The 335,436-nt window shown below is 67.5% G+C and carries 341 protein-coding genes and 7 tRNA genes; 150 read left to right on the top strand and 198 right to left on the bottom strand.

Annotated elements, in window-relative coordinates; all coding sequences use genetic code 11:
- The 4 genes from ACSFA2_RS01740 to ACSFA2_RS01725 all read left to right on the top strand — a co-directional run.
- Positions 1-1,899: Calx-beta domain-containing protein (locus ACSFA2_RS01740; protein WP_435453582.1), on the top strand; the 1,899-nt coding region annotated here is incomplete at its 5' end.
- Between the two features lie 62 nt (positions 1,900-1,961).
- Positions 1,962-3,737, top strand: a complete 1,776-nt coding sequence (locus ACSFA2_RS01735; RefSeq protein ID WP_435453581.1) for a type I secretion system permease/ATPase — start codon at positions 1,962-1,964, stop codon at positions 3,735-3,737.
- The gene (locus ACSFA2_RS01730) at positions 3,730-5,061 is read left to right on the top strand and encodes an HlyD family type I secretion periplasmic adaptor subunit (RefSeq protein WP_435453580.1); all 1,332 of its coding nucleotides are present in this window, start codon (positions 3,730-3,732) and stop codon (positions 5,059-5,061) included. Before ACSFA2_RS01735 ends, ACSFA2_RS01730 begins: the two co-directional genes overlap by 8 nt.
- Before the next feature lie 16 nt (positions 5,062-5,077).
- Positions 5,078-6,409 (top strand): TolC family outer membrane protein, encoded by a 1,332-nt coding sequence (locus ACSFA2_RS01725; protein WP_435454159.1) that lies wholly within the window; start codon positions 5,078-5,080, stop codon positions 6,407-6,409.
- A 92-nt stretch (positions 6,410-6,501) separates the two neighbouring features.
- Here ACSFA2_RS01725 and ACSFA2_RS01720 read toward each other — a convergent pair whose 3' ends face one another.
- Complete coding sequence (locus tag ACSFA2_RS01720; RefSeq protein WP_435453579.1) at positions 6,502-7,464, bottom strand: LysR substrate-binding domain-containing protein; 963 nt, start codon at positions 7,462-7,464, stop codon at positions 6,502-6,504.
- 19 nt (positions 7,465-7,483) lie between these two features.
- Entirely contained in the window at positions 7,484-8,575 is a 1,092-nt protein-coding gene (gene apbC / locus ACSFA2_RS01715; RefSeq protein ID WP_435453578.1) for an iron-sulfur cluster carrier protein ApbC, read from the bottom strand.
- Positions 8,576-8,637: 62 nt separating this feature from the next.
- On the opposite strand from apbC, the gene ACSFA2_RS01710 reads away from it, so the two are divergent.
- A complete protein-coding gene (locus ACSFA2_RS01710) occupies positions 8,638-9,837 on the top strand; it encodes a patatin-like phospholipase family protein (RefSeq protein ID WP_435453577.1) in 1,200 nt (399 codons plus the stop codon).
- Positions 9,838-9,841: 4 nt separating this feature from the next.
- Here ACSFA2_RS01710 and ACSFA2_RS01705 read toward each other — a convergent pair whose 3' ends face one another.
- From ACSFA2_RS01705 to ACSFA2_RS01695, 3 genes are read right to left on the bottom strand one after another with little or no spacing between them, the layout of a single operon-like run.
- Positions 9,842-10,528, bottom strand: a complete 687-nt coding sequence (locus ACSFA2_RS01705) for a YceH family protein (protein ID WP_435453576.1) — start codon at positions 10,526-10,528, stop codon at positions 9,842-9,844.
- Entirely contained in the window at positions 10,529-11,569 is a 1,041-nt protein-coding gene (locus ACSFA2_RS01700; RefSeq protein WP_435453575.1) for an isocitrate/isopropylmalate dehydrogenase family protein, read from the bottom strand.
- Between the two features lie 37 nt (positions 11,570-11,606).
- Positions 11,607-11,879 (bottom strand): DUF2798 domain-containing protein, encoded by a 273-nt coding sequence (locus ACSFA2_RS01695; protein ID WP_435453574.1) that lies wholly within the window; start codon positions 11,877-11,879, stop codon positions 11,607-11,609.
- Positions 11,880-12,148: 269 nt separating this feature from the next.
- Between ACSFA2_RS01695 and metG the strand changes: the two genes are divergently transcribed.
- Positions 12,149-14,242, top strand: a complete 2,094-nt coding sequence (gene metG, locus ACSFA2_RS01690) for a methionine--tRNA ligase (RefSeq protein ID WP_435453573.1) — start codon at positions 12,149-12,151, stop codon at positions 14,240-14,242.
- 22 nt (positions 14,243-14,264) lie between these two features.
- Here metG and ACSFA2_RS01685 read toward each other — a convergent pair whose 3' ends face one another.
- Positions 14,265-14,774: an outer membrane protein assembly factor BamE gene (locus tag ACSFA2_RS01685; RefSeq protein ID WP_435453572.1), complete on the bottom strand. Its 510-nt coding sequence runs from the start codon at positions 14,772-14,774 to the stop codon at positions 14,265-14,267.
- 38 nt (positions 14,775-14,812) lie between these two features.
- On the opposite strand from ACSFA2_RS01685, the gene ACSFA2_RS01680 reads away from it, so the two are divergent.
- Together ACSFA2_RS01680 and ACSFA2_RS01675 are read left to right on the top strand one after the other, a co-directional pair.
- Positions 14,813-15,019 carry a DUF3460 family protein gene (locus tag ACSFA2_RS01680; RefSeq protein WP_435453571.1) on the top strand — a complete coding sequence of 69 codons (207 nt, stop codon included), beginning with the start codon at positions 14,813-14,815 and terminating at the stop codon, positions 15,017-15,019.
- A gap of 48 nt (positions 15,020-15,067) precedes the next feature.
- On the top strand, positions 15,068-15,865 hold the full coding sequence (locus ACSFA2_RS01675) for a segregation and condensation protein A (protein ID WP_435454158.1): 798 nt from the start codon (positions 15,068-15,070) through the stop codon (positions 15,863-15,865).
- Positions 15,866-15,893: 28 nt separating this feature from the next.
- On the opposite strand, the gene ACSFA2_RS01670 is transcribed toward ACSFA2_RS01675, so the two are convergent.
- From ACSFA2_RS01670 to ACSFA2_RS01655, 4 genes are all read right to left on the bottom strand, one after another.
- On the bottom strand, positions 15,894-16,892 hold the full coding sequence (locus tag ACSFA2_RS01670) for an NAD(P)H-dependent glycerol-3-phosphate dehydrogenase (RefSeq protein ID WP_435453570.1): 999 nt from the start codon (positions 16,890-16,892) through the stop codon (positions 15,894-15,896).
- Between the two features lie 33 nt (positions 16,893-16,925).
- Positions 16,926-17,384 carry a protein-export chaperone SecB gene (secB, locus tag ACSFA2_RS01665; protein WP_286644511.1) on the bottom strand — a complete coding sequence of 153 codons (459 nt, stop codon included), beginning with the start codon at positions 17,382-17,384 and terminating at the stop codon, positions 16,926-16,928.
- A gap of 101 nt (positions 17,385-17,485) precedes the next feature.
- Positions 17,486-17,746 (bottom strand): glutaredoxin 3, encoded by a 261-nt coding sequence (grxC, locus tag ACSFA2_RS01660; protein WP_435453569.1) that lies wholly within the window; start codon positions 17,744-17,746, stop codon positions 17,486-17,488.
- A 33-nt stretch (positions 17,747-17,779) separates the two neighbouring features.
- A complete protein-coding gene (locus ACSFA2_RS01655) occupies positions 17,780-18,187 on the bottom strand; it encodes a rhodanese-like domain-containing protein (protein ID WP_435453568.1) in 408 nt (135 codons plus the stop codon).
- A 94-nt stretch (positions 18,188-18,281) separates the two neighbouring features.
- Here ACSFA2_RS01655 and gpmA point away from each other — a divergent pair, with 94 nt between their 5' ends.
- The 3 genes from gpmA to ACSFA2_RS01640 all read left to right on the top strand — a co-directional run bounded on the left by gpmA (position 18,282) and on the right by ACSFA2_RS01640 (position 21,319).
- The gene (gene gpmA / locus ACSFA2_RS01650; RefSeq protein WP_435453567.1) at positions 18,282-19,025 is read left to right on the top strand and encodes a 2,3-diphosphoglycerate-dependent phosphoglycerate mutase; all 744 of its coding nucleotides are present in this window, start codon (positions 18,282-18,284) and stop codon (positions 19,023-19,025) included.
- A gap of 76 nt (positions 19,026-19,101) precedes the next feature.
- Positions 19,102-20,544, top strand: a complete 1,443-nt coding sequence (locus ACSFA2_RS01645; protein ID WP_435453566.1) for a S41 family peptidase — start codon at positions 19,102-19,104, stop codon at positions 20,542-20,544.
- Positions 20,545-20,557: 13 nt separating this feature from the next.
- Positions 20,558-21,319 (top strand): HesA/MoeB/ThiF family protein, encoded by a 762-nt coding sequence (locus tag ACSFA2_RS01640; protein WP_435453565.1) that lies wholly within the window; start codon positions 20,558-20,560, stop codon positions 21,317-21,319.
- 30 nt (positions 21,320-21,349) lie between these two features.
- Here ACSFA2_RS01640 and ACSFA2_RS01635 read toward each other — a convergent pair whose 3' ends face one another.
- The gene (locus ACSFA2_RS01635; RefSeq protein WP_435453564.1) at positions 21,350-23,365 is read right to left on the bottom strand and encodes an AsmA family protein; all 2,016 of its coding nucleotides are present in this window, start codon (positions 23,363-23,365) and stop codon (positions 21,350-21,352) included.
- A 324-nt stretch (positions 23,366-23,689) separates the two neighbouring features.
- Here ACSFA2_RS01635 and ACSFA2_RS01630 point away from each other — a divergent pair, with 324 nt between their 5' ends.
- Positions 23,690-24,088, top strand: a complete 399-nt coding sequence (locus ACSFA2_RS01630) for a response regulator (RefSeq protein ID WP_435454157.1) — start codon at positions 23,690-23,692, stop codon at positions 24,086-24,088.
- A 29-nt stretch (positions 24,089-24,117) separates the two neighbouring features.
- On the opposite strand, the gene ACSFA2_RS01625 is transcribed toward ACSFA2_RS01630, so the two are convergent.
- Positions 24,118-24,750 (bottom strand): response regulator, encoded by a 633-nt coding sequence (locus ACSFA2_RS01625; RefSeq protein WP_262075092.1) that lies wholly within the window; start codon positions 24,748-24,750, stop codon positions 24,118-24,120.
- Between the two features lie 131 nt (positions 24,751-24,881).
- Here ACSFA2_RS01625 and ACSFA2_RS01620 point away from each other — a divergent pair, with 131 nt between their 5' ends.
- The 4 genes from ACSFA2_RS01620 (at position 24,882) to ACSFA2_RS01605 (ending at position 27,722) form a co-directional block, all read left to right on the top strand.
- A complete protein-coding gene (locus tag ACSFA2_RS01620) occupies positions 24,882-26,225 on the top strand; it encodes a CHASE3 domain-containing protein (RefSeq protein WP_435454156.1) in 1,344 nt (447 codons plus the stop codon).
- Positions 26,226-26,383: 158 nt separating this feature from the next.
- Entirely contained in the window at positions 26,384-26,758 is a 375-nt protein-coding gene (locus ACSFA2_RS01615) for a hypothetical protein (RefSeq protein ID WP_435453563.1), read from the top strand.
- A gap of 38 nt (positions 26,759-26,796) precedes the next feature.
- Positions 26,797-27,171, top strand: a complete 375-nt coding sequence (locus ACSFA2_RS01610) for a hypothetical protein (RefSeq protein ID WP_435453562.1) — start codon at positions 26,797-26,799, stop codon at positions 27,169-27,171.
- The gene (locus ACSFA2_RS01605; protein ID WP_435453561.1) at positions 27,168-27,722 is read left to right on the top strand and encodes a ferritin-like domain-containing protein; all 555 of its coding nucleotides are present in this window, start codon (positions 27,168-27,170) and stop codon (positions 27,720-27,722) included. Before ACSFA2_RS01610 ends, ACSFA2_RS01605 begins: the two co-directional genes overlap by 4 nt.
- A 66-nt stretch (positions 27,723-27,788) precedes the next feature.
- Here ACSFA2_RS01605 and ACSFA2_RS01600 read toward each other — a convergent pair whose 3' ends face one another.
- The 19 genes from ACSFA2_RS01600 to serA all read right to left on the bottom strand — a co-directional run bounded on the left by ACSFA2_RS01600 (position 27,789) and on the right by serA (position 46,505).
- Positions 27,789-28,283, bottom strand: coding sequence for a BON domain-containing protein (locus tag ACSFA2_RS01600; RefSeq protein ID WP_435453560.1), 495 nt, complete (start codon positions 28,281-28,283; stop codon positions 27,789-27,791).
- Positions 28,284-28,303: 20 nt separating this feature from the next.
- Positions 28,304-28,501: a CsbD family protein gene (locus ACSFA2_RS01595; protein ID WP_435453559.1), complete on the bottom strand. Its 198-nt coding sequence runs from the start codon at positions 28,499-28,501 to the stop codon at positions 28,304-28,306.
- 133 nt (positions 28,502-28,634) lie between these two features.
- Positions 28,635-29,465: a DUF429 domain-containing protein gene (locus ACSFA2_RS01590; RefSeq protein ID WP_435453558.1), complete on the bottom strand. Its 831-nt coding sequence runs from the start codon at positions 29,463-29,465 to the stop codon at positions 28,635-28,637.
- A gap of 55 nt (positions 29,466-29,520) precedes the next feature.
- On the bottom strand, positions 29,521-29,943 hold the full coding sequence (locus ACSFA2_RS01585; protein WP_435453557.1) for a BLUF domain-containing protein: 423 nt from the start codon (positions 29,941-29,943) through the stop codon (positions 29,521-29,523).
- A gap of 5 nt (positions 29,944-29,948) precedes the next feature.
- A complete protein-coding gene (folE, locus tag ACSFA2_RS01580; protein ID WP_435453556.1) occupies positions 29,949-30,680 on the bottom strand; it encodes a GTP cyclohydrolase I in 732 nt (243 codons plus the stop codon).
- Positions 30,681-30,735: 55 nt separating this feature from the next.
- On the bottom strand, positions 30,736-31,494 hold the full coding sequence (locus tag ACSFA2_RS01575) for an endonuclease/exonuclease/phosphatase family protein (RefSeq protein ID WP_435453555.1): 759 nt from the start codon (positions 31,492-31,494) through the stop codon (positions 30,736-30,738).
- A complete protein-coding gene (nudB, locus tag ACSFA2_RS01570) occupies positions 31,491-31,952 on the bottom strand; it encodes a dihydroneopterin triphosphate diphosphatase (RefSeq protein ID WP_435453554.1) in 462 nt (153 codons plus the stop codon). The genes ACSFA2_RS01575 and nudB overlap by 4 nt, the downstream gene beginning before the upstream one ends.
- An 87-nt stretch (positions 31,953-32,039) precedes the next feature.
- Entirely contained in the window at positions 32,040-33,845 is a 1,806-nt protein-coding gene (gene aspS, locus ACSFA2_RS01565; protein ID WP_435453553.1) for an aspartate--tRNA ligase, read from the bottom strand.
- Positions 33,846-33,874: 29 nt separating this feature from the next.
- On the bottom strand, positions 33,875-34,498 hold the full coding sequence (locus ACSFA2_RS01560; protein ID WP_435453552.1) for a DUF502 domain-containing protein: 624 nt from the start codon (positions 34,496-34,498) through the stop codon (positions 33,875-33,877).
- Between the two features lie 9 nt (positions 34,499-34,507).
- The gene (locus ACSFA2_RS01555; RefSeq protein WP_435453551.1) at positions 34,508-34,846 is read right to left on the bottom strand and encodes an FmdB family zinc ribbon protein; all 339 of its coding nucleotides are present in this window, start codon (positions 34,844-34,846) and stop codon (positions 34,508-34,510) included.
- Positions 34,847-34,931: 85 nt separating this feature from the next.
- A complete protein-coding gene (locus ACSFA2_RS01550) occupies positions 34,932-36,380 on the bottom strand; it encodes a high affinity choline transporter 1 (protein WP_435453550.1) in 1,449 nt (482 codons plus the stop codon).
- Between the two features lie 22 nt (positions 36,381-36,402).
- On the bottom strand, positions 36,403-37,968 hold the full coding sequence (ubiB, locus tag ACSFA2_RS01545; protein WP_435453549.1) for a ubiquinone biosynthesis regulatory protein kinase UbiB: 1,566 nt from the start codon (positions 37,966-37,968) through the stop codon (positions 36,403-36,405).
- Positions 37,965-38,522 carry a hypothetical protein gene (locus ACSFA2_RS01540; protein WP_435453548.1) on the bottom strand — a complete coding sequence of 186 codons (558 nt, stop codon included), beginning with the start codon at positions 38,520-38,522 and terminating at the stop codon, positions 37,965-37,967. Before ACSFA2_RS01540 ends, ubiB begins: the two co-directional genes overlap by 4 nt.
- 51 nt (positions 38,523-38,573) lie before the next feature.
- The gene (locus tag ACSFA2_RS01535) at positions 38,574-39,602 is read right to left on the bottom strand and encodes a Tim44 domain-containing protein (RefSeq protein ID WP_435453547.1); all 1,029 of its coding nucleotides are present in this window, start codon (positions 39,600-39,602) and stop codon (positions 38,574-38,576) included.
- Positions 39,603-39,639: 37 nt separating this feature from the next.
- The gene (ubiE, locus tag ACSFA2_RS01530; RefSeq protein WP_435453546.1) at positions 39,640-40,371 is read right to left on the bottom strand and encodes a bifunctional demethylmenaquinone methyltransferase/2-methoxy-6-polyprenyl-1,4-benzoquinol methylase UbiE; all 732 of its coding nucleotides are present in this window, start codon (positions 40,369-40,371) and stop codon (positions 39,640-39,642) included.
- A gap of 83 nt (positions 40,372-40,454) precedes the next feature.
- Positions 40,455-40,877 carry a gamma-butyrobetaine hydroxylase family protein gene (locus ACSFA2_RS01525; RefSeq protein WP_435453545.1) on the bottom strand — a complete coding sequence of 141 codons (423 nt, stop codon included), beginning with the start codon at positions 40,875-40,877 and terminating at the stop codon, positions 40,455-40,457.
- Positions 40,877-41,305 (bottom strand): HIT family protein, encoded by a 429-nt coding sequence (locus ACSFA2_RS01520; protein WP_435453544.1) that lies wholly within the window; start codon positions 41,303-41,305, stop codon positions 40,877-40,879. The genes ACSFA2_RS01525 and ACSFA2_RS01520 overlap by 1 nt, the downstream gene beginning before the upstream one ends.
- A gap of 8 nt (positions 41,306-41,313) precedes the next feature.
- The gene (locus ACSFA2_RS01515; RefSeq protein ID WP_435453543.1) at positions 41,314-45,192 is read right to left on the bottom strand and encodes a DUF3683 domain-containing protein; all 3,879 of its coding nucleotides are present in this window, start codon (positions 45,190-45,192) and stop codon (positions 41,314-41,316) included.
- Positions 45,193-45,275: 83 nt separating this feature from the next.
- The gene (gene serA, locus ACSFA2_RS01510; RefSeq protein ID WP_435453542.1) at positions 45,276-46,505 is read right to left on the bottom strand and encodes a phosphoglycerate dehydrogenase; all 1,230 of its coding nucleotides are present in this window, start codon (positions 46,503-46,505) and stop codon (positions 45,276-45,278) included.
- 234 nt (positions 46,506-46,739) lie between these two features.
- On the opposite strand from serA, the gene ugpB reads away from it, so the two are divergent.
- The 6 genes from ugpB to ACSFA2_RS01480 all read left to right on the top strand — a co-directional run bounded on the left by ugpB (position 46,740) and on the right by ACSFA2_RS01480 (position 54,177).
- A complete protein-coding gene (gene ugpB / locus ACSFA2_RS01505; protein WP_435453541.1) occupies positions 46,740-48,050 on the top strand; it encodes a sn-glycerol-3-phosphate ABC transporter substrate-binding protein UgpB in 1,311 nt (436 codons plus the stop codon).
- A gap of 80 nt (positions 48,051-48,130) precedes the next feature.
- On the top strand, positions 48,131-49,012 hold the full coding sequence (gene ugpA, locus ACSFA2_RS01500) for a sn-glycerol-3-phosphate ABC transporter permease UgpA (RefSeq protein WP_435453540.1): 882 nt from the start codon (positions 48,131-48,133) through the stop codon (positions 49,010-49,012).
- A 1-nt stretch (position 49,013) separates the two neighbouring features.
- Positions 49,014-49,865, top strand: coding sequence for a sn-glycerol-3-phosphate ABC transporter permease UgpE (gene ugpE / locus ACSFA2_RS01495; RefSeq protein WP_435453539.1), 852 nt, complete (start codon positions 49,014-49,016; stop codon positions 49,863-49,865).
- 12 nt (positions 49,866-49,877) lie between these two features.
- Complete coding sequence (ugpC, locus tag ACSFA2_RS01490) at positions 49,878-50,885, top strand: sn-glycerol-3-phosphate ABC transporter ATP-binding protein UgpC (RefSeq protein ID WP_435453538.1); 1,008 nt, start codon at positions 49,878-49,880, stop codon at positions 50,883-50,885.
- A 2-nt stretch (positions 50,886-50,887) separates the two neighbouring features.
- The gene (gene ugpQ / locus ACSFA2_RS01485) at positions 50,888-51,628 is read left to right on the top strand and encodes a glycerophosphodiester phosphodiesterase (protein WP_435453537.1); all 741 of its coding nucleotides are present in this window, start codon (positions 50,888-50,890) and stop codon (positions 51,626-51,628) included.
- 62 nt (positions 51,629-51,690) lie between these two features.
- The gene (locus tag ACSFA2_RS01480; RefSeq protein ID WP_435453536.1) at positions 51,691-54,177 is read left to right on the top strand and encodes a DUF3772 domain-containing protein; all 2,487 of its coding nucleotides are present in this window, start codon (positions 51,691-51,693) and stop codon (positions 54,175-54,177) included.
- Here the strand turns inward: ACSFA2_RS01480 and ACSFA2_RS01475 are convergent.
- Positions 54,174-54,452: a hypothetical protein gene (locus tag ACSFA2_RS01475; protein ID WP_435453535.1), complete on the bottom strand. Its 279-nt coding sequence runs from the start codon at positions 54,450-54,452 to the stop codon at positions 54,174-54,176. The genes ACSFA2_RS01480 and ACSFA2_RS01475 overlap by 4 nt on opposite strands.
- 94 nt (positions 54,453-54,546) lie before the next feature.
- Between ACSFA2_RS01475 and hemA the strand changes: the two genes are divergently transcribed.
- From hemA to paeA, 6 genes are all read left to right on the top strand, one after another.
- On the top strand, positions 54,547-55,833 hold the full coding sequence (hemA, locus tag ACSFA2_RS01470; RefSeq protein ID WP_435453534.1) for a glutamyl-tRNA reductase: 1,287 nt from the start codon (positions 54,547-54,549) through the stop codon (positions 55,831-55,833).
- A gap of 97 nt (positions 55,834-55,930) precedes the next feature.
- On the top strand, positions 55,931-57,019 hold the full coding sequence (gene prfA / locus ACSFA2_RS01465; protein ID WP_435453533.1) for a peptide chain release factor 1: 1,089 nt from the start codon (positions 55,931-55,933) through the stop codon (positions 57,017-57,019).
- Positions 57,016-57,855, top strand: coding sequence for a peptide chain release factor N(5)-glutamine methyltransferase (gene prmC, locus ACSFA2_RS01460; protein ID WP_435453532.1), 840 nt, complete (start codon positions 57,016-57,018; stop codon positions 57,853-57,855). Before prfA ends, prmC begins: the two co-directional genes overlap by 4 nt.
- Before the next feature lie 68 nt (positions 57,856-57,923).
- Positions 57,924-58,247: a Grx4 family monothiol glutaredoxin gene (gene grxD / locus ACSFA2_RS01455; protein ID WP_435453531.1), complete on the top strand. Its 324-nt coding sequence runs from the start codon at positions 57,924-57,926 to the stop codon at positions 58,245-58,247.
- A gap of 106 nt (positions 58,248-58,353) precedes the next feature.
- The gene (locus ACSFA2_RS01450) at positions 58,354-59,364 is read left to right on the top strand and encodes an AAA family ATPase (protein ID WP_435453530.1); all 1,011 of its coding nucleotides are present in this window, start codon (positions 58,354-58,356) and stop codon (positions 59,362-59,364) included.
- Between the two features lie 59 nt (positions 59,365-59,423).
- Complete coding sequence (gene paeA / locus ACSFA2_RS01445; RefSeq protein WP_435453529.1) at positions 59,424-60,752, top strand: polyamine export protein PaeA; 1,329 nt, start codon at positions 59,424-59,426, stop codon at positions 60,750-60,752.
- On the opposite strand, the gene ACSFA2_RS01440 is transcribed toward paeA, so the two are convergent.
- Both ACSFA2_RS01440 and ACSFA2_RS01435 read right to left on the bottom strand, forming a co-directional pair.
- Entirely contained in the window at positions 60,722-61,378 is a 657-nt protein-coding gene (locus ACSFA2_RS01440; RefSeq protein WP_435454155.1) for a lytic transglycosylase domain-containing protein, read from the bottom strand. The two genes, paeA and ACSFA2_RS01440, sit on opposite strands and share 31 nt — an antisense overlap.
- Before the next feature lie 2 nt (positions 61,379-61,380).
- Positions 61,381-63,126: a proline--tRNA ligase gene (locus ACSFA2_RS01435; protein WP_435453528.1), complete on the bottom strand. Its 1,746-nt coding sequence runs from the start codon at positions 63,124-63,126 to the stop codon at positions 61,381-61,383.
- Positions 63,127-63,248: 122 nt separating this feature from the next.
- Here ACSFA2_RS01435 and ACSFA2_RS01430 point away from each other — a divergent pair, with 122 nt between their 5' ends.
- Complete coding sequence (locus ACSFA2_RS01430; protein WP_435454154.1) at positions 63,249-63,905, top strand: RNA pyrophosphohydrolase; 657 nt, start codon at positions 63,249-63,251, stop codon at positions 63,903-63,905.
- Positions 63,892-64,389, top strand: coding sequence for a CNP1-like family protein (locus tag ACSFA2_RS01425; RefSeq protein WP_435453527.1), 498 nt, complete (start codon positions 63,892-63,894; stop codon positions 64,387-64,389). Before ACSFA2_RS01430 ends, ACSFA2_RS01425 begins: the two co-directional genes overlap by 14 nt.
- Before the next feature lie 7 nt (positions 64,390-64,396).
- On the opposite strand, the gene proB is transcribed toward ACSFA2_RS01425, so the two are convergent.
- From proB to rplU, 4 genes are all read right to left on the bottom strand, one after another.
- Positions 64,397-65,542: a glutamate 5-kinase gene (gene proB, locus ACSFA2_RS01420; protein ID WP_435453526.1), complete on the bottom strand. Its 1,146-nt coding sequence runs from the start codon at positions 65,540-65,542 to the stop codon at positions 64,397-64,399.
- A gap of 58 nt (positions 65,543-65,600) precedes the next feature.
- The gene (cgtA, locus tag ACSFA2_RS01415) at positions 65,601-66,656 is read right to left on the bottom strand and encodes an Obg family GTPase CgtA (protein WP_435453525.1); all 1,056 of its coding nucleotides are present in this window, start codon (positions 66,654-66,656) and stop codon (positions 65,601-65,603) included.
- A 101-nt stretch (positions 66,657-66,757) separates the two neighbouring features.
- Positions 66,758-67,015 (bottom strand): 50S ribosomal protein L27, encoded by a 258-nt coding sequence (rpmA, locus tag ACSFA2_RS01410; RefSeq protein ID WP_435453524.1) that lies wholly within the window; start codon positions 67,013-67,015, stop codon positions 66,758-66,760.
- A gap of 12 nt (positions 67,016-67,027) precedes the next feature.
- Positions 67,028-67,339 carry a 50S ribosomal protein L21 gene (gene rplU / locus ACSFA2_RS01405; RefSeq protein ID WP_262075052.1) on the bottom strand — a complete coding sequence of 104 codons (312 nt, stop codon included), beginning with the start codon at positions 67,337-67,339 and terminating at the stop codon, positions 67,028-67,030.
- Positions 67,340-67,527: 188 nt separating this feature from the next.
- Between rplU and ACSFA2_RS01400 the strand changes: the two genes are divergently transcribed.
- The 8 genes from ACSFA2_RS01400 (at position 67,528) to ACSFA2_RS01365 (ending at position 74,340) form a co-directional block, all read left to right on the top strand.
- Positions 67,528-68,520 (top strand): polyprenyl synthetase family protein, encoded by a 993-nt coding sequence (locus tag ACSFA2_RS01400; protein WP_435453523.1) that lies wholly within the window; start codon positions 67,528-67,530, stop codon positions 68,518-68,520.
- Between the two features lie 51 nt (positions 68,521-68,571).
- A tRNA-Pro gene (locus ACSFA2_RS01395) sits at positions 68,572-68,648 on the top strand.
- Between the two features lie 115 nt (positions 68,649-68,763).
- Positions 68,764-70,491 carry a type IV-A pilus assembly ATPase PilB gene (pilB, locus tag ACSFA2_RS01390; protein ID WP_435453522.1) on the top strand — a complete coding sequence of 576 codons (1,728 nt, stop codon included), beginning with the start codon at positions 68,764-68,766 and terminating at the stop codon, positions 70,489-70,491.
- A gap of 22 nt (positions 70,492-70,513) precedes the next feature.
- A complete protein-coding gene (locus ACSFA2_RS01385) occupies positions 70,514-71,737 on the top strand; it encodes a type II secretion system F family protein (RefSeq protein ID WP_435453521.1) in 1,224 nt (407 codons plus the stop codon).
- Positions 71,737-72,591, top strand: coding sequence for a prepilin peptidase (locus ACSFA2_RS01380; RefSeq protein ID WP_435453520.1), 855 nt, complete (start codon positions 71,737-71,739; stop codon positions 72,589-72,591). The genes ACSFA2_RS01385 and ACSFA2_RS01380 overlap by 1 nt, the downstream gene beginning before the upstream one ends.
- A 20-nt stretch (positions 72,592-72,611) precedes the next feature.
- On the top strand, positions 72,612-73,211 hold the full coding sequence (coaE, locus tag ACSFA2_RS01375; RefSeq protein WP_435453519.1) for a dephospho-CoA kinase: 600 nt from the start codon (positions 72,612-72,614) through the stop codon (positions 73,209-73,211).
- A 101-nt stretch (positions 73,212-73,312) separates the two neighbouring features.
- Positions 73,313-74,068, top strand: a complete 756-nt coding sequence (zapD, locus tag ACSFA2_RS01370) for a cell division protein ZapD (RefSeq protein ID WP_435453518.1) — start codon at positions 73,313-73,315, stop codon at positions 74,066-74,068.
- A 59-nt stretch (positions 74,069-74,127) separates the two neighbouring features.
- Positions 74,128-74,340, top strand: a complete 213-nt coding sequence (locus ACSFA2_RS01365; protein WP_286644454.1) for a DNA gyrase inhibitor YacG — start codon at positions 74,128-74,130, stop codon at positions 74,338-74,340.
- A 7-nt stretch (positions 74,341-74,347) separates the two neighbouring features.
- On the opposite strand, the gene mutT is transcribed toward ACSFA2_RS01365, so the two are convergent.
- The 4 genes from mutT to secA all read right to left on the bottom strand — a co-directional run bounded on the left by mutT (position 74,348) and on the right by secA (position 79,801).
- Positions 74,348-74,797: an 8-oxo-dGTP diphosphatase MutT gene (gene mutT / locus ACSFA2_RS01360; RefSeq protein WP_435453517.1), complete on the bottom strand. Its 450-nt coding sequence runs from the start codon at positions 74,795-74,797 to the stop codon at positions 74,348-74,350.
- Positions 74,794-75,663, bottom strand: coding sequence for an ATP-binding protein (locus ACSFA2_RS01355; RefSeq protein WP_435454153.1), 870 nt, complete (start codon positions 75,661-75,663; stop codon positions 74,794-74,796). Before ACSFA2_RS01355 ends, mutT begins: the two co-directional genes overlap by 4 nt.
- 85 nt (positions 75,664-75,748) lie before the next feature.
- On the bottom strand, positions 75,749-76,978 hold the full coding sequence (argJ, locus tag ACSFA2_RS01350) for a bifunctional glutamate N-acetyltransferase/amino-acid acetyltransferase ArgJ (RefSeq protein WP_435453516.1): 1,230 nt from the start codon (positions 76,976-76,978) through the stop codon (positions 75,749-75,751).
- A gap of 33 nt (positions 76,979-77,011) precedes the next feature.
- On the bottom strand, positions 77,012-79,801 hold the full coding sequence (secA, locus tag ACSFA2_RS01345; protein ID WP_435453515.1) for a preprotein translocase subunit SecA: 2,790 nt from the start codon (positions 79,799-79,801) through the stop codon (positions 77,012-77,014).
- Positions 79,802-79,961: 160 nt separating this feature from the next.
- Between secA and ACSFA2_RS01340 the strand changes: the two genes are divergently transcribed.
- Positions 79,962-80,273 (top strand): hypothetical protein, encoded by a 312-nt coding sequence (locus ACSFA2_RS01340; protein ID WP_435453514.1) that lies wholly within the window; start codon positions 79,962-79,964, stop codon positions 80,271-80,273.
- A 44-nt stretch (positions 80,274-80,317) separates the two neighbouring features.
- Here the strand turns inward: ACSFA2_RS01340 and ACSFA2_RS01335 are convergent.
- From ACSFA2_RS01335 to petA, 6 genes are all read right to left on the bottom strand, one after another.
- A tRNA-Thr gene (locus tag ACSFA2_RS01335) sits at positions 80,318-80,393 on the bottom strand.
- A gap of 49 nt (positions 80,394-80,442) precedes the next feature.
- Complete coding sequence (locus ACSFA2_RS01330; protein ID WP_435453513.1) at positions 80,443-81,012, bottom strand: ClpXP protease specificity-enhancing factor; 570 nt, start codon at positions 81,010-81,012, stop codon at positions 80,443-80,445.
- A gap of 29 nt (positions 81,013-81,041) precedes the next feature.
- Positions 81,042-81,653 carry a glutathione S-transferase N-terminal domain-containing protein gene (locus ACSFA2_RS01325; protein ID WP_286541916.1) on the bottom strand — a complete coding sequence of 204 codons (612 nt, stop codon included), beginning with the start codon at positions 81,651-81,653 and terminating at the stop codon, positions 81,042-81,044.
- Between the two features lie 103 nt (positions 81,654-81,756).
- The gene (locus ACSFA2_RS01320; protein WP_435453512.1) at positions 81,757-82,512 is read right to left on the bottom strand and encodes a cytochrome c1; all 756 of its coding nucleotides are present in this window, start codon (positions 82,510-82,512) and stop codon (positions 81,757-81,759) included.
- Positions 82,513-82,528: 16 nt separating this feature from the next.
- Positions 82,529-83,929 (bottom strand): cytochrome b, encoded by a 1,401-nt coding sequence (locus ACSFA2_RS01315; RefSeq protein WP_435453511.1) that lies wholly within the window; start codon positions 83,927-83,929, stop codon positions 82,529-82,531.
- 13 nt (positions 83,930-83,942) lie between these two features.
- Positions 83,943-84,557 (bottom strand): ubiquinol-cytochrome c reductase iron-sulfur subunit, encoded by a 615-nt coding sequence (gene petA / locus ACSFA2_RS01310; RefSeq protein WP_435453510.1) that lies wholly within the window; start codon positions 84,555-84,557, stop codon positions 83,943-83,945.
- Positions 84,558-84,714: 157 nt separating this feature from the next.
- Between petA and mscL the strand changes: the two genes are divergently transcribed.
- Positions 84,715-85,143: a large conductance mechanosensitive channel protein MscL gene (mscL, locus tag ACSFA2_RS01305; RefSeq protein ID WP_435453509.1), complete on the top strand. Its 429-nt coding sequence runs from the start codon at positions 84,715-84,717 to the stop codon at positions 85,141-85,143.
- On the opposite strand, the gene pdxA is transcribed toward mscL, so the two are convergent.
- From pdxA to ACSFA2_RS01290, 3 genes are read right to left on the bottom strand one after another with little or no spacing between them, the layout of a single operon-like run.
- Complete coding sequence (pdxA, locus tag ACSFA2_RS01300; RefSeq protein ID WP_435453508.1) at positions 85,130-86,200, bottom strand: 4-hydroxythreonine-4-phosphate dehydrogenase PdxA; 1,071 nt, start codon at positions 86,198-86,200, stop codon at positions 85,130-85,132. The two genes, mscL and pdxA, sit on opposite strands and share 14 nt — an antisense overlap.
- Positions 86,197-86,970, bottom strand: coding sequence for a Nif3-like dinuclear metal center hexameric protein (locus ACSFA2_RS01295; protein ID WP_435453507.1), 774 nt, complete (start codon positions 86,968-86,970; stop codon positions 86,197-86,199). Before ACSFA2_RS01295 ends, pdxA begins: the two co-directional genes overlap by 4 nt.
- A 10-nt stretch (positions 86,971-86,980) precedes the next feature.
- Complete coding sequence (locus tag ACSFA2_RS01290; RefSeq protein ID WP_435453506.1) at positions 86,981-88,312, bottom strand: MFS transporter; 1,332 nt, start codon at positions 88,310-88,312, stop codon at positions 86,981-86,983.
- Between the two features lie 316 nt (positions 88,313-88,628).
- Between ACSFA2_RS01290 and ACSFA2_RS01285 the strand changes: the two genes are divergently transcribed.
- A complete protein-coding gene (locus tag ACSFA2_RS01285; RefSeq protein ID WP_435453505.1) occupies positions 88,629-89,792 on the top strand; it encodes a S1C family serine protease in 1,164 nt (387 codons plus the stop codon).
- 49 nt (positions 89,793-89,841) lie between these two features.
- Here ACSFA2_RS01285 and tatC read toward each other — a convergent pair whose 3' ends face one another.
- The 9 genes from tatC to ACSFA2_RS01240 form a co-directional block, all read right to left on the bottom strand.
- Positions 89,842-90,642 (bottom strand): twin-arginine translocase subunit TatC, encoded by an 801-nt coding sequence (gene tatC, locus ACSFA2_RS01280; protein WP_435453504.1) that lies wholly within the window; start codon positions 90,640-90,642, stop codon positions 89,842-89,844.
- 61 nt (positions 90,643-90,703) lie between these two features.
- The gene (gene tatB / locus ACSFA2_RS01275; RefSeq protein WP_286644438.1) at positions 90,704-91,165 is read right to left on the bottom strand and encodes a Sec-independent protein translocase protein TatB; all 462 of its coding nucleotides are present in this window, start codon (positions 91,163-91,165) and stop codon (positions 90,704-90,706) included.
- A gap of 10 nt (positions 91,166-91,175) precedes the next feature.
- Positions 91,176-91,412, bottom strand: coding sequence for a Sec-independent protein translocase subunit TatA (gene tatA, locus ACSFA2_RS01270; protein WP_435453503.1), 237 nt, complete (start codon positions 91,410-91,412; stop codon positions 91,176-91,178).
- A gap of 45 nt (positions 91,413-91,457) precedes the next feature.
- Complete coding sequence (locus tag ACSFA2_RS01265) at positions 91,458-91,817, bottom strand: histidine triad nucleotide-binding protein (RefSeq protein WP_435453502.1); 360 nt, start codon at positions 91,815-91,817, stop codon at positions 91,458-91,460.
- Positions 91,807-92,196, bottom strand: a complete 390-nt coding sequence (locus ACSFA2_RS01260; protein ID WP_435453501.1) for a DUF4870 family protein — start codon at positions 92,194-92,196, stop codon at positions 91,807-91,809. Before ACSFA2_RS01260 ends, ACSFA2_RS01265 begins: the two co-directional genes overlap by 11 nt.
- 9 nt (positions 92,197-92,205) lie before the next feature.
- Positions 92,206-92,580: a phosphoribosyl-ATP diphosphatase gene (locus ACSFA2_RS01255; RefSeq protein ID WP_435453500.1), complete on the bottom strand. Its 375-nt coding sequence runs from the start codon at positions 92,578-92,580 to the stop codon at positions 92,206-92,208.
- Positions 92,580-92,969 (bottom strand): phosphoribosyl-AMP cyclohydrolase, encoded by a 390-nt coding sequence (hisI, locus tag ACSFA2_RS01250; protein WP_435453499.1) that lies wholly within the window; start codon positions 92,967-92,969, stop codon positions 92,580-92,582. Before hisI ends, ACSFA2_RS01255 begins: the two co-directional genes overlap by 1 nt.
- A 44-nt stretch (positions 92,970-93,013) precedes the next feature.
- Positions 93,014-93,793: an imidazole glycerol phosphate synthase subunit HisF gene (gene hisF / locus ACSFA2_RS01245; RefSeq protein ID WP_435453498.1), complete on the bottom strand. Its 780-nt coding sequence runs from the start codon at positions 93,791-93,793 to the stop codon at positions 93,014-93,016.
- 27 nt (positions 93,794-93,820) lie between these two features.
- Positions 93,821-94,660, bottom strand: coding sequence for a D-hexose-6-phosphate mutarotase (locus ACSFA2_RS01240; RefSeq protein ID WP_435453497.1), 840 nt, complete (start codon positions 94,658-94,660; stop codon positions 93,821-93,823).
- Between the two features lie 92 nt (positions 94,661-94,752).
- On the opposite strand from ACSFA2_RS01240, the gene ACSFA2_RS01235 reads away from it, so the two are divergent.
- Entirely contained in the window at positions 94,753-95,754 is a 1,002-nt protein-coding gene (locus ACSFA2_RS01235; RefSeq protein WP_435453496.1) for a TRAP transporter substrate-binding protein, read from the top strand.
- 17 nt (positions 95,755-95,771) lie between these two features.
- On the opposite strand, the gene hisA is transcribed toward ACSFA2_RS01235, so the two are convergent.
- From hisA to ACSFA2_RS01080, 31 genes are all read right to left on the bottom strand, one after another.
- Complete coding sequence (gene hisA, locus ACSFA2_RS01230; protein ID WP_435453495.1) at positions 95,772-96,515, bottom strand: 1-(5-phosphoribosyl)-5-[(5-phosphoribosylamino)methylideneamino]imidazole-4-carboxamide isomerase; 744 nt, start codon at positions 96,513-96,515, stop codon at positions 95,772-95,774.
- 20 nt (positions 96,516-96,535) lie between these two features.
- The gene (hisH, locus tag ACSFA2_RS01225) at positions 96,536-97,183 is read right to left on the bottom strand and encodes an imidazole glycerol phosphate synthase subunit HisH (RefSeq protein ID WP_435453494.1); all 648 of its coding nucleotides are present in this window, start codon (positions 97,181-97,183) and stop codon (positions 96,536-96,538) included.
- Positions 97,184-97,307: 124 nt separating this feature from the next.
- Positions 97,308-97,937, bottom strand: a complete 630-nt coding sequence (hisB, locus tag ACSFA2_RS01220) for an imidazoleglycerol-phosphate dehydratase HisB (protein WP_435453493.1) — start codon at positions 97,935-97,937, stop codon at positions 97,308-97,310.
- On the bottom strand, positions 97,934-99,022 hold the full coding sequence (gene hisC, locus ACSFA2_RS01215; RefSeq protein WP_435453492.1) for a histidinol-phosphate transaminase: 1,089 nt from the start codon (positions 99,020-99,022) through the stop codon (positions 97,934-97,936). Before hisC ends, hisB begins: the two co-directional genes overlap by 4 nt.
- 6 nt (positions 99,023-99,028) lie before the next feature.
- Entirely contained in the window at positions 99,029-99,382 is a 354-nt protein-coding gene (locus tag ACSFA2_RS01210) for a hypothetical protein (RefSeq protein ID WP_435453491.1), read from the bottom strand.
- Positions 99,383-99,393: 11 nt separating this feature from the next.
- Positions 99,394-100,725 carry a histidinol dehydrogenase gene (gene hisD / locus ACSFA2_RS01205; protein WP_435453490.1) on the bottom strand — a complete coding sequence of 444 codons (1,332 nt, stop codon included), beginning with the start codon at positions 100,723-100,725 and terminating at the stop codon, positions 99,394-99,396.
- 5 nt (positions 100,726-100,730) lie between these two features.
- The gene (gene hisG / locus ACSFA2_RS01200; protein ID WP_435451137.1) at positions 100,731-101,372 is read right to left on the bottom strand and encodes an ATP phosphoribosyltransferase; all 642 of its coding nucleotides are present in this window, start codon (positions 101,370-101,372) and stop codon (positions 100,731-100,733) included.
- On the bottom strand, positions 101,369-102,652 hold the full coding sequence (gene murA, locus ACSFA2_RS01195; RefSeq protein ID WP_435453489.1) for a UDP-N-acetylglucosamine 1-carboxyvinyltransferase: 1,284 nt from the start codon (positions 102,650-102,652) through the stop codon (positions 101,369-101,371). Before murA ends, hisG begins: the two co-directional genes overlap by 4 nt.
- Positions 102,653-102,683: 31 nt before the next feature.
- The gene (locus tag ACSFA2_RS01190) at positions 102,684-102,926 is read right to left on the bottom strand and encodes a BolA family protein (protein ID WP_262074980.1); all 243 of its coding nucleotides are present in this window, start codon (positions 102,924-102,926) and stop codon (positions 102,684-102,686) included.
- Between the two features lie 4 nt (positions 102,927-102,930).
- Complete coding sequence (locus ACSFA2_RS01185; RefSeq protein WP_435453488.1) at positions 102,931-103,695, bottom strand: ABC transporter permease; 765 nt, start codon at positions 103,693-103,695, stop codon at positions 102,931-102,933.
- Complete coding sequence (locus ACSFA2_RS01180) at positions 103,692-104,639, bottom strand: ABC transporter ATP-binding protein (protein ID WP_435453487.1); 948 nt, start codon at positions 104,637-104,639, stop codon at positions 103,692-103,694. The genes ACSFA2_RS01185 and ACSFA2_RS01180 overlap by 4 nt, the downstream gene beginning before the upstream one ends.
- 33 nt (positions 104,640-104,672) lie before the next feature.
- Positions 104,673-104,945: an STAS domain-containing protein gene (locus ACSFA2_RS01175; RefSeq protein WP_286644421.1), complete on the bottom strand. Its 273-nt coding sequence runs from the start codon at positions 104,943-104,945 to the stop codon at positions 104,673-104,675.
- A 5-nt stretch (positions 104,946-104,950) separates the two neighbouring features.
- A complete protein-coding gene (locus ACSFA2_RS01170) occupies positions 104,951-105,610 on the bottom strand; it encodes an MlaC/ttg2D family ABC transporter substrate-binding protein (protein ID WP_435453486.1) in 660 nt (219 codons plus the stop codon).
- Positions 105,611-105,740: 130 nt separating this feature from the next.
- Positions 105,741-106,493 carry an MlaA family lipoprotein gene (locus tag ACSFA2_RS01165; protein ID WP_435453485.1) on the bottom strand — a complete coding sequence of 251 codons (753 nt, stop codon included), beginning with the start codon at positions 106,491-106,493 and terminating at the stop codon, positions 105,741-105,743.
- A complete protein-coding gene (gene mlaD, locus ACSFA2_RS01160) occupies positions 106,493-106,981 on the bottom strand; it encodes an outer membrane lipid asymmetry maintenance protein MlaD (protein WP_435453484.1) in 489 nt (162 codons plus the stop codon). The genes ACSFA2_RS01165 and mlaD overlap by 1 nt, the downstream gene beginning before the upstream one ends.
- Positions 106,982-107,005: 24 nt before the next feature.
- Positions 107,006-107,788, bottom strand: a complete 783-nt coding sequence (mlaE, locus tag ACSFA2_RS01155) for a lipid asymmetry maintenance ABC transporter permease subunit MlaE (protein ID WP_435453483.1) — start codon at positions 107,786-107,788, stop codon at positions 107,006-107,008.
- On the bottom strand, positions 107,785-108,642 hold the full coding sequence (locus tag ACSFA2_RS01150) for an ABC transporter ATP-binding protein (protein WP_435453482.1): 858 nt from the start codon (positions 108,640-108,642) through the stop codon (positions 107,785-107,787). The genes mlaE and ACSFA2_RS01150 overlap by 4 nt, the downstream gene beginning before the upstream one ends.
- A gap of 59 nt (positions 108,643-108,701) precedes the next feature.
- Positions 108,702-110,180 carry a glutamate synthase subunit beta gene (locus tag ACSFA2_RS01145; protein ID WP_435453481.1) on the bottom strand — a complete coding sequence of 493 codons (1,479 nt, stop codon included), beginning with the start codon at positions 110,178-110,180 and terminating at the stop codon, positions 108,702-108,704.
- Positions 110,181-110,218: 38 nt separating this feature from the next.
- Positions 110,219-114,958: a glutamate synthase-related protein gene (locus tag ACSFA2_RS01140; protein WP_435453480.1), complete on the bottom strand. Its 4,740-nt coding sequence runs from the start codon at positions 114,956-114,958 to the stop codon at positions 110,219-110,221.
- Positions 114,959-115,138: 180 nt separating this feature from the next.
- Complete coding sequence (locus ACSFA2_RS01135) at positions 115,139-115,831, bottom strand: transposase (protein ID WP_435453479.1); 693 nt, start codon at positions 115,829-115,831, stop codon at positions 115,139-115,141.
- Between the two features lie 13 nt (positions 115,832-115,844).
- Positions 115,845-116,705 carry a class I SAM-dependent methyltransferase gene (locus tag ACSFA2_RS01130; RefSeq protein ID WP_435453478.1) on the bottom strand — a complete coding sequence of 287 codons (861 nt, stop codon included), beginning with the start codon at positions 116,703-116,705 and terminating at the stop codon, positions 115,845-115,847.
- Positions 116,702-117,319, bottom strand: coding sequence for a DUF1415 domain-containing protein (locus ACSFA2_RS01125; protein WP_435453477.1), 618 nt, complete (start codon positions 117,317-117,319; stop codon positions 116,702-116,704). Before ACSFA2_RS01125 ends, ACSFA2_RS01130 begins: the two co-directional genes overlap by 4 nt.
- The gene (locus ACSFA2_RS01120) at positions 117,316-118,575 is read right to left on the bottom strand and encodes an MFS transporter (protein ID WP_435453476.1); all 1,260 of its coding nucleotides are present in this window, start codon (positions 118,573-118,575) and stop codon (positions 117,316-117,318) included. The genes ACSFA2_RS01125 and ACSFA2_RS01120 overlap by 4 nt, the downstream gene beginning before the upstream one ends.
- On the bottom strand, positions 118,572-119,705 hold the full coding sequence (locus tag ACSFA2_RS01115; protein ID WP_435453475.1) for a deoxyguanosinetriphosphate triphosphohydrolase: 1,134 nt from the start codon (positions 119,703-119,705) through the stop codon (positions 118,572-118,574). The genes ACSFA2_RS01120 and ACSFA2_RS01115 overlap by 4 nt, the downstream gene beginning before the upstream one ends.
- A gap of 25 nt (positions 119,706-119,730) precedes the next feature.
- Positions 119,731-120,840: a 3-dehydroquinate synthase gene (aroB, locus tag ACSFA2_RS01110; RefSeq protein ID WP_435453474.1), complete on the bottom strand. Its 1,110-nt coding sequence runs from the start codon at positions 120,838-120,840 to the stop codon at positions 119,731-119,733.
- A 33-nt stretch (positions 120,841-120,873) separates the two neighbouring features.
- Positions 120,874-121,455: a shikimate kinase gene (locus tag ACSFA2_RS01105; RefSeq protein WP_435453473.1), complete on the bottom strand. Its 582-nt coding sequence runs from the start codon at positions 121,453-121,455 to the stop codon at positions 120,874-120,876.
- Between the two features lie 6 nt (positions 121,456-121,461).
- Positions 121,462-123,624, bottom strand: coding sequence for a type IV pilus secretin PilQ (locus tag ACSFA2_RS01100; RefSeq protein WP_435453472.1), 2,163 nt, complete (start codon positions 123,622-123,624; stop codon positions 121,462-121,464).
- Complete coding sequence (locus tag ACSFA2_RS01095) at positions 123,621-124,160, bottom strand: pilus assembly protein PilP (RefSeq protein ID WP_435453471.1); 540 nt, start codon at positions 124,158-124,160, stop codon at positions 123,621-123,623. The genes ACSFA2_RS01100 and ACSFA2_RS01095 overlap by 4 nt, the downstream gene beginning before the upstream one ends.
- The gene (locus ACSFA2_RS01090; RefSeq protein ID WP_435453470.1) at positions 124,157-124,834 is read right to left on the bottom strand and encodes a type IV pilus inner membrane component PilO; all 678 of its coding nucleotides are present in this window, start codon (positions 124,832-124,834) and stop codon (positions 124,157-124,159) included. Before ACSFA2_RS01090 ends, ACSFA2_RS01095 begins: the two co-directional genes overlap by 4 nt.
- 11 nt (positions 124,835-124,845) lie before the next feature.
- Positions 124,846-125,481 carry a PilN domain-containing protein gene (locus tag ACSFA2_RS01085; RefSeq protein ID WP_435453469.1) on the bottom strand — a complete coding sequence of 212 codons (636 nt, stop codon included), beginning with the start codon at positions 125,479-125,481 and terminating at the stop codon, positions 124,846-124,848.
- On the bottom strand, positions 125,478-126,557 hold the full coding sequence (locus ACSFA2_RS01080) for a pilus assembly protein PilM (protein WP_435453468.1): 1,080 nt from the start codon (positions 126,555-126,557) through the stop codon (positions 125,478-125,480). Before ACSFA2_RS01080 ends, ACSFA2_RS01085 begins: the two co-directional genes overlap by 4 nt.
- 242 nt (positions 126,558-126,799) lie before the next feature.
- Here ACSFA2_RS01080 and ACSFA2_RS01075 point away from each other — a divergent pair, with 242 nt between their 5' ends.
- Positions 126,800-129,196, top strand: a complete 2,397-nt coding sequence (locus ACSFA2_RS01075; protein ID WP_435453467.1) for a penicillin-binding protein 1A — start codon at positions 126,800-126,802, stop codon at positions 129,194-129,196.
- Positions 129,197-129,214: 18 nt separating this feature from the next.
- Here ACSFA2_RS01075 and cyaY read toward each other — a convergent pair whose 3' ends face one another.
- Entirely contained in the window at positions 129,215-129,544 is a 330-nt protein-coding gene (gene cyaY / locus ACSFA2_RS01070) for an iron donor protein CyaY (RefSeq protein WP_435453466.1), read from the bottom strand.
- 36 nt (positions 129,545-129,580) lie between these two features.
- On the opposite strand from cyaY, the gene lptM reads away from it, so the two are divergent.
- Together lptM and lysA are read left to right on the top strand one after the other, a co-directional pair.
- The gene (gene lptM / locus ACSFA2_RS01065) at positions 129,581-129,808 is read left to right on the top strand and encodes an LPS translocon maturation chaperone LptM (RefSeq protein WP_435453465.1); all 228 of its coding nucleotides are present in this window, start codon (positions 129,581-129,583) and stop codon (positions 129,806-129,808) included.
- Positions 129,805-131,082, top strand: a complete 1,278-nt coding sequence (gene lysA, locus ACSFA2_RS01060; protein ID WP_435453464.1) for a diaminopimelate decarboxylase — start codon at positions 129,805-129,807, stop codon at positions 131,080-131,082. The genes lptM and lysA overlap by 4 nt, the downstream gene beginning before the upstream one ends.
- Before the next feature lie 24 nt (positions 131,083-131,106).
- On the opposite strand, the gene ACSFA2_RS01055 is transcribed toward lysA, so the two are convergent.
- The 5 genes from ACSFA2_RS01055 to ACSFA2_RS01035 form a co-directional block, all read right to left on the bottom strand.
- Positions 131,107-131,757 carry a protein-methionine-sulfoxide reductase heme-binding subunit MsrQ gene (locus ACSFA2_RS01055; protein WP_435454152.1) on the bottom strand — a complete coding sequence of 217 codons (651 nt, stop codon included), beginning with the start codon at positions 131,755-131,757 and terminating at the stop codon, positions 131,107-131,109.
- 28 nt (positions 131,758-131,785) lie between these two features.
- The gene (msrP, locus tag ACSFA2_RS01050) at positions 131,786-132,796 is read right to left on the bottom strand and encodes a protein-methionine-sulfoxide reductase catalytic subunit MsrP (protein WP_435453463.1); all 1,011 of its coding nucleotides are present in this window, start codon (positions 132,794-132,796) and stop codon (positions 131,786-131,788) included.
- Positions 132,797-132,879: 83 nt separating this feature from the next.
- Complete coding sequence (gene ccsB, locus ACSFA2_RS01045) at positions 132,880-134,196, bottom strand: c-type cytochrome biogenesis protein CcsB (RefSeq protein ID WP_435453462.1); 1,317 nt, start codon at positions 134,194-134,196, stop codon at positions 132,880-132,882.
- Positions 134,193-136,328, bottom strand: coding sequence for a cytochrome c biogenesis protein ResB (locus ACSFA2_RS01040; protein WP_435453461.1), 2,136 nt, complete (start codon positions 136,326-136,328; stop codon positions 134,193-134,195). Before ACSFA2_RS01040 ends, ccsB begins: the two co-directional genes overlap by 4 nt.
- 134 nt (positions 136,329-136,462) lie before the next feature.
- Positions 136,463-137,134, bottom strand: coding sequence for a c-type cytochrome (locus ACSFA2_RS01035; RefSeq protein WP_435453460.1), 672 nt, complete (start codon positions 137,132-137,134; stop codon positions 136,463-136,465).
- A gap of 70 nt (positions 137,135-137,204) precedes the next feature.
- On the opposite strand from ACSFA2_RS01035, the gene yihA reads away from it, so the two are divergent.
- Both yihA and ACSFA2_RS01025 read left to right on the top strand, forming a co-directional pair.
- Entirely contained in the window at positions 137,205-137,888 is a 684-nt protein-coding gene (yihA, locus tag ACSFA2_RS01030) for a ribosome biogenesis GTP-binding protein YihA/YsxC (RefSeq protein ID WP_435453459.1), read from the top strand.
- 52 nt (positions 137,889-137,940) lie between these two features.
- The gene (locus ACSFA2_RS01025) at positions 137,941-138,855 is read left to right on the top strand and encodes an alpha/beta fold hydrolase (RefSeq protein ID WP_435453458.1); all 915 of its coding nucleotides are present in this window, start codon (positions 137,941-137,943) and stop codon (positions 138,853-138,855) included.
- On the opposite strand, the gene ACSFA2_RS01020 is transcribed toward ACSFA2_RS01025, so the two are convergent.
- Positions 138,849-139,733: a lysophospholipid acyltransferase family protein gene (locus ACSFA2_RS01020; RefSeq protein WP_435453457.1), complete on the bottom strand. Its 885-nt coding sequence runs from the start codon at positions 139,731-139,733 to the stop codon at positions 138,849-138,851. The genes ACSFA2_RS01025 and ACSFA2_RS01020 overlap by 7 nt on opposite strands.
- Positions 139,730-140,605, bottom strand: a complete 876-nt coding sequence (locus ACSFA2_RS01015; protein WP_435453456.1) for a lysophospholipid acyltransferase family protein — start codon at positions 140,603-140,605, stop codon at positions 139,730-139,732. The genes ACSFA2_RS01020 and ACSFA2_RS01015 overlap by 4 nt, the downstream gene beginning before the upstream one ends.
- A 223-nt stretch (positions 140,606-140,828) precedes the next feature.
- On the opposite strand from ACSFA2_RS01015, the gene metK reads away from it, so the two are divergent.
- Complete coding sequence (metK, locus tag ACSFA2_RS01010) at positions 140,829-142,010, top strand: methionine adenosyltransferase (protein ID WP_435453455.1); 1,182 nt, start codon at positions 140,829-140,831, stop codon at positions 142,008-142,010.
- A 13-nt stretch (positions 142,011-142,023) separates the two neighbouring features.
- Here the strand turns inward: metK and ACSFA2_RS01005 are convergent, their stop codons facing one another.
- From ACSFA2_RS01005 to ACSFA2_RS00985, 5 genes are read right to left on the bottom strand one after another with little or no spacing between them, the layout of a single operon-like run.
- A complete protein-coding gene (locus tag ACSFA2_RS01005) occupies positions 142,024-142,410 on the bottom strand; it encodes a RidA family protein (RefSeq protein WP_435453454.1) in 387 nt (128 codons plus the stop codon).
- A 7-nt stretch (positions 142,411-142,417) separates the two neighbouring features.
- Complete coding sequence (locus ACSFA2_RS01000; protein ID WP_435453453.1) at positions 142,418-143,419, bottom strand: tripartite tricarboxylate transporter substrate binding protein; 1,002 nt, start codon at positions 143,417-143,419, stop codon at positions 142,418-142,420.
- A 4-nt stretch (positions 143,420-143,423) separates the two neighbouring features.
- Positions 143,424-145,040 carry a hydantoinase B/oxoprolinase family protein gene (locus tag ACSFA2_RS00995; RefSeq protein WP_435453452.1) on the bottom strand — a complete coding sequence of 539 codons (1,617 nt, stop codon included), beginning with the start codon at positions 145,038-145,040 and terminating at the stop codon, positions 143,424-143,426.
- Positions 145,037-146,995, bottom strand: a complete 1,959-nt coding sequence (locus tag ACSFA2_RS00990) for a hydantoinase/oxoprolinase family protein (protein ID WP_435453451.1) — start codon at positions 146,993-146,995, stop codon at positions 145,037-145,039. The genes ACSFA2_RS00995 and ACSFA2_RS00990 overlap by 4 nt, the downstream gene beginning before the upstream one ends.
- Complete coding sequence (locus ACSFA2_RS00985; RefSeq protein WP_435453450.1) at positions 146,995-148,230, bottom strand: NAD(P)/FAD-dependent oxidoreductase; 1,236 nt, start codon at positions 148,228-148,230, stop codon at positions 146,995-146,997. Before ACSFA2_RS00985 ends, ACSFA2_RS00990 begins: the two co-directional genes overlap by 1 nt.
- A gap of 119 nt (positions 148,231-148,349) precedes the next feature.
- Here ACSFA2_RS00985 and ACSFA2_RS00980 point away from each other — a divergent pair, with 119 nt between their 5' ends.
- Positions 148,350-149,252 carry a LysR family transcriptional regulator gene (locus tag ACSFA2_RS00980; protein ID WP_435453449.1) on the top strand — a complete coding sequence of 301 codons (903 nt, stop codon included), beginning with the start codon at positions 148,350-148,352 and terminating at the stop codon, positions 149,250-149,252.
- 525 nt (positions 149,253-149,777) lie between these two features.
- Here the strand turns inward: ACSFA2_RS00980 and ACSFA2_RS00975 are convergent.
- Positions 149,778-150,512, bottom strand: coding sequence for a GntR family transcriptional regulator (locus ACSFA2_RS00975; RefSeq protein WP_435453448.1), 735 nt, complete (start codon positions 150,510-150,512; stop codon positions 149,778-149,780).
- 285 nt (positions 150,513-150,797) lie between these two features.
- On the opposite strand from ACSFA2_RS00975, the gene ACSFA2_RS00970 reads away from it, so the two are divergent.
- The 15 genes from ACSFA2_RS00970 (at position 150,798) to ACSFA2_RS00900 (ending at position 165,782) form a co-directional block, all read left to right on the top strand.
- Positions 150,798-152,132, top strand: a complete 1,335-nt coding sequence (locus tag ACSFA2_RS00970; RefSeq protein WP_435453447.1) for an aromatic ring-hydroxylating dioxygenase subunit alpha — start codon at positions 150,798-150,800, stop codon at positions 152,130-152,132.
- A 13-nt stretch (positions 152,133-152,145) separates the two neighbouring features.
- A complete protein-coding gene (locus ACSFA2_RS00965; RefSeq protein ID WP_435453446.1) occupies positions 152,146-153,585 on the top strand; it encodes a glutamine synthetase family protein in 1,440 nt (479 codons plus the stop codon).
- A 10-nt stretch (positions 153,586-153,595) separates the two neighbouring features.
- Positions 153,596-153,919 carry a 2Fe-2S iron-sulfur cluster-binding protein gene (locus tag ACSFA2_RS00960; protein WP_435453445.1) on the top strand — a complete coding sequence of 108 codons (324 nt, stop codon included), beginning with the start codon at positions 153,596-153,598 and terminating at the stop codon, positions 153,917-153,919.
- Positions 153,919-155,163: an NAD(P)/FAD-dependent oxidoreductase gene (locus tag ACSFA2_RS00955; RefSeq protein WP_435453444.1), complete on the top strand. Its 1,245-nt coding sequence runs from the start codon at positions 153,919-153,921 to the stop codon at positions 155,161-155,163. Before ACSFA2_RS00960 ends, ACSFA2_RS00955 begins: the two co-directional genes overlap by 1 nt.
- A 25-nt stretch (positions 155,164-155,188) precedes the next feature.
- Positions 155,189-156,388: an ABC transporter substrate-binding protein gene (locus ACSFA2_RS00950; RefSeq protein ID WP_435453443.1), complete on the top strand. Its 1,200-nt coding sequence runs from the start codon at positions 155,189-155,191 to the stop codon at positions 156,386-156,388.
- A 12-nt stretch (positions 156,389-156,400) separates the two neighbouring features.
- Entirely contained in the window at positions 156,401-157,261 is an 861-nt protein-coding gene (locus tag ACSFA2_RS00945; protein WP_435453442.1) for a branched-chain amino acid ABC transporter permease, read from the top strand.
- Entirely contained in the window at positions 157,258-158,217 is a 960-nt protein-coding gene (locus ACSFA2_RS00940) for a branched-chain amino acid ABC transporter permease (protein ID WP_435453441.1), read from the top strand. The genes ACSFA2_RS00945 and ACSFA2_RS00940 overlap by 4 nt, the downstream gene beginning before the upstream one ends.
- Positions 158,214-158,978, top strand: coding sequence for an ABC transporter ATP-binding protein (locus ACSFA2_RS00935; RefSeq protein WP_435453440.1), 765 nt, complete (start codon positions 158,214-158,216; stop codon positions 158,976-158,978). The genes ACSFA2_RS00940 and ACSFA2_RS00935 overlap by 4 nt, the downstream gene beginning before the upstream one ends.
- Positions 158,971-159,681: an ABC transporter ATP-binding protein gene (locus tag ACSFA2_RS00930; RefSeq protein WP_435453439.1), complete on the top strand. Its 711-nt coding sequence runs from the start codon at positions 158,971-158,973 to the stop codon at positions 159,679-159,681. The genes ACSFA2_RS00935 and ACSFA2_RS00930 overlap by 8 nt, the downstream gene beginning before the upstream one ends.
- A gap of 4 nt (positions 159,682-159,685) precedes the next feature.
- Positions 159,686-160,405: a type 1 glutamine amidotransferase gene (locus ACSFA2_RS00925; RefSeq protein WP_435453438.1), complete on the top strand. Its 720-nt coding sequence runs from the start codon at positions 159,686-159,688 to the stop codon at positions 160,403-160,405.
- 194 nt (positions 160,406-160,599) lie between these two features.
- Positions 160,600-161,316: a DUF4198 domain-containing protein gene (locus tag ACSFA2_RS00920; RefSeq protein WP_435453437.1), complete on the top strand. Its 717-nt coding sequence runs from the start codon at positions 160,600-160,602 to the stop codon at positions 161,314-161,316.
- Positions 161,317-161,342: 26 nt separating this feature from the next.
- Positions 161,343-161,612, top strand: coding sequence for a DUF3649 domain-containing protein (locus ACSFA2_RS00915; RefSeq protein WP_435453436.1), 270 nt, complete (start codon positions 161,343-161,345; stop codon positions 161,610-161,612).
- A gap of 74 nt (positions 161,613-161,686) precedes the next feature.
- Positions 161,687-163,258 (top strand): PepSY-associated TM helix domain-containing protein, encoded by a 1,572-nt coding sequence (locus tag ACSFA2_RS00910; RefSeq protein ID WP_435454151.1) that lies wholly within the window; start codon positions 161,687-161,689, stop codon positions 163,256-163,258.
- Positions 163,255-163,551 carry a DUF3325 domain-containing protein gene (locus ACSFA2_RS00905; protein ID WP_435453435.1) on the top strand — a complete coding sequence of 99 codons (297 nt, stop codon included), beginning with the start codon at positions 163,255-163,257 and terminating at the stop codon, positions 163,549-163,551. The genes ACSFA2_RS00910 and ACSFA2_RS00905 overlap by 4 nt, the downstream gene beginning before the upstream one ends.
- 62 nt (positions 163,552-163,613) lie before the next feature.
- Positions 163,614-165,782, top strand: coding sequence for a TonB-dependent receptor (locus ACSFA2_RS00900; protein WP_435453434.1), 2,169 nt, complete (start codon positions 163,614-163,616; stop codon positions 165,780-165,782).
- A 16-nt stretch (positions 165,783-165,798) separates the two neighbouring features.
- On the opposite strand, the gene ACSFA2_RS00895 is transcribed toward ACSFA2_RS00900, so the two are convergent.
- Both ACSFA2_RS00895 and ACSFA2_RS00890 read right to left on the bottom strand, forming a co-directional pair.
- A complete protein-coding gene (locus ACSFA2_RS00895) occupies positions 165,799-167,934 on the bottom strand; it encodes a TonB-dependent receptor family protein (protein WP_435453433.1) in 2,136 nt (711 codons plus the stop codon).
- Positions 167,935-167,997: 63 nt separating this feature from the next.
- Positions 167,998-169,587, bottom strand: a complete 1,590-nt coding sequence (locus ACSFA2_RS00890; RefSeq protein WP_435453432.1) for an aldehyde dehydrogenase (NADP(+)) — start codon at positions 169,585-169,587, stop codon at positions 167,998-168,000.
- Between the two features lie 221 nt (positions 169,588-169,808).
- Here ACSFA2_RS00890 and ACSFA2_RS00885 point away from each other — a divergent pair, with 221 nt between their 5' ends.
- The gene (locus ACSFA2_RS00885) at positions 169,809-171,470 is read left to right on the top strand and encodes a thiamine pyrophosphate-binding protein (protein ID WP_435453431.1); all 1,662 of its coding nucleotides are present in this window, start codon (positions 169,809-169,811) and stop codon (positions 171,468-171,470) included.
- A 1-nt stretch (position 171,471) separates the two neighbouring features.
- Here the strand turns inward: ACSFA2_RS00885 and ACSFA2_RS00880 are convergent, their stop codons facing one another.
- The 5 genes from ACSFA2_RS00880 to ACSFA2_RS00860 form a co-directional block, all read right to left on the bottom strand.
- Entirely contained in the window at positions 171,472-172,431 is a 960-nt protein-coding gene (locus ACSFA2_RS00880) for a LysR family transcriptional regulator (protein WP_435453430.1), read from the bottom strand.
- A 78-nt stretch (positions 172,432-172,509) separates the two neighbouring features.
- On the bottom strand, positions 172,510-175,053 hold the full coding sequence (locus tag ACSFA2_RS00875; RefSeq protein WP_435453429.1) for a TonB-dependent siderophore receptor: 2,544 nt from the start codon (positions 175,051-175,053) through the stop codon (positions 172,510-172,512).
- 112 nt (positions 175,054-175,165) lie between these two features.
- Entirely contained in the window at positions 175,166-176,170 is a 1,005-nt protein-coding gene (locus ACSFA2_RS00870; RefSeq protein WP_435453428.1) for a FecR domain-containing protein, read from the bottom strand.
- Positions 176,167-176,670 (bottom strand): sigma-70 family RNA polymerase sigma factor, encoded by a 504-nt coding sequence (locus ACSFA2_RS00865; protein ID WP_435453427.1) that lies wholly within the window; start codon positions 176,668-176,670, stop codon positions 176,167-176,169. Before ACSFA2_RS00865 ends, ACSFA2_RS00870 begins: the two co-directional genes overlap by 4 nt.
- Before the next feature lie 133 nt (positions 176,671-176,803).
- Positions 176,804-177,805, bottom strand: coding sequence for a ferritin-like domain-containing protein (locus tag ACSFA2_RS00860; RefSeq protein WP_435453426.1), 1,002 nt, complete (start codon positions 177,803-177,805; stop codon positions 176,804-176,806).
- Positions 177,806-178,072: 267 nt separating this feature from the next.
- Here ACSFA2_RS00860 and ACSFA2_RS00855 point away from each other — a divergent pair, with 267 nt between their 5' ends.
- Positions 178,073-178,324: a hypothetical protein gene (locus tag ACSFA2_RS00855; protein ID WP_435453425.1), complete on the top strand. Its 252-nt coding sequence runs from the start codon at positions 178,073-178,075 to the stop codon at positions 178,322-178,324.
- A gap of 47 nt (positions 178,325-178,371) precedes the next feature.
- On the opposite strand, the gene ACSFA2_RS00850 is transcribed toward ACSFA2_RS00855, so the two are convergent.
- From ACSFA2_RS00850 to ACSFA2_RS00840, 3 genes are all read right to left on the bottom strand, one after another.
- Positions 178,372-179,196, bottom strand: coding sequence for a MetQ/NlpA family ABC transporter substrate-binding protein (locus ACSFA2_RS00850; protein WP_435453424.1), 825 nt, complete (start codon positions 179,194-179,196; stop codon positions 178,372-178,374).
- 142 nt (positions 179,197-179,338) lie between these two features.
- Positions 179,339-180,001 carry a methionine ABC transporter permease gene (locus ACSFA2_RS00845; RefSeq protein WP_435453423.1) on the bottom strand — a complete coding sequence of 221 codons (663 nt, stop codon included), beginning with the start codon at positions 179,999-180,001 and terminating at the stop codon, positions 179,339-179,341.
- Positions 179,994-180,869, bottom strand: coding sequence for a methionine ABC transporter ATP-binding protein (locus ACSFA2_RS00840; protein ID WP_435453422.1), 876 nt, complete (start codon positions 180,867-180,869; stop codon positions 179,994-179,996). Before ACSFA2_RS00840 ends, ACSFA2_RS00845 begins: the two co-directional genes overlap by 8 nt.
- A gap of 53 nt (positions 180,870-180,922) precedes the next feature.
- Between ACSFA2_RS00840 and ACSFA2_RS00835 the strand changes: the two genes are divergently transcribed.
- The 4 genes from ACSFA2_RS00835 (at position 180,923) to ACSFA2_RS00820 (ending at position 184,907) form a co-directional block, all read left to right on the top strand.
- On the top strand, positions 180,923-182,869 hold the full coding sequence (locus tag ACSFA2_RS00835; RefSeq protein WP_435453421.1) for a methyl-accepting chemotaxis protein: 1,947 nt from the start codon (positions 180,923-180,925) through the stop codon (positions 182,867-182,869).
- A 150-nt stretch (positions 182,870-183,019) separates the two neighbouring features.
- A complete protein-coding gene (locus ACSFA2_RS00830; protein ID WP_435453420.1) occupies positions 183,020-183,373 on the top strand; it encodes an HPF/RaiA family ribosome-associated protein in 354 nt (117 codons plus the stop codon).
- A gap of 176 nt (positions 183,374-183,549) precedes the next feature.
- On the top strand, positions 183,550-184,455 hold the full coding sequence (locus ACSFA2_RS00825) for a RibD family protein (RefSeq protein ID WP_435453419.1): 906 nt from the start codon (positions 183,550-183,552) through the stop codon (positions 184,453-184,455).
- 164 nt (positions 184,456-184,619) lie between these two features.
- Positions 184,620-184,907, top strand: coding sequence for a hypothetical protein (locus ACSFA2_RS00820; protein WP_435453418.1), 288 nt, complete (start codon positions 184,620-184,622; stop codon positions 184,905-184,907).
- A gap of 41 nt (positions 184,908-184,948) precedes the next feature.
- Here ACSFA2_RS00820 and paoC read toward each other — a convergent pair whose 3' ends face one another.
- From paoC to ACSFA2_RS00800, 4 genes are all read right to left on the bottom strand, one after another.
- Positions 184,949-187,144: an aldehyde oxidoreductase molybdenum-binding subunit PaoC gene (gene paoC, locus ACSFA2_RS00815; protein ID WP_435453417.1), complete on the bottom strand. Its 2,196-nt coding sequence runs from the start codon at positions 187,142-187,144 to the stop codon at positions 184,949-184,951.
- Positions 187,141-188,097, bottom strand: coding sequence for an FAD binding domain-containing protein (locus tag ACSFA2_RS00810; RefSeq protein ID WP_435453416.1), 957 nt, complete (start codon positions 188,095-188,097; stop codon positions 187,141-187,143). Before ACSFA2_RS00810 ends, paoC begins: the two co-directional genes overlap by 4 nt.
- Complete coding sequence (gene paoA / locus ACSFA2_RS00805; protein ID WP_435453415.1) at positions 188,094-188,744, bottom strand: aldehyde dehydrogenase iron-sulfur subunit PaoA; 651 nt, start codon at positions 188,742-188,744, stop codon at positions 188,094-188,096. The genes ACSFA2_RS00810 and paoA overlap by 4 nt, the downstream gene beginning before the upstream one ends.
- A 189-nt stretch (positions 188,745-188,933) precedes the next feature.
- Entirely contained in the window at positions 188,934-190,562 is a 1,629-nt protein-coding gene (locus tag ACSFA2_RS00800; RefSeq protein WP_435453414.1) for a hypothetical protein, read from the bottom strand.
- 314 nt (positions 190,563-190,876) lie between these two features.
- On the opposite strand from ACSFA2_RS00800, the gene ACSFA2_RS00795 reads away from it, so the two are divergent.
- Entirely contained in the window at positions 190,877-191,356 is a 480-nt protein-coding gene (locus tag ACSFA2_RS00795) for a hypothetical protein (protein ID WP_435453413.1), read from the top strand.
- 7 nt (positions 191,357-191,363) lie between these two features.
- Here the strand turns inward: ACSFA2_RS00795 and ACSFA2_RS00790 are convergent, their stop codons facing one another.
- The gene (locus ACSFA2_RS00790; protein WP_435453412.1) at positions 191,364-192,359 is read right to left on the bottom strand and encodes a Bug family tripartite tricarboxylate transporter substrate binding protein; all 996 of its coding nucleotides are present in this window, start codon (positions 192,357-192,359) and stop codon (positions 191,364-191,366) included.
- A gap of 184 nt (positions 192,360-192,543) precedes the next feature.
- Here ACSFA2_RS00790 and ACSFA2_RS00785 point away from each other — a divergent pair, with 184 nt between their 5' ends.
- Positions 192,544-193,068 (top strand): chemotaxis protein CheW, encoded by a 525-nt coding sequence (locus tag ACSFA2_RS00785; protein WP_435453411.1) that lies wholly within the window; start codon positions 192,544-192,546, stop codon positions 193,066-193,068.
- An 8-nt stretch (positions 193,069-193,076) separates the two neighbouring features.
- Here ACSFA2_RS00785 and ACSFA2_RS00780 read toward each other — a convergent pair whose 3' ends face one another.
- Both ACSFA2_RS00780 and ACSFA2_RS00775 read right to left on the bottom strand, forming a co-directional pair.
- Positions 193,077-193,325, bottom strand: a complete 249-nt coding sequence (locus ACSFA2_RS00780) for a hypothetical protein (RefSeq protein WP_262074904.1) — start codon at positions 193,323-193,325, stop codon at positions 193,077-193,079.
- A 425-nt stretch (positions 193,326-193,750) separates the two neighbouring features.
- On the bottom strand, positions 193,751-193,987 hold the full coding sequence (locus tag ACSFA2_RS00775; RefSeq protein ID WP_435453410.1) for a hypothetical protein: 237 nt from the start codon (positions 193,985-193,987) through the stop codon (positions 193,751-193,753).
- 271 nt (positions 193,988-194,258) lie between these two features.
- Between ACSFA2_RS00775 and ACSFA2_RS00770 the strand changes: the two genes are divergently transcribed.
- On the top strand, positions 194,259-195,980 hold the full coding sequence (locus ACSFA2_RS00770; RefSeq protein WP_435453409.1) for an EAL domain-containing protein: 1,722 nt from the start codon (positions 194,259-194,261) through the stop codon (positions 195,978-195,980).
- Between the two features lie 19 nt (positions 195,981-195,999).
- Here the strand turns inward: ACSFA2_RS00770 and ACSFA2_RS00765 are convergent, their stop codons facing one another.
- Positions 196,000-197,034 carry a LysR family transcriptional regulator gene (locus ACSFA2_RS00765; protein ID WP_435453408.1) on the bottom strand — a complete coding sequence of 345 codons (1,035 nt, stop codon included), beginning with the start codon at positions 197,032-197,034 and terminating at the stop codon, positions 196,000-196,002.
- Positions 197,035-197,187: 153 nt separating this feature from the next.
- On the opposite strand from ACSFA2_RS00765, the gene ACSFA2_RS00760 reads away from it, so the two are divergent.
- From ACSFA2_RS00760 to ACSFA2_RS00745, 4 genes are all read left to right on the top strand, one after another.
- On the top strand, positions 197,188-198,414 hold the full coding sequence (locus ACSFA2_RS00760; RefSeq protein WP_435453407.1) for a M20 aminoacylase family protein: 1,227 nt from the start codon (positions 197,188-197,190) through the stop codon (positions 198,412-198,414).
- A 42-nt stretch (positions 198,415-198,456) separates the two neighbouring features.
- On the top strand, positions 198,457-199,464 hold the full coding sequence (locus tag ACSFA2_RS00755; protein ID WP_435453406.1) for a Bug family tripartite tricarboxylate transporter substrate binding protein: 1,008 nt from the start codon (positions 198,457-198,459) through the stop codon (positions 199,462-199,464).
- Positions 199,465-199,673: 209 nt separating this feature from the next.
- Entirely contained in the window at positions 199,674-199,859 is a 186-nt protein-coding gene (locus ACSFA2_RS00750) for a DUF3606 domain-containing protein (protein WP_435453405.1), read from the top strand.
- Between the two features lie 2 nt (positions 199,860-199,861).
- A complete protein-coding gene (locus ACSFA2_RS00745) occupies positions 199,862-200,131 on the top strand; it encodes a hypothetical protein (RefSeq protein ID WP_435453404.1) in 270 nt (89 codons plus the stop codon).
- 325 nt (positions 200,132-200,456) lie between these two features.
- On the opposite strand, the gene ACSFA2_RS00740 is transcribed toward ACSFA2_RS00745, so the two are convergent.
- The 6 genes from ACSFA2_RS00740 to ACSFA2_RS00715 form a co-directional block, all read right to left on the bottom strand.
- A tRNA-Ser gene (locus ACSFA2_RS00740) sits at positions 200,457-200,541 on the bottom strand.
- A 77-nt stretch (positions 200,542-200,618) separates the two neighbouring features.
- Positions 200,619-201,794 carry a radical SAM family heme chaperone HemW gene (gene hemW, locus ACSFA2_RS00735; RefSeq protein ID WP_435454150.1) on the bottom strand — a complete coding sequence of 392 codons (1,176 nt, stop codon included), beginning with the start codon at positions 201,792-201,794 and terminating at the stop codon, positions 200,619-200,621.
- 68 nt (positions 201,795-201,862) lie between these two features.
- On the bottom strand, positions 201,863-202,462 hold the full coding sequence (rdgB, locus tag ACSFA2_RS00730; protein WP_435453403.1) for an RdgB/HAM1 family non-canonical purine NTP pyrophosphatase: 600 nt from the start codon (positions 202,460-202,462) through the stop codon (positions 201,863-201,865).
- Positions 202,463-202,488: 26 nt separating this feature from the next.
- The gene (rph, locus tag ACSFA2_RS00725; RefSeq protein ID WP_435453402.1) at positions 202,489-203,217 is read right to left on the bottom strand and encodes a ribonuclease PH; all 729 of its coding nucleotides are present in this window, start codon (positions 203,215-203,217) and stop codon (positions 202,489-202,491) included.
- Between the two features lie 25 nt (positions 203,218-203,242).
- Positions 203,243-204,148, bottom strand: coding sequence for a PP2C family protein-serine/threonine phosphatase (locus ACSFA2_RS00720; RefSeq protein WP_435453401.1), 906 nt, complete (start codon positions 204,146-204,148; stop codon positions 203,243-203,245).
- Positions 204,145-205,152, bottom strand: coding sequence for a serine/threonine protein kinase (locus tag ACSFA2_RS00715; RefSeq protein ID WP_435453400.1), 1,008 nt, complete (start codon positions 205,150-205,152; stop codon positions 204,145-204,147). Before ACSFA2_RS00715 ends, ACSFA2_RS00720 begins: the two co-directional genes overlap by 4 nt.
- Before the next feature lie 90 nt (positions 205,153-205,242).
- Between ACSFA2_RS00715 and ACSFA2_RS00710 the strand changes: the two genes are divergently transcribed.
- The 4 genes from ACSFA2_RS00710 to ACSFA2_RS00695 all read left to right on the top strand — a co-directional run bounded on the left by ACSFA2_RS00710 (position 205,243) and on the right by ACSFA2_RS00695 (position 209,367).
- Positions 205,243-206,157, top strand: coding sequence for a YicC/YloC family endoribonuclease (locus ACSFA2_RS00710; protein WP_435453399.1), 915 nt, complete (start codon positions 205,243-205,245; stop codon positions 206,155-206,157).
- Between the two features lie 7 nt (positions 206,158-206,164).
- A complete protein-coding gene (gene gmk / locus ACSFA2_RS00705) occupies positions 206,165-206,785 on the top strand; it encodes a guanylate kinase (protein ID WP_435453398.1) in 621 nt (206 codons plus the stop codon).
- Positions 206,786-206,815: 30 nt separating this feature from the next.
- A complete protein-coding gene (rpoZ, locus tag ACSFA2_RS00700; protein ID WP_021009011.1) occupies positions 206,816-207,019 on the top strand; it encodes a DNA-directed RNA polymerase subunit omega in 204 nt (67 codons plus the stop codon).
- A gap of 92 nt (positions 207,020-207,111) precedes the next feature.
- Positions 207,112-209,367, top strand: coding sequence for a RelA/SpoT family protein (locus ACSFA2_RS00695; protein WP_435453397.1), 2,256 nt, complete (start codon positions 207,112-207,114; stop codon positions 209,365-209,367).
- Here the strand turns inward: ACSFA2_RS00695 and greB are convergent, their stop codons facing one another.
- Together greB and ACSFA2_RS00685 are read right to left on the bottom strand one after the other, a co-directional pair.
- Positions 209,368-209,934: a transcription elongation factor GreB gene (gene greB / locus ACSFA2_RS00690; protein ID WP_435453396.1), complete on the bottom strand. Its 567-nt coding sequence runs from the start codon at positions 209,932-209,934 to the stop codon at positions 209,368-209,370.
- 69 nt (positions 209,935-210,003) lie between these two features.
- A tRNA-Arg gene (locus ACSFA2_RS00685) sits at positions 210,004-210,080 on the bottom strand.
- A 241-nt stretch (positions 210,081-210,321) separates the two neighbouring features.
- On the opposite strand from ACSFA2_RS00685, the gene ACSFA2_RS00680 reads away from it, so the two are divergent.
- Positions 210,322-211,818: a tyrosine-type recombinase/integrase gene (locus tag ACSFA2_RS00680; protein ID WP_435453395.1), complete on the top strand. Its 1,497-nt coding sequence runs from the start codon at positions 210,322-210,324 to the stop codon at positions 211,816-211,818.
- Between the two features lie 11 nt (positions 211,819-211,829).
- Here ACSFA2_RS00680 and ACSFA2_RS00675 read toward each other — a convergent pair whose 3' ends face one another.
- From ACSFA2_RS00675 to ACSFA2_RS00660, 4 genes are all read right to left on the bottom strand, one after another.
- A complete protein-coding gene (locus ACSFA2_RS00675) occupies positions 211,830-212,624 on the bottom strand; it encodes a hypothetical protein (RefSeq protein WP_435453394.1) in 795 nt (264 codons plus the stop codon).
- A gap of 128 nt (positions 212,625-212,752) precedes the next feature.
- Entirely contained in the window at positions 212,753-213,277 is a 525-nt protein-coding gene (locus ACSFA2_RS00670) for a DUF4411 family protein (protein WP_435453393.1), read from the bottom strand.
- An 11-nt stretch (positions 213,278-213,288) separates the two neighbouring features.
- Entirely contained in the window at positions 213,289-214,455 is a 1,167-nt protein-coding gene (locus ACSFA2_RS00665; protein ID WP_435453392.1) for an ImmA/IrrE family metallo-endopeptidase, read from the bottom strand.
- A 129-nt stretch (positions 214,456-214,584) separates the two neighbouring features.
- Entirely contained in the window at positions 214,585-215,136 is a 552-nt protein-coding gene (locus tag ACSFA2_RS00660) for a helix-hairpin-helix domain-containing protein (protein ID WP_435453391.1), read from the bottom strand.
- Between the two features lie 371 nt (positions 215,137-215,507).
- On the opposite strand from ACSFA2_RS00660, the gene ACSFA2_RS00655 reads away from it, so the two are divergent.
- A complete protein-coding gene (locus tag ACSFA2_RS00655; protein WP_435453390.1) occupies positions 215,508-215,984 on the top strand; it encodes a Panacea domain-containing protein in 477 nt (158 codons plus the stop codon).
- Positions 215,984-216,490 carry a hypothetical protein gene (locus ACSFA2_RS00650; protein WP_435453389.1) on the top strand — a complete coding sequence of 169 codons (507 nt, stop codon included), beginning with the start codon at positions 215,984-215,986 and terminating at the stop codon, positions 216,488-216,490. The genes ACSFA2_RS00655 and ACSFA2_RS00650 overlap by 1 nt, the downstream gene beginning before the upstream one ends.
- Before the next feature lie 120 nt (positions 216,491-216,610).
- Here the strand turns inward: ACSFA2_RS00650 and ACSFA2_RS00645 are convergent, their stop codons facing one another.
- Positions 216,611-216,868 carry a hypothetical protein gene (locus ACSFA2_RS00645; RefSeq protein WP_435453388.1) on the bottom strand — a complete coding sequence of 86 codons (258 nt, stop codon included), beginning with the start codon at positions 216,866-216,868 and terminating at the stop codon, positions 216,611-216,613.
- 217 nt (positions 216,869-217,085) lie between these two features.
- Between ACSFA2_RS00645 and ACSFA2_RS00640 the strand changes: the two genes are divergently transcribed.
- From ACSFA2_RS00640 to ACSFA2_RS00630, 3 genes are all read left to right on the top strand, one after another.
- Positions 217,086-217,301, top strand: a complete 216-nt coding sequence (locus ACSFA2_RS00640; protein WP_435453387.1) for a hypothetical protein — start codon at positions 217,086-217,088, stop codon at positions 217,299-217,301.
- Positions 217,298-218,152, top strand: coding sequence for a hypothetical protein (locus ACSFA2_RS00635; RefSeq protein ID WP_435453386.1), 855 nt, complete (start codon positions 217,298-217,300; stop codon positions 218,150-218,152). Before ACSFA2_RS00640 ends, ACSFA2_RS00635 begins: the two co-directional genes overlap by 4 nt.
- A 225-nt stretch (positions 218,153-218,377) precedes the next feature.
- On the top strand, positions 218,378-218,644 hold the full coding sequence (locus ACSFA2_RS00630; protein WP_435453385.1) for a hypothetical protein: 267 nt from the start codon (positions 218,378-218,380) through the stop codon (positions 218,642-218,644).
- A 25-nt stretch (positions 218,645-218,669) separates the two neighbouring features.
- Here ACSFA2_RS00630 and ACSFA2_RS00625 read toward each other — a convergent pair whose 3' ends face one another.
- From ACSFA2_RS00625 to ACSFA2_RS00610, 4 genes are read right to left on the bottom strand one after another with little or no spacing between them, the layout of a single operon-like run.
- The gene (locus ACSFA2_RS00625; RefSeq protein WP_435453384.1) at positions 218,670-218,966 is read right to left on the bottom strand and encodes a hypothetical protein; all 297 of its coding nucleotides are present in this window, start codon (positions 218,964-218,966) and stop codon (positions 218,670-218,672) included.
- A complete protein-coding gene (locus ACSFA2_RS00620) occupies positions 218,963-219,241 on the bottom strand; it encodes a hypothetical protein (protein ID WP_435453383.1) in 279 nt (92 codons plus the stop codon). Before ACSFA2_RS00620 ends, ACSFA2_RS00625 begins: the two co-directional genes overlap by 4 nt.
- On the bottom strand, positions 219,225-219,560 hold the full coding sequence (locus tag ACSFA2_RS00615) for a hypothetical protein (RefSeq protein ID WP_435453382.1): 336 nt from the start codon (positions 219,558-219,560) through the stop codon (positions 219,225-219,227). Before ACSFA2_RS00615 ends, ACSFA2_RS00620 begins: the two co-directional genes overlap by 17 nt.
- Complete coding sequence (locus tag ACSFA2_RS00610; RefSeq protein WP_435453381.1) at positions 219,560-220,357, bottom strand: hypothetical protein; 798 nt, start codon at positions 220,355-220,357, stop codon at positions 219,560-219,562. The genes ACSFA2_RS00615 and ACSFA2_RS00610 overlap by 1 nt, the downstream gene beginning before the upstream one ends.
- Before the next feature lie 385 nt (positions 220,358-220,742).
- Here ACSFA2_RS00610 and ACSFA2_RS00605 point away from each other — a divergent pair, with 385 nt between their 5' ends.
- Together ACSFA2_RS00605 and ACSFA2_RS00600 are read left to right on the top strand one after the other, a co-directional pair.
- Positions 220,743-221,882, top strand: a complete 1,140-nt coding sequence (locus ACSFA2_RS00605) for a DUF3800 domain-containing protein (protein ID WP_435453380.1) — start codon at positions 220,743-220,745, stop codon at positions 221,880-221,882.
- A 273-nt stretch (positions 221,883-222,155) separates the two neighbouring features.
- The gene (locus ACSFA2_RS00600) at positions 222,156-222,761 is read left to right on the top strand and encodes a recombinase family protein (RefSeq protein WP_435453379.1); all 606 of its coding nucleotides are present in this window, start codon (positions 222,156-222,158) and stop codon (positions 222,759-222,761) included.
- 605 nt (positions 222,762-223,366) lie between these two features.
- On the opposite strand, the gene ACSFA2_RS00595 is transcribed toward ACSFA2_RS00600, so the two are convergent.
- The 9 genes from ACSFA2_RS00595 to hrcA form a co-directional block, all read right to left on the bottom strand.
- Entirely contained in the window at positions 223,367-224,077 is a 711-nt protein-coding gene (locus ACSFA2_RS00595) for a GTPase domain-containing protein (RefSeq protein ID WP_435453378.1), read from the bottom strand.
- 213 nt (positions 224,078-224,290) lie between these two features.
- Positions 224,291-224,923, bottom strand: coding sequence for an NUDIX domain-containing protein (locus tag ACSFA2_RS00590; protein WP_435453377.1), 633 nt, complete (start codon positions 224,921-224,923; stop codon positions 224,291-224,293).
- Positions 224,920-225,258 carry a hypothetical protein gene (locus ACSFA2_RS00585; protein ID WP_435453376.1) on the bottom strand — a complete coding sequence of 113 codons (339 nt, stop codon included), beginning with the start codon at positions 225,256-225,258 and terminating at the stop codon, positions 224,920-224,922. Before ACSFA2_RS00585 ends, ACSFA2_RS00590 begins: the two co-directional genes overlap by 4 nt.
- Before the next feature lie 491 nt (positions 225,259-225,749).
- On the bottom strand, positions 225,750-228,497 hold the full coding sequence (locus ACSFA2_RS00580) for a PriCT-2 domain-containing protein (protein WP_435453375.1): 2,748 nt from the start codon (positions 228,495-228,497) through the stop codon (positions 225,750-225,752).
- A 127-nt stretch (positions 228,498-228,624) separates the two neighbouring features.
- On the bottom strand, positions 228,625-228,858 hold the full coding sequence (locus ACSFA2_RS00575) for a helix-turn-helix transcriptional regulator (protein WP_435453374.1): 234 nt from the start codon (positions 228,856-228,858) through the stop codon (positions 228,625-228,627).
- A 170-nt stretch (positions 228,859-229,028) separates the two neighbouring features.
- A complete protein-coding gene (locus tag ACSFA2_RS00570; RefSeq protein ID WP_435453373.1) occupies positions 229,029-229,283 on the bottom strand; it encodes a helix-turn-helix transcriptional regulator in 255 nt (84 codons plus the stop codon).
- A 345-nt stretch (positions 229,284-229,628) separates the two neighbouring features.
- Positions 229,629-230,603, bottom strand: a complete 975-nt coding sequence (locus ACSFA2_RS00565; protein ID WP_435453372.1) for a hypothetical protein — start codon at positions 230,601-230,603, stop codon at positions 229,629-229,631.
- Between the two features lie 174 nt (positions 230,604-230,777).
- Positions 230,778-230,854: transfer RNA gene (locus ACSFA2_RS00560), tRNA-Ile, on the bottom strand.
- 40 nt (positions 230,855-230,894) lie between these two features.
- Positions 230,895-231,902 carry a heat-inducible transcriptional repressor HrcA gene (hrcA, locus tag ACSFA2_RS00555; protein ID WP_435453371.1) on the bottom strand — a complete coding sequence of 336 codons (1,008 nt, stop codon included), beginning with the start codon at positions 231,900-231,902 and terminating at the stop codon, positions 230,895-230,897.
- Between the two features lie 28 nt (positions 231,903-231,930).
- Between hrcA and ACSFA2_RS00550 the strand changes: the two genes are divergently transcribed.
- The 3 genes from ACSFA2_RS00550 to rapZ are packed head-to-tail and all read left to right on the top strand — an operon-like array spanning position 231,931 to position 235,423.
- Entirely contained in the window at positions 231,931-232,830 is a 900-nt protein-coding gene (locus tag ACSFA2_RS00550; RefSeq protein WP_435453370.1) for an NAD kinase, read from the top strand.
- Complete coding sequence (recN, locus tag ACSFA2_RS00545) at positions 232,830-234,509, top strand: DNA repair protein RecN (protein ID WP_435453369.1); 1,680 nt, start codon at positions 232,830-232,832, stop codon at positions 234,507-234,509. The genes ACSFA2_RS00550 and recN overlap by 1 nt, the downstream gene beginning before the upstream one ends.
- Complete coding sequence (gene rapZ / locus ACSFA2_RS00540; RefSeq protein ID WP_435453368.1) at positions 234,506-235,423, top strand: RNase adapter RapZ; 918 nt, start codon at positions 234,506-234,508, stop codon at positions 235,421-235,423. The genes recN and rapZ overlap by 4 nt, the downstream gene beginning before the upstream one ends.
- Here rapZ and mutY read toward each other — a convergent pair.
- The 3 genes from mutY to mutM form a co-directional block, all read right to left on the bottom strand.
- Positions 235,420-236,505 (bottom strand): A/G-specific adenine glycosylase, encoded by a 1,086-nt coding sequence (mutY, locus tag ACSFA2_RS00535; RefSeq protein ID WP_435453367.1) that lies wholly within the window; start codon positions 236,503-236,505, stop codon positions 235,420-235,422. The genes rapZ and mutY overlap by 4 nt on opposite strands.
- Positions 236,495-238,447, bottom strand: a complete 1,953-nt coding sequence (locus tag ACSFA2_RS00530) for a dynamin family protein (protein WP_435453366.1) — start codon at positions 238,445-238,447, stop codon at positions 236,495-236,497. Before ACSFA2_RS00530 ends, mutY begins: the two co-directional genes overlap by 11 nt.
- A 78-nt stretch (positions 238,448-238,525) precedes the next feature.
- The gene (mutM, locus tag ACSFA2_RS00525) at positions 238,526-239,341 is read right to left on the bottom strand and encodes a bifunctional DNA-formamidopyrimidine glycosylase/DNA-(apurinic or apyrimidinic site) lyase (RefSeq protein ID WP_435453365.1); all 816 of its coding nucleotides are present in this window, start codon (positions 239,339-239,341) and stop codon (positions 238,526-238,528) included.
- A gap of 86 nt (positions 239,342-239,427) precedes the next feature.
- Between mutM and ACSFA2_RS00520 the strand changes: the two genes are divergently transcribed.
- The 8 genes from ACSFA2_RS00520 (at position 239,428) to ACSFA2_RS00485 (ending at position 245,965) form a co-directional block, all read left to right on the top strand.
- Positions 239,428-241,266: a tetratricopeptide repeat protein gene (locus tag ACSFA2_RS00520; protein WP_435453364.1), complete on the top strand. Its 1,839-nt coding sequence runs from the start codon at positions 239,428-239,430 to the stop codon at positions 241,264-241,266.
- Positions 241,263-241,790 (top strand): lipoprotein insertase outer membrane protein LolB, encoded by a 528-nt coding sequence (locus ACSFA2_RS00515; RefSeq protein ID WP_435453363.1) that lies wholly within the window; start codon positions 241,263-241,265, stop codon positions 241,788-241,790. The genes ACSFA2_RS00520 and ACSFA2_RS00515 overlap by 4 nt, the downstream gene beginning before the upstream one ends.
- Entirely contained in the window at positions 241,787-242,638 is an 852-nt protein-coding gene (ispE, locus tag ACSFA2_RS00510) for a 4-(cytidine 5'-diphospho)-2-C-methyl-D-erythritol kinase (RefSeq protein ID WP_435453362.1), read from the top strand. Before ACSFA2_RS00515 ends, ispE begins: the two co-directional genes overlap by 4 nt.
- A gap of 81 nt (positions 242,639-242,719) precedes the next feature.
- Positions 242,720-242,796: transfer RNA gene (locus ACSFA2_RS00505), tRNA-Gln, on the top strand.
- Positions 242,797-242,981: 185 nt separating this feature from the next.
- Positions 242,982-243,956, top strand: a complete 975-nt coding sequence (locus tag ACSFA2_RS00500) for a ribose-phosphate pyrophosphokinase (protein ID WP_435453361.1) — start codon at positions 242,982-242,984, stop codon at positions 243,954-243,956.
- 125 nt (positions 243,957-244,081) lie between these two features.
- Positions 244,082-244,774 carry a 50S ribosomal protein L25/general stress protein Ctc gene (locus ACSFA2_RS00495; RefSeq protein WP_435453360.1) on the top strand — a complete coding sequence of 231 codons (693 nt, stop codon included), beginning with the start codon at positions 244,082-244,084 and terminating at the stop codon, positions 244,772-244,774.
- A gap of 78 nt (positions 244,775-244,852) precedes the next feature.
- Positions 244,853-245,488 carry an aminoacyl-tRNA hydrolase gene (gene pth, locus ACSFA2_RS00490; protein WP_435453359.1) on the top strand — a complete coding sequence of 212 codons (636 nt, stop codon included), beginning with the start codon at positions 244,853-244,855 and terminating at the stop codon, positions 245,486-245,488.
- 42 nt (positions 245,489-245,530) lie between these two features.
- On the top strand, positions 245,531-245,965 hold the full coding sequence (locus ACSFA2_RS00485) for a hypothetical protein (RefSeq protein WP_435453358.1): 435 nt from the start codon (positions 245,531-245,533) through the stop codon (positions 245,963-245,965).
- Here ACSFA2_RS00485 and ACSFA2_RS00480 read toward each other — a convergent pair.
- Entirely contained in the window at positions 245,962-246,270 is a 309-nt protein-coding gene (locus tag ACSFA2_RS00480; protein ID WP_435453357.1) for a YfhL family 4Fe-4S dicluster ferredoxin, read from the bottom strand. The two genes, ACSFA2_RS00485 and ACSFA2_RS00480, sit on opposite strands and share 4 nt — an antisense overlap.
- A 62-nt stretch (positions 246,271-246,332) precedes the next feature.
- On the opposite strand from ACSFA2_RS00480, the gene ACSFA2_RS00475 reads away from it, so the two are divergent.
- The 5 genes from ACSFA2_RS00475 to ACSFA2_RS00455 are packed head-to-tail and all read left to right on the top strand — an operon-like array spanning position 246,333 to position 251,509.
- Positions 246,333-247,283 carry an ABC transporter permease gene (locus tag ACSFA2_RS00475; RefSeq protein ID WP_435453356.1) on the top strand — a complete coding sequence of 317 codons (951 nt, stop codon included), beginning with the start codon at positions 246,333-246,335 and terminating at the stop codon, positions 247,281-247,283.
- Entirely contained in the window at positions 247,280-248,161 is an 882-nt protein-coding gene (locus ACSFA2_RS00470; RefSeq protein WP_435453355.1) for an ABC transporter permease, read from the top strand. The genes ACSFA2_RS00475 and ACSFA2_RS00470 overlap by 4 nt, the downstream gene beginning before the upstream one ends.
- A gap of 1 nt (position 248,162) precedes the next feature.
- Entirely contained in the window at positions 248,163-249,155 is a 993-nt protein-coding gene (locus ACSFA2_RS00465; protein WP_435453354.1) for an ABC transporter ATP-binding protein, read from the top strand.
- The gene (locus ACSFA2_RS00460) at positions 249,152-249,973 is read left to right on the top strand and encodes an ATP-binding cassette domain-containing protein (RefSeq protein WP_435453353.1); all 822 of its coding nucleotides are present in this window, start codon (positions 249,152-249,154) and stop codon (positions 249,971-249,973) included. Before ACSFA2_RS00465 ends, ACSFA2_RS00460 begins: the two co-directional genes overlap by 4 nt.
- A gap of 45 nt (positions 249,974-250,018) precedes the next feature.
- On the top strand, positions 250,019-251,509 hold the full coding sequence (locus ACSFA2_RS00455) for an ABC transporter substrate-binding protein (RefSeq protein ID WP_435453352.1): 1,491 nt from the start codon (positions 250,019-250,021) through the stop codon (positions 251,507-251,509).
- A gap of 170 nt (positions 251,510-251,679) precedes the next feature.
- On the opposite strand, the gene ACSFA2_RS00450 is transcribed toward ACSFA2_RS00455, so the two are convergent.
- Positions 251,680-252,540, bottom strand: a complete 861-nt coding sequence (locus tag ACSFA2_RS00450) for a LysR family transcriptional regulator (protein ID WP_435453351.1) — start codon at positions 252,538-252,540, stop codon at positions 251,680-251,682.
- Between the two features lie 106 nt (positions 252,541-252,646).
- Between ACSFA2_RS00450 and ACSFA2_RS00445 the strand changes: the two genes are divergently transcribed.
- The 7 genes from ACSFA2_RS00445 to ACSFA2_RS00415 all read left to right on the top strand — a co-directional run bounded on the left by ACSFA2_RS00445 (position 252,647) and on the right by ACSFA2_RS00415 (position 258,806).
- Positions 252,647-253,045 carry a tautomerase family protein gene (locus ACSFA2_RS00445; protein ID WP_435453350.1) on the top strand — a complete coding sequence of 133 codons (399 nt, stop codon included), beginning with the start codon at positions 252,647-252,649 and terminating at the stop codon, positions 253,043-253,045.
- A 72-nt stretch (positions 253,046-253,117) separates the two neighbouring features.
- Positions 253,118-254,467, top strand: coding sequence for a tetratricopeptide repeat protein (locus tag ACSFA2_RS00440; protein WP_435453349.1), 1,350 nt, complete (start codon positions 253,118-253,120; stop codon positions 254,465-254,467).
- Positions 254,468-254,515: 48 nt separating this feature from the next.
- On the top strand, positions 254,516-255,211 hold the full coding sequence (locus ACSFA2_RS00435) for a phosphoribosyltransferase (RefSeq protein ID WP_435453348.1): 696 nt from the start codon (positions 254,516-254,518) through the stop codon (positions 255,209-255,211).
- A 144-nt stretch (positions 255,212-255,355) separates the two neighbouring features.
- On the top strand, positions 255,356-256,468 hold the full coding sequence (locus ACSFA2_RS00430; RefSeq protein WP_435453347.1) for an ABC transporter substrate-binding protein: 1,113 nt from the start codon (positions 255,356-255,358) through the stop codon (positions 256,466-256,468).
- Positions 256,469-256,490: 22 nt separating this feature from the next.
- Positions 256,491-257,246, top strand: a complete 756-nt coding sequence (locus ACSFA2_RS00425) for an ABC transporter permease (RefSeq protein WP_435453346.1) — start codon at positions 256,491-256,493, stop codon at positions 257,244-257,246.
- Positions 257,247-257,251: 5 nt separating this feature from the next.
- Complete coding sequence (locus ACSFA2_RS00420) at positions 257,252-258,091, top strand: ABC transporter ATP-binding protein (RefSeq protein ID WP_435453345.1); 840 nt, start codon at positions 257,252-257,254, stop codon at positions 258,089-258,091.
- Positions 258,054-258,806: a GntR family transcriptional regulator gene (locus ACSFA2_RS00415; protein WP_435453344.1), complete on the top strand. Its 753-nt coding sequence runs from the start codon at positions 258,054-258,056 to the stop codon at positions 258,804-258,806. The genes ACSFA2_RS00420 and ACSFA2_RS00415 overlap by 38 nt, the downstream gene beginning before the upstream one ends.
- 133 nt (positions 258,807-258,939) lie before the next feature.
- On the opposite strand, the gene ACSFA2_RS00410 is transcribed toward ACSFA2_RS00415, so the two are convergent.
- Positions 258,940-259,629 carry a histidine phosphatase family protein gene (locus ACSFA2_RS00410; protein ID WP_435453343.1) on the bottom strand — a complete coding sequence of 230 codons (690 nt, stop codon included), beginning with the start codon at positions 259,627-259,629 and terminating at the stop codon, positions 258,940-258,942.
- Positions 259,630-259,688: 59 nt separating this feature from the next.
- On the opposite strand from ACSFA2_RS00410, the gene ACSFA2_RS00405 reads away from it, so the two are divergent.
- Positions 259,689-260,396 carry an alpha/beta fold hydrolase gene (locus ACSFA2_RS00405; protein WP_435453342.1) on the top strand — a complete coding sequence of 236 codons (708 nt, stop codon included), beginning with the start codon at positions 259,689-259,691 and terminating at the stop codon, positions 260,394-260,396.
- Positions 260,397-260,398: 2 nt separating this feature from the next.
- Here the strand turns inward: ACSFA2_RS00405 and ACSFA2_RS00400 are convergent, their stop codons facing one another.
- The 8 genes from ACSFA2_RS00400 to ACSFA2_RS00365 all read right to left on the bottom strand — a co-directional run bounded on the left by ACSFA2_RS00400 (position 260,399) and on the right by ACSFA2_RS00365 (position 267,472).
- Complete coding sequence (locus tag ACSFA2_RS00400; protein ID WP_435453341.1) at positions 260,399-260,644, bottom strand: hypothetical protein; 246 nt, start codon at positions 260,642-260,644, stop codon at positions 260,399-260,401.
- Positions 260,645-260,806: 162 nt separating this feature from the next.
- A complete protein-coding gene (gene pxpA, locus ACSFA2_RS00395) occupies positions 260,807-261,547 on the bottom strand; it encodes a 5-oxoprolinase subunit PxpA (protein ID WP_435453340.1) in 741 nt (246 codons plus the stop codon).
- Between the two features lie 21 nt (positions 261,548-261,568).
- Complete coding sequence (locus tag ACSFA2_RS00390; protein ID WP_435453339.1) at positions 261,569-262,606, bottom strand: 5-oxoprolinase subunit C family protein; 1,038 nt, start codon at positions 262,604-262,606, stop codon at positions 261,569-261,571.
- 145 nt (positions 262,607-262,751) lie between these two features.
- A complete protein-coding gene (gene pxpB, locus ACSFA2_RS00385) occupies positions 262,752-263,405 on the bottom strand; it encodes a 5-oxoprolinase subunit PxpB (protein WP_435453338.1) in 654 nt (217 codons plus the stop codon).
- Positions 263,402-263,902, bottom strand: a complete 501-nt coding sequence (gene coaD, locus ACSFA2_RS00380) for a pantetheine-phosphate adenylyltransferase (RefSeq protein ID WP_286644296.1) — start codon at positions 263,900-263,902, stop codon at positions 263,402-263,404. The genes pxpB and coaD overlap by 4 nt, the downstream gene beginning before the upstream one ends.
- A gap of 39 nt (positions 263,903-263,941) precedes the next feature.
- Positions 263,942-264,616 carry an RsmD family RNA methyltransferase gene (locus tag ACSFA2_RS00375; protein ID WP_435453337.1) on the bottom strand — a complete coding sequence of 225 codons (675 nt, stop codon included), beginning with the start codon at positions 264,614-264,616 and terminating at the stop codon, positions 263,942-263,944.
- Positions 264,617-264,650: 34 nt separating this feature from the next.
- Positions 264,651-265,997 carry a M16 family metallopeptidase gene (locus ACSFA2_RS00370; RefSeq protein ID WP_435453336.1) on the bottom strand — a complete coding sequence of 449 codons (1,347 nt, stop codon included), beginning with the start codon at positions 265,995-265,997 and terminating at the stop codon, positions 264,651-264,653.
- A gap of 11 nt (positions 265,998-266,008) precedes the next feature.
- Positions 266,009-267,472 carry a M16 family metallopeptidase gene (locus ACSFA2_RS00365; RefSeq protein WP_435453335.1) on the bottom strand — a complete coding sequence of 488 codons (1,464 nt, stop codon included), beginning with the start codon at positions 267,470-267,472 and terminating at the stop codon, positions 266,009-266,011.
- 29 nt (positions 267,473-267,501) lie between these two features.
- On the opposite strand from ACSFA2_RS00365, the gene ftsY reads away from it, so the two are divergent.
- On the top strand, positions 267,502-268,764 hold the full coding sequence (ftsY, locus tag ACSFA2_RS00360; protein WP_435453334.1) for a signal recognition particle-docking protein FtsY: 1,263 nt from the start codon (positions 267,502-267,504) through the stop codon (positions 268,762-268,764).
- Here the strand turns inward: ftsY and ACSFA2_RS00355 are convergent, their stop codons facing one another.
- Complete coding sequence (locus ACSFA2_RS00355; RefSeq protein ID WP_435453333.1) at positions 268,765-269,154, bottom strand: FHA domain-containing protein; 390 nt, start codon at positions 269,152-269,154, stop codon at positions 268,765-268,767. It lies immediately after the preceding gene.
- 245 nt (positions 269,155-269,399) lie between these two features.
- Here ACSFA2_RS00355 and rpoH point away from each other — a divergent pair, with 245 nt between their 5' ends.
- Complete coding sequence (gene rpoH, locus ACSFA2_RS00350; RefSeq protein WP_435453332.1) at positions 269,400-270,344, top strand: RNA polymerase sigma factor RpoH; 945 nt, start codon at positions 269,400-269,402, stop codon at positions 270,342-270,344.
- A 68-nt stretch (positions 270,345-270,412) separates the two neighbouring features.
- Here the strand turns inward: rpoH and ACSFA2_RS00345 are convergent, their stop codons facing one another.
- Genes ACSFA2_RS00345 through ACSFA2_RS00325 form a run of 5 tightly spaced genes read right to left on the bottom strand, consistent with a single transcriptional unit; the run spans position 270,413 to position 274,652 of the window.
- Entirely contained in the window at positions 270,413-271,009 is a 597-nt protein-coding gene (locus ACSFA2_RS00345; protein WP_435453331.1) for an SCO family protein, read from the bottom strand.
- Between the two features lie 16 nt (positions 271,010-271,025).
- Positions 271,026-271,940: a heme o synthase gene (cyoE, locus tag ACSFA2_RS00340; protein WP_435453330.1), complete on the bottom strand. Its 915-nt coding sequence runs from the start codon at positions 271,938-271,940 to the stop codon at positions 271,026-271,028.
- The gene (locus tag ACSFA2_RS00335) at positions 271,937-273,139 is read right to left on the bottom strand and encodes a COX15/CtaA family protein (RefSeq protein ID WP_435453329.1); all 1,203 of its coding nucleotides are present in this window, start codon (positions 273,137-273,139) and stop codon (positions 271,937-271,939) included. The genes cyoE and ACSFA2_RS00335 overlap by 4 nt, the downstream gene beginning before the upstream one ends.
- A gap of 6 nt (positions 273,140-273,145) precedes the next feature.
- Complete coding sequence (locus tag ACSFA2_RS00330) at positions 273,146-273,826, bottom strand: SCO family protein (protein ID WP_435453328.1); 681 nt, start codon at positions 273,824-273,826, stop codon at positions 273,146-273,148.
- Entirely contained in the window at positions 273,813-274,652 is an 840-nt protein-coding gene (locus tag ACSFA2_RS00325; protein ID WP_435453327.1) for an SURF1 family protein, read from the bottom strand. Before ACSFA2_RS00325 ends, ACSFA2_RS00330 begins: the two co-directional genes overlap by 14 nt.
- Positions 274,653-274,688: 36 nt before the next feature.
- Here ACSFA2_RS00325 and ACSFA2_RS00320 point away from each other — a divergent pair, with 36 nt between their 5' ends.
- On the top strand, positions 274,689-274,910 hold the full coding sequence (locus ACSFA2_RS00320; protein WP_435453326.1) for a twin transmembrane helix small protein: 222 nt from the start codon (positions 274,689-274,691) through the stop codon (positions 274,908-274,910).
- 80 nt (positions 274,911-274,990) lie between these two features.
- On the opposite strand, the gene ACSFA2_RS00315 is transcribed toward ACSFA2_RS00320, so the two are convergent.
- The 8 genes from ACSFA2_RS00315 to ACSFA2_RS00280 form a co-directional block, all read right to left on the bottom strand.
- Positions 274,991-275,872 (bottom strand): cytochrome c oxidase subunit 3, encoded by an 882-nt coding sequence (locus ACSFA2_RS00315; RefSeq protein ID WP_435453325.1) that lies wholly within the window; start codon positions 275,870-275,872, stop codon positions 274,991-274,993.
- 57 nt (positions 275,873-275,929) lie between these two features.
- On the bottom strand, positions 275,930-276,142 hold the full coding sequence (locus ACSFA2_RS00310; RefSeq protein ID WP_435453324.1) for a DUF2970 domain-containing protein: 213 nt from the start codon (positions 276,140-276,142) through the stop codon (positions 275,930-275,932).
- 11 nt (positions 276,143-276,153) lie between these two features.
- Positions 276,154-276,777 carry a cytochrome c oxidase assembly protein gene (locus ACSFA2_RS00305; RefSeq protein ID WP_435453323.1) on the bottom strand — a complete coding sequence of 208 codons (624 nt, stop codon included), beginning with the start codon at positions 276,775-276,777 and terminating at the stop codon, positions 276,154-276,156.
- Between the two features lies 1 nt (position 276,778).
- Complete coding sequence (locus tag ACSFA2_RS00300) at positions 276,779-276,889, bottom strand: cytochrome oxidase small assembly protein (RefSeq protein WP_435453322.1); 111 nt, start codon at positions 276,887-276,889, stop codon at positions 276,779-276,781.
- Between the two features lie 10 nt (positions 276,890-276,899).
- On the bottom strand, positions 276,900-278,540 hold the full coding sequence (gene ctaD, locus ACSFA2_RS00295; RefSeq protein WP_435453321.1) for a cytochrome c oxidase subunit I: 1,641 nt from the start codon (positions 278,538-278,540) through the stop codon (positions 276,900-276,902).
- A gap of 46 nt (positions 278,541-278,586) precedes the next feature.
- Positions 278,587-279,768 (bottom strand): cytochrome c oxidase subunit II, encoded by a 1,182-nt coding sequence (coxB, locus tag ACSFA2_RS00290; RefSeq protein ID WP_435453320.1) that lies wholly within the window; start codon positions 279,766-279,768, stop codon positions 278,587-278,589.
- A gap of 61 nt (positions 279,769-279,829) precedes the next feature.
- Entirely contained in the window at positions 279,830-280,306 is a 477-nt protein-coding gene (locus ACSFA2_RS00285) for a DUF2244 domain-containing protein (RefSeq protein WP_435453319.1), read from the bottom strand.
- 139 nt (positions 280,307-280,445) lie between these two features.
- Positions 280,446-281,360, bottom strand: a complete 915-nt coding sequence (locus ACSFA2_RS00280) for a methyltransferase domain-containing protein (protein ID WP_435453318.1) — start codon at positions 281,358-281,360, stop codon at positions 280,446-280,448.
- Positions 281,361-281,383: 23 nt separating this feature from the next.
- On the opposite strand from ACSFA2_RS00280, the gene ACSFA2_RS00275 reads away from it, so the two are divergent.
- On the top strand, positions 281,384-282,139 hold the full coding sequence (locus tag ACSFA2_RS00275; protein ID WP_435453317.1) for a ComF family protein: 756 nt from the start codon (positions 281,384-281,386) through the stop codon (positions 282,137-282,139).
- Between the two features lie 13 nt (positions 282,140-282,152).
- Complete coding sequence (trmL, locus tag ACSFA2_RS00270; protein ID WP_435453316.1) at positions 282,153-282,620, top strand: tRNA (uridine(34)/cytosine(34)/5-carboxymethylaminomethyluridine(34)-2'-O)-methyltransferase TrmL; 468 nt, start codon at positions 282,153-282,155, stop codon at positions 282,618-282,620.
- Here the strand turns inward: trmL and ACSFA2_RS00265 are convergent.
- A complete protein-coding gene (locus ACSFA2_RS00265) occupies positions 282,611-283,069 on the bottom strand; it encodes a MaoC family dehydratase (protein WP_435453315.1) in 459 nt (152 codons plus the stop codon). The two genes, trmL and ACSFA2_RS00265, sit on opposite strands and share 10 nt — an antisense overlap.
- A gap of 61 nt (positions 283,070-283,130) precedes the next feature.
- A complete protein-coding gene (locus ACSFA2_RS00260) occupies positions 283,131-284,060 on the bottom strand; it encodes a LysR family transcriptional regulator (protein WP_435453314.1) in 930 nt (309 codons plus the stop codon).
- An 88-nt stretch (positions 284,061-284,148) separates the two neighbouring features.
- On the opposite strand from ACSFA2_RS00260, the gene ACSFA2_RS00255 reads away from it, so the two are divergent.
- The 4 genes from ACSFA2_RS00255 to kefC are packed head-to-tail and all read left to right on the top strand — an operon-like array spanning position 284,149 to position 287,925.
- Positions 284,149-284,529 (top strand): carboxymuconolactone decarboxylase family protein, encoded by a 381-nt coding sequence (locus ACSFA2_RS00255; RefSeq protein ID WP_435453313.1) that lies wholly within the window; start codon positions 284,149-284,151, stop codon positions 284,527-284,529.
- Positions 284,526-285,353, top strand: a complete 828-nt coding sequence (locus tag ACSFA2_RS00250; RefSeq protein ID WP_435453312.1) for an NHL repeat-containing protein — start codon at positions 284,526-284,528, stop codon at positions 285,351-285,353. The genes ACSFA2_RS00255 and ACSFA2_RS00250 overlap by 4 nt, the downstream gene beginning before the upstream one ends.
- A 57-nt stretch (positions 285,354-285,410) precedes the next feature.
- Positions 285,411-286,094 (top strand): glutathione-regulated potassium-efflux system oxidoreductase KefF, encoded by a 684-nt coding sequence (gene kefF, locus ACSFA2_RS00245; RefSeq protein ID WP_435453311.1) that lies wholly within the window; start codon positions 285,411-285,413, stop codon positions 286,092-286,094.
- A gap of 1 nt (position 286,095) precedes the next feature.
- Entirely contained in the window at positions 286,096-287,925 is a 1,830-nt protein-coding gene (kefC, locus tag ACSFA2_RS00240) for a glutathione-regulated potassium-efflux system protein KefC (RefSeq protein ID WP_435453310.1), read from the top strand.
- Positions 287,926-287,949: 24 nt separating this feature from the next.
- On the opposite strand, the gene ACSFA2_RS00235 is transcribed toward kefC, so the two are convergent.
- Positions 287,950-288,813 carry an amidohydrolase family protein gene (locus tag ACSFA2_RS00235; protein ID WP_435453309.1) on the bottom strand — a complete coding sequence of 288 codons (864 nt, stop codon included), beginning with the start codon at positions 288,811-288,813 and terminating at the stop codon, positions 287,950-287,952.
- Positions 288,814-288,914: 101 nt separating this feature from the next.
- Here ACSFA2_RS00235 and ACSFA2_RS00230 point away from each other — a divergent pair, with 101 nt between their 5' ends.
- From ACSFA2_RS00230 to ACSFA2_RS00200, 7 genes are read left to right on the top strand one after another with little or no spacing between them, the layout of a single operon-like run.
- Positions 288,915-289,688, top strand: a complete 774-nt coding sequence (locus tag ACSFA2_RS00230) for a crotonase/enoyl-CoA hydratase family protein (RefSeq protein WP_435453308.1) — start codon at positions 288,915-288,917, stop codon at positions 289,686-289,688.
- Between the two features lie 28 nt (positions 289,689-289,716).
- Positions 289,717-291,615 carry a feruloyl-CoA synthase gene (locus ACSFA2_RS00225; protein WP_435453307.1) on the top strand — a complete coding sequence of 633 codons (1,899 nt, stop codon included), beginning with the start codon at positions 289,717-289,719 and terminating at the stop codon, positions 291,613-291,615.
- A gap of 31 nt (positions 291,616-291,646) precedes the next feature.
- Positions 291,647-292,420, top strand: a complete 774-nt coding sequence (locus ACSFA2_RS00220; RefSeq protein WP_435453306.1) for an SDR family NAD(P)-dependent oxidoreductase — start codon at positions 291,647-291,649, stop codon at positions 292,418-292,420.
- 44 nt (positions 292,421-292,464) lie between these two features.
- Positions 292,465-294,189, top strand: coding sequence for a tannase/feruloyl esterase family alpha/beta hydrolase (locus ACSFA2_RS00215; RefSeq protein ID WP_435453305.1), 1,725 nt, complete (start codon positions 292,465-292,467; stop codon positions 294,187-294,189).
- Between the two features lie 26 nt (positions 294,190-294,215).
- Positions 294,216-295,205 (top strand): tripartite tricarboxylate transporter substrate-binding protein, encoded by a 990-nt coding sequence (locus tag ACSFA2_RS00210; protein ID WP_435453304.1) that lies wholly within the window; start codon positions 294,216-294,218, stop codon positions 295,203-295,205.
- A 19-nt stretch (positions 295,206-295,224) separates the two neighbouring features.
- Positions 295,225-296,943 (top strand): acyl-CoA dehydrogenase family protein, encoded by a 1,719-nt coding sequence (locus tag ACSFA2_RS00205; RefSeq protein ID WP_435453303.1) that lies wholly within the window; start codon positions 295,225-295,227, stop codon positions 296,941-296,943.
- An 11-nt stretch (positions 296,944-296,954) separates the two neighbouring features.
- Positions 296,955-297,479: a MarR family winged helix-turn-helix transcriptional regulator gene (locus tag ACSFA2_RS00200; RefSeq protein WP_435453302.1), complete on the top strand. Its 525-nt coding sequence runs from the start codon at positions 296,955-296,957 to the stop codon at positions 297,477-297,479.
- A 13-nt stretch (positions 297,480-297,492) separates the two neighbouring features.
- Here the strand turns inward: ACSFA2_RS00200 and ACSFA2_RS00195 are convergent, their stop codons facing one another.
- The 6 genes from ACSFA2_RS00195 to ACSFA2_RS00170 all read right to left on the bottom strand — a co-directional run bounded on the left by ACSFA2_RS00195 (position 297,493) and on the right by ACSFA2_RS00170 (position 302,905).
- Complete coding sequence (locus tag ACSFA2_RS00195) at positions 297,493-298,254, bottom strand: sulfite exporter TauE/SafE family protein (protein ID WP_435453301.1); 762 nt, start codon at positions 298,252-298,254, stop codon at positions 297,493-297,495.
- A gap of 65 nt (positions 298,255-298,319) precedes the next feature.
- On the bottom strand, positions 298,320-299,312 hold the full coding sequence (locus tag ACSFA2_RS00190; RefSeq protein WP_435453300.1) for a Bug family tripartite tricarboxylate transporter substrate binding protein: 993 nt from the start codon (positions 299,310-299,312) through the stop codon (positions 298,320-298,322).
- A gap of 159 nt (positions 299,313-299,471) precedes the next feature.
- Positions 299,472-300,200 carry an SDR family NAD(P)-dependent oxidoreductase gene (locus ACSFA2_RS00185; RefSeq protein WP_435453299.1) on the bottom strand — a complete coding sequence of 243 codons (729 nt, stop codon included), beginning with the start codon at positions 300,198-300,200 and terminating at the stop codon, positions 299,472-299,474.
- 52 nt (positions 300,201-300,252) lie between these two features.
- Positions 300,253-301,461: a 3-oxoadipyl-CoA thiolase gene (gene pcaF / locus ACSFA2_RS00180; protein WP_435453298.1), complete on the bottom strand. Its 1,209-nt coding sequence runs from the start codon at positions 301,459-301,461 to the stop codon at positions 300,253-300,255.
- A gap of 41 nt (positions 301,462-301,502) precedes the next feature.
- The gene (locus tag ACSFA2_RS00175; RefSeq protein WP_435453297.1) at positions 301,503-302,144 is read right to left on the bottom strand and encodes a 3-oxoacid CoA-transferase subunit B; all 642 of its coding nucleotides are present in this window, start codon (positions 302,142-302,144) and stop codon (positions 301,503-301,505) included.
- A gap of 59 nt (positions 302,145-302,203) precedes the next feature.
- The gene (locus ACSFA2_RS00170; protein ID WP_435453296.1) at positions 302,204-302,905 is read right to left on the bottom strand and encodes a 3-oxoacid CoA-transferase subunit A; all 702 of its coding nucleotides are present in this window, start codon (positions 302,903-302,905) and stop codon (positions 302,204-302,206) included.
- Positions 302,906-303,023: 118 nt separating this feature from the next.
- Between ACSFA2_RS00170 and ACSFA2_RS00165 the strand changes: the two genes are divergently transcribed.
- A complete protein-coding gene (locus tag ACSFA2_RS00165; RefSeq protein ID WP_435453295.1) occupies positions 303,024-303,812 on the top strand; it encodes an IclR family transcriptional regulator domain-containing protein in 789 nt (262 codons plus the stop codon).
- A gap of 14 nt (positions 303,813-303,826) precedes the next feature.
- Here the strand turns inward: ACSFA2_RS00165 and ACSFA2_RS00160 are convergent, their stop codons facing one another.
- Complete coding sequence (locus ACSFA2_RS00160; protein ID WP_435453294.1) at positions 303,827-304,714, bottom strand: LysR family transcriptional regulator; 888 nt, start codon at positions 304,712-304,714, stop codon at positions 303,827-303,829.
- A gap of 116 nt (positions 304,715-304,830) precedes the next feature.
- On the opposite strand from ACSFA2_RS00160, the gene ACSFA2_RS00155 reads away from it, so the two are divergent.
- From ACSFA2_RS00155 to ACSFA2_RS00135, 5 genes are read left to right on the top strand one after another with little or no spacing between them, the layout of a single operon-like run.
- Positions 304,831-305,997 carry a CaiB/BaiF CoA transferase family protein gene (locus ACSFA2_RS00155; RefSeq protein WP_435453293.1) on the top strand — a complete coding sequence of 389 codons (1,167 nt, stop codon included), beginning with the start codon at positions 304,831-304,833 and terminating at the stop codon, positions 305,995-305,997.
- A 15-nt stretch (positions 305,998-306,012) separates the two neighbouring features.
- Positions 306,013-306,495, top strand: coding sequence for a MaoC family dehydratase (locus ACSFA2_RS00150; protein WP_435453292.1), 483 nt, complete (start codon positions 306,013-306,015; stop codon positions 306,493-306,495).
- 16 nt (positions 306,496-306,511) lie between these two features.
- Positions 306,512-307,303, top strand: a complete 792-nt coding sequence (locus ACSFA2_RS00145; RefSeq protein ID WP_435453291.1) for a class II aldolase/adducin family protein — start codon at positions 306,512-306,514, stop codon at positions 307,301-307,303.
- Between the two features lie 53 nt (positions 307,304-307,356).
- Complete coding sequence (locus tag ACSFA2_RS00140) at positions 307,357-308,346, top strand: tripartite tricarboxylate transporter substrate binding protein (RefSeq protein WP_435453290.1); 990 nt, start codon at positions 307,357-307,359, stop codon at positions 308,344-308,346.
- 43 nt (positions 308,347-308,389) lie between these two features.
- A complete protein-coding gene (locus tag ACSFA2_RS00135) occupies positions 308,390-308,821 on the top strand; it encodes a DUF1841 family protein (protein WP_435453289.1) in 432 nt (143 codons plus the stop codon).
- Here the strand turns inward: ACSFA2_RS00135 and ACSFA2_RS00130 are convergent.
- A complete protein-coding gene (locus tag ACSFA2_RS00130) occupies positions 308,808-309,776 on the bottom strand; it encodes a LysR substrate-binding domain-containing protein (RefSeq protein ID WP_435453288.1) in 969 nt (322 codons plus the stop codon). The two genes, ACSFA2_RS00135 and ACSFA2_RS00130, sit on opposite strands and share 14 nt — an antisense overlap.
- Positions 309,777-309,872: 96 nt before the next feature.
- Between ACSFA2_RS00130 and pcaH the strand changes: the two genes are divergently transcribed.
- A complete protein-coding gene (pcaH, locus tag ACSFA2_RS00125; RefSeq protein ID WP_435453287.1) occupies positions 309,873-310,604 on the top strand; it encodes a protocatechuate 3,4-dioxygenase subunit beta in 732 nt (243 codons plus the stop codon).
- 16 nt (positions 310,605-310,620) lie between these two features.
- Positions 310,621-311,226 carry a protocatechuate 3,4-dioxygenase subunit alpha gene (gene pcaG / locus ACSFA2_RS00120; protein ID WP_435453286.1) on the top strand — a complete coding sequence of 202 codons (606 nt, stop codon included), beginning with the start codon at positions 310,621-310,623 and terminating at the stop codon, positions 311,224-311,226.
- A gap of 58 nt (positions 311,227-311,284) precedes the next feature.
- On the opposite strand, the gene ACSFA2_RS00115 is transcribed toward pcaG, so the two are convergent.
- The 5 genes from ACSFA2_RS00115 to ACSFA2_RS00095 form a co-directional block, all read right to left on the bottom strand.
- Positions 311,285-313,693 carry a TonB-dependent siderophore receptor gene (locus ACSFA2_RS00115; protein ID WP_435453285.1) on the bottom strand — a complete coding sequence of 803 codons (2,409 nt, stop codon included), beginning with the start codon at positions 313,691-313,693 and terminating at the stop codon, positions 311,285-311,287.
- A 94-nt stretch (positions 313,694-313,787) separates the two neighbouring features.
- Entirely contained in the window at positions 313,788-314,753 is a 966-nt protein-coding gene (locus ACSFA2_RS00110) for a FecR family protein (protein WP_435453284.1), read from the bottom strand.
- Between the two features lie 28 nt (positions 314,754-314,781).
- On the bottom strand, positions 314,782-315,285 hold the full coding sequence (locus ACSFA2_RS00105) for a sigma-70 family RNA polymerase sigma factor (protein ID WP_286649177.1): 504 nt from the start codon (positions 315,283-315,285) through the stop codon (positions 314,782-314,784).
- A gap of 170 nt (positions 315,286-315,455) precedes the next feature.
- A complete protein-coding gene (locus ACSFA2_RS00100; RefSeq protein ID WP_435453283.1) occupies positions 315,456-316,868 on the bottom strand; it encodes an MFS transporter in 1,413 nt (470 codons plus the stop codon).
- A gap of 29 nt (positions 316,869-316,897) precedes the next feature.
- The gene (locus ACSFA2_RS00095; protein WP_435453282.1) at positions 316,898-318,772 is read right to left on the bottom strand and encodes a bifunctional sugar phosphate isomerase/epimerase/4-hydroxyphenylpyruvate dioxygenase family protein; all 1,875 of its coding nucleotides are present in this window, start codon (positions 318,770-318,772) and stop codon (positions 316,898-316,900) included.
- A 139-nt stretch (positions 318,773-318,911) separates the two neighbouring features.
- Between ACSFA2_RS00095 and ACSFA2_RS00090 the strand changes: the two genes are divergently transcribed.
- Positions 318,912-319,691, top strand: coding sequence for an IclR family transcriptional regulator domain-containing protein (locus ACSFA2_RS00090; RefSeq protein ID WP_435453281.1), 780 nt, complete (start codon positions 318,912-318,914; stop codon positions 319,689-319,691).
- 19 nt (positions 319,692-319,710) lie between these two features.
- Here ACSFA2_RS00090 and ACSFA2_RS00085 read toward each other — a convergent pair whose 3' ends face one another.
- The 3 genes from ACSFA2_RS00085 to ACSFA2_RS00075 form a co-directional block, all read right to left on the bottom strand.
- Entirely contained in the window at positions 319,711-320,544 is an 834-nt protein-coding gene (locus tag ACSFA2_RS00085) for a shikimate dehydrogenase family protein (protein WP_435453280.1), read from the bottom strand.
- Between the two features lie 40 nt (positions 320,545-320,584).
- Positions 320,585-321,505 (bottom strand): shikimate dehydrogenase family protein, encoded by a 921-nt coding sequence (locus ACSFA2_RS00080; RefSeq protein ID WP_435453279.1) that lies wholly within the window; start codon positions 321,503-321,505, stop codon positions 320,585-320,587.
- 214 nt (positions 321,506-321,719) lie between these two features.
- The gene (locus ACSFA2_RS00075; RefSeq protein WP_435453278.1) at positions 321,720-322,406 is read right to left on the bottom strand and encodes a c-type cytochrome; all 687 of its coding nucleotides are present in this window, start codon (positions 322,404-322,406) and stop codon (positions 321,720-321,722) included.
- Positions 322,407-322,558: 152 nt separating this feature from the next.
- Here ACSFA2_RS00075 and ACSFA2_RS00070 point away from each other — a divergent pair, with 152 nt between their 5' ends.
- The 12 genes from ACSFA2_RS00070 (at position 322,559) to ACSFA2_RS00015 (ending at position 334,120) form a co-directional block, all read left to right on the top strand.
- A complete protein-coding gene (locus ACSFA2_RS00070; RefSeq protein WP_435454149.1) occupies positions 322,559-323,413 on the top strand; it encodes an AAA family ATPase in 855 nt (284 codons plus the stop codon).
- A 4-nt stretch (positions 323,414-323,417) separates the two neighbouring features.
- Positions 323,418-323,666, top strand: a complete 249-nt coding sequence (locus tag ACSFA2_RS00065) for a hypothetical protein (RefSeq protein WP_435453277.1) — start codon at positions 323,418-323,420, stop codon at positions 323,664-323,666.
- Positions 323,667-323,668: 2 nt separating this feature from the next.
- Positions 323,669-324,274 carry a GNAT family N-acetyltransferase gene (locus ACSFA2_RS00060; protein ID WP_435453276.1) on the top strand — a complete coding sequence of 202 codons (606 nt, stop codon included), beginning with the start codon at positions 323,669-323,671 and terminating at the stop codon, positions 324,272-324,274.
- An 18-nt stretch (positions 324,275-324,292) separates the two neighbouring features.
- Positions 324,293-325,480 (top strand): vWA domain-containing protein, encoded by a 1,188-nt coding sequence (locus tag ACSFA2_RS00055; RefSeq protein ID WP_435453275.1) that lies wholly within the window; start codon positions 324,293-324,295, stop codon positions 325,478-325,480.
- 120 nt (positions 325,481-325,600) lie between these two features.
- Positions 325,601-326,491: a 2OG-Fe(II) oxygenase gene (locus tag ACSFA2_RS00050; protein ID WP_435453274.1), complete on the top strand. Its 891-nt coding sequence runs from the start codon at positions 325,601-325,603 to the stop codon at positions 326,489-326,491.
- Positions 326,492-326,560: 69 nt separating this feature from the next.
- Positions 326,561-328,444: an autotransporter assembly complex protein TamA gene (locus ACSFA2_RS00045; RefSeq protein ID WP_435453273.1), complete on the top strand. Its 1,884-nt coding sequence runs from the start codon at positions 326,561-326,563 to the stop codon at positions 328,442-328,444.
- An 8-nt stretch (positions 328,445-328,452) separates the two neighbouring features.
- Entirely contained in the window at positions 328,453-332,529 is a 4,077-nt protein-coding gene (locus ACSFA2_RS00040; RefSeq protein WP_435453272.1) for a translocation/assembly module TamB domain-containing protein, read from the top strand.
- Positions 332,530-332,557: 28 nt separating this feature from the next.
- A tRNA-Arg gene (locus ACSFA2_RS00035) sits at positions 332,558-332,632 on the top strand.
- A gap of 73 nt (positions 332,633-332,705) precedes the next feature.
- The gene (locus ACSFA2_RS00030) at positions 332,706-332,981 is read left to right on the top strand and encodes a hypothetical protein (protein ID WP_435453271.1); all 276 of its coding nucleotides are present in this window, start codon (positions 332,706-332,708) and stop codon (positions 332,979-332,981) included.
- A complete protein-coding gene (locus ACSFA2_RS00025) occupies positions 332,978-333,286 on the top strand; it encodes a hypothetical protein (RefSeq protein WP_435453270.1) in 309 nt (102 codons plus the stop codon). Before ACSFA2_RS00030 ends, ACSFA2_RS00025 begins: the two co-directional genes overlap by 4 nt.
- A 68-nt stretch (positions 333,287-333,354) precedes the next feature.
- Positions 333,355-333,639 (top strand): hypothetical protein, encoded by a 285-nt coding sequence (locus ACSFA2_RS00020; RefSeq protein ID WP_435453269.1) that lies wholly within the window; start codon positions 333,355-333,357, stop codon positions 333,637-333,639.
- Between the two features lie 181 nt (positions 333,640-333,820).
- Positions 333,821-334,120: a hypothetical protein gene (locus ACSFA2_RS00015; RefSeq protein WP_435453268.1), complete on the top strand. Its 300-nt coding sequence runs from the start codon at positions 333,821-333,823 to the stop codon at positions 334,118-334,120.
- Positions 334,121-334,225: 105 nt separating this feature from the next.
- Here the strand turns inward: ACSFA2_RS00015 and ACSFA2_RS00010 are convergent, their stop codons facing one another.
- Both ACSFA2_RS00010 and ACSFA2_RS00005 read right to left on the bottom strand, forming a co-directional pair.
- Positions 334,226-334,729 (bottom strand): hypothetical protein, encoded by a 504-nt coding sequence (locus tag ACSFA2_RS00010; protein WP_435453267.1) that lies wholly within the window; start codon positions 334,727-334,729, stop codon positions 334,226-334,228.
- A 16-nt stretch (positions 334,730-334,745) separates the two neighbouring features.
- Positions 334,746-334,904: a hypothetical protein gene (locus ACSFA2_RS00005; RefSeq protein WP_435453266.1), complete on the bottom strand. Its 159-nt coding sequence runs from the start codon at positions 334,902-334,904 to the stop codon at positions 334,746-334,748.
- Between the last annotated feature and the right edge of the window lie 532 nt (positions 334,905-335,436).

The raw sequence follows: 335,436 nt of genomic DNA, 5'->3' as shown, positions 1-335,436 counted from the left end.
GCCGGCGCGTCAACGGCAAGCTATGGGGTGGCCGGCAGCGGCGCCAATCCGGCCACGGCGGCGGACTTCACGGGAGGGGCCTTCCCGACCGGGACGGTGAGCTTCGCGGCCGGCGAGACCACCAAGACGATCACGGTCAACGTCGCTGGCGACAGCACGGTCGAGCCCAGTGAGAACTTCACGGTCGCCTTGACCAACCCCAGCGCCGGCACCGCGATCGGCACCGCGGCGGCGACTGGCACGATCCTCAACGACGACACGGTGCCCGGACCGTCGCTGTCGATCGCCGCGGCCAACGCCAGCCTGAACGAGGGCAACAGCGGCAGCACCGCCTTCACCTTCACCGTGTCGCGCGCCGGCAGCACGACCGGCGCGTCGACGGCAAGCTATGCGGTGGCCGGCAGCGGCGCCAACCCGGCCACGGCGGCGGACTTCACTGGCGGGGCCTTCCCGACCGGGACGGTGAGCTTCGCGGCTGGAGAGACCACCAAGACCATCACGGTGAACGTGGCTGGCGACGGCACGGTCGAGCCCAGTGAGAACTTCACCGTCGCCCTGTCCAACCCCAGCGCCGGCACCGCGATCGGCACCGCGGCCGCTGCCGGCACGATCCTCAACGACGACAGCAGCGGCGGCGCGGCGTCCGCACGCCTGCTGATCACGCCGGGCACCGCGCTCAACGCCAGCACCTACGCCGAGCCGGCCTACGAGCTCACCAACACCGGCACAACCGCCATCAGGACGCTCACCATCGATCTGCACAACAGCTTGATCGCCGGCACGGTGTTCGATCCGCTCGGCACCTTCGGCGACACCACGGCGCTTGACTTCACGCCGTACGGCTCCGTGCCGGTGAGCGCGACCTGGGCGTACGGACCGAACCCGGTCACCGACGGCGGCTACAGGACGCTGGCCGTCACCTTCGGCGGCGCCGGCCTTGCCGCCGGGCAGACCTTCGCGTTCCGTCTCGATGCCGATCCCGCCAGCATCGAGGGGCCGGCGCCCGGCCCCAACGAGTCGGGCTCGATCTCGGGCTTCGAGCATATCGGCGCCTCGGTCACGGTCGGGACGGTCGATGGCGGCTCCATCGGCGGCGAGGTGTTCACCCAGGGCAGCGCCGGCGGCGGCATGGCCACGCTGAGCTCGAGTTTGCTGGCGGCGCCGGTGCTGTCGATGTCGACCGTCAGCGGCACGCCGCTGGTCACCGACGCGGTGGGCGGCATCCTCAAGGCCAACCTGCCCGGTCTCAATGCGGGCGCCGGCAGCCCCGGCAACGATGTCGTGGTCGAAATATCCGGCAGCGCCGGCCAGACCGTGCGCCTGGCCGTCTCCGAGATCGGCGGCGTCGGCATGGACATCCCGCTCGGCAGCCACGAAGGCAACACGGTCCTGCAGAATCCGAGCTTCGTCGACGTGACGCTGGGCGCGAGCGGCACGGCGAGCGTCGCGCTTGCCCTGCCGGCAGAAACGTCGACCAGTGGCCTGGCCAGCGGTTCGGTCTCGGGCCGCTTCGCCGTGACGGCAGCTGCCGTCGACCCGGCCACTGGCGCTGCAACCAGCCAGGTGTCCAGCACCTTGGTCGTGAAGGACGCGGCCACCAGCTTCACGTCCGAAGCGGCGAGCGACACCTTCATGTTCCGCCAGGGCTTTGCCACCACCGAAGTCTTCCAGTTCAGCGCTACAGGCGGCAGTCACGATTTCATCGGATTGGACCAGGACCTTTTCCCTGGCATGACCCTGCAGCAGGTTCTGAACAGCAACGCGTTGCAGCCGGGCGCCGGCGCGGGCGATGTCGACATCGTGCCGGCTGCAGGCGGCGAGATCCATCTGCACGACAGTTCCGGCCAGCTGACGGTCGATGTGCTGCGCGCCAATCCCCAGGACTTTTTCTTCTTCTGACGCCCCGCCGCGCATGGCGCGGTGTTGGAGCAATCCGTACGAGAGAAACGGAAAAAGGCGCGATGAACGCGAAAGAAAAGACGAGTGATGCAGGCAGCGGCACGGCCTTGAAAGCGGCCCTGGACGCCTGCCGTGCCTCATTCATGTCCGCTGCATTCTTCAGCCTGTTCATCAACCTGCTGATGCTGCTGCCTGCCATCTACATGCTGCAGGTCTACGACCGGGTGCTCACGAGCGGCAGCGAGTCGACGCTGCTCATGCTGACCTTGATCGTGGTGTTCCTGTTCATCGTGCTGGGTGGACTGGAGTGGCTGCGTGCACAGATCCTGATCGTTTCCAGCATGCGCCTGGACGCCCTGCTGGGCCCGAAGGTTCACGACGCGATCTTTACCCGCACGCTGACCAGCGGCGGGCGGCGGGCCGACGCCCAGCCGCTGACCGACCTGGACCGGCTACGTCAGTTTCTCACTGGCCAGGGCCTTTTCGCGATCCTCGACGCGCCGTGGCTGCCCATCTATGTCGCGGTGATGTTCATGGTCCACCCGTGGTTCGGTGTCGCGGCCATCCTCGCAGCGCTGGTGCTGATGGCGCTCGCGGTCTGGAATGAGGTCGCGACCCGCGATCTGCTGCAAGACGCCAGCAAGCACGAGACCCAGGCGAATCTGAAGACAGCGGCGCATCTGCGCAATATCGAGGTGATCGAGTCGATGGGCATGTTGTCGCGGCTGCGCGAGCGTTGGTCCCAAGCGCACGACGCTGCCCTGCGCTCCCACAACCAGGCCAGCCGTCGCGCCGGTCTCATCTCGGCACTGTCCAAGACCTTCCGCCTGACCGTCCAGACCTTGATCCTGGGTCTGGGAGCCTACCTGGCCCTGCGTCGTGACATCAGTGCAGGCGCGGTCATTGCCGGTTCGATCCTGTTGGGGCGTGCGCTGGCGCCGATCGACGCGCTGATCGGCAACTGGCGCGGGGTGGTCAGCGCACGCGCGGCCTATGGCCGCCTTTCGGTGCTTCTCGCGGCGACGCCCGATCGACCTGCGTCGATGCCACTGCCAGAGCCACGCGGCGAGTACCGGCTCGACAAGCTCGTCATCCAGCCGCCAGGCGCACGCGCGCCGTTGATCGACGGACTGAGCCTCGTGATCGAGGCTGGCAGCCAGGTGGGCGTCCTGGGCGCCAGCGGCGCAGGCAAGTCGACCCTGCTGCGCGCGCTGCTCGGGTTGCACAGACCGACGTCCGGTGAATTGCGGCTCGACGGCGCAGAGCTCGACCAATATGAGCGCGAGTCGATGGGACGCCATATCGGCTACCTGCCCCAGGACGTCGAGTTGCTCGATGGCACCGTGGCCGAGAACATCGCCCGTTTCGGCGACGTGGACCCGGAGGCAGTGGTGGCGGCTGCGGAGCTTGCAGGTGTGCACGCGATGATCCTGGGCTTCGCCGATGGCTACGAGACCCGCCTCGACACCGGCTTCGTACTGTCGGCCGGACAGCGCCAACGCGTGGCGCTGGCTCGCGCCGTGTACAAGGCGCCGAAGATCGTGATCCTGGACGAGCCCAATTCGAATCTCGACGAAGCGGGCCACACGGCGCTGCAACGCGCACTGCTGGAATTGCGTCGCAGGCAAAGCACGGTCGTGATCGTGACGCATCTGACCCAAGTGCTGAGCCAGGTCGACCGAATCCTCCTGCTGGTGGGCGGCAAGCTGGCGCTGTACGGCCCGCGGGATCAGGTCACGTCGAAACTCCAGCAGGCCGCAGCGCGGGTCGCGCGGCCGGCATCGGCCAACGGGGCCGCGGATGCGCATCTCAGCATTGCAGCCGCGGCCAATGACTAACGCCCGATCCCCGCCCGAATCTGCTGACGTCGCGGCCGAGCGGCGCCTGCGTCGCGTGGGCTTCGCCGTGGTCGCGGCCATCTTCGGGGGAATCGGTCTGTGGGCGGCATTCGCACCTTTGAGCAGCGCAGCCATCGGCACGGGCGTTGTCTCGGTCGAGATGTACCGTAAGACGGTGCAGCACCTCGAAGGCGGCATTGTTCGCGAGATCAAGGTGCGCGACGGCCAACTTGTCTCGGCCGGCGAGGTGCTGGTGGCGCTGGAAGACACACAGCCCAAGGCCGAGGTCGAGGGATTGCGTGGGCAGTTGTTCGCGCTGCTCGCGCGCGAGGCCCGGCTCGTGGCTCAAAGGGACAGCCAGTCCCAGGTGGTCTTTCCGAAGGATCTGGTCGAGGCGCGCAGCGACCCGCGCGCCGCCGACGCCATGCAGGTGCAGTTGCAGACGTTTCGGGTTCGCAAGCAATCACACGACGGTGAGGTCATGCTTTACCAACGACAGATCCAGCAACTGCGCGCCAAGGCCTCGGGGCTCGCGGCGCAAAAGAAAAGCCGCGACAGCCTGGTTGCTTCCTACGAGAGCGAACGGGTTGATTTCGAGGCGCTGCTCAAGCAGGGGTACGCCGAACGTCAGCGGGTGCGCGAGATGGAACGCAACGTTGCGCAAACTCAGGGAGAGCAGGGTTCGCTGGTGGCTGACCTGGCGGCCACCGAGTTCCAGGTGAGCGAGATGCAGGTGAAGATCCTCCAACTCGGCAAAGAGTTGCAGCGCGAGGTCGCGAAGGAGCTCGCCGAAGTGCAGAGCCAACTCTCGACCGTTCGGGAGAAGGTCCGCGCGCTCGACGACATGGTGACCCGAACCGTGGTACGCGCACCTGAAGCGGGCATGGTGCTCGGCATGACCGTCCATACGCTGGGCGCGGTGATCAAGCCCGGCGAGCGCATCCTGGACATCGTGCCGCAGAACGCAAAGCTGGTCGTCGAGGCACAACTCTCGCCCCAGGACATCGATCAGGTCCGGATCGATCAGCTGGCCGAGGTGCGTTTTCCCGCATTCAAGCAGCGCGATCTTCCCCGCATCGACGGGCGCCTGATCTCCGTGTCGGGCGACCGGCTGTTCGATGACAACGAGGGCCGCAAGGTCCCCTACTACCTCGCGCGCGTTGAAATCTCCGCCGAAAGCCTGCAGGCACTGGCGAGGTCCCGGTTCGAACTGGTGCCCGGCATGCCCGCCGAAGTCCTGATCTACACGGGGGAGCGTACTTTCCTGAACTACCTGATTGCACCGCTGACCGATACCGTGACCCGCTCGTTCAGACAAGATTGATCAAGGTACTGTCGTGATGCTCCTCGCCCGCTGCACATCCTCTCTGGTCCCTTTGCTCACGCTCTTCGTGCTGTCCGCCATGCCCGTGGCCTCGAGTGCACAGGGGCTTGCCGAGCTCTACCGCGCTGCGCTCAAGGGCAATCCCATGCTGAGGTTGCGCGAGTACGACGTGGATCGCGCCCGTGCCGAGTCGGACGGGGCGCGCAGCCGGATGTTGCCTCAGGTGCTGGCGACGGGTGCGCTGTCACGAAACCAATACAAGGATGCAACGACGATCGGCAACCAGTCCTATACCGGAAAGCGCCACAGCTTGACCGTGCGGCAGAGCCTCTACGACCAGGCCTCGCGAAGCCGATGGGAATCGACGCAGGCGACAGTTTTGCAGCGCGATCAAGAGCTGGCATTGACCCGCCTGGCCTTGTTTGACGAGGTGCTGGACCGCTATCTGGAAGCGCTGACGGCACAAGACGAACTTGAATGGCTGGCCGCAGAGTCGCAGGCGGCAACCCGCCAGGTCGATCGCCTGCGCGCGATGCGTGAAAGGCAGATGGCCAAGGTCACCGACCTGGCCGAGGCCGACGCCTACGCCCAGAGTCTTGTCACCCGCACGATCGACGCACGGAACAGCCAGGCCGTGGCCCTGGCGCGACTGACGGAACTGTGCGGCATTGCCGTGAGGCAGGTGCCTCCGCTGAGCCGGACCGGTTTTGATGCGGTGCCTGGAACGCAGCAGGCGTGGGTCGACGAGGCACTGCGCAGCTACCCGCGCCTGCTGGCCCTGACGGAAGCGGTGGAGGCGGCTCGACGTGCCTATGAATCCAGCCGCGCTGAACATCTGCCGCAACTGGCGGCGACGATGTCGTACACCCATTCCGATCAAGGCTATGACAACCGTCGCCAGCCGCCCTATGACGTGGCGACCGTTGGTATCGAATTGCGCGTGCCCCTCTACGAGGGTGGAAGAGTGGACGCCTTGACACGAGAAGCCGTCGCGCGCCAGGGGGCGGCCGAACAGGCGCTGGAGACGGCAAGGCGCGAGGTCGAGCGGGAGATCGTCACCCACTGGCTGAGTGCCCGAGCCAACCATGCTCGCATTGGCTCGACGACGGCCGAAGTTCGCGCGTTTGAACAGACGGTCAAAGCGCAGGAAGTCGGGCTGGACCTCGGGGTGAGCCGGATCACCGACCTGCTCGATGCGCGCCGCAGGCTCTTCAAGTCGCGCGCCGAAGGAGCGAAGGCACGTTACGACTACGTGCGCGACGTGGTGGCGCTGCGCATTCGCAGCGGCAATCTGACCGAAGACGATGTTGCCTTGTGGGACCGCTGGTTCGATTCCGGTGTTCGATGAATGGGCGAACCCCATTCCGCTCTTCTACAGTTGTTGCGCAAGCCGTTGATTTCGCACGCGCGGCCAGCGCAGGGCGAGCGCATTCCTATCGCTCAGGCGCGCTGCGAGCCCTTGCCGGCCGCATCGGGCTGCAAGGTTTCCAGCCACTCGGGACTGGCCGCCAAGTCGACCGCCGCCTGCAGCGCGCGCGTCATGCGGTCGCTGGCGTGCGTCATGAAGCCCAGGGGCGTCTCCAGCAGCGGCGCGACCAACGGCCGCGCCTCGTAGGGGCCATCGTCGCGTGACAGCAACTCCAGCGCGGCCTGCGGCAGCACCGACGCCAGCGCGCCGGCGCCGACGCTGCTGGCCAGCGTGTGGATCGAGTTGGTCTCCATGGCGGCGTCGACACGCAGGCCGACCGCCTTGAAGGCGCGGTCGACGATCGCCCGGTTGTGCATGTCGGGGGTGAGCAGGCACAGCGGAAGGGTGGCGGCCTCGGTCCAGCCGACCGGCTCGCCGATGCGCACCGCCCGGCCCGCACGCACCGGCCCCGGCTTGCGCTGCACCAGGTAGTAGGTCTCGACGCACTGCGGCCAGACCGCCAGGCTCACATGGCGCACGCGGGTGCGGTCGGTGTACCCGAGCGCGAGGTCGAGCGACATGCTGTCGAGCGCGGTCTCGATCTCGAGCGAACTCAGCGACACCACCGTGGGCGCCACGCCCGGGTGCCGCTTCTGCAGCGCGATGGCGAAGCGCGAGAGGATGGTCATGCCAGTCGGCACCGCCGCCAGCCGCAAGCGCCCTCGGGGCTGGCCGGCCTCGCTGCGCAGGCGCTCGCGCAGCAGTTCCTGCTCCTGCAGCATGCGCTGCGCGGTGGCAAGCACCGCTTCGCCCTCAACGGTGAAGCCTTCGAAGGCGCGGCCCCGCTTGACGATCAGCACGCCGAACTCGCCTTCGAGCGCACGCAGGGCGTTCGACAGCGCCGGCTGCGTGATGTGGCAGGCCTGCGCAGCGCGGCCGAAGTGGCGGTGCTCGTTGAGCGCCGCCAGGTAGCGCATGGACGCGAGGACGTTCACGGCGCCGCGCTCGTCGTGCTTAAGTGTCTTTGCTGACCGTGATGGTCGGGAACTTGGCCGAAAAGTCCTTCGCCTTCTCGGCGATGCCCACGGCGACGGTGCGCGCCACCGCCTTGTAGATGGCCGCGACCTCGCCGTCGGGGTCGGCCACCACGGTGGGCTTGCCGCTGTCGGCCTGCAGGCGGATGTTGATGTCCAGCGGCAACGCGCCGAGGTAGTCCATGCCGTACTGCGCCGCCATCTTCTTGCCGCCGTCGGCACCGAAGATGTGCTCGACGTGGCCGCAGTTGGAGCACACGTGCACCGCCATGTTCTCGACGATGCCCAGGATCGGCACGCCGACCTTCTCGAACATCTTGATGCCCTTCTTGGCGTCGAGCAGTGCGATGTCCTGCGGCGTGGTGACGATCACCGCGCCGGTCATCGGCACGCGCTGGCTCAGCGTGAGCTGGATGTCGCCGGTGCCGGGCGGCATGTCGATGATCAGGTAGTCGAGGTCTCTCCAGTTGGTCTGGCGCAGCAGCTGCTCCAGCGCCTGCGTGGCCATCGGCCCGCGCCAGATCATGGCCTCGTCCTGGTCGACCAGGAAGCCGATCGACATCACCTGCACGCCGTAGTTCTCCAGCGGCTCCATCGTCTTGCCGTCGTCGCTCTCGGGGCGACGGTCGATGCCCAGCATCATGGGCTGGCTCGGGCCGTAGATGTCGGCGTCGAGCAGCCCGACCGAGGCGCCTTCGGCCGCCAGTGCCAGCGCCAGGTTGGCGGCAGTGGTGCTCTTGCCGACGCCGCCCTTGCCCGAAGCCACGGCGACGATGTTCTTCACGTTGGGCAGCAACTGCACGCCGCGCTGCACCGCATGGCTCACCACCCGGGTCGTGATGTTGACCGACACGTTGTCGACGCCCGGCACGGTGCGCGCTGCAGCCACGAAGGCCTTGCGCAACGCCGCATGCTGGCTCTTGGCCGGGTAGCCGAGCTCGACGTCGAAGGACACGTCGCCTTCGCTGATCTGCAGGTTCTTCAGCGCCTTGGTGCTGACGAAATCCTTGCCGGTGTTGGGATCGAGAACCGCCTTGAGCGCGTCCTGAATCACCGCTTGCGTGACTGCCATTGACAACTCCTGAATCGGGGTAGTCTACGTGCCGATCCATGCCCCGCCCCGCCTCCACCCCAATGCCCTCACGGCCTGCCACAGCGCTGCTGCTCACCGGCGGGGGTGCCCGCGCCGCCTACCAGGTCGGCGTGCTCGAGGCGGTCGCCGAGCTGCGCCGTGGCGCCGGCCTGGCAACAGGGCATAACCCGTTCTCGATCATCACCGGCACGTCGGCCGGCGCCATCAACGCCGCCGCGCTGGCCTGCGGCGCCGACGATTTCGATGCCGCCGTGCAGCGCATGGCCGAGGTCTGGCGCGGCCTGCGCATCGAGCAGGTCTACCGCACCGACACCTTCGCGATGCTCGATGCGGCGGCGCGCTGGCGCCTGATCCTCGGCGTCGGCCAGCTGCTGGCGCGCTGGATGAAGCTCAAGCCGCGCTCGCTGCTCGACAACACGCCGCTGGCCGAGTTGCTGGCGCGCATGGTGCCCTTCGAGCGACTGCCCGGGCTGCTGGCCGACGGCCACCTCGACGCGCTGGCCGTGACCGCGTCGAGCTACAGCTCGGGCGAACACCTGACCTTCTTCGAAGCGCGCCAACCCATGGCGCCCTGGACGCGCTCGCAGCGCAAGGCCGTGGCCGACCGCATCACGCATGCGCACCTGCTGGCGTCGTCGGCGATCCCCTTCGTGTTCCCGGCCACGGCACTGCCGATGCAGGGGCACGTCGAATATTTCGGCGATGGCTCGATGCGCCAGACCGCGCCGACCGCCGCTGCCATCCACCTCGGTGCAGAGCGCATCCTGGCCGTCGGCGCCGGCCGCATGAACGAGCCCTTCGACGCCGACCGCCCCCAGACACTGAGCGGCGAGCCGACGCTGGCGCAGATCGCCGGCCATGCGATGTCGAGCATCTTTCTCGACGCGCTCGGGGTGGACGTGGAACGCGTGCGCCGCATCAACGACACGCTGGCGCTCATTCCGCCCGAGGCCCGCGCCGGCACGCACCTGCGGCCGATCGAGCTGCTGCTGATCGCGCCGTCGGAACGCATCGACACCATTGCCGCGCGCCATGCCGACGCGTTGCCCGGCGTGGTGCGGCGCCTGCTGGCCAGCGGCACCGGCCCGGGCGAAGGCAAGTCACCCGCGCGCAGCGCGGCGCTGGCGAGCTACCTGCTCTTCGAACCCGGTTTCACGCGCGAACTGATGGCCCTGGGCCGTGCCGACACGCTGGCGCAGCGCGATGCGGTGTGCCGCTTCTTCGGCTGGCGCGCGACTTAGCGGCCTAACTGCCGGTCGCCATGCCCAGGTCGGCGGCGATGCGGTTCACCAGCGCTTTCAGGTCGCCCAGTTCCGCTTCAAGACGCGCGACGTTCGCCTTGAGCGCCGCCATCTCGCCCAGCGACACATCGGCGCCGGACGCACCCGCGCTGGCCGGCATGTCTTCGATCACCGGCTCGCCGCTCAGCAGATGCGCCCAGCGGCTCTCTCGCGCGCCCGGCAGGCGCGGCAGCTTGACCACCAGCGCGCCGGCCGGGCGCTCGGCCAGCTCGTCGAGGAAACCCTCGACCGACGAGATGTCGGCGAAGTTGTGCATGCGCTCGGTGGCGATGCGCAGCTCGCCGGCGGTCTGCGGGCCGCGCAGCATCAGCACCGTGAGCAGGATGCTCGACTGCGACGGAATGCGCAGCACGCGGTCCATGTTGTGGGCATAGCGCAAGGCCCGGCCGCCGCTGCTCTCGTCGACCAGGTGGTAGCCCTTCAGGCTGTCGATGGCGGCCTGCGCCTGCGCGTCGCTCACCTCCAGCACCGGGTTGCGGCTCGTTTTCTGGTTGCAGCCGGACAGCACGGCGTTGAGCGTCAGCGGGTAGCTGTCGGGCACGGTGCGCTGCTTCTCGACCAGCACGCCGAGCACGCGGGTTTCCAGCAGCGAAAGGATCGGCAGCGGCCGCGCCGCGGACGCGTCCGACACTCAGTTCGCCCCGGCGATGCGGGCCACCAGCGCCTTGGTGAAGGCCGCCGTGTTGGCCGTGCCCCCCAGGTCGCCGGTGCGCACCTTGTCGATGTTGAGCGTCTCGTCGATCGCGCGGCGCAGGCGCGTCGCCTGGTCGACCAGCTTGCAGTGGTCGAGCATCAGCGCGCCGGCCAGCAGCAGCGCCGTCGGGTTGGCGATGCCCTTGCCGGCGATGTCGGGCGCCGAGCCGTGCACCGCTTCGAAGATGGCGGCGTCGGCGCCGATGTTCGCGCCCGGCGCCATGCCCAGACCGCCGACCAGGCCGGCCACCAGGTCGGACAGGATGTCGCCGAAGAGGTTGGTCGTGACCAGCATGTCGAACTGCCACGGGTTGAGCACCAGCTTCATCGCGCAGGCGTCGACGATCATGGTCTCGAGCTCGAACTTGCCCTTGTAGCGCGGCTCTTCGTACAGGCGCAGGCCGGTCTCCAGAAACAGGCCGGTTAGCACCTTCATGATGTTGGCCTTGTGCACCAGCGTGACCTTCTTGCGGCCGGTGGCGATGGCGGTGTCGAAGGCGTATTCGAGCAGGCGGTGGCAGCCCTGGCGGGTGTTGATGCCGGTGGCCATGCCCACGGCGTGCGGGTCGTCGTCGATGCGCACGTAGTGCTCGTGGCCGATGTAGAGGCCTTCGAGGTTCTCGCGCACCACCACCAGGTCGATCTTGTCGTAGCGGCCACCGGGGATGACGGTGAGCGCCGGGCGCAGGTTGGCGTACAGCTGGAACTCCTCGCGCAGCCGCACGTTGGACGAACGGTAGCCGCCGCCCGACGGCGTCTCGAGCGGGCCCTTGAGCGCGAGCCGCGTGCGGCGGATGCTGTCGAGCGTGGCGGCCGGCAGCGGGTCGCCGGCCTGTTGCACGCCGCCGAGACCGGCGACCTGGCGGTCCCATTCGAACGGGACCTTCAGCGCGTCAAAGGCGGCCAGCGTCGCGTCGACGATTTCGGGGCCGATGCCGTCGCCGGCGATCAGGGTGGCGGGAATGGAGAAAGTCGTCACGGGGTTCTCTTTCGGTGAAAGGGGGGTGAAGCGGAACTCAGCCCATGTCCACCAGCGCCGCAGTGGCCTTGCGGACCAGCGGCAGGACGAGCAGGAGCGTCGGGAAGGCAAAGACCCAGGACAGCGCCCAGGCGCTCATCCAGATGCCGGGCATATCAGGCACCGGGCCCACGCTGCGCAAGGTGCTGATCATCGACACCACGAAGGTCATGAGGATGGACAGAATCAGCGGCATGACCCAGCCGGCGGCGCGGGAAGGCAGCTTGCGGAGGCCGAAGAAGGTTTTGGAAGGACGGGAAGACGGGTTCATTGGAAGCTCCAGGAGCCGGACAAGCAAGGCGCCATCTTTCCAGCGCAGACGCGTCGAAAGACTGCAACCCGGACAGGCCGGCTGCGGTTGGCGCGTTGCTTGACGTGAACGCTTACGGCAATTCATGCGAGCGCTGAATTGCGTCGACATGTTAGCCGATCGCCCCTTCGCCATGCCGTCTCGAGCCGCCGCCTAAAATCCTTCCCCTGCCCACGCCCGCGTGCGCTGCTCGTCCCACGGCCTCCGATTCCTTCGCCAGAAAGCGCCCCATGTCCGCCCCGCGCAAGCTCTTCGTCACCACCGCCCTGCCCTACGCCAACGGCAAGTTCCACATCGGCCACATCATGGAATACATCCAGGCCGACATCTGGGTGCGGGCGCAGCGCATGCATGGCGCCGACGTGGCCTTCGTCTGCGCCGACGACGCGCACGGCGCGGCCATCACCATCGCGGCCGACAAGGCCGGCGTCACGCCGCAGGCCTTCGTCGCCGAGATCGCAGCCGGCCGCAAGCCCTACCTCGACGGCTTCCACATCGCCTTCGACAACTGGAGCTCGACCGATTCGCCGGAGAACCACGACCTGGCGCAGGCGATCTACCGCGACCTGCGCACCGCGGGATTGATCGAGACCCGCAGCGTCGAGCAGTTCTACGACCCCGAGAAGGGCATGTTCCTGGCCGACCGCTTCATCAAGGGCGAATGCCCGGTCTGCCATTCGAAGGACCAGTACGGCGACAACTGCGAGGTGTGCGGCGCCGTCTACGCGCCGACCGAGCTCATCAACCCGTACTCGGCGTTGACTGGCGCGAAGCCTGAGCTGCGCAGCTCCGACCATTTCTTCTTCAAGCTGTCGGACCCGCGCTGCGAGGCCTTCCTGAAGGAATGGACCGCCGCACCGGGCCACGTCCAGCCCGAGGTGCAGAACAAGATCCGCGAGTGGCTCTACAAGGACGACGAAGGCAAGGGCGGCCTGGGCGACTGGGACATCAGCCGCGACGCGCCCTACTTCGGCATCGAGATTCCGGATGCGCCAGGCAAGTACTTCTACGTGTGGCTCGACGCGCCCGTGGGCTACCTCGCGTCGCTCAAGAACCTGCTCGACAAGAGCTGCGTCGAAGCCGCGGGTGACGGCATCTCGTACACCGAGTACATGGCCGACCCCGAGCTGGAGCAGGTGCACTTCATCGGCAAGGACATCATCACCTTCCACACGCTGTTCTGGCCCGCGATGCTGCATTTCAGCGGCCGCAAGGCACCGAACGCGATCTACGTGCACGGCCACCTGACGGTCAGCGGCGAGAAGATGAGCAAGAGTCGCGGCACCGGTATCGACCCGCTCAAGTACCTGTCGATCGGCCTGAACCCCGAGCACCTGCGTTACTACCTCGCAGCCAAGCTGAGCGGCCGCAACGAGGACATCGATTTCAACCCGGAAGACTTCGTCGCCCGCGTGAACAGCGACCTGGTGGGCAAGTACATCAACATCGCCAGCCGTGCGGCGGGGTTCATCGGCAAGCGCTTTGGCGGCAAGCTCGGTGTGGTGTCGGACGACGGCGCCAAGCTGCTCGCCACGCTGCGCAGCGAAGCCGAAGCCCTGCGCGTGCTCTACGACGGCCGCGACACCGCCCGCGCGCTGCGCGACACCATGGCGCTGGCCGACCGCGTGAACGAGTACGTCGACGCCAACAAGCCCTGGGAACTGGCGAAGAAGGAAGGCATGGAAGCGCGCCTGCACGATGTGTGCACCGTGTGCATCGAGGCCTTCCGCCTGCTGACGCTGTACCTCAAGCCGGTGCTGCCGGCGCTGGCCGACAACGTCGAACGCTTCCTGGCCATCGAGCCGCTGGAATGGGCGCACGCCACCGTGGCCCTGCCGCCGGGCCATGCGATCGGCGAGTACAAGCACCTGATGCAACGGGTCGACCCGAAGGTGCTCGACACGCTGTTCGAGGTCCCGGCCGAAGTGGCCGCACCGGCTGCGGCCAGTACCGACGCGCTGCCGGGGGGCGAAGCCATCGCGCCGACCATCGGCATCGACGACTTCACCAAGATCGACCTGCGCATCGCGAAGATCGTGAACTGCGAACCGGTCGAGGGCTCGACCAAGCTCTTGCGCCTGACGCTCGACGTGGGCGAAGCAAAAACGCGCAATGTCTTCAGCGGCATCGCCTCGGCCTACCAGCCGGAGCAACTGGTCGGAAAGCTGACCGTGATGGTCGCCAACCTGGCGCCGCGCAAGATGAAGTTCGGCGTCAGCGAGGGCATGGTGCTGGCCGCCAGCCATGCCGACGAGAAGGCCGCGCCGGGCATCCACGTGCTGGAGCCGTGGCCGGGTGCGGTGCCGGGCATGCGCGTGCGCTGAGGCGCGGCGCCGGAACGCGTGTTCAGGGCCCCTCGGTGCTCCGGTCCGGCGACGAGCCGCTGCGCAGCACGCGCAAATCGTCGTTCAGCACGGCGGTGAACACCATCGGCGAATTCGGCGGCTGCACCCAGCGCCAGTCCCACTCGGTTTCGCGCTTGAGCGGGTACGGCGTGACCTTGGCGGGCTTGCCGAGCATCTTGCGGAGCTCTTCCATCGACATGCCGGGTCGCACCTTGGCGAAGTTCTCGGGGGTGAGCACCTGGCGCAGCGCGCGCATCTTGCCGTCCGGGCCGATGGTGATCATGTAGTTCTTCTGGCCCTGGGGCTGGCGGTTGTATTCGAAGACGCGGCCGTCCGGCCCATCGAGCGCCTGCCAAATGTTCTCCGGCTGGCCGAAGCGCGCAACCACGTCGGCTTCGGTGGAGACGCCCTCCTCCAGTTCCTTGATGGCCTGGTTGTCGCAGCCCGCCAAGGCCAGCAGTGCCGCCAGCATGCCCACGGTGATCGCCTTTCGCCAGTTTCCCTGTGTCATGTCCGTCCCCGGTAAAATCAGCCGCAAAGGTCCAGTCTATGTCCATCTTCAACCGCCCCCACTACACCTCCGAAGCCACCCAGTTCATCGATGAACTGAAGCAAAAGAAGCCTTCGCTCGAGGCGGAGCAGCGCGCCGGCCGCGCCCTGCTCTGGGACAAGGCGCTCGACCGCAGCCAGCTCGACGAATACGGCCAGGCCCGCGTGGCCCAGCAGCCGTACGTCTACCAGACCCAAGCCAAGTAAGTGCGGCCTGCTGCCACGCAGGACGAGGGCGCCCCGCCGATCGCCGCCATGCCCGAGGTCGTCGACCAGGTGGCGCTGGCCCGGCTCTACGGGGAGCCGCTGTTCGCGCTGCCCAACGACCTGTACATCCCGCCCGAGGCGCTGCAGGTCTTCCTCGAGGCCTTCGAAGGCCCGCTGGACCTGCTGCTGTACCTGATCCGCAAGCAGAACTTCAACATCCTCGACATCCCGATGGCCGGGCTGACGCGCCAGTACCTGACCTACGTCGACCAGGTGCGCCGGACCAATCTCGAACTGGCGGCCGAGTACCTGCTGATGGCCGCGATGCTGATCGAGATCAAGTCGCGCATGCTGCTGCCGCCCAAGAAGGTGGCCGAGGGCGAGGAAGCCGAAGACCCGCGCGCCGAACTGGTCCGCCGTCTGCTCGAGTACGAGCAAACCAAGCTGCAGGCCGCGTCGATCAACGCCATGCCGACCTACGGCCGCGACTTCTGGAAGGCGCAGGTTTACATCGAGCAGTCGCTCAAGCCGCGCTTCCCCGAGATGAACGTGGTCGACCTGCGCGACGCCTGGGCCGACATCTTGAAGCGCGCCAAGCTCGTGCAGCACCACAAGATTTCGCGCGAGGAACTCAGCGTGCGCGAACACATGAGCATCGTGCTGCGCCACCTGCAGGGGCGGCAGTTCGTGGAGTTCGAGAAGCTGTTCGACGTCAGCCGCGGCGTGCCGGTGCTGATCGTCACCTTCATCGCGCTGCTCGAGCTGGGCAAGGAAACGCTGGTCGAGATCACGCAGGCCGAGGCCTTCGCGCCGATCTACGTGCGGCTGGCCTACGCGCCGGTCTGAGCGGACAGCCCCGGTTCAGGTGTCGGGCTCAGGCGGCTTCGGGCGCCGGGTCACGGCCCATCAGCGCGGCGACGGCCTCGGACGGTTGCATGCGGCCGTCGAGCAAGGCGACCACGCCCTCGGCGATCGGCATTTCGACCCCCAGGTGGCGGGCGCGCTGCACCACGCTGCGGGCGCAATAGACGCCTTCGGCGACATGGCCGAGCGATTCGACCGCCTGCGCCAGCGTGCGGCCCTGCGCCAGCAGCAGCCCGACCTTTCGGTTGCGCGACAGGTCGCCGGTGGCGGTCAGCACCAGGTCGCCCAGGCCCGAGAGGCCCATGAAGGTCTCGGCACGCGCGCCCAGTGCGAGGCCGAAGCGGGTCATTTCGGTCAGGCCGCGCGTGATGAGCGCGGCGCGGGCGTTCAGGCCCAATGACAGGCCGTCGCACAGGCCGGTGGCGATGGCGAGTACGTTCTTGACCGCGCCGCCGACTTCGACGCCCACGATGTCGTCGTTGGCGTACACACGCAGGCTCGGGCCGTGGAAGGCGTCGACCAGCGCAGCCCGCACGTCGGCATGCGCGCTCGCAGCCACCAGCGCGGTGGGCTGCCGGTGCGCGACTTCCTGCGCGAAGCTGGGGCCGCTGAGCACCCCAGCACGCAAGGCGGGCGCGATCTGGGCCTGAATTTCGTGTGGCAGCAGCCCGAAGGCGCCGGCAGCGGTCGCCGTCTCGACGCCCTTGCAGAGCCAGGCGACCGGGACCTGGAGCCCCGCCAGCGCACCGAGCTGCTCGCGCAGGGCCGCCATCGGCGTGGCAACGATCACCAGGTCGGCATCACGCGCGGCGGCTTGCGCCGGGGCGCCGATCAGGCGAAGCGAAGCCGGCAGGGGCACCGTCGGCAGATAGCGGTTGTTCTGCCGGGTGCTGGCCATGGCGGCCAGTTGGGCGTCATCGCGCGCCCACAGCGTCACCGCATGTCGGTCGGCTGCGTTGACGGCGAGCGCGGTGCCCCAGGCACCGGCACCGAGCACGCAGATCCTCATCGAGCCTGCCTCATCGACGCTGCCCCGAAAGGCTTACTGCGTGGTGATGGGCGTAGGCTGTCCAGCGGCTGCGGCCTGCTGCTGCTCGAACATGGCCTGGAAGTTGATCTCGGCCAGGTGCACCGGCGGGAAGCCGCCGCGCTGGATCACGTCGGCCACGTTGCCGCGCAGGTAGGGGTAGACGATCTGCGGGCAGGCGATGCCGAGGATCGGGCCCATCTGATCTTCCGGCAGATTGCGGATCTCGAAGATGCCGGCCTGCTTGGCCTCGACCAGGAACACGGTGCGGTCCTGCACCTTGGTCTGCACGGTGGCCGACACGGTGACTTCGTAGATGCCGTCGGTCACGGGCTGGGCGTCGACGCCGAGCTGGATGTCGACGGTGGGCTGCTCCTGTTCCAGCAGGATGGCCGGCGAATTGGGCTGCTCGAGCGACAGGTCCTTCAGGTAGACGCGCTGAATCTGGAACACGGGATCTTGGGTGTCGGCCATGGCTGAACTTTCGGGTATCAAAACAACGCCCGCCCGGAAAGCGGTCCGAAGCGGGCTGAGAGGATGAACAGGCGATTATCGCCCCTGGAAATGACAGCCTTTCAGGCTGCCTGGAGCAGCGGGATCAGGCCGCCGCGGCCGTCCAGCGCAATCAGGTCGTCGCAGCCGCCGACGTGCGTGTCACCGATGAAAATCTGCGGCACCGTGCGGCGCTGGGTGGTTTCCATCATGACGGCGCGGGCCTGCGCGTCGATGTCGATGCGGATCTCCTCGATCTGATCGACACCCTTGCTCTTGAGAATCTGTTTCGCGCGAATGCAGTAGGGGCAGACGGCGGTCGTGTACATCTTGACGACTTGCATGGTCACTTCCAATCCGGTGGCCCGGCGGAATGCTCAGGCCTTTTCAATAGGCAGGTTAGCGTCTTTCCACGATTTCAGCCCGCCGCTCACGACTTGGGCCTGCTCGTAGCCGAGCTTTTTGGCCGTCGCCAGCGCACGTTGGGCACGGCCACCCGTGGCGCACATCAGCAGCACCGGCACCGACTTGTTCTTGACCGTGCCGGGCAGCTTCTGCTCGAGCTGGTCGAGCGGCACGTTGCGCGCGCCAGTGGCGTGGCCCTGGGCGTATTCCGCGGCGTCGCGCACATCGATCATCACGGCGCGTTCACGGTTGATCAACTGCACAGCGCCCTGCGCCGTGAGCGACCCGCCGCCGGTGCCGCGGATGAGCGGCCAGGCCAGCATGGCGCCCGAGCTGACCGCAATCAGGATCAGCATCCAGTTGTCGACAATGAATTTCACGGTATTCCTTGAATGGCAAACCGCGGATTTTAGAATGGCGTACCCGGCAGGTCCCTGCCCTCCGAATCCATCTCCCGCCCAAAGGCCTTTTCCCATGCACAAACTGGTACTGATCCGCCACGGCGAGTCGACCTGGAATCTCGAGAACCGCTTCACCGGCTGGACCGACGTCGACCTGACCGAGACCGGCGTGGAACAGGCCAAGCAGGCCGGCCGGCTGCTCAAGGCCGAGGGCTACGACTTCGATGTGGCCTACACCAGCGTGCTCAAGCGGGCCACCCGCACGCTGTGGCACACGCTCGACGAACTCGACCGCACCTGGCTGCCCGTGGTGCATTCGTGGCGCCTCAACGAGCGCCACTACGGCGGCCTGCAGGGCCTGAACAAGGCCGAGACCGCCAAGAAGTACGGCGACGAGCAGGTGCTGGTCTGGCGCCGCAGCTACGACACGCCGCCACCGCCGCTGGAGGCGAACGACCCGCGCAGCGAACGCAGCGACATCCGCTACACCAAGCTGTCGCCCGAGCAGATCCCGCTGACCGAGTGCCTGAAGGACACGGTGGCCCGCGTGCTGCCCTTCTGGAACGAATCGATGGCCCCGGCCATCCGCAGCGGCCGCCGCCTGGTGGTGGCGGCGCACGGCAATTCGATCCGCGCGCTGGTCAAGTACCTCGATGGCGTGTCCGACGGCGACATCGTCGGCCTGAACATCCCGAACGGCATTCCGCTGGTCTACGAGCTCGACGACGAGCTCAAGCCGCTGCGCCATTACTACCTCGGCGACGCCGCCGCAGCCGAGAAAGCCGCAGCCGCGGTGGCCTCGCAGGGAAAAGCTTGATCGCTTTCAAGGAACCCCGGCAAGCGAATTGCTTCAAAGCTAGCTATATTGCCTTGACACCCGACTAGGACACTCCATGGGCCAGAAACTCAAAATCACCGGCTGGGTTGCAGCCGGCGCCGTGGCCGGCGTGCTGACCACCGTTTCGCTGCAGACCGTCGCGCGCGGCTCCTTGGCCCCCCTGCCGCTGGAGGAATTGCAGCAGCTGGCCGCCGTCTTCGGCATGGTCAAGAGCGACTACGTCGAACCCGTCGACGAGAAAAAGCTCATTTCCGACGCCATTTCCGGCATGGTGGCCGGGCTCGACCCGCACTCGCAGTACTTCGACAAGAAGTCCTTCAAGGAATTCCGCGAAGGCACCACCGGCCGCTTCGTCGGCGTCGGCATCGAGATCTCGCAGGAAGACGGCCTGGTGAAGGTCGTCTCGCCGATCGAAGGCTCGCCAGCCTTCCGCGCCGGCCTCAAGCCCAACGACCTGATCACCAAGATCGACGACACCGCCGTGCGCGGCCTGTCGCTGAACGACGCGGTCAAGCGGATGCGCGGCGAGGTCAACACGAAGGTGCTGCTCACCATCTTCCGCAAGGACGAGAACCGCACCTTCCCGGTGACGATCAGCCGCGAGGAAATCCGCACGCAATCGGTGCGCGGCAAGGTGATGGAACCGGGCTACGGCTGGATCCGCCTGTCGCAGTTCCAGGAGCGCACGGTCGACGACTTCGTCAAGAAGGTCGAGGAGATCTACAAGCAGGAACCCAACCTCAAGGGCCTGGTGCTCGACCTGCGCAACGACCCGGGCGGCCTGCTCGACGCGGCCGTGGCCATCTCGTCGGCCTTCCTGCCCGAGAACGTGACGGTGGTCTCCACCGACGGCCAGCTGGCCGAGAGCAAGTCGGTCTACAAGGCGGCGCCGGAGTTCTACCAGCGCCGTGCCGGCAGCGACCCGCTGCGCGGCCTGCCGGCGGCGCTCAAGACGGTGCCGCTGGTCGTGCTGGTCAACGAAGGCTCGGCCTCGGCCAGCGAGATCGTGGCCGGCGCCCTGCAGGACCACAAGCGCGCCACCGTGATGGGCAGCCAGACCTTCGGCAAGGGCTCGGTGCAGACCGTGCGCCCGCTCGGCCCCGACACCGGCCTGAAGATCACGACCGCCCGCTACTACACGCCGAGCGGCGCATCGATCCAGGCCAAGGGCATCGTGCCCAATGTGCTGGTCGACGAAAGCGCCGAGGGCAGCCCCTTCGCCGCCCTGCGGATGCGCGAGGCCGACCTCGAGAAGCACCTGGCCAGCGGCCAGGGCCCCGAGACGAAGGACCCGGAACGCGAGAAGGCGCGCGACGAGGCCCGCAAGCGCCTCGAGGAAGAAGCCAAGAAGCCGCCCCAGGACCGCAAGGTGCCCGAATTCGGCACCGACAAGGACTTCCCGCTGGTGCAGGCGGTCAACCGCCTGAAGGGCGCACCGGTGCTGGTGAGCAAGACGCAGGTCATCGTCGAGAACAAGGACGAGAAGAAAGAGAACTGAGGAGCCGGGGCGCGTGGACGACGACGCACTGCTGCGCCACTCGCGCCATGTCCTGCTCGAGGAATACGGCATCGACGGCCAGGCGCGCGTCGATGCCGGCCACGCGCTCGTCATCGGCGCTGGCGGGCTGGGCTCGCCGGTCTGCCTCTACCTCGCGGCCGCCGGCGTCGGGCACATCACGCTGGTCGATGACGACCATGTCGACCTGACCAACCTCCAGCGCCAGATCGCGCACACCACCGCGCGCGTGGGCCAGGCCAAGGTGGCTTCCGCGGCCGAGGCCATGCACGCGATCAACCCGGACATCGTCATCGCCACGCACGCGCTGCGGGCCGATGACGCCATGCTCGCCACCCTGGTGGCCGCGGCCGACGTGGTGGTCGACTGCAGCGACAACTTCGCGACGCGTCACGCCGTCAACCGGGCCTGTGTGGCGCACGCCAGGCCGCTGGTGGCCGGTGCTGCCATCCGTTTCGACGGGCAGCTCAGCGTGTACGACACGCGCGATGACGCCTCGCCCTGCTATGCCTGCGTATTCCCTGCCGACGCCGACTTCGAGGAAACGCGCTGCGCCGTGCTGGGCGCCTTCGGCCCCGTCGTCGGGACCATCGGCACCCTGCAGGCGAGCGAAGCCCTGAAGCTGCTCGCGGGCATCTCGCCGTCGATGGCGGGCCGGCTCCTGATGTTCGACGGGCGCGCCACGCGCTTCGACAGCCTGCAGCTGGCACGCGATCCCGAATGCCCGGTGTGCGCAGCGCGCCGCGCAGGGCGTTAGTCGCAACCACCTGTCAGACGGAACGAACGCTCACTGCTTGGCGGCCTTGCCCTTGGCCGCACCGTCGGTGGCGGCCTTCGAGATCGGCTGGCGCGCCTGCTTCAGAACGTCCTGGCAATCGGCGTCCACACCCGGGCCGGTCTCGATCGTCGCCGCCAAAGCCAGCAGCGGGTTGATCGCTGCCAGGGCCAGTGCCGCGAGGCCTCGCGCGGCCAGCGGTGCCACCTTGACGCCGCCCGAGGGCGAGCCGAAGGTGCCGCCGATCACCAGCGGGGTGCGCAGCGAAAGGATGCTCATGTCTTTGGGCTCCTGACGCACCACGAAGTCGAGCGTCTCGTTCGCCAGATTGGCCTGTCCTTCGGCATGGAAGACCGTGTCGGCGGTGTCGAAGACCAGGCTGCGCCCGGCCATCACCCCCTTGTTCACGTCGAAGGCCACGGCAGCACAGCGCAAGGTCACGTTGTTGTCGCCGCCCAGCAGGAACTTCACGATCTCGGCGCCATCCAGGCCCATGAACTCCAGCAGCAGGTTGCTGAACTCGCCGCGACCGGTGATGGCACTCACGTCTCCCGAGGCCCCCCCCAGCCAGCTCGCCACGGAACTGCCGCGGCCCGACAGGTTGATGCGCCCGTCGAGCCGGCCGAAACTGGTGCGCAAGGTTTCGACCTTGGGGATCAGCCGGTTGAGCTGCATCCCCCGTATCTCGAGCGAGGCACGGATGTCCGCCGGCGACTGCGTCGCATCGATGCGGATCGCACCCACCAGCTTGCCGGAAGCCACCCCCAGGTCGAGCGGCTCGAGCGTCAGCACGCCGTCCTGCAGCTTGACGTGCACGCTGCCCTTGTCGAGCGGAATGTCGCGCACGTTGCGGATGCGATCGGCCGTGTAGCGGACGTCGGCATTCATCGCCCGCAGCCGCTCGAAGTCGAGCGTGGCGGTGGGCAGCACCTTGTCGCCTGCGCGTGAAGCACGCTTGACCTGATCGACCGAAGGCGGCGGCGTCACGCCTTCGACCGCCTTGGCGGATCGCTCCGTCGGCGGCAGGCCGATCAACGGCCCGAGGTCGTCCATGTCCATCACGGCCGAGCGCAGGCTGCCGCCCAGCCGTGGCGTCTTCTGGCCCTGGTCGAATTGCATATCCCCGCCGATATCCGACAGGCCCAGCTTGCCCTTCATGTCCTTGGCTTCCCATAGCGCAGCGCGCTTGTGCAAGCGGCCGCTCAGCGCATAGGGCGATGTTTCGGGCAGCGCGATGCCGAGCAGACGGTACAGATCACCCAGGCTCTGGCCGCGCACGTCGAAGGTCGCGTCGATGCCGTCCAGCCCGCTCAGCGTGGCCACGGTGCCCTTGGCCTTGAGCTTGGTCTGGCCCGCGGCCGCATCGATCTCCAGCGGAAACGGCGGTTGCCCCGCTTCGGTGAGCTGCAGCACGTTGCCCGTGCGCCCCTGCGCCGTCAGCGGTTGGCGCTGGTAGGTGCCCTTGATGCGGTAGCGCAGCGGCATCTCGCCGCGCGCACTGTCGAAGTCGACGTCTGCATGCAGGTCGACACCGAGGTGTGCCGCCAGGAAATCGATGGCGCCCCGATCCACCTGCACCAGCCCGATGGTGGGGACGGTGCCTTCGTCGGATGTGTCCTTGCCGAGCGCCCAGGTGCGCCGGCCGTCCTTCTCCATCTGGAGGCCAACCGTCGGCGACGCCAGCATGAGGCGCGGAATCACCACCTTCTGGCGCAGCAGCGGCCACAACCGCAGGTCGATCTCGGCACGCTCGGCCTTCACCAGATAAGGGTCGCGTGCCCAGGGCGGGTTGGCGAACTCGATGCCATCGAGCTTGACGGTGGCGCTGCGCCAGCCGAGATCGACGTCCAGGCGCCGGGTGATCTCGAACTTGCGCCCGGTCTTCTCACTCACGTAGCGGTTCACCGGCTCACGCAGCGTGTCCCAGGGAAAGAAGAGAACGACGAGCACCAGCAGAAGAACGAGCGTCAACAGGCTCGCGCCGACGATGAAGGCCCAGCGCGGTACACGGGAAGATTCGTTCTGCATGGGCTTGTCCCTTGTTGGATGGTGTTCTTCGCGACGCCGCCGATGGCGCGTCGCCACGGCACGGAAATAACCGGGCACGCGCGTCACCGAGAATCGCAAGCCTAGGCCGCGCCCGCAGGCGCACCGGTCGGTGTCGCCCGTCTGGAGGTGTGGGCGATTGCCTACGGCGGAGCGACTTGAAATGAGGTCAGAATCCACCTACAGGGCGAACCCCTAACGCCCGGCATGATCAACCACGCAGTCGCCAGAATCTCTCACGATGCCTTTCACTTGCACAGCAGACCATCCGGCGACACGCATGGGAGCCAGCTTTTCGGCAGGGGCATCCGCTTGAGAACCTACATCGTCGAAGACAACGCCACGATCCGAGAGAACCTGGTCGGCACGCTCGAGGAACTCACCCGCATCGAGACCATCGGGCATGCCGAGGCCGAGAGCGAAGCCCGCCAATGGCTGAGCGACCATCCCGACGACTGGGAACTGGCGATCGTTGACCTGTTTCTGAAACAAGGCAGCGGCCTCGGTGTGCTGCAGGCGTGCGCCACGCGTCAGCCGCATCAGAAGGTGGTGGTGCTGAGCAACTACGCGACGACGGAGATCCGCAAGCGCTGCGCCGAATTGGGCGTGGATGCGGTGTTCGACAAATCCAACGAGATCGACGCACTGATCGATTTCTGCGTTGCGCAGACCGCGGTGCGCCGACCGAAGAGCAGCGCCCGCTGAGCCTGGGGCTCAACAGGCCCGCTCAGCCATCAATCGATGAGCTTGTTCTTCAGCGCGTAGTACGTGAGGTCGCTGTTGGAGGAGAGGTTCATCTTCTCCATCAGGCGCGTGCGGTACGTGCTCACCGTCTTGACCGACAGCGACAGCGTCTTGGCGATGTCGCCGGCCGTCTCGCCCTTGGCGAGCTTCAGGAACACCTGGAACTCGCGCTCCGACAATTGCTCGTGCGGCGCCGCATCATCCTTGCGGTCGAGTTGGCGCGCCAGCAGTTCGGCGACCGCCGGCGTGATGTAGCGGCGACCCAGCGAGACGGTACGGATCGCGTTCACGATCTCGATCGGATCGCACTCCTTGTTCAGGTAGCCGCTCGCACCCTGACGGATCAGGTTCATCGCATAGTGCTCTTCCGGATAGCCGCTCAGGATGAGGATGCCTACATCCGGTGCCTTCGCGCGAATCATCGCGAGCGCGTCGATGCCGCTCTGGCCGGGCATCGACAGGTCCATCACCAACACATCGAGTTCGGTCGTGCGAACCAGTTCGATGGCTTCACGCCCCGTGCCGGCTTCACCGACCACCCGCAGGTCCACGTGCTCGGAGAAAAACTGGCGCAAGCCGGAGCGCACGATGGCGTGGTCATCCACAATTCCGATCTTGATCATCTGTTACCTTCTTTGTTTTCCTGCGCGTTCGATCGTCGCAATATGCTGACCCCTGAACGGCATCGATTATTCACGAATTTGACTGTCAGGCGTCTTGCGGAGACCTCATGCGCTGGTTAGCTTTTCCGAAGATGGCCTTGAGTCTCGCGCTGGCCACCCTGGCCGCGCTGATGCTCGTGGGCATCAACGAGGTGGGCTTTCGGCAGTCGCATCAGGCGCTGATCGAGGTCCGGGATGCACAAAGCGTCCGACAGACACTCAACGAACTTCTTTTGAACCTCGTCGATGCTGAAACGGGTCAGCGCGGCTATCTGTTGACCGGCGAAGCGCAGTATCGCGAACCTTACGATCAGGCGGTACGCAAGGTCGATGGCCAACTGAGCACCCTGCGCACCCTCTACGCCGCCCGGCCCGCCGAGAGCGCCCACCTGACGCAGTTGGCCACGCACGTCGGCCGCAAGATGGCCGAGATGGACATGAGCGTCCGCCTGCGAAAAGACGGCAAGGAAGAAGCCTGGAAATTCGTCATCACCACCGACGTGGGGCGCGAGGAAATGGTCGCGATCCGCGCGCAGGCCAGCGCCCTGGTCGACAGCAGCGACGCCGCGTTGCGCAGCGGGCAGGCGCAGATCGCCAAGTCGCTGCGCCTGGCCCGCGTCGGCATCGCATTGATCGCGGTCATCGCGCTGGTCGCCTTCTACCTCTACCTGCGGCAGACGCACGCCCTGCGCTCGATCGGCGAGCGCCAGCAGGAAGCGCTGCAACGCGAACGCAACGTGCTCGAGACCGAGGTACGGGAGCGGACCGCCAGCCTGGCCGAACTCGCGACCCACCTCCAGGAGGTGCGGGAAAACGAACGTGGCCACCTCGCACGGGAGTTGCACGATGAACTCGGCTCGTTGCTGACGGCCGCGAAGCTGGACGTGGCGCGCCTCAAGTCGCGGCTGACCGATGCGCCAGACGCCACGCAACGGTTGCAGCATCTGACCGAACTGCTCAACAGCGGCATCGCCCTGAAGCGCCGCATCATCGAAGACCTGCGACCCTCCTCGCTCTCCAACCTCGGGCTGGTGGCCTCGTTGGAGATCCTGGGCCGGGAATTCGCCGACCGCTCGGGCATGCAGGTCGAGTTGGCGCTCGAACCGGTGGTGCTCGACGAAGCGCGCCAGCTCACGGTCTACCGCATGGTGCAGGAGAGCCTCACGAACATCGGCAAGTACGCGGACGCGACCGAAGCGACGATCGTGATGAAGGACTACGGCACGCATGTCACCGTCGACGTGGTGGACGACGGCAAGGGCTTCGATCTGCAGCGCCTGCGGCCCGCAACCCACGGTCTGGCGGGCATGCGCCACCGCGTCGAGGCCGCCCAGGGCAAGCTGACGGTGAGTTCGTCGCCCGGCAAGGGCACGCGGGTGAGCATCATGCTGCCGGTCGGTGCGCAGCCGGCGGCAGGCCGCCGCGTCGCCGGCTGACGCTCCTCTCCTACGACGCCAGCCCGCGGCTGCTGACAGGGTCGCCAGGCCGCCGCGCTATCGTTGATTCAAGCCGTGATTTCCCCGCGCTGCGCGGGAGCGCAACGTCGTTAGGATGGACAGGCCCGCACATTCATCACCCTCAGAAAGGAACTTCCATGAACATCAAGACAGCATCGCAGCTCGCCGACGAAGCCAGCAAGACGGCCAACGACGCCATTGATTCGACCCGTGCCTATGCGCAGAATGCCGTGAACGCGGCGGGTGAGAAGGTGCGCGACCTGCGCCGTGAAGCCGAACCCACCGTCGAGCAGATCGCTGCACGCGTGCAGCAAGCGGTGCAACGCGGCCTCGACGCCGCGTCGACCACCAGTGCCCGTGCACAGCGCCGCCTCGAGCAGGCCGCGGACGTGACCGGCAAGTACATTGCCGATCAACCCATGCGCTCGGTGCTCATCGCCGCAGCTGCCGGTGCGGCCATCACCGCACTGATCGTCCTGGCCAGCCGCCGCAGCCCGCGCGACGACTACTGAGACTGCGTCTCTGGCTGCATCCATACAACGGTGCCGCCATGGACCGCCTTTCACGCCCTGAGCAAGCCTCGACACCTCGCGTTCGGCCTGCTCCTTTTCCATGGGAAGAGATTGCCGTCCACCTCGGACAGCGCTGGTGGCAGCGCCACCCTGCCAACGCCGCCGCCCAGCTGGCGCGGCCCGCGCTGGCCCGGTTGGCGGCAGCGCATCCCGCGACATTGATCGCGGGCGCGGCGTCTGTCGGTGCGCTCGCCATGCTCGCGCGCCCGTGGCGGTTCCTGTCCATCACGGCCGTGGCAGCGGCCCTGTTGAAATCTTCGGATGTGGCCGACTGGGTCACGCTGCTCGCCTCTTCCGACAACACCAACAAAAACAAGGACGAAATGTCCACCCCACGAAAGGATCGACGATGAATGCAACCTCATCTGCCCAGCCTGCACCGGGCGAACGACTCATCCTGGACGAAGGCGCGATCGACGCTGCGCGCAAGAGCCTGGACGACGGCGCGTTGACGCCCAGTTATGGCCCCTGGCGCGACGACATCGTGAAGCTGTTGAACGGCGCGCTGGCCACGGAACTGGTCTGCGTCCTGCGCTACAAGCGCCACTACTTCACCGCCAGCGGCGTGTCCTCGCCGGCCATTGCCGACGAGTTTCTGGTCCATGCGAACGAAGAGTCCGCCCATGCGGACCGTATTGCCGAACGCATCGTCCAGCTGGGCGGCGACCCGGACTTTTCGCCTGCCACGCTGCTGGAACGCAGCCACGCCGGTTACGACGAGTCGGATGACCTTCAGGCGATGGTGCGGGCGAATCTCGTGGCCGAGCGCATCGCTGTGGAAACCTACCGCCAGATGATCGTTCTGATCGGCGACAAGGACCCGACGACCCGTCGCATGCTCGAAGACATCTTGTCCGACGAGGAAGAGCACGCCGACGAACTCAAGGATTGGCTCGGCCATTGAGCCGCTTCAGGCACACAAGAAAAAACCCGGCAATGCCGGGTTTTTTCTTGTGTCGAGCACTGCCGATCACATGGCTCGTACATCCAGCTGGTTATCGACACTGGACACCCCTTTCACCGCCTTGGCGATGTCGCCAGCACGTGCCTTGGCGGCAGCGCTCGGCGCCGGGCCCTGCAGCTTGACAACGCCACGCTTGGTGTCGACGTCGATCCGCGTCGCACTCAGTTCCGGGTCCTTTGCCAGGCTGCTCGACACGCTGGCCGTGATGGCGACGTCTTCGACGGTACCGGCCACGGCTGTTCCCGTCTCACGCGCCGCTTCCTTCACGTTCGCCGCGCCTTCACGCATCGCCGGCTCCGACGCTACGACCTTGTCGCGTGCCTCGCCCACCAGCACCTCGGTCTTGTCCTTGGCGCGCTCCGCGGCTTGCTGGGTCTTGGCAATGGCGGCATCGACCTTCTGACCGGCGGTCTGACCGTCGCCCCGGTCGCTGCAACCGGCGGCGCCGAGGGCTAAGACCACCAGCGAGGCAGAGGTCCAGCGCAGGACAGGCTTACGCACGCCTGCACTGGTCGCCGTGGTCACAGCTTGTCAACGCCCGACTTCAGGGCGTCCTTGGTCTTTTCCTTGGCGTCGCCATAGGTGCTCTGCACCTTGCCGCCCGCCTTTTCCGCAGCGCCCTTGGCTTCGAGCGACTCGTTGCCGGTCACGCGGCCAGCCACTTCCTTGACCTTGCCCTTGGCCTGATCCACACGACCTTCGACTTGATCCTTGTTCATAGCGAACTCCTTTGCTTCGGTTGCAACGGCTCGACCGAACCGTCTGAAGCCAATCTAGGACCGCCCCCGCCAACCGCACGGGCGCAGGCGCCGCGTGGCGCTGTAGGACAGCGGCAGAGCCGGATGTCTCGAACTAGGCCGTGGCAATCCAGCCTTCGAGCGGATCGATATCGACCGGGAGGCCATAGCCAGGCCCTGCGCTGTCGCGACGCGCAAGGCTCCACGCCGCCTGCACCAGGCACAGCACCGCGTCGAGCGAATCGCCCCGGGCGTCCGCCAGCAATTGGTCACGCTGCGCGTGCGTGAGCGACAGGCGCAGCCCGAGCCGGGTCTGGCCGCGCTCGAGCGCCGACAGCAAATCGGCCCGCGCGACCCAGCGGGGCGTGTCCTGGCGCGCGCTCGCATCGCTCTTGTAGCTGCGTCGACCGATGAGCTCGCGCGCGAGCAGGCCCGGGTAGGCTTCGAGCGCGACCTTTGCTCCATCACTCGCGCCGACGTGCAGGCCGGGCACCGTGGCGCCGGCCGCCAGCAGGCGCGGCACGCCCGCATGCAGCATGAAGGCGACCGGGGGGTTCACCCACTTCATCGACGGGCTGGCGCCGGCCGGGCCGTCGGTGCGACGGTGGGCGAACTTCCCGCCGACCGGGCGCGCAGCGCAGAAAGCCGCAAAGACGGCGCGGATCTCGGCACGGCTCATCGCTGCGTAGTGCGCCATCAGTTCGGACCAGGTCGCCGGCCAGCCCAGTTGCATCACCAGCTCGCGCGACAGGCCGAAGGGCAGGTCGAAACCGCCGACCCAGGCCGGGGTGTCGTGCAACCACTGGCCCCAGGCGTCGAGGGTCGTGAAGGGCAGCAGTTGCGACAGCGTCACGCGGCCGCCGCGCTCGTGGCCGAGCGCCACGACGATGGGCTTGCGCGCTGTCGGTGCGCTGGAGAAATCACACCCCAGCAGAAGGGTCGTCATGCGGTCGGCCCGCCGGACGGGGCCATCGCGGCCCACGGCGGCACGGTACAGCGGTTCAGGTTCGCCCGACGATGGCCGCGGTGGCCATCAACTCCTCGAGGAGTGCGAGCGACACCTTGCCGGACACGGCATAGGGGTCGAGTTCCGGGCGTTCGGAATAGCGCAGCAGGATCGCGGCGTGGATCTTGGTGAGCTGCACCTGGCCCATGGTCCAGCCGCCGAAGCGGCGTTCGGCGATTTCTTCGTAGTGCAGCAGCACCACGTCCTTGTGGCGCACGTCCTTCTGGATGTGGCCATAGAGCTCGCTCACCGCGTTGCGTCCGCCCTCGATGGCCTGCAGGAAGATGCCCGCGCCGTAGCAGAGGATGCCCGTGATGCCGCAGGCCGTGTTGTGGGCCCGCGATTGCGCAAGGATCGCATCGATTGCCGGGCTGCTGGTGTCGACGGCGCGGCTGGCGTAGAGAAGGCGTACGAGCATGGCGTTCAGCGATTGCGCGGCAGGAGTGAAAGGAATTCGCGGCGGAGGTTCGGGTCCTTCAGGAAAACGCCGCGCATGACGGAATTGATCATCTTGCTCCCCGTTTCCTTCACGCCACGCCAGCTCATGCAGAAGTGCTCGGCTTCCATCACCAGGGCCAGGCCGTCGGGCTGGGTCTTTTCCTGGATCAGGTCGGCCAATTGCACCACCGCCTCTTCCTGGATCTGCGGGCGGCCCATGATCCATTCGGCGAGGCGGGCGTACTTCGACAGGCCGATCACGTTGGTGTGCTCGTTGGGCATCACGCCGATCCATAGCTTGCCGATGATCGGGCAGAAGTGGTGCGAACACGCGCTGCGAACGGTGATCGGCCCGACGATCATCAGCTCGTTCAGATGCTCCGCATTCGGGAATTCGGTCAGCGAGGGCGGCGGCACATAGCGGCCCCGGAACACCTCGTTGAGGTACATCTTCGCGACCCGGCGCGCGGTGTTGTCGGTGTTGTGGTCATGCTCGACGTCGATCACGAGGCTGTCGAGCACCCCCTTCATCTTGACCTCGACCTCGTCAAGCAGCGCCTCGAGCTCGCCCGGCTGGATGAACTCCGCGATGTTGTCGTTGGCATTGAAGCGCTTGCGCGCGGCCTGCACGCGCTCGCGGATCTTGACGGAGACGGGCGTGCCCTCATCGTCGGCCGGGGTGTCGGAGGTCTGGGGGGCGTCGATCTTCCTGAGCATGCGGGAATCGTACCAGCGAAGTCCCGGACCCATGCCGCGCAGGGGCGCCGCAGCACTATGAATGGGGGAGCACGAAATCCGTCAACAGCGGCAGGTGATCCGACATCCGCGCCCAGATCGGGCCGCGCGGCACGCTGCAGGCTGCCGGCGCGAATCGGCGCGCGTAGATGAAGTCGAGCTGCGTGACCGGCAGGCGCGACGGATAAGTGAGCGTGGGCGGACCACGCAGGTCGCTCGAGTCGCGCAGGCCCATCGCGTTCATCGCGTAACGCATGCGCGCGCCCCAGTCGTTGAAGTCACCGGCGACGATCAGCGCCTCTTCCGGCGGGATCTCGCGGTCGATGAAGTCCTTCAGCTGCGCGATCTGCCGCACGCGGCTCCCCTTGATCAGGCCCAGGTGCAGCACGATGGCATGCACCATCCGCCCGTCGACGTCGATCTGCACATGCAGCAGGCCGCGCTGCTCGAAGCGGTGGTCGGAGATGTCGCGATGGCTGGTGCGCACCACCGGCCAGCGCGTGAGCAGCGCGTTGCCGTGCTCCCCATGGCGGGTGATGGCGTTGGTCTCGTAGACGGCGGTGTAGCCCTCGGGCGCCAGGAAATCGGCCTGCGGCATGTCGGGCCACCGCGCGAAGCGCAAGGCGCCTTGCCGGTTCATCTTGCGCACTTCCTGTAGGCAGACGATGTCGGCATCGAGGCCCTCGATGGCATGCCCCAGGTTGTGGATTTCAAGCCGGCGGGCCGGCCCGATGCCCTGCACGCCCTTGTGGATGTTGTAGGTCGCCACCCGAAAGGTGTTCGCGGTCGCGTTCATCGGGCAAATTGTGGCAGCAGCAGGATGGCTTCGGCATTCGAAGGGGAAAAGCAGGCGTCTGCCGCATCGCGGTGGGGCAGCCACTGCCATGCCGTGTGCTCGCGCGGCGACAGCACCGGCACGATGCGGTCGGGCACGCACAGGCCGAAGAGATGCTCGGTGTTGCGCGTCACGCCGGGCGCATAGCGGGCACGCCAGCGCGGATAGATGTCGTAGACGTTCTGCAGCTGCCAGTCGCGCAACTGCGATGCCAGCGGGCTGCCGGGACCGCAGTCGATGCCCGTCTCCTCTGCCACCTCGCGCGCCGCGGTCAGCGCGAGCTGCTCGTCGGCCGTGTCTTTGCTGCCCGTCACCGATTGCCAGAAATCGTCGGCATCCGCGCGCCGGATCAGCAGCACGTCGAGTGCGGGCGTGTGGATCACCACCAGCACCGACTCGGGGATCTTGAAAGGCTGCATCGCGGGTCGGCCCTCAGAACAGCGGACGAAAAAAAGGGCACTGCGCGGTGCCCTCTTCTCTTGCAGTCATGGCCGCGCGCCAGCGTTTCAGGCGGCGGGCTGCACGTTGCGCAGCTTGATGTGCAGCTCGCGCAGCTGCTTTTCGTCGACCGGGCTCGGCGCCTGCGTGAGCAAGTCCTGCGCGCGCTGGGTCTTGGGGAAGGCGATCACGTCGCGGATCGACTCGGCGCCGGTCATGAGCATCACGAGACGGTCCAGGCCGATGGCGATGCCGCCGTGCGGCGGTGCGCCGTACTGCAGCGCGTCGAGCAGGAAGCCGAACTTCTGCTGCGCATCTTCGGCGCTGATCTTGAGCGCGCGGAACACCTTGCTCTGCACCTCTTCGCGGTGGATACGGACCGAGCCGCCACCCATCTCGATGCCGTTGAGCACCATGTCGTAGGCCTTGGCGATGCACTTCTCGGGCGCGGTATCCATCAGGTCTTCATGGCCGTCCTTCGGCGCAGTGAACGGGTGGTGCACGGCGCTCCAGCGCTGGCCTTCCTCGTCGAACTCGAACATCGGGAAATCGACCACCCACAGCGGTGCCCAGCGGTCGTCGAACAGGCCGGACTTCTTGCCGAAGGCGCTGTGGCCGATCTTCACGCGCAGCGCGCCGATGGCGTCGTTGACGACCTTTTCCTTGTCGGCGCCGAAGAACAGGATGTCGCCGTTGCGGGCACCTGTGCGGGCGATGATCTCGGCCAGCGTCGCGTCGTCGAGGTTCTTGACGATCGGGCTCTGCAGGCCGTCGCGACCGGCGGCCGCGTCGTTCACCTTGATGTAGGCCAGGCCCTTGGCACCGTAGATCTTCACGAACTCCTGGTAGGCGTCGATCTCGCCGCGCGACATGCCGCCCTCGGCACCGCCGCCCGGCACGCGCAACGCCACCACGCGGCCGTCCTTCATCGTCGCAGCGTTCGAGAACACCTTGAACTCGACGCGCTTCATCAGCTCGGTCAGTTCGGTGAATTCGAGCTTCACGCGCAGGTCGGGCTTGTCCGAGCCGTACTTGAACATCGCGTCGCCGTACGTCATGGTCGGGAACACCGGCAGGTCGATGCCCGCGGCATTGCGGAACATGGTGCGGACCATGCCTTCGAACATCTCGCGGATCTCTTCTTCCGCGAGGAAGGAGGTCTCGATGTCGATCTGCGTGAATTCGGGCTGGCGGTCGGCGCGAAGGTCTTCGTCGCGGAAGCACTTGACGATCTGGTAGTAGCGGTCGTAACCGGCCACCATCAGCAACTGCTTGAAGAGCTGGGGCGACTGCGGCAATGCGAAGAAGCTGCCGTCGTGCACCCGGCTGGGCACCAGGTAGTCGCGCGCGCCTTCGGGCGTGGACTTGCCGAGCATGGGCGTCTCGATGTCGATGAAGCCGTTGGCATCGAGGAACTTGCGCGTTTCCATCGTGACCTTGTAGCGCAGCATCATGTTGCGCTGCATCGCCGGGCGGCGCAGGTCGAGCACGCGGTGCGTAAGACGCGTCGTTTCCGACAGGTTGTCGTCGTCCAGCAGGAAGGGCGGCGTGACCGAGGGGTTGAGCACCTTCAGCTCGTGGCACAGCACTTCGATCTTGCCGCTCTTGAGGCTGTCGTTGGTGGTGCCTTCGGGACGCGCGCGCACCAGGCCCTTGATCTGCACGCAGAACTCGTTGCGCAGGTCCTCGGCGACGGCGAAGGTCGCGGCACGGTCGGGATCGCACACCACCTGCACGTAGCCTTCGCGGTCGCGCACGTCGATGAAGATCACGCCGCCGTGGTCGCGCCGGCGATTGACCCAGCCGCACAGGGAGACGGTTTCGCCCATCAGGGCTTCGGTCACGAGACCGCAATAGTGAGAACGCATGGCCATAGGTCGATTCCGGCGCCGAGAGGGGCGCGTTATTTGGGGGTTGCGAGGGTGGCCGGGCCGCCAGGAACGACCACGCCCATCGAGACGATGTACTTGAGCGCGTCGTCCACGCTCATCTTGAGTTCGATGCAGTCGCTGCGCTTGAGCATCACGAAGTAGCCGCCGGTGGGGTTCGGCGTGGTCGGCACGTAGACGCCGAGGAAGTCGCCGCCACCCAGGTGCTCGACCACGTCGGCGCCGGGCGTGCCGGTGACGAAGGCGATGGTCCAGACCCCTTCACGCGGCCACTGCACCAGCACCGCGGTGCGAAAGGCATTGCCGTTCTCGGAGAAGAGCGTGTCGGACACCTGCTTCACGCTCGAATAGATCGAGCGCACCACCGGAATGCGCCGCACCACCGCGTCGCCCCAGCCCAGCAGGCGCTTGCCGACGAAGTTGCTGGCGATCGCGCCGACCACCAGCAGGATCGCCAGGGTGAACAGCACGCCCAGGCCGCGCACCCGGTGCTCGGTCAGCCAGACCTGCCATTGCTCGGGCAGCAGCCACAGGGTCTGGTCGAGCGTGCCGATGATCCAGTTGAGCACGCCCAGCGTGATGACCAGCGGCACGATGACCAGCAAGCCCGACAGCAGCCATTTGCGCAGCGCGTGCATGGCGCGGCCTCAGTCGTTCTTGGCCGCCGGCGCGGGCGCGGGGGCCGGCGCGGGACTGGGGGCGGCTGCAGCCGGCGCGGAGGCCGGTGCCGGTGCCGCTGCACCGTCTGCCGGCTTGGCCGGGGTGGCTGCGTCCGATGCCGGGGCGGCGGCGGTCTTGCCGCCACCGTCGCGGAAGTCGGTCACGTACCAGCCCGAGCCCTTGAGCTGGAAGCCGGCCGCCGTGACCTGCTTTTCGAATGCGCTCGCACCGCATGCCGGGCACACCGTGAGGGGAGCGTCGGACATTTTCTGCAACGCGTCTTTGGCAAAGCCGCAGGCGCTGCACTTGTAGGCGTAGATGGGCATGGGATTTGGAGCGAAAAATAGGCGGCGCAGCGGCCGCTCGCAAAGCCCATGATTATAGGGTCGCGCCCTGGAAGCGCCCCGCGGTTCAGGCGGGGTCGACGGCCAGCGGCCGGTGCGGCGTGTGCGTATCGGCCACCCACTGCGGCGCCAGCGAACCGGCCACCATGCCCACGAAGGCAGCCAGCACGCCAGCCAGCTGGGCTGGAAATGCCTCGCCCCACGGCGTGGCCAGGAACAGCAGCCAGGTGCCGATGCCCAGCACCACCGCCGCCATCGCCCCCTGGGTGGTGGCGCGCTTCCAGTACAGGCCGCAGACCAGTGGCACGAAGGCGCCCACCAGCGGCACCTGGTAGGCGCCCGACACCAATTCGTAGATCGGCGTGCCCTGCATGCGAATCGCGTAGGCCAGCACCGCGGCGCTGAAGACCAGCACGGTGACGCGCATGGTCAGCAGGTTCTCGCGGTCGGTGCCGGCGGGCCGGAACTGGCGCCAGATGTTCTCGGTGAAGGTCACGCTGGGGGCCAGCAGCGTGGCCGAGGCGGTCGACTTGATGGCCGACAGCAGCGCGCCGAAGAACAGCACCTGCATCACGAAGGGCATCTTCTCGAGCACCAGCGTGGGGAGCACCTTCTGCGGGTCGTCCTTGAGCAGCGCGGCGGTCTGCTCCGGCATGATCAGCAGCGCGCTGGCGACCAGGAACATCGGCACGAAGGCGAACAGGATGTACGCGATGCCCCCAATCACCGGCCCACGCGTGGCGGCCTTGACACTGTTGGCGGACATGACGCGCTGGAACACGTCCTGCTGGGGAATCGAGCCCAGCATCATGGTGATGGCCGCGGCGAAGAAGAACACCATGTCCTTGTAGTTCGGCTCGGGCCAGAACTTGAAGAGGTCCTTGCTGACCGCGAAGGCCAGCACCTTGTCGGCGCCGCCGGCCATCTGCCCGGCGAAGACGGCGATCACCGTCAGCCCGACGACCAGGATGATCATCTGGATGAAGTCGGTCACGGCCACCGACCACATGCCGCCGAACAGCGTGTACGCCAGGATCGACACCACGCCGATCACCATGCCGACCGGGATGCTGATGGCACCGGCCGAGAGCACGTTGAACACCAGCCCCAACGCCGTGACCTGCGCCGACACCCAGCCCAGGTAGCTCAGCATGATGATGAGCGAACAGGCCACCTCCACCACGCGGCCGTAGCGCTCGCGGTAGTAGTCGCTGATGGTCAACAGCGTCATGCGGTAGAGCTTGCCCGCGAAAAACAGGCCGACCAGGACCAGGCAGGTGCCGGCGCCGAAGGGGTCTTCGATCACCCCATGCAGCCCGCCCTCGATGAATTTCGCCGGAATGCCCAGCACCGTTTCGGACCCGAACCAGGTGGCAAAGGTCGTCGTGACGATCATGAAGAGCGGCAGGTGCCGCCCGGCGATCGCGAAGTCGGTGGTGTTCTTGACCCGCTTGGCCGCATACAGGCCGATGGCGATCGTGAACAGCAGATAGACGATGACCAGGGTCAGCAGCACGACGAACTCTCCTCGTTGGGGCTCAGAACAGGCGGATGCGGACCACGGCCTGCATCACGATCAGACCCAATACAAAACCTATGCCAACCGCGATCACGATCTGCAGCAGGCGGTTGGTGCGCTTCTGCGCGGCCAGCAGTTCCAGCAGCTCGCGGCGGTGGTCGGCCGGCCGGTTCTCCAGGAATTCATGCAGCAGGCGCGGGAACTGGGGCAGCAGCTTGGCGTAGCGCGGCGCCTCGGCGCGCAGCTGCGCGAACAGCCGCTTCGGGCCGATCTGATCGATCATCCACTTCTCGAGGAACGGCTTGGCCGTGGCCCACAGGTCGAGTTCGGGGTCGAGCTGGCGCCCGAGCCCTTCGATGTTGAGCAGCGTCTTTTGCAGCAGCACCAGTTGCGGCTGGATCTCGACGTGGAAGCGGCGCGAGGTCTGGAACAGGCGCATCAGCACCATGCCCAGCGAAATCTCCTTGAGCGGCCGGTCGAAGTACGGCTCGCACACGGTGCGGATCGCCGCTTCGAGCTCGTCGATGCGCGTGCCTTCGGGCACCCAGCCGCTCTCGAGGTGCAGTTCGGCCACGCGCTTGTAGTCGCGCCGGAAGAAAGCGACGAAGTTCTGCGCCAGGTATTCCTTGTCGCTCTCGGTGAGCGTGCCCACGATGCCGAAGTCCAGCGAGATGTAGCGCCCGAAGGTCGCCGGCGCCAAGCTGACCTGGATGTTGCCCGGGTGCATGTCGGCATGGAAGAAGCCGTCGCGGAACACCTGGGTGAAGAAGATCGTGACGCCGTCGCGCGCCAGCTTCGGGATGTCGACGCCGGCGGCACGCAGCCGGTCGAGCTGGGCGATCGGCACGCCGTGCATGCGCTCCATCACCATCACCTCGGGGTGACAGAAGTCCCAGAACATCTCGGGGATCATCACCAGCTCGAGCTTCTCCATGTTGCGGCGCAGCTGCGCGGCGTTGGCGGCCTCGCGCACCAGGTCGAGCTCGTCGTGCAGGTACTTGTCGAACTCGGCCACCACCTCGCGCGGCTTCAGGCGCTTGCCGTCGGCCGAGAGGCTGTCGACCCAGCGCGCCATCATCGCCATCAGCGCCAGGTCCTTCTCCATGACCCCGCGCATGCCGGGACGCAGCACCTTGACGGCCACATCGCGCACGATGCCCTGGCGGTCGCGGATGGTCGCGAAGTGGACCTGCGCGATCGATGCGCTGGCCACCGGTGTTTCGTCGAACTGCAAGAAGATGTCGGCCAGCGGCCGGCGGAAGGCGCGCTCGATGGTCGCGATGGCGATGGCCGACGGGAACGGCGGCACGCGGTCCTGCAACCAGGCCAGTTCGTCGGCGATGTCGGGCGGCAGCAGGTCGCGCCGGGTGGACAGCACCTGGCCGAACTTCACGAAGATGGGGCCGAGCCGCTCCAGCGCCTCGCGCAGCCGCTGGCCGCGCGGCGCGTCGAGGTTGCGCCCGACCGAGACGATGCGCGCCACGATGCGAAGCCAGGGCTTCTGGAAGCTCGTGAGCACGAGCTCGTCCAGGCCGTAGCGCAGCGCGACCCAGACGATGAAGACGCCGCGGTACAGGCGACTCATTCGGCGCTCGCGCCGCCAGAGCCCGGTTGTCCCGCCTTGCCGGCCGCGAACTGGCGCACCGCGCCCGCCACCTTGCGCGCGACGCCGGCCACCGTGTGGGCCGGCACGTCGCCGATCAGGCGTGCCAGGTCGTCCTCGACGTCCCAGCGCACATGGTCGACCAGCCAGTTGACCTCGGCCGCCAGTTGCACGTCACCGACGATGCGCACCGTCGGCTTGTCGCCGCGCAGTGTGCTGCGCGCGATGTCCAGCGGTGACGCGTCGGCCACCATCAGCGTGAGTTCGGGAATGGCCCCCTCGGGCGCGAGGTCGAGCAGCCCGGCGGGCGTCGCGACGAGGCGCATCGTGACGAAGCGCCACTCGAACTGCACCACCCGCCCCTTCTGGCGCACCAGACGCTGCTGGGCTTCGGGCTCCTGCTGCAGCACGTGGTTCAGGAACAGGACTGCGCGATGCTGAATCTCGTGGACCGCCCAGGCGGGCGGCTGCAGGCGGCTGCCGATGCGCTCGAACAAGCCGTCGAGAAAAGAAAAAGGGGACGATGGTGTGGCCATGTCCCCATTATCGATGGCGCCAGCGGCCCAATGCCGCCGGACAGCGCCGCTTTACTGCAAGGCTTGCACGCCAGCGACCACCCAGCCGCCACGGCCGTCGACCGGCTTGGTCATGTTCCAGACCTCGCGGAACGGGCTCGGGCCGGCCGAGGCGTCTTCGCGGATCATGCCGGAGAACTCGACGCTGGCCATGTAGGCGTCGGGCATCTCTTCGATGCCGAGCAGCTGCGCGTCGAGCATCACGACCTCGGTCTTGTTGGGCTGACCGCCGGTGTGCGTCTCACGCTCGGCCAGCTGCGAGCGGATCTCGCCGACCATCGAATCGGTCATCATCGACCGCAACATGGTGATGTCGGAACGGTCCCAGGCATCCTGCAGGGTGACGAAGTTGCGCTTGGCCGCCGCCAGGAAACCATCGACGTCGAAGCCCGCCGGGATGCCCCAGGACTGCGCGCCGCTCAGCGCCGAGCCGATCATGCTGCCGCCTGCGGCACCCGCAGCGCCTGCCATGGAGGAACCGCTGCTGCGCTCGGGCGTCGCATCGAAGGCCGCCGCGTTGCTTTCCCAGGGGCGCGCCGAGGCGTCGTTGCCGACCTTGGCCGGGCTGTACTGCGCCGGCGTGGCGGCGTCCGAGGGCGAAGCGCCCGCACCCTGGAAGGCAAAGCCGCCCTGGTTGCTGCTGCGCGGCGCGTTGTTGCGGCGTGCCGCAAAGAGGCGCCAGGCGACCACGGCGGCCAGCACGAGCAACCCGATCAGCAGGATGTTGCCGAAGCCGGCGCCCAGTCCCAGCGAACTTGCGAGCCAGGCCAGGCCCAGGCCCGCGGCGAGGCCGCCGAGCATCGCGCCCCAGGGGCGCTTCGGTGCGGCGGCAGCGGCCGGCGTGCCGGGACGCGCGGCCGGGTTGGCGTTCTGCGCAGGCGTGGCCGGCGTGGCCTGGTTGGCCGGCGGCGTCGCCTGCCGCTGGGTCACGTTGCCCGACTGGCGACCGAAGGACTTGCCGCCGCCGATGCGGGCCGCGTCGGCCTGCACGCTCGCCAGGGCCAGCACGCAGACCAGGAAAAGGGATCCCAACTTTTTCATTTCATCTCCTCAGTCGCGAAGAAAACGCTTCGCCGATTCAGCACTTGATTCCAACATGCAGGGCGACCACGCCGCCCGTCATGTTGTGATAGTCCACATGACCGAAACCACCCTCTTTCATGAGGGTCTTGAGCGCTTCCTGCGGGGGGTGCATCCGGATGGATTCCGCGAGGTAGCGGTAGCTCGCGTCGTCGCCGGCCACCGCCTTGCCCAGGCGCGGCAGCACCTTGAAGGAATACCAGTCGTAGGCCTTCTGCAGCGGTTTCGCGACCTTCGAGAACTCCAGCACCAGCAGCTTGCCGTTGGGCTCGAGCACGCGGTTCATTTCCTTGAGCGCCGCATCCTTGTGCGTCATGTTGCGCAGGCCGAAGGCCACGGTGACGACGTCGAAGTGGTTGTCGGGGAACGGCAGTTTCTCGGCGTCGCAGACCATCGTCGGCAGCGACACGCCCGCGTCGAGCAGTCGGTCGCGGCCGGTGCGCAGCATGGCTTCGTTGATGTCGGTGTGCACGACCTGCCCGCTGGCACCCACCTTCTTCGCGAAGGCCAACGCCAGGTCGCCGGTGCCGCCGGCGATGTCGAGCACGCGCGAGCCTTCGCCCACGTTCGCGACCATCACGGTGTAGGCCTTCCAGGCGCGGTGCAAGCCCATGGACATGAGGTCGTTCATGAGGTCGTAGCGCGTCGCGACCGAGTCGAACACGCCGCGCACGCGCCGCGCCTTCTCGTTCTCGTCGACGTTCTCGAATCCGAAGTGGGTGGTGCTCATGGTTTTTCAGATGTTAGGTCGTTGGCGCCGGGATCGAGCGGACGACCCCGCTCGGACGCCGGGCTTTGGCGGGTGATGGCGGCTCAGTGGCTGCCGCAAGCATGGCCACCCGCAGCGGCTGTGGGCGCCATCGGGGCGTCGCGATCGGCGCCGGCGGCGCTCAGGCGGCGCTCGTACTCGGCCCAGAGCTCGTCCTGCTTCTGGCCGAGTTCGTAGAGCAGGTCCCACGAGAAGATGCCGCTCTCGTGGCCGTCGGTGAAGACCGGCTTCACCGCATAGTTGCCGACCGGTTCGAGCTCGAGCAGGCCGACGTTGCGCTTGCCGGTCTGCAGGATCTCCTGGCCCGGGCCGTGGCCCTGCACTTCGGCCGACGGGGAATAGATGCGCATCAGCTCGAAGGGGATGCGAAAGCTCGCTCCGTCGGAGAAGCCGACTTCCAGCACCTTCGAGGTGTTGTGCACGGTGATCGATTGCGGCGTCGGCGCGCCGGCTTGCAGACCTGCCATCAGGATGTCCTTTTGCTGAGTGCTGCGATCATCGCAGCCTCGGCCGCGGGCAGCTGCGCGCGCACGGCGGCCTCCCTGTCGGCGTCGCGGTCTCGCTGCGCGGCCGCCCAGACCGGCGCGGGGAAATGGGTGTCCCAGTCGTAGCGCGCAATCACGTGCCAATGCAGGTGCGGGACCATGTTGCCGAGCGCGGCCAGGTTGATCTTGGTGGGTGCCAGATGGTTGCGCAGGCTTTGCTCGACAGTGGCCACCGCCGCCATGCAAACGGCGCGATCGGCCGCCGACAGGTCGGAGAACTCCGCCGCATGGTCGCGCCAAATGACGCGGTAGAAGCCGGGAAAGCCCACCTCCTGCGCATGGATCACGCGGAACTCGGGCGCCTCGAACACCAGACGCCCGCCAGCGCCTTCGCACAGCACGCAGTCCAAAACGCGGGTCAAACCAGCACCCGCTCGATGCCGCCGCTATTGGCCGCGGCCACGTACTCGGGCAACCACTGCTCGCCCAGGATCTGGTTCGCCATCTCGACCACGATGTAGTCGGCTTCGAGCAGGCCGTTGTCCAGGTCGTTGCCGTACCGGGAGAGCCCCTGCAGGCAGCTCGGGCAGCTGGTGAGGATCTTCACGTTGCCCTTCGCCTCGACCTTGCCGCTGTCGCGCAACTGGGCTTCGCCCTTTTTCAGCTCCTCCTCCTTGCGGAAGCGGATCTGCGTGGAGATGTCGGGCCGCGTCACACCCAGCGTGCCGGATTCGCCGCAGCAGCGGTCGTTCTTCAGCACGTTGTCGCCGACCAGGGCCTTCACCGTCTTCATCGGGTCCTGCAGCTTCATCGGGCTGTGGCAGGGGTCGTGGTACAGGTAGCCACCGCCGCTCGCCGCGCCCAGCGTGATGCCCTTCTCGAGCAGGTACTCGTGGATGTCGATGATCCGGCAGCCCGGGAAGATCTTGTCGAACTGGTAGCCCTGCAACTGGTCGTAGCAGGTGCCGCAACTCACCACCACGGTCTTGATGTCGAGGTAGTTCAGCGTGTTCGCGACGCGGTGGAAGAGCACGCGGTTGTCCGTGATCATCTTCTCGGCCTTGTCGAACTGGCCGCTGCCGCGCTGCGGGTAGCCGCAGCACAGGTAGCCGGGCGGCAGCACCGTCTGCACGCCGGCGTGCCACAGCATCGCCTGCGTCGCCAGGCCGACCTGCGAGAACAGGCGCTCCGAACCGCAACCGGGGAAGTAGAAGACCGCCTCGGTCTCGGCCGTCGTCGCCTTCGGGTTGCGGATGATCGGCACGTAGTCGGCATCCTCGATGTCGAGCAGCGCACGCGCCGTCTTCTTCGGCAGCCCGCCGGGCATCTTCTTGTTGATGAAGTGGATGACCTGTTCCTTGATCGGCGCCGGGCCGAGCGTGGCCGGCGGCGCCGCGGTCTGCTTCTTGGCCGGCAGCCGGAAGAAATCGTTGGCCAGGCGCTGCGCCTTGAACCCGATGTCGACCATGCCGACCCGCATCGCCTTGATGGTCGACGGGTTGGTCGCGTTCAGGAAGAACATCGCTGCCGCGTTGCCGGGGCGGAAGCTCTTCTGCCCCATCTTGCGCAGCAGGTTGCGCATGTTCATCGACACGTCGCCGAAGTCGATCTTCACCGGGCAGGGGGAGAGGCACTTGTGGCAGACGGTGCAGTGGTCGGCCACATCCTCGAACTCTTCCCAGTGCTTGATGCTCACGCCGCGCCGCGTCTGCTCCTCGTACAGGAAGGCTTCGACCAGCAGCGAGGTCGCGAGGATCTTGTTGCGTGGGCTGTAGAGCAGGTTGGCGCGCGGCACATGGGTGGCGCAGACCGGCTTGCACTTGCCGCAGCGCAGGCAATCCTTGACCGAATCGGCGATGGCACCGATGTCGCTCTGCTGCATGATCAGCGACTCGTGGCCCATCAGGCCGAAGCTCGGCGTGTACGCATTGGTCAGGTCGGCGTGCAGACCGTGCGAGGCCGGCGTTTCGGCACGCAGCAGCTTGCCCTTGTTGAAGCGCCCTTCCGGGTCGACGCGCTGCTTGTAGTCGGTGAAGGGCTGCAGTTCGGCGTCCGTCAGGAATTCGAGCTTGGTGATGCCGATGCCGTGCTCGCCGGAGATCACGCCGTCGAGCGAGCGCGCCAGCGCCATGATGCGCACCACGGCGGCATGCGCGCTCTGCAGCATCTCGTAGTTGTCGCTGTTGACCGGGATGTTCGTGTGCACGTTGCCGTCGCCCGCATGCATATGCAGCGCGACCCACACGCGGCCCTTGAGCACGCGCTGGTGGATGGCGTTGCACTCGTCCAGGATCGGTGCGAACTCGGCGCCGGTGAAGATCTGCTGCAACGGCGTACGGATCTGCGTCTTCCAGCTGGCGCGCAGCGAATGGTCCTGCAGCTGCGGGAACAGCGCATCGACGTCTTGCAGCCAGCCGGCCCACAGCGCGCGCACGTCCTGCACCAGCGCAATGGCCTGCGCCACGCGGTCTTCCAGCAGCTCCGCCGACGGGATGTCGTTGGCGTCGTCGGTCTTGCCCAGCGGCAGGTTGCCGCGGGCGAAGAAGGCTTCCAGCGCATCGGCGAAGGCCAGCTTGTTCTGCAGCGACAGCTCGATGTTGATGCGCTCGATGCCGTCGGTGTACTCGGCCATCCGCGGCAGCGGGATCACCACGTCTTCGTTGATCTTGAAGGCGTTGGTGTGGCGGCTGATGGCGGCCGTGCGCTTGCGGTCGAGCCAGAACTTCTTGCGCGCCTCGGGGCTGATGGCGATGAAGCCTTCGCCGCTGCGCGAATTGGCGATGCGCACCACTTCCGACGTGACGCGGGCCACGGCGTCGGCGTCGTGGCCGGCGATGTCGCCGAACAGCACCATCTTGGGCAGCCCGCCGTGCTTCTTCGACTTGGTCGCGTAGCCGACCGCCTTCAGGTAGCGGTCGTCCAGGTGTTCCAGGCCGGCCAGCAGCACGCCCGAGCGCTTCTGCTCGGCGAACATGAAGTCCTTGATCTCGACGATGCTCGGCACCGCATCCTTCGCGTTGCCGAAGAACTCGAGGCACACGGTGCGCGTGTGCGCCGGCATCTTGTGGACCACCCAGCGGCAGCTGGTGATCAGGCCATCGCAGCCCTCCTTCTGGATGCCCGGCAGACCCGAGAGGAACTTGTCGGTCACATCCTTGCCGAGGCCCTCCTTGCGGAAGGTCTTGCCGGCGATCTCCAGGCGCTCGCTGCGCAGCTTGGTGCGGCCGTCGGCGGCGAAGTACTGCAGGTCGAACACGGCGCTGTCGACGTCGTGGATCTTGCCGAGGTTGTGGCCCACGCGCGTGACCTCGAGCCATTCGGCCTGCGGCGTCACCATGCGCCACGAGGCGAGGTTGTCGAGCGCGGTGCCCCACAGCACGGCCTTCTTGCCGCCGGCGTTCATCGCGACATTGCCGCCGACGCACGAGGCTTCGGCCGAGGTTGGGTCGACCGCGAACACATAGCCCGCGCGCTCGGCCGCATCGGCCACGCGCTGCGTGACCACGCCGGCCTCGGTCCAGATGGTCGGCACCGGGTCGTCGAGACCCGGCAACGCAATCAGCTCGACCTCGGTCATCGCCTCGAGCTTCTCGGTGTTGATGACCGCGCTGTTCCAGGTCAGAGGGATGGCACCGCCGGTGTAGCCGGTGCCGCCGCCCCGCGGGATGATCGTCAGGCCCAGCTCGATGCAGCCCTTGACCAGCCCCGCCATCTCGGCCTCGGTGTCGGGGCACAGCACGACGAACGGATATTCAACGCGCCAGTCGGTCGCGTCGGTCACGTGCGACACGCGCGAGAGGCCGTCGAATTTGATGTTGTCCTTGGCGGTCAGCCGGCGGAAGGCGCGGGTGGCCTTGCGGCGCAGCGCGGCCACGTCGCGGAACATGGCGTCGAAGGTGGTGATGGCCTGCGCGACCAGCGCGGTCAGTTCGCCGACCAGCAGGTCGCGCTGCGCATCCACGTCGGGGGTACGGCGCTTGCCGACCTCGGTCAGCCGGTGATTGAGCGCATCGACCAGTTGCCCACGCCGGCGCGGGTTGTCCAGCAGGTCGTCGACCAGGTAGGGGTTGCGCTGCACCACCCAGATATCGCCCAGCACCTCGTACAGCATGCGGGCCGATCGCCCGGTGCGGCGCTCGTCGCGCAGCGATTGCAGCAGCGTCCAGCCGCGTTCGCCGAGCAGGCGAATGACAATCTCGCGGTCGGAGAAGCTGGTGTAGTTGTACGGAATCTCGCGGAGTCGGGCGGGCTCTGCGGCCTGCGTCAACAACGCAGTCAGCGCGATCGGAGCGTTCATCGGGGAGCAGCCTCGGCAGGACGCTGCGCGCCCTTGAACCGGGCCGGCGATTTTAAGTCAGCACTGAGCGAAGCGCTCGCGGGTCAGAAAAGCACGCGGCTGCGGATCGTGCCCGGCACCTGGGCCAGCTTTTCCTGGGCCAGCTCCGACGACGCGGCGTCGATGTCGGTCACCACGTAGCCCACCTTCTCGTTCGTCTGCAGGTACTGCGACGCGATGTTGATGTGGTTGTCCGCGAACACCTGGTTGATGGCCGACAGCACCCCGGGCACGTTGTGGTGGATGTGCAGCAGGCGGTGCTTGCCCGGGTGGGCCGGCAGTGCCACCTCGGGGAAGTTCACCGAGGTGATGGAGGTGCCGTTGTCGCTGTACTTGACCAGCTTCTCGGCCACCTCGCCGCCGATGTTGGCCTGCGCCTCCATCGTCGAGCCGCCGATGTGTGGCGTCAGGATCACGTTGTCCAGGCCGCGCAGCGGCGACTGGAACTCCTCGTTGTTGCTGCCCGGCTCGACCGGGAACACGTCGATCGCGGCGCCCCAGAGCTTCTCGCTCTTGATGCCTTCGGCCAGCGCGTCGATGTCGACCACCGTGCCGCGTGCGGCATTGATCAGGATGCCGCCTTGCTTCATCGCGGCAATCTCGGCCGGGCCGATCATCCACTTCGTGGACGGCAGCTCGGGCACGTGCAGGCTCACGATGTCGCTCTGGGCGAGCAGGTCGTGCAGCTGCGGCACCTGGCGCGCATTGCCCAGCGGCAGCTTGCTCACCACGTCGTAGAAGGCGACGTGCATGCCCAGCCCTTCGGCCAGCACCGACAGCTGGGTGCCGATGGAGCCATAGCCCACGATGCCCAGCGTCTTGCCACGGATCTCGTGCGAATGGGCGGCCGACTTCATCCAGCCACCACGGTGCACCAGCGCGTTCTTGGCCGGGATGCCGCGCAGCAGCAGGATCGCCTCGGCCAGTACCAGCTCGGCCACCGACCGGGTGTTGGAGTACGGCGCATTGAAGACCGCGACGCCGCGTTCGCGCGCCGCGTTCAGGTCGACCTGGTTGGTGCCGATGCAGAAGCAGCCGACGGCCACCAGCTTGGGCGCGGCCGACAGCACGTCGGCCGTGAGCTTGCTCTGCGAGCGGATGCCCAGGAAATGCACGTCGGCCAGCTTGGCCTTCAGTTCCTCCCCCTGCAGCGCCTTCGGCAGCATCTCGATCTGGGTGTAGCCCGCGCCGCGGAGGACCTCCACCGCCGAGGCATGGATGCCCTCGAGCAGGAGGAACTTGATCTTGCTTTTGTCGAGGGAGGTCTTGCTCATGGCGGTCATGAAGGCCCCCGACAGGGCTCGGAGGCAGAGCCGAAAAACGAAGCGGAAATGCTAGCATGGTGCAGCGCAGCACGCTTAAGGGGCGCCGTCGGGCACAGGGCACCAAAAGGGTTTCCCCGCTTGGTCGCCCCCCCGCCCATGCGTCAAATGTGACGCGGCTGTGTCACACGCGGTCCCTAGCATTCGCGCTTTCCACGCTTCCCCTATTCCCCTTCAGGAGTCTTCATGCAATTGAAAACGCTCGCCTTGACCATGGCGCTCGCGACCACCCTCGCCACCGCGGCCCAGGCCCAGACCGAGATCCAGTGGTGGCACTCGATGACCGCCGTCAACGGCGAGTGGGTCAACGACCTGGCCAAGCAGTTCAATGAAAGCCAGAAGGACTACAAGATCGTGCCGACCTACAAGGGCACGTACGACGAATCGATGACCGCATCGATCGCCGCCTTCCGCGCCGGCAATGCACCGCACATCCTGCAGGTGTTCGAAGTGGGCACCGCCACGATGCAGGCCAGCAAGGGCGCGATCATCCCGGTCGGCCAGGTCATGAAGGACGCGGGCGAGAAGTTCGACCCGGCCGCCTACATCCCCGCCGTGGCCGGCTACTACACCGCGCCGAACGGCCAGATGTTGAGCTTCCCGTTCAACAGCTCGACGACGGTCTTCTACATCAACAAGGACGCCTTCAAGGCCGCCGGCATCGACACGACGAAGTTGCCGTCGACCTGGCCCGAAGTGGCCGCCGCCGCCGCCAAGCTCAAGGCCAGCGGCCACAAGTGCCCGTTCACCACGGCCTGGCAGGGCTGGACCCAGCTCGAGAGCTTCTCGGCCTGGCACAACGTCGAGTTCGCGACCAAGAGCAACGGTCTGGCCGGCCTCGACGCGCGCATGAAGATCAATTCGCCGCTGCACGTGCGCCACATCGAGAACCTGGCGAACATGTCCAAACAGGGCCTGTTCATCTACAAGGGCCGCGGCAACGTGCCCGAGGCCTCCTTCGTGTCGGGCGAGTGCGCCATGATCAACACGTCGTCCGGTTTCTACGGCAACGTCGCGAAGAACGCCAAGTTCGCCTATGCGGTCGCCCCGTTGCCCTACTACCCGGACGTTCCCGGCGCACCGCAGAACACCGTGATCGGCGGCGCCAGCCTGTGGGTCATGTCGGGCAAGAAGCCGGCCGAGTACAAGGGCGTGGCCAAGTTCTTCAGCTTCATCTCGCAGCCTGACGTGCAGTCCGCCAGCCACAAGCGCACCGGCTACCTGCCGGTGACGACGGCCTCGTACAAGCTCACCGAGGACTCGGGCTTCTACAAGCAGAACCCCGGCACCGACGTGGCCGTGACGCAGATGATCCGCAAGGTCACCGACAAGAGCCGTGGCATCCGCCTGGGCAACTACGTGCAGATCCGCGCCATCGAAGACGAAGAACTCGAACAGGTCTGGGGCGGCAAGAAGACCGCCAAGGAAGCGCTCGATGAGATCGTCAAGCGCGGCAACGAACAGCTCGAACGCTTCCAGAAGGCCAACAAGAGCTGAGCCATGAAGCGGCCTCGGCCGCAGTAGACTCGCCCCGCCGCGCTTTCGAGCCCGGCGGGTTTTCTTTATCCAGGGTTCCTATGGAAAAACGCGTCTTCTTCCGCTCCGGCTGGCTGCCGTGGCTTCTGCTGACACCACAGATGCTGGTCATCCTGGTGTTCTTCTTCTGGCCCGCAGCGCAGGCGCTGTTCCAGTCGCTGCAGCAGCAGGACCCCTTCGGCACCTCGGTCGAATTCGTCGGCCTGGACAACTTCCGGCAGCTGTTCGACGACCCGAGCTACGTCGAGTCGTTCAAGACGACTGCGCTGTTCTCGGTGCTGGTGGCCGGCATCGGCATCAGCCTGTCGCTGATGCTCGCCGTGTTTGCCGACCGCGTGACCCGTGGCGCGACCTTCTACAAGACCATGCTGATCCTGCCCTACGCGGTGGCACCGGCCGTCGCGGCCGTGCTGTGGGTCTTCATGTTCTCGCCGTCCCTGGGCGTGGTGGCCTATGCGCTGGGCAAGCTCGGCATCGACTGGAACCACCTGCTCAATTCCGGCCACGCCATGACGCTGATCGTGATGGCTTCGGTGTGGAAGCAGATCTCGTACAACTTCCTGTTCTTCCTGGCCGGGCTGCAGTCGATCCCCAAGTCGCTGATCGAGGCCGCCGCTATCGACGGCGCCCGCCCGTGGCGCCGCTTCTGGACGGTGCAGTTCCCCCTGCTCTCGCCCACCACCTTCTTCCTGCTGGTGATCAACGTCGTCTACGCCTTCTTCGACACCTTCGCGATCGTCGACGCGGCGACCCAGGGCGGCCCGGGCAAGGACACGGCGATCCTGGTCTACAAGGTTTATTACGACGGCTTCAAGGCCATGGACCTGGGCGGATCGGCCGCGCAGTCGGTCGTGCTGATGCTGATCGTCGTCGCACTGACCGTCGTCCAGTTCCGCTACGTCGAGAAGAAAGTGAACTACTGAGATGGTCGAAAAACGCGGAACCCATGGGATCCTGGCGCATGTGGTGATGGTGCTGGGCGTCCTCATCGTCGCCTTCCCCCTCTACCTGGCCTTCGTCGCCTCCACGCACACCGCGCAGGAGATCGTGCAGGCGCCGATGCCGCTGCTGCCCGGCAGCAACTTCATCGACAGCTACAAGGGCGCGCTGTTCGGCCGGGCGTCGGCGGCGGGCTCCAACGCGCCGGTGGCCCACATGATGTGGGTCAGCTTCGTGACCGCCATGGTCATCTCGATCGGCAAGATCACGATCTCGCTGCTGTCGGCCTTCGCCATCGTCTACTTCCGCTTCCCCTTCAAGAAGATCTGCTTCTGGGCGATCTTCGTGACGCTGATGCTGCCGGTGGAAGTGCGCATCCTGCCGACCTACCAGGTGCTGTCGGACCTGAACCTGCTGAACACCTACGCGGGCCTCACGGTACCGCTGATCGCGTCGGCCACGGCCACCTTCCTGTTCCGGCAGTTCTTCCTGACGGTGCCCGAGGAACTCACCGAGGCCTCGCGCATGGACGGCGCAAGCCCGATGCGCTTCTTCTTCGACGTGCTGCTGCCGCTGTCGAAGACCTCGATCGCGGCGCTGTTCGTGATCCAGTTCATCTACGGCTGGAACCAGTACCTCTGGCCGCTGCTGGCAACGACCGGCGAGGACATGTACCCGGTGGTCGTGGGCATCAAGCGGATGATCGCCGGCGGCGACGGTCAGAACGAATGGAACGTCGTGATGGCTACCGCCATCCTGGCGATGCTGCCGCCTGCGCTGGTCGTGGTGCTGATGCAAAAGTGGTTCGTCAAGGGCCTGGTTGATACAGAGAAATAAAACGAGATTCGCATGGCTGCTCTTTCCCTTCGCAACGTCATCAAGCGCTACGGCGTCGGCCCCAAGGCCAACCAGGTCATCCACGGCGTGAGCGCCGAGATCGCCGACCACGAGTTCATCGTCATCGTCGGGCCTTCGGGCTGCGGCAAGTCGACGCTGCTGCGCATGGTCGCCGGGCTGGAGGAAGTCTCCGCTGGCGAGATCCGCATCGGCGACCGCGTGGTCAACGACCTCGAGCCGTCGGAACGCGACATCGCCATGGTGTTCCAGAACTACGCGCTGTACCCGCACATGAGCGTGTTCGACAACATGGCCTACGGCCTGAAGATCGCCAAGGTGCCGGTGCCCGAGATCAAGACGCGGGTCGACAAGGCCGCGAAGATCCTCGAGCTCGGCCACCTGCTCGAGCGCAAGCCGCGCGAGCTGTCGGGCGGCCAGCGCCAGCGCGTGGCCATGGGCCGCGCGATCGTGCGCCAGCCGCAGGTCTTCCTGTTCGACGAGCCGCTGTCGAACCTCGACGCCAAGCTGCGCGCGCAGACCCGCATCGAGATCCAGAAGCTGCACCGCGAGCTGGGCATCACCTCGCTCTTCGTCACGCACGACCAGGTCGAGGCGATGACGCTGGCGCAGCGCATCATCGTGATGAACGGTGGCGTGATGGACCAGTTCGGCACGCCCGAAGAGGTCTACAACCGCCCGGCGACGACCTTCGTCGCCAGCTTCATCGGCTCGCCGCCGATGAATCTGCTCAAGCACGCACCGGGCGTGCGCCCCGGCCACATCCTCGGCGTGCGGCCCGAGCACCTCAAGCTCGACCAGACCGGCTGGACCGTGCAGGTCGAGCACGTCGAACTGCTGGGCGCCGAGCGCCTGGTGTACGGCCGCATCGGCGACGAGCAGATCATCATGCGCACCGACGCGGTCGACCACCCCCCGACGGCCGGCGACACGGTGCACATCTCGGCACCGCAAGACCGCCTGCACTGGTTCGACGCCGGATCTGGAAAACGTGCTGCCTGACGATGCGCGCTGACTGGCCCTACCCCCGCTGGGTCGCCCACCGCGGCGCCGGCAAGCTCGCGCCGGAGAACACGCTGGCGGCCTTTCGGCTGGGCGCACAGCACGGCTACCGCATGTTCGAGTGCGACGCCAAGCTGAGCGCCGACGACGTGCCCTTCCTGATGCACGACAGCACGCTGGAGCGCACGACCAGCGGCCACGGCGTCGGCGGCGACCAGCCCTGGCACGCGCTGTCGCAACTCGATGCCGGCAGCTGGCACTCGCGCGCCTACGCCGGCGAGCCGCTGGCCACGCTGGAGAACGCCGCGCGCTTCTGCCTGCACAGCGGCTTCCTGCTGAACATCGAGATCAAGCCGACGCCCGGCGCCGAGCGTCGTACCGGGGAAATCGTCGCGCGCGATGCGCAGCGGCTGTGGGCGGACCAGGCGATCCCGCCGCTGCTCACCTCCTTCAAGACCGACGCGCTGGCCGGCGCCCGCGACACGGCGCCGGGGTTGCCGCGCGGCCTGCTGCTCGACACCCTGTGGGACGGCTGGCTCGCTGCGGCACGCGACCTGGGCTGCGTGGCCATCGCCTGCAACCACGCGCTGTGGGACGTGCACACCGTCGCGCAGGCCCGCGACGCCGGGCTGCGCACGTTGAGCTACACGGTGAACGACGAATGGGCAGCCGAGCGGCTCATCGCCCTCGGCACCGACGGCATCATCACCGACCGGGTCGACCTGTTCAGCCCGACCCGCTGAGCGATCGGCCTCGCTGCCGCCGGTAGCGTTCTGTCACGGGCCGGGCTTCCATAATCGGCCCGATGACATTCTTTCCACGCTGGCTCGCGGCCTGGCTTCTGGCGGCGCTGCTCGCCACCGCTGGCGCCGCCTGGGCGCAATCGACGACGACGGCTGCCGCAGCACCGGCGGCAGACAGCAGCGCCCCGCTCGACCCCGAAGTGACCGTGCCCGCGCTGCGCGCGCGGCTCGACAAGATTCCCGAAACGGTCGAGCGCAACGAGGACATCACCGCCTTCGTCACCGAGACGCAGGACATCGTCACCCTCGCCCAGCGCTTCGTGGCCTCGCGCTCGGGGCCGCTGGCCGACCTCAACGCCCGCCTCGGCGAACTGGGCGCGGCACCGCCCAAGGGCACCGCGGAAGACCCCGACATCACCCGCCAGCGCGCCGCGCTGGAGAAGGAGCGCAACGCGCTCGATGCGGACATCCGCCTGGCGCGGCTGGTGTCGGTCGACGCCCAGCAGCGCGCCAGCGACCTGCGGTCGCAGCGCCGCGCCCTGTTCGAGGCACGGCTGCTCGAGCGCTCGCACTCGCCCCTGAGCGGCGCTTTCTGGCGCGGCATCGCCACCGCCTGGCCGACCGACAGCGACCGGCTGAAGTCGTTCGCCACGGAAGTGCGCACCGGCGCCTCGACCGCCTTGCGCGGCGAGCACGGCGGCACGGTCATCGCGGTCCTCGTCGGCGCGCTGCTGCTGGCCTTCGTCGGCACCTGGGCCACCGAGCACGCGCTGACGCAGCTGGCGTCGCGGGTCTTTCCGAAGGGCCGCCTGCGGCGCTCGTTGCTGGCGCTCAGCACGGTGGTGGCGACGGTGTTCATCGTCGGTCTGGCGGCGCAGTGGGCCTGGCAGTCGCTGCAGGACGCGGGCGATTGGGGCCCGATGGCGGAGCGCCTGGGCGAGGCGGTGGCCCGCTTCGCGCTCTTCGTGGGCTTCGTGATCGGCCTAGGACGGGCGCTGCTGGCACAGCGCCGCCCGTCCTGGCGGCTGCCGCCCATGGCCGACGGCATGGCCGCGCGCATGGCCTTCTTCCCGTGGCTGATCGCCGGCGTCAGCACATTGAGCTGGCTCACCACGCAGGTCATCACGATCATGGATGCCAGCCTCGCGGCCACCGTGGTCACGCATGCGGCGAGCGCGCTGACGCTGACCGCGCTCACGGCCATCATGGTGATGCGGCTGCGCCTGCCCGAGGCCGATCTCGGCACCGCCGACACCGGCAAGCCGGTCGACGCCAAGCGCACGGAATCGCCGGCCGATGCGGCCGAGCCGCTGCCGGAACGGCCGCTCTGGGTCGGCCTGCTGACCGGCGGCGTCGCGGCGGTGCTGATCGCGATCTGCGTGCTGGTGGCTGTCGGCTACGTGTCGCTGGCCAGCTTCATCGCCAGTCAGCTGGTCTGGACCGGCGTGGTGGCGGCGGCGGCCTACCTGCTGTTCAAGTTCTTCGACGACCTGGCGATGGCGCTGCTGTCCTCGCGCAGCAACGTGGGCCAGCGCCTGCAGAAAAGCCTGAACGCGGCGCCGACGACCCTCGACCAGGCGGCGGTGGTGCTGTCAGGCGTGCTCCGCGTCACGCTCTTCTTCTACCTGGTCATCGCGCTGCTGGCGCCGCTGGGCACCACGCCCGACGAGCTGTTCCAGCGCAGCGGGCAGGTCGGCGCCAGCCTCAAGGTCGGGCAGTTCGAGCTGGTGCCGGGTGCGCTGCTCGGCGCGCTCGGGGTGCTGGTCATCGGCTTCGTGGCGCTGCGGATCTTCAAGCGCTGGCTGGACAACAGCTACCTGCCGAGCACCACGCTCGAGCCGGGCATGCGCAGCTCGCTCACCACGCTGCTGGGCTACGTCGGCGGCATCCTGGTGATCGCCTCGGCGCTGTCGGCGCTGGGCATCGGCGTCGAGCGCATCGCGTGGGTGGCCAGTGCGCTGTCGGTGGGCATCGGCTTCGGCCTGCAAGCCATCGTGCAGAACTTCATCTCGGGCCTGATCCTGCTGGCGGAGCGGCCGGTGAAGGTGGGCGACTGGGTGGTGCTCGGCACCGCCGAGGGCGACGTGCGGCGCATCAACGTGCGCGCCACCGAGATCCAGCTGGGCGACCGCTCGACGCTGATCGTGCCCAACTCGGAATTCATCACGAAGACCGTGCGCAACATGACGCTGGCCAACGCCGAAGGCCGCGTGCTGATCCGCCTGCCGATGCCGCTGACCACCGACGCCAACCGGGCGCGCGAGGTGCTGCTGGCCGCCTGCAGTGCGCACGACGGCATCCTGCCGATGCCCGCGCCGTCGGTGATGCTCGACGGCATCGAGAACGGCTTCCTGATCTTCCAGGTGATCGCGTACGTGCAGAGCCCGCGGCTGGCCGGCGGCGTGCGCAGCGACCTGCTCTTCAGCATGCTCGACGGGCTGAAGCAGGCCGACCTGCCGCTGGTCGCCTACGCGGCACCGCCGCCGCCGCAGCCCACCGTGCCGGGCGAGCCGCCGCCGGTCACGGCCGCGCTGCCGCCCACGGCCTAGCGCCGGTAGCCACCCGCAACGAACCACTGGACGGTGCCGCACACCACCACCAGGGCGGCGTAGGTGGCCATCTTCCCGTCGCGGCCGAAGTACACGAGGCCAATGGCCAGCACGGCGACGCCCGCGATGAAGTTGATGGTCAGTTGCGTCCAGAAGCCGGGCGATCCGGCCTGCCGGCGCAGCAGCCATCGCGCGGCCAGCACCAGGGTCAGCGCCATGAAGAAGGCGGGCGCGACGAAGTTGAGCAGGTGGTCGATGAAGGCGAGGGGCGGCATCTGGGACAGTGAATCGGGACATGCCGCAGCGGCGGGGCGGGACTTGCGCGGCGTCAAACGGCGCGGCGCTCCACAAATTTTATAATCGCGGTCTATGTCAGTCTGGGCCCTCGGGTTGAACCACACGACCGCGCCGCTCGACCTGCGCGGTCGTTTCGCGTTCGCGCTCGACCAGATCGCCCCGACGCTGCAGAGCCTGCGCACCTCTTTCGCCTCCGGCCGGCACCCGGCCGTCGAGGCGGCGATCATCTCCACCTGCAACCGCACCGAGATCTACTGCGCCGCCGAGCATGCCGCCGCGCTGGACCACACGGTCGGCTGGCTGGCTGAAAGCGGCGGCGTCTCCCCGGCCCTGCTGCGCTCGCACGCCTACACCCTGCACGACGACGCCGTGGCGCGCCATGCCTTCCGGGTGGCCAGCGGGCTCGACTCCATGGTGCTGGGCGAGGCCCAGATCCTCGGTCAGATGAAAGACGCCGTGCGCGCCGCCGAAAGCGCCGGCGCGCTCGGCAGCACGCTCAACCAGCTGTTCCAGCGCTCCTTCGCGGTCGCCAAGGAAGTGCGCACCGCCACCGAGATCGGCGCGCATTCGATCAGCATGGCCGCCGCCGCGGTGCGCCTCGCGGGCCAATTGTTCGAGGACATCAAGGAAACGCGGGTGCTCTTCGTCGGCGCGGGCGAGATGATCGACCTGGCCGCCACGCACTTCGCCGCCAAGGAGCCGAAGTCCATCACCATCGCCAACCGCACGCTCGAGCGCGGCGAGAAGCTGGCCACGCGCTTCGGCGGCACCGCCATGCGGCTGGCCGACCTGCCCGCGCGGCTGGCCGAATTCGACATCGTGGTGAGCTGCACCGCCAGCACGCTGCCGCTGATCGGCCTGGGTGCGGTCGAGCGCGCGCTCAAGCAGCGCAAGCATCGCCCGATGTTCATGGTCGACCTGGCCGTGCCGCGCGACATCGAACCCGAGGTGAAGGCGCTGGAGGACGTGTACCTCTACACCGTCGACGACCTCGCCCAGGTGGTGCAACAGGGCCAGGCCAACCGCCAGGCCGCCGTGGCGCAGGCCGAGGTCATCATCGACGCCGGCGTGCAGAACTTCATGCACTGGCTGAGCCAGCGCGGCACCGTGCCGCTGATCCAGCAGCTCAATGCGCAGACCGACGAATGGCGCGCCGCCGAACTGGCCCGTGCGCGCAAGCTGCTGGCCAAGGGCGAATCGGTCGACGCGGTGCTCGAAGCCCTGTCGCGCGGCCTCACGCAGAAGATGCTGCACGGCGCGCTGGCAGAACTGCACGCCGGCGATGCCGCCGCGCGCGAGCAGACGGCGCAGACCATCTCGCGCCTGTTCCTGCGCAGCGAACCGCGCAAAGAGCGTTAGCGACGCCGGTTCGCTGGGTGGCCCGCAGCGGCCGCCGCTCCCCGCGCTCCCAGTTGCCCATGGCGACGCCCTTCTCTTTCTTCTGGCCGTTCTCTCCGTGAAACCCTTCCTGCGCCACCAACTCGAGCGCTATGCGCAACGCCTCGGCGAACTGGACTTCCTGCTCTCGCGCGAGGACATCATGTCCGACATGGCGCAATACCGCGTCATCTCGCGCGAGCATGCCGAGGTGACGCAGATCGCCGGGCGCTATGCGCGCTACCAGCAGCGCGAGGCCGACCTGGCCGGGGCGCGCGAGATGCTCGACGACCCCGACATGGCGGAGATGGCGCAGGAAGAAATCACCGGCGCCGAAGAGGAATTGCTGAAGCTGGAAGACGAGCTGCAACGCCTGCTGCTGCCCAAGGACCCGGACGACGCGCGCAACGCCTTCCTGGAAATCCGCGCCGGCACGGGGGGCGACGAATCCGCCCTGTTCGCGGGCGACCTGCTGCGCATGTACACGCGCTACTTCGAGCGCGCCGGCTGGCGCTGCGAGGTGGTGAGCGAGAGCGAGAGCGAACTGGGCGGCTACAAGGAAGTGGTGGTCCGCGTGGTGGGCGACGACGTGTTCGGCCAGCTGCGCTTCGAATCCGGCGGCCACCGCGTGCAGCGCGTGCCGGCCACCGAGACGCAGGGCCGCATCCATACCAGCGCCTGCACGGTGGCGGTGCTGGCCGAGCCCGACGAGACGGTGGCGGTGCAGATCAACCCGGCCGACCTGCGCATCGACACCTACCGGGCCAGCGGCGCCGGCGGCCAGCACATCAACAAGACCGACTCGGCGGTGCGCATCACGCACATCCCGACCGGCATCGTGGCCGAGTGCCAGGACGACCGCAGCCAGCACCGCAACAAGGCCAAGGCGCTGCAGGTGCTGTCGGCGCGCATCCAGGAGAAGGACCGCAGCGAGCGCGCCGCCAAGGATGCGGCGCTACGCAAGGGCCTGGTCGGCAGCGGCGACCGCAGCGACCGCATCCGCACCTACAACTTCCCGCAGGGCCGGCTCACCGACCACCGCATCAACCTCACGCTCTACAAGCTGCTGTCGATCATGGAAGGCGACCTGGGCGACGTGCTGGCCGCCCTGCAGGCCGCGCGCGAGGCCGAGCAGCTGGCCGAGCTGGAATCGAGCCTGCCGGCATGACTACGGCACCGGACACGGTCGCCCAAGCCTTGCGCGCAGTCGCCGCGCTTGGCCTCGACCGCCTCGACGCCCAATTGCTGCTGCTGCACACGCTCGGCCGGCCGGTGCACGATCGCGCCTGGCTGCTGGCCCATGACGGCGACGCGCTGCCGGCTGACGCCTGGCCGGCGCTGGCCGCCCTGTGCACGCGCCGCCGGGCGGGCGAGCCGGTGGCCTACCTGCTGGGCGAAAAGGAGTTCCACGGCCTGTCGTTGCAGGTCGACGCCCGCGTGCTGGTGCCGCGGCCGGATACCGAGACCCTGGTCGACTGGGCGCTTGAAGTCGTACAGGGATGCGTGCGCCCGAAGGTGCTCGACCTGGGCACCGGCAGCGGCGCGATCGCCTTGGCGCTGCAGCATGCGCGGCCCGATGCCCAAGTCGACGCGGTCGATGCCAGCGCCGACGCGCTGGCCGTGGCGCGTGCCAATGCGCGGCGGCTGGGCCTGGCGGTGCGCTTCGCCCAGGCCGACTGGCTGGCGGGCGCTGCGTCGGGCTACGACCTGATCGTCTCCAACCCGCCCTACATCGCCGCGGGCGACCCGCACCTGCCAGCATTGGCGCACGAGCCCGCAGCGGCGCTGGTGTCCGGCACCGACGGGCTCGACGACATCCGCCGCATCGTCGCCGACGTGCCGGCCCACCTCGCGCCCGGCGGCTGGCTGCTGCTGGAGCATGGCCACGACCAGGCCCCCGCGGTGCGCGCGCTGCTGACCGCGGCCGGCCTGGAGGCGGCGCAGTCGCGCCCCGACCTGGCCGGCATCGAACGCTGCTCCGGCGCACGGCGCGCCGGGGCTTGACCCCCACCGGCGGCGGAGAAACCGCTGCAGTGAAATAATCCCCTCAGCCCAATCCAGGAGTCCCCACCATGCCCGACGCTCAGCAACGCATTGACGACCTCGTCAAGACCAACGACATCGTGCTCTTCATGAAGGGCAACGCCAGCTTCCCCATGTGCGGCTTCTCCGGCCGTGCGATCCAGATCCTCAAGGCGGTCGGCGTCGACACCAAGGCGCTCAAGACCGTCAACGTGCTGGACGACCAGGAGATCCGCCAGGGCATCAAGGAATACAGCAACTGGCCGACCATCCCGCAGCTCTACGTCAAGGGCGAATTCGTCGGCGGCTCGGACATCATGATGGAGATGTACGAGTCCGGCGAACTGCAGCAGGTGATCAGCGCGCCCGCCTGACGCGCCGCACGGCTGTCGCGAACACGGGAAAGCGCGAAAACATCCACATCCGATCGTGTCCGGCACGCCTTATGCTGTGTTGGACTGTCCGCAATCGGAGGTGTTCATGGATTCCCGCTCGTCCCACGACCTGGTCCCTGCTTCGTCGTCATCATCGTTCCAGCTGCCTGTAGCGCAGCTGCGCAGCGTGTTCCAGCCGCACGACGTCGAACGCAAGCTCGCCAAGCTCCCCGATCGCGATCACGAGCACCTGCGCAGCACCTACGAACGCATGCTCGAACGCGGCCCCGACCGCTTCCAGGTCAAGCCCAGCGGCGTGCCGGACATGGCGTCGCTGTACGCCCAGCTCCCCAACTTCACCGATGTGCTCGACGACGTGCGCCGCCACGTCGCCCTGGCGCAGGACAGCCGCGACGGGCTGGAAGTGACCCCGATCCTGCTGCTCGGCCCGCCGGGCATCGGCAAGACCCATTTCGCCAAGAAGCTGGCCGACCTGCTGGGCACCGGCATGTCGCTGGTGCCGATGAGCTCGATGACGGCCGGCTGGCTGCTGTCGGGCGCGTCGTCGCAATGGAAGGGCTCCAAGCCGGGCAAGGTCTTCGAGGCGCTGGTCGACGGCCAGTACGCCAACCCGGTGATGGTGATCGACGAGATCGACAAGGCCGGCACCGACGCCCAGTACGACCCGCTCGGCGCGCTCTACAGCCTGCTGGAGCACGACACGGCGCATGCCTTCGTCGACGAGTTCGCCGAGGTGCCGATCGACGCCAGCCAGGTGATCTGGATCACCACCGCCAACGACGCGCGCGGCATTCCGGAGCCGATCCTCAACCGCATGAACGTGTTCGAGGTCGAGGCGCCGTCGCACGAGGCCGCCCGGCAGATCGCGCGGCAGCTCTACGCCGCAATCCGCGCCGACCACGACTGGGGCCGTCTCGTGTCGCCGGAGCCGAGCGACGACGTGCTCGATCACCTGGCGGCCGTGGCGCCGCGCGAGATGCGCCGCGCGCTGATGACCGGCTTCGGCAATGCGCGCCTGGCACACCGTGAAGACGTGCAGGTCGACGACCTGCCGCGCAGCGCCACGGGCCGCAGCCGCATCGGCTTCGTGCAGTAAGGCGAGCGTCACGGCGGCAGGCGCCCGCCGTGGCACCATTGGCGGTTCCCGCGACCGCCATGACCCTCACCCAAAGCCTGCTCCTCATCGTCGTGCTCATCGCCCTGAGCGCCTTCTTCTCGCTGGCCGAAATCACGCTGGCCGCCTCGCGGCGCCTGCGGCTGCGCCAGATGGCCGACGAGGGCGACGTGCGGGCCGAGCGCGTGCTGTGCGTGCAGGCACAGCCCGGCCACTACTTCACCGTGGTGCAGATCGGCCTGAACGCCGTCGCAATCCTCGGCGGCGTGGTCGGCGAAGGCTCGCTCAGCCCCTACTTCGCGCGGCTGTTCGACCTGTGGTTCAGCCCCGACACGGCGCAGGCCGCAGCCTTCGCGGCCTCCTTCGTCACCATCATCGCGGTCTTCCTGGTGTTCGCCGACCTGTTCCCCAAGCGGCTGGGCATGAACAACCCGGAGCAGCTCGCGGTGCGCATGGTCGGGCCGATGCAGGTGCTCATCACCACCTTCATGCCGCTGGTGTGGCTCTTCACCCGCAGCACCGACCTGCTCTTCAAGCTGCTGGGCATGCCGGCCCACCGCGACGAGCAGATCACCTCGGCCGACATCCTGGCCATGACGGAAGCAGGTGCCCGCGCCGGCGTGCTGGCGGTGCGCGAACAGCAGGTGATCGCCAACGTGTTCGAGCTCGACACCCGGCTGGTGAACAGCGTGATGACCTCGCGCGACCGCATCGCCTGGTTCCAGAAGGACGACCCCGAATCGGTGCTGCGCGCGCGCATCGTGGCCGAGCCCTTCTCGGCCTACCCGGTGTGCGACGGCGACATCGACCACGTGCTCGGCTACGTCGACGCCAAGGACATGTTCCAGCGCGTGCTGAGCGGCCAGCCGCTGGCGCTCGACCAGGGCGTGCCCCTGCACAAGGCGCTGGTGGTGCCCGACCGGCTGTCGCTCACCGAAGTGCTCGAGCAGTTCCGCCATGCGCACGAGGACTTCGCGATCATCGTCAACGAGTACAGCCTGGTGGTCGGCGTGATCACGCTGAACGACGTGATGAGCACGGTGATGGGCGACCTGGTCGGCCCGCAGGACGAGGAGCAGCAGATCGTGCGGCGCGACGAGAACTCCTGGCTGATCGACGGCGTGACGCCGATCCAGGACGTGCAGCGCGCGCTCGACCTCGACGCGCCCCTGCCCCATGCCGACGAGTACGAGACGCTGGCCGGCTTCCTGATGGTGATGCTGCGCCGCGTGCCCAAGCGCACGGACAGCGTGAGCTGGGGCGGCTACACCTTCGAGGTGATGGACGTGGACAGCTACCGCATCGACCAGGTCATGGTGACCGACGTCGAGGGTGCGGCTCAGGCGGTGGCGCGGTCGCTGAAGGCATAGATGCGCTGGTTGGCGAAGACGGCGTCGGGGTACGGCGCACGGCCCCGGCTGCCGTTGTAGCGGCCCAGCGTCATGAACAGGTCGCCGCGCTCGCGGTCGAGGTAGTGGCGCAGGATGACGCAGCCGAAACGCAGGTTGGTCTGCATGCGGAACAGCGTGGCCGGATCGCCGTCGCCGATCACGCGCGTCCAGAAGGGCATCACCTGCATGAGCCCGCGCGCGCCGGCGCTCGACACGGCGAACTTGCGGAAATTGCTCTCGACCTGAATCAAGCCCAGAACCAGGCTGACCTCGAGTCCCGAGCGCCTGCTTTCGTACCAGATGGTCTGCAGCAGCTCGATGCGCTCCTGCGCGCCCGGGATCTTCTTCTTGAGCCGCTCGCTCATCGCGCCCAGCCAGCGCAGGTAGGCCAGGCGGGCCTCGGTGTGGGCGAACTCCGGCACCGGCGGCGCCTTGTTGTGGATGGCCGAACTGAGCGCATTGCGCACCGAGTCGATCAGCGGCTCCTCGATCTGCGCACCGGCCAGGGCCCGGCGCGGCAAGGCCAGCGCCAAGGCGCCGGCCGTGGCGCCGCCGATCAGCAGCCGGCGGGACAAGGGCGAGCCTCGGTCCGCCGCCGGCTTCATCATCATGCAGCGAGCTTGGATTGCAGGAAGCTGAGCGCGGCGGCAGACGGCACCTTGGTCGCCGCGGTGTCGCGCCGGTGCTGGTACTCGAACTGGCCTTCCTTGAGGCCGCGGTCGGAGATCACCAGGCGGTGCGGCACGCCAATCAGTTCCCAGTCGGCGAACATCGCGCCGGGACGCTCGCCGCGGTCGTCGAGCAGCACATCGACGCCGGCGGCCAAGAGCTGCTCGTGGAGCGTTTCGGCGGCGAGCTTCACCTCGGCGCTGCGGTCCATGCCGATCGGGCACAGCACGACGGTGAACGGCGCCAGCGCGTCGGGCCAGATGATGCCGCGCTCATCGTGGTTCTGTTCGATGGCCGCGGCCGGCAGGCGCGTGATGCCGATGCCGTAGCAGCCCATCTCGAGGAACTGCGGCTTGCCGCCTTCGTCGAGGAAGGTGGCGTTCATGCTCTTGCTGTACTTGGTGCCGAGCACGAAGACGTGGCCGACCTCGATGCCGCGCTCGATGGCGAGCACGCCCTTGCCGTCGGGCGAGGCGTCGCCGGCCACCACGTTGCGGATATCGGCCACCAGCGTGGGCTCGGGCAGGTCGCGGCCCCAGTTCACGCCGGTCATGTGGAAGTCGACCTCGTTGGCGCCGGTGGTCCAGTCGGACATCGCGGCGACCTCGCGGTCGGCCACCAGCGTGACCGGCTGCTTCAGGTTCAGCGGGCCGAGGTAGCCGGGCTTGCAGCCGAAGTGGTCGTCGATCTCGGCCGTGGTGGCGAAGCGGAAGCCCTGGTCCAGGCCCGGCAGCTTGCCCACCTTGATCTCGTTCATGTCGTGGTCGCCGCGCAGCAGCAGCAGCCAGACCTTCGAGCCCGTGATGTTGCCGGCGTCGTCCAGCACATCGGTCGCCAGCACCAGCGACTTCACCGTGGTCGCGAGCGGCACGCCGAGCAGCTCCGCCACGTCGGCGCAGGTGCTCTTGCCCGGGGTCGGCGTCTTGGCAAGCGGCTTCGTGGCAGCGCCACGCGGGGCGGTCGGCGCCAGCGCCTCGGCCTTCTCCATGTTCGCGGCGTAGTCGCTGTCGGGGCAGTAGACGATGGCATCTTCGCCGGTGGCGGCGATCACCTGGAACTCCTCGCTCAGGTCGCCACCGATGGCGCCGCTGTCGGCCGCCACCGCGCGGTAGGTCAGGCCGAAGCGGTCGAAGATGCGGCGGTAGGCCTGCGCCATGGCCTGGTAGCTGAGCTTGGCCGCGTCGAGGTCGCGGTCGAAGCTGTAGGCGTCCTTCATGGTGAACTCGCGGCCACGCATCAGGCCGAAGCGCGGGCGGCGCTCGTCGCGGAACTTGGTCTGGATCTGATAGAAGTTGCGCGGCAGTTGCTTGTAGCTGCGGATCTCCTGGCGGGCGATGTCGGTCACGACCTCTTCGCTGGTCGGCTGCACCACGTAGTCGCGCTCGTGCCGGTCCTTGATGCGCAACAGCTCGGGGCCCATCTTCTCGAAGCGGCCGGTCTCCTGCCAAAACTCGCCCGGCTGCACCACGGGCATCGTCAGCTCGACAGCGCCCGCCCGGTTCATCTCTTCGCGCACGATGGCCTCGACCTTGCGGATCACGCGCAGGCCCATCGGCATGTAGGTGTAGATGCCCGCGCCGAGCTTCTTGATCATGCCGGCGCGCATCATCAGCCGGTGGCTCGCGACTTCGGCGTCGGCCGGCGCTTCCTTCAGGGTGGAGACAAAGAAACGGGAAGCTTTCATCGGTCGCGCTCGAAAGGGGTAACGGAAATGGGGGGTGTCGGCGGGCTGCCGCAGGAACCGCTCACTTGCCGAGTGTGACCCGGCAGGCATAATCGACGCAGTTCAAAAATTGGGGTTTGATTATGCTCGACCGGGACGGCTTCAGGCCCAACGTCGGCATCATCCTGCTCAACCAGAGAAACCAGGTTTTCTGGGGCAAACGCATACGCACCCACTCCTGGCAGTTTCCGCAAGGCGGCATTGATCGCGGCGAGAGTCCCGAGCAAGCCATGTTCCGGGAACTGCACGAAGAAGTGGGGCTCCATCCGGAGCATGTGCGGATCGTCGCCCGTACCCGTGACTGGTTGCGCTACGAGGTGCCGGATCGGTTCATCCGCCGAGACGCACGAGGCCACTACAAGGGCCAGAAGCAGATCTGGTACTTGCTCCAGCTGGTCGGTCACGACTGGGATCTCAACCTGCGTGCCACCGACCATCCGGAATTCGATGCCTGGCGATGGCACGACTACTGGGTACCACTCGATGTGGTGGTCGAGTTCAAGCGCGGCGTCTACGAGATGGCGCTGACCGAGCTCGCACGCTACCTGCCCCGGCAGGACTTCCGCAACCGCTTCCTGCGCAGCAATGTGCGTACGCGCGACTTCGACCATCAAACGCCCGACGCCGGACCGGCGCATCACTTCGACCTGCCGCCGGGCGCCAGCTTCGACCCGGATCCCAATGCCAACACCGCCACTGACCTCCCCCCGCCGCCCGATCCGTTTCATGCGCCGCGCTAGTCGCGCCTTCGCCCTGGCCTGCCTGCTCGGCGCCGCCGGCGGCGCGTCGGCCCAGCTGTTCGAGAACCCGGAGTGGAAGGAAAGCGCGGTGCCGCCGCCCCCGGCTTTCGACGAAAGCCGCCTGGTGCCGATCGAGATGCCCCGCTACATGACGCTGAAGTTCGGCGTCGACCCGGCCACCATCGCCATCACCGGTGACGGCGTGGTGCGCTACGTCGTGGTGGCGAACAACAAAGCCGGCGGTGCGACCAATGCCTTCTACGAAGGCGTGCGCTGCGCCACCGGCGAGATGAAGTCGTACGCGCGCTACGGCAGCAATGGGTGGGACGTGCTGCCCAACCCGGAGTGGAAGAAGATGTTCACGCTCAATTCGAGCTATACCCTGCTGCTGTCGCAGCAAGGCATCTGCCGCGGTGCGGCACCGCGCGGTTCGGTCAACGAAATGGTGCAGCGGCTGAAGAATCCGCTGCCGGAAGTGCAGTAACGACCGTTCAGCGCGTCACCGCCATCAGGACCATGTTGTCCCGATGGACCATCTCCGGCTCGGCCGCGTAGCCGAGCAGACGCTCGAATTCGCTGGACGGCTTGCGGCACAGCATGCGCGCCTCGGCACTCGAATAGTTGGCCAGGCCGCGCGCGAGCTCGACGCCGTTCGGGTCGCGCACGGCAATCACGTCGCCGCGAGAGAACTCGCCCTCGACGCCCGTCATGCCGATCGGCAGCAGGCTCTTGCCTTCGCTGCGCACCTTGCCGGCCGCGCCGGCGTCCACCGTGACCGAACCGCGAAGTTGCAGGTGGTCGGCCATCCAGCGCTTGCGCGCCTGGTGCTTGGCGGTCTGTGCGACCAGCAAGGTGCCGATCGGTTCGCCGCGCACCAGGCGCAGCAGCGCGTCGGGTTCGCGCCCCCAGGCGATCACCGTCGATGCACCCGACCCCGCGGCCCGCTTGGCGGCCAGGATCTTGGTGATCATGCCGCCGCTGCCGATGGCCGAACCCACGCCGCCGGCCATCGCCTCGAGTGCCAGGTCGCCGGCCAGCGCCTCGTGCACGAACTGCGCATCGGGGTGCTTGCGCGGGTCGGCCGTGTAGAGGCCCTTCTGGTCCGTCAGGATGACCAGCGCATCGGCCTCGACCAGATTGGCCACCAACGCGCCGAGCGTGTCGTTGTCGCCGAACTTGATCTCGTCGTTGACCACCGTGTCGTTCTCGTTGATGACCGGCACCACGCCGAGCCCGAGCAGCGTGAGCAGCGTGGAGCGCGCATTCAGGTAGCGCTCGCGGTCGGCCAGGTCGGCGTGCGTGAGCAGCACCTGCGCGCTGCCGACGCCGTTCTCGCGCAGCTTGGTCTCGTACATCTGCGCCAGGCCCATCTGGCCGACGGCGGCTGCGGCCTGGAGCTCGTTCACCTCGCGCGGCCGGGTGCGCCAGCCGAGGCGCTTCATGCCTTCGGCGATGGCGCCGCTGGAGACCATCACGACCTCGCGCCCGTCGCGCATCAGGGCGGCCAGCTGGCGGCACCATTCACCGATCGCCTGCTCGTCGAGCCCACGGCCCTCGTTGGTCACCAGGCTGGAGCCCACCTTGACGACGATCCGCCGCGCGTCGCGCAGTGCGTTGGAACCGGGACTGGAGCTCATGAGGGTCTGTCGATGGTCGGAGGTGAAGCGGTGGCGGTACCGCGCGAGACCGCCGTGTTCAGGCGAAGCGCGGATCGATGTCCGCCGGCGGCTGCTCGGCCACCTGCTGCGCCTTCACGTGCTGGTAGATCGCCTGCACGAGCGGCTCACAGCCTTCGCGCGTGAGTGCCGAGATCTCGAACACCGGGCCCTTGAAGCGCAGGCGCTTCACGAAGTCCTTGACGCGCGCGGCGCGCTCCTCGCCGGGCACCATGTCGAGCTTGTTCAGCACCAGCCAGCGCGGCTTCTCGTACAGCCCGGCGTCGTATTTCTTCAGCTCGCCGACGATCGCCTTCGCCTGCGCGACCGGGTCGACGTTGTCGTCGAACGGCGCCAGGTCGATCACGTGCAGCAACAGGCGCGTGCGCTGCAAATGCCGCAAAAACAGATGGCCCAGCCCGGCGCCTTCGGACGCACCCTCGATCAGGCCGGGCAGGTCGGCCACGACGAAGCTCTGCTCCGGCCCGACGCGCACCACACCCAGGTTCGGGTGCAGCGTGGTGAAGGGGTAGTCGGCGATGCGGGGACGGGCATTGGAGATGGCGCTGATCAGCGTCGACTTGCCGGCGTTGGGCATGCCCAGCAGACCGACGTCAGCCAGCACCTTCAGTTCGAGCTTGAGGCTCTTCTTATCGCCCGGCCAGCCCGGTGTTTTCTGGCGAGGGGCACGGTTGATGGCGCTCTTGAAGCGCATGTTGCCGAAGCCGCCGTCGCCGCCCTTGGCGATGGTGATCATCTCGCCCGGCACCAGCAGTTCGTACAGCACCTCGCCGGTTTCGGCGTCGGTGATGATGGTGCCGACCGGCATCTTCAGGACGATGTCGTCGCCGGCAGCGCCGAACATGTCGGAGCCCATGCCGTGCTGGCCGCGCTTGGCCTCGTGCCGGCGCGAGTAGCGAAAGTCGACCAGCGTGTTGAGGTTGACGTCGGCCACCGCGAAGACATGGCCGCCGCGTCCGCCGTCCCCGCCGTTGGGGCCACCGAATTCCTTGTATTTCTCATGACGGAACGACACGCAGCCGTTGCCGCCATCGCCGGCGGCGATGTCGATGAAGGCTTCGTCGACGAACTTCATGGGATGTCCAGTTTACAAACGGGAGGCCGGCTTGCGGCGGAGAGGTAGAAAACGAAGAAGCCCCGACAAGCGGGGCTTCGAGCAGATCGAAGTGACGAGGCTCAGGCCGGCGTCACATTGACCGTGTGCTTGTTCAGTGCACCCTTGATGCCGAACGACACATGGCCGTCGACCAGGGCGAACAGCGTGTGGTCCTTGCCCAGACCGACGTTGACGCCGGGGTGGAACTGGGTGCCGCGCTGACGCACGATGATCGAGCCTGCGCTGATCAGTTCGCCGCCGAACGCTTTCACGCCGAGCATCTTGGGCTTGGAATCGCGCCCGTTTCGCGTGGAGCCGCCGCCTTTTTTCTGTGCCATGGTGCCTACTCCTTAACCGGCGATCGCGCCGATTTGCAGTTCGGTGAACTGCTGGCGATGGCCTTGACGTTTCTGATAGTGCTTGCGACGGCGCATCTTGAAGATGTGCACCTTGTCGTGCAAGCCGTGCGAGAGCACGGTGACCGTGACGGATGCGCCGGACACCAGGGGCGTGCCGATCTTGATGTCCGAGCCGTTGCCGACTGCAAGAACCTGATCGATCACGATTTCCTGGCCTACGTCCGCAGCAATCTGTTCTACTTTAATTTTTTCGCCGGAAGCAACGCGATACTGCTTGCCGCCGGTTTTTATGACCGCGTACATGTAAACCTCTTAGAAATTGAGTCTCGGCGGCGAATTCCGCAGAGCCCAAGATTCTAGCATGCCCTGGCCGGCAGCCCAAACCATCGCGCTGCTCCGCCTGTCGCTTGCGCCGCGCTCCCTATAATTTGCGGCTTCCCGGCCCTTCGGCCGACGTTCTCCACTTCACGCAGCGCCCAGCCGCCCTCGCTTTGCCCCGTCCCGCCGCCGACTCCTCCCCGACCACCTCCGTCCTCGGCCTGATCGCCGCCGACATGGCAGAAGTCGATCGCGTGATCGCGCGGCGCCTCGACACTGGTGTGCCGCTGGTCAGCCACGTGTCGCAGTACATCATCTCGGCGGGCGGCAAGCGGCTGCGCCCGGCCTTGTTGCTGCTCATGGCCGGCGCGCTCGAGTACAAGGGCGAACAGCGCTTCAATTTGGCGGCCGTCGTGGAGTTCATCCACACCGCCACGCTGCTGCACGACGACGTGGTGGACGAATCGACGCTGCGGCGTGGGCGCGCCACCGCCAACGAATCGTTCGGCAATCCGGCGAGCGTGCTGGTGGGTGACTTCCTGTACTCGCGCGCCTTCCAGATGATGCTGGACGCGAACAACATGCGGGTCATGCAGATCCTCGCGGAGGCGACCAATGTGATCGCCGAAGGCGAGGTGCTGCAGCTCATGAACATGCACGACGCCTCGCTCGACGAGGCTGGCTACCTGCGCGTGATCCGCTCCAAGACGGCCAAGCTCTTCGAGGCCAGCACCCGCCTCGCCGCCGTCCTGGCAGGCTCGGATGCCGCGACCGAGGACGCATGCGCCTCCTATGGCCAAGCCATCGGCACCGCCTTCCAGGTGATTGACGACGTGCTCGACTACGAAGGCGATGCCAGTGAAACCGGGAAGAACGTCGGCGACGACCTGCGCGAAGGCAAAACGACGCTGCCGCTCATTTTGGCCATGCAGCGTGCCGCGCCCGCCCAGAGCGCCCTGGTGCGCAACGCGATAGAAACGGGCGATACCAGCCAGTTGGCCAACATCGTCGCCATCGTCCGCGAAACAGGCGCGCTCGCCGCCACACGCGCGGCGGCGGCGGCTGAAGCGCAACGCGCCATCGATGCATTGCGTGGTTTTTCTGCGAATTCGCACGCAGAGGGTTTGCTACAATTAGCGGCTCAGTTGCTTGAGCGACGCGCCTAGACGACCCACCCGTGGGAAACCAGACGACTCCTCTTTTCCTGCAACCACCATCGGGGTGTAGCTTAGCCTGGTAGAGCGCTACGTTCGGGACGTAGAGGCCGGAGGTTCGAATCCTCTCACCCCGACCAGCCTTTTGTGGCTGTAACGCCAAATGCTGCGCGGTCGTCACGGCGCGCCGGTTTACAGTCAAAGGGCGATCAGCGATGATCGTGAAGCACTTTTTCACGTTTTTTACATTCGCTGATGGCCGCTGCCGAACCTCCCGTCAAAGATAGCTCGACCGTCGCCCTCCCAGGCTTAGCCCGAGCGTTGATCTCTGCGGGCAAACTTCCAGCGAAAACGGCCGAGGAGATCTATCAGCGATCCCTCATTTCGCGCTCGAGCTTCATCGCGGAATTGACAGGCACCGGTGCGGTGTCGGCTGCCGACCTGGCCCATACGCTCTCCAGCGCCTTCGGCGCACCGCTGCTCGATCTGGACGCCATCGATCCGCAGCGCCTGCCCAAGGACCTGCTCGACCCCAAGCTGTGCCTGGCCTACCGCATCGTGGTGCTGAGCAAGCGCAACAACCGCCTCATCGTGGCGACGGCCGATCCGTCCGACCAGCAGGCGGTCGAAAAGATCAAGTTCGCCTCCCAGATGGGCGTGGACTGGGTCATCGCGGAATTCGACAAGCTGTCCCGGATGGTCGAGGCTGCCGCCGTCAGCGCGGCCGAGAGCATCGACACCATCGTCGGCGCGGAATTCGAGTTCGATGAAGCGGCGGTCGAAACCGCCAGCGATGCGGCCGAGCAGGCCGAGGTCGAGGATGCGCCGGTGGTGCGCTTCCTCCACAAGATGCTGCTCGACGCCTTCGGCATGCGGGCCTCGGACATCCATTTCGAGCCCTACGAGCACCAGTACCGCGTGCGCTTCCGCATCGACGGCGAACTGCGCGAGATCGCCAGCCCGCCGCCGGTCATCAAGGACAAGCTGGCCTCCCGCATCAAGGTGATTTCGCGGCTGGACATCTCCGAGAAGCGCATCCCGCAAGACGGCCGGATGAAGCTCAAGATCGGCCCCGACCGCGTGATCGACTTCCGGGTCAGCACGCTGCCCACGCTCTTCGGGGAGAAGATCGTGATCCGGATCCTGGACCCCAGCAGCGCCCGCCTGGGCATCGACGCGCTCGGCTACGACGCGGTCGAAAAGGAGCGCCTGCTGGCGGCGATCGGCCGGCCGTACGGCATGGTGCTGGTTACCGGGCCGACCGGCTCGGGCAAGACGGTGTCGCTCTACACCTGCCTGAACCTGCTGAACAAGCCCGGGGTCAACATCGCGACGGCGGAAGACCCGTCCGAAATCAACCTGCCGGGCGTGAACCAGGTCAACGTCAACGAGAAGGCCGGCCTGACCTTCGCCACGGCCCTGCGCGCCTTTCTGCGGCAGGATCCGGACATCATCATGGTCGGCGAAATCCGCGACCTCGAAACGGCCGACATCTCGATCAAGGCCGCACAGACCGGCCACCTGGTGCTGTCGACGCTGCACACCAACGACGCGCCGACCACGCTCACGCGCATGCGCAACATGGGCATCGCGCCCTTCAACATCGCGTCCAGCGTCATCCTCATCACCGCCCAGCGCTTGGCGCGGCGGCTATGCACCGTCTGCCGCACGCCGGCCGACGTGCCGCGCGAAGCGCTGCTCGATGCGGGCTTCAAGGAAGAAGACCTCGATGGTTCCTGGAAACCATACCGGCCAGTCGGCTGCTCGGCCTGCAACGGTGGCTACAAGGGACGCGTGGGCATCTACCAGGTGATGCCGGTGTCCGAGGAAATCCAGAAGATCATCCTGCGCGACGGCAGCGCATTGGACATCGCGAAGCAATCGGAAGCCGAGGGCGTGCGGTCCCTGCGCCAATCCGGCCTGAAGAAGGTCATGCAGGGACTGACATCGCTCGAGGAAGTGGTGGCGGTCACCAACGAATAGCACTCACAAGCGGAGATCTCCCATGGCAACGGCAACATCCACGCCCCGCGGACACAAGGAGTTTGTGTACGAATGGGAAGGCAAGGACCGCAACGGCAAGCAGGTCCGAGGCGAACTCCGCGCGGCCGGCACGAACCAGGTGCAGGCGGCGCTGCGGCGGCAAGGCGTGCTGCTCACCAAGGTCAAGAAGCGGCGCATGCGGGCCGGCAAGTCGATCAAGCCGAAGGACATCGCGATCTTCACCCGGCAACTCGCCACGATGATGAAGGCCGGCGTGCCGCTGCTGCAGGCCTTCGACATCGTGGGCCGCGGCAACGCCAACCCGAGCGTGGCCAAGCTGCTCAACGACGTCCGCAGCGACGTCGAGACCGGCACCTCGCTCTCCGCCGCCTTCCGCAAGTTCCCCAAGTACTTCGACAACCTCTACTGCAACCTGGTCGAGGCGGGTGAAGCGGCCGGTATTCTGGAAGAGTTGCTCGACCGCCTGGCCACCTACATGGAGAAGACCGAGGCGATCAAGTCGAAGATCAAGTCGGCCCTGATGTACCCGACGTCCGTGGTCGTGGTGGCCTTCATCGTGGTGGCGATCATCATGATCTTCGTGATCCCGGCCTTCAAGGAAGTGTTTTCCTCCTTCGGTGCCGACCTGCCGGCGCCCACGCTGATCGTGATGGCCATCAGCGAGTTCTTCGTCTCCTACTGGTGGCTGATCTTCGGTGTGCTCGGGGGCGGCATCTACTTCTTCCTGCAGGCCTGGAAGCGCAACGAGAAGGTGCAGCGCGTCATGGACCGGCTGCTGCTGCGCCTGCCGATCTTCGGCACGCTGATCGACAAGTCCTGCGTGGCACGCTGGACCCGCACGCTGTCGACGATGTTCGCTGCCGGCGTGCCGCTGGTGGAAGCACTCGACTCCGTCGGCGGTGCCTCGGGCAATTCGGTGTACGCCGACGCGACCGCCAGGATCCAGCAGGAAGTCTCCACCGGCACCAGCCTCACCTCGGCCATGACCAACGCCAACGTGTTCCCGTCGATGGTGCTGCAGATGGCGGCCATCGGCGAAGAATCCGGCTCGATCGACCACATGCTGGGCAAGGCGGCTGACTTCTACGAAGCCGAGGTCGACGACATGGTCGCCGGCCTGTCCAGCCTGATGGAGCCCATCATCATCGTCTTCCTGGGCGTGATCATCGGCGGCATCGTGGTGTCGATGTACCTGCCCATCTTCAAGCTCGGCCAGGTCGTCTGATGTGGGTGTCGCAGGGGGTGGACGCCGCGCTCGCGGGCGTCCTGGGCTTGCTGATCGGCAGCTTTCTCAACGTCGTCATCTACCGGCTGCCCAAGATGCTCGAGCGGCAATGGGCGGCCGACTGCGCCGCCATCGATGGCGCGGCACCTGAAGCGCCGGGTGCACATGCGGAAGCCTTCAACCTCATGGTGCCGCACTCGCGTTGCCAGCAGTGCGGCCATGCCATCCGCTGGTACGAAAACGTGCCGGTGCTGAGCTACCTCTTCCTGCGAGGACGCTGCGCGTCGTGCAAGACGACGATCAGTCCGCGCTACCCGATCGTCGAGCTGGTCACCGGGTTGCTGTTCGCCTGGTGCGTGTGGCGCATGCCGGGACAGTGGGCGGCGCTCGCGTGGTGCGGCTTTTCGGCCGCGCTGCTGACGCTGGCGCTGATCGACTGGGACACCACCCTGCTGCCGGACGACATCACCCTGCCCCTGCTGTGGGCCGGCCTGCTGGCCGCCATCCTCGGCTTCACCGGCGTGAGCCTGACGGCCGCGGTGCTGGGCGCCGTCGCGGGCTATCTGTCGCTGTGGGGCATCTATTGGCTCTTCAAGCTCACGACCGGCAAGGAAGGCATGGGCTATGGCGACTTCAAGCTCTTCGCGGCCTTCGGCGCCTGGTTCGGCTGGCAGGCGCTGGTGCCGATCATCCTGATGGCCTCGGTCATCGGCGTCATCGTAGGCCTGGCGCTCAAATTCAACAACGGCCTGCGCGAAGGCGGCTACGTGCCCTTCGGGCCCTTCCTGGCGGGTGCCGGCTTCACCGCCATGCTGTTCGGCGCCGACACGATCCTGCGCGTCGTCGGGCTCTGACCCTGGGGGAGACGCACACCATGCGCATCGGCCTGACCGGCGGCATCGGCAGCGGCAAGAGCACGGTCGCTGCGATGCTGAGCGATCTGGGCGCCACCCTGATCGACACCGATGCCATCTCGCGCGCCATCACCCTGCCGGGTGGCCCGGCCATCCCCGCGATCCAGGCGACGTTCGGGGCCGGCGTGCTCGATGCGGCCGGCGGACTGGATCGGGCACGCATGCGCGAGATCGTGTTCGCCGAGGCCGATGCCAAGCGACGGCTCGAAGCCATCCTGCACCCCCTCATCGGCATCGAAACCGAGCGGCAGGCCACGGCAGCCGCGGGCACGACCCTCGTCTTCGACGTCCCGTTGCTGGTGGAGTCGAAGCGCTGGCGGCGCGTCGTCGACCGCGTGCTGGTGGTCGACGCGAGTGAAGCCACGCAACGGACCCGCGTGGTGGCGCGCTCCGGGTGGGCGCCCGACGCCGTACGGGCCGTGATCGCCCAGCAGGCGCCGCGCCGCGAACGCCGCGCGGCCGCGGACGCCGTGGTCTTCAACGATGGTCTGAGCCTCGAGGCGCTGGCCGGCGAAGTGCGCAGCCTGTGGGCCCACTGGATCGGGCATCCTGCGGCCTGAGCCATGGGGCCCAGCCGCGGCGATCGGCCCACGAAGCAACACGACACACCACATCGTGCACCCTGGGGCTATGATCCCGCGACAGGAAATCGATACACCGCGTGATTCTTTACGAGTACCCCTTCAACGAGCGCATCCGGACTTACCTGCGGCTGGAGCACCTGTTCCGCCGTCTGGGTGAACTGGTCCCCGCCGAATCCGCCCTCTCGCACCACTACGCACTGGTCACGATCTTCGAGATCATGGACGTCGCCGCGCGCGCCGACCTCAAGTCCGACGTGCTGCGCGACCTCGACAAGCACAAGAACGTCTTCAACAGCTACCGCGGCAACCCCGCGATCTCCGAGGCTGTGCTCGACCAGGTGGTGGGCCAGCTCGAACGCAATTTCGCCACCCTCAACACCGTGCCCGGCAAGGCCGGACAGTCGTTGACGGAGAACGAGTGGCTCATGAGCATCCGCAGCCGGGCGGGCATTCCGGGCGGCACCTGCGAATTCGACCTGCCGGCCTACCACGCCTGGCAGCACCGGCCCGCCGCTGCGCGGCGCGTCGACCTGGAACGCTGGTCGTCGACGCTGGCGCCGCTGGCCGAATCGATCTATCTCCTGCTCAAGCTGCTGCGGGATGCCGACGTGCCCTACAAGGTGATGGCCGCTGGCGGCCAGTTCCAGCAGAACCTGCCGCAGGGCCGCAGCTTCCAGTTGCTGCGGCTGCGCATCGACCCCCGCCTCGGACTGATCCCGGAGATCAGCGGCAACCGGTTGATGGTGTCGGTGCGGATGATGCGGCATGCATCGGACGATCGCCTGCACGCGAGCCTCGAAGACACCCCCTTTGAACTGACCCTGTGCGCCTGACACGCGCCTGAACGAACCGGCGTCGCTGCCCGTGTCGGCACGGCGCGCAGAGAAAAGCCATGACCACCCGCACCACCCCGACCGGCGACCGCATCGTGCGTTGCCCCGCCTGTGGCCAGGACAGCATCTACGGCCCCGGCAATGCCTACCGCCCCTTCTGCAGCGCGCGCTGCAAGGGCGTGGACCTCGGCGCCTGGGCCAGCGAAGAATTCCGCATGCCGGCCGAGGCACCACCGGACGACGAGCCTTTCGGCGACCCGCGCCTGCAGTAACGCCTGCTCAGCCGGCGCTTGCGGCGCGTGATTCGCCTGAAGCGCGCTCTTCGGCCAGCCAGGCCAGCACCGGCAATGCGCCGGGCAGCACCGGCATCACGTCCAGCGGCAGTTGCTGCCAGCGCATCGCCTGGCCTTCGCGCATCTCGAAGTCACCGTCCCACGCGCGCACCTTGCACCAGTGCAGCCGCACCAGCGCATGCGGGTAGTCGTGCTCGGTGACCTTCCAGACATCGGCCCCTGCGATGGTGATGCCGAGCTCTTCCTGCAACTCGCGGCGCAGCGCCTGCTCCACGGTTTCGCCCGATTCGATCTTGCCGCCCGGGAACTCCCAGTAGCCGGCGTAGGGCTTGCCTTCGGGTCGGGTCGACAGCAGCAGTGCATCGTCCTCGTCACGGATCAGGATGCCTACCGCCACCTCGGTGTGCTTGCGCGTGTCGACCGCCGTGGTGCTCATGCACGCCCCACGTAGTCGCGCGCGAACTGGTAGGCCACACGCCCGCTGCGCGAACCGCGCTCGAGCGCCCAGACCAGCGCCTCGGCCCGCGCGGCTTCGATGGCCGCCGCGTCGACACCGAAGGACGACAACCACTGCGCCACGATCGCCAGGTACTCGGCCTGGCTGAAGGGGTAGAAGCTCACCCACAGGCCAAAGCGCTCCGACAGAGAGATCTTCTCTTCGATCACCTCGCCCGGATGCACCTCGCCATCGTCGGTGTGCGTGTAGCTGAGGTTGTCCTTCATGTACTCGGGCAGCAGGTGGCGCCGGTTGCTGGTTGCATAGATCAGCACATTGGGCGTCGACGCCGCCACCGAGCCATCGAGGATGGACTTGAGCGCCTTGTAGCCCGGCTCGCCCTCGTCGAAGCTCAGGTCGTCGCTGAAGACGATGAACTTCTCGGGGCGGTTCGCCACGACCTCGACGATGTCCGGCAGGTCGGTGAGTTCGGCCTTGTCGACCTCGATCAGGCGCAGGCCCTGCGGCGCATAGGCTTGCAGGCAGGCGCGGATGAGCGATGACTTGCCGGTGCCGCGTGCACCGGTCAGCAGCACGTTGTTGGCCGGCTTGCCCTCGACGAACTGGCGCGTGTTGCGCTCGATCTTCTCCTTCTGGACGTCGATCTCCTTGAGCGCATCGAGCGGCATCGGCGCCACATGGCGCACCGGCTCCAGCGTGCCGTGGCCCGAGCTGCGCCGGCGGTAGCGCCAGGCGATGGCGGCATCCCAGTCAGCGGGGGCCTGCAGCGGCTGCGGAAGGATCGACTCGATGCGGGCGACGAGCTGCTCGGCCCGCTCGATGAGGTTCTCGAACTTCTCGTTCATCGACGACGCCCGCCCGGCCGCCCGAAGGGCGTTGAGCGCCCCCTCGGGGGGCAGTGAATACACGCAGTGATGAACGTGGGGGCCATCAGGAACGGTAGTCGGCGTTGATCGACACGTAGTCGTGGCTCAGGTCACAGGTCCAGACCGTGTCGGTGGCGTCGCCGCGGCCCAGGCCGATGCGCACGGTGATTTCACTCTGCTTCATCACGCGCTGCCCGTCTTCCTCGCGGTACGACGGATTGCGCCCGCCCTTGACCGCGACGTGCACGTCGTCGAGGTACAGATCGATGCCGGTCTGGTCGAGGTCGTCGATGCCGGCATAGCCGACCGCGGCCAGGATGCGGCCGAGGTTCGGGTCGCTGGCGAAGAAGGCCGTCTTGACCAGCGGCGAATGCGCGACCGCGTAGGCGACCTGCCGGCACTCGGCGGCGTCGCGGCCTCCTTCTACGCGAATGGTGATGAACTTGGTGGCGCCCTCACCGTCGCGCACGATGGCCTGGGCCAGCAGGCGTGCGACGTTCTGCATCGCCGCGACCAGCACGCGGCCGTCGGCCGAGTCGAGCGAATCGATGCGCGCGTGCGCGGCCTTCTGCGTCGCGATGACGACGAAGGAATCGTTGGTCGAGGTGTCGCCGTCGATGGTCACGCGGTTGAACGACGCATCGGCCAGCGCCCTGGCCAGCGGCTGGATGAGCGCCGGATCGATCTGCGCGTCGGTGGCCATGAAGCCGAGCATGGTCGCCATGTTCGGGCGGATCATGCCGGCGCCCTTGCTGATGCCGGTGATGGTGACGGTCGCGCCACCGATCTGCACCTGCTGGCTGAAGGCCTTGGGCACGGTGTCGGTGGTCATGATGCCTTCGGCCGCACGCGCCCAATGATCGGCCGACGCATCGGCCAGCGCCGCCGGCAGCCCCGCCTCGATGCGGTCGACCGGCAACGGCTCCATGATCACGCCGGTCGAGAACGGCAGGATCTGTTCCGGCGCGATGTCGAGTTCGCGCGCCAGCGCCACGCAACTCTGGTGCGTGCGCGCCAGGCCGTCCTGGCCGGTGCCGGCATTGGCGTTGCCGGTGTTGATCAGCATGGCGCGGATGCCGTAGCCCTTGGCCAGATGCTCGCGGCACACCTGCACCGGCGCGGCGCAGAAGCGGTTCTGGGTGAACACGCCACCGACGGCGGCGCCTTCATCGATCAGCACGACCGTCAGGTCCTTGCGGTTGGCCTTGCGCACGCCGGCTTCCGCCACACCGATGCGCACGCCCGGCACCGCGTGCAGCATCGCCGGATTGGGAGGGGTCAGGTTCACTGGCATGGCGTGGTCTTCACAAAGAGGATCGATGGGGAATCAGGTCAGCTTGCCGTGGCACTGCTTGAACTTCTTGCCACTGCCGCAGGGGCACGGGTCGTTGCGGCCGACGCGCGCAAAGGCCGCTGCATCGGCGCCGAGCCCAAGACCAGCGGCGGCCGCGGCAGCGCGGCGGGTGCTTTCCTCGTCGACACGCACCTCGACCTCGCCCGTCTCGGTGGGCGCGGTGTAGGTGATGTTGGAGATGGCTTCAGCACGGCTTTCCATGTTTTCGGCCGCTTCCTCGAGCTGCTCGCCCGACTGCACGCGCACCGTCATGAGCTGGCGCGTGACCTCGTTCTTGACCGAGTCGAGCAGCTGCCCGAAGAGCTCGAAGGCTTCGCGCTTGTATTCCTGCTTGGGCTGCTTCTGCGCATAGCCGCGCAGGTGGATGCCCTGGCGCAGGTAGTCGAGCGACGCCAGGTGCTCGCGCCAGTGCGTGTCGATGCTCTGCAGCAGCACCATGCGCTCGAACTGCGTGAAATTCTCCTGGCCGACCTGGGCCACCTTGGCGTCGAACGCGGCGTGGGCGGCATGGACCACCTTCTCGACGACGTCGTCGTCGCTGATCGCGGTGGCGGCCTCGACCTCGCTCTTGAGCGGAAGGTCGAGCGCCCAGTCGTTCGCCAGCGTCTTCTCGAGGCCGGCGAGGTCCCACTGCTCTTCCACCGATTCCGCGGGCACGTACTGCCGTGCCAGTTCGCTGAAGCAGCCCTCGCGCAGACCCGCGATCTGCGCCGTCAGGTCGGACGCATCGAGAATGTCGTTACGCTGCTGGTAGATCACCTTGCGCTGGTCGTTCGAGACGTCGTCGTACTCGAGCAGCTGCTTGCGCACGTCGAAGTTGCGCGCCTCGACCTTGCGCTGCGCGCTCTCGATGCTGCGCGTGACGATGCCGGCTTCGATCGCCTCGCCGTCGGGCATCTTGAGCCGGTCCATGATGGCCTTGACCCGATCACCCGCGAAGATGCGCATCAGCGGGTCGTCCAGGCTCAGGTAGAAGCGCGACGAGCCCGGGTCGCCCTGCCGGCCGGAACGGCCGCGCAGCTGGTTGTCGATGCGGCGCGACTCGTGGCGCTCGGTGGCGATGATGCGCAGGCCGCCCAGGGCCTTGATGGCCTCGTGGTCTTTCGTCCATTCGGCGCGCACGCGGGCGATCTCGTCCGCCTTCGCTGCTTCGTCCATGCCCTCGTCGGCCTCGATGGCGGCGATCACCTTCTCGATGTTGCCGCCGAGCACGATGTCGGTGCCGCGACCGGCCATGTTGGTCGCGATGGTGATCATCTTCGCGCGGCCGGCCTGGGCCACGATGTCGGCTTCGCGCGCATGCTGCTTGGCGTTGAGCACCTGGTGCGGCAGACCGGCCTTGGTCAGCAGCGCATCGATGATTTCCGAGTTCTCGATCGACGAGGTGCCCACCAGGACGGGCTGGCCGCGCTCGTAGCATTCGCGAATGTCCTCGATCGCGGCTTCGTATTTCTCGCGCGTCGTCTTGTAGACGCGGTCGAGCTGGTCGTCGCGCCGGCTGATGCGGTTGGGCGGAATGATGACCGTCTCGAGCCCGTAGATCTCCTGGAACTCGTAGGCCTCGGTGTCGGCCGTGCCGGTCATGCCCGCCAGCTTGCCGTACAGCCGGAAGTAGTTCTGAAAGGTGATCGATGCCAGCGTCTGGTTCTCGGCCTGGATCTCCACGCCTTCCTTGGCTTCCACGGCCTGGTGCAGGCCGTCGCTCCAGCGGCGCCCGCTCATCAGACGCCCGGTGAACTCGTCGACGATCACCACCTCGCCCTGTTGCACCACGTAGTGCTGATCGCGGTGGTACAGGTGACGCGCGCGCAGGGCGGCGTTCAGGTGGTGCATCAGCGTGATGTTGGTCGGGTCGTACAGCGACGCGCCTTCGGGCAGCAGCTTGAATTCCGACAGCAGCTGCTCGGCCTTCTCGTGGCCGTCTTCGGTCAGGAACACCTGGTGCGTCTTCTCGTCGACGGTGAAGTCGCCGGGCTTGGTCACACCCTCGCCGGTGCGCGGGTCCTCTTCGCCCTCCTGCTTCACGAGCAGGGGCACGACCTTGTTGATCGCGAGGTACAGGTCGGTGTGGTCTTCGGCCTGGCCGCTGATGATCAGCGGCGTGCGCGCCTCGTCGATCAGGATCGAGTCCACCTCGTCGACGATCGCGTAGTTCAGCACGCGCTGCACCCGGTCGCGCGACTCGTAGACCATGTTGTCGCGCAGGTAGTCGAAGCCGTACTCGTTGTTCGTGCCGTACGTGATGTCCGAACCGTAGGCCGCCTGCTTCTCCTCGCGCGGCATGTTGGGCAGGTTGATGCCCACCGTGAGGCCGAGGAAGTTGTAGAGGCGCCCCATCCATTGCGCATCCCGATTGGCCAGGTAGTCGTTGACCGTGACCACGTGCACGCCCTTGCCGGCGAGCGCGTTCAGGTACACCGGCAGCGTGGCGGTCAGCGTCTTGCCTTCACCCGTGCGCATCTCGGAGATCTTGCCGTTGTGCAGCGCCATGCCGCCGAGCATCTGGACATCGAAGTGGCGCATCTTCATGACGCGCTTGGAGCCTTCGCGTACCGTGGCGAAGGCTTCAGGCAGCAGGTCGTCGAGCGACTCGCCCTTGGCGATGCGGTCCTTGAACTCCCCGGTCTTGGCGCGCAGCGCATCGTCGCTGAGTGTCTCGAACTGCGGCTCGAGGGCATTGATGCGTTCCACGGTCTTGCGGTACTGCTTGAGTAGCCGGTCGTTGCGACTGCCGAAGATTTGGGTCAGGAAGTTGGTGGCCATGTGTGAAGGATCGATCGAGCGCCCGAACGGATTCGGATGCCACGACGAAATCCCTAAGATAGGGTGAAAGCACATGGGCGCGCTTTTGCAAAAGCCAAGCGGCCCGTGCCGGCGCGAACGCCGGCAAACCGGGCATTTTAGCCACTGACCTCATCCCCTCATGTCATCGAATCGCCGATTCAATTCCTTCACGCTGCTGCAGGCCGCCGATGGATCACCCACCCTGGCGGGGTTGCTGGCGCGCGCGCAGGATGCCGCCGACAGGCTGAAGGCGATCGAGGGCCTGATTCCGGTCGATATGCGTCCGGCCATCAAACCGGGACCGGCCGAGGACGACGTGTGGTGCCTGATCGTGCAGGGCAGCGCCGCGGCAGCCAAGCTGCGCCAACTGGCGCCGACGCTGGTAGCGCGGCTGAACGCGAGGGGCTGGAAGGTGGCGAGCATCCGCATCAAGGTGCAGACGCGGCGCTGACTCTGCAGGCCGGGCGTCGAAGGACTCGATGCGAAAAAGGAAAATGGTGCCGCTTGTCGGAATCGAACTGACGACCTACCGCTTACAAGGCGGTTGCTCTACCAACTGAGCTAAAGCGGCGTGGGGCTGGATTCTATCCAAGGGTCACCGAGGCACGCCCCGGTGACGCTTACTTGATGCGCTTCAGAGAAGGCTTGGCACCGCCACCGGCGGGCGGGCGCGGCGGCTCGGTCCCGTCGACGCCGGTGTCGGACGCGTCGAGCGCGTCCGGCGCGCCTTCGGTCGTCACCAGATGAACGACCTTGCCGGCCTCGCCTTCACCGTCGCGAGAGGCCTCCCGCAGCGGCGTGCGCGCCGCAGCCACGGGGGTCGAGGCCGCGATCGGCGTCGGGAGACCACCGCCATCGGCTGCGGCGGCAGGCGCCGGGAAGGCCATGCCTTGACCGTTCTCGCGCGCGTAGATGGCGATCACCCGCCCGACCGGCACGACGATTTCACGTGCCGAACCCGCGAAGCGCGCCTTGAACTCGATGAACTCGTTGCCGAGTTTGAGCGAACTGGTGGCGTCGAAACTGACGTTCAGCACGATCTCGCCGTTCTTCACGTACTCGCGCGGCACCTGGACGCTGTCGTCGACCTGCACCGCCACGTAGGGGGTGAACCCATTGTCGGTGCACCATTCGTACATCGCCCGAATCAGATAAGGGCGGGTGGAGGACGATTCGAGGGCGTTGAGCATGAGGAACGGAAAAAAGCGTTGGACGACGCTTACTTGCGCATCACCTTCTCGGACGGCGTCAGCGCCTCGATGTAGGCCGGGCGCGAGAAGATGCGTTCGGCGTACTTCAGCAGCGGCGCCGCATTTTTACTGAGGTCGATGCCGTAGTAGTCCAGGCGCCAGAGCAACGGCGCGATGGCCACGTCGAGCATCGAGAAGTTGTCGCCCAGCATGTACTTGTTCTTGAGGAACACCGGCGCCAGTTGCGTCAAGCGGTCGCGGATGTGCGCACGCGCCTTCTCCAGTGCCTTCTCGTTGCCCTTGGCGGTACGGTTCTCCAGCGTGGACACATGCACGAAGAGTTCCTTCTCGAAGTTGAGCAGGAACAGGCGCACGCGGGCGCGGTCGACCGGGTCGCCGGGCATCAGTTGCGGATGCGGGAAGCGCTCGTCGATGTACTCGTTGATGATGTTCGACTCGTACAGGATCAGGTCGCGCTCGACCAGGATCGGCACCTGGCCGTACGGGTTCATCACGCTGATGTCTTCGGGCTTGTTGTACAGGTCGACGTCGCGGATCTCGAAGTCCATGCCCTTCTCGAACAGGACGAAGCGGCAGCGGTGGGAAAAGGGGCAGGTCGTACCTGAATACAGAACCATCATGGCGGGAGACTCCTAAAAATCAAAAAGAGTGGGTCGCGTTGGCAACCCACTCCGTGGGACCGGCTGGCCCCCCTGGGGCGCGCGCCGATCGGCATGTGCACGACTACTTGACGTCTTTCCAGTACGACGCGTTGAGTCGCCAGACGAAGACCAGCGCCATCAGCAGGAACAACAGCACCCAGACGCCCACGCGCACACGCGTGTTCTGCGCCGGCTCGGCCATCCACTGCAGGTAGTTGACCAGATCGCCGACGGCCTGGTCGTACTGCAGGGGCGTCATGGTACCGGGTCTGACCTGTTCCCAGCCCTTGAACACATCCACCTCGTGGCCGTGCTGCTCGACCTTGGTGTAGACCGGACGGCGGTCGCCCTGCAGTTCCCACAGCGCGTGTGGCATGCCGACGCTCGGGAAGGCAAGGTTGTTCCAGCCGGTCGCCTTGGTGTCGTCGCGGTAATAGGTGCGCAGGTAGGTGTAGAGGTAGTCGGCACCGGTGCCGCCGTGGCCGGCGCGCGAGCGCGCGACCAGCGTCAGGTCGGGCGGGTTCGCACCGAACCATTCCTTGGCCTGGCGCGGATCGATGTTCGCCTTCATCACGTCGCCGACCTTCTCGGTCGTGAACAGCAGGTTGTCCTTGATCTGCTGCTCGGAGATGCCGATGTCCTGCAGGCGGTTGAAGCGCATGAAGGCGGCCGAGTGGCAGCCCAGGCAGTAATTGACGAACAGTTTGGCGCCGTTTTGCAGCGAGGCCAGGTCGTTGGTGCGGTTGGGCGCCTTGTCCCAGGCGAGACCGCCTTCCGCGGCGTGGGCACCCGTGACGATGCCAAGGGCGGCGATCAGCGTGAGGATCAGTTTCTTCATTGTTCTTCTCTCCAGCTCAGTGCGCAGCGAAGGTCACGCGCTCGGGCACCGGCTTGAATTCGCCCAGACGGCTCCACCACGGCATCAGCAGGAAGAAACCAAAATAGAAAAGCGTTCCCACCTGCGAGACGCGTTCGCCGAGCGGCGACGGCGGCTGCACGCCCAGGTAGCCCAGGATCAGGAAGTTGATGACGAACACGCCGTAGAGGACCTTGTTCCAGGTCGGGCGATAGCGGATCGACTTCACCGGGCTGTGGTCCAGCCAGGGCAGGAAGAACAGGATGATCACGGCGCCGCCCATCACGACCACGCCCCAGAACTTGGCGTCGATCGACAGCATCAGCACGGCGACGACGACGGCGGCCACGACGATCGCGCCCTTGACCAAGGTTGCGACCCGCGCCTTCCACACGCCGAACACGGCGGCACCCACGACGCAGGCGATGAGCGCATACATCATCTCGCTGGTGATGGCGCGCAGCATCGAATAGAAGGGCGTGAAGTACCACACCGGGGCGATGTGGTTCGGCGTCTTGAGCGAATCGGCCGGGATGAAGTTGTTGTACTCGAGGAAGTAGCCGCCCATCTCCGGCGCGAAGAAGATGATCGCGGAGAAGATCGTCAGAAAGATCACGACGCCGAAGATGTCGTGCACCGAGTAGTACGGGTGCGAAGGAATGCCGTCGAGCGGATGGCCGTCCGCGCCGAGGTTGGCCTTGATCTCGATGCCGTCGGGGTTGTTCGAGCCGACTTCGTGCAGGGCGATCAGGTGGGCCACCACCAGACCGAGCAGCACCAGCGGCACGGCGATCACATGGAAGCTGAAGAAGCGGTTCAGCGTGGCGTCGCTCACCACGTAGTCGCCGCGAATCAGCAGTGCGAGGTCGGGACCGACGAAGGGAATCGCAGCGAACAGGTTCACGATCACCTGTGCGCCCCAGTAGCTCATCTGGCCCCAGGGCAGCAGGTAGCCCATGAAGGCCTCGGCCATCAGGCACAGGAAGATCGCGCAGCCGAAGATCCAGATCAGTTCACGCGGCTTCCGGTAGCTGCCGTAGATGAGGCCGCGGAACATGTGCAGATACACCACCACGAAGAACGCCGAGGCGCCCGTGGAGTGCATGTAGCGGATGAGCCAGCCCCAGGGCACGTCGCGCATGATGTATTCGACCGAGGCGAAGGCGAGGTTCGCGTCGGGCTTGTAATGCATCACCAGGAAGATGCCGGTCACGATCTGGATGACCAGCACCAGCATCGCGAGCGAGCCGAAGATGTACCACCAGTTGAAGTTCTTGGGCGCGTAGTACTTGCCCCACTGGTCGTTCCACAGCTTGGTCAGCGGGAAGCGGTTGTCGACCCAGTTGAGCGCTCGCTCGGCGGCCGGGGCGTTGGGGGAGATTTCCTTGAATTCAGCCATGTCGTCTCTTCCCTCAGGCCTTCTTGTCTTCGCCGATGAGCAGGCGGGTGTCCGACAGGTACATGTGCGGCGGCACCGGCAGGTTGTCCGGCGCGGGCTTGTTCTTGAAGACGCGGCCGGCCAGGTCGAAGGTCGAACCGTGGCACGGGCAGAGGAAGCCGCCTTCCCAGTTGTCGGGCAGCGAGGGCTGTGGCCCGGCCTGGAGCCTGTCGATCGGCGAGCAGCCCAGGTGCGTGCAGATGCCGACCACCACCAGGACTTCAGGCTTGATCGAGCGGCCTTCGTTGCGGGCGTACTCGGGGGTGAATTCGCTGGGGTTGCGCTCGGACTTCGGGTCGGCCAGCTGACTGTCGAGCTTGGGCAGTTCGGCAATCTGCTGCGGCGTGCGTTTGAGGATCCACACCGGCTTGCCGCGCCACTCGACCGTGATCTTTTCGCCGACCTGCATCGCGCCGATGTCGACCTCGACCGCTGCACCGGCGGCCTTGGCGCGCTCGGAAGGCTGGAACGTGCTGACGAACGGGATCGCCGTCGCCACACCACCCACCGCGCCGGCGCAGCTGGAGGCAATCAACCACGTCCGCTTGCTCTTGTCTATCCGGGGGGCGCCGACGGGGATGTCACTCATGGGGGTCCTCAATCTTGTCGCTGGGGTGGGATCAGCCGGCGATTGTAGCGGAGCGTCACAGGCGACCTCAACGCGCACGGCACCGCGTGGCACGGTGTGTGCGTGCCCTCGGATGCCTCCTATACTGGCCGGCCTTCACACCGGCGAGGAGCTTCCGATGAGCGTCATGAAAGAGTTCCGCGAGTTCGCGGTCAAGGGCAATGTGGTCGACCTGGCCGTCGGCGTGATCATCGGGGCGGCCTTCGGCAAGATCGTCGACTCGCTGGTCGCGGACATCATCATGCCCATCGTCGGCCTCGTGTTCGGCAAGCTCGACTTCTCCAATCTCTACGTCGTGCTGGGGACCGTTCCGGCCGGCGTGGCGAACAACCTGGCCGACCTGAAGAAGGCCGGCGTGGCTGTGCTGGCCTACGGCAACTTCATCACCATCGCGGTCAACTTCATCATCCTGGCCTTCATCATCTTCATGATGGTCAAGCAGGTGAACAAGCTGCGCAAAAAGGAAGAAGCCGCGCCCGCCGTGGCCGCACCGCCGGAAGACATCGCGCTGCTGCGCGAGATCCGCGACAGCCTCAAGCGCCCCTGAGTGCCGCCGGCGCGAGCGATCGCGCCATGCGGATCGCCTCGATCAGGCTCGATGCGTCGGCGCGTCCGGTGCCGGCGATGTCGAAGGCGGTGCCATGGTCCGGGCTGGTGCGCACCAGCGGCAGCCCGAGCGTGACGTTCACGCCCTTCTCCACACCCAGATACTTGACCGGGATCAAACCCTGGTCGTGGTACATCGCGATCACGACGTCGAATTCCCCCGGCTTCGCGGGTGTGGCGCGGGCCCGCATGAACACCGTGTCGGGCGCATAGGGACCGTGCGCGTCGATGCCCTCGGCCCGCGCGGCGGCGATCGCCGGCGCGATGATCTCGCGCTCTTCCGAGCCGAACAGCCCGCCCTCGCCCGCATGGGGGTTCAAGCCGGCCACGCCGATGCGCGGCGGGCGGCCCAACGCGGCACTCAGCGCGCGATGCGCGATGCGGATCGTCGCCAGCACGCCGTCGAAGTGCACCGCCTCGATCGCGTTGCGCAGCGACATGTGGATGCTGACGAGCACGGTGCGCATCTCGTCGTTGGCCAGCATCATCCGCACGGGCACTTCGGCCACCGGGCGGCGGAGGTGCGCCGCGGCCTCGGCCTGCAGCAGTTCCGTGTGACCGGGGTAGCTGAAACCTGCGGCGGCCAACGATTCCTTGTGCAGCGGCGCGGTGACGATCGCCGACACCTGCCCGGCGAGCGCCGCGCGGGCCGCCCACACCACGCAGTCGCCGGCCGCCTTGCCGGCCGCGGCACCGACCTGCCCCATCGCCACGCCCTGGGGCGGCGCGATGGCCTGGAGCACGGGCAGGCAGTTCGGGGGCAAGTGCGCCACCTCGTCGGGACGGTCGATCAACGCCAGCGGAATCGATACACCCGCCGGGTCACTCAGCAGCCGTTGCGCGGCGCGCAACGTGCCCACGTCGCCGACGACGAAGCAGCCACGGGTCAGCGCGGGCGAATCTCGGAAGGCCTTCACGACGATCTCCGGGCCGATGCCGGCCGGGTCGCCCATCGTGACCGCGATGGGCAAGCCGTATGTGTCTGGCGATGGGCTCATGCCGGGTTGTCGATGTCGATGAACTCGTGCTTCAGTCCGAGTTGCGCGGCGACATGCGCCGCCACCGCCGGCGCGCCGTAGCGCTCGGTGGCATGGTGGCCGCACGCGAGAAAGGCCACGCCCAGTTCGCGCGCGTAGTGCGCCTGCGGCTCAGACAGCTCGCCGGTGATGAAGGCGTCGGCGCCCGCCGCGATCGCGGCCTCGAAGTAGCCCTGGGCGCCGCCGGTGCACCACGCCACCGTCCGGATCGGTCGGCGTGCGCCCTCGACGAGCGTGACGTGGCGGCCGAGCACCCCTTGCACATGCGCGGCCAGCGCTGCCGCATCGGCGAACACGTCGCCATCGTCGCGGCCACCGATGAAGCCCAGGCTCTGCTCCCCGAAACGGCCCGCCGCGCCGGTGTTCGCGACCAGGCCGAGCTGCAGTCCGAGCTGCGCGTTGTTGCCGAGCTCCGGGTGCGCGTCGAGCGGCAGGTGGTAGGCAAAGAGGTTCACGTCGTCGCCCAGCAGCAGGCCCAGGCGCTGACGCATCCAGCCGGTGACCCGGCCGTCCTGGCCACGCCAGAACAGGCCGTGGTGGACGAAGATCGCATCGGCCTCCGCGTGGATCGCGGCCTCGATCAGAGCGCGGCTGGCGGTCACGCCCGAGACGATCTTGCGCACCGTGGTGCGGCCTTCGACCTGCAGCCCGTTCGGACCGTAGTCCTTGAAGCGCTCGGGCGCCAGCAGCAGGTCGAACGCGTGGAGAAGTTCGTGGCGGGTGGTCGTCATCCCGCCATTGTTACGCCTTCGGCGCCGCCCGCATCGGGTAACCGCGCGAAGCCATCGGCAGCAACGCCAGCACCAGGCCGAGCACCGCCAGCGCGGCCACGTAATGCGCAGGCGCCATCGGGTCCTTCTGCAGCCACAGGGTGAGGATGACCGGCGTCAGGCCGCCGAAGATCGCATACGACATGTTGTAGGCGAAGGACAGCCCTGAAAAGCGGACCGGTGCCGGGAACGCGCGCACGCTGGCGATCGGCACCGTGGCGATCGTGCCCACGAAGAAGCCGACCAGCCCGTAGTGCCACACCAGCGAGGCCGGGGTGCCGGGCAGGCTCGTGTAGAACAGGTACGAGGTGGCCAGCAGGCCGCCCCAGCCGATCAGCATCACGGCGCGGGTGCCGATGCGGTCTGTCGCCCAGCCGACCACGATGCAGCCGATCGTCAGCGTCAGGGTCGCCAGCGCATTGGCCTGCAGCGCGAGCGCGGCGGGCACGTGGTGCACCTTCTGCAGGTAGGTCGGCGTGTACAGCACCACCACCACGATGGCGGCCGACAGCACCCAGGTCAGCAGGCCGACGAAGACGATGGCGCCGCGGTGTTCGCGCAGGATGGTCTTGACCGGCAGTTCGCGCGCGACGCTGCGGCGGTCGGCCAGCTCCTGGAACACCGGCGTCTCGTGAAGAAAACGCCGCAGGTACACCGACACCAGGCCGAAGACACCGCCCAGGATGAACGGAATGCGCCAGGCGAAGTCGTGGACTTCGGCTGGTGCGTAGTGCGTGTTGATGGCCACGGCCACCAGCGAGCCCAGCAGGATGCCGCCGGTGATGCCCGCAGTGAGCGTGCCCACCGCGAAGCCGTAGCGCCGGGCCGGTACGTGCTCGGCCACGAAAACCCAGGCGCCGGGCATCTCGCCGCCGATGGCCGCCCCCTGCAGCACGCGCATGGCCAGCAGCAGCAGCGGCGCCGCCACGCCGATGCTGGCGTAGGTCGGCAGCAGGCCGATCACCAGCGTCGGCGCCGCCATCAGGAAGATCGACAGCGTGAACATGCGCTTGCGGCCGAGGATGTCGCCGAAATGCGCGATGACGATGCCCCCGAGTGGCCGCGCCAGGTAGCCCGCGGCGAAGATGCCGAAGGTCTGCAGCTGGCGCAGCCAGTCGGGCATGTCGACGGGGAAGAACAACGCGCCCAGCACGGTCGCGAAGAACACGTAGATGACGAAGTCGTAGAACTCGAGCGTGCCGCCGAGGGCGGAGAGGGAGAGCGTCTTGTAGTCGCGCGCATTCAGCGTGCGGCCGGGTGCATCCGCGGACGCGGCGTGTTCGGCAAGGGCAGGGGCAGTCATGGGCAGTCAGGAATGGAAGCGGGCGGCATGGCATCGCCGCGGCAATCCATGGAACGGAGGCCGCAGGCGGATCGGACGGTGGTGCGAAGCGGCCGCCGCCGCGGGTCGTGCGGGGCCGCGCCTGGAGCGCCCGGTAGGGCGTCTGGCTGCAAGGCGCACGATTTTAAGGGTTTTCCCTCAACCAGGCCGCCGCCAGCCCCGCACGGAGCCGGTCCCGGCGCCCGCTGACGGCGCCACGAAGTGCCTTTGAGGGACAATCGAGCGCCCTCGCCGCCACACCGCCGTGCGCGCACTTCCTCCTCTTTCCGATCGCTCCATGAAACGCACCTGGCTGCTGTTTGCCCAAGCCGTGACCGTCCTGCTGGCGGCCTACTTCGTCGTCGCCACGCTCAAACCCGAGTGGTTGAACCGCCGCACCTCGCTGGCCGGGGTCGTCCCGGTGATCGAAGCCCCGGGCAGCACCGCACCGGCATCGCCAGCGCCCGGCAGCCTCAGCAGCGCCGCCAAGAAGGCGGCACCGGCGGTCGTGAGCATCAACACCAGCAAGGCGGCGCAGCGCCATCCCCGCAGCAACGACCCGTGGTTCCGCTTCTTCTTCGGCGACCAGGGTGACAGCCAGCCGCAGGTCGGCCTGGGCAGCGGCGTGATCGTCAGCACCGAGGGCTACATCCTCACCAACAACCATGTGGTCGAGGGCGCCGACGAGATCGAGGTGACGCTCAACGACAGCCGGCATGCGCGCGGCAAGGTGATCGGCACCGACCCGGACACCGACCTCGCCGTGCTGAAGATCGAGCTCGACAAGCTGCCGGCCATCGTGCTGGGCAACTCCGATTCGCTGCAGGTCGGTGACCAGGTGCTCGCCATCGGCAACCCCTTCGGCGTCGGCCAGACGGTGACCAGCGGCATCGTCTCGGCGCTGGGCCGCAACCAGCTGGGCATCAACACCTTCGAGAACTTCATCCAGACCGATGCGGCCATCAACCCGGGCAACTCGGGCGGTGCGCTGGTCGACGTCAACGGCAACCTCGAGGGCATCAACACCGCGATCTATTCGCGCTCGGGCGGCAGCATGGGCATCGGCTTCGCGATTCCCGTCTCGATCGCCAAGCAGGTGCTGGGCGACATCGTGAAGGAAGGCAAGGTCACGCGCGGCTGGATCGGCGTCGAGCCGAACGACCTGTCGCCCGAACTGGCCGAAACCTTCGGCGTGAAAGCCAATGCGGGCGTCATCATCACCGGTGTGTTGCAGGCCGGCCCGGCGGCCAAGGCCGGCATCCGGCCGGGCGACGTGATCACCAGTGTCGACGACAAGAAGGTGGACAACGTGCAGGAACTGCTGACCGCCGTGGCCGGCCTGAAGCCGGGCAGCGAATCGCGCTTCGCGCTGCAGCGCGGCACCGACAAGATGGAACTGAACGTGGTCCCGGGACTGCGGCCCAAGACGCCCCTGCGCCGCAACCCGACCGACCCCGAGTGATGCGCGGCGGCACCGCCGCGTGCCGCTTTATCGCATCATCGAATGCGCATCAGGGCTGCGCGGAGTCGGCGCCCTCTTCCGCTGGCGCGGCGCTGTGCTTCACGAAGTAGCGCGCGGCGATGATCCCCACCTCGTAGAGCAGGCACATCGGAATGGCCAGCGCCAGTTGCGACACCACGTCGGGCGGCGTGAGCACGGCGGCCACCACGAAGGACAGCACGATGAAATAGCCGCGGAAGCTGCGCAGCTTCTCGACCGTGACCAGTTCGAAGCGGACCAGCAGCATCACGACGATCGGCACCTGGAAGGCGCAGCCGAAGGCGATGTAGAGCGACAGGATGGCTTCCACGTACGACGAAATGTCCGGTGTGGCGTTCACGCTCGGCGGCGTGAACTTCTGGATAAAGCCGAACATTTTGTCGAGCACGAAGAACTGCACGAAGGCGATGCCGGCGTAGGCCAGCAGGCTGCCGAACAGGATCAGCGGCAACGCGAACTTCTTTTCGTGGCTGTAGAGCCCCGGCGCCACGAACATCCAGATCTGGTACATGAGCCAGGGCAGCGCCAGCAGCACCGCCGTCATGCCCAGCACCTTCAGCGGCACGAAGAAGGGCGAGAACACCCCGACAGCGATGAGCTTGGCACCGTCGGGCATATGGGCACGAATCGGCATCGCGATCAGGTCGATCAGCCCGGCCGGGCCCGGCCAGAAGGCCAGCAGCGCGGCCGCCACGGCCAGCCCGTAGACGCAGTAGAGCAGGCGGTCGCGCAGCTCGATCAGGTGCGCGACGAAGGGCTGCTCGGTGCCGGCCAGTTCGTCTTCTTTGTTCTTGTCGGTGGAATCGGCCATGGGGGACGCTGCGGGCAGGAAATCGGAGGCGCACTGCGCGCGGCCGGGTTCGGCGTGGCGGCTAGTTGATCTTGTGGGGACGGAAGCGGGCGACACGCGCCGCGCCGGAAAGCGCCTTGGTACGCACGCCGTTGCGCGACTTGTACCACTGCGGCGTGGCGCCCTGCTTCAGGCGCCAGTTCTTGCGGGGGTGCTTGTACTCGGGGTACGACGGCGCATCGGGCTCGGCCAGGGCCGACAGCGTCTGGCCGCTCTCGGAGAACTGCTTCTCGAAGTCGCTGGCGCCCGTATGAATGCTCTGCTCGACATCGCGTGCGGCTTCCTGCACGGTGTCCTTCATCTTGCGCAGTTCGTCGAGGTCCATCGACCGGTTGACTTCGGCCTTCACGTCGTTGACGTAGCGCTGCGCCTTGCCCAGCAGCATGCCGACCGTGCGGGCGACGCGCGGCAGCTTCTCCGGGCCGATGACGATCAGCGCCACAGCGCCGATCATGGCGAGCTTCGAAATGCCGAGGTCGATCACGCGGGTCGGCTCAGGACTTCTGACGCGCTTCGACGTCGATGGTCGACTTGTCGGCGGCCGGTGTGCCGGTCACGTGTTGCGTGGGGGCGACCGGCGTGTCGGTGGTCGAGCCGTCCTTCATGCCGTCCTTGAAGCCCTTCACGGCGCCGCCCAGGTCGGAGCCCATGTTGCGCAGCTTCTTGGTGCCGAAGATCATGACCACGACGAGCAGCACGATCAGCCAGTGCCAGATAGAAAAAGAACCCATGGATGACTCCTGAAGAATGTGAAGAATTTTAGACCGGGCTGAATATCAGCCCTTGATCCAAGGGCGGGGGCCGCCCATGACGTGAACATGGAGATGGTGCACTTCCTGGCCGCCCTCGGCACCGGTGTTGACCACCACGCGGTAGCCGCCGTCCGGGTAGGGCCGGCAGCCGTTCTCAAGCGCGAGCTTCGGGGCCAGCGTCATGATCTTGCCCATCAGGCTGGCATCGTCGGGTGTCAACTGCGCCATCGAGGCGATGTGCCGCTTGGGCACCAGCATGAAATGGACCGGCGCCCAGGGCGCGATGTCGTGGAAACCGAAAACGTCCTCGTCCTCGTAGACCTTCTTCGACGGGATCTTCCCTTCGATGATCTTGCAGAAGATGCAATTCGGATCAGACGACATCGGCAGGCTCCATCGGACGGCTGGCGTTCATGCGCACCATGCCCTTGACGATGCGGTAGAGGAACCACAGCGAGATCAGGCCCCAGGCGATCCAGCCCGGCACCAGGAACAGCAGCCACAGCCACGAGGTCAGCACGTACAGGATGCCGGCCCACAGCACCGAACGGATGCGCCAGCTGAAGTGCGACTTCTGCCAGGTGCCGCGCGCGTCGTCGCGTTTGACCAGGTCGATCACCAGCGCGATCAGCAGCAGCACGACCGACGCCTGCGCGCCCGGCAGCACCGCGCCGACCGCGACGATCAGGTGCAGGATGTAGCTGACCCAGCCCCAGGTTCGGAGCGATTCGTCGGGTTCGGCGTTGACGATCTCATTGGCCATGGCGTTCTTTCAGTCGTTGGAGGCGTCGCGGGCCTGCGCCTTGCGCAAGGCTTTTTCTTCGATGCCGCTGGTGCCCGCGCGGCGCTCCAGTTCGTCGATGACCTCGCGCGGCGTGAGGCCGTAATGCGCGAGCGCCACCATGCTGTGGAACCACAGGTCGGCCACTTCGTTCACTATTTTCTGGCGGTCGCCGCCGTGGTCGGCGTCCTTGGCCGCCATCACGACCTCGGTCGCCTCCTCGCCGATCTTCTTCAGAAAGGCGTCGGGGCCCTTGTGCAGCAGGCGTGCGACATAGCTCTTCTCGGGGTCGCCGCCGCGCGCGGGCAGGCGGCTTTCGATCGTGGCAGCCAGGCGGGCGAGCGCGTCAGTGGTCATCGGTTCCATTATTTGTAGATCGTCTCCGGGTCTTTCAGGACCGGCTCGACCGCGGTCCATCGGCCATTCTCGTACCGGCTGAAGAAACAGCTGTGACGGCCGGTGTGGCAGGCGATGCCGGGCTCGTGGCCGAGCTGCGTCACCTTCAGCAGCACGACGTCGTTGTCGCAGTCCAGGCGGATTTCGTGCACCGTTTGCACGTGGCCGGATTCCTCGCCCTTGAACCACAGCTTGTTGCGCGAGCGGCTGAAGTACACGGCGCGGCCCAACTCGGCGGTCTTCGCCAGGGCCTCGCGGTTCATCCAGGCGAACATCAGCACGTCGTTGCTACCCTGCTCCTGCGCGATGACCGGCACCAGGCCGTTCGCATCCCATTTCACGTCGTTGAGCCAATCCATCGGCGGATTGTCGCAAACAGTCAGCACTGACACACTCAGCAGGCTCAAAGACGCACCGGAATACCGCGCGCCGCCATCTGCGCCTTCGCCTCGCCCACGGTGAACTCGCCGTAGTGAAAGATGCTGGCCGCCAGCACCGCGTCGGCCCCGCCGATCTGGATGCCGTCCGACAGGTGGTCGAGCGCGCCGACGCCGCCCGAGGCGATCACCGGCACACTGACCGCGTCGCTCACCGCGCGGGTCAGCGCCAGGTCGAAGCCGCTCTTGGTGCCGTCGCGGTCCATGCTGGTCAGCAGGATTTCCCCGGCGCCACGGCGCGCCATCTCGGCGGCCCACTGCACCGCGTCGAGCCCGGTGTTCTTGCGGCCGCCGTGGCTGTACACGTCCCAGCCCGGGCCGCGCGTGGCGGCGTCTTCAGGGGTGCGGCGCTTGGCGTCGATGGCGACCACGATGCACTGCGCGCCGTATTTCTGCGACGCGTCCTCGATCACCTGCGGATTGGCGATGGCCGCCGAATTGAAGCTGGTCTTGTCGGCGCCGGCATTGAGCAGTCGGCGCACGTCGTCGACCGTGCGCACGCCGCCGCCCACGGTCAGCGGGATGAAGACCTGCGAAGCCACCGCTTCGATGATCGGCAGGATCAGGTCGCGACCGTCGCTGGTGGCGGTGATGTCGAGAAAGGTCAGTTCGTCGGCGCCCTGCGCGTTGTAGCGCGCGGCGATCTCGACCGGGTCGCCCGCGTCGCGCAGTTCGACGAAGTTGACGCCCTTCACGACGCGGCCGCCGGTCACGTCGAGGCAGGGAATGATGCGTTTGGCGAGCATGGAATCGGTTTCTGAAGAAGAGAAGAATCAGCGCACGCTGAGTTGTTGCCAGCCCTGCCATGCGGCACCGGGCGGGAGCAGCACGGCGTCGTCGATGCGCGCCGCCTCGACGCACAGCATGTGGCGCCATCCGTCGTTCGGCAGGTCGGACAATTTGGCCGCGAGCACGGGGCCCGGGTTCCACACCACCGTCTCGGTGCAGCTCGCGCTCTGCGCGATCTCGACCGTGCCGCGGGGCTGGACGAGACGAAGCGGCGTCGCAGGCGCGGCATAGACGCTGTCGAACTCCTCGCCGAAACGCAGCGCCTCGGCGGTCTCGGCATGGCGCAGGTCGCGCACCGCATCCCAGCGGGCGGCACCCTGCAGGCCTTCCAGGCGCGTATCGGCGATCTCGTCGACACGCAGGTAGGTGTGCAGCGCCGCGGTGAAAGACCAGGGGGCGGCGCCGGTGTTCGCCACGTCGAGCGTGGTACGCAGGCCTTGCAACGTGAGAGCGACCGTCAAGGTGGCGCGAAAGCCGTGCGGCCAGAGCGCACGGGTCGCTTCGCTGTCTGTCAGCACCAGGCGCACGTCGCCCGGCGCGGCCGCGTCTTGCGGCTCGACCCGCCATGCCATGGTCCGCGCGAAGCCATGCTTGGCCAGCGGGCCGCGCTGATTGAACTGCGGCCAGCACACCGGCACGCCGCCACGGATGGCGGCCTGGCCGTCGAAGACCGCGTCCGGGCTGAGGTAGAGGCGCTCCACGCCGTCGGCCGTGGTCCAGCCAAGCACATGGGCACCGTGCAACGCGATGGTGCAGGTGCTGCCCTCGGGGAGGGTCAGGCGCACCGCGGGCTGGCCGCGGACGTCGAGGGTTTGCAAGGGCATGGCGCGATTCTAGATTTAGCCCGGTCATCGCACGGCCCGGTGCACCGGACGGTCTGCAACTTGCAAGGAGCTCGCACCACCAAGGAGCCACCATGTCGCGCCCGCCCGTTCTCCGCCTTTCCGGCCTGATCGCCCCCTTCTTCGCCCTCTTCGTCGCCACCACGGCCGCCGCCCAGCCGGCCACCACGCTGAAGATCGCGACTGAATACCCCGCCACGTCGATGCCGGGTCTCGGCGTGTCGACCTTCGCCGAGAAGGTCGCGCAGAAGACCGGCGGGCGCGTGGTCTTCGAACCCAGCTTCGATGCGTCGGCGGGCTTCAAGTCCGGCGACATGGTCGACGCCGTCCAGGCCCGGAAGATCGACGCGGCCGACGCGTTTGCCGGCGGCATCGCCAACCGCTACCCACTGTTCGCCGTATCGTCGCTCCCCTTCCTGGCCGACTCGCTGCCGCGGGCCGAGGCGCTGCTGAAGGCCGCGCGCCCGGCCTACGAGCGCTTCCTGCAGGCGCACGGCCAGAAGCTGCTCTACACGACGCCCTGGCCGGCGTCGGGCCTCTGGTCGAAGAAGCCCGTCGGCTCGCTCGATGCGCTGCGGGCGCTGCGCATCCGCACCTACGACGACATCTCGCAGTCGACGATGACGGCGGCCGGCGCGCAGGCCTTCAACATCTCGTTCGCCGATGCCATGCCGCGCATCGCGGCGGGCGATGTCGACGCCGTGCTGTCGTCCGGCGACGGCGGCGCCGGCCAAAAGCTCTGGCAGTACCTGCCGGCTTTCGCGGAAATCAACTACGCCATGCCGATCTCGATCGCGACGATCAATCTGGCCGCGTACCAGGGACTCGACGCTGCCGGAAAAATGGCCGTCGACCAGGCCGGCGCGGAGACAGAAGCGGCGCAGTGGCAACGCATCCGCAGCCGGCTCGACGAGAACTACAAGACCATGCGCAGCAACGGCGTCGCGATCGACACGCGGGTCGCGCCCGACGTGATGCGCGGGCTGAAGGCAGCGTCGGCCGGCGCGGTGACGCAGTGGCAGGCGAAAGTGGGCGCGGACGCCGACGAGATCCTGAAGCGGCTGGGCAGCGACTGAGGCGGCCCCTGCCGCGTTCAGCCAAGGGCGAGTTCGTCGGCGCGGGCCTGCGCCGCGGCGAAGTCGAGGTCGCCGGAGTAGATGGCGCGGCCGCAGATGACGCCTTCGACGCCTTCGGATTCGACCGCGCAGAGCTGGTCGATGTCGGCCATGTTCGACAGGCCGCCCGAGGCGATGACCGGAATGGTCAGCGCCTGCGCCAGCTTCACCGTGGCATCGATGTTGATGCCCGACAACATGCCGTCGCGGCCGATGTCGGTGTAGATGATCGACTCGACGCCGTAGTCCTCGAACTTCTTGCCGAGGTCGGCGACTTCGTGGCCGGTGAGCTTGCTCCAGCCATCGGTGGCGACCTTGCCGTCCTTGGCGTCGAGGCCCACGATGATGTGGCCGCCGAAGGCGACGCAGGCGTCCTTCAGGAAGCCGGGGTTCTTCACCGCGGCGGTGCCGATGATCACGTAGCGCAGGCCGTCGTCGATGTAGCGCTCGATGGTGTCGAGGTCGCGGATGCCCCCGCCCAGCTGCACCGGGATCTCGTCGCCCACCTCACGCAGGATCGCCTTGATCGCGGCGTGGTTCTGGGGCTTGCCGGCGAAGGCACCGTTCAGGTCGACCAGATGCAGCCGGCGTGCGCCCGCCTCGACCCACTTGCGCGCCATGGCGGCCGGGTCTTCGCTGAAGATGGTCGATTGGTCCATGTCGCCTTGTTTGAGGCGAACGCAGTGGCCGTCTTTGAGGTCAATGGCGGGAATCAGCAGCATGGCAGGGCGAGCCGGAAGGCTCAGGGGTTCCAGTGGAGGAAGTTGCGGTAGAGCTGCAGACCGTGGTCGGCGCTCTTTTCGGGGTGAAACTGGGTGGCGAAAATATTATCGCGCGCAATGGCGGCCGTGAACGGCGCGCCGTAGTCGGCTTCGCCGACACTGTGCTTCGGATCGACCGGCCGGGCGAAGAAACTGTGGACGAAATAGAAATACGCCTCGTCCGGCACGCCGGCCCACACCGGGTGCGGCTGCGCCTGGCGCACCTGGTTCCAGCCCATCTGTGGCACCTTGTAGCGGCTGCCGTCGGGCTGGGTACGGCCCGCCAGGTCGAACTTGATGACCGCACCGGGAATGAGGCCGAGGCCGTTCGTCGGCCCCTCTTCGCTGGTCGACAGCAGCATCTGCATGCCCACGCAGACGCCGAAGAGCGGCTTGCTGGCAGCCGCTTCGAGCACCGAGGCCTGCAAGCCGGAATCGCGCAACTCGCGCATGCAGTCGGGCATGGCGCCCTGCCCTGGCAGTACCACGCGGGTGGCCTTGCGCACCACCTCGGGGTCGGACGTGACGAAGACTTCCACGCCGACCTGGTCGGCGGCGTGCTGCACGGCCTGGGACACGGAGCGCAGGTTGCCCATGCCGTAGTCGACGACGGCGACGGTGTTCTTCATTTCAAATCTGCATCCGGCCATGAAGCCAGAGCCGCCTCCTCCAGGGACACCGCGGAACTGGCTTTGCCAGGCCGCTGGTGTCGCCCCCTCGAGGGGGAGGCGCCGAAGGCGCTTCGGGGGTGTTTCAAAGGGAGCCTTTGGTCGAAGGAATGACACCGGCCGAACGAGGGTCCAACTCCAGCGCGCCGCGCAGCGCACGCGCGAAGGCCTTGAACACCGTCTCGCACTGGTGATGCGCATTGACGCCCTTGAGGTTGTCGATGTGCAGCGTCACGCCGGCGTGGTTCACGAAGCCCTGGAAGAATTCGTAGGTCAGCTGGCTGTCGAAGCCGCCGATCATGCCGCTGGTGAAGGGCACGTGCATCACCAAGCCCGGGCGGCCGGAAAAGTCGATGACGACGCGGCTGAGCGCCTCGTCGAGCGGCACGTAGGCGTGGCCGTAGCGGCGGATGCCCTTCTTGTCGCCGACGGCCTTCGCGACCGCCTGGCCGAGCGTGATGCCCACGTCTTCCACCGTGTGGTGGCCGTCGATGTGCAGGTCGCCCTGGCAGTCGATGTCGAGGTCAATCAGCCCGTGGCGGGCGATCTGGTCGAGCATGTGGTCGAAGAAGCCGATGCCCGTCGACAGCTTCGCGCGGCCGGTGCCGTCGAGGTTCACCGACACGCTGATCTTCGTTTCGGCGGTGTTGCGCGTGACGGAGGCTGTGCGGTCGCCGGCTGCGACGACGGCCTCGGGTACCGTGGGGGTGTTCATAGGGAGGATTCGAGCGCCGCGAGCATCCGCGCGTTGTCGTCGGCGGTCCCGACGGTCAGGCGCAGGCAGTTCGCCAGCAAGGGGTGCATTTTAGAAACGTTCTTGACCAGAACCCCGCGTGCCTTCATGCCCTCGAAGGTTTTTGTCGCGTCGGGCACCCGGACCAGCACCATGTTGGCCTCGCTGGGCCATTGCTGCAGGCCCGGCAGCTTCGCCAGGCCCGCGACCAGGCGCGCGCGCTGCGCGCGCAGGTCGGCCGCCTGGGCGGCGAACACGTTGGCGTGCTCCAGGGCGAAGAGCGCGCACTCGCAGTTGAGCACACTGATGTTGTAGGGCGGGCGCACCTTGTCGATCTCGGCGATCAGCGCCTGCGGGCCCATCAGGTAACCCAGCCGCACGCCGGCCAGGCCGAACTTGCTCAGCGTGCGCATCAACAGCACATGGCCGTGGCGCGCCACGCGGTCGATGTAGCTGCGGGCGGCAAAGGGCTGGTAGGCCTCGTCGATGATCACCAGGCCGCCCTGGGCGCCCTGCGCTTCGACGATCCGCTCGATGGTCGCGTCGTCCCACAGGTTGGCCGTGGGATTGTTCGGGTACGCGAGGTAGACGATGGCCGGCTTCTCGGCCGTGATCGCCGCCAGCATGGCCGGGCCATCCAGTTCGAAATCGGCCGTGAGCGGCACGCCGACGAAGTTCACGCCCTGCAGCTGGGCGGTGATGGCGTACATCACGAAGCCCGGCACCGGCGCCACGATGGTCGCGCCCGGGAGGTCGCAGGCCACGGTGACCAGCGAGATCAGCTCGTCGGAGCCATTGCCGAGCATCAGCGAGAAACCGGCGGGCATCTGCGCGTAGTCGGCCAGCGCGCGCTTCAGATCGTCGCCGCGTGCGCCCGGGTAGCGGTTGAGCGCCAGCCCGCCCAGACGTACGCCTAACTCGGCCTGCAGTGCCGGCGGCAGGCCGTGCGGGTTCTCCATGGCGTCGAGCTTGAGGAGGCCGGTCGCGTCCTGCACCGCATAGGCGTGCATGGACTGGACGTCGGCGCGGATGCGCTGGAGGGCGGCAGGAGTGGTCGAAGCGGTCATGGGGTCTCAGTGGGTGCAGCGGTAGCTGCTGCGCAGCGCCGACGACAGCACGAGCTGCACCGGCATGTCGGCCTCGTAGCTGTCGGCGTTGCGCGAGAGTTCGGACTGGTAGAGCGATCGGGCCATCGCCGGCTCGATCTTGCGGCCTTCGATGCAGAAGGGCGGCTTCTGGCCGGCGCGCTGGGCGGCATCGCTCGCCTCGCGCAGGCCTTCCATCACGCCGACCAGGTAGTAGTTGGCGTAGAGCTTGCCGTCCTTCTCGTTGGCCTCGAGCGTGCGCAGCTCGCGAATGCTCATGGCGTGGGCGCTGGCGCCCAGGGCGAGAAAGGCCAGCAGGACGGTGCGTGCGAACACGGCCATCGCGCGGTGCCTCAGTCCGCCCGCTCGGCCTTCAGCCGCATCCGGGCGGCCTCGGCGTGCGCCGGCAGGCCCTCGCCTTCGGCCAGCGTGACCGCGATGCGGCCCAGCGTCTGTGCGCCCTGCTCGCTCACCTCGATCAGGCTCGATCGCTTCTGGAAGTCGTAGACGCCCAGCGGGCTCGAGAAGCGCGCGGTGCCACTGGTCGGCAGCACGTGGTTCGGGCCGGCGCAGTAGTCGCCCAGGCTTTCGCTCGTGTACGCACCGAGGAAGATCGCGCCGGCATGCTTGAGCAGCGGCTCCCAGCGGTGCGGATCGCGGCTGCTCACTTCGAGGTGCTCGGGCGCGATGCGGTTGCTGATGGCGCAGGCTTCTTCCATGTCGCGCGTGTGGATCAGCGCGCCGCGGCCGTTGAGCGAGGCCGCGATGATCTCGGCGCGCGGCATGGTCGGCAGCAGGCGATCGATCTCGGCCTGCACCCGGTCGATGTAGGCCGCGTCGGGGCACAGCAGGATGCTCTGCGCCAACTCGTCGTGCTCGGCCTGGCTGAACAGGTCCATCGCCACCCAGTCGGGCGGCGTGCTGCCGTCGGCCAGCACCAGGATCTCGCTCGGGCCGGCGATCATGTCGATGCCGACCGTGCCGAAGACGCGGCGCTTGGCAGCTGCCACGTAGGCGTTGCCGGGGCCGGTGATCTTGTCGACGGCTGGCACCGTCGCCGTGCCGTAGGCCAGCGCGGCCACGGCCTGCGCGCCGCCGATGGTGAAGGCGCGGCTGACGCCGGCGACGTGCGCGGCGGCCAGCACCAGCGGGTTCTTCTCGCCGCCCGGCGTGGGCACGACCATGATGATCTCGCCGACGCCGGCGACATGCGCGGGAATCGCGTTCATCAGCACGCTCGACGGGTAGGCCGCCTTGCCGCCCGGCACGTAGATGCCGACGCGGTCGAGCGGCGTGACTTTCTGGCCGAGCAGCGTGCCGTCTTCATCGCGGTACTGCCAGCTCTCGCCGCTCGCCTTCTTCTGGGCCTCGTGGTAGCTGCGCACGCGGCGCGCGGCGGCTTCGAGCGCCTCGCGCTGCACGGCGGGCAGCGACTCGAAGGCCGCGCGCAGCTCGTCGGCCGTGAGTTCCAGCGCGGTCATGTCGGCCACGTCGAGGCGGTCGAAGCGCTTGGTGTACTCGAGTACCGCCGCGTCGCCGCGCTGCTGCACGTCGGCCAGGATCTCCGCCACACGCTGCTCGATGGCCGCGTCCGCCTCCGCCGACCAATGCAGCCGCGTCTTGAACGCCGTTTCGAAATCGGCCGAGGCGGTGGACAGGCGAAGGGGGGCGGCGGACAGGGTCATGACTTTCAGTCTTGCGGAATGGCCGACGCGAAGGCGTCGAGGATGCGGCGGATCGGCGCCTGCTTGAGCTTGAGCGCGGCCTGATTGACCACCAGGCGGGCGCTGATGTCCATGATGCGTTCGACCTCGACCAGGTGGTTCGCACGCAGCGTGTTGCCGGTCGACACCAGGTCGACGATGGCGTCGGCCAGGCCCGTGAGCGGCGCGAGTTCCATGCTGCCGTAGAGCTTGATCAGGTCGACGTGCACGCCCTTGCTGGCGAAGAAGTCGCGCGCCAGGCCCACGTACTTGGTCGCCACGCGCAGGCGCGAGCCCTGCTTGACGGCCGAGGCGTAGTCGTAGTCGGCGCGCACCGCCACGCTCAGGCGGCAGGCGGCGATCTTCAGGTCGAGCGGCTGGTACAGGCCCTGGTTGCCGTGTTCGAGCAGCACGTCGAGCCCGGTCACACCAATGTCGGCGCCGCCGTACTGCACGTAGGTCGGCACGTCGGACGCACGCACCAGCACCACGCGCACGTCGGGCTGCGTGGTCGCGAGGATCAGCTTGCGCGATTTCTCCGGGTCTTCGGTGACCTCGATGCCGGCGGCGGCCAGCATCGGCAGGGTCTCGTCGAAGATGCGGCCCTTCGAGAGTGCGAGCGTGATCACGACGCGGCTCCCGTCACGCGTTCGATGTCGGCGCCCAGGCCGCGCAGCTTGGCTTCCATGCGGTCGTAGCCGCGGTCGAGGTGGTAGATGCGGTCGACCATCGTCTCGCCGTCGGCCACCAGGCCGGCGATCACCAGGCTGGCGGACGCGCGCAGGTCGGTCGCCATCACGGTCGCGCCCGACAGGGCGGTGCCGCCCTCCACCACCGCCACCTTGCCGTCGACGTGGATGGTCGCGCCGAGCCGCACCAGCTCGTTCACGTGCATGAAGCGGTTCTCGAAGATCGTCTCGGTCACCGCCGCCGTGCCCTGCGCCACGCAGTTGAGCGCCATGAACTGCGCCTGCATATCGGTTGGGAAGCCGGGGTACTCGGTGGTGCGAAAGGCCTGCGCCTTCAACGTGGCGCCGCCGGCGGAGGCGATGCGCACGCCGCCCTCGACCGGCTTCACGTCGCAACCGGCCTCGCGCAGCTTGTCGATCACGGCGTCGAGGTGGTCAGCACGTGCGTGGCGCAGGAAGACCTCGCCGCCGGCGGCGGCCACGGCGCACAGGAAGGTGCCGGCCTCGATGCGGTCGGCCACCACGGCGTGCTCGCAGCCGTGCAATTTCTCGACGCCCTGGATGCGGATGTGGCTGGTGCCATGGCCCGTGATCTTCGCGCCCATCTTGATGAGCATCTCGGCCAGGTCGACGATCTCGGGCTCCTGCGCGGCGTTCTCGAGCAGCGTCTCGCCCTCGGCCAGCGCGGCGGCCATCAGGAAGTTCTCGGTGCCGGTGACCGTCACCATGTCGGTCAGGATGCGCGCGCCCTGGAGCCGCGTGCGGCCGGCCGGCAGCCTGGCGAGCATGTAGCCGTGCTCGACCACGATCTCGGCGCCCATCGCCTGCAGCCCCTTGATGTGCTGGTCAACCGGGCGCGAACCGATCGCGCAGCCGCCCGGCAGCGACACCTTGGCATGGCCGAAGCGCGCCAGCAGCGGGCCGAGCGCGAGCACCGATGCGCGCATGGTCTTGACCAGCTCGTAGGGGGCCTCGGGGTTGTTGAGCGCACCCGCGTCGAGACGCACCGTGCCGTTGTCGTCGCGCTCGGCGCTCACGCCCATGTTGCGCACCAGCTTGAGCATGGTGGACACGTCCTGCAGGCGCGGCACGTTGTGCAGCGTCACCGGCTGGTCGGTCAGCAGCGCGGCGCAGAGCTCGGGCAGCGCGGCGTTCTTGGCGCCGGAAACGAGTACCTCGCCGCCGAGCGTGCGCCCGCCGCGAATGAGAAGTTTGTCCATGAGAAATCCAGCAGGAAGGTCTAGCGCGGGCTCAGCGCGGTGCCGAGGCCCATTCGGCGGGCGTGTACGTCTTCATCGACAGCGCATGCACCTCGTCGGTGTGCATTTTCGCACCGAGCGTCTTGTAGACCCGCTGGTGCCGCTGGATGGCGCGCAGGCCGTCGAATTCGGCCGAGACGATGGTGGCGTACCAATGGCGCCCATCGCCCTCGAGCGCGATGTGTTCGCAGGGCAGTCCGGCTTCGATGATGGCTTGGAGTTGGTCGGCGGTCATGGGGTCAGCCTCGGATCTTGTAACCGATGCGAAGCAGGTGCACGGCCACGGCGCTGACGACCAGCCAGGCTCCGCCCACGATGCCGAAGCTGAGCCAGGGCGAGGTGTCGCTGATGCCGAAGAAGCCGTAGCGGAAGCCGTCGATCATGTAGAAGAAGGGGTTCAGGTGGCTCACCGCCTGCCAGAACGGCGGCAGCGAGCCGATCGAATAGAACACGCCCGACAGGAAGGTCATGGGCATGATCAGGAAGTTCTGGAACATCGCCATCTGGTCGAACTTCTCGGCCCACAGGCCGGCGATCAGCCCCAGCGTGCCGAGCATCGCGGCGCCCAGAAAGGCGAACACCAGGATCCACAGCGGCGCGGCGAAGTCCGGCATCGCGAAGAAGATCGTCACCACGAACACGCCGAGGCCCACGGCCAGCCCGCGGATGATCGACGAGCCGACATAGGCCAGGAACCAGCCCCAGTGCGACAGCGGCGTGAGCAGCACGAAGACCAGGCTGCCCATGATCTTGCTCTGGATGATCGAGGACGAGCTGTTGGCGAAGGCGTTCTGCAGCACGCTCATCATCACCAGGCCGGGGATGAGGAAGGCGGTGTAGCCGACGGTGCCGTAGACCTTCACATGGTCTTCCAGCACGTGGCCGAAGACCATGAGGTACAGCACGGCGGTCAGGATCGGCGCGCCGACGGTCTGGAAGCCCACCTTCCAGAAGCGCAGCGTTTCCTTGTACAGCAGCGTGCGCCAGCCGGTGGTAGCGATCATCGCGCGACCTCCAGCGGCGTCTGCTCGCCCGCCATCAGGTCGATGAACACGTCTTCCAGGTCGGCCTTGCGCATCTCGACGTCTTCCACCGCCACGCCGGCTTGCCGCAGGGCACCGAGCAATTGCTCGACCTCGTGCGCGTTCTGCGCGGGCAGCTGCACGATGCGCCCGGTGATGCGCGCATGCTGCGCGATCGCCCACGGCAGGTCGGCATCGGTCTTGAAGCGCAGCACGTTGCTGGCCGCGGACTTCAACAATTCGCTGGTGCGGTCGAGCGCGATCACGCGGCCTTGCTTGAGCATCGCGATGCGGTTGCACAGGGCTTCCGCTTCCTCGAGGTAGTGGGTGGTCAGCAGCACGGTGCTGCCCTGCTTGTTGAGCTTGGCGACGAACTGCCACAGCGTCTGGCGCAGTTCGACGTCGACGCCGGCCGTGGGCTCGTCGAGCACGATCACCGGCGGCTTGTGCACCAGCGCCTGCGCCACCAGAACCCGGCGCTTCATGCCCCCCGACAGCTGCCGCAGGTTGGCGTTGGCCTTGTCGGTCAAGCCCAGGCTGTGCAGCAGTTCGTCGATCCAGGCGTCGTTCTTCTTGATGCCGAAGTAGCCGGACTGAATGCGCAGCGACTCGCGCACGTTGAAGAAGGGGTCGAACACCAGTTCCTGCGGCACGATGCCCAGGTGGCGCCGGGCCTCGGCGTAGTCGCGCTGCACATCGAAGCCGTGCACGCTGACGGTGCCCGAGGTCGGCCGGGACAGTCCGGCGAGCATGCTGATGAGCGTGGTCTTGCCCGCGCCGTTCGGCCCGAGCAGGCCGAAGAATTCGCCCTCTTCGATCTGGAAACTCACGTCATCGACGGCGCGCAGACCCGGCTTGCCGAGGGCGCGTTGTTGACGGGAGGCGGGATAGGTCTTGCAGACCGACTGGAAGGAGATCGCGGGCATGGGAGCCCGAGATTCTAGGCCGGCTGCACTTTTCTAGGGCGCGGCGGGCAAAAGGCCCGCGATACCGTAGAGCGAAGCCAGTTCGCGCAGACGCGGCGACAGGCCCTTGACCGCAAAGCTGCGGCCCAGCGCGCTCGCCTCGCGGCGGCATTCCAGCAGCACCGCCAGCGCCGAGGAATCGAAACGCTCGAGCGCGCTGGCATCGACCACGGCGCTGGAGCCTTCTTGGCCCGCCAAGCCCTGCTGCAGCATCCGCATGCAGGCGGGGGCTTCGTCGTGCGTCAACTTGGGCGGGAGGACCAGCATCGGACTCAGCTCTTGTTGTTGCTCTTGTTGCGCGCCGCCAAGGCCGAGATCAGCCCGTCGATGCCCTGGCTGTTGATCTGCTGCGCGAATTGCGTGCGGTAGGTGTCGACCAGCCACACGCCCAGCACATTGAGGTTGTAGACCTTCCAGCCACTGCCATCGCCCGGCGTCTTCTCGAGGCGGTAGTCGAGTTGCACCGGGTCGCCGCCACCGCGGATCTCGGTGCGCACGAGCACATCCTTGTCGTCCGGCGAACCACGGAACGGACGGACGCTGACGGTCTGATTGCTGACCTGGTCGAGCGCGCCGGCGTAGGTGCGCACCAGCAGGGTCTTGAACTCGTCCTGCAGCCGCTTCTGCTGTTCTGGCGTGGCCTGGCGCCAGGCCGGGCCGACGGCCGAAGCGGTCATGCGCTGGAAGTTGACGTTGGGCATGATCTTGCTGTCGACCAGGACCATGATCTTGTCGATGTCGCCGGCCTTGATCGACTTGTCAGCCTTGATCGTGTTCAGCACATCGCCGGAGATGCGCTGAACCAGGGCGTCGGGCGCCTCGTCGGCAGCCCGTGCGGGGGAAACGAAGAAGGCCGCCGCACTGAACAGCAGGGCGCTGGCGAGGGCCAGCCGGCCGATGTGGCGGCGTTGCACGGTAGCGGTGGAGTTCATGGTCAAAACAGTTTCCTCGGATCAGATCGAAAAGACGAAGCCTCGAAGCTCACGTCCGTTGGAAGGGCGAAGCGTGCCCGGGTTCCTGGCCCAGGGCGAGCGCTTGCAACCGGATGCAAGCACAACGCGCTCAGTCGGCACCGGCGCCGTCGTCCGGCGGGTTGCCGTCGTGCACTTCGCTGCGCCGGCGCTGGAGGTAGGCGTCCCGCGTGAAAGAGTATTTGTCGAGCGCCGCGTCGCCGATCAGCCGGCCGGCGCGCAGGTAGCTGGCGCGGGTGTCGACGATGCGCAGCACGTACATCGAATTGCGCACCGGGATGTCATGCACGTAGCCGACCAGATCGCCCTTCATATCGACCGGCAGGGCCGCCGTGTCGCGCAGCGTGGACGAGCCGAGGATCGGCAGCACCACATAGGGGCCGCTCGGCACGCCGTAGTAGCCCAGGGTCTGGCCGAAATCCTCGCTGTGGCGATCAATGCCCAGTTCGCTGGCGACATCGATCAGGCCGCCCAGCCCGAAGAAGGTGTTGACATTGAGCCGCATGAAGGTTTCAGCACTGCTCTGCGCCTTCAGCTGCAACACGCTGTTGGCGAAGTTCCAGACATCGCCCAGATTGGCGAAAAAATTGTTGACGCCGGTCCGCACCGGCGACGGCAGCACCTTCTCGTACGCTGTGGCCACGGGCACCAGCACCGTCCGATCGACCGCATCGTTGAAGCCGAAGACGCCTCGGTTCAGCGGCTCGAACGGGTCGGCTTTGTTCGGATACGGCCCGCTGGCGCAGCCCGCCAGCGCCACGAGCGTCAGCACAGCGGCGGCGCAGCGAAAGCGCCGCAGCGAGATCAGGGCCGATGCGGCCGGAGATGTGGAGGTGAGAGGCATCATTTCTTGGGGGCCGGCGCTGGCGGCGAACTGCCCTCGGCTGCCTTGCTGTACAGGAATTGGCTGATCAGATTTTCGAGAACGACGGCAGACTGCGTGGACGTGACCACGTCGCCCTGCTGAAGGTTCTTCTCCTCGGCGCCCGCCTCGATCCCGATGTACTGCTCGCCGAGCAAGCCACTGGTGAGAATCTTCAACGAACTGTCCTTGGGGAAACTGTAGCGATTTTGCAAAGACAGCGTCACGCTGGCCTGGAAATTCTTGTCGTCGAACGTGATCGAGTCGACACGACCGACCACCACGCCCGCGCTCTTGATCGCAGTCTGGGGCTTGAGGCCGCCGATGTTGTCGAAGCGCGCCGTGACCGTGTAAGACTTTTGGAAACTCAGGCTCAGCAGGTTGGCCGACTGAAGCGCCAGAAAGAGCAGCGCCGCCGCGCCGATCAGCACGAACAGGCCCACCCAGATGTCATTGTTGGAACGTTGCATGGTCGATCTCTTGGGGTGTTTCTACTAGATGCTGAACATCATCGCCGTCAGCAGGAAATCCAGGCCGAGCACGGCGAGCGATGCCACCACCACGGTTCGTGTGGTGGCGCGCGACACGCCCTCCGGCGTGGGCTGCGCCTCGAAGCCCTGCAGCAGCGCCACGAAGGTCACGGTGAAGCCGAAGACGATGCTCTTGACGACGCCGTTGCCGACATCCTTCCAGACGTCGACGCCGCCCTGCATCTGGCTCCAGAAGGAGCCCGGGTCGAGCCCCAGCATGAGCACGCCGACCACGTAGCCGCCCACGATGCCCACCGCGCTGAACACGGCCGCCAGCAAGGGCATGGTGATCACGCCGGCCCAGAAGCGCGGCGCCAGGATGCGCTGCACCGGGTCGACCGCCATCATCTCCATCGCGCTCAGCTGTTCGCCCGCCTTCATGAGCCCGATCTCGGCCGTGAGCGACGTGCCGGCGCGTCCCGCAAAGAGCAGCGCCGCCACCACCGGGCCGAGCTCCCGTACCAGGCTCAACGCCACCAGCAGGCCCAGCGCATCGGCTGAGCCGTAGCGCTGCAGCGTGTAGTAGCCCTGCAGGCCGAGAACGAAGCCGACGAAGAGCCCGGAGATCGCGATGATCGCCAGCGAGTAGTTGCCGAGGAAATGGATCTGGTCGCGCACCAGCGAGAAGCGGCCGAGGCTGCGGGCGCCAGGGCCCGCGAGACGAGCGAACAGCCGGGCACCTTGGCCCAGGTCGGCCAGCTTGCTGCGCACGGCGAAGCCGACGTCGGCCGGATTCCAGAAGCTCATCGATGCCCTCCCGGCGCGGGGCCGAAGTCGTCTTCGACAGTGGCTCCGGGGTAGTGGAAATGCACCGGCCCGTCGGGCAGCGCGTTGACGAACTGGTGGACCAGCGGGTCGACGCTCTCGCGCACCTCGTCGGGCCGCCCCTGCGCCGCGATGCGGCCGTTGGCCAGGATGATCACGTGGTCGGCGATGCGGAAAGTTTCTTCCAGGTCGTGCGACACGATGATGCTGGTGAGCCCGAGCGTGTCGTTCAACTGGCGGATCAGCCGGGCGGCCGTGCCCAGCGAGATCGGGTCGAGGCCGGCGAAGGGTTCGTCGTACATCACCAGGTCGGGGTCGAGCGCGATGGCGCGGGCCAGTGCCACGCGGCGCGCCATGCCACCGGAGACCTCGCTCGGCAGCAGGTCGCGCGCCCCACGCAGGCCCACCGCATCGAGCTTCATGAGCACGATGTCACGCACCAACGCGTCGGGCAATTGGGTGTGCTCGCGCAGCGGAAAGGCCACGTTGTCGAACACGCTCATGTCGGTGAACAGCGCACCGAACTGGAACAGCATGCCCATGCGGCGCCGGGCCGCATAGAGCGCAGGCGCCTTCATCTGGCCGACGTCGGCGCCGTCGAGCAGCACCTCGCCACGCTGCGCGCGCAACTGGCCACCGATCAGCCGCAGCACGGTGGTCTTGCCGCCGCCGGAGGCGCCCATCAGTGCCGTGACCTTGCCGCGCGGCACGGCCAGCGACACGCCGTCCAGGATCGCGCGCGCGCCGTACCCGAAGGTCACGTCACGGAATTCGATGAGCGAAGGAGGAAGGGTGTCCATATCCAAAAAGAAAAGCCGGGGCGCCCTTTCGGGCATCCCGGCTTGCGGTCGGCCCCCATGATAAGGGAGCGCGCGTGGTCGCGTTACGACAGGTATCAGCGCGGCAGGTCGCTGAACCCCATCAGGAACTCGTCGACCGAGCGCGCGGCCTGCCGGCCCTCTCGAATCGCCCACACCACCAGCGACTGGCCGCGGCGCATGTCGCCAGCGGCAAAGACCTTCGGAACGCTGGTGGCATAGCCGCCGATGAAGTCGACCGTGGCCTTGGCGTTGCCGCGCGCGTCCTTCTCCATGCCGAAGGCATCGAGCACGCTGGCGACCGGGCTGACGAAGCCCATGGCCAGCAGCACCAGGTCGGCCTTGAGGATCTGCTCGCTGCCGGCCACCTCGACCATCTTGCCGTCCTTCCACTCGACGCGGACGGTCTTCAGGCCGGTGAGCTTGCCCTTGTCGCCGATGAATTCCTTGGTCGAGATGGCGAATTCGCGCTCGCACCCCTCGTCGTGGCTGGAGCTGGTGCGCAGCTTGTACGGCCAGTACGGCCAGGTCATCGGGCGGTTCTCTTCTTCCGGTGGCTGCGGCATCAGCTCGAACTGCGTGACGCTGACGGCGCCGTGGCGGTTGCTCGTGCCCACGCAGTCGGAACCGGTGTCGCCGCCACCGATCACGATGACATGCTTGCCGTCGGCGCGCAGTTGGCTCTTGAGCTTGTCGCCTGCATTGATCTTGTTCTGCTGCGGCAGGAACTCCATCGCGAAATGGATGCCGTCGAGATCGCGGCCAGGCACCGGCAGGTCGCGCGACTGCTCGGCGCCGCCGGTCAGCAGCACCGCGTCGAACTCCTTGTCCAGCTGTTCGGGCGTGACGGTTTCCTTGGCCCAGTTCGTGACCTTGGAACCCTTGCCCAGCGTGTCCTTGGCAGCGCCGACGATCACGCCGGTGCGGAAGACGACCCCCTCGGCCTTCATCTGCTCGACGCGGCGGTCGATGTGCGTCTTCTCCATCTTGAAGTCGGGAATGCCGTAGCGCAGCAGGCCGCCCACGCGGTCGTTCTTCTCGAACAGCGTGACGTCGTGGCCGGCACGCGCCAGCTGCTGGGCCGCGGCCATGCCGGCCGGGCCGGCACCGACCACGGCGACCTTCTTGCCGGTCTTGTGCTTGGCGACACGCGGTTGGACCCAGCCTTCGTCCCAGGCGCGGTCGATGATCGCGTGCTCGATCGACTTGATGCCGACCGCGTCGTCATTCACGTTGAGCACGCAGGCCGCCTCGCACGGGGCGGGGCAGATGCGGCCGGTGAATTCCGGGAAGTTGTTGGTCGAGTCGAGCACCGCGAAGGCGTTCTGCCAGTCGTCGCGGTACACCAGGTCGTTGAAGTCCGGAATAATGTTGTTGACCGGGCAACCGCTGTTGCAGAAGGGCGTGCCGCAATCCATGCAGCGCGCGCCCTGGACCTTGGCCTGGTCCTTGTCGAGGCCGACGACGAATTCCTTGTAGTGCTTGAGGCGTTCCTCGACGGGCTTGTAGCCCTCTTCGAGACGCTCGTACTCCATGAAGCCGGTGATCTTTCCCATCGTGCTGTCCTGTTCCTTTTGTTCTTGGCGACTGCGTGTCAGACCGCGGCGGTCTTGCGCGTGACGTGCGGCTCGAGGCCGGCCTTGGCGTCGTTGCCGCTGGCGGCCACCAACGCCTTGCGGTCGTGGATTTCCGCGAGCGCGCGCTTGTACTCGTTCGGGAACACCTTCACGAACTTCGTGCGGCTCACGGTCCAGTTGTCCAGCAGTTCGCGCGCGCGCTTGCTGCCGGTCCAGCGGTGGTGGTCTTCCAGCAGCTTCTTGAGCTGCGCCTCGTCGGTCGTGCCGTTGTGCCAGATCGCGGGTTTGACGGTGGCGGTCTGCTCGGCCGTGGTCAGCACCTTCTCGAGCGACACCATCGACAGGTTGCAGCGCGAGGCGAACTGGCCGTCTTCGTCATACACGAAGGCCACGCCGCCGCTCATGCCGGCGGCGAAGTTGCGGCCGGTCTTGCCCAGCACCGCGACCGTGCCGCCGGTCATGTATTCGCAGCCGTGGTCGCCGGTCCCTTCGACGACCGCCGTCGCACCCGAGAGCCGCACCGCGAAACGCTCGCCGGCCACGCCGCAGAAATACGCCTCGCCGGTGGTGGCGCCGTACATCACGGTGTTGCCCACGATGGTGTTGCGCACCGCTTCGCCGCGGAAGTCCAGGCTCGGACGCACGACGATGCGGCCACCCGACAGGCCCTTGCCCGTGTAGTCGTTGGCATCACCGATCAGGTACAGCGTGATGCCGCGCGCCAGGAAGGCGCCGAACGATTGCCCGCCGGTGCCTTCGAGCTGGATGCGGATCGAATCGTCCGGCAGGCCTTCAGGGTGCACCCGCGTGAGCGCGCCCGACAGCTTGGCGCCGACGGTGCGGTTCACGTTGCGCGCGACCTCGATGAACTGCACCTTCTCGCCCTTGTCGATGGCCGCACGCGACTTCTCGATGAGCTTGGTGTCGAGGTTGTGTTCGAGGCCGTGGTCCTGGTTCTCTACGTGGAAGCGCGGCACATCGTCCGGCACGTTCGGCAATGCGAACAGGCGGCTGAAGTCGAGGCCGCTGGCCTTCCAATGGGCGATGCCCTTCTTCATGTCGAGCAGGTCGGCGCGGCCGATCATCTCGTTGAAGGTACGGATGCCCAGCTGCGCCATGATCTGACGCACTTCCTCGGCGATGAAGAAGAAGTAGTTGACGACATGCTCGGGCTTGCCGGAGAACTTCTTGCGCAGCACCGGGTCCTGCGTGGCCACGCCCACCGGGCAGGTGTTGAGGTGGCACTTGCGCATCATGATGCAGCCTTCGACGATCAACGGCGCGGTGGCAAAGCCGAATTCGTCGGCGCCCAGCAGCGCGCCGATCGCGACGTCGCGGCCGGTCTTCATCTGGCCGTCGGCCTGCACCCGCACGCGGCCGCGCAGGCGGTTGAGCACCAGCGTCTGCTGCGTCTCGGCCAGGCCGATTTCCCACGGGCCGCCGGCATGCTTGATCGACGACCAGGGCGAGGCGCCCGTGCCGCCGTCGTGACCCGCGATCACGATGTGGTCGCTCTTGCACTTGGTCACGCCCGCGGCCACCGTGCCCACACCCACTTCGCTCACCAGCTTCGTGCTGATGCTGGCATGCGGCGCGACGTTCTTCAGGTCGTGGATGAGCTGCGCCAGGTCTTCGATCGAGTAGATGTCGTGGTGCGGCGGCGGGCTGATGAGGCCCACGCCCGGCACCGAGTAGCGCTGCTTGCCGATGTACTCGGTCACCTTGCCGCCGGGCAGCTGGCCGCCTTCGCCGGGCTTGGCGCCCTGCGCCATCTTGATCTGGATCTGGTCGGCCGAGCTCAGGTACTCGGCCGTGACGCCGAAGCGGCCCGAGGCGACCTGCTTGATTTTCGAGCGCAGCGAGTCGCCGGGATTGAGCGACAGGTCGACCTCGACGTTCGCCTCGCCGATCACGCTCTTGAGCGTGTCGCCGAGCTTGATCGGGATGCCCTTGAGCTCGTTGCGGTAGCGCGCCGGGTCTTCCCCGCCCTCGCCCGTGTTGCTCTTGCCGCCGATGCGGTTCATCGCCACGGCCAGCGTGGCATGCGCCTCGGTCGAGATCGAGCCCAGCGACATCGCGCCGGTGGCGAAGCGCTTGACGATGTCGGCCGCCGACTCGACCTCTTCGACCGGAATCGCCTTCGACGGATCGATCTTGAACTCGAACAGGCCGCGCAGCGTCATGTGGCGGCGGCTCTGGTCGTTGATGATCTGGGCGTATTCCTTGTACGTGTTCCAGTTGTTGGCGCGCGTGCTGTGCTGCAGCTTGGCGATCGCGTCCGGGCTCCACATGTGCTCTTCGCCGCGGGTGCGCCAGGCGTATTCGCCGCCGGCGTCCAGCATGTTGGCGAGCACCGGGTCGTCGCCGAAGGCGGCGGCATGCATGCGCAGCGCTTCTTCCGCGATTTCGAAGACGCCGATGCCTTCGACGCGGCTGGCGGTGCCCGAGAAGTACTTGCCGATCGTGTCGTTGTTCAGGCCGATGGCCTCGAACAGCTGCGCGCCGCAGTAGCTCATGTACGTGCTCACGCCCATCTTGGACATGATCTTCGACAGGCCCTTGCCGATCGCCTTCACGTAGTTGTAGATCGCCTTGTCGGCCGACAGGTCGCCAGGCAGGTCCTTGTGGATCGCGGCCAGCGTTTCCATCGCAAGGTAGGGGTGCACGGCTTCGGCGCCGTAGCCGGCCAGCACGCCGAAGTGATGCACTTCGCGGGCGCTGCCGGTCTCGACCACCAGGCCAGCCGTGGTGCGCAGGCCCTCGCGCACCAGGTGCTGGTGGATCGCGCTCGACGCGAGCAACGCGGGGATCGCCACTTGCGTGGCGCTCACCGCACGGTCGCTCACGATCAGGATGTTGCTGCCGCCCTTGATCGCATCGACCGCCTCGGCACACAGCGACGCCAGCTTGGCCTCGACGCCCTCGCGGCCCCAGTCGGCCGGGTAGGTGATGTCGAGCGTGCTGGAGCGGAACTTGCCCTGCGTGTGCTGCTCGATGTTGCGCAGCTTCGCCATGTCGGCGAAATCGAGGATCGGCTGCGCCACCTCGAGCCGCATCGGCGGGTTGACCTGGTTGATGTCCAGCAGGTTCGGCTTTGGGCCGATGAAGCTGTTGAGCGACATCACGATCGCCTCGCGGATAGGGTCGATCGGCGGGTTCGTCACCTGGGCGAACATCTGCCGGAAGTAGTTGTAGAGCGTCTTGTTCTTGCTCGACAGCACGGCCAGCGGGCTGTCGTTGCCCATCGAGCCGATGCCCTCCTCACCGGCCTGGGCCATGGGCGACATCAGGAACTTGATGTCTTCCTGCGTGTAGCCGAAGGCCTGCTGGCGGTCGAGCAGCGACACCGCGCTTTCAGGAATGGTCGCGGCGGGCGCCTCGACACTGTCGAGCTTGATGCGCAGGTTCTCGATCCACTGCTTGTAGGGCTTGGTGTTGACGACGTAGGCCTTGAGTTCGTCGTCGTCGATCATGCGGCCCTGCTCGAGATCGATCAAGAACATCTTGCCGGGCTGCAGGCGCCACTTGCGGACGATCTTGTGCTCGGGCACCGGCAGCACGCCGGATTCGGACGCCATGATGACCAGGTCGTCGTCGGTCACGCAGTAGCGCGACGGTCGCAGGCCGTTGCGGTCGAGCGTGGCGCCAATCTGGCGGCCGTCGGTGAAGACGATCGAGGCCGGGCCGTCCCAAGGCTCCATCATGGCGGCGTGGTATTCATAGAACGCGCGGCGGCGCTCGTCCATGGTGTCGTGCTGCTCCCACGGCTCGGGGATCATCATCATCACGGCCTGGCTGATCGGGTAGCCGGCCATGGTCATGAGTTCGAGGCAGTTGTCGAAGGTGGCGGTGTCGGACTGGCCCGCGAAGCTGATCGGGTACAGCTTCTTCAGGTCGGCGGCGAGCACCGGCGACGACATCACGCCTTCGCGCGCCTTCATCCAGTTGTAGTTGCCGCGCACCGTGTTGATTTCGCCGTTGTGGGCGACATAGCGGTACGGGTGGGCCAGCGGCCACTTGGGGAAGGTGTTCGTCGAGAAGCGCTGGTGCACCAGGCCGATGGCCGACACGCAGCGTTCGTCGGACAGGTCGAGGTAGTACACGCCCACCTGGTCGGCCAGCAGCAGGCCCTTGTAGACCACCGTGCGGCTCGACATGCTCGGAACGTAGTATTCCTTGCTGTGCTTGAGCTCCAGGTTCTGGATGTTGGCGCTGGCGGTCTTGCGGATCACGTAGAGCTTGCGCTCCAGCGCGTCCTGCACGATGACGTCGTTGCCGCGGCCGATGAACACCTGGCGCAGGATCGGCTCGGTCTTCTTGACGGCCGGCGACATCGGCATGTCGCGGTTGACCGGCACGTCGCGCCAGCCCAGCAGCACCTGGCCTTCGGCCTTGATGGCGCGCTCCATCTCCTGCTCGCAGGCCATGCGCGACGCATGCTCCTTCGGCAGGAAGATCATGCCCACGCCGTACTCGCCGTACGGCGGGAGTTCGATGCCCTGCTTGCCCATCTCCTGGCGGTACAACGCGTCGGGGATCTGGATCAGGATACCGGCACCGTCGCCCATCAGCTTGTCAGCGCCCACTGCGCCGCGATGGTCGATGTTCTCGAGGATCTTCAAGGCCTGCGTCACGATGTCGTGCCGCTTCTCGCCCTTGATGTGCGCCACGAAGCCCAGGCCGCAAGCGTCGTGCTCGTTGCTGGATGAATACAGCCCGTGTTGTTCCAGGTGTTGGATTTCGGCTTCCGTCGTCATGGGACGCACTCCTTCATTTATCGCGGGAAATTTCGCAGGGGAACGGAGGATAGGGTGTTGCACAAACAATGCCAAGCACTTTAATTGGGGTCAGATACTTAATAAATTCCCATTATTTCGTTCGACTATTAATTGGGGACATATTAAAGACGCCTGTTTGAGCCGGGCGATCTCTCCCGCTCAAGCTTTTGTGAGGGGCCGCCGCCCGGCCCGGGCCTTGACCAGACGTCGACCGGTCGCCGCCTGCAATTGCGCCACGAAGCGCTCGTCGCCTGCCGCCCACCCTTGCAGGGCGGAGTCGGTCAGCACCTGCTGGTCGCGCGCGCCGACCCCACCGCGCACCAGGTCGACGTAAGCCGCCTCGCGCGCGAACGGCGTGTTGCCCAGCGCCCAGTAGAGCGGGTGCGGCGACAGGAACCGATCGTTCCGCAAACCTGCGTAGTGGTGATGGCTCGACCACGCGAAGTCGCGTGCCTCCGCCGCCAGGCCGGCACGCACCGGGTTGAGGTCCATGTAGACCATGCTCGGCAGCAGGTAGCGCTCGGCCTGAAGCACCGTGGCGCGGTAGCGCCCTTCCCACAACGTGCCGCTGCGCCCGTGACGGTCGTTGAAGGCGCGGACGTAGCTGCGCCCGACCGCCTGCATGAACTTCGGCAGGCCGTCCGCCGCCGCCGGCGTCGCCAGCAGATGGAAGTGGTTGTCCATCAGCACGTAGGCGTGCAGCGCCACGTCGAAGCGCGGCGCCTGCTCGGCCCAGAGCGCTAGCAGGCGCTCCCGGTCTGCGTTGTCGATGAAGATGGCCTGGCGGTTGTTGCCGCGCTGGATCACGTGGTGCGGCTGGCCGGGCAGCGTGAGTCGGGGCAGACGGGCCATGGCGACGCGAGGCTCAGGGCAGCCGGAAACGCGTGTCCAGCAGCGACGACAGGCCGAACTCCGCCAGCAGGCTGCGAAGCCGCTCGGCCGCGCTGGCTTTGGCGTGGCCGGTGCGCTTGGCGATGATGAGCTCGTTCTTCATGCTGTGCTCCCAGCCCACCAGCTCGGTCACCGTGACCTGGTAGCCCTGGGCCTCAAGGTACAGGCAACGCAGCACGTTGGTGAGCTGGCTGCCGATCTCGCGCGTGTGCAGCGGATGCCGCCACAGCTCGGCCAGCGGCGTGCGCGACAGGGCCAGCGCCTTGGTCTGGCGCAGGCAAGCGGCGATTTCGGCCTGGCAGCAGGGCACCAGCACCATGAACTTCGCCTGCTTCGCCAGGCCGAAGGCGATGGCGTCGTCGGTCGCGGTGTCGCAGGCATGCAGGGCGGTGACCACGTCGATCTGCGCCGGCAGCTCTCTGGCATGGGTCGATTCGGCCACCGTCAGGTTGAGGAAGGCCATGCGGTCGAAGCCCAGCCGCGTGGCCAGCGCGCGCGACTTCTCGATGAGCTCGGCGCGGGTCTCGATGCCGTAGACATGGCCGCCGCCGAGCGCCTTGAAGAACAGGTCGTAGATGATGAAGCCGAGGTACGACTTGCCGGCGCCATGGTCGGCCAGCGTGGCGCCGGCGCCCTCCCCCGGCAGCTCGCGCAGCAGCTTCTCGATGAACTGGAACAGGTGGTAGACCTGCTTGAGCTTGCGCCGCGAATCCTGGTTCAGCCGGCCTTCGCGCGTGAGGATGTGCAGCTCCTTCAGCAGCTCGACCGATTGGCCGGGGCGCAGTTCCTGCAGGACGTCGGCTTCGGCCTTGGCGGCCTTGTCGAGCTTGCTCATCGCGCGGCTCCGCCCGGGCCGACGTTCAGCGCGGCCCAGCCGTCGGCGCCCAGCGCCTCCAGCGTCTCGATGTTGCGCTCGAAGATCGCCTCGGCCTCCGGGAACGCCTCCACCGCACGGTCGATGCTCTCTTCGCGCAGCAGGTGCAGGGTCGGGTACGGCGCGCGGTTGGTGGCGTTGCCGATGTCGTCTGGCTCGGTGCCCGCGAACTGGAAGCGCGGATGAAAGCTCGCCAGCTGCAGCGCGCCCTCGAAACCGGCGCGCGCCAGCCGGCGCTCGGCGCGTGCGGTGAAATCGTTGAAGTCCAGAAAATCGGCCAAGGTGTTCGGAGCCATCAGGAGGGTGGTGTCGCGCTCGCTTGCGTCAAGGGCGGCCAGGGCGTTCGCCTCGGCCAGCAACCGGTCGAGCAGGCCAGCGTCGTCATCGGCTGGCAGATGCACCGCATAGTGGACCTGCCGCTTCACGTGCACCGCCTTGGCGAACGGACACAGGTTGAGGCCGATCACCGCCGCTTCGAGCCAGTGGCGCGTGTCGGCTTCGGCCTGCGCGTCGGTGATTGTCTCAGCCACGGCACGCGCCGGCTCGCCGACCTCGGAACGGGCCCTGTGCGTCATGCGGGCACTCCAGCCGATACACCACGCCGCGCGAGCCGCCCGGCCAGCAGGAGGCCGATCGACGCGCACGCCGCGGTGACCGCCCAGGTCCACTGCCAGCCACCGGCGCGATGGGCCAGCCAGGCGACCAGCGGCGGCGCGGCGAACTGCCCCAACGCCGACGCCTGCTGCATCAACCCCACCGTGGTCGCCACGGTCGACGCGCCGGGCGCCACGCGCACGGCGAGCACGAAGAGCGTGGCCGGCACCATGCCGCCGGCCAGGGAGAAGGCACAGATCGCCAGATAGCGCAGCAGCGGCGGCAGACCCACGGCATCGCCAGCGGCACCGACCTGGGCGAAGGCCACCACGGCGCCGATCGCCATCGATGCATAACCCCAGCGCAACAGGCGACCCGCTGGCACGCCCCGTTGCAGCCAACGCCCGGCCAGCACGTTGCCGCCGATGTTCATCGCCGCCGCCAGGGCCGTGAGCAGCGCGCTCCACTGTGCGGGAACGCCGGCACCGGCGTAGATCGCCGGCAGGAAGCCGATCACCGCGATCCACTGCGACGAATACACCGCGAAAGCGGCGGCCACGAGCCACGGCCCGGTCGAACGCAGTGTGCTGCGCGATCGCTCGGACCATGACGCGGCCTGGGCTGCAGTCGACGGCGACACACGCGCATCGTCGCGCGGTACCCAGAGCGCAACGCACAGCGCCGCGGCACCGGAGACGGCCGCGATCGCCCACCACCATGCCGGCCAACCGGCCCCGCCGATCAGAAACGGGCCGATGAGCAGCGCCGCGGCCACGCCGAGCGGCATGTAGGCGCCCCACCAACCCAGGGCCGACTTCTCGCGATCCGGCGGCGCGGTCGTGCGGATCAGCGCCGGGGCCGGCATCACGACCATCAGGAAACCCAGCCCTTCGAGCGTGCGCAGACCGAGCAGCGCCTGCACGGCATCGGCGGCAACCAGGCCCGCGACGCCGACCGCACCACCGAGCACGCTCGCGACGGTCAGCGTGACCAATCCGATCAGCATGCTGCGGCGCAGGCCGATCGCGTCGGCCGCCAGCCCCGCCAGCAGCCCGAGCGTCATGCCGGCCACCTGCACCAGCGCCAGCAGGAAGCCCGCCTCGACCAGGCCGATGCCCAGTGATGCCTGCAGCGCGTTCACCGCTGGCGGTAGCTTTCCAAGGTGCAGCGCGGCGCTCACGCCGGCGAACAGCACGGCCAGCGTCGCGGGCGGTAGCTTGGACGGCGCACGGCTCATGCGGCCCACGCGCGCCCGGTGAGGCGCTCGTGCTCGCGCATGGCGAAACGGTCGGTCATCCCCGCGATGTAGTCGGCCACGGCACGCGGGCCGTCGCCACGCACGGCGAAGGATTCGGGCATCTCCGAGGGCTTGTCGATGTACGCCGCGAACAGCTCCTCGACGACCGCGCTGGCCTGCACCGTGGTCTGCACCACCTGCGGATGGCGGTAGAGCCCGCGAAAGAGAAAGCGCTTGAGCGCCGCCGATTGCGTGCGCATCGCGTCGCCGAAGAGCACCAGTGGCCCGGCCTGGCGCGCCGCGTCGGCATCGGCTGGCGATGCCGCGGCAATGGCCGCGCGCGTCGCGTCGATCACGTCGTAGACCTGGGCGCTCAGCATGCGGCGGATGGTTTCGTACAGCACACGGCGGCCTCTCAGTGCTGGGTGCTCGGCCAGTGCCTCGCGGCGGTAGCGCTCGAAGAGCTCGACATCGGCCAGTTGCTCGATGCCGATCAACCCCGAACGCACGCCGTCGTCGATGTCGTGCGCGTTGTAGGCGATCTCGTCGGCCAGGTTGCACAGCTGGGCTTCGAGGCTGGGCTGCGTGCGGTCGAGGAAGCGGTGGGCGACGCCGTTCGGCTCGGCCGCCTCGATCTGCTCGGCGTTGGGGCGCGAGCAGTGTTTGAGGATGCCTTCGCGCGTCTCGAAGCTGAGGTTGAGGCCGTCGTACTGCGGGTAGCGGTGCTCGAGCGTGTCGACCACGCGCAGACTCTGCAGGTTGTGCTCGAAGCCGCCGTGTTCGCGCATGCATTCGTCGAGCGCGTCCTGGCCCGCGTGGCCGAAGGGCGTGTGCCCCAGGTCGTGCGCGAGGGCGATGGCCTCGACCAGGTCTTCGTTCAACCGCAGTGCCCGCGCGATGGAGCGCGCCAGTTGCGCGACCTCCAGCGAATGCGTGAGCCGAGTGCGGAACAGGTCGCCTTCGTGGTTCAGGAACACCTGCGTCTTGTAGACCAGCCGGCGAAAAGCGGTGGAGTGGACGATACGGTCGCGGTCGCGCTGGAAGTCGTCGCGCGTGGGTGCGGCCGGCTCCGGATGGCGGCGGCCGCGCGAGCGCGACGGGTGGCTGGCGAATGGCGCGAGTTCGGTCATGGCCGGTCGCCAGAAGCTGCCGCCTTCACGCCGCGCCGCATGCCGCCAGGACCTCGCGCACCATCGCGTCGGGCGCCGGGCGCATCACCGCGGAGCCGAGCTTGTCGATCACCACGAAGCGGATCTCGCCGCCTTCGGACTTCTTGTCGATACGCATCAGCTCGAGATAGCGCTCGGCGCCAAAGCGCGGCGCGACGATCGGCAGGCCGGCCTTCTCGATCAGGGTCGTCAACCGCTGCACGAAGGCGCTGTCGACGCCACCGAGCCGCTGCGACAGCTGGGCCGCCATCACCATGCCGCAACCGACGGCCTCGCCATGCAGCCACTCGCCGTAGCCGAGCGCCGATTCGATGGCATGGCCGAAGGTATGCCCGAAGTTCAGGATGGCGCGCAGCCCGTGCTCGCGCTCGTCCTGCCCCACCACCTCGGCCTTGATCTCGCAGCTGCGCCGCACGGCATGCGCCATCGCGGCGGGCTCCTGGGCGCGCAGCGCCGGAAGGTTCGCCTCGATCCAGTCGAAGAAGGCCATGTCGTAGATCGGCCCGTACTTGATGACTTCCGCCAGGCCTGCGCTGAGCTCGCGTGGCGGCAGTGTCGTCAGCGTCGCGAGGTCGCACAGCACCAGCTGCGGCTGGTAGAAGGCGCCGATCATGTTCTTGCCCAGCGGGTGGTTGATGGCGGTCTTGCCGCCCACCGACGAATCCACCTGCGCCAGCAGCGTGGTCGGCACCTGGACGAAGGGCACGCCGCGCATGTAGCTGGCGGCCGCGAATCCGGTCATGTCACCCACCACGCCGCCGCCCAGGGCAAACAGCACCGTCTTGCGGTCGCAGCCGTGGCCCAGCAAGGCGTCGAAGATCCGGTTGAGCGTGGTCCAGTCCTTGTACGCCTCACCGTCCGGCAGTTCGAGCACGCGGACGGCGGCAAATCGGCCGGTCAGTGCCCTCTGCAGCGCAGCCGTGTAGAGCGGTCCGACGGTGGTGTTGGTGACGATCAACGCGCTCGCCGCCTTCGGCACGGCCTCGAAGCTGGCGGGCTGGTCGAGCAGGCCGGCACCGATCAGTATCGGGTAGCTGCGCTCGCCGAGCGCGATGTCGACACGCTGAGGCGCCGTGGGAGAAACCGGTGTGAGCATGCCCCAAGTTTAGGCGTTGGGCGCAGCGCCGCTTCAGCCCGTCGGGCCCGCGCCCTGGTGGGGGGCCTGGCGAACCACGCCGGCCTCTTCGAGCTGCTGGACGATGGCACCCACCAGCATCGCGATCGACGGCCGGCCGGTGTCGACGGTGGTGTGCGCGATCTCTCGATAGAGCGGGTCGCGCACCGCGTGCAGGTCCTTCAACCGCTGGAGCGGATCCGCCACCTGCAGGAGGGGGCGCTTGGTATCGTGGCGCAACCGTCTGAGCAGCTCTTCCGGCGAGGAACGAAGGTAGACCACGTGGGTCCGCTCGCGCAGGTGCTGTCGATTCGACGCCCGCAGCACCGAACCGCCACCCGTCGCCATCACGCTCTGTCGCAGCGAGGACGTCAGATCGGTCAGCACCTGCTCTTCGACGTCGCGGAACGCGTCTTCGCCTTCACGCTCGAAGAACGCCCGGATCGTGCAACCGATGCGGTCTTCGATGCAGTGGTCGCTGTCGACGAAGCGCCACCCCAACTGCTGCCCGAGCCGCCGTCCAATGGCGGACTTTCCCGAGCCCGGCAATCCGACGAGAGCGATCGTCGGTTCTCCGACGACGCTAGCAATCTCCACGCTTCATCAACGTGCGGCGTTGCGGTCGGTGATCATCTTCGGCGTGATGAATACCAGCATTTCGGTCTTGTTGTAGGTGCGCTCGCGTGTCCGGAACAGGGCGCCCAGGTACGGCACTTCACCCAGCACCGGAATGCGCGATTCGTTGTTGCTCTCGGTCATTTCGAAGATACCACCGATGACCACCGTGCCGCCATTCTCCACCAGCACCTCGGTCTGCACGTGTTTCGTGTTGATCGCGAAACCGGCGGTGGTCGCCTGACCCACCGTGTCCTTGTTGACGTCCAGCGTCAGGATGATGTTGCCTTCCGGCGTGATCTGCGGCGTCACTTCCAGCTTGAGGTTGGCCTTGCGGAAAGCGATGGAGGTCGCGCCGCTGGAGGTCGCCACCTGGTAAGGCAGTTCGGTACCTTGTTCGATCAGTGCCTTGGTCTGGTCGGCCGTGACGACGCGCGGACTCGACACCACCTTGCCCTTGCCGTCTGCCTCCAGCGCCGAGATTTCCAGGTTGAGCATGCGCGACAGGCTGGAGTTGAACAGCGAGATCGCGAAGGTGCCGGCGTCGTTGCCGTTGCCGGCCACGCCGGTCGACGGCAGATTCACGAAATTGCTCTGGGTGAACTGCGGGAAGGCCACGGTGGGGCTGGTCGACGTGCTGGTGGCCACGCCGTTCGTCACCGTGGTGGTGGTGCCACCGCCGGTCACGTTGGGATAGGTACCGACCGCCGTGCGGCTGTTGATGGCGCCGCCACCGAGCCTGACGCCCAGCGACCGGCCGAAGGTGTCCGACGCCTCGACGATGCGCGCCTCGATCAGCACCTGACGCACAGGCACATCGAGTTTCTGGATCAGTTCGGCGACCTGCGCCAGGCGCGTGGGCACGTCGGACACGAAGAGTTGGTTGGTGCGCGACTCCGCGATCACGCTACCGCGCGGGCTCAGGATGCGAGACGCGTTGGAACCGCCACCGCCGCCGCCGCCCGCGCTGGCACCGGTGCCGGTCAGGCCCTGCGCGATCGTCAACGCCTTGGTGTAGTTGAGCTGGAACGACTGCGTGCGCAGGGGCTCGAGGGTTTCGATGGCCGCCTTGGCCTCGAACTCCATCTTTTCCTTGGCATTGATCTCGTCCTTCGGCGCAATCCACAACACGCTGCCGTTCTTGCGCATGCCCAGGTTTTTCGCCTGCATGATGATGTCCAGCGCCTGATCCCAAGGCACGTCCTTCAGGCGGAGCGTCAGAGCGCCCGTCACCGAATCGGACGTGACGATGTTGAAGTTCGTGAAGTCGGCGATGACCTGCAGCAGAGAGCGGATCTCGATGTTCTGGAAATTCAGAGACAGCTTTTCGCCGCTGTAGCCGACGCCCTGCGTCAGCTTGGTCGGGTCGACCTTGCGGGGACGCACTTCCACGACGAACTGGTTCTCGCTTTGGTAAGCGCTGTGCTCCCAGTCGCCCTTGGGCTCGATGGTCATGCGCACGCGGTCGCCGGACTGCTGCGCCGTGATCAGTTGCACCGGCGTTCCGAAATCGGCCACATCGAGGCGACGACGCAGCCCCTCGGGCAGCGTCGACTTGGTGAACTCGACGACCAGGTTCTTGCCTTGCTGCCGAATGTCGACGCCCACCTGGTTGTTGGCCAGGTCGACGATCACCCGGCCGGTGTTGTCGGCACCCAGGCGGAAATCGACATCGCGCAGCGGCAAGGTGTCGCGGTTGCGGTTCTCGGCGAAACTGGCAGACGCCGGGGCAGCCAGGGCGGCACCCGCCACGGGCTCGAGCGAGACCAGCAGCGAGCGGCCTTGGATCTCGGTCTTGTAGGCAGTGGCCTGCTTCAGGTTCAAGACCAGGCGCGTGCGCTCTCCGGCCTGGACCACGTTGATGGAACGCAGGTTGCCCTGGTTCACCTCGACGGCCGATCGCCCGATCGCGTTGCTGACACCCGGGAAATCCAGCGCGATCCGCGCCGGCGTCTGGATGGCAAAGCCGGCGGGCGCCGTGCTCAGCGGCTGCGTGAGGTCGATGCGCACGACCTCCGCGCCGGACTGCATCGAGGTGGTGACCGACTCGATCGCGTTCTGCGCCTGCGCCGCCGCCATGGCGGCGAACATTCCGAGCGTGAGGCCGGCACCGCGGAGCCACCGTACAACCATCGCTTTTTGTTGACTCATTTCGACCTCTCTTGCAATTCCAGCGTCGCCACGCGTTCGATCCATTCACCGGCGGCGTCCTGCACGATTTCACGCAAGCCGAGTTCGGTTTCGTTGATACGGGTGATACGCCCGTAATTCAATCCAAGGTAGTTGCCGACACGAACCTGGTAGAGCAGCTTGTCCACGCGCACCAAGGCGATCGGCTGGCCGTTGCGGCTCATGCTGCCGACCATCGCCATCGCGTCGAGCGGAAAGGACTCAAGGGCTTCCTTGCGCCGCGTCAGTTCCGGACCGATGAGGCCCGAGGTGGAGGGCTGGGCGGAGTCGCGGCGCAGCGCCTGCGTCAGCTTCTGGCTGTTGAACGGCTCGAACGCCGCGCCCTCGGTGTAAGCCTGCGGCGTGAATTTCTTGGGCTCCGTGAGGGGTGGAACCGTCGGCCGCACCTTGGTGCGCTCTTCGGCCATCCACTGCTGCAGGTCCTTCTGTTCAGCCCCCCAGCATCCGCTGAGGAGCATCACCACGGCGCAGAGTCCCAACGCTTTGGCGATATTCATTTCTTCTTCGCTCCGGATGCCGCTGCACGCCGCTGGGTGGCCTGCTCTTCGTCGTCGAGGTAGCGGTAGGTGCGCGCCGTCGCGTCCATGGTCAACGCACCATCCTTCTGCGGCGTGATCGACAGGTTGTTCAAGGTGACGATGCGCGACAGGTTGGCGACATCGGCCACGAAAGCACCCATGTCGTGGTACTTCCCGCTGACGCGGACCGCGATCGGCAATTCGGCGTAGTAATCGCGAACGGCCACCTGGCCCGGTCGGAACAGCTCGAACTGCAGGCTTCGGCCCAGGCCGGCCTGGTTGATGTCGGACAGCAATGCGTCCATTTCCGCCTTGCTGGGCAATTGCTTCTCGAGCAGCGTCACGTACTGCTGGGCCTGCTCGCGCTGCTTCTTCAGAAGGTCGAGGTTGGCGGCTTGCGCCACCTTCTTCTGGTAGTCGGCGCGAAGGGTCACTTCCTTGGCGCGCTCGACCTCCAGTTCGTCGTTGGAATTGGTCAGCCAGACGAACCACAGCGCGACCAGCACGAGGGCTGTGACGGCAACGGACAGGAGATAGCGCGGAACGGCCGGCCAGACCGACGGATCGTTCGGATTGAGCCCTTTGAACTGCTCGGAGAAGCGTCGCAGTGCGTCGCCAACGTCGACTTTAGGAGCGGATTTTCTGGTCGCCATGGACGGTCCCCTTAGCCTTTGGCGGGCGCTGCAGCAGCACCCTTGGCCGGCGCCGACGCCGCACCGGCAGCCGGCTTCTGAACATCGGTCGGGCGCTTCAGGCCGATGCGCATCGTGAAGTTCGCAACGCGTCGCTGGTCACGCGGGCTCAACGCGACAGTGCCCGCCGTGATCTCGACAAGTTCGGGCTTCACCAGCCACGGGCTGCTGTTGCCGAGGTTGCGCAGCAACTCGGAAACGCGCTCGTTCGACTGCGCCATGCCCTGCAATGTCACGGCCCGATCGTCCTGTTTCATGCTGGCCAGATAGACACCATCCGGCAGTTGCCGCACCAGTTCATTCAACAAGTGCACGGGCATGTTGCGATCGCCCTGCAGATCTTCGACGGCCTGCTGACGCGCCTTCAAGGCGGCGATCTCGGCCTGCAGCGTCGCGATTTCCTTGATCTCGGACTCGAGCTTCTTGATCTCGGTCTGCAGATAGTTGTTCTTCGCCTGCTGGCTGGAGATCTGCGCCTGAAACCAGACGTAACCGGCGCCGGCGATCAGACCACCGAGCAGCGCGGCGGCGCCCAGCGTGGCATAGAAGCTCTCGCGGCGACGCTTGCGCGCCGCCTCGCGGTGCGGCAGTAGGTTGATCAGGATCACTGCAGAAACCTCCGCATCGCCAGGCCGCACGACGTCAGATAAGAGGGCGCCTCACGCTTGACTTTCTTCTCGCGAATGCCAGCGCTGATCTCCATCCCCTCGAAAGGGTTCACGAGGGAGCAGGCGAAGGAAGTCTGACGCGTCACCGCACTGGTCAGCCCCGGAAGCGCCGCCGAGCCGCCCGCGAGCAACACGTAGTCCACGCGGTTGTGCGGCGTGCTGGTGAAGAAGAACTGCAAGGCGCGCGCGATTTCCTGGGCAATGCTGGCCACAAAGGGCTTGAGCACCCCAGCGTTGTAGTCGTCGGGCAGATCGCCGCTGCGCTTCTTGCCCTCGGCCTCTTCGACGGAGAACCCATACTGGCGGACGATGAGTTGCGTCAACTGGGCGCCGCCGAAGGCCTGGTCGCGGTCGTACAGCACTTCCTGATTGCGCAAGACCTGCATGCTGGTCGTGTAAGCGCCGACTTCGAAGAGCGCCACGACGGCGTCGCGCCCTTGGCCAGGAAGTTGCTCGATCAGCCTGGCCGTGGCAAGCCGCGATGCATAGGACTCCACATCCAGAATCATGGCCTTGAGGCCGGCTGCTTCGGCCAGGCCCTGGCGGTCCTGCACCTTTTCCTTGCGCGACGCGGCGATGAGCACTTCGACGTCGCCTGCGGAACCGGCGCTCTGGCCCATGACACAGAAGTCGAGGCTCACTTCGTCGAGCGAAAAGGGGATGTATTGGTTCGCCTCGGACTCGACCTGAAGCTCGAGTTCCTGCTCGCTCATGCCACCGGGAAGGATGATTTTCTTGGTGATGACCGCAGAAGGCGGCAGCGCGAGGGCCACGTTGCGGGTTTTCGTGCCGCTTTTGCGGACCACGCGGCGCACGGCCTCGGCCACTTCGTCGAACTTCTCGACGTTGCCGTCCGTGATCCAGCCGCGCTCGAGGGGCTCGATGGCGCAGCGCTCCAGCACCAGCTTTCCGCCGGCATCGCGGCCCAGTTCGACCAGCTTGACGCTGGACGAACTCACGTCCAGCCCGACCAATGGCGAGGGCTGACGACGAAACAACGATCCGAAAGCGGTCAAGGTCTATCCCATCCGTTTGTAACGATTGGAAAAATTTGCGTATGGTTGCATGCTAGCAGCAACATCGTGAGACCTCCAAGAATCCCGATCGGCCCCATCGCCGAGGCGTTGTCAAAAGTTCACGCAAACGTTCGCTTCTGCAACTTACGTGACGCGGCACCTATTTCGGCGCGTCTGCGCTCGGCGAGCCCCCACTTGCGAAGTCCGCGTTTTTATAATGCGCGGTGACTCAGCCCCCCTCCATGCCCGACTCCGCCCGCCCAGCGCGCCCGAAAAAGACCGCCCCGACACGCCCTCGCTGGCTGACCTGGTTGCTGCGACTGCTGGCCTGGGCGATCGGAATCGTCGCGGCTGGCGCCGTCGCGATCGTCTGCATCATCGCCGTTGCCTTGGCAGTGGCGTATCCCAACCTTCCCGACATCTCCGAACTGGCCGACTACCGGCCGAAGCTGCCCCTGCGGGTGTTTTCGTCCGAAGGCACGTTGATCGGTGAGTTCGGCGAAGAGCGCCGCAACCTCACGCCGATCTCCACCATCCCGAAGGTCATGAAGGACGCGGTCCTGGCCGCGGAAGACGCCCGCTTCTACGACCACGGCGGGGTCGACTACAAGGGCCTGGTCCGTGCGGGCCTGGCCAACATGAACCGCATCAAGAGCCAGGGCGCGTCCACCATCACCATGCAGGTGGCGCGCAATGTCTACTTGAGCTCCGAGAAGACGCTGACGCGCAAGATCTACGAGGTGCTCCTGACCTTCAAGCTGGAGCACCTGCTCAGCAAGGATCAGATCTTCGAGATCTATCTGAACCAGATCTACCTCGGCAACCGCGCCTACGGCTTCGCCGCCGCTTCGGAGGCTTACTTCGGCAAGCCACTGACAGAGATCACGATTGCCCAGGCCGCGATGCTGGCGGGCCTTCCGAAGGCACCCGGCGCCAACAATCCGGTCAGTAACCCCGCGCGCGCGCGGGGCCGCCAGTTGTATGTGATCGACCGCATGCGCGATGCCGGCTTCATCACCGCCGAGCAGGCGACCGACGCCAAGAAGGAAGAACTGCACCTGCGGGACGGCGCCGACCCCACGCGCCTGCACGCCGAGTACGTGGCGGAAACGGTTCGCCAACTGATGTACAGCCAGTACGGCGACAGCACCTACACGCGCGGGTTGAAGGTCTACACCTCGCTGGTCGCCGCCGACCAGGCCGCCGCGTACCGGGCGTTGCGCAAGGGGATCATGGATTACGAGCGTCGGCAGATCTACCGCGGCCCCGAGAAGTTCGTCGACCTGCCCGATGACCCGAAGGAATTGGACGAAGCGGTCGACGACGCCCTGGCCGAACACCCCGACAACGGGGACGTGATGTCCGCCGTGGTGCTGAAGGCGAACGCCAAGGAGATCACGGCCGTGCGCGCCAATGGCGACGTGCTGCAGATCACCGGCGACGGGCTCAAGCCGGCGCAGTCCGGGCTGTCGGACAAGGCACCGCCGAACATCAAGGTGCGCCGCGGCGCGGTGATCCGAGTCGCCCGCACGCCCAAGAACACCTTCGAGATCACCCAGCTCCCCGAGGTCGAGGGCGCATTCGTCGCGCTCGACCCGCGCGACGGCGCGGTCAAGGCCATGGTTGGCGGCTTCGACTTCAGCAAGAACAAGTTCAACCATGTGACGCAAGCCTGGCGCCAGCCAGGGTCGAGCTTCAAGCCCTTCATCTACTCCGCAGCACTCGAGAAGGGCTTTTCGCCCTCGACGGTGATCAACGACGGTCCCCTCTTCTTCGACGCCGGCACCACCGGCGGCCAGCCCTGGGAGCCCAAGAACTACGACGGGGGCTTCGAGGGCCCGATGTCGATGCGCCGGGCGCTGATGAAGTCCAAGAACATGGTGTCGATCCGGATCCTGCAGTCGATCGGCACGCGCTACGCGCAGGACTGGATCGGCAATTTCGGTTTCGAGAAGGAAAAGCACCCGGCCTACCTGCCCATGGCGCTGGGCGCCGGCTCGGTCACACCCATGCAGATGGCGACGGCCTATTCGGTGTTCGCCAACGGCGGCTACCGCGTGAGCCCCTACCTGATCACGCGCGTGACCGACCACAAGGACAAGGTCCTGGTCGAAACGCAACCCCCGTTGCTCAACGAGAGCATGCGTGCCATCCCGCAGCGCAACGCCTTCATCATGGACAGCCTCCTGCAATCGGTGGCGAGCGGCGGAACGGCCGCGAAGGCACAGGCCACGCTCAAGCGCCCCGACATCTACGGCAAGACCGGCACGACCAACGATTCGCTGGACGCCTGGTTCGCGGGCTTCCAGCCCACCATGACCGCCATCGCCTGGATCGGCTACGACACCCCGCGCAAGCTGGGCGACCGCGAAACCGGTGGCGGCCTGAGCCTGCCGATCTGGATCAGCTTCATGGAAACCGCCCTCAAGGGCGTGCCGGTGACCGAGCCCACCGCCCCGGCGGGCGTGGTCAACGTCGGCGGGGAGTTGTATTACGACGACTACGGACCGGGCCGAGGCGTGACCAGCCTGGGCATGGATTCCGCCGCCCCCACGGGCGAAGCCGCTACTGGTGCCCCCATCGGCGCCCCGCCGCCGCCCGAAGAACGCAACCGCATCCTCGACCTGTTCCGCAACTGAGCGGCTGAGCCCGGCCGCTCAGGCGGCGAATTCGAGCCGCAGCCCCGCCTGCAGCGAGGCCTCGCGCGACAGGTTCGAAAAGAACTCTTCGCCGGTCTTGGTGTCGACCCACGCCGCACCGTCGTGCCGGTAGTGGTAGCCGCCGGAGCGTGCCGCCAGCCAGATCTCCTGCAGCGGCTTCTGCAGGTTGACGATCAACTGGCTGCCGTTGGGGAAGCTCAAAGTGATCATCCCACCGACCCGCTGGTTGTCGATGTCGGCCTCCGTGGCGTCGTTGATGCGGTCGCAGGCGCGCTCGATGGCGGCCAGGGCGGCTTCCGCACGATCCATGTAGTCGGAGTCGGTCATTACAATTTCGCGATGTTGAACGTCCGTCAAATTCTAATGAGCGCCGCTGGCCTCTTCGCCATCGGGGTCGGCCTGGCCGGCTGCGGTCTCAAGGGCCCGCTGTACATGCCCACGGTGCCGGAGGCTGCCAACCGCGCCACGCTGCCGAGCCTGATCCTCCCGTCGACGCGCAGTGATGCAGCGACGGCCGCGCCGGCCGACGCCGCCGTGGCACCGCCCGCCGCGGCCAGCAGCGCGCCCGCGAGCACGGGGGTTGCGAAGTGACCGCCCCCCGCCTCCCCGGCCATCCGCATGTCGCGGTCCGCGACGGCACGCTCCAGGTGGAAGCGCTGTCGCTCGCCGCGCTCGCCCGCGAGCACGGCACGCCGCTGTTCGTCTACTCCAAGCAATGGATGCTCGATGCGCTGGCGGCCTACCGCCGTGGTTTCGAGGGTCGGGACGCACTGGTCTGCTATGCGATGAAGGCCAACTCCTCGCTCGGCGTGCTGCGCGTGTTCGCCGAAGCCGGCTGCGGCTTCGACATCGTCTCGGGCGGCGAGCTGGCCCGGGTGCTGGCAGCGGGTGCCGACCCGGCCAAGGTGATCTTCTCGGGCGTCGGCAAGACGCGCGACGAGATGCGCCAGGCGCTCGCCGCGGGCATTGCCTGCTTCAACGTGGAGAGCGAGGCCGAACTCGACGTGCTCAATGCGGTGGCGCTCGCGCAGAAGCAGCGGGCCCGCATCAGCATTCGCATCAACCCGAACGTCGATCCGAAGACGCATCCGTACATCTCGACCGGCCTCAAGGGCAACAAGTTCGGCGTGGCGCACGACCGCGCCCTGCATGTCTACCGCCACGCGGCCTCGCTGCCGGGCATCGAGGTGGTGGGCATCGACTGCCACATCGGCTCGCAGATCACCGAAGCCTCGCCCTATCTCGATGCACTGGAGCGCGTGCTCGACCTGGTCCAGACCATCGAGCAGGCCGGGATCCCGCTGCACCACCTCGACTTCGGCGGCGGCCTGGGCATCGACTACAACCACGACACCCCGCCGGCGGCCGACGTGCTGTGGAAGCAGCTGCTCGCGCGGCTCGACGCGCGCGGCTTCGGCGATCGCAAGCTGATCGTGGAGCCGGGCCGCTCGCTGGTCGGCAACGCCGGCGTCTGCGTGACCGAGGTGCTTTACACCAAGCCCGGCGAAGACAAGAACTTCTGCATCGTCGATGCGGCCATGAACGACCTGCCACGCCCTGCGATGTACCAGGCCTTCCACCAGATCGTGCCGCTGGCCGAGCGCACCGCCGGCACCGAGACGACCTACGACGTGGTCGGCCCGATCTGCGAGAGCGGTGACTGGATCGGTCGCGACCGGGCGTTGAACGTGGTCGACGGCGACCTGCTGGCCGTGCTCTCGGCCGGCGCCTATTGCATGTCGATGGCGAGCAACTACAACAGCCGCGGCCGGGCGGCCGAGGTGCTGGTGGCCGGCGACCGCGCCACGCTCATCCGCCGGCGCGAGAGCCTCGACGATCAGCTGCGCACCGAGCGCTTCGACTGACGACAGCCGCCGTCGCGCAGACCCTTATTTCGAGGGCTGCGCGCGCGACACGGTGACGGGGCGCGACGCCACGGCCTTCTTCTGGCGCACGAAGTGCCACACCCGCCAGGCCAGCAGCACGGCCACGATGCCGGCATAGACGAACACCTCGTTGAAGTTGTTCTTGCCCGCGCGCAGCCAGAAGAAATGCAGCAGGCCCAGCCCGGCGATCACATAGACCAGCTTGTGCAGCCGCTGCCAGCGCTTGGCGCCCAACGCCTTGATCGCGCGGTTGAACGAGGTGGCGGCCAGCGGCGTGAGCAGCACGAAGGCCGCGAAGCCGACCAGGATGAACGGCCGCTTGGCAATGTCCTTCGCGATCTCGGGCACGTCGAAGCCCATGTCGAACCAGCCGTAGCTCAGCAGGTGGATCACGACGTAGAAATACGCGAACAGCCCCAGCATGCGCCGGTAGCGCGCCAGCCCGTTGAGCTTGAACATCACACGCAGCGGCGTGACGGCCAGCACGATGCACAGGAAGCGCAAGGTCCAGTCGCCGGCCGAACGGATCAGGTATTCCGCCGGATTGGCGCCCAGCCCGTCGGTGAAGGCGCCGTAGACGAGCCATGCGAACGGCGCCAGGCACGCGAGGAAGACGAACGGCTTGGCGGCCGGGTGCAGCAGCAGCTTGTTCACGGTCGCGGCAATCGACACGGGCCCGCGCTCAATAGAACTTCTTCAGGTCCATGCCCGCATAGAGCTGCCCGACCTGCGCCTCGTAGCCATTGAAGAGCTGCGTCTTGGTGCGCTTGGCGAACAGGCCGCTGCCGTCGCCGATGCGACGCTCGGTCGCCTGGCTCCAGCGCGGGTGGTCGACGTTCGGGTTCACGTTGGAATAGAAGCCGTACTCGTTGGCCGCGGCCTTGTTCCACGCGGTGCCCGGCTCCTTCTCGACGAAGCGGATCTTCACGATCGACTTGGCGCTCTTGAAGCCGTACTTCCAGGGCACCACCAGGCGCACCGGCGCGCCGTTCTGGTTGGGCAGCACCTCGCCGTACATGCCGAAGGTCAGCAGCGTGAGCGGGTGCATCGCCTCGTCCATGCGCAGGCCTTCGGCGTAGGGCCAGTCGAGCACGCGCGAGCCGACGAAGGGCATGGTCTTCGGGTCGGCGAGGGTGACGAACTCGACGTACTTCGCGCTGCCCTGCGGTTCGACCTTCTTGATGAGTTCGGCCAGCGAATAGCCGACCCACGGGATCACCATCGACCAGCCTTCGACGCAGCGCAGGCGGTAGATGCGTTCTTCCTGCGCGCTCAGCTTCAAAAGGTCCTCGATGCCGTACTTGCCAGGCTTGTTCACCAGGCCCTCGACCTCGACGGTCCAGGGGCGCGTCTTCAGCGTGCCGGCGTTCTTCACCGGGTCGCCCTTGTCGGTGCCGAACTCGTAGAAATTGTTGTAGCTCGACGCGTCCTTGTAGTCGGTGAGCTTCTCCATCGTCTGCGCGCCGGGCACGTTGGACTTGGCGCCCTTCAGCGGTGCCAGCTTGCCGGGCGCCGTGGCCTGCGCCAGCGCATCGCGCGCAGCCCACGACGCCAGCGCGGCACCGGCCGCACCGCCGGCCAGGAGCTTGAGCATGTCGCGGCGCCCTTCGTAGGCCGCGCGGGGCGTGATGTCGCTGGAGGCCGCGTGGAGGAAACCGCGGTCGATGAGATCTTGACGGGAACGATGGGACATGACGCGCCTTTCAATGACGAGGGTGATTCACCCTGAATTCGTTGCGGAAGCCGATTTGGTTACGCAGCGCCGGCGCGTCTGGATCAAAGCGTGCCGTAGCTGTGCAAACCGCTCAGGAACATGTTCACGCCCAGGAAGGCGAAGGTCGTCACCGCCAGGCCACCCAGCGCCCACCAGGCCGCCACGGTGCCGCGCAGCCCCTTCACCAGGCGCATGTGCAGCCAGGCCGCGTAATTGAGCCAGACGATCAGGGCCCAGGTTTCCTTCGGGTCCCAGCTCCAGTAGCCACCCCAGGCATCCGCCGCCCACAGCGCGCCGAGCACCGTGGCGATGGTGAAGAAAGCGAAGCCGACGGTGATGGACTTGTACATGACGTCGTCCAGCACCTCGTTGGCCGGCAGGCGTGCCGCGATGCGCTTGCGCCCGAGCAGGATGCCCGCCGCGATCAGCGCCGAGATGCCCGCATAGACCACCCAGTAGCTGCCGCCCGCCTCCTGCACCCGCTGGCGGAAGGCCACCGGCACGAAGCACAGCGCCACGCCCAGCAGCCAGATCGGCGTGAGCTTGTACCAGCGCGTTTCCTGCGCCTGTTCCTTGATGAGGTAGGCGAAGGCCACCATGGCGGCCAGCGCGAAGGTGCCGTAGCCGATGAAGTTGGCCGGCACGTGCAGCTTCATCCACCAGCTCTGCAGGGCCGGCACCAGCGGCTGGATCTCGTGGGCCTCGCGCACCAGCGTGTACCAGAGCAGGAAGCCGACCGCCGCGCTCACCACCAGCATCACGAAGGCACCGATGGCGCGCGTGGCGTAGCGCTCTTCGAAGTACAGATAGAACGTGGCCGTCAGCCAGCAAAAGAGCACGAACACTTCGTACAGGTTGCTGACCGGGATATGACCGATGTCCGGGCCGAGCTGGTGGCTTTCGTACCAGCGAACCATGGTGCCGATCAGCGCCATCGTGACCGCCGCCCAGGCGAGGCGCGACCCGATGAGCTCCAGCGCATCGCCCTGCTTGCCGCCGAACAGGCCGAGCCAATAGAAGGCCGTGCTCATGAAGAACAGCACGCTCATCCAGAGGATGGCCGACTGGCTCGACAGAAAGTACTTGAGCCAGAACACCGTGTCGGCCCGCGCGAGGTCGCCCTGATACGACGTGATGGCCAGCACCGCCGCGGCGGCGACCACGACGGCCAGCACGCGCAGCGGCCGCCAGAACCAGCCGAGCCAGATCATCGCGGGCATGGTGCCCAGCAGGATCGCCTTCTCGTAGATGTCCATCGACGCGGCATAGCGCGAGAAGGCGAAGAGCCCCCCGGCCACGACCAGCGCGGCGAACACCCAGTCGAAGGCGTTGCGCCGCGTCAGCCAGCTGTCGTTGAGGGTCAGGGTGGTGGTCGTCATGGCGCCGGTTCCTTGTGGAGGTCGAGCAGCTTGTTCTTGAGATTGTCGAATTCGCGGTCGCTGTCCATCGTGCGACGGTTCACCGAGAAGGCCATCGTGGCGCCGCTGCCATCGGTGCCCTCGGGCACCAGCCAGATCCACAGCCTGCGTTCGCGCACGTACAGCATGGCAAAAATGCCGATGATCAGCAACAGGCATCCGAGGTAGACAACGCTCTTCCCAGGGGCGCGTGCCACCTGGAACACGCTGGCCTGCACCTGCTTGAAGTCGGTCATCATCATCGCGAAAGGCGCCGGGTAGAAATGCGCGTCGCTCATGGCCAGCACCGCCTGCGTGAGGAAGGCCTGCGACTTGTCGTCGCCCGGCAGCGCCGCCAGCCCGGCACGCTCGCGGCTCAGGTTGAGCACCTCGAACAGCACCTCGTTGAGGATGCGCACCAGCACCGCGCCGGCGCGGGCACGCTCGGCCTCGGGCACGTTCGATTCCATGAATTCAGCGATGGCCTGCCAGCCGCCCCGGCTGGTCGCATCGGCCTTGACGCGCTCGGTGCCGGCGAAGAGCGCCAGCGCGCGCGTGGTCGATGCGCGCAATTGCTCGGCCAGCTCAGGACGCTGCGGGTCGCTGGCGCGCGTGACGTAACGCTCGACCGCACGGGCGCGAAGCGCGTCATCCGCCAGCGCATCGCGCATGCGGGTGAAGCCGTCCATCGAACCGTTCTCGTCGGCCGGCACGCGCAGGTAGCGAAACGGGTCTTCGGGCCGCTCGCGCATCCCGAGCAGGAACACCGGCTGTCCGTCGCCGGCGTCGACCGGCACCATGTAGTTCTGGTACTCGCGGGCCTGGCCCGCCGCGTCGCGCAGCTTGTAGCCGATGCTCGGGCCGATGTTGCGCAGCACCTTCGGCTTGTTGGTCTTGTTGGCGGCACCCAGGCGGGACTCGAGGCTGTGCTGCAGGTCGACCTTGCGGACATCGGCGCCGCTGGTCATGGCGCCATTCGCCTCGTCGCTGAAGTTCTCGACGTTGATGACGCGCAGCGCGACGTATTCGAGCGTGAGCTTGTCGCTGCCGTTGGTGATGTCGGAGCTGCTCCCGATCGTGCCTTCGAGCTCGAAGGGCTTGGCGGCTGCGGCCATCGGCACCGCCTTGAGCTTCACGGTCGAGCCGCCGTCGTCGAAGCTCGACTGGTAGATCTCCACGCCCTTGTAGCTGGCGGGATGGTTGACCTCGATGCGCGCGGGCACCGCGGCGCCGGTCTCGCGGTCGTGCAGCACCACCTCGCTCGCGAAGAGCTTGGGCATGCCGGTCGAGTAGTAGTCGACGATGAACTTCTTCAGTTCGATGGCGAAGGGCAGCTCCTGCAGCAGCACGCCGTCGGACTGGTTCAGGATGGCCACGCTCGAGCGGCCGCCTTCGGGCACCAGGATGTTGCCGCGGAAGGTCGGGTTGGACGGCGACAGCCGGTGCTCGGCCGGCACGTCGGCGATCATGCCGCCGCCGGTGAACACGCTCTTGCCGTTGAACCAGGTCTGCGCGCGCACCACCAGGTCGCCGTCGAACAGGCCGCCGATGCAGATCAGCACGATGGCGCTGTGCGCGGCGATGTAGCCCAGCTTGTGCGCACCGCCGGCGCGCGCCGCGACCATCCAGCCGGCGCCCTCACGGTGCTGCAGCTTGACCTTCCAGCCGCCACCGGTCAGCAGTTGGCCGATGCGCTGCGCCGCCGCCTCGGGCACTTCGCCGAGCGTGGTCGCGGCGCGCTGGCCGAAGGCCTTGAGGCTCTGCGCGCGGATGTCTTCCTTGAAGGTCTTGAGGTCCTTCAGGATGTGGGGCGTGTTGCGCGCAATGCACAGCGACGTGCTGATCACCAGGAACAGCAGGATCAGCAGGAACCACCAGGCGCCGTAGATCGCATCGAGCCGTGCGGCACGGAACAGCGCCGCCCAGAAGGGTCCGAACTGGTTGATGTAGTTGCCGATCGGCTCGTGCTGCTTGAGCACCGTGCCGATGATCGAGGCGATACAGATGATCGTCAGCAGCGCAATGGCGAAGCGCATCGACGAGAACAGCTCCACCCCGGCACGAAGTGCCTGGGGGCCGCGGCGGACGCGGAGACCGTGGGTGGAGACTGACATGCGAGGTGCGGGGAAGGGAGGAGCAGGCGCTCTGGAAAGCAAAAAGGCGGGCCATCCGTCTGGATCGGCCCGCCCGGTTGGGTTGGTTTGTCGGCGCTTAGTTCACGCGAAGAACACCGCGAACGATGGGGCGATCAACGCAGGCCGGCGATGTAATCCGACACCGCCTTGATCTCGCGGTCGTTCAGCTTGGCGGCGACGCCGGTCATCTGGGGGCTGTTGGCGCGTACGCCGTCGCGAAAGGCCACGAGCTGGGCCGTGGTGTAGTCGGCATGCTGGCCACCCAGGCGCGGGTACTGCGCGGGCAGGCCGGCGCCGTTGGGGCTGTGGCAGCTGGCGCAGGCCGGGATGGTGCGGTCGGCGATGCCGCCGCGGTAGATCTTCTCGCCGAGCGAGACCAGGTCCTTCTCCTTGGCGAAGCCGGGCTTGACCGTCTTCGAGCCCACGAACCAGGCGACGTTGCGCATGTCCTCGTCCGACAGGGCCGAGGCATAGGGCTTCATGATGGCGCTCTTGCGCTTGCCGGACTTGAACTCCTGCAACTGCTTGAGGATGTACTCGGGGTGCTGCTGCGCCAGCTTCGGATTGGCCGCGATGGCCGAGTTGCCGTCGGCGTTGTGGCACGACGCACAGCTCTGGCTGTTGGCCGGGGTGGCGTTGAAGATCGCGTCGCCCTTGGCCGGATCGGGCTTGGCCGGCTTGGCTGCCGCTGCAGCCCCCGCGGCGGCGGGTTCCTGCGCGAAGGCACCGCCGACGGCGGCGCCCAAGATGATGGCTGCAAGCAGGTGAGAGGCAAACAACTTCATGTCGGGGGCTCGTTTTTGTGGCGCAAAACCCCGCGATTCTACAATGGTGCCCCGTACCGAAAGCCTCCTCATGACCTCCCCTGCGCCCTCACCGGCCACCGCAACGCCGCCGGTGGCGCCTGCACCCGACCGGATCCGCGCGGCCCTGGGCTGGCTGCACACCGCCCATTTCCTCACCAGCGCGCCCCAGCTGGAGCACCTGCCGGCCTTCGATCTGCCCGAGATCGCCTTCGTCGGCCGCTCCAACGCCGGCAAGTCGACCGCCATCAACACGCTCACGCAGCAGACCCGCCTGGCCTTCGCGTCCAAGACGCCCGGCCGCACCCAACACATCAACCTGTTCGGCGTCGGCAAGCAGAAGGTCGATGACGCCGTGCTGGCCGACCTGCCGGGCTACGGCTATGCCGCGGTGCCGCGCGAGGCCAAGCTGCGCTGGCAGCGTGTGATGGGCAACTACCTCATGACGCGTGAGAACCTGCGCGGCGTGGTGCTGATGTGCGACCCGCGCCATGGCATGACCGAGCTCGACGAGATCCTGCTCGAAGTCATTCGCCCGCGCGTCGAGGCCGGGCTGAAGTTCCTGGTGCTGCTGACCAAGTCCGACAAGCTGACCCGCGCCGAAGGCGCCAAGGCGCTGTCGATCGTGCGACTGCAGGCCGGCGGCGGCGAGGTCAAACTGTTCTCGGCGCTGAAGAAACAAGGCGTCGACGAGGCCGCCGAACTGCTGTGGCGCTGGGCCCATCCCGAGCCCTGACGCCGGCGGCACCGGTCGGCCGGCCCGTGCGCCCACGACCGGAGACCGCCGCATGATCGAAACCTTTCAGCGCACGCTGCCCAACGGCATCACGCTCAGCTGCCGCGCCAGCGGCACGCCCGGGCGCCCCCTGATGCTGTTGCTCCACGGCTTCCCCGAGGGCGCCTTCATCTGGGACGAACTCCTGGAACACTTCGCGCAGCCGGCACACGGCGGCTACCGCTGCATCGCGCCCAACCTGCGCGGCTTCGAAGAGTCCAGCGCACCGCCCGCCGTCGCGGACTACCGGCCCCACCTGCTGGTGCAGGACGTGCGCCAGCTCGCCGCCGCCGAAAGTGCCGACGGCAGCATCGACACCCTGGTCGCGCACGACTGGGGCGGCGCCTTCGGCTGGGGCTTCGCCAACGCCTTCCCCACACAACTGCGGCGTCTGGTCATCCTCAATTCGCCCCACCCCGGCACCTTCGCGCGCGAGCTGCGCGAGAACCCGGCGCAGCAGCAAGCCAGTGCCTACATGCACTTCCTGGCGCGCCCGGACGCACCCGCGTTGCTCGCCGAAGACGACTACCGCCGCCTGTGGCCCTTCTTCACGGCCATGGGTGCGGGCGCCGAGCGCTTCGGCTGGCTGACCGACACGGTCAAGGACCAGTACCGCGCGCTGTGGGATGCGGGGCTGCGCGGCGCCTGCAACCTCTACGCGGTGACGCCGCTGAAGCCGCCACTGGAGGGCCAGTCACCCGATGCGATCCCGCTGCTGCCGCGCGAGCGGCTCACCGTCGACGTGCCGACGCTGGTGCTGTGGGCACTGGACGACAGCGCCCTGCTGCCGGGGCTGCTCGACGGACTCGCCGACTACGTGCCCGCGCTCGAGGTGGTGAGGGTCCCCGGTGCGACACACTGGATCGTCCATGAGCAGCCGCAGCGGGTGATCGCCGAGATCGCCGCCTTCATCCGGCGCACTCAGTAGACGGGAGGCTCGCCCTCGGGGCGCGTCTTGAAGCGCCGGTGCACCCAGTAGTACTGCGAAGGCATCGCGTCGATATAGCCCTGCAGCCGCCGGTTCATCAGCGCCGTGTCCGCCACTGCGTCGTCGCTCGGGAAGTCCTGCCAGGCCGGCAGCACCTCGATGTCGTAACCCGTGGGCGTGAGGCGCGACACGATCGGCACCACCTTGGCCTTGCCCAGCCGAGCGAAACGCGAGAGCGACGGAATGGTCGAGGCCTGGACGCCGTAGAACGGCACGAAGACCGTCTGGTCGCGCCCGAAGTCCATGTCCGGCAGCAGGTACAGCAGCCCGCCCTTGCGCAGCCCGGCCACGATCGGCTTGATGCCCTCGGTCCGGTTGAGCGTGATCACGTTGCCGAAGCGCTTGCGGCCTTCGCGGATCCAGTCGTCGATCAGCGGATCGCGTTGCGTCGTGTAGATGGTGGTGGACGGCCGCGCCGTGTGCATGGTCAGCGCCGTGGCCGCTGCGTCGAGCCCGTAGAAGTGCGGTGCGAACAGGATCATCGGCGCGCTGCCGTGCGCCATCTCCTCGATCTCGGGCGCCGCCCCGACCACGCGCAGGCGTTGCCGCACCACCGATTCCGGCGCATGCCACAGCCAGCTGCGGTCGAGCCAGGACTGCGCGACGAAGACGAAGGTCTCGCGCGCGATGCCCCGCCGCTCGGCCGCCGACTTCTCCGGAAAGCACAGGGCGAGGTTGATGTCGACCACATGCCGGCGTGGCACGGCGACCGTATGCAGCAGCCGGCCCAGCACCACGCCGAACCCGCGCGACACCGGCAAGGGAACATGGGCCATCGCCCGCATGAAGACGATGCCCAGACGGCTTGCAAAGCTCATGCCGCCGCGCTTTCGGGCGCTTCGGCCTTGGGTTGCTTGAAGCGCGCGTAGTCCCAGACGTACTGCCCGGGCAGTTGCCGGATGAGTGCCTCGACACCGCGGTTGAGCGCCGTCGCCGCCTGTTCGGGCGTCGAGCCCGGGTCGCTCATCGCCGTGCCGTCGAAGGCTTCGAAACGGATCGCATAGCGCGCCCCGCGCAGACGCTCGCACACGCACAGGAACACATGCGCACCCGTCTGCTGCGCGAGGCGCTGCAGCAGGGTCATCGTGTAGGCCGGCCGGCCGAAGAAAGGTGCCCACACGCCCTGCCCGAGCGGTGGCACCTGATCGGGGAGCATGCCGGTGTAGCCGCCCGCGCGCAGCGATCGAATCAGGCCCCGAACGCCTGCCACGCTGGTCGGCAGCATCTGCAGGCCGGCGCGGTCGCGCGAGCCCTTGACCAGTTCGGCCATCCAGGCCTTGCGCGGCGGCCGGTACAAGGCGGTGAGCGGTCCGTAGGTGCGCTCGTAGCGCTCAGCGACGGCCTGGCCGCACAGTTCCCAGCAGCCCAGGTGCGGCGTGATGAAGATGACGCCCTTGCGTTCGTTCATCGCTGCCTCGAAATCCGCGGCACCCTCCCAGCGCACGATGCGCGGCAGGACACTCTCGCCGCGCGGGCGCGACCACAGCCAGGGCAATTCGGCCGCCATCGCACCGGCCGCACCGATGGCCGGCCGGTACTGCGCCGGCGTGAAGCCCGCGGCCTCGGCGTTGGTGCGAAAGCGGCGCCGGTAGTCGGGCGCCGTCCACCACACCAGCCACCCGAACGCCACGCCGAGCCGCTGCATCCAGGGCAGCGGTACGCGAGCGAGCAATCGGAAGAAAAGGATCATTCGGGAAACTGGGGGGCGGTGGCCTGCTTGATGCCCGAATGCAGGGGCGGCCGGGCTGGAATAGAATGAAATTGTCGCTGAGTTATGGAACTACTTGCAGGGCGACACGCACAAGCGCCGCGCGATTGTGCCTTGGCCGAAACGGCCCTCTGCTAAAGCGTTCGCCTGAGCTCCCCAAGGAATCGGCAACGCGCCTTTCAACCTGTTGGAGCATTCAAAGCACATGGCGAACGATTTCCTCTTCACTTCCGAATCCGTCTCCGAAGGCCACCCCGACAAGGTCGCCGACCAGATCTCCGACGCGATCCTCGATGCGATCTTCGAACAGGACCCGCGCAGCCGCGTGGCCGCCGAGACGCTGACCAACACCGGCCTGGTGGTGCTCGCCGGCGAGATCACCACCAACGCGCACGTCGACTACATCCAGGTTGCACGCGACACCATCAAGCGCATCGGCTACGACAACACCGAGTACGGCATCGACTACAAGGGTTGCGCCGTGATGGTCTGCTACGACAAGCAGTCCAACGACATCGCCCAGGGCGTCGACCACGCCTCGGACGACCACCTCAACATCGGCGCCGGCGACCAGGGCCTGATGTTCGGCTACGCCTGCGACGAGACGCCCGAGCTGATGCCCGCGCCCATCTATTACGCGCACCGCCTGGTCGAGCGCCAGGCGCAACTGCGCAAGGACGGCCGCCTGCCCTTCCTGCGCCCCGACGCCAAGAGCCAGGTCACGATGCGCTATGTCGACGGCAAGCCGCACAGCATCGACACCGTGGTGCTCTCCACGCAGCACCACCCGGACCAGAGCGAGACGGCCACCAAGATGAAGGCGTCGTTCAACGAAGCCATCATCGAGGAGATCATCAAGCCGGTGCTGCCCAAGGAATGGCTGCAAAACACGCGCTACCTGATCAACCCGACCGGCCGCTTCGTCATCGGTGGCCCGCAAGGCGACTGTGGCCTGACCGGCCGCAAGATCATCGTCGACACCTACGGCGGCGCCTGCCCGCACGGTGGTGGCGCGTTCTCGGGCAAGGACCCGTCGAAGGTCGACCGCTCGGCCGCCTACGCCGCGCGCTACGTGGCCAAGAACATCGTGGCCGCCGGCATCGCGCGCCAGTGCCAGATCCAGGTCGCCTATGCGATCGGCGTGGCCGAGCCGATGAACATCACGGTCTACACCGAAGGCACCGGCCTGATCCCCGACGAGAAGATCGCCGCGCTGGTGCGCGCGCATTTCGACCTGCGCCCCAAGGGCATCATCCAGATGCTCGACCTGCTGCGGCCGATCTACCAGAAGACCGCCGCCTACGGCCACTTTGGCCGCGAAGAGCCGGAGTTCACGTGGGAAGCGACGACCAAGGCGGCTGAGCTGCGGGCTGCCGCCGGGCTCTGACCCGTCCCGGGGTTCAACGGCGCACCGCAACCGCCTCGATCTCCACCAGCACCGGCGCGATCAACCCCGAAATCACGGTCGATCGCGCCGGTGCCGTCTCCGGCGCAAAGCGCTCGCCCCAGGCCGCATTGAAGGCCGGGTAGTCGGCACCGTCGACCAGCCACACCGTGGTCTTGACCACGTCGGCCAGCGTGCAGCCGGCACGCACGAGGATGGCTTCGATCATGTCGAGTGCCACATGCGTCTGGCCTGCAATGTCGGGCGCAGCGGGCTTCCCGTCGCGCATCGGCACCTGGCCTGAGACGAAGACCAGCGCGCCCTCGGCGACCACGGCCGGCGAGATCGGTTGCGTCTTCCCTGCACGGACCACCGGCGGCCCGATGTGCGTGATGCGTCCCATGCGCCGCTCAGTCCGGCTTGGCGCCGGACGCCTGGACGATCTTGGCCCACTTGTCGGCCTCGACCTTGACGAAGGCCTTGAACTCGGTGGCGCTGCTGCCGCCCAGCGTGAAGCCGCGCGAGCCGAAGTATTCCTGGATGTCGGCACTGGCCAGCGCCTTGTTCACTTCGCGGTTCAGTTGCTCGACGATCGCCGGCGGCGTGGCGGCCGGCGCGAACAGGCCCTGCCACGACAGCGCCTCGAAACCGGGGTAGCCGCTCTCGGCGATGGTCGGCACGGCGGGTAGCATCTTGTGACGCGTCTTCGAGGTCACGGCGATCGGCTGCAGCTTGCCGGCCTCCAGCTGCGGCCAGACCACGAGGAAGTCGCCGAACATCGTGTCGATCTGCCCGCCCATCAGGTCGCTCAGCGCACCGGCGCTGCCGCGGTACGGGATGTGCAGCATCGACACCTTGGCCGACAGCTTGAACATCTCGCCGGTGAGGTGCATCGAGGTGCCGTTGCCCGGCGAGCCGTAGCTGATCGAGCCCGGCTTGGCCTTGGCCGCGGCCGCCAGTTCCTGCACCGTCTTCGGCGCGAAGTTCGGGTTGCGCACCAGCACCAGGGGCGACGAGACCACGAGCGATACCGGTGCGAAGTCTTTCACCACGTCGTAAGGCAGCTTGGGGTACAGCGCGTTGGCGATGGCGTTGCTGCCGGTCACGCCCATGAGCAGCGTGTAGCCGTCGGGCGCCGACTTGGCGACGTAGTCGGCGCCCAGCGTGCCGCCGGCACCGGCGCGGTTGTCGACCACCACGGGCTGGCCCCACACGGCCGCCAGCTTTTCGCCGATGCGGCGCGCCAGCAGGTCGGTGCTGCCGCCCGGCGGGAAGGGCACGACGATGCGGATCGGCTTGGTCGGGAAGCTCTGCGCAGCGGCCATCGAGGGCAGCATCGCCGTGGCGGCCAGTGCCATGGCGCCGCCGAGTGCGAGGCGGCGACCGCGTTGGAGAAGGGGGGTGGATGTCATCAGTTCACTCCTGGGGGTTCGTTGCATGGGGGTCGTTCGCGGTGGCGGCGTCGATCGCGCCCCAGCCGCCACCGCCGGCCGTCTCGATCACGAGGCGGTCGCCGGCATGCCATTCGGTGCGGGCACGTGCGCTCAGCGTCTCCACGTCTCCGTTGGCGCGCTCGATGCGTGCGGCCGACGACGCGCCCGCGCCGCCGCCTTGCGCACCGCGCGCCTGCGACACGTGCCGCTCGCCGCGGTACGACAGCGACGCGCGACCTTCGAGCAGCCGGTACACACGGCGCACGCCGTCGCCGCCCGCATGCAGGCCCGCGCCGCCCGAGCCGTGGCGGATCGCATAGCACTCGACCTGCAGCGGCGCCTCGCTCTCGATCACCTCGACCGGCGTGTTGCGCGCGTTGCCGATGTCGGTCGACACGCCCGGCGTGCCGGCACCCTGTGCGCTCGCGCCGGCGCCGCTCGCGATGATTTCGGTGAGCACCCAGCGCCGGCCATCGGCGCGCGTGCCGCTCAGCGACATCACGGTGGCGACGCCCGCGTGCGGCGCCACCGACACGCCCACCGCTGCCTGCGACCAGGCGCCGAGCATCGCGTTGCAGGCCATCTTCACAGTCGCTGTACGCGCGTTCACTGCGGCAGGCAAGTCGGGGTTCAGCACGCTGCCGGGCGGCAGGTGCAACGTCAGCGGCGCGAGGCAGCCCGCGTTGTTCGGTGCGTCGGGCGCCAGCGTGCGCATGAAGAAGAGCGCCGCCGACAGCACGCTGCCGGGCGACGCATTGACTGGCCCGCGCACCTGGGGCGAACTGCCGGCGAAGTCGATGTCGATGGCGTCACCGGTCTTGCGGATGCGCACCGCGATGCGCACCGGGTCGTCGCTGACGCCGTCGCCATCGAGCTGGTCCTGCCAGGCCCAGTCGCCGTCCGGCGCGTCGCGCAGCGCGGCGCGGGTCATCTGCTCAGCCTGCGCGATGAGCGCGTCGCACACGGGCAGAAAGACATCGCCGGTGCGCTCGGCCAGCGCCGCGAGTTCGCGCGCGCCCAGGCTCACCGCCGACCACTGCGCCGCCAGGTCGCCGCGCAGGTTCACCGGCGTGCGGCTGTTGGCGTCGAGGATGGTCTGCACGCCGGCGTCGATGCCGTCGGCCGTGCGCCAACGCAGCGGCGGCAGGCGCAGGCCTTCCTGGTAGATCTCGGTGGCGTTGGGCGGGATGGAGCCCGGCGCCATGCCGCCCACGTCCTGGTGGTGCAGGCAGGTCGCGGCCACGGCGATGACGCTGTCGCCGAGCAGCACTGGCCGCACCACCACGAGGTCGGGCAAATGCGTGCCGCCGGACCATGGGTCGTTCATCAGGTAGCCCTCACCCTCGCGCATCGATGCAGCGGGAAAGCGCGCGAGCACGCCGCCGACCGCGGGGATCAGCGAGCCCAGCAGCAGCGGCAACGAGCGCGCCTGCGCCAGCAGCCGACCGTCGGGCAGGAACAGCGCCGCCGCGCAATCGCCGCCCTCACGGGCGATGGACGAGTAGGCGGCGCGCATCATGCCGGTCTGCATGCGGTCGACGGCGCCCTGCAGCGCGAGGCGCAGCGGCTCCATGCGGGCGGTGACGTTGGCATTGGTCATGCTGCCGCATCCGTGTTGCGTTCGAGCAGCAATGAGTCGTCGGGAAGGCGCTGCCAGCGCCAGCCTTCGGGCACCCAGACGGTGGTGAGCGCGGCGAAGAGCGAGGCCGGGCCGTTGCCCGAGGGCGGCAGGCCGACCCACGCACTCGCAGCGGCTTCCGATGGGGACACCGTGAAAGGCACCGGCTGCGGCAACGCCGCTTCAAACACCGTGCGCATCTGGCGCACCCGCAAGGCCTGCCGCGCCGGCACATTGCCGCGCAATTGCGCATGGCGCCGTTCGAAGCGTTCCGCGAGCGCATCGACCGTGTCGGCGTCGGGCGACCACGGCACGTCGATGGCGAACTCCTGGCCGGCGTGGCACAGCGCAAGGTGCCAGTGCGTGGCCGGGCCCTGCACGTCGGCCTGCGTGCGCAGGGCCTGCAACTGGTCGTCGTCCAACAGCACATCCATCGCCTGCTCCGCCGTCTGCGTCGGCACGGCGCACAGCATGCCGAGCGCGGCGATCACACCGGCCTGCGGCAGCACGCGCACCTGCGTCATGCCGGCCAGATCCGCGACTTCGGCGGCGTGCTGCGCGCCACCGCCACCGGCGGCCACGAGCAGGCTGTCGGCCGGATCGAGCCCGCGCTGGAAGCTGCGCATCTTCAGCGCCTCGGCCATCGCCGATGCGGCGGTGCGGACGGTGGCCTGGGCCGCGTCCTTGACATCGATGCCCAGCGGCGTGGCAACGTCACGCTGCAGCGCCGCCTCGGCGGCCGCGCGGTCGAGCGACACGCCACCCGCAAGCTGCGCCGGCAGCCGACCCAGCACACACAGCGCGTCGGTCAGCGTCGCGCGATCGCCGCCCAGGCCGTAGGCCGCGGGACCGGGCCACGCGCCCTGCGAGCGCGGCCCGAGCCGCAACGCACCGCCCGGCAGCGCACGCACCACGCTGCCGCCACCGACCGAGAGCGATTCGACATCCGCGCAGCGCAGTCGCAGGCTCAGTTCACCAACCTGCAGCGCGTCGCCGAAAGCCGGCCGTCCGTGCTCGACGATGCCGATGTCGGTGCTGGTGCCGCCGACGTCGATGGCCATCACCACGGCCGGCGCACCCGCGCGCCCACCCAGGCTCGCGGCCACGCCTTCCAGCGCGGCGCACGGCCCGGACATCGCCAGGCCGACCGGCCGCGCGGCCACGTCGCGCCAGGTGCCGGTGCCGCCTTCGGAGCGCATCAGGAAGGGTTCGGGCAGGCCACGCGTCGTGAGCGCGCTCGCCAGTTCGCGCAGGTAGTCGGCCACCATCGGCTTGGCGTAGGCGTCGAGCGCGGTGGTGAGAAAGCGTTCGAACTCGCGCGGCTTCGGATCAACCTCGCTCGACAGCGACACCATCAGATGCGGGAGCCGCGCGGCTAGCACATCGCGCAGTTGCTGTTCGTGCATCGGGTTGCGATGCGCGAAGAGCAGGCACACGGCCACGGCGCGCACGCCGGATTGCGAGATGGCGTCGGCGATGCGGTCGAAGCGGTCGAGCGCCAGCGGTGCCGTCTCGCGGCCCTGCGCGTCGATGCGCCCGCCGATCTCGAAACGCAGGTGCGCGGGAAACAGCCGCTCGTCCGGCGTCGGCCTGGCGATGACCGGCAGATAGAGTTCGCGGCGCTCCTGGCGCGCGAGCGCCAGCACGTCGCCCATGCCGGCGGTCGTCAGCACCGCGACGGGCGGGGCGTTCTGTTCGAGCAGCAGATTGGTGACCACGGTGGACCCGTGCACGATGCGGGCCACCTGCGGCGGCGCGATGCCGCTCTCGGCGCAGAGGCGGTTGATGGCGGCCAGCACGGGCTCGGCCAGTTTCCCCGCTTCGCGCGGATGCTTCAGGCTCACCAGCCGGCCGTCGTCGGCCACCGCGACGGCGTCGATGAAGGTGCCGCCCATGTCGACACCGATCGCCCAGCGTAAGGTGTCTGTCGCGGCCATCAGAAGCGGTCGGGCCGGAACGGCGTCAGGTCGACCTGCGGTGCGCGGCCCGCCACCAGGTGCGCGATCTCGCGGCCGGAGCTGGCGCCCATGCACATGCCCATGTGGCCATGGCCAAAGGCGAGCCAGGCGTTGTCGGCGCCGCGCGCGCGGCCGACCACCGGCAGGCTGTCGGGCATGCACGGTCGGTGGCCCATCCAGCGTGTGATCTCGGAGGTGTCGAGGTGCGGGAACAGATGGCGGCCTTGCTGCAGCAACGCGTCGGCGCGCTCGTAGTTCGGTGGTGCCTGCAGGCCGCCGAATTCCACCGTGCCGGCCAGGCGCAGGCCCATCGCCATCGGGTTGACCATCAGGTTGTGTTCGACGGCCATCACGGTGTGACGCAGGGCGAGGTTGGAACTGCGCACGGTGACGTGGTAGCCGCGCTGCGTCTCGAGCGGCACGCGCTCGCCCAGCGCCGCCGCCAGGGGCGCTGACCACGCGCCGGCCGCGACGACCACGCCGTCGACGGCCAGCGTCGCCCCCGAGTCGAGTTGCACGCCAGTTACCCGGCCGGCCTGGCGCTCGAAGCCCAGGGCACTGTGACCGTTGCGCCGCGCGCCGTCGGTGACGCAGCGCGCATGCAAGGCTTTCACGAGCGCGGACGGGTCCGCCGTCGAGCCATTGTCCGGCGCCAGCAGGCCGAAGCGGAAGCGGCCCTTCAGGTCGGGCTCCAGCGCCTCGAGCTCGTCGCGCTCGACGTCGACCAGCTTCACACCGAGCGAGCGGCGCAGGTTCATGCCCCACTGCCATTGCGCCGCTGCCTCGCGCGACGAGTAAACGTAGAGGCAGCCGCTGCGCCGCACCAGCGATTGCGCGTCGGCATGGGCCAACAGCGGGTCGTAGCAGTCGAAGATGGGTTCGAGCAGCGTGCGCAAGGCCGTGGCGATGCGCGTGACCTCCTCGCGGGTCGAGTGCCGCAGCATGCGCACCAGCCAGGGCAGCACGACCGGCGCATAGCGCCAGCGCACGGTGAGCGGTCCCAGCGGGTCGAGCAGCCAGCGCGGCACGCGCTTCCACATGCCGGGCATGCCGACCGGCAGGCAGGCACTGGGCGAGAGCGAACCCGCATTGCCGAACGAGCAGGCTTCGCCCGGTTCGAGGGGATCGATGAAGGTGACCTGGTGACCGTCGCGCTGCAGCCAGGCTGCGGTGCAGACGCCCACGATGCCGGTTCCGATGACGGCGATGTGCATGCGGCGCATTCTGTGAATCGGCGCCATCATCAAGCAAGCCAATTCTTTTGATGTGTGCATCAGACTTTCTGATAATCGAGCGCCATGCCCTTCCTCGACCGTCCCACCCTGGTGCGCCCATGAACATCAGCTTCCGCCAGATGCGCGCCTTTTCTGCCGTGGCGCGCGCCGGCAGCTTCACCGCGGCAGCCAAGCAGGTGAACCTCACGCAGTCGGCCGTCAGCATGCTGGTGCAGCAGTTGGAAGAAGCGCTGGGCGTCGTGCTGTTCGACCGCGGCGCTGCCGTCACCCTGACCGAAGCCGGCCAGCAATTGCTGCCCCTGGCCCGCCGCATCCTCGACGACGTGAACCAGGTGGTCGAGGGCGCGTCGGACCTGCGCTCGCTGCGCACCGGGCTGTTGCGCGTGGTCGCGCCGCAGATGCTGAGCTGCACCTGGATCTCCACGGTGCTGGGTGAGTTCGCGACGGCGCACCCCGACATCGGCCTGCGCGTGACCGACGCGACGACCGACGACGTGGTCGGCGTGGTGCGCCGCGGCGAGGCGGAACTCGGCGTCGGCCCCGAACGCACCGTGGGCGAAGACGTCACGCGCACCTTCCTGATGGACGTCCCGATCCGCATGGTATGCCCCGCCAAGCACCCGCTGGCCCAGCGTCGCGGCGTGTCGTGGGACGAACTGCGCGACGAGCGCTGGGTGATCTATTCGAGCGAGTTCAACCGACAGCTCGAACGCATCCTGCAGTCGCACGACGCCTCGCTGTCGATGCAGACGGCCGTCGAGGTGGGGTACCTGACGACCGCGCTTGCGATGGTCGGCGTGGGTTCCGGGTTGGCCGCGGTGCCCGACTACGCACGCATGTTCGCGGACAACTTCAAGGTGCGCTTCGTGCCACTGCGTGGGCCGGAGATTCGGCGGCAGTTCTATGTGTATCAGCGGCGGGGGATGGCGCTGTCACCAGCTGCGGAAGCGTTCGTGGCGATGATGCAGCGGCATGCGGGGCGGGGGGTTGGGAAGGCCTGAGGACAGCGGTTCGGGGGTTCGGGGGGGCGTCGGCTGGCGGTATGCCTTTGGGCGGCAGCCGTCTCCGGCCCTTCGGGCTTCGCTGCTGCTCCTCGCGTCAGGCGGGGTCCGCGCAAACTCGCTTCGCTCAGACACGCGCGGCCCTGATCCGCCTGCCCCTGCGGTGCTCGCCGGAGCCTCAACAGCCGCCCAAAGACATACCACCCACCGACGTGGACGCGATCGTTGTGCATCTCTTTCCGGCGAGCGCAATCGTCGCGCGCCCTAAAGCCCGGCAGGCGGTGCGGGCCGGGCGATCCCCTGTGCGCCGCCGAGGCGCGCAGTGCCATCGGCTGCGCGCGCAGCGCGCTTCAACATCTGACTCGTCGCAGCTGTCTGAGCGAAGGGAACGAAGTGAGCGCAGCGAGTTCTGCGACGCAGCCGATGGCGCGAGCACCGCAGGGAAGCCGCGAAGCGGCCGGCGCACCGGGGTCGTCCGGCCCGCACCGCCTGCCGGGCGCTCTCAACAAAAAAAACGAAGAAGAGTCACCCCCGCGCCTTCCCAGCGACCAGCTTCATCCCCGGCATCAGCTCCGCAGCCAACTCCGGCCGCTCCAACGCGTAATCGAGATTCATCCGCGCGATCTCCACATGCTCCTCACCCAGCGCCTGCGCGCGCGAGCCCTGCCCCCGCTCGATCGCCTGCACCAGCGCATGGTGCGTGCGATGCGCCTGCCGCATCCACTGCTGGCCCTCCTCCATCGACGACTGCATCGGCAACATCGCGCTCGGTGACGCGAAGGGCTGGCCGTCGAGCATGTCCATCACGCGGCGCAGCGCCGAGTTGCCGCAGCCGTCCATGATGAGTTTGTGGAAGCGGTCGTTCATCTCGACATAGGCCGCGTAGTCATCGAGCTCCATGGTCGGTTTGTTGACGGCCTTGTCGCCGGCGTCGAGGCACTCGTGCAGGTCGCGCATCAATTGGCGTGGCGCACCGTCTTCCGCCAGCAGGCGCGCGGCAAAGCCCTCGATCACGCCACGCACGCGGATCGCATCGGCGATCTCGCGCGACGTGAAGCGGCGCATCTGGTAGCCGCCCGAGGGCGACTGCTCGATCAGCCCTTCGTGCTCCAGGCTCGTGAGCGCGAGCCGAACGGGCGTGCGCGACGCACCGAGTTTTTCGGCCAGCGGGATCTCGGCGAGCCGCTCGCCGGGCAGGAATTCGCCCTTGAGGATCATGTCGCGCAGCTGGACCAGCACGCGGGATTGTTGGGAGTCCATGGGATTCGCAAGGCGCAGCAAAGGAGGCCCATTCTAGGAGAGACACCTCGCATGCACGCAAGAGACGGACATTGGTCCGGTTGTTGCATACATTGGCATCAACAACCCAAATCAGGACGTTGACGCACATCAAAGGTGCGCGAGAAACTCAGCATTAACCCCTGATTTCGGGTCAATAACCCACTGAATTTGTAGAAAGGCGTTGACCTTCGACAAAGACAGCTTCGACAATGTATGCAACTGCATGCAATGCATGTTCGTCAAACCCTCGATGGAGCTCCACGCATGATCAGCGCCGAACAGAACGACCTCATCACCCGGGTCGGCCCCGGAACGCCCGCCGGCCAGTTGCTGCGCCGCTACTGGCAGCCGGTGGCGATCTCGGACGAACTCGCCGGCCCGCGCCCGGTGAAGCCCGTGCAGCTGATGGGCCAGCACTTCGTCCTGTTCCGCGATGAGAACGGCCAGTTGGGCATGCTCGACCGCGACTGCCCGCACCGCGGTGCCGACCTGGCCTTTGGCCGGCTCGAAGGCGGCGGCCTGCGCTGCCCCTTCCACGGCTGGCTGTTCGACGCCAAGGGCAACTGCCTCGAAACCCCCGCCGAGCCGGTCGGCAGCAAGCTGTGCACGCGCATCAAGCAGGCGGCCTACCCGGTCGTCGAGAAGAGCGGGACCATCTTTGCCTACATCGGCGAAGGCGAGCCGCCGGCATTCCCCGAGTTCGACTGCTTCGTCGCCCCCGACTCGCACACCTTCGCCTTCAAGGGCCTGTTCGAGTGCAACTGGCTGCAGGCGCTCGAGGTGGGCATCGACCCGGCCCATGCGTCGTACCTGCACCGCTTCTTCGAGGACGAAGACACGTCGGAAAGCTACGGCAAGCAGTTCCGCGGCGCCTCGGCGGACTCCGACCTGCCCATCACCAAGGTGCTGCGCGAGTTCGATCTGCCCGAGATCAACGTCGACAGCACCGACTACGGCGTGCGCCTGACCACGCTGCGCAAGGTGTCGGACACCGACACGCATGTGCGCGTCACCAACGTCGTGTTCCCGCAGGCCTTCGTGATCCCGATGAGCACCGAGATGACCATCTCGCAATGGCATGTGCCGGTCGACGACACGCACTGCTACTGGTACGCCATCTTCACCAGCTTCACCGGCCCGGTCGACAAGCAGCAGATGCGCGACCAGCGCCTGGAACTGTACGAACTGCCGAACTACACCTCGCGCAAGAACAAGCGCAACGACTACGGCTACGACGTCAACGAACAGCTGACCAAGACCTACACCGGCATGGGCGAGGACATCAACGTGCACGACCAGTGGGCCGTCGAGTCGCAAGGCCCGATCCAAGACCGCACGCGCGAGCACCTGGGCACGACCGACAAGGGCATCATCGCCTTCCGCCGCATGCTGGTGAAGGCCATCGAAAGCACGCAGGCCGGCGAAGGCGCGCCGATGGTCATCGGCCAGGAACAGGCGAGCGCCATGTCGGGCCCGCCGTCGATCGACGGCGTGAACGAGAAGGCCGGCGAAGGCGTCGGCCCGCAAGCGTACTGGCAGCAGGCCGACCGCGAGCGCCGCCTCCAATCCACCTGGGCCGCCGCGCGGCTCGGCGCTTGAGGCACCGCACGCCATGAGCAATTTCGTGAATCGCTTCGGCCTCTGGTCCGACGACCAGGAGAAACAGGCGAAGGAACTGGCGCGTCGGCTCGACAGCGGCGAGGTCGACGTGGTGCGCTTCGCGTTCCCCGACCAGCACGGCATCCTGCGCGGCAAGACGCTGGTGGCCAGCGAGGCGCGCGACGCGCTGTGGGACGGCGTGAACCTCACGTCGACCCTGCTCGCCAAGGACACCTCGCACAAGACCGTGTTCCCGGTGTTCAGCGCCGGCGGCGGCTTCGCCATGGAGGGCTTCCAGGGCGGCGCCGACTTCACCGTGGTGGCCGACCCCGCCACCTTCAAGGTGCTGCCGTGGTCGCCGCGTACCGGCTGGGTGCTGTGCGACGCCTACATGGCCGATGGCAAGCCCTGCCCCTTCGCCACGCGGCAGATCTTGCAGCGCGCGGTCAAGCAGCTCGACGAACTCGGCCTGGACTTCATCGCCGGGCTCGAGGTCGAGTTCCATGTCTTCAAGCTCGACGACCCGCGCCTCGGTCTGGGCGACTCAGGGCAGCCGGGCGAGCCGCCGCGCGTGTCCCTGCTGTCGCACGGCCACCAGTACCTCACCGAGCTGCGCTACGACCGGCTCGACCCGGTGATGGAGCTGCTGCGTTCCAACCTGATCGGACTCGGCCTGCCGCTGCGCTCGCTGGAAATCGAATACGGCCCGAGCCAGTTCGAACTCACCTTCGGCCCCACCGCCGGCGTGCTGCCGGCCGACACCATGGTGCTGCTGCGCAGCGCCATCAAGCAGATCTGCCAGCGCGCGGGCTACCACGCGACCTTCATGTGCCGGCCGAAGATCCCGAACGTGATGTCCAGCGGCTGGCACCTGCACCAGTCGCTGCGGCGCAAGAGCGACGGCGTCAACGCCTTCATGCCCGAGGCCGAAGGCCAGGACCTGAGCACGCTCGGCCTGCACTACCTCGGCGGCCTGAAGGAGCACGCCTGCGGCGCCGCGGCGCTCGCGAGCCCGACCATCAACGGCTACCGCCGCTACCGCCCCTTCTCGCTGGCCCCCGACCGCGCCATCTGGGCGCGCGACAACCGCGGCGCGATGCTGCGCGTGCTCGGCGGCCCCGGCCAGAAGGCGACGCGCATCGAGAACCGCGTGGGCGAGCCGACGGCCAACCCGTACCTCTACCTCGCGTCGCAACTGTTCTCGGGTCTCGACGGCATCCGGAACCAGACCGACCCTGGCCCGTCGGCCGATGCACCGTACGAGACGCCAGCCCAGCAGCTGCCGCGCTCGCTCGGCGATGCGCTCGCCTGCCTGCGCGACGACGCCATGCTCAACGAACAGATGGGCAAGACCTTCGTCGACTACCTCTGCCACATCAAGGAAGCGGAGATCGCCCGCTTCAACCTCGACGTCAGCGAATGGGAACATCGCGAGTACTTCGACATGTTTTAAACAGACCACGATGCCCACGATCCACTACATCCTCAAAGACGGCAGCACCCGCAGCATCGACGCCAAGCCCGGCAGCAGCGTCATGGAGAACGCCGTGCGCAACAACGTGCGCGGCATCGACGCCGAATGCGGCGGCTCCTGCTCCTGCGCCACCTGCCACGTCTACGTCGACGACGCCTTCATCGCCCTGCTGCCGCCGGCCGACGACATGGAGAACGACCTGCTCGACGGCGTCGCTTCCGAACGCCAGCCGGGCAGCCGCCTAAGCTGCCAGATCACGATGACGGCCGCGCTCGACGGCATCACGGTACGCGTGCCGGAGACGCAGATCTGATGCCCGGCGCGAAGACCCTGGTGATCGTCGGCGCCTCGTACGCCGGCGTGCAGCTCGCGGCCACCGCGCGCGAGATCGGCTTCGAGGAGCCGATCACGATCCTCGGCGACGAACGCCACGCACCCTATCAGCGGCCGCCGCTGTCGAAGGGGCTGCTCACCGGCAAGACGACGCTTGACCAGCTGCAACTGCGCGGGCCCGATTTCTTCACGCAGAACCGCATCGACCTGCAACTCGGCCAGCGCGCCGCCGCGGTCGACGCCGGCGCGCGCACGGTCACGCTCGCCGATGGCCGCACGCTCGACTACGGCTGGCTCGCCCTGACGACCGGCGCACGTTGCCGGCCCTTCACGGTGCCGGGCGCCGAACTCGACGGCGTCGTCGAACTGCGCACGCTCGACGACGCCCTGCGCGTGGCCGACGCGGCCGAGCGCACGAAGCGCGCCTGCGTCATCGGCGGCGGCTTCATCGGCCTCGAAGTGGCATCGGCCTTGCGCACGCGCGGCGTCGAGGTCACGGTGGTCGAGGCCCAGCCGCACCTGCTGACGCGCAGCTTCCCGCCGATCATGTCGGCGTACGTCGAGAACGCCCACCGGCGCCGCGGCATCGAACTGCTGACGGGCCGCGGCGTGCGCGCCTTGCACGGCACGAATGGCCATGTCGACGCGGTCGAGCTGACGGACGGCCACCGCGTCGACTGCGACCTGGTGGTGCTCGGCGTCGGCGTGCTGCCCAACGTCGAGCTGGCGCAGGCCGCCAGCCTGGCCGTCGACAACGGCATCGTGGTCGATGCGTTCGGCCGCACCTCGGCACCGCGCGTGCTGTCGGCCGGCGACGTGGCCTCCATGGCGGTCGCGCCGGTGCCCGGCGGGCCGACGCGCGTGCGCCTCGAGTCGATCCAGGCGGCCAACGACGGCGCCCGTGCCGCCGCGTCGGTGGTGGTCGGGCGCGAGCAGCCCAACACCGCCGTGCCGTGGTTCTGGAGCGACCAGTTCGACCTCAAGTTCCAGATGGCCGGCCTGCCGGTGCACGGCGACGAGGTCGTGACCCGCGGCGACATCGCCAGCGACAAGTTCAGCCTGTTCTACCTGCGCGACGGCGTGCTGGTCGGGGCTCATTCGGTCAACAAGCCGGCCGAGCACATGCAGAGCCGCAAGCTGATTGCCGCGCGCGCGCAGCCCACCGCCGCGCAACTGGCCGATACCTCTTTCGACCTGAAGAGCGTGCCGACGGCCGCAACCTGATTCCTTCCACCCTCGGAGTTCCATGATGAAGATGACCAAGCGAAACACCCTCGCCACCCTCGCCCTCGCCGCGCTCACGGCCATGGGCGCTTTCGGCAGCGCGCACGCGGCCGACGAGCCGCTGCGCATCGGCATGATCGCCACCTATTCCGGCCCTTACGCCGACTACGGCCGGCAGTTCGATGCCGGCGTGGCGCTGTACCTGAAGGAACACGGCGGCAAGATCGCCGGCCGCACCGTCGAGATCATCAAGAAGGACACGGCCGGCCCGGCGCCCGACGCGGCCAAGCGCATCGCGCAGGAGCTGGTCGTGCGCGACAAGGTGAGCATCCTCACCGGCCTCGACTTCAGCCCCAACGCCTATGCGGTGGGCGCCATCGCCACGCAGGCGAAGATCCCGACGCTCGTGATGAACGCGGCGTCGTCGGCCATCACCACCAGCTCGCCCTACGTCGCGCGGCTGTCGTTCACGGTGCAGCAGGTGACCGACCCGATGGCCCGCTGGATGGCCAAGCAGGGCGTGAAGGAGGCCTACACCGTGGTGGCCGACTACGCCTCCGGCGTCGATGCCGAGACGGCCTTCAAGAAGGCCTTCACGGCCGAAGGCGGCAAGGTGGTCGGCGAAGTCCGCACACCCATGAACAACCCTGACTTCTCGGCCTACGTGCAGCGCATCAAGGACGCCAAGCCGCAAGCGGTGTTCTTCTTCTTTCCCTCGGGCGTGATGCCGCCGGCCTTCCTCAAGGTCTGGAAGGAACGCGGCATGGACGAAGCCGGCATCAAGCTCTTCGCGACCGGCGAAGCCACCGACGACAGCTACCTCGACGCCACCGGCGACGTGGCGCTGGGCCTGGTGACCAGCCACCACTACTCGTACGCGCATCCCTCGCCGAAGAACCAGAAGTTCGTGAAGGACTTCGTCGCGCAGTTCGGCACCTCGCTGCGCCCGAGCTACTTCGCCGTGACCGCCTACGACGCCATGGCCGCGATCGACCTCGCGCTCGCCAAGACCAAGGGCGACGTGTCGGGCGACAAGGTGATGGATGCACTCAAGGGCCTCGCCTTCGAGAGCCCGCGCGGCCCGATCGAGATCGACCCGGTCACGCGCGACATCGTGCAGACCGTCTACATCCGCAAGACCGAGAAGGTCGACGGCAAGCTGGTGAACGTCGAGTTCGACAAGTTCGACAAGGTCAAGGACCCGGCCAAGGACGCCGCGAAGTAACTGGGCTGTTCCATGGGCATTGTGATTTTCGACGGCGTGGCCTACGGCATGCTCCTCTTCCTCATCGCGGTGGGCCTGTCCATCACGATGGGCCTGATGAACTTCGTCAACCTCGCCCATGGCACCTTCGCGATGGTCGGCGGCTATGCCGCGAGCGTGCTGACGAGCCGCTACGGCGTGGGCTTCTTCCCGGCGCTGGCCGCGGCCTTCGTCGCCGCGGCGCTGATCGGCGCGGTGCTGGAGTTCCTGTTCTACCGGCGGCTCTACAAGGCGCACCCGCTTGACCAGGTGCTGCTGTCGATCGGCATCGTGTTCGTCTCGATCGCCGTCTTCACCTACTTCTTCGGCCCGACGATGCAGCCCTTCCAGCTGCCACCGCTGCTCGACGGGCGGGTGTCGCTCGGCGGGCTCGAGGTCGGCCGCTACCGGCTTTTCCTCATCCTCTGCGGCGTGCTGGTGCTGGCCGTGCTGCTGCTGGGCATCGGCAAGACGCGCTACGGCGCGATGGTGCGCGCAGCGGTCGACAACCAGCGCGTGGCCGCCGGCACCGGCATCCACGTGCAGCGCCTGTTCTTCCTGACCTTCTCGCTGGGCTGCGGCCTGGCGGGCCTGGGCGGTGCGCTGAGCCTGGGCATGCTCGGGCTGGAGCCCTCGTTCCCGCTCAAGTACCTGGTGTACTTCCTCATCGTGGTGTGCGTCGGCGGCGCCGGCACCATCACCGGCCCCTTCGTCGCGGCGCTGCTGGTCGGCATCGTCGACATGGCCGGCAAGTACTACTGGCCCGAAGCGGGCGCCTTCCTCATCTATGTCGTGATGATCGTCATGCTGCTGCTGCGGCCCAACGGCATCATCCCGAAGCGGGGCTTGGCATGAAACGCATCGCAATTTCTCCGCAGCGCCTGCGCTGGGTCGAGGTGGCCTTCTGGCTCGCGCTCGCGTCCTGCTTCTTTCTGCTGCCGGACAAGCTCACGCTGATGAGCCAGATCCTCATCTTCGGCCTGTTTGCGGTGTCGCTCGACATGGCGCTCGGCTACGCCGGCATCCTCACCGTCGGCCATGCGGCCTTCTTCGGTGCCGGCGCCTATGCGGCGGGCCTGCTCGCCAAGCACGGCTGGGGCGAGCCCTTCACGGGCCTGCTGGTGGCGCTGGTCGTCTGCGCCGCGCTCGGCTACCTGCTGAGCTACCTGGTGGTGCGCGGCGCCGACCTCACGCGGCTGATGATCACCATCGGCGTGTGCGTGCTGCTGGCCGAACTCGCCAACCGCCTGTCGGGCATCACCGGCGGCACCGACGGCCTGCAGGGCATGGTCATGTGGCCGGTGCTCGGGCTGTTCGACTTCGACCTCTACGGCAAGACCGCCTTCCTCTACGCCTTCGCCATGGTGTTGCTCGTGTTCCTCGGTGTGCGACTGATCCTGCGCTCGCCCTTCGGCCTGGCGCTGCGCGGCATCCACGACAGCCGCAAGCGCATGCTGGCGATCGGCTCGCCGGTCGAATCGCGCCTGCGCATGGCCTATGCGCTGTCGGCCGCGGTGGCCGGCGTGGCCGGCGCGCTGCTGGCGCAGACCACGCAGTTCGTCGGCATCGAATCGATCGGCTTCAACCGCTCGGCCGAGGTGCTGATCATCCTGGTGCTTGGCGGCACCGGCCGGCTCTACGGCGGGATGATCGGCGCGCTGGTCTACATGCTCGTGCACGACGCCTTCGCCGACCTCAACCCGGAGTACTGGATGTTCTGGCTCGGCATCTTCCTGATCGCGGCTGTCATGGTCGGGCGCGGCGGCATCATGGGCGCGCTGTCGCGCCTCGCGAAGCGGAGCGCGCCATGAAGCCGGCCCTGCAGACCCACGGCCTGGGCGTGCGCTTCGGCGCCTTCCAGGCGGTGAACGACGTGCACCTGTCGCTCGAGCCCGGCGCACGCCAGGCGCTGATCGGCCCCAACGGCGCCGGCAAGACCACGCTCATCAACCTGCTGACCGGCGTGATCAAGCCGACCGCCGGGCGCATCGAGATGGACGGCCAGGACATCACCGGCTTCGCCGCCGACCGCCGCGCGCGCATGGGCCTGGCGCGCACCTTCCAGATCAACACGCTGTTCCCCAGCCTCACGCCACTGCTGTCGGTGGTGCTCGCCATCAGCGAACGCGAGGGCCTGGGCGCGGTGTGGTGGCGGCCGCTCGTGCGGCACACGGCGCTGTTCGACGAAGCGCATGCGCTGCTCGGCCGCCTGAAGCTCGATGCGCTGGCCGACGTGCCGGTGGCCGAGCTGGCCTACGGCAAGCAGCGGCTGCTGGAGATCGCGCTCGCCATGGCGGCCCGGCCGCGCATCCTGCTGCTCGACGAACCCGCGGCCGGCGTGCCCGAGGACGAGAGCGGCGAACTCTTCGAAGCCATCGCCGAACTGCCGCAGGACATCAGCGTGCTGTTCATCGAACACGACATGAAACTCGTCTTCCGTTTTTCGCGCCGCATCTCGGTGCTGGTGGCCGGGCAGATCCTGACCGAGGGCACCCCGGCCGAGATCGGCACCGACCCGCGCGTGCGCGAGGTGTACCTGGGCCACGCCCATGCAGGAGTGGCCCATGGCTGAGCTGCTCGCCTTCGACGACGTCGTCGCCGGCTACGGCAACGCGGTGGTGCTGCACCGCCTGCGCTTCACGCTGGCCGAGGGCCAGAGCCTGGCCGTGCTCGGACGCAACGGCGTGGGCAAGACCACGCTGCTCGAGACGCTGATGGGCAACACCCGCGTCACGCAGGGGGTCATCCGCTGGTGCGGTGAAGACATCACGCGCTGGCCGGCGCACCGGCGCGTGCGCACCGGCCTGGGCTGGGTGCCGCAGGAGCGCGAGGTGTTTCCGTCGCTCACGGTCGAAGAGAACCTCACCGTGGTTGCCCGCCCCGGCCCGTGGGACCTGCAGCGCGTCTACGGCTTCTTCCCGCGGCTGCGCGAACGGCGCGGCAACTACGGCAATCAGCTGTCCGGCGGCGAGCAGCAGATGCTGGCCATCGGGCGTGCGCTCATGACCAACCCCAAGCTGCTGCTGCTCGACGAGCCGATGGAAGGCCTCGCGCCGATCATCGTGGAAGAGCTGGCCGCATCGATCCGCCGCCTGTGCGAAGGCGAAGGCCTGGCGTCGATCGTGGTCGAGCAGCACCCGGTGCTCGCGCTCGAGATGACGCACCAGGCCATCGTGCTCGAACGCGGCACCGTCGTGCATGCCGGCACCAGCACCGCGCTGGCGGCCGACGCGGCGCTGCTCGACGGGTTGCTGGGCGTCGGCATCGCCGCGTGACGGCGTGAAACCCATCGCCGTCTTCCAGCACACCGAGGTCGGCGCACCCGGCACGGTGGTGCCGATCCTGCAATCGCTCGGCCGCGAGGTGAAGGTGGTGCGCATCGTCGACGGCGAACCCGTGCCCGACGATGCGTCGGCGTTCGGCGGGCTGGTGTTCATGGGCGGCTACATGAGCGCGAACGACCCGCTGCCGTGGATCGCGCGGGAGCTCGCCCTCATCCGCGCCGCCGCCGCACAGGGCATTCCCGTCGCCGGCCACTGCCTCGGCAGCCAGCTGGTGGCGCGCGCCCTCGGCGGCAGCGTGCGCGCGCACATGCGCCCGGAAATCGGCTGGAACGACATCGTGGCCGACGACCACGCGCTGGCCCGCGACTGGTGGGGCGACACGGCCGGCCAGGCCCTCGAGACCTTCCAGTGGCACGGCGACACTTTCACGCCGCCGCCGGGCGCAGTGCGCATCGCCACCGGCGTGCACTGCGCGGCGCAGGCCTACGTGCTGGACGACCGTCATTTGCTGGTGCAGTCGCACCTGGAGATGACGCCGGCGCTGGTGGCGCTCTCGCTCGAGCGCAACGGTGCGCAGCTGCTGCGCCAGCACGCGGCGGGCAACCCGGCTGTCGCGTCGATGGACGAGACGCAACGCGACGTCACCGCGCGCACTGAGCGCATGACGGGCCACCTGCAGCGGCTCTACGCCCGCTGGTGCGCACGCGCCGCCTGACGAGGCGCTTTCAAGGCTCTCTCGACTGCGCAATGACCGGCTTGGCGCGCCGGACATTCTCAGACTGTGATTTTTTGTGGAATTAGAATGCGAACTGTTCGCATTCTTTTCTGTGGCTAGCGCTGAACGCCTCACCGGTGCATGGCGCACGCAGGCGCTGCCGGCGTTGACCGACCTCTGAACAACACACTCTTATGATGCACACACTCACCGCCGTCTTCGCCCTGCTGGGCTTCGCCACCGCCGCGCAAGCCCACCAGATCTGGCTCGAACAACCCGCCGGCCAGAGCGCCGTGATCCGCTTCGGTGAATTCGGTGACAACCTGCGCGAGGCATCGCCCGGCCTGCTGGACAAGTTCGTCAAGCCGACCGGCACGCTGGTGTCGGCCAAGGGCGAGAAGGTCGGCGACGCGACCAAGACCGGCGACGGCTTCACGCTGCCCTTCCAGGCCGGCCAGGGCGAGACCATCGTCGCCGAGGACGCCAGCTATCCGCTCTTTTCCATGAAGCAGGGCGAGAAGGAAGTGAAGAACTGGTACCGCCCGGGCGCGCGGCTGATCACCGGCTTCGCGGCGCAGGCGCCGAAGCTGGCCTTCGACATCGTGCCGACCGGCACGCCGGGTGAATTCAAGCTCTTCCTCAAGGGCCAGGCGCTGCCCAAGACCAAGGTCTCGCTGGTCACGCAGTCGGGCTGGGCCAAGGAAGGCCGCACCGACGCGCAAGGCGTGGTGAAGTTCGACATGCCTTGGCAAGGCATCTACGTGGCCGAAGCAAGCCATACCGACCGCACCCCCGGCGAACGCGGCGCCGACAAGTACGACGGCGTGAGCTACGTCACCACCCTCACCTACGTCAAGGCCGACGGCGTCGCCCCGATCCCCGCAGGACCGGTCGCCCCGCCCAACAAGTGATCGCCGTTCTCGACCGGGCCCGCCGCGTGGGCCCGCTCCTCTCGCGCATCGTCGCCGCCGTGTTCGGCGGCTATGGGCTGGCGGCGCTGGGCAGCGTCGCCGCGCTTGCGCTGCCGATGGACAAGACCCAGGCGGTCATCACAGGCGCGCTCGCGAGCTTCGCGATCTATGCCGGCGCGGTGGTCTGGGTCTTTGCGGTGCGCAGCGCGCGGCGCGCCTGGGCCGGGCTGCTGATCGCGGCCGTGCCATTGCTGCTCGCGGCCTGGTTTGTGTGGGCCGGAGGCGCCGCCGCGTGAGCGCCGACGACGACCTGCCTTCGACGGCGCGCGAGGCCCAGACCGAACCCAAGGCCCGGGGCATCCGCCAGACCATGTCCGACCTGCACATCTGGGCGGGGCTGCTGACGGGCTGGTTCCTCTACGCCATGTTCCTTACCGGCACGGTGAGCTACTTCAAGGACGAACTCTCGCAGTGGATGCGGCCCGAGCTGCAGCACCAGGCCGAGGTGCCCGACCCCGCCGGGGTGGCCCGGCGCATCGTCGACGAACTCCAGGCGACCGCGCCCGGCAGCACGCAATGGAGCGTCGGCGTGCCCGACGCCCGCAACAACGTCGCGAGTGCCTTCTGGCGCGTGCCCGGCGCCGAGGGCCGGCGTGCCTTCCAGAGCGCGACTTTCGACCCCGCCACCGGCCACAAGGTGGCCTCGCGCGAAACCTCGGGCGGCGACTTCTTCTACCGCTTCCACTTCCAGTTCCACTACATGCCGGTGCTGTGGGGCCGCTGGCTGGCCGGCTTCTGCGCGATGTTCATGCTGGTGGCCATCGTCAGCGGTGTCATCACGCACAAGAAGATCTTCGTCGACTTCTTCACCTTCCGATGGGGCAAGGGGCAGCGCGCGTGGCTCGACGCGCACAACGCACTGTCGGTGTTCGGCCTGCCCTTTCACGCCATGATCACGTACACGGGCCTGGTGACGCTCATGGCCCTGTACATGCCCTGGGGCGGCCAGACGGCCTTCAAGACGCCGGCCGAGCGGCAGCAGCTCACGGCCGAACTCAGCGCCTTCATCCAGCCGGGCAAGCCGAGCGGGAAGAAGGCAGCGCTGGCCCCGGTGGAAGACATGGTGCGGCAGGCCCAGGCACGCTGGGGCCACGACAACATCAACCGCGTGACGGTCACGAACGGCGGCGATGCCGCCGCACGCGTGAGCGTGTCGCGCGGCGAAGCCGGCCGCGCGTCGATGAGCCCGCAGTACATGCTCTTCGAGGGCAGCACCGGCCGGCTGCTGGAGACCAAGGACCACGTCGGCCCCGCAGCCGAAACGCGCGGCGTGATGTACGCGCTGCACCTGGGCCGCTTCGGCGACGGCGTGACGCGCTGGCTGTACTTCATCGTGAGCCTCGCGGGCACGGCGATGGTCGGCACCGGCCTCGTCCTATGGACCGTCAAGCGCCGGCAGAAGCTGCCCGACCCCGAGAAACCGTACCTCGGCTTTCGCGTGGTGGAGCGCCTGAACATCGCGGCCATCGCGGGCCTGTCGATCGCCATGGCCGCCATGCTCTGGGCCAACCGCCTGCTGCCGACCGACCTGCCCGAACGCGGCGCCTGGGAGATCCACGCCTTCTTCATCGTCTGGGGCGCGATGGCCGTGCATGCGGTGCTGCGCCCGGCGAAGAAGGCCTGGCTGGAACAACTGTGGCTCGCCACCGCAGCGCTCGCGCTGCTGCCGCTCGTCAACGTGTTCACGACCCAGCGCCCGCTGTGGCGCAGCCTGGCCGACGGCGACTGGGTCTTCGCCGGTGTCGATCTGATGCTGTGGGCCCTGGCCGCGCTGCACGCGCTGCTGGCGGTCCGCACGGCGCGGCACAGCGCCAAGGTGCGTCCCGCCCGCCGGGCCGCCCCGCTTCGCACCACACCGCCCTCGGTCGGAGAGCGCGCATGACGCATCTGACCGTCTTCCTGCTCAGCACGCTGGGCTTCGCGGCGCTCGCGCTCGCCATGGAACGCCATCAGGAAGACCTGTTCGGCCGCACGCTCGCGGTGACGGCGACCCGCTGGCTGCGCGTGGCCGGCTGGGCTGCACTGCTGCTGGCGCTCGTGGTCATCGTCAAGACCCAGGGCTGGGGCGTGGGGCTGGTGAGCTTCAGCGGCCACACCAGCCTGGGCGCCGGCCTCGTCTTCGGGGCGCTGGTCGCCATCGAGCGGACGCGATCCCGCCGGCCCGCCCGGCGCTGAGTTCTCCGCACTCTCCCGGCATCGCCGGTTTTTTCTCCGTCTTTTTTCTTTCGGCCCCACCCATGCATCCTTCGACCCACGCAGCCACCCGCTTCGCGCCCAAGCCGCTCGCACAACGCATGCGCCAATGCCTCGGCGCATCGCTCGCCCTGCTCGCGGCCGGCGCGACCGCGCAGACGACCACCGGCACCACCCTGCAGGAAGTCGTCGTGTCCGACCAGGCCGAAGCCATCGGCGGACTGCAGAAGACCTACTCGGGCGGCCAGTTCGCACGCGGCGGCAGCCTGGGCATCCTGGGCATCACCGACCTGATGAACGTGCCGTTCAGCACCACCAACTACACCTCGGAGCTGATCGACAACCAGCAGGCGCTGACGATCGCCGATGTGGTGATGAACGATGCCTCCGTTCGTACCCTCGCGGCGCGTGGCGGCTACGGCGACGATTTCCAGATTCGCGGCTTTTCCGTCTCGAACCGGGACGTCAGCATGAACGGCCTGGTCGGCCTGTCCCCCGCCACCCGCGTGCCGCTGGAGATGATCGAGCGCGTCGAGGTCCTCAAAGGTCCCGGCTCGTTCACCAATGGCGTGGGGTCTTCGGGCAGCATCGGCGGGAGCATCAACGTGGTGACCAAGCGTGCCGCCGATGTGCCGCTGACCCGCTTCACCACCACCTACATGGGCGACGCCCAGTTCGGCACGCACCTGGACGTGGGCCGCCGCTTCGGCGAGGACAACCAGTGGGGCGTGCGCGCCAATGGCGTGTGGCGCAATGGCGAAGGCAACGTCGACGGCGGCCGCCAGCGCCTGGGTCTGGGCTCGCTGGGCGTCGACTACGCCGGCAGCCGCCTGCGCTGGTCGCTGGATGCGCTTACCACCAGCGGCAAGACGACGGAATTCCGCCCGCAGATCGCCTTCCGCAGCGGCATCACCCAGGTGCCGGCGGTGCCGGACAACCGCTCGAGCTTCTATCCAGGCGCCGACATGACGGACAAGGCCAAGACCGTGATGTCGCGCCTCGAATACGACATCAACGACAACACCACGGTCTTTGGCGGCGTCGGCTACAGCGACGTGTCCACCGACCAGAACTTCCCAACGGCCGTCACGCGCCCCGTCGACCTGCGCCCCAACACGCTGGGCAACTTCTCGGTCAACAACGGCTACTACGACGAATACAACAAGACGACCTCTGCCGAGGTCGGCGTGCGCACGCGCTTCAAGACCGGCAGCATCGGCCACTCGCTGGTCTTTGCAGCGAACACCCTGTCTCGCGAGACCGGCTATTTCTACCAGCTGACCACGACGCCCGTCGCATCGAACCTCTACAACCCGTCGGCCCTGCCGGCGATCACCTTCGCGCGCGGCGAGCCCAGCAAAACGGCTGATCTGTCGCTGCACAGCATCGCCATCGCCGACACGATGTCGTTCTTCGGCGATCGCTTCCTGCTGACGCTGGGCCTGCGCGACCAGACCATCAACCAGAAGAGCGTCAACGGTTCCACCGCCTACGACGCCAGCGCCGTCACGCCGCTGGTCGGCCTGGTGTTCAAGCCTGTGCAGAACATCTCGGTGTATGGCAACTACACCGCCGGTCTGCAGCAAGGCGGCATCGCCGGACCGACGACCGCCAACCGCGGCGAGGTCTTCGCGCCGCAGAAGTCCAAGCAGTACGAAGTCGGCGTCAAGGCGGACTGGGGCACGCTGACCACCCAGGCGGCGCTCTACCAGATCACCCGGCCGAGTTCCACGACCGATCCGGTCACGCAGGTCTACAGCTTCGGCGGCGAGCAGCGCAACCGGGGCCTGGAGCTCACGATGTACGGGGAGATCCAGCGGGGCCTGCGCGCCATGGCCAGTGCATCGTTCAACGACGCAAAGCTCACCCGGACGCAGGGTGGCGTGAACCAGGGCAACGACGCCAATGGCGTGCCGGACCGTACCTTCAACGTCGGCCTGGACTGGGACATGCCCTGGGTGCCGGGCCTGAGCCTGAACGGCCGCGTGATCAACACGTCGTCGACCTACTACGACGCCGCCAACCTCCTGCGCATGCCGAGCTGGACGCGTGTCGACCTCGGTGCGCGCTACGTCACCCAGATCGCCGGCAAGCCGGTGGTGCTCCGCGCCAATCTGGAAAACGTCGCCGACAAGGCCTACTGGGTGACCAGCACGTACGTGACCGTGGGCGCGCCCCGCACGCTCATGCTGTCGGCCCAGATCGACTTCTGACCGCGCTGCGCCGCCCTCAGAAGACGTAGGTCACGCCTGCCCCCACCGTCCAGTTGCGGCCGGGGGCCGGCTCGAAGTAGCGGCCGTTGCTTTCGTTGACGATGACCGAGCCGACGGTGCGGCGGTCGAACAGGTTGTCGACGCGGGCGAAGGCGTTCCATTCCCAGCCGGCCCAGCGTTGCACGTAGCCGGCCTGCAGGGCCGCGACGACGTAGCCCGGCGCGCTGGCGGTGTTGGCGTCGTTCGCCTCGATGCGGCTGAGCGCGCGCAGCTCGGCGCCCGCGCGCCATCCCAGCGGCGGTGCGTAGCCGAAGGCCGCGAAGAAGGACTGCTTCGCGATGCCGGGGATGCGGTGGTCCGGCGCCACCGCATTGCCGCCCGCGCAGGGTGCCGGCGAGCAGAAGCCGTCGCGGTAGCGCGCGTCGAGCCAGGTGTAGGCCAGTTGCGTGCGCCAGTGGTTGCGCGTCTCGTGCAGCCAGGCCAGTTCGACGCCGTCGCGCTGCGTGCGGCCGGCATTCTGGAAGGTGGCGCGACCGCCGCTGTTGGTGGCGGTCACGATCTCGTCGTCGGTGCGCGTCTGGAACACCGCGGCGGTCAGCAGGCCGTCGGCCACGCGCGCCTTCGCGCCGATTTCCAGGCTGCGATTCACCGAGGGCTGCAGCGCGAAGTTGAGCCCGCCCACATTGCCCGGCCGGTACGACAGTTCGTTGAGCGTCGGCGTCTCGAAGCCACGACCGGTGCTCACGTACAGGTTGAGGTCGCGCGTGGCGGCGAAGCGCAGCGCGGCGGCCGGCAGCAGCTGGCGGTAGCGCGCATCGCCACTGTCGTCCCCATTGATGCCGCGCTGGTAGCGGTCGTCCGAGTCGAAGCGCACCGTGCTCTGGCGCAGGCCGGCCTCGAGCGACCAGCGCTCGGCGAAGTCCCAGCGCGTCTGCACATAGGGGTCGACATTGCCGACTTCGTTGCGCTCGTCGCGGCGCAGCGCGCCCTGCACACCGAGTCGCTGTGTCGAACCGGTGCCGACGAAGTTCTCGTAGCCCCGGCGCTGCTCGTGCAAGGTGTCGTAGGCCAGGCCGGTCGACAGTTCGAAGGGCCGGCCGGCCAGCGCGGTGCGCACCGTCCAGCGCGCGTCGAAGCCGGCGTAGCGGCGCTGCAGGTCGATCACGCCGCCGGCGCTCAGCGCACTGACCTGGGCCGAGGGCGGGATCGACTGGAACTGCGTGGTCCGACGGTCACCACCGTAGAGCATCAGCCGCAGGTCCTGATCGGCGTCGATACGGCGTTCGTACAGCAGGCCGACCTGCGTCTGGTCGACCGTCTTGCGCGTGTCGTACTGCGTGGCGAGCGGCGCGGCGCGCGGGTCGGCATCCAGCTGCGCCTGCGTGAGGCCCAGCGGGTCCTGCGCATCGATGCGCACGCTGTTGGCGATGAGGGTGAGCCGGCTGCCGTCGTCGAGCTGCACGCCGAGCTTGCCGTTGGCGATGTCGCGCGTGGCGGCGCTGTGGTCGCGGTAGCCGTCGGTGCGAAAGCGGCTCGCGCTCAGCACGTAGTCGATGCCACCGCTCGCACCCGAAGCCTTCGCGCCGAGGCGCGTGCTGCCGAAGCTGCCGCTCGCCACCGAGAAGCCGAGCCGCGGCGGTGCCTCGCCGTCTTCGGTGAAGACCTGGATCACGCCGCCCGACGAGTTGCCGTACAGCGCGGAGAAGGGGCCGCGCAGCACCTCGACGCGGTCGGCCGAGCCGAGGTCGATGTTGGTGCTCTGGCCCTGCCCGTCGGGCAGCGTGGCGGGAATGCCGTCGACGTACAGCCGCACGCCGCGCAGCCCGAAGGTCGACCGCGCGCCGAAGCCGCGGATGGAGATCTGCAGGTCCTGCGCGTAGTTCTGGCGGTTCTGCACCTGCAGGCCCGGCACGCCCCCCAGGCTTTCCGACAGGTTGACCTGTAGCTTGCCGTCGCGCAGCTGCGGGCGGTCGACCAGGTCGACCGAGCCCGGCAGGTCGAAGGGCACGGTGGCGCCGCGCGGCGTGGAGACGGTGACCGCACGCAGGCTGGGCGTGCCGTCGGCCGGCGGGTTCTCGATCGTGGGGGCAGCGTCCTGCGCATGCAGCGCAGCGGCGAACAAGGCCGTGGCAGCGGCGGCGGTCTTTTTCATGCGCCGATTCTGCAAGGCATCCATCGGCGCCCCTGTCAGGGACCGCCCCGTCGTCGCGATGGATCAGGCGGCCTTCAGTTCCCCGTCGACGACGCGCCACAGGCCCAGCGGATTGCTGTCCTGGAGCGCCTCGGGACGCAGCGCGTCGGGCAGATCCTGGTAGCACACCGGTCGCAGGAAGCGGTCGATGGCGCTCGCGCCCACCGAGGTGAACATCGAATTCGAGGTCGACGGGAACGGCCCGCCGTGGACCATCGCATGGCTCACTTCCACGCCGGTCGGGAAGCCGTTGGCGAGGATGCGGCCCGCCTTGCGCTCGAGCACCGGCAGCAGCCGTCGCGCATCGGCATGGTCGGGCGCATCGAGCTGCAGCGTGACCGTCAACTGGCCCTCGATGTGCTCGGCGACATGCAGCATTTCGTCGAAATCCTTCGCGCGGACGAGCACCGACGCCGGGCCGAAGATCTCGGCTTCCAGTTCCTTCGCAGCCAGCAGGCGCTGCGCGTCGACGGCATAGAGCGCCGGCTGGGCGGTGTTGGGCTTGTCGGGTGTCGCCAGGCCCTGCGCCACGCGCTCGACGCCTTCGACAGCCGCCGTCTTCGCCGCGCCCGCACAGTAGGCCGCATGGATGCCCGGCGTGAGCATGGTCTGCGCCGTCTTGGTGGCCAGCGCGGCACCGGCCGCCGCGACGAAGCGCGCAAGGTCCGGGCTGTCGATGGCGACGACCAGGCCGGGGTTGGTGCAGAACTGGCCGGCACCCATCGTCAGCGAATCGGCGAAGTCGCGCCCGATGGCCTCGGCGCGGTTCGCCAAAGCCGCCGGCAAGAGGAAGACCGGGTTGATGCTGCTCATCTCCGCATAGACCGGAATCGGCTGGGCGCGCGCATTGGCGATGCGCACCAGCGCCAGGCCGCCCTGGCGCGAGCCGGTGAAGCCGACGGCCTGGATGGCGGGGTGGCCCACCAGCGCTTCGCCGATCGTGTTGCCGCCGCCGATCAGCAGCGAGAACACACCCTCGGGCAGGCCTTGGTCCTGCACGGCTTTCTGAATCGCGCGGCCGACGAGCTCGGAGGTGCCCAGGTGCGCGTTGTGTGCCTTGACGATGACCGGTGCGCCGGCGGCCAGCGCCGAGGCGGTGTCGCCACCGGCCACGGAGAACGCCAGCGGGAAGTTGCTCGCGCCGAACACGGCCACGGGGCCGAGCGGGATCTTCGCCAGACGCAAGTCCGCGCGCGGCAACGGCTGGCGTGCGGGCTGGGCCGGGTCGATGGTGGCGTCGAGGAAGCGGCCGTCGCGCACGACCTTGGCGAACAGGCGCAGTTGGCCAACGGTGCGGCCGCGCTCGCCCTGCAGGCGCGCCACGGGCAGGCCCGACTCGGCCTGCGCGCGCTCGATGAGCGCGTCGCCGATCGCCACGATGTTGTCGGCGATGGCTTCGAGCAGCGCAGCGCGCCTCTCGAGCGGCAGAGCGCGGTAGGTGTCGAAAGCGTCCACAGCCAGAGCAGCGGCGCGGTCGACCTCGGCTTGCCCGCCGAACCCGAAGGACGGCTCGTCGATGTCCGAATGGGTGGCGGGGTTGAAGGCGCGCTGGCTGCCTTCGGTGCCGCGCACAGCGCTGGCGCCGATGAGCATGTCGCCGGTGAGTGTGGTCATGGGGTTCTCCTGTCGAAGGCGGGGTTGCGGTGTGCTGTCCGGATGAACTCGGCCGGCGGGTCGATGGGACCACGCGGCGCAGCACCCGAGTTTGCCCTTTCGGCAAATCAGCTGTGCATGGCACGCACATCGGAAAGCACCGCGCCACCGCAATACTGGCGCCCTTCATGTGCAGATCGACCGATGCACCCGTCCCCTCCACGCGTTCAAGCCTTCAAAAAATGACCGAGAAATCCCTGCGAAACGGCGGCCAGATCCTGGTGGAGGCGCTGCTGCGCAACGCCGTCGACACCGTGTATTGCGTCCCCGGCGAAAGCTACCTGCCGGTGCTCGATGCGCTGCAGGGCCGCACCGACATCCGCACCATCGTCACGCGGCACGAAGGCGCGGCCTCGAACATGGCCGACGCCCACGGCAAGCTTTCCGGCCGGCCGGGCATTGCCTTCGTCACGCGCGGCCCGGGGGCCACGCACGCGGCCAACGGCGTGCACACGGCCCGGCAGGACTCCACGCCGATGATCCTGTTCGTCGGCCAGGTGGCGACGAACACGATGGAGCGCGAAGGCTTCCAGGAGGTGGACTATCGGCGCGTCTTCGGCGGTCTTGCCAAGTGGGCGACCGAGATCGATTCGATCGAGCGCATCCCCGAAGTCGTCAGCCGTGCCTTCGCCTGCGCCATGTCCGGCCGCAAGGGGCCGGTGGTGGTCGCGCTGCCCGAGGACGTGCTGTTCGGCCTGGCCGATGTGGTCGATGCGCCGCCCGTGCGCGTCTCGGAAGCGGCGCCCGACGACGGCGCGCTGCCCGAACTCGCGCAGATGCTGCAGGCCGCGCGCCACCCGCTCGTGATCGTCGGCGGCACCGGCTGGACCGAGGCTGCGCAGGACGACCTCAAGACCTTCGTCACCCGCTTCAACCTGCCGGTGGCGGCCTCGTTCCGTCGCCAGGACGTGCTCGACAACCGCGATCCGCACTACGTCGGCCAGCTGGGTCTGGGCGTGTCGCCGGCGCTGAGCGAGGGACTGCGCCAGTCGGACCTGCTGATCGTCATCGGCAGCCGGCTGTCGGAAGTCAGCTCGGGCGGCTACGCGCTCATCGCCAGCCCGCGGCCGGTCCAGCGCCTGGTCCATGTGCACGCCGACCCGATGGAGCTGGGCCGCGTCTACCAGGCCGACCTGCCGATCAACGCCGCGGTGGCGCCGATGGCGCGGCGGCTGGCTGCGCTGGCCGCGCCCTCGGGTTGTGAATGGACCCGCTGGACCGAAGACGCCCGCGCCGCCTATGTTCGCCACAGCACGCCGGTGGGCCGCTCGGAAGGCCAGCAGGGCGTCGAGATGTCAGGCGTGGTGGCCCACCTCAACCAGGTGCTGCCCGACGACGCGATCATCACCAACGGCGCGGGCAACTACACCGTCTGGGTGCACCGCTTTTACAAGTACCGCACGCTCGGCACCGAACTGGCGCCCACCAACGGCGCCATGGGCTACGGCCTGCCCGCGGCGGTTGCAGCGAAGCTCGCGCATCCGGCGCGCACCGTGGTCTGCTTCGCGGGCGACGGCTGCTTCATGATGTACCCGCAAGAGCTGGCCACAGCCATGCAGTTCGGCGCGGCGGTGATCGTGCTGGTCGTCAACAACGGCATGCTCGGCACGATCCGCATGCATCAGGAACGCGAATACCCCGGCCGGGTGTCGGGCACGAACCTGCTGAACCCGGACTTCGTGGCTTTCGCACAGGCCTTCGGTGCGCATGCGGAACGCGTGGAAAACGATGCCGACTTCCCGGCTGCGTTCGAACGTGCACGCGCGTCGGGCAAGGCGGCCGTGATCGAGCTGTGCACCGATCCGCTGCAGATCGGCCCGCAGTCGCGCCTGGCGAAGCGCTGACTCAGGCCGGGGCCGACAGCGGCGGATGCGCGCGGGGTGCGACCCGCGCCCCGGGCCAGGTCTGCGCGTGCACCAGCTGGGTGGCCACCGCGCGGATCAGTTCGTTGAGCACCCACAGGTCGGCCGTGGCCGTGCGGGTCTTGCCGAGCACCAGCGCGATGCAGCGCTCGGCGTCCTCGCCCTCAAGCGGAAAGGCGCGCAACCGGCCGGCGGCGATCTCGGCTTCGGCCGCCGCCAGCGGGAGCACGGTGCAGCCGCACTTCTTCGCGACCAGGTCGAGGGTGATGGCGATGGAGCTGTCGCTCTCCAGCACGATCCGCGGCGTGAAACCACGCCGCGCCGCCATCGCCTGCACCAGCACCCGCAAGCCGTGGTGCGTGCTGGGCAGCACGAGGGGAATGTCGGCCAGCCCCTGCGTGCGCAGTTGCTCGGCCGTCACCTCGCTATCGGCCGGCGTGAGCAGACACAGCTGTTCGAACAGCAAGGGCTCGTAGGCCAGGCTGCCCGGGTAGGCCGGCTTGTAGAGGATGGCGATGTCGATGTCGCCTGCCTGCAGCTCGGCCAGGATCTGGCTCGCCAGGCCTTCGGTGAAATGGATCTGCGTGTCGGGGTAGCGCCCGCGGATGGCATGGAACAGCGCGCCGAACAGCACCTTGGCAATGGTCGGCTGGGCTGCGATGCGAACGCGCGCCGGACCTTGGCGGCTCAGGGTGCTCAGCGCCGCGCGCGCCGACGCGATCACCGCGCCGACCTGCCGTGCGTGGTCGATCAGCACCTCGCCCTGCGGCGTGAGCTTGACGCCGCGCCCGCTGCGACTGAACAGGCGCGCATTCAGCGATTGCTCCAGCTGCGTGATGCGCCGGCTGATGGTCGATGCGTCGCAGCCCGCCTTCATCGCGGCCGCGGAAATGCTGCCGGCGTCGGCAACGAGGGCGAAGAAGTCGAGGTCGTCGGAATTCATGAGAGGCGCGCGGCGGGCCCGGGGTTGCGGGCATCCTACAGCGCCGCTCCGGCCACGAGCGGCCCCGCCGCCCCGCGCTCAGAACTTGTAGTTCAACGTCAGCAGCGCGTTGCGCGGATCGCCGTACACGCCGGTGCCATAGGACCCCAGGCCCGGCATGTAGGTCTTGTCGAACACGTTGTTGATGTTCAGCGAGACGCTCAGGTGGCGGTCGAACTCGTAGCGCGCCATGAGGCCGACCAGTGCGTAGGCCGGCTGCGTGGCGCGCCACTGGTTGGCGTCGGAGGTCTGGTAGTAGGTTTCGCTCTGCCACGACAGCGAGCCACCGACCACCAGCTGGCGCCATGCGCCCGGCAGGCGGTAGCTGGTGTTGAGCTTGAACAGGTGCTTGGGCTGGTTGGTGTTGACCGCGCTCAGGATCACGTTCGGCTGTTGCGGCTTCTTCGACGTGCTGTAGGTGTAGCCCGCGGCCAGGTTCCACGACGGCGCGATCTGGCCGGCCACCTCGAGCTCCATGCCCTTGCTGGTGATGCCGTCGACCGCGGTGTAGATCTCGTCGCCGGTGACCGGGTTGACGCCGACGTACTGCGCCGAGTTGTCCTGCTTGATGTGGAACAGCGCCAGGCTGGCGTTGAGCCGCTTCTCGAGGAACTCGCCCTTCACGCCGACCTCGGAACTCTTGCCGGTGAGCGGTGCGATGGCCCGGTCGCTCGCGTCCTTGTAGTAGGTCTGCGGCTTGAAGATGTCGGTGTGGCTCGCATACACCGACCAGGTGCGGTCGATGTCGTAGACGACGCCGGCGTAGGGCACGACCTTGGCGTCGATGTCGAGCTCGTCGCTCAAGGTGGTCACGCCGGCCAGGCTGGTGCTCTCGTCGCGCAGGCCGTACCAGCTCGCGCGCGCGCCGAGGATGACCGACAGCGCGTCGGTGGGCCGCAGCCGCACCGCAGCCGACAGGCCCTTCTCGCGCGTGGTGATATCGCGGTCGCTGCGCTTGAGCGACGCGGGCTGCGCGATGTTGCCGTCCCACGCGAAGTAGTTGGGGATGGCCGTGTAGGTCGAGCTGTGCAGCTGCGCCTCCTGGTGCTGGCGCGAGTAGCCGGCGCCCAGCATCAGTTCGTGGGTGCGGCCACCGAGGGTGAACGGACCGGTCAGCGCGATGTTGAGCGCATCGGTCTTCGACTGGGTCGGCAGCGCGCCCGACAGCATGCGGATGCCGGTGCCCGTCGCGCGGTTCACGCTGCCGTTGTAGGCCGAGCCGTAGAACACGTCCTTCGACTGGTCGAGGTGGCTGGCCGCCACATCGAGCTTCCAGCCGCCGCCGAACTCGTGCTTGAGGCTGGCGAAGGTGTTGGTGCTGTCGTTGTTCCAGTACGACCAGCGTGCCGCGGGATTGAGCGAACGCCGGAAGTTCGTCCGCGTGCCGTCGCTGTAGAAGAGCGGGATGTGGCCGAAGGTGGCGCCGTCCGCGCGCGTCTCCATGTGGTCCACACCCACCGTCAGCAGCGTGCTCGGCGTGAGGTCGGCTTCGACGACGGCGTAGAGGTTGCGCGTGTCGCGGCTGTAGTCGTCGACGTAGGAGTTCGCGTTCTGCGCCGCGGCGACGATGCGCCCGCGCACGCTGCCGCTCGCGTTGAGCGGACCGGAGAAGTCGGCGGTGGTGCGCAGGCGGTCCCACGAGCCCGCGCCGAGCGACAGGTTGCCGGCGAACGCCGCCGTCGGCTTCTTGCGCACCAGGTTGATCGTGGCCGAGGGGTAGCCCGCGCCGGTCAGGAGGCCCGTGGCGCCCTTGACGAGCTCGACGCGGTCGTAGATCACGCTGTCGCCGATGGCAGCGGTGTACTGGTTCGAGCTGTCGAGCGTGCTGGGCACGCCGTCGAACTGCAGGTTCTCGATCGCGAAGCCGCGCGCGTAGAAGGTCGCGCGCTCGCTGTCGTTGCGCCCCACGGTCACGCCGGGTGTCTTCTCGAGGATCTCGGGCACGCTGACCAGTGCCTGGTCGTCCATCTGCTGGCGCGTGATGACGCTGACCGACTGGGGCGTCTCGCGCGGCGACATCGCGAAGCGGGTCGCCGTGCTGGTCGATCGCACGGTGTAGGCGCCGGTGCCTTCCGACGGGCCCTCGGCCGTGGCCGTGACCCGCACTTCGCCCAGGGTGTTGGCTGACACCGTCGACGACGACGTCGCGCCCGACGGCAGCGGCTGCAGCGCGTAGCCGCCACCCGCCGCACGCACCGCCCCCAGGCCGGTTCCTGCGAGGGCCTGCGACAGCGCATCCGCGACCGTGTGGGTACCGCGCACGCCGCGGCTGCTCACGCCGTCGGCCACGGTCGAGCCGAAGGTGATCAGCACGCCGGTCTCGCGGCCCAGGCGGTTGAGCACCCCTTCGAGCGGCCCGGCAGGGATGTCGAAGCTGCGGGCTTCCTGGCTGCGTGCCGCGGCCGGCTGCGCGAAGGCGCTGCTCGGCGCGACAGTGCCGACCACCAGCCACACAGCCACAGCCCCGAGGCAGGCATTGCGTGACGCTTGCGCCAGCGCATGCAGGCGCGGCTTGCCATCGGTTGGCGAGGCGATCGAATGCGGCGTTGAAATGGAGGCCGGCCGGCCGGTGTGCAGAAACATGGAATGCCTTCGACGATGGAGATTGCAGGAAGAAATCGGGCGCGGTGTGCGCGCCCTTCCCTTCCTTGACCGTCGAGCCCGCCGAATCAGCTCATTTATTTTTCTTGGACCTTCACACCCGACCGCGGCGCGGCCGCACGCGCACCCAGTACCGCGTGGTCGTGTGCACCTCGACCGGCAACGCCGAGGTCAACGCCGCCAGCACGCGGTCGGTGTCGGCCAGCGGGTAGGCGCCCGACACCTGGAGGCCGGCGATGGCCGGGTCGCAGCCCAGGCGCCCCGGCCGGTGGCGGCCGAGTTCGGCGAGGAAGTCGTCGAGCCGCATGTGCGAGGCCACCAGCATGCCGTCGGCCCAGGCGCTCGCATCGGGATCGAGCGTGCCCGGCGCCATCGCCTGGGTGCGGGTGAAGCGGCCCGACTCGCCCGCCTGCAGCATGCGCGCCTGCTGCGGCGCATCGCGCGGGCTCAGTTCGACAGCACCCTGCAGCACACCGACCTCGACCTGTGCCTCGTCGCGCTGGCGCACGCTGAAGCGCGTGCCGATCGCCCGCGCCGAACCTTCCTCGGTCTCGACCAGGAAGGGCCGGTGCAGCGCGTCGGGCGCGGTCTGCACCAGGATCTCGCCGCGCACCAGCTGGAGCACGCGGCGCTCGGTGTCGAAGCGCAGGTTGATCGCGCTGCCGCTGTTGAGCGTGACCCGCCCGCCGTCGGGCAGTGTCAACGGGATGCGTTCGCCGACGGCGGCCACATGGTCGGCCGTGAACGATCGCCACGGTGTCGTCTGGCGCGCGAGCATTGCGCTGCCGCCGCCCACCACCAGCACCGTCAGAAGCTGCACCGCGCGGCGCCGCCGCAGGGACTGCGGCGGCGCATGCAAGGCGGCACGGGCGAGCGGCGACGGGATCTCCGCGAGGCGGCCGCCAACGTCCTCGATGCGCTGCCATGCGGCTTGGTGCGCCGGGTCGGCAGCGCGCCAGCGCGCCCACTGCGCCTTCTGGGCCGCGCTGACGTCGTTCGATCGCAGTGCCACCCACCATTGAACGGCCTGGTGCGCGATGGCCGGCGCAACCTTGTCGGCGCCGCCCGAGACCTCCTCCATGCGGGGCGAAGGGGTCATTCCGGGAAGAAGCAACGCATCGCCGCCTTCGTGAGATGGCGCTTGACGGTCGATACGGAGATGCCCAGCTCCGCGGCGATCTCGCCCTGACCCAGCCCCTCGAGTTGCGCGAGGAGGAAGGCCTGCTTGGCGAGCACCGGCAAACCGTTCAGGCGTCGATCGATCTCGACCAGTGTCTCCAGCACCATGAGCCGTACTTCCGGCGGTGGTGCCACGGGCTCCGGCATCAGCGCCAGCGCGTCGAGGTAGGCCTGCTCGATGGCGCGTCGACGCACGTGGTTGATCAGCAGGTTGCGCGCGACCGTCGTCAGATAGGCGCGGGGCTCGGCGAGGCTGTCGATGCCGGGCGCTCGCAGCACCCGCAGGAAGGTGTCCTGGGCCAGGTCGGCCGCGTCGAAGGCGTTGCCCAGCTTCTTTCGCAGCCAGGCCTGGAGCCAGCCGTGGTGGTGGACGTAGAGCGCGCCGAGCTGTTCGTGCGGAGGGAAGTCGGCGCTGGCCATGGGTCGCTCGGGCGGTGAGGGTGCAAGGACGCCGGGTGCTGCGCCCATGAAAAAAGTCGCATTCTATCGAATGCGACTTATTCTCAATTGCGACAGCTGCCGGCGAAGGGTAACCTGCCCTCTCGCCCGGCGATCAGCTACGGGCGCGGGCCTGGTCGCGCAGCGCCTTGATCTGGTCGTGGTTGCGCTGCGCACCTTGCGCCTGACGCTCGATCACGGCACGCACGTCGGCCGGCAGCGTCTGCTTGAGCGCCTTGCGGTAGCGCGCCAGTCCGGCATCCTCGCCACGCTCGCATTCGTTGAGAATGGATTCCTCGCTGTTGGCGCCCACGGCGCCCTTCACGTGCACCCAGCCACGGTGCATCGCCCCGCTCGCGGTGCCGCCGTCGGCCGGCGTTCCGCCGTACTGCGTGACGAGTGGGGCGAGTTCGTTGGCCGCCATGCGGCAGCCCACCGCACGCTCCGAGAACACCTGCTTGAGGCTGGCGCTCTCCACCTCCTCCGCGCAGGTGCGGAAACCGTACTCCCCGTCGTGCGAGTTCTCGATCAGGTCGTTGAGCACGTCCACGACATCGTCGTGCGACATCGGCTCGCCGGTGGTGCGATCGGCGTCGAACACCGCCGTCTCGCGCGGCGCCATCACGGCCGCTTCGCCGAAGTAGGTGCGGTCCGCACGGTCCCAGGCGGCGCGGGACGCGTGGCGTGCCTGCGGCCAGTCGAGGGTGGAATTGCCGCGGCGCGTGGCCCATTCATCGGCCAAGCTAGGTTCGAGCGTGTCGAAGCTGTCGTCGCGCCCAGCGCGGCTGGACCAGCCCAGTTCATAGGCCGGCGCGTAGTCGTCGTAGCTGCGGCCTGTCTCGTAATAGCTCTCACGGTCGTAGCTCGAACGCCAGTACGCGTCCTCGGCCGTGGGGTTCACGCTTTCGGCAACCGCCTTGCCACCCAGGCCCCCTGCCAGGCCGCCGGCCACCAGGCCGACAACCGCGCCCACCGGTCCCGCCACGGCCCCGGCAGCAGCGCCCGCCACTGCGCCGCCCGCTGCCCCCACACCGGTACCGACGGGGTGTGCGCCCGGCGCGCCCGTGATGGGATCGCGGTTCATGTCGTGGGTCGTGAAGTCTGTTTCCTTGGCCATGTCGGCTCCTTGAGAAAAGGGTTGGAAATGCCGCCGCCGGAACGCATCGACTAACGCAATGGGTTTGACAGCAGCGTGTTGAAGACTTCATCCTGGACACGCGACGGCATCTCCGGGTCAGGATCGCCCGACGCCGCCTGTAGGGCATCGCCTGCGCGGTCTGCAGTGCGCAACGCCCTGCGAGGCCGGGCACGGCCTACACGCGCTGCGCGATGCCATGGCCTATCAACGGGGCTTCTTTCTCAATGCATCACTGCAAGGATCTGCATGAACTCGAACGACGCGACATCCTGGGTCAACCAAGCCCGCAAGGCCGACGACCAACGGCCCGACCTGCCGGGCGAGCACTGGGCGGTCATGGGTGCCGGCCTGCTGCTGCTGTTGGCCGCGGGCCGCAGCCGGTCGTTCCTGGGACGCACCCTGGCTGGCGCCGCGGGCAGTGCGTTGCTCGGCCGCGCGGCCAGCGGGCGTGGCGGGTTGCACCGCTTGGTGCGCGCCTTCACCGGCGCGCGGCGCTGAAGGGCGAGCCGAATCGCACTTCGGCCGATTCAGCAAAAGCAGTGGCTTTACTGCAGGAAGCTGGGCTTGGCGTAGCCCTGGAACTTGCTGTCCACCACGGCCTTGTATTCCTTCGAACGGTAGGCCTCGGCGATGTCCTTGGCCCAGGGCGTGTCCTTGTCGGCACGCTTCACAGCGACCACGTTCAGGTAGTGGTCGGCGGGCTTTTCGAGCACCACGGCTTCGGTCAGCTTCAGGCCCGACGAGATCGCGAAATTGCCGTTGATGATGGCGTACTCGGCGTCGCCTAGTGACCGCGGCAACTGCGCGGCTTCGAGCGGGATGAACTTCAGCTTGTGCGGGTTCTGGTCGACGTCCTTTTCCGACGCGCGAATGGCATCGACACCCGGCTTGATGGTGATCAGCTTGTTCTGCTCCAGCAGCACCAGCGCGCGCGCCAGGTTGCTCGGGTCGTTCGGCAGCGTGACGCGGTCGCCGTCCTTCACTTCGGCCAGGGTCTTGCGCTTGGTCGAGTACACGCCCAGCGGCGCGATCGGGCCCTGCACCAGTTCGACGAGGTCGAGCTTCTGGTCGGCGGCGAATTTCTTGAGGTACACGAGATGCTGGAAGAAGTTGGCGTCGAGCGAGCCCTGCGCCAACGCCAGGTTCGGCTGCACATAGTCGTTGAACTCGACCAGCTTCACGGTGTAGCCCTTCTTCTGCAGGATCGGCACGATGCCCAGCTTGAGCTGGTCGATGTTCGAGCCGGCCGTGCCGCCGATGACGAGGTTCTTCTTGTCCGCTTGCGCCTGGGCGTCGAGCGACAGGCCGCCGAGCGAAATCGCTGCGATCGAGAGGGCGAGGAAGGAGCGGCGGAGAGCAGAGGTTTTCATGACAGATGGCTTAGATGAAAAAAGAAGTCGGTGCGACTTGAGACCAGAGCACCCGCGGAACTGGCTTCGCCAGGCCGCTGGGTGCGCCCCCTTGAGGGGGAGGCGGCGACACGCAGTGCGCCGCTTCGAGGGTGGGTCTTCTCTAGCGCTTGTCGAGACGGCGCGCGAAAGTGTTGCCAACGAATTGAAGAATCTGCACGAGCACCACCAGCAGCACGACGGTGAAGACCATCACGTCGGTCTGGAAGCGGTAGTAGCCGTAGCGGATGGCCAGGTCCCCGATGCCGCCGCCGCCCACCACGCCGGCGATGGCCGAGTACGAGAGGAAGCTGACCGACAGCACCGTGAGCGCCAGCACCAGGCCGGAGCGGGCCTCGACGATGAGCACGCGCCAGACGATCTGCAGCTCCGACGCGCCCATGGCGTGGGCCGCTTCGATGACGCCGCGCGGCACCTCGCGCAGGCACTGATCGACCAGTCGCGCGAAGTACGGGATGGCCGCGACCGACAGCGGCACCGCCGCCGCCAGCGGCCCGATGGACGTGCCCGCGATGACGCGGGTGATGGGCACCAACGCCACCAGCAGGATGATGAAGGGGAAGGACCGCACGGTGTTGACGATCCAGTTCAGCACCAGGAAGGCCGGCTTGTTGTCCAACGACTGGCCCGGGCCGAGCAGGAACAGCAGCACGCCCAGCGGGCCACCGATGAGCACCGCGGCCGACAGGCCGATGCCCAGCATCAGGAAGGTCTGGCCGGCGGCGAGCCACAGCTCGGGCAGGATGGCGGCGATGTTCTCAGGCATGGGCGATTCCTCGCGATTCGGTGGTCGCCGCAAGGGCGGCAATCGGGGTGTTGGCGGCTTCGCGCGCATCGCGCTCGCGGCGGCGCACCAGGGCGTCGATCTCACGGCCCAGCGCCGTGATGCGCTCGGCCTGCGGCGCCTCGTCGACAGCGAACTGCTCGATGAGCTGGCCCTTCTCGAGGATGGCAACGCGGCGGCACAACACCTCGACCACCGACAGCTCGTGCGTGACGATCACGATGGTCACGCCGATCTTGGCGTTGATGTCGCGCAGCGTCTCAAGCAGCGAGCGCGTGGTCTCGCTGTCGAGCGCCGACGTGGGCTCGTCGCACAGCAGCACCTGCGGGCGCGGCGCCAGCGCACGGGCGATGGCCACGCGCTGTTTTTGTCCGCCCGAGAGTTGCGCGGGGTAGGTGTCGATCTTTTCCGAAAGGCCGACCAGCGCCAGGCACTCGCGGACCCGCGCGTCGATCTCGGCGCGCGAATGGCGGCCGTGGATCTTCAGCGGGAAGGCCACGTTGTCGAACACGCTGGCGTTCTGCAGCAGGTTGAACTGCTGGAAGATCATGCCGATGTTCTGCCGCGTGTCACGCAGTTCGCGGCGCGACAAGGTGGTGAGGTCGCGGCCACCGACGATCACGCGGCCGGCGTCGGGCCGCTCGAGCAGGTTGATGAGGCGCAGCAGCGTGGACTTGCCCGCGCCGCTCTTGCCGATCAGGCCGAAGATCTCGCCCTCGGGGATGTCGAGCGACAGCGCGCGCACGGCGTCGAAGACTTCGCCGCTGGGCAGTGCAAATGATTTCTGGACCGCTTCGAGGCGGATCACCGGCGGCCTGCGGGCCGCATCGGTTGGAGGAATGGAGGTCACGACGCAATCGCCGGGGCCTGGACGGCCCTCGGGCAGGAGAAAGGGACGCGAGTATGCGAGATGTTCACAGAGAAGCGAACGACCGATTCGCGATCTGCTTATTCCGTCAACGCATAAGCCGGCGCCCAAGAGCATCTCGCCGAGCGGTGCAAAGGATAAATCCTCCGCATGCGGCACAGGCCATTTTCACTCCAGCCCTTCATAAATTCAACCTTCTGTCGATAAGCAAAACTGACGGCCCGAAGAGGCCGTTGATTTCTATTGTCGAAACCCGGAGAAACACTTTGAACTGGTTCAACAGTCTGAAAGTCAGCACACGGCTGATCGGCGGCTTCGCCATCGTCGCAGCCATCGGCGGCGTCATCGGCACCCAAGGCATTCTTAAATCGGCCCAGATCAGCGCCATGGCGTCGCAGATGTTCGACCGCGAAACGGTCGGCCTGCGCAAGGCCGCCGAAGCCAACATGCACCTGCTGGCCGCGGGCCGCGCCATCCGGTCCGCGGTGATGGCGTCGAGCATCGAAGACCGTGACCGCCAGCTCGCCGAAATGCGCAAACGGATGGAAGGAATGAATCGAGAGCTGACGTCGGTCGGCGATCAATTCGTGACCGCAAGCGGCAAGGCGCTGCTGCAGGAAACGACCGCAGCCGCGCGTGCCTACGAGGCCGGCATCAACGAGGTTGTCGAGCTTCTGCGCAACGAGCCGCCGGGCGAAGCGCGCGCCTCCACGGCGAAACTCTTCGGCGACGTGCGCGCGGCCGCCGACAAGGCGGACGACCTTCTCACGGTGGTCGTCAACCGCAAGCAGGGCAATGCCGAATCCCTGGCGGCGGAGACCACCGCCATTGCCGACAGCATTCGCGTGCAGTTGATTTTCCTGACGCTGGGCGGTGTGCTCGTCGGTCTGGTCCTGGGCCTGCTGATCTCGCGCGGCCTCACGCGCCAGCTGGGCGGCGAGCCCGGCTATGCAGCGGACATTGCAGGCCGCATCGCGGCGGGCGATCTCACTGTCGACATCCAGACGCGGCCGAACGACCGCACCAGCCTTCTCCACGCGATGAAGTCGATGCGCGACAGCCTGTCGCGTGTCGTGACCGGCGTGCGCACCGGCACCGACAACATCGCCACGGCTTCGGGCCAGATCTCTGCCGGCAACCAGGACCTGTCGTCCCGCACCGAACAGCAGGCCAGCTCGCTGGAGGAAACCGCCGCCTCGATGGAGGAGCTGACTTCGACGGTCAAGCAGAACGCGGAGAACGCGCGCCAGGCCAACCAGTTGGCCCTGTCGGCTTCCGACGTGGCGGTCAAGGGCGGCGCGGTGGTGTCGCAGGTGGTCGGCACCATGGCGTCGATCGACCAATCGTCCAAGAAGATCGTCGACATCATCGGTGTCATCGACGGCATCGCCTTCCAGACCAACATCCTCGCCCTCAACGCCGCGGTGGAAGCCGCCCGGGCCGGCGAGCAGGGCCGCGGCTTCGCCGTGGTAGCGGCCGAGGTGCGCAACCTCGCGCAGCGCTCGGCGGCTGCGGCCAAAGAGATCAAGGGCTTGATCGACGACTCGGTGGGCAAGGTCGGCGCCGGGACGGCGCTGGTCGGCGAAGCGGGCCGCACCATGGAGGAGATCGTGGGCAGCGTGAAGCGCGTGACCGACATCATGGGCGAGATCACGGCGGCGAGCCAGGAACAGACCTCGGGCATCGAGCAGATCAACCAGGCCATCACGCAAATGGACCAGGTCACGCAGCAGAACGCGGCGCTGGTGGAAGAAGCGGCTGCGGCAGCCTCTTCCCTGCGCGAGCAGGCAGAACACCTGGTGGCCGAGGTGGCGGTGTTCAAGCTCGATGGTGGCGCCATGCCACTAAAGGCAAGAGCGTCTGCGACGCCCCGCGCCACATCCGTGACCGCGCCACGCGCATCGACACCCGTCGTGGCACGGCGCGCCACCGCACCGAAGCAACTCGCAACGTCGGAATCGGAGGCGTGGGCGGATTTCTGAAACGCGCCGCCTGCGCGCAAAAGCCTCCTTTGGCCTACGTCGTGCCATGGCTGACGTGGGCCATGCTTCGTCATCGCACTGCGCTGGGCAGCATGAATGCCCGCGTGGCCCGCTGCGACGACGCAGCCCTCATCCTGGAGACGCATCCGCATGGAAATCCACATCAACACCGGCAATGGCATGGACAACAAGACGACGCTCGAGACCTGGGCCGACGCCGAGATCCGCCGCACCCTGGGCCGCTTCTCGAACGACGTGCGCCGCATCGAGGTGCACCTGTCGGACGACAACAGCGGCAAGGGCGGTGCCGACGACAAGCGCTGCATGATCGAAGCGCACGTGATCGGCCATGCCGCCGTGGCCGTGACACACCAGGCCGCCAACATGGACGAAGCCTTCCGCGGCGCCGAGGCCAAGGCACGGCGCGCGCTGGACAGCGCCATCGGCAAGCTCAGCGACCGGCGCGACCACACGTCGATCCGCACGGAGCCCGAAATCCTCTGACCCAAAAAAGCGGCCCGCACGAAGCGGGCCGAAGGGATCTTGGTAAGGGATCCATGGAGAAACCACTTACTTCATCGGCGCCACCCGGGAAAAGTTGAGGATCCCGTTACAACTTTCATGGCTTGAAGGCGCCGGACGGATGCGCGAGGCGCCACGATGGCTCGACAGGAGGTCGTGTGAGCGCTGTTCCGCTGCCGTTGAATCTCATCCCCGCCGAGGGCGACGTCGCTACGCTGTGGCGGTGGTGCATCGACATCGCGCGCCGCCGTCGCCAGGGGCTGTGCCCGGTCGACGCCGACCTGCCGCTCTCGTGGTCGCCCACGCAGGGCTACGCGCTGCAGCACGGCTGGGACCCTGCGGCGCGCGCACTCTTCGCGCTGCTCAAGCCCTTGCTCGACCGCCACGGCGACCACGCGGACTGGACCATCGGCCAGCTGGGACAGAGCCTCGACGGCTGCATCGCCACTCACCTCGGCGACTCCTGCTTCGTCAACGGCCCCGAAGGGCTGGTGCACCTGCACCGGCTGCGCGCCCTGTGCGATGCGGTGATCGTCGGCGCCGGCACCGTGTGCCTGGACAACCCGCAACTCACCACCCGGCGGGTGCCTGGCGACAACCCGACCCGCGTGGTGCTCGACCCCTCGTTGCGCGTGCCGGCCGAGGCCCGCGTCTTCACCGACGGACAGGCCCCGACGCTGCTGGTGTGCGACGTGGCCCACCGTGCGCGCGCCGAAGGCCGGCTGGGGGCGCAGCGCGTCGTCGCCCTGCCTCGCCATGCGGCACTGGGCAACCGGCTGTCGCTGCCCGACGTGGTCGGCGCGTTGCGTGCGCGCGGCCTGCGCCTGCTCTTCGTCGAGGGCGGCGGCGTGACCGTCTCGCAGTTCGTGCAGCAGCACTGCCTCGATCGGCTGCATCTCATCGTGGCGCCGGTCGTCATCGGCGCCGGGCAGCCGGGGCTGCAGGTGCGACGCTCGGACGCCATGGGCGACGCGCTGCGTCCGCCGGCGCGAACTTTCGCCCTAGGCGGCGATGTGCTGTGGGATCTGGCGCTGGACACGCTGCGGCAGCCCGTGTCGGATTAACGACAGCCCACCCCACGCGTTCGAGACTTTCCGCACGAGCGCCCTCGCTTTGCAGCGATGCGCCCCCGCACCGATGGGCCTTTCGGCGACGCTCGGGTCTCACCACCAAGACACGATTCGCCACAAAGGAACGGTCCTCGAAACCCACTGAAAGATCCATCGCCATGAAGCCTCTCGCCCACCCGCAGCCCTTGACCCCTTCGCAGATCCGCCATGTCCTCGAGCTGCTCGACATGCGTCTGCTGGCCCCGCAGGAAACCGCCGCGACGTTCAACCGCCTGAGCCAGGCCGGAACGTTCTCGGAAGCGCAGCAGGAGGCGATCGAACTGCTGTTCGCGCTCGAAGAAGACGAGATCGGCGATGCCCTCATGGACTTCGCCGACGACGAAGCCCGCGACATCGTGCGCGACAGCGTCGCCCACGAAGCGCGGCTGAGCTTCGTCGGCGCCTGATCGTTTCGCAGTGCGCCGGGCGCCCAGCGGCGCCGCGGCGTTCAGGCCTCGCTCAGCGGCAGCTTGTCGATCAGCTTGTCCAACGTGATCGGGTAGTCGCGCACCCGCACTCCGGTCGCGTTGTAGATGGCGTTGGCCACCGCGGCGCCAACGCCGCAGATGCCCAGTTCGCCGACCCCCTTGGCCTTCATCGGTGACGAGATCGGATCGGTCTCGTCGAGGAACACCACCTCCTGGTGCGGGATGTCGGCATGCACCGGCACCTCGTAGCCCGCGAGGTCGTGGTTGACGAAAAAGCCCAGACGCTCGTCGACCGCCAGCTCTTCCATCAGCGCCGCACCCACCCCCATCGTCATGCCGCCGATCACCTGGCTGCGCGCGGTCTTGGGGTTGAGGATGCGGCCCGAGGCGCACACCGCCAGCATGCGGCGCACGCGCACCTCGGCCGTGAAGGCATGCACGGCCACTTCGACGAAGTGCGCACCAAAGGTCGACTGCTGGAACTTCTTGTCCAGGTCGCCGAACTCCAGCACGTCCTCGGCCACCAGTTCCTGCCCTGCAGCCGCCTCGGCCAGCACCATGCTTCGTCCGCCGCCAGCGATGCGGCCCTCGGCGAAGCTTGCCGTGGCGGCGTCGATGCCCGCACGCTGCGCGATCTGCTCGCGCAGCTTGACGCAGGCTGCGTACACGCCAGCGGTGGAGCAGTTGCCGCCCCACTGGCCGCCCGAGCCGGCCGATGCCGGGAAGCTCGAATCGCCCAGCTTCACGACGACCCGTTCCAGCGGCACGCCCATCATCTCGGCCGCCGTCTGCGCAATGATGGTGTAGCTGCCGGTGCCGATGTCCGTCATGTCGGTCTCGACGGTGACGATGCCCTGCGCATTCAGGCGAACCCGCGCCGCGGACTTCATCACCACGTTGTTGCGGAAGGCCGCGGCCACGCCGGTACCAATGAGCCATTGGCCCTCGCGCAGCTTGCCGGGTGTCGCGCTGCGACGGCCCCACCCGAAACGCTCCGCGCCGATGCGCATGCAGTCGATCAGGCGACGTCGCGAGAACTGGCGCTGGGTATCGGCCGGGTCGACCTGCGTGTCGTTGAGCACGCGGAACTCGACCGGGTCCATGCCCAGGCGCTCGGCCATCTCGTCCATGGCGATCTCCAGCGCCAGCAGGCCGGGTGCCTCGCCCGGCGCACGCATTGCATTGCCTTCGGGCAGATCGAGTGGGGTCAGCCGTGTGCCGGTCAGGCGGTGCGCGCCGGCATAGAGCAGGGTCGTCTGCTGCACCGCGTCTTCAGGCTCGCCGTCGGCCAGGTTGCCCGACCAGCTCTCGTGGCCGATGGCCGTGAGCTTGCCGTCCTTCGACGCGCCCAGGCGGATGCGCTGGATGGTCGCGGCCCGGTGCGTCGTGTTGTTGGCGATCAGCGGCCGCTGCAGCGCCACCTTGACCGGACGCTTCGCGATGCGCGCACCGACGGCCGCCAGCAGGATGTCGGCGCGCAGGAAGAGTTTGCCGCCGAAGCCGCCGCCGATGAAGGGCGAAATGATGCGCACGTTCGCCCGCGGGATATCGAGGGTCTTCGCGATGTCGGTGGCGGCCCAGTCGATCATCTGGTTCGATGTCCACACGGTCAGCTTGTCGCCGCGCCAGGCTGCGATCGATGCCTGCGGCTCCATCTGCGCATGCGACTGGTCGGGCGTCGTGTAGGTCGCGTCCAGCTGCACCTCGGCGCGGCCGAAGTTGGCGGCGAAGTCGCCCACAGCCTTGTCGCTGTTGGTTGTTTTCGCCTGCGTCTCGCGGGCGTGTGCCAGGTCGAAGCGGCCGTCGGCACGCGTGTACTCGACGCGGATCATCTGCGCCGCGGCGCGCGCCTGTTCGAAGCTGTCGGCCACCACGAGTGCGATCGCCTGGTGGTAGTGGTCGATGACCGGGCCGCCCAGCAGCTTGGCGACATTGCGCGATCCCTTGCCCAGCTTGCCGGCGTTCTCGGCCGTGACGATCGCGACCACGCCCGGCGCCGCCTTGGCGCGGGCCGTGTCCATCGAGGCGATGCGGCCCTTGGCGATGCCGGCGCCCACCACGTAGCCGTACGCCTGGTTGGCGACGACGTCATGCTGCTCGTAGGCATAGCGCGCCATGCCGGTGGTCTTGAGCCGGCCGTCGACACGGTCGACCGGCTGGCCGACCACCTTCAACTGGTCGATCGGGTTGGTGCCCGCGGGGGTATCGAATTTCATGCGCGACTCCTTGCCTGCGCCAGCACCGCCGCGAGCGTGCGCTCCACCAGCGGCAACTTGAAGGCGTTCTCTTTCGTGGGCCGTGCGTCGGCGAAAAGCGTGTCGGCCACGGCCTTGGCGCCGCGCGGCAGTTGCGCGTCCGCGGCGTCCATGCGCCAGGGCTTGGGCGCCACGCCGCCCACGGCGATGCGCCCGCTGCCGTTGCGCTGCACGATGGCCGCCACCGACACCAGCGCGAAGGCGTAGGACGCCCGGTCGCGCACCTTCTGGTAGATGTGCGTGCCGCCCACCGGGGCCGGCAGCGTGACCGCGATGATCAGCTCGCCGCGTGCCAGTTCAGTCTCGATGTGCGGCGTGGTGCCCGGCAGCCGGTGCAGGTCGGCGATCGGGATCACGCGGCGCGCCCCATCAGGGCGCATCGTCTCCACCGATGCATCGAGCGCCCGCATGCCCACGGCCATGTCGCTCGGGTGCGTGGCGATGCAGGCATCGCTCGTGCCCACCACCGCCAACTGCTTGCTGTAGCCGCCGATGGCCGCGCAACCGCTGCCGGGCTGGCGCTTGTTGCAGGCCTGGTTCGTGTCGTAGAAGTAGGGGCAGCGCGTGCGCTGCAGCAGGTTGCCTGCGGTCGACGCCTTGTTGCGCAGCTGGCCCGATGCGCCGGCCAGCAGCGCACGCGACAGCACACCGTAGTCGCGGCGCACACGGTCGTCGGCGGCCAGTTGCGTGTTGCTCACCAGGGCCCCGATGCGCAGCCCGCCGCTCTGCGTGGGCTCGATCGCCTTCAGGCCGAGGCCGTTGAGGTCGACCAGGTGCGTGGGCACCTCGATCTCCAGCTTCATCAGGTCCAGCAGGTTGGTGCCGCCGGCGATGAACTTCGCATTGGGCGTGCGCACCGCCTTCGCCAGTGCGTCCTCGGCCGACGCGGCGCGTTCATACGTGAAGGACCTCATGCGACCCCCTTGGCCACGTCGGTGACCGCATCGACGATGTTGCTGTAGGCCCCGCACCGGCAGATGTTGCCGCTCATGCGTTCGCGAAGTTCATCGGCCGAAAACATCGGCTTGGCCGTGAGGTCCGCGCTGACATGGCTGGGCACGCCCTGCTCGATCTCGCGCAGCACAGCCACTGCCGAGCAGATCTGGCCCGGTGTGCAGTAGCCGCACTGAAAACCGTCGTGCTTGACGAAGGCGGCCTGCATCGGGTGCAGCTTGTCGGGGGTGCCCAGGCCTTCGATCGTGGTGACAGTGCCGCCCTCGTGCATCACTGCGAGCGTGAGGCAGGAATTGATGCGCTGGCCGTCGACGATCACCGTGCACGCGCCGCACTGGCCGTGGTCACAGCCCTTCTTGGTGCCGGTGAGGTGCAGGTGTTCGCGCAGGGCGTCGAGCAGCGTGGTGCGCGTGTCGAGGTCCAGGCGCTGCGTCTTGCCGTTGACCTGCATCGTCACAGTCGACAGCACGGGGGTGCCCGCCGGCGCGGTGGGACGGGCCGGGGTCTGCGCCGTGGCGGGGTTGGCGACGATCGTGGCCGACGCCGAAGCGGCGCCTGCCGCAAGGAGCCCGCGCCGCGTGATCGGCAGTTTGCTCGAGATGTCCATGGTGGTGATCCTTCATCGTGGTCGCCGACGGAAGCGGCGTCGCCGTTCGAACGGCGTAGAAGGCCCACTCTAGAAGGCGTGCCGATGCACGCCACGTAGGAATTCGGTTGCTCCTGGCGCAAGCCGCGTGGCCGCTCACCCCGCGCATGACGCGGGAATGCAACGACGTGCAACGCCAGCGGCGCGCGCTCAGGGTGGCGTGATGTCGACGCGCCGCTGGAGCGCGGCCGGGTCGTCGGGCAGCACCGCCAGCGAACCGGCCGTGGCGAGCGCCTGATCACGGCGGCGCGCGTCCTCCGGGTCGCGCGACAACGCGGCCTGCTCGACCGTCCTCAGCAGCGCGCGCACGTCGGCGACACGCGTGACCTCGGACGGGAAGGTCGTGTCGGATTCCAGTTTGCCCATCAGGTAGCGCTGCACGCGCGTGGACTGGCGCGCCGACTGCTCGACCGACGCGCCGATGCGCACGCCGTCGCTGTACACGACATCGGTCGACACCTTGGCCTCGTCGTCGATCTCGATGTACTCATAGAACTGCGACTCCTTGGCCAGCGTGAGAAAGAGCGACAGCTCCGGCGACAGCGGCCGGTGGTAGCTGGCGCTCAGCTGCGCTTGCTGGTCTTGATGGATGCTGCGGTTGCGTGGATCGCGGCCCATCACGCTCGTGCTCTGGGAAACCTTGTACGAGAAGGTGTCGAGTTCTTCCGGCCGCATCGGGTTCGACGATTCGGAGGCCTGCACCATCGACGCGCTGAAGTCGGCCAGGCCGCTCAGCAGGCTGTGGTCGCCTGCATTCAGCGCGAGAACACCGGGTGCCGCCCGGCCCGCCACAGGGGCCGTCACGCCGTAGTCGCTGTTCATCTGCGTGAAGGCGTCCTTGAACATCGCCACGAGCGCGGTGTCGCCCCGGCCGCGGGACCCCGCGGCGTCGAACTGCTGCAGGGTGCGCGCCATGGCCTGGGCCTGCTGCGCAGCACTGCCGAGGATGGCCGGGTTCGAGAAATCGACGTCGACCTTCACCGTGCCGGACGGCCCAGTGGCGCTCACCGACCGCGACCGCGCGTCGGCATGGAACTCGACGGCTTGGATCGCGCCCTTGTCATCGCTCTTGACGCGCGCCTGGAAGTCGACCGACGACAGCACGGCCGTATCGAATGTCGCCAGTCCGCTCAGCGCCAAGCGCGGCGGCATTGCACTCAGCCCGTCGATGGCCTCCTGGAAGGCCCCCGAGAGCTGCACCAGCGCCTCGCGCTCGGCCTCGGTGAGCTCGGCGCCGGCGACCTTGACCTGCACGGCCAGGCCCTCGTCCTGGCTGCCCAGGCTCAGTTCGACCGTCGCGCCACTGGCGGTCCGGATCGACAGGGTGATCTGGTTGTCGGCGTCGGTATGAAGCTGCGACTGCATCGCCGTCTGCAGTGCCGAGATGCCCGCTCCCGGGTTGGCGACGGACGTGTTCTGCACCGTCGCCGACTGCGAGAAATCGACGGCCTCCGTGCCGAAGCGCTCCAGCATCGCGGCGCCCAGTCCGTAGAACCGGCTGCCGAGCGAGCGGTAGGCGACGTTGCTCGCCATGAGCGACGAGATCTCGTCGTCCGGCTGCTGTTCCCACACCGTGGCGAGGGCCGTTCGGCTGGGCATCGCATAGGTCTGCGCATCGACGGACCTGGCCGTCTGCCCGAGGGTCACGGAGACGGCGGCCGGTACGGCCGTTGCCTGCGAGGACACGCTGTCCGTGAAAGGCGCCGGGCTGGTCGCGCGCGATGAACCCATCGCTGCGGACACCACCGACGGGCTGACCGTGGTCAGGTTGAAGATCACTGCGAACTCCCATCGAAAGAAGGCACCCGATGACCGGGTCATCCTTGTTATCGGCAGCGGCGTGAAAAACTTGAGTGCGCCGCCAGGAGGCAGCCGTGGAAGCGATACGGGCATGCGAAGGCCGACCCCGCGTGCAGTCCGACGTGCACTGCACTGCACTGCACTGCACTGCACTGCATTGCATTGCATTGCATTGCATTGCATTGCATTGCATTGCAACTGAAACATGGCGCCTGCGAAATGACACGGGCCGGCAAAGGCCACCTCGCACCATCGGGGCTTCAACGCGTCAGCACCGCCGCCGAGGAGCCCTCATGCCAGCCATCCAGAATCCATCCGACAACCTTCCCTCGCTGCGCGGCACCGGCTTGGCCGCGTGGCCGTGCTCGATGGATGACGTCGCCGGCAGCGATGCGCATTTCATCGCACTGCTGAACGCCTACCGCGCGTCCGGCGGGCTTGCCGAGGGGTCGGAGATCGCGGCCCGGCAGCCGGTCACCGGGCTGTCCGCGCTCGCCCGCGCCATCGCGTCGCGCGCGGTCGTCAGCGTCGACTGGGCGGGGCAACGCTGGTTGCCGATTTTTCAGTTCGAGCCGGGCGATCTGGCCGTGCGCCCACTGGTGCGCGTGCTGATCGACGAGCTGTCGGACGTGCTCGACGACTGGGAGCTCGCGGACTGGTTCGTCGAACCCAATGCCTGGCTGCGCGGCGCACCCCCGCTGCAGCTCGTCGACACGGACTTCGCGCGTGTGCACGACACGGCGCGTGCGCTGCGCTTCGCCTGCGGCCACTGAGCGACCATCAGGCCTCGATCTTGATGCCGCGCATGAGGATCACCCCGCCCAGCAGCGAGGTGTCCTGCCGCATCCGGTGGCTGAGCGCCTTCGGCGTGCCCGGCTGCGCTTGCCAGCCCGCGGTGAGCAGCGCCTGCTGCACGTCGGGAAGGCGGGTCACTTCCGCCAGCGCCTCGTTCAGACGCGTCACGGCGGCCGGCGGCATGGCCGCAGGCGCGGCGATGGCGGTCCAGATCTCCAGATCGGCGCCTTGCACGTTGGCCTCCCGCAGGGTCGGCATGTCGCCGGACAACGGGCTGCGCTGCGGCGAGGTGACGCCGATGGCCTTGAGCTTGCCCGATTGAAGGTGCGGCTTGACCAGCGCCGGCGGCAGAAGCGCGAGTTGCACATCGCCCGCGAGCATCGCCGCGATGACCTGCGGGTTGCCGGTGAACGGCACGTGCGTCGCCAGAATGCCGCTGCGGCTCTTGACCAGTTCCATGCCGAGATGGCCGACGGTGCCGATGCCCGGCGTGCCGTACTTGCCCTGCGAACTCAGGTTGCGCGCCCACAAGAGCAGTTCGGTGGGCGTGACGCCCTGGGCCTTGCCGGTAACGGCCAGCACCAGCGGCGCGGTGCCAACCATGGCCACGGGCGCGAAGTCCTTCTCGGGATCGAAAGGGGTCTTGGGGTTGAGGAGCTTGGCGATCGTCAGATTGCCGTTGATCAGTGCGCCGATGGTGTGATCGTCCTGCGCCTTCGCGACCAGATCGGCCGCCAGGTTGCCGCTGTCGCCCGGCTTGTTCTCCACCAGCACCGGCTGGCCGAGCGACTTGGCCAGGGGCGCCGCGATGGCACGTGCCGCCAGGTCGGGTGACGCGCCGGCCGGGAAGCCGACGAGCAGCCGCACCGGCTTGACGGGCCAGGTGCTGGCGCTGCCCGAAGCGGTCGGCTTCTGCGCCCAGGCGGCCGGAGCGCAAAGGGTCAGGGCGAGAGATTCGAGGGCGCGGCGCTTGGTGATCATCGGATGGACAAGAAGATGGGTTACATGACGTTACGCATGGGCACGCCATCCCACAAGTCAACGAAATGTTTCATTCGATGAAATGCATGTTTCCTCAAGTTTTCCCGGGAGGAACCGATAAAGAAAAGGATGTGAGACGACGGCCGTCGCTCGCGCGCTGCCTGCCCCTGCCACCGGAGCCCCGATGAGAGAAGCCTTCACTGCCGCGCGATCGTTTCCCCCTGCGATGCGGGTGGCCTCGTTCCTGCCCTCGGAGTGTCTGGCGTTCCGACTGGCCGGCATGGCCTGCGGCATCGACATGCGGCAGGTGCAGGAGTTACGCGGGTATGGCGCGGTGGCCAGCCTGAGCCGACCGGCGGTGCAGCGGCAGCGTTGGCTCGAGTTGCGTGGGGCGATGGTTCCCCACCTGGATCTGCGCCGCGCCCTCGGGTTGCCCGCCGCCGACCTGGCGCATTCAGCCGTCGTGGTGGTGGCGGCCGTCGATGCACGGCTCGCGTGCTTCACCGCCGATGGGGTTCTGGGCGTGCGCCGCAGCGACATGACGCATGCCCCGCGGCGGGACGATGCTTACAGCCTGGAGATTCGAACGCAAGAAGGTGACGCGCTGCGACTGCTGGACCTCGACCGGATCCTGGAAGCCGAAGCGCTATGGGCCTGCCCGACACGACCGGATGACGACTGGGCGCCGACCTGTGCCGAAGCAGCCTGACGCGCGCCTCAGTGGCGAGCCACCGACAGCAAGCCGTCGATCGCCTGGACCACGCCGTGCTTCGAATCCTCGGTGGCCGCACCTTCGGCGAGCAGCGAACGAATCAGCGACAGCGTGTTGAGCAGTTCGGCTTCCATGTCCGTCAGCAAGGGAATCACGTCGTAGTTGGGGTACTTGCCCCGCGCGCCCATGGGGCGGCCCGGGCCGGACAGGTCGACGGAGTAACCGTCGCGGATGGCTTCCGATTGAGATTTCATGAGAGTGCCCCTACTGGAAGGTTGAATGGATACCGGGAAAAAGACGCAAAGTCGCCTGGATGCAAGGACTATGCTGTCACGGCCGCCGCGGCAGGCGCGTCAGCCACTTGCACCAGTTGCTTGAGGCGTTGCCCCATGCGCTCGATGCGCGCCTGGCGAGCCTCGACGTCGCCCGGCAGCGGAGCGTACCGAGCGGCCGGTAGGGCGTCGGGCGCCGAAACCGAAGCGAGGTCGCGCTCCGGCAGGGTGTCACGCAGGACCGCGAGCAGTCCCTTCGAAGTCCAGGAGGGGGGGCATGTAGGCGTCATGTAGTACATTGTGCCTACACTTTCTTGTGGTCACAAGATAGTCAACAGATTGTCGCCACATCTCTGGATGTTTGTCGGGAGTTTTTAACGAAAACCAAGGTACTACTTTGTAGCACCTCAGGCGTGGCTCCCCCGCTCTTCGCGCTGCAGGCCTTCCGCATAGGCCCGACGCAGCGCGTCATGCATCCGCTCCAGCAGGTGCAGATGCTCCACGTCCTCCGGCCGGGGCCCCGTGCCGCTGCCGCACATGCGGTCACCCAGCGATTCGATCAGGTCGGCCCGATGCGCCTCGAGCGTGGCGGTGCAACGCCCCAGCGCTTGGCGAAGATCTTCCAGTGTCGACATGGCGCTCATCGTGAGCGCCTCCCAGCAAGCGGCACCCACAGAGTGGCGCAAGAAAGCGCCGGGACACGCGAGGGGCGACGGTCGGGGAGGCAGCAGCAGGCATTCGGCATGCGAACACCCTATGGGAAATCATCACATTCAACAATCGGACAAGGTCCTGACGCTTCCGGGGGGTCGGCGTCACGCGTGAATCGTCGCAGGACAGGGGCACCCCGCGCTTCAGGATTGCGCAGCGCGTGCCGATAGCCAGGGACCGGCTCATGAAACCGGTGTATGCCCCATGCCCATCGAAACCCTGCCCGAACAGATCGACACGGATCCGCTCGCGCTCCGCTGCCGCCCCATCGTCGACCTGAACCGGGTCGTCGTCGTGGGCCACCATCTGCACCTACCGGGCCGATGGGGCACGCGGCTGCCCGCGGCGGCGAGCCGCGCGTCGGCTGGTGCAACGGGTTTCGATGTCGCGAGCAGCACCACCCTGCTGATCGTGGCGCCCGGCGCGGCGGCGCTGCACGAAGCGGCCGCATGCCCGACCGCACGCTGGACGCAGAAGCTGCTCACCGCGCTCGGCACGCCCCGGGCGCCGCTGATCATCGATGTGAGTGCCGTCGTCCACGCCTGCTCGGAGGCCGACCTGCGCGGCATCGTCACCGCCCTGCGCCGCCAGGGCTTGCGCTGGGCCATCGGCCAGCTGGGCGACGAATCCACCCACGTCCGGCTGTGGGCGGAGCTCGGCCCGGACTACCTGCTGATCGACAGCGCCCTCACCCGCGGCATCGCTCGTTCAATGCGGCGCCTCGAGGTCGCACGCGCGGTGGCGGCGCTCGGACGCGCCATGGGCAGCACGCTGATCGCCACCGGCGTGGCCGACCCCGATGACCTCGCCGCGCTGCGCGACATGGGCGTGTCGTATGCGCAAGGGCCATTGCTCGTGGGCGCGGCGACCGGCGACGCCCCCACGCCGGAGGTGGCCCCGGCCGTGCAGGACGCCCTGCACGGTCCGGCGCCCGATATCGATTCGCCGCCGGCGCAGGGATCGCTCAAGACCGTGCTGCGCAGCCTCCCCATGGTCGACGCGCCCACGGTGCCGTGGCACACGGTCAACGACGAGGTTTTCGCCCTGTTCGAATCGCGCATGGACCTTCAGGCGCTGCCGGTGGTGGAGGACGGGCGGCCGGTCGCACTGATCGGGCGCCTCGCCTTCATGAACGCCTACGCACGCCCACGCTTTCGCGAGACGTCGGGCCGCGCGTCGTGCCGCGCCCTGGCCAACCCGTCGCCGCACATCGTCGAACTCGACGCCGAGGTGCAGGAACTGGTGGCCGCACTGATGGCCTCGGACCAGCGCTACCTGACCGAAGGCTTCATCGTCACCGAGAACGGCCGCTACGTCGGGCTCGGCCGCGCCGACCAGTTGGTGCGTGCGGTCACCGAGCTGCGCGTGGAAGCCGCGCGCCACGCCAATCCGCTCACCTTTTTGCCCGGCAACATCCCGATCAGCATCCACATCGAGCAACTGCTGATCGACAACATCCCGTTCGTCGCCTGCTACGGCGATCTGAACAATTTCAAGGCCTTCAACGACCACTACGGCTACTGGCGCGGCGACGAGATGATCCGGCTGCTGGCCCGCATCGCGGTGCGCAACGCCGAACCGACGCGCGACTTCGTCGGCCACATCGGCGGCGACGACTTCCTGGTGCTCTTCCAGAGCGCCGACTGGAAGCAGCGCTGCCTGCGGATGATCGACCAGTTCGAAAGCGCAGCGATGCGCCTCTACGACGACAGCGAGCTCGAGGCCGGCGGCATCGAGGGCGAAGACCGGCACGGCGTGCTGCGCTTCTTCGGCTTTTCCACCCTGTCGGTCGGTGCGCTGCTGGTGGCGCCGGGCGACTTCGAGGATGCACAGGACGTGGCGAACGCCGCCGCCCTGGCCAAGCACGAGGCCAAGCTGGGCGCCACCGGGCTGACCATCCGCGAGGCGGGCGGGCCGGTCGTGTAAGAACGCAGGGGCGGCGTGGTCAGACGGATTGCGGGATTCGGTCCGACCGGCTCTCGAGGCCTGCCGTCGGCCACGGTTCACCATCGGCTGCTCGGGCCTCGCCCATCAACTCCACCGAATAAAAGACCCGCTTGAGCTCCGGGTCGTCGGAGGCAACGCAGGCACGGACCTCCTCCATGAACAGCGCGACGAAGCGTTGCGCCGCATGCGAGAGCGGCTCGTTGTTGCGGCGGACCACGCCGACCTCGTGCGTGTTGAAGCGCTCCCGCAGCGACAGCGCGACCATGCCTTCACGCATGCTGCTCGTTTCGACCAGCGGCCACGGGCAGAAGGTCAGCATGCCGGCCTGCCGCACCAGGGTGAGCATGAGCATGGCGGAGTGCGCGAGGTGGATGCGCTGGCTGGGCGCCGCCACGCCATGCTGGTCGAACAGGTTGTGCATGAACGAGGCCGCTTCGCCCGGCGTGAAGTTGAGCACCCAGTCATGGTCGGTCAGCTCGCCGATGGACCTCGCCGTGGCTGCCGGGTGACCCGTGCGCGCCACCACCGTCATCTCGTAGCTGAACAGCGGCTGGGCATGCAAGCCGTCCATCAGCGCATCGGAAGCGATCCGACCGATCATGAAGTCGAGCGTGCCCGCGCGCAGCCGCGGATACGCCAGTGCCGACAGTCCGTCGAACAGTTCCAGCTGCATGTGGGGGAGCTCGGCGCGAAAACGCGGCAGCACACGCGAGATGAGCGTCTGCGCCACCCACGGCGTGACACCCACCGACAGGCGCTGCGGCGAGGCACCGTCGCGATGCCGCGCCACGGCCTCCTCGGCCTGCCTGATCTGCGAGAGCGCGCGCTGGGCATGGTCCAGCAGCTCCTGCCCCGCAGCCGTGAGCAGCACACCGCTGCTGTGGCGCTGGAAGAGCTGGACCTGCGCATGGCCTTCGAGTTCGCGCAGCCCCTGTGTGACGGTCGCCTGCGTGAGGCACAGGGCGCGGGCGGCCGCGCGGATGCTGCCCTCGGTCGCGACGGCGACGAGATAGCGAAGTTGCTGGAGTTTCATGACCGGGATGCACGCGGAGGGATGAGGGGGGCCTGGCACTGCCGAAGGACAGGCGACACCCCAGGGTGAACGGTTTGACCTGTCTGCCTCGACGCAAAGAGCGTGCCTAGACTGGCTTGCGCCTCCGCAACCCACCGCCTCGCTGCCCACCCGATGACCGTCGCCGCCGAACTCGATCCCCCCGTCCGCCCCGCAGGCACCGTGCTGCCCGAAGTGAGCGCCATCGCCACCGACATGATCCAGCTGCGCCGCCACATCCACGCGCACCCGGAACTGGCCTTCGAGGAATTCGCGACCGGCGACCTGGTCGCCGAGCGGCTGTCGGACTGGGGCTACGAGGTGCACCGCGGCCTCGGCGGTACCGGCGTGGTCGGCACGCTGAAGCGGGGGAACAGCACCCGCCGCCTGGGCCTGCGTGCCGACATGGATGCGCTGCCCATCCACGAGACGACCCAACTGCCTTACGCCAGCCGCCATGCCGGCAAGATGCACGCGTGCGGCCATGACGGCCACACCGCCATCCTGCTCGCCGCGGCGCGCTGCATCGCGCAGGAACGCCATTTCGACGGCACGCTGAACCTGATCTTCCAGCCGGCCGAGGAAGGCCTGGGCGGTGGGCGCCGCATGGTGGAAGAAGGCCTGTTCGAGAAATTTCCCTGCGACGCCATCTTCGCGCTGCACAACATGCCGGGCTTCCCGGTCGGCAAGTTCGGCTTCAAGGCCGGGCCGTTCATGGCGTCGTCGGACACGGTGCTGGTCACCGTGTCCGGCCGCGGCGGCCACGGCTCTGCACCGCACCTGTCGGCCGACCCGGTGGTGGCGGCGGCGCACATCATCGTGGCGCTGCAGACCATCGTCTCGCGCAACGTCGACCCGCGCGACATGGCGGTGGTGTCGGTCGGCGCCATCCACGGCGGCGATGCGCCCAACGTGATTCCCGACGAGGTGAAGCTGCGCCTGACGGTGCGCGCCTACCGCCCCGAGACCCGCGCGCTGCTGCGCGAGCGCATCACGCAACTGGTGCAGTCGCAGGCCACCACGCTGGGCGTGACGGCCGAGGTCGACTATCACTGGCGCTACCCCGCACTGGTCAACGACGAGGCCAGCACGACCTTCGCCCGGCAGGTCGCGCTCGACTGGCTCGGTGAAGACGGCCTGCTGGGCGCGCTTGAGCCGCTCACCGGCAGCGAGGACTTCTCCTTCATGCTGCAGCACTGCCCCGGCAGCTACCTGATCGTGGGCAACGGCGAAGGCGAAGGCCACGGCACCGGCGGCTGCATGGTCCACAACCCGGGCTACGACTTCAACGACGCCATCCTGCCGACCGCCGCGAGCTACTGGGTGCAACTGGTGCGCCGCTTCCTTGCACCGGCCGCCTGAACCTCCTTGCCGCCTTTCCATCCTTTTCGATTGCCCGCCGCCATGAACACCCGCACCGCCCTCCCCGCGCATGCCCCGCGCCGCCGTCTGTTGTCCGCCATCACGCTCGCCGCGCCGCTCGCCCTGCTGTCGACCACCCCGGTATGGGCGCAGGGCTACCCCGCCAAGCCGATCAAGATGGTGGTGGGCTATGCGCCGGGCGGCTCGGTCGACATGGCCGCACGCATCGCGGCCGACGTGATCGCTGCGCAGATCGGCGCCACCGTGGTGGTCGACAACCAGTCCGGCGCCGCCGGCGCGGTGGCGGCGCAGCGCCTCGTGAGCAGCCCGGCCGACGGCTACACGCTGCTGACCGGCTCCAGCAACGAGATGGCCGCGACGGGCCAGGTCAACCCGGCGCAGAAGTACGACCCGCTCAAGGACATGACGCCCATCGGCCTGATCGCGACCGCGCCGGTGCTGCTGGTGGCGAGCCCGCGCACCAGCGTGAAGTCGCTCGCCGAGTTCATCGAGCTGACCCGGCGCAACCCCGGCAAGTTCAGCTACGGCAGCTCGGGCGTGGGTTCGACGCTGCACTTCGCGGGCGAGCTCATCAAGCAGCGCGCGGGCATCTTCATGACGCACATCCCGTACCGCAGCACCTCGTCGCTCACCACCGATTTGGTGGGCGGCACGCTGGACTTCGCGATGATCTCGCCGACCGCCGCCGTGCCCTTCATCCAGAGCGGGCGCATCGTGCCGCTGGGCGTCACCTCGGCCACGCGCATGGCCAGCCTGCCCCACGTGCCCGCGCTGGGCGAGAACCCGCAGCTCAAGGGTTACGAGCTCTCGGGCTGGTTCGCGCTCGCCGGCCCGGCCAACCTGCCACCCGAGGTGACGCAGCGCCTGCGCACCGCACTGGCCACGGGCCTGAAAGACCCGGCGATCCGCAAGCGCCTGGAATCCGGCGGCTCGGTGCCGGCCACCGGCAACGAGGACCTCGCGAAGATCATGCGCGACGATGTCGCCAAGTTCGCCGGCCTGGTGAAGTTCGCGAACATGAAAGACTGAGTCCCGTCTTTCGCGTCATGCTGCGGGCCGAACGGGTTGCCGAACTGCCGAACAGCGGCTGAACCTGGCCGATCTCAGCCCGAGGTCGTCCAGCGGAAGCCACGCGCCACCTGCGCCCGGCCTTCTCCGACGCGCCTTGCACTTCTGTTCTGGCGCACGCCGGCCCTGACTCGCTGCACAGTCCTCGATTTTTCAACTGGAGGTATCGCATGGCAGACGACAGAACCAAGCGCGGCCCGGCTGACTCGGCCCGAATCAACATCAACGAAGAGCACGAGCTTCGCGACTGGGCGAAGGCGCTCAACGTCCCCGAGGCGGAGCTGCGCGAGGCCGTTGCCAAAGTCGGCGTCATGGCGAAGGACGTGCGCGCCCATCTCGGCTTGCCGGAGGTCTAAGGGTGGCCGGTGCCCTGAGACACATCGCGCTGACCGTCGAGGAACCGGAGCCCGGCGATTTCGAATGGGTGCTGCTCGAGCAGGGCGCCCAGTGGGCGGCGTTGAAACGGGCCAAGCGGCCCGCCGCCACCTACGCGAAGGCGATGGCCGCAGGGCTGCGCGTCCTGCAGGAAATGATCGTCGACCTGGACGCGGGGCCGCGCGAGCAAGAGGCGCCGGCGCAGCAGGTCAAGCGCGCGCAGTTCGGGTTCGGGTTCGGCGGCCTGAAGTAGCGCAACCGTCTCTAGCGCAACACCCAGTAGCCCACGGCCGCCAGGAGCACCAGCAGCAAGACCATCCCGTTCCGCCGCCAGCCTCGAGCGACCTCCTCGCTCCTGCGAAGCCTTTCATCGTTCAAATGGTCGATCGTGTCCGGTGAACTTGCGTCGTTGAATCGGGTGTCATCCATGCTTTCCCTTGGCAAAAGCATCGGTCTACCTCGGCACCCAAGATGGCGCGGCTCACAATGGCGTGGATCGACGTAGGACTATGTACTTATGGACTGCGGCGGCAACCAGCGCCATCGACGTTCGGCCTCATCAGAGGATGCCGTTCCGGCGGAGAGTGTGAGATTCGAACTCACGGACGCTTTCACGTCGGCAGTTTTCAAGACTGCTGGTTTAAACCACTCACCCAACTCTCCAATGCTGCGCCGTTGCGACGCAGCGGCCGCGATTTTATGCGGGCATCTGGGCTCGGCTGGCGCGCCGAGCGAAGAATCTACGCATCCGGCAGAAAGAGCGTCTGCAGATCGCTCAGGAAATCCAGACCGCGCTCGGTCGGCCAGGCGTGCCACAGGTCGCGCTGCAGCAGGCCCTGCTTCTCGGCCGCTTCGAGTCCGCGCTGGATGGCGGTGATCGACAGGCCGGTGCGTTCGGTGAACTGCGCCAGCGTGAAACCTTCACGCAGGCGCAGCGCGTTGAGCATGAATTCGAAGGGCAGGTCGGCGATGGCGACTTCGTCGCTCTGCGAGACGGCCGCGCCGGCCAGTGCCTGGGCCATGTAGCGCTGTGGCTCACGATAGCGCACCTGCCGCACCAGCCGGTGCGCGAAGCTCAGCTTGCTGTGCGCGCCCGCGCCGATGCCGAGGTAGTCGCCGAACTGCCAGTAGTTGAGGTTGTGGGCGCAGCGGTGCCCCTCGCGCGCATAGGCAGAGACTTCGTAGCGCGTCATGCCCAGCGCCGCCGTCGCCTCGGTGATGCGGTCGAGCATGGCGTAGGCATCGTCGTCTTCGGGCACCACCGGCGGGAACTTGGCGAAGTACGTGTTGGGTTCGATCGTCAGGTGGTAGACCGACAGGTGCGGCGGCGCCAGCGCCAAGGCCTGCGCCAGGTCGGCCTCGAGCTGCGCCGGCGTCTGGCCGGGCAGCGCGTACATCAGGTCGAGGTTGAAGGTGTCGAAAGCGCTGGCCGCCTCTTCGACGGCCGCGATGGCCTGGGCACGGTCGTGCACGCGGCCGAGCGCCTGCAGGTGCGCGTCGTTGAAGCTCTGCACGCCGACCGACAGGCGCGTGACGCCCGCGCCGCGGTAGGCGCGGAAGCGGTCGCGCTCGAAGGTGCCGGGGTTGGCCTCGAGCGAGATCTCGCAGTCGGGCGCAAGCTTCAGGCGCGCACGCAGGTCGCCGATCAGGCGCTCGATGGCTTCGGGCGAGAACAGGCTGGGTGTGCCGCCACCGATGAAGATGGTGTGGACGGTGCGGCCCCAGATCAGCGGCAGCGCCGCATCGAGGTCGGCCACCAGGGCATCGAGGTAGCGCTGCTCGGGCAGTGCCTCGCCGCCTGCACGCCACTCGTGCGAGTTGAAGTCACAGTACGGACACTTGCGCAGGCACCAGGGCAGGTGCACGTAGAGCGACAGCGGCGGCAGCGCGGCCAGTTGCAGCGTGCCGGGGCGCATGAGATGCAGCACGTCGTTGGCGTGCAGCGCGCCGGGCTCGACGGCCGCGGCGATGGGCACCGACGCTTTCACATCCAGTGGGCGCGCATCAGCGCCAGCATGGCTCGCGCGGCCTGGCCGCGGTGGCTGTGCGAATTCTTCACGTCGGGCGGAAGCTGCGCGAAGGTCTGGCCCAGGCTAGGCAGGAACATCACGGGGTCGAAGCCGAAGCCGTTGTCGCCGATGGGTTCGCGGGTGATCTCGCCCGACGCGCGGCCGACGGCGATCAGCGGCTCGGGGTCGTCGGCGCTGCGCAGGGCCACGAGCGTGCTGACGAGCGCGGCGCGGCGGTCGGCGACGGTCGCCATCTGCTCGAGCAGCGCGCGCACGTTGTTGCCATCGCCCTTCGGGTAGCCGAACTGGGTGGCGTAGTAGGCGGTGTCGACGCCCGGCAGCCCGCCGAAGGCGTTGACGCACAAGCCCGCGTCGTCGGCGATGGCCGGCAGGCCGGTGGCCGCGGCCGCATGGCGCGCCTTCGCCAGGGCGTTCTCGACGAAGGTGCGGAACGGTTCTTCCGCCTCACCGACCCCGAGCTCAGACTGCCGCACCAGCTCGACGCCCAGCGGCGCGAACAGCTGCTGCAGCTCGGCCAGCTTGCCGGCGTTGTTCGATGCCAGAACGAGTCGCATGCGTCTGCCTTGCCCCCGTCCGGCCTTCAGGCGGCCAGCGCCTGCTGCTGCATCAGCACCAGTTCGCCGATGCCCTTCTCGGCCAGGCCGAGCAGCAGGTTCATTTCGTCGCGCGAGAAGGCCGCGCCCTCGGCCGTGCCCTGCACCTCGACGAAGTGGCCGGCGCCGGTCATCACGACGTTCATGTCGGTGTCGCAGGCCGAGTCCTCGATGTACTCGAGGTCGAGCAGCGGCGTGCCCTGCACGATACCCACCGAGATCGCCGCAACGTGGCCGCGGATGGGCGATGCCGTGATGGCACCACTCGCCAGCAGCTTGCCGACCGCATCCTGCGCCGCCACGAAGGCGCCCGTGATGGCCGCGGTGCGGGTGCCGCCGTCGGCCTGGAGCACGTCGCAGTCGAGGTGGATGGTGCGTTCGCCCAGGGCCTTCAGGTCGAACACGGCGCGCATGGAGCGGCCGATGAGGCGCTGGATTTCCTGCGTACGGCCGGTCTGTTTGCCCTTGGCCGCCTCGCGGCTGCTGCGGGTGTGCGTGGCGCGCGGCAGCATGCCGTATTCGGCCGTCACCCAGCCTTCGCCGCTGCCCTTCTTGTGCGGCGGCACCTTCTCTTCGACCGAGGCGGTGCACAGCACGCGGGTCTGGCCGAACTCGATGAGCACGGAGCCTTCGGCGTGGATGGTGAAGCCACGGGTGATGCGCACGGGGCGCAGCTGGTCGGCGGCGCGGGCGCCGCTGCGGATGAAATCGGTCATGGGCAAAAAGAAAAGAAGAAACGGATCAGGCCTTGCGCGCTGCGGAGCGGCGGATGGCCTCGTTGATTTCGGCGATGGAGCGCTCGATGGCGTCCTCGTCCAGGTCGTCGAGTTCGGTCTCCGACGGCATCCCGGCCTGGATGGTGGACGCGAACACGCCATCGCTGATGCTGTCGGTCGAGATGCCCCGCCCTGTGCCGGGGGCATCGGGGGTTTCCCATTCGAGCGCGATGAGCGTCACGTTGTCGCTGTGCGTACCGCCCTTGCGCAGTGCCATCTCGGCCAGGTCGGGCGCCGCATCGGACACTGGCTTGCCGGACGAGAGCGTGTGCACGATGAGCGCGTCGTCGAGCACGCCCCATACGCCGTCGGAGCACAGCATGATGCGATCGCCGCGCTGCAACTGCAGCGGCGCAGCGACATCGATCATCGGCGGCGTGGGTGAGCCCAGGCAGGTCAGCAGCAGGTTGCGGTTCACCGGCTCCGGCCCGCCGCCGGGGCGGGGGCGTTCGGCGTGGGAATGGTCACGCGTACGGGTCAGCAGCGCGCCGTCGCGCACCACGTACAGCCGCGAATCGCCGCAGTGCACCCAGTGCGCCGTCGTGCCCTGCAGCACGGCCGCGACCACCGTGGTGCGCGGCGTGTCGAGCATGGCCTTGGTGCCAGCGTAACGCATGATCTGCTGGTGCGCCGACATCACGGACGACGTGAGGAAGGCCTTCACGTCCTTCAGCACCGGGCGCGCTTCGCGCTGGTACAGGGCGGCGATGGTCTGCAACGCCATCTGCGCCGCCACCTCGCCTTCGGGGTGCCCGCCCATCCCGTCGGCCAGCACGAACAGGCCGGACTCGCGGGTGTAGCAGTAACCCATGCGGTCTTCATTCTTGAGACGACCGCCCTTGCGGCTGACCTGGAAAACGGAGAACTTCATGCCGGTCGGGTCGTGGGCGCCGCCGCCTTGGGCAGGCCCTTCTTGTCGAAGGAACGGATGTTGTCGATCGACAGGCGCACCTTTTCGCCGACCGTGAGCTTGGTGTAGCGGCGCTCGCCTTCGCGGCTGAGCTCCTTCTGTAGCGCGAACACCGACTGCGGCCGCGACAGCGGGTCGAGCGACATGCACCACTCGACCACCTCGATCATGTTGTCCGAGTAGATGCCGCGCAGGCGCGACAGCGACAGGCCCAGCCGGTCTTTCTCGATGCGCTGCGGCGCATCGTTGGGCGGGTAGCCCTGCATGCAGGCGTAGATGCAGGCGCCGATGGCGTAGATGTCGGTCCACGGGCCCATCGACGAGTCGCGGCGGTACATCTCGGGCGCCGCGAAGCCGGGGGTGTACATCGGGCGGATGAAGTTGCCTTCCTTCGACAGCACCTCGCGGGCCGCGCCGAAGTCGATCATCACGGCGCGGTCGTCGTCGGTCACGAAGATGTTGGCCGGCTTGATGTCCAGGTGCAGCATCTTGTGCTGGTGGACGATGCGCAGGCCGCGCAGGATCTCGTCGAACAGCGAGCGGATGGTCGATTCGCGGAAGACCTTCTGCTTCTTCAGGTCGCGCGCGGTGACGATGAAGTCCTGCAGGGTCGCGCCCTCCAGGTAGTTCATCACCATGTAGACGGTTTCGTTCTCGCGGAAGAAGTTGAGCACGCTGACCACCGACGCGTGCGAGATCTGGGCCAGCGAGCGCCCTTCCTCGAAGAAGCTCTTGAGCCCCAGCCGGTAGAGCGACAGCTTCTCGGGCGGCACCTGCGGCGCCAGTTCGCCGGTGCCACGCGTGGCCAGCGACGAGGGCAGGTATTCCTTGATCGCGACCTGCTGACCGCTGTGGTCAACCGCCAGGTACACCACGCCGAAACCACCCGCCGACAGACGGCGAATGACACGGTAGCCGCCGATGACGGTGTCCGGCAGCAGGGGCGAAGGTTTGACCTTTGACATAATCCGGGAGTTTCGCCCGAAGGCAAGGGGGCGGCAAGCGAACGCTGTGCCGTCGCCTCCGTGCGAGCCATATTTCCACAGTGAGGCGCAATGTCAGTTTACAGCATGACCGGCTATGCCAGCGGCCAGAACGGCCCTGCCGGAACCCCGCCAGAAACCGACCCGCGCCCTCTGGCGGCGGGCCGTCTGGGGGTCGAGATCCGCTCGGTCAACAGCCGATTCCTCGATCTGACTTTCAAGCTGCCGGAAGACCTTCGGCAATATGAGCCGGTGTTGCGCGAAATGCTCACCGGCCGGCTCAAGCGCGGCAAGGTCGAGCTGCGTGCCGCGGTCGAAAGCACCGCACAGGGCGGCGTCGCGGAGCCCTCCACCCGATTGCTGCAACGACTCAACGGCGTGCAGGACGGCATCCGCGCCTGGCTGCCGAGCGCGCGCGAACTGAGCGTTGCCGACGTGCTGCGCATCGCTGCCGGCGATTCGACCTCGGCGGGCGACTGGAGCAGCGTGTTGGCCGACGTGACGAAGAAGGCGCTCGACAGCCTGATCGAAGCCCGCGAACGCGAAGGCGCCCGCCTGGCCGCGATGCTGAAAGACCACCTCGGCCAGCTGCGCAAGCTCACCGCCCAGGCCGTGCCGCTGGTGCCGCAGCTGGTCGAGCAGCAGCGCACCCGCTTCCTCGAGCGCTGGCAGGACGCCATGGGCCTCACCGGCGGCACGCTGCCCGAAGCGGCGCAGGACCGTGCCCTGAACGAGGCGACCGCCTTCGCCATCCGGATCGACGTGGCCGAGGAGCTCACCCGCCTCGGCTCCCACCTCGACGAGATCGAGCGCCTGCTGAAGAAGGGCGGCGAGATCGGCAAGCGGCTCGACTTCCTGATCCAGGAACTGCACCGCGAAGCCAACACGCTGGGCTCCAAGTCGGCCGCCCTCGAGATGACGCGCATCGGCGTCGACATGAAGGTGCTGATCGAGCAGATGCGCGAGCAAGTCCAGAACATCGAATAGACCCACCATGGATTACCCCGGCAATCTCTTCGTCGTCGCCGCCCCCAGCGGCGCCGGCAAGTCGAGCCTCGTGAAGGCACTGATGGAACTCGATTCGGCCGTCCAGCCGTCGGTGTCCCACACCACGCGCCCGCCACGCGGGCAGGAAAAGCACGGCCGCGAGTACTTCTTCGCTTCGGCCAGCGAGTTCGACGCGATGGTGGAAAGCGACGCCTTCATCGAGTGGGCGCACGTGCACGGCCAGCGCTACGGCACGTCGAAAAAGGCGGTCGAGGACCGCATGGCGCAGGGCGTCGATGTCATCCTCGAGATCGACTTCCAGGGCGCCATCCAGATCCGCAAGACCTTCGCGAATGCGGTGCTGATCTTCATCCTGCCGCCCAGCTGGGAAGAGCTGCGCTCACGGCTCGAACGCCGCGGCGAAGACAGCGCCGAGGTCATCGAACTGCGCCTGCGCAATGCGGCGGACGAGATGGCGCGCTCCAGCGAATTCGACTTCGTTATAATCAACGAGTTATTTGAGCGTGCGCTTTTCGACCTGAAAGCCATCGTCCACGCCCAGCGGCTGCGGTATTCCGCCCAGCGCCGCGCCCGTGCCGACACCTTCGCCGCTCTGAATATCCCCTGATTCGCCCACCGTCCGCAACGAAAGATCCTCATGGCCCGCATCACCGTCGAAGACTGCCTGCTGCAGATCCCCAACCGTTTTCAGCTCGTGCTTGCCGCGACCTACCGTGCGCGCATGCTGAGCCAGGGCCATGCCCCGAAGATCGAGAGCAAGAACAAGCCGGCCGTGACCGCGCTGCGCGAGATCGCCGAAGGCAAGATCGGCATCGAGATGCTCAAGAAGGTCCCAGGCTGATTGACGTTGCACTGCAACAAAGAAGCACCGCCACGCGGTGCTTTTTTTATGCCTGAACGCGGCCGTGTGGACGCCGCGCTAAAGTGTCCCTCATGAGCGCGGTCGTCAAGTCCCAGTCCAATGCACCTCGAGGCATGCCCCGGCCGAGTCCGGCTGCCTTGAATGCGGCTGCGGCCAGCTTCGCTGCCCTCACCGCCCGGCTCGACTACCTGAGCGCCGAAGACACCGAGCTGGTCCGGCGCGCCTACCGCTTCGCCGACGAGGCGCACCTGGGCCAGCTGCGCAACAGCGGCGAGCCGTACATCACGCACCCGATCGCCGTCGCGGCCCAGTGCGCCGAGTGGAAGCTCGATGCGCAGGCGCTGATGGCCGCGCTGCTGCACGACGCGATCGAGGACTGCGGCGTCACCAAATCCGAGCTGATCGAACGTTTCGGTGCACCAGTCGCCGAACTGGTCGACGGGCTGACCAAGCTCGACAAGCTGCAGTTCAACACCCGCGAAGAGAACCAGGCCGAGTCCTTCCGCAAGATGCTGCTGGCCATGGCGCGCGACGTGCGGGTCATCCTCGTGAAGCTGGCCGACCGCACCCACAACATGCGCACGCTGGACGATGCGCCGCGCGAGAAGTGGGCGCGCATCGCAGGCGAGACGCTGGAGATTTACGCGCCCATCGCCTACCGGCTCGGGCTCAACCAGACCTACCGCGAATTGCAGGAGCTGTCGTTCCGGCATCTGCGGCCATGGCGCTATGCCATCCTCGCGAAGGCCGTGTCCAAGGCGCGCGGCCGACGCCGCGACCTGATCCAGAAAGTGCAGAAGGAGGTCGAGGCCGCCTTCGGCGAAGCCGGCATGACCGTGCGCATCGCTGGGCGCGAAAAGACGCTCTATTCCATCTACCGCAAGATGGACGAAAAGCGCCTGAGCTTCGCCCAGGTGACCGACATCTACGGCTTCCGGCTCATCGTGCCGAACGTGATCGCCTGCTACACGGGCCTGGGCATCCTGCACCAGATGTACAAGCCGCTGCCGGGCAAGTTCAAGGACCACATCGCGATCGCCAAGCTCAACGGCTACCAGTCGCTGCACACCACGCTGGTCGGCCCGGCCGGCGTGAATGTCGAGTTCCAGCTGCGGACCGAGGCCATGAATGTCGTCGCCGAGTCCGGGGTGGCCGCGCACTGGCTGTACAAGGCGTCCGACCCGAGCGTTGCCAACGGCGAGCGCCTGGGTGCCAAGTGGCTCCAGTCGCTGCTCGACATTCAGGACGAGACCCGCGATGCCGCCGAGTTCTGGGACCATGTGAAGGTGGACCTGTTCCCCGACGCGGTCTACGTCTTCACGCCCAAGAGCCAGATCATGGCGCTGCCGCGCGGGGCCACCGTGGTCGACTTCGCCTACGCCATCCACAGCAACATCGGCGACCACACCTCGGCCGCCCGCATCAACGGCGACCAGGTGCCGCTGCGCACCGAGCTCAAGAACGGCGACGTGGTGGAAGTCATCACCGCGCCGGTGTCCACGCCGAATCCGGCGTGGCTGGGCTTTGTGCGCACCGGCCGCGCGCGCTCCAAGATCCGCCACTACCTGAAGACGTTGGCGCACGTCGAATCCGAAGAGCTTGGCGAGAAGCTGCTGGCCCAGGCGCTGCGCGCCGAGGGCCTCGGCACGCTACCGGGCGACGACGCCGACCAGCAATCGATCTGGGAAAAACTGCTGCGCTTCACCGGCAACCGCACCCGGGGCGAACTCCTGACCGACATCGGCCTGGGCAAGCGCATCGCCAGCATCGTGGCCAAGCGGCTGATGGCGCTGCTGGCCGAGCGTGGCGAGAAACCCGATGCACTGATGCTCAGCCGCGAACGGTTCACCGCGCACGAGAGCGTGTCGCAGGGCGCCGTCACGCTCGACGGCAGCGAGAACTCCTCGGTGCGCTTTGCGTTGTGCTGCCGACCCATTCCGGGCGATCCGATCGTCGGCTATCTCGGCCATGGCGAAGGGCTGGTCGTCCACACCGAGGCCTGCGGTGTCGGCCAGCGGCTGCACTACAAGGACAGCGAGCGCTTCTTCGCGGTCGAGTGGGCCGACGAACCGATGCGCACCTTCGAAACGGGGGTCGTCGTCACGGTTCGCAACGACAAGGGCGTGCTGGCCAAGGTCGCTTCGACGCTGGCCGACGCCGAAGCCGACATCACCCACGTCGAGATGACCGAAGAGACACCGCAGGATTCGACCGACCTGCGTTTCGTGATCGCCGTGCGCGACCGCGCGCACCTGGATGCGGTGCTGCGCGCCGTCAATCGGAGCCCCTCGGTGCTGTCCGCCACGCGGACCGTGCCTGTGGCCTGATCAGGCTGAGGTGGGTGCCGGGTACGCGACCGAGAGGATCTCCAGTTCCTGCAGACCGCCAGGAGTGGAGAGCTTCACCAAGTCGCCCTCGCGTGCCTTGAGCAGCGCGCGCGCGATGGGCGAAATCCAGCTCACCTGCCCCTTGGCGCTCTCGGCTTCGTCAATGCCCAGGATCGTCACGGCGCGCTCGTTGCCAGCCGCATCGGCATAGCGCACGGTCGCTCCGAAGAAAATCTGGTCGCGCCCATGGTGCACCGACGGGTCGGTGACCTCGGCCACTTCGAGGCGCTTGGTGAGGAAGCGGATGCGCCGATCGATCTCACGCAGCCGTTTCTTGCCGTAGAGGTAGTCGCCATTCTCGGAACGGTCGCCGTTCTTCGCGGCCCAGTGCACCGCCTCGACGACCTTGGGTCGCTCGACGTCCATCAATGCGAGCAACTCGTCGCGCAGACGCGCGTAGCCGCCCGGCGTCATGTAGTTCTTGGTGCCCGATGGCAGCGGCGGCGCAGCGCCCTCGGCTGCGTCGTCATCGTCGGCATCGGTTTCTTTGGTGAAAGCCTTGCTCATGCCTGATTGTCGATGCTGCGGGCAAAAGAAAAGGGTCAGCTCGTTTTCACGAGCTGACCCTTCAGAGAGTGGTGCGGCTGGCAGGAATTGAACCCACGACCCCTTGGTTCGTAGCCAAGTACTCTATCCAACTGAGCTACAGCCGCACAGCTTGCGATTATAGCATGCGTTTTCGACCTGTCCCGAATGCATCGCAAATTTCGCGTGGTAGGCCGTGATGGGCTTGAACCATCGACCAACGGATTATGAGGCAGTTTTAGGCCTGTTCACCGGTGCTCACGGCGGTGCACATGCATTGAAATTGTTGAGGCATATCAACGACTTAGCCGTTTTTCGTGTTTAGCGGTGTGCAAGAATGTTCACCGAAATTGAAGTCTTGATCGCCACATGGATCGCTACACGATGAGCCTCGAACCCACCGAAAAGAAAGCCGCAGTCCACCGCACCGCGCCGGCAGCCCTGACCACCGCAGCGATCAAAGGCCTGAAGCCGGGAACGATGCGCGCCGACGGGTCCGTCCGGCCCGGCTACGGATCCTTGAAGGCGCGCCGCCGCCAGACGCCAAGCGGCAGAGGGGTGACGGAGTTTTTGTTCGTGTACCAGCACGCCGGCAAGAAGCGGACGCAGACGCTGGGCCGTTTCAATGCGACCGAGGCCGAGGGCCTGCTCACATTGAGCCAGGCCCGCGTGGAGGCGGCGCGACTGCAGGCCCTCATCAGGGACGGTGAAGATCCCTTGGCCGAGCGCGAGATTGACCGTCAGCAGGCGAAGATGCTGCAGGCCGCCATGATCGTCCAGGTGCGCCAGGCCGAGACGAGCACGCTGAGCGCGCTTTGCGACAACTATGTCGACCACCTGCGAGAAACGGGGAAAGAAGGCAGTGCGTACGACGTTGGCAACCTGTTCGCGAACCATGTAAAGAAGGCCTTCCCCGACTTGGCCACCCTCCCCGCCTCGGCGATCACGCCGCACCACGTGGCGCACATCCTCTCCCGGCTCGTCGGCCCCAACGTCAAGGACAAGGACAGGAACGCGAAGTGCGGGGCCGATGGGGAGAAGCTCAAGAAAGGACGTACCGCCCTCAAGCTGCGCAGCTACCTTTCGACGGCGTTTCGGCATGAACTCGGCAAGGCCTTGGAGCCAACCGCAGCCACCGGCGCGCCTGGGTTCAACCTGACGATGAATCCGGTGGCATCCGTACCCTCCACGACGATGGCGCGCCACTACAACGTGGCGAGCACTCGAAAACTCTCGCAGAAGGAGTTGCGCGCATATCTTGCCCACGTCAGCGCACTGCCTTTTGCGCTCACCAGGATAGCCCTGATGCTGCAGATTGCGAGCGGCGGGCAGCGGATCCAGCAGTTGCTGCGCATCGCTCACCAGAGCATGCACGAGGGCGAGACGCTCACATTGCACGATCCAAAGGGACGTCGGGCCAAAGCGCGTGCGCACGTGCTGCCGATCGTCCCTGAAATAAAGGCGCTGCTCGATGAACTTGCAGCGATCAATCCCGAGGGCAAACTGTTCGCGAGCCGCGACGCAGTTCTTCGACCCGAAACGCTTTCGAGCGCCGTGAAGGCGATCAGCGATCTGATGGTTGCAAACGGTGAGTCCTCGCAGCCGTTCCGCGGCGGTGACATCAGGCGCACCGTCGAAACGATGATGGCCGGGGCGCCCCTGAACATCTCGAAGGATGTGCGCGCGCAGTTGCTGAGTCATGGTCTGAGCGGTATCCAGGACAAACACTACGACGTAGGCGAGCACTTGGAAGCGAAGAAGAAGGCGCTCCGGAGGTGGAACGACTTCGTCGGCAGACTTCGCGCTGGCAGCAGCGGGATGACGACAGGGAACGTGCACCAACTGCCGGTTGCGATCGCGGCGTAGCGCCCGAAGGCCTACTTCGACACAGCAGGCGGGGCAAACTGTCGCAGCGGCTCCGAGGTAGCCGGCGGTGCACTTGTAGCAGGCGTCGGCGCGACCCAGGTGATGCGCATCAGTGACCAAGTGATGATGCCAACCGCGACCAGACCGAAAAGCATCTGAGCGACCGCTGACCAGACCAGCGTGGCAGCCATGCGAGCCATCGACTTACTGAACGGCGCGAACCCATGCTCGAGCAGCTGGTCGTACTTCGAACGAAGGAAGCGCTTCATCGGCCATGGATAGGCTTCCACAAGCCCATCCATCAGCTGCCTGAGTTCTTCTTCATTGACGTTCTCCAACTTCAACTCACGCCCTACTTTGCCCCCTGCGACGCCTGCCTGAAGCAACGTGGAGAAGATCTGTTGCACCGCGTGGGCGACAGCAGTCAGGAAAAACAGGAGCACAACGGCGTGCACCGCCCGGGCGCCAAGCAGTCCCGCCGCCTTGTCATAGTTCGAGATGATCAGCGCCACGACAGCGGCGAACCCGGTCAGCAGCCAAGCTGCTGGCTTTTCCCATTTTTCCGCGATCGTGCCGACGACGCCGATGATCATCTGATGCGTCGCGACAGGGATGTTTGGCCTTGGCTCCGCATGTTCCTGGGACGCCGGCTGCTGTGGCGAGAGTACGAACGCACGGGCTTTGTAGTTGAACAGGAACACTCCTGGTCGATACGGCGGCGCAAGATCGAAGCGCGGCGACGACCGCACGCCGCCGGTCTTGGACGCATTGGCGGCGCCTTGCGCCTGATCGAGCGGTGTGGGCATGCGCGGCATTGTGCGCGAGGCCGGCATCGGTCGCGATCACGGGCCGATGCCTTCGGACCGTGCCTCCTAGCGGAAGTCCCGGATCAACACTGCAGGCCCTGCCCGCTTGCAGGTGCGGCACGTGGCCGTCACTTCCCGAGTTTTTGCTTCCACTGAGTGCTGAAGCCGAGTGCGCGATTGAACTCGAACGGGTTGCACCAACCCTGCCCCAGCGAGTTGCAGACGTCGGGGATCTTTCGGTTGTGCCGCTGCTTTTTCGGAGCCGAGGTTTCGACCGTCACGACGCATCTTTGATCCTTGCTGGACAACGCATAGGCGATCAGGAACGGATCACGGCCGATCTGCTCAACCTCATCGTCCGTAAGGTCCGCCGCATAGCCGCTTGCGGTGACCATCTGCACAAGCGCCGGGTCCACCACGTCACTCAAGAGCAGCGCCTTCTTGTTGACGTCCTCCTGCAGCCATGCGAAGAGCAAATCCTTGTCGGCATCAGCAGGGCCGTCCTTGACCTCTTCGAAGATTTCGAACGGCATCTTCACGCGGCCTTGTTCGCCCTGATACGCGAGCCATTCCCAGTACTCTGGCACGCTGTCGACTGCGTAGTACGAATTGTGGGCTGTGATCAGCACGTTCGCATCAAGCAGGTAGAGCATCGAGTAACCGATCAGGCAGCAGCCAGCAATGGGTAGACGCTACGGGGCCTGACCCCTAGCACCTTGGCGGCCTTGACCGGTGACAGCGTTCCCGCATCCATGGCGTGGTGCGCGAAATTGAGCATTGCGGAGCCCAGGCGGTGACGCCGCACGACGTAATAGCTTGGGCCGCTGCTCTTCTTCATCTTGGCGATCTCCTTCTCGCGACGCTTTTCAGCGATCCAGCGCGAGTGAATTTCACCCGACAGTGCCTTCCAGTCGTCAAGCGACAAGCGCCCAGCCTTGCACAGGCTGTATGCGACCATCTGTCGACTCACACGCCAGCGATCGGCATGCTGCGAAATGGCTGCGATCTGCGCATTCACGTCGAGGCCGGCAAGATTGACCGCGTCCAGATCTGCGCGCGGCAGCAGGAACTCGCCGGCCACGTCATTGCAGAACTTCTCGATCTTCATCTCAGGCACGCCGCCGCCGCTAACGCCCGTGGTACCGAGGAATAGGTGCGCAAGTTCGTGCAGCAGCGTGAAGGACCATGCCGCCTTGGCGTCTCCGTCGTTGATGACGACGAAGGGAGCGAGGGGGTCGGCTATGGCGAAGCCACGGAACGCCCCGACGGGGATGGTCGAATGATGACTTCCAAGGTTGCCGACGAGCAGAACGAACACCCCGGCCCGCTCCGCCTTATCGCGCAGCAAGTTGAACGCGCTGTCGGCATCTTTCTGCGCCCGGTACTCTGTGCGGGTGACGCCAAGCAGTTTCTCGATTCCCGCCCGAAGGGTCGGCACACCGGCCTCCATCTTTGCCGAGCCGATGAAGTCCAGCGGACGCGCGTCCTCATCATCTTCCAAGACTGCGCGCACGAGGCTCTGCCGCGCGCGGAGGTCGCGCACGAGCGCATCTACGTCGGCCTCGGCCTCAACGCTTCGTTCTGCGACGACCGTCCGGAAATCCTCGCCACGGTCGCCCTTCTTCGGCGGGGCTGGCAAGTACAGTGTCAGCAGTGACCTGCGGTAGACCCTCGCCATATTCGCCAACATCGTGCGCGAAGGTTCCTTGTCCCCGCTCTCGATCGAGGACAGCGATGCCGCAGCGATCCCGATAGCGCGTGCAGCGCCCTCCGGCTCTAGGCCGGCGCTCTCTCTAGCCCATCGAAAAACTTCTGGGTTGAAACCTGCCATGGCTCGTTTTGAACGCCGTGCCACATCGGCTCGGCATTGCGCTCCAAAGTTTACAGATATCGGGCGGAGCGCCGTCAATTGCATCCATGATGCGTTGAGCCTAGGTCTCGTCCCGGCCGCCCCTGAGACCTACTCGACATCTGATCCCAGGATGAAACCCTCGGCCGTTGCGTTCACGAGAAAATTGTCGTCGGCCGCGTAGAGCTGCCGCTCGGCATGGTGAACGATGAAGCCGTCCATCGCCGCGACCAGCCAGTGAATCTCGCGGGCCCGGTGCCGAAGGTTGTCGGCGGTGCGCACCCCACGAGCCGCCAGGCGGCCGCGTAGCAGCGCCAACGGGTGCCGCCGAAGGGTGAGCCCCATCGACGCGTAGTCATCGGCTATGGAGGCTCCCTCGGCCGGCTCGGCGAACTCGACGGGATCCTCGAAGGTGCGCGCCTCGCGCAGCATCTCGGTCGGCCGCGTGTCGATGCCGATGGCCTCCCAGACCGCACTGGGCCGATGGCCGGCGAGCGTCGCCAGCGCGTCGGCGCCCGACAGGCAGCGCAGGACGTGGCCATCGAGTTCGGCGCGCATCGCCATGTCCTCGACCGTCGCGAAGACCGCGGCCGCTCGCGCTGCCATGATCCACTGCGCAGCAGCCTCGCGTATGCCCGATATGAGCGCCATGCCGAGGCGCACGGCACGCAGCGTCGGCGTAGTTGATGGCCCAGCGCCGCGACGCCTTGTCGGCCTGCAGGGGCTCTTCGAGCTTCGTCAGCCAGTCGATGACAATGACGCCCACCGGACGCACCCGATGCAGTGGCGCGCCAACTGCGCGGTGCGTGGAAGCCCGTGGCTAGCTGCTCAGCGGGCCGGCCAGCAGCGAGGGCGGAACAATGCCATTGCAAGCTACCTTGAGACGAGGCCAAACGGAGCGCATCCGACGTTCTGCTTGAAAAGCCCACACGATTTAACGAGTTTCCCTGTAAATTCGGGACTACTGGCGCTATATACAGCGGTAACCGAACTTTCGATTTTCGCCTTTTCCTCCGGGCCAACTGGAGCAGAGCATGCCGCACCCCGCAAGACACATCGCAAATGCGTTCCTTCAAAAGGCTAAAGAGGCCGGGAACCCACTTACCCAGCTGAAACTGCAGAAGCTGGTGTTCTTCGCGCACGCCTGGAATCTGGCCATCCACAATCGACCGCTTCTCAACGAAAACATCGAGGCTTGGCCCTATGGCCCGGTCGTAGACGGGCTGTACCACGAACTGAAAGGCTACGGGTCCCAACCGATTGATCGCTTTTTGACGGAGATCAATCAGCAAACCGGTCAGCCTGTTGCGTACATTCCTGGTGCGCAGGACGCTGAAGCGTGGTCGATGATCAATCAAGTTTGGGATCGCTACAGTCAGTTTAGTGCCCTGACGCTTTCGGATATGACTCACGCTGCCGGCTCTCCCTGGCATCAAGCCCGTCAGGCGAACATGCGTCATATCGACAACGGTGCGATTGCCAACTTCTACCGGCCGGCCCTGCAGAGCTGATGAAGAGCGCCGAGCCTTCTATCCCGCTGGCGGCCCCGCCGGTGACCTTGCCAGTGTCGGTGACCTCGCCAGGGCAGTCGGATGTGCAACCCACGCCCATGGTTCCGCCCGTGCCGCCCATGGAGATCACGGCCGCGGACTCACCGCTTGTTTCTAGCGTTGCCGAGCAGTCATCCATCGAAGGTGACAGCCGACGGCTTGATCATGGTTTGCGGAAGTGGGCTGCCTGTGCCGCTATAGGCATTTCGCTGGTCATGTACCTAGTCGGCGTCAAGGTGATCTTTGCCACGCTCAAGGCAGCGGGAGCGCCAACTCCGATCAGTTGGCATCTTGCCGTCGCAGCCCTGGCAGCCTGCTTTACGGTCCCGACTATCCTCCTGTTGGCGGTCCTAAAGAGCACAAACACGACCACTAAGCATGATCGTGCAGATTCGCTTCACGAAGCACTCGGCAAAGGGCTGGTTGGGCTTTGCGAGAAGATCATAAAGGGCGTGGAGAAAAGTTAGCCCAAGCGGCCTGAGCGTCGTCTAGGCGCGCTCTAACGCCTGCGAGGACGTAGGCCCAGCAGCCGCTGCTTCTTGCCTGAATTACTGTCTGCGGAGTCGGCGTCGGATCTGGCTTCTTTGCTACGAGTAGTTGTCCAAGGTTAGCCCCACGGCCTTGATCCGCGAGGCGATCTCGCGCAACGTCCAATCTAGGCGCGCAGGATCGGTGCACACGTCCGTGCGCAGATCGTCATCCGCGAATAACTTTGCCCCTGACCGATCGAACACCGTGACCTTGATGCGGAAATCGTGGTCCCATGCCGTGGCGGCGCAATCGAGCGGGGAGAACGCGCCGCGAATGCGTTCGAGAGTTTCTGCCAGCGGCAAGGTGTTGCTCATGGCCGGCAGTCTAGCGCCGTGCAACTGGCGCGGAGTAGCCCCACTATTGCGGATCGCAAGCAAGATCGTCGTGACGCTACGCTTGAGCGGCAAATTGCTCAGGGTGCTCCCCTGACTTGATCCACCTTCGCGGTGGATTTTTTTTGGCCGGGCGGTGCGTTGCGGGGACGGTCGTGACAAGACGCTCATCAGCTTCGACGTTGCATGAACGAAGCCGATGACCGCCAAATCCTCCACCGAACGCAGCCGGGAATTCCGGCGCCGCCTCGCCCGCCGCGGGCAGGCCTCCATCACGCTGACGGTCGACGGCACCACCAGCGCGCTGCTGCGGGACCTTGCCAAGCAGCACGACCAGTCGATCGGCGCGATCGTGAAGGCCGGCGCGATGATGGTGCGCCGCGAACTGGCACGACGCGAAGGCACTGCCACTTGACCGCGGCGGTCCAACAGGCGCCGGCACCGGTAGGCGCGCCGCCGGGCGGCCGCTACTTCATCTGCGAGCGCTTGCACAGCACGCTTAGCACCGTCTCGTGCGCCGCGCGATGGACCGCGGCGCCGGCGTGCAGCGGATCCACTTGCAGCGGCTGCCCAGTCGGTCAGCAGCACGCGCGTGAGCAGCTCGGGTCGACCCCACGCCAGGCCCGTGAACCGCAGCAGTCATGTCTGCGGTGCGGGCGGTCGGACCTGCGGGTCATCCAGTCTGTCGGTCACTGCGCGAGTTGCTACAACCGAGAGGCCGAGGCGCGCAAGGGCCGCAACGCCAAGGGGAAGCCGCCCGTCACCTTCGAGCCGTTGCGCACGCACAGCGTCGCGATCGAAGGGCGTGCCGGCGTGGTGCATCACGCGATCGAGGCTCGGCACTCGGCCGAGGCCGTCGGCGTAGCGGCGCGTATGCGGCTTCGCGACGGCGAGCACTTGAGCACCGCCCGCCATGCCGCCTGCTTCGACGGCGAGCGCTTCCGGTTGGTATGCCCGTCGTGTGGCCATGCGGGCCTGCTGGAGCGCGTGAAGGGCATGACCCTGGTACACCACTGCCCGGCATGCGGTGGAGCGCCCAGCGGCCCCGGCTGGGCCCTTGCCGAGGAGCGCCCGCCGCTGACCATGGTCACCACCGGTTTCGCGCACGCCTGGTTCACCGCTGGCGGCGATGCCCCGCTGCGGGGGGTCTGGTCGCACACAGACCTGGGCTGCGCGCACTGCCAGCGCGGCGTGTTCCAGGTTCGCCTTCAACGAGGGGGTGTCGAAGTCAGATGCGCGAACTGCTTGTTTTCGCACAAGGACTGAGAAACGCAGTGACGGGCTGCGTCAGGACTTCGAACGGTTTGCTGTTCTTGCTGGCTGACACAATCAGCTACGCAAGGCACCCAGAAACTGGCTGCTACTGAGGCATGGCCCCAGTACGGTCCGCGGTGGCGCCCAACATCTACTTCAACGCAAGAGGACCATGTGGATAGTCAACTCGTTTTCTGCCTCTACTTTCTTGGCATCCCGTTTGGATGCCTCACCATCATGTACCTCGTTCTGGTCACGGCGAATTGGCGGACCACCGGGGAGATTAAGAGGATCCTTCCACCGGAAATACTGCTGAGAGTTTTCGCGGTCTTCATGGTTGCCGGTGTGATCTTCGCGTTGGCAGTTCTAAAGATCATCCAGGAGTCAACGGTCAGCGCACTTCTGGGTGCCGTGGCCACAGGCGTACTGGGGTTTTCGTCCAGGAGGGACAAAGACAGCGACGGCAAGAAGCAGAAAAAAAGTGACGCTTCCGAGGCGCCTTAGCAGGTCAGTATTTTTGCAAGGCGGTTCAGCGCATCGCCATCCGCCGCGCGATCGCCTGCTGGACCTCCGCCGACGACCGCGTCCGGGAGAACCCAGTCGTACTGGCTTTGGCGGTAACCTTCGAGCCGGCCACCCTGACCACCTTGGGCAGCATCAGGCGTGGGCCCGGCGCCTCGAGGCGGGCCTTTGCCAGACGGGCGCAGGTTGCATCGAGAAGCGCCTCAACGGCAAGGTTCCCGTGGTGTTCGGTGCCCCACGACCGGTCCTCGGCAAAGGCCTTGGTCATGTACTGCTTCCACGTGAGGTCGGCCGGCTTGCTCATGATGTTTTCTCCACGGGGACGGTTGTTGCAGGTGCCGCTGCGGCGCGAAGGCGGCGGTCGATGAGGTCCACGAGCACCACGCGGCACTGCGGACTGCCACCGACCTCGGCACGCGCCAGGGCGGCGAGTTCATCGTCGGTGACGCCCATCTGACGCAGCGGCTCCAGGCCGCGCAGGGCGAGCGCGAGCCGGGTCGGCCGCCCGTTGGGGTTGGGGCTCGGCGCACCAGGCAGGAACCGAGTGACCGAGGCGGGCGCGTCAGAAGATCGTGTCATCGTCGGCCTCCTTGCCGGCCTGCTTGTGGGTATCCGTGTCCTCGTCGAGAAGTTCGGCCTTGAGCGTCTGCGCCTCGATGAAGCCGCGCCGCGTGATCAGGTTCAGCACGATCGACAGGGCGCGCCTGTCACCCTCGGCCTCCGCCTGAACGACCGCGTCGATCTCCCACGAGTGACACCCAAAACACGCGTGTCCAAGGACCCGCTCGAACGCTGGGCGGATCGCCGCAGCACGACGATGGATGACCTGCTCGGGCGTTAGGGGAACGGCAGGCGCTGGCACCTGGTGCAGAGCCGGTTTTTGCTTCGCGGCGGCCATCAGATGCGCATCCCATTCGCCAGATCGCGCAGCATCTTCGAGGGCAGGAATGTGCTCCCGAAGTTGTTCAATCCACGCGCCTCGGCCGCGAGCCGCACCACTCGGTGCTGGGCGCAGAAGTGAGCCTCCAACACGCGCAACCGGTCCGCCAACTCGCGGACTTCAGCGAGGCCCTGGGCGACCTTCAGCGCGCGCTCGAACTGGGCGATGACCTCGCGACGTTGCGCAACGACCGCCAGCGCTTCGGCGACGTGCGCTTCGAGCGGCGCCATCTTCGCGCTCAATGAGGCCACATCCTCCTTGAGCAGGCTGACCTCGGCGGCGTCGCCGTCGCGTTCGTCACCACCGGCGCGGCGGGCGGCGATCTCGGCCAGGCGGGCCGACTTGGGCGCGATGCGATCGGCGACGGCAGCGCGGGCAGCGTTCGCCGCGGCGAGGGCTGGCTGCGCGGCCGTCAAGGCGGTCCGCGCGCGCGCCAGATCCGCAGCGGCGGCGGCCACTGCAGGCGGCAGCACCGGGGCATCGAATTCGACGCCGGCAGCGGGCTCGATGACGCCGACAGCCTGCTCGAAGGCTGCCTGCGTGTCGCTCGCCTGATCGGCAATGGCCTGCTGCTCGGCACGACGGGCCTGCGCAGCGGCGGCCTGGTCGGCTGCCTGCTGGCGGGCCTTCGCCTGCTGCAGCACTTCGGTTGCCGCGCGCAGGTCGAGGCGGGCCTTGAAGGCGTCGCCATCGGTCATCAGAGCTTGGTCGACGGCGTCGACAGCACGTTGGACGGCTTCGGTGGCTTCGGCCACGGAAGGGCTTAGAGGGGAAACTTTTGATGAGGTCATGACTTGATTTATCGCGTCACGACAGGCTTTTCAGTGCTTTCGTCCCTGTTCTCTCTTTATCCGCTGCTGATTCTGTATCGAGGTGCAGGCCATAGGGGCTCCAGCGGATCCATGCGGCGTGCGCTATCGACCCTGCAGTGAAATGCTGTGCGCGGAGCGACGTCGGGTACTGGGCGCCGGATGCTGACCAGACGACATGGATGAACCGTCAGAGAACCCGTGAGGGGGAGTGAAAGCGGCAAAACGAGGAATTTGACCGCGATTGCCTGGAGCGTAAGTCAGCGGAGCTGCTGAGCAGCCGATAATGCGGAGAAGGATTTCTCCGAAATAAATATTATTTCCGATTAAAATGCCGCAAAAAATTTACTTTGACGAGTCGGGATACACGGGCAATAACCTCCTTGATGCGGCGCAACAATATTTCTCTTACGCATCCATCGCAACAGATGATGATGATGCGCGAGATTTCGTTCTGCACTTAATTAAGAAATACAATATTCAAGGCGGCGAATTAAAAGGCAGCAAGCTTGTACAATTCAGCAAAGGTCAGAAAGTCGTTAGCGAGATCCTTGATCGCTATTCAGGGAGGATAAAGGTATCCATTTCAGACAAGAAGTTTGCGCTGGCATGCAAGTTTTTTGAGTATATTTTTGAGCCGACTCTTTCTGAAATAAATTCAGTTTTTTATGGCGTTGGTTTCCATCGTTTTATTGCTAACGCTCTGTACATGGAATTCGAATCAAGAGGGGCAGGTGCGGAGGCCATCTTCTCGGAGTTCGAGGAGCTCATGCGAACAGGGAATACCAGCAACCTAGAGTCAGTTTTCTCCTCATCAGAACATGCGAACAATTCTCCGGTACTCATTCAGATACGGGAGTATGCACAGGCCAAGACTATCGAGATTCAAGAGGAGTTAGAAGGGCTTTCAGGCACTAGCACTGGGAAATGGATTCTGGACCTCTCGGGAACCGCAATTTACACGCAATTGGCCAACTGGGGGCTGAAACATGACGCGATGATCGCCGTTTGCGATCCCTCAAAACCAATTCGGGAGGGAGGCGGCCTGCTAAATTCAATGGTTGGCCGGAAAGAACGAACGGTTTTCTCCGAAGGCTTAGGTAAGCGCCACCCGATTACATTCAACCTCGCGGAACCAGTGAATTTTTTAGACTCTAAGGTAACGCACGGCATTCAACTGGCTGATGTGATCGCGGCGGCGTCGGTCTATGTTTTCTCTAACAAGGACGGGGGGAGTCAGGCGAGGTGGCGGGAGATTCTGTCGGAGTCATTGGACGACGGGAGCATCATGCCGGATCTCGATGAATTGAGATTGACGAACCAAAGGGTTCAGCGGAATGCCGTCCTTCTCATGGAATTACACAGGCGTGCAACTTCAGGGGAAAGCGTGATCAAAGGTATGCCCGAGTACGTTGCGTATATTGGTCGCGCACTTCGTGCAAATCCAATTGACTTTCGCCGCCCAAACTGATCATTTGCTCGTCTTCCTGAAAGGCGGGTTGCTGGGCTGCAATCCGGTCTTTGGGACGGTAGGTCAAGCCGCAGAAAGCGTTCCTCGACAACTTGCCGCGGCGTACGCCAAGGGTACGTGGCCATCAACGGCTGCGCGCGTGAGCGGCGCGATCAAGCACGTCCGAAATCGACCGGTTGTGGTCACGTGCATGCAGGCGCACGAAAAATAGCTGGACTCCTTTTGAACAGGGGTACACAGTCCGGTCGCCATTTTTGGTCACCGGGAGCCCACATGACTCGAGTTTTCGCCTACACACGAGTTTCCACAGCAGAGCAGAACACCCACAACCAGCACACCGAAATCGCAGGTGCCGGCTTCGACGTGAAGCCATCGCGCGTGATCAGCGAGACGATCTGGGGCAGCGTTGCCGTAGGTGAGCGTGCCGGCTTTGCCAAGCTGCTTGACAAGCTCGAGGCCGGCGACGTGCTGGTCGTGACCAAACTCGACCGTCTAGGCCGGAACGCGATGGATGTGCGCGCCACGGTGGAGGCCCTCGCCGGCCTGGGCGTCCGCGTCCACTGCCTGGCGCTCGGCGGCGTCGATCTCACCAGCCCCGCCGGCAAGATGACCATGGGCGTGATCGCCGCCGTCGCTGAGTTCGAGCGGGATCTGCTGATCGAGCGCACGCAGAGCGGGCTGGCGCGCGCCAAGGCGGAAGGGAAGACGTTGGGCCGGCCGAAGGCGATTAACGATGCCAAGCGGCAGGAGGTCCTTCTGCGCCTTGCTGCCGGCGAGGCCGTGGCGGCCGTGGCCAGGGCGCTGAAAACCAGCCGCGCCACCGTAATGCGCTGTCGCGATGCCGCGACAGCACGAGCGAGCCTTCCGAAAACAGCTTGAGCGGCTGCTGTAAGTCCGAGGCCCAAAACCGCGGCGCTGCCTCTCAGAGTTCTCTATTGATCTATGGCGACCAGAACTCGGGAATGGCTCGCCGGATTGCCGATGCCAGGCTGATGGCAATGCGCTGGCATTCTTGCGCACCCTTAAAGTGCAACGGGCAATGTGCCCTCGGCCATGCTGAGAGAGCCCCGGCCCCGTCTATACCATTAGGATTAGGTAGTAATCCAAAGCGTACGAAACAATTACTGCGAATAACCAAACGACAGGCTCGGGGAGTAAATCTAATGGAGACTTGGAAAACGTTTGATGGCGACTTCGGATGTAGATGTCCTCCCATTCGCCGCCAACATGCCGCGTCAGTGTGTGCTCCACTGAGAGGATACGCTCCCCGATAAACCTTTGCTCTCTTAGCCAAAAAAACGCCAATAAAAAGGCGGCGGCTATCGGCCCGAAGATTTGCGTAATTTTCGCGTGTGAAATTGCAAATGTAAGTGCCAACAAAAAACAGAACAATGCTCTACTGACAAGGGCGCTATTGGCAAACCTCCTGCGCAGCTCTAACTGCTCCTGCAAGAGTAAGGCCCTAACCGTGGGATCCTCTGAAATCATTTGGCTAAGTGCTTTGCTATGTGGGCGATGGCGCTGTCGAGGTACTTGGTTCCTTCAACGTTAGTTACGCCACAACACGGTATGACAGACGTGTCTTCTTTCATCTTGGCGCGGGCACGGTTGAGCTTTGACTCGGCGATTTCAGCCAGAACTTCACGAAGGGTCTCAGTCTGCTCGTTAGTAACCTTATCTACCTTGTTCATTAAAATAACGAGCAACTTAAGCTTGCTTCGTTTAGATTCCTCTTCTTGCCAGTTTCTTTCAAGACGTTTACAAAAGTCGGTCAGCCACGTTGAAGCGCTAGCTTCGTTCTTTCGCCCGGTCGGGGATGTCGCGTCAAGCATGAGGACAATCGCATGGGGATTGCGTTCGAAAGCGACGTCTGCGTGCTGAACCGGCCCCCACTGACCTGGTATATCAATGGCCGATTTTACTATCAGCTCAAGACTTTGATCCCGCCCTAGTTTTACATTGAAGCGAGGTGTAGCAGTCTGATCGGTTGTTTTATGCGTGTGCCTTTCATCCTCAAACAGCCCGTACTGAAGATATTCAACAAACGTAGTTTTTCCAGCTCGAGGTTGTCCAAGAACAAGAATTTCTTTCCCCCTGAAAAGACTTTTAATCAGCGAAAGGCCTGTCGGCGCCATTCGCTGCACAGCAACGGCACCGACCTTTAGGGCAATGGGAATAGCTTCAGCGCCGGTCATATTTCTCTTTCTCTTTCGCCGTCAAACACTCACGCAAACACATGTCTGTTGTCTGAGAACACTCGGACAACATCACTTCTCACCTCCGCGAGCATTATGAAGGCCCACCGTGCTTCAGTGTCGCTGTTGAGCACGCCATGGGATGCAACCCGAGGATTGGCCGTCAACAGCGCCTATTGCCATCGCTCACCGAGCCAAGGCCCTCGGATCAATTTAACCCCGCGGCGCTTCGAAGGCGTCGAGCACCGCCTGATCACCGGCATGGGTTAGCATCAAGCGCAGGATACATAGGGGCGCTAGCGTCACTGCCTGGCTCTCCCAGGTGACGTCGGCAGGCGAACCGCCGACACGCTCGGCCAAGAAGAAGCGGGTGAAGGTCTCCTTTCGCGTCACATCGCACAGGAACGCGATCAGGTGGACGCGCAGGCCACTTTCTTCGAACACTTCGACCAACGCCGTCGCGGCAAGGCTGCGGCCATCGATGCGGCCCTTCGGCAGCGTGTACTCGTGGCCGCCGAAGCCGCCGGTCGGTGCGACGCACCACGCGCGGCCATCGCGCTCCAGCACCAGGGCGCCGGCCGCCGGCTTCATGCCGGACGGGCAGTCGAATGCCGGCTCATCGATCGGCGATGCGGCCGCGAGGCGCTCCCAGCCCTCGTCGACCACCGGCGCATTGAGCCAGCGCGCCAGGGCGAGCCCGTTCAGCACCGTCGGCACCACCCCACCGGGCACAGCGCACGCGACCGCCAGGGGATCGCTCCAGGCGGCCAGCGGCGATGGCTCGTGCGGCTTGAGGATCGGCACCAGCCGGCCGGCGTCATCGCGGCGCGGATGCCACGTGGTCATGGCTGCTGCAGCCGGCGGAGCAAGCCCCAGATGCCCTGCAGGACGCGCGACCGGCCCGGCCCCCTCACGGCCTTCACGTGGTCCTTGAAGTTGGGGTAGCTGATCGCGCGGCTCATCGCAGCTAGGGCAGCCGCGAAGTCTGAGCGAGACGCCACGACTCGGAAGCCGTAATCGCTGCCGCCACCTCGTTCGATGGTGGCCATCGTCGGCATGAATGCCCGCAGTTCGACCAGATCGGTCGACGTGCGTGCACGGATCGTGAGCAGGTCCTCGGCCTCGTCACCGACCTTCTGCACCACAGAGATGAACGAACCGCCCGGCAAGAAAACCCACATCCCGATCCCTCCTCGACACCCGCCACTGCGGCGGGTCCGCAATGTAGCGTCGGTCGAGACCCGGCGGTCGATCGCGCGCGCGTTTTTTTTAAGGGGTGCCGCCGCGGCTCCATCTATGCGATCTGCGCATAACGTTGGCGGCAGCCAGCTCGATGCCGGAAAGCCACCGGTCGCCCTCCAACCAAGTGCCGACACCCATCGCGTGGGTTTCGTTGGTTAGGTGGGTTGATTTCATTCCCTCTATAGAAACTATCACGTGGCATGCGGGCGCCCGTACACATACACATCGACTTCTGACAGTTCCCAGGCATTGCTTGGATAAAACCCACGAAAACCACGAAACCCACAGAGAAGGCGATGGAGGCGGTTCGGCTGCTCCATATCGGTCGATCAGTCTTTGAGGCTGTGCCGAAATCAAACCTACGAAACCCACGCGGCACGGTGGTCGCCCTGCACGAGGCAAAGAAAAAGCGCCCCGTAGGGCGCTGGAGTCACAAGGGTGGCGAAGCGTCGTTCGCAAGGACCGCTTGGCCGAAGCCCCACCGCTGCACGCCTTGGGCCCCCTCAGCCTTATGGACGGTCAGCCCGTCGACTAGAAACTTCACATGCTTGGCCAGCCACTTGCCGAGCGACCTGCTGTTGATCGCGCCGCCGGCCCCCGCGATCTGCAGGAGCGCTTCCCGGAAGTCGGGCCGCATGAATTCCGCACGGGTGCCGAACGACCCGCCGCTCTGTTCGGTGGCGGCCTCGATTGCCTCCCGCACCGACGCCAGCTTGCTGCCGAAATGCTTCGTCCACTCGCGGGCGACGGCGCGAAATTCGTCCTTGGCGGGGTCGCTGGCGCGCGTGCGGTCCATGGATGCAGCCGGGTCCGCGTAGCCCAGCCACACCAGCGCGTCGGCGACCATGGCGCTCCACTCGTTAAAGTCGATGCGCCGGGACCGCACCTCATGCTGCGCCAGACGATGCGCGCGCAGCACGGTGAGCGCGTCGACGAGCACCGTGGCGCGCTGGGCCTTGGCGACCTCCAGGGGGTCGAAGTCGAACACGCGCAATTCGGGGCGCTCGACGCCGGGGTCCAGCTGGCACTCGAGCACGCGGCGGGTCATGTCCGCGCGCACCACGAGGCCGTTGCCCGTGGCGAAGAAGGTCGTCGACGTCGGCACGGTGCGGGTGTCGGAGGTGCCCAGCGGGCGCACTTCCATGGTCTGCTGTGTCATCGCCTGGCACAGCGCATTGCCCTCGATTGGACGGGTGACGTTGTCGAAGCTCACGACCGAGTGCCCAGCCAGAAGAGCGCCGTGCAGACGCTTCTCGAACTCGGCTTCGTTCTCGCCTTGCGCGAAGACAGGCACGGTGCTGCCGGTCACGATGATGCAGGCGACGTCGATCAGCGCGGACTTGCCTGAGCCAGGCGTCGGGGCGTTGACAGCGAACATCGGCGCCTTGTTCAGCGCGCGCCGCACCGAGCAGGTGAGGATGGCCGCCAGCGCGACCGAGCGGTCTACCGGTGCGACGTACGGATACTTGTCGATCAAGGCCTCGATGCGCTGGATCGCGGCAAGGGCCTCGGCTCGGCCTGGGTACTGCGGCACGGGGGGATAGTCGCAGTTCGGGAGGAAAAGCAGGCCGGTCTCAGCGTCGTAGCCCGGCACATCAAGGATGCTGCCATCGGCGCGCAAGGTGGGGGCCTCGATGACACCGGTCAGAGGACGAAGCGACGAGGCTCCGCGCCCGAGCAGCGCGTCGGCGACCGTCATCGGCGCGTCGATGGGAACGTCGCTCTTGCTGCGGCCGTCGTACTTCATCCAGCAGGCGGCCGCGTCGAGGTGCTCGTGAAGGGCGGCGCGCTTCAGGCTCCGGATCTTGATGGTGCGCACGGCCCCGCCGCGGCCGTCAGGTGCCATGGCGACCATTGGCCGGACGATCTCGCCGCCACGCGAGTACAGGAAGGGGCAGGCCGTGACCAAGGCGTTCTCGGCCTGATCGTTGATGGCTTTCACGTTGTTGCGCTCGATCATGATCACCGGACGGTCGGTCTCGCAAACAACCGCCGGCTCGAGCGCTTCGTCGTCATCGCGCATCTCGTCGGAGATGGCAGCGCGGACTTGCGCGGCCGACTGTGGCTTGCCTGTGGCGCCAAGGCCATCAGCAGGCAGGAGAGGGGCATACGGCGCCGTAGGCACCACCCGCGCGTCGAACGCGGCCTTGGCGGCTTCTTCGCCGTGTTCCTGCACCAGATCGTTGAAGTCGCCGCCGCCGGGCGCGAACACGACCGCGGCGTCGTACTCCATGCCGATCCGGAAAGCGGCCTTCATGCCTGGATTACCGCGGCGTTTCGCCTCGGTCTTCGTGTCGTTGTCGGCGAAGATGATGAGTTCGGCAGCGGGCTTCTTTTCGCGCACTTCGCGCACCAAGCGCACCATGTTGCCGACGTCGAAGCAGCACAGCACCGCGATGCCGGTGAGTTCGTGCGCGCTGGCGGCCGTCGCGTAGCCCTCAGCGAAGCCATAGACCAGATTCCCTTCGGCGTTGGGCTTAGGCTTGCCGAGCGCCAAGAACTTCCCCTTCTTTGCGCCACCCGAGAGGAGGTACTTGTCGCCATTCTCAGTGATGCCCTGGAGCGACCATATCTTTCCGTGAACATCCTTCACCGGCAGAAGAAGCGTGTTCTGAAGCTCGATCTGAGAGTCCGTGACAGGATCCCACTTCCACCAGGACCCCACGCGCAGGCCGTCGTGCGCCTTGACGCCCTTCTTCTTCAGGTACGGATAGTCGTCGGTGGCCGGCACTGCTGCATCCAGGCGCTTTTGCGCGCGAATCGCCGCTTCGGCCTCTTCGATGGCTTCCTCGGCCGCGTGCACCTTCTGGCGCTCGGCGTGCTTCGCTTCGCGCTCGGCGACCTGTTCAGGCGTGGGCTTCGTGTAGCCCTTCACCTTCGCGTCGAAGCCCTCGCGCTTGGCGAGGTCGACCACGTAGCCGAAGCCCTTGCCGCCGCCCTGCTTGAACGACTTCCACACATCGCGTGCCGTGGATGCCTTGTAGCTGTCGCCACCCGCCGACCACTCGTCGAAGATCGACCAGCCGGCCTCGCCGAGTTCATCGTGCACACCCATGCCGATGAAGACCCATTCGTCGCGTGGGCAGTTGGGCGACAAGAAGCTCAGCGCGACGCGTGCGCGCTCCAGGGCATCGGTGGACGCCGACCCTGCGGGCAGGTTGCATTCAAATTTGGTCATTGCGATCCTCTATTTTTCGAGGACGCTTGCTGGCCGCATGTCGCGACCATAAAATCGATGCACCTCTGTATCGATCTGCTGCAAGCATCCGTGAAGCCCCGCCCCAAAAGGTCGGGGCTTCGTTACTTCAGGTTATTGCTTGAGCCCTCGAGCGGAGCCATGCCAGCACATCGCCGGACCTGTACCTCAGCACTCTGGGCGACAGCTTCACCGGCCGCAGTTCACCGCGCTTCGCGAGCGTCCGCAGATGTGTCATGCGAAGGCCGGCGAGGGCGCAGACGGTCGCCGTGCGCAGCAGCGCATCGTCACAAGCGACTGCAGCGGCAAGTTCCGCCTGCAGCAGAGAGCTGGGTGTTGGCATCAATGCCTCCTTGGGTTTCGATGTCGCTATCGTTCTGTCACGACGCGATGCGCGGTAATGCGCGGCAACTTTTCTCGAAGTGCCCCGGGGCTTTCTGGAATGCGTCGCGCACGCATAAGCACACTGGCCCCATGAGGAGCTAGCGATCGACAAAAGATTTGCGAAGCTGCTTAGTGAGCCGTCGACTGATGCAGGAGGGCCTCGACCTCGTCGACGCGAATCCGCACGATGCCCGCGCTGATCTTGATGGGATGAAGCTGCCCGCGGGCGATGAGGTTGTAGACCGTTCCGCGGCTGCACTGAAGGCGGGCAGCCACGGCGGAGATCTTCATAAGCAGGCCCTGAGCTGGGGGCTGCGCGTGCGTCAGCGACGCGGATGATGCGACGGCGTTACCGGCGCCTTTGGTGCTTTGAGCAGATGGCATGAGTGGTCCTAGAAGTTCGCTTGCTTCGTTCCCATGCGGCTCGATAGAATGGACCCACAACATCCAGCAAATTTGTTGAGGCACACGCATCTCGATGCTTGCCGCGCAAGGCCCTCATTCCGGTGCTAGTAACACCAGATCGAGGGCCTTGTTGTTTACGAAGCAACAAGAGCGTACCTCTCAGCGCACGCCCGTCCACCTCGAGAGCGTGCGTGTCTCGGCCACCTTCACCCAAAACGGCGTCGAAATCGATTGGGTTGTGCGGCGAGGCCCTTACGGGACAAGGCTTTACGCGCGGTCTCCAGCGAAAAATTCAATGGTTGCGCTTGCGCGACAGTGAAGCCGTTACCGCGCAAATTGATCGTTCTTGCTCGCGCTGCCTGGTGAAGACGAGCGCGACGACGCCGGCGGCGCGGCCTGCAGATCGAGTTGCGCACGAAGTGCGCGCACGGCTTCAAGCTGCTCGCGCAGAAGCACTTCTTGCCGCTCGCGTGCGGCCACATCGACCTTGCGATCAGCTTCGCCGTCCGCCTTCTCGCGTTCCCGAATGTCGTAAGGAACCAAGAGGGATGCGACGAGTGCCATGACCGCGATCAAGACCGATGCGATCGACACCCACGTGGCCATCTTCGCCGACGCCTTGGCTTGCGCGACTTGCGCGCTCCAGGTCGGCAGCACCGTGTTCTTGATCAGATCGGCCACCGCCCGCGTGTTCTCCGCCATCTGTTCGATGTGGCGCGGGAATTCAGGCGGCTCGATCACGGGCAACTTGAAGTCGGAGTTCCTCGGGACGAACAAGTCCTGGTCCGCTTTCTTGGTCAGACCCGCCTCGAAGTCGGCGATAGCGGTCGCGGCCGTTTCTATTTCTTGAAAGGTCGAGGAGAGACGCGCATTCACCAGATCGTCGAGGCCCGAAAGCTTTCCGATCGAGTCCGCAGATTTGCGCATGCTGAGAACCTGATCACGCACTTCGGACCCCACTTGGGCAAGCGGGTCGACGCCCTCGCGTCGGGGAAGGTTCATGGCCCGGCCCACCGCAGCCGCCATTTCGTCGATGGTCGCCAGTCGGCCGACTTCATCCGCGCCCAGTGGCTGCGTTACCGAGTTCTTGTCGCGTGAGATGAGGAACCCGAGCACGTGCCGCCCGAGTTGCCCGTCGTCGGTCAAACCGGGGTCATCGACGAGGCGCCCAAAGTGATCCGAGTCGTTCACCACCATATTGCGGGCGTAGAGCACGCCACTCGTGGTCTGGATCTCCACCCTTGGCGCCAAGGCAAGAAGCTCCCTGAACGTTCTTGGTGGCTTCGGTTCATCGCTCATGGGCACCCTCCTCCTCATCGAATCGACGGGCCGCGGTGGCGCTGATGCGGCCAGGATGTAGCTCATCCCCGATAGCGACACGGATGGCTACACGCCAGCCAATTGATGCAGGTGCTGCACAGCACTCACTACTGGATTGATAGCGCGCTAATCATTGGTAGCGCGGCATGTGCGTGGTAGGCCGTGATGGGCTTGAACCATCGACCAACGGATTATGAGTCCGCTGCTCTAACCAACTGAGCTAACGGCCCACGCGCCGGGATTCTAGTGGGCGCACTCACCGGTCGCTCGTCAGGGCTTGCGATGGCTCAGCGCATTGGTCACCAGACGCGACGTGATGTCGACGATCTGGATCATGCGGTCGTAGGGCATGCGCGTGGGGCCGATCACGCCCAGCGTGCCGACCACCTGCCCATCCACTTCGTAGTTGGCGCTGACGATGGACAGCTCTTCGAAGGGCACCACCTGGCTTTCGCCGCCGATGAAGATGCGCACCCCTTCGGCCTTGCTCGACACGTCGAGCAACCGCATGAGCTGCGCCTTCTGTTCGAAGAGGTCGAAAGCGCGGCGCAGTTGCCCCATGTCGCTGGAGAAGTCGCTCACCGACAGCAGGTTGCGTTCGCCGGAAATCACGACGTCGTCCTGCGACTCGGTCATGACCTCGGAGCTGGCCTGCATCGCCGCTTGCATGAGCGACGCGATCTCGCTGCGCAGCTTCTCGACTTCGGACTGCAGCCGGTCGCGCACCTGCTCGATCGTGAGGCCGGCGTAGTGCGCGTTGATGTAGTTGGCGGCCTCGACCAGTTGCGATTGCGAGTAGTCGGATTCGGGAAAGATGACGCGGTTCTGCACGTCGCCGTCGGGCGAGACGATGATGACCAGCAGGCGACGGTCCGACAGCCGCAGGAACTCGATCTGCTTGAACACCGAGGTGCGACGCGGTGCCATCACCACGCCGACGAACTGCGAGAGGCTCGACAGCAGGTTTGCTGCGTTGGCGATCACCTTCTGCGGCTGGTCGGGCGGGAGGCTGGGTGCGGGCAACTGGTCGCGTTGCGCCGTGAGCATGGTGTCAACGAAGAGCCGGTAACCGCGCGCCGTCGGAATGCGTCCGGCGGACGTGTGCGGGCTGGTGATGAGCCCCAGCGCCTCGAGGTCCGACATGACGTTGCGGATGGTCGCGGGCGAGAGTTCGAGCCCCGATGCGCGCGAGAGCGTGCGTGACCCCACAGGCTGCCCCTCGGCGATGTAGCGCTCGACCAGCGTCTTGAGCAGCAACTTGGCACGGTCGTCCAGCATCGTCTGATTTTAGTGTTGTAATTTGTAGATGACCTCGCGCTTCCGGCATGTCGCCCTTATTGGCAAGTACCAGGCGTCCGGCCGACGGGCGTCGTCCGGCGCACCGGACGACCACATCATGGCGGAGATCGGTGCGTTTCTCGAATCGCAGGGCTGCGAGGTCTCGATCGAGCGCTCCACCGCCGACGAATTGCATGGCAGCCGCTACACGGCGTTGACGGTCGAAGAGATCGGCGAGCGCTGCGACCTGGGCCTGGTCGTCGGTGGCGACGGCACCATGCTGGGCATCGGGCGGCAGCTTGCGCCGTACGGCGTACCGCTGATCGGCATCAACCGCGGCCGGCTGGGTTTCATCACCGACATTCCCCTGGACAACTACCAGGCCACGCTGGTGCCGATGCTGTCCGGCGAATACGAGGAAGACCACCGCAGCCTGCTGCACGCACAGGTGATCCGCGAAGGCGCCTGCGTGTTCGACGCACTCGCGATGAACGACGTGGTGGTCAACCGCGGCGCGACCTCGGGCATGGTCGAGTTGCGCGTGTCGGTGGGGCGCCATTTCGTGGCAAACCAGCGCGCGGACGGGCTGATCATCGCGTCGCCCACCGGCTCGACCGCCTATTCGCTGTCGGCAGGCGGCCCGCTGATGCACCCGTCGATCCCGGGCTGGGTGCTGGTGCCGATCGCGCCGCACACCTTGTCGAACCGCCCCATTCTTCTGCCGGACGCCGACGAGATCTCGATCGAGCTGGTCTCCGGCCGCGACGCCAGCGCGAACTTCGACATGCAATCGCTCGCGTCGGTCGAGATCGGCGACCGCGTCGTGGTGCGCCGCTCCGACTACCGCGTGCGCTTCCTGCACCCCCGCGGCTGGAGCTACTTCGACACCTTGCGCAAGAAACTGCACTGGAACGAGGGAGGTTCCTGATGGCGCTGCGACGCATCGCGCTGCGCGACTTCGTGATCGTGCGCGCGCTCGACATCGACCTGTCCACGGGCTTCACCGTGCTGACCGGCGAGACCGGCGCCGGCAAGTCGATCCTCATCGACGCCTTGCAGCTCGCCCTGGGCAACCGCGCCGACGCCGGTGCCGTGCGCGAAGGTGCGGAGCGGCTCGACGTGAGCGCCGAGTTCGATGCCGACCCGGCCCTTGCCGGCTGGCTCGACGAAGGTGGCTTCGAGGCTGGTGATTCGATGCTGCTGCGCCGCACCGTCGACCTGCAGGGCCGCAGCCGCGGCTGGATCAACGGCAGCCCGGCCACCGCCACCCAGCTGCGCGAACTCGGCGACCACCTGCTCGACATCCACGGCCAGCACGCCTGGCAGAGCCTGACGCGGCCCGACGCCGTGCGCGGCCTGCTCGACGCCTACGCCGGCGTGCGCACCGATGCGCTCGACAGCGCTTGGCATGCGTGGCGCCAAGCCCAAGCGGCACTCGACGGCGCCCGCGCCTCACAGGATTCGCTCCAGCGCGAACGCGAACGCCTGCAATGGCAGATCGCCGAAGTCGCCAAGCTCGCACCCGGCGAGAACGAGTGGGAAGAGCTGTCGACGAACCACACGCGCGTGTCGAACGCACAGGCCTTGATCGACGCCGCCGAAGGCGCCCGCGCGGCGCTCGAAGACGACGACCAGGGCGGGCTCGTCGGCCTCAACCGGGCGCTCAGCCTGCTGCAGGGCTGCGAGCACATCGAACCCGAGTTCAAGACGCTGGCCGAGGTGCTGGCCTCCAGCATCGCGCAGGCGGCCGACGCGGCGCACTCGCTGCACGGCTACCTCCGCCATGCCGATGCCGAACCGCAGCATCTGGCCGAGCTCGACGAACGCATGGGGCTGTGGATGTCGCTTGCACGGCGCTACAAGCGAAGCCCTGACGAACTGCCCGCACTGTTCTCCGGCTGGCAGGCAGAACTGCAGGCGCTCGACGCGCAGAGCGACCTCGATGCGCTCGAACGCAGCGAGCAGGCGGCGCAGCAGGCCTACCTGAAGGAAGCGAAGGCGGTGGGCAAGCTGCGCAAGCAGGCCGCGCCGAAGCTCTCTCAATCGGTCACGCAGGCGATGCAGGGGCTCGGCATGCAGGGCGGCCGCTTCGAAGTGGCGCTGCAGGCTTTGCCGCAGCCCGGCCGCGCCGGACTGGAGGAAGTCGCCTTCCTGGTCAGCGGTCATCCGGGCAGCACACCCCGCCCCATCGGCAAGGTGGCCTCGGGCGGTGAGCTTTCGCGGGTTGCGCTGGCCCTCGCGGTCACGACGAGCGAGCTCGGCACCGCACAGACCCTGATCTTCGACGAGGTGGACGCCGGCGTCGGCGGTGCGGTGGCCGAGACGGTCGGCCGTCTGATGCAGCAATTGGGACGTGACCGCCAGGTGCTGGCCGTCACCCATCTGCCGCAGGTCGCGGCCTGTGCCGACCATCACCTGCTGGTGGCCAAGCGGCAGACCGCAGCGGACGGTGGCGTGACGCCGCGCACCGAGAGCGGCGTGTCCGCACTCGACGGCGACGCCCGCGCCCGCGAGGTCGCGCGCATGCTCGGCGGTGAACGTCCGTCGGCCACCTCGCTGGCGCATGCGCGCGAGATGCTCGGCGGACAGAGCGTGGGGGCCGAATGAGCGACGCGCCGCAAACCGCTGCAGCGGCCACGGCGGCTGACGGGCTCGCGCTCGTGCTGATCACCGGCATGTCCGGCTCTGGCAAGTCGGTCGCGCTGCATGCGCTCGAGGACGCGGGCTACTACTGCGTCGACAACCTCCCACCCGAGCTGCTCATGCCCTTCATTGCCTTGCAGCGTGAGCAAGGGGCGACGCACGTCGCCATCGCGATGGACGTGCGCAGCGGCGTGTCGCTGCCGATCGTGCCGCAGCAGCTCGAGACGCTGCGGCGCGAGGGCGTGGCGCTGCGCTCGCTCTTCCTCGACTCGACCACCGACGCGCTGGTGCGCCGCTATTCAGAAACGCGCCGCCGTCACCCACTGTCGCGCGGCGAGGCGCGCACCGATGCGCCGGAGCAGCAACGCGTGCTGATCCAGTCGATCGACCTCGAACGCGAGCTGCTGGCCGACCTGCGCGACGGCGCCGACGTGATCGACACCAGCATCATCCGGCCGGCCCAGTTGCAGAGCTATGTGAAGGCGTTGATCTCGGCGCCGCAGAGCGCGTTGACGCTGGTCTTCGAGTCCTTCGCCTTCAAGCGCGGCGTGCCGCTCGATGCCGACTATGTCTTCGACGTGCGCATGCTGCCCAACCCGCACTACGTGCCCACGCTGCGCCCGCTGACCGGGCGCGACCAGCCGGTGATCGACTGGCTGCGCGAGCACGAGGACGTGGCGCGCATGTACGGCGACATCGAGCAGTTCCTCGCGCGCTGGCTCGACGCCCTGGCACAGGACCACCGCAGTTACGTCACCGTCGCCATCGGCTGCACCGGTGGCCAGCACCGGTCGGTGTTCCTGGTGGAGCAGCTCGCGCGCGGCTTCGGCGCGCGCTGGGCTGCCCTCAAGCGGCACCGGGAGCTGGACGGGAGCTAGGAGCCTGAGGCGGCGAGCAGCAGCTTGCGCACCGGCGCGGGCAGGCCGAGCGCCGACCAGTCGTCGGGCGCGAACCAGCCGCCCTGCTCGCCGAGCGATTGCCCGCCCGCTGCCACCTGCACGGGATGCAGATGCAGGTCCTTGTGCGTCAGCACATGCAGGAAGGCCGGCGTATCCACCACCGTCTTGCGCTCGGCGGCTCGCAAGGTCGCGAGCAAGGCCTCGCGGCTGTCGAAGACCGGCAGGCAATAGAGCCCGGCCCAGATGCCACGGGCGGGACGCTTCTCGAGCCACACCCGGCCCTCGCCGTCGTCGGCCTGGAGCATCCAGAGGGACTGCGAAGTGCGGCGCAGCTTGCGCGTCTTCACGGGATAGCGCTCCGGCTCGCCTTCGCGCAGTGCCACGCATCGCTCGCTGACCGGACACAGCATGCAGCTGGGCTTGCGCGACAGGCAGATGGTCGCGCCCAGGTCCATCACGCCCTGGGTGTAGCGCGCGATGTCGGCGCGCTCGCCGCTCGGTGGCAGCAACGCGGTGGCGCGGTCCCACAGCGCGCGCTCCTGTGCGCTCGACGCCAGGTCGCCGCCGAAGCCGAGCACGCGCGTGAGCACGCGCTTGACGTTGCCGTCGAGGATCGCCACGCGCTCGCCGAAGCAGAAGGCCGCGATCGCCGCGGCGGTGGAGCGGCCGATGCCGGGCAGTGTCACGAGCTCGGCCGCGGTCTGCGGGAACTCGCCGCCGAAGCGCGCCACGACGTCCTGCGCACAGCGGTGCATGTTGCGGGCGCGGCTGTAGTAACCCAGGCCGCTCCAGAGGCCGAAGACCTCGTCTTCGCCCGCTTCAGCGAGCGCGCGAACATCGGGAAAGCGGGCGAGGAAACGGGAAAAATAACCCAGCACCGTGCTCACCTGGGTCTGCTGCAGCATCACCTCCGACAGCCACACGCGGTAGGGGTCGCGCGTGTTCTGCCAGGGCAGTGTGCTGCGGCCGTGCGTCAGTTGCCAGGCGACGATCTCTGCGGCGAACCCGTCGTCGGGTCCGGCGATCGCGGCGACCGCCGGCGCGCGGCCCTCAGGCCGCACTGGCAGCCATCGCGGCCACCGGCGCGTCGTTGCTGGTCAGCAGCGACGTGAGCTCGTTGAGCCGCTGCTGCAGTTCGGTCAGGCCGCTGTCATGTGCGGCAATTTCCGCAAGCCGCTCGTCGAGGTTGCCGGCCGCGCCCTGGATGCGCTCGACCGACTCCAGCCGGCGGCCGAAGTTGCGGCGGCGCTCCTTGAGCTGGGCATCGAGCTGCGCGCCGGCGCCCTTGCTCCAGCGCTCGACCTCGGTCATGGCCGCCTCGTTGACCACGCGCAGCCGGCTCGACAGCGCGCGCACCAGCTTGTCGCAGAAGTCGGCCTGCGCCAGCTTCAACAGGTTGCCTACTCCCAGGTAGTGGATGTGGCTCTGCTCGATCTGCGTGAGCTGCTCCTCGAAGCCGCTCAGGTCGGGCTCGGCCGGCGCCTGCAGCGTGAAGCCGTGCTCGGCATTGAGCTGACGGAAGGTCGCGTGCAGCATCGACTGGATCTCGCCGGTCGTCGCCTGCACCTCGCGCAGGTTGTTGCGCAAGGCATCGAAGGTTTCGGCGTACACCTTGCGCACGCTCAGCTTGATGCCGGGCCGCTTCAAGGCCGCCGCCAGGTGCGCCATGTCGGCCTTGAGCGCCGTGCTGCCGAGCACCGCATACACCTCGCGCAGCAGCTTGCCCTGCACCGAGCGCACCGCCAGGATACGCACGTTGCTGGTCTCGAACTCGTTCTGTTCCTGCTCGATGCGCGAGCGCATGTGGCGGATCACGGAGACGTTCTTGCCGCGCAGGCCCTGCAGTTCCAGCACCTGTTCGGACAGGTCGCGCTGGCGCACGTTGATGATGCGCGAGGCTTCGGCCCGCAGCGAACCGATGCTGGCGTCGACCGCCAGCCGCAGCATGGTTTCGCGCTTGCCGAGCAGGCCTTCGCCCAGCACTGCCTCGAGCCCCGGCAGGCGACTCGCCCGCAGCAGCGGGTCGTCGCGCCGTATCTTCGCCTGCAGGCCCTTCTGCGCCGACACGGGCAGCACCTGCGGCAGCGGCACGCCGAGCAGCTCGGCCGCGCCCTTGCGCTGGCGTTCGATCTGCGCGTCGATCTGGGCCGGCGTGCTGAGCGTGTCCCACATCGTGTCGATCTTGTTGAGCACCACGATGCGGGTCTCGCTCGCCGGACCTTCGGTGATCAGGTGCTCGCGCCAGATCGACAGGTCGGAACGGGTCACGCCGGTGTCCGCGCCGAGGATGAAGACCACGGCATGCGCCTGCGGAATCAGACTGACCGTGAGTTCGGGCTCGGCCCCGATGGCGTTGAGGCCAGGCGTGTCGAGGATGATCAGTCCCTGCTCGAGCAGCGGATGCGGCATGTTCAGCACCGCGTGGCGCCAGCGCGGAATCTCGACCCGGCCCTGGTCGTCGGGCAGCGGGTTGTCGTCCGGTGCGTCGTCGCTCCAGAAGCCGAGCGCACGCGCTTCGGCAAGCGGCACCCAGCGCACCTCGGCCACCTTGGACATCGCCGCCGACAGGCTTTCGGCGTTGTCGACATCGACCGGCACGTCGGTCCAGCGCGCCGGCTCTTCGCGCCAGTGCATGAGCGAATGGGGTTCCAGCCGTGTTTCGATCGGCAGCAGCCGCAGGCTGGGCGGCTGCTCGGCGTCGTAGCCCAGCTCGGTCGGGCACATCGTCGTGCGGCCCGCGCTCGCCGGCATGATGCGGCGACCGTAGCCGGCAAAGAAGATCGCGTTGATCAGCTCCGACTTGCCCCGCGAGAATTCCGCCACGAAGGCGACCATCACCTTGCTCGTGCGCATCTGCGCCTCGAGCTCCTTCAGCCGCTCGGCCACGGCCTGGTCCAGCAGCTCGTTCTCGTCGAGCCAGCCGGACAGCCACTTCAGGCGCTTCGCGAAACTGCGCCGCCAGGCACCGTGCTGGTCGAACTGCTGGTTGAAGGAAGGGGTCAAAAGAGGATGCTGTAAGTGGAGCTTACAAAATATAGCATCGGGTCTGTCGATGCGCCGTCATCCAAGGACGACGCTTGTTCAGTATTTCTGACAGTTCGGGCAAAAGTAGGTCGAACGTTGTCCTTGTCGAATCTGGCGGATGGGTGTGCCGCACACCCGGCAAGGCTCCCCGGCCCGTCCGTAGACCGTCGCCTCCAGCTGGAAGTAGCCGCTCTGGCCATCGATGTTGGAGAAATCTCGCAAGGTGCTGCCGCCCCGTTCCACCGCCCGCGCCAGGATCTCGCGCACGGCGGTGTGCAGCCGCAGCGCGCGCGGCCGGCTGATGCGCGACGCGGCGAGCGTCGGGCGGATGCCCGCGAGGAACAGCGCCTCGGACGCATAGATGTTGCCCACGCCCACCACGATATCGCCGGCCAGCAGCACCTGCTTGATCGCCGCCTGGCGCTTGCGCAGCCCGGCGTGGAACGCCTCGAAGTCGAAGCTGTCTTCCAGCGGCTCCATGCCGAGGCCGCCCAGCAGCTTGATCGCGAGCGGCGACCCTTCGTCGTCGACATGCACGACAGCCCCGAAGCGCCGCGGGTCGTTCAGCCGCAGCGTGCCGCGGCTGGTCACCAGATCGAAGTGGTCGTGCGAGCCGGCCGACGGCAGCACCGCGTCGAAGCGCAGGCTGCCCGACATGCCCAGGTGCAGAAGCAGCAGACCCGCGTCGAGATCGACCAGCAGGTACTTGCCGCGCCGACGGACCGCACGCACGGTGCGGCCGATGAGACTGTCGGGCGCCACCCCCAGCGCCCAGCGCAAGGGCTTGCCCATGCGGACCGCTTCGATGCGGCCACCGGCGATGCGGTCGGCGAAACCGCGACGTGTGACTTCGACTTCGGGGAGTTCTGGCATGGGGCGAGCGTGCCACGAAAGCGCCGACGGGGAACTGGATGACCCGCAGACGCTCACACTGAAAGCCTTGGATTAATATGAGTTCGATGACCCCACTGCCCCGCCGACTCCGCCTTGCGGCGGCCCTCTCCGCTGCCCTGATCGCCATCGCCGCACAGGCCCAGCCGACCGCCCAGCCCGCGCCCCCCGCGACGCCTCCGGCGGCCGAGCCGACCAGCCCCGCGCCCCTCGTCCAGCCCCGCCCCGCCAGCCGGGCCGCCCGTCAAGCGGCCGTGGAGGCCGAAGCCAAGGCCTCTGCGCTCAGCGCCGAACTGTTCTACGAAGTGCTCGTGGGCGAGATCACGGCGCGCTCGGGCGATCCGGGCGCTGGCTATGCGCTGGTGCTCGATGCGGCGCGGCGTTCGCGCGACCCCGAGCTGTTCCAGCGAGCGGTCGAGATCGCGCTGCAGTCGCGCTCGGGTGAGGCGGCGCTGGCGGCCGCACGGTCCTGGAAGGAAAGCCTGCCCGACTCACGGGAAGCACGCCGCTTCGAACTGCAGATCCTGATCGCCCTCAACCGCATCGACGAAACCGCCGAGCCGCTGCGCGCCGAGATCGCTGCGACGCCACTTCCCGAACGGCCGTTCCTCATGACGGTCATCGCGCGGACCTATGGGCGCGCGGCCGACAAGAAGCAGGCGGCCGCGGTGGTCGAGCAGGCGCTGGTCGACGACCTGAAGAACCCCGCCACCGCCGGCTTCGCCTGGGCGACGGTCGGCCGCCTGCGCCTGGGCGCCGGCGACCCCACCGGCGCACTCGAGGCCGCCATCCAGGGTCAGCAGGCCGACCCGTCGTCCGACGGGCCGCCTCTTTTGGCCCTCGAGCTGATGGACCCCGACCGCCCACTCGCGGAGCCGCTGGTCAAACGCTACCTCGCCACCCCGCAGGCCCTGCCGGAGCTGCGCATCGGCTACGCCCGCGAACTGATGGAAGCGCGCCGCTACGCCGAAGCCACCGCTGAACTCGCCACCCTGACCCGCGACAAGCCCGAGTTGCCGGGCCCATGGATCCTGCTGGGCAGCCTGCAGGCCCAAAGCCGGCAGGACGCGCAAGCCGAAGCGTCGATCAAGCGCTACCTGGGGCTGGCCGAAGCCCTCCCAGCCGGCGACGAAGGCCGCCGCGGGCTGACGCAGGCCTACCTGCTGCTTTCGCAGTTGGCCGAACGCCGCAAGGATTTCGCCGAAGCCGAGCGCTGGCTGAGCCGCGTCGACAGCACCGACGAGGCGCAGGTCGCGCAAATGCGGCGCGCGGGCCTGCTGGCGCGTCAGGGCAAGATGCAACAGGCCCGCGAACTGATTCGCGCCCTGCCCGAACGCACGCCCGACGACGCCAAGCAGAAGTTCCAGGCCGAGGTGCAGCTGCTGCGCGACGCGAAGCAGTACCAGGTCGCCTACGACATGCTCGCCAAGGCGAGCGCCGCCGACCCGGACGACACGGACCTCATCTACGACCAGGCCATGATGGCCGAGAAGATCAACCGGCTCGACGAGATGGAACGGCTGCTGCGTCGGCAGATCGCCTTGAAGCCGGAGAGCCAGAACGCCTACAACGCGCTGGGCTACTCCTTCGCCGATCGCAAGATCCGGCTCGACGAAGCCCGCACGCTGATCCGGAAAGCCGTCGACCTCGCACCGCAGGATCCCTTCATCGCCGACAGCCTCGGCTGGGTCGAATTCCGCCTGGGCAACACGGCCGAGGCGGTCAAGATTCTCCAGGCGGCTTACCAGCGGCGGCCGGATGCCGAGATCGGCGCGCATCTGGGCGAGGTCCTCTGGGCGGCCGGCGACCGCGACCGTGCCATGGCGATCTGGCGCGAGGCCTCGCTCGTCGACGCCGAGAACGAGACGCTGCAGGAAACGCTCAAGCGCCTGCGCGTCAAGCTGTGATTCCGGCAAAACCGGCCACGCCGGCGACAGCGGCGCGACGACGGCTGATCGCCACCGCCCTCTCCGGCGTGTTGCTGCTGGCCGGCTGCGCCACGCCGGTCCGCCCCGGCACCGGCGCGGCGCAACCCGAGAGCTGGAGCGGGCGCCTGTCGCTGCGCGTCGACAGTGAACCGGTGCAGAGCTTCGCTGCCCTGTTCGACCTGCGCGGCACGCCCGAGCGCGGCACGCTGACGCTGACCACGCCCATCGGCAGCACGCTGGCCGAATTGCAGTGGTCGCCCGGCGAGGCCTGGCTGAAGAACGGGAGCGAGACGCGGCGCTACAGCTCGGTCGACGCACTGATCCAGGCGGCCACCGGCGCAGCGATCCCGGTCGACGCCCTGTTCGGCTGGCTCGGCGGGCGCGACGACACCGTCACCGGCTGGCGGCCCGACCTGACGCAATGGTCCGCCGGCAAGCTGCAGGCGGTGCGCGAGTCGCCGCTGCCGCGCAGCGACCTGCGCATCGTGTTCGAGCGCTCATGAAGGCGCTCTACGACCTGCCCGCACCGGCCAAGCTCAACCTGTTCCTGCACATCACCGGACAACGCGCAGACGGCTACCACCTGCTGCAGTCGGTCTTCATGCTGATCGACTGGTGCGACACGCTCCACGTCGAACTGCGCAGCGACGGCCAGCTCAGCCGCGAAGACCTCACCGAGGCGCTGCCGCCCGACGACCTGGTGCTGCGCGCCGCCCGCGCGCTCCAGGCGCACGCGCGGCCCGGCCAGGGCGCGCACATCGGCGTGGCAAAGCACGTGCCGGCGCAGGCCGGCATGGGCGGCGGCTCGTCCGATGCCGCCACCTGCCTGCTGGCGCTCAATCGTTTGTGGTCGCTCGACCTGCCGCTCGCGACGCTGGAGACCATCGGCCTCGCGCTCGGCGCCGACGTGCCGTTCTTCCTGCGGGGACACAACGCCTGGGTCGAGGGCATCGGCGAGCAGATCACGCCGATCGAACTGCCCGCCGGGCGCTTCGCGGTGCTCAAGCCGACCCAGGGTTTGGACACGCGTCGTATTTTTTCCGCACCCCATCTACAACGCGCAACACCCGCTGCTATAATCACGGGCTTTGCTGCATATCGCGGAACTGAAGTCTTCGACTTCGGCCACAACGACCTGCAGCCGGTCGCACAGCAGCTTTGCCCTGCCGTCACCGACGCCATCGAATGGCTCGGTCGCCAAGGGCTCACAGCGCGAATGACCGGTTCCGGAAGTGCCGTGTTTGCAGCGATGCCGCAGGAAGCGACGTTGCCAGAACCTCCTCCAGAGGGATGGCAGCTCCGGCAGTGCGGCAATCTGGCTTTCCATCCGCTCGTCGGTTGGGCTGCCTAGAAAGAAGAGAGAAGATAATCGAACCGTTCGGCGGTTCGACGCGACATATATCGGTTGGGGGCGCAAGCCACCGACCCGTGTAGGGGAGTCGCCAAGCTGGTTAAGGCACTGGATTTTGATTCCAGCATGCAAAGGTTCGAATCCTTTCTCCCCTGCCAAAACACACGACGCGCGGCCCGAAGGGGCCGTGCGTTTTTGCGAAAACTGACCCGATTGCCGACCTGAAAACAGGTCACGCGGCCCGCCGGCCACGCGACCACAAGCGTTGCAGCTGCCCGGCTGCACACACCACGAGATCACTGGCGGCTCACTAAAGAGCCACTTCCCATTGCTGGACGCGCTCATGCAGGCTCAATCCCCGGACTTCATGGTTTTCACCGGCAATGCCAATCCGGGCCTCGCCGCCGAGATCGCGCAGCATCTGGGCACCAGCTTGGGCGCCGCCCGCGTCGGCCGCTTCTCCGATGGCGAAGTCACGGTCGAGATCAACCAGAACGTCCGTGCCCGCGACGTGTTCGTGGTGCAGTCGACCTGCGCACCAACCAACGAGAACCTGATGGAACTGCTCATCATGGTCGACGCGCTCAAGCGCGCATCGGCCGAGCGCATCAGTGCCGTCATCCCCTACTACGGCTATGCCCGCCAGGACCGCCGCCCGCGCTCGAGCCGGGTGCCGATCTCGGCCAAGGTGGTGGCCGACCTGTTGCAGACCGTGGGCGTCTCGCGTGTCCTGACGATGGACCTGCACGCCGACCAGATCCAGGGCTTCTTCGACATCCCGGTCGACAACATCTACGCGTCGCCGGTGCTGCTGGGTGATCTGCGGGCCAAGAACTACGACGACCTCATCGTCGTGTCGCCCGACGTGGGCGGCGTGGTTCGTGCCCGCGCACTGGCCAAGCAGCTCGGCACCGACCTGGCCATCATCGACAAGCGTCGCCCGAAGGCGAACGTGAGCGAGGTGATGAACGTCATCGGCGAGATCGACGGCCGCAACTGCGTGATCATGGACGACATGATCGACACCGCCGGCACGCTGGTCAAAGCGGCCGAGGTGCTGAAGGAACGCGGCGCGAAGAAGGTCTATGCCTATTGCACGCACCCGATTTTCTCGGGGCCGGCCATTGAGCGCATCGCCCAGGGCTCGGCCCTCGACGAAGTCGTCGTCACCAACACCATTCCCCTCTCCGACAGCGCCAAGGGCTGCGGAAAGATCCGCCAGCTCTCCGTGGCACCGCTGATCGCCGAAACGATCCAGCGCATTGCCAAGGGCGAGTCGGTGATGAGTTTGTTCTCGGACCAAGACAACTTGTTCTGAGCAAAAAGCCGGTCTCCTAGCGCTTGACGGCGTACGGGAGGCCATTTTGAAACCGGCGCCGCACTGGTCGCGGTCGGCGCTCAAGAAGCGAAACGGCATTGCGCCTTCGCTCCAAGGAGTTAACTATGAAATTCGTCGCTTTTGAGCGCGCCATGCAGGGCACGGGTGCGAGCCGCCGTCTCCGCATCACGGGCAAGACGCCCGGTATCGTGTACGGTGGCGAGGCCGCTGCGCAAATGATCGAGATCGATCACAACGCCCTGTGGCACGCCCTCAAGAAGGAAGCGTTCCACGCCTCCATCCTCGAGATGGAACTCGGCGGTGCCGTGAGCAAGGTGCTCCTGCGCGACGTGCAGTACCACCCGTTCCGTCCGCTGGTGCAGCACATCGACTTCCAGCGCGTCGACGCCAAGACCCGCATGACCATGAAGGTGCCCCTGCACTTCAAGGGTGAAGAGGAGTCGGAAGCCGTGAAGATCGAGCTGAACCTGGTCAACCACGTGACCACCGAACTCGAAGTGAACTGCCTGCCGGCCGAACTGCCCGAGTTCATCGAGGTCGATCTGTCGGGTCTGAAGAAGAACGGCACCGTCACGCTCAAGGACATCAAGCTGCCGCGCGGCGTGAAGTGGGTCAGCCACGGCAAGGTGAACCTGGTGCTGGCCTCGGCCACCGCCCCGGCCGCCGAAGAAGTCGACGCACCGGTCGAAGGCGCTGAAGCCGTTGCCGCCGCACCGGCCGGCAAGGGCGGCAAGCCCGCCGCCAAGACCCCGGCTGCCAAGACGCCGGCCGCCAAAACGCCTGCTGCCAAGAAGTAATCCACTTCTCGCAGCCATCCGGCCAACGGCCCGCCTCGTGCGGGCCGTTTGTTTTTCCGACGCCTCGATAATCCCGACATGATCAAGTTGTTCGTCGGCCTGGGAAATCCGGGCCCGGAGTACGAAGCCACGCGGCACAACGCGGGCTTCTGGTGGATCGACGCGCTGGCACGCGATCTCAAGGTCTCGCTGACGCCGGAACGCAGCTACCACGGCCTGGCCGCACGCGCCAACGTCCACGGCCAACCGGTCTGGCTGCTCGAACCCCAGACCTTCATGAACCTGTCGGGCAAGTCGGTCTCGGCACTCGCGCGCTTCTTCAAGATCGAGCCGCAGGAGATCCTGGTGGTGCACGACGAACTCGACGTGGTGCCCGGCCAGGTCAAGCTCAAGTTCGGCGGCAGCCATGCGGGCCACAACGGCCTGCGCGACATCCACGCGCAACTGGGCACCGCCGACTACTGGCGGCTGCGCATCGGCATCGGCCACCCGGGCGTCAAGGCCGAGGTGGTGAACTGGGTGTTGAAGAAGCCACTGAAGGAACAGCGCGAGGCCATCGACGACGCCATCGTCCGCACGCTGCATGCCGTGCCGGCGCTGCTGGCCGGTGAGATGGAAAAGGCCACGCTGCAGGTCCACACGAGCAAGCCACCCCGCCCCAAACCGCCTCGGCGGGAACCGGGCGAGGGTGACGGCGAGCCCGCCGCCCCTTAGCCAGGGCGGCGCCAACAGGGAAGAAGCGAAAGGGAGCGAAGAATGAGAAGAACAAGACATCAACGCATCGCCATCGTCTGCATGGCGCTCTGCACGTGGATCGGCACCGTCCAGGCGCAGGAGGCGTCCGGCGCCTGGCGTTGCGGCAACACCTACACCGACCAGCCCTGCAAGGGCGGCAAGGCCGTGGCGCTCGACGAGGCGCCGAGCGCGGACCAGGCGCGCGAGGCGGAACGCGCCACGCGGCGCACCCAGGCCGCGGCCGACCGGATGGAGCGCGATCGGCTGCGCCAGGAAAAGGCAGCGCCCTCCCCGCTCATCCATCTTCCGAAACCGACGCAGGCCGTCTCGCCGGCCGAGCCCGCGCACCCCACGGCAAAAAAGAAGAAGGGACGCAAGGAGCCGGACTTCTTCACCGCCGCCGGCCCGGGCACGTCGAAGAAAAAGAAGGCAGAGAAGACCGAGGCCGGCAGTTAGGCGACACCGACCGGCGGGACGGACGCGTCGGCCGGCGGCTGGCCGGCGGCGTCTTTCTTGGCCGCTGTCAGCCGCTCGAACTTCTGCCACAGCGTTTCGCGCGTCTCGACATGGTCGGGGCTGACCGGGATGCACGCGACCGGGCAGATCTGCACGCATTGCGGCTCGTCGAAGTGGCCGACGCATTCGGTGCACTTGCGCGGATCGATCTCGTAGATGTCCACGCCCATGGAGATCGCGTCGTTGGGGCACTCCGGCTCGCAGACATCGCAGTTGATGCATTCGTCGGTGATCATGAGGGCCATGGCGCGATTATCCGCCGCGGGCATGCATGTTGCGGCAGTCGGGTTATGCTGCGCCCCGCCCCATGAGTCTGTTTCTATTCAAGCGCTTCGCGACGCTGATCGGCACCCTGATCGGTGCCTCGGTCATCGTCTTCCTCGTCCTCGAGATCCTGCCCGGCAACGCCGCGCAGTTGCTGCTCGGCCCCGATGCGTCGCCCGACGCCGTGGCCGCGCTCGCTACCAAGCTCGGGCTCGACCAGCCGGCCTGGACGCGCTACTGGCACTGGATCGGCGGCCTGCTCACCGGCAACCTCGGCGACAGCTACGCCTACGGCTCGCCGGTGCTCGACCTCATCCTCGAACGCCTGGCGCTCACCGTGCCGCTGGCCTTGATGGCCATGACGCTGACGGCGGTGCTGGCGCTGGGGGTCGGCGTCACGGCGGCGGCGCGCCACAACAAGCTGGGCGACGTCGGGCTGATGGGCCTCACGCAGGTGGGCATCGCGATCCCCAATTTCTGGTTCGCGATCCTGCTGATCCTGGTGTTCTCGGTGCAGCTGCAATGGTTTTCGGCCGGCGGCTTCGACGGCTGGGGCGAAGGCGTGTTCGCCGGCATCAAGTCGCTGCTGCTGCCCGCCTTGTCGCTGGCCGTGGTGCAGGCCGCGATCCTCGCGCGCATCACGCGCTCGGCCGTGCTCGAGGTGATGCGCGAAGACTTCGTGCGCACCGCGCGCGCCAAGGGCGTGTCGCAGCGCGCCGTGCTCTGGACCCACGTGCTGCGCAACGCGATGATCCCGGTGATCACCGTGATGGGCATGCAGTTCGCCGAGCTGCTGGCCGGCACCATCGTGGTGGAGAACGTGTTCTACCTGCCCGGCCTCGGCCGGCTGATCTTCCAGGCCATCAGCAACCGCGACCTGGTGGTGGTGCGCAACTGCGTGATGCTGCTGGCAGCGCTGGTGGTCATCGTGAATTTCGTGGTCGACGTGCTGTACGCCGTGATCGACCCGCGCATCAAGGCGTCCGACATATGAGCGCGCTCCCCACGACCGTGCCGAGTGCCGCCGCCCTGACGGTGCCGGGCTTCTGGCGCCGCGCCTTGCAGCACCGCAGCTTCGTCATCGGCGCGGTGCTCACGCTCCTGCTGCTGCTGGCCGCCACGGTGTCGCTGGTGTGGACGCCCTGGTCGCCCTACGAGATGGACATGGCGATCAAGCTGCAGAAGCCGAGTGGGTCCCACTGGCTGGGCACCGACCCGTTCGGGCGCGACGTGGCGTCGCTGCTGCTGGTGGGTGCGCGGGCATCGATCCTGGTCGGGCTGATCGCGGTGGGCATCGGCCTGACCGTCGGCACCGCGCTGGGCCTGCTCGCTGCGGCGAAACGCGGCTGGGTCGAAGAGGCCATCATGCGCTTCAGCGACTTCTCGCTGGCCTTCCCCGCCATCCTCTCGGCGATCATGATGACGGCGGTGTTCGGCCCGGGCATCGTGAACGCGATCGTCGCGATCGGCATCTACAACATCCCGACCTTCGCGCGCATCACGCGCGCCTCGGCCAACGCGATCTGGTCGCGCGAGTACATCGCCGCCGCGCGCGCCTGCGGCAAGGGCGGGTTCGCCATCACGATGCAGCATGTGCTGCCGAACATCTCGGCGGTCCTGATCGTGCAGATCACCATCCGATTCGCCATCGCCATCCTGGCCGAAGCCGCCCTCTCCTACCTCGGCCTCGGCACGCAGCCACCGCAGCCCTCGTGGGGCCGCATGCTGAGCGAGGCGCAGACGATGATGTTCCAGGCGCCGCTGCTGGCGGTGTTCCCGGGCATGGCGATCGCCCTGGCGGTGCTTGGCCTCAATCTCCTGGGCGATGGTCTTCGCGACCTGCTCGACCCGCGTTTGGCGAGGGCACGCTGAGATGGCATTGCTCGAAGTCAACGACCTCCACATCGGCCTGCAGACCCAGCGCGGCCCGGCCGACGCCGTGCGCGGCATCAGCTTTTCGCTCGAACGCGGCGAGACGATGGGCATCGTCGGCGAATCCGGCTGCGGCAAGTCGATCACCGTGATGTCGCTCATGGGCCTGCTGCCGGCCAGCGCCAAGGTCGGCGGGAGCATCCGTTTCGACGGCACCGAACTCGTCGGGCTCGACGAGCGCACGCTGTGCGGCATTCGCGGCAACCGCATCGGCATGATCTTCCAGGAGCCGATGACGGCCCTGAACCCGGTGCACACCATCGCCCGCCAGGTCGGCGAGCCGCTGCGCCTGCACCGCGGGCTGACCGGCGCGGCCGCGCGCAAGGAGGTGCTCGCCCTGCTCGACCGCGTCGGCATCCCCGACGCGGCCTCGCGGCTCGATGCCTACCCGCACCAGTTCTCGGGCGGGCAGCGTCAGCGCATCGGCATCGCGATGGCGCTGGCCTGTGGGCCCGACCTGCTGATCGCCGACGAACCGACCACGGCCCTCGACGTGACGATCCAGAAGCAGATCCTCGACCTGATCCAGGGCCTCGTCGCCGAGCGCGGCATGGCGCTCATCCTCATCTCGCACGACCTCGGTGTGATCGCCCAGAGCGTGTCGAAGATGCTGGTGATGTACGGCGGCAGCGTCGTCGAGAGCGGCCCGACGGGCGCCGTCTTCGCCGAGCGCGCGCACCCGTACACGCAGGGCCTGTTCGCCGCACGGCCCGCGCTCGGTGCGCGGCGCGGCGGGCGGCTCGCCACCATCCGCGGCAGCGTGCCCGAGCTGGTCGACCTGCCGCCCGGCTGCCCCTTCGCCGGCCGCTGCGCCTTCACCATTGACGACTGTCACGGCACCCGGCCACCGGCCACACCGCTGCCGCACGGCCACCAGGTGCGCTGCATCCGGCTCGACGCGGTGTCCGCTGCCGTCGCAGGAGCCAGCGCATGACGACGACCCCGCCGCTGCTCGAGGTCACCGACCTGGTCCGCCACTACGCGCTGCCACGCGAGAAGCTGCTGGCCCCGCCGCCGCAGGTGAAGGCGCTCAACGGCGTGAGCTTCCGCATCGAGGCCGGCCGCAGCCTGGGCATCGTCGGGGAATCGGGTTCGGGCAAGTCGACCATCGCCCGGCTGGTGATGGCGCTCGACGCGCCGACCGCCGGCAGCGTGAAGCTGCTCGGCCGCGACTTGCACAAGTTGCCGCGGGCCGAGCTTCGTGCGGCGCGGCGCGATGTGCAGATGGTGTTCCAGGACCCGTACGGCTCGCTCGACCCGCGCCAGAAGGTGGCGCGCATCGTGGCCGAGCCACTCGAGGCGCTGGCCGAGACCAGTCGCCACGAACAGCGCGAGCGCGCCGCCGAATCGCTCGCCGCCGTCGGCCTGCGCAGCACCGACCTCGACAAGTACCCGCACGAGTTCTCCGGCGGCCAGCGACAGCGCATCGCCATCGCCCGTGCACTGATCACGCGCCCCAAGCTGATCGTCGCCGACGAGCCGGTCAGCGCGCTCGACGTGTCGGTGCAGGCGCAGGTGCTCAACCTCATGCAGGACCTGCAGCAGCAGTTCGGCATCAGCTACCTGCTCATCAGCCACGACCTGGCCGTGGTGAACCACTTGTGCGATGCGGTCTGCGTGCTGCACCGCGGTCTGGTGGTCGAGCGCGGCGACCCACAGGAACTCTTCGCGCATGCGCAGCACCCGTACACGCAGGCCCTGCTCGCGGCCGTCCCGCGCGCGGAGCCGCCCGCGCGTGCGCAGCGCGCTTGATATAACGTCTCTCGTCTTTTCTACGCCCTTTCCAGGAGCCTGACCATGTTGAAACGCCGCACCGTTCTCACCGCATCTGCCGCGACTGCGGTCGCCTCGGCCCTCCCCTCGCTGGCGCTCGCGCAGAACCGCAAGGACGCGATGGTGCTCGGCATGACGCTGGAGCCGACCGGCCTCGACCCGACGGTGGCCGCCGCCGTCTCGATCAGCGAAGTCACGCTCTACAACATCTATGAGACGCTCACCAAGATCAACGCCGACGGCAGCGTGACGCCGCTCCTGGCCGAGAGCTGGGACATCTCGCCCGACCTGAAGACCTACACCTTCCGCCTGCGCAAGGGCGTGAAGTTCCAGAACGGCGAGCCCTTCAATGCGCAGACGGTGAAGTTCGCCTTCGAGCGCGCCGGCGGCGAGAAGAGCGTCAACAAGGACAAGCGCACCTTCGCCAACATCGGCGTGCAGGTGATCGACGACTACACCGTCGTGCTGCTCAACAAGGAAATCGACCCCGACTTCCCCTTCGTGCTCGGCCAGGCCACGTCGATCATCGTGGAGCCCAAGAGTGCCGACACGAACGCGACCAAGCCCGTGGGCACCGGCCCGTACAAGCTCGACGCGTACAACAAGGGCGCATCGCTCGTGCTGAGCAAGTGGGACGGCTTTCGCAACCCGGCGCAGGCCAAGCTCAACAAGATCACCTTCCGCTTCATCTCCGACCCGGCCGCACAGGCCGCCTCGCTGCTGGCCGGCGACGTCGACGTGTTCCCGCGTGCGGCCACCCGCATCGTGGCGCAGTTCAAGGCCAACCCACAGTTCCAGACCATCCTGGCCGGCTCGCGCGGCAAGACCATCCTCGCCATCAACAACGCCAAGAAGCCGCTCGACGACGTGCGCGTGCGCCGCGCCATCCTGGCCGCGCTCGACCGCAAGGCGATCATCGAAGGTGCGGCCGACGGCTTCGGCACGCCGATCGGCAGCCACTACGTGCCCGGCGCGCCGGGCTACGTCGACACCACGGGTGTGAACCCCTTCGACATCGAGAAGGCCAAGAAGCTGCTGGCCGAAGCGGGCGTGAAGACGCCGCTGGAACTCACGATGACGCTGCCCCCACCACCGTATGCGCGCCAGGGCGGCGAGATGGTCGTGGCGCAACTCGCCAAGATCGGCATTGTGGTGAAGGTGCAGAACGTCGAGTGGGCGCAGTGGCTCAGCGGCACCTACGGCAACAAGAATTACGACCTGTCGATCGTGTCGCACGTCGAGCCCTTCGACCTGGGCAACTACGCCAAGTCGGACTACTACTGGGGCTACCAGTCGAAGCCCTTCGTCGCCTTGTTCGACAAAATCAAGAACACCGGCAACATCGCAGAGCGCAACAAGCTGCTCGGCGATGCGCAGAAGATGCTGGCCGCCGACGCGGCCAACGGCTTCCTGTTCCAGCCGCAGTTCCCGACCATCGCCAAGAAGAACGTGAAGGGCCTGTGGAAGGAATTGCCGATCTTCGCGAACGACCTGTCGGCCCTCTCCTGGGGGTGAAATGGACCACCCCCGAAGCGGCGCACTGCGTGTCGCCGCCTCCCCCTTGAGGGGGCGCACCCGGCGAACCGGCTGAGCCGGTTCCGCGGGTGCTCTGGCCTCGGTCGGGCCGGTTTCATCGGCTGCGGTGACGTGTGGCGCTGCGGAACACTGAAAAGGTGTGAAGAGGCTCAGGCGAACTGCGCCATCAGCAGGTCGCGTGCCCGGGTCACGAAGTCGCTTTCGCCCTGGCGGGGCGGCAGCGCATGGAAGGCAACGCGCGGCAGCGCTGGCAGGCCGGCCAACCGCAGCGGCACCACGCCGCCACACAGCGCCGATTCGTTGAGGCAGGCCACGCCCAGGCCGGCCACCAATGCCGACTGCAGGCCCGCCACGCCCGACGCGACGTGTGCCACCTGGTAAGGCACGCGCCGCTGCCGCAGCAGCTTCACGGTGAATTGATGCAGCGCACAGGTGTCGGGCAGCACCAGCAGTCGAAGCGGCGCACCCTTGGGCCATGACAGGCCCCGCGCGCCCATCCAGACCAGGCCTTCGCGGCGCAGCACCGCGCCACGCGCCACGGCGCCGGTGCCGGTTTGGGCGATGCGCATCGCCACGCCGACATCGACCTCGCCGCGCGCGTACGCGGCCTCGACATCGCCACTCTTCATGACGCTCACGCGCAGGCGAACCTGCGGGTAACGCTCGCCCAGCCGCGCCAGCAGACCCGCCAGTTCAGCCGGCCGGAAATAGTCGGTGACGGCCAGGCGCAGTTCGCCCTGTAGCGGCTCGTCACGCATCTCGCGATAAGCCGTTTCGCTGAGCGCCAGGATGGCGCGCGCATGGCCCAAGAGGCGCGCGCCGGCCTCGGTCACCGCCACGCCCGCCTTGCTTCGGGTGAACAGCGACCGGCCGGCGCGCTCTTCCAGCTTGCGCACCTGCTCGCTGACCGAGGATTGCGAGAGGAAGACGCGGGGTGCCGCCGCTGTGAGGCTGCCAGCCTCGGCGACGGCCACGAAGGTGCGCAGCTGCTCGATGTCGAAGGTTGCCATTGAATCCACCCGATATGCCGATGCCATCCATCTTATCTTCCCGCTTTTCCGATGACATGCGACGGCGAAGAATCACCCATCGTCATTCACCACCCCAGGAGCCGTCATGCCGCACATCGTCCTTCACCTCTCCGGCGCACCCGACGCCACCCGCACCCGCCAGGCGGTCGACGCCGTGGTGCGTCTGACGCAGTCGGTGCTCGGCAAGAAACTGCCGGTGATCGCCGTCGCGGTGCAGCACATCCCCGCCGACCAGTGGTTCATCGGCGGCGAGACGCTGGCCTCGCTCGGCCGCAGCGCCTTCCAGCTGGACATCAGCATCACCGACGAAACCAATACCAAGGCCGAGAAGGCGCGCTATCTGCGGGAGGTGCACGCGAACATGGCGGCGCTGCTGCCCGACCTGCACGAGGTGTCGTACGTGCACGTGATCGATGCGCGGGCTGCAGCCTATGGCTATGGCGGACTGACGCAGGAGCACCGCCACCAGCAGGCCGGCGTGTAGCAACGCGGCGGGCTGCGGGTGCAGCGAGGGCGTGGCACCATGGCGGGAGCCACTACCTTCGAGGATCCTTCCGTGAGCGCAGCGCCCCGCCCCCTGACCGACAGCCTCGGCAACGCCGTCACGCTCGATGACCCGGCCAGCCTGCAGGCGGTCGACGACTTCGTCGGCGGCTTCATCGCCTGCGAAGCGCGCGCCGCGAACGTGCTCGAAGCCGCCGAGGACACCAGCCCGCTGGTGCAGGCCTATTGCGCCGCGCTGCACATGTTCGCCGAGTCGCGCGAGGGCGCGCCGAACGCGTTGCCCTTCATCGCTCGCGCACAGGCGGGCGCTGCACGCGCGACGGCGCGGGAGCAACGCTTCAGCGCCGCGGTCGCCGCCTGGATCGACGGGGACATCACCGGCGCGATCGCCTTGCACGAAGAACAGGCGCGGGCACATCCTCGCGACCTGGTGTCGGTCAAGCTCGGCCAGTATCACTGCTTCAACCGGGGCGACGGACCGGGCATGCTGCGGCTCGCCCTGGCCGCCCTGCCCCACGCGGCCGATGTGCCCTACCTGCACGGCATGGCGGCCTTCGGCCACGAGCAGTGCCACCGCATGCGCGAGGCCGAAGCCAGCGCGCGACGCGCCATCGCGATGTGCCGCAAGGAACCCTGGGCGCACCATGCGCTGGGCCACGTCATGCTGACCGAAGGCCGCCTGTCGGAGGGCCTGGCCTTCCTGCGCAGCGTGAGCGACACCTGGACCGGCCTGAACTCCTTCATGGTCACGCACAACTGGTGGCACGTGGCGCTGTTCCTCATCGACCTCGGCCACGACGCCGAAGCGCTGGCCGTGTACGACCGCGAGGTCTGGGGCGTGGTGCCTGACTACACGCAGGACCAGATCGGCGCCGTGTCGCTGCTGGCGCGCTTCGAGCTCGCAGGCATCGACGTCGGCGCGCGCTGGCAGGACGTGGCGGACCGCCTCGTCACGCGGCTGGACGACCATGTGCTGCCCTTCCTCGACCTGCAGTACCTCTATGGCCTCGCGCGGGCCGGCCGGCCCGAGGCCGACGTGCTGCTGCAGCGCATCGAGGCCTTCGCGCCCACCGCACCCGTCGACACGCGCGAGGCGTGGGTGCGCGTCTGCGTGCCGGCCGCGCACGGGCTGCTCGCCCATGCACGCGGCGACATGGCCGGTGCCATCGCCGGGCTGGGCCTGGCCCTGCCGCGTCTCATCGAGATCGGCGGCAGCCATGCACAGCGCGACCTGTTCGAGCAGGTGCACCTCGACGCCCTGGTGCGCCGCGGCTCCGAGCGCACGCTGGGCGCGGCGCAGGGCCTGCTGCAGCAGCAGGTCAACGGCCAGCCCGAATCGTTGCGGCTGAAGCGCCAGCTCGACGGGGTGTACGCCGGCCTCCGCCTGCCGACCGCGAGCTGACGCGTACGATCCGACGCCGCGCCAGTCCCGCCCTTCTCGCTCACGCCCATGACCCCGCACTTCACCGAAGCGACCACCGCCTACTGGCAACAACTGATCGAGCCTGATCGGGTTGCCCAACCCGCGGCGCCCTGGCGCCATGGCTATCCGGCCCGTCTGCCGGACGGCCGCGTGCTGATGCTGCCGATCCGCCAACTCGCGAGCGAGCCCACGCAAGCGGTCGCCTCGCTCATCTGCAACCAGGCGTCTCTCGAGGTCATCGAGACACTGGGCCGCCTGCTGGCCGACAAGCTGGCGCCGCTGAAGCCCGACGTGGTCATCGGCATCCCGACGCTGGGCCTGACCTTCGCGCCCGTGGTGGCGCGCCACCTGGGCCACACGCGCTATGTACCGATGGGCTACTCGCGCAAGTTCTGGTACGACGAGGCGCTCTCGGGCGCGGTGCAGTCCATCACCACGCCCACGGCCGGCAAGCGCGTGTACCTCGATCCGAACCTGCTGCCGCTGGTGCAGGGCAAGCGCGTCGTGTTGGTCGACGATGCGGTCAGCAGCGGCAGCACGCTGAAGGCGCCGTGGACGCTGATCGAGTCGCTCGGCGCCGAGGTGCTGGCCTGCGGCGTCGCCATGCTCCAAGGCAAGCGCTGGCAGCAGACGCTGGGCGCCGAACGCGCCGCGCGCCTGGTCGGCGTGTTCGACAGCCCGCTGCTGCAGGCGGTGCCCGACGGTTGGGTCGAACGCAACTGACCTGCGCGCGCCACAGCCAGCGCAGCGTCGCTTGGTACGCAACCTGCTTAAAGCAGGGCATTACGCCGGCGTATCTGGTTTCGTATACGTTTTTGGTGCATCGCGGGGCCTGCGCGCGATGGGCCGCCGCATTCTGGAGTTTTCATGCACCCCACCCGTTCGTCCGCCCTGCCCGCCACGCTGTCGCGCCGTCGCCTCTTGCAGGCGGCCGGTGCCGCCGGCAGCCTGATCGCCGCCCCGGCCTTCGCGCAGACGCGCGCCATCAGCATCACGCTGCCCTGGGTGGTGAACGGCTCCAACTACTGGCCGATGGTCGGCAAGGAACTGGGCTACTTCAAGAAGCGCGGCATCGACCTGACCGTCTCGCGCGGCAACGGCTCGGTCGCCGCGGCGCAGGCCGTGGCCAACAAGCAGTTCGACCTGGGCGTGGTCTTCTTCGGCGGCACGCTGGTCAACATGGCGCGCGGCCTGCCGCTGCAGGCGCTGGCCACCATCGGCTACGACGCGCTGATGGGCAACCTGGTGCTGGAAGATTCGCCGATCCGCGGCCCCAAGGATTTCGAAGGCAAGCGCGTCGGCACCGTCGCCACCTCGGCCGAGTCGCCCTACTGGACGGCCTACGCCGCCAAGACCGGCATCGACCTCGCGAAGGTCACGCGCCAGCAGCTCGACGCCCGCCTGATCGAGCGCGCGCTGATGGACAAGCAGGTCGATGCGATCACCGCCATCGGCTCGTCGAGCATTCCGGTGCTCGACTCGCTGGGCGTGAAGACGCGCTTCATCCCCTGGGCCAACGCGGGCGTGCAGCTCTACGCCGCGCAGGTCATCGCGCGCCGCGAGACCATCGATGCCGACGCCGGCCTGTGCCAGGCGATGGTCGACGGCATCCTTGAATCGGTGGTCTACACGCTGAAGAACCCGCAGGCCTCGCTCGAGATCCTCTACAAGGCCCAGCCCGAGATCGCAATGGCCAAGGGCGGCAAGGAAAACGCCACCATCTCGCAGGGCCTGGCGCAGGCCACCATGGTCGCGTCTGAAGCCATCCAGAACGGCATGGGCTACAGCAGCATCCCGACGCTGGCCAGCATGATCTCGCTGGCCGCCAAGGCCGGTGCCCTCACCGCCGACGCCAGGCCGCTGCGCCCCGAAGACCTGGCGACCAACCGCTTCGTCGGCAAGATCAGGCTGAGCACCGCCGAGTGGGACGCCATCAAGAAGAACGTCGCGCCCTACAACAAGATGCTCGGGATCGCCTGATGCGACGTGCGTCGGCTCCCCGATGAACGACAGCATCGTCCGCCGCATCGGCCTGCCCCTCGCCTTCGCCCTCGGCACGCTGGTGCTGTGGGAAGTCGTGGTGCGCGCCTTCGACATCCGCGAGGTGCTGCTGCCCACGCCCAGTGCCATCGGCCTGCGCCTGGTCGAAACCTTCCCGCTGCTGATGCAGCACGCCTGGCCCACCGTGTGGGAAAGCGTGGCCGGCTTCGCCATCGCCTCGGTGCTCGGCGTGGCGCTGGCCGCGCTGCTGAGCGCGTCGGGCCTGATGCGTCAGATGCTCTACCCGAACGTGGTGCTGTTCCAGCTGATCCCGAAGATCGCGCTGGCGCCGCTCTTCATCGTGTGGCTGGGCATCGGCTTCCAGTCGCGGCTGACCTTCTCGGTCTTCATCAGTTTCTTCCCCGTCGTCATCGCCGCATTGGCAGGCCTCGACAACGTCGACAAGTCGCTGCTGCGCCTGTGCCGCGCGCTCACCGCATCGAGCTGGCAGGTGTTCGCGTCGGTGCGGCTGCCGCACGCCCTGCCCTACGTCTTCAGCGGCATGAAGATCGCAACCACCTTCGCCATCATCGGCGTGATCGTGGGTGAGTTCATCACCTCGCAGGCCGGGCTCGGCTACCTGATCCTCTTCGCCTCGTCGCAGGCCGACACCTCGCTGATCCTCGCCGCCATCGTCGTGCTGTGCGCCTTCGGGTTGCTGTTCTACGGCGCGGTCGCCTGGCTCGAGCGCTGGACCCAGAAAGCCTTCGGCGAATGAACGCGATGACCGACACCCCGCGCACGTGGCTGCAACCGACGAGCGTCGCGGTCGATCGCGACGCCAGCTACATCTCCGTCCAGGCGGCCCGCAAGACCTACACCACGCGCAACGGCGACGTGCATGCCGTCGAGCGCGCCGACTTCGACATCGCCGAGGGCGACTTCGTCAGCCTGGTCGGCCCGAGCGGCTGCGGCAAGAGCACGCTCATGTCGATGATCGGCGGGCTCGAGACGCCCACCAGCGGCCGCATCACCGTCGGCGGCACGCCCATCGCCGCGCCGCGGCGCGACTTCGGCTATGTCTTCCAGGATGCGACGCTGCTGCCGTGGAAGACGGTGTTCGACAACGTGCTGTTTCCGATCCGCACGCAGAAGCGCCCGGTGGCCGATTACCTCGGCGAGGCCGAGCGGCTGCTCAGGCTCACCGACCTCTGGGCCTTCCGCGACAAGCGGCCGGCGGAGCTGTCGGGCGGCATGCGCCAGCGCGTGGCGATCTGCCGCGGGCTCATCAACGACCCGCGCCTCTTGATGATGGACGAGCCCTTCTCCGCGCTCGACGCCATCACGCGCGACGACATGAACCTGATGCTCGCGCAGCTGTGGGACCAGGTGCACAAGACGGCGGTCTTCATCACGCACAGCATCCGCGAGGCGGTGTACCTGTCGGACCGCGTGCTGGTGATGAATGCACGGCCGTCGCGCATCGTCGCCGACATCCGCGTGCCCTTCCCGCGGCCGCGCCGGGCCGAGATGCAGGAAGACCCGCTGTTCAACGAGATCTGCGGTTTCGTCCGGGACAAGATCCATGAAGGCCATGGCAGTCGTCAAGACCCGGCCGCCTGAAGCGTTCGTCACGGCGTCGACGACCGAGACGCCACTGCAGTCGATGGTGCGCGTGCGCCTCGGCGAGGCGGGCGGGCGGCTGTCGACCGACGACATCGTGCATCTGCTGCAGCAGGCCATCGTGCGCGGCCTCTTCGCGCCGGGCCAGGCACTGCGGCAGGACGAGCTGGCGACGCTGTTCCACGTCAGCAAGATCCCGGTGCGCGAGGCGCTGCGCACGCTGGAGGCCAACGGCTTCGTCGAGCTGCTGCTCAACCGCGGCGCGCTGGTCAAGGCGCTCACGCTGGGCCAGCTGCGCGACGCCTTCGAGCTGCGCATGATGGTCGAGCCGCACCTGATGCGCACCGCCGCGCCGCTGCTCACCGCCGCCGACCTCGACGAGGCCGATCGGCTGATCGCCGCCATGGATGACGCCGGCCACGCCTGGGCCTTCAGCGAGCTCAACGGCCGCTTCCACGACCTGCTCTACCGCGCGGCGGACAAGCCGCTGTCCAAGCAGATCCTCGCGATGCTGCAGGGCCACATCCAGCGCATGTCCTTCATGCAGCTGTCGCTCGCGGGCTTCAACCGCAGCTCGAACGAAGACCACCGACTGATCGTCGCGGCCTGCCGGCGCGGCGATGCGGAGGCGGCCGCGCAATCCGTGGCGGCGCATGTCGAAGGCGTGAAGGACATCGTGCTGGAGCTGTATGCGCGGCACCACGCGCACGGCTGAAAGAGACCCACCCCCGATGCGCCTGCGGCGCCTCCCCCTCAAGGGGGTGCACCCGGCGGCCTGGCGGAGCCAGTTCCGCGGGCGCCCTGGCATGGGAGCACGCCGGTTTCATCGGCTGCGGGCGGCGCGCGCGTCAGTCCTTCTTCAGGTGCCGGCGCTGGTCGTAGTTCGGCTGCGCCGGCAGGTCGGCCAGATGCCGCGCGTCGGCCCAGTCGAGCACCTCGATCTGCGACGGGTTCGCTGCGTCGGCGATGCGGATGCGGTTGATGCCCGCGTTCGGGATGTCGCTCTGCCGCGGTCCGTTCAGGCCCAGCCCGCGCGCGGTGCGCCACACCATGTCGAGCACGCCGCCGTGCGTCACCACCAGCAGCCGCTGCCCGGCATGCGCCGTCGCCAGCGCACCGAACGCGGCGAGGATGCGCGCGTGGAACTGCAGCGGCGACTCGCCTTCGGGCATGGCGTGGTCTTCGCGGAACTCCAGCCACTGTTCCCAGGCGCGCGGATGCAGCTCGCGGATCTCCTCGGCCTTCATGCCCTCCACCACGCCGAAGTGCTGCTCGCGCAGCGCTGCCTGCGTGACGATGGGCAGGGCGAGCTGCTGCGCCGCCGGCGTGGCCGTCTGCTGCGCGCGCATCAGGTCGCTGCTGAAGACCTGGTCGACCGCCTCGCCCGCCAGCCGCAGGCCGAGCCGGCGCGCCTGCTCGTGGCCGGTGTCGTTGAGCGGAATGTCGACGTGGCCCTGAAAACGCAGCTCGCGGTTCCAGTCGGTTTCGCCGTGGCGGATCAGGATGAATTCGGTGGGAGCGGAGGGGGATGTGGTCATGGCTGGCACCGATTGTCCCCGCATCGACCGCGCTGCCGTCCATGCAACACAATGGCGCCATGTCCCGACTTGTCCTCTTGCCCGGCCTCGCCTGCGACGAGCGCCTCTGGCAGGCCCAGCGGCCTGCCCTGCCACCCCACCTCGACGTTCGCGTGGCCGACGTCCATGCGCGGCACGACCGCATCGAAGGCATGGCCGCGGCGGTGCTGGCCGAGAACGACGGCTCGCTGATCCTCTGCGGCGCCTCGTTGGGCGGCATGATCGCGATGGAGGCCGCGCGCCAGGCGCCGGAGCGCATCGTCGGCCTTGCGCTGCTGGGCACCAATGCGCGGCCGGAAACGCCCGAGATGTTCCAGCTGCGCGAGTCGGCCATCGAGCTCTTCGAGCGCGGCGAAGCGCGCGACGTGATCGAGTTCAACGCCGGCTTCGCCTTCCATCCGGCGCAGGCGGCCGACAAGGCGCTGATGCGGCGCTACGTCGAGATGGTGCTGCACGGCGGCGCCGCGCAGCTCATCCGCCAGAACCGCGCGGTGATGCAGCGGCCCGATGCACGCCAGCACCTGCCGCACGTCCGCTGCCCGGTGCTCGTGCTGTGCGGCGATGCCGACCGCCTGACGCCGCCCGACTGCAGCAGCGAGATCGCGGCGCTGGTGCCGCACGCCAAGCTGCTGTGGATCGAACGCGCCGGCCACATGCTCACGATGGAGCAACCCGCCGCAGTGAACGCGGCCCTGGTCGACTGGCTGCGCGAACTGCAGCCCGCCTGATGTCACTCGTCGTGGTGGAGGCGTCCAACGCCGCGCGGCCCGTTGCGCCCGCCCAGCGCGCGCATCGCGGCGAAGCCCGCCAGCAGCGCATCGGCATAGCTCGCGTAGGCCTGCTCGGCGCTCTGCATCACGGTGTAGTTGGCGAAGACGCTTCGCTCGCCGGTGCCTTCGAGGATGACCCAGCCGAAGCTGCGGTCCGGCTGCTCGCGCACGCTCAGCGCGAGGTCTCGCAATTCGAGATGACCCATGTGACGACTCCCTGTCCGATTTTTGTGGCGCACTTTTAGCCGCTGGGTGCGGGGCCACCAAGGGCAAAGGTCACGCTCGCGCGTGGCGCTTGTCCCGGATCGGAAGCAGGAAGGCCCGCAGACTGCGCGGGCGAGAAAAAAGCCGCGGATGCGGCTTGGGGTTCAGGCGGTCGCCATGACGGCGATGCCCTCGCGTTCGAGTGTCGAGCGGATGCGCCGCGCGAAGGCCAGCGCATGCGCGCCGTCGCCGTGCAGGCACACGGACTGCGCATTGACCGCGACGACGCTGCCGTCGATGGCCGTGACCTGGTGGTCCCGCACCAGCGACAGCGTCTGCGCCAGCGACTGCTCTTCGTCCACGATCAGCGCGCCGGGCTGACTGCGCGGCACCAGGCTGCCGTCGGGCATGTAGCCGCGGTCGGCGAAGACCTCCTCGACCGGCTTGAGGCCAGCGCGTTCGGCGGCGCTGATCATGCCGCTGCCGGCCAGGCCGAAGAAGCGCAGGCCGGGGTCGAAGCGGCGCACCGCGTCGACGATGGCGGCGGCCAGCTCGGGCTCCTTCACCGCCTGGTTGTAGAGCGCGCCGTGCGGTTTGACGTGCGCCAGCGTGCCGCCCTCGGCCTTGACGATCGCGGCCAGCGCGCCGATCTGGTAGAGCACGCCGGCCACGATCTCCTCGGGCGGCAGGTGCATGGTGCTGCGACCGAAGTTCGCGCGGTCGGGGAAGCTCGGGTGCGCGCCGATGGCAACGTGGTTGTCGATGGCCCAGCGCACGCACTGGCGCATGGTGCTGGCGTCGCCCGCGTGCCAGCCGCAGGCGATGTTGGCCGAGCTCACCAGCTTGAGCAATTCTTCGTCGCTGCCGGCGCCTTCGCCGAGGTCGGCGTTCAAGTCGATCTGCATGGGGTCACTCCTTTGTGGGGCTCAGTCGGACGATTCGACAGACGGCTGCGGCGACGCCGTGGGCGGCACCGGCCAGCCGCTGGCGGCCAGGCCCTGCGTCAGCTGCAGGAGGTGGCGCTGCTGCAAGGTCCAGGCCTGCAGCGCCTGGGCCGCGTCGACCTGCACCAGCCGCAGCATGCCGCCGAGCGGCGCCTGCGCCAGCTTCCAGAGGTCGGCCCGGATCACCACGCCGACGCGCGGGTAGCCGCCGGTTGTCTGCGCGTCGCCCATCAGGATGATCGGCTGGCCGGACGGCGGTACCTGGATCGTGCCGGGGATGACGCCCGACGACAGCATGTCGCCGGCGCGCTTGCGCTCGAGCACCGGGCCTTCGAGCCGGCTGCCCATGCGGTTGCTCTGCGGCGTGACGCGCCACGGCTCGCGCCACAGCGCCGCCAGCGAGGCCGGGGTGAACAGGCCGGACTCGGGGCCGAGCATGACGCGCAGCGGGATCGCCTCGCCGAAGTCGCGGCTGTCGATCGCCCAGTCGGGCGGGCGCACGCCGAAGCGGCGCCGTGCGAGTTGCGCGCCGTTCAGCGCCGGTGTGCCCAACGGCAACCGATCGCCCTTCTTCAACGCGCGGCCGGCCAGGCCGCCGAACCCCGCCTTCAGATCGGTGCTGCGCGAGCCGAGCACCGGCGGCACGTCGATACCGCCCGCCACGGCCAGCCAGGTGCGCAGGCCCTTCTTGCCCGCGGCCACGTTGGCGCCGACCAGCTTCAGGGTCTGGCCGGCCTCGACGGGCACGCTCCAGCAGGGCCAGATCGGCACGCCGTCGAGCCGGGCGCCGAAGTCGTCGCCTGCCAGCGCAATGCGGGTGGCGGTGTCGAAGCGCAGTTCGCAGCCGCCCATGGTGAGTTCGAGGCCGGCCGCTTCGTCGGGGTTGCCGACCAGGCGGTTCGCCATGGTGAGCGCGAGCGTGTCGAGCGCGCCGCCGGGGCAGATGCCGCTCTGGCGGTGGCCGTGGCGGCCCAGGTCCTGGACCGAGGCGAGCATGCCGGGCTTGAGAACAACGATCATGTCAGTGATCCATAGCGCTGAGCGCCGTCCGCAGCCGATGAAACTGGCGCGGTCAGAGGCCAGAGATACCGTGGAACCGGCTTCGCCGGGCCGCTGGTATCGCCCCCTTGAGGGGGAGGCGCCGCAGGCGCATCGGGGGTGGGTTTCATGCCTGCACGCTTTCGACGACGAAGCGCACCCGGTCGCCTGGCCGCAAGAGGGTGGGCTCCGCGGCGGCGGGGTCGAACATCTCGAGCGGCGTGCGGCCGATGAGTTGCCAGCCACCGGGCGACACCAGCGGGTAGACGCCGGTCTGTGCGCCGCCGATGCCGACCGAACGCGCCGGCACCGCAACGCGCGGCTCGGCACGGCGTGGCGTGGCCAGCTCGGGCGCCAGCCCGCCCATGAAGGCGAAGCCGGGCAAAAAACCCAGCAGGTAGACCACGTACTCGCCGGCGGCATGGCGACGCACCACCTCGGCGGGCGTGAAGCCGGTGTGCGCGGCGACGTCGGCCAGGTCCGGGCCATGCTCGCCGCCATAGGCCACGGGGATCTCGATGGTGCGGCCTTCGATGGCCGCCGCCGCGAGTTGCGGCCAGGCCGCGAGCACCTGCATCTCGAGCTCGGCCGCGTCGATGCGGACCGGGTCGAACATCAACGTGAGGTTGTTCATGCCCGGCAGGGCTTCCTGCACGGCGGGCCACTGCAGCGCTTCGTTGGCGAGTGCCCAGATCTGCTGCTGCTGGGCCAGGGTAGCGGGCGGCGGCAACTCGCAGAGCAGTGCGGCGTCGCCCAGGGAATGGAGTCGGGGCGGATTCATTCGCGGCCGAGGCTGCGCACCTTGGCGACGAGCTTGTCCTGCACGAAGGGCGAGACGAACTTGTCGACCTCGCCACCGAGCATGGCGATCTCACGGACGAAGGTGCTGGAGATGAACTGGTACTTGTCGCTCGGCGTGAGAAAGACCGTTTCGACGTCGGGCATCAGCGAGCGGTTCATGCCGGCCAGCTGGAACTCGTAGTCGAAGTCGGTCACGGCGCGCAGGCCGCGCACCATCGCCTTGCCGCCGCGTGCCACAACAAAGTCGCGCAGCAGGCCGGAGAAGCTCTCGACCACCACCTGGTCGCTGTAGGGCGCGACGGCTTCACGTGCCATCTCGATGCGCTCCTGCAGGGAGAACAGCGTCTTCTTGTGGTGGCCTGCCGCGACCGCGACGACGACCTTCGAGAAGAGCTGGGTGGCGCGCCGCACCACGTCTTCGTGGCCCAGCGTCATGGGATCGAATGTGCCGGGGTAGACCGCGATCACGCTGGACATAGAGACTCCTTGTCGGCCGCAGCGGCCGGGGTCGGCGGATTATGCAGGGGCATGTCCGGGGTCGGCAGGGGCGAAAGCAGGTACGGCCGCGCGGGGCCGAAGCAGATGCGCGTGCACGGCGCCGGCCTTCAGATGGCGGAAGCCGACGAGGCCGAGGGCGGCGAGCTCTTCGTCGGTCCACTGGCGCGGCGCCTCGAGGTAGACCGCGCCGTCGGGATGCAGCGCTCGCGCGGCCGCACGCAGTGCGGGCTCGTACAGCGCCGGGCTCTCGAAGGGCGGGTCGAGCAGCACCAGTTGCAGGCTGCCGGCCGGCACGCGCTCCAGCGCGGTCACGCCGTTGCCGCGCTCGATGCGCACCGCGTCGGCCGACAGCTTGGCCTTGGCCTTCTGCAGCTGCGCGATCAGATCGGCGTCCTGCTCGCACAGCAGCACCGAGGCGGCGCCGCGCGAGGCGGCTTCCAGGCCCAGCGCCCCGGTGCCGGCGAAGGCGTCGAGGCAGTGCCAGCCCGGCAGCTCGCCGCCGCCCACGCCGGCCAGGCTGGCGAGCCAGTTGAACAGCGTCTCGCGCACGCGGTCGGGCGTGGGGCGCAGCCCCGGCTTGTCGGCCACGGCCAGGCGGGTGCGCTTCCATTGGCCGCCGATGATGCGGACTTCGTGCGGGCGCTTGTCGTGTTTCGGCACCTTCGCAGGCGTCTTGGTGGGAACCTTCTTCATGGGCCGAGCATAGCCCGCGAATGCGCCCGGGTCGTCACGGCTTGGCCCCGACCACGACCGTCACCATGCGTTCGGGCTGCAGCTTGCGCGCGAAGGCGGCCTTGATGTCGGCCACGGTGACCGCGTTCATGCGCGCCGTCCAGGTGTCGAGGTAGTCCAGCGGCAGGTCGTTCCAGGCGATGTTCGACACGTTGCCCAGCAACTTGCGGTTGCTGTCGAGCAGCAACGGGAAGCCGCCGATGAGGTTGTCCTTGGCGGCCTTCAGCTCGGCCTCGGTCGGGCCTTCGGCGACGAACCGGGCCAGCACTTCGCGCGACACCTTGACCGCCGCGTCGGCCTGGTCGGGCCGCGTCTGGAAGCCGACACGGAAAGCGCCCGCATGCAGGCCGGGCGCGAAGCCGCTGGAGATGCCATAGACCAGCCCGCGCTTCTCGCGCACCTCGTTCATCAGCCGCGACACGAAGCCACCGCCGCCGAGGATGTAGTTGCCCAGGGTGAGCGCGAAGTGGTCCGGGTCGGTGCGCAGGTAGCCCGGCTGGCCGATCACGACATGCGCCTGCGCCGACGTGAACGGGATGCGCTCTTCCTTCGGCGCCGCGAGCGCGGCGATGGCGGGCACGGCCGGCAGCGGCTCGCAACGGCCGTCCTGCGCGGGCAGGCGAGACAGCAGGCGCATGGCGATGGCATCGGCCTGCGCGCGCGTGACGGCGCCGACGATGCTCACCTTGGCGCGGCACGGCAGGATCAGCTGCGCGTAGCGCGTGCGCATCGTCTCGACGTCGATCTTCGCGAGCGTCGCCTCGGTCGTCTCCTGGCCGTAGGGATGCACGCCGTAGACCGCTTGCGAGAAGGTGCGGGCGCTGATGGTGCCGGGCTTGGTGTCAGCCTCTTTCAACGCGGCGTTGATCTGCTCGCGCTCGCGCTGCCACACGTCGGCGGGGAACGAAGGCTCGCCGATCTCGCGCGCGGCCAGGGCCACGGCGCGGTCGAGCAGCGCCGGGTCGGACAGCGAGCGCAACGAAAAGCTGGTGCGCTCGGCACCGGCGCCCGCGCCGAAGCTCGCGCCCAGGTCGGCCCAGGCTTCGCCGAGTGCGTTCTCGTCGAGCGCGGGGCCGGCGTCGCTGGCGCGCACGCCCTTCTCGACCATGCCCGCGCTGGCGCTGGCCAGGCCGGCCTGCGCGGCCGGGTCGCGCCGGCTGCCGGCGTCGACGTCGATCTGCACGTCGACGATCGGCAGCGCGTCGGTGGCCGCGAGGTACACCTTGGCGCCGTTGGCCAGCGTCCAATGCTGGATGGGGATGGCGGCCTGCGCGCCCAGCGCAGCCAGCAGGGCGGTGCTCGCGATGACGGCACCGCCGGCGATCTTCTTGAATGTCAGCATGGGGCGGTCTTTCAGCGCAGCGGTCCGGCGGGCGTGGCGAAGCCGCGCGGGCGCGGGTTCTTTTCGGGGGGCAGCGGACGCAGTGTCGCGACCGTGAGCTGGTCGTCGCCGAAGTACTTCGCGGCCACGGCCTGCACCTGCTCGGCCGTGACCTTCTGCAGTTGCGCGACGATGCGGGCGCTGGCGTCCAGCGGCAGGCCCTGCACCCAGTTGGCGCCGAGCTCTCGGCCCTGCGCCATCACCGAGTCGAGCTTGTAGGTCTGGCTGGCGACCCACTGCGTCTTGACGCGGGCCAGTTCGGCCGCGCCCACGCCGTCGCGGGCCACGCGGGCGACTTCGGCGCGCAGCGCGGCCTCGACCGCCTCGGGCGTCTTGCCGGCGGCCGGCACGCCGTCGAGTTCGAAGAGCTGCGGCCCGCGACCGCTGAGGCCGGCGTACGAACCGGCTTCATCGGCGACGCGATCCGGGCCCTGCGTCAGCGCACGGTCGAGCCGGGCGCCGGGGTAGCCGTCGAGCAGGGCCGACAGCACGACCAGCGCCCAGACATCGCTCTCGCCATCGAGGCTTTCGAGCCGCGGCGCGCGGAAGGCCAGCGACACGTAGGACTGTTCGGCCGGCGCCTTGAATTCGATGCGGCGGATGCCGCGCTGCTCGGGCTCGGTCCGCGGCTTGCGCGTAGGCACAGCGCGGGCCGGGATGCGCCCGTAGTACTTCTCGGCCAGGACGCGCACGCGCTCGACGTCGACATCGCCCGCCACCACGATCGCCGCGTTGGCCGGTACGTACCACTGGCGATGGAAGTTGCGCACGTCGTCGGCCGTCATGGCGTCGAGGTCGCTCATCCAGCCCACCACCGGTCGGCGGTACGGCGACGCGACGAAGACGGCGGCGCTCTGCTGCTCGCCCAGCAGCGCGCGCGGCTGGTCTTCGGTGCGCATGCGGCGCTCTTCCTTGACCACCTCGATCTCGCGCTGGAACTCGACGTCGGCCCACTGGTTGTCGGCGAAGCGGTCGGCCTCCAGCTTGATGACGTCTTCCAGCTTGCCGTTCGGGATCTGCTGGTAGTAGCCGGTGTAGTCGCGCGTGGTGAAGGCGTTCTCCTGCCCACCCAGCGCCGCGACCTGGCGCGAGAACTCGCCCGGCTTGATGTGCCTGGTGCCCTTGAACATCATGTGTTCCAGGGCGTGCGCCACGCCGGAAGTGCCGTCGACCTCGTCCATCGAGCCGACCCGCACCCACAGCATGTGGACAGCGGTGGGCGAGCGCCGGTCGGGTTGCACGATCAGCGTCATGCCGTTGGACAGGGTGAATTGCCGCGCCTGGGTCGACGCACCGGGCACAGGTGCCCGGGTGTCGGTGGTGGAGGGGGCGGGAGTCTGGAGCGTTTGAGCCAGGGCGGGGCCCGTCCATGGCGCGACGAGCGCCAGGGCCAGCACCGCACCGGACGCTGTGCGGCGTGGCGAGGGGTGTTTCATAGAATGGGTCGGATTGTAAAAACCATCTGATGTTCAGTTTCTTCAAGAAAAAGCCGGCCGAGGCCACTCCCCCGCCGGTCGATGCCCCCGTCGCGCCTGTCCCGGCGCCAGCGCCAGCCGTCGAAGCGCCCGTGGCGCCACCGCCCGCCAAGTCGATGTTCTCGCCGTCGAGCTGGTTCCGGGGCGAGGCGCCGCCACCGCTGGCCCCCCCTTCTCCTCCGCCGCCCTCACTGCCGCCGGCGCCCGTGCCTGCGCCGTCACCGGTGCCAGCATTTCCGGTCGTGCCGCCCACGCCACCCGTCGCTGCGCCGGTACCGGTGCAGCCACCCACGCCCGTGGCGACACAGGCCCCCGCGCCGATTTCCGCACCCGTCGTCGCGCCCGCCCCGCCCTCGCGCACCGGCTGGCTCGACAAGCTCAAGACCGGCCTGCGCAAGACCGGCACCGGCATCCAGGCCGTCTTCGTCAATGCGCAGATCGACGAAGCGCTCTACGAAGAGCTCGAAGCCGCCCTGCTGATGGCCGACACCGGCGTGAAGGCGACCGAATTCCTGCTGGAAGACCTGCGCGGCCGCGTCAAGCGGCAGATGGCGACCGACGTGCAGCAGGTGCGACGCCTGCTGGCCGAAGCCATCGCCGACCTGCTGCGCCCCCTGGAAAAGCCGCTGGTCATCGGCCAGTACACGCCGACCGTGATCATGGTGGCTGGCGTCAACGGGGCCGGCAAGACCACCTCCATCGGCAAGCTCACCAAGCACCTGGCGAACGAAGGCGCCTCGGTGCTGCTGGCCGCGGCCGACACCTTCCGGGCGGCGGCACGCGAGCAGTTGCTGGTCTGGGCCGACCGCAACACGGTCGAGATCGTCAGCAACGAGGGCGGCGACCCGGCCTCGGTGAGCTTCGACGCCGTCAATGCCGGCCGTGCGCGCGGCAAGGACGTGGTGCTGGTCGACACCGCGGGCCGGCTGCCGACGCAGCTGCACCTGATGGACGAGCTCAAGAAGATCAAGCGCGTGGTGGCCAAGGCCGACGCCACGGCGCCGCACGAGGTGTTGCTTGTGATCGACGGCAACACCGGCCAGAACGCCTTGGCGCAGGTCAAGGCCTTCGACGAGACGCTGGGCCTCACGGGCCTGATCGTCACCAAGCTCGACGGCACGGCCAAGGGCGGCGTGCTGTGCGCCATCGCCCGCGAGCGGCCGATCCCGGTCTACTTCATCGGCGTGGGCGAGAAGCTGGAAGACCTCGAGACCTTCGACGCGCGCGAATTCGCGCAGGCCCTGCTCGGCTGATCAGCGGCGCGGGAAGATGGTGCGCGGGTAGGCGCTCGCATCGAAGGCGGCAAAGTCCGATTGCGGGGCAAGACTCAGCGGCTCGGCGCCCGGTGCGGCATCCGCCGCCGAGAGGAAGCGCAGTTGCACGTCGCCGATCTCCAGCACCTCGCGGTTCTTCAGCTGGTGAACGCCGATCTTGCGGCCGTTCACCAGCGTGCCGTTGCTGCTGCGCAGGTCGGTCACCGTGGCGGAAACGCCCACGACGTCGATCGCCGCGTGGGCACGGCTGACCAGGGGGCTGTCGAACACCAGGGTGTTCCGGTCGGTTCGACCGATGGTGGTCCGGCCCTCGGCCAGGTTGACCTGCCGGGGGGTCCCGGCCTTGGACATGATGATGAGGCGTGGCATGGCTGTGAACTCCCTTGCTGTTGGAAAAACGCCTCTTCGGGCGCCGGCGCACCATCGGTCGCGCCGGCTGCCATTTTTCCGCAACAATCATTTGACAGAGCCTGCTGAACTGTGAAGCGGGCTTAAAAATGAGAACTTTTGGGAACAATTCGGTGCCCATCTGGACCCTCGCGTTTGTGGAACCCTTGTCTTAGCACTCCCTCTAACCGAGTGCTAATATGTCGATCAACAAAGGAGTTTCCCCAATGACAAGTCTGTCTGGAGCCTCTACGACCCATCAACTCGCCGTCGCCAATCCCTGGTCGATGGTGCCGCCGCTGGGCAACTTGGACGCCTACATTTCGGCCGCCAACCGCCTGCCGATGCTCACGCTCGAAGAAGAGCAGGGCTTCGCTCGCCGTCTGCGCGACCACAACGACCTCGAATCCGCCGGTGCGCTCGTCTTGTCGCACCTGCGCCTGGTCGTCTCGATCTCCCGTCAGTACCTGGGTTACGGGCTGCCGCACGGCGACCTGATCCAGGAGGGCAACATCGGCCTGATGAAGGCCGTCAAGCGCTTCGACCCCGACCAGGGCGTGCGGCTGGTGAGCTACGCCATGCACTGGATCAAGGCCGAGATCCACGAGTACATCCTGAAGAACTGGCGCATGGTCAAGGTCGCGACGACCAAGGCCCAGCGCAAACTGTTCTTCAATCTGCGCTCCATGAAGCAGGGTTTCAAGGCTGACGATGCCGCCGCCGATGGCGACACGCACCGCGCGACGCTGACCGACAGCCAGGTCACGCAGATGGCCGAGAAGCTCAACGTCAAGCGCGAGGAAGTGCTCGAGATGGAGATGCGGCTGTCGGGTGGCGACGTGCTGCTCGACCCGTCGCCCTCGGACGACGGCGACGACGCCTTCGGCCCCATCGCCTACCTGGCCGACGCCACGCAGGAGCCGACCGCTCAGCTCGAATCGCGTGCCCGCGATCGGCTGTCGAGCGACGGCATCTCGACCGCGCTGGAAGCGCTGGACGACCGCAGCCGCCGCATCGTGGAAGAGCGCTGGCTCAAGGTCAACGACGACGGCTCGGGCGGCATGACGCTGCACGAACTGGCCGCCGACTACGGCGTCTCGGCCGAGCGCATCCGCCAGATCGAAGTGGCAGCGATGAAGAAGATGAAGAAGGCGCTGGCCGACTACGCCTGAGCCTGCGCTTCCTTCCAGCGAAAAAGCCCGGTGCATGCACCGGGCTTTTTTGTGGGCGCAGCGTTCGCTCAGCCCTGCTTGATGAGCGCCTGCACGTCCGCCACCATCGGCGCCACGCCCGCACCGTAGCGTGCGTACAGGCGCAGTCGGCCCTGCGTGTCGTAGATGTAGCTCGCGGCCGAATGGTCCATCGAATAGCTCGTCGGCGTCTTGCCGTCGACCTTCTTGTAATAGGCCTTGTAGTCCTTGGCCATGGCCGCGAGCTGCTCCTGCGTGGGGATCAGCGCGACGAAGGCTGGGTCGAAGGCGCCCATGTAAGCCTTCATGACCTCGGGCGTGTCGCGGTCGGGGTCGACGGTGACGAACAGCACCTGCAGCTTGTCGCCATCCTTGCCCAGTTGCTGCTTGACCTGCGCCATCTCGGTCATGGTCGTGGGGCACACGTCGGGGCACTGCGCGTAGCCGAAGAACAGCACCACGACCTTGCCCTTGAAGTCGGCCAGCGTGCGTTCCTTGCCGTCGGCGTCCTTCAGGGCAAAGTTCTTGGCGTAGTCGGCGCCGGTCATGTCGACGGCATTGAAGCTGGGCTTGGGGTCGGTGCAGGCAGCGAGGCCCACCCATGCGGCGGACACACCGGCCAGCCTGAGGAAATCGCGCTTGTTCATGCTGCGTCCGTCGAAGTCAGTAGAGGTAGTGATCGACCAGCAGCGCCGCGAACAGCACGCTCAGGTGGATCAGGGAAAAGCGGAAGGTCTTGCGCGCCAGCGCGTCGGAATAGTTTCGCCACAGCGCGAAGGCGTAGCCGCTGAAGCCGATGCTCACCGCGACCGCCACCGCGAGATACAACCAGCCGCTCATGCCGTAGATGAAGGGCATCAGGCAGGCGGCGAACAGGATGAAGGTGTAGAGCAGCACCTGCAGGCGCGTGAATTCGTTGCCGTGCGTCACGGGCAGCATCGGCAGGCCGGCCTTGCGGTAGTCCTCGACGCGGTAGAGCGCCAGCGCCCAGAAGTGCGGCGGCGTCCACAGGAAGATGATGAGGAAGAGGATCAGCGCCTCGGGGCCGACATCGCCGGTCATCGCGGCCCAGCCGAGCACCGGCGGCATCGCGCCCGAGGCACCGCCGATCACGATGTTCTGCGGCGTCAGCGGTTTCAGGATGACGGTGTAGACCACCGCGTAGCCGACGAAGGTAGCGAAGGTGAGCCACATGGTCAGCGGGTTGACGGTGAACCACAGCAGCGCGGAGCCGGCGGCGCAGAGCGCGGCCGAGAAGGTCAGCGCCTGCCGGTCGCTCAACTCGCCGCGGGCGGTCGGACGCCAGGCGGTGCGCTTCATCTTGGCGTCGATGCCCTTCTCGACCAGGCAGTTGAATGCGGCCGCAGCACCCGCCACGAGCCAGATGCCGATGCAGCCGAGCAGCCCACGCTGCACGTCGGCCCAACTCGGCACGCCGGGAACGGCCAGCACCATGCCGATCAGCGCGCAGAAGACGATGAGCTGCACCACGCGCGGCTTGGTGAGCGCGTAGAACTGGCGCAGCACGCTGGCGGTGCTGGCGCTCGCGGGCGAGGTGGCGGGGATCGGTCGGCTCATGCGGCCCCCATCCTGCCCGAAGCGGTGCCCGGCGTGCGCACGGCGGCTGCGCGCGGGGCGCGGCGGCTTTCGCACAGCGTCCAGGTCAGCACCACCGCCAGCGCGGCCGCGCCGCCGGTGTGCAGCACCGCCGCAGCCAAGGGCCAGCCGAGCAGCACGTTGCCTAGCCCGGTCGCCAGCTGCAGCAAGGCGAGGCCGGCCAGCCAGCCAGCTTGCGGACGCAGTGAAGGAACGCGGCGCAGGCGCCAGGCCAGCACCCCGAGCGCGACGAACACGACATAGGCCATCAGCCGGTGCACGTAGTGGATGGCAGTGAGCGCGGCGAACTCGATCGGCGTGCCGTTGGCATCCATGCCGAGTTCGCGCCAGATCTGGAAGCCCTGGCTGAAGTTCATCGGCGGCCACCAGCTGCCCTGGCAGGTCGGGAATTGCGTGCAGGCCAGCACCGCATAGTTGGTGCTGACCCAACCGCCCAGGGCGATCTGCAGCACCAGCAGCGCGGTCGTGGCGACCAGCAGCGTGCGCAGCGGCGACGCGATCGCCACCGGGCCGCGCGCTGCGGCCGATTGCCGGTAGCGCACCGCCTGGATGCACAGCAGCGCGAGCAGCACGATGGCGCCGAGCAGGTGCAGCGTGACGATGGCCGGGAAGAGCTTGAGCGTGACGGTGAGCGCGCCGAACGCACCCTGCAGGCAGACCCACACCAGCGTGGCCGCGGGCCACCAGGCGCTGAGCGCGGCCGGATCGCCCGCTGCCTGCGCACGCGCCGGCAGCTTGCGTTGCCGGCGCCGCACCACCCAGGTCGCGACCGCCAGGCTGAGGATCAGCACGCCGACGCCGGTCGCGAGGTAGCGGTGCACCATCTCGACCCAGGCCTTGCCGTGCGTGACCGGGCCGGACGGTTGCGCCGACTGCGCCATCGCGATCTCATGGCGCGCGCCGAGCGGGCTGGCGTTGCCGTAGCAGCCGGGCCAGTCGGGGCAGCCCAGGCCGGAATCGGTGAGCCGGGTGAAGGCGCCGAACAGCGTGAGGTCGAAGGTGAGGAACAGCGTGAGCACGGTCAGCGCGTGCAGGCGACGCGCCGGGCCGGTGCCGGCATGGCGGCGCCACACCCAGACCAGCGGCCCGAGCGCGATGAGCACGCCCATGGCCATGAGCCAGGCGATGGGGCTAAGGTCGTAGAGGGACTGGCTTTCCATGGCGTGCTAGCGGCCCGCCTCGTCCCAGGAGGCGGAGGCGCGCAGCAACCGGTCGAGGTCGCGCTTGGCGCGGCCGGCGCCCTCGGTGTCCATGCGCGCCGGGAAACGCATCATCCAGTTGCCCAGCGGGTCGACCACGTAAAAGTGCTCGGCCAGCGTGTGGCCGGCGGCGGGCGCGAGCCACTGGGCGATCTGGGCCGCGGGCACGCGCAGCACGGTGGCGCCATGCAGGCCGTTGTCGAGCCGCTGCGGCACCGGGGCGTCGTCGCTCACCAGCCAAACGCGGTCGAGGCGGTCCTTCTCGCGGCCCAGGCTTTCGCGCAGCTGGCGTTGCAGGTACAGCTGCCGCTCGCACAGCGCGTCGCAGGCGGCATCGGCCACCGTCACCAGCAGCCACTGGCCCTTGAGCGCGCGCAGGGTGGTCGGCGTGCCGTCGCGTGCGATCGCGCTCGTGGCCGGCAGCGGCCGCTGCGGGTCGACCAGCTCGCCGTAGACGCGCTTGGCTTCCGGACGGATCACGTAGTACGTGAAGTACGAGGCGATGACCGGCGCGGCGCAGCACAGCATCACGGCGATCATCTTCCAGCGGCCGATCGCGGTGCGGCGGCCTTCGCTGCCATCGAGCGCCTGGTTCGGCGACGGCATCGAGTGCACGGTCAGGCCCAGCGGCTCGTCAGCGTTCGCCATGGCGGGGCTTGCGCCGGGGTGCGATGAATTGGAACCAGACATAGAGGATGACGACGAGGGCCGCGAGGCCGAACCACTGGAATGCATAGCCATAGTGCTTGTCGACCCCCAGCGCGGGCGCCGGCCAGTCGCGCTGCAGGCCTTCGGAGGCTGCGCCGATCTGCTGGAGCGTGAGATCGGTGCGCAAGGGCAGACGGGTCTCGCTGCGGAACGCTTCGAGGTCCAGATTCTGCCGGATGGGAGAAGACCCCACGGCAGGCTGCGCGGCCTGGCCGGCCGGCGCGCCTTCGGCCGCGGAAGCAGAGGCAGGGGCGGCGGGCTTGCCGAGTTCCAGCAGGTGCGCCGGCGGCGACGCGACGCGGCCCGTCACCTCGACCAGGCCGGCCGGGGTCTCGATCGGCATCAGCTGAGCCCGGTCGTTGAAATTGCGCTGCACCCAGCCGCGCTGGATCATCACCGTCTGGTCGCTGCCTTCGAGCGCGAAGGGCGTCAGCACGTAGAAGCCAGGCACGCCGTGCATCTGTCGGTTGTCCAGGTACACGGTCTGGTCGACGAGCCAAAGCCCGCGCAGCTGCACCGGACGGTGCAGCGCGTCGGCCGGCTTGTCGATCGCGAGGAAGGCGTCCTGGTCGAGCGCCGGGCGCTGGCGCTGCGCCTCGATCTCGGCCTGCAGGGCTTCTTTCTGGGCGGCCCGCGACAGCTGCCAGCGGCCGAGCGACACGGTCGCCGAGAGCGTGAGCAGCGCCGCCAGCGTGACGATCCAGAAGCGCCCACGACGGCGCGGCTGGGACGATGACGGCGACGCGGAACGCGCGGTTTCCCGCATCACGTCGGCATGCCCTGGCGGCCGATAATGGGCTTCATGAAATACATCCTCGCCCTGGCGTTCGCGGGCATCCTGGCCAGCCTGGGCTGGGCGCTGTTCTTCATGCTCAAGGACGGGCGGGAGGGCCGCGCCAAGAGCGGCGGCATGGTGCGCGCGCTCACCGTTCGGATCGGCCTGTCGGTGATTTTGTTCCTGTGCGTGCTGATCGCGTGGAAGCTGGGCTACATCCAGCCCGGCGGGCTTCCCGTCGGCAAGTAGGTCGTGCTCGTTCCAGGTCCACGAACGCCATGAAAAAAGCGCCTTGCGGCGCTTTTTTTCGGTGCCGGTCGGTTCTTCGCTCAAAGCCAATAGACCAGGAAGTACAGGCCGAGCCACACCACGTCGACGAAGTGCCAGTACCAGGCGGCGCCTTCGAAGCCGAAGTGGCGCTCCGGCGTGAAGTGGCCCTTCTGCAGGCGCAGCGTGATGAACAGCAGCATCAGCATGCCGATGAACACGTGCAGCCCGTGGAAACCGGTCAGCATGAAGAAGGTCGAGCCATAGGCACCCGAGCTGAGCTTGAGGTTCAGTTCGGTGTAGAGGTGGTAGTACTCGTAGCCCTGCACGCACAGGAACACGATGCCCAGCACCACGGTGAGCCACATGAAGCGGATGCACTGGGCCCGGTGGTCGGCGCGCAGCGCGTGGTGGGCGATCGTCAGCGTCACGCCCGAGCTCAGCAGCAGCGCGGTGTTGATGGTCGGCAGCCAGAAGGGGCCGACGGTCTGGAACGGCTCGACGATGTCGGCCGGCGAACCGGTCACGCCGGCCGCGACGCTCGGCCACACGGCCTTGAAGTCGGGCCACAGCAGCGCGTTGTCGAGGCTGCCGAGCGCCGGCAGCGCATGCGTGCGCGTCCACCAGAGCGCCGTGAAGAAGGCGCCGAAGAACATCACCTCCGAGAAGATGAACCAGCTCATGCTCCAGCGATAGGACAGGTCGATTCGGTGGCTGTACTGGCCGCTCTCGCTCTCGCCGATGGCCTCGCGGAACCACTGGAACAGCACGCCCCACCACCACAGCAGGCCGAAGGCCAGCGAGTAGGCGCCCCATTCATGGCCGTTGATCCACTGGCCTGCGCCGAGGATCACGAAGAACAGGCCGATGGCCGCCATGATCGGGTGGCGCGACGGCCCGGGCACGAAGTAGTAGGGCGTGGTGCCGTGGGTGGTTGAACTCATATCAGCTCCTGCTTTTTCTCTTTTGTCGTTTCGTTGGCGATGGCGATGGCGTGAGGGTCAGGCGGCGACGACGTACTTCACCAGCAGGATCAGCGCGCCGACGAAGCAGGCCACAGCGACCAGGCCGACGATCACGATGTGCAGCGGTGTCAGCCTGGCGATGTCTTCCTGGTAGTCGCTGTTCTTGCGCACACCGAAGAAGCCCCAGGCCACCGCCTTGAGGGTCCGCAGCAGCGAGCCCTTGCGAGGCTGTTCGGGCGTGTCAGGCATCTCGGCGGCCATCACGAACGCGGCTCCGCCACCAGCGGGGTGGCCGACGCCGTCGGCGCCGCCGGTGTCTTGCCGCCCACCTCGAAGAAGGTGTACGAGAGCGTGATCGTCTTCACGTCCTTGGAAATCTTGGGGTCGATCACGAAGGCCACCGGCCATTGCTTCTTCTCGCCTGCGTCCAGGGTGTACTGGTTGAAGCAGAAGCATTCGAGCTTGTTGAAGTACGGCGCGGCCTGCTGCGGCGCGTAGCTCGGGATGGCCTGGGCCGCCATCCGGCGGTTCTGCACGTTCTGGAATTCGTACATCACCGTGTTCAGCTGACCGGGGTGCACCTGCATCGAGCGCTGTGCGGGCTTGAAGTCCCAGAGGCCGCGCACGTTGGCGTCGAACTCGACGGTGATGGTGCGGCTCGTGTCCACCTGGGTGTTGTCGGGCACGCGGACGTCCTTGCCGCCGGCCGCGCCACCGGGCACCTGCAGCTCCGACAGCGACAGGATGTTGATGCCGGTCATCTCGCAGATGGCGCGGTACAGCGGCACCAGCGCATAGCCGAACGCGAACATGCCGGCGGCCACCACGGCCAGCTTGCCAACCATGCGGACGTTCTCGCGGCGGATGCGTTGGCCGATGCCCATGCTAGACACCGATCCACACCATGCGGACGAAAAACCCGATGAAGAACAGCACGGCGATGGAGGCCAGCGTGAGCCCCATGCGCCGGTTGGCTTTCTTTTGTTCGGGCGTCATGACAGCGTGCTCAGCCGATCACGCGGGTTGCGGTGGCGTCCAGGCGCGGCGGCGTCTCGAAGGTATGGAAAGGCGCCGGCGACGGCACTTCCCATTCGAGGCCTTCGGCCGCTTCCCACGGCTTGGCCGCCGCGGGCTCGCCCTGGCCGCGCATCGCAGGCAGCACGACGAAGAAGAAGAAATAGACCTGGGCCAGACCGAAGCCGAAGGCGCCGACCGAGGCCACCGCATTGAAGTCGGCGAACTGCATCGGGTAATCGGCGTAGCGGCGCGGCATGCCGGCCAGCCCCAGGAAGTGCATCGGGAAGAAGGTGATGTTGAAGGAGATCAGCGACCACCAGAAGTGGATCTTGCCGCGCGTCTCGTTGTACATCACGCCGGTCCACTTCGGGCACCAGTAGTAGAAGCCGGCGAACATCGCGTAGAGCGAGCCTGCCACCAGCACGTAGTGGAAGTGGGCCACCACGTAATAGGTGTCCTGCAGCTGGATGTCGATCGGTGCCACGGCCAGGATCAGGCCGGTGAAGCCACCCATCGTGAACACGAAGATGAAGCCGACCGCGAACAGCATCGGCGTCTCGAAGGTCATCGAGCCCTGCCACATGGTGGCGACCCAGTTGAAGATCTTCACGGCCGTGGGCACGGCGATCAGCATGGTCGCGTACATGAAGAAGAGCTGGCCCGTCACCGGCATGCCGGTGGTGAACATGTGGTGCGCCCAGACGATGAAGCTCAGGATGGCGATCGACGAGGTGGCGTACACCATCGACGCATAGCCAAAGAGCTTCTTGCGGGCGAAGGCCGGCACGATCTGGCTGATGATGCCGAAGGCCGGCAGGATCATGATGTAGACCTCGGGGTGGCCGAAGAACCAGAAGATGTGCTGGTACATCACCGGGTCGCCGCCGCCGGCGGGGTTGAAGAAGCTGGTGCCGAAGTGGCGGTCGGTCAGCGTCATGGTGATGGCGCCGGCGAGCACCGGCATCACGGCGATCAGCAGGTAGGCCGTGATGAGCCAGGTCCAGCAGAACATCGGCATCTTCATCAGCGTCATGCCGGGGGCGCGCATGTTGAGGATGGTCACGATGATGTTGATCGAACCCATGATCGACGAGGCGCCCAGGATGTGCATCGCGAAGATGCCGGCGTCCATCGACGGGCCCATCTGCAGCGTGAGCGGTGCATAGAGCGTCCAGCCGGCCGCCGGTGCGCCGCCGGGCATGAAGAAGGACGCGACCAGCATGATGGCCGCGGGGATCATCAGCCAGAAGCTGAAGTTGTTCATCCGCGCGAAGGCCATGTCGGACGCGCCGATCTGCAGCGGAATCATCCAGTTCGCGAAGCCCACGAAGGCCGGCATGATCGCGCCGAACACCATGATCAGGCCGTGCATGGTGGTGAACTGGTTGAAGAGCTCCGGGTTCACCAGCTGCAGGCCGGGCTGGAACAGCTCGGCGCGGATCAGCAGCGCGAGCACCCCGCCCACCATCAGCATGGTGAACGAGAACAGCAGGTACAGCGTGCCGATGTCCTTGTGGTTCGTTGCGAAGAGCCAGCGGCGCCAGCCGGTGGGTGCCCCGTGATGGTCGTCGTGCGCGTGGCCATCCTGGTCCGGGTGGGCGTGACCGTGGGGGTCGAGGACTGCACTCATGTCGATGTTCCTTGCAATTGCTTCGTCGCGGGGCCTGCGGCCTCTTTTACAGCTTGGCCCGTTCGGCCTTGACCTCGGCCGGCTGCACCAGCTGGCCGGTCTTGTTCGACCAGCTGTTCTTGGTGAAGCTGGCCACGGCGGCGAGATCGGTGTCGCTCAGTTGTTTCCAGGCCGGCATCGCGCCATTGTTCTGACCCTTGAGCAGCACGTCGATCTGAACCGCGTGGTTGGCATCGAGCACCTTGGCAGAGCCGTCGAGCGGCTTGATCGGGCCGGCGCCCTTGCCGTTGGCCTGGTGGCAGGCGGCGCAGTTGGCGGCATAGACCTTCTCGCCGCGGGCCATGATCTCGGGCAGCGCCCAGACCTTGTTCGGATCGTCCTGCTTGGCGGCGGCTTCCTTGCGCTTGGTGTCGACCCAGGCCGTGTAGTCGGCGGCCGAAACCACCTTCACGTGGATCGGCATGTACGCGTGTTCCTTGCCGCACAGTTCCTGGCACTGGCCGTAGTAGTCGCCGACCTTCTCGGCGCGGAACCAGGTGTCGCGCACGAAGCCGGGAATCGCGTCCTGCTTGATGCCGAACTGCGGCACGGCGAAGGCATGGATCACGTCGTTGGCCGTCGTGATGACGCGGATCTTCTTGTCGACCGGCACCACCAGCGGGTTGTCGACCTTGAAGAGGTAATCGACGGGAATCTCGCCCTTGGCGCCCGCGTCGGACATGGCGCGGTGCGAGCTGTCGAGCGTGGAGATGAAGCCCAGGCCTTCGCCCTCGCCCTTGATGTAGTCGTAGCCCCACTTCCACTGGTAGCCCGTGGCCTTGACGGTGAGGTCGGCGTTGGTGGTGTCTTTCTGGGCGACCAGCACCTTGGTGGCCGGCAGCGCCATCAGGATGACGATGAGGAAGGGCACGATGGTCCAGATGACTTCGACCACCACCGATTCATGGAAGTTGGCCGCCTTGTGGCCGACCGACTTGCGGTGCTTCCAGATCGAATAGAACATGACCGCGAACACGGCGATGAAGATCACGGTGCACAGGATCATCATGACCGTGTGCAGGAAGTGCTGCTCCTGTGCGATCTTGGTCACGCCGACCGGCATGTTGAGCTGACGCACCGTCGGACCGCCCGGCAGGTCCTGAACGGCATGGGCCATGCCGCTGAAGGCTGTGCCGGCTGCCAGCAACACCTGTGCGGGCTTGAACTTCGTGCGCCAATTGCTCTTCATCGTGTTTACTTTTTCATGTGTCCGTTGAACCCAGCGGTCTGCCTCGCTGGCCGCATGCCACTCAGGCGCCACGCAGTGCCATCCGAATCTCGCGTGCCAGCGCCGCCCGCAATTCGGGGCGTACATAGCGCCCCACCTTGACCGACCGACCCTGCCCCGACACCTCGATCAGCGAACGGTCGCCGGCCTGAGGTTCGATCCGCACCTGGTGCGGCAAAAATTCCGTGCGCTCGTAGTGCCCGCCGTTTTCCAGTTCGACCACCAGCCGCCCACCCTGCAATGCGATCCGCTCTCCGTCGGTCGCATGCCGGGCGTACAGCACGAAGGCGAAGCCGACCGCCACGAGCTCGATCCAGGCGAACGGCAGCACCATCGGTGCGCCATGCAGCCAGAACACCGTGCCGACGCCGAGCGAGATCACGCACAGCGACGCGTAGAGCCACCCCAACTGGCTCGGCGTGACCGAACAGTTGCGCTTCAGGAACCAGTGGATGCTCTGGCCTGAGACGGTGGCAAAACGAAACACGAAATTCGACACGGACGAGTTCGGCAGATCGGTTCATCGACACACGCCGAGCCCGAATTACCAGGGCCCGACAGGTGCCGATCGCGGGAAAAGCCCCGGGAGTTCACGCAGCGGCGGATTGTAGCGGTTCGGTTGCAGGCATTGACCCGGATCAAGGTCGCCCCCGTTGCAGCATCTCGCGCATCTGACGCAGCGAAACGGCGCTTTCGCCGGACAGCGCGACGCGCGGCGGCGGCTTGAAGGCATGGCCGTAGATGATCTCGAAGGTCATCGAGATCCGGGGCGGGCTGCCGGGTTCGGCCGGTGTGGCCGAGGCCGCCAGTGCCGCACGCAGTTCGCCCTGCCAGTGCCGCCCCCGCAGGCCGGGGAAGCGCCCGGGGTGCAGGTTGCGCCCGAGGTCGCGCAGCTCGGCCAGCGCGGCCTCGGGCGTGGCCCAGGTCAGCACGATGCGCTCCATGTCCATGATCGGCTCGGCGAAGCCGGCGCCCACCAGCATGTCGCCCCAGTCGTGCATGTCGGTGAACTGGTGGCAGGCCGGCGGCCAGCCCAGCCGCGCGTACAGCGTGCGCAATTCGGCGAGGGTGTCCGGCCCGAGACAGGAGAACATCAGGAAGCCGTCGGTGGCCAGGTGCCGGTGCCAGGTCGCGATCAGTGCCTGCGGATCGGCCGCCATGTGCAGGGCCATGTTGGCCCACAGCAGGTCGACACCCTCCTCCGGCGGTGCATCGAAGCGGGCGCGGGCACCCTGCCAGCGCCGTGCGCTCCACCAGGGCGCGCCCAGCGCCTCGGCCGTGGGCGCGGCGAGCGCATCGGACGGCTCGATCACGTAGGGCACGGCCTGGCCGTAGCGCCGCGCGACCAGCGCATGGGCGTCCCGCCCGCCGCGCAGCGGCGACCAGTCGGCCCAGCGCTTGGGCCGGGCGGTGATCCACTGCAGCCTATCTTCCATGCGCCGCCCGACCTCCTCGTGCAGCCAGGGCGATGCGGCGTTCGGTGGCAGGCCGGCCCAGCGTGCGGCGGCCGGTGGATCGATGGTCGGCGGGCGCTGAACGGGATCGGTGGACATGGGGAAGCTCAGTATATTGAGCCATGCACCTGGGCTCGGCCGCACGGGCTTTTCCGTCCCTTTTCTCGTCCCTCCTCGACCGCCTGCCCAGCCAGTGCGCGGTCTGCCGCGCCTGGCCCTCGCAACCGGTGTGCGACGCCTGCGTGGCGCGCTTCGCCCCGCCGACGCCGCGCTGCACGACCTGCGCCCTGCCCGTGCCTGCCGGCGTGGCGCGCTGCGGCGACTGCGTGCGCCACCCGCCGCCGCTGGACGCCTGCCTGGCCGCCTGCACCTATGCCTGGCCCTGGCCCGGCCCGATCGGCGAGTTCAAGTTCCAGGGCCACGCCGGCTGGGCCACGCCGTTCGCGACGCTGATGCGCAGCATGCCGTGGGCCGAGCCCGCGGTGGAGCACGCCGACCTCGTGCTGCCGATGCCGCTGTCGACCGCGCGGCTGCGCCAACGCGGCTTCAACCAGGCGCTCGAACTGGCGTGTCGGCTGGCGCCCGGCAAGACCGACGCCACGCTGCTGCTGCGCACGCGCGACACGCCCGCCCAGAGCGGCCTCGGGCGCGCCGAGCGGCTGCGCAACCTGCGCGGTGCCTTCGCCCTGGAGCCGCTGCGCGCGGCGGCGGTGCACGGCCGCCACGTCCTGCTGGTCGACGACGTGATGACCAGCGGTGCCTCGGTCTTCACCGCCGCCCAGGTGCTGAAGACGGCCGGCGCCGCGCGCGTCACCGCGCTGGTGCTGGCCCGCACCGATCCGCCGCACGACGGGCACCAGGGACACGGCGGCCATTAGCGAGAATCGGGCAATGTTCCATATCGTCCTAGTCGAGCCCGAGATCCCCCCGAACACCGGCAACGTGATCCGCCTGGCGGCCAACACCGGCTGTACGCTGCACCTGGTCGAGCCGCTGGGTTTCTCGATGGACGACAAGCTGCTGCGCCGCGCCGGCCTCGACTACCACGAGTACGCCGAGGTGCGGCGCCACGCCAGCTGGGCCGCGCTGCTCGAAGCCGAGGCGCCAGCAGCAGACCGGATGTTCGCCCTCACGACGCGCGGCAGCCGCCCGGTGCACGACGTGGCCTTCGCGCCGGGTGACTGGCTGGTCTTCGGCTCGGAAACCCGCGGCCTGGCGCCCGAACTGCGCGAGCGCTTCGACCCGCCGCAGCGCCTGCGCCTGCCGATGCGCGAGGGCCAGCGCAGCCTGAACCTGTCGAACGCCGTCGCGGTGACGGTGTTCGAGGCCTGGCGCCAGAACGGCTTCGCTCAGGGGTAGCGCCGCACCACCGACTCGGCCACACAGGCCGGCTTGGACGCGCCTTCGAGCTCGATCGTGGTTTCCCAGACCATCTGCAGGCCGTCGCCCTCGATCGGGTCGGCCGACAGCAGCTTCATGCGGCCGCGCAGCCGGCTGCCGACCGGCACCGGCGCCATGAAGCGCACGCGGTTGAGCCCGTAGTTCACGCCCATGCGCGACTCGATCACCTCGAACGCGTTCTCGTAGAACTTGGGCAGCAGCGAGAGCGTGAGAAAGCCGTGCGCGATCGGCGCGCCGAAGGGCCCCGCCGTGGCGCGTTCCACGTCGACATGGATCCACTGGTGGTCGCCCGTGGCCTCGGCGAACTGGTTCACCTGGGGCTGGGTGATGTCAATCCAGTCGCTGACCGCGACTTCCTGGCCGACGCAGGCGGCCAGATCCTGAAGGGTCTGGAAGGTCTTTTTCATGTCGCCATGACGTTAGCACCGAATGTGACCGGCGTTCTTCTGCGGAGCAAGCGGACTCACTCTATGCCGCTGCCTTGCCGGGATGCGGCGTCCGTTGCGCTTCGGCCCTCACGAGTTCGAGGAACCGAGCCAGGATGGGCGATGGGTGGCCTTGCGCATAGGCGACGGCGATCCCGCTGGTCAGGCCCCGGGCCTCTTCCTTGAGCGGTCGAAAGACAACACCTTTGCGTTTGACGTTCTGCAGCGACGCAGAGATGAACGCGATGCCTCGCCCCTCGGCGATGAGGCCCAGCAGGATATGGTGGTCGTCGGGTTCCGCAATCGTGCGGGGCTTGAAATCGATCCGTTCGAAGAACGCCTGGCAGTGGTCGTAGAAGCCCGGATTCAGCCGCCGCTCGAACCGGAAGATCGACTCCCTGCGAAGGTCGTCGAACCCGAGCCGACGCTTGTGCGCCAGGGGGTGGCTGGCGGGCAGCGCGACGATGACGGGCTCCTCGCGCATTGTCTCGACCTTGAGACCCCTGGCTTCGGTGTGCAACCCGATGAAGGCCACGTCCATCGCGCCATTCTTGATGTCGCGCACAAGGCGGATGGAATGTCTGCCCTGGGTGACGATCCGCCAGTCTGGAAAGCAATTCTGCAAGGGCTCGGCCACATCGGGAATGGCGCTTCGATCGAACACCGTCGTGTAGCCCACGACGAACTGGCCACGCTCGGCACCGTGCGCCGCCTTCGCGACCGCCACAGCCTTGCGTGCCTGCGCCAGCGTCCGCCTGACTTCGGGCAGAAATGCGACCCCTGCCTGTGTCAGCGTCACACCGGTTTGGGTCCGAACGAACAGCTCGACACCGAGTTGCTCCTCTAGCTGACGAATCTGCCTGCTCAACGGTGGTTGAGAGATGTGCAAGCGGGCCGCCGCTCGCCCGACATGGCGCTCCTCGCTGACCGCGAGGAAGTACCGGAACTGTCGCAGGTCGATCGAGCCATTCATACCGAAAAGGTATCACACAAAAGGTATTGGAGGTGTTGGCGACCCCCTCGTAGAGTGACCCCGATCAACAGCTACGAAAGGCAAATTCATGAATGACGAACGGTATGCACGGGGTTGGGCAAAGCTCCAAGAGGTCGATGGCCAGGCGGGCGAGAACGTCATCGAAAGCCTGAAAGACATCGCCCCCGATTTCGCACGGCTGATCATCGAGTTTCCGTTCGGCGACATCTACTCGAGGCCGGGGCTCGACCTCAGGGTGCGCGAACTCGCCGTGGTGGCCGCGCTCACGGCCATGGGAAACGCTGCGCCGCAGCTCAAGGTGCATATCCACGGCGCCCGCAACGTCGGCTGCACTCGGCAGGAGATCGTCGAAGTCATCATGCAGATGGCCGTCTATGCCGGCTTTCCCGCAGCACTCAACGGCCTGTTTGCGGCCAAAGAGATCTTTTCTCAAGAGTCGCCGGCATGAAGCAGATCTTCCATGCTGCCTGCCTGGTGCTTCTCATCGTGACTTCGCTGCTTCAGCCTGCCTTGGCCCAGCCGCGACCGGCTGGCCTGTGGACGCCGGACCGCACGGCAAGCCATGAAGGCCTCAGCGCGCCGGTCGGCATGGCCTACGACACGGGCGGCAACCTCTATGTGGCGAACTGGTCTGCGGGCACCGTGATGCGCTTCACCCCCCAGGGCGAGCGGACCGTCTTCGCCAGCGGGCTCAGTGGCCCTTCGGGGTTGGCCATTTCGTCCAAGGGCGACGTGTATGTCGCTTCCTACAACGAAGACCTGGTGTGGCGCTTTGCGCCGAATGGCGACAAGGCTGTTTTCGTGCGCGGGCTGGCGACACCCACGGGGTTGTCTTTCGATGCGCGGGGTCGCCTGCTGATCGCGAATCGCAGGACCCACCAGATTCTTGCCGCGCACCCCGACGGGAGGGTCGAGGTCGCGGCGGAGGGCCTGCAAACCCCGGTCGGCGCGGTCGAACTCCCCAATGGCGATCTGCTGGTCAGCAACATCGCCGGCGGCATCTCCCTGGTGTCCGGCGGGCCGAAGGCCAGGACGATCAATGCCGACCTGCGCAGCCCCGGCCCCGGCATCGTTGCGGCGGGCGTCGACGCGGCCTATGTGGTGGACTACGGCGGGACCACCGTCAGCCGCGTCGACCGCCAAGGCCTTCGCACGGTGATCGCGGATGGGCTGAGCAGCCCGGTGGGTTTGGCGCTCGCACCGGATGGCAGCCTGATGGTGGCGACATGGGGTGCCAACGCCGCGTTCCGGATCCGCCCCATGACCCCGTAGACGCGGCGACAAGGTGCCGGCAGCGCAAAAGCGCCCGCGCTGCGCTATGTTCGCGGCATGACGACAAAAACACACACTGGAACCGAGGGACCGCGCATCTACCTGCTGGCCGCCCATCCGCACTGGCGCGATTCGCGGGTGAACCGCCGCCTGCTTGCGGCCGCGCGGGAGGTCGACGGGGTCGAGGTGAACGACCTCTACGCGAGCTACCCCGACTACGCCATCGATGCCGATGCCGAGCGTGAACGCCTGGCGCGCGCCGACCTGCTGGTGCTGATGCATCCGATCCAGTGGTATTCGATGCCGCCGCTGCAGAAGCTCTGGCTCGACGACGTGCTGCGCTACGGCTGGGCCTACGGCGCCGGCGGCAGCGCGCTCGCGGGCAAGGACCTGTGGCTGGCGGCCACCACCGGCGGCCCCGAGGCCAGCTACCACCCAGCGAGCTACAACCGCTATTTCTTCGACGCCTTCCTGCCGCCCTACGAACAGACCGCCGTGCTGTGCGGCATGCGCTTCCTGCCGCCGTTGATTCTGCACGGCGCGCGCAGCGCGAGCGCTTCGGAAGTCGACGCGCACATCGACACCTTCGCCCAGCGCCTGGCCAGCTACCCGGACTGGCCGGAGATCGATGCGCTGGGCGACTGCCCGACCTGCAGCGTGCCGGCCGAAGACCGGCCGCCCCTTGCGTTCGACGCAGTCGCCAGTCTGCCCGAGGCACGGCGTGAAGCGAGGGTAGGCTGACATGGGCCACGCACCCGCTTGGCTCACCAGCAGCCTGATCTACCTGGGCGCCGCCGTGCTGGTGGTGCCGCTGTCCAAGGCGCTCGGCCTCGGCTCCATCATCGGCTACCTCGCGGCCGGCATCGCCATCGGACCCTGGGGCCTGGGCCTGGTCTCCAGCGTCGAGGAGGTGCTGCACTTCGCCGAGTTCGGCGTGGTGCTGATGCTCTTCCTGGTCGGCCTCGAACTCGAACCCGCACGCCTGTGGAACCTGCGACGGCCGATCTTCGGCTGGGGCACGGCGCAGGTCGTGGCCTGCGCCGCGGTGCTGTTCGCTGTCGGCTACCTCGCGGGCGCGAACTGGCGCGTGGCGCTGGTCGCGGCGCTGGGCCTGGCGCTGTCGTCCACCGCCATCGCGCTGCAGGTCTTCGGCGAACGCAACCTGCTGCGCACCGCCAGCGGGCAGGCCGGCTTCTCGATCCTGCTGTTCCAGGACGTGGCGGCGATCCCGATCCTCGCGCTGCTGCCCCTGCTGGCCGTGGGCGATGCGCACGAGCCGATCAGCAGCGCGCAGCGCGCCTTCGAGGCCGCCAAGATCGTCGGCGTGATCGCCGGCATCGTGCTGGGCGGCCGGCTGCTGCTGCGCCCGCTGCTGCGCTGGATCGCGCGCAGCAACACGCCCGAGATCTTCACCGCCACCGCGCTGCTGCTGGTGGTGGCGATCGCGGCGCTGATGCAGCTGGTCGGCCTGTCGATGGCGCTCGGCGCCTTCCTCGCCGGCGTGCTGCTGGCCGAGAGCGAGTACCGGCGCGAGCTCGAGACCGACATCGAGCCCTTCAAGGGCCTCTTGCTCGGCCTCTTCTTCATCGCGGTCGGCATGAGCATCGACTTCGGCGTGCTGATGGCGCAGCCCGGGCTGATGGCGCTCGTGGTGGTCGGTTTCCTGGTGCTGAAGTGCGCCGTCATCTACGCCCTGGCCAAGGCGATGGGCGTGCCGTACCAGCAGCGCCCCGTCTTCACGCTGCTGCTGGCGCAGGGCGGCGAGTTCGCCTTCGTGGTGTTCCAGGCGGCCGGCCCCAACGTGCTGCCGGCCGGCGTCGCGTCCTTCCTCATCGGCGCGGTCGCGCTGTCGATGCTGATCTCGCCGCTGCTGCTGGTGCTGATCGACAAGTTCCTGCTGCCGCGCTACAGCCGTTCGAGCGCGCCGGCGATGGAAGAGATTTCCGAGCAGCAGGAACCCAAGGTGCTCATCTGCGGCTTCGGCCGCTACGGCCAGATCATCGGCCGCCTGGTCAGCGCGCAGGGCATCCAGGTGACGGTGCTCGACCACGACCCCGACACCGTCGCCGGCCTGCGCGAATTCGGCTTCCGCGTGTTCTACGGCGACGCGACCCGGCTCGACGTGCTGCGTACCGCCGGCGCGGCGACCGCGCTCGCCGTGGTGGTGGCGGTGGACGACGTGGAGCAGTCGCTCGAGATCGTCGACGTGGTGCGCGAGCACTTCCCGCAGGCGCGGCTGGTCGCGCGGGCCCGCAACGTCAGCCACCTCTACCAGTTGCAGGACCGCCAGGTCGAGTTCATCGAGCGCGAGCTGTTCGAGTCGTCGCTGCGCAGCGCGCGATCGGTGCTCGAGGTGCTGGGCTGGCCGGCGCACGAGGCACGCGAATCGGCCATGCGGTTCCGCCAGCGCAACATCAAGCTCACGGCCGACACCTACCCGCATTACAAGGACCGCGCGAAGTTCATCGCTGTGGCGAAGGAAGGCCGTCAGCAGTTCGCCGAGCAGATGGCGCGGGAACGCGAGGAGCGGCAAAAGCGCGTGCGCGGAGACTGGGATCGCGGCGACGACTGAGCGGCCGAACGCGCGCGGGCCGGGCTACTTCAGCCCCAGCAGCCGCACCGCGTTGTCCTTCAGGATGCCGGGCATCACCTCGGGCTTGAAGCCGGCTTCGAGGAAGTCCTTCATCCAGCGGTCGGGCGTGATGAGCGGGTAGTCGCTGCCGAACAGGATGCGGTCCTTCAGCAGCGTGTTGGCGTACTGCACGAGCTGCTTGGGGAAGTACTTCGGGCTCCAGCCCGACAGGTCGATCCAGACGTTGGGCTTGTGCGTGGCCACCGACAGCGCCTCGTCCTGCCAGGGGAAGCTGGGGTGCGCCATGATGATCTGCATGTCAGGGAAGTCGATGGCGACGTCGTCCAGGTGCATCGGGTTGCTGTACTCCAGCCGCAGCCCGCCGCCGCAACGCATGCCCGAGCCGATGCCGCTGTGGCCGGTGTGGAAGATGGCCGGCAGCTTGTGCTCGGCGATCACTTCGTAGAGCGGCCAGGCCATCCTGTCGTAGGGGTGGTAGCCCTGCACCGTCGGGTGGAACTTGAAGCCGCGCACGCCGTGCTCTTCGATCAGGCGCCGCACCTCGCGTGCGCCCATCCTTCCCTTGTGCGGGTCGACGCTGCCGAACGCGATCATCACGTCGGGGTTCTTCTGCGCGGCCTCGGCGATCTCCTCGTTCGGGATGCGGCGCCGGCCCAGGTTGCTCTCGGCATCGACGCCGAACATCACGAAGCCGATCTTGCGTTCGCGGTAGTAGTCGATGCTCTCCTGGATGGTCGGGCGCTTGCTCGATCGGAAGTACTTGTCGGCCGCGCGGTCGTATTCCTCGCCGTAGTTGTCGAAGGGGTTCCAGCAGCTCACTTCGGCGTGCGTGTGGGTGTCGATGGCGACGAGATTGGCGATGTCCATGCTGTGTCTCCGTGCGGGTAAACACCGACCGCTGGCGGGCGTACGGCGGTTGAATTGGTTATTTTTCATAACCATAATCGATGCAACTCGGGAACGCAATCATGACGAACACAGACCTTTGCATCGATCTCCAGGGTGACATCGCCATCATCCGCCTGACGCGCCCCGCCAAGCGCAACGCGCTGAACGACGGGCTCATCCTGGCGCTGCGCGACGCCTTCCAGAATCTGCCGGACACGGTGCGCGCCGCCGTGATCGACGGCGAAGGCCCGCACTTCTGCGCCGGGCTCGACCTGTCGGAACTGAGCGAGCGCGACGCCGGCGCGGGCCTCCGCCATTCGCGCATGTGGCACGACGCGCTCGAGAGCATCCAGCACGGCCCGGTGCCGGTGGTGGCGGCGCTGCACGGCGCGGTGGTCGGCGGCGGACTTGAGCTGGCGACCGCCTGCCACATCCGCGTGGCCGACGCGAGCACCTTCTATGCCTTGCCCGAAGGCAGCCGCGGCATCTTCGTGGGCGGCGGCGGCTCGGTGCGCATCCCGCGCCTGATCGGCGTGGCCCGCATGACCGACATGATGATGACCGGGCGCGTCTACAACGCCGAAGACGGCGAGCGCGTCGGCTTCGCGCAGTACCTGGTGCCCGAGGGCGCGGCGCTGGACAAGGCGGTCGAGCTCGCCCAACGCATCGCCACCAACGCGCCGCTCACCAACTACGCGCTGATGCATGCGCTGCCCCGCATCGCCGACCAGCCGGCCGACCACGGCTACTTCACCGAAGCGCTGATGGCCGGCATCGCGCAAGACTCGCCCGAAGCGAAGGCCCGCGTGAAGGCTTTCCTCGAAGGCAAGGCCGCCAAGGTCGCCAAGGGCTGAGCCCACCTCACCACCGCAGGAGAACAACATGCTGGAGACAACCGCCATGCCGACCACGGCAGCCGCCGGTGTTGGCGCACCCCGCTATCGGCCGCTCGCGTTCGGCATCACCCGGGGGGCACTGCGCGAAGGCGAAGGCGGTGTGCAGTACCTGCAGGCCGACCAGCCGCTCGGTGCCTATGCCCACCGCATGACCGAGCGCCTGGTGCACTGGGCCGCGGTGGCGCCCGATCGCACCTTCGTCGCACGCCGGGCGCGCAACGCCGACGGCAGCAGCGGCGACTGGGTCCGCATCAGCTATCGCGAGGCACTGCACAAGGCGCGCGCTATCGGCCAGGCCCTGCTGCAACGCGGACTCTCGCCCGAGCGGCCGGTGGCGCTGCTGAGCGAGAACAGCCTCGAACACGCGATGCTGGCGCTCGGCTGCCTCTACGTCGGCATCCCCTACTGCCCGGTGTCGCCGCCCTACTCGCTGGTCAGCAAGGACTTCGAGAAGCTGCGCCACGTGATGGCGACGCTGACGCCGGGCCTGGTGTTCGCGACCGACACGCGCTATGCGACGGCCATCGCCGCCGCGGTGCCGCCGGACGCCGAGGTGGTGCTCGCCGGCGGCAGCCTCGAGGGCCGGGCGGTGACGCTGCTGAGCACGCTGATGGCCACCGAGCCGACACCGGCGGTCGAAGCCGCGATGCACGCGACGCATCCCGGCACCATCACCAAGTTCCTCTTCACCTCCGGTTCCACCAAGAACCCGAAGGCCGTCATCAACACCCACCGGATGTGGTGTGCCAACCAGGCGCAGTTGCGCGCGTCGATCCCGGCGCTGGGCGAAGAGCCGCCGGTGCTGGTCGACTGGCTGCCCTGGAACCACACCTTCGGCGGCAACCACAACGTCGGGCTGGTGCTGGACAACGGCGGCACGCTCTACATCGACGACGGCCGGCCGACGCCCGCCGGCATCGCCGAGACGCTGCGCAACCTGCGCGAGATCGCGCCCACCGTCTACTTCAACGTGCCCACCGGCTTCGAGTACATCGCCCAGGCGATGGCCGAGGACGCCGTCCTGCGCAAGACGCTGCTGTCGCGCTGCCGGCTGTTCTTCTACGCCGGTGCCGCCCTGCCGCAGGCGCTGTGGGACGAGCTGCACCGCATCCAGGAAGCCGAGCTCGGCGAGCGCCTGGTGATCGGCACCGGCCTGGGCATGACCGAGTCCGGCCCCTTCGGCCTGTACATCACCCGGCCCGAAGTGCGAACCGGCGACCTGGGCCTGCCGACGGCCGGCATGGAGATCAAGCTGGTGCCGGTGGACGGCAAGACCGAGATCCGCTACCGCGGCCCCAACGTGACGCCGGGCTACTGGCGCCTGCCCGAGGCCACGCACGACGCCTTCGACGAGGAAGGCTTCTTCCGCACCGGCGACGCCGTGACCTGGATCGATCCGAGCAACATCCACCTGGGCCTGCGCTTCGACGGCCGCATCGCCGAAGACTTCAAGCTCGCGACCGGCACCTTCGTGAGCGTCGGGCCGCTGCGCGCCAAGATCATCGCCTTCGGTGCGCCCTACGTGCAGGACGCGGTGCTCACCGGCATCAACCTGAAGGAAGTGGGCGCGCTGATCTTCCCCACACAGGCGGTGCGCGAGCTCGCCGGGCTGCCGGCCGATGCGCCGATGCGTGCGGTGGTGGAAAGCCCGGCGGTGCAGCTGCACTTCCAGAAGGTGATCGACCGTCTGGCGGCCGACGCCAGCGGCAGCGCGAGCCGCATCGCCCGCGCGGCGCTGGTGGCCGAGCCGCCGTCGATCGACAAGGGCGAGGTCACCGACAAGGGCTCCATCAACCAGCGCGCCGTGCTCCAGCACCGCGATGCGCAGGTGCAGGCCCTGCACACCGACGCCCTGCCCTTCACCCTGAAGCCGCAGTGGCATTGACCCACACCGACCCGACGAAGGAGACGAGACCATGAAGATCGACGGACAAGCCGCCCTGGTGACCGGCGGCGCCTCGGGCCTGGGCGAAGCCACGGCCCGCGAATTGGCCCGGCTTGGCGCGAAGGTGGCGGTGCTCGACCGCAACATCGAACGCGCACGGCAGGTGGCCGCCGACATCGGTGGCAGCGCCCATGCCTGCGACATCACCGACACCGCGAGCGTCGAGGCCGCGCTTGAGGCCGCCGCCGCGGCGCACGGTCCCGCGCGCATCCTGATGAACGTGGCGGGCATCGGCAGCGCCAAGCGCATCGTCGGCAAGGACGGCAGCGCGGCGCCGCTGGAGGACTTCTCCAAGGTGATCGCGGTCAACCTGATCGGCACCTACAACATGAGCCGGCTGTTCGCGGCGCGCTGTGCGAAGCTCGACCCGCTGGACGGCAAGGATGGCGAAGGGCGCGGCGTGATGATGTTCACCGCCTCGGTCGCAGCCTTCGACGGCCAGGTCGGCCAGCAGGCCTACAGCGCGTCGAAGGGCGGCCTGGTCGGCATGACATTGCCGATGGCGCGAGACCTGGCGCAGCACGGCATCCGCGTGTGCACCGTGGCGCCGGGCATCTTCGCCACGCCGCTGCTGCTCGAACTGCCCGAGCCGGTGCAGCAGTCGCTGGCGGCATCGATCCCCTTTCCGCCCCGGCTGGGCAAGCCGTCGGAGTTCGCCGAACTGGCCTGCCACATCGTGACCAACGGGCACCTCAACGGCGAGGTGATCCGCCTCGACGGCGCACTGCGCATGGCGCCACGCTGACCGCGGTGCGGCGGTCCCATCCCACACCAAGAAGGAGACACAGCATGACGATCGATCGTTCTTCGCGCCGGCGTCCGTGGGCTTTCGCCGCGCCACTGGCCCTGCTCGCAGCCTGCGGCGGTGGCTCGGACGGCGGCACGTCCTCGGCGGCGGAACCACTGCCACGGCTTTCCGCCGCCACGCCGGCCAGCCTGCAGAAATGCGCCGAACTCGCGACCCAGTTCAATTTCGCAGCCACCACGGTGACGGCCGCCGAACTGGTGCCGGCCGGCACGCTGAAGATCGCCGGCCAGGACGTCGGAGAGCATTGCCGCGTCACCGGCCGCATGAACGATCGGGTGAGCGCGGTCGACGGCCGCAGCTATGCCATCGGCTTCGAGATGCGCCTGCCGCGCAACTGGAACGGCCGCTTCTTCTACCAGGCCAACGGCGGGCTCGACGGCAGCATCGGCGTCGCCAGCGGCGGCATCGGCGGCGGTGGCCCGCTGAACAACGCGCTGAACATGGGCTTCGCGGTGCTGAGCTCGGACGCAGGCCATGCCGGCGCGCTCGGCCCCTTCTTCGGCCTCGACCCGCAGGCGCGGCTCGACTACGGCTACAAGGCCGTCGGCACGCTCACGCCGATGGCCAAGGGCGCGATCCAGGCGGCCTACGGCAAGGCGCCGGACCGGTCGTACATCGGTGGCTGTTCCAACGGCGGCCGCCATGCAATGGTCGCCGCGTCCCGCTACGCCGACCAGTACGACGGCGTGCTGGCGGGCAACCCCGGCACCCGCCTGCCGCTGGCGGCCATCGCGAACATCGCCGGTGCGCAGGCCTACAACGCCCTCGCCACCACGCCCGGCGATCCGTCCACCGGCTTCACCGTTGCCGAGCGCACGCTGGTGAGCCAGGCGGTGCTGGCCCGCTGCGACGCGCTCGACGGCGCCGTTGACGGGCTGGTGCAGGACACGGCCGCCTGCCAGGCCAGCTTCGACCTGGCGCGCGACGTGCCGACCTGCAGCGGCACACGCGACGGCAGCTGCCTCAGCGCCGCGCAGAAGAACAGCATCGCGCGCCTGTTCCAGGGCGCGACCACCGGCAGCGGCAAGACGATCTATGCCAGCTTCCCCTACGACGCGGGCCTGGCGACGAGCGGCTGGGCCGGCTGGAAGTTCTCCAACTCGCTGAACCTGGATTCGGGCGCCGTCGCGTTCGTGTGGCAGGTGCCGCCGGAGAACCCGACCGGCTTCAACGGGCCGACCTTCTCGCTCACCAGCAACCTGGACGGCCTGCTCACGAAGATCCAGGCGACCGACGCGGTCTACACCGAGAACGCGCTCTCTTTCATGACGCCGCCCAATTACGGCAAGCTGCCGGCGCTGAAGCAGCGCGGCGCGAAGCTCATGGTCTACCACGGCACGTCCGACCCGATCTTCTCCAGCGACGACAGCGTCGACTGGTACCAGAAGCTGCGCGCCGACAACGCAGGCGATGCCGCCGACTTCGCGCGGCTCTACCTGGTGCCGGGCATGAACCATTGCAGCGGCGGCCCGGCCACCGAGCAGTTCGACATGCTGAGCGCCCTGGTGAACTGGGTCGAGCAAGGGCAGGCGCCCGAACGCGTGCTCGCCACCGCGCGCGGTGCCGGCAACGCCGGCGGCGTCAATGCCGACGTGCCGGCGAGCTGGGCGCCCAACCGCAGCCGGCCGCTGTGCCCCTATCCGAAGGTCGTCCGCTACGACGGCACGGGCAGCCTCGAAGAGGCCGGCAGTTTCAGTTGCCGCTGACCCCATACAACGAAGGAGACAACACCATGACCGACCGTCGCCACTTCCTCCACACCCTCGGCAGCGTCGCCGCCCTCGGCGCGCTGGCACCGCTTTCGGCGCTGGCGCAGGGCCTCGACCAGGTGAAGATCCTCTACGGCTTCCCGCCCGGCAGTGCCGGCGACAGCGTGGCGCGCCGCGTGGCCGAGAAGCTGGCCGGCACGGCCTACACGAAGAACCCGGGCGTGGTCGAGAACAAGCCGGGCGCCGGCGGCCGCATCGCGATCGAGACGCTCAAGGCCTCGCCGGCCGACGGCTCGGTGCTGGCGCTGGCGCCGGTCTCGGCGCTCGCGGTGTATCCCCACATCTACCCGAAGCTGAGCTACAAGCCGGAGGACGTGACCCCGGTCTCGATCGGCGCGGTGATGTTCCATGGCCTGGCCGTCGGACCGGCGGTGCCGGCCGAGGTGAAGACGCTCAAGGACTTCCTGGCCTGGGCGAAGGCCAACCCGGACAAGGCCAACTACGGTTCACCCGGCGCCGGCTCGATGCCGCACCTGCTGGGCGCCCTGCTCGGCCTGCGCGCCGGCGTACCGCTGCGCCACGTGCCCTACCGCGGCACCGTGCCCAGCATCACCGACCTGGTCGGCGGCCAGGTGTCGGCCGCGATGAACCCGAGCGGCGACTACCTGCAGTACATGAAGGCCGGCCGCGTGCGGGTATTGGCCACCTCGGGCAGGCAGCGCTCGCCCTACCTGCCCGACGTGCCGACCTTCACCGAGCTGGGCTACCCCGACGTCACGTCGGAAGAATGGTTCGGCTTCTATGCGCCAGCACGCACGCCGGCGGCCACGCTGGCCAATGCCAACGCGGCGATCCACCAGGCGCTCAAGGACAAGGCGGTGATCGATTCGCTCGCGCTGGTCGGCCTGCTGGCACACCCCAGCAGCGCCCAGGAGATGGCGGCCGACCAGAAGGCGGAATTCGAGCGCTGGGCGCCGCTGGTCAAGCAGATCGGCTTCACCGCCGAGTCCTGAAAACCGCCCGACCGCCACGATGAACTACCGCCCCTCCACCGAAAAGACCCGCTTCCTGCTCGAGGCCGTGCTGGACGCGCCGCGCCAGCTGGCCGCGCTGCCGCCCTTCGCCGAGGTCGACGCCGAACTGCAGGGCCAGGTACTGGACCAGGCGGCCACCTTCGTGGCGGACATCGTCGCGCCGCTGCAGCGCACCGGCGACGAGATCGGCTGCCGGCTCGAAGGCGGCGCGGTGCAGACGCCACCCGGTTTCCCCGAGGCCTACCGCGCCTTCGTGGCCGGCGGCTGGCCCGGGCTCGCGGTGCCGGTCGACGACGGCGGCCAGGGCCTGCCCGCGGTGCTGGAGGCGGTGCTGTACGAATGGCTGGCCGCCGCCAACCACGGCTTCACCATGGCGCCCGGGCTGCTGCATGGCGCGTTCGAGTGCCTGCGCCACCACGGCAGCGAGGCGCTGAAGCAGCGCTACCTGCCGAAGATCGCCAGCGGCGAATGGCTGGCCACCATGTGCCTGACCGAGGCGCAGGCCGGCAGCGACCTGGGCCAGGTGCGCACCCGCGCCGAAGTGCAGGCCGACGGCAGCGTGCGCGTGGCCGGCACCAAGATCTTCATCTCCGGCGGCGAGCACGACCTGACCGACAACATCGTGCACCTGGTGCTCTGCCGCCTGCCCGATGCACCGGCCGGCCCCAAAGGGCTGTCGCTGGCGCTGGTGCCCAAGCGGCTGGACGACGAGTCGCGCAACGCGGTGCATTGCGAGCGCATCGAGGAGAAGATGGGCCTGCACGGCAGCCCGACCTGCGTCATGCGCTTCGACGGCGCCACCGGCTGGCTGGTGGGCGAAGCCGGCCGCGGCCTGTCCGCCATGTTCGTGATGATGAACGCCGCCCGGCTGCATGTGGCGCTGCAGGGCATCGGCCTGCTCGACGCCGCCTGGCAGAAGGCCGACGCCTATGCCCGCGAGCGTCGCCAGATGCGGGCGCCCGGCGCGATCGGCGATGACGCCAGCTTGATCATCGAGCACCCGGCGGTCGCGCGCGTGCTCGACACCCAACGCGCCTGGATCGACGGCGCCCGCCTCATCGCCTACCGCACCGCCATGCAACTGGACATCGCCCGCCATGGCGCCGACGCCGCCGCCCGCGCCGCCGCGCAGCGGTGGTGCAACCTGGTGACGCCGGTGCTCAAGGCGGCCTGCACGCAGCAGGCCTTCGACGGCGCCAGCGCCTGCCTGCAGGTCTTCGGAGGACACGGCTACGTGCGGGAATGGGGCATCGAGCAGATCGTGCGCGACGCGCGCGTGACGATGATCTACGAGGGCACCAACGAGATCCAGGCCATCGACCTGCTGGTGCGCAAGGTGCTGCCGGACGCCGGTGCCGGCCTGGCCGCAGCGCTGCTCGCGCTGCGCAACGAACTCGACGCCTCACGCGAGGCCGACGCCGACGTGCAGCGCCGCCTGGCGCAGCTGCGCTACCTCACCACCCAGCTCGCGATGGCCGCCCACGCCCGCCCGCGCCTGGCCTACGAGGTGGCCGACGACTACCTGCGGCTGGTGATGCTCGCGATGCTGGCCTGGGCCTGGGCGCGCATCGGCCATGCGCCGGGCGCGGACGCGGGCCACGCCCGCGCGGCCGCGGCGTTCCGGCGCTGGGTGCTGCCGGAGTTCGAGATGCGGGCCGGCATCGTCAAGCGCGCCTGCGAAGAGACGATCGCGCAGCAGGCCGGGGCGATGCGCTAGGCTCGGCGCCGATGGCCACCGCACCCCGCCCGCGCAAACGCGCCGCTTCCATAGCTTCCCTCGCTTCTTCAGCGCCCGCGGCCACCGCACCGAACAGCAACGCCGGGCCCGAGCCGCTCGACACCCGCGTGCTCGAGGGCCTGGTCGGCTACAACGCCCGCCGCGCCTACCTGGTGATCAGCGCCACCTTCGCCGAACGCATGGCGGTCTACGGCATGAAGCCGGTGGACTTCTCGGTGCTCTCGCTGCTGGAACACAACCCCGGCGCCACCTCGCGCCAGCTGTGCGCGACGCTGGATATCCTGCCGCCCAACTTCGTCAACATCGTCGCCGACATGGACCGGCGCGGGCTCATCGAGCGCCGGCCCCATCCGCACGACCGCCGCGCACTGGGCCTGCACCTCACGCCGGCCGGCCACCAGCTGGTGGCCCAGGCGGAAGCGGCCGTCATTGAGCTCGAGCAGGATGCCAGCGCACGCCTGACCGAGCGCGAACGCGACACGCTGATCCGCCTGCTGCAGAAGATCTACCTCTGAACCGGGCCGGTGCTCAGGGCGCGATGAAGCCGTCCCAGACCAGCTTCAACCCGGCCAGCAGCATGCCGAAGTAGACGAAGCGGTAGAACCACAGCGGGTTGATGCGCCGCGCGATGCGGATGCCGATCCACACGCCCAGCGGCGCGATCGGCAGCAGCATGAGCGAGGTCGCCATGTTGCGCAGGTCGATGAGGCCGAGCCACGCGTACGGCACCCACTTGGCCAGGTTGACCACGAAGAACAGGTAGGCCACGGTGGCGGTGAAGGCCACGGGCGTGAGGCGCAGCGGGATCAGGTACGCATTGAGCGGCGGGCCGCCCGCGTGCGCGATGAAGCTGGTGAAACCGGAGAGCGCCGTCAGCACGGCGCCGACCGCGCGAGGCGGCGGCGGGTCCCCGGGCTTGGGCGGAAAGACCAGGCGCTGCGCCAGGAAGAGCAGCGTGAAGACGCCGACGATGCCGGACACCATGTGCGCCGACAGCACACGGAACAGCAAGGCGCCGAGCAGCACGCCGACCAGGCTGCAGGGGATGAGGAAGGCCAGCAGGCGGCGGTCGAAATCCTTGCGGAAGGCCGCGATGCCCAAGAGGTCCATCAGCAGCAGCACCGGCATCAGGATGGCCGCGGCCTGCGGCACCGTGACGGCCAGCGCCATCATGGGCACCGCCAGGGAGCCGAAGCCGGCGCCGAAGCCGCTCTTGCTGATGCCGAGCAGCAGCACGGCGGGAACGGCGACCGCGTAGAAGAATGGGTCGGTGATGACGGGGAAGGTCAAGGCTCGGTCTCTCGGACAAAGCCGGGGATTCTCCCCCGTCCGCTCACACGGTCAGATCGAGAAGATCAGTCGGCGGTCGCGCCGGATTCCTTCACGACCTTGCCCCACTTGGCGGTCTCGGCCACGATGAAGGCGGCGAACTGCTCCGGCTTCTCGCCCGCGGCTTCGGCGCCCTGCTCGGCCAGCTTCTTCTTCACTTCCGGATTGGCCAGCGCCTTGAGGATCGAGGCGTTGAGCTTGGCGATGACCGGCGCCGGCGTGCCGGCCGGGGCCAGCAGGCCGAACCACGAGGTCGCTTCGTAGCCGGGCACGCCGGATTCGGCGATGGTCGGCACGTCCGGCAGGGCCGGCGAACGCTTGGCGGTCGTCACGGCCAGGGGACGCAGCTTGCCGCCCTTCACGTGGGGAATGGCCGAGGGCATGTTGTCGAACATGATCGAGATCTGGCCACCCAGCAGGTCGGACACGGCCGGTGCGCTGCCGCGGTACGGCACGTGCTGCATGTCGACGCCGGCCATCTGCTTGAACAGTTCACCCGACAGGTGGATGGAGCTGCCGGCGCCCGACGAACCGAAGTTCACCTTGCCCGGATTGGCCTTGGCATAGGCGATCAGTTCCTTGACGTTCTTGTACGGCTGCGACGGGTTGGCCACCAGCAGGTTCGGCACCATCGCCACGCGCGACAGCGGGGCGAAGTCCTTGATCGGGTCGAAAGGCATCTTCTTGTAGAGCGCCTGGTTGATGGCGTGCGTGCCCACCGTGCCCATGAAGATCGTGTAGCCGTCGGGCGTGGCGCGTGCCGCGGCCTGGCCACCGATGTTGCCGCCGGCACCGGCGCGGTTGTCCACCACCACCGGCTGGCCGAGGTCGGTGCTCATGAACTGGCCGACCACGCGGGCCAGGATGTCGGTGGTGCCACCGGCCGAGAACGGCACGATGATCGTGATCGGCTTGCTCGGGAAGGCGGCCTGGGCCTGTGCGGCCAGGGGGGCCAGCGACAACGCGCTGGCGACAGCCACGGTGGCGAGCGCGAAGGTACGGCGATTCAGTGCAGACATGGGAAATCCTCGGAAAAGATGGAAACACAGGCGGTCATGCGCCTGGAGCGAAGCGGACGAAACAGGTTCTATATCGGCACTTACCCTGAGAACTTGAGGGCTGCACCTGAAAGAATTGGCGAAAAGTTCGCCCGCGGAGAGGGACAGGAGCCGGACCGTTCAGATCGGCGCGACACCCAGCGTCGTGCCGCCGCACACGTAGAGCACCTGTCCGGTGACGAAGCCGTTGTCCGGCGAGAGGAAGAACATCGTCGCGCGCGCCACGTCGTCGGCCGTGCCCAGACGCTTCACGACGATGCTGTCGATGATGCGTTTGGTCTGCGGCGCGCCTTCGGGGTTGCTCTTGCGGAACAGCTCGGTCGCGATCGGGCCCGGCGCCACGGCATTCACGGTGATCTGGTCGCCGCCGAGTTCCATCGCCAGCGTGCGCGTGAGGCCGATCAGGCCGGCCTTGGTGGCCGAGTAGACGATGCGCTCGGGCTTGCCCAGCGCGGCGCGCGAGGCCACGTTCACGATGCGGCCGTGGCCCGACGCGCGCAGCGCCGGCAGCGCGGCCTGGATCAGGATCATGCTGGCCTTGAAGTGCAGGCCCACGACATAGTCGAGGTCGGCCATCGTCGCGGTGTCGATCGTGCCGGGGCGCGTCGCGCCGGCGTTGTTGACCAGCGCCGTGACGGCATAGGTCGAGGTGATCTCTTTGGCGACTGCCTGCGTCTCGGCTTCCTTCGTCAGGTCGGCCTGGAACGACACGAGCTTCTCGTGGCTCCAGTCGGGCTTGTTGTAGTCGAGGTTGACGACGGTGCGGCCTTGCGCCAGCAGCGCCTCGCAGGTGGCCCGGCCGATGCCGGAGCTGCCGCCCGTGACCAGGGCGACTTCTTGTGGACTCATAGACACTTTCACTTCAAGCGGGCCGCACCGCGGCCCCGGGGAAGAACGCGGATCAGACGCGCTCGAGGATCAGCGCGATGCCTTGGCCGACGCCGATGCACATCGTGCACAGCGCATAGCGGCCGCCCTGCTTGTGCAGCTGGTTGATGGCGGTAGTCGCCAGGCGCGCACCGCTGGCACCCAGCGGGTGGCCCAGCGCGATGGCGCCGCCGTTGATGTTCACACGGGCGTCGTCGTCCTTCAGGCCGAGCAGGCGCAGCACTGCGAGGCCCTGGGCCGCGAAGGCTTCGTTGAGTTCGATCACGTCCATCTGGTCGATCGTCAGACCGGTCAGCGCCAGCACCTTCTGCGTGGCGGGTGCCGGGCCGATGCCCATCACGCGCGGCGCCACGCCGGCGGTGGCCATGCCGACCACGCGGGCGCGCGGCGTCAGGCCGTTCTTGGCGGCGCTGGCTTCGTCGGCCAGCAGCAACGCGCAGGCGCCGTCGTTCACACCGCTGGCGTTGCCGGCGGTCACGGTGCCATCGGGGCGCACCACGCCCTTGAGCTTGGCGAGCGACGCCATGCTGGTCTCGCGCGGATGCTCGTCCTTGTTGACGATGATCGCGTCGCCCTTCTTCTGCGGCACGGTTACCGGCACGATCTCCGCGTCGAAAAAGCCGGACTTCTGCGACGCCACTGCGCGCAGTTGCGAATTCAGCGCCATCAAGTCCTGCGCCTCGCGCTCGATCTTGTAGTCGGTGGCGACGTTCTCCGCGGTCTCGGGCATCGAGTCGACGCCGTACTGCGCCTTCATCAGCTTGTTGACGAAGCGCCAGCCGATGGTCGTGTCGTACACCGCGTTGGCGCGGCTGAAGGCCGACTCGGCCTTGGGCATGACGAAGGGCGCACGGCTCATGCTTTCGACGCCGCCGGCGATCATCAGGCCCGCTTCGCCGGCCTTGATGGCACGCGCGGCCGAACCGACCGCGTCGAGGCCCGAACCGCACAGGCGGTTGATGGTCGCGCCGCCCAGTTCCAGCGGCAGGCCGGCCAGCAGCGCCGACATGCGCGCCACGTTGCGGTTGTCTTCGCCGGCCTGGTTGGCACAGCCGTAGAGCACGTCGCCGACGGCCTGCCAGTCGACGTTCTTGTTGCGTTCCATCAGCGCCTTGAGCGGGATCGCGCCGAGGTCGTCGGTGCGCACGCTCGAGAGCGCGCCGCCGTAGCGGCCGAAGGGTGTGCGGATGGCGTCGCAGATGAAGGCTTCTTTGCTGCTCATGTCTCTTCCTTGGTGGTGTCGTTGGGCATCGCGTGATGCGGTCAAGCGGCGATCGGCAGGCCGATCAGCTTTTCGAGTTCGGCGTGCGTGAGGCCGTCGACCAGGTCGATCAGCTTGAGCCCGTCGAGCGTGCATTCGATCGTGGCGAGGTCGGAGTAGACGCGCTTGACGCAGCCGATGCCGGTCAGCGGGTAGCTGCATTCCTTGACGATCTTGCTCGCGCCGGCCTTGGTCAAGAGGTCCATCATGACCCAGGTCTGTTTCGCACCGATGGCCAGGTCCATCGCGCCGCCAACGGCGGGGATGGCGCCTTCTTCGCCGGTGCTCCAGTTGGCCAGGTCGCCGGTGGCCGACACCTGGAAGGCGCCGAGCACGCAGATGTCGAGGTGGCCGCCGCGCATCATCGCGAAGCTGTCGGCATGGTGGAAGAACGAGCCGCCCGCCAGCAGCGTGACGGGCTGCTTGCCGGCGTTGATGAGGTCGTAGTCTTCGCTGCCTGCGGCGGGCGCGGGGCCCATGCCGAGGATGCCGTTCTCGCTCTGCAGCACGATCTCGCGGCCGGCCGGCAGATGGTTGGCCACCAGCGTGGGCTGGCCGATGCCGAGGTTGACGACGGCGCCGTCGAAGATGTCCTGTGCGACCCGCGCTGCGAGCTGGTCCTTGGTGCGACGTTGGTAAGCCATGAGAATTTGTTCCTACGCGCTTTCGCGCTACGGTTTTCGCTTTGGGGCGGCCCGGCAGCTCAAGCCGCCTTCTTGAAACCGCCGGCCTGGGTGGCCACGCGATCGATCTTCACCACGTGCTTCACGAACACGCCGGGGGTGACGATGCTTTCGGGGTCGAGCGCGCCGAGTTCGACGATCTCGTGCACGGTCGCGATCGTCTTCTTCGACGCCATCGCCATCACCGGGCCGAAGTTGCGCGCGGCCATGCGGTAGTTCAGGTTGCCCCAGCGGTCGCCCGTCTCGGCCTTGACCAGCGCCACGTCGCCGTAGATCGGGTACTCCAGCACGTAGTGCTTGCCGTCGATCTCGCGCGTTTCGCGGCCCTTGGCCAGCTCGGTGCCGTAGCCGGTCGGGCAGAAGAAGGCGCCGATGCCGGCACCGGCGGCGCGGATGCGCTCGGCCAGGTTGCCCTGCGGCACCAGTTCGAGCTCGAGCTTGCCGCTGCGGTAGAGGCCGTCGAAGATCTGGCTGTCGACCTGGCGCGGGAAGCTGCAGATGATCTTGCGCACACGGCCGGCCTTGAGCAGCGCCGCGAGGCCGGTCTCGCCGTTGCCCGCGTTGTTGTTGACGACCGTGAGGTCGCGAGCGCCCTGTTCGATCAGGCCGTCGATGAGTTCGAGCGGAATGCCGGCGGTGCCGAAGCCGCCGATCAGGACGGTGGCACCGTCCTGGATGCCCGACATGGCGTCGGCGATCGAAGGCGCGATCTTGTCGATCATGGAATCTGTCTCCGGTGAAGGATGGAGAAGCCGAGCATGACACTCGGAGGGAGGCTTCAATTTGTTCGTATGACGAACATTTGTTCTTATAATGAATTCTAAACAACAAAGGCCACCGATGGCAAACACGAGACAAGAAGAGGAGACCGCCCCGGCGCCGGGCGACAGCTACGTGCAGTCCTTCGCACGCGGACTGCAGGTGATCCGCTCCTTCAGCGCCACCGCGCCACGCCAGACGCTCAGCGAAGTCGCCGCCGCGACCGGCCTCACGCGCGCCGGCGCACGGCGCATCCTGCTCACGCTGCAATCGCTCGGCTATGTCGAGACCGACGGCAAGCGCTTCGGGCTGACCGCACGCATCCTCGAACTCGGCTTCGCCTACCTGTCGTCGATGCCGATCTGGAACCGCGCCGAGCCGGTGATGGAAGCGCTGGTGCGGCAGGTGAAGGAGTCGTGCTCGGCCGCGGTGCTCGACGGCACCGACATCGTCTACGTGCTGCGCGTGCAGACGCACAAGATCATGCGCATCAACCTCGCGGTCGGCACGCGGCTGCCGGCCTACTGCACCTCGCTGGGCCGCATGCTGCTGGCCGACCTCGACGACGCCACGGTGCGCGAGCGACTCGAAGCCTCGGACCGCACCGCGCTCACGCGCTACACCGTCACCGATGTCGACACGCTGGTCGCCAAGGTCGCGCAGGCGCGGCGCCAGGGCTGGTGCCTGATGAACCAGGAACTGGAAGAAGGCCTCATCTCCATCGCCGCGCCGGTGACCGACCGCAACGGCCGCACCGTGGCCGCGCTCAACATCAGCGGCCAGGCCAACCGCACCAGTGCGAAGGTGATGCAGGAGACGATGCTGCCGGGGCTGCGTGCCGCGGCGGCGGAGATTTCGCGGCTGCTCTGAAGGAGCGAGGCCTCTCAGCCGCGCGCTAACGCGAGTTCGCGGAAGCGGCGCGCCGGGGCACTGTCGCTGTCCGGATGCGAGGCCATCGCGATGGCGATCGCGGCCGCTGCGGGGAGGTCCGCGATGGGCTTGAAAACCACACCCTTCAAGGCCAGATGCTGCGTGACCGATGGCACCAGCGCCACACCCAGGCCGCTCTGCACCAGGCTGATGACGGTCTGCACCTGGGTCGCTTCCTGCACCGCCTGCGGCGCGAGCCCGGCCAGACGAAAGGCCAGCATCGCCATCGCATGCAGACCCGGCACCTGGGTCGATGCATAGTCGATCAGTGGCTCGGCTGCGAGCTCCTGCAGCGTGATGCGGCGCTTCTTCGCGAGCCGGTGGCTGGCGGGCAACACAGCGCAGAACACGTCCTGTTCCACCACCTCGAAACGCAGCGTGCTGGCCGACGCAGTGGGATGCCGCACCAGGCCCACGTCGATCTGGTCGGCCTCGATCATGGCCAGCAGATCGAGGTTGTTCGACTCGCGCAGCACCAGCGTGACCTGCGGATAGCGCGCGCGAAAGGCCGGCAGCAAACGCGGCATCAATGCGTAGGTCGCCGAGCCGACGAAGCCGATGCGCAGTTCGCCGCTCTCGCCCTGCGCCGCGGCACGCGCCAGCGCCGGTATGCGCTCGGCCTGCGCCAGGCATTGACGCGCCGCCCGCAGCGCCGCGTTGCCCGCGGCGGTGAGCTGCACCCCGCGCGGCAGACGGGTGAACAGCGGCATGCCGATGCCCTCTTCGAGCTTGCGGATCGCGACCGACAGCGGCGGCTGCGCCATGTGCAGGCGCTCCGCCGCACGGCGGAAGCTCAGCGTGTCGGCCAGCGCAACGAACTGGCGAAGTTGTCTCAGGTCCATTGATATCCAGCATGTATGGCAGGGGTCGCCAACGGTATTGGACGCATTACGCCGCCGTTTCTAGAGTCGGGCCATTCCTGAAAACCCGAGCGGCCCGAGACACCGCCGTCCCACCGATGAACAATGCATCGACCCTTCCGCTTGCCGGCGTCCGCGTGCTCGACCTGAGCGCGGTGGTGCTCGGCCCGTATGCCAGCCAGAACCTCGCGGAGTACGGCGCCGACGTCATCAAGATCGAGCCGCCCGAAGGCGACTCCACCCGCCGCACCGGCCCCAGCACCGAAGCGGGCATGGGCGCCATCTTTCTGGGCGTGAACCGGGGCAAGCGCAGTGTGGTGCTCGACCTCAAGCGCGCCGACGCTCGCGCCGCTCTGCTGGTGCTGGTCGATGGGGCCGACGTGCTGATGCACAGCATCCGTCCGCAGAAGCTCGCCGCCATCGGGCTCGACCCGGACACGCTGCTGGCCCGCAACCCGCGCCTGGTCTACGTGGGACTGCACGGCTTCGCGGAGGACGGCCCCTACGGCGGCATGCCGGCGTACGACGACATCATCCAGGGCCTGTCCGGCTGCGCCGCGCTGATGGAGCGGCAAGCCGGCACACCACAGTACTTTCCGACCATCGCCGCCGACAAGACCTCCGGCCTGGTGGCCACCCACGCCATCCTGGCCGCGCTGTTCCGGCGCGAGCGCACCGGCCAGGGTGGCTACGTGGAGGTGCCGATGCTGGAGTCGATGGCCGCATTCAACCTGGTGGAGCACCTGTACGGCCACCACTTCGTGCCGCCGCTGGCCGACGCCGGCTATCCGCGGCTCTTCGCGAAGCACCGCCGCCCCTATCGCACGGCCGACGGCTACCTCTGCGCCATGCCCTACACCGACACGCACTGGCAGCGCTTCTTTCTCGAAGCCGGCAGGCCCGAGGCCGCGGCCGACCCGCGTTTCGTGAACATCGCAGAGCGCACGCGCCACATCGATGCGCTCTATGCGTTGGCCGCCGAGGTGATCGAAACACGCAGCACAGCGCAATGGCTCGACGTGTTCGCGCGACTCGAGGTGCCGGCGTCGCGCATGAACCGGCTCGATGACCTCGCCGACGACCCGCACCTGAAAGCCACCGGCTTCTTCAAAACGATCGAGGACCCCGCCATGGGCACGCTGCGCTTTCCCGGCGCGCCGGTGCGCATCGACCGCGAGCAATTGCCCGTTCGCATGGCGCCGCGCCTGGGCGAGCACACCGACGAGGTGCTGCGCGAGGCCGGCATCGCGCCGTTCAACCACTGAAGAGGAAACGCACCCATGACCACCCCATCGCCCGGCGCCCACCCGCTGCTCGGCCTCGGCTTCTTCTGGCAGGAGTTGCACGTCGGCCAGACCTTCCAGACCTTCACCCGCACCGTGACCGAGACCGACCTGGTCAACTTCATCTCGTGCACCGGCATGCTCGAGGCGATCTTCATTGATGCAGAAGGCGCTGCCGACGCCATCGGTGGTCGCCCGGTCCCGGCCGCGCTCACCTACGCGCTGATCGAGGGCTTCATCCTGCAGACCATGATCCAGGGCACCGGGCTGGCGATGCTCGAGTGCACACAGAAGGTCCTGGCGCCGGTGCGGGTGAACGACAGCATCCGCGCGGTGGTCGAGGTGGCCGGGGTCCGACCGACCTCCAAAGGCAACCGCGCCATCGTCGATTCGAACGTCGACGTGTTCAACCAGCGCGGCGAGCCCGTGCTGCGCTACACGGCGCGCCGGATGCTGGCCGGGCGCCCGTCGCCCACCTGACTCCGAAAGGCCCCCCATGCATACCGCCACCCTCTCGCGCCCCACCTGCGTCCGCGATCGCGTCAGCGACGCGGAATGGAAGGTCCGCACCGACCTTGCCGCCTGCTACCGCCTCGTCGCGAAGTACGGCATGAGCGACCTCATCTACAACCACATCACGGCCAAGGTGCCGGATCAGGAAGGCCGCTTTCTGATCAATCCCTTCGGCCTGCTCTACACCGAGATCACCGCGTCGTGCTTCTACACGCTCGACCTCGACGGCAACACCGTCGACAAACCGGAAGGCGCCTTCGGCGAATTCCCGGTCAACCGGGCCGGCTTCATGATCCACAGCGCGGTGCACGGCGCACGCAGCGACCTCGCCTGCGTGATGCACACCCACACGCGTGCCGGCATGGCGGTGTCGACCATGAAGCACGGGCTGCTGCCGCTGACGCAGACCGCGATGCGCTTCTACGGCGCGATCGGCTTTCACGACTACGAGGAACCGACCGTCGACATGAGCGAGCGCGAGCGCATCGCGCGCGACCTCGGCCCGCACAGCACGCTGATCCTGCGCAACCATGGCTTGCTGGGCTGCGGCCCCACGGTGCAGGACGCCTGGAACCTCATGTACTGGCTCGAGACGGCCTGCAAGGTGCAGGTCGACGCGCTGGCCAGCGGTGCCGAGCTCCACATGCCCCCCCCGGCACTGGCCGAGACCATGGCCCGGCGCTACGGGCCGGGCGGCAAGATCAATTTCGCTCCGATGGAGTGGCCCGCCCTGCTGCGCCAGCTCGATCGCGAAGACCCTTCCTACAAGACCTGAGCCACAGGCACTCGCGTTCCGCCGTTCCATTCCAAGACCCTGGAGACAAAGCCATGAAAACCCTGTTCAACCATCTCGCACTGGCTGCGGCTTGTGCGGCGGCCCTGTCCGCAGCCCCTGCGCAGGCGCAGGCGCAGGAGAAGTACCCTTCAAAGCCCGTGAAGATCGTCGTGCCCTACGCCCCCGGCGGCCCGAACGACATCGTGGCGCGAATGCTCGCGAGCAAGCTCGGCGAACTGGAAGGTCAGACCTTCATCGTCGAGAACAGGCCCGGTGGCGGCTCCAACATCGGCGCCGAGTTCGTCGCCAATGCGCCGGCCGACGGCTACACGCTGCTCATCGCCGCCACCTCGCACGCGATCAACATGTCGCTGTTTCCGAAGGCCCAGCTCAAGTACGACCTGCTGACCGACCTGAGCCCCGTGTCGATGGTCATGACGGGCCCGCTGGTGCTGGTGACGCGGCCCGACTTTCCGGCGAACAACGTGAAGGAGCTGGTCGCGGCCGCCAAGGCCAAGCCGGGCGAGTTGTCCTTCGCTTCCTCGGGCAATGGGTCGTCGACGCACCTGGGCGGCGAAATGCTGTCGAGCGCAGCTGGCATCCGCGCCATCCATGTGCCGTACAAGGGCAGCGGCCCCGCGCTGACGGACGTCATGGGCGGCCAGACCACCTACATGCTCGACACCATGATCTCGGCCACCCCCTTCGTGACCTCCGGCAAGCTCAAAGCACTGGCCGTGACGGGAAAGCAGCGCTCACCCGTGCTGCCGAACATACCGACCGTGGCGGAGCAGGGCTACCCCGGCTTCGAGGCGGTCGCCTTCATCGGCATGCTGGCACCGGCGAAGACGCCGGCACCGATCGTCGCGCAGCTCAACGCCGACCTGCAGAAGGTGCTGGCCATGCCCGACGTCAAGGACAGGCTCGCCGCCCAGGGCTTCAACGCCGAATGGATGAAACCGACCGACTTCAAGACTTACCTTCAACAGGAAGTGACCAAGTGGGGTGCCATCGTGAAGGGCGCGAACGTCCGGCTGGACTGACGGCCCGTGCGGCCTTGCGGCCGGTGCTACCCTCGCACGCATCATGTTCAATCCCACTCAAGAGGAAGTGCGCCGCTTCTTCTGCAACGTCTACGCCAAGCACCGCGACGGCCTGCCGATGGAAGCGCTCGAGACCATCGCCGCCGGCTGGATCGACGCGCATCCCGAATACCACGCCGACCTGGCCGATGCCGACGCCGCGGTGACCCGCGTGTACGACGGCAAGAACGGGCAGGAGAACCCGTTCCTGCACCTGTCGATGCACCTGTCGATCAGCGAGCAATGCTCCATCGACCAGCCGCGCGGCATTCGGCAGGCGGTCGAACTGCTGGCGGCACGCAGCTCGCTGCTCGATGCGCACCACGCGGCGATGGAATGCCTCGGCCGGATGATGTGGGAAGCCCAGCGCGCCGGCCGTCCGCCCGATGGCGAGGCGTATGTCGATTGCGTGCAGCGCAAGGCTACGCGGGACTGAGCAGCGCCGCCGCGTGCGCCGATGCGCCTTCGCGCAGCAAGGCCGCCAGCGTGCGCTGCGCGGCCGACAGTTCCACCCCGCTGCGCAGCAGCAGGCCGACCGGCTCCTCGGTGCCGGCAGTGGGCACGCGCAGCCGCACCAGCGCACCCGACAACAGCTCGTCGCGGACGGCGCCCGCCGGCGTGAACCACACCGCATCCGACCGCAGCAACAACGACCGTGCCACCGCGAGGTCGAGCGTCTGCGTGTGCGTGGCCGGCAGGCGCAGCCCGAGGCCCGACAGCAGGCTCTCGGTGTGGTGGCGCGGGATCGTGCCTTCGCTGTAGACCACCAGTGGGTGCGCCATCACGTCCTGCACCGACGGTGACGCAGCACCGGCCAGCGGATGCCCAGGCCGCACGACCATCGCCAGCGGCTCGGCGCACAGCAGTTCGAAGCTCAAGCCGACCATGCGCTGCGGGTCGCTCATGCGGCCGCACACCAGGTCGAGCTCGCCGGCGCGCAGCGCATCGAACAGCACGGCGTTGACGCCGGTGCGCACCTCGACCTGCAGCGCCGGCATGCGTTCGCGCAGCGCCAGCAACGCATCGACCAGCAGCGTCGGCGCCACGCTGGGCAACGCGCCGACGCGCAGGCGCTCGACGCGCTCGCCGCCATCAGGCCGCAGTGCCTGGGCGCCGGCGTCGATGGCTTCGAGCACCCGCAACGCGTGGGCCAGCAGCTGTTCACCAGCGACGGTGAAGCGCTGGATGCCGCGTCGCCCGGCCTCGCCGCGCTCGACCAGGCGCGTACCGGCCAGTGCCTCGAGTTCGGCCAGCGTCTTCGACATGGCCGGCTGGCTCAGCGACAGCCGCTCGGCCGCGCGCGCCAGGTGGCGCTCCTGCGCCACCGCCACCAGGCAGCGCAGATGCCGCAGTTGCACGCCACGCGCGAAGACCTCGGAAGGCGTCGTCATTGAATTACCGTTGGTTATGAAAAATCCCAGAACAGTCAATTTACATCAACGTCGCGCATGAATAGAGTGCGAGTTCCCCCGACGATGGAGACACCGATGAACCGACCCGCCACCCCCGGCACCGCCCTGCCCGCGCTCGACCCACGCGACTGGGAAAGCCACCCCGCCTACATCTACCCCGGCTACAAGTCGACGGCCAAGCGCGGCCCGCTGCAGCCGCTGATTCCGCTGAAGGCCTCGCTCGGCGAACTGCAGCAGCCGGTGTACGGCCACGGCAGCATCGGCGAGTTCGACCACGACCTCACGCGCAACGCGCGCCGCAACGGCGAGCCGATCGGCGAACGCATGATCCTCACCGGGCAGGTTTTCGACGAGCGCCGCCGCCCGGTGCGCAACACGCTGGTCGAGCTGTGGCAGGCCAACGCGTCGGGCCGCTACGTGCACAAGGTCGACCAGCACGACGCGCCGCTCGACCCGAACTTCCTCGGTGCCGGCCGCTGCCTGACCGACGACGAGGGCCGCTACCGCTTCCTCACCATCAAACCGGGCGCCTACCCGTGGGGCAACCACCCCAACGCGTGGCGGCCGCAACACATCCACCTGTCGCTCTTCGGCCAGCACTTCGCGAGCCGGCTGGTGACGCAGATGTACTTCCCCGGCGACCCGCTGCTGCCCTACGACCCGATGGTCACCGGCACGCCCGAGAAGTACCGCAACCGGCTGATCGCCGACTTCAGCCTCGACATCACCGAGCCCGACTTCGCGCTGGGCTACCAGTTCGACATCGTGCTGCGCGGTGCCGACGAGACGCCTTTCGAAAACCGCTGAAGCAGGAGACTCCCCCATGATGAGCGCACTGGAAACCAACTTCGGCCAGACCCCGTCGCAGACGGTCGGCCCCTACTTCGCCTACGGCCTCACGGCCACGCAGTACGGCTACGACTTCGACCAGCCCTTCGACGCGACCGTCGCGCTGGATGACGCCACCGGCGAACGCATCCGGCTCGAGGGCCGGGTGTTCGACGGCGACGGCAACGCGATCTTCGACGCCATGCTCGAGATCAGCCAGCCCGACGGCGAAGGCCGCTACCCGACCTCCGTCGAGGACGCGCAGGCCCGCGGCTTCCGCGCCTTCGGCCGCTGCGGCACCGGCACCGACGCGCAGAAGCGCTTCGTGTTCCACACCGTGAAGCCGGGCGCCGAAGCGCCGGGCGAGGCGCCGCACATCAACGTGATCGTGACAATGCGCGGCCTGCTGCTGCACGCCTTCACGCGCATCTACTTCAGCGACGAGGCGGCCGCCAACGCCGAGGACGCAGTGCTGCAGAGCGTGCCCGCCGCGCGCCGCCCCACGCTGATCGCACAGCGCGTGGAGCAGGACGGCGCGGTGCTCTATCGCTTCGACATCCATATGCAGGGTGCGAACGAGACGGTGTTCTTCGACGTCTGAGTCTTTTCCCGCATGCAGAAGGGGCGCGCCTTCCGGCGCGCTAGCGAAAGATCGGCCTCTACCAACGATAGTTGGCCGTCGCTACGAACTCCCGTTCGTCACCCGGATAGCAACTGCCGTAGCTGCAATTGACGAGATGCTTCTTGTCGAACAGGTTGCGCGCATTGAGTGAAATTTCCCACTGACGATTCACCTGGTAACCCACGCGAGCATCCACGAGCGTGACCCGCGGCACCCAGCGCACATTGTCATAGTCGGGGACCTTGCCGGTGTGGCGGATGCCAAGCCCCAGCTTGAGTCCTTGGATCAGATCGGCTGGCACCCGGTAGTTCAACCAGACCGCCGCCTTGTGCGCAGGCACCAAACCGTTCTTGCGCCCCACCAGCGCAGGGTTGGTGTCCTCGGTCACCTTGGCGTTTGTGTAGCTGTAGCTCGCCGTCACGTCGAGCCCCCGGCTCAGGCTGGCGTTGGCCTCAAGCTCCAGCCCGCGTGAGCCTACCTGCCCGCGCTGCACGCTGAAGTCCTGTCGCAGCGGATCGGTCACCGACACGTTGCGCTGCGAGATGTCGAACACCGCGGCCGAGATCATCGCGTTCGTGCCCTGCGGCTCGTAGCGCAAGCCGACCTCGTACTGACGCCCACTCGTCGGCTTGAAGGGCGTGCCATCGAAGCTGGCGCCCGATTGGGGCTCGAACGAAGTGCTGTAGCTCACATAGGGCGACAGGCCGTCGGCCAACAGCCAGACGCCTCCCAGGCGTCCGGTCACCTTGTTTTGCCGGATGGGCGCATCGGCCCAGGAGGCGATGACGGTCTCCCGATAGCGGTCCTGACGCAGGCCCGCCACAACGACGAACTGGTTGTCGAATTTGGCCTGGTTCTGCACATACAGGCCGGCCTGCCGGCTCTTCGAGAGCTGGAACGGGACGAGTTCCGGTGCGATGTACGCGCCCACGCCCTGGCCTGTCGACAGGTCATAGGGTGAAGTCATGCCGACGCCGCGGTACATCGCGCCTTCGACGTTGCTCAGATCGAGACCGGCGATCGTCGTGTTGGCCCACTTGCCGACCGACCACTTGCCCTCGACAAAGTTGTCGGACTGCCATGCCTTGCCTTCGTCCTGCATGTCCTGCGCGGCGCGTTCCACGAGCGTCCCGCTTGGAATGCCGGCCGGGAACGATCGCCGGTAGTCGAGCTTGGTGTTCGTGTATCGGGTGCGGCTGTGAAAGCTCAATGCGTCGCTGAAGCGGTGGTCCAGCAGGAATCCGCCCGACCATTGGTCGCGATAGAAGCGGTCCCGTCCCCTTTCGACCACGCTGACGTAGCGGCCGAAGGCTTCGTCGTAGCTGTAGGGGTACGCGTCACCTTTGATCTTCTCCTGCTGGACGTCCGCCAACAGCGTCAGCTCGGTATCGCGGTTCAGGCGGAGCGTCAGCGAAGGCGCGAAATAGCGCTGATCCTTGTCGGTTTGTGGGGTCGGCAGGTCGTAGTGCTCGGTCAATGCGACCATCCGATAGAGCACCGTGCCATCTTCGTTCAACGGGCCGGACAGGTCGGCGGCCACGCCTTGGCGATCGAGATCTCCTGCGCGCAGCCGGATCGCGCGTTGCGTTTCCTGGGTCGGTCGCTTGGTGATCGAGTTGACGACCCCGCCGGGTGCATTGCTGCCGACGAGCAGCGAAGCCGGGCCGCGGAGGAATTCGACGCGTTCCACGCCGTAGCTGTTGAGCCGGGGCACGGCATAGGCGCCGCCCACTTCCTTCAGTCCGTCCCGGTAGTTGGCGCCGTAGGTGGTGCCGATGCCACGGGCAATCGACCAATCGTAGCGGTCATCGCGCCCGTAGGTCATGGGTGTGAAACCCGGCGTGTACTCCAAAGCCTCGGCCAGGCTCGAAGCGCCGCGCGCATCCAGCACGTCGCGGGTCACGACCGAGATCGACTGGGGGATCTCACGGGTTGCCGTGTCCGTTTTCGTGCCGGTCGAACTGCGTCTGGCCACATAGCCGTCGACAGGACCGGTTGCGGTCTCCTGCCCGGCTCCAGCGCTCACGGTGACCATGGGCAACATGGGCGCTCCGAGCGGCGCTGTTGCTTCAGGCTTCCCCACCACCGGCGGGGCTTTCTTCAGCGTGTAGCCGCGCTCATCGCTACGCGCTATTTCCAACTCGGTGCCGGTCAGTGCCTGGGCGAAAGCTTGTTCCGTCGTCAGATTGCCACGCACGGGGGCGCTGGTACGGCCGGCGACCAGCGCGGGATCGATGACGATGATGCGGCCAGCCCGGCGGGCGATGCCGGTGAGCGTGGCGTCCAACGGTCCGCCGGGCAGATCGTAGGCAGAGGCTTGGGTGCTGCCGCCCAACTGCGCCCAGGCCGCTTGATGGAACAGCGAACCCGTCAACGCGAGCAGAACTGCCAGAGAGAGTGGGTGCAACGGATTGGACGTGCCGTCAGGGCGATGGTGTGGATGCATGCGTTTCTCCGGAAAGCAAGTGGATGGCTGAAGTCGAGGTCTTCATCAGCCATGAACCGCGAGCGGAGAAAAGTGACAGAGGGATGCAAAAAAATCAGCTGACGTCGATGCTCACCCACCAGCCGGTGCGCCGCTGGACGGTGATCGGCAGCGCCGCAGCAAGGGCGCTCAGCGTGCGTTCGCTGTCGTCCAGGGAGAAGCTGCCGGTCACCCGCAGGCGGGCGGCCTGCGGGGAGACCCGCAACAGGCCGGGGCGATAGGGACGCAGGGCGTCCACCACGTCCTGCAGCGGTCGATCATGCACCTCGACAAAGCCGTCTTCCCAGGCGCTGGCGGTCTGCGGCGACAGCGTCTCCTGCCGCACGCCTTGTGCGGTAAGGCGGGCGCTCCGGCCTTGGGTGAGCGTGACCGCATCGCCGTGCAACGGGGCGACCCGCACGTCAGCGTGAAGTACCGCGATCAGGCTGCTGCCCTCCTGCTTTCGCACCAGGACGCGTGTTGCCAGGGCTTGAACACTGCCCTCCGAGGTCTGAACGATGAAGGCGCGCGTGCCGGACTCCTTGGCAACATCGACGATCAGTTCGCCGGCCCGCAGATGCAGACGACGAGCCGTGCCGTCGAAAGCCTGTTCCACGACGCTGCGGGCGTTGAGCCACAGGCGGCTGCCATCGTTCAGAACGAGGACGCGGCGCTCTCCCGTGCCTGTCGCGAAATCGGCACCGAGCGCAGACAGGGGGCGCTGCGCATGGGCCCATAAAAGGCCGCCACCTGCGCCCACGAACGCCAGCCCCACGCTACTGCGCAAGGCGGTGCGCCGCCCCGGCTGCGGCAGCAAGCTGCGGCGCATGGCCTGGCGCGGGGCCAGCCCGTCCGGCAACGCTTCCAAACGGCCCAAGGCGCGGTCGATTTGCTCGGCGGCGGCGGCATGCCTTGGATCGCGCCGCCGCCAGGCTTCGAATTCCGCGCGTTCTGCCGCCGTGGCTTCGCCGGAGCGCAGTTGCACCGCCCATGCGATGGCCTGAGCGGCGATGGAATCGGTGGCATCGGGCGCCGCATGCAAGTTCTGCGGCAGACCACCTGAATCTGAGCTAGAGCGCCGCATAGCAGCGCGTGAGCGCCTGCGACATGTACTGGCGCACGCGGCTGACCGAAACGCCGGTTTCAGCGGCAATTTCGGCGTAGGTCATCCCGTCGAGTTGACTGAGCAGAAAGGCCCGTCGTGCCTTGGTCGACAGACCGTCGAGCATGGCATCGATGGCCACGAGCGTCTCGAGAACCATCGCGCGGTCCTCCGCCGATGGCGCGAACGCTGGTGGCACCTGCGCGAGTTCTGCCAGCCAGGCCCGTTCCAGCTTCTGCCGCCGGTGATGGTTCAGCAGCACATGGCGAGCCACGGTGGTCAGATAGGCCCGGGGCTCGTCCAGATGTGAAGGAACACGCGACGTCAGCAAGCGCAGAAAGGTGTCTTGTGCCAAGTCGGCAGCACCGTGGGTACATCCAAGCTTCTTGCGCAGCCAGCCCTGCAACCAGCCGTGATGGTCGCTGTAGAGCGTGTGGATATGCTGCTGCAGCACGACGACGTCGGATGGCACGGTGAATCGCTTCAAGCATCAACGAATGAGAACTATTCTTATCTTAACTTCTTTGTAGTCCTGTCCATTCAAGGCCAGCTGGAAACATTGCCCCCGGACGTGCCGGGGCGTCCTCCCGTCTGGCGCGCAAGTCCGCTACCTTCCGGTCGCGGACTTTTGCATGACTGTCGTCAGGCCGGGACGCGCGTCATGCGTCCTTCGTCCATCGCCTGTGCCCGCAGGCGCTCGTACTCCTGCACGGGCACGGGCTCCGCGTCGACGTTGCCGAGGTCCTTCATCTGCACGCGGTAGGTCTCCCGCGCCGTGTACGCCGCGAGGGCCGCAATGGCACACACCGCCAGCGTGATCGAACCGACGACCAGCGGAATGTTCGCCGCACCGGGCGGCGCCACGGCGACGAACAGCGCCGGCAGCATGGCCGTGACGGCCGTGCCGATGTTCTGCGAGATCGCCATGCCCGACACCCGCGTGCGCGTCGGGAACATCTCGGGGTAGAAGCTCGGGAAGACCGCGTTGTAGCCCTGGTAGACCACGCCCCACATCAGCAGCGACATGACGATGGCCAGCGGCACGTTGTGGATGCTGATCGCGTAGAGATAGCCGAAGGACAGCAGCCCCGCGCCGAGCGCGCCGACGATGATCGGCAGGCGCCGGCCGATCTTGTCCGACAGGTTGCCCACGAACGGAATGACGATCACCGCCACGATGTTGCCCATGACCGGGATCCACAGGTACACGTCTTTCTCGAAGCCGATGCCGTAGCCGGGCTGCACCGCGTAGGCCGCGCCGAAGATGGTGGCGACCACCGGGATGACGTTCATCAGCGAGCAGCACATCACGCGCAGCATGTCGCGCCAGCTTTCGGTCACGGCCTGGATCACGGGGGCCTTCGGCACCTTGCCGCTCTTGTCGACCTCGGTGAAGGCCGGCGTCTCGTGGACCTCGCGGCGGATGATGTAGCCTGCGACGATCACCAGGAAACTCAGCAGGAACGGGATCCGCCAGCCCCAGCTGTTGAAGGCGTCCTTGTCCATGTAGTGCGCGAGCGGCAAAAACACGGCGGCCGCCAGGATCTGGCCGGCCTGAACGCCCTGCAGCGTGAAGCTGGCGAAGAAGCCGCGCCGGCCGAAGGGCGCGTGCTCGAGGATCATCGAGCTCGCCCCGGAGATCTCGCCGGCCACCGCGAAACCCTGGATCAGGCGCATCAGCACCAGCAGCGCCGGTGCCCACAGGCCGACCTGGTCGTAGGTCGGCAGCAGGCCCACGGCCACGGTCGAGAAGCCCATCAGGAACATGCAGACGATCAGCACGTGCTTGCGCCCGTGCGTGTCGCCCCAATGGCCGAGCACGATGGCGCCGATCGGCCGCGCCACATAGCCCACGCCATAGGTCGCGAGCGACGCGATGATCGCGATCTGCGGGTCGCCCTTGGGAAAGAAGATCTGCGGAAAGATCAGCGCCGCGGCCGTGGCGTAGATGAAGAAGTCGTAGTACTCCAGCGCCGAGCCGATCCAGCCGCTGGCGGTGGCCTTTCGGGACTGGTGCTTGCCTTGCGGCTCGCCGGGTAAGTGGATGCTGCTCATGGTTGTCTCCTGGTCGATGGTTCGGTTTGTTATGACTGGGCCTGTGATGCCATGCGTGCGGGCGCGTTGGTCGCGCCATACGCGTCGTAGCCGTCGACGCGTTGCACCACCTCGAAGAACAGGCCGTTCTCGAAGCTCTCGGTGTAGATGTGGAGGTAGTCGCCGGCGGGCGAGCGGTCGAACAGCACGCCGGACTCGCGCATGCGTTCGATCAACCCGTCGCCCAGGTCCATGCGGGTGGCAAGGTCGTCATGGTAGTTGCCCGAAATCGGCACGAAGGCCACGCCGTTGGCACGCAGCCGCGCCACGCTCGCGAAGATGTCGTTGCAGCGCAGCGCGATGTGGTGCACCGCGCCGCCGCCGCTCTTGCGCAGGGTCCGCGCGGTGCGGGTGCGCTGGCTCAGCGACACGTTGAGCACCAGGCGCACGCTGCGGTCCGCATTGGCGACGCCACGGCTGCGGATGAGGCCGAAGGGGTCGGCCAGCTCGAGGCTCTCGCCGGGCTCCAGGCCGAGCACGGCGCGCGAGAACAGCACCCAGGTGTCGAGCTGGTCGAGGTCGAGGCCGAGCGCGACATGGTCGATCGCCTGCAGGCCCGCGTCCGAAGCATCCGGGCCGTGGTCGTCCAGCACGAAGTCCGCGGCGTACAGCCCGTCGCGGCCCAGTGCGCTCGCCACGAAGTGCACCAGGTTGCCGCCCGGCGCCACGATGGCCGGCACCCGCACTTCGCCGGGGCCGACCGGGCTGTGGTGCGGCTGCGAGCGCATCGCGACGGCGCGTTCCGCAGCGGCTTCGGGCGCGTCCGTGCGCAGGCCCAGCGCGCAGACGGAAGCGCCGTGCGCATCGAAGCGCTCGCGCGCGAACGAGTCGGGCTGGGCGTTGACGATCAGGTGCACGTCGCCCTGGCGGTACAGCACCACGGCCTTGGAGCGGTGCTGCCCGACGCGGCGGAAGCCGAGCTGCTGCAGCAGCGTGCCCAGCGCTGCGGCGGTGGCCTCGTCGACCGCGAATTCGATGAACGAGATGCCCGAAAGGTCGGGCAGCGGCGGCGGACTGAACAGCGCGACCGTGGTGGGCGGTGCGTCGTCCAGGCGCTCGCGCACCTGGCTCTCCAGGTACAGCAGCGAACGCATCGCGTCGACGGCGGTGCGGCGGTTGGGTGTCTCGCGGAACACGTCGTTGAAGATCTCCAACGACAGCGGGCCGGTGTAGCCCGCGCGCAGCGTCTTCTCGAGAAAGGTCACGACGTCGAAGTCGCCCTGCCCCGGGAAGGAGCGGTGGTGCCGCGCCCACTGCAGCACGTCCATCGCCATCAGCGGCGCGTCGGCCATCTGCAGGAAGAAGATCTTTTCGCCGGGGATCTCGGCGATGCCGGCCGGGTCGTCCTTCAGCGAGAGCGTGTGGAAGCTGTCGAGGATCAGACCGAGGTTCGGATGGTCGGCGCGGCGCACGATGTCCCAGGCCTGGCCGTAGCGCGACGTGAAGCGGCCCCAGGCCAGCGCCTCGAAGCCGACGCGCAAGCCGCGCCGGGCTGCGCGCTCGGCCAGTGCGTGCAACTGCGCCGCGGCGCGCGCCGGGTCGTCAACGGCCATCGGCGACGTGTTGGAGCAGCACAGCATCAGCGTGGCGCCCATCGCCTGCATCAGGTCGAACTTGCGCTCGGCGCGCTCCAGGCTGCGGCGGAACTGCGGCTCCGGCATGCCTTCGACATCGCGGAAGGGCTGGTACAGGTCGACCGACAGGCCGAGGTCGCGCGCGATGGCGCCCATCGCGGCGGCCGAGCCGTTGAACTGGATGAAGTCGTTCTCGAACAGCTCGAAGCCGTCGAAGCCTGCCGCGGCGATGGCTTCGAGCTTCTGGCGCAGCGTGCCGCTGAGCGATACCGTGGCGATCGAGCGGTGCATGGTCAAGCGTGGCGGCGGGTGGTCATGGGTCGACTGTAGGAACGCCCTGCTTGGCCGACAACGACTCGGGCCCTGGTTGCGATCGATGATCGACCGCATGCGATCAGAATACGCACGAAACTCGGGTTACACCTAGGCCATGACCACCACCGACAACACCGCGCCCATTGACCGCAAGCTGCTCATCGAAGGCCTGGGCAAGGGGCTGCGCGTGATCGAGGCCTTCACCGACGAGCGCACCCGCCTGACCGCCACCGAGGCCGGCGAGCACGCGGGGCTGACGCGCACCGCGGCCCGCCGCTATCTGCTGAGCCTGGTGCACTACGGCTACGCCGCGACCGACGGCAAGTACTACTGGCTGCTGCCGCGCGTGCTGCGGCTGGGGCAGGCCTACCTGGAAGGCGCGCGGGTGCCGCGGCTGGTGCAGCCCTACATCCAGCGGGCCTCGATGCAGTGCGGCGAGACGCTCAACGTCGGCGCGCTGGACGGCCACGAGGTGGTGTACCTCGCGCGCAGCAATGCACCGCGCATGGTGTCGATCGGCTTCCACCCCGGCGCGCGGGTGCCGGCGCATGTGGTGTCGCAAGGCTTCGTGCTGCTGTCGACCTTCGACGATGCGGCGCTCGACGAATGGATCGCCGCGCACGACTTCGCCAGTTTCACCGGCGCCGCGCCGGTCGATGCGGTGCGCTTCCGCGAGAGCGTTCTGGCGGCGCGCCAACTCGATTTCTGGCAGGCCGAGCAGCACCTGAACGTCGGCCTCAGCGGCCTCGCGGTCGCCTTGAAGGACCGCAAGGGCCGTTGCCAGTACGCACTGAGCGTGACCGTGCAGCGGCAGGTCTACCCGGACGACGATTTACGCAAGAAGTTGCTGCCGGTGCTGCGCGAAGTGGCCGAGGCCATGCGGCCGATCATCTAGTGCAATTGCGCAGCGCAGTTCAATAGCGCAGCTGCGCTGTGGCCCGCAGTTCGTCCGGCGACGCGGTGCCGAAGCCGAAGAATTCCAGGTAGGCCGGGATCATCTCGAACAGCATGTCGGTGCCCACCTGCACCGCGCAGCCCTTGGCCTTGGCCGCCTGCAGCAGCGGCGTGTACTCCGACTTCATCACCACCTCGCCGACGAAGGTGTCGGGCGCGATGCGGTCGACGTCGAAGGGCAGCGGGTCGCCGTCCTTCATGCCCAGCGGCGTGGCGTTGACGACCACGTCGAAACCGGCCGGATCGTTCGAGCCGGTCCGCACGATCAACGTCGGGTAGTGCGCGCGCAGGCGGCCGGCCAGGGCCTGCGCCGAGGCGTCGCTGGTGTCGAACAGCGCGATCTCCGCCGCACCCACGGCCGCGATGGACGCCGCGATGGCCGAGCCCACGCCGCCGGTGCCCGACACCAGCACGCGCGTGCCCTTGAACAGCCGGCCCTTGCGTTCGACGCCGCGCACGAAGCCCGCGCCATCGAACTGGTCGCCCAGCAGCGTGCCGTCGGGCCGCCGCAGGATGGCGTTGCAGGCACCGGCGATGCGCGCGGTCGGGGTCACCTCGTCCATCAGCGCCACGGTCGCGATCTTGTGCGGCATCGTGACGAGGGCGCCGCGGATGTTCGTCAGCTGGAACAGCGAGCGCAGCACCGTGGCGTAGGCGTCGGGTTTGACGCCCATCGGCACCACCACCGCATCGATGCCCTGCTTGTCGAACCAGGGGTTGTAGATCATCGGCGCCTTGAAGGCTTCGGTGGGGTAGCCCAGGTGGGCGATGAGGGTGGTCTTGCCTGAAATCATGGAACGGGTCGGGAGCAGAAGGAAGTCGGAATGCCGCGCCTCAGGGCGCGTGGTAGCGCAACGGCTGGCGAATCTCGCCGTGCATGGCCTCGGGATAGATGCGCTCGCGCAGGAAGTCGGCGTCCTGGCTCAGGGCGCGCGCCACCTGCTCGTAGCCGAAGTAGCGCAGGTAGTGCGGCATCTGCTGGATCAGCATCTCGAAGCCCGCCTGCGCATTCAGGCCGCGCGCGCGTGCCGCCTGCACCAGCGGCGTGGGCTGGCCGCGCAGCAGGATGTCGAAGACGGCGGCGTGGCGCCCCATGCGCGCGACGTCGACCGGCAGCGCATCGCCTTCGTTCAGGCCGAGCGGCGTCGCGTTGATGACCAGGTCGTAGCCTTCCGGCGCATTGCTGTCCACGGCCGTCACGTCGGCATCGAAGAAGGCGTCGAGCTTGGCCGCCACGCCAGCCGCCTTGCCGGCCGAGGTGTCGAACAGCGCCACATGCGCGGCGCCATCGCTCCCGCCCTCGCCGCCTTCGATCAACGCCACGCCGGCCGCGGCAGCGCTCACGCCCGCCCCCAGGATCAGCACGCGCTTGCCGCGAAACGGGATGCGGTAGTGGTCGAGCGCGCCGATCAGCCCTTCGCCGTCGAACAGATCGCCCTCGAGCCGGTCGTCGTCCATGCGGCGCACCACGTTGACCGAACCCGCCACGCGGCCGATCAGCCCGCAGCCGTCCAGCAGGTCGAGCACCAGCGGCTTGTGCGGCGGCGCGATGAGCATTCCGCGCACGTTGCGCGCGAGAAAGGCCGAGGCGAAGAACACCGCGAAGTCGCGGCGCGGCACCTGCATCGGCAGCAGCACCGCATCGATCTCGAAACGCTCGAACACGGCGTTGAACATCCGCGGCAGGCGCACATTGCGCACCGGATCGCCCGGGATGAGAAAGGCCTGGGTGCTGCCGCTGATGGTGGAGGTCATGGATCGTCTCGTCGAAGAATCGTCGGTCGCTGGGAACTGTAGGCGCACGCGTGTGCCGGTGTCGAGACGGCACGCGCTCGTCCCGATCGATCATCGCGCGCCTTCGGTCGCTGATCGACCAGTTCGAGGGTTTCTCCTGCACGCGACGCGCGGACGGCCAGAAACGACAAAGCCCGCACGGGGCGGGCTTTGCACAGGCAGAAAGGGAGGCGGCTTACTTGGCGGCGGTGTGGAAGCGCGACTCGGGCACCGTCTTGACTTCACCGGGCAGCGCGCTGATGTAGCCCGCCAGTTCCTTGAGTTCGGCGTTGGTGAACTTCTTGGCCTGCCCGCCCATCACGCCGTTGGAGCGACCGAGCTGGGCGTGGTTTTCGACCTTGTACGACTTGAGTGCCACGAACAGGTAGTCGGCATGCTGGCCGGCCAGCTTGGCGACGGTGCCGTCGTTCGGGGTGTTGAAGTTGGCACCGTGGCAGGTGGTGCAGGCGTTGGCCTTGTCGCGCGTGATGAGCGCCTGCACGCGTTCGCTGGGCTGCTTGGTCGGCGTGGCGGGTGGTGCATCGCCGTCCTTCACGCCGAGCTGCGCGTAATAGGCGGCGAGGTCGGCCATGTCCTGTTCGGTCAGCGAATCGGCGATCGCGCGCATGGTCGGGTGCTTGCGGTCGCCGGCCTTGTAGGCAGCCAGCGAAGCGCGGATGTAGGTCGCGCTCTGGCCCGCGATCTTCGGGACCTTGTGGATCTCGGGGAAGCTGGCCTGGTAGCCGATGATGCCGTGGCACCCCACGCACATGGCCGTTTTCTTGGCGCCGTTTTCGACGCTGCCGGTCACGTTCTGAGCCTGGACGGAAACCGTCCCGCAAGCGACAGCGAGGGCAAACATCGTGGTCAACAACTTGTTCATTTTGCGCGCACAATCTCGTGGAGGAACAGTTTTTTAGATCAACATTTGATTATATGCGGGGGCTCCTTGCAGCCCCGTGCCTCGGCGACACCGCCGGCCGGCAACGCAGGATCGAATGGACCGATTCACCCACTCCCCGCTCGATGTCATCCATGAAATTCAAGGGCTCCGACAACTACGTTGCCACCCAGGACCTGATGCTCGCGGTCAACGCGTCCATCACGCTGACCCGCCCTTTGCTCGTCAAGGGCGAGCCCGGAACCGGCAAGACGATGCTGGCCGAGGAAGTGGCCGCCGCGCTGGGCCTGCCGCTGCTGCAGTGGCACATCAAGTCGACCACGAAGGCGCAGCAGGGCCTCTACGAGTACGACGCGGTGAGCCGGCTGCGTGACTCGCAGCTCTCGGACATCGACGGTGGCGAGCGGGTCAAGGACATCCACAATTACATCGTCAAGGGCGTGCTCTGGCAGGCCTTCACCGCCGAGCAACCGGTGGCGCTGCTGATCGACGAGATCGACAAGGCCGACATCGAATTCCCGAACGACCTCTTGCGCGAAATCGACCGCATGGAGTTCTACTGCTACGAGACGCGCGAACTCATCCGCGCCAAGCACCGGCCGGTGGTCTTCATCACCTCGAACAACGAGAAGGAACTGCCCGACGCCTTTTTGCGCCGCTGCTTCTTCCACTACATCAAGTTCCCCGATGCGGACACGATGAAGAGCATCGTCGCGGTGCACTTCCCCACGCTCAAGCAGGACCTGCTCGCCGCGGCGATGAAGACCTTCTACGACGTGCGCAACCTGCCCGGCCTGAAAAAGAAACCGTCGACCTCCGAGCTGCTCGACTGGCTCAAGCTGCTGGTCGCGGAAGACATCCCGCTCGAAGCGCTGCACAGCAAGGACGACAAGGTGGCGGTGCCGCCGCTGGTCGGTGCCTTGCTCAAGAACGAACAGGACGTGACGCTGTTCGAGAAGCTGGTCTTCATGCAGCGCAACAACCGCTGAAGCCATGAACCACACGACGCCGCACCCGCCGCGCCAGTTGTTGCTGCTCGGCATCGCCCAGGCGCTGGGCTTCGTGGTCGGTGCACTGCTCGGCCGCTGGCTCGGCACGGCCCTGGGCTTCGATGCTCTCGGCCCCCATGGCTACGATGGCCCGGCCATGCTGGGCATCGCGCTCATCGGGCTGGGCGGCGGCGGCGGCGTGCAACTGGGCCGGGCCTGGTACCGGCGCAAATACGGAGATCCCAGAGTCTGAACATGGCATTCGTCGAACCCACCACCCTGAAGGCCCGGGGCCTTGCCCTCGTCCCCCTGTCGCTCGACCATGAAGCCGGCCTGCGCGCCGCGGCCGCCGACGGCGAGCTCTGGCAACTGCGCGTGACCTCGGTGCCCGAGCCCGAGCAGACCGGCGCCTACATCGAAGCCGCGCTCAAGGGCCGCGAAGACGGCCACCGTTTCGCTTTCGCCGTGACCGACGAGGCCACCGGCACGGTGCTCGGCAGCACCAGCTTCCACGACATCCTGCCGGCCGTGAAGCGCGTGGAGATCGGCTACACCTGGTATGCCCAACGCTGCCAGCGCAGCCACGTCAACACCACCTGCAAGCTGCTGATGCTCACGCACGCCTTCGAGGCGCTGGGCTGCCGCACCGTGGGCTGGCGCACCGACAACTACAACGTCGCCTCGCAACGCGCGATCGAGCGCCTGGGCGCCAGGAAGGACGGCGTGATCCGCGGCCATGCGCTGCGACGCGACGGCACCGTCCGCGACACGGTGATGTACAGCCTCACCGCCGGCGAATGGCCGGAGGTGAAGGCGCACCTGCTCTATCTGCTCGACAAGCCGCGCCCTGCCGAGCGCTGATCCACGGAGGGCCAACGCATGCTGATCGACTTCTTCTACACCCTGCGCTCGGCCAAGCTGCCGGTGTCGGTCAAGGAGTTCCTCACGCTGCTCGAAGCGCTGCAGGCCGACGTGGTGGGACCGGACTCCGACGACGCCTGGAGCCTCGACGACTTCTACTACCTGAGCCGCACCACGCTGGTGAAGGACGAGAAGCACTACGACAAGTTCGACCGTGCCTTCGCCGGCTACTTCAAGGGCGTCGACGTGCTGACCGACTTCACGAAAGACGTTCCGCTCGAGTGGCTGCGCAAGACGCTCGAGCGCGAGTTCAGTGCCGAGGAGAAGGCCAAGATCGAGAAGATGGGCTGGGACGAGCTCATGGAGACGCTCAAGAAGCGCTTCGAGGAACAGAAGGAACGCCACGAAGGCGGCAACAAGTGGATCGGCACCGGCGGCACCTCGCCCTTCGGCCACGGCGGCTACAACCCGCAGGGCGTGCGCATCGGCGGTGCCGGCAAGAACAAGAGCGCGGTCAAGGTGTGGGACCAGCGCGCCTACAAGGACTACGACGACGGGCAGGAACTGGGCACGCGCAACATCAAGGTCGCGCTGCGCCGCCTGCGCAAGTTCGCGCGCGAGGGTCATGAAGAAGAGCTGGATCTCGACGAGACCATCAGCAAGACCGCCGCCAACGCGGGCTACCTCGACATCAAGATGCGGCCCGAGCGCCACAACAACGTCAAGGTGCTGCTGCTGATGGACGTGGGCGGCACGATGGACGAGCACATTCAGCGCGTCGAGGAACTGTTCTCGGCCGTCAAGACCGAGTTCAAGCACCTGGAGTTCTATTACTTCCACAACTGCGTCTACGACTTCATGTGGAAGAACAACAAGCGCCGCTTCTCCGAGAAGTTCGCGACCTGGGACATCCTGCGCAAGTACAACAAGGACTACAAGCTCATCTTCGTCGGCGACGCGACGATGAGCCCCTACGAAATCCTGCAGCCGGGCGGCAGCGTCGAATACAACAATGAGGAAGCCGGTGCCGAATGGCTGCAGCGCCTGACGCACACCTTCCCGAAGTTCGCCTGGATCAACCCGGAGCCGCAGGGTGTCTGGCAGTACCGCCAGAGCATTGCGGTCATCCAGCAGATGATGTCCAACCGCATGTACCCGCTGACCCTCCGAGGTCTCGAGGACGCCATGCGGATGCTGTCGAAATAACGACACACGGAGAAACTGCGGCAAAAATCCCTCGCAATTTGAATGCTTTTTGTTACATTGCAGGAACGGCTTCATGGGGCGAGAACTTTTCCCGGTGGTTGCCCCTCGAGACCCAGCACCATGCCTGCCCTCGCATCCGCCCCGCGCGACCCCGCTCCCTTGGGCATCGTCCGAACCCGACGGGCGGACTGCATCACCGTCCGCGGCACGACGCTGCTGCTGGACGAGTTGGTCGACCCGGCCTTCTTCACGCCTGAGGCACGCCAGCGCCTGCGCGCGCAACTCGCCGGCGCGGCCCCCTTCCCCCATCTGGTCGTCGACGGCCTCTTCAACCCCGAACTGCTGACGCTGGTACTCGAAGAGTTCGACGCGCACCACGACGCCGGTTGGTACGACGTGCAGAGCAGCTACGAGCGCACGCGCCGCTCGGTGCTCGGCGCCACGCTCGGTCCGGCCACGCAGCTCTATTTCGACCTGGTCAATGCCGGCTGGTTCACGACGTGGCTGTCCGACGTGACCGGCACACCCTACCTGATCCCCGACCCGCTGCGCCACGGCGGCGGGCTGCACGAAAGCCGCACCGGCGGGAGCTTCGCCGTGCATCGCGACTTCGATCGCCATCCCAAGACCGGCCTCAAGAACGAGATGGTGTTCATCACCTACCTCAACCGCGACTGGCAGCCCGAATGGGGCTCGGCGCTCGAGTTGTGGGATGCGAAGGACGGCCAGTGCGTCACCACCGTGCAACCCGAGTTCGGACGTACCTTGCTGATGCCGCACGGCCCCAGGAGCTTCCACGGCCACCCCACACCGCTTCAGGCGGCCGACGACCGGCCGCGCCGCTCGGTGGCGACGTACTTCTACACCGGCACGCCGATGCCCGAGCAAGACCTGGATCGCTCGATCTCCATCTTCATCCAGCCGCGCCGCATCGACGCCGCCAAGGCGATGCTGCGCCAATGGGTGCCGCCGATCCTCTGGCGCTTGGCCAAGAAGGTCACCCGCCGCTGAGCCCAAGACGCGCCGCCGTCCGACGCGCCACCGCCCGGGGCCTGCCGGAACTGCTGTCAGAATGCAGCGATGCTCAGGGTGGCTTCCCTTCAAACGCCGGCGTCATGGCCGGCGTTGCTTTTTGCAATCGTCCTTCTTTTGCAGGGATGCAGCCTGCTGCCAAAGAAAGACACCGACACGGACGCCGGCAAGCAGGCCGTGGCGGCCGACGCCACGTCGACCAGCGACGCCTTCACGCTGGAGGTGCGCGGCCCTGACGACGTACGCGACTACCTCGCGCTGCACCTCGAAATCCAGCGCTACAGCAAGATCGCCGACCTGGGCGCGACCGAGTTGTCGCGGCTCATGGTCGCGGCTGAAGCCAATGCGCGCGAGCTGCTCGGCACGCTCGGTTACTTCACGCCGGGGCTCACGCTCGAACTGAACGAGACACCCGGCGGCAAGGCGCCGCGCCAAGTCGTGATCACCGTCGACCCCGGCCCGCCGACCCGCATCGGCGCCGTGGACATCGGCTTTCGCGGTGCCATCGCCAACGACCCCGGCGCGGCTGCGCAGCGCGAGGCGATCCGCGCAGCCTGGACGCTGCGCACCGGCCAGCTCTTCACGCAACCGGCGTGGGACAACGCCAAGACCGTTGGCCTGCGCAGCCTGACCGCCAAGCGCTATGCCACCGGCAACGTCGCCACCAGCCGCGCCGAGATCGATGCCGACAAGGGCGAGGCGAAGCTGGGCGTCGCCTACGATTCCGGCCCGGCCTACCGCTTCGGCCCGCTCGACGTGCGCGGCGTGGAGCGTTACAGCGCCGACGGCACGCGCCGCATCGCCCGCATCCCCACCGGCGCCGACTACGACCAGCAGAAGCTGCTCGACGCGCAGCAGCGGCTGGCCAGCAGCGGCTACTACGACTCGGTCTTCCTCACGCTCGACACGGAGGGCACCGACCCGCAGGCCGCACCGGTGATCGCGCAGGTGCGCGAGGCGCCGCTGCAGAAGGTCGTGGCGGGCGTCGGCTTCACCACCGACAGCGGCCCGCGCGTGTCGCTGGACCATGTGCACAACCAGATGCCGTTGCTGGGCTGGCGGGCGGTGTCGAAGCTGTCGATCGACCAGAAGACCCAGTCGCTCGGGACCGACTGGAACGGCATCCCCGACGACACCGGCTGGCGCTGGTTCGGCTCCGGCCTGCTCAAGCACGAAACCGCCGGCACCTACGACACCGACAGCGGCCGCCTGCGCGCCGGCCGTGGCCGCACCGGCGACCGCATCGAGCGCAGCCTGTTCCTGCAGTACGACTATGCGACCAACCAGGGCACCGGCGCGCCGCCGTCGGCGTCGGCCATCAGCGCCAACTGGGGCTGGACCGGCCGCTACTTCGACGACAACGCGGCGCCGACGCGCGGCCAGGGGCTGTCGCTCGAACTCGGCCTGGGTCAGACACTGATCGGCGAGCGCGCCCCGTTCATCCGCAGCTACGTGCGCTGGCTCGGCATCCTCCCCATCGGCACGGTGCAGGGCAACGACGGCGGTGCCGCGCGCAGCAGCCGCCTGCAGTTCCGCGCCGAGAGCGGTGCCGTCGTCGCCCGCGACAACGCGCAGATCCCGACCACGCTGCTGTTCCTGACCGGCGGCGACACCACGGTGCGCGGCTACAGCTACCGGCAGATCGGCGCCGAGCGCAGCGACGGCGCCATCGTCGCCGGCCGCTACCTGGGCGTGGGCAGCGTCGAATGGCAGCGACCCATTCTCTGGAACGGCAAGCTCAGCGACTTCGAAAGCGCGGTCTTCGTCGACGCCGGTTCGGTGGCCGACAAGTTCGGCGAGCTCAAGGCCAAGGTCGGCACCGGCGTGGGCGTGCGCTGGCGCAGTCCCGTCGGGCCGGTGCAGGCCGACGTCGCGTACGGCGTCGACACGAAGAAGTACCGGCTGCATCTGCGGCTGGGCTTCAGCTTCTAGGCACACGCGTGGCAACGACCGAGACGCCCGCCCTGCCCGCGCCACGCCGATCGCGCACGCGCCGCGCACTGCGCGGCCTGGCATGGGCGTTTGTGACGCTCATCGTCCTGGTGATCGCGGTCGGCGCCGGCGCCTGGTGGTGGCTGGGCTCCGACCAGTCGCTCGCCTATGCGCTCGCCAAGGCCGCGCGCTACATGCCGGCCGGCCAGACGCTGCAGAGCCGCGACGTGAGCGGCTCGCTGCGCACCGGCGGCCGCATCGGCTACCTGCAATGGCAGAGCCCCACGCTGTCGGTCGAGGTGCACGAGGCCACGATCGGCTGGACGCTCAAGCCGCTGTTCCAGCGCAAGGTGCAACTGGGCGAGGTCGTCGCGAAGGACATGCTGATCGAGCGCCGTGGCCCCGCGCCCGACACCAGCGAGCCGCTGCAGCCGCTGGCGCAGATCGTGCTGCCGGTGGATGTCGACCTGCCCTTCCGCGTCGGTACCCTCCGCTGGGCCGGGCCGCCGGTGGTCGAGGCCACGAATCTCGCCGGCCACTACGTCTACGCACAACGCCAGCACACGCTGAATGTCGATGGCGTCGACCTGGCCGACGGCCACTACAGCGCGCGCGTCGGGCTGCAGGGCGACGCGCCGATGGCGCTCGACCTGGCGCTCGACGGCCGCGTACGCGCGCCGCTGGCCGAAGGCCGCAGCATCGACGTGCTGGCCACCGCCACGGCCAAGGGCACCCTCGCCGGCGCCGACGCCCGCCTGGCGATCGCCGCCGACCTGAAGCCGGCCGAGCAGGACGCCGCCGCGCCGATGCAGGCGCAGTTGCAAGCCAACATCGCGCCGTGGCAGCCGCAGCCGGTGATCGACGCCAACGCCGACCTGCGCAACGTCGACCTCGCGCGCCTCTGGCCGTCCGCCCCGGCCACGCTGCTGAGCGGCCAAGTGCTGGCCGGCCCCGGCGCGGCCGGCAGCGGCGTGCAGTGGCAGGCCAGCGCCGACATCCGCAACGCCCTGCCCGGCCCGTGGGACCAGGGCCAGCTGCCGGTCGAGCGCATCGAGGCCCGCACCACCTACGACGGCACCACCTGGACCGTGCCCGCCGCCACCGTGCGCACCGGCGGCGGCCGCATCGAGGCCGAAGGCGACTGGAGCCCGGCGCCCATGCCCTGGGCCGTGCGCGCCACCGTGCGCAACGTGCAGCCGGGCGCGCTGCATACGCAACTGGCCGGGGCGCCGGTCGGCGGCAAGGCCGAGGTCGAACAGCGCGACGACGCGCTGGTCTTCGACATCGCGCTGCAGGCGCAGGGCACCGCAGGCAGCGCCGCGCTGCAGGGCCTGCGGCTCGACCGTGTCGTCGCGCAGGGCCAGTGGAAGGATGAGGTGCTCGACCTGCGCACGCTGCGCATCGAGGCGGCACAGGCCAGCGTCGCCGGCACGCTGCAGGCTCGCATCGCCGAGCGCGCCGGCAGCGGCGACCTGAAGCTGGTGCTGCCTGGCGGCAACGCGCAGGTCGCCGGACGCATCGCACCGGCACAGGGCCGCGGCCAGATCGACGCGCAGATCGACAACGCCGCCATGCTGCAGCGCTGGGTCGAGCAACTGCCCGGCCTGGGCAAGGTCTTCGCCGGCGCCAGCGCCGAAGGCAGCGCGCGCCTCGATGCGCGCTGGGACGGCGGCTGGGAGGCCGTGCAGCGCCGCCTGCAGAACGCGACAACGCCCGCGCCCCGCGGCACCGCTGAACCCACCGTGCAGGCCACGCTGACCGTGCCGCGGCTCGACCTGCGCCTGCCCGCGGCACCGGTGCCCGCTGGCAGCGTGCCGCCGCCGCCGGCCTTGCCCGTGCAGCTGCGCGGCCTGCGCGCCGAGGTGTCCGGCAGCCTCGCGCAGGCCACGCTGGCGCTGCAGGGCGAGGCAACCCGCGGCACACAGAAGATGACGCTGGACACCCGCGCGAGCGGTGCGCTCGAAGGCGCAGGCCGCTGGCGCGCCGCGCTGGCCAGCCTGCGCGTGCAGGCGCAGGACAGCACCCGCCCTGGCCCGTGGACCGTGGCGCTGAGCGCGCCGCTCAACGCCAACGTGCGCAGCACCGCCGGCGGCCTCGAAGTCGACACCTCCGCCGGCGGCGCCACGCTGCAGGGGCCGGTGCCCGGCACCGTGCGCATCGACTGGGAGCCAGTGCGCTTTCGCCAGACCGGCGCCACCGGCCAGCGCGCCTTCCGCCTGCAATCGAAGGGCCGCATGCAGGGCCTGCCGATGGCCTGGGCCGAGGCGATGGACAGCAACAGTTCGCTCGCCAGCATGGGCGTGACCGGCGACCTGATCTTCGACGGCGACTGGGACATCGAGGCCGGCGATGCCCTGCGTGCCGACCTGCGCCTGGCCCGCCGCAGTGGCGACATCCGCGTGCAGGCCGGCGAGGCCGCGCTGGTCACCCGCATCGAAAGCCGCGGCACCGGCGCCAAGCGCGAGATCAAGATGGTCAGCGGCACCGGCAACGTCGAGGGGCCGAGCACGCCCGCCGGCCTGCGCCAAGCCGAGCTGCGCATCGAGGCGCGCGGCGAATCGGTGCAGGCCAAGCTGGTGTGGGACAGCCTGCGCGCCGGCACCATCGACGCCACCCTCGGCACCCGTGTGCTGCAGCGCGACGGCGGCTGGCAGTGGCCGACCGACGCGCCGCTGTCCGGTGCGATCAAGGCGCGCATGCCGAGCCTGGGCGTCTGGTCGATGCTGGCGCCGCCGGGCTGGCGCGTCGCCGGCACGCTCGACGCCGACGCCACGCTGTCGGGCAGCCGCACCGAACCACGCTGGAACGGCACGCTGGCCGCCGACCAGCTCGCGCTGCGCGCGCTGGTCGAAGGGCTGGACCTGCGCGACGGCCGGCTGCGCGCCACCCTGTCGGGCAACCGTGTCGACATCACCGAGTTCACGCTCAAGGGCGGCCGCGGCAGCAGCGCGCGCATCGCCGGCCAGAGCGGCAACGTCAGCACCACCGCGAGCGAGGCGGCACGCGACGGCGGCAGCTTGTCCGGCACCGGCCAGATGAGCTGGGGCGCCGTGCCCGCCGGCAGCAGCGCGTCGGGCATCCGCATGGACCTGCGCGCCCAGTTGCGCAGCCTGCGCCTGCTGGTGCGCTCCGACCGTCAGATCACGGTGTCGGGCGACCTGCAGGCGGGTCTCGCCGACGGCCAGTTCACCGTGCGCGGCAAGATCGACACCGAACGCGCCGTGATCATCCTGCCCGACGAGAGCGCGCCCAGCCTGGGCAGCGACGTGGTCGTGCGCTCGGCCGCCAAGACGGCTGAAGCCGCCGAGACGGCGCAGCGCGACGCCGCCCGCGCCAGCGCAGCCGCGGCCAAGCCGCAGACCGCCAAGGCGCCCGACGTGGCCGTGACCTTCGACCTGGGCAAGGACTTCGCGGTGCAAGGCCGCGGCATCACGACCCGGCTCGAAGGCCAGCTCGAAATCCGCAGCACGTCGCTCACCGCGCCGCCGCGCGTCACCGGCGAGGTCCGCACCGTCAAGGGCCAGTACCGCGCCTACGGCCAGCAGCTCGACGTCGAGACCGGCCTGGCGCGCTTCAACGGCCCGGTCGACAACCCGTCGCTCGACATCCTGGCGATCCGGCCGAACATCACGCAACGCGCCGGCGTGCAGGTCACGGGCACGGCCCAGTCGCCGCGCGTCAAGCTGTATTCCGAGCCCGTGTTGTCGGACGTCGAGACGCTGTCGTGGGTGGTGCTCGGCCGCGCGTCGGCCAGCAGCGGCGGCGAGTCGATCCTGATGCAGCAGGCCGCGCTCGCCCTGCTCGGCGGCCTCGGCAAGGGCGGCTCCGGCGGCAGCCTGGCGAGCCGGCTCGGCCTGGACGAGATCGGCTTCAAGGGCCCGAACCCGGGCGGCGAACTGCGCGAATCGGCCGTCACGCTGGGCAAGCGCCTGTCGAGCGACTTCTACGTCACCTACGAAAGCAGCCTGGCCGGCATGCTCGGCACGATCTACATCTTCTACGACCTGACCCAGCGCCTCACCCTGCGCGGCCAGGCCGGCATCCAGAGCGGCGTGGACCTGATCTACACGCTGAAGTTCGACTGACGAACTGCTAAAGTCGCCGCTGCCCAGCGTCCTCGTAGTTCAATGGATAGAACGGGGTCCTCCTAAGACTCAGATACAGGTTCGATTCCTGTCGAGGGCACCAGTAAGTTGTTGATTTTATTGGTGCCGTCTTGGTTCCGGGACGTATCCGGGACATTTACCTTCGGCGGAACATCTTGAGCGGCAACGGATCCAATCACAAGGGTGGCTTCGCTGCGACCGTCCACTTCGCGACGCATGCGGCCTTCGGTTCGATCATATTTCTGATCATCGCTCTACCGGCATACGGGCTAGGCGAACTCGTGAGGTGGCTCGCAAAGCAAGGGGCGAGTCCTTATGTGATCAATGTCCTCACCGCCCTCGAATATTTCATCATCACTGCCGATGCATTGCTTCTGGCAGTCTTGATCATCAAGTCGCTGTATAAAGCAGGCAAGGACGTAGAACTATGACGAACCGATTGGCCCACAAGCTCTGGCGCGAAGTAAGCATCGCTGCGCGGGAAACGCCCAGGATGTACTTCGGGACGGTCAAGGACATTGCGGACGCAATGGGGCGGTTCATCCATGCGACGGTCGAACATGTTGAGCCGCAAAAGAAGGCGAACAATGCTCCCAACTTGCTCATCGTTCCGCCCACCGTCAACAAGAAACTCATGCTGGCGAATCGGGCCAACCGCGCGCGTCGCGGTGGGCTTCGCATGAAAAATCGCGCTGCTGCTAGCGTGAAAGACTCTTCAAAAGAGATCGCATCCTGAGATCGCATCCTGAGATTGCGGACCCTCTGTTCAGACGAACCGGTGCTCAGCAACTCTAGGGACGCACTATGCCGCTGACTATCCAAGATCTAAAGGACGACTTCGGCCGAATCGAGGATGACAAGGCAGTTCACGCCCTCATCAGAAAATTTGGCCTCACTGAAGACGGCGTGCCGCAGAGCGATCGCGACAACCTCGGAACCACTGGAGCGACGATTGAGGGGGTGAAGGTCCGGGTCGCTTGGCGCTGGTACGACCCCAGCGGTTCCTTTCAAAACCTACCTGATATCCACAAGGTTCGACTCGAGCTCGATGGTCGTGAATGGGGTGAGCGGGCATATGAGGACCGCTGAATCGCCCTGAACCTCGAATCGGAGTGGACGAAGTCCCATACTCCGCTCTCGCGATTTTGCCCGCGACTGGCGGCCCGCCATTCATCAACCAGCATCGCGCTCCACATCGCACTGCGTAATCGACCTGCGCCGGCCGCTCTCCCCGCAGCCTGTCCATGCCACACCCGGAAAATGCTCGCGCATGGAAAGCACAGAACACCTCATCGGCCGACTGACGCGCGAACGTGATGCCGCAGTGGCGGCACTTGAAAGCAACAGGCGCGCCGCCGCGCCGCACGCATTGATCGCCGCGGACCGCCTGCTAGGCACCTTCGGCATACCGTGGTGGATCACCTTGGAAGCGACGCTGCGCGTTGTCGTGTCATCCTGCGCACTGAGAGAGCATCCAATCGTCGGCCTCAAGGCAATCGACTCAGCGGTGGCCGACGCCGCTGCGCTGTTGTCGCGAATCGATGCGGTGCTGCCAGAACATGCACGGTAGTCTGCGAGTAGTGCCCCGACCAGGTAACGACGACATCGACCCTGGTAGGTCCCGGCTCGCCGGGCCTGCTCTGCAGATGGTGCGCATGGCGTCGACCACGGCTCGCTACGGCAAGGGAGCAGGAACCTTCGTCAGCGTGATGTAGGAGCGCCAGCCCTGGATGTTCAAGTCCCCCTTCAGAGTGCCATCGGGCTGAAGCCGGTACTCAGCTTTCCCGATGTTGTCCGGCAGGAAGTACTCCAAGGTTCCACGTCCGACCACAGCTTGAACGCGAAACCAACGCGTGGAGGTGTAGTCCGTCTCGCCAACAGAATGGATGACCGTTGCAGTTGTCGTACCGAGGTGTTCGACAAGCAAGATCGCGGGCACCTTCAATCTGGGGCTGAACCATGTCCCTGACCAAGTTCCCGACAGTGCTGCGACTTCCGGCGGAACGGAGCCTTCAGGGGGAGCGTTCGCAACAGCACCCTTTGGAAGGGGCGGCGGCTTCAGATAAGCCGCGGGCATGGGAGCAATGCCAGCACAGCCGCTCAAAAATAACATGCCAGCGAAGGCCATAACGAGAAAGCGCATCGGCATCACCAAATAGCGTTCAGTCTGCTGAGACACCACATCGTCGGCATCATCAATTCAGCGTAAGGGCGCTATCACCGTCTGACACATCACGCATCAGCCTAGGTCGCTGGCAATCGTTAGCGCCAACTTCATCAATGCGCGCTTGGTCGATGGTCTCATCAGAATTCAGGATGACTGCATTGCTAACAACGCCGACGATCAGCGCCATGACACCAGCGGAGGCTCCCATGACAGAGGACACGATGGCAACTGACAGACCAATTCGAGACGACTTGGTGCTGCTGTACCGTGTCGACGAGGGCGAAAGTGATGCGCGCTTTGTGGGCTCCGACAATGGGGACAGCCTGTACGAACTTGAAATCACAAATGACCTTCAGGAACTATGGGTCGAAGGAACAGGCGGTGGAGGCGGTGGTGGTGGCGGCGCCTCTGGAGCGGGCCCGGGAAAGGGGCGGGGGGGTTGCGGCACCGGCGGCAACGGCGCTTACTGCACAGCAGCGTTCAAGATTTCTCTACGGCGGGCAGATAAGTTAAGTATTCGTCTAGGCCATGGGGGCGGTGGAGGCGCAGGCTCACCCGCGCTGCAGAATTACGGCAGCAATGGACAACGTGGGGGCGACAGCTGAATCGCCCCGGGTTTTCTAGACACCTCTGAGCCTCAAACCTGAGGCCCAATAGGAGGTGCCATGAGCAAGCAGAGATACCCCGAAGAATTCAAGATCGAAGCGGTCAAGCAGATC

The sequence above is a fragment of the Variovorax cryoconiti genome, from assembly GCF_051216395.1.
Classification (GTDB): domain Bacteria; phylum Pseudomonadota; class Gammaproteobacteria; order Burkholderiales; family Burkholderiaceae_C; genus Variovorax.
This window is presented reverse-complemented; position numbering and strand designations above follow the sequence as displayed.

Excerpts from the sequence above, each read along its gene's own strand:
- pcaF (WP_435453298.1), bottom strand. The coding sequence starts at position 301,461 with ATGAGCAGCAAAGAAGCCTTCATCTGCGACGCCATCCGCACACCCTTC.
- argJ (WP_435453516.1), bottom strand. The coding sequence starts at position 76,978 with ATGCCAGTGAACCTGACCCCTCCCAATCCGGCGATGCTGCACGCGGTG.
- ACSFA2_RS01555 (WP_435453551.1), bottom strand. The coding sequence starts at position 34,846 with ATGCCCATCTACGCCTACAAGTGCAGCGCCTGCGGCTTTGCCAAAGAC.
- ACSFA2_RS00140 (WP_435453290.1), top strand. The coding sequence starts at position 307,357 with ATGAAAACCCTGTTCAACCATCTCGCACTGGCTGCGGCTTGTGCGGCG.
- ACSFA2_RS00875 (WP_435453429.1), bottom strand. The coding sequence starts at position 175,053 with ATGTTTCTGCACACCGGCCGGCCGGCCTCCATTTCAACGCCGCATTCG.
- ACSFA2_RS00950 (WP_435453443.1), top strand. The coding sequence starts at position 155,189 with ATGAAGATGACCAAGCGAAACACCCTCGCCACCCTCGCCCTCGCCGCG.
- ACSFA2_RS00780 (WP_262074904.1), bottom strand. The coding sequence starts at position 193,325 with ATGAAATCTCAATCGGAAGCCATCCGCGACGGTTACTCCGTCGACCTG.
- ACSFA2_RS00205 (WP_435453303.1), top strand. The coding sequence starts at position 295,225 with ATGAACTACCGCCCCTCCACCGAAAAGACCCGCTTCCTGCTCGAGGCC.
- ACSFA2_RS01180 (WP_435453487.1), bottom strand. The coding sequence starts at position 104,639 with ATGCCCGCGATCTCCTTCCAGTCGGTCTGCAAGACCTATCCCGCCTCC.
- ACSFA2_RS00710 (WP_435453399.1), top strand. The coding sequence starts at position 205,243 with ATGTCAGTTTACAGCATGACCGGCTATGCCAGCGGCCAGAACGGCCCT.
- ACSFA2_RS00945 (WP_435453442.1), top strand. The coding sequence starts at position 156,401 with ATGGGCATTGTGATTTTCGACGGCGTGGCCTACGGCATGCTCCTCTTC.
- ACSFA2_RS00310 (WP_435453324.1), bottom strand. The coding sequence starts at position 276,142 with ATGCCTGACACGCCCGAACAGCCTCGCAAGGGCTCGCTGCTGCGGACC.
- ACSFA2_RS00445 (WP_435453350.1), top strand. The coding sequence starts at position 252,647 with ATGCCGCACATCGTCCTTCACCTCTCCGGCGCACCCGACGCCACCCGC.
- ACSFA2_RS00920 (WP_435453437.1), top strand. The coding sequence starts at position 160,600 with ATGATGCACACACTCACCGCCGTCTTCGCCCTGCTGGGCTTCGCCACC.
- ACSFA2_RS00425 (WP_435453346.1), top strand. The coding sequence starts at position 256,491 with ATGAACGACAGCATCGTCCGCCGCATCGGCCTGCCCCTCGCCTTCGCC.
- ACSFA2_RS01710 (WP_435453577.1), top strand. The coding sequence starts at position 8,638 with ATGCCCTCACGGCCTGCCACAGCGCTGCTGCTCACCGGCGGGGGTGCC.
- cyoE (WP_435453330.1), bottom strand. The coding sequence starts at position 271,940 with ATGAGCCGACCGATCCCCGCCACCTCGCCCGCGAGCGCCAGCACCGCC.
- hisA (WP_435453495.1), bottom strand. The coding sequence starts at position 96,515 with ATGCTGCTGATTCCCGCCATTGACCTCAAAGACGGCCACTGCGTTCGC.
- mutM (WP_435453365.1), bottom strand. The coding sequence starts at position 239,341 with ATGCCAGAACTCCCCGAAGTCGAAGTCACACGTCGCGGTTTCGCCGAC.
- ACSFA2_RS01075 (WP_435453467.1), top strand. The coding sequence starts at position 126,800 with ATGCCCGACTCCGCCCGCCCAGCGCGCCCGAAAAAGACCGCCCCGACA.
- pth (WP_435453359.1), top strand. The coding sequence starts at position 244,853 with ATGATCAAGTTGTTCGTCGGCCTGGGAAATCCGGGCCCGGAGTACGAA.
- ACSFA2_RS00750 (WP_435453405.1), top strand. The coding sequence starts at position 199,674 with ATGGCAGACGACAGAACCAAGCGCGGCCCGGCTGACTCGGCCCGAATC.
- proB (WP_435453526.1), bottom strand. The coding sequence starts at position 65,542 with ATGAGCTCCAGTCCCGGTTCCAACGCACTGCGCGACGCGCGGCGGATC.
- ACSFA2_RS01170 (WP_435453486.1), bottom strand. The coding sequence starts at position 105,610 with ATGAACTCCACCGCTACCGTGCAACGCCGCCACATCGGCCGGCTGGCC.
- ACSFA2_RS00450 (WP_435453351.1), bottom strand. The coding sequence starts at position 252,540 with ATGGCAACCTTCGACATCGAGCAGCTGCGCACCTTCGTGGCCGTCGCC.
- ACSFA2_RS00695 (WP_435453397.1), top strand. The coding sequence starts at position 207,112 with ATGAGCGCGGTCGTCAAGTCCCAGTCCAATGCACCTCGAGGCATGCCC.
- ACSFA2_RS01015 (WP_435453456.1), bottom strand. The coding sequence starts at position 140,605 with ATGATCCTTTTCTTCCGATTGCTCGCTCGCGTACCGCTGCCCTGGATG.
- pxpA (WP_435453340.1), bottom strand. The coding sequence starts at position 261,547 with ATGCAGATCGACTTGAACGCCGACCTCGGCGAAGGCGCCGGCAGCGAC.
- ACSFA2_RS00315 (WP_435453325.1), bottom strand. The coding sequence starts at position 275,872 with ATGAGTTCAACCACCCACGGCACCACGCCCTACTACTTCGTGCCCGGG.
- ACSFA2_RS00175 (WP_435453297.1), bottom strand. The coding sequence starts at position 302,144 with ATGGCTTACCAACGTCGCACCAAGGACCAGCTCGCAGCGCGGGTCGCA.
- rph (WP_435453402.1), bottom strand. The coding sequence starts at position 203,217 with ATGACCGATTTCATCCGCAGCGGCGCCCGCGCCGCCGACCAGCTGCGC.
- ACSFA2_RS01615 (WP_435453563.1), top strand. The coding sequence starts at position 26,384 with ATGAACATCAAGACAGCATCGCAGCTCGCCGACGAAGCCAGCAAGACG.
- ACSFA2_RS00325 (WP_435453327.1), bottom strand. The coding sequence starts at position 274,652 with ATGCGGGAAACCGCGCGTTCCGCGTCGCCGTCATCGTCCCAGCCGCGC.
- ACSFA2_RS00630 (WP_435453385.1), top strand. The coding sequence starts at position 218,378 with ATGTACCTCGTTCTGGTCACGGCGAATTGGCGGACCACCGGGGAGATT.
- ACSFA2_RS00015 (WP_435453268.1), top strand. The coding sequence starts at position 333,821 with ATGGAAAGCACAGAACACCTCATCGGCCGACTGACGCGCGAACGTGAT.
- secB (WP_286644511.1), bottom strand. The coding sequence starts at position 17,384 with ATGGCCGACACCCAAGATCCCGTGTTCCAGATTCAGCGCGTCTACCTG.
- ACSFA2_RS01320 (WP_435453512.1), bottom strand. The coding sequence starts at position 82,512 with ATGAAGAAACTGATCCTCACGCTGATCGCCGCCCTTGGCATCGTCACG.
- ACSFA2_RS00260 (WP_435453314.1), bottom strand. The coding sequence starts at position 284,060 with ATGAATGGCTCGATCGACCTGCGACAGTTCCGGTACTTCCTCGCGGTC.
- ACSFA2_RS01620 (WP_435454156.1), top strand. The coding sequence starts at position 24,882 with ATGGCCTTGAGTCTCGCGCTGGCCACCCTGGCCGCGCTGATGCTCGTG.
- ACSFA2_RS01560 (WP_435453552.1), bottom strand. The coding sequence starts at position 34,498 with ATGCACGCGCTGCGCAAATGGCTGCTGTCGGGCTTGCTGGTCATCGTG.
- ACSFA2_RS00615 (WP_435453382.1), bottom strand. The coding sequence starts at position 219,560 with ATGGCCGCCGCGAAGCAAAAACCGGCTCTGCACCAGGTGCCAGCGCCT.
- mutT (WP_435453517.1), bottom strand. The coding sequence starts at position 74,797 with ATGAGCACCACGGCGGTCGACACGCGCAAGCACACCGAGGTGGCGGTA.
- ACSFA2_RS00275 (WP_435453317.1), top strand. The coding sequence starts at position 281,384 with ATGCACCTGGGCTCGGCCGCACGGGCTTTTCCGTCCCTTTTCTCGTCC.
- pcaG (WP_435453286.1), top strand. The coding sequence starts at position 310,621 with ATGATGAGCGCACTGGAAACCAACTTCGGCCAGACCCCGTCGCAGACG.
- ACSFA2_RS01185 (WP_435453488.1), bottom strand. The coding sequence starts at position 103,695 with ATGATCGCTACCACCGGCTGGCGCACGCTGCTGTACAAGGAAACGCTG.
- ugpA (WP_435453540.1), top strand. The coding sequence starts at position 48,131 with ATGGAAAAACGCGTCTTCTTCCGCTCCGGCTGGCTGCCGTGGCTTCTG.
- ACSFA2_RS01090 (WP_435453470.1), bottom strand. The coding sequence starts at position 124,834 with ATGGCGACCAGAAAATCCGCTCCTAAAGTCGACGTTGGCGACGCACTG.
- ACSFA2_RS00405 (WP_435453342.1), top strand. The coding sequence starts at position 259,689 with ATGTCCCGACTTGTCCTCTTGCCCGGCCTCGCCTGCGACGAGCGCCTC.
- gpmA (WP_435453567.1), top strand. The coding sequence starts at position 18,282 with ATGCACAAACTGGTACTGATCCGCCACGGCGAGTCGACCTGGAATCTC.
- rpoZ (WP_021009011.1), top strand. The coding sequence starts at position 206,816 with ATGGCCCGCATCACCGTCGAAGACTGCCTGCTGCAGATCCCCAACCGT.
- ACSFA2_RS00305 (WP_435453323.1), bottom strand. The coding sequence starts at position 276,777 with ATGGGCATCGGCCAACGCATCCGCCGCGAGAACGTCCGCATGGTTGGC.
- ACSFA2_RS00410 (WP_435453343.1), bottom strand. The coding sequence starts at position 259,629 with ATGACCACATCCCCCTCCGCTCCCACCGAATTCATCCTGATCCGCCAC.
- recN (WP_435453369.1), top strand. The coding sequence starts at position 232,830 with ATGGCGCTGCGACGCATCGCGCTGCGCGACTTCGTGATCGTGCGCGCG.
- ACSFA2_RS00575 (WP_435453374.1), bottom strand. The coding sequence starts at position 228,858 with ATGCCAACACCCAGCTCTCTGCTGCAGGCGGAACTTGCCGCTGCAGTC.
- mlaD (WP_435453484.1), bottom strand. The coding sequence starts at position 106,981 with ATGCAACGTTCCAACAATGACATCTGGGTGGGCCTGTTCGTGCTGATC.
- prmC (WP_435453532.1), top strand. The coding sequence starts at position 57,016 with ATGACTACGGCACCGGACACGGTCGCCCAAGCCTTGCGCGCAGTCGCC.
- ACSFA2_RS00370 (WP_435453336.1), bottom strand. The coding sequence starts at position 265,997 with ATGCTGACATTCAAGAAGATCGCCGGCGGTGCCGTCATCGCGAGCACC.
- ACSFA2_RS00595 (WP_435453378.1), bottom strand. The coding sequence starts at position 224,077 with ATGACCGGCGCTGAAGCTATTCCCATTGCCCTAAAGGTCGGTGCCGTT.
- ACSFA2_RS00830 (WP_435453420.1), top strand. The coding sequence starts at position 183,020 with ATGGAAATCCACATCAACACCGGCAATGGCATGGACAACAAGACGACG.
- ACSFA2_RS00890 (WP_435453432.1), bottom strand. The coding sequence starts at position 169,587 with ATGACCACACTCACCGGCGACATGCTCATCGGCGCCAGCGCTGTGCGC.
- ACSFA2_RS00720 (WP_435453401.1), bottom strand. The coding sequence starts at position 204,148 with ATGAAGTTCTCCGTTTTCCAGGTCAGCCGCAAGGGCGGTCGTCTCAAG.
- ACSFA2_RS00600 (WP_435453379.1), top strand. The coding sequence starts at position 222,156 with ATGACTCGAGTTTTCGCCTACACACGAGTTTCCACAGCAGAGCAGAAC.
- ACSFA2_RS01575 (WP_435453555.1), bottom strand. The coding sequence starts at position 31,494 with ATGAACGCGACCGCGAACACCTTTCGGGTGGCGACCTACAACATCCAC.
- ACSFA2_RS00990 (WP_435453451.1), bottom strand. The coding sequence starts at position 146,995 with ATGGCCGCGACAGACACCTTACGCTGGGCGATCGGTGTCGACATGGGC.
- ACSFA2_RS01695 (WP_435453574.1), bottom strand. The coding sequence starts at position 11,879 with ATGAACCCGTCTTCCCGTCCTTCCAAAACCTTCTTCGGCCTCCGCAAG.
- ACSFA2_RS00885 (WP_435453431.1), top strand. The coding sequence starts at position 169,809 with ATGACCGAGAAATCCCTGCGAAACGGCGGCCAGATCCTGGTGGAGGCG.
- rapZ (WP_435453368.1), top strand. The coding sequence starts at position 234,506 with ATGAGCGACGCGCCGCAAACCGCTGCAGCGGCCACGGCGGCTGACGGG.
- ACSFA2_RS01150 (WP_435453482.1), bottom strand. The coding sequence starts at position 108,642 with ATGCCCGAAAGGGCGCCCCGGCTTTTCTTTTTGGATATGGACACCCTT.
- metG (WP_435453573.1), top strand. The coding sequence starts at position 12,149 with ATGTCCGCCCCGCGCAAGCTCTTCGTCACCACCGCCCTGCCCTACGCC.
- ACSFA2_RS00590 (WP_435453377.1), bottom strand. The coding sequence starts at position 224,923 with ATGACCACGTGGCATCCGCGCCGCGATGACGCCGGCCGGCTGGTGCCG.
- ACSFA2_RS00115 (WP_435453285.1), bottom strand. The coding sequence starts at position 313,693 with ATGCATCCACACCATCGCCCTGACGGCACGTCCAATCCGTTGCACCCA.
- ugpC (WP_435453538.1), top strand. The coding sequence starts at position 49,878 with ATGGCTGCTCTTTCCCTTCGCAACGTCATCAAGCGCTACGGCGTCGGC.
- ACSFA2_RS00145 (WP_435453291.1), top strand. The coding sequence starts at position 306,512 with ATGCATACCGCCACCCTCTCGCGCCCCACCTGCGTCCGCGATCGCGTC.
- ACSFA2_RS00215 (WP_435453305.1), top strand. The coding sequence starts at position 292,465 with ATGACGATCGATCGTTCTTCGCGCCGGCGTCCGTGGGCTTTCGCCGCG.
- ACSFA2_RS00910 (WP_435454151.1), top strand. The coding sequence starts at position 161,687 with ATGTCCGACCTGCACATCTGGGCGGGGCTGCTGACGGGCTGGTTCCTC.
- ACSFA2_RS01260 (WP_435453501.1), bottom strand. The coding sequence starts at position 92,196 with ATGGCCAATGAGATCGTCAACGCCGAACCCGACGAATCGCTCCGAACC.
- ACSFA2_RS01290 (WP_435453506.1), bottom strand. The coding sequence starts at position 88,312 with ATGACTGCCCCTGCCCTTGCCGAACACGCCGCGTCCGCGGATGCACCC.
- ACSFA2_RS01145 (WP_435453481.1), bottom strand. The coding sequence starts at position 110,180 with ATGGGAAAGATCACCGGCTTCATGGAGTACGAGCGTCTCGAAGAGGGC.
- ACSFA2_RS00280 (WP_435453318.1), bottom strand. The coding sequence starts at position 281,360 with ATGTCCACCGATCCCGTTCAGCGCCCGCCGACCATCGATCCACCGGCC.
- cgtA (WP_435453525.1), bottom strand. The coding sequence starts at position 66,656 with ATGAAGTTCGTCGACGAAGCCTTCATCGACATCGCCGCCGGCGATGGC.
- ACSFA2_RS00680 (WP_435453395.1), top strand. The coding sequence starts at position 210,322 with ATGGATCGCTACACGATGAGCCTCGAACCCACCGAAAAGAAAGCCGCA.
- ugpB (WP_435453541.1), top strand. The coding sequence starts at position 46,740 with ATGCAATTGAAAACGCTCGCCTTGACCATGGCGCTCGCGACCACCCTC.
- ACSFA2_RS00900 (WP_435453434.1), top strand. The coding sequence starts at position 163,614 with ATGCATCCTTCGACCCACGCAGCCACCCGCTTCGCGCCCAAGCCGCTC.
- ACSFA2_RS01380 (WP_435453520.1), top strand. The coding sequence starts at position 71,737 with ATGTGGGTGTCGCAGGGGGTGGACGCCGCGCTCGCGGGCGTCCTGGGC.
- ACSFA2_RS00190 (WP_435453300.1), bottom strand. The coding sequence starts at position 299,312 with ATGTCTGCACTGAATCGCCGTACCTTCGCGCTCGCCACCGTGGCTGTC.
- ACSFA2_RS00775 (WP_435453410.1), bottom strand. The coding sequence starts at position 193,987 with ATGAGCGCCATGTCGACACTGGAAGATCTTCGCCAAGCGCTGGGGCGT.
- ACSFA2_RS01340 (WP_435453514.1), top strand. The coding sequence starts at position 79,962 with ATGTCATCGAATCGCCGATTCAATTCCTTCACGCTGCTGCAGGCCGCC.
- ACSFA2_RS01000 (WP_435453453.1), bottom strand. The coding sequence starts at position 143,419 with ATGACATCCACCCCCCTTCTCCAACGCGGTCGCCGCCTCGCACTCGGC.
- ACSFA2_RS00135 (WP_435453289.1), top strand. The coding sequence starts at position 308,390 with ATGTTCAATCCCACTCAAGAGGAAGTGCGCCGCTTCTTCTGCAACGTC.
- ACSFA2_RS01120 (WP_435453476.1), bottom strand. The coding sequence starts at position 118,575 with ATGAGCCGTGCGCCGTCCAAGCTACCGCCCGCGACGCTGGCCGTGCTG.
- ACSFA2_RS01685 (WP_435453572.1), bottom strand. The coding sequence starts at position 14,774 with ATGACACAGGGAAACTGGCGAAAGGCGATCACCGTGGGCATGCTGGCG.
- ACSFA2_RS00070 (WP_435454149.1), top strand. The coding sequence starts at position 322,559 with ATGAAATTCAAGGGCTCCGACAACTACGTTGCCACCCAGGACCTGATG.
- ACSFA2_RS00160 (WP_435453294.1), bottom strand. The coding sequence starts at position 304,714 with ATGGACCTGAGACAACTTCGCCAGTTCGTTGCGCTGGCCGACACGCTG.
- ACSFA2_RS00520 (WP_435453364.1), top strand. The coding sequence starts at position 239,428 with ATGACCCCACTGCCCCGCCGACTCCGCCTTGCGGCGGCCCTCTCCGCT.
- ACSFA2_RS00080 (WP_435453279.1), bottom strand. The coding sequence starts at position 321,505 with ATGACCTCCACCATCAGCGGCAGCACCCAGGCCTTTCTCATCCCGGGC.
- ACSFA2_RS01515 (WP_435453543.1), bottom strand. The coding sequence starts at position 45,192 with ATGAACGCTCCGATCGCGCTGACTGCGTTGTTGACGCAGGCCGCAGAG.
- ACSFA2_RS01125 (WP_435453477.1), bottom strand. The coding sequence starts at position 117,319 with ATGACGCACAGGGCCCGTTCCGAGGTCGGCGAGCCGGCGCGTGCCGTG.
- ACSFA2_RS01645 (WP_435453566.1), top strand. The coding sequence starts at position 19,102 with ATGGGCCAGAAACTCAAAATCACCGGCTGGGTTGCAGCCGGCGCCGTG.
- hisB (WP_435453493.1), bottom strand. The coding sequence starts at position 97,937 with ATGAACACCCCCACGGTACCCGAGGCCGTCGTCGCAGCCGGCGACCGC.
- ispE (WP_435453362.1), top strand. The coding sequence starts at position 241,787 with ATGAAGGCGCTCTACGACCTGCCCGCACCGGCCAAGCTCAACCTGTTC.
- pdxA (WP_435453508.1), bottom strand. The coding sequence starts at position 86,200 with ATGAGCCCATCGCCAGACACATACGGCTTGCCCATCGCGGTCACGATG.
- ACSFA2_RS00020 (WP_435453269.1), top strand. The coding sequence starts at position 333,355 with ATGCCGCTGACTATCCAAGATCTAAAGGACGACTTCGGCCGAATCGAG.
- ACSFA2_RS00300 (WP_435453322.1), bottom strand. The coding sequence starts at position 276,889 with ATGACGCCCGAACAAAAGAAAGCCAACCGGCGCATGGGGCTCACGCTG.
- ACSFA2_RS00085 (WP_435453280.1), bottom strand. The coding sequence starts at position 320,544 with ATGATTTCAGGCAAGACCACCCTCATCGCCCACCTGGGCTACCCCACC.
- ACSFA2_RS00005 (WP_435453266.1), bottom strand. The coding sequence starts at position 334,904 with ATGGCGCTGATCGTCGGCGTTGTTAGCAATGCAGTCATCCTGAATTCT.
- ACSFA2_RS00865 (WP_435453427.1), bottom strand. The coding sequence starts at position 176,670 with ATGGCCAGCGCCGACTTCCCTCCGCACGAACAGCTCGGCGCGCTCTAC.
- rpmA (WP_435453524.1), bottom strand. The coding sequence starts at position 67,015 with ATGGCACAGAAAAAAGGCGGCGGCTCCACGCGAAACGGGCGCGATTCC.
- ACSFA2_RS00670 (WP_435453393.1), bottom strand. The coding sequence starts at position 213,277 with ATGCTCTACCTGCTTGATGCGAACGTGCTGATCACAGCCCACAATTCG.
- ACSFA2_RS01240 (WP_435453497.1), bottom strand. The coding sequence starts at position 94,660 with ATGCCCTTGCAAACCCTCGACGTCCGCGGCCAGCCCGCGGTGCGCCTG.
- ACSFA2_RS00820 (WP_435453418.1), top strand. The coding sequence starts at position 184,620 with ATGAAGCCTCTCGCCCACCCGCAGCCCTTGACCCCTTCGCAGATCCGC.
- hisC (WP_435453492.1), bottom strand. The coding sequence starts at position 99,022 with ATGACCGCTTCGACCACTCCTGCCGCCCTCCAGCGCATCCGCGCCGAC.
- ACSFA2_RS00935 (WP_435453440.1), top strand. The coding sequence starts at position 158,214 with ATGAAGCCGGCCCTGCAGACCCACGGCCTGGGCGTGCGCTTCGGCGCC.
- ACSFA2_RS00485 (WP_435453358.1), top strand. The coding sequence starts at position 245,531 with ATGAGAAGAACAAGACATCAACGCATCGCCATCGTCTGCATGGCGCTC.
- hisH (WP_435453494.1), bottom strand. The coding sequence starts at position 97,183 with ATGAAGAACACCGTCGCCGTCGTCGACTACGGCATGGGCAACCTGCGC.
- ACSFA2_RS00210 (WP_435453304.1), top strand. The coding sequence starts at position 294,216 with ATGACCGACCGTCGCCACTTCCTCCACACCCTCGGCAGCGTCGCCGCC.
- ACSFA2_RS00770 (WP_435453409.1), top strand. The coding sequence starts at position 194,259 with ATGCCCATCGAAACCCTGCCCGAACAGATCGACACGGATCCGCTCGCG.
- ACSFA2_RS01265 (WP_435453502.1), bottom strand. The coding sequence starts at position 91,817 with ATGTCGTCTGATCCGAATTGCATCTTCTGCAAGATCATCGAAGGGAAG.
- ACSFA2_RS00255 (WP_435453313.1), top strand. The coding sequence starts at position 284,149 with ATGAATGACGAACGGTATGCACGGGGTTGGGCAAAGCTCCAAGAGGTC.
- ACSFA2_RS00565 (WP_435453372.1), bottom strand. The coding sequence starts at position 230,603 with ATGAGCGATGAACCGAAGCCACCAAGAACGTTCAGGGAGCTTCTTGCC.
- lptM (WP_435453465.1), top strand. The coding sequence starts at position 129,581 with ATGAGCGCCGCTGGCCTCTTCGCCATCGGGGTCGGCCTGGCCGGCTGC.
- ACSFA2_RS00435 (WP_435453348.1), top strand. The coding sequence starts at position 254,516 with ATGACCCCGCACTTCACCGAAGCGACCACCGCCTACTGGCAACAACTG.
- ACSFA2_RS01005 (WP_435453454.1), bottom strand. The coding sequence starts at position 142,410 with ATGGGACGCATCACGCACATCGGGCCGCCGGTGGTCCGTGCAGGGAAG.
- ACSFA2_RS01040 (WP_435453461.1), bottom strand. The coding sequence starts at position 136,328 with ATGTCAGTCTCCACCCACGGTCTCCGCGTCCGCCGCGGCCCCCAGGCA.
- pilB (WP_435453522.1), top strand. The coding sequence starts at position 68,764 with ATGGCCGCTGCCGAACCTCCCGTCAAAGATAGCTCGACCGTCGCCCTC.
- ACSFA2_RS00460 (WP_435453353.1), top strand. The coding sequence starts at position 249,152 with ATGACGACGACCCCGCCGCTGCTCGAGGTCACCGACCTGGTCCGCCAC.
- ACSFA2_RS00470 (WP_435453355.1), top strand. The coding sequence starts at position 247,280 with ATGAGCGCGCTCCCCACGACCGTGCCGAGTGCCGCCGCCCTGACGGTG.
- ACSFA2_RS01140 (WP_435453480.1), bottom strand. The coding sequence starts at position 114,958 with ATGACGACGGAAGCCGAAATCCAACACCTGGAACAACACGGGCTGTAT.
- ACSFA2_RS00075 (WP_435453278.1), bottom strand. The coding sequence starts at position 322,406 with ATGAACAAGTTGTTGACCACGATGTTTGCCCTCGCTGTCGCTTGCGGG.
- ACSFA2_RS00220 (WP_435453306.1), top strand. The coding sequence starts at position 291,647 with ATGAAGATCGACGGACAAGCCGCCCTGGTGACCGGCGGCGCCTCGGGC.
- ACSFA2_RS00995 (WP_435453452.1), bottom strand. The coding sequence starts at position 145,040 with ATGACCAATGCCAACGTCACCGCCCGCATGGAGCCGCTGCGCCTCGCG.
- ACSFA2_RS01635 (WP_435453564.1), bottom strand. The coding sequence starts at position 23,365 with ATGCAGAACGAATCTTCCCGTGTACCGCGCTGGGCCTTCATCGTCGGC.
- coaE (WP_435453519.1), top strand. The coding sequence starts at position 72,612 with ATGCGCATCGGCCTGACCGGCGGCATCGGCAGCGGCAAGAGCACGGTC.
- ACSFA2_RS00965 (WP_435453446.1), top strand. The coding sequence starts at position 152,146 with ATGAGCAATTTCGTGAATCGCTTCGGCCTCTGGTCCGACGACCAGGAG.
- mlaE (WP_435453483.1), bottom strand. The coding sequence starts at position 107,788 with ATGAGCTTCTGGAATCCGGCCGACGTCGGCTTCGCCGTGCGCAGCAAG.
- ACSFA2_RS01385 (WP_435453521.1), top strand. The coding sequence starts at position 70,514 with ATGGCAACGGCAACATCCACGCCCCGCGGACACAAGGAGTTTGTGTAC.
- hisD (WP_435453490.1), bottom strand. The coding sequence starts at position 100,725 with ATGACCCTGTCCGCCGCCCCCCTTCGCCTGTCCACCGCCTCGGCCGAT.
- ACSFA2_RS00970 (WP_435453447.1), top strand. The coding sequence starts at position 150,798 with ATGATCAGCGCCGAACAGAACGACCTCATCACCCGGGTCGGCCCCGGA.
- ACSFA2_RS01035 (WP_435453460.1), bottom strand. The coding sequence starts at position 137,134 with ATGAAGTTGTTTGCCTCTCACCTGCTTGCAGCCATCATCTTGGGCGCC.
- ccsB (WP_435453462.1), bottom strand. The coding sequence starts at position 134,196 with ATGACGACCACCACCCTGACCCTCAACGACAGCTGGCTGACGCGGCGC.
- ACSFA2_RS00580 (WP_435453375.1), bottom strand. The coding sequence starts at position 228,497 with ATGACCAAATTTGAATGCAACCTGCCCGCAGGGTCGGCGTCCACCGAT.
- ACSFA2_RS01255 (WP_435453500.1), bottom strand. The coding sequence starts at position 92,580 with ATGGAACCGATGACCACTGACGCGCTCGCCCGCCTGGCTGCCACGATC.
- ACSFA2_RS00250 (WP_435453312.1), top strand. The coding sequence starts at position 284,526 with ATGAAGCAGATCTTCCATGCTGCCTGCCTGGTGCTTCTCATCGTGACT.
- ACSFA2_RS00430 (WP_435453347.1), top strand. The coding sequence starts at position 255,356 with ATGCACCCCACCCGTTCGTCCGCCCTGCCCGCCACGCTGTCGCGCCGT.
- rdgB (WP_435453403.1), bottom strand. The coding sequence starts at position 202,462 with ATGCGACTCGTTCTGGCATCGAACAACGCCGGCAAGCTGGCCGAGCTG.
- ACSFA2_RS00130 (WP_435453288.1), bottom strand. The coding sequence starts at position 309,776 with ATGACGACGCCTTCCGAGGTCTTCGCGCGTGGCGTGCAACTGCGGCAT.
- ACSFA2_RS01355 (WP_435454153.1), bottom strand. The coding sequence starts at position 75,663 with ATGAACGAGAAGTTCGAGAACCTCATCGAGCGGGCCGAGCAGCTCGTC.
- ACSFA2_RS00465 (WP_435453354.1), top strand. The coding sequence starts at position 248,163 with ATGGCATTGCTCGAAGTCAACGACCTCCACATCGGCCTGCAGACCCAG.
- grxC (WP_435453569.1), bottom strand. The coding sequence starts at position 17,746 with ATGCAAGTCGTCAAGATGTACACGACCGCCGTCTGCCCCTACTGCATT.
- ACSFA2_RS01295 (WP_435453507.1), bottom strand. The coding sequence starts at position 86,970 with ATGACGACCACCCGCCACGAACTTCTCCACGCGTTCGACCTGCTGCTG.
- ACSFA2_RS00785 (WP_435453411.1), top strand. The coding sequence starts at position 192,544 with ATGAGAGAAGCCTTCACTGCCGCGCGATCGTTTCCCCCTGCGATGCGG.
- ACSFA2_RS00090 (WP_435453281.1), top strand. The coding sequence starts at position 318,912 with ATGACCACCACCGACAACACCGCGCCCATTGACCGCAAGCTGCTCATC.
- ACSFA2_RS00585 (WP_435453376.1), bottom strand. The coding sequence starts at position 225,258 with ATGTGGGTTTTCTTGCCGGGCGGTTCGTTCATCTCTGTGGTGCAGAAG.
- paoA (WP_435453415.1), bottom strand. The coding sequence starts at position 188,744 with ATGGACATCTCGAGCAAACTGCCGATCACGCGGCGCGGGCTCCTTGCG.
- ACSFA2_RS00645 (WP_435453388.1), bottom strand. The coding sequence starts at position 216,868 with ATGAGCAACACCTTGCCGCTGGCAGAAACTCTCGAACGCATTCGCGGC.
- ACSFA2_RS00880 (WP_435453430.1), bottom strand. The coding sequence starts at position 172,431 with ATGAATTCCGACGACCTCGACTTCTTCGCCCTCGTTGCCGACGCCGGC.
- ACSFA2_RS00060 (WP_435453276.1), top strand. The coding sequence starts at position 323,669 with ATGGCATTCGTCGAACCCACCACCCTGAAGGCCCGGGGCCTTGCCCTC.
- ACSFA2_RS00025 (WP_435453270.1), top strand. The coding sequence starts at position 332,978 with ATGACGAACCGATTGGCCCACAAGCTCTGGCGCGAAGTAAGCATCGCT.
- ACSFA2_RS00905 (WP_435453435.1), top strand. The coding sequence starts at position 163,255 with ATGACGCATCTGACCGTCTTCCTGCTCAGCACGCTGGGCTTCGCGGCG.
- folE (WP_435453556.1), bottom strand. The coding sequence starts at position 30,680 with ATGCTCAGGAAGATCGACGCCCCCCAGACCTCCGACACCCCGGCCGAC.
- ACSFA2_RS00045 (WP_435453273.1), top strand. The coding sequence starts at position 326,561 with ATGCTCAGGGTGGCTTCCCTTCAAACGCCGGCGTCATGGCCGGCGTTG.
- yihA (WP_435453459.1), top strand. The coding sequence starts at position 137,205 with ATGACCTCCCCTGCGCCCTCACCGGCCACCGCAACGCCGCCGGTGGCG.
- paeA (WP_435453529.1), top strand. The coding sequence starts at position 59,424 with ATGACCCTCACCCAAAGCCTGCTCCTCATCGTCGTGCTCATCGCCCTG.
- ACSFA2_RS00570 (WP_435453373.1), bottom strand. The coding sequence starts at position 229,283 with ATGCCATCTGCTCAAAGCACCAAAGGCGCCGGTAACGCCGTCGCATCA.
- hemA (WP_435453534.1), top strand. The coding sequence starts at position 54,547 with ATGTCAGTCTGGGCCCTCGGGTTGAACCACACGACCGCGCCGCTCGAC.
- ACSFA2_RS00550 (WP_435453370.1), top strand. The coding sequence starts at position 231,931 with ATGACCTCGCGCTTCCGGCATGTCGCCCTTATTGGCAAGTACCAGGCG.
- ACSFA2_RS00760 (WP_435453407.1), top strand. The coding sequence starts at position 197,188 with ATGACCGTCGCCGCCGAACTCGATCCCCCCGTCCGCCCCGCAGGCACC.
- tatC (WP_435453504.1), bottom strand. The coding sequence starts at position 90,642 with ATGGCCGATTCCACCGACAAGAACAAAGAAGACGAACTGGCCGGCACC.
- ACSFA2_RS00665 (WP_435453392.1), bottom strand. The coding sequence starts at position 214,455 with ATGGCAGGTTTCAACCCAGAAGTTTTTCGATGGGCTAGAGAGAGCGCC.
- ACSFA2_RS01675 (WP_435454158.1), top strand. The coding sequence starts at position 15,068 with ATGCCCGAGGTCGTCGACCAGGTGGCGCTGGCCCGGCTCTACGGGGAG.
- ACSFA2_RS00640 (WP_435453387.1), top strand. The coding sequence starts at position 217,086 with ATGACCGCCAAATCCTCCACCGAACGCAGCCGGGAATTCCGGCGCCGC.
- ACSFA2_RS00455 (WP_435453352.1), top strand. The coding sequence starts at position 250,019 with ATGTTGAAACGCCGCACCGTTCTCACCGCATCTGCCGCGACTGCGGTC.
- metK (WP_435453455.1), top strand. The coding sequence starts at position 140,829 with ATGGCGAACGATTTCCTCTTCACTTCCGAATCCGTCTCCGAAGGCCAC.
- ACSFA2_RS00480 (WP_435453357.1), bottom strand. The coding sequence starts at position 246,270 with ATGGCCCTCATGATCACCGACGAATGCATCAACTGCGATGTCTGCGAG.
- ACSFA2_RS00715 (WP_435453400.1), bottom strand. The coding sequence starts at position 205,152 with ATGTCAAAGGTCAAACCTTCGCCCCTGCTGCCGGACACCGTCATCGGC.
- hisI (WP_435453499.1), bottom strand. The coding sequence starts at position 92,969 with ATGGATTGGCTCAACGACGTGAAATGGGATGCGAACGGCCTGGTGCCG.
- ACSFA2_RS01625 (WP_262075092.1), bottom strand. The coding sequence starts at position 24,750 with ATGATCAAGATCGGAATTGTGGATGACCACGCCATCGTGCGCTCCGGC.
- ACSFA2_RS01190 (WP_262074980.1), bottom strand. The coding sequence starts at position 102,926 with ATGACCGCCGACCAACTCCAAGCCATCATCGAAGCCGGACTGCCCTGC.
- ACSFA2_RS00095 (WP_435453282.1), bottom strand. The coding sequence starts at position 318,772 with ATGCACCGCTCGATCGCCACGGTATCGCTCAGCGGCACGCTGCGCCAG.
- ACSFA2_RS01680 (WP_435453571.1), top strand. The coding sequence starts at position 14,813 with ATGTCCATCTTCAACCGCCCCCACTACACCTCCGAAGCCACCCAGTTC.
- ACSFA2_RS00475 (WP_435453356.1), top strand. The coding sequence starts at position 246,333 with ATGAGTCTGTTTCTATTCAAGCGCTTCGCGACGCTGATCGGCACCCTG.
- ACSFA2_RS01095 (WP_435453471.1), bottom strand. The coding sequence starts at position 124,160 with ATGAATATCGCCAAAGCGTTGGGACTCTGCGCCGTGGTGATGCTCCTC.
- ACSFA2_RS00495 (WP_435453360.1), top strand. The coding sequence starts at position 244,082 with ATGAAATTCGTCGCTTTTGAGCGCGCCATGCAGGGCACGGGTGCGAGC.
- cyaY (WP_435453466.1), bottom strand. The coding sequence starts at position 129,544 with ATGACCGACTCCGACTACATGGATCGTGCGGAAGCCGCCCTGGCCGCC.
- pxpB (WP_435453338.1), bottom strand. The coding sequence starts at position 263,405 with ATGAATCCGCCCCGACTCCATTCCCTGGGCGACGCCGCACTGCTCTGC.
- ACSFA2_RS00415 (WP_435453344.1), top strand. The coding sequence starts at position 258,054 with ATGAAGGCCATGGCAGTCGTCAAGACCCGGCCGCCTGAAGCGTTCGTC.
- ACSFA2_RS00980 (WP_435453449.1), top strand. The coding sequence starts at position 148,350 with ATGAACATCAGCTTCCGCCAGATGCGCGCCTTTTCTGCCGTGGCGCGC.
- ACSFA2_RS00150 (WP_435453292.1), top strand. The coding sequence starts at position 306,013 with ATGACCACCCCATCGCCCGGCGCCCACCCGCTGCTCGGCCTCGGCTTC.
- ACSFA2_RS00330 (WP_435453328.1), bottom strand. The coding sequence starts at position 273,826 with ATGGCGAACGCTGACGAGCCGCTGGGCCTGACCGTGCACTCGATGCCG.
- ACSFA2_RS00835 (WP_435453421.1), top strand. The coding sequence starts at position 180,923 with ATGCGAGATGTTCACAGAGAAGCGAACGACCGATTCGCGATCTGCTTA.
- apbC (WP_435453578.1), bottom strand. The coding sequence starts at position 8,575 with ATGGCAGTCACGCAAGCGGTGATTCAGGACGCGCTCAAGGCGGTTCTC.
- ACSFA2_RS00895 (WP_435453433.1), bottom strand. The coding sequence starts at position 167,934 with ATGAAAAAGACCGCCGCCGCTGCCACGGCCTTGTTCGCCGCTGCGCTG.
- ACSFA2_RS00930 (WP_435453439.1), top strand. The coding sequence starts at position 158,971 with ATGGCTGAGCTGCTCGCCTTCGACGACGTCGTCGCCGGCTACGGCAAC.
- ACSFA2_RS01535 (WP_435453547.1), bottom strand. The coding sequence starts at position 39,602 with ATGAAAAAGTTGGGATCCCTTTTCCTGGTCTGCGTGCTGGCCCTGGCG.
- ACSFA2_RS01670 (WP_435453570.1), bottom strand. The coding sequence starts at position 16,892 with ATGAGGATCTGCGTGCTCGGTGCCGGTGCCTGGGGCACCGCGCTCGCC.
- ACSFA2_RS00675 (WP_435453394.1), bottom strand. The coding sequence starts at position 212,624 with ATGCCCACACCGCTCGATCAGGCGCAAGGCGCCGCCAATGCGTCCAAG.
- ACSFA2_RS01365 (WP_286644454.1), top strand. The coding sequence starts at position 74,128 with ATGACCACCCGCACCACCCCGACCGGCGACCGCATCGTGCGTTGCCCC.
- ACSFA2_RS01135 (WP_435453479.1), bottom strand. The coding sequence starts at position 115,831 with ATGGCCCGTCTGCCCCGACTCACGCTGCCCGGCCAGCCGCACCACGTG.
- nudB (WP_435453554.1), bottom strand. The coding sequence starts at position 31,952 with ATGCAGCCTTTCAAGATCCCCGAGTCGGTGCTGGTGGTGATCCACACG.
- murA (WP_435453489.1), bottom strand. The coding sequence starts at position 102,652 with ATGGACAAACTTCTCATTCGCGGCGGGCGCACGCTCGGCGGCGAGGTA.
- ACSFA2_RS01315 (WP_435453511.1), bottom strand. The coding sequence starts at position 83,929 with ATGGCTGAATTCAAGGAAATCTCCCCCAACGCCCCGGCCGCCGAGCGA.
- ugpE (WP_435453539.1), top strand. The coding sequence starts at position 49,014 with ATGGTCGAAAAACGCGGAACCCATGGGATCCTGGCGCATGTGGTGATG.
- ACSFA2_RS00065 (WP_435453277.1), top strand. The coding sequence starts at position 323,418 with ATGAACCACACGACGCCGCACCCGCCGCGCCAGTTGTTGCTGCTCGGC.
- ACSFA2_RS00625 (WP_435453384.1), bottom strand. The coding sequence starts at position 218,966 with ATGAGCAAGCCGGCCGACCTCACGTGGAAGCAGTACATGACCAAGGCC.
- ACSFA2_RS00335 (WP_435453329.1), bottom strand. The coding sequence starts at position 273,139 with ATGGAAAGCCAGTCCCTCTACGACCTTAGCCCCATCGCCTGGCTCATG.
- ACSFA2_RS00390 (WP_435453339.1), bottom strand. The coding sequence starts at position 262,606 with ATGATCGTTGTTCTCAAGCCCGGCATGCTCGCCTCGGTCCAGGACCTG.
- ACSFA2_RS01325 (WP_286541916.1), bottom strand. The coding sequence starts at position 81,653 with ATGATGGTTCTGTATTCAGGTACGACCTGCCCCTTTTCCCACCGCTGC.
- greB (WP_435453396.1), bottom strand. The coding sequence starts at position 209,934 with ATGAGCAAGGCTTTCACCAAAGAAACCGATGCCGACGATGACGACGCA.
- ACSFA2_RS01130 (WP_435453478.1), bottom strand. The coding sequence starts at position 116,705 with ATGAGCAAGCTCGACAAGGCCGCCAAGGCCGAAGCCGACGTCCTGCAG.
- aspS (WP_435453553.1), bottom strand. The coding sequence starts at position 33,845 with ATGGCCATGCGTTCTCACTATTGCGGTCTCGTGACCGAAGCCCTGATG.
- tatA (WP_435453503.1), bottom strand. The coding sequence starts at position 91,412 with ATGGGTTCTTTTTCTATCTGGCACTGGCTGATCGTGCTGCTCGTCGTG.
- ACSFA2_RS01285 (WP_435453505.1), top strand. The coding sequence starts at position 88,629 with ATGAAACGCACCTGGCTGCTGTTTGCCCAAGCCGTGACCGTCCTGCTG.
- ACSFA2_RS00055 (WP_435453275.1), top strand. The coding sequence starts at position 324,293 with ATGCTGATCGACTTCTTCTACACCCTGCGCTCGGCCAAGCTGCCGGTG.
- ACSFA2_RS00100 (WP_435453283.1), bottom strand. The coding sequence starts at position 316,868 with ATGAGCAGCATCCACTTACCCGGCGAGCCGCAAGGCAAGCACCAGTCC.
- trmL (WP_435453316.1), top strand. The coding sequence starts at position 282,153 with ATGTTCCATATCGTCCTAGTCGAGCCCGAGATCCCCCCGAACACCGGC.
- ACSFA2_RS00420 (WP_435453345.1), top strand. The coding sequence starts at position 257,252 with ATGACCGACACCCCGCGCACGTGGCTGCAACCGACGAGCGTCGCGGTC.
- ACSFA2_RS01435 (WP_435453528.1), bottom strand. The coding sequence starts at position 63,126 with ATGAAAGCTTCCCGTTTCTTTGTCTCCACCCTGAAGGAAGCGCCGGCC.
- ACSFA2_RS00375 (WP_435453337.1), bottom strand. The coding sequence starts at position 264,616 with ATGAAGAAGGTTCCCACCAAGACGCCTGCGAAGGTGCCGAAACACGAC.
- coxB (WP_435453320.1), bottom strand. The coding sequence starts at position 279,768 with ATGAAGAGCAATTGGCGCACGAAGTTCAAGCCCGCACAGGTGTTGCTG.
- ACSFA2_RS01330 (WP_435453513.1), bottom strand. The coding sequence starts at position 81,012 with ATGCTCAACGCCCTCGAATCGTCCTCCACCCGCCCTTATCTGATTCGG.
- ACSFA2_RS00235 (WP_435453309.1), bottom strand. The coding sequence starts at position 288,813 with ATGGACATCGCCAATCTCGTCGCCATCGACACCCACACGCACGCCGAA.
- ACSFA2_RS00155 (WP_435453293.1), top strand. The coding sequence starts at position 304,831 with ATGAACAATGCATCGACCCTTCCGCTTGCCGGCGTCCGCGTGCTCGAC.
- ACSFA2_RS00955 (WP_435453444.1), top strand. The coding sequence starts at position 153,919 with ATGCCCGGCGCGAAGACCCTGGTGATCGTCGGCGCCTCGTACGCCGGC.
- secA (WP_435453515.1), bottom strand. The coding sequence starts at position 79,801 with ATGGCCACCAACTTCCTGACCCAAATCTTCGGCAGTCGCAACGACCGG.
- ACSFA2_RS01585 (WP_435453557.1), bottom strand. The coding sequence starts at position 29,943 with ATGCTCGTACGCCTTCTCTACGCCAGCCGCGCCGTCGACACCAGCAGC.
- ACSFA2_RS00940 (WP_435453441.1), top strand. The coding sequence starts at position 157,258 with ATGAAACGCATCGCAATTTCTCCGCAGCGCCTGCGCTGGGTCGAGGTG.
- ACSFA2_RS00200 (WP_435453302.1), top strand. The coding sequence starts at position 296,955 with ATGGCCACCGCACCCCGCCCGCGCAAACGCGCCGCTTCCATAGCTTCC.
- ACSFA2_RS00320 (WP_435453326.1), top strand. The coding sequence starts at position 274,689 with ATGAAATACATCCTCGCCCTGGCGTTCGCGGGCATCCTGGCCAGCCTG.
- ACSFA2_RS01735 (WP_435453581.1), top strand. The coding sequence starts at position 1,962 with ATGAACGCGAAAGAAAAGACGAGTGATGCAGGCAGCGGCACGGCCTTG.
- ftsY (WP_435453334.1), top strand. The coding sequence starts at position 267,502 with ATGTTCAGTTTCTTCAAGAAAAAGCCGGCCGAGGCCACTCCCCCGCCG.
- ACSFA2_RS01525 (WP_435453545.1), bottom strand. The coding sequence starts at position 40,877 with ATGGCAGGTCTGCAAGCCGGCGCGCCGACGCCGCAATCGATCACCGTG.
- aroB (WP_435453474.1), bottom strand. The coding sequence starts at position 120,840 with ATGCTCACACCGGTTTCTCCCACGGCGCCTCAGCGTGTCGACATCGCG.
- ACSFA2_RS00605 (WP_435453380.1), top strand. The coding sequence starts at position 220,743 with ATGCCGCAAAAAATTTACTTTGACGAGTCGGGATACACGGGCAATAAC.
- msrP (WP_435453463.1), bottom strand. The coding sequence starts at position 132,796 with ATGTCCCATCGTTCCCGTCAAGATCTCATCGACCGCGGTTTCCTCCAC.
- ACSFA2_RS00265 (WP_435453315.1), bottom strand. The coding sequence starts at position 283,069 with ATGAAAAAGACCTTCCAGACCCTTCAGGATCTGGCCGCCTGCGTCGGC.
- ACSFA2_RS00850 (WP_435453424.1), bottom strand. The coding sequence starts at position 179,196 with ATGAAAACCTCTGCTCTCCGCCGCTCCTTCCTCGCCCTCTCGATCGCA.
- ugpQ (WP_435453537.1), top strand. The coding sequence starts at position 50,888 with ATGCGCGCTGACTGGCCCTACCCCCGCTGGGTCGCCCACCGCGGCGCC.
- coaD (WP_286644296.1), bottom strand. The coding sequence starts at position 263,902 with ATGTCCAGCGTGATCGCGGTCTACCCCGGCACATTCGATCCCATGACG.
- ACSFA2_RS01475 (WP_435453535.1), bottom strand. The coding sequence starts at position 54,452 with ATGCCGCCCCTCGCCTTCATCGACCACCTGCTCAACTTCGTCGCGCCC.
- ACSFA2_RS01440 (WP_435454155.1), bottom strand. The coding sequence starts at position 61,378 with ATGAAGCCGGCGGCGGACCGAGGCTCGCCCTTGTCCCGCCGGCTGCTG.
- ACSFA2_RS01020 (WP_435453457.1), bottom strand. The coding sequence starts at position 139,733 with ATGAGCTTTGCAAGCCGTCTGGGCATCGTCTTCATGCGGGCGATGGCC.
- ACSFA2_RS00400 (WP_435453341.1), bottom strand. The coding sequence starts at position 260,644 with ATGGGTCATCTCGAATTGCGAGACCTCGCGCTGAGCGTGCGCGAGCAG.
- ACSFA2_RS01730 (WP_435453580.1), top strand. The coding sequence starts at position 3,730 with ATGACTAACGCCCGATCCCCGCCCGAATCTGCTGACGTCGCGGCCGAG.
- kefF (WP_435453311.1), top strand. The coding sequence starts at position 285,411 with ATGACGACAAAAACACACACTGGAACCGAGGGACCGCGCATCTACCTG.
- ACSFA2_RS01450 (WP_435453530.1), top strand. The coding sequence starts at position 58,354 with ATGGATTCCCGCTCGTCCCACGACCTGGTCCCTGCTTCGTCGTCATCA.
- ACSFA2_RS00975 (WP_435453448.1), bottom strand. The coding sequence starts at position 150,512 with ATGGACTCCCAACAATCCCGCGTGCTGGTCCAGCTGCGCGACATGATC.
- ACSFA2_RS00790 (WP_435453412.1), bottom strand. The coding sequence starts at position 192,359 with ATGATCACCAAGCGCCGCGCCCTCGAATCTCTCGCCCTGACCCTTTGC.
- ACSFA2_RS00170 (WP_435453296.1), bottom strand. The coding sequence starts at position 302,905 with ATGATCGACAAGATCGCGCCTTCGATCGCCGACGCCATGTCGGGCATC.
- ACSFA2_RS01165 (WP_435453485.1), bottom strand. The coding sequence starts at position 106,493 with ATGCCTCTCACCTCCACATCTCCGGCCGCATCGGCCCTGATCTCGCTG.
- ACSFA2_RS01235 (WP_435453496.1), top strand. The coding sequence starts at position 94,753 with ATGTCGCGCCCGCCCGTTCTCCGCCTTTCCGGCCTGATCGCCCCCTTC.
- ACSFA2_RS00810 (WP_435453416.1), bottom strand. The coding sequence starts at position 188,097 with ATGAGGTCCTTCACGTATGAACGCGCCGCGTCGGCCGAGGACGCACTG.
- hisF (WP_435453498.1), bottom strand. The coding sequence starts at position 93,793 with ATGCTCGCCAAACGCATCATTCCCTGCCTCGACGTGACCGGCGGCCGC.
- ACSFA2_RS00960 (WP_435453445.1), top strand. The coding sequence starts at position 153,596 with ATGCCCACGATCCACTACATCCTCAAAGACGGCAGCACCCGCAGCATC.
- ACSFA2_RS00230 (WP_435453308.1), top strand. The coding sequence starts at position 288,915 with ATGACGAACACAGACCTTTGCATCGATCTCCAGGGTGACATCGCCATC.
- petA (WP_435453510.1), bottom strand. The coding sequence starts at position 84,557 with ATGAGTGACATCCCCGTCGGCGCCCCCCGGATAGACAAGAGCAAGCGG.
- ACSFA2_RS00345 (WP_435453331.1), bottom strand. The coding sequence starts at position 271,009 with ATGAACAAGCGCGATTTCCTCAGGCTGGCCGGTGTGTCCGCCGCATGG.
- pcaH (WP_435453287.1), top strand. The coding sequence starts at position 309,873 with ATGAACCGACCCGCCACCCCCGGCACCGCCCTGCCCGCGCTCGACCCA.
- gmk (WP_435453398.1), top strand. The coding sequence starts at position 206,165 with ATGGATTACCCCGGCAATCTCTTCGTCGTCGCCGCCCCCAGCGGCGCC.
- ubiB (WP_435453549.1), bottom strand. The coding sequence starts at position 37,968 with ATGAGTCGCCTGTACCGCGGCGTCTTCATCGTCTGGGTCGCGCTGCGC.
- ACSFA2_RS00650 (WP_435453389.1), top strand. The coding sequence starts at position 215,984 with ATGAAGAGCGCCGAGCCTTCTATCCCGCTGGCGGCCCCGCCGGTGACC.
- ACSFA2_RS00795 (WP_435453413.1), top strand. The coding sequence starts at position 190,877 with ATGCCAGCCATCCAGAATCCATCCGACAACCTTCCCTCGCTGCGCGGC.
- ACSFA2_RS01590 (WP_435453558.1), bottom strand. The coding sequence starts at position 29,465 with ATGACGACCCTTCTGCTGGGGTGTGATTTCTCCAGCGCACCGACAGCG.
- ACSFA2_RS00185 (WP_435453299.1), bottom strand. The coding sequence starts at position 300,200 with ATGAGTCCACAAGAAGTCGCCCTGGTCACGGGCGGCAGCTCCGGCATC.
- ACSFA2_RS00620 (WP_435453383.1), bottom strand. The coding sequence starts at position 219,241 with ATGACACGATCTTCTGACGCGCCCGCCTCGGTCACTCGGTTCCTGCCT.
- ACSFA2_RS01540 (WP_435453548.1), bottom strand. The coding sequence starts at position 38,522 with ATGGCCACACCATCGTCCCCTTTTTCTTTTCTCGACGGCTTGTTCGAG.
- ACSFA2_RS01610 (WP_435453562.1), top strand. The coding sequence starts at position 26,797 with ATGGACCGCCTTTCACGCCCTGAGCAAGCCTCGACACCTCGCGTTCGG.
- ACSFA2_RS01115 (WP_435453475.1), bottom strand. The coding sequence starts at position 119,705 with ATGACCGAACTCGCGCCATTCGCCAGCCACCCGTCGCGCTCGCGCGGC.
- ACSFA2_RS01725 (WP_435454159.1), top strand. The coding sequence starts at position 5,078 with ATGCTCCTCGCCCGCTGCACATCCTCTCTGGTCCCTTTGCTCACGCTC.
- rplU (WP_262075052.1), bottom strand. The coding sequence starts at position 67,339 with ATGTACGCGGTCATAAAAACCGGCGGCAAGCAGTATCGCGTTGCTTCC.
- ACSFA2_RS01100 (WP_435453472.1), bottom strand. The coding sequence starts at position 123,624 with ATGAGTCAACAAAAAGCGATGGTTGTACGGTGGCTCCGCGGTGCCGGC.
- ACSFA2_RS01605 (WP_435453561.1), top strand. The coding sequence starts at position 27,168 with ATGAATGCAACCTCATCTGCCCAGCCTGCACCGGGCGAACGACTCATC.
- ACSFA2_RS00355 (WP_435453333.1), bottom strand. The coding sequence starts at position 269,154 with ATGCCACGCCTCATCATCATGTCCAAGGCCGGGACCCCCCGGCAGGTC.
- ACSFA2_RS00165 (WP_435453295.1), top strand. The coding sequence starts at position 303,024 with ATGGCAAACACGAGACAAGAAGAGGAGACCGCCCCGGCGCCGGGCGAC.
- ACSFA2_RS01175 (WP_286644421.1), bottom strand. The coding sequence starts at position 104,945 with ATGCTGGTCCTCCCGCCCAAGTTGACGCACGACGAAGCCCCCGCCTGC.
- ACSFA2_RS00860 (WP_435453426.1), bottom strand. The coding sequence starts at position 177,805 with ATGGCCAAGGAAACAGACTTCACGACCCACGACATGAACCGCGATCCC.
- ACSFA2_RS01025 (WP_435453458.1), top strand. The coding sequence starts at position 137,941 with ATGATCGAAACCTTTCAGCGCACGCTGCCCAACGGCATCACGCTCAGC.
- ACSFA2_RS00985 (WP_435453450.1), bottom strand. The coding sequence starts at position 148,230 with ATGCACATCGCCGTCATCGGAACCGGCATCGTGGGCGTCTGCACCGCA.
- ACSFA2_RS00755 (WP_435453406.1), top strand. The coding sequence starts at position 198,457 with ATGAACACCCGCACCGCCCTCCCCGCGCATGCCCCGCGCCGCCGTCTG.
- mscL (WP_435453509.1), top strand. The coding sequence starts at position 84,715 with ATGAGCGTCATGAAAGAGTTCCGCGAGTTCGCGGTCAAGGGCAATGTG.
- ACSFA2_RS01210 (WP_435453491.1), bottom strand. The coding sequence starts at position 99,382 with ATGGCCGTGTTCGCACGCACCGTCCTGCTGGCCTTTCTCGCCCTGGGC.
- serA (WP_435453542.1), bottom strand. The coding sequence starts at position 46,505 with ATGAGCAAGACCTCCCTCGACAAAAGCAAGATCAAGTTCCTCCTGCTC.
- hemW (WP_435454150.1), bottom strand. The coding sequence starts at position 201,794 with ATGCGCCCCGGCACGCTGCAACTGGCCGCGCTGCCGCCGCTGTCGCTC.
- ACSFA2_RS00050 (WP_435453274.1), top strand. The coding sequence starts at position 325,601 with ATGCCTGCCCTCGCATCCGCCCCGCGCGACCCCGCTCCCTTGGGCATC.
- ACSFA2_RS00845 (WP_435453423.1), bottom strand. The coding sequence starts at position 180,001 with ATGCCTGAGAACATCGCCGCCATCCTGCCCGAGCTGTGGCTCGCCGCC.
- kefC (WP_435453310.1), top strand. The coding sequence starts at position 286,096 with ATGGGCCACGCACCCGCTTGGCTCACCAGCAGCCTGATCTACCTGGGC.
- ubiE (WP_435453546.1), bottom strand. The coding sequence starts at position 40,371 with ATGAGCACCACCCACTTCGGATTCGAGAACGTCGACGAGAACGAGAAG.
- ACSFA2_RS00655 (WP_435453390.1), top strand. The coding sequence starts at position 215,508 with ATGCCGCACCCCGCAAGACACATCGCAAATGCGTTCCTTCAAAAGGCT.
- ACSFA2_RS00855 (WP_435453425.1), top strand. The coding sequence starts at position 178,073 with ATGAACTCGAACGACGCGACATCCTGGGTCAACCAAGCCCGCAAGGCC.
- rpoH (WP_435453332.1), top strand. The coding sequence starts at position 269,400 with ATGACAAGTCTGTCTGGAGCCTCTACGACCCATCAACTCGCCGTCGCC.
- ACSFA2_RS01430 (WP_435454154.1), top strand. The coding sequence starts at position 63,249 with ATGCTCGACCGGGACGGCTTCAGGCCCAACGTCGGCATCATCCTGCTC.
- ACSFA2_RS00765 (WP_435453408.1), bottom strand. The coding sequence starts at position 197,034 with ATGAAACTCCAGCAACTTCGCTATCTCGTCGCCGTCGCGACCGAGGGC.
- ACSFA2_RS00225 (WP_435453307.1), top strand. The coding sequence starts at position 289,717 with ATGCTGGAGACAACCGCCATGCCGACCACGGCAGCCGCCGGTGTTGGC.
- ACSFA2_RS01425 (WP_435453527.1), top strand. The coding sequence starts at position 63,892 with ATGCGCCGCGCTAGTCGCGCCTTCGCCCTGGCCTGCCTGCTCGGCGCC.
- ACSFA2_RS00365 (WP_435453335.1), bottom strand. The coding sequence starts at position 267,472 with ATGAAACACCCCTCGCCACGCCGCACAGCGTCCGGTGCGGTGCTGGCC.
- ACSFA2_RS01480 (WP_435453536.1), top strand. The coding sequence starts at position 51,691 with ATGACATTCTTTCCACGCTGGCTCGCGGCCTGGCTTCTGGCGGCGCTG.
- ACSFA2_RS00500 (WP_435453361.1), top strand. The coding sequence starts at position 242,982 with ATGCAGGCTCAATCCCCGGACTTCATGGTTTTCACCGGCAATGCCAAT.
- hrcA (WP_435453371.1), bottom strand. The coding sequence starts at position 231,902 with ATGCTGGACGACCGTGCCAAGTTGCTGCTCAAGACGCTGGTCGAGCGC.
- grxD (WP_435453531.1), top strand. The coding sequence starts at position 57,924 with ATGCCCGACGCTCAGCAACGCATTGACGACCTCGTCAAGACCAACGAC.
- paoC (WP_435453417.1), bottom strand. The coding sequence starts at position 187,144 with ATGAAATTCGATACCCCCGCGGGCACCAACCCGATCGACCAGTTGAAG.
- ACSFA2_RS01595 (WP_435453559.1), bottom strand. The coding sequence starts at position 28,501 with ATGAACAAGGATCAAGTCGAAGGTCGTGTGGATCAGGCCAAGGGCAAG.
- ctaD (WP_435453321.1), bottom strand. The coding sequence starts at position 278,540 with ATGAGTGCAGTCCTCGACCCCCACGGTCACGCCCACCCGGACCAGGAT.
- ACSFA2_RS00870 (WP_435453428.1), bottom strand. The coding sequence starts at position 176,170 with ATGACCCCTTCGCCCCGCATGGAGGAGGTCTCGGGCGGCGCCGACAAG.